Source organism: Antarctobacter sp., assembly GCF_034670325.1.
GTDB lineage: Bacteria > Pseudomonadota > Alphaproteobacteria > Rhodobacterales > Rhodobacteraceae > Antarctobacter.
In genome coordinates this window covers 669,168-1,092,524 of the sequence record NZ_JAXMNR010000001.1, presented here as the reverse complement: position 1 = coordinate 1,092,524, position 423,357 = coordinate 669,168, and the positions used below count along the sequence as shown (strand labels likewise).

The window sequence follows — 423,357 nt, the reverse complement described above, 5'->3', positions numbered from 1 at the left end:
GTGCCCCAGACCCGCAAGCAGTTTTTTCCTTTCACACCAACTTTTTTCCAGAAAAGGTCGAAACCCTCATTATATCAACACCTTACAGCGCGCATTTTTTCACCAAAACACACAACCAAACCCCAAATCACCCGACTCAACACCCACATCCAAACTTATCCACAACCTTACTCACATCCCAAACAGCGACTCCCCCATGAATCGCACCCAAACTCAGACAATCCATGACCCAAGAATCAAAAAATCCGCCCTCAAGGGGCGGATTTCCTGTCGGCGCCGAGCCGGGTGGGCAGTTTGAACCGACTCAAGCCACGCGAAACCGAGGCAGAGATCGGACCCGCAACGCCAGCAGGCCAAGAATGACGCCCAGATAGATCAGCGGCTCTATCTGAAAGCCCTTCACCAGCATCACATAGTGTATCCCGCCCAGAACCACCGCCGGATAGGTCAGCCGGTGCAGCCTGCGCCAGCGCGGCCCCAACCGGCGAACGGACCCGTTGTTCGACGTCGCCACCAAGGGGATCATCAGCACAAAGCCCGCCATGCCCACGGTGATGTAGGGACGTTTGAGGATATCAGCCCAGATCTGGCTCAGGATCTGCACGTCCAGCACCAGCCAGACCAGCAGGTGCAGGAACACATAGGTAAAGGTCATGATCCCGATCGTACGCCGGAACTTCAGCAGGTTCACCCCGGCCAGCCGCCGCAGCGGTGTTACCGCCAGCCCGACAATGGCCAGCTGCAAGGCGAATTCGCCCAAGGCGTGTTCCAGCGCCTTGATCGGCTCGACCCCCAGACCGCCGGTGGCCCCCTGATACAGATACCATGGCGCAGGCAGGGCAAGCACAAGGTACAGCGCCCAAGGCGGCACGCTCCGCAAAAGGCGGTTCAGTCGATCCACAAGAGTCATGCGCAACACCCCTTTCCTTCTTGAATCGGGGGACAGGGAATGGTGCCATAAGAACAGTAGACACAGCAGTCGCCTGGTTTCGGACGCACCACCGTTTTGCACGACGGACATTCCCAGAAGAACTGGCAGGCGTCCGTCGGCATTTGCTCTTCGTGGCGCGCGTTGCAGGCCGAGCAGGTCAGGACAGAGATCAACACGAGGTCGGTCAATAGTTCGCCTTCAGGTCCATGCCGTCATAGAGAGCGGCGACCTCTTCTTCGTAGCCATTGAACATCAGGGTCGGCACACGCTTGGCGAACAGCCCGCCTCCGATCTTGCGTTCCGAGGCCTGACTCCAGCGCGGGTGATCCACCTCCGGGTTCACGTTGGAATAGAACCCGTATTCGCTTGGGCCCGCCTTGTTCCACGAGGTCGGCGGCTGTTTGTCCGTCAGGGTGATCCGCACAATCGACTTGATCGACTTGAACCCGTACTTCCACGGCACCACCAGCCGGATCGGCGCACCGTTCTGGTTGGGCATGGGTTTGCCGTACAGCCCCGTCGCCATCAGGGTCAGCGGATGGCGCGCCTCATCCAGCCGCAGCCCTTCGACATAGGGCCAGTCCAGCACCGGATAACGGGTGCCCGGCATTTCCTCAGGGCGGTACACGGTCTCAAACGCCACGTATTGCGCCTCGGGTTTGACCCCGGCAAGGTCCAGCAGGTCGGCCAGTTCAAACCCGTTCCAGGGCACAACCATCGACCATGCCTCGACACAGCGGAACCGGTAGATGCGTTCCTCGACGGTCATCTGGCTGAGGATGTCGCCCAACGCATAGTCGCCCGGCCTGTCCACCAGCCCGTCGATGGTGATTGACCATGGTTCGGTCGTCAGCATGTGGGCGTTCTTTGCCGGGTCGTCCTTGCGGGTGCCGAACTCATAGTAGTTGCAATAAGAGGTGATCTCTTCCCACGCGTTCGGTTCCAGCGCCATGTCGTCCTGCGCCAGCGCGGCCCCGGGCATCCCGGACAGCGCCAGCCCGCCCAGCCCCGCCGCCCCCGCGCCAAGGCCAAGACCGGCCAGCACCTTGCGGCGGTTCATGAAGATGGGTTCCGGTGTCACATCGGAACGGGTCAGCTTGTTTGTCCAGCGCTTGGCCATGGGGTCTCCTCGGGGCTTTCTTTGGACTCAAGATATGCGACCACGGCCTTCCGACAAACCAACGATCTCTCACGTTGCCGTCACGCCAGTGTAACACGTCGCACGCGTCCCGGCGTGCGACGTGTGGGCAAGGTGCGCCTTGCACAGCAAGGTGTCACCGCCCACACCCCCTCCAGTCTGGACGCCCCGCCGCCACTCACCCGCGCACCACCTCGGCGCCGATCCGCAGGACCTCCCGCACCAGCAGGTCCAGATCGTCCCGCCGCGTCCGGTGATTGCAGATCGCGACCCGCAGGCAATGCTGCCCGCCGACTGTAGTATCGGACAGCGCGGCAATCCCCGCCTCCTGCATCCGCAGCATGACTTCCGTGTTCAGCGCCCGCAGATCCCCCTCCGGCACACCCGACGGACGGTAACGAAAGCAGACGATGTTGATCTCTCGCGGCGCCATCATCTCCATCTCTGGCACCGCCCCGATCAGCCCCTCCAGATAGGCCGCCTGCGCGATGTTCTGGTCGATCAACCGGCCGAACTTGTCGACCCCATGTTCCTTGAGCGTCATCCAGACCTTCAGCGCCCGAAACGCGCGCGAGGTTTGCAAGTTGTAGTCGTGCAGGTACTCGTTCGCCGCAATGCCGCGCGGCTTTTCCTCAAGGTACTCGGGATGCACGGCAAAGCTGTCGCGATGCTGTCCGGCGTCCCGGATCAGGGCGCACCCTGCCTCGAACGGCACATGCAGCCACTTGTGCGGGTCCAGCGCCACAGAATCCGCACCCTCAAGCCCCGCCACCAAATGCCTGTTCTTCGGCGCAATGGCGATCAACGCGCCAATGCACCCGTCCACATGAAACCACAGATCCTCTTCGCGGCACAGCGCCCCGATCGCGGCCAGATCGTCGATGGCCCCGGTGTTCACCGTGCCCGCCGTTGCAATCACCGCTGCGGGGCAAAAGCCGCTCCTGCGGTCCTCGGCGATCATGGCGCGCAGGGCATCCACGTTCATCCGAAAATCTGGCCCGGTTGGCACGCGCCGCAACGCCTTGTCACCTAACCCTAACAGTTCCACCGCCTTCTGATGGCAACTGTGCACCTGATCCGACCCGTAAAACCGCAGGGGGCGAGGGATAGCGGCGACGCCTTCGGCCCGCACATCTATCCCAGCTTTGACGTTTCGGGCCGTTGTCAGGCCGATGATATTGGCCATTGACCCGCCACTGACCAAGGTGCCGCTTGCCGTCTCGGGAAAGCCCATCATCTGCTTCAGCCAGGTCACAACCTGCGTATCCATGAACGCGGCGGCATTGTTGCCACCGCCAAGGTTGGACCCGTCGATGGCAGCAATAAACTCGGCCAAGGCCCCGCTGAAGCTGCCCGATCCCATGTACCACATCCAGAACCGCGGATGGATATTGCCCATCGGATAGGGCATCAAAGTCTCGCAAAGCTGCTGATACACCTCTGGTAAATCGCTTGGCCCACGGGGCAGCGGCGCGCAAAAGGCCTCTTTGATCCCGGCAGGAATATCCGACCACAGCGGCCTGTCCCGCACATCCCGCACATGGGCGATGCCATCGTCAACGACCCGGCGGGCCAGATCTTGCAGATCGGTCCACGCGGCCGGATCAAGCGTCTCTTCGGTAAAGTCCTCTTTCTGAACGTCCATAACGCCCCCCCGTTCGAAAATTTTCTTTCAAAAATATCACTCGGCAATAGGTCCAGCCTATCACAGATTGCTGACCGGGCGGCGGCAATTCCCGACCGCCTGACCGGGACCGGGACGGGGCCAGAGCGGGGGGCCAGAGCGGGGAAGCCAGTCAGGAAATTCGGCAGATGCGCCAGACCCGGCACATCTGCCAAAGGGCGCGGGTTATGGGGCCTTCACATCCGCCGCCATCCGGCGCAGCGCCTCTTCGAACATGCGGTTGCCCGCCGCCCCGCCATCGCCCAGCCGGACTGACGGGAATATCTCGTTCATCTGCACCGACGACCCATCGTCCTTGACCACCCGCACATGCCGCCGCCGCATCTGGCGCGGCTCTGCCACGCCGACCGAATGCGCGATGGTCTCAACCTCGCTGATCACCGACTTGGCATAGGCCGCCACGCGCTTGTCCTTCTCCGACACCACCAACCCCTTTTGCAAAGACGGTATGTGTGTCGTGATACCGGTCGGGCAGGTGTTCTTGTTACACTTGAGCGCCTGAATGCAGCCCAGCGAGAACATGAACCCCCGCGCCGAGGTCACAAAATCCGCGCCAAGGCAAATCGCCCATGCCACATCGCCGGGGGCCACCAGCTTGCCCGCCGCGACGATGCGGATGCGGTCATGCAGGCCCGCAAGGTCGCGCAGGTCGACCATGCGGATCAGCGCCTCGCGCAGCGGCAGGCCCACAAGGTCGATCAACGGCATCGGGGCAGCACCCGTGCCACCCTCGCCCCCGTCCACGGTTATAAAGTCCGGGGCGCTTTCCACGCCGCGCTCCTTGACCTTCTTGAAAAAGGCAAACCACGGATCGGCAGAGCCCATACACGTCTTGAACCCGACAGGCTTTCCCGTCACCTCACGGATATGGGCGATCAGGTCCAACAGGTCGTCGAAATCATCCACTTCCCGGTGCCGGTTGGGGGAAATCGCATCCTGCCCCAAAGGCACGCCGCGGATCTTGGACACCTCTTCGTCGATCTTGGCGGCGGGCAGGATGCCGCCCTTACCCGGCTTGGCCCCTTGGCTCAGCTTGATCTCGAACATCTTGACCTCAGGGTGGGCGGCCATCTCGCGCAGTTTTTCGTCGCTCAGGTTCCCCGCCGCATCGCGCACGCCGAATTTCGCCGTGCCGATCTGGTAAACAACGTCACAGCCCCCTTCGAGGTGATAAGGCGACAGCCCGCCCTCGCCGGTGTTCAGCCAGATCCCTGCCTTCTTGGCCCCCCGGCTCAGTGCCTTGACCGCCGGTTTCGAGATCGCGCCATACGACATGCCAGAAATGTTGAAGATCGACGGCGCGGAATACGGCTCACGGCAAAAGGGGCCAATCAGCAGCGGCTCGGTCGAGGCGTACTGGTCATCCAGCGGCGGAAAGACCGCGTTCATGAAAATCGGCGTGCCCGGCACGTTCAGGTTCCGGGTCGAGCCAAAGGCCACCGTGTTCCCCTTGCCGCTGGACGCCCGGTAGATCCAGTTCCGCTGCGCGCGGTTGAACGGCATTTCCTCGCGGTCCATCGCAAAGAAATACTGGCGAAAGAACTCTCCCAGTTCCGTGAACAGGTTCCTGAACCGCCCGATCACCGGATAGTTGCGCCGGATCGCGTCCCCCGTCTGTGTCTTGTCGACGACATACATCACGACGACAACCGCCACCGCGACACCAATCATGAAGACGAAGAACAGCGCCAGATACTGTAGCGCGGCCATCGCGTATTCCATATTCTACCCCCCGAATGTTTTGATATGCCTCAAGGCCCAGGTGTTTCTCTGTCGATACTGTGACACCATCACAGAGGAATGGCAGCCCGTCTGCGTATTTCGTGAAAGGGAGAGTAAATGAGACAGTTTCTTTGCGCCACGGCACTTGCGCTGCTGGCAGGCTCGGCCTTCGCCGAGGGCATCGTCAGCTACGACACCACTGACAGCTTTGACGACGTGGTCTTCGGATTGGAAAACGCCATCCTTGATGAGGGTCTGGTGATCGACGCCGTCAGCCACACCGGCGACATGCTGGAACGCACCAAGGGCGATGTCGGGTCGGACGTGACCATCTTCACCCATGCCGACATCTTCAGCTTCTGCTCGGCCAGACTCAGCCGCGAGGTGATGGAGGCGGACCCGATGAACGTGGTCTTCTGCCCCTACGACATCTTCGTTATCGTCCGCCCGGAAACCCCCGACACCACCACCATCGGCTTCCGCAGCTACCCCGACGGCGAGATGAAAAAGATCGAGGCCCTGCTCGACGGCATCGCCCGCGCCGCCATCGGTCTGGAATAGGCGCACAGCCCCCGAAAATCGGACCGCGTCCCGGGCTTGCCCCGGGACCTCCGCCCTTCAAAATCGCGCCGGATCACCCTTAATGCGCCGCCTCTGCATCACATAAATGTCAGTGGAAACCGCACGCGCCCCCGGCTTAGAAAATCCGCCCCCCAGATCAAGCCTCCGCCGCAAAAATCCCCACTGATCCATCCCTCCACACGGCCCGTAGACCTTTTCGATGTGACAGACACATTACAACCACGGCTCCAAGGAGGACCACTCATGATCCGCAGAACTTTTCTCGCCGCCACAGCTGCACTCGCCCTTGTCACCACACCCGCGCTTGCCGGCGGCCACTCAATGGACATCGTCGATACCGCCAAAGAGGCCGGTTCCTTTGAAACCCTGCTCGCCGCCGCAACCGCCGCAGGTCTGGTCGACACGCTGAAAGGAGACGGCCCCTTCACCGTCTTCGCCCCCACCGACGCCGCTTTTGCCGCCTTGCCTGAGGGCACGGTTGAGACCCTGCTCATGCCCGAGAACAAGGATCAACTGGTCTCGATCCTCACCTACCACGTCGTCGCCGGTAAGGTCATGTCGACCGACCTCACCGACGACATGATGGCGACCACCGTGCAAGGCACCGACATCATGATCGACCTCGACAATGGCGTCATGGTCAATGAGGCCACCGTCGTCACCGCCGACATCGAGGCCTCGAACGGCGTCATCCACGTCATCGACAAGGTGATCCTGCCGAAATAACCGCACCCCCAAAAGGCCCGCCCCCGCGCGGGCCTTTTCCTACCCCACCGCATGCACCACCGCCCGCAGCCGCAACGCCCCCTTGGCCCGCGCCATACTCGCGCCCGCACAAAGGAGGCTCCCATGACAGACATCATCCACCACATTGCCCTGACCGACATCGACCCCGGCGCGCTGCCCCGCGACCGCAGTTGCGCCGACCCCGACGCCGACTATGAGCTGATGCAATCCATCTTCATCGACGGTCTGCGCCAGCCCATTGAGGTCTGGGAGTTCTCGCAGCCGATGCAAAGCGGCAAACGCTACGGGCTGATTTCCGGCTTTCGCCGCCTCGCCGCCTGCACCACGCTGGAAAAACCGACCATCGCCGCGCTCCTGCGCACCCCCGAGAGCATCCCCAAGGCCGTCACCGCCATGGTGGCAGAGAATGAGATGCGCAGCCAGATCAGCCCGTGGGAAAAGGTGCGCCTGATTCTGCAATGTCTGCGGGAAGAGATCTTTGCCACCCCTGACGAGGCCATCGCCGCGCTCTTTCCCACGTCCTCGCGCCAGAAAACCGCCCGCCTGCGCGGCCTCATACCGGTGGTGCAGTGTTTTGACCGCCTGTTGAACGCGCCAGAGCGGTTGACCACCCGGCGGCTGGATCAACTGACGGCGGCGATGAATGCAGGCTATGAGGATCTGCTGCTGAACGCCCTCTCCCCCTTCCCGCGCACCGCCGCGCCGGAAACCCAGTGGGAGGCGCTGGCCCCGGTGCTGCAAGAGGCGCTCAACCCCCGGCCCGCCGATCCGGCCCCCGGCACGAGCGGCGACCCCCGCCGCATCCGCACCATCCGCAACGGCCTGATCATCCGCCGAGAACTCACCCGCACCGGCTGGATCCTGCGGTTTACAGGCCGAGAGGCCAAGTCGCCGGGCATCATCGACGACGTGATGGACTATGTGGAACTGCATTTCGGCAAAGAGGTGTGAAGGGGGTGCTCCCCGCTGCCGTAGGGTGGCGGGGGGGGGGGCGAACGGCCCGTTGCGGCCATTGAGCGATACTATGCCATGCTGCAAGAGCAGCCCGCTGACCGGACATTCGCTGCGGGCGCAAAGCTGGAACCTGTCGAGCCAGGAGCCTACTAGCAGGAGAGAGGCCACGCCTAGGAACGCGGTCGCACGTTCGAAACAGTTGGGCGCACATCCTGCTTGATCAACGGAATCTCAACATCTAACGTGCGAACATAACAAAAACAGAGCTAGGGTTTGAACGGTCATGAGCTACACGCATATCCGTTGGGACATTTCCGAAGACCGACGCACCGAATATGCGATTTCGTCCAAAACCTCGCAACTGGCGCGAAAGACTGCTGACGCTGTTGCAGCCAAAGCGGAAGCTGTTGAACTCAGCCCTAGGTACGCACCAGAAGCCGATATGAAGCAACTGAAACGCCTTTCGGTGAAGACGCTTTCCTTGTTTAGTGGAGGTGGCGGTTTGGACCTCGGTTTTGATCGGGCTGGGTTCACGCACTACGCTTCATACGAAATCCTGAAATTTGCTGGCGAAACGCTTCGGAGCAATAGGCCCAAATGGAAGGTGTTTTCCGGAGAAAATGGCGACGTTACTCGTCAAGACTGGAAGTCACTTCTGGGCACCGTTGACATGGTTCACGGCGGGCCTCCATGCCAGCCATTTTCGATTGCAGGGCGCAGAATGGGGAAAAACGACGCCCGCGATATGTTCCCAGAATTTGTGCGATGCGTTGATGAAATTCGGCCAAAAGCGTTCATGGCAGAAAATGTTCCTGGATTCCTGAGCGCCAAATTTTCTGCTTATCGCAAAGGGCTATTCACTGAACTTGCGAAATACTATGAAATCACGACTTTTGTAGTATCATCGGATGAATTCGGGGTTCCGCAGGCGCGGAAACGGGCAATATGCATCGGTGTGCGCCGTGACCTGGGGAAGAAATTCGATCACGTGACTATTCGGAAAGCTTCAGACAAGCGGGGCGTCCAGAGCGCGTTGGGATTGAGCCTGACTTCTAAAGATGGTCCGGCGCCGACTCTAAGGTCAACGCTGACAGGACCCAGACAAACCACCTCTATTGCAAACAGCACGGCGTCTGTTGTGCGTTGGAAAGAGTATGGCATTTGGCCTCATGGGATTTCACCCAACGCTACGGTCGCGCGATCATTTCCGACAAAGGATGGGACGTATCGGATGTGCGTAGAGGAGTGCCAGATAATTCAGGGATTCCCTCTGTCTTGGGAGTTTTACGGGGCAGTTTACCAGCGCTTGGGAATGATTGGGAACTCTGTTTGCCCACCCGTTGCTTACGCGTTGGCGAAAGCCTTGAGAGATCAGGTTTTTAATGATTGACGAATGAGCTTTCGAAGCTCTGCGGGGTGGTCCGCAGTGATCTTCGGAAAGGTTTCCAAGACTTGCTTTGGGATGTGCGGATTGTTCAAAGTGCTACCGCGCTCAATCACGTATTTGCATCGGAGTTGAAGAATTTCAAGCATCCGTCCCGGTGAATAGCCTTTTTCGCTGTCGTGAAATTCTTTGTATTGAGCCTGAGAGAATTGCTTCTTGTGTACTTTCTTGGCGTCCTCAATGGAATAAACACTTTTATCACCGCAAAGACGCTTCAAGTCGTCTATATCGACCATCTTTGACGCAATGTCGGCAAGGGCGTAATCAAGGCTGATGTAATCCCTTTTTTCGTTGATCCACGCCGACATCATTTTTGGTGACGCGTAACGTGTGTACATAAGCGCCTTGCCGCTTTTCGTGTAAAACCCGAATATCCAATGCTTATCTGCCCACTTGTTAATGTGGTTCATGCCAAAATCACGGACAGTTGTGACGCTACCCTTTGTGGTGCTTTTCAGCTCAAATTCTATGTGGTGCCCGTCAATATCCAGCTCTGCGTCAGTCCCATCCCTAGATCGCCCCGTTGGTCGCTTTAGATCAAATAACTCGATTTGTTCTTCTTCGCGCCTGTCGTCTTGAACCGACATACTGCCCCGCATCGTTTCTGATTTTGCAGCAATCTAGCTACTATCGCCAAGGGTAATCAAGTGCAATGCTCACTTCCGGTGGCTTACGGGCATTCTGGGAAAGGTACGCGGCTCCTCATCCGAAAGTGCGCCGTCTGTAGCAAGGGCTGCGAAGTCCACAGGGCGCACTGGCCCAAGCGTACCTCAGCGTCGTCACGATGTTAATGTCCGCTCTTTTGATCCTAGCGGAGACCGTGGGTTGTCGCTGCGTATGACCGCTTTCCGCTCAAACCACGCAAATCAACCAACACTTAAGCGCTCCCCCGGGGCTCCGCCCGTTCGGGCCTCGAACGCCCTAACAAATCGTAAAAACGTCTCTGTAACCCATTGATTTATAACACCCCCAAAGCTGTCCACATGTGGACACGAAAAAAGGCGGGGTTTCCCCCGCCTTTCTGGTAAAGCTTTCGAGTCCCCAAAATCAGTGGACCACGGCATCGTCCGGCTTGGGCCTGTTCGAGGCCCCCACCCGGTCGCCGATGATCAATCCATCAGCCCCAGCCGACACCACGACCAGATCGCCATCCGCCACGTCGCCAGCCAAAAGCATCTCAGCCAGCGGATTTTGCAGCGCCCGCTGGATCACCCGTTTCAAAGGCCGCGCGCCGAACACGGGGTCATACCCCTCATCCGCCAGCCAGGCCTTGGCCGCATCGTCCAGCTCCAGCCGGATCTTCCGCGCCGCCAGCCGTTTGAGCAGCCGAGACAGCTGAATATCCACGATGCCCGACATATCCTCCCGCTTGAGCCGGTCAAAGATGATCGTCTCATCCAGTCGGTTCAGGAACTCTGGCCGGAAATGCGCCCGCACCGCGTCCATCACGTCCCGCCGCGCCTGCGAGGAATCCGCCCCCTCAGGCAGTTGGCTCAACGCCTGAGACCCAAGGTTCGATGTCAGGATGATCAGCGTCTGCTTGAAGTCCACAGTCCGCCCCTGCCCATCGGTCAGCACCCCATCGTCCAGCACCTGAAGCAGCACGTTGAACACGTCCGGGTGCGCCTTCTCGACCTCATCGAACAGCACGACCTGATACGGACGACGCCGCACAGCCTCGGTCAGCACGCCGCCCTCATCATAGCCCACGTACCCCGGAGGCGCCCCGATCAGACGGGCAACCGCGTGTTTCTCCATGAACTCGGACATATCAATCCGAACCATCGCGTTGTCATCATCGAACAGGAACTCCGCCACCGCCTTGGTCAGCTCGGTCTTGCCGACGCCGGTGGGTCCGAGGAACAGGAACGACCCCAAGGGGCGGTTCTCATCGTTCAGACCCGCACGCGCCCGACGCACCGCGCTGGACAGCGCCGTCACCGCCTGGCTTTGGCCGATCACCCGCTTGTGTAGGGCATCCTCCATCCGCAGCAGCTTTTCACGATCACCTTCCAGCATCTTCGAGGTCGGAATACCGGTCCAGCGCTCTACAACGCTGGCGATATGTTCCGGCAGCACCGCCTCTTCGACCATGACATCGCTTTCGGCCCCTTCGGCCTCTGCCAATTGACGCTCCAACTCCGGAATACGCCCGTATTGCAGCTCACCCGCCTTGGCAAAGTTGCCGTCCCGCTTGGCCGACTCCAGTTCGGCGCGCAGGTGGTCCAGCTCTTCCTTGATGTCGCGAGCCGAGGCGAGCTTATCCCGCTCCGCCTGCCAGCGGGCCGTCATCTCGGACGATTGCTGTTGTAGTTCGGACAGGTCCTTTTCCAGCTTGGCCAGACGGTCCTTGGAGGCCTGGTCGTCCTCCGTGCGCAGCGCCTCGACCTCGATCTGCTTTTGCAGGATGTCGCGGTCCAAAGCGTCCAGTTCCTCGGGCTTGGAATCCACCTCCATCCGCAGACGGCTGGCGGCCTCGTCCATCAGGTCAATCGCTTTGTCCGGCAGGAACCGGTCGGTGATATAGCGGTGCGACAGCGTCGCCGAGGTCACAAGAGCCGCGTCCGAGATCCGCACACCGTGGTGCAACTCGTACTTTTCCTTGATGCCGCGCAGGATACTGATCGTGTCCTCGACTGTCGGCTCCTCAACCATCACCGGCTGGAAACGCCGCGCCAAAGCCGCGTCCTTTTCGACGTGCTTGCGGTATTCGTCCAGCGTGGTCGCGCCAACGCAGTGCAACTCACCCCGCGCCAGCGCCGGCTTCAGCAGGTTTGACGCATCCATCGCGCCGTCCGCCTTGCCCGCGCCAACAAGCGTGTGCATTTCGTCGATGAACAGGATGATTTCACCGGCGGCAGAAGTTACTTCCGACAGAATCGACTTCAACCGCTCTTCGAACTCACCGCGGTACTTTGCGCCGGCAATCAACGCGCCCATGTCCAGCGACAACAGCTTTTTGTTCTTGAGGCTTTCGGGCACGTCGCCGTTGACGATCCGCAAGGCAAGGCCCTCGGCAATCGCGGTTTTACCCACGCCCGGCTCACCAATCAGGACCGGGTTGTTCTTGGTCCGGCGGCTGAGCACCTGCATGGTGCGGCGGATTTCCTCATCCCGACCGATGATCGGGTCGATCTTGCCCTCGCGGGCACGCTCGGTCAGGTCGAGTGTGTATTTCTTCAGCGACTCGTATGTGTCTTCTGCGGTGGCGGTATCCGCCGTGCGCCCCTTGCGCACGTCGTTGATCGCCTCGTTCAGCTTTTGCGGCGTGACATTGCCCGCCTCAAGCGCCTCTTTGGCGGGGCTGCGCACCATTGCCAGCGCGGTCAGCATCCGCTCAACCGGGACATAGCTGTCGCCTGCCTTGCTCGCCAGCTTTTCGGCCTCGTCCAGCACCTTGCCGGTGGCGGAATCGAGGTAAACCTGACCTGCATCGCCTGACACTTTTGGGATCTTGGCCAGCTTGGTGTCCAGAACCTGCACAACCCGGTCCGGCGCGCCGCCGGAGGCCTTGATCAGGTTGCTGGCCATGCCCTCTTCGTCATCCATCAGGGCCTTGAGCAGATGCTCGGGGGCGAGCTTTTGGTGGCTTTCGCGCATCGCGATCGTCTGCGCAGCTTGAATGAACCCGCGCGCACGTTCGGTGAACTTCTCCAAGTTCATAGTGTATCTCCTTCCAGCAAGCGCCCCTTTGAATGCGCCGCGCCTGCCGTGCAGCACGCGGTCCCGTCGAGGCCTCGACATCAAGATGGCCCCGCCAAGCGCCCGGTTCAAGAGAGCGCCGTTGCAAAATGGCAACGCAAGCTGTCTTGACCTTGCCGCCGCAGGCTTTCATGAAACCTCAACCAGCCCCCGGAGGAAATATGCATGTCTGATGACCGTTTGATCGTAGCCCTCGACGTGCCGAACGTGATTGCCGGTCTCGACCTTGTCGAGCGGCTGGGCGACGCCGTTTCCTTTTACAAAATCGGGCTGGGGATGCTGACGGGCGGCGGGCTGGCGCTGGCCAATGAGCTGAAGCATGAGCACGGCAAGCGCATCTTTATCGACCTGAAGCTGTTTGACATCGGTGCCACGATTGAGGCGGCTGTGCGCGGGGTGGCGCAATTCGATCTCGATTTCCTGACCGTGCACGGCGACCCCTATGTGGTGCGTGCCGCTAAGGAGGGGGCCGCCGGGTCCCAGACCAAGATCCTTGCCGTCACCATCCTGACCTCGCTTGACCGCACCGATCTGGACGGCGCTCTGATCAAGGACGGTAGCATCGCCGATCTGGTGACAGAGCGCGCGGGTCGCGCGCTTGAGGCCGGGGCGGACGGGGTGATCTGTTCCCCCAACGAAGCGGCGCTGGTGCGGGCGCTGCCGCAGGCAGAGGGCCGCCTGATCGTGACGCCCGGCGTTCGCCCCTTTGGCGCGGATGTCGGCGATCAGAAACGCATTGCGACCCCGGCACAGGCGGTCAGAGATGGCGTCGACCACATTGTTGTCGGTCGCCCGATCCACCGCGCACCCGACCCCCGCGCCGCTGCGCAGGCGATCCTGACCGAGATGGTTTCGCCCCAGGCGCAGCGTGCCAACGGCGCGCGTTAAAGACTCTGCGCAATCTGACGTGGTCTGAAACGCCTGAACGCCGGGTTGGTTCCGGGCCTGCACCCGCTTGGCATAGCGCCGCCGATTCTGGTGTGACTGGGCGGATTTTCGCCTAAAAAGCACCAAAAGCGGGGAATTCCTGACCTGTGCCCCTGATGGAACACTGCCAAAGTGTTCCTACGTCTACGGCATAAGCCCAAACCAATAAGGGCATGAGGTTAGGAGACCATCATGAGCACATGGACCCCCCGCATCGATCAGGTGCGTTACAACGCCTCCGAACAATGTTTCGAGGCACTGGTTACCGTTGTCACCCCGCAGGGTCTTTTGCGGGTCGCAAGCCAGTACGTGGCCCCCATCACAACCGAATTCGAAGAGGCCGCGCGCGGGCTCTGGATGCGCGCCCGCCTGTCGCTGGGCACGCCAGAGCGGATGCAGTTGCGCGAAGCTGCGGTAGAGATGCCCAGCGCCGCCTGAAGTTTCGGCTCAGTTACACGCCTGTATGAGCCGCACCGCCGCACCCCTGTCCCTCGGGTGCCACGGTAGACTGCCGGGACCCGCCCCTTACCCTGCGGGTCCCGGCCCTTTTGCCAGATAGTCGCGCAGGATGTCCCGGAAATGCGGTATCGCATCCTGCGCATCGACATAGGCCTCGGGCGGCATCACGTCCCAGCCTTCGCCCTCATCCCCGAAAACTACGTCATCCACCACCGACGCAGGCAGATGCGCGGCGAAGAACCAGCTTATCTTGCCCGCGTCGTCACGCAGATGCGCTTGGCGCAACTGATCCTCGGCTATGGTCAGCCCCAGTTCTTCGAGGGTTTCGCGCACCGCGCAGGCCTCTGGCGTCTCATCCCCGTCCCGCTCTCCGCCCGGAAAATCCAGATAACCCGGCCAAGGGATCGACGGTTTGCGATCGCGCCGCAGCACGATCACATGCGCGCCCGCAAACAGCATCAGCTTGGCACCGGTGAAGTGCTGCCGTGGGTCGCTCTGCCCTAGATCGCTCATAGCGTCCCCTTCTGCTCCGGCGTATATTGGACCCATGCCCGCCCTGTGCCGCGATTGTCTGACCCAATTCGACGAAGGCCCGCGCTGTCCGGCCTGCGGGCGGCCCCGCGTCCTGCGGCATGATGAGCTTTGGGATCTCTCTATTGCCCATATGGACTGCGACGCCTTTTACGCAAGCGTAGAAAAGCGCGACAATCCAGACCTCGCGGATAAGCCTGTCATCATCGGCGGCGGGCGACGCGGCGTGGTGTCGACCGCCTGTTACGTGGCGCGCATTCGCGGCGTGCGCTCGGCCATGCCGATGTTCAAGGCGCTGGAACTGTGCCCCGACGCGGTGGTCGTCAAACCCCGCATGTCCGTCTACGTCGAGGTCAGCCGCCAGATCCGCACGATGATGGAGGAACTGACCCCAGCGATTGAGCCGCTGTCGCTGGACGAGGCTTTTCTGGATCTCACCGGCACCGCCCGCCTGCACGGCGCACCGCCTGCCGTGATGCTGGCGAAACTGGTGAAACGGATGAAGGCAGAACTGGGGGTCACCGGCTCTATCGGTCTGTCGCACAACAAGTTTCTCGCCAAGATCGCCTCTGACCTCGATAAGCCACGTGGCTTTGCGGTGATTGGTCAGGCCGAAACGCAGGAGTTTTTACGCCCGAAACCGATCCGCCTGATCTGGGGTGTGGGACAGGTCACGCAGGAGTCGCTGGAACGCAGCGGAATCCGCACGTTCGAGGACCTGCTGCGTTGGGACAAACGCGATCTGATGGCGCGCTTCGGGTCGATGGGCGAACGGCTTTGGCATCTTGCGCGTGGGCAGGACCACCGCCGCGTGACGCGCAATGCACCGATGAAGTCGATCTCCAATGAGACCACGTTCAATGAGGACACGGCCGATCCCGACATCCTAGACGGGCACCTTTGGCGCATGGCCGAAAAAGCCGCTGATCGTGCCAAGGCCAAGGGGTTGGCGGGCCGGGTGGTCACACTGAAACTGCGCCGTTCGGATTTTCGTATCGTCAGCCGCAGGCACGCGCTGCCCGATGCAACCCAGATCGCGGACCGCATCTACCGGGTGGCGCGCGGCCTGTTTGACCAGATGCCCGCCGGGCAATCCTATCGCCTGATCGGGGCGGGCCTGTCGGACCTTGTCCCAGAGGCTCAGGCCGACATGTCCGGCGACCTGCTGGACCCACAGGCCGAGGCCCGCGCCAAGGCGGAACGGGCAACCGATGCGATCCGGGCAAAGTTCGGCGAGAACGCGATCCTCAAAGGGCGCGCGCTGCGCTAGAGCCTAGTCGCGGCTGCCCAGCACCTCGTCCTCTTCGCCCGTGGCGTCATAGCCATAGGCCTCAAGGCCGGATTCAAGGTTGTCCGCCAGATGCGGCGTCCCGATCAGGTAATCCGCCGTGGGCGTCGTCGCCTCGGCGGCAGCGGTCCGATAGGCTTCGTCCCAGTCCTCGGGCTCAAACGCGCCGCGCCCGACCCACATGACTGCGACCAAAGCGGCCTGCTCCTCTTCGTCCATCCGGTCGATGAGACCGCGCAGTTCCCCTTCGGCGCGGCCCAACTCTCGGGCCATCACGATGACTGCTGCCACTTTGCTGGGGCTGATATTCTGCATCTCGCGTCTCCTCGCTGTTCGCTGGACGAGCATTACGCCAAAACCGGCACCCATCCTTGATCTTACGCAAACAGTCGGAAGTAAAGCCAGTCCGGCAACAGCTGACTGCCCCGAAACAATAGAGAAAACGCACGCGGGAAGGCGCGTTGGAACCGCGACCCGGACATGTGCCGGAAACAAATCTCAGCCGCCTCTTCCGGGTCCATGATGAAAGGCATGGTAAAGTCGTTCTTCTCTGTCAAACGTGTCTTGATGTAGCCAGGCACCAACAATTGCACATCGACGCCTGTCTTGCGCAGATCGGCATAAAGCGATTCCGCCAGCGCCATGACCCCGGCCTTGGACGACACATAGGCCGCGGCCCCCGGCAGACCGCGATAACCTGACAGCGATCCTGTCAGAACGATATGCCCCCGGTCCCGCGCCACGAAACGCGGCACAACAACCCCGGCCAGTCGCATCGCGCCGGTGAAATTCACATCCGCCATGGTGTTGGCCTGATCGACGTTCCAGTCCTGCGCCCCGAAGGGCCAATAGACCCCGGCGACCTGAATCATGCCGTCAAGGTCGCCATGACCCTCAACCACCTTTTCCAAAGCCTCAGCATCCGTCACATCCACAGGCGCCACATGCGCCGGACCGGGGAGTTCCTCCGCCAAAGCGCGCAGCTTGTCCTCGGACCGGGCGCTCAGGATGAGTTCGACACCCTCACGGCTCAGCCGATGCGCCAGCGCGTGACCCAACCCCTCGCTTGCACCGACCAGCCAATAGCGTTTGCCCTGCCACTGTCTCACGCAGGGGCATCCTTGCGGCGCATGGTGGCGACCAGTTCTGCGACCTTGATACCGAACTTGCGAAACTGCGAGCGGTTCACGATGGTCCCGTTGGGAGCCAGATACATCCAGTCGGTTGTGTCCAGCACATGCCCGCCTGCGTCTTCATCCAGCCGAATGCGGTAGCGCAATTGCACGGTCGCCCCGCTTTGTTGCCCCTGCCCTTCGCCCACAAGATCCGGTGCCGTGGCGCGGATGTGTCCGTCATTTCCCAACGTCAGCTTCCATTGCCGATGCTGCTCACTGCCCGACTCGTAGCGGAAGTGTTCATCCATCACACCTTGGTTGCCTTCCCATCGGGCGTCCAGATCCGCGACAAACCGCGAAGTGACGCGCCCCGTTGGGCCATAGATCACGCCCTCGCAGATCATCGGCCCGTTCAAATGCGTCCGAAGATCAAAGGCCTCACCCGTGTCATCGGCATAGTCGTCAGGGTGCTGCGCCGCAAAATCGAAGTACCGCAGGCGCAGATAACCCAGAATCAGAACCACTGCGGCCCCCAATACGACATAAGCAACTGCGTTCATCATGATGCCTCCTTGATTTGGGTTCCAGTTGCCTGTCCGCTGACCTCGTGGGCCGGGGGTTGCGGGCGCGTGCGATAGGCCGCGCCCTTCCACCACAGTTTCAGCGCCTGCCAATGGATCAGCGCAAGAACCCGGCGCGCACCAAAGGGCCGGCGCAGGGCAGATCGCAGGATCTGTGTATTGGTCAGTGGGTGTCGCGGACCACAAAGCGTGGCGATCAAGCCGCCCTTTTCGTGCGCAAAGTCGATCCAGATGCCGACCCGGTCTGCGCGAATGTCGAACCGAAAGACATAGACGCCCTCAACGGGCTGGAACGGCGAGACGTGAAACACCTTTTGCGCTGCAATGTGATCCTGAGCGGTGATCGGCGATCCGTCGGCGTGGGCGCATAGATATGAATGCCGGTCGCCAAAGGTGTTGGACACCTCGGCGATCACGGCGCGCAGGTTGTCCCCGTCATAGGCCAGCCAGAATGACACCGGATTGAAGATATGTCCCAGCAAGCGTGGCTGCGCCAACAGCATCAGCGGCCCGTTGAATGCGATGTCATGCGCGGCCAGCACTTCGCGTGCCCACACCGCACCACGCCCCTGCCCGGGCGCGCCACCGTGGTCGCGATCCCTCAGCGCGGTCAGGTTGCCCCGGTTGCGCGAAAACAGCAGCGGTCCGCGCGCCTCTGCCTCGGCGTCCATCATCACGTAGTCCACCGAGTAACGAAAGCCGTTGGCCACCGCTCCCTTACGCCCGTGATAGGTGTGGCCCCGGATCAGGTCGACGTTGCTCATGCCGCCTCCTGCACCGTGCCACGCGCGAGGATCGCACCTGCCACGTCCGCTGCACTCGCCAGACCGTCCTCGTGAAAACCGTTTTTCATCCACGCACCGCAAAACCACGTGCCGGACGCGCCATTCATCGACGCAACCGCCCGCTGTGCCTCCAGCGCACCTAGATCAAAGACCGGATGGCGCAGGGTGACCTCATCATAGATCAACTCTTCGCGGATCGAGCGGGTGGAATTCAGCGTGACAAACATCGGATCGTCCAGCGGGATCGGTTGCAGGCAGTTCATCCAATACGTCAGGTCGATGGCGTTCATCTCTTTGCGCGCCGTCTCGGTATAGTTCCAGGACGACCAGCAGGCGCGCCGCTTGGGCATCACCGACGCATCGGCGTGCAGCACCACGCGGTTCGGCTGGTAGGCGATCTGCCCCAGCGCTGCGCGCTCTTCTGGACGGGCATCGGTCAACAGCCGTAGTGTGTCATCGGAGTGGGTGGCAAAGACGACCTCGTCAAAGGCTTCCCATTCTCCGCCCTCGGTCCGCACCTCGACCCCTGCCGCCACACGGCGCACCCCGGCAATCGGCGCACCCAGCCGCATCTGCACACCTTGCGCGGTCAATGCAGCCCCCAAGCGGGAGACATACTGCTCTGACCCGCCCTGCACCGTGTACCATTGATGCTGGCCGGTATGACTGAGCAAGGCGTGGTTCTCAAAAAACTGAATCAGCGCATAAGCTGGAAAATCAAGGATTTTCTCCGTCGGTGTCGACCAGATCGCCCCAGATAACGGCAAGAGATAATGATCGCGGAACCAGTCGCCCGTCCCCATCCGCGCCAGAAAATCTCCCAAAGAGACGGACGGATCGCGCGCCTGGTCCAGCGCCCGCGCATTGAACTTCATGATGTCCCGGATCATGCCCAAGAAACGCGGGTTCAGCGCATTGCGTTTCTGCGCAAACACCGCCCGCAGATCGCGCAACCCGTATTCCATTGCCCCGCCCCGCAGACTGGCCGAGAAGCTCATGTCGGATTTTGCAATCGGCACATCCAGTCGGGCAAACAGATCGGTCAGCAGCGGATAGTTGGCATAGTTGAAAACGATGAACCCGGTATCCACCGGCTGGTTCCCGTTCCGACCCGCCATCTTTGTCCGAGCATGCCCGCCAAGACGCCGTTCCGCTTCGAACAGAGTGACGCGGTGCATGTCGCCCAACATATGCGCCGCCCCCATGCCAGAGATGCCGCCACCGATCACGGCGATGTTGCGAGGGGTGGCTTGCGTGGCTTCGAATGGCATGTTCTGGCGCGTCCTTTATTCATTGCGTCTGACCTGTGTACGGCGCAACGCCGGAGACGGATGTAAAAAGGCGTCAAAAACTTTCTGAGGCAAAAGTGATCCGCACGCACGGTCCTTCCGTAAACAGGGCATGTTTGGAGCCATAGACACCCTGAATACCCGCGACGCTTCGTCCGTTGCGACCCCGCCCCCAAGGCGGCATGTCAAGATCAGGACTATTGCAAAGGCGGAACACGCACCGGTGGTACAGGCACAACCCGACACCAAGGATTGGACAGCGGTCCTGATACGGATCCGCGATGACCGGGACGAAACTGCTTTTGTTGAACTGTTCCGCCATTTCGCCCCCCGTCTAAAGGCGTTCTTGATGCGGTCGGGCGGCGATCCGACCTTGGCAGAGGAATGCGCGCAAGAGGTCATGGCGACTGTCTGGCAGAAGTCCGCACAGTTCGACCCCTCGCGCGCCTCCGTCGCGACATGGATTTTCACCATCGCACGTAATCGGCGGATCGACGCGCTGCGCAAGCAAAAGCGCCCCGATCCCGAGGACTTGCCGTGGGGGCCAGAGGCGGACCCGGACCAAGAGGACCAATTAGGTCTTCAACAAGAAAGTGAACATCTGAGCGAAGCAATCGCTGCGCTCCCCGCGAAACAGCGGGACTTGATCGAAAAGGCCTATTTCGGCGATCTGACGCACAGCGAGATCGCAGATTTGACGGGTCTGCCGCTTGGCACGATCAAATCCCGCATCCGACTGGCGCTACAGCGCCTGCGACACTCAATGGACAGAAAGTAACGACGCGATGGCCACCATCACTCATCACCTGACCGACGACCTCATCTTTGGGTATTCCGCAGGCACGCTGCCTGAGGCGGTCAACCTTATCATCGCCACGCATGTCTCGCTCTGCGACGAATGCCGTGCAGCAGTCGAGGCACATGATGCCGTCGGCGGTGCCGTTTTGGAGGCCACAGGGGATATGCACGTATCCGATGCCTTTCTGGACGGCGCGCTTGCGCTGATCCGCAGCGCGCGCCCCGAACCGGCTATGCGCCCGATCGAGGTGGCCCGCGATCCGGTCGCCCCTGCCCCGCTGCGCGACTATATCGGCGGATCGCTGGCGGATGTGAAATGGCGCCCCGTCGGCATGGGCGTAAAACAGGCGATTCTGCCCACTTCACGCGAGGCCACTGCCCGCCTTCTTTATATCCCCGCAGGCACCGCGATGCCCGATCACGGCCACCGCGGGCTGGAGCTGACGCTGGTCCTGAAAGGTGCTTTCCACGACGACGAAGGGTATTTCGCCCGTGGCGACATCGAGATCGCGGATCAGGATCTGCACCACACGCCTGTTGCCGACATTTCTGAGGATTGCATCTGCCTTGCGGTGACGGATGCACCGCTTCGGCTCAAGGGATTGGCGAGGCTGGCGCAACCGTTCTTGCGGATTTGACGCGCGGCGTTGCGCGCCTCCCCGGCCCGTCCTACCGTTGGATCGGGTCCGGTGGAGAGCGGAATGGCGACGTCCCTTATCAGTTCAGAGATGGATATTGACGCCCATGGGCAGCAATCCGGCTATCTGCGCGTGCCGCACTCTACTCACGACAGCGCCTACGGCTGGATTGGCGTCCCGATTATCTGCCTGAACAACGGTCCCGGGCCGACCATTCTGATGACCGCAGGATGCCACGGTGACGAATACGAAGGTCAGATAGCCCTCGCCCGCTTGGCCCGCGACCTCGACCCGGCGCAGATCACCGGGCGGCTGATCCTCCTGCCCACTCTGAATGCACCCGCAGCCGAGGCCGGTTGCCGCGTATCCCCGGTGGACAATGGCAACCTGAACCGCAGCTTTCCCGGCGATCCAGCAGGCACGCCCACGCAAATGATTGCGCATTACCTCGAAGAGGTTCTGATCCCGCAGACCAATCTCCTGGTCGATCTGCATTCTGGTGGCAGTTCGCTTGTTTATCCACCGACTCTGCTGCGTGGTCCCGGCGCGGCCCCTTCTGAGGCTGAATTGCTGCTTGCGCTGCAAGACGCGTTTGATTTGCCCTACTCTTGGGTGTTTCCGTCAAGTCCGGGGCGCCATTCTACCGGGCGCACCGCCATGGCTGCGGCCAACCGCAAGGGCGTGCCGTCCGTCATGGCTGAACTCGGTGGCGCGGGATCGGTGGATTCGGCCAATTTGGCGCTGACCGAACGCGGCTTGCGCCGCATCCTGCACCAACAGGGTTTATTGCCCGCATACGCCCCCGATCCACCGCACGGCACACGCGAATTGCACGTCCAAGGCTCTGTCTACGCCTATGACACTGGCCTTTTTGAACCGTTCAAGGCCATCTCAGACACAGTGGCAGAGGGCGAGACCATTGGTCTGATACACGATACGCTCAAACCCATGGCTTCGCCGGTCGAGATCACGTCCCCCCACGCGGGTCTGGTCCTTGCCAAACGCACACTGGGTCAGGTCAAACGCGGCGACGCCCTTTTCCAGATCGCGCGCGATATCTAACGCGCACGACTGGAATCTGGACCTAACGAAAAAAGGGCGGGAGAACCCCGCCCTTTTTCATTGCTATTTCAGCCCTTAGTGCTTGCGCTTTTTCGGCGGCATCAGGTCTGTGATCGTGCCTTCGAACATCTCGGCGGCAAAGTTCACCGTCTCCGACAGCGTCGGGTGCGGGTGGATCGTGTGGCCAAGATCGACGGCGTCCGCGCCCATCTCGATGGCCAAAGCGGCCTCTGAGATCAGATCGCCGGCATTGGTGCCGACGATGCAGGCGCCGATGATCCGGTCATCCTCGGGGTTGAACAGCAGCTTGGTGATTCCCTCGCTGCGGCCATTGGACAGGGACTTGCCCGACGCGGCCCAAGGGAACACACCCTTTTCGTACTTGATACCCTGCGCCTTGGCGTCGTTCTCGGTCACACCACACCAGGCCACTTCGGGATCGGTATAAGCCACCGACGGGATCAGGTTCGCATCGAAGAAGCGCTTGTGTCCGGCGCAAACCTCTGCGGCCACCTTGCCCTCGTGCACCGCTTTGTGCGCCAGCATCGGCTGGCCGACAACGTCACCGATGGCATAGATATGCGGCACGCCGGTCTTTTGCTGCTTGTCCACGGCGATAAAGCCACGATCGTCGACGGCAACGCCAGCCTTGTCGGCGTCGATCAGTTTGCCGTTGGGACGGCGACCGACAGCAACCAGCAGCTTGTCGAAGGTATCGGTAAAGTTCTCACCCTTGTCGTCCTCGAACGTTACCTTCAGCCCTTCGTCCAGAGCCTCGACCGCCGTCACTTTGGTCTTGAGGAAGATGTTCTCATACCGGCCCTTGATGCGGGTCATAAGCGGCTTGACGATGTCCTTGTCGGCGCCCGGAATGATCTGGTCCATCAGTTCGACAACCGTGATCTTCGATCCCAACGCGTCATAGACACAGGCCATTTCCAGACCGATGATACCGCCGCCAAGCACCAGCATCCGTCCGGGGATGTCGGCCAGTTCCAGCGCGCCGGTGCTGTCGATCACCCGCGGGTCGTCATGCGGGATGAAGGGCAACGCCACAGGTTCTGACCCGGCGGCGATGATGCACTGGTCAAAGGACACGGTGGTCACGCCATCGTCACCTTGAACCTCGATCATGTTCGGACCCGAGAACTTGCCGTAGCCGCGCACGACCTGCACCTTGCGGCCCTTGGACAACCCGTCCAGACCGCCGGTCAGCTTGCCGACAACGCTGTCCTTAAACGCGCGCAACTCATCCAGATCGATCTGGGGTTTCGCAAAGCTGATGCCATGCGCGCCCATTTCTTCGGCCTCGGTGATAACCTTGGCGACGTGCAGCAGCGCCTTGGACGGGATACAGCCCACGTTCAGGCAGACACCGCCCAGCCGGTCGTATTTCTCGATCAGCACGGTCTTCTTGCCAAGGTCGGCGGCACGGAACGCGGCCGTATAGCCGCCGGGACCAGAGCCCAGAACCACCACTTCGGCATGCACGTCACCGGGACCAGAGGCCGTGCCGGTGGCGGCGACCTGCTTGGGGGCCTCGGCGGCAGGGGCTTCGGCCTTGGGGGCCTCATCCTTGGCGTCCGCACCTTCCAGCACAAGGATCACTGATCCTTCGCCGACGCGGTCGCCTTCCTTAACCTTGATTTCCGTGACCTTGCCCGCTGCGGGAGAGGGCACTTCCATCGTGGCCTTGTCGCTTTCCAGTTCGATCAGCGGGTCTTCTTCGCTGACCATATCGCCTACGCTGACCAGTACGGCAACGACGGGCACATCGGCGAAATCACCGATATCGGGTACTTTGACATCCATCGTGTTCACCTCACCACATCAACTTGCGCATGTCGCCCAAGAGCGTCTTGAGCGTCACGGTAAACCGTGCGGCCAAGGCGCCATCGACGGCACGGTGGTCATAAGACAGCGACAGTGGCTGCATCAGGCGCGGCACAAATTCCTCACCGTTCCAGACCGGCGCCATCTTGGACCGAGTCAGGCCCAGAATGGCCACTTCGGGCGCGTTCACGATGGGCGTGAACGAGGTCCCGCCGATCCCGCCGAGAGACGAGATTGTGAAAGTGGCACCCTGCATATCCTTGGATTTCAGGTTACCCTCACGCGCGGCCTTGGAAAGGTCCATCAGCTCTTTCGAGATGTCGACCAGACCCTTGCGATCCGCATCCTTGATCACCGGAACCATCAGGCCGTTGGGCGTGTCCGCCGCAAAGCCGATGTTGTAGAAATCCTTCTTGATCAGCTTGTCACCGCCAGGATGGATCGACGAATTGAACTCCCAATGGGTTTTCAACGCGCTGACCGATGCCTTGATCACAAAGGACAACAGCGTGACGCGATAGCCGTTTTCCTTGGCGTGAGTGTCCATCTCTTTCCGGTACTTGTCCAGATCGGTGATGTCCGCCTCGTCGTTGTGGGTGACATGCGGGATGTTCAACCACGAGCGGTGCAGCGCGGGGCCAGAGATCTTTTTGATGCGAGGCATCTCGATCTCTTCGATGGGACCGAACTTGGAGAAGTCCACCGCCGGGATCGGCGGAATACCCATGCCGCCAGACGCAGCGCCACCACCGGCAGCCGCCGCCGGAACGGTCAGCGCCTTCAGCGCCTTTTCCACGTCCTCGCGCAGGATGCGGCCCTTGCGGCCCGATCCGTTCACCTTGTTCAGATCGACCTCGACCCGGCGCGCATAGGCGCGCACGGAGGGAGAGGCATGGACCTTTGAGAACCCGGCATCCGTCACCGGAGCAGGTGCAGGCGCGGCAGCAGCGGCAGGGGCCGCCGCCGGGGCGGCGGCTGCGGGTGCTTCTGCCTTGGGCTCTTCCTTGGCTGCCGGGGCGTCTGACGCCTCGACGATCAGCAACACAGCGCCTTCAGAAACCTTGTCGCCTTCGGCTACCTTGATCTCTTTCACCACACCCGCTGCCGACGATGGCACTTCCATCGTGGCCTTGTCGGATTCCAGTTCGACAATCGGGTCTTCCAGCGCAATCGTATCGCCCACGGCCACCAGAATGGTCACCACCGGCACTTCGTCGAAATCGCCGATATCCGGCACTTTAACTTCTACGGTCATTCGTCAATTCTCCTCGTGCCGCGCGTCAAACCAGACGCGGGTTCGGCTTGCCGCCGTCAATGTCGTATTTCTTCAGAGCCGCCTCTAGATCCTTCTCGGACACAGCGCCTTCGCGGAACAGGTCGACCATGGCCGCTGCCGCGATGTGGTTGGCGTCCACCTCAAAGAACCGCCGCAGGTTTACCCGGCTGTCCGAACGACCAAAGCCGTCGGTGCCCAAAACCGTGAACCGGTTCTTGACCGCCCCCCGGATCTGTTCGGCGTAGTTCTTCATATAGTCGGTGGCGACAATGATCGGCCCCTGCGCATTGGTCAGTGTTTGCGTCGCATAGGGCACACGCTCTTCTGCGAAGGGGTTCAGGCGGTTGTGACGTTCACAGTCCTGATAATCGCGCGCCAATTCGTTAAACGAGGTCGCCGACCAGATATCAGAGGTGACGCCAAAGTCATCCTCCAGCATTTGCGCGGCCTTGAGCGCCTGCACGAGGATCGTGCCAGAGCCCATCAGGTTGACATGCTTCTTGGCGGGCTTCGCCGTCTTCTTGAAACGGTAGAGACCTTTGATGATGCCCTCCTCAGAGCCCATCGGCATATCGGGATGCTGATAATTCTCGTTCATCAGCGTCAGGTAGAAATAGACGTCTTCCTGATCGACGAACATCCGCTGCAACCCGTGCTGCACGATCACCGCGACCTCATAGCTGAAGGTCGGGTCATAGCTGATGCAGTTCGGAATGGTGCCAGCCAGGATATGGCTGTGGCCATCCTCGTGTTGCAGGCCTTCGCCGTTCAGCGTGGTCCGCCCGGCGGTGCCGCCCAGCATAAAGCCACGCGCGCGGCTGTCGCCCGCTGCCCACGCCAGATCGCCGATCCGCTGGAACCCGAACATCGAGTAGTAGATGTAGAACGGGATCATCGGGACGCCGTGGTTGGAATAGGCGGTTGCCGCCGCAATCCAGTCGGCCATCGCGCCAGCCTCGTTGATACCTTCCTGAAGCACCTGCCCGGATTCGGATTCCTTGTAGTAGGACATCTGTTCGCGGTCTTCGGGCGTATATTGCTGACCCTTCGGGTTGTAGATCCCGACAGAGCGGAACAGCCCTTCCATGCCAAAAGTGCGGCTTTCATCCGGCACGATGGGCACAACCTGCTTGCCGATCTTCTTGTCCCGCAACAGCGTGGTCAGAATGCGGACAAAGGCCATCGTGGTCGAGATTTCGCGGTCGCCCGTCGATTCCAACTGGCCCTTGAACTTGTCCAGTCCGGGGATTTCCAGCTTGGGCGATTCAGTTTCACGCTTGGGGAACGATCCGCCCAACTCCTTGCGCCGTTCCGCCAGATAGGCTTTTTGCGCGTTGTTCAGGCTGACAAAGGGGATCTCCTTGTCCAGCTCTTCGTCGGTGACCGGAATCTTGAACCGGTCGCGCATCGCCTTGAGCTGGTCCAGCTGCATCTTCTTTTGCTGGTGGGTGGTGTTCTGGCCTTCGCCAGCGGTGCCCATGCCGTAGCCCTTGACCGTCTTGACCAACAGCAGGGTCGGCTGGCCCTCGGCCTCGGACGCGCGTTTGAACGCGTTGTAGACCTTTTTCGGGTCATGCCCGCCACGGCGCAGCGCCCATATCTGATCGTCGGTCCAGTCTTTGACCAGTTCCGCAGTCTCCGGGTATTTGCCGAAGAAGTGTTTGCGGATGTAGGCGCCGTCCTTGGACTTGAAGGTCTGATAATCACCGTCGATGGTCTCATCCATCAATTGACGCAGCTTGCCGCTGGTGTCCTGCTCCAGCAGATCATCCCAGCCTTTGCCCCAGAGCAGCTTGATCACGTCCCAACCAGAGCCGCGGAAGTTGCCCTCAAGCTCCTGCACGATCTTGGAGTTGCCGCGCACCGGACCGTCAAGACGCTGCAAGTTGCAGTTCACGACAAAGATCAGGTTATCCAGGCCTTCGCGCGCCGCCAGATGGATCGCGCCCAGCGATTCCGGTTCGTCCATCTCACCGTCGCCAAGGAAAGCCCAAACCTTGCGGTCCTGCTTTTCGATCAGGCCCCGGTTTTCGAGGTATTTCATGAACCGCGCTTGGTAGATCGCCATCAGCGGGCCAAGGCCCATGCTGACGGTCGGGAACTGCCAGTAATCCGGCATCAACCACGGGTGCGGGTAGGACGACAGGCCGCCGCCCGCGACCTCTGAGCGGAAATTCTTTAGCTCTTCAACGCTGATCCGGCCCTCCATGAAGGACCGGGCATAGATACCGGGGATCACGTGACCCTGAAAGAACACCAGATCGCCGCCGTGGATTGCGGACTTGGCGCGCCAGAAGTGGTTCAGACCAATGTCATAAAGCGCGGCAGAAGAGGCAAACGACGCGATGTGGCCGCCGTACTCGCTCGATTCCTTGTTGCGCTTGACCACGGTCGCCATGGCGTTCCACCGGTTGATTGTGCGGATGCGCCATTCCATCTCGGTGTCGCCGGGAATATCGACCTCGTCATCCGGCGAAATGGTGTTCTGATAAGGGGTGGTCGCCGAGAACGGCAGCTTGGCCCCCGCTGCCCGTGCCCGCTGCACCGCCTTGTCGAGCAGATAATGCGCGCGGTCGGCACCGTCACGCTCGATCACATCCTCGATCGCGTCCTGCCATTCCTGGCTCTCGACGGGATCGACGTCCTGTGGAGTGTCTTTCATATGCCCTCTTCCCTTTCTTGCGCCCAGCGTGGCGCAACTTGGTTTAGCCTTAAACTACTTTTCTTGGAGGGAATAAAAGAATGGCGTTTCGCCATCTCTTTCGACTCCTCCCAAAGCTGACATGGTGCTTAACAGCCCTCCGCCTTCAGCGGCAGGCGCGGCAGTGCATAGCCTCCATGCGCAAGGCGCATGGCATACGTTTAGCCTTAAACAATCAGGCATTCGCATTCTAACACTTCCTCCCGCCCCGGATCGGGGCAGTGTCGGGGCACGGCACCAGGTGCGGCGTCTTGTGTCCGCATTCCTTGCGCCGTGCTTTCCGGCGATTCTCTTTTCAGTATAACGCGTTAATCGGGCATTGGTTCAACCGGTTCCTTGACCCGTGACCGGAAAATTTTTAGCGCTAACATCCCGCAGGCCCGCTGACTGCATTTCAGAGGACTGCGACGGCGCTCTAACCCTGCGAAAAATCTACTCCGCAGGATCGGTCAAGCGCAGAACCGGCACCACGGCGGATTCTTCCATATCTTCGAAATCGAACTGGTCTAACCGGCGCGCCCGCTTTCCCGCCTTGTCGGCGCTGATCTTGATTTCCTCGATATCTCTCGCCGCCTGACCAAAATGCCGGTCGAGGTTGCCCACCCGGGAGGACAGCCGCTCGACATCACCATACAGCGCGGCAAGTTCTTTGCGGATCGCGCCGGCCTGCTCTTTCATCCGCGCATCCTTGAGCACAGCGCGCATCGTGTTCAGTGTCGCCATGCAAGTCGTGGGCGAGACGATCCAGACCCGCGCGTCGAAACCCTCACGGACCACGTCGGGGAAATTGCCGTGCAACTCTGCATAGACCGCCTCTGAGGGCAGGAACATCAGCGCACCGTCGGCGGTTTCGCCCTCAAGAATGTAGCGCGATGCGATATCGCGTATGTGCTTGCGCACCGACAGGCGGAACGCCTGCGCCGCGCGTGCGCGAAACTCTTTGCCCTCGGCCTGCATCAGAGCCTCATAGCCTTCCAGCGGAAACTTGGCGTCCACCACGATCGGCCCCGGCGGGTTGGGCAAATGTATCAGGCAGTCTGCCCGCCGGCCGTTCGACAGCGTCGCTTGCAAGGTATAGCCATCCGGAGGCAGCGCCTTGGCCACGATCTCGCGCAGCTGGATCTCGCCAAATGCGCCGCGCGTCTGTTTGTTCGACAATATGTCCTGCAAGGACAGCACATCGCCCGACAGTTTGGTGATATTGGCCTGCGCCTTGTCGATGGACTGAAGACGTTCCCGTAACTCGCCCAGACTGTGCGCCGTGCGTCGGGCAGAGCCGTGCAAGGACTCGCCCATACGCTCCTGCACCTCGGCCAGCCGCCGCTCCATCATTTCCAGCATGGCGGTCTGACTGCTGACCTGCGCGTCTGATACGTGATGCAACCCGCCCGCCAGCCGCTCTTGCCCGTCGGACAGGTTTTGCACGCGAGCGGACAGGTGGCTGACATGTTGCAAGACCGGCTCGGACAGTCGCGCGGCCCGACGCGCACCGCGCGCGGCCTGCCAGAGCAGCAGCAGAACCAGCGCAAAAAAGCCCAGAACCGCCAGCACAACCGGATCATCTAACCTGTAGGAGGCGTCTCCGATCTGGATCATGTGCGCCCGAACAGCCTTTCGATATCCGACAGTTTGAGTTCCACATAGGTGGGCCGCCCGTGGTTGCACTGGCCGGAATGCGGCGTCGCCTCCATCTCGCGCAGGAGCGCGTTCATCTCTTCGGCGCGCATTACCCGGCCCGACCGGATCGACCCGTGGCAGGCCATACGCGACAGGATCGCCTCGATCCGTTCCTGCAACAGCCCGCTGTCGCCAAGGTCCGACAGTTCATCAAGAATGTCGTGGATCAGCGCCACGGCGTTGACCTCTCCCAGAATGGCGGGGGTTTCGCGCACCGCAATGGCCCCCGCGCCGAACGGCTCGATCCGCAGGCCCATCCGGTCTAGATCATCGGCCCGCGCCAGCAGGCGCGCCGCGTCGTCCGGGGACAGGTCGATCACCTCGGGGATCAGCAGGCCCTGCGCAGGTATGCGGTTTTCCGCCATCTGGTGTTTCAGCTTTTCATAAACCAGCCGCTCATGCGCGGCGTGCTGGTCGACGATGACGATGCCATCCTCTGTCTGGGCGAAAATGTAGTTCTCATGTACCTGCCCGCGCGCCGCCCCAAGGGGCAGGGAAACCGCGCCCCGGACTTGATCCGGGGCCTCTCCCGGTGCAGAAACCGGCTCCGGGTCGACCACCCGGCCCGAATAACTGCCCGAGAAATCGCCAAATCCCGGCGCCTGCGCCGTATATGACGCCTGTCGCGCCCCCTGCGAAGGCCGGTCCATCTGATAGACACGCGGTTCCACAGGTTGTTCGGCCCGGAACGCGCCCAGGGTTGCCCCCGCCACGGTGGTCGAGGCGCGGTGCCCGGCCTCCGCCAAAGCATGGCGCAAGCCCGACACGATCAACCCGCGCACCACACCCGGCTCGCGAAAGCGGACCTCGGATTTCGCGGGATGCACGTTGACGTCCACGCGGTGCGGATCGACGTCGACAAACAGCGCCACCGCAGGGTGGCGGTCGCGCGAGAGGAAATCCTGATAGGCCCCGCGCAGCGCGCCGATCAGCATCTTGTCGCGAACAGGACGCCCGTTCACAAATAGGAACTGTGCCACGGCAGAGCCGCGCGAATAGGTTGGCAAAGCGGCGTAGCCGGTCAGCCGCACCTCTTCGCGCTCCGCGTCCACAGCAATCGCGTTCTCGACAAACTCCGCGCCCATGATCCGCGACAAACGTCCGCGCAGCGCATCGAACAGGTCGCCGGTTTCGGGTTCAACGCGAAATGTCACGCGCTCTTGCCCGCCGGTCACGTCGCGCAGTGTGAACCCGACAGAGGGTTCCGCCATCGCCAGCCGCTTGATCGTGTCCGAAATGGCCATTGTCTCGGCCCGATCCGACCGCAGGAATTTCAACCGCGCGGGCGTGGCGAAGAACAGATCGCGCAGCGTGACGACCGTACCAGCGTTCAGCGCGCAGGGTTTCACGCCCCCGGTTGCCCCGCCTGACACGGTGATCTCTGCCGCCGCCTCGCCCCCCGCGCGGCTTTGCACCGTCAATCGCCCCACGGCCCCCAGTGAGGGCAACGCCTCGCCCCGAAAACCGAAGGAATGGATGTTGAGCAGGTCGCTGCCGTCAATCTTTGACGTGGCATGACGCGCCAATGCCAGCGGCAGGTCCTCGGGCGACATGCCACAGCCATCATCCGCCACGCGGATCAACGTCTTGCCACCGTCAGCGACGTCGATCTTTACCCGGCGCGCGCCGGCGTCGATGGCATTCTCAACCAGCTCCTTTACCGCCGACGCAGGCCGTTCCACCACCTCGCCAGCGGCGATGCGGTTGATGGCGGCCTCGTCAAGCTGTTGGATGATCGGGCGGATATTGCGGTCTACTGTATTCACGCCACAAGACTTAGCAGGCTTTGCGCGATTCTGGAAAGACCAGACATGAACGAAGCGACCCGGGTGGCGCGACGTTCACGAACTACGACGAAAGTATCGCAATAATTGAACGTGACCCCACTAGAAAACGAAAGATTGTTGCGTTAATAATTAGATGCGACAAATACAAGGAAGCGAACATGCTGGTGCCCCTGATCACTTTCGAGACAATCTCGGCCATATACGGCGATGCTTTTGCCAAAACTTGGTTCCGTCCAGTCTCGGCGGTCAAGAAGACTGTTTGATACGCTCCTACCCCGGCAGATCGCCGGGGCAAGGCCTGCTACCTTTCCCCTCACAGAATTGACACGATTTACCAGCCGCCCCGGACCGGGCGGCCGTTTGCCGTTGTGGTCCACGGTTTTCACACCCCGATGGCAGTCGGATATGGCATGTTGATGTCAAAAATTTCGGAACCGCGCCTGCTTGTGCGACGTTAATATTCCATTATCTGAATAACACAGCCCGTCACTCAAGGAGACATCAGGATGTTCAACCTACTCAGCCCCTCGACCGGCCCGAACTCTCCGAATGTCACCGGGTTCTACGATCCCGCCAGCGGTTCCATCATGTATGTCGTATCTGATCCCCAAACCAAAAAGGCGGCGCTGATCGATACTGTGCTGGACTTTGACCCGCCGCATGCCCGCACCCGCACCGACAGCGCGCGCGAGGTGCTGGATTACGTCCGTGACACCGGACTCGAGGTGTCTTGGGTGCTCGACACCCACCCCCATGCCGATCACCTCATGGCCTCCGCATGGCTCAAGGAAGAGACCGGCGCACCCAACGCGATCGGCGAAAAGGTCCGCGACATCGCCGAACTATGGCGTGAGATTTACAACCTGCCTGACGCCTTTGACGTGGACAGCGATTTTGACCGTCTGTTCGCCGATGGCGACACCTTTCAACTGGGCAACCTCATTGTCCGCGTGATGCTGTCACCCGGTCATACACTGGGGTCGATCACCTATGTCATCGGAGACGCGGCTTTTGTGCATGACACCTTCATGCACGTCGATTCCGGCACGGCCCGCGCGGATTTCCCCGGTGGATCGTCCGCCGACCTCTACAATTCGCTTATGGCGATCCTTGCGCTGCCCGACGACACGCGCCTGTTTGTCGGCCACGACTATCCCCCCGTCGGCGACCGCAAGGACCCCGCTTGGGAGGCGACCGTTGCCGACCACCGCGCCAACAACACGCATGTCGGCGGCGGCACCACAGAGGCCGACTATCGCAAGCTGCGCGATGACCGGGACGCCACACTGAAACTACCGGACCGGATGCTATATGCGCTCCAGTTCAACCTGCGCGGCGGGCGGCTTGCCCCTGCTGAGCAGGACGGCCAGCATTATTACAAGATTCCCGCAAACAAGTTCTGAGGAAAAAGACACATGAAAACCGAAACAGTGGGCGACGCCACGTTTGAGACATGGACCGTAGACGAGGTCGCCAAAGGCATCGCCGACAAATCCATCGTCGTGATCGACGTGCGCACGCCGCAAGAATACATGTTCGAACACATCGAGGGCGCGTTCCTTATGCCGCTCGCCTTCTTCAAGGCGGATGCCCTGCCCGGCCAGACCGACAAGCGGATCGTCTTTCACTGCGGATCCGGCGTGCGCTCGGAAAAGGTGTCGCGCGCGGCCATCGACGCGGGCGCCAAACAGATCGCCCACATGGAAGGCGGGTTCGGCGCGTGGAAAGCCGCGCAAAGGCCCTATGTCGGCACCAACATGGCCACCGGCGCACCGCAACGCGTGGGCAGCTGATCCGCAGCGCGCCGCCCACCCATGGGCGGCGCATATCCGCCGTGACCTGCGTCAATGCGCAGACTCGTGTGTTGTGCGCAGGCTTTATCCGGAGTTCAGACAGGAGCGTGCCATGATTGACGTGCAACCCATCGGTCGCGAAGGCCTTTACGAGGTCCGCCTTTCCGGCGTCGTGACCGATATCGACTATGAACAGATGCTCATGCCCGCGCTTGAGCAAGCCATTGAAGACCATGACCGCATCCGTGTGCTGGTCATCTTCGGCGCGGATTTCGAGGATTTCACGCTGGGGGCCATGCTGGACGACGCGCGCATGGGCCTGCGCCATTGGCGTGGATTTGACCGGCTGGCCGTGGTCACCGAAAAACCTTGGATTCGTCGATCCGTGAGGGGCCTTGGCCTGTTCCTGCCCTGCCCCGTGCGGGTATTCCCGCTGGAAGAGGCCGATGACGCGCGCCGCTGGTTGTCGGAATCGCTGGGTGCGATCCACCAGACCGATCTGGGCGACGGGGTGCTGCACCTGCAACTGCGCGGGCAGCTCGACAGTGCGATCTATGCGGAGGAAACCGAGGATTTGAACGCGTTCATCCGCGCCAATGACCGCTTTCGCCTACTGATCGACGCGCGGGATTTCGACGGCTGGCAAGGTATGGCCGCGCTGTTTGAGCACCTCAAGGTGGTGCGTGACCACTATCGCCAGATCGACCGCGCCGCCATCATCGGCAACTCTGGCTGGCAAAAGCTGGCGGAAAAGGTGCTTGGCCGCCTGAGCGGGGCCAAGACCAAGTTTTTCGATGCCGACTCCTTTGAGCAGGCAAAGGTCTGGATCAAGACCTGACGATCACGCAGGGGCGGCCTGCATCAGGCCGTCCTTCTGCAACCGCTCCAGCGCCTCATCAAGGCTGAGCCGTGCGCGCGTCACCAGCGTATCGATCTCATCCTTGGAGATCACCAGTGGCGGAGAGATCACCATCCGGTCGCCAACGTGGCGCATGATCAGGTTGTTCGCAAAACAACGCTCACGGCAGATGAACCCGGCGGCCCCACCCTCGGCAAAGGCCGCGCGCGTTGCCTTGTCCGGGGTCAGCGCAAGGCTGCCCATCATGCCGACAATCTTGACCTCGCCCACCAGCGGATGATCAGCAAGGCTTTCGAACCGTTCTTTCAGGTAAGGCGCGGTTTCATTCCGCACACGGTCAACGATGCCCTCTTCTTCGAGGATGCGCAGGTTTTCCAGCGCCACGGCGCAAGCAACCGGGTGGCCGGAATAAGTGTAGCCGTGGTTGAATTCGGTGTTACCGATCACGCTGGCGACCTCGTCCGACACGATCGACGCACCGATGGGCTGATAGCCGGACGACAGCCCCTTGGCGACGGTCATGATGTCGGGCGTGATGCCAAAGGTCTCACTGCCAAACCAGTTGCCAGTGCGGCCAAAGCCACAGATCACCTCATCCGCAATCAGCAGGATGCCGTATTTGTCGACGATCCGCTGTATCTCGGGCCAATAGGTTTCGGGCGGGATGATCACGCCACCGGCCCCCTGCACGGGTTCCGCGATAAAGGCGGCGACCTTTTCCGGGCCAATTTCAAGGATCGCGGTTTCCAGCGCCTGCGCGCGCTCAAGGCCAAATGCCTCGGGCGTGCTGTAGCCGCCTTCGGCCCACCAATGCGGCTGATCGATGTGGTGGATGCCGGGGATCGGCATTCCGCCCTGCGCGTGCATGCCTTTCATCCCGCCAAGCGACCCAGAGCCAACAGATGACCCGTGATAAGCGTTCCAGCGCGAGATGATAACCTGCCGCTCAGGCTGGCCTTTCTCTTCCCAATAGGTACGCACAAGGCGAAGGTTGGTGTCATTCGCCTCGGACCCCGAGGACGCATAAAAGACGTGGTTCAGATCGCCGGGCGCCAGTTCCGCCAGTTTCGCGGCAAGGTTCAGTGCCGGCACATGGCTGGTTTGGAAAAACGTGTTGTAGAACGGCAGGTCCAGCATCTGGCGATGCGCGGCATCGGCCAGTTCGGTGCGGCCATATCCGACATTCACACACCAAAGACCCGCCATGCCGTCCAGAATGCGGTTACCGTCGCTGTCAGTCAGCCAGCAGCCATCCGCGCGGGTGATGATCCGCGCGCCCTTCTTGGACAATTCGGCACCATGCGTGAAAGGATGCATGTGGTGCGCGGCGTCGAGCGCCTGTAGTTCGGCGGTGGGCGAGTTGGGGGTCAGGATGGTCATGCGGGCACTCCGGAAATGGTGAGCCGCAGAATATGATCAAATTATGGGAAGTCAATCGAATCAGGCCCTGCAAGCCCCGTCTTGCAGGGCCGATGGCCAAGGTGTCGTTCCGCAGGAACGGCAACCGGCCATACCCATCCATTCTGGGCGCAACACACGACCTGCAAGCCCCGTCTTGCAGGGCCAGTGGCCAAGGTGTCGTTCCGCAGGAACGGCAACCGGATCAACGCCCCGACAGTCTCACAGACTGCTCAGGACCACCTCCATCCCCTGCACCAGATCCTCTTCGATGGCCCGCGCTGCCATCGTGCCATCCCCAGCAGCCAATGCCCTCAGCAAATCCTTGTGACAGTCCGGCAGGTGTCGTGTCCCGACCTGCCCGCAAACCACCCGCAGCGACGGCCCGAACCGCAGCCATAGCGAATCCGCAAGGGCGGTCATGATCGGGGCCTCGGCCATATCGTTCAAACAGGCGTGAAAGCTATGGTTTTCACGCAGATACCCCTCAATGTCCCCACGCGAGATGGCTCGGTCCAGCCGCACGTCGATTCCCGCCAGCCGCGCCACATCCTCTGCCCCCGCGCGATCCGCTGCGCGCATCGCCAGCCGTGGTTCCAACGCCAGCCGCGTCTCGGTCAACTCTTCGACCAAGGCCGCGGTCAGGACTGGCACCTGAATGCGCCGGTTGCCCAGCGCCTGCAACGCCCCCTCTGCCGTCAGCCGACGGATCGCCTCTCGAACCGGCGTCATGCCCGCATCCAGACGCTCAACAAGCCCCTGAATCGTAACGGGTTCTCCCGGCGTCAACGCCCCGAACAAAACCGCGTCCCGCAGTGACCTGTAGACCCGTTCATGCGCGGGCAACCCGGCCTGGGGTTTCGCCTCTGCCACATTTTCCGCCATCGCCGCTCCCCAAGCCCGCCCCGTCTCAGCCATCCCTTGCGCAGGACACCGGGCCGTGGAACCATCGCGCATGTTGCACGACGGCGCAACTTATGATCAAAAATTGGGGACGGGGCGCACAAAGACCCCCGCCACCAACGGGAGAACGACATGACCAAAACCCTTGTGACCCTGACAGCGTCCCTTGCGCTGGCTGCCGGAATGGCCGCCGCCGAGGAAGTGCGCGTCTACAACTGGTCTGACTATATCGACGAAGCCCTGCTTGAAAAATTCGAGACGGAAACCGGCATCGACCTCATCTACGACGTGTTCGACAGCAACGAAGTGCTGGAAACCAAGATGCTGGCTGGTGGGTCGGGCTATGACGTGGTTGTCCCCACGGGCACCTTCCTGCAGCGCCAGATTTCGGCAGGTGCGTTTCAACCGCTGGACAAGTCCAAGCTGCCCAATCTGGGCAACATGTGGGACGTGATCTCAAAGCGTACCGCCGCCTATGATCCCGGCAACGACTATTCGATCAACTACATGTGGGGCACCACCGGCCTTGGCGTGAATGAGGCGAAGGTCAAGGAAATCCTCGGCGATGACGCCCCGGTGACCAGCTGGGACCTGATCTACAAGCCCGAGAACGCCGAAAAGCTGGCCGCTTGCGGTATCCACATGCTGGACGCCCCGACAGAGATGATCCCGGCGGCGCTGAACTATCTGGGCCTTGACCCCGACAGTCACGACCCCGAGGTCATCGCCCGCGCCGAAGAGGTGCTTGGCCCGATCCGTCCGTTCATCCAGAAATTCCACAGCTCGGAATACATCAACGCGCTGGCCAATGGCGACATCTGCGTGGCGGTGGGCTGGTCCGGTGACGTGCTGCAGGCGCGCGACCGCGCCGCCGAGGCCGACAACGGCGTTGTGATCAGCTACTACGCCCCGGACGAAGGTGCGCAGATGTGGTTTGACCAGATGGCGATCCCGGTGGACGCGCCCAACCCCGCCGCGGCCCACACGTTCCTGAACTTTATCATGGATGCGCAGAACATGGCGGCGGCGTCGAACTACGTCTATTACGCCAACGGCAACCTTGCCTCGCAGGAATTCCTTGTCGAGGACGTGATCGACGACAGTGCGATCTACCCGGATGCGGCGGCGATGGACAACACCTTCACCACCACACCCTATCCGCCCAAAGTGCAGCGCGTCGTGACCCGCCTGTGGACCAAGATCAAATCGGGCACCTGAGCCCACTCCGGACCGCGCCGCGCCAAGGCTGGCGCGGTCCTTGCCTTGCGTGGTGAAATAACATGGCCGAACCTGTATTTGCCCCGTGGACGGACCCGGCGGCCAAGCCGCTCATCCAGTTCAAGGGCGTGACCAAGCGATTTGGCGACTTCACCGCCATTGACGACCTGACTCAGGACATTTTCGAACGTGAGTTCTTTGCCCTGCTTGGCCCGTCCGGCTGCGGCAAGACCACCCTAATGCGCATGCTCGCCGGGTTCGAGGAACCGACCGAGGGCCAGATCCTTCTGGACGGGCGCGACATTGCCCGTGTCCCGCCGAACAAGCGCGCGGTGAACATGATGTTCCAGAGCTACGCCCTGTTTCCGCACCTGTCCGTGTACGACAACATCGCCTTTGGCCTGCGGCGCGAGAAAAAGCCCAAGGATGAGGTCCACGCCCGCGTGCAGGAAATGCTGCGCCTGACCCGTCTGGAACGGTTCGCCAGTCGCAAACCGCACCAGATTTCAGGCGGCCAGCGGCAGCGCGTGGCTCTGGCCCGGTCGCTGGCCAAGGCCCCGAAACTTCTGCTGCTGGATGAGCCGCTGGGCGCACTGGACCGCAAGCTGCGCGAAGAAACCCAGTTCGAACTGATGGACATTCAGGAAAAGACCGGCACCACCTTCATAATCGTGACCCACGATCAGGAAGAGGCGATGACCGTCGCCACCCGCGTGGCAGTGATGAACGAGGGCAAGATCGCACAGGTGTCGACACCGGATGTTATCTATGAGGCACCGAACTCTGTCTATGTGGCCGATTTCATCGGCGACGTGAACCTGATCCGCGGCATTGCCGAGGCCCGCCCCGACGCCCCCGAAATGCCTGAGGCAGAGGTGGCGGAACCGGCCCCCGCGACGACGCCAGAGCCTGTCACGGAACCGGCGACGGGCCCCGCGCCACAACAATCCGCCCCGCAACCCAACGACATGGGACGCGCCCTGCACGATCGGGTCCTGAGCCCGATCTTCGGAAAGTGGATCGACGACGAACAGCGCCGCCTGCCGCCGCCTTCGGAGGCGGAGACGGAGGCACCAACGCCCGCCCCGGCTGTGGTGCCTGCACAGCCCGCAGCCACCGACGTTCCCGCCGGTGGCCTTGCGATCCAGTGGGCAGAAGGCCATCCGCCGGTAATCGCCACCAATGGCGACCCTGCAATGGCCGGGCAACCCGTGGTCATCGCGCTGCGCCCGGAAAAGGTTGCCATCGCCAAGCAACGCCCCGACGCGCCCAACACACTGCGCGGCAAGGTCATCGACATCGCCTATCTCGGCAATATCTCGACCTACCATGTCGAAATCGAGGGCGGCACCATGATCAAGGCACAAGCCGCCAACACCCGCCGCATCTCGCGCCGTGACATCACTTGGGAAGACGAGGTCTGGCTGAGCTTTTCGGCCACCGCCGGCGTCGTGCTGAAGGACGCGTGATGCGCCGCGCCGTCCTGATCGCCGTCCCCTACCTCTGGCTGCTGGCGCTGTTTCTGGTGCCCTTCCTCATCGTATTGAAGATCTCGCTGTCGGACTACGCGCTGGCGCGACCGCCTTACGCGCCGCAACTGGACTGGAACGAAGGCTGGGCCGGGTTACGCGCCTTCTTTTCCGGCCTCGACATCGAGAATTTCACCTTTCTGACCACCGATGACCTCTACTGGAAGGCGTATCTCAGTTCACTTCGCATCGCGCTGGTCGCGACCCTCGTGACGCTGCTGGTGGGCTATCCGGTGGCCTACGCCATGGCACGCGCGCCGCAGGAATGGCGTCCGACGCTCCTGATGCTGGTGATCCTGCCATTCTGGACCAGCTTTCTGATCCGGGTCTATTCGTGGATCGGTATTCTGTCGACAGAGGGTGTGCTGAACCAGTTCCTGATGGGGATCGGCGTCATTTCGGAACCGCTGAACATCCTCAACACCAACTGGGCCGTCTATATCGGCATCGTCTACACCTACCTGCCTTTTATGATCCTGCCGATCTACTCGGCGCTGGAAAAGCTGGACGAAAGCCTGCTGGAGGCGGCTGAAGATCTGGGCTCCTCCCGGTTCGAGGCGTTCTGGCTGATCACCATTCCCTTGTCGCGCAATGGCATCATCGCCGGTTGTTTTCTGGTGTTCATCCCGACCATCGGGGAATTCGTGATCCCCTCGCTGCTGGGCGGGTCGGATACGCTGATGATCGGCAAGGTCCTGTGGGAAGAGTTCTTTTCCAACCGCGACTGGCCGGTGGCCTCGGCGGTGGCGGTTGTGCTGCTGCTGATCCTGATCATCCCGATCGTACTGTTCCAGCGGTCCGAGGAAAAGGCACGGGAGGCCGAAAGATGACGCGAGACGAATTTTCGACGAAAATTCGCCCCTGCCCGGAGGTCCGGACATGAGACGGTTTTCGTGGTTCAACGCCACCTCGCTGACCCTCGGCTTTGCCTTTCTATATCTGCCGATGGTCCTGCTGGTGATCTATTCCTTCAACGAAAGCCGTCTTGTCACCGTCTGGGCCGGGTTCTCGACCAAATGGTATGGCGAACTGCTACAGAACGAGGAGTTCCTTGATGCGGCATGGGTCACGCTGAAGGTCGCGCTCTTTTCGTCCACTATCGCCACGGTGCTGGGAACGATCGCGGCCTACGTTCTGGTCCGCGCCGGGCGCTTTCCGGGACGGACGCTGTTTTCCGGCATGATCTACGCACCGCTTGTCATGCCAGAGGTCATCACCGGCCTGTCGTTGCTGCTGCTGTTCATCGGGTTGGGAATGGACCGTGGGGTGCTGACGGTAGTGTTGGCTCATACCACCTTTTCGATGTGCTATGTGTCGGTCGTCGTCTCGTCGCGCCTCAGCACCTTTGATCAGGCGCTGGAAGAGGCGGCGCTGGATCTGGGCGCTTCTCCGTTTGAGAGTTTCACGCTGATCACGCTGCCGATCATCGCGCCTGCGGTCATCTCTGGCTGGCTGCTGGCCTTTACCCTGTCGCTGGACGATCTGGTGATCGCCAGCTTTACCACCGGCCCCGGCGCAACCACCCTGCCGATCAAGGTCTTTTCCGCTGTCCGCCTTGGCGTCAGTCCCGAGATCAACGCGCTCTCGACCATCCTGATCGGTTTTGTGACGGTGGGCGTCATCTCTGCCTCGCTGATCACCAAACGGGCCTCTGTCCAACGCGCGCGCGAGGAACAGGCCGCTCAGCGGACGTCGTGACGCGCCTGTTTGAGCCTGCGGCCTACGGGCCGCAGGGGGCTTGTTTCTGGGCCGACACGGTAACCCCGGAAAACTGGCCCACACTCGACACTGACACCAACTGTGACGTGGCGGTCATCGGCGGAGGATTCACCGGCCTCAACGCCGCGCTGCGCCTTGCGCAAGAGGGCGTATCCGTTGCAGTGCTGGAGGCCGAGCATCCCGGCTGGGGTGCATCGGGGCGCAATGGCGGGTTCTGCTGCCTGGGCGGGGCCAAAGCACCCGACGCCTTGCTGCGGCGACAGTTTGGGCCAGACGCACCCCGCCGCTGGGCCGAGACAGAGATATCGGCCGTCGCCCATGTGACGGCGTTAATCGACCGGCATGGCTGGGACGTCGACCGGCATTCGCATGGCGAGACCCTGCTCGCCCATAAACCACGCGCCTTTGATGCGCTGAAAGCAGGGGCAGAAGAGACCGCCGCGGCCTATGGCGTCGCCCCCACCCTGCACTCTGCGCAGGACTTGCATGACACCGGGATGGGCGGTCCGTGGCATGGCGGCATGACGCTGCCCATCGGTTTTGCCCTGAACCCGCGCAAATATCACGCAGGGCTGGCCATAGCAGCGCAAGACGCGGGCGCGCGACTGTATGCGCACAGCCCAGTAACCCACCTGCAACGGAGCGGGGCGCGCTGGCACCTTGAAACCCCGCAGGGGCGCGTCACCGCTGACAGCGTGATCCTCGCCACCAATGGCTATAGCCATGAGAACCTGCCGCCGTGGCTGAATGCCCGGACGCTACCGGTGCAATCCAGTGTCATCGTCACCCGCCCGCTTACCGAAGACGAGAGGCAGGCGGCGGGCTGGTGGTCGGCGCAAATGGCCTATGACACGCGGTTCCTGCTGCATTACTTTCGTCTGTTGCCGGACGGGCGGTTCCTGTTCGGCATGCGCGGCGGGCTACGTGCGACACCAGCGGCGCAGGCGCGCCTGTCCCGTCGCATCCGGCGCGATCTTGCGCGGATGTTTCCGGCTTGGGCACACGTCGGCATCACCCATGAATGGTCTGGCCTTGTCTGCCTGATGCGCACCCTCGTGCCGTTCATTGGCACGGTGCCGGGCCAGACCGGGCTGTTCGCGGCAATGGGCTATCACGGCAACGGGGTCGCGATGGGGTCATACGCGGGGCGGCTGGTGGCGGACAAACTACTGGGCCAGCCCGTGCAAGCCCCCGATTGGCTGGGCTCTGCGCCGCCGCGCTTTCCGCTGGGCCGATATCGCCGCCTGCTGCTGGCACCCGCCTATCTTGGGGCCGAGGCGCTGGACCTCTGAAAACGGTGGGCCTCAGCCCTGCGGCGTCATATTGGGCCGCGCCTTGCCACGTTGCAGGCCAAGCTGTCTTTCGCGCCAGATGATGATCCCGCCAGCGGCCACCACGATAATCGACCCGATCAGCACCATGGCTGTCGGTACTTCGTCAAAGAACCAGTAGCCAAACAGGATCGCCAACAGGATCGAGGCATAGTCAAACGGCGCCACCACGGCCGCCCCGGCGAACCTGTAGGCCGAGGTCAGGAAGATCTGCGCAATACCGCCGATCAGCCCCGCCGCCACCAGCATCAGCACCACCTCCGGCGCGGGCCAGTCCCAGCCGAACGGGATCGTCGCCAGCGAAAACACCGTCGCCGTCAGCGAAAAGTAGAACACGATGGCCGAGGTTTCCTCGACCGCCACCATCTTGCGGATCTGGATCTGCGCCATCGCGCGCATCACCGCCGAGGTCAGCACAAGGGCCACGCCCAGCGTCGCCGAGCCGCCCAATTCGTCCAGCGACAGGCGCGGCCAAAGCACGATCACCACGCCCATCAGGCCCAGCCCGACCGCCGACAACCGAAAAAGCCGCAGCCGTTCCCCTAGCAGCATGGCCGCCAGCAAAACCGTCATCATCGGCGCGGCAAACCCGATCGCCGTCACCTCTGGCAGAGGCAACAGGCCAAGAGCCGCAAACCCGCAGCCCATCGCCGTCACCCCGATCAGTCCGCGCCAGATGTGCAACATCGGGTTTTGCGCCTTTAACCCGGTCTTGAGGTCCCCGCGCATCGCCAGCCATGCAACGATCACCGGCATCGCAAAAAACGACCGGAAAAACACCGCCTCGCCGGTCGGCACATGCGCCGAGCTTGCCTTGATAAGCGACGCCATGACGGTGAACAAAACGACAGAGGTCAGCTTCAGCGCAATACCACGCAGCGGGGACATGAGGGCTCCTTCGGGGATGGCGCGACTGTGGCCCCGCAGGCGGCAAAGGTCAATCGGCCCCCTAGGGTCTTTGCCGGGTTTGCCGCGCCTTTAGGTGGTCTCGCGGCAATGCTTGCGAAACGCGCGCTTGAGCAGGTCCAGTTCGGCCCGCAGCAGCGCCACATCGGCGCGGATGTCTTCGTCCAGCGCCTCGCCCGCGATCACCGTAAAGCTGTCCAGAACCTCTTCGTCGCGGGCATCGCGGATCAGAACCGTCCGCACGCCGTCTCCGACGGCCTCAACCGGCACTGGCACCTCTACCACCCAGCGGTTCTTATCGGCCGTGTCGGCGACAACGACGCCATGCACCGGTCGCTCCTCGAAGCTGGCCACCACTTCGGGCGGGCGGTCATTGCCCGGCTCGGCAACCAGGAGCCCTTCCCAGACGCCATCGCGAAAGTGGGTCTTGGTCAGTGTGTAACCGCTCATTCTGATCCTTTCCCGCGCGTCACAACGCGGCCCGCCTGCGACGACTGAAGGTCAGGTCGCGCAGGATCACCTGATTCATGCGCGGCCCCTCAAAAATCAGGTCCAGCCACATCTTTTCGACCCGCTTTTCGTTGAGCCGCGTATAGGCAAGGTCGAATTCCACCTGCACTGTCTCTTCGTGCAGTGGCAATTCCCGTACCACCTGTTCCGTATTGGGCCCGTGTTTGACGTTCAGACGGGCAAAAATCTCCAACGGTTCTTCGGATTCGACGATGGTCTCGACCCGGATAAGATGCTGACGCGTCAATCCCTCGACCGAGCTTTCGGGCAGGTCCACCGCCAGCGACAGGTAAGAACCGGTGAACCCAAAGACATCCAGCTTGAGCCCAAAGGCTGCAAGATCAGCAGCGCGCGTGTTGCGGATCTGGCGCAGTGTCAATTCGGTCCTCTGGCAATCGTGATACAACGTCGCCTCACGCCCCAGTTGCGCCTTGCTCTGCACACCGACAATCCCCTTGACCGGCAGCGTGCCGCTCCAGAGTTCCGGTCGCCAAGCCCAGTCCGCGTCTTCAGGTTTTGGAAAGGACTGGTTGCCAATCATCGGCAGCGCAAGCCGCGCGTCAGCGTGATGGATCAACTCATCCAGCCGCGTCTTTAGCCGCCGCGCCTGCGTACGCTGATGACGTAATTCGGTCAGCTCTGTATTCGGCGCGTCGCGCGCGGCACGCGCCCATCGCCGCAACCCTGCCGCATAGGCCGCTTTGCCCAACCAGTCCTGCACACCTGCTCCCATGACCGTTTTGCCCGTCTCCGGTGTAGCGCCTTTGGCTCACCGAACCCGAGGGATAATTTCCAGTATGGAAACTATTGTGGCAAGTCCTGACGATTGAATAAACGACCAAGCAATCCGCCGGTCGGTTTCTGCGCCGGTGTCACGCGGCGCTGCGGGCTGGAGGCGCTCAACTGGGCAATCCGGTCCTTGACCCGCGTGATCATCGCCGCGCCCTGATCACCGGCCAAGGCGCTGCCGCGCGGCGCATACAGCGCCAGTCCGACCAGCCGGTCGCCCTGCAAAAAGGCGGCCCGCCAATAGCGCGGATCGCTGCCGTCAAACATCGCGTCGCCACCGCTGGCCAAATGCGCCGCCACACGGTCGGACGAGGTCTTGCCCGTCAGCAGTTTCGCATTTGCGGCCTGCGCCAGCGCCTTGGGCGTCGGCAAGTCGGCGCTGTCGCCGCGCGGCCCCACGGTGACCGTGACCAGCATCGGCACCACGGGCCGCCCCGCCTTGCCGCCGCTCAGGATATGACAGGACGCGATAAGCGCGAACCCCCGTTCCGGCGCCGTGCGCCGGGTCGAGGGATCAACACAGTAGCCGTCCGGCCCCGCGACGACGACATCGCCCCCCGCCAGACTGACTCGGGCCAGCGGCGGTTTGCGCGGCCCGCCAGAAGGGCCGCTGCGCGCGAAAAACGCCGTCAGCCCTTCGCGGGCCTCGGTTTCGGCCCCGTCGGGGTTCGATACAGGCGCTCCGGCCAGACATCCCGAAACCAGTAGCACGCCAACGGCGCACAGAAGATTGCGCACCGCCGACACAGGTCAGAGGTCCGCGTAGACGTGCTTTTCCTCGGCCCCACCCGGATGGGTCACGGCACCTTTGTATGTCTCGCCAACCAGCTGCGCATATTTCCAAAGCGCGCCCGAGGCATAGATCGTGTCTTTTGGACCAGCCCATGCTTCTTTGCGTTTGGCCATTTCCTCATCGCTGAGGTCGACCGAGATATCGCCGTTGACCGCGTCGATGGTGATCACATCGCCATCCTGCAGAAGGGCAATCGGACCACAGGCCGCAGCCTCAGGGCCGACGTGACCGACGCAAAAACCACGAGTCGCGCCAGAGAAACGACCGTCGGTGATCAAAGCCACCTTCTTTCCCATGCCCTGACCGGACAGTGCTGCGGTGGTCGCCAGCATTTCACGCATGCCGGGACCGCCTGCGGGGCCTTCGTTGCGGATCACCAGAACCTCGCCCTCTTTGTAAGAGCGTGCTTTGACCGCCTCAAAGGCGTCTTCTTCACATTCAAAAACGCGCGCGGGGCCGGTAAAGACCTGTTCCTCGGCGCTCATACCCGCGACCTTGACGATGGCCCCCTGCGGGGCAAGGTTGCCCTTCAGGCCGACAACGCCGCCTGTCTTGGTGATCGGCGTTTCGATGGGATAGATGACCTTGCCGTCCGCCTCGCGTTCGATCATGTCCAGTTCTTCGCCGATGGCACGGCCCGAGGCGGTCATGCAATCCTCGTGGATCAGTCCTGCCTTGCGCAGTTCCTTCATCACGACCGGCACGCCCCCTGCCTCATACAGGTCCTTGGCCACGTATTGGCCGCCGGGCTTGAGGTCGACGAAATAGGGCGTGTCTTTAAAGATGTCGCAGACATCCTCAAGGAGGAATTCCAGACCGGCCTCATGGGCGATGGCAGGCAGGTGCAGACCGGCGTTGGTCGATCCGCCGGTACAGGCCACAACGCGCGCCGCGTTCTCAAGGCTTTTCAGCGTCACGACGTCCCGCGCGCGGATGTTCTTTTCCAGCAGGTTCATCACCGCGATACCAGAGGCGGTCGCGTATTGATCACGGCTTTCATAAGGCGCGGGCGCGCCGGATGAGTTCATCAGAGCAAGGCCAATCGCCTCAGAGACGCAGGCCATGGTGTTCGCGGTGAATTGACCGCCACAGGCACCGGCCGACGGGCAGGCAACCTTTTCCAGCGCAGCCAGTTCCTCGTCCGAATTGGCTCCTGCCTGATGGCGGCCCACGGCCTCGAACACGTCCTGAACGGTCACGTCTTTGCCATTGAACCGGCCCGGCATGATCGAACCACCGTAGATGAAGACCGACGGCGTGTTCAGGCGCACCATCGCCATCATCATCCCCGGCAGCGACTTGTCGCAGCCCGCCAGTCCGACGATGGCATCATAGCAATGGCCACGCATGGTCAGTTCGACCGTGTCGGCAATCGCCTCACGTGATGCCAGCGAAGAGCGCATGCCCTCATGTCCCATGGCGATCCCGTCGGTCACGGTGATGGTGGTAAATTCGCGAGGTGTGCCAGAGGCTTCTTTGACGCCCAGTTTGACCGCCTGCGCCTGCCGGTTCAGCGAGATGTTGCAAGGCGCGGCCTCGTTCCAGCAGGTCGCCACGCCGATCAGCGGCTGGTGGATCTCATCCTCTGTCATGCCCATCGCGTAGTAATAGGACCGGTGCGGCGCGCGCGCCGGCCCCTCTGTCACGTGTCGGCTGGGCAGTTTTGACTTGTCGAATGGACGCTTGAGCATCGGATTAGCTCCTCCCGCAGAATGGCTTTTCCTTGGAATAGCGAAGCGGCATAACCTGCACAAGCGCCAAGCGCGACATGGTATACCAGCGTATCAGGCTTGGCGGTTCAGCCGTTTTCGATATCATCAAAAGAAGTGGCAAGGCGCGCCTTGAAACGTCTTCTCTGCCGAAACACCCATTTTCCCTCCCCGCAGGCACCCGCCCCGCAACGAGCGGCGCCCACCGTCACCCGGATCCGATCAACGCGCCCGCGGCAAAGACGAGTGCGCCGCCCAGAACCACCTGAAAGGCCGCGCGCAGGAACGGGGTTTCCATGAACTTGTTCTGGATCCATGCAATGGCCCAAAGCTCGATAAACACAATGATCAGCGCGATGGTCGTCGCAGTCCAGAAATGCGGGATTAGATAGGGCAGTGCGTGCCCCAATCCGCCCACCGTCGTCATCACTCCCGCGGCAATCCCGCGCTTGAAGGGAGAGCCGCGCCCCGACAATTCGCCATCGTCCGATGCCGCTTCGGTGAAACCCATGGAAATACCCGCCCCGACAGAGGCGGCAAGCCCGACCAGAAACGTGGTCCAGGGGTCATGCGTGGCAAAGGCGGTGGCAAAGATTGGCGCAAGGGTCGACACCGAACCGTCCATCAATCCCGCCAGCCCCGGCTGCACCCATGTCAGCAGGAACTGCCGCTTGGCGCGGTCATCCTCACCGGCGCGGGCCTCCTCACCCAGATGCTTCTCTTCCAGCTTGTGCGCGGCATCCTGATGCCGCGCCTCCATCGCCGCAAGATCGCCTAACAGCTTGCGCGTATCTGCATCCTGCGCGTTCTGCGCCGCCATGTGATAGAACCGTTCGGCCTCGCGCTCCATGTTCTCGGCTTCTTCGCGGATACGGTCCAACGAGAGGGTCTCGGCCAGCCAGACAGGGCGGCGGGCATAGAAGCCCGCCACATGCTCGCGGCGGATCAGCGGTATGACCTCGCCGAAACGGGTCCGGTGCAGGTCGATCAACGCGCGCCGGTGGCCGTCCTCTTCGCCCGCCATGCCTTCAAAGATTTTTGCGGTGTCGGGATACTCCGCCCTCAGGCGCTCGGCATAGCCGCGATAAATGCGAGCATCGTCCTCTTCTGACGAGATCGCCAGCGCCAGAACCTCTTGTTCACTCAGGTCCCGGAACCGGCGACGACTTCCCATATACAGCATGGTCACATCCCTCTTTAGAATGGTTCCAAACTATGTGGCCACCGCAAAACCTCAAGCCCGTATTCCCGAACTTGTTCATTCTGCCGCAGGTGCACGAACCGGTCTTGCATTCCTGCCTATCATCGCCCAATTTCAAACTGAACGGTTCAGTTCATTAATCTGATGGAGCATAACATGATCCGCACTCTTCTGCCTCTCGTCACCGCCTGCGCCCTGATCGCCGGACCGGCGCTTGCCGATGTCGGCCCGGTCTTTTTGCCGGACCTCACTTTCCCCACCCCGCCTTCGCAACCGGACACATCCACCCAAGGCTGCGCAACCCTGCGTCCTTGTACATGACGCTGCGCATTTCTTGCCCAAACTGAACCGGGCGGTTTATAACTGCCCGGTAAGGGGAGGGCTGAAATGTCCACACAGGCGACCGTCCGCAAGGGACGCAAATTCGACCAGGTCATCGACGGCGCGCGCAACATTTTCCTGCGTGACGGGTTTGAGGGGGCCAGCGTCGATGAGATTGCCCGCGAGGCGGGTGTCTCCAAGGCGACGCTCTACAGCTACTTCCCGGACAAGCGTCTGCTGTTCATCGAGGTCGCCAGCGCGCAATGCGGACGGCAAGCCGATGAGGCCGTGCTGTCCATAGATATGTCACGCCCCCCGCGCGAGGTTCTGTCGCAGGCCGGACGCAAGTTTCTGAGCTTTCTCTACTCCGAGATGGGGCAACGCATCTTCAAGATCTGCCTGTCCGAATCCGAACGCTTTCCAGACCTGGGCCGCCAGTTCTACCAAAGCGGTCCGATGATCATGCGCCGGGTGATGACCGACTATCTGTCAGCCGCCCGCGACCGCGAAGAGTTGCGGATAAACGACATCGACCTTGCGGCGGATCAGTTCGCTGAATTGTGCAAGGCCGATCTCTGGCCCAAGGCGCTGTTCGGTATCCAGACCAGCTTTACTGACGCGGAAATCGCGCGGGTTGTGGATGGCGCTGTCGACACCTTCATGGCACGTTACGGCGCATGACAAGCGCCCCGGCGGGCGCGCTGGGGAGAATTGATGAAGACCGTATCCGAGAATAGCTGCTTTGGCGGGACGCAAGGCGTGTACACCCATGCATCGCAAGCCTGCGCCTGCGACATGACTTTTGGCCTCTTCCTGCCCGAAGAGGCATCTTACGTGCCGGTGCCAGTGCTGTGGTATCTGTCGGGCCTGACCTGCACCCATGAAAACGCGATGGTCAAAGCGGGCGCACAGGGCTGGGCCGCCGAACAGGGCATTGCGCTGATCTTCCCCGACACCTCGCCGCGCGGCGAGGACGTGGCCGATGATGAGGCTTATGATCTGGGCAAAGGCGCCGGGTTCTACGTCAACGCCACACAGGACCCGTGGAAACCGCATTTCCGGATGTGGGACTACATAGCCGATGAACTGCCCGCGCTGGTTGGTGAACACTTTGCACTCGACATGGACCGACAAGCGATCACCGGCCATTCCATGGGGGGCCACGGCGCGCTGACTCTGGCGATGAACTTGCCGGGACGCTTTGCCTCTGTGTCGGCCTTTGCGCCCATCGCGCACCCGACCACCAGCGACTGGGGCCGCAAACAACTGGGCGCTTATCTGGGTGCGGACGAGTCTGCATGGGCCGCACATGACGCAACTCTGCTGATGCGCGAAAAGGGCTTTGACGGGCCGGTGCTGATCGACCAAGGCGGCAGCGACCAGTTCCTTGACCTGCTCAAGCCTGAGGCACTGTCAGAGGCCATGGCCGCCCGCCGTCAGGACGGCGTGTTCCGGATGCAAAAAGGCTATGATCACAGCTACTTCTTCGTCTCGACCTTCATCGAGGACCACGTGGCCTTTCACGCCGAGGCGCTTCATGCGTGACCCCGTCCTGGCCCTGCGCCGGGACCTTAACCCGATAGGCTCCGGGCCACGCCCGGGGCGCGTGCCGCAATGACCCTCTTCATTGATGCCGACGCCTGCCCGGTCAAAGCCGAGGCCGAAACCGTCGCCACCCGGCACAAGGTGCCGATGATCCTTGTCGCCAATGGTGGCTTGCGCCCACCACGCAACCCGCTGGTGACGTTGCAGATCGTCCCGGACGGGCCAGACGTGGCCGACATGTGGATCGCAGACCGCGCGGGCAAGGGGGACGTGGTCATCACCGCCGACATCCCGCTGGCCGCAAAATGCGTGGCGGCGGGTGCGCTGGTGCTGCGCCATGACGGCAGCGCGCTGACAGAGGCAAACATCGGCCAGCAACTGGCCATGCGCGATCTGATGTCCGACCTGCGCGCTGCTGACCCCTTTCGCCAAGGCTCTGGCAAGGGGTTTACAAAGGCCGACCGCAGCCGTTTTCTCGACGCGCTGGAACGGACCCTCAGGCAGGCAGGAAAGACGGTATGACCATAAAGGCGGTGATCTTTGACATCGGTAACGTGTTGATCGAATGGCAACCGGAACGCTATTACGACGCCAAGGTCGGCGAGGACCGCCGCCGCGCCATGTTTGCCCAGCTTGACCTGCACGGCATGAACGACATCATCGACCGGGGCGGCGATTTCAAGCAAACGATCTATGACTGGGCCGACAAGACGCCGGAATGGGCAGAGGAAATCCGCCTCTGGCACGACGACTGGCTGGAGATGGCGAAACCGGCGATCCCCCGCTCTGTCCGACTACTGCGCGCGTTGAGGGCGCAAGGCACGCCGGTCCATGCGCTGACCAACTTTGGCATCGGCACTTGGGCCATCGCCACCCCGGCCTATGACTTTCTCAACGAATTCGACCACACCTTTGTCAGCGGCCACATGGGCGTCATCAAGCCAGAGGCCCGCATCTACGAAATGGTCGAAGAGCAACTGAACCTCCCCGGTGAGGCGCTGATCTTTGCCGATGACCGTCTGGACAACATCAAGGCCGCCGAGGCGCGCGGCTGGCACACGCATCATTTCACCGGCGCGGACGGCTGGGCGCGGCGGCTGGTGGACGAGGGACTGCTGACCGAGGAGCAAGCGGTATGACCACCTTCATTCCCTTTGAGGAGGGCGAAAAGAACCTCGACTGGCTGGCGCTCTGCCGCGCCTTTGATGTGGGGCACCAGTTGCCCAAGGCCGAAATTGCCGATGTGTTCCTCTATCGGGGCAAGGACACGCTGCTGAACCGGTCTGCATGGATCGACGGGTTGGGGCTGGCGGTCAAGGCGGCCACGGTCTTTCCGGGCAATCCGGCCAAGGGCAAGCCGATGATCGGTGGCGCGGTGAACCTGTTCGACGATACGGACGGCAGCCTTGCAGCGGTGGTGGATTTCCACCTTGTGACCAAGTGGAAGACAGCCGGCGATAGCCTTTGTGCGGCGTTGAAGCTGGCCCGCCCCGACAGCAAACACATCCTGATTGTCGGCGCTGGAACTGTCGGCACCGCGCTGCACGCGGCCTATGCGGCAGGCTTCCCCGATGCCAAATTCACCGTCTGGAACCGCACGCCCGACAAGGCCCGCGCCTTTGCCGAGCTACATGGCATCGACTGGGCGGAGGATCTCGAATCCGCTGTGCGCGCCGCCGATATCGTCACCTCCGCTACCATGTCGACTGATCCGCTCCTCAAGGGCGACTGGTTCCAACCCGGCCAGCACATCGACCTGATCGGCGCGTACCGCCCCGACATGCGCGAGGCGGACGATACTGCCCTGACCCGCGCCCGCCTTTTCGTGGACAGCTACGACACCACCTTGGGCCATATCGGAGAGCTGAAAATCCCGCTGGCCGACGGCGTCATCACGCAATCCGACGTACTGGCTGACTACTACACGCCCGATGCCATGCGCCGCACCAGCGAGGACGAGATCACCCTGTTCAAGAACGGCGGCGGCGCGCATCTGGATCTGATGTGCGCGCGCTATATCCTCGACGCCTGGCAAGGGGCATGAGCCTGCTAGGCAGCGCGCTGACCCTTGTCGCCCTCGGCGCAGCCGCATTGCCCGCCTATCGCGAAATCCGCCGCAAATCCATTAAAGACCTGCGCGCCGCCGCCCCCGGCGAGCTCGCCGACCTTTCGCAGGGTCGCACCCATTTTCAATGGCATGGACCACAGGATGCCCCCGTCGTCGTCTGCATCCACGGGCTCACCACCCCGTCCTTCGTGTGGGAGGGGCTGACCCCACATCTGATCAACAGCGGCGTGCAAGTCCTGAGTTATGACCTCTACGGGCGCGGCTATTCCGACGCCCCGCGCGGCCTGCAATCGCCTGCCTTTTTCACCCGGCAACTGTCGGACCTGCTGGATCATGAGGGCATCGACGTGCCCGTCACCCTGATCGGCTATTCCATGGGCGGCGCAATCGCCACCAGCTTTGCCGCCGCAAACCCGGACCGCACCCATCGCCTGATTCTGATCGCACCTGCGGGTATGGGCCATGACCTTGGGCCCTTGGCTCGCTTCACGGTAGACGTGCCTATCTTGGGCGACTGGGCCTTCCACATGGGGTATCCGAACCAGTTCCGCAGCGGGATCGCGTCCGAACGTGCCCTGCCCTCTTCGGTCGACAACATCGGCGACCGGCAAGCCGCGCAACTGGACCGGCGCGGTTTTGTCCGCTCTGTTCTGTCCTCCCTGCGGGGCCAACTGCGCACCCCGCTAGAGGAAGATCACCGCCGGATCGCCGCCACGGGCCTGCCGGTTACCGCCATCTGGGCACGCGACGACAAGGTCATTCCGATCCGCGCCATGGGCACGCTTGCGCAATGGAGCCGCAATGCCCGCCAAGAGGTCATAGCCGGGGCGGGCCACGGCCTTCCCTATACCCACACAGCGGACCTTGCGCGCGCATTAACCGCCTGAAGACGCGCCCGGTTTCTTCTGTCCAGAAATATCGCGGGGGGGTCGACCGCAGGGAGACGGAGGTCATGCTGAAAGCATGCCTGGGGCATGACGCCCCCTTTACGCCGGAACGGCAACCACCGGCGAGCGGTTCTCACGGATCGGCAGATGCACCAGCGCGCTCAGCGCGCCGACCCCCACGCCAATCCACCACACAAACGAATAATCCCCGGACACGTCATACAACCGGCCGCCCAGCCAGACGCCCAGAAAGCCGCCGATCTGATGGCTCAGGAACACCACGCCATAGAGCGTGCCCATGTAACGCAACCCGTACAGATGCGCGACCAACCCCGAGGTCAGCGGCACCGTGGCCAGCCATAGCGAGCCCATCACCGCCGAAAAGACCAACACGCTGGTCGGTGTGATCGGCATCAGGATAAAGGCAGCCGCCGCCAGAGTCCGCGCCGTGTAGATCCCTGCCAGCAGGTATTTCTTGGTGAACCGCGACCCCAACCAACCCGCCGTCAACGTCCCGACGATATTGAACAGCCCGATCAAAGCTATCGACACCGCCCCGAGGGCCGAGGTCGTCGTCACCCCGATGGAATGCAGGATGCCCCCCGCCGCGATAGGGCCGCACATCTCGGTTACGAAAGCCGGGAAATGCGCGGTGATGAAGGCAAGCTGATAGCCGCAGGAAAAGAAACCGATGAAGATCAGCGAAAATGACGGGTCGCGGAACGCACGGCCAAGGATAACCCCCATGCTCTCCTCGATCTCGATCTTGGACGCGACAGGCGCGCGCATCAACGGCAAGGTGACCAGCATCGCAAGGATCGCCCCGGCAAAGATGAAAAAGACATACTGCCAGCTCATCGTTGACAGCAGTGCTTCTGCCACCGGTGCGCCGATGACCTGACCCGCGCTGCCCGCCGCCGTAGCGATGGCCAGCGACATGGACCTGTTCTCGGCGCTCGACGCGCGCCCGACCACGGCCAAGATCACGCCAAAGCCGGTGCCCGCGATGCCGAAGCCCACCAGAACTTCCCAAGCCTGCATGGAAAACGGGTCCACCGAAAGGCCCGACATCACCAGACCCACGGCGTAGAGCAAAGCGCCCAGCACAATGGCCATCCGGTCGCCCAGTTTCTCGGCGAACGCCCCGAACAACGGCTGTCCGATGCCCCAGGCAAGGTTCTGGATCGCAATCGCCAGACTGAACTCGGCCCGCGCCCAGCCGAATTCCTCGGCAATCGGAATCTGAAACACGCCAAAGCTCGCCCGGACGGCAAAGCTCACCATGATGATGAAACACCCGACGATCAGGACAGGCGTAAACAGGGGGGCACGGGTCGACATGGCGAAACACTCCGGAACTGCGCCGCGCAGGTTTGCCGCGCCAAGCCAAAGCCGTCAAACGGGAATGGCTGATGGGTCAGTTCACATTTACTTATGCATCGCCGCGCCATCCGGCCTGCAGTGCACCGCCGGTCAGGTGATCCACCAGATCCTCGGCGCGCAGGCCGGGGTCTTCTTCGTCGCTGGCAATCCGGGACAGGGCCTTGCTGCGCGCGGCGGCAGGAGTGTTTTCAAAGGAAATCCCCACTTCACCCTCGCCTTCGCAAAAGGCCGGCAGGCGCAGAAGCGGTGTCAGATCGCCAACCTGCGTCCCGGTGATGTCCAATACCGCAAGATCGGGCAGACCGGCCAGAGGCGACAGGTCGCTGACCTCTGTGCCGCGCAAGGACAGCTGACGCAGGCCAATGCAGTCCTTGAGCGGCGACAGGTCCGTGACCCCGGTGTGATTCAGCCACAACTCGCGCAACCGCCCCATGCCCGCCAGCGGCGACAGGTCCGACACCCCCGACCCTTCCAGAAACAGATGCCGCAGTGCGGTCATGCCCTTGAGCGCGGAAAGGTCCGTGACCGCCGTGCCGCGCAGGTCCAGCTTTTCCAGCCGCGTCAGCGGGGCAAGCGGGCCAAGGTCCGATACATGCGTGCCCTCCAGATCCAGCCATGTCATCCAGTCCAGCCGCCCGATCTGTTCGGGCAAGCGGCGCAGGAGTTCATTGCTTTCAAGGTAGAGGAAGGACATGCCGTCACGCCGGTTCATCTTGACCGACAGGATCATCTCTTGGACCTCTGCCACCAGCGCCGCCTCGTTGTCGCCCTGCGCCATGCGCCCGCTCCTGTTGTCCGATCCGCAAAATGACACGCCGACCGGGACGGCACAAGCACACCTGTCACGCCGCCACTACACAAGGCCGCGCGCATTGGGTATGCGAACGCATGCCAAACGTCATCGACCTCTACGAATCCCGTGTCGCCGCCGGAAAGATCAAGCCCGACGAGGCGCAAACCACCGTCCTGCCCGAGTTTGAGCGCCTGCGCGCCGAACTGGCACAGCCGCAGAAGCGCGGCTTTTTCCGGCGCAGCGTTGAAGCGCCCAAGGGGCTGTACCTTTGGGGCGGCGTCGGGCGCGGCAAATCCATGTTGATGGATCTCTTTGTGGAAACTCTGGATGTGCCCGCCCGTCGGGTGCACTTTCACGCCTTCATGCAAGAGGTGCAGGGTCGGATTCACACCCTGCGAGGCGAAGGGGCCGAAGACCCGATCAAACCCGTCGCCAAGGACATCAGCGATGCGGTGCGCCTGTTGGCTTTTGACGAAATGCAGATCACCGATATCGCCGACGCCATGATTGTCGGCCGCCTGTTTCAAGCGCTGTTCGAGGGCGGCACCACCGTTGTCACCACGTCGAACCGAGTTCCGGACGATCTGTACAAGGACGGATTGAACCGACAGTTGTTCCTGCCCTTCATCGGCCTGCTGAAAGACCGCATGGTGGTGCGCGAACTGGCCTCTGAACGCGATCACCGGCAGGACCGCCTTGCCGGAGCGCAGGTCTATTTCAGCCCCGCCAATCCTGAGGCGCGCGCGCAGATTGACACCCTTTGGGAAGAACTGACACACGGGCTGGAAGAGACCCTGATCCTGCATGTCAAAGGTCGCGAGGTCGAACTGCCCCGCTATCACAACGGCGTCGCGCGCGCGGACTTCTTTGACCTTTGCGGGCGGATGCTGGGCCCCGCCGACTATCTCAAACTGGCCGAAAGCGTCCGGGTTCTGATCCTGGAGAATATCCCGCAACTGTCGCGCCGCAATTTCAACGAAGCACGGCGCTTTGTCACCCTGATCGACACTCTGTATGAGGCGCGGGTCAAACTGATTGCCTCTGCCGCCGCCCTGCCAGAAATGCTGTATGTCGAGGGCGAGGGAAGTTTTGAATTCGAACGCACCGCCTCGCGCCTGCGCGAGATGCAGGCCGCTGACTGGGCGGTCGATGCCGGCTAACCCCGGACGGCCAGCCAAAAAAAGGGGACCCCGAAGGATCCCCAGATGCTGCTGCTCGTTAAGGCTTTGCTGCCCGTGTTAATTCAGGTCCGGAATGCGCAGGGTCATGCCCGCGCGCAGGTCCGATGGATCGTCCATGAGGCCGCGATTGGCCTCTAGAATCTCAAGATATGCAACTGTCGTGCCGTAAAACCGAAAGGCGACGCCCGGCAGACTGTCCCCCGGCTGTACCGTGTAGCTGCGCCCGGCAAAGGTGCTCTGAGGGGCGCTTTTTTGCACGCGAACTGGGTCGGATGGCGCTTTTGAGACGATCACCGGCGCTGTCCTTGCCTGCGCCGGTTTCTTCATCTCCTCGACAATGCCGTAGCTCATCGCCCTCAGAATGTTCATCACATCGTCGCCGTCGGCACTTAGCGGCGGCTCTGCTGGTGCGGGTGTCGCGACCCGCGTCGGTCGCGCTTTGGGGCGCAACGAACGCGAAACAGCCGTCAGCGACGCCACGACTTGTTTTGCCGGTTCGGGGCGCTTCGACAGGCGGGTATCAGAGGACGGCGCAAGAAGTATGGTCGCGGGTTGCAGGCTCAGCGTATCCGGTCGCGCGCGGCTGACTTCTTCGGTGCGGTCCGGCTGGGGCGTCTCTCCGACCGACCACAACAGCGCGGCAGTAGACGCGATGAACCCGACAGTCAGAACGGTGAGCCGGATCATGCAAACCTCCCGCACGTCAGAAGGGTGCACGCCCGTCGAATGGCGCCGCACAAAGTTGTCACGCTGAATGTCCCCCAAGAGCCGCACCGTGATTGTGGCAGATGCGCGTGCTCTGCTTGAATATAGGCGAATCACCGCTGGTGCGTCAACATATGGTGGTGACGTCAAGCCATATTTAATTTTGGGAAGTGCCGGCCCAGATCTAGCGCCTTAATCTTGCGGCAAAATCAGGCTTTGACCGGGGCGCAGATCGTCTGGCCGCCGTAGCACTGACTGGTTTGCAGCAAAGAGCGGCCCGGTCATATTGACGTCGCCGTAGATCCGCTCGGCAATGGACACCAGACTGTCACCGGGCTGAACGACATAGACGCCAGACCCCGGAGTCCTTGCTTCAGGGGCCGTTCCCGACCCGCTCAACGAGCGCCGCACAATGGTATGCAACAAACTGCCCGGCTGACCCGGCGCGCTGTCGCGCCCGGTGGCCTGATTGAGATCGGACAGCGCGTCCCAGGTCATCCGGCGCATTTCCGCATCGTCGAGGCTGACAGGCGCACCGGCGACCCGTCCGGGTACAGGCGGTGCACTGCGGGTCACGGGCGCAAGCCCCGCTGGATAACCCAGCCCCCGATCCGCCGGTTCAGCGGCCAGCCCAGGCGGAACCGGAACGACAACCGCCGCAGGTTCGGCGCGCGTGACCGGGTCCGGCGCGGACCGCTCTGCCGAACGGCGAAAAGCCCCCGGTTGCACCACCAAAAGCGCGACAGTCACCGCGACAAAGCCAAACGCCAGAAGTACCATCCTGATCATTACACCACCCTATCGCTCACAACCCGCCGGCTACGGTCAGGCCCAGCGCGCGCCAACTGTCCAGCCCGCCCCGGTAATACTTCAACTTCGTGGCGGGATATCCGGTCTCCAGCAGTCGACGTAGCGCGGCGGGCGCTTCTTCGTCATCTGCACCAGCCCCGAAGAAAACCAAATCGAACGCCCCGGCGTGATCGCCGTGCCGGACCCCAAGCGCGGTCAACAGATCGTCACGATACGGATTGTCGGACCGAAGGGTCGTGGCCGGCAGGTTGACCGCACCGGGCAGGGTCGCCGCGGCATAGTCGTCAGGCAGACGGGCATCGACAAGCAGGCCCTGCCCACCCCCGACAAAGACCTCAAGAAACTCCAGAACTTCCAATTCCCCGACCGTCCCCACACCCGGCGCCGCCAACATCGGCTGGACACACCGCGGCGGACACGCCACGCCAGAGCGGCTGATCTTGAGCGTTTGACCGTTTAGTGAAAGCGAAAAACTGGGCCGCTCTTCGGTGATATGGCTGGACTGCGCAAACGCGGGACCCCCGACGAGGCACGCCATGGCGCAGCCTAGGGTCAAAACAAGACCATTCCACATCTGCTCGTCCTCCGGGCGCCGATCTGGCGATCGCCTCTTATCGTTGCCACGAAATATAGGGCAGAGTTGGCGAATCAGTCAATAAGCCCCGGCGCAAACATCCCGCCGAGGCATGCGCCCAAGGCGCGCAGGCTGTCAGACGAGCCCACGCAGCACATGCCCTGCAAGGTAAAGCGATCCGCAGATCAGCACGCGCGCCTCTGGACCCTGTGCGACAATCGCCGTCAGGGCCGCCTGCAGATCGTCAGCCTCGTGGGCGTCATGGCCCACTTCGCGCGCCAGCCGCGCGGTCTCTGACGCGGGCAGCGTATTCGCCTCACCGGGGATGGACACGGCGGTCAGGCTGTCGGCGACCTGCGCCAAGGGCCGCAGAAATCCGCGCGCATCCTTGGTGTTCAGCATACCGCAGATCAGATGCGTGGGCCGTTTGGGCAGCCCCGCCAGATGCACGGTCAGCGCCTCTCCGGCGGCAGGGTTGTGACCGCCATCCAACCACAGCTCGACACCCGGCGCAGCCTCTGCCAACGGACCAGAGCGCAGCCGTTGCATCCGCGCGGGCCAGTCGGCGTCGGTCATTGCGCCCTCAAACGCGCGCTCCCCCAACCCCAGATGCCGCAGCACCGCTAGCGCGGCCCCCGCATTCTGCAACTGGTGCGCGCCGGGCAACACCGGCAAGGGCAGGTCCAGCAGCCCGGTCTCATCCTGAAACACGAGCCGGCCGCGCTCTTCCCAGACATGCCACTGCTGACCATGCGCCAGCAACGGCGCGCCCAGCGCCGCCGCGCGCGCCTCGATCACCTGCATCGCCTCATCCGGTTGCGGCGCGACCACACAGGGCACGCCCCGCTTCAGGATACCCGCCTTTTCACCCGCAATCAGCGCCAGAGTATCGCCAAGGTACTGTTCATGATCCATCGAGATCGGTGTGATCACCGTCGCCGCAGGGCGCGCCATCACGTTGGTCGCGTCCAGACGCCCGCCCAGTCCGGTTTCCAGCAGCACGTAGTCCGCTGGCACCCGGCTCATCGCCAGCAGCGCCGCACAGGTGGTTATCTCAAAATAGGTAATGGACTCGGGGCCATTGGCGACGACGCATTCGTCCAACACCGCCTCCAGCGCCGCTTCGGAGATCAACGCGCCCGCCAGCCGGATACGCTCATGGAACCGGGCCAGATGCGGCGAGGTATAGGCGTGGCAGGTCAGCCCCGCCGCCTCGATCCCCGCGCGGATCATCGCCTGCGTCGATCCCTTGCCATTGGTTCCCGCCAGATGGATCACCGGAGGCAGCTTGCGCTCTGGATGATCCAGCGCCTCAAGCAGACGCCAGACCCGGTCCAGCGTGAGATCGATGATCTTGGGATGCAACGCCATCATACGTTGCAACAGCAGGTCGGACCCGCGCGCCTCTGCGCTCATGCCCTGCACCCCTTCGAAATGGCGAAGTTCACTTCGCGGTGTCGTCCAGCGCCGCGTTCGGCTCGGCTTTGATCTCTTCAGGTCCCGGAGGCGGCAGGTCGCCCCATGTGGCGGGCGGCATCTGCATCAGCATCCGGGTGATGACGATCAGTTCTTCACGCATCTTGCGGCGGTCGGTGACGCGGTCCAGCATTCCGTGTTCCAGCAGATACTCCGCCCGCTGGAACCCTTCGGGCAGCTTTTCGCGGATCGTCTGCTCGATCACGCGGGGCCCCGCGAAACAGATCAGCGCGTTGGGTTCGGCAATCTGCACATCGCCCAACATGGCATAGGACGCGGTCACACCGCCGGTCGTCGGATGGGTCAGCACCACGATATACGGCAGCCCCGCCTCTTTGAGCATCTGCACTGCGACGGTCGTGCGCGGCATCTGCATCAGGGACAGAATGCCCTCCTGCATCCGCGCCCCCCCGGCGGCGGAAAACAGCACCAGCGGGCGACCCAGTTTGACCGCCTCCTGCGCGGCGGCGATGATCGCGTTGCCGACATACATCCCCATGGACCCGCCCATAAAGCTGAAGTCCTGCGCCGCCGCCACGATGGGCGTTCGGCCGATCTCGCCAGCGGCGACCAGCATCGCCTCTTTCTCATGCGTCGACTTCTGCGCTGTCTTCATCCGGTCAGGATATCGCTTTTGATCGCGGAAATGCAGCGGGTCGGCCAGCGGCTCGGGCACGGCCAGTTCGGTAAACACCCCACCGTCAAAGAGCGCCAGAAACCTGTCACGCGGCGTGATGTGCATGTGATGTCCGCAATTGGTGCAGACATTCAGGTTATCGCTGATCTCGCGGTGAAACAGCATCGTGCCGCAGTCGTCGCATTTGGACCACAGGTTCTCGGGGACCTCCCGGCGTGAGAAGATCGAGTTGATCCGGGGGCGGACGTAGTTGGTGATCCAGTTCATGAGCGGCCTGCGCAAGTTCCAAGATGGCCGAGAGATAGGCAAGCCGCACTGGAAATGCAATCAACCAAGGACGCACGCCCCCGGCTTCTTCTGTCTGAGAATATCGCGGGGGAGTCGACCAATGGGCGGCGGCGGGCATGCCGCAAGCATGCCTCTGGCATGACGCCCCCATGCGCGCTCAGAGCCGCAGCGCCAGCCGTGCCGTCAGCCAACTAACCCCGATCATCGCCAGATCCAGCGGCAAAAACGCCGCGATGGCCTCTGTATCGCCGGGTCCGAACGGCAGTTGTCGTAACGCCAGACCCGACATATCCCCGCCCAGTGAGACCAGCGCGAACACCATGACATTGTTCACGAAATGCAGCGCCACCGCCGCACCCAGGCTGCCTGACCGCGCCGTCAGATCGGCTGCGGCCAACCCGAAAAGCACGCTCCACCCCGCCACCATCAGGGCATTGTCGCCGTAAACGCCGGGCATGTAATGTCCCAGACCAAAGGCCAGCGATGGCAACCCCAACCAAATCGCCGGGTGTCGCACCCGCGCCGCCAGTTGCGATTGGAAATAGCCGCGAAAGAACACTTCTTCTGCGCCGGTCTGGATGAAAACCACCACCAGCGTCACTGGCAAAAACAACAACCAAGTATTCACCGGCAGCCCCGGCTGCGTCGATGACAGGAAATCCCACGGCGGCAAAGCCAGAACCGCCGCGTTCAGCACCACCAGCGCGCCAGTCACACGCAGGAAATCCCACCGGAACAACCGCCATGGCCCCAGCAGGCTCAAACCTCGACGATCGTGCAGCATCTGCGCCACCATCACCGCCCCCACACCCAGCGCCCCGGTCAGCAGCAGCACCAGCAGCAGGCTTCCCGGTGTGGTGCCGGTCTGTAGCCCCGCCAGCAGAGTCAGATAGGCACCGCCCTCCATCACGCTGCCCAGCAGCGCAATGATTCCCCGCGCCAGCCCGAACCAGATCACGATACACAGCACCAGGCCCAGAGCCAGACGCCATAACTCGGCGCGCGGCTCTGCAGGGGCCGTCATGATCTGGTGGCGTTTATAGCTCATGCAGTGGGGCGTTCCGAACGAGACGAGGTTTCGCGGAGGACCTGAGCACAACTTCTGACCAATGTCATGCCTGCCGCAACGCCTGTCTGGTACACCAGCGCAGGTAGTCGCGGCAGATAGTGCGCCGCCTCATGCATCAGGATCGCCGTTCTCAGCTGGCGCGACCCGATCACTAAAAGTGCCAGCAGAAAGGTCCCCCCGCTCGGCCGCCACACAAACGCGACTGCCACGCCCCCCTGCAATACAGATCCAGCGCCGCTCCCAAAGGTCAGAGCAGGTCGAGAGGCTGCGAAACTCGTCGCGCTTTAAAAAGGCAGTTCCCGGCGTCATGGCATGATGATCCGGGCCTAAGGGGGCCGCTGTCAACGACGGCTCGGCGTTGACGCCACCGTCGCCCATGCTACGACATGGCCATGCTGGACATCTTCCTGAAGACCGTACCCTTTTTCTGCCTGATCGCGCTGGGCTACGGCGCGGCAAAGACGCGATTCTTCTCCGAAGAGGCCAGCGCCAGCCTAACGAAGTTCGTCTTCTACTTTGCCCTGTCGGCAATGCTGTTCCGCTTTTCCGCCAACCTGCGCTTTGACGAGATTTTTGAGCCGCGCCTCGCCGCTGCCTATCTCTGGGGCACCGCCTTTACATGGGGTCTGGGCATGGCGGTCGCCTTTCTGCGCGGGCTGGACCTGTCCACCGCGTCGATCGAGGCGCAATGCGCCGCCATCGGCAATACCGGCTTTCTCGGCGTGCCGATGCTGGCGCTTCTGCTGGGGCAAGAGGCAGTCGGGCCGATCATCCTGATCCTGTCCATCGACCTGATCGTGTTTTCCTCACTGCTGACGTTGATGGTGACAGGCGCGCGCGAAGGGCGCATGCATATTGGCATCCTGCGCAAACTGTTGGCCGGACTACTCAAGAACCCGATGATCGTCTCTATCGGATTGGGTCTCACGGTCTCTGCCAGCGGCCTGCCCGTGCCCGAGGCCGCCAACAGCTTTCTCACCACGCTGGGCAATGCCGCGACCCCCGGTGCGCTGTTTGCCATTGGCGCATCGCTGGCGTCGAAATCCGCCGAGCGTATCCAGATCGCCGCTTGGCTGAGCTTTGCAAAGCTGGTTCTGCATCCGCTGTTCGTTGGCCTTGGGGTCTATGTCTTCTTCCCGGTCGATGCTTATCGGGCCGCCGTCGCCGTTTCGGCCGCCGCCCTGCCGGTGGCAGGCAACGTGTTTATCCTTGCCCAGCACTACGGCATCGCCCCGCAACGCGTCTCCGCCTCGATCCTGATCTCCACCGCCGTCAGCATCCTGACCGTCAGTGCGGTGATCGCGACAGTGACAGGCTGGATCGACTGACCGGCAGCGACGCGAGCGTAGGGTGGGTTTTCAACCCACCGCACCTCAGTCGACCCGCCGCACCAACAGCTGGTTGCCCGTTGAACTGCGTTTGGTCTCGAACACCTTCAGCTCGGCCACCAGATCCGACAGTTTGCGCTTGCCAAAGCTGCGGGTGTCGAAATCGGGGTTCGCGGCGGTGATCACCTGACCGATGTCGCCCAGCCGATACCATTCGTCATCCTGATCGATCGACTCCATCGCCTTGAAGATCAGATCCCGCGCCCCTGTCAGATCATGCACCTTACCTGGCTTCGATCCCGTGGTCTTTTCGGGGGCAGAGTCGAGGTTCTCAAGGAAAATGAACCTCTTGCAGGCCTTGCGAAAGGCATCGGGCGTTTTTTGCATACCCATACCATAGGCCTCCAGCCCCTGCTCGCGGATACGGCTGGCCAACCGGGTGAAATCGCTGTCCGAACTGACCAGCACAAATCCGTCGAACCGGCCCGTGTGCATCAGGTCCATGGCGTCGATCACCAGCGCGATATCGCTGGCGTTCTTGCCCACCGTATTGGCAGGCGAGTGGTGCGGCACGATGCCGAATTCGGCCTGCACCTTGTTCCAGCCGCTCATCTGCTGGCTGGAGAAATCGCCGTAGCAACGTCTGACACTTGCCTCGCCAAGGATCGCAATCTCATCAAAGATGGCCTTGGTGTATTTGGGAGAAGTGTTGTCCGCATCGATCAGCACGGCTAAAAGTGTATTATCTGCCATTGGGTCTCCGCGTTCTTCGGTCCGCCCGGTGTCGGGCATACGGACCTGCCAGCATGGTGTCCTCAGGCCCCAGTCTGACAGGAATTTCAGACGACAGCCATTGGGAACGCCATGCAATTCATAGAAAAATCCCCCATCGAGACCGGCTTTGCCGAGGTTTTTGCACAACGGGTCGCCCCAAAACTGGACAGGCTGGAGGCAAAGCGCGCCGAACTGCTCAAGGCTGGCTGGCGAAATTTCGGCATCACCATGGCCATCGGCGTCTTGATCGGCGGCGCGCTGGCGATCTGGAACGACCTCGTCATTGGCATCTTCGTCGTGGTGTTCTTTCTTATCCCTGCCTTTGCGATCCGCAGCAGTCAGTCCAAAAAGTGGTCCGGCGAAGTGGCGGAAACCGTGATGCCTGCGGTCTGTGATTTTCTGGGCGACGTGCAATACGACCGCAAGGCGTCCAACAGCTTTTCGGCCACGCAGGCAAAGGAAATGGGGTTGGTTCGCGGCTTTGACCACGCAAAGCTAGAGGATCACATGACCGGCACGTGGCGCGGCACCGGGTTTGAGATGGTCGAGGCCAAGCTGACAACCCGGACGAAGAGCAACAGCAACAGCTCTTCCAATGAATCCACGGTCTTTCAGGGCCTGCTGTTCCGGATCTCGCTGCCGCACCCCGCGCCGACCCGCATCCTGATCGCACGCAATTTTGGCCGCACCCTGAACAAGCTGGCCAGCTTTTTTTCGTCCGACAAGACTCGTGGCATGCCCCGGATCGAAACCGGGCATGTCGAGTTCGAAAAGGACTTTGAATTACACGCACAAACCCCGGACGGTGTTCTGGAGTATCTGCCACCGGCCTTTCTGGACAACCTGACCGCCATTGGTTCGGCAGAAGCCGAAGGAGGCACAATGGGCCTGGTCGCCGCCTTTGAAGGCACCGATTTCTGGCTGGCGCTGTCACGCACCAAGCCGTTTCTGGAGATGGCCAAGATCAATGAACCGGTGGACACGATCACCGAAGAACTACACGGCGTGTTTGACGACATGGCGCTGGTCCGGCGCATTATCGACCGCCTGCACGGCTAAAGCGCCCGGTACATCACCAGCGCGTCGACAAAGCCCTGTTTCGGGTGTTTGAATGCCCCGGGCAGGCGTCCCACCACGTCAAATCCGGCGCGTTTCCACGTCTCGACCGCGCGCGTATTGGTGGCGACGACAAAGTTGTACTGCATCGCGCGAAAGCCAAGCTTTGGTGCGATGTCCAGCGAATGCGCCAGCATCGCCCGCGCCACCCCTTTGCCGCGCGCGGCCTCTGACGTGACATAACCGCAATTGCACACGTGGCTGCCGCCACCTTTCTGGTTGCGCACGATATAGTAGGTGCCCAGCAACGCGCCGCCGTCTTCGGCGACAAAGACCTGCCGTTCCGGCCCGAACCAATAGGCCAGCGCGTCCTCGCGCGTGATATCCGCGTCGATGGAATAGGTGTCACCGGCACGGAACACCGGCCCAAGCATGTCCCAAATGTCCGCGCGGTCCGCGTCCACGGCCTCTCGAATGATCATGTCTGGCCTTCCGTCTTGATATGCACCACCTCGCCGCAATGTTTGCAGTGCACCGCATCCGCATCATGCAGCACCAACCCGCATGTCGGGCATTCAAAGCGCACCTTGTCGGGGCGCAGAACCACCTGCACCAACCGCAGGAACAATGTGACGCCAAAAATCATCACGACGACAGAGATCATCCGCCCCCAAGGCCCCTGCAAGGTAATGTCGCCAAACCCCGTCGTCGTCAGCGCGGTGACTGTGAAATAAAGCGCGTCGGCATAGTTCTGGATTTGCGGGTTCACCGTGTACTGCGTCGCATAGACCAGCCCGGTCATGATAAAAATAAAGACGCCAAGGTTCAGCACCGCCAGCACCACGTCATCGTTGCGCCGGAAGTAAGGAAAGTCCCGCTTTAGCTGCTGCGACAGGTGGTAGGTGTGCAACAGCCGCAGCGTCCGCATCACCCGCAAGAACCCCAATCCCTCTCCGGCCAGCGGCGCAAGAAAGGACACGATGGCGATCAGGTCGGCCAGCGTCACGATCCGCGTCATCAGCCGCAGCCGGTTGGTCGAGATCCAAAACCGCGCGCCGAACTCGGTCAGGATCACGACGCCAAAGACCGCATCCACCGTTTCGACAAAGGGGCCGTGATGGGTAAAAGACGTGATGATCACAAAGAGGATCGTGACGATGTCAAACGTCAGCAGCGCATAGCGAAACCGGTGCGCCCGATCGCTTTCGCCGACGTAAAGCTCGCGGATCTTGTTGCGCATGGCCGGTCCTTCGATGGTCAGGCCAGACGGTAGAATGGTTTGCCGGGGAGCGGAAGGTCCGGGTGGCGCATAGACCGTGGCCGACGACGCTAAACGCCGGCTTTACGCCGAAAATGTCTGAAGCCGCCGAACTGACGTCCGCTCAAGGAAAATCCTTCGACATATGAGCGGACGTTTATGGTCAGATATCGCTAGTCAGAAAAGCACAGCTTGTTTCCGTCCAGATCCCGAACATAGGCAGAGAACTTTGGCCCACGCTGGTTTGGCTTTCCCTCACAGGTGCCGCCAAGATCAATGGCAAGGGCATACAACCGCGCGACGGCGTCAGGCCCCCCAACGCAGAAACCGACCATCGTGCCATTGCCGTTGGTCGCTGGTTTTGTGTCAAAGGGGAGCGCGGTTGCAAAGGCAAAATCCTCTCCAAGCCAATAAGTCATTCTGTCTGATGGCGTCAGACATTGAAGGCCCAATTGCGCAAAGAGACTGTCGTAAAACGCCCCAGAGGCATCCATGTCGTTTGTTCCAAGAACAACGTAATTCATTTTCATCGCTGGCTCTCCTGTAGACCGAAATCGTGCCGTCTGGCATCGGTCAGCTGTCTTTGGGTTGATGGGATGAAGACCGGATGGCGGCCTTCACTCGCGCTTGGTGCCGCCAAGTTCATATTGATAAATATGACATTATGTGTCCCATTTGATTCATGGCACGGACAAATGCGCATGACAGGCTCAGACGGATGGAGCTGCTGGCCGTGCAGCTGAAGCAGGACGCGCATTGCACGGTCAGGGATCTGGCGCTTCAGCACGGTGTCAGCGCGCGGACCATTGCGCGGGATCTGGCGCTCATGCGGGAACAAGGCATGCAGATTGACGCCGACCGCGGACGCGGGGGTGGCGTGCGCCTTGACCGAAACTGGGGCGTCGGACGGATGAACCTGGCTTATTCTGAGGCGGTCGATCTGCTGATCAGTATTGCGGTCGCAGAACAGATGAACTCGCCCATGTTTCTGGCGAGCCTTGGGTCCGTTCGGCGGCAATTGGTGGCGTCGTTCTCGCCGGAAAAACGCAACAAGGTGAACCGCCTGAAATCCCGCATTATGATTGGTGTCACCGCGTCAACTTTTGTGCAGGCGAGCGCCAACGCCCCACCGAACCGGGTTGTGCAGGCGTTGCATCAGGCCTTTGTCGATCAGGAAATCCTAGAGATTCGATACAAAAGAGAGGATGGCGAAACGTCCGGGCGGCACATCGAGCCCCATTACCTTTTGCTGAAATATCCAATTTGGTACGTCGTGGCCTTTGACCATCTCAGAAAGGGTCCAAGGACTTTTCGGTGTGATCGAATGCTTTCTGCCCGGACGACGGGAACCCATTTCCGATTGCTGCCAAAAGAAGAGTTTGGATCCTCTTTGTCCGACGACGACCTTTCAATGTGAGTGTTCCACAGATAGCGCCGCAGCCCGCCACCAATTGAGCGGGATACAACGACGGTTTGACCCGCACACCCGCACTTCCATTCCAAAATAAAACGCCGGTCCCACCCGGAACCGGCGTTCTATCTTGCGTAGGGCGGGGTTTACCCCGCCGCCCCGGTCAACTGCCTTCAGAACACCACAACCGCGCGGATCGATTCACCCGCGTGCATCAGGTCAAAACCCTTGTTGATCTCGTCCAGCGTCAGGGTATGCGTGATCATCGGGTCGATCTCGATCTTGCCGTCCATGTACCAGTCGACGATCTTGGGCACATCGGTGCGGCCCCGCGCGCCGCCGAAAGCTGTACCGCGCCAAACCCGCCCGGTGACCAGTTGGAACGGCCGCGTCGAAATCTCGGCCCCTGCCGGTGCCACGCCGATGACGATGCTTTCGCCCCAGCCCTTGTGCGCTGCTTCCAACGCGGTGCGCATCACGTTGACGTTGCCGGTGGCGTCAAAGGTGTAGTCGGCGCCGCCCTTGGTCAGTTCGACCAGATGCGCCACCAGATCGCCCTCAACCTCCGAGGGGTTCACAAAGTCGGTCATGCCGAAATGCTCGGCCATCGGCTTTTTGTCGTTGTTCAGATCCACGCCGACGATCTGATCCGCCCCCGCCAGCCGCAGGCCCTGAATGACGTTCAGGCCGATCCCGCCCAGACCAAAGACAATCCCCCGGCTGCCGATCTCCACCTTGGCGGTGTTGATCACCGCACCGATGCCAGTGGTGACACCGCAGCCGATATAACAAACCTTGTCGAATGGCGCGTCAGGGTTGATCTTGGCCAGCGCGATTTCCGGCAGGACCGTGTGATTGGCGAAGGTCGAACAGCCCATGTAATGCAGGATCGGTGTGCCATCGAGCATCGAAAACCGTGAGGTGCCGTCCGGCATCAGCCCCTTGCCTTGCGTCGAGCGGATCGCCTGACAGAGGTTGGTCTTGGGGTTCAGACAGTATTCGCACTGACGGCATTCCGGCGTGTAAAGCGGGATCACATGATCGCCCGGCTTCAGGCTGGTCACGCCTTCGCCCACCTCCAGCACCACGCCCGCGCCCTCGTGGCCAAGGATCGCCGGGAACAGACCCTCGGGGTCGGCGCCGGACCGGGTGAATTCATCGGTGTGACAGATGCCCGTCGCCTTGATCTCGACCAGAACCTCACCAGCCTTCGGTCCCTCAAGGTTCACTTCCATGATTTCCAGCGGTTTGCCGGCCTCAAGGGCCACGGCGGCACGTGTGCGCATGTTCTATCCTTCCAGTGGAATATGTTTTCCCCGACTCTGAGGCAATCAGAGCGCCGCCGCAAGCATCCTGCGCCACCGGCATGGATCTCGGGCAGCCCCGGTGCCAGACTCGACTCCCCGTCTCACCGCATCTAGAACAAAAAGAGAACACACGGTCACGATTCCCCATGCCCAACCGCCGCATCCTCTCGCTCTGGTTCCCCCGCCTTGGCGCCGAACGCCTGATCCGGACAGATCCGCATCTGGCAGAAGTCCCCTTTGCCACCGCGGCACAGCAGGGGCCCGCTCAGGTGCTGGGCGCGCTGTCGCTGGCCGCCTCGCGGGCCGGGTTGCGCAGCGGCCAGCCATTGCGCGACGCCCATGCCATGTGCGCCGGGTTGATCACCCGCCCCGCCCAGCCCCGGCGCGAAGAGGCGTTTCTGGGCGCGCTGCACCGCTGGGCGGGCAAGTTCTCGCCCTGGGTGGCCTCGGATGCGCCCGACGGGCTGGTGATCGACCTCACCGGCTGCGCGCATCTCTTTGGCGGAGAGGAACCACTGGCACAGCAGGTCACGCAGGACTGCGCCGATCTGGGCCTGACGGTCTGTTTCGGCATCGCCGACACGCTGGGCGCGGCATGGGCGCTGGCGCGGTTCTCAAAGCAGGACGCGGCCCACGCCCGCTCTGGCGACGCCATCGACCAAGAGGCCCCCGCCACCCGCGCCCGCGCGGGCAAACGTCGCCACTGGGAACGCGGCGGCACCGCCCCAACACGCAGCGCCCCCACCGGCACCGAAAAAACCCGCATCGCGCCACCCGGCCAGACCCGCGATGCGCTGGCACCGCTGCCCGTCGCGGCGCTGCGGCTGGACCCGCAGGTGACCGAACAGCTTGCCCGCCTCGGACTGCGCCGCGTGGGTGACCTGCTGAATCAGCCCCGCGCGCCACTGGCCCGCCGCTTTGGTCGTGGCCTTGTCGACCGGCTGGATCAAGCCACTGGGGCCGTGCCTGAACCCGTCTCGCCCGCGATTCCGTCAGACCGTTTCGCCGTGCGCATGTCGTTCCCCGACCCCATCGGGTTCGAGGAGGACGTGGCCGAGGCGCTGTCACGCATGACCGAACAGCTCTGTGCCATGCTCGATGCCAAATCGCGCGGTGCCCGCGTCCTACGGATAGAGGCGCACCGTTGCGACCACCAGATGCACTGGCAAACCATCACCAGCGCCAGCGCCAGCGCCCAGCCGCACCGGTTGATGCCCCTGATCCGTCTCAAGCTCCCCCAGATCGACGCCGGCCCCGGCATCGACATGCTGCGGATCGAGGCAGTGCACCACGAACCCCGACAGGGACGCACCCGCAGCGGTCATCTTGAGGCTGCCCAGCGCGGCAGCCGCCGCCTGCAGGGCGGCGCGGCACTTGAGGATCTGGTCAGCCGCCTCGGCGCGCGACTGGGGATGGAGGCCATCACCCGCCGCGCCCCCGCCTCCAGCCACATCCCCGAAAAATCCGCCCTGACCCTCGCCGCCGCATGGTCCGAAGCCGCGCGCGACTGGCCTACGCCACAAGTGCTCCGCCCGCTGCTGCTCTGGCGACCGGAACCGGTAACCGCCCCCGACCAGCCGCACCCACCGCAGGCCTTCCGTTGGCGCGGACGCGACTGGCAGGCCAAGGCGCAAACCGGCCCCGAACGCATCGCCCCGGAATGGTGGCTCGACGATCCCGAATGGCGCTCTGGCCCGCGCGACTATTGGCGCATCGACACCGACCGCGGCGACCAGCTCTGGCTGTTTTACGCCCACGGCGGCGCGACCTCTCCCGGCTGGTTCTGCCACGGCAGCTTTGCCTGACACCCCCCCCCGGTTTCTTCTGTCCCAAAATACCCCGGGGGAGGCTCCTGCAGGGAGACGGGGGCAGCGCCCCCCCCCCCCGCCAACACTGGCCAAGCACGTCCTCCCATGCCAAAAGCGCCCCGACCACGAAGGAGCGCCGCTCATGTTCATCGCCACACTCATCGCCAAGCCCGGCCAACTGGACCCGGCATTGGTGGAAAATCTCCGTAACGCGCTTGGCGGCGGCAATGCGGACTGGCTCTCGCCTGACGAGGCGGCGGAATTCCCACTGGAAGCCCTGCCCACAAACCTCGAAGAAATCCGCACCTCGATTGCCGACATGGCCGATCTCAACATCCTGCCCACCGAAAACCGCCGCAAAAAGATGCTGCTGGCGGACATGGACAGCACCATGATCCAGCAGGAGTGTATCGACGAACTGGCCGAAGAGGCGGGCGTGGGTGCCCACGTCAAGGACATCACCGCTCGTGCCATGAACGGTGAGCTGGACTTCGAAGCGGCGCTGATCGAGCGGGTCAGACTGCTCAAGGGCCTGCCGGAGACGGTCATCGACAAAGTGGTCGAGACGCGCATCACCCTAATGCCCGGCGGCCAGACCCTGCTGGACACGATGCACACACAGGGCGCGCGCCGCGTGCTGGTCTCGGGCGGGTTCACCGCCTTCACCACCCGCGTCTCGGGCCTGCTGGGCTTTGACGAGAACCGCGCCAACACGCTGCTCATAGAGAATGAAAAGCTGACAGGCGAGGTTGGCCGCCCGATTCTGGGACGTGAGGCCAAGGTCCAGGCGCTGGAAGAGATCACCGCACGCTTGGGTATCACAGAGGCGGATGTCATCGCCGTGGGCGACGGGGCCAATGACCTCGGGATGCTGGGCCGCGCAGGGATGGGCGTCGCCCTGCATGCCAAACCCAGTGTTCAGGCCCAGTGCGATCTCCGCGTGAACCACGGCGACCTGACTGCACTGCTCTACCTGCAAGGCTATGCCAAAAGCGATTTCGCCGAAACCTGAGATCCCGTCCCGGGCTTACCCCGGGACCCCATGCGCGCCCGCCAGAAACCCCGGATGAAATCCGGAGCACGGCCGCGCCGCCCTTATCCCGCCAGACCCGCTACGGGGCGGATCTCTCCAGTCATCAGCCCGTCCCAGTTGCGCACCGGCGGGTTCAGGAACCGCGCCACATCCGGGTGCGCGGCGTCCAAAACCCCCAAACGCACCAGTAGCGCGGCTATCACGCAATCCGACGCCCGTGTTGCGCCATCGATGATCTTGACGGCGAGGCCCATGCCCCGTTTCGGCAGGATGGCCACAAAATAGCCCTCGGCCCCAGTCTTGATCGCCACGGGCTCCTTGGCCGCCTGCATCAAGAGCGTGCAGGCCCGGCCCTCCCCCGCCACCAGCATCGGATGCGCGATCATCGCCTCAACCAATTGCGCCGCCGCGCGCGACTGCGCATCGCCGCGCGTCCCGGCACTGGCGTAAAACGCCATCGCCCGCGCCATACCCACCATCGTGGTGGCGAAATTCGGCGCGGAACAGCCGTCGATGCCGAATCCGGGGCTGGTCTGCCCCGTCACCTCTTCGAATGCCTCCCGGCAGGCCATCTGAACAGGGTGAGCGGGGTCTACGTAATCCGGCCCCGCCTTGAGGTGCTGTGTCAGCGTCAGGAACCCCGTGTGCTTACCCGAGCAGTTGTTGTGAACCCGTCCGGGCACGCGCGCCTCGCGAATCATCTGGTGCCGCAATTCCTTGTCTCTGGAGGCTTGCGGACCGCAAATCAGGTCATGCTCGGACAAACCGCGCTCTGCCAACCACGCCTCGACCAGCCGTGTGTGCAGCGGCGCGCCCTCATGGCTGGCACAGGCCAGCGCCAGCCGGTCCGCCCCTAGCCCGGCCTCGCGCGCCGCCCCCGAAGACACCAGCGGCAACGCCTGAATCATCTTCGAAGAGCTTCTCGGCAGCACCACAGCCTCTGGATCGCCCCAAGACTCGACAATTTGCCCTGTCGCATCGCAGATCACGGCATGACCCGAATGCGCACTTTCAATCACCGGTCCGCGATGAATCTCGACCATGGGTTCCGCTGTCATCCAATGACCTCCAAGACTTGAGCGAATATCTGCCACCGGGGCTTTTACGCCTCGGTTCTTTCAGGCTATTGTCCCGCCGTCGAGATAAAAACCCAGTAACGCATCCTGCATCAGGAACGTGCGGATCGTGCGGGACATTTGAGGTAAAGAACGCTGGAGGCGGCAGGAATGATGTCAGGTCTTGGTCGGGGATTGGGCGCACTGGCGGTTTTGCTGTGCGCAACCGCAGCAGGCGCTCAGGATAGCAGCACGGCGCGCGTGGACGCCATGACGGACTGGTCGGTCTTTGAAGAGGCCAGCCCGCGGGAATGCTGGGCAGTGACCACCTACAAGGAAAGCGTCAACACCAAGGACGGTCGCGTAGTCGCGGTGACGCGCGGTGAAATTCTGTTGATGGTCTTTTATCGCCCCGAAGCGGGCGTAAAGGGTCAGGTGGCCTTTACCGGCGGCTATCCTTTCGCCACCGGTTCGACGGTGAACATGGCCATCGGCGACACCGAGTTCGAACTGTACACCGAAGGCGAGTGGGCTTGGCCCGCGACCCCTCAGGACGACGTCAAGCTGATCACAGCGATGAAGCGCGGTGCAGATGCCGTGGTCACCGCCGTGTCCAGCCGTGGGACAGAGACCAAGGACACCTTCTCGTTGCTCGGCTTCACCGCTGCGATCGAAGACGCGGACAAGCGCTGTTCCTGACACTATGTCCGGCCCAGTTCGGGTCGGATGACGATATGACGACAAACACAGCAAGGGCCGCATGACCTCGTGTCATCCGGCCCTTTGGCATTCGCCCGCGAATCCTGTATACGGCAGGCTTCGCGCCAGACAGGAGCCCCTCGCATGACTGCGACGACGCCCATCACCCAGGACCTCGTGACCATCCCCCGCAAGCTGCCGGAGGGACCGGTCAACCTGATCGGACTGACCCGCCCGCTCCTGCGTGAGGCGCTGCTGACGGCTGGCACGCCCGAAAAGCAGGTCAAGATGCGGGTGAACCAGCTTTGGCAGTGGCTGTACCATTGGGGCGTGCGCGATTTCGACTCGATGACCAATCTGGCGAAACCCTATCGCGCCATGCTGGCGGAGAACTTTGTGATCTCTCTGCCAGAGGTCGTGTCGAAACAGGTCTCTGCCGATGGCACGCGCAAATATCTTGTCCGCATCGCGGGCGGGCATGAGGTCGAGGTGGTCTATATCCCCGAGGCGGATCGCGGCACGCTGTGTATCTCCAGCCAAGTGGGCTGCACCCTGACCTGCTCCTTTTGCCACACCGGCACGCAGAAACTGGTCCGCAATCTGACCCCCGGCGAAATCGTTGGTCAGATCATGCTGGCGCGCGACGATCTGGACGAATGGCCCGCACCGGGCACTGGCACGGGCGTCGATGGCCCGCGTCTGCTGTCGAACATCGTGCTTATGGGCATGGGAGAGCCGCTGTATAACTTTGAAGGCGTCCGCGACGCGATGAACATCGCCATGGACGGCGAGGGCATCGCCTTGTCGCGCCGCCGCATCACCCTGTCCACCTCTGGTGTGGTGCCGGAAATCGCCCGCGCCGCCGAGGAAATCGGCTGTCAACTTGCGGTCAGCTTTCACGCCACCACCGATGAGGTGCGTGACAAGCTGGTGCCGATCAACAAGCGCTGGAACATCAAGACACTGCTGGACACGCTGCGCGAATACCCGCGCCTGTCGAACTCTGAACGTATCACCTTTGAATACGTGATGCTGAAGGATGTGAACGACACCGACGACGATGCGCGCCGCCTTGTCAGCCTCATCAAGGGCATCCCGGCCAAGATCAACCTGATCCCGTTTAACGAATGGCCCGGCGCGCCTTATCAGCGTTCTGACTGGTCCCGGATCGAGAAATTCGCCGACATCATCTACAAGGCTGGATATGCCTCTCCCATCCGCACCCCGCGCGGTGAGGACATCATGGCCGCCTGCGGTCAGCTGAAATCTGCGACCGAACGCGCGCGCAAGTCCCGCGCCCAGATCGCGCAGGAAACCGGCCTCTCCTGATCTGGCGAAAATAAATCGCGGGCAGGCCTTTACCTTCCCGTGACTGGAAGCCCTATATCCAGTCGCAGGAGGCGAGACTCATGAGCGTTTACCGTTTTGAAGTGACCGGAATGACCTGCGGCGGCTGCGCCGGACGGGCCGAACGCGCCTTGGCTGGCGTGCCGGGTGTGGCAGAGGCATCCGTCAACCTCGCCAACCGCATGGCGACGGTCGAGACCGACAAACCCGCCACGGATCTGCGCGACGCGCTGAAAACCGCAGGCTACCCCGCCGCCGAAACCCGCATCCGCCTGAATATCGACGGGATGAGCTGCGCCTCCTGCGTGGGCCGCGTGGAAAGGGCTCTGGCCGCCCTGCCCGGCGTCATCGACGCCCGCGTGAACCTGACCACCCAGACCGCCGAGGTACTGATACTGTCGGGCAGCATCGACCCGGTCACCCTTGCTGGGGCCGTCACCAAAGCCGGATATCCCGCACAAGTGCTGGACGGCGATACCGCCCCCGATCCCGCCGAACGGCAGGCCGAAGAGGCCGCCGCGCTCAAACGTCAGACCCTGATCGCCGGTGCCCTCACCCTGCCCGTCTTCCTTGGCGTCATGGGGGGCCACCTGATCCCCGCCCTGCATCACTGGATCAATGGCACACTGGGTCAATCCGGCTGGTGGATGGTGCAGTTCGTCCTGACGACCTTGGTGCTGATCGGACCCGGACGACGCTTTTACCGCATTGGCTTGCCGCTGTTGGCCAAGGGTACGCCGGACATGAACTCTCTCGTCGCGCTCGGCACGCTGGCCGCATGGGGTTATTCCACCGTTGCGCTCTTTGCCCCCTCCCTGCTGCCGGAGACCGCCCGCGCCGTCTATTTTGAGGCCGCCGCCGTGATCGTCACCCTGATACTGCTGGGCCGCTGGCTGGAGGCGCGCGCCAAGGGCCGTACCGGCGCCGCCATCCGGCACCTGCTGAACCTGCGACCGGACCTTGCCCGCGTGGAACGCGACGGCAAAACGGTCGAGATCCCTTTCGCCGAGTTGCAAAAAGGCGACGTCCTGCAAATCCGCCCCGGCGAACGCATCGCCACTGACGGCGTGGTCCTTTCAGGCCGATCCTATGTCGAGGAAAGCATGGTCACCGGCGAACCCGCCCCGGTGGATAAATCCGAAGGCGCGCAGGTCATCGGCGGCACCGTCAATGGCGCGGGTGCCTTGCGCGTGCAGGCCGAGGCCGTCGGCGCTGACACCGTTCTGTCCCGCATCGTCGCCATGGTCGAACAAGCGCAGGGCGCAAAGCTGCCGATACAGGCGCTCGCCGATAAGGTTGTGCTGTGGTTTGTGCCCGCCGTGCTGGTGATCGCCGCTCTGACGGTGCTGGTCTGGCTCACCTTCGGCCCTGGCCTGACACACGCGCTGGTGGCCGGGGTGTCCGTCCTCATCATCGCCTGCCCCTGCGCCATGGGCCTTGCCACGCCGGTGTCCATCATGGTCGGCACCGGGCGTGCCGCCGAACTGGGCGTACTGTTCCGTAAGGGTGAGGCGCTGCAACGGCTCGACTCGGCCCGTGTCATGGCCTTCGACAAGACCGGCACCCTGACCGAGGGCCGCCCGGCACTGGTCCATGCTGTCGCGGCAAAGGGCTTTGACGCCGATACCATCCTGCGTCTTGCCGCCAGCGCCGAACAAAGCTCGGAACATCCCATCGCCCGTGCGCTGTTGGAGGCGGCTCAGGATGCGCCCGCCCCCGACGAGGTGACGGCGATCCCCGGCCACGGGCTGCGCGCCCATGTCGAAGGACAAGACCTGCTGGTTGGCACCGCCCGCCTGATGGCCCGCGAGGGGGTGGATGTTACACCTCTGTCTGACGCCATGTATGACATGGAAACCGCGGCCCAGACCCCGGTCCTTGTGGCTGTGAACGGGCGCATTGCCGCCGCTTTCGCTGTCGCTGACCGGATCAAACCCGGCGCGCGGGACGCGATCGCCGCGCTGAAACGCGAGGGCGTGCAGGTCGCCATGATCTCGGGCGATGCACGCGCGGTGGCACAGGCCATCGCCCGAGATCTGGGCATCGACCACGTCGAGGCCGAGGTCCTGCCAGAGGGCAAGGTCGAGGCGGTCCGCGCCCTGCGCGAGAAATTCGGCCCTGTCGCCTTTGCCGGCGATGGCATCAACGACGCCCCCGCGCTGGCAGAGGCCGAGGTCGGCCTTGCCATCGGCACCGGCACCGATGTCGCCATCGAAAGCGCCGATGTGGTACTGTCCTCGGGCGCGGTGGCGGGCGCAGTCAATGCGCTGCATGTCAGCCGCGCGGTGATGTCCAACATCCGACAGAACCTTGTCTGGGCCTTTGGTTACAACGTCGCCCTGATCCCGGTCGCGGCGGGGGTGCTTTACCCGTTCACCGGGCTGCTGTTGTCGCCCATGCTGGCCGCCGGGGCGATGGCGCTGTCCTCAGTCTTTGTGCTGACCAACGCCCTGCGCCTGCGCCGCCTGCAAAGCGCGCTGGCCGAGGCGCCCGTCTCCTCGATGCCGCATCCGCAAGAGGCCCACGCATGAACATCGGAGAGGTTGCCAGCCGCTCGGGTCTGCCCGCCAAGACGATCCGCTATTATGAAGACATCGGGTTGGTGACGCCGCCGCGCGACACCAATGGCTATCGCGCCTTCCGAGAGTCCGACCTGCACAAGCTGGCTTTCCTCGCCCGCGCCCGCGCCTTGGGGTTTTCGATCGAGGAGTGCCGCTTGCTGCTCGGTCTTTACGAGGATGAGAGCCGCGCCAGTGCTGACGTCAAACGACTGGCTCAGGAGCACCTTGCCAGCATCGACGAAAAGATTGCCAAGCTTCAGAGCATGCGCGCCACGCTGGCGACACTGGTCCACGCCTGCCACGGCGACGACCGGCCCGACTGTCCGATCTTGCAGGACCTCGCCGAGGGGACCTGACCCCGTCCCGGGGCTGCCCCGAGACCTACGCGTCTCACAGCTCGCGGCCCGCCCGCATCTCTCCCCAGCGCAAGAAAGCCGTCGCACCAATCTGCGCGATGGGCCGCCACGGCAGTTTCTGCGGCGCTGCCTCTGCCAGCATCCCGTCCAGCAGTTCGGACCCGACGCCAGACGCCTGCTCTGCCGCCAGCAGACCCGACAACGTGCCCTTGGCCGTGCCCAAACCGTTCTGGCAACAGGCCGCAAACACCCCCTCTTCGACCTCGCCAAAGGCCGAGACGCCATTGCGCGACAGGCACAGCCGCCCACCCCAGCGATAGTCCATCCCCACCCCCGCAAGCATCGGAAACCGCGCAGCAAACGCCCGGTCATGGTCACGCGCAACCCGTGCCAATTGCACCTCGGAACTTTCCAGTGACGGGTTGAAGGTAAACCTGTTCCGCACAATGATCCGGTCGCCGCCGGTGCCAGAAATACGCCGCACCGTTGTCCCCAGCGGATCAGATGGCGTCACCCCCCATCGCGCGTGCCCGCCCAGCCGCGCACCCTCGTCCGAGGTCAGAACCCGTGTCATCGACGCATAGGTAAACACATGCATCAGCCGCCCGGTGAATTGCCCGAAACTCTCCGCGTGCCCGTTCACCGCCAAAATCACCCGAGGCGTCGTCACCTGACCCTTCGGCGTCTTTGCCACCCAGTTCCCGGCACGCTCTAACGCGACCACCGGCGACTTTTCGTGGATGTGTACCCCGCCTGAAATCAAACCGGCTGCAATACCCCGCACAAACATCGCCGGTTGCAGCATCACCGCCCCCGGCGTGAACAGCCCGCTGCGGTAATATCCGGTTCCGGTCATCTCGCGCATCTGGCCCGCATCCAGCATCTCGCACGGCTCCCGCAGAACCGCCAAGTGCCGCGCGAAATCCACGTTATGCGCATGCCCTTTCCCGGTCGCCGCAGCGTTTACCTTCCCCACTGGATCAAAAGCTTCGCGCGTCAGTCCGTAGTCTTCGACCGCCTTCTTCGCAAATGCGATAGCGTGTCGGTTGGCGCGGATCTGGAACAGATCCCGTTCGATTGCACCGCCATAATCCTCCGAGGTCAGATCATGCGGCAGATCGATCATGAAACCTGAATTGCGCCCCGCAGGTCCCTCGGCCACGCGTCGCGCCTCTAGCATCACGATCCGGTCGCCGGGATGCAGTTGTGCCAAACGCCGCGCCGCTGCCAGCCCGGCCAAACCCGCGCCGATCACCAGCCAGTCCGCCGTAACAGCCCCCTCCAGAGGTTCCGGGGGCGCGGCCGCTGGCAAAAGAGCATTCCAGGCTGCGGCCCCGGGATCGACAGGCAAGCGTTTGATCTTCATGAGACGCTCCGCTTCTTCGCTCTGAAAATACTCAACTGCCCGCCGCCCGCGTTCAATGGTCGTGGTTGAGCGCATCCACCGCCGGGATCTCACGCATCCGCCGCTCCATATAGTCCTTCAAGGCGTCATCCTTGCCAGCCGCGATAGGTGGCATCTGATATTCGCCCAACAGGTCGCGCGTGCGCGTCAGCGCACGCGCGGTGATCTCGACACTGCCTTCGGCGGCCCATTGCTCGATAGAATTGTTGTCGAACATCTCAGGCATGAAAAACGCGCGCTGAAAGTTCTCCAGCGTATGCGGGTGGCCCAGGTAGTGACCGCCGGGCCCGATCTCTGCCACGGCCGCCAGCGCCTCATCGAAATCGTCCCAGCGGATGCCTTCGGCCATGCGGTAGGCCATGGCACACTGTTCAGCATCAACGATGAACTTGGCCATCGAGCAATGCATCCCCGCCTCATTCCAACCTGCCGAGTGCCAGATGTAGTTGGCTCCGGCCATGATAACCGCCTGCAAGGTCGTGGCGCTTTCGTATCCAGCCTGCGCATCAAAGGTCTTGGCCCCGCCCAGCGTGTTGGATGTCCGCCAAGGCACCCGGTAGAATCGTGCCATCTGGCCGATCATAAAGTTCATTAGGCTGATTTCCGGCGTTCCCGCCATCGGTGCGCCGGACTTCATGCTGACGGTCGACAGGTAGTGCCCGTAGATCGCGGGACAGCCTTTGCGGATCACCTGCGTATAGGCCAGCGCGCTCAACGCCTCGGCGTTCAATTGCGCCACCGTTGGCGCGACAGAGGCAGGCGTATTCGCCCCGCCCAGCACGAAAGGAGAGCAAAGCACCGGCTGGTTGCGACGGCAAAAGGCCCGCATTGCCCCCAGCATCGTCTCATCCCAGACCAGAGGAGAGTTGCCGTTGCAGTTGCCGGTCGTGACGGCGTGCGTCTCCAAGTAGTCCTCGCCAAAGAGGACGGCACACATGTCCATCACGTCCTCGGCGTTTTTGGGGCTGGTGGTCATCCCCATAAAGGTCTTGTCGGAATGGATCATCGACGAATAGGTAATCGCAAGGTGCCTGTGTGACACCGGCAGGTCGCAGGGTTCAACGATGTGATGCGCGCTGGAATGCATCGCGGGCAGCATGTGGCTGAGTTTGTGAAAGTTTGACAGGTCCGCCATGGTCGGCACCCGTCGCACGTCATCCAGATCGCGCAGGAAAGGCGCGCCGGTCATCGGCACGAATATCGAATGATCCAGCCCGAAAGGCAGATCATTCGCCGGGTTGCGCGCGTGGTAGGTAAAGCTTTCCGGGATCGTCGATATCAGCTCGCGCACCATGTGGCGGTCAAGGTAGACGGTTTCGCCTACCACCTTGGCCCCGGCGCGGCGCCAATCCTCCAGCGCGATCGGGTCCCGAAACACGACGCCCACGTTTTCAAGAATATGCATGGACGCGGCGTCGATCCGCGTGATCTGCTCCATGTCCATCGGCTCGACCAGCGGCAGGCGGCGTTTGAGCGCTGGCAACATGTTGACGTCACGGGTCTCGCGGACGGCCTTGCGGGCACCACGGCCACGACGGACCGGACGGGCGGGGACGTTCATGGGCGCGGCTCCTTATTTGGCGGCGGGGGAAACCCCGCCTTACGCCAGATTGTCAGCGTCGTTCGGGTCACTCAGGTCGACCCAGATGGTCTTGAGTTCGGTGTACTGGTCAAAGGCGTGCACGCCGTTGTCACGCCCGCCGAAGCCGGATTGTTTGTACCCGCCGAAGGGTGTGCTGATGTCGCCCTCACCATAGCAGTTCACGGTCACGGTCCCCGCGCGGATAGTGCGTGCAGCGCGCAGCGCCGTGCGCGCATTGGCACTGAACACGCTGGCGGCCAGCCCATAGTCGGTGTCGTTGGCAAGGGCCAAGGCCTCTTCCGTGCTGGCGACCTCAATCACGCTCAGGATCGGGCCAAAGATTTCCTCGCGGGCGCGGGGGTCGTCCCTGCTCACCTCGTAAACTGTAGGCGGCAGAAATGGCCCCTCCGCCGCGCCGCCGGCCAATGCAGGACCACCCAGATAGCTGGCCACCTTGGCGCAATGATCGGCGTCGATCAGCGCGCCCAGATGGTTCTGCGGGTCCAGCGGATCACCCGTCTTCCAGTCGCGCAGACGTGCCAGCAGACGGTCCATCAACGGTGCCTTGACCGCCTTGTGTACGATCAGCCGCGACCCGGCGGAACAGTTCTCACCCATGTTCCAGAAAGCCGCATTGGCGACATGCCCGGCCACCAGATCAAGGTTTTCGGCATCCTCCAGCACCACCGCAGGGTTCTTGCCGCCGCATTCCAGTACAACCTTTTTCAGGTTCGAATCCGCCGCGTAGTGCAGAAACCGCCGCCCCGTTTCGGTCGAGCCGGTAAAGCTGACCATATCGACCCCCATGTGGCGGCCCAGTGGTTCGCCCACGGACGGCCCATCGCCAGGCAATACCTGCAAGACCCCGCGCGGCAACCCTGCCTCCATTGCCAGTTCAGCGATACGCAACGCGGTCAATGAGGTCTGCTCAGCCGGTTTCACGATCACCGAACAGCCCGCCGCCAAGGCGGGACCGATTTTCCACGCCAGCATCAACAGTGGAAAATTCCAAGGCAAGATCGCAGCCACCACGCCGATGGGTTCGCGCACAATCAGGGAAATCGCGTCGTCGCCCGCCGGACCGGTTTGATCGTACAACTTGTCGATCGCCTCGGCGTGCCACTTGATCGTATGGATCGCCTCGGGCACGTCGACCAACTCACAGTCCCGGATCGGCTTGCCCGACTCGAGGCTTTCCATCACCGCCAGTTCCCGCCGGTTCCGGGTCATCAGCTTGCACAGACGGATCAGCGCATCCTTACGCTCGGAGGGATGCAGGCGCGCCCAGCGCCCCTGATCAAAGGCTTCACGCGCCTTTTCAACCGCCAGATCCACATCCGCCGCATCCGCGGTACAGATTTGCGCCAGTTCCTCTCCGGTGGCCGGGTTCGACGTGACCATCGTTGCGCCCCTGCCACGGCGGAACTTGCCGTCGATAAAGGGCGTGGCCGGAAAGGTCAGGTCGGCGGCGATGGCGGCATAGTCCGCGCGGGTCAGCAGATCGGTCATGCAAGGGCCCCTTCGATGGCGGCAATGGCCGTGTTCATGGTGCGAATGACCGCTTCCAGCTCGCGCTTGTCATCCGTGGTCAGCGGCTGCAACGGACGGCGCGGCGGGCCCGCGTCGATGCCGCGCAGGGTCAGCCCGTGCTTGATGCACTGGATAAACTTGCCGCCCTGTTCCAGCACGCGCATCAGCGGCAACATGGCCGACATGATCGCCCGCCCCTTGGCGAAATCACCTTGGACGGCGCAGGCCCGGTAGAGCACGATATGCGCCTCGGGCGCAAAGTTCGACCCGGCGCAAACCCAGCTGCGCGCGCCCCATGCAAAGAATTCCAGTGCCTGATCGTCCATCCCGCAGCTCAGCGCGATATGCGGATAGTCGCGCGCCAGCATGTGCAGCCGGTTGATGTCGCCAGAGCTTTCCTTGATCGCGCAGAAATTGGCTGATCGGCCAAGGCGGTCCAGCGTTTCCTCGTCCATATTCACTGACATGCGGCCAGGGTAGTTGTACAACATCACCGGCAGGTTCGCGGCGCGGTCGATGGCCAGTGCGTGCAGCGCAATTTCCCGCGCGGTCGGATAGGCATAAGGTGGCGTTGCGATCAGGATGGCGTCCGCCTCGATTTCCTTTGCCGCTTTGGCAAAGACGATGGCGTCCTCGGTCCGGATCGCCCCGGTGCCGACGATCATCGGCACGCGCCCCGCGATCAATGCCTTGACGCGGGACATCAAATCCAGCCGTTCCTCTGTGGTCTGGGCGTAATATTCCCCCGTCGTCCCCGCGACGATGATCCCGTTGACCCCCGCCGCCACCAAGAACTCCACCGCCTCGGCCAAAGCCGTCTCATTCAATGAAAAATCCGCGTGATACGGCGTGACCAGCGGGGTGTAGATGCCCTCAAACCGCATTGTTTCGCGCCTCTTTCAAAGCATCGAAACTCACCACGTCCAGCGGCAGCGGATCGGGACGGACAAAGCGTTCCATCCGGTCGCGCGACAGATCCCAGTGTTGCAGGGTCAGGTCGATGGCCACATCCGGTGCCTGACCTTCGATGGCAGCGATCATCGCGTCATGTTGCTGCGCCGCCTTCTTGACCAGCTTCTTTTCCTTCTTCGTCGCGGGGCGATAGAAGGTCTGGCTCAATCGAGTGTGGTCAATCAGCATCCTGCAAAGCGCGGGCATCAAGTAGGGGTTGGCCGCCATCTCGCCGATCTGGCGGTGGAACGCGTGGTTTTCCAGCGCAGCGGCGGCGCTGTCTTCGCCCTCGGTCGCGGTCAGAAAACGCGCCTGCGTCTCTTTCAAACCAGCGATCTGGTCGCTGCGCCGGTTCTCGGCAGCCAAGCGGGCGGTGGTGGCATAGACCAACGGGGCGGTCTGAAAGAACGTTCGCATGATCGCCAGATCCATCGACGTGACACGCGCACCCCTGTTGGTTTCCAGCCGTAGATACCCCTCCCCCGCCAGCACCTGAAAGATCTCGCGCAGCGGCGTGCGGGATAAGCCGTACTCACGGGCGATCTGGGTTTCATCCAGTTCGGTCCCGGGCGCGAGGTCCAGGCTCAGGATGCGGGCCTTCAGGGCATCGCGGCAGGCGGTCTTATTGGTGACGGTCATGGCGGCTCCTCTTTCTGCATGTGTATGAGATGTGCATCGATTCGGTCAATCATTGTATACACATCGCATACATCTCTTGCACGACAGGAAGAAGCAGGCCCCCCAAGGCCCGCCTAGATTTCACTATTGCAAATTACATCCGAGGGAGTCGCCAAAGCCGACGGGGGAAGCGCCCCCTCCCACTGCTAAAGCAGGCCCCACCCATCCAGAACGCCCGCGAAGGGACGGTGGGCGGGGCGACGTTCCGGAGGCACTCCGGAACAAGCGCCCGACCGCGTCCGAAACTCAAGTGAGGACAGGCAAACCCGTCAGTGCGCGTGGCCCGCATGGCCGTGTGCGCGGGCGTCCGCGTCTTCGACACTCACGTCGATCTCCAGCGTGCCGGCGGACGTCACCAGAACCACCTCCCAGTGATGACCCTCTTCCAGCGCCTCGGACAGCCCGTCAAACCGGATTGCCAACCCGTCCGGCGTCAGATCCAGATGTTTGCCCGGGGCGACCGGGACCGGCGGCAGCGGGTCAAAGCCCATCTCGCCATCTTTCATCCGGAACCCCACCAGCTGCCCTTCCAGCCCGCTGACCAGCCGCGCGCCGATAATCTCTATTGGGGCGTCCCCCTCGTTGTGCAGTTCCATGAACACCAGCGTATGATCGTGGTCAGTGGCATTGGTCCAGGGGTGCAGGATCTCCAGCCCACCAATCTCAAAAACATGGGAGGGATCGCCGTGATCGTTTTCGGCAAAAGCAGCAGTCGCGAACAGCAGGGCGGCGGCAAGCAGGCGTTTCATTGGCGAAGGTTCTCCACGATTGGGCGCACCAAAACGGCAAGCGCCGGGACAAGGGACAGCAAAGACGTCGCCGAAAGGAACGCCAAGGCGAGGTTGACTTCGGACCATGTGATCGACGCGGAAACGAGGATATCGGTCCGCGACGTCACAATCCCCGACAGGACCGCCGCCGAGGCAAAGCCGAACACGACACCCAGCGCGGTGCCCGCCGCCAGCAGCGTGACACCGTAGGCCCAGACCACCGCCATCACGAAACGACGCGGCGCGCCCAGCGCGCGCAGCATGGCCAGTTGGCGCTGGAACAAGCGCGAAAGGATAAATAGCCCCAGCAGGACAGAGGCCGCGACCAGCACCTGTGTTACGATCGACATGATCTGCATGGCCTGCCGCACGTCGCCCATCACCCTGTAGAGGTTGGCCAGCACCGTGCCCGGGAAAAACGCCATCGTTTCTCCCGCCACGGTGAACTCGGACCGCAAGGCGTAGTTCGCCCAAAGCTCGGACGCGCGCACGATCACTGCTGGCGTGCCGGGAAACAACGCGGAATCAAAGGGCGGGCCGATGCGGTCGCCGTCCTCAAACGGGTGACCATTAGCCAGCCCGTGAACTTCCCAGACCGTCTCGACCGGGATCAGGATGGCGCGGTCCCATGGCGATCCGCTGCGCGCCATACGCCCAACCACCTCGATCTCGAATCCCTCATGCGCATCGCCATCGGCCGCGCCGCCATCTCCATGCGCGGGCGTAAAATGATCCCCGATTTCCAGATCAATGGCCGCGCCTATGACGGCCTCGCCGGTGCGGGCAAAAATACGACCCTCGATCTGGCCGTCCGACAGATGGGTGACAAAGTCCTCAATGGTCCCGACCACAGGCGCGCCCTCATAGCTGTCGCCAAAGGCGATGGGGGCCGCAATCTCGACTCTGGGATGGCTTGCGATGCGGTCGAAGGCCGCCCCGTCCAGCAGCGGTACCGCCGACGGCTGAAGAAACACAGAGGCCAGCATCAGGGTCAGTTCAGATCCCGGAGCCGCGACCACCAGATCGAATTTCTCCGCCGCCCGTGCGGTGCCGACCCGCAGCCCCCGTTCTTGTGCGATCAGGCCGATGCCCATGCCGGTGGACACGGCGATCAGCAGAATGAACATCAGGTTGGCCCATCGAAACCGCCAGAGCAGCGCCCGCACCAAGGGCATCGGGCGGAATCCGCGCAGCAGCACGGCACCGATCACAATCAGCGGCAGCAGCAGCGTTGCGGCGATTGCGATGTCCTGCCCGAGGGGCGGCAATGTCTCCCAGACCTCTCTCATGTGTTCGGATCACGTCTGCAAAAGCGGCGAGTCACGACGCACCAACACGGCTGTCGTCGGTCAATTGACCGTCTTCGATGGTCAGCACCCGGTCCAGCCGGTTAAGCAGATGTAGATCGTGGCTGACCGCAATCAGCGTCTTGCCACTGTCCCGTGAAAGCGCCACCAGATCCTCGATCAATCGGTCCGCTGCGGAGCGGTCCAGGCTGGCGGTCGGCTCATCGGCCAGCAGGATCGCCGGATCGGTGGCCAGCGCGCGCGAAACCGCCACCCGCTGCCGCTCTCCTCCGGAAAAAGAGGCCACGGTGCGGCTGTCCTGCGGGACGCCCAGCCGGCCCAGCCGATCCGCCGACCGGCTGTCGATCTGCGCCCGCGCGCCGCGTTTAGAGAAAAGCGCCGCAAGGCTGGCATTCGCGTGCGGCGAAAGTTCATCGAACAGAAGGAAATCCTGAAAGATCAGCCCCATGTGCGCCGCGCGAAAGGCCGTGCGCCGTTCTGAGGACAGCCGCGCCAAATCAGTATCGCCCCAACGCACGCTGCCCTTGGCCGCGACCAGACCGCTCAGGGCTTGCAGAAAAGTGGACTTGCCCGCTCCAGACGGCCCCCGCACCCCGATCAGCGATCCGGCAGGCACCGCCAGCGACGGCACCCGCAGCAGGGTCCGCGATCCTGCTGTAACGCTCAGTTCGGAGACTTCCAGAGGCAGGATCATCTGCTCAGGCTTTGGAATAGCTGGCGTCCGTCAGACGCACTAGACTGAGAAAGCCACTGTCAGGATCCCGAAACTTTCCCAGCTCCAGAACGCCGCGCGCCTCTATCTTGACGTTGAAGGGCAGGACATTGACCACGCGCTTGGCATAGATTGCAAGAATATCATCAGGCCAGTCGGCCGCCGTCTCACAGAAGGGGCAGACCGCCATCGGCCTCTTGGTCAGGACAAAGAACTGCGATTCCGCCTTGAGCGGCGGTGCCATGAACCCCTCAAAGGTCATGCGCGCGCCATTGTTCTGCATGGCGATCTCGGACATACCGCCACCCTTCTTGTAAAGCTCACGGATCCTGAGCGCCCCATCGGCTGCCCAGGCAGGGGCCGAGACAAGGGCAGGAGCGGCAAGACCTGCGCGAAGAAACGTGCGGCGGAGCATGGTGGGCCTCTTGTGGTTTCGGGTTCGGTGATCTGGCTACATTCTATGTGCCGAATATAACAACGTCCGCTGAGCGCCGCCCCAGACATACGTCAGAGGGCGCAAAAGAAAAAGGCCCGGGACAGGCGGCCCGGACCGGTATCACGGCTAAGGGCTTACTCGGCAGTGATGGCGTGGTGCATGACGTGGAAGATCACGTTCTGCTCAATCGTCGAGTCGAAGAGATGCGCCCAAGGCCCCTTGGCGTAGACCATGACATCTTCTCCGGAGTGGGTTTCCGACGACATCGGGATCAGCGCTTGCTGGATATAGTCGATGTCGGTGGCATCTTCCTGTGTCAGATCGGGGCGCGATCCTTTGAAGTCATTGCCCTCTTCGACCAGCACCGACCCGGCACCGTTCAGGTAGCCCATGACGGTGTAGGGCTTGCCGTCCTTGGCAAGCAGCGGTTCATCCGCGTGCTTGTCGCCTTCTTTCGCCACGCCGTAGCACAGACCCAAAATGTCCGAGCCGCGACCGCAGTAGCCGTTGAACGCGATGGCGTGCTCATGGTCAGCGGTGACGATGATCAGCGTGTCGGCGTCATCGGTCAGCTCATCCGCGAGGGCCACGGCCTCGGCAAAGGCGCGGCCGTCGGTCAGCGTGCGATAGGCGTTGCCGTCGTGGTTGGCGTGATCGACGCGGCCCGCCTCGATTTCAAGGTAGTAGCCGTTGTCGTTCTGCGACAGGAATTCAATCGCCTTGCGGGTCATGTCGGCCAGCGACGGCTCATCGTCGTCGGCGCGGTCGGCCTCATATTCCATGTGGCTGTCGTTGAACAGCGCAAGGATCGGGCTGTCCATCGTCAGCGCGCCAAAGGTTTCGGTGTTCCACGCGTACTGCGCACCGGCGTCCTTGGCGGCGTCGATCAGGTTGACGCCATCCTTGCGGCGTCCCTCTTTGCCTTCATCGGTGACAACACCTTCGGGCGCAAAGTGACGGCGGCCGCCACCCATCGCAAGGTCGATCACGCCCGCGTCCATCATGTCGATCAGCTGGGCCGCGATATCCTTTTGGGTGGTGCAGCCCTCTGGCACGCTGTCTTCCCAGTTGCGGTTGGCGGTCTTGGCGTAAACAGCCGCCGGGGTGGCGTGGGTCAGGCGCGCGGTCGAGACGACACCGACAGACTTGTCCATGCCAGTCACGATTTCTGCGAATGTGGTCAGCTCATTTCCGGTGACTGTGCCACAGTCACCGTGGATCGCGTCACCGCCGAGGTTGATCAGGTTGAAACGCTGCTTGACGCCGGTGTTCATGGCACCTGCGGTCGGGGCAGAGTCCGGGGTCTGGGCGTTGATGTTGTAGGTCTTGACCAGAGCAGCGGACCAATCGGTGGTCTCATAGGGCAGCACGTGCTCTTCGCCCAGTTTGCCCATCTGTTGACCGACAAAGAGGCGCGTGGCGTAGTTGGTGCCGACACCGTTGCCATCGGCCACCAGAACGATGACGTTCTTGGCGCGACCGGTGTTGTGCTGGCGGGCGATCAAGGCATCAACATGCGCCTGACCGGCGGTGAACCAGTCGCTGGACGTCTGCGGCAGATCCTGCGCGAAGGCCGGGAACGCGGCAGCAATGGCTGCAACGGATACGAGAGTCTTTTTCATGGAAAGTGCCTCCGAGTTGGCGATATGTCTCGTTGCGCATAGGCGGGTTTCGTCTCGGATTTTTTACGATTTTGTAACGGTTTAGTGAAACGCCAGCGCCATATCTGTCGTGGTCACTCGCCGGATGAGACGCTCAGGCGGCGCGATGTTCTGAGTGAGATCATCGAAGGTCTGCATGTCCGGCTAGTGGTTCAGCATTCGGGGTAGCGCGGCGGCTGTCGAGCGTATCCAGAACCACCCACCGACCGCGCCACCGCCGACCCCCAATGCCCGGTCAGCGAACCGCCGCATCCCATCCCGCCACCATTTCCGCGGCGCGCTCTGCGATCTCAGGCACAGCCATACCCGGCTTGAACAACGCCGTTCCGATACCAAACCCGGTGATCCCGGCCTTTAGCCAAGCGCCGAAATCCGCAGGCCCCACACCGCCCACCGCGTAGGTCGCGGCCTCGGGTGGCAGCACCGCCTTGAGCGCGGACAAACCGTCCAGACCCAGTTTGAAGGCGGGAAAGAACTTCAGCCCGTCCGCGCCGTTACGCAGGGCGGTGAACGCCTCTGTCGCGGTGAAGACGCCGGGATAAGACAGCATACCTGCCGCCTTGGTCGCCGCAATCACACGCGGATTGCAGTCCGGAGAGACCACCATTCCCGCGCCGATCTCGCGCAATTGTCCCACCTGCACCGGGTCCACCACCGTGCCCGCACCGATCAGGGCACGGTCGCCCGCATGGATGACCATGCGGCGAATGGTTTCGAACGGATCGGGTGAGTTCAGCGGCACCTCGATCTTTGTGATGCCAGCGTTGATAAGCGCGTCAACAACCGGCTCGGCCTCTGCCACGGTCAGCCCACGCAGGATGGCAATAATCTCTCGGGTCATGTCATGTCTTTCAAATGATGATAGGCGGCGGTCAGCCCCGCCAGAGTGATGTCGCCCGCAGGCATCAGCCGCGCGGCGGCACCTTGAGCTGACAGAGCGGCGCGATACGCCTCTGCCACCGTGTCTTCGCCCAGAATGACGATGTCCTGACCCAGCCAATAGGGACGCGCCGCCGCCAGTTCCGCCCCGATCAGAAGGCCCGACAGCCGCGCACGTGTCACCGCAGCACCGGTGCCGTTCAGCAAAGAGTCGGCCCGAAGGCCAAACAGCGATGAGGTCAGCGCAGCGGGCCGCGAGAGCGTGTCACTGACCGCCTCGGCGAAGGCAGCCTCATCCCAGCCGTCCCCGCCCAGCGAATGACGCAGGACCGACTGGCCGCTGAGCAGGGCAAACATCTCGCCGGTCATGAAGGTACGAAAGGAAACGACCTCTTTGGCGCTGATGTGCACCCACTTGTTGTGCGTACCGGGCAGGCAGAGCACGCCGTCGAAGTCCGGTTCCCTGGCAAGGAAACCGCCGATTTGGGTTTCTTCCCCGCGCATCACGTCCGGCGGGCGCATCTGGCTGATCCCCGGCAGGATATGCACCCGCAGGCGTGGGTCGCAGGTTGCCACACGGGGCCCCCCGACCGGCACGGCGCATGGGGTTTCGACATAGGGTGCCTCTGCCCAGCCCTGTCGCGCCCCGGCCATGCCGCAGATGATCACCGGCAGCGTGTCAGGCAGGTTGTCGCCCAGCAGGTTCAGCAGGGTCGGCTCATAGTCGCCGGGCGTCAGCCGCGACATACCTTGGTCCGAGTCGATCCTTTGCAAGGGGCGGTCGTCTCCGCCCATCGGCCAAAGGCGCAGGTGTGAGGTGCCCCAGTCGGCGGCGACCCATTGTGGTGTGTCGGTCATGGCAGGCGGTCTCCTTCCGGCACCCAAATCCCATCTGGCGGGCGGCAAGGCAAGGCCGTGTTCTTCCCTGCCCCATCAACGCGCTTCCCGATAGCGCCGACGGAATAGTTTGGCAGGCCCGGTGCGTCATCCGCAGTGAACAGCGTTCGGCAGTTGCGCATTTCTGGGTCTAGCCGGTCAGTTCCAACGGGCGCAACTATCGTTGGCGACACGTCGGTGGAAACCTTCTGCCCGCGCAAGGCCATCGGTGCACTCATGAACACCCCATCTATGAGCAACCTCTCCGACACGTCTTGCAGGTCTTCGAGACGCCCGCCGGTTTGAAGTGCCGTAAGGACATGACCAAGCCCTGTTTGCGGTAACGCCTTCGGCTTGACATCCCTGCCCCTCGCTGCGCGCAATCGCGGCCAAGCATCTGGAGGAGGGATTTCATGTCGGATCTGTTTTCGTTGAACGGTCGGCGCGCTTTGATTACCGGTTCGTCGCAGGGCATCGGGCTGGCGCTGGCGCGCGGGCTGGCGCAGGCGGGCGCTGAGGTCGTGCTGAACGGACGTGATACCGCCAAACTGGCCGCCGCCGCCGATACGATGCGCGGTGAGAGCGCAACCGTGCATGAACTGACCTTTGACGCGACAGATCATGAGGGCGTGCGCAGCGCCGTCGACGGGTTTGAGGCGGCGCATGGTGCCATCGACATCCTTGTGAACAACGCCGGGATGCAGCACCGGACCCCGCTGGAGGATTTCCCGGCGGAGATGTTCGAAAAGCTGCTGCAAACCAATGTGGCCAGCGTCTTTCACGTAGGCCAAGCCTGCGCGCGGCACATGATCGGACGCGGGCGCGGCAAGATCATCAATATCGCATCTGTCCAGACCGCGCTGGCCCGCCCCGGCATCGCCCCCTACACCACCACCAAGGGCGCAGTCGGCAACCTAACCAAAGGCATGGCGACAGACTGGGCGCGCCACGGATTGCAATGCAACGCGATTGCGCCCGGCTATTTCGACACGCCCCTGAACAAGGCACTGGTCGAGGACCCCGAGTTTTCCGCCTGGCTGGAAAAGCGCACTCCCGCAGGGCGCTGGGGCAATGTTGAGGAACTGGTAGGGGCCTGTGTCTTCCTGTCGTCTGACGCGTCCAGTTTCGTCAATGGACATACGCTGTATGTGGACGGCGGGATTACAGCGTCATTGTGACGGCGCGACGGGCTGAACCCCGCCCTACAGCGTGGCCTGATTGACCCGCCTGGACAGAGCGGCGCGGCTCTCGACCCGTTCCGAATAGCGGTCAACCAGATGGTCGCGCATGTCGCGTGTAAGCAGGGTGAATTTGACCAGTTCCTCCATCACATCGACGATCCGGTTATAAAAGGGTGAGGGCTTCATCCGGCCCGCCTCGTCGAACTCGTCCCACGCCCGTGCAATCGACGACTGGTTGGGGATCGTCAGCAGGCGCATCCAGCGGCCGAGGATGCGCAACTGGTTCACGGTGTTAAAGCTTTGACTACCGCCGCAAACCTGCATCACGGCCAGCGTCTTGCCTTGGGTCGGACGCACGCCGCCCAGTGACAGCGGAATCCAGTCGATCTGGGTTTTCATCAGTCCTGTCATTGCGCCATGCCGTTCGGGGGAGGACCAGACCATGCCCTCGGACCATGTCACCAGATCGCGCAATTCGGCGACCTTTGGGTGATCTGGCTCTTCGGTATCGACCTGCGGCAAGCCCCTTGGGTCAAAGATGCGTACCTCGGCCCCGAAACGGGTCAGGATGCGCGCGGCCTCTTCGGCGCTTAGGCGCGCATAGCTACGTTCCCGCAAAGACCCATAGAGGATCAGGATCCGGGGCGCATGGGTGCTGGGGGTGGCGGGAAAAAGCGTTTCCGTCGTGATTGGAAGAACACTGTCTTCCCGCAAATTGGGGATATCTGTCATGAGCTGCGGTCCGGGGGGTCTGATTGGTTCAGGTAAAGCGTGCGCGCGTGCGGTTGGCGAAGGCGACCAGCGACAACATCACCGGCACTTCGACCAGAACGCCGACAACGGTGGCCAGCGCCGCGCCAGAGTTGAGACCAAAGAGGCTGATCGCGACGGCGACGGCCAGTTCGAAAAAGTTTGAGGTCCCGATCATTGCGCAGGGCGCGGCGATCCGGTGCGGCACCTTCAACGCGTAGGCCACGCCGTAAGCCAGCGCAAAGATGCCATAACTCTGGATCACGATGGGTACGGCGATCAGCGCGATGACCAGCGGGCGCGACAGGATCACCTCTCCTTGCAGGCCGAAAAGGATGGCAACGGTGGCAATCAGGCCGACCACGGACCACGGCTTGACCCGCGCGGCGAAGGCTTCAATCGCCTGCGGACTGCCCAGCGCACGCCGGGTCAGCAAACCGGCGACCAGTGGCAGAACGACGTAAAGCACCGTCGCCAGAACCAGCGTTTCCCACGGGACCGAAATCTCTGTCACGCCCAGCAGAAAGGCCACGATGGGCGCAAAGGCGACAACCATGATCAGATCGTTCACCGACACCTGCACCAGCGTATAGGTGGCGTCCCCGCGCGTCAGTTGCGACCAGACAAAAACCATCGCCGTGCAGGGAGCCGCGCCCAACAGGATCAATCCGGCGGTGTATTGCGCCGCATCCTCTGGCGCGATCCATGGCGCAAAGACGAAATCGAAGAACAAGACCGCCAGCAGCGCCATGGTGAAGGGTTTGATCAGCCAGTTGACCACCAGCGTCACGATCAAACCGCGCGGTTGTCGCGCCACGCCCGCAACGGCACCGAAGTCCACGCCCACCATCATCGGGTAAACCATCGCCCAGATCAGCACCGCGACAACAAGATTGATGTTGGCGACTTCGGCCGCGGCAATGGCCTGCACCAGTCCGGGGGCCAACACTCCAATGACCAGACCGGCGATCATCGCCAGCGCCACCCAAAGGGTCAGGTAGCGTTCAAAAGTGCCAAGCGCGCTTTCCGCTGGGTTTGTGTTCGTCATCGGTCAGGTTCCGTGAGACTTGAAGGGAATGGGGGACAGGCGATCTGATCAAGCACCGGCTGACACAGGTCCGCACGCCCGCCGCAGCAGTCCTCCATCAGAAAGGACAGCAAAGCCCGCATCGCGTCGATATTTGCGAAATATCGGACAGAGCGGCCTTCGCGCAGGGATGTTACAAGGCCTGCGCCGGACAGGATCTTGAGATTGTTGGACAGCGTGTTTGGCCGGATGTCCAGCGTGTCGGCAATTTGTCCGGCGGAAACACCTTCAGCCCCGGCCCGGATCAGCAGGCGGAACACGTCGATCCGCGCATCGTGGGCCAAGGCGGAAAGGGTCGAGATAGCGTCCGTCTTTTCCATATTTCATGTATATTGGAAATATTTAGGATAGCAAGTCTCTGCCTTCACAAGTGCGGCGAGCTGGTGGACGGCCGACCGCCTTTGGGACCGGCGTGCTTTTCCCCTCATGCGTCCGGCATAGCCCTTCTTTGGACTGCTTGCCGCCACGCTTTTCCAAACCGTCAGGCGCCGGTCACGTGGTCTGACTTGGCATGGCAAACGAGAGGTGCACCTTGACTGCCTGCGTGCGATCCGCAGCCACGGCAAAGGCCTTGGCCGCCTCCTCCAGCGGGTAACGCCCGGTAATGATTGGGCTCACGTCTATGCGCCCGCTGGTGATGGCCGCCACGGCCTCGGCGAACTCTTCGTGAAAGCGATGGCTGCCTTGCAGGCGAATTTCCTTGGCCACCAGCGCGTTGACGGGCATGACGGTATCGCCTGCCACCCCCACCTGCACCAGCGTGCCGCGCGGTCGCAGGGTCGCAACCGCCGATTTGATGGCAGGCGCTGCGGCAGAGCATTCGAAGGCCAGATGGAAATAGCCCTTGTCAGCGGCATAGACCTCCAGCGTCTCGGGCGACGTGAGCACGTTGATGGTACGGGTTGCGCCCATTGCCTCGGCCACCTTCAAAGGGGCGTCCTGCAAATCGGTGACCACGATTTCGGCGGCACCCGCCACCGCCGCCGCCGCGACGCAGAGACTGCCAATAGGTCCGGCCCCTGTGACCAGCACACGCTTCCCCCGGATGTCCCCCGCCATGCGCGCGGCATGCAGGCAGACGGCCAGCGGCTCGGCGCAGGCGACGGCGTGCAGGTCCGCGCCCCCGGGCAGTTTGATACATTGCGCCGAGTCCAGAACGATCCGGTCACGGAACAGCCCCTGTTCATGCGGCAGCCGCATGGCCGAACCGTTGAACCGCATGTTCAGGCAGTGCATCGGCAGGCCTTCGGCACAGTAGGCGCAGCTTTCGCAGGGGCGACTGGGGTTCAGTGCCACAGGATCACCCGGTGCCAGCCCGGTCACATTCACGCCCACCTCCAGTACGCGGCCCGAAGCCTCGTGGCCCAGAATGATCGGTTCGCGGACCCGGATGGTGCCGATGCCGCCGTCCGCAAGGTAATGCATATCCGATCCGCAGATGCCCCCCGCCGCCACGGCAACCAGCACTTGCCCGGCACCGGGCGCAGCCACCTCTTCGGTTTCGATGCGCAGGTCGTTCTGGCCGTACAGGCGGCACACGCGGGTTTTCATGGGTTTTCTCCTAAGGTGGCCAAAGCGAGTTGGACAAAGGTGCAGGTGGGCCTCATGCGCCGACCGGACCGGGAAGGCTGACGTCAAACTCTGCGGCGCTGGCGGCGACGCGAGTCCAGACCTCATCGGGCAGGCGCACGCCTTCGGTCTGGCTGCGTGTGACGTTTTCGTGGGCGCGGTCGCCGGGAACGCGGACCGAGGGCAAGCCCGGAATCGGCCGGTTCTTGCGGCAGGCGTCATTGAGCGCGCCGACCTCGCGCAGGAACGGGGCGCTCCCGCCAAATGCTTCGGGGTCGAACACCTGCACAAACACGTTGCCGCCCCAGCGCGTCGGCGCTTCCGCCCGGCCGTGGCCCGCCAGCGCCTGCGTCATCATCTCGATCATTAGCCCGGTGGCATAGCCCTTGTGGCCGTGGTCCATGCCACCGACCGGCAGGATCGAACCCTTTGGGGTGGCGTTCACCACCGCCGGATCGGTTGTCGCCTCACCATTGGCGTCGAGCATCCAAGGGTGGTCAAACTGCGTTCCCTTGTTGATGTGCTCGCGCACCTTGGACACCGTCGTGATCGACGAACAGGTGTCGATCAGCACCGGGTGCCCGTCGCCCGGATAGCCGACCGCCCACGGGTTCGGCGTGAACAGAGGCTCTGTGCCGCCAAAAGGCGCAACCCATTTCCCCGACGGGTCAGAGGTTGCGATATAGCAGACAAATCCCCGGTCGGCGGCCATTGAGGTGAAGGTCGAGAGGCAGCCAATATGGTGGCTGCGCCGCAGTGCCAGCGCCGCCATGCCGAAGGTGCCCGCGCGCTCTATGCAGAGGTCAAGCGCCTGCGACATCAGCCAGTGGCCGGGCAGGTAGTTCCCATCCCAGACCATCGTCACCTTGTTGTCGCGCACAACCTCATGCTCACCGGACGCAGTCATGTTGCCCGATTTCAGTTCGGGCAGGTAGTAAGGCACCATCGAGATCCCATGCGTTGTCACCCCCAATTCGTCGGTGCGGATCAGAAGTTCGGCCACAACCTCGGCCATTTCGGGATCAAGCCCGGCCCGCGTGAGCAGGGTCTGGGCGAGTGTCTTCAGGTCGTCACGGGCAAAGCGCAAATCGGTCATCTGAGGTTCACTCCACCCGGTGTTTGCCCGTGAGGACCGCCTTCATGACGGTGCGCGGGTCGTTCCGGCCGGACAGGCGGCACACTCGGAAATGCAACTTTGGAACTCCTATTTCGTCAGAACGGATGGCAACCACGTGGCCAAAGGTGCGAAGTACGACACGGCCAGCAGCACGAGGATATTGGTGAACAGGAACGGCAGAATCGCCCGCACCACCGGCGCCAGCGGCAGCCGCGCAATGTTGGCGCAGACAAACAGGCAGACGCCCACCGGGGGCGTGGTCAGCCCGATCATCAAGTTCAACACCGCGAAGGTGGCGAAATGCAACGGGTCGATGCCCACCGCGTTCGACAGCGACAGAAGCGGCACAAAAAGGATGATCAGCGCGGCAATCGTCTCCATGAACATGCCGACGAAGAGCAGCAGGAGGTTGATCAGCAGGATCACCAGAAACTTGTTGTCGGTCAGGGACAGCACAGAGTCGGCGATGGCCTGAGGGATGCGCTCGGACACCAAAATCCAGCCAAAGACATTGGCGAACCCGACCAGCGCAAGGATGCCAGCCGCCGAAACGGCGCTGTCGGCGATGATACCCGGCAGCTTGCGGATGGGCAACTCGCGGTAGATGAAGGCACCGACGATAAAGGCGTAGACAGAGGCCACGACCGCGGTTTCGGTCGGCGTGGCATAGCCCGACAGCAGTCCGTAGATGATCAGAAAAGTCATCGCGATGGCCCAGAATGCCCCGCCGAAAGAGCGGGCGACCTCGCCAAAGCCCTGCCACGGCTGGTGCGGATAGCCGCGCCGAACAGAGATGATGTAGCAGGTCACCATCATGGCGACGCCCATCAGGATGCCAGGGATCGCGCCCGCAAGGAACATTTTGCCGACCGAGATACCCGACAGCGCGCCGACAATGATCATCGGCACAGAGGGCGGAATGATTGGGCCAACGGTCGAAGAGGCCGCCGTCACGGCGGCGGAGAAATCCGCCGGGTAGCCTGCCTTTTTCATGCCCGGGATCAGCACGCCGCCAAGACTGGCCGCGTCGGCCACGGCGGTGCCGGTGATGCCGCCAAACAGCATCGACGCGGCGATATTGGTCAGGCCGAGACCACCCTTGATCCAGCCTACGATGGCATTAGCAAAACGGATGATCCGATGTGTGATCCCGCCCTGGTTCATCAGGTTCCCGGCCAGAATAAAGCCCGGGATCGACAACAGGACAAACACGTCCATGCCAGCATACATCTTTTGCGGCATCACCACCGGCGGCATCCCTGCGAACAGCAGGTAGGCCAGCGATGAGAGCCCCAGCGTGATTGCCACGGGGATGCCCAGCATCAGCCCTATGACAAAAACCGTGAACAGGATGGTGACATCCACGCCTTATTCCTCCTCGGGTCGGTGGGGTTTGCCGTCATCGGTGCCGGTCAGCATTCCGATCACGCGCAGGACGGCAAAAAGCGCCAGTCCGACAAGCACAAGCCAGACGGTCAGGTGCACATAGGTCATGCGGATACCCAGCGCCGGGGCAGTTTGCATCTTGCCGATAGCGACGAATTTCCAGGCATGCGGCAGCAGGTAAAGCGCCAGTCCTGCCGTCGCGAGCGCCCCCAACAGGCGCAGGATCCACGGGAACGGCGCGGGCAGCGACTCGGAGATCACATCCACGTTCACAAGGTCGCCAGTGCGAAAGGCAACCCCCGCGCCAAAGGCAATCATGTAGAGCAGCGCGTAGCGGGTCAGTTCCTCGGACCAGACCGGCGAAGACCCGGTCAGGCGGCCGACAACCTGTATCAGCACCGCGCCCATCAGCACCGCAAAGGCGAGGCCGGCGCCGATCTTGGCAAGCAGAACAATGGCGTCGATCAATCGTCTGGCAAGGGTCATGCCGTTGCTCCTGGTTCAGGTCCGCGATGTCGCGTCCCGGGCTTGACCCGGGGCCTCTGATGAACGGTTCAGAGGTCCCGGGGCAAGCCCGGGACGCGGTGTCTTTGCTGGCAGCGTTTACTGGCCAAACAGGCCTTCGACGATCGGCTTGATCTCGTCGTTGACGTTCGCCAGCACGGCGTCTTTGGCAGCGGCCTGAAAGGCAGCGGCGTCAACGTCGACAAAGGTCATGCCCTTTTCCTCAAGGAACGCGCGGTCGTCGGCAAGGCTCTGCTCGAACAGCTCACGCTCATAGGCCTGCGCGCGGGCGGCAGCCTCCATCACGGCGGCCTTGTCCTCGTCCGACAGCTTTGCCCATGTCTGGTCCGCGATGGTCAGGTAGATCCACGACCGAACATGGTCAGTCAGGTTCACATGGCTCTGCACCTCATAGAAAGAGGCTGAACGGATCAGGGCCAGCGGGTTTTCCTGCGCCTCGATGGTGCCGTTCTGCAGCGAGGTGAAGACCTCGGAAAAGGCCATCGGGCCGGGGTTCGCGCCCAGTGCTTTCCAGACGTCAACAAACAGCGGCACGTTCGGCACGCGCATTTTCAGACCGTTCAGGTCGGCGGGCGAGGTGATCGGACGGTTCGATGTCAGGTCACGCGCGCCACGGGCGAAATAGGCAATCGGGCGGATCTGCACGTTGGCGATGATCTGCGCCTTGATGTCTTCGCCAACCGGACCGGCAGCAAAGGCGTCCATGTCGTCAATGGTCTTGAACGCATAGGGAACCGCCAGCAGCGCCGCCATCGGCGCCCAGTTCTGCAGGCTTTCACCGGTGATCGTCATGTCGACGGTGCCCAGCTGCATGCCGTTGATCAGGTCGATTTCCTTGCCAAGCGACTCGTTCGGGAAAACCTCGACCACGATGCGGCCATCGGTCAGAGCGGACAGTTCCTCGCCGAATTTGACCGAGGCCTTGTGCCAGGAGTTCTCCTCATTCGCGAGGTGACCCAGCTTGAGCGTCATTTCCTGTGCGGTCAGCGGTGCCGCGACCAATGTTGCCACGGCTGCGGCAAGTGCCGTCATCTTAAATCCAAAAGTCATCCCTGTTCTCCTCCTTGGATGGGTGCATTGACCGGCAAGGGCAAATCCCCCTCCGGCAATTCGAAATAGGCGGTGTTGGCCGCCACGATCTGGGGCAGATCGGACAGCACTTCGCGCAGGTGTAGCCGAACGGCTTCATTGGCCCCCCGGATAGCGCCCCGTTCGATCTGGTCGACGATCTCGCTGTGCTGGGCGATCAGCTTGCGCAGCGGGAACTGCCCTAAAGACAGAAACCGGACGCGGTCCATCTGTGACTTCAACCCTTCGATCTGTTTCCATGCTCCGGCCTTGCCCGCGGCGTCGGCCAGCGTGCGGTGAAACAGTTCGTCAAGTTCGATAAACGCTTCGGGAGCGCCGCAGGTGGCGGCCTCTTGCTTTGCCAACTGGGCGCGCAGGTCTTTGATCAAAGCCGGATCGGGGGTTTGCGCAAGGATCTTGGCGATGTCGGCCTCGATCGCTTCGCGTAGAAAGCGCGCATCAAGGACGGCGGCATAGCTGATGCGGCTGACAATGGTGCCACGCTGCGGAAGGACCGCCAGCAGGCCCTGATCGGCCAGCCGGATAAACGCCTCGCGCACCGGTTGACGGCTGACGTCATAGCCGCGCGCCACCTCGGATTCCGAAAGACGGTCACCCGGCTTCAGGTCGTTGCGGATAATGCGCTCGCGCAGGATGCGCGCGATCTGCGGCGTGATCGGCTTCGCCGGGTTCAATAACCACTGCGTCTTGCGTTCAACCGTCATGATTCGCCGTCCTCCCTCCGGTCAATTACCATACTTCCATACTTCCATACTAGCCAGCAAACTTGCGGACTGCTAAAAGATACAGGACGCTTCGACTCGGGGAGGACATCATGAAGCAAACTTGGCGCTGGTTCGGGCCAAAGGACCTCGTGGCAATTGACGACGTGGCTCAGGCAGGGGCCGAGGGGATCGTTTCAGCCCTTCACCATGTGTCGAGCGGCGCTGTCTGGACCCCCGAAGAGATTTCCCGCCGACAGGCCGAGATCGCCGTGATGCGCGACGGCGCGCCCTCGGGGCTGGACTGGTCGGTGGTCGAAAGCCTGCCGGTGTCCGAGGACATAAAGAAACAGCAGGGCGACTGGCGCGATCACATCGCCAACTACAAGACCAGCCTGCGAAACCTCGCCGGTGCCGGGATCGAGGTAATCTGTTACAACTTCATGCCGGTGCTGGACTGGACGCGCACCGACCTTGCCTTTCGGCTGCCGACCGGCGCGACCTGCATGCGGTTCGACCTGACCGATTTTGTCGCCTTCGACCTGCACATCCTGCAACGCAAGGGGGCCGAGGACGACTATGACGCGGACCTGCGGGACGCGGCTGCGCGCCGATTTGCCAACATGACGCCCGACGCGCGCGAGGCGTTGGCCGGAAACGTCGTTTTCGGCCTGCCCGGCGCGGCAGAACACTTTTCACTGGAGGACGTGCGCAGTCATCTCGCAGAATACGCCGAAATCTCCGAGGACACCCTGCGCAGCCACCTGATCGACTTTCTCTCAGAGGTTGCGCCGGTGGCGCAGGATCTTGGTCTCAGGCTGTGTTGTCACCCCGATGACCCGCCCTTCCCCCTGCTTGGCCTGCCCCGCATAATGTCGACAGAGGCGCATTATCGGACCGTCATGCAGGCGGTGGACCTGCCCGCCAACGGCATCACGCTGTGTTCCGGCTCGCTTGGCGCCCGGCCCGACAACGACCTGCCCGGCATGATGACCCGTCTTGGCGACCGGGTGCATTTCCTGCACCTGCGCAACGTCAAGCGTGAGACTTCGAACATTCGCGGATCGTTTTATGAGGCAGAGCACCTTGGCGGCGACACCGATATGGTTGCGCTGGTCGAGGCGGCGCTGAAGGAAGAGGCACGCCGCAAGGCCGCAGGGCGCAGCGATTGGTCGATCCCCTTCCGCCCCGATCATGGGCAGGACATCCTCGACGACCTGAACCGCAAGGCGCAACCGGGTTACCCGTCTATCGGACGCTTGAAAGGTCTGGCAGAGCTACGCGGTGTCATTGCAGCCCTGTCACCCCGGATCACCGCATGACCAAACGTCTGACGGCCGGCTCAGCTTTGCCAGATGGCGTTATGCCACCGACCTACGATCCCGCCGCGCATGGTGAGGGGATCGTTCACATCGGCCTTGGTGCCTTTCACAAAGCGCATCAGGCGGTCTACACCGATGATGCCCTCGCCGCAGCGGGCGGTGACTGGCGGATCGTCGGGGTAAGCCTGCGCAGCGCCGCCCCGGCTGAAGAACTCTCACCCCAAGACGGTCGATATACCCTCATCGAACGCAGCGTCGAAGGCAGCCGCGCGCGGGTGGTCGGGTCGATGTCCCGCGCCCTTTGCCTGAAAACGGACCGCGCGGCTGTGCTAAAGGCGCTCTGTGCGCCTTCAACACGGATTGTCTCGATCACCGTCACGGAAAAGGGCTATGGTCTGGACCGCGCCACCGGCGGGATCGACCCCACCCACCCGGCGATTGCCGCCGACCTTGCCCGGCCCAAAGCCCCCGAGGGCCTTGCCGGGTTGCTGGTTTGGGCACTGGCAGAGCGCCGCCGCAAGGGCGTGCCGCCCTTCACCGTGCTGTGCTGCGACAACCTGCCGGAGAACGGCCATCTCGTCCGCTCATTGCTGACCGACATGGCCCGCCACTGCGCGCCCGATTTGGTCGAACACCTCACCCAAAACGTTGCCTTTCCCTGCACCATGGTTGACCGGATAACACCCGCGCGCTCGCCGGACACCCTCGCACTGGCGCTGGCCATGATCGGCTTTGAAGACCGCGCTACGGTCGAGACAGAGGCTTTTCGCCAATGGGTGATCGAGGATCACTTCCCAACTGGCCGCCCAGACTGGGAGACCGGCGGCGCACTCTTTGTCCGGGATGTCCGCCCATTTGAGGAAATGAAGCTGCGGATGCTCAACGGGACGCATTCGATGCTGGCGTACACCGGCTTTCTTGCCGGATACAAATACGTGCGCAACGTGATGGGCGATCCGGCACTTTCCCGACTTGTCACACGTCATCTTGGCGCCGCCGCCTCTACTCTCGATCCACTCCCCGGTGTTGATTTTGGGCTATACACAAAAGAGCTGACCGCGCGCTTCGCCAATCCGCATCTGGGGCATGAAACCTATCAAATCGCCATGGATGGCTCTGAAAAGATGCCCCAGCGCATCTTTGCCCCGGCGCTTGATGCGCTACACAACGGCCAGCCGCTAGATGCCTTCGCCTTCGCCACCGCCGCCTGGGTGCGCTACACGGTTGGGCGCACGGATGGGAATGAGGCATATGACCTGCGCGATCCACTCAGCGCCAAGCTTGCCCCCGCCATTGATGCGCCCGAAACTGCGGCCACGCTTTATGATCGGATCGTCAACCTACCGGGGCTATTCCCGACAGAACTTTCAGCTTCGGCACGGTGGCGCAGTGCGGTCATTGAGCGGCTTGGGCACATGCTCTCCGCAGGTATGCAAGCCGCTATTCAGTCCGAGGTCGCAAAGATCGGTGATTGAAAGCCGCCTGTAAACTGGTCAGGCAATCAGGTCACCGTCACAAACGAAGCCCAAATCGCCGAAACCCCGACGGCACAAATCGAACCAACCCAAATCTTAACAGCCTGTAAATTAGAGTAACTTTAACGAGAATGGCCAAGAAGGTTACCTGATTTCAACCAAGCCCCGCCAAGGATGCTGTGACTTGAAGACAGTCGGAAAGCTATGGTGGGGCGGGTAAAGAGTGACTAGCGGCGGCGGAACCAACGGTGACGACAGCCTTGTCGGCAGTACCGAAGCTGACTCGATCGAAGGGCTGGATGGTAACGATACGATTGACGGCGACGGCGGCGACGACACGCTGCACGGCGGGTCGGGGGACGATTTTTTCCTTATTTCCGGGTCTGGTGACGGGCTGGACCAGATCGACGGTGGAGATGGCTACGACGTCGTTCAGGGGTCCAGCGACAGCGATACGTTCTACGTCAACAGCGATCAGTCCAATCTGACCAGTATCGAGGAAATTGACGGCGGGTCTGGCGGGACCGACCGGATCGTCGGGACCTCTGGCGACGATACTCTGGATTTCACAGGTATCACTCTCAGCAACATTGACGAGATCGACGGTGGCGGAGGAAACGATCTCATCACCGGCAGTGCCGGGGCCGACACCATCAAGGGGAACTCCGGCGATGACACGCTGCACGGCGGTGACGGCGACGATGTCTTTCGCATCGAAAGCTGGACTTCGGGGCTGGACCAAATTGATGGCGGTGCTGGCTACGACTTGGTGCAGGGCTCGGTCAACAGCGACACGTTCTACGTCAACAACGATCTATCCAACCTGACCAACGTTGAGGAAATCGATGGCGGATCTGGCGGGTATGACCGGATCTTGGGCACCTCCGGCGACGATACTCTCGATTTCTCGGGCATCACTCTCAGAAATATCGACGAGATCGACGGCGGCGCGGGCAACGACTCGATCATTGGCTCTGCAGAGGCAGATACCATCGAAGGCAACTCCGGCGATGACACGCTGCACGGCGGTGACGGCGACGATGTCTTTCGCATCGACGGCTGGAACGTGGGGTTGGACCAGTTCCATGGCGGCACCGGGTACGACGTTGTGCAAGGCAGCGGCAACAGCGACTATTTCTACGTCAACAGTGATATGTCGAACCTGGACAGCATCGAGGAAATCGATGGCGGGTCTGGCGGGTATGACCGGATCTTGGGCACCTCCAGCGACGACACTCTGGATTTCTCGGGCACCACTCTCAGAAATATCGACGAGATCGACGGCGGCGCGGGCAACGATTCGATCATTGGCACTTCAGGCGCGGACACAATCGAAGGCAACTCCGGCGATGACACGCTGCACGGAGGTGACGGCGACGATGTCTTTCGCATCTACGGTTGGAACGTGGGGCTGGACCAGTTTCACGGCGGCGCCGGGTACGACGTCCTGCAAGGCACAAGCAGCAGCGACTATTTCTACGTCACCAGTGACATGTCGAACTTGCACGACGTCGAAGGAATCGATGGTGGGTCCGGCGGGTACGACCGGATCTTCGGCACCTCCGGCGACGATACACTGGATTTCAGCGGCTATACGCTGACCGCAATCGACGCGATCGAAGCGGGCAGTGGCAACGACTCCGTGATCGGCAGCCTGGGGGCGGATACGCTTCGGGGCAACTCGGGCGCAGATACGCTTGACGGCAACGCAGGCAATGACAGCCTTTCGGGCGAGGACGACGACGACCTGCTGCGCGGCGGTGACGGCGATGACACCCTTGCCGGCGGTGCGGGTGACGATATTCTTGTCGGGGGCGACGGGACCGACCTCGCGGTATTTTCCAACGCAATTCAGGATCATGTCTTCAGCCTAGGCATCGACGGGCGGCTACAGGTCACCGACATCAACACAGGTGGGAATGGAACCGACATCCTTGACGGGGTCGAGCAGGTTCAATTTGCCGGTGTCACCTATACCTTGGTTTCCGGGACCGAAGGGAATGACGGACCTCTGCAACTTGCCGACAATGGGGAACGGGCGCTGATCCTTGGCTTTGGCGGGGATGATACCGGTATCGGTCACGGCACTGATGACGTGATGTTCGGCGGTGCCGGGAACGACAGTTTCGATGGCGGCGGCGGTAAGGACTACCTTGACGGCCAGACCGGGAACGACACCACGCGCGGCGGCGCGGGCGATGACACACTGATCGCGGGCGAAGGCGACGATCTGCTGGACGGTGGCGACGACGCGGACAGCTTTGTTGCGACGGACGGTTTTGGGCAGGACACCATCATTGGCGGCGAAGGTGGTTTCGATTCCGACGCAATCGACATGCGTGCGCTGAGTGACCCTGTTACGGTCACCTATTCCGGTGACGCCGTTGGCGCGGCCACCAACCTAAGTGGCACGCTTTCCTTTACCGAGGTTGAACGCCTGATCCTGACCCAAGGCGCGGACAGCGTGGACGCGACCGCCGATGCCACGGGAGTCGAAATCGCGGCAGAGGGCGGCGCGGATACGGTCACCACCGGCAGCGGCGGCGACACCGTCGACGGTGGGTCCGGCAATGACTCGATCGTGTCAGGGGCAGGGTCGGACGTCCTGACCGGCGGAACCGGCGACGACACCGTGATGGGCGGCGCCGACGATGACGAAATCGTCTATGGTTGGGGTGACGGCACCGACGTCCTGCAAGGCGGCGAAACCGGGTTGGATTCCGACACTCTGCGGCTGGTGTCCTATTGGAGCAGCGAAGGCGCGTCACTGGTCTTTACCGGAACGGAAACCGGCACGGTGTCTTTCCAATCGACAGCCGGGACCGCAACCTTTTCAGAAATCGAACGGGTTTCGGGGACGGAACACGGCGACACTCTGGATGCCTCGGCAACGACCGGCGGAACCACCCTGCTGGGCGAAGGCGGCAACGACACGCTGATAGGCGGCACCGGCGCGGACGCGCTCGACGGCGGCAGCGGCAACGACAGCTTTCTGGTACAGGACAGCTATGGCAGCGACACCGTGTCCGGCGGCGATGGCTGGGATTTGTTGGACTCGAGCGTCTTGTCCAATGCGGTGACCGTCACCTACTCCGGCAATGCCATGGGCACATCATCGGACGGGGTATCGACCCTTCAGTTCGACCACATCGAGCATCAACGCCTTTCTGAATTTGACGATATTGCTGATGCAACCGCAGACAGTGTCGGGACCAAGATCGATGCACTGGGCGGCGACGACTCCGTTGTCGGCGGTTTTGGCAGGGACAGCCTTGACGGTGGTGATGGTGCGGACACGTTGCTGGGCGGCGGCGGCGACGACCTGATCAATCTGGGTGAAGAAGGCGCCTCCGGCGACGCCGATCTGGCAGAAGGTGGTGCCGGTAACGACACGATCTACAGCTATGAAACCGATGCTCTGTCGCAGGATACGGTCTCGGGCGGCGACGGCAATGATATCATCTACATGGTCGGCGGCACCAACCTACTGTCGGGCGACGCCGGGCGCGACACCATCGTTGGCGGCGAATGGCTGGACACGATCGACGGCGGCGCGGATGCCGATACCCTGTATGGGCGCGGTGGCGTCGACAGCCTGGTCGGCGGCGACGGCGACGATGAGATTTGGGGCGGCACCGGCGACGACCACATGCAGGGCGGCGCGGACGCCGATACCTTCATGCTGGAGGATGCCTTTGGCAATGACACCATCGTCGGCGGCGAGACGACGATTTCCGGCATCGACTTCGACACCGTCGATCTGTCTGAGGTCGGCATTCCCGTAACGGTCACTTTCACCGGGAACGGCTCTGGGACCATCACCGACGGCACGCACACCATCGTCTTTTCCGAGATCGAGCGGCTGATCCTGACCGAACAAACGGACATCGTCGACCTGACCGGCGATATGACCGGAATGGAGGTCGTCACGGCGTCGGGCGATGACTATCTGGTCGGGGGTGACGGCGATGACACGCTGCACGGCAATGCGGGGGCCGACACCCTGATCGGCGGTGCCGGTTCCGACCTGATCTATGGCGGAGACGGCGATGACAGCCTTGTCACCGGCACCGGCAATGACACGCTGTACGGCGGCGCGGGCAACGACACGCTGACCAATTCGGCGGGCGATGACAGCCTTGTCGGCGGCAGCGGCGACGACAGCATCGTGGCAAGCCTTGGCAACGACACCCTCGAAGGGGAAGAGGGTGACGACACGCTGATCGGGGGAGAGGACAACGACAGTCTTGTCGGCGGCGACGGCGCGGACCTGCTGGATGGCGGGACGGGCGATGATTTCGCCGATGGTGGTGCAGACGCCGACACCTTTGTCATCCGCGACAGTTTTGGTCAGGACACGATTGTCGGCGGCGAAACCACCACCACGGGCGTCGACAGCGATACTCTGGACATGTCGGCCCTGACCGGTCCCGTGACCGTGACCCTGACCGGCAATGGCCAGGGCACCGTCACCGATGGCACCAACACGATTACCTTCTCCGGGATCGAGCGCCTGATCCTGACCGAACATGCTGATGTCGTCGATGCCAGCGCGGATGGAACCGGGCTTGAGATCATCGCGCTGGGGGGCGACGACACCGTTGTCGGCGGCAGCGGCAACGATACCCTGGATGGCGGGGCAGGCAACGACACCGTGACAGGGGCGCTTGGCGACGACACGCTTGATGGCGGGCAAGGCGATGATCTGCTCACCGGAGGTCAGGGCAATGACTATTTTGCCGTGAACGGCGGCAACGACACCATCACCGATTTCGGAACCGGCGAAAGCGGCCCGAACGGGGATGGCGACACCTCCAACAACGACTTTGTCGACCTGTCCGGCCATTACGACAGCCTTGACGAATTGCGGGCCGATCAGCGCGACGACGGTATCCTGAACCAGTCCAACACGCTGGATGAGGAAGGAAAGGTTGTCGACTATTCCGACAACAGCCAGTTTGGCACCGGTTCGATGACTGTGTCAGGCGCATCCGCCGAGAGCTATACCTACGACAATACCGGTGTCGTGTGTTTCACATCGGGTACGCGCATCGCGACGCCCCAAGGGCAGGTTAAAATTGACGACCTGCGCGCTGGCGATCTTGTCCTGACAAAAGACAACGGTTTCCAGCCGATCATCTGGATCGGGCGGCGCGATCTCGGGCAATCGGAACTGGCGAAAGACCCGTGTCTACGTCCTGTAGTCATTCGCAAAGGCGTACTTGGCGCGGCACGCGATCTGCTAGTGTCACGCCAACACGGTATACTCATCGGCGATGAGTATCTTGCGCGTGCAGTACACTTGGTTGACCTGGTCAAAGGCATTCGGATTGCCCAAGGCAAGCGGCAGGTGACCTATTTCCACCTGCTCTTCGAGACCCACCAACTGATCTTCGCCGAAGGCATAGCCTGCGAAAGCTTTTTTCCTGGCCCCATGTCGCTTCGGATGCTGACACCAGAGGCCAAACGCCAAATCCATGAGCTTCATCCCCGTTTGCCAACCGCCGAAAATGGCGATCAGGCAAAATTCGCGTTCGGTCCGCCTGCGCGGGCGTTCATTTCCGCCAAGTCCCTCAGGAATCGGCCGCACCCGACTTTGGAATCCACATTGAAAAGGGCGGCTCACACGGTGCCCGGCACGAAGTAGGAACCAAAGGCCGCACGGGGTATAAGCAGCGCCTCGCGCCTGCAACGTGGTTCACGACGGCCACAACGATCACGCGCGGAAGGGGGCTCGGTCGTCAGGTTCTGAAAGCAGGACCGACAGTGTCGCGCTATCTGCCCACACAACAGCAAACCCGTTCAAGCCCCGAATCCCAAGGGATCCGTGACCTTGGGCAGAATCCCACGGACCAAAAAGGCTGACGGAAAACGCGTGCCGTCGGTCCAAGCGCTTCAGATCAGGACAATCGCGAAAATCGGCGTTTGAATTGGCCAGCGGACAGAGCCGCCTGACCCTCGTGCCCGTCGTTATAAAGCAGGTATTCGCCTGATTTACTGGTCGGAGTGAGAGGATTCGAACCTCCGGCCCCTGCCTCCCGAAAACAAGGGATGCCCTTGTTTTATAGGAGATAGACCACCCTATTGCACGGAACACACGGTAAACATCAGTAGAACATGTGCAATTCCATGCAATCATGCACGGCTTGCACGGCTTGCACGGCTTGCACGGCTTGCACGGCTTGCACGGCTTGCACGGCTTGCACGAGATAGTCTTGCACGACTTGCACGCCCGCCACAAGGGCGCTTCCGACGCGCTGGGCACCTCAGCTCGCCCCGTCGACCGCCCTTTCCGAATCACGAAAGCTCTCGCCCCTACACTAAATGCTACCTTCTGTCGATAGGTTTGGGCGCCTAACCTTGACATTTCCTCCTCATTGTGGTTTAAGTCTATGTAAAGAAAGACAAGAAACACACTTGAGACATCTCTATCATGCAAACCATCGACTATCATGACGCGCGGACGGTCCTCGACTTGCGCAACGACCAATTCCGAACCCTGCTCGACATCTGGCGGGGGCCTGCTCCTGTGAAGCGCGGTGGCCGTGGTGGTCCTGCCCGCTACAGCGTCGAGGAGCTGGTGACGTGGCTCTACAAGAGCCTCCCGCCGATGCGGTTCAATCACGAACATGAGCTGATGATGCGGCAGATGAGCGCCTGAGCTGATCCGACCCGGCATCAAAGCAGGCAGACAGGACCCCGGCCAGACGGGCATCTACCCCTCCAATCAGACAGAACCCCGCCGCGTCAGCGGCAATCACCGAACAAACCAGAAACGAAAGAGCAGTAAATGGACAACGATCAGAAAATCCGGGAGCTTGAACTCCGCATCGCCGCAGAGCGTGAGCTGCATGACATTCCATCCGGCGCACGCGACATTCTCGTCAGCCAGATTAGCAAAGTGTCGAGCGGCAAGGCCCATATTTTCGGAACGGCAAAGGCACCATCCACCACCGAGCTTCTCGACGAGCTTTGGTTTTCGCCAGTAGGCCGCGACCTGCGCGACCTGCTGGACACGAAAGAGGCCGAAGGCGCGGCACCGACCACGCAGGAAGCGAAGCTGGCCGAGATCGCCAAACTCCCACCCGCCCAGCGCCTCCAGAAAGCCCGCGAAATGGGGCTGACGTACTAACGCCATGAGCATCGACGACGAGATCATCACAGGCAGCTTGCCTCTCCCTGACGAGCAGCAGGAATCCTTCGCGGTTCTTCAATCGTCAGGCGTGTCAAAGACGGTCGCGTATCGCGAGGTCTTCGGCGATCTGGTCGAAGACGGGGAGATCATTGCGGTTAGCCTGCGCTCACGCGCTACCCGCCTTTCCTACCCTTCGCCAAAGTCGATGTACGCACCCTCAATGTGCGTGCCAGCCTCGACATCAAACATCGGCGTGTCATACGTCGCCTCGAATGACTTACCCGCCGTCCTGACTTCCCCATCTGCGCCCTGAGCCGACACAGGATTAACCTCGACGAGGCGCTTTTCCTGCGGCTCCGGGATGTAGACCTGATCCCACGTCAGCGAGAGAATTGCCTCCTTCCGCGCGGCTGTGGCGAGTGAAATGCGCAGGAATCCTTCGATATGTGCCCGGTCCCGTACCCGGTCGATCTCCTTGCCGTTGACGTAGATCGGAGCTGGTGCGCAGGCGGCAATCATGCGCTGTAACTCCGGCATTGTCAGCCAGACCTTAGTGTCGCGGCTCGGCTTGCCCTTTTTGATGGTGAAGTCGGGGGCATAGGACGTGTAGCGGTTCTGCCGCGCTCGGTTCAACGCGCTGCGCAGGACCCCGAGGTCCTTGCAGGCGGTGTTCCTGCTCGTGGTCCCATACTGCCGGTCGAAGTCCTGATGGGCCGTCCAGCGCGGCTTCTCCATCCGCCAGTGAATGTAATCGTCCACCACATCCTGCACGATCTCGTCCCAGAAGAGATGTCCGAGACGGTCCTTGAGAGGCCCCACGTTCGCCGCCATCGGCTCCCAAGTCGTCTCCTTTTTCTCGCGACAGACGTATTCATAGTAGCGATCCACGACCCACTCGACGGTTGGGCGCTCCGGGATTTCCGGCTTCATCAGCTCTTTGACGAACACCTCATGTGCCGCATCAGCACCCGCCCGTTCTTTCGTCCCGTGAGCGTGTCGCCGCTTGGTCCCCCCCTCATCCTTATAGACAGTCTCCCAATAGCCGTCTGTCCTCTGCCGGAGACGGGGTGCGTCGGGATCGGGCTGCGCCGCGTCAGCGGCCTCTTTCGAGGTGAAAGCCGAAAGCGCCTTCTCGGCTTCAACCTCGTCACGAGTCCCGGTTGACTTGCGCTTGGCTTTCCCGGTCCTCGGGTCCTTGGACGCGATTTCCCAGATGCCGTCCTTGCGCTGACGGAGGTAGGGGGCAGTGGTTTTCATGAGAACATCTCCGCGATTCTGTGCAAGTCGTGCAGCGTTGCACAACTTGCATATTCCAGTTTCCGCGTAAGCCGTTGATTTTATTGGTCGGAGTGAGAGGATTCGAACCTCCGGCCCCTGCCTCCCGAAGACATAACAGAAGGGTAGGTTCGCTGCATGTTCATGTTTTTACCCTCCTTTCTTCACGGTTCGGGAGCTTTCAAATCACTTCAATTTGGGTCGGGACCCAAAAACATCACATCAGTTCAAAAACTGATCCAAGGCCCAACCTCGAAGCTCTTTCATCTCCTTGGAAACGCAAGTTCGGAATCCCTGATGCGGACCCATGTCAGTGATCCGGTCTGAGCCATGAGGGCACCTACGCGTCTCCGCTCTTCCCCAGCTACCGACAAACCATTTGCGTTCGTCCACCGGCAACCGATCAACTCTATCCCGCATACTCTCGGGCATCCGACGGTAGAACGAGTATTCCTCTTCGCCCAGTTCAGCGACGGTAGTTGGATCGAGGCCCAACTCTTTGTCTGTGGCCGGAGCAGAAAAGTGGTCAAACCCATAGGCCAACGAAAGAAATGCGACGATTACCAACACGATAAATCGCGGCAACCTTTTGCCTAGAAACGTCGAGCTTTGTTCGTAGCTTCTCCGAAAATCGCTAAGTTCATCTGCCATTCCGGGTTACCTTCTGTCCAAGATAGCAAGTGCTCTATCCTGATAGTGAGGACTGTGGTGATAATATGTCTTTCGGATGGTTTCGGCTGTGGTGTCGAAGTAATCGGCGGCATCTTCCACGGTCAGACCGCGCTGGATAGCCCATGTGATTGCCGTGTGCTTCAAGGTGTGGGGTGAGACGCCCGGCAAGTCTGCCCGATCTCGCGCGCCCTCAAAGGCGTGCTTGACGCTGCCAACGCGCTGCCCGTCGATCTCCACTAGGAAGTTGGCACCGTTTTCACGCCAACGGCGGCAATGGGCCAGAAGGCGGCGCGTCAGACGGACAGGCTTGCGCTTTTTCTTCGTCTCTAGTTCTTCGGCACCACGGCGATACATCACGCCACGATTAACGTCGATCCAACCGCCCGTAAGGTTCGGCATGAAGCTCAGACCCAAAATCGCTTCTTTGCGTGTGCCAGTATAGAGCGCCACCAGAATGAACCGTGCGAGGTGCTTTCCCTTGGGGCTGCGATACGCGGCCCAGATCAGCTTCGCGGCTTCGTCGCGAGTCAGCCATCGGTCGCGTGCCGAAGGCTTCTGAGGCAGCGTCACGGTCGTGGTCGCGGTCAGATAGCCTTCCTTGTGGCAGTAGTTGATTGCGGATTGTAGTGCAGACAATTCACGCCGCACGGTGCCGGGGGCTATCGGAGATGTGGTGCCATCCTTAAAGCGGCGGACCCGGCTCTTGGCGTAGCGTCGGCATGTCTCGCCCTTGACGTCCGCGACGGTCAACGCGCCCCAGAAGCCCAGAAGAGCATCAATGGCATAGCCGATGCGTTCGGGGCTGGCGGTCGTGACGGCATGTTCACGGCCATAGATGTCCAGCGCCTCCCCAACATGCATGTCTTCGGGTCGGCGGGTGCCGGTTACTGTGTCTTTGCTTGCGATGTATGCCGCGAGTGCTTTTTCAGCATCTGCGCGGTTTGCTGTGCCGGTTGAAATATCTGGCCTGCCCGTGTCGCGGATGCGCCAGACTCCTTTGTCGGTTCGCCAACTGAGGCGTGGTCCTTTGGGTTTTCTTGGCATTTGTCGATAAGCTCCTGAAGGCGGTTAGGGTCAATGCGGACCGCCCTCCCCATACGAACAAGCATCCCATGCTTGCTGGCGGCGGCTTTGAGCGATCCTTTCGGAACCCCCAGCTTTTCCGCCGCCTGTTCTATGGTCAAGAGCGGTTGCATTGCCCTACCCTGTCATGACTCTATCCGTTCAGCCGCACGTTGACGGTGCCGCTGGGGTTGGCGGCGGCGGTCACGGCCAACCCGATTTCCGGGTTGCTGCCCGTGTCGTCGTCGGTCGTGACCAGCCCGGCGGAGTCGTCCCAGTAGACCGGAGCGCCCACGGTGAAGGCGTCTGTCGAGACCTTCACCATCTGAAAGACGCCCACGGTCACAAGGTCGAGGTCTTCGCCAATGGCGGCGTCCCCGGCGGCGATGCCGAAGAGGCTGCCCACAAGGACGCCATCACCGGAGCTGGCGGCGGCGGTCGCGGTCACGGTGATGTTCTCACCCTTCTGCACATAGTTCTTCATCTCAGAGTCCTTTCGAGGTTCGGAAGAGGATGGTGTGGGCGGGCCGGGACCTCAGAGCGGCGATTTCCGAGTCCAGCGCCGCCAGCGCCCGGGCCATCTCGGAGTCGGACTTGTAGACGACGGTTTCGCCGTTCTGGTCGCGGAACTCCCGTGCCCCGGTCATGCGGGCGGCATGAAGGTCCGCCCGCATCTTGGTGAGCTCAGCCACGGTCGCCATCTCAGGCGTCACCCGGGTTGAGGTAAGCGCCGCGCCAGTCAACAGCACCGCAGCCGAAGTCGAGCACCACGCGGAACTCCATGCCCAGAACGTCCCAGCCTTCGCGGGACGCCATCTGCGGCCCCTGAGCGGAGCTGAGATAGCTGTATTCGAGCACGGGCAGGACGGCGGGGTCCGCGAAGACATACCAGCTTTCATCGGTGATGCGCGGCTCCACCAGCAACGTCAGCCGCCCGGTGAAGGGGTTGGCGTCCTGATAGGTGGCGGCATAGATGCTGGCGAGAATCTGTTCCGCCGAAGTTTCGAGCTCCGGCCCCACCAGCAGGTAGCGGGGCGTGGCGTTGATCGGCGTCTTGCCGTCCAGCGCCTTCATGCTCCGCATGGCCTTGCGGGCCGAGTCCAGAGCCACAATGTCCGCCGCGCTGCCCAAAGACGTGCCAGATGCGGCCAAGTTGCCGTGGTCGGCATGGAAGAGCGCCACGCCATCTTCGCCCATCGTCGGGTTGCTCAGCAGCATGGACAGCAGCAGGTTGGCTTCTGTCTCAGCCGCCATCCGGCCCGCCGTCGCGCCCCAGTCGCGGAACGCGCCAAGGTCATCGTTGATGAGCGCCTTGCGGCTGATAGCGAACTGGGTGGCGTAGGTGTCGAGCGCGTAGGACTCGGACGCCTCTGCCCGGCTGGTGTGGGTGATCTCACCCGACTCGCTCACCTTGGACAGAGTGCCCACGTCGCTGAGCTTGAGCCGCGTCCCGGGCCGGAAGTCGGCAAGGGTGGACTGGCGGGCCAGCGTCGTCTTCACCGGGCACTGAGCCGCCTGATAGGCCGCCGCCAGCGTCCGATTGCCGGTCTGGGTCAGCAGTTGCGAGAAGTCGGACGTGGTGTGCATGGCAGCCCGGAAGAGCTGGTCCGCGTCCATCGCCCGGGTGCTGGTGCCAGCCGCCTCCACGCAAGCCCGCGCCATGTCGAGCAGGGACTCGGTCATGTAGGGCCGCGCCGCGTCGGACGGGGCTTCGCCAGAGGTCCGCGCATAGAGCGCATCGGAGCGGAGTTGCAGGACCGTGGCGGGGTTGTCTGCCTCGCGGGTTGCCGTGCGGATGCGCGGCGTGGTGCGGCCACGGTCCTGCATTGCCTCAAAGGCTTCCGCCCGGGCTTCGGTGATGGACAGCTCGCGGTCCATCATGTCGTCCGCCTGTTCGCTGGTCATACCAGCCGCACGGGCAATCTGACGAATTGCGGCTCGGTTCTGCACTCGCTCTTGTTCGCGGGTTTCGGTGGCGTTTTCATCCACCGTGATTTCGTCGTTTTCCATTTGAATACTCCTGATTGTGGCCCCCTTGTCGGCGGGCACGGGGACGAAAGAGATTTCCGAGATTTCGGGGGTGATGGTGCGCACCGGCTGCCCGGTGGCGGAATCGGTGGAGCGTGTGGCCTTGCCTTGGCGGTAGCCAATGCTGGCACTGGTCACGATTCCGGCTTCGATCTCGCCCAAGAGCCAATCGGCCCGCTCGGAGATTTGCACGTCAGCCCAGAGGCCCGCGTCATCCGCGCCCGCCGCCACGACGCGGCCCAGAAGGTTGTCCAGTCCGTCTTGCCGGTGCGAGTTGAGCACGGGCAGCCCCACGATGCTCTGCGGGTCGGGCAGCGTCAGCCGCTCGATATAGCCGCGCCGCTGGACGGCGGCCCCGGTCGAGACGGTCACGCGGACAGTGCGGTTTTCCCGGTCAAGGGTCGTCGGACGGAAGGCCGCCCGGCGGGTGAAGAGGTCAAGCGGCATTGTCGGACTCCTCGCGCTTGGGGGTGAAGGGGTCGGCAGCAATTTCTGAGTCGAGGTCTTCCAGAGCCCAGCCACGTTCGGCCACAGCCTTGCGGCGGCTGGTCAGCCCGGCTTCCAGCTCTGCCACGGTCGCCTGCACGTCCTTGAGAGGGTCCACCTGCATTGGCTTCGGGGGCAGCCACTCGCAGGCCAGATAGACCCGGACGTTGGACTCAAAATCCGGGGCCGCCAGCTCACCCGACAGGACGCCAAAGGTGATGACGCGCCGCCAGATCGGGCGGAGAAGCTGGGGCACAAGGGTGCCATACTGGATTTGCTCCACCCGTTGCCTCCAAGGTAAGAGTCCAGCTCTTAGACTGCTGTAGTTGGCCCCGGTCAGATCGCCGGAAAGAAGGTGCTCCGGCAGGCCCAGCCCGGCGGCAAGCTGTTGCAGGTTGAGGCGGAGAAAGGCCCCGATTTCCTGCGTCTGCCCGGGCGTGTTGAACTTCACATCATAGCCGGTGGGCAGCCGCTTCATGGTGCCGGGCTCAAGGCCGGTCTCCATGATGCCGCCCGACTCCGTGCCGTCATAGGGCTCGCCCGCCGTGCCGTTCATGTCCACAAGGAAGGCGGAGTGCATCGCCGCGACCTTCACGCCCACCAAGAGCGCATCGCAGAGCTGGTCAAATTCGGAGGCGGGCAGGATGACCGGGGCCAGCCAGGAGACGCCCCGGCACTGCCCAGCCGCCAGCGGCTTCATCACGTGGAGAATGTCGTCTGCCGGGACCCGGACGGGCGGCGCATAGTTGGCGAACTGGTCATGCGGGCGGCTCGGGAGGACGTGATAGGCCACCCGGTTGCCGTCCGAGTCGAACTCCACGCCCTGCACGATGCAGGCCCCGTCCACCAGCTCGCGGGTCAGGGACTCGTCTACCAGCTCGGGCGGGATCAACCGGAGCTTCGGCCCGGCTTCCGTGGTGATGATCTGGACGAAGGCTTCGCCCGCAATGACCAGCCCCCGGGCAATGTCGGCTTGCAGGCCCCAGAAGTCCGTCCGCCCATCGGCGTCCGCTTCATCGGCCCAGCTCTGGAAATAGGCGGTCAGCTCCGCCCGGGTGTCATTGTCGGGATGACCGGGGGCCGGGAAGATGCCAGCCCCCACCAGAGCCCCGCCCCAGTTCGCCACGCCCTGCCCAAGCCATGCGTTGTTCATGGCGAGATAGCTGGCACGGCTCCGAAGAGACGCACCAGCGGCGGAGACTTCCGAGTTGATGCGCCCGAAGCTGCCCATGCCGTAGGTCCGCCGTCCTCCAACAGCCCCGTCATAAGAACGGGTTCGGGTGGGCTTCGCAGCGCGGCGGAAGAGCTTGGGCAGGAAGGGGAACGCCATCAGTGCACCGTCAGGGGCGTTTGCTGAAGCGGACACATCTCCGGGTATTCGTCGCCCAGGTAGGTCACGGCCACCATCGCTAAGAGCTTGTCTTGGAACTGGGCTTCGGCCTTCGTTCGCGGGGACAAACCCATTGCGAGGTTGATTGCCCGCGTGATCGCGTTGCCGCTGCGGACAGTGAAGCTCTCGGCGGCCACCAGCCGCTCAGCCAACGGAACGACCTTGTTCAAGAAGTCGTCTTGCTGTTCGGGAGTCGGGTTCATTAGTTCATCCCCTCCACCTTCAAACGCTCGGAAATGGCGGTGAAAAGTTCAGTCATCTCAAGAACGACGCGAAGGCGGTTGGGCTTCCAGCCCAGAATCGCGGCCACGTCGTCGCCATTGCCGCCGGGTGCGTCCAGCCATCCAAAGGCGGCGTGAACCTGAGCGGGAACACTCCGCCCGGGCTGTTCCTGCCGGATCGTCAGGCCCCAACGCTCACCAGCCGACGCGCCCCGGATTGCGTCCTGAAGGCCCCCGGAAGACCGGCGGACGCCATCGCCACGCTGAGACGGTGCCCACTGGTTCACGTCCAAGAGCGGCATGGCTTGTGCGGCTTCCGTCACCTTGCGGAGAATCGGAGCGCCCATGTCGATAGAAAGGAGGTCGCAAAGGACCGCCGCGTGAAAGACTTCAGTCTCGGGGAAAACCTTGGTGCCCCGGTCGTCAATCTCTTTCCCGCCGCGCAGGAAGCCGCGCTTGGCAAGGTGCCTGACACGCTCATGCGTGACCTTCACGTCTTCCCGGTCGGTGAGCCCATCCGCTTCGCAAAGCAGGTGAGAGATTTCGGTCACGGTGTAATCGGTCATGGTCAGCGACTCCTATGCTGACTGACCGATAGCATGGGTCTGGGACATTGGCCAGAAAATTCTGGGACACTGGCCAGACCTGTGCTAAAACCCGATTCGACGCTTGGCGAGATGCGTCATTCTCTGTTCTCCAACGAAAATGGGCGGGGCGGCGTCACTACGTCGCCCCGTTCACCTCCCCCATGCCAGCAGACAGGACCACACCATGACCCACTTGCTTGTTATTGATATTGACCCGACCACTGGGGAAGTTTTCCCGGTCATGCCCGACGAACACCGGAGCGACACTGACGGCTACAACACACCGCCCGTCCCGATGACACGGGCGCAGCGTTGCCGGTTCAAGACCTTGAACAAGAAATATCGGAAGACCATGCCCCCGGAACTCGCATGGTATCACGCGGTCGCTGAGGCGATGGAAGTCCGGGGCTGAAACAAGTTTCCGCGAATGAAACGCGGCGGGTCCATCGGCCCGCCGTTTTCTTGTGTTTGAACCATTTGAAACCGTCACTCAGTCCTGCCATGGTTGGCATCGAACCGAGGTTGGAGGCGCGAGTTATGTATGAAGAGAAGAAAACGAAAACATCACGGAGTTTTTCTTTCAAACTCTTTGGAGACTTACCTTGGGTGGTCAGAGCTTTCATGAGTCTTTTCATTCTTATGCTCTTCGGGATCGTCTTCTTCAGCCTTCTTGGTCGTTGGATGGAGATTCCAGCCTTCGATCAAGTTACTGAAGAACTCACGAGCTACCTCAAACTTGTCGTCGGGGCTATCATCGGGTCGCTTTCTAGCGAGGCGAAAAACTACCTTAAGCGGGAGGAGTCCTAACTCGCAGACGACGATTGGCCCCATTGTTGTGAACATCAGCCCGCCGGACTGGTAAAAGGCATGATATGCGTTGTCTGGATGGCTCATGATTACTGGGGCTTTTCCACGGAGTTTTCGCAACGTGTTACGGAACAAGTAATACGATGCTGCTGCTAAATACACGCACAATGGTATAGCGCCAATGTGCGTATCAAAAAACATAAGAACCAGAAGGTAAAAAAGAATACATGTAAGCAAAGCATCGGCAACGATGCGAGGTTTCATTCTGTCGGGATACTGACCGGTAACGATCTTCAGCGCACCGAACAACATTTGGATTTTCGGCGGAAACATATGGATGAGGTAGCTTCCCTTATCAAGCTGACTTTCCTGCTCTTTCGTTACTCTCACCCACTCTTGACCTTCCAATCCCATTCTTGCAATAAAAACTCTCGCGCCCTTCGAAAATGACCGAAGCGAGTGAATTTTACTGCCACTTAAAGTCATGTGAAAGACTTCTCCTTCGCCAGCATAGATAGCAACATGATCCACGGGTGACGACGTGAAATACATCATTGCCCAAGATAGCAGAGAATTGAAGCGTTGAGTGACGATCATATCGCCAACATTCATTTGTTCGACAATTTCATCGGGAACGTGATCAACGAAAGCAAGATGCATCCCGCCGTCTTTTTGGTTCTTGCCATATCTTCCACGCCTCAGCACATACTGAGTCAGGTCAATTAGAGCGAAGATCATTTTTTTTCCTATCTGCTCAACCAAGACGACTTGACCACAGAGGGGGCCGGTTTGGGAAGGGTCTTCGCCTCCACTTCCTCTTCGCGGCGGTCCACTTTGGCGTTGACCAGCGCCCGGACGGCCATCGCGTAGACGACGCAATCCAAGCTCTCCGCCCGCCGCCCAGGTATCCGTTCCCATTGCCGCACGGGTGCGCCTTTCACGTAGCGCATGACCAGACGCTCGGAAGCCAGCTCTTCGTAAAAGCGCCCCTCCAAGCTATCGGAGAAGCGGACGGACTTGCCCCGGCTCAGGCGGCTGGTGAGCTGGCCCTTGACCGAGTCCACGCCCACGATGAACAGGCGGCTGCCCCGCGTGTCGCTGGCCCGGATCACTGGCCGGTTCCCGGCGGCCCCCTTGATCGCGTAGACCCGGCGGGCAGAGCGCGGACGGCAGAAGTTGATAACCCGGTCCATCGTCTCGCCGTCGCCCGCGTCCACCGCCGCCGCGTCCACCCGCAGGATGCCGCCCTTGGGGTGCTTCCAGATGGTGCGCAAGGCGTCGTCCAGCTCCGCCCACACGTCGTCCGCCATCGGGTTGCCCCAGATCACATATTGGCTGAGCACGAAGATTTCGTCCCGGCCCCAGCCCAGAAAGACGATTTCCAGCCGGTCGCGCTGCACGTCCACGCCAGCGGTCACAAAGAGCACGTCCGCCGGGATCGCATCGGGCAGACCGAAGGGCTCCGCCCGCGCGGCCAAGGCCGCTTCGTCGAGCTCTTCCGCCGCCTCGCGCCAGCCTTGGGCAAGGATGGTGTTAACGAAGACTTGGAGCGTGTCCGGGCTTTTCTTGGCCTCCACGAACTCCGCCGCCAGCTTGCCCCATGAGGCGTTTGCCAGCGTCGAGACTAGGGCATTGAGCCGGAAGCCCGCGTGGCCCTCTACAAGCGGCTGTGTGGCCCGCCAGCGGCCCTTCTGGACCATCTCCGCCTTGTGCCGCTCTTCCACCACGCTGCCACACTCCGGGCAGACGTAGGCGGCCTTCTGCGGCTCGCCTTCGGGCCACTGAATATCGGTCCACTGGATTTCGTGATGGTGCCCGCAATCGGGGCACGGCACCTCATAGATGCGCTGGTCGGAGCGGGCATAGGCCCGAAGCACGTTGGACGTGGCCTCATGCGTTGGGGTGCTGCCCAAGATGATTTTGCGGTTGGCAAAGCTCAGGGTGCGCCGCTCTGCCAGCGTTATGGGGCTGCCCTCCACGCCCGCCTCCATCGCGTCGGCTTCGTCTATCAGCAGGACGCGGACATTGTGGCGGCGCAGGTTCCGGGGACTCTTGGCGGCGATGATTTTGAGACTTCCGCCCGGGAAGCGGCGGCTGAGCAAGGTGGAGCGGCCCGACTCGTCGGCGTCGGCGGAGATGAGCCCGCGCAGCGCCGGGGTGGCCTCAAAGATCGGCTCAAGGTCGGAGACGGTGTAATCCCGGCAATCGGCTTCGGTCGGCAGAAGCGCCAAGATCGGGGCGGGCTCGTTGGCGACATAGGACGCCAGCGCCCCGGTCAGCAACGTGGTGAAGCCTACCCGGACGGGCTTGACCAACGTCACCCGCTCAAGGGTCGGGTCGGAAATGGCGTCGGCAATCTCGCGCTGGTAGGGCCAGAGCGACACGCGGCCCGGAAGAGCGGAGACGCCCTCGGGCAGCCGCATGTGGGTTTCGATCCAGTCGGACAGGGACAGGCGCGGCGGCGGGGTCAGAGCCCGGAGCGCGTTCCGGCGGGTGATGGTGAGCGCGTCAGTCATGGGCGGTTTCCTCCAAGGCGTCCCGGACTTCCCGGTCAATCGCGGCAATGTCGTGCGGGGTCAGATGCCCGGAGGTTTGCGCCACCCGGGACGGCACCGCCAGCATGGCGGCCCGGACGCCCCGGAGAACGGTTGCCCATTCCCGTTCCACCTCTGCGGCGGGGATCAGTTCCCCCCTGAGCTTGGCGTTGGCGGTCTCCACCTTTTCCGCGTTGGCCTTCGCCAGCCGGAGCTTTTCCGCTGCCAGCTCCGCGTCCGCCTGCTTCCCCCGTGCCAGCGCCCGGGCGTGATCGCAGTATGCCACCACGGCGGCCCGGAGGGGATAGCGGGTGCCCTCCACCCGGGGGAGGATGCCATCCCGCCCCAGCGCGTGAATCCGGTTGGAGGCAATCCCCAGCCACTCCCCCAGTTCGGCGGCACTCACCACGGGGGAGGCTTCCTCTTCGTCGGGGGCGTTCAAGATCGCTTCGATTGCTTCGAGCGGGTTCATGCTCTTCACCTCAGTTCTTCACCACGGGGTATTTCCCCACGGGGTTTTCTCGATTCCAGAATCTCCCCCCAGCGGGGAATCCCGGGGCTCCGCGCCCCCCGCACTCCAGCGCCCCCAGAGGGACCCGCCAATCCCCCAAATGGGGCTCTTTCCCCGGGGCCGCTGGCCCAGAGGGGGAGTGTGACCCATCGGCACAGTCACATGGGTCACGCATAAACATTTGAATATGCAGGGAAATAACCCATCCGTGACCCATGTGACCCAGAAAACGCCTTTGTAACTCCCTAGCCCCGTCCGTGTGCCCCATGCCGCCTGTCCCTTTGCTTCTGACGACTCTTTTTCGGATTCATGGGTCACATGGGTCACAGGATGGATTCTCCCTTGGGAAACAATAGGTTGCGTGTGACCCATATGGGTCACGGCATGGGCCACATGGGTCACAGCAAATCCCCCCTGCACCACATCTTCCCCTTCCGGGTGTGCTTCTTCACCCATCCCAGATCGCGCATGACAGCGGCGGCCCTGTTCTGATTGGCCCGCGTGTGCTGCCCGCTGGTGAGCTGCAATGCGTCCCCCAGCACCTCGGAGATGGTGACTTCCGTTCTGACGGTGCCCACTTCGTCCAGCTCATGCGGGTGGAGGCAGTCCAGCCACGCGGACACGTCTTCGGCCCAGCTATCGGACTCCCGCGCCGCCTCCTGCACCGGCTTTGCGTGTTCCGCCTCAAAGTCCCGGTCCAGCCACCACGGCTCCCCGTCGCTATAGGCCGCGAAGGCTTCGGCAAAGAGCTGGTCCCGCTCAGCGGCAAGCGCCTCGGTGTCGATGACCTTGCCCACGGTGACTGGCCAGAAGCGCCGCCCGCCCGTGGCGTCCCGGAGGAACTGTTCCTCGTTCGTCGTGCCCACGAAGACGCACTGGCGGGCGAAGGCTTCGTCATAGCGGGCATAGGGAAGCCGCACCCGGTCAACGGCACCGGAGAGGAAGGCTTTGAGGTCTTCCGTTTCGCTCTTCCGGGACGGGGCCAGCTCCGCCAGCTCAACCAGCCACTTCCCTTGAAGGTGCCGGATTGCGTCGGTCCTGTCCCCGGTGATGCTGGGCAGCGTGTCGCTGAAATACTCCGCCCCTGCGAGAACGCGGCAAGCCGTGCTCTTGTTCTGCCCCTGCGGCCCGGACAGGACAAGCGTGTGGTCATGCTTGCATCCGGGCTCCATCACCCGGGCCACCATTGCGATGAGGAACTTGCGCCCCACGGCCCCGACATAGGGGGAGTCGTCCGCCCCGGCATGGCGCACCAGCCACGAGTCCAGCCGAGGCTTGCCGTCCCAGTGGAGTGCCCTGAGCTGGTCCCGGATCGGGTGATAGGCCAGCTTACGGGCCACGGTCTGAGCCGCGTCGGCCACCAAGTCCTTGCCCACGGTTAGCAGGCCCCGCCGCTCAAGAGCTATCCGGGCAAGGGACACGGCGGCGTCGGTCAGCGGCCCGTCGCGCCATTCGTCGCGGCCCGTCATCATGTTGCGTGCCAGCCCGGGCAGGACCGAGTCGAGGTTCCGGCCCAGATAGAGCGTGGTGTTGTGCAGGTTGATGACGGTGTTACCGTTCCGCATGATCGGGGTGCCCCAGTCTGCCTTGGCGGGCACCACCTCCTTGCCCTCCAAGATCGCGTCCACGTCGTCCAGCGTCCACTTGCGCGGCTCCGGGGGCACGTCGTCATCGGTCAGCAAGTCCAGCAACTCGCCACGCTCACGCGCCACCTTGGCGAAGGCGCTTTCAACGGCCCGGTCTTTCTGCCGGTCATCGACTCGGCTCCACCATTCCCCGGCGGCCCCGTCATGCTCTGCAATCGCTTCCCGGGCTTCCTCTTCGCTATCGCCCAGCCGGGCTAGATTTTCGAGGAAGCGCCACGCCTCACCGCTGCCCGACAGGTCCTTACCACCCTTTCCGGTGGCGCTGGCCTTCGCCTGCATTGACGGTCCGTGCTCGCCCAAGAGCCACCGGAGCGCGTCCAGATCAACGGCGCGGAGCTCTTCGTCGTCGCTCACCATGTTGCCGGTGACGGTCAGGAACTTGCGTTCGGTGAAGAGCGCGATTTCCTTGTGATTGCCCGGCAACGCGAAGGCGCGTCCCGCCCCAGGGCTGCCATCGGGGGCGGGCTTAATCAGGCCCTCTTCTCTGAGCGCGTCAACGTCCGCGTCCCGGCAGAGGAAGAGCACATGAACGCCGGTTTGCCCGGGCGACAAGTCGGCATAGCTCCGGAAGCGGTCGAGGACCAGCGCGGCCCAAGTGGTGAGCTTGCCCGTCTCCGGATTCCGGCAGCCGTCCAGATCAATGCCGCCAAGCCGCCAGCCGGGCAGGTCCGGGACGCCCGCCAGCATGATGCCCAGCCCCTTGAGCCGGTCGGTCTTGAAGGCGTCGGAGCGGCGCTGTGCGGCGGCTCTGGTGCCCCATGTCTTCGGCTTGGTCGTGCTGGCCATGCGTGTGGAACTGACACGGGGCGGCTTGGTCCACCTGTCCCCTTGCCACTCTTCTTGCCATGCGGCCCAGATCGGCGCGGTTGCCAGATCGGACAGCGGAACGGCTTGCAATTCCGCTGAAAGATTATTAGTATTTCTCATGTGATGAGCCTTTTTGTTGAGCTTGGTTCATTTCTCTATCCCTGCTGGAAAGAGTCGATTGAGCCCCCTGCCGATGGTCCCGGCAGGGGGCTTTTCTTTTCAGGGATGTTGTGAAGGGAACGCCAAAGGCCCAGCTTCCCAATAGAAGCCGGGTGAATTTGGGTCGAATCCCAAAAACGCTCTAAGTAGGGCGCTACTGAGATGCCATTAAGTGATTGAAAGTATTGGTCGGAGTGAGAGGATTCGAACCTCCGGCCCCTGCCTCCCGAAGACAGTGCTCTACCAAGCTGAGCTACACTCCGACTGTGGCGGGCGGGATAGCCGAGCCACGGGGTTTTGGCAAGGCTCAATCTGCTGTCGGCGGCGCATCTTTGTTCTTGTTCCGAGAGAGTTTGCCAAAGAAGCGGATACGCGGGATCGCACCGGTTTCGAACCGCGACCGCGTGCGCAAGACAGGGCGCATCGTCCCGGGTTTGCCGCCCTCGCGCAGCACGATGTAGATGCCGCTGGAGATGATGATCGCGGCCCCCGCCACGGTCCACGCGTCCGGATATTCGTCAAAGAAGATCGCCCCTGTGAACGCCGCCCAAATGATCTGCGAATACTGCATCGGGGCCACGACAACGGCCTCACCCGCCCTGTAGGCCATGATGATCAGGGCCGAGGCCCCGAAAGCCATCGCCGACATCAGCGCCATACCGCCCAGGTCCACGGTCGGCATGGGTACGTAGACGAAGGGCAGCATCGCCCCCATCACGACGAAGTTTGCCAGAATGGGGTACAACAGCAGGACCACGCTGCGCTCTTCCTGGCCGATCTTGCGCACGATGATCGAGGCAAGAGAACTGCCAAATGCCGCGATAAGGGCGGCCAGATGGCCAAGGCTCAACTCGGTTCCACCGGGGCGCAAGACCACCATCACACCGCACAGCCCTACGGTTACGGCAAGACCGCGCCGCAGGCCCACCTGTTCGCCCAGGATAGGAATCGCCAGAACGGTGATCAGCAGAGGGGCGGCAAAGAGAATCGCATAGGTCTGCGCCAGCGGCAGAACGGAAAACGCGTAGAAGGCAGAAAATCCGGTGACCACGGTCGCCACGGTCCGCACCAGCATCCACCACGGATGCACCGGACGCAGAGTGCCCGGCTCTGACTCTCGGATCAGGATGACCGAGACCAGTGGAAAGGCGAAAAGGCCCGAAAAAAAGACAATCTGCACGGGGCTGTAATGACTGCCCAGATACTTCACGATGACATCGTGCAGGGAATAGGTGGCAAAGGCGAGCAGCGCCAACAGGGCGCCTTGGGCGTTTGATGTCATCGGAGAACCATTTTGGCTGGAACGGCTAGGGGCCTTAGTGTTCCGCTAGCACGCCAATGGCGCGCAACGAAAGCGCGGCGGCTGCCCAACTTGCATTTCCGATCATTTTTGAGAGATCAGGGGCAGGGCTTGCCTGTCCAGTCATCGGAACCGCCGCGATGACACTTTTGGCGAAAGCCATAGGCCATTACGGCCCAACTCAGATTTTCGACCTGAATGAACTCTATTCGTCGCTGCACGGCGCTGACGGAATCGTCGCCTCCACCGCCCAAGGTCAGCACCATCACCAGACGGTCGCCTTGGAACCCGGCAGACAGGTCCAGCGAAGGAGCACCTTCGCCGCTTTCCGGAAACCCGGACATCCAGTCTTCGAACAGGCTGATTGGACGGCGGACCACGCGGGTCTCCGGCTGGCGAAAATCAGAGTATCCGGGGAGAATTTCAACCTCCTGCGCAGCGACAGGACTGGCAAGGAGGCAGGAAATCAGAAAGGGGCGCAACATGTCAGGTGCCTTTTCGGTTGGACAGGTCCAGCCTGTCCAACCCGCGCGCCCCTGTCCAGTGTTACAGCGAGGCGTCCAGCGCAGCCACGACCGCGTCGCCCATCTGGCTGGTCGAAACCGGGTCAACGCCCTCTTCGCCCAGCAGATCAGCGGTGCGGAAACCGTCTGCCAGCACTTTTTCCACGGCGTCCTCAAGGCGGGTCGCCTCATCCCCTTGGTCAAAGCTGTAGCGCAGCGCCATGGCAAAGCTGAGGATACAGGCGATGGGGTTTGCCTTGCCCTGACCTGCGATGTCCGGCGCGCTGCCGTGCACCGGCTCATACAGCGCCTTGGGGCGACCGTTTGCCATCGGTTTGCCCAGCGACGCAGAAGGCAACATGCCAAGGCTGCCGGTCAGCATGGCGGCCGCATCGGACAGCAGGTCACCGAACAGGTTGTCGGTCACGATGACGTCAAACTGCTTGGGCCAGCGGCACAGCTGCATGGCACCGGCGTCGGCGTACATATGGCTCAACTCGACCTCAGGGTAATCCTTGCCCACCTCGGTCACGACCTCGCGCCAGAGCACGCCGGATTCCATGACGTTGGCCTTTTCCATCGAGCACAGCTTTTTGCCCCGGCGCATGGCCAGTTCAAACGCCGACCGCGCAACCCGGTCGATTTCCGATTCCGTATAGCGCTGGGTGTTGATGCCCACCCGCTCGTTGCCCTCTTCGATGATGCCGCGCGGCTCACCAAAGTAGATGCCAGAGGTCAGTTCGCGCACGATCATGATGTCCAGACCGGCGACCACGTCCTTTTTCAGGCTGCTGAAATCGGCCAGCGCGTCAAAGCACTGGGCCGGGCGCAGGTTGGCGAACAGGTCCATTTCCTTGCGCAGCCGCAGCAATCCACGCTCTGGTTTGACGGAGAAATCCAGAACGTCGTATTTCGGGCCACCCACGGCGCCCAGCAGAACCGCGTCCACCTCTTGCGCGCGCGCCATGGTCTCATCGGTCAAGGGGGTCCCATGCGCGTCATAGGCGGCACCGCCGACCAGATCCTCGGACACGTCAAAGGCAAGGTCGCGCTTGGCGCCGTACCAGTCGATGACCTTGCGGACTTCGGCCATGACCTCGGGGCCGATGCCGTCGCCGGGCAGGATAAGAAGCGAAGGGTTGGACATGGTCGGCTCTCCTTTTCGTGACGTCAGGGCCGTAGCGCGCGCGCGCGGTCGGGTCAATATCACCTGCGGTTTCCGGATCAGTCCACCTGCGCCAGTAACCCCTCGGCCAGCGCGTCCCAAACGCGTCGGATGCGCGGCGTGCGCCGCACCGCCTCATGCGCGGCCAGCCACAGCGGCAGCGTCGGCAGGGGCACATCCGGCAGCACCTGCTCGACAACCGGGTCTGCCCGACCCACGCGCAGTTGCGCGATGCCGATTCCGCAACCGGCCCGCACCATTTCCCAATAGACGCTGTGATGGTCGGTGCGCGTGGCGAACCATTCGCGCTGCGCCTCCAGTCCCATCGAACGAAGTCCGCGCAGAATCAGGTCCGACTGGTCATAGCCGACAAGATCGTGATCGAAGAACTGCTCAAACCGGTCCGGTCGGCCCCGGCGGTCAAGGTAGCCCTTGGCGGCGAAAAGACCGAGGCTGAGCTCCCCCAGATGGCGGGTCACGATGTCCAGTTGCTCACTGCGATACATGCGCACGGCGATATCCGCCTCTCGGTACAGCAGGTTTTCGGACCGGTCGGTGGGGACAAGGTCGATGGTGATGTCCGGCTCTTCTTTGCGCAACCGCGCAAGGATCGACGGCAGATAATGCTGCGCGGTAAAGACACTGGCGGTGATGCGGACCGGACCCGATAGGGTTTCAGAACGACCGGCGGCGGCAAGGCTGAAACCCTGCATCCCTTCGGCCATCCGGCGGGCATGCGGCACCAGCGCAGCGCCCGCGTCGGTCAGCGACAGGCCGCGCGGCTGACGTTGGAACAGTTCCAGCTCCAGCGCATTTTCGATCTGGCGGATCTGACGTCCGGCGGTGGGTTGTGAGATGCTCAGTTTCCGCGCCGCCTCGGACAAAGAGCCGGTTTCGGCGACGGTCAGAAAGGTCTGGATCAAAGACCAGTCGAGTTTTGTGAATGCCCCATCCATGCACAGATGAATACACGCCCTGCGAAATCTGGCAATTCCTCGAATCTCATGAATATCGCAGATTTCCCACAAGTCGGACGGAGGGTGCGAAAATGGTGGGAACAGTCTTGATCCTTGGTGGGAACGGTCGCTTTGGGCGCAATGCGGCAGAGGCCTTTTGGAACGCCGGGTGGCGCATCAGGCTGTTTGACCGCGCCAAGGACGACCTTATGCAGGCAGCACAGGGCGCGGACGTCATCGTGAACGGCTGGAACCCGGCCTATCCGGACTGGGCGGCACAGGTGCCCACCCTCACCGAACAGGTGATCGCGGCGGCGCAGCAGTCCGGCGCGACGGTGATTGTGCCGGGCAATGTCTATGTCTTTGGCAAGGACGCGCCGGATCGCTTTGGACCGGACACAGCCCATGGCGCGACAAACCCGCTGGGCCGCATCCGCGTGGAGATGGAGGCTGCCTATCGTGCCTCGGGCGTTCCGGTGATCCTGCTGCGGGCAGGCGACTTTCTGGATACCGCCGCCTCTGGCAACTGGTTCGACCTTCAGATGGCGCCGACCCTTCGCAAGGGCGTGCTGACCTATCCGGGCAACCCGGACGTGCCGCATGCATGGGCTTATCTTCCCGACCTTGCGCGCGCCGCCGTCGCGCTAGCAGAGAGACGCGCGCATCTGCCCCGATTTGCCGACATAGCCTTTCCCGGTTTTACCCTGACGGGTCGGGAAATGGCGGCGCTGTCTGGCAAGGTTTTGGACCGTCCGATCCGGGTCAGGCGCATGGTCTGGTGGCCGCTGCGGCTGGTCAGCCCGGTCTGGCGGATGGGCGCAAAGCTGCTGGAGATGCGCTATCTCTGGGATAAACCGCACCACCTGTCCCGCGACGGATTCGACAGGCTCTTGCCCGGTTTTGTCGAAACCGACGTGACAGAGGCGCTGGCCTCGGCGATTGCGCCGGTCCTCAGCGAAAAGACAGGTCGACCCACACAAGGCCGTGCGGCCCAAGGTCAGGCGACGGCGGCGTGACGCCGTTGTCGCCAGCGGATAGCGTCCGGTCCGGCAGGACATAGCTGACACGCATCGGACCGGTGCTGTCCCAGGCGACCGTCTGGACCCCTGGCATCGGGTCCTGAAGGCGCGGGTGCGCCAGCAAGGTCTGCGCGGCCTTGTGCAATCCATTGCCGCGCTCCGGGTCAAGGTTGAGATTGCCGATCACCGCCACCGGCCCCTCGGGGATCGGGCCATGGTCGCCGTTCAGAACATGCGCCCACAGCATGACCTCATCCCGGTTGCGCCGCCCGTTTCGGTCCTCTGGCCCGTCAAAGACCGGCGGTGTTGCCGCCAGCGTCAGCATGGTCAGATCGCCTTCCGGGGTTGCCACGCGCACTGCCCAAAAAGCCGAACTGGACAACCGTTGCGTGTCAAACGCCGGGTCGTCCGCAGCGATGGCGCTATCGGGAGTGTCCTTCCACAAGAGCGCACTGTGGTCCGCCATCAGATCCACCGGATACCGTGACAGGACCGCCATACCGCCCTGCCCCGCGAACCAGCCGAACCCCTGCGCATCCCTTGGCCCGCCGCGCCGCCCGTCGCCGTCAATGTCCAGCCCCGTGGGCATTCCGGTGTTCGGTCGCGCGGCCAGCAGATGCGGATAGGTCAGACCGGTCTCGCCCAGCACGTCGCGCAGTTTCGCCAAGGCCACCAGACCGGCGTCATAGTCGATATCGGTCAGCAAGAGGATATCCGGCTTGGCCGTCAGGACCGGAGACAGGTCTGGCATAGCCTTCTCGAATTCAGCCAGCATCAACCCCGGCCCCTTGCGGCTGAAGTCGCCATGCCATGTTCCGACGCGCACAGGCTCTGCACAGGCGGCGCAGGCCACCAACAGGTAACTGAGGAAAAGGATCAGGCCGCCTGCAAATCCGCCTGCGCGTAGGCGCGGCGGCGCTTCTCCTCGATCAGGTCGGCGATGCGCATCAGCGCCACACCCCGCATGATCAGGCTTGCTGGCAGAAAGGCCCATGCGCTCATCGTCCAAATCAACGTTTGCGGATCGGTCAGCGCAAGTGGTGTCGCATAGACCGCGGCGGCCTTCAGGACCGCCGGGATCAGGAATGGCAGAAGAAACCCTAAGGCCACGTTAACATGGCTGTCGCGCTTGAGCCGCGTCAGGATATCGCCACCGGCTGTGGGGTCATACAGCGGCAGGTTGATCCAAAAATTGAACGCACCGGAACGCAAAGGCCAATCGAGCAGCCGGACGAGGGCAACAAACCCCAGAAGGGTGACAAGAGAAATCACATAAGCCAGTCCCGCCAGAGAGCGGATTTGGGCCACCGCCTCATCCCCCGGCGCAACCAGCAACATCAGGCGCACGGGAGAGAACGGGAAATCCATCGCCTCGCCGACCATGGCACCGAAACCGGTCAACGCCTCGGTCAGGGGGGAGGCCACCATATCGCCACGGCAGATCAAGGTCAGCAAAACGACCGTAATCGCCAGTGAGACAAACCGGATGCGATTAAAAGGCGGAGCGGCGCGAAACTCTATCAAAGAGGGCGACTCGGCAACGTATTCGACAAAGGTTAGGATCGCGGCAAGCAAGCCGATCAACGCAATGATCTGTGTGGTTTCGGTGCGCGTCCCCGGCAGCAACAGGGCCGGTGTCGCCACCAGCAATGCAACAAGGAACGCCCGCGCAGCGGCGGCCACCATTCGCGATATCACAGCTCTGCCCTTTCGTTCCGGACGGCCGCGATACGATGCCGCGCCCTTGTTCCATCCCGAGCCCGCACATTTATGGCGGGTTGCCTCAATCTTGCCCAAGTTTTGCCTCGTTTGCCCCAATTGCTCAAGCGGTCAGGGGAGGCTTACGCAGAATCGTGGCCCTTTCGCGAAGGCAGTGGTGCGGGATTGCATCAATTACCGGGCACAAAAGAGGCACTTCAAGAACGCATCGCAATATATTGCGGTAAAAGGAAATTCCACCACAACGAAACGGGCTGGGGGCACGTTGGCCAGTTTACGAGTTCTTAAACAGTTGGGCAGGTAAGGCCTGTGGCAAAGGCCGGACACCTCTCCCGCGCACGCGCGGGAGAGGTCATGTCAAACCGTCAGACCCAGGGCCGTGCCTGCGCCGCTTGCGCCTCGAACGTGTCGATGGAGGCCACTTTCTCCATCGACAGGCCGATGTCGTCGAGACCGTTCAACAGGCAATGCTTTTTGAACGGGTCGATTTCGAACGCAAAGCTCTCGCCATCCGAAGAGGTCACTGTCTGCGCCTCAAGGTCGACAATCATGCGCGCGTTGGAGCCTTTTTCGGCGTCCTTCATCAGCACATCGACCGCCTCTCGGGGCAGGGTGATCGGCAGGATGCCGTTCTTGAAGCAGTTGTTGTAAAAGATGTCGGCAAAGCTGGTCGAGACAACTGCCTTGATGCCGAAGTCTTTCAGCGCCCAAGGCGCGTGTTCACGCGACGATCCGCAGCCAAAGTTGTCACCGGCCACAAGAACCTGCGTTTCGCGGTACTGCGGCTTGTTCAGGATGAAATCGGGGATTTCATCGCCATTGTCATCAAACCGCATCTCGTCGAAGAGGTGAACACCCAGGCCTGAGCGTTTGATCGTCTTCAGGAACTGCTTGGGGATGATCATGTCGGTGTCGATATTGACCAGCGGCATCGGCGCCGCGATCCCGGTGAGCTTTTCAAACTTGTCCATGTCAAAGCCTCCTTGGCTTCAGATGAGAGGGCAGGCCGCCGCCGCGAGTCCCGGTCGCGCCGGTGCTCGCGGCATGTCCTGCCTTTGGATTAGGGAAAATTGGTGTCCTTGTGCCGGTGGAGACGAACGCAGGGACGCCAAAGAAAACGATCTTGATCGCAGATTTTCGGAAGACCGAAACAACGGCCTTCCGTAACGGAAGCTTTTCTCGCAAAGCGACCCCACTCCATCACGGCCTCTACCCTTGCGAGAATCGCGACCACGCGCAAAGCTGGATTGACCTCCGATATCGGCGGTCACCTTGTGGATTGGGAGACCATCATGAAAATCTTTGTCGCAACAGCCTTTCTTGCCCTCGCCTCGACCTCTGCCTTTGCCGGCAGTCATTCGGGCGCAAGCACCTTTCAGAACACCTGCTCGAACATCGCATTCCAATACGGCGCGGACGGAAGCGCTCAGATCGCGGCCGTTTGCCTGAAAGCCAACGGCATGCCGAACCAGACCAGCATCGCGATGCCGCCAATCGGCAACAACAACGGTATGCTGGAGATGGGCGGGAACGCCGCGACCTTCCAGATGAGCTGTGGCAGCATCACGCTGGAGGCCGAAGTCGATGGCGTCACGCTTTACGCGAACTGCCGCACGAGCAGCGGCGAGTTCATGGAAACCTCCATCCCCGTTCCCGGCATCAACAACTCGGATGGCACGCTGACCAACTGAGGATTGATTTCCAGCATAACGTAGGGCGTCCCTGTCGGGGCGCCCCTCTGCGTTCCGCATCACACCAGCTCGCGCACGTCGGTGATGTGCCCGGTCACGGCCGCCGCTGCTGCCATCGCCGGTGACATCAGGTGCGTGCGACCGCCGCGCCCCTGACGGCCCTCAAAGTTGCGGTTCGAGGTTGCCGCGCACCGCTCTCCCGGCTTCAACTGGTCGGGGTTCATGGCAAGGCACATGGAACAACCCGCAAGCCGCCATTCGAAACCGGCCTCTTTGAAGATGTCGGCCAGCCCCTCTTCTTCGGCCTGCGCGCGGACAAGGCCCGAGCCGGGCACGATCATCGCGCGCATGCCTTCCTTGATCTTACGACCCTTCAGGATTTCTGCGGCGGCGCGCAGATCCTCGATCCGTCCATTGGTGCAGGAGCCGATAAAGACCGTGTCGATCTGGATATCGGTCAACGGCGTGCCGGGCTTGAGGTCCATGTAGTCCAGCGACCGCTGGGCGGCGGCGACCTTGCCACCCTCAAAGCTGTCGGCGGCAGGTACGGAGGCGCTGATCGGCAGCGCGTCCTCGGGCGAGGTGCCCCAAGTGACGGTCGGCTCGATGGATTCGCCCGCAATGGTCAAAACCTTGTCCCAAGCGGCGTCATCATCGGAATAGAGCGTCTTCCACCAGTTCAGCGCAGCCTCCCATTGCGCACCTTTGGGCGCGTGGGGGCGACCCATGACATAGGCATAGGTGGTCTCATCCGGCGCGATCAGACCGGCGCGGGCACCGCCTTCGATGGCCATGTTGCAGATCGTCATGCGGCCTTCCATCGACAGGTTGCGGATCGCTTCGCCGCAATACTCGATGACATAGCCGGTGCCGCCTGCGGTGCCGGTCTCGGCGATGATGCGCAGAACGATGTCCTTGGCGGTGACGCCCGGCAGCAGCTTGCCGGTGATCTCCACCTTCATGTTCTTGGACTTCTTCTGGATCAGCGTCTGGGTGGCCAGTACATGTTCCACCTCTGACGTGCCGATGCCATGCGCCAGCGCGCCAAAGGCACCATGCGTGGCGGTGTGGCTGTCACCGCACACCACGGTCATGCCCGGCAGGGTCCACCCCTGTTCGGGGCCGACAATGTGCACGATGCCCTGACGGATGTCGCTCACCGGATAATAGTGAATGCCGAAATCCTTGGCGTTCTTGTCCAGCGCGGCCACCTGAATGCGGCTGTCCTCGGGCATCTGGTCGGGGTTGTCGCGGCCCGGCGTGGTGGGCACGTTATGGTCCGGCACGGCAATCGTCTTGTCCGGCGCGCGAACGCTGCGACCCGCCATGCGCAGCCCCTCAAAGGCCTGCGGGCTGGTGACTTCGTGCACAAGGTGGCGGTCGATATAAAGAAGGCAGGTGCCGTCTTCGTCCTCATGGACGACGTGGGCATCCCAGATCTTGTCATAGAGCGTCTTGGGGGACATAGGTCCTCTCCCGTTTGTTGGCGTGTGGCTGTTCGGAAAGGGTGCGCGGAGACGCGCAGGCAATCAGGCGCGCGCCTGTAGCCGGGCCAGCACTGTGTGCGTGGCGCCGTGGAAACGTTCGCGCAGACGGGCGCGGTCGGTCCTGTCGACATGGGGTGTCATGGCCGAAGCTGATACAGCCTGCCGCAGATTCCCGCAAGAGAGCGTACGCAGGGCAGGAAGGTGCCGCTGCGACCGGACAAACTGACGCGCCCCCCTTGCCCGAACTCGCGAATTATCCCAGTTCACGTCGGTCTGCGGAGAACCCGCGGCAACCATCCACAAATTGTGATCCACCCCCCGGACCGCCCCGTACCCGCTATATGAACTCTGTGAGGCCCCCGATGCGTAGCGCGTTGAACATCGTCAATTTCGTGATGATCGCCGTCCTGATCGCGGCGGCGATGGTCGCTTTTGCCGAGGAACCTCGGTACGTGCAGCCATTCAACGAGACGCTGCTGCCCTGAGCGGGCTTGCCCGACGGCAATCGCGGTGCAAGTCTTGGTGAAATGACCAAGGCCGTTGAATGAACCCGGACACGCCACCTGACGATATCCTCTCGATCGATGCTCTGGTGTCGATCTTTCAATCCATTGTGGTGCAGGTGCAGTCCTTTGCAGGATCACTGCTGAGGCCATGGATGGCCTATCAGGTGGGCATTGCGATTGCCTTGCTGCTGGTGGCGACACTGCTCGCCACCGTTCTTCGCCCGCGTTTCGATGCGTGGCTACGCTCACGCGATGGCTGGGCAAAATGGCGCTTGCGTATTGGGCTGATCGTTCACCGGCGTATGCGCATGATCGTCTTCGTCGCGCTGATCTGGACAACCTATTTCATCATGCGCGAGGTAACGTGGCCGTCGCGATCTTACCTGTTGGGCATCATCGCCGACCTCGCCACCGCCTGGCTGTTCATCGCCTTTGCGACGCGCCTTATCCTCAACCCTCTGCTTCGTACGCTTGTCCGCTATGGCGCGTGGACCTGGGTGACTCTGTCGATCCTGAACCTGACAGCCCAGACGCAGACGCTCCTCGAAAGTATCGCCTTTTCCATCGGCGACAGCCGGTTCTCGCTATGGCTTCTCTTCAAGGCGATTGCGCTGTTGGCCGTGCTGATCGCCGGGGCGCGGTTCCTCACCACCGCCAGCACCGCCAGCATTCGCCGGAACGAGGATATCAGCCCCTCAATGCAGGTGCTGGCCGTCAAGGTGCTGCAGGTGATGCTGTACGGCACGGCCTTCTTTCTGGGTCTTCGGCTTGTCGGGGTCGATCTGACCGGTCTGGCCGTGCTGTCTGGTGCGATTGGCGTCGGCCTTGGCTTTGGCCTGCAAAAGGTTGTGTCCAACCTTGTCAGCGGGATCATCATCCTGCTCGACAAGTCGATCAAACCCGGGGATGTCATCAGCCTTGGGGAAACATTCGGATGGATCAACGCGCTGGGTGCGCGATACGTCAGCATCACCACGCGCGACGGCAAAGAATTTCTGATCCCGAACGAAGACCTGATTACGGGTCAGGTGGTGAACTGGACACACTCCAACGATTTCGTGCGGCTGGATATCTATTTCGGCACCTCCTACGGCGACGATCCGCACAATGTGCGCAAGGTCGCAATCGAGGCCGCCAAGCGCGTGGACCGGGTGCTGACCTTGCGCCCGCCGGTTTGCCATATCGTCGGTTTCGGCGACTCGTCCGTGGACTACATCCTGCGGTTTTGGATTCGCGACCCGACTCAGGGACTGACCAACATCCGGGGCAATGTCTATCTGGCGCTCTGGGATGCCTTTCAGGACGAGGGAATGTCTGTACCATTCCCACAGCGCGAGGTGCGTATGCTGGGCGGGGATGGGTCATCAGGTGCCGCAGACAAGCGTGGGGCATCGTCTGTTGATTAAGGTTTCGTCAAGCTTCCAAGCCCTACTCAGATGTACGAAGCGACTCTCTCAACTCTCCGACGCGGGCGGCCCAGCGGGGTCGCCCGCCGCTTCGGCCCAAAGGTCGGTCGACAGATATTTGAGCCCGCTGTCACACAGGACAATCCCCACGGTCCGGCCACGCTCTGCGCCCCGCAAAAGCTGCGCCGTCGCCGCCAGATTGGCCCCGGCGGAGTATCCTGCGAACAGCCCCTCTGTCCGCGCCAGCAGCCGGGCATGGTCGCGCGCCTCTTGTCCGGTTACGGTCACCGTGCCCGCAAGTGGCACGTTCCGCATATGGTCAAGGGCCGCCATCCCGTAACCGCCGCCTTGGATCGGATGGTCGGGGTGCGCAGTATCGCCACCAGAAAGCGCCTCTGCCCCCTGCGGCTCAACCGCGTAACAGGCCACGCCTTTCGGAGACAGGAACCGTGCCGTGCCTGCCAGCGTACCGCCAGATCCGACAAAATCGGCAAAGACCTGAACGGCGCCGCCGGATTGCTCCCAAAACTCCGGCCCCGTACCGGTTTCATGCGCCGCAGGGTTGCCCGGATGGCCGAACTGATCGGCGCGAAACGCCCCGCGCTCAGCGGTGATACGCTGCGCCGCGTCCTCAACCAGCGCGAGGTCCGCGCCCGAGACCTGTCCCGGTGTGCCACCCGGCGCTTGATCAACAAGCACCACCTCAGCCCCCAGCGCCGCCATCATGCGCGCCCGTTCGACCGAATTGCCCCGGCTCATCACCGCGATAAAGGGATGCCCGAGGATACCGCACACGATGGCCAGCCCGGTGCCCATATTGCCCGAAGTCAGCTCGACCACCGGCTGCCCGGGTTTCAAACTGCCATCAGCAAGCGCGGCTTCGATGATCGCCTTCGCGGCGCGGTCCTTTTTGGAGAACCCCGGCAAAAGAAAGTCCAGCTTGGCAAGAATGCGCCCCTCGACTCCCAGCGCGGCACAGGCGCGGGTCAGGTCGACAAGGGGTGTGTTGCCGATGGCATCGATGGCTGAGGTCAGGATCATGGCGCGAGGCTGCGGCGGCAGCCCCGCGCTGTCAAGCGGCGTTCAGCCGATGACCTCTCCAACCAGCATCTGCGGCTTGGTGTTGGTGAACTTCGGGATGTCGTCCAGCAGCGGCGCGGCCTTGCCCATCGCTTCTTGCATCGCGTCGCCATCCTTGAACACCAGCGTGGCGATGGCATGAAACCCCGGCGGCGTGTCCGGCCCACCGGCCAATCCCTTGGTCGCCAAGGCCGACTTCATGTGCGGCCCCCAGATCTCGCCGACCATCTTCAGGTGTGTGTTGATGTAATACTCATAGTCGAAATGGGTGCCATCCGTGGCCGGATAGAGCACCTGCAAACTTGCGGACATCGTGGTTCCTCCCTGTGTTCCGGACCGTTTTACCACAAAGCCCGTGCCGTTACGTCTCAATTTGCAAACCCCCTCGGAGGGCTGACAAAGTCATGCGCCGGGCGCATGATCGCGCCAACCCAAGGAGGAAAAGACATGAGCGACGATATCGTCATCCTGAGCGGCGCCCGCACGGCCATCGGCACCTTTGGCGGCAGCCTTGCAGGCACGCCCCCGATTGAACTGGGCACCGCCGCGGCCAAGGCGGCGCTGGAGCGCGCGGGCGTCGAGGGCGGCCAGATCGGCCATGTGGTCTTCGGCCATGTCATCAACACTGAACCGCGCGACATGTACCTCAGCCGCGTCGCAGCCATGCAGGCGGGCGTCCCGGACAGCGTGCCCGCGATGAACGTCAACCGGTTGTGCGGGTCGGGCGCGCAGGCGATTGTTTCTGCCGTGCAATCGCTGATGCTGGGCGATGCAGATTTCGCGTTGGCGGGCGGGGCTGAGGCAATGTCGCGCTCTCCCTTTGCGATCACCGATCAGCGCTGGGGCGCCAAGATGGGGGATATCAAGACGCTGGACATGATGCTGGGCGCGCTGAACTGCCCGTTTGGCACCGGCCACATGGGCGTGACGGCGGAAAACGTCTCTGCCGAACATGACGTCAGCCGCGCCGCTCAGGACGCCTTTGCACTGGAAAGCCAGACCCGCGCCGCGCGCGCCATCGAAGAAGGCCGCTTTGCCGAGCAAATCGTGCCGGTGCAGGTACGCCGCAAGCGTGAGATGGTCGATTTCGCGGTCGACGAGCATCCCAAGCCGACCACCGCCGAGGTGTTGGCCGGTCTGCGCACCGTGTTCAAGAAGGACGGCACCGTCACGGCGGGCAATGCAAGCGGCATCAACGATGGCGCGGCGGCAATTGTTCTGGCGCGCGCCGGTGCCGCAGAGGCCGCCGGGCTGAAGCCCCGCGCGCGGGTGCTGGGCTATGCCCACGCCGGTGTGCGGCCCGAGGTCATGGGCATCGGCCCGATCCCGGCGGTGCAGAACCTGCTGGCCCGCACCGGCCTGTCGGTGGACGATTTCGACGTGATCGAATCGAATGAGGCCTTCGCTGCGCAGGCGCTGGCGGTGAACAAGGGTCTGGGGCTGGATGCGGCCAAGGTGAACCCGAACGGCGGCGCCATCGCACTGGGTCATCCGGTGGGCGCGACGGGGGCGATCATCACCGTCAAAGCGATGTATGAACTGGAGCGTATCGGCGGCTCCAAGGCGCTGATCACCATGTGTATCGGTGGCGGTCAGGGCATCGCGCTGGCGATCGAGCGTATCTGACACATACCCCTGGCCCGCTGCGTGTGCGGCGGGCCGGACGGCGGGTCAAACCCCGCCCTACGCCACCTCATGCGCCAAAGCGCATTGCGTCCACAACACGGTCAGCGCCTCGACAAGGTGGTCGATATCCGCATCGGTGTGTAGCGGTCCGGGAGTGAAACGCAGCCGCTCTGTCCCCTTTGGCACGGTCGGATAGTTGATCGGTTGCACGTAGATGCCCCAATCGCGCATCAGGATATCCGCGAGCATCCGGCATTTCACCGGGTCCTTGATCATCACCGGGATGATGTGGCTGGGATTGTCCAGATGCGGAATGCCGCGCCGGTCCAGCGCGACACGCAGACGAGCAACCTGTCGCCGTTGCTGCTGGCGCTCGCCGTCCGAGGATTTCAGATAGGCAACAGAGGTCTGCGCTGCCGCCGCAACCGCAGGCGGCAGGGCGGTGGTAAAGATAAAGCCGCTGGCAAAGCTTCGGATGAAATCGCATAGCGCGGCGCTGCCGGTGACATAGCCGCCCATGCAGCCATAAGCCTTGCCCAGCGTGCCCTCGATCAGCGTGATCCGGTCCGCCAGCCCCTCGCGCTCGGCGATGCCGCCACCGCGCGGGCCGTACAGCCCAACGGCGTGGACCTCGTCCAGATAGGTCATCGCGCCGTGTTTCTCTGCCACCTCGACAATCTCCGCCATCGGGCTGATGTCGCCATCCATCGAGTAGACCGATTCAAACGCCACGATCTTGGGCGCATTGGCGGGCAGGGCCGCCAGCTTGCGGTCCAGATCCTGAGGGTCGTTGTGCCGCCAGATCACCTTTTTGGCGCACGACTGGCGGATGCCTTCGATCATGCTGGCATGGTTCAGTTCGTCGGACAGGATAACCGCGTCGGGCAGACGCGCGCCCAGCGTCGACAGCGCCGCCCAGTTCGAGACATAGCCAGAGGTGAACAGCAGCGCCGCCTCTTTGCCGTGCAGATCCGCCAGTTCGCGTTCCAGCGCCACATGATGGCTGTTGGTGCCAGAGATGTTGCGCGTCCCACCCGCGCCGGTCCCACACTGATCAATCACGTCTTTCATCCGGGCGCGGACCAAGGGGTGCTGACCCATGCCAAGGTAGTCGTTCGAACACCAGACCGTGACCCTGTCCGGGGCATCGGAATCAAGACTGCGCGCGCTCGGGAATGCCCCACAATCGCGTTCCAGTTCCGCAAAGACACGGTAGTTTCCTTCGGACTTCAGCGCGTCCAGTTGCGTGGTGAACAGGGCGTCAAAATCCATGTCTCTATCTCCGGTGTCGCAATCAATTTAAGGTCAATGCAGTCCTCTCAGGCTACTGGCGACAGGCGCTCCGACACAGTCGGGTTTTCCACCACTGCGCTTTCGACGTGCAAACCCCCGCAACGAAACCCTATATACACCGGACCCTGACACGCCCCGAAGGCCCGAAGACACGATGACGATCATGATCCCCGCCTGGGTGGATGGCACCCTGCAACCCGTCGATAAGCTGGCCGCGCATGAGCGCGGGCTGCGGCACAAGGCCGTGTCCGTCTTTGTGACCCGTGGGGATGAGGTGCTGATCCAGCGGCGGGCCTTGGGCAAATACCATACGCCCGGTCTGTGGGCGAACACCTGCTGCACCCATCCCTATTGGGATGAGACGGCCGATACCTGTGCCGTGAGGCGTTTGGACGATGAGTTAGGGATCACCGGCGTCACCCCGCGCCACATGGGTCAGGTCGAGTACCGCGCCGATGTGGGCGGCGGCATGGTCGAACATGAGGTGGTCGAGATTTTCCGCGCCGAAGCGACGCCGCAGATGACGCTGGACCCGAACCCGGAGGAAATCATGGACACCCGCTGGGTGGACCGGTTTCAACTGGCCAAAGAGGTCACAGACACGCCAGAGCAATTCACGCCGTGGCTGCACATCTACCTCGCCAAACACGCGGACCTTGTCTTTGGCGCATCGCATACCCCCTAAGGCACCACGACAGGTGCCAAGGGTCAGTTCCCGTTGGCTGAAAAGTGCTGGTAATCCTTCATCGAGCTCCAGTCGCCGCCCCAGCCCCAGCCACGTTTCTTGAAGGCCGTCACCACCGCATCGCCTGCCACGATCACTCCGCTGGTTTCCGCCCGGCGTTCAGACCGCTCATCGAAATCGACCCCGGCAGAGGGCGAGGTGCGCCCGCCGTTCACATAGGGGTTTTGCACCGGGTTGATGTCGATAGCCCGCCCAAGCGCGTGTTGTGACAGGCGCGAGGTGCCCGCCACGACACGACAGTTAAAGGCGCTGGTGTTGTTCGCCGCCATGGAAAACCCGTCATCGCCGCGAAAGTGATGCACCAGTTTCATGCTCTGGATCGGATAGCCCGCCGCGTGAATATCGGCAAAGATATCCAGCATGTCCTTTGCGACATCTGCCGCGACGATCAACTGGCCTGATTGCGTGCGGCCCTTGAAGTCGACGTGGGGCACCGTGAGCAACCGCAAGTCCGCGCGCGCCGGACAGGGCAATCCGCTGTGCCAGCTAACCCCCTGCATCGCCGCCCATGTGTCGTCTGGGATGGGCTGGGCGCTGCCGCGCTCTTGCGCCAGCGCCATTGACCCGGTCGACACAAGGCCCAGACATCCTGCCATCACGTATTTCCACATGGTCTTGCTCCTGCAATGCGGCCTCCGGGGTAGAAAACCCCGGAGCGCCGCAGATCGCAAGTGCGGCATTCCTGACGTCAGTCGGTCAGGAAATACCGGCTGACATAGCCCCTGACACCGGAGGAACTGATGACCTGATACCACAGCATATTCTCCGCGATACAGCCTTCGGCGCTGTCCTTCAGACCCACGTCAGACGGGCTGCGCGACAGCCCATCACAAATGCTGACACAGGTCGGTCCGCGCGGCGCGCCGCGCACGGGCAGCAACAAACCGACATCCGGCACCTGCACCCGTTCTGCCAGCCGCAACTGGCCGACGATGGGCGCGCGCAAACCCGGCGCCGCGCGCAGGTTCACAAACTCGTTGACGTTGATCACCTGCGCATTGGCCTGCGACAGTCGGCAAGAGGTCAACCCGCCAGTCGGGGCACCGCCACCGGGCGCGCCCCGCGCGGCGCGAAAGAATCCGCTCGACCGCAGGTCGTCACCGGGCCGGGGGACCGGCAAGGTATCGATGCGCTGTTTCGGCGGATACAGCATGTAGGCGTAGACGGTGCCTGAAACATCCTGATCCGTCGCCCCACCGGTGTATTGCGCCACGCCGACATAATCGACCGTGCTGTAGTCATTGAAACCACCGCTGGCGAAAATCCCCAATTCGCACTGTGCGGACCCCTCATAGCGGAACTCACGAGAGCTAAACGCGCGTAGCGTGTCATCGGTAAGCTCTTCAAAACTGAATTCCAAAACCCAGTCACCGCCAATTTCCATTGTCGAATAATCGAGCAGACCGGAATCGACGTGCCGGCAGGCATAGGTGAGCGCCTCTTGTACGCCACCCGAAGGCAGCGCCACAGGCACTACGCCGATTTGCCACCGCGCCGCTTGCCCAACGGTTTCGACATAGGTCATCTCAAACGGTGGCGTGCCCAGCAAATCTAGGAACAAAGAGTCCGGAATAGAGGTCAGACTCTCGGCGCGGTGGCGCAGGATGCCAGCCATGCTGTCCAATGCGATGGCATAGGCCTTGTCCACCTCCTCACGGGAATAGGACCGTTCCCCCAGCAGCAGGGAGGGCGCATGAAACCCGACCCGGGCGCGCGGATGCATGACACGGTCGACGCTAAACGCGCCGCCAGCCTCGGGGTTGTTAAAACGTCCGGCAAGGAACACGATCGAACAGGCGCTTTCACAGGATGCGCCGTCAGGAACCGCCGTGCCATAGTTCCGTTCTGCTATGAGGTCGGCCATTGCCAACCCTTCGAGCAGCGAACCACCCGGCGAGTCTAGGCAAATGCGCCGCCCGACCGGAGTGTATTCTGTCGGATAGCCAATTTCGTCAAAGACGGCCCGCAGGGCATCCGCATCGCCTTTGCCAATCTGACCATCAATTGAGAGGCGGCAGCCCATCTCCTGCGATCCTCCAAGGGTGATTGTGGCGGCAGATGACGGCTGAGGCATGAGGAATAATGCGCAGGCAAACGCCGCGCAGAGGGATCTGAATATCATATGCATATCTGGTCTCGTGCTGGGAAATGTCCGCACAAGGCTAGCACGCACCGGGCTGGGCGCGAAGGCGGGATTGCAACGTCTTGTATTTTGGCACAAATGCACGCCGAGCAGGCAGAGGTCCCGGGTCTGGCCCGGGACGGGTGCGCGTATCAATCGCTGAGGAATTTGCGGCTGACGTAGCCCGCGGTGCCTGACCCGTCGCGGATTTCGTACCAGAAGACATTCCCGGCAATGCAACGGTCGACCCGTGCGCGAAGGTCAGCGTCAGAACTGTCCACCGCAAGATCATTGCAGGCCTTCAGGCAGCTGCGAACCCGGTCACCGGTTCCGGGGGTCCGCAAGTCCTGCGTCGCAATCACCCGTACCTTTTCCCCCAAAGGCACCTTGCGCAGCACCTCGGCCTCAAACCCCGGCCCATCCCGCAGATTGACATAGTCGTTCACGTTGACGATCCGCGCCTCGGGCGACAGCAGCCAGCAGGACCTGATCTCGACCTCCGACAGTTCCTCGCGCGCCGCCGCCTGAATGGCCGCGAAAAAGATCTGCTCGCCGGTCTCCGCCGCGCTGCGCGCCACCGGCAGGGCCGACAGCGGCAGACGCGGGTCGTGGAATATATAGGGATACACCTCGCGCCGCGTATTCTCGTTCGCGCCGCCGCCGTCGATGGTGACGTAGCCAATCCGATCCAGCGGATCGCCATCTGCCCGCAAGGTCATGTCACAATTGGCCACATCTTCGGCCCGGAACCCCCCACGCGACGTAACCTGCGCATGGTCGGCCCCAAGGTTGGCATAGGTAAAGGGCAGATTGGCCGAGCCATACAAATAGCTGTCCGATGGGCGCTGATCCAGCATCCCGCCGTCGGCGTTCAGACAAGCATGACGCAGGGCTGAAGAGATATCCGCAGCCGTCAGGGCCACCGGAGCCACCTCGATCTGCCAGCGCGCGGCCTGTTCCACCGTTTCGACATAGGTCATGTCGCTGGCGGGCGTGTTGAGGATGGTCAGGAACAGGGAATCCGGGATCTCTGCCGCGTGGTCGGACCGCAGGCGCAGGATCTCACCCATACTGCCCAGCGCAATAGAATAGGCGCGGTTGATCTCATCCCGGCCATAGGCGCGGTCCTCAACCACCAACGCAGGCGCGTGAAAGCCCAACGTCCCGCGCGGATGCAGCACCCGGTCGGGGATGAAATTGCCATCCGCCTCAGGGTGCGCGAACCGCCCTCCCAGAAAGACCAGCGCGCAGGCGCTTTCGCAGGTGGCCGCTTCGGGGACTGCGGTTCCCATAAAGCGTTCGGCGATCAGATCACCCATGCGCACTGCCTCGACCAGCGATCCGCCGGAACTGTTCAGGCAAATGCGCTGCCCCACCGGGGTCGTGCCATCTGGAAATGGCAGGTCGCGTAGCGCACTATCAAGGCGGTCCGCATCGCCGGGGACGATGGGTCCGTCGATGCGCAACTGGCACCCCATGTCCTGACCATCGGACAGTGCGATATCCGCCGCGTAAACCGCGCCAGCCGCTCCGCCAAGGACGACGGCCATCGCCAGCCGCCATAGCCCCTGCGTCATATTCGTCTCCGTCTGCTCAACCCTCGGGGTGATTCTAACACGGGCAAAGCACATTGTGGCCGGGGAATTGCACCCATTATTGCACCGGCGACGGATTGCCGAAATGGCCCTTCCCCGCTGGTCCAGTATGGATTTTAGATGTCCGCGCGAGAGACGCCCGCAGGGCAGCGACAGCAACGCCCCTACCGCAGTTCGATCGACACCCGCCCCGAGGCCCCCTGCGCATCGATCACCGACAGCGTCGTGAAACCGGGGCCAAGCACCGGGGCCAGAAATTCGGGCCGCCGCAACCCGGTGGCAAGAACCGCCCCGTCCGCCAGCAACGTATAGGGTGGGCGACCGCCGCGCAGCTTGACCGGCACCCCGCCTCCCGTCGCGGCCAATAGCGCACCATCGGGAGGAAAGGTCAGTTGCAGCGCGGGCACATCCTCGCGCGGGCCGAACCGTTGCAGCGGTTCGGGCAATTGTGCGCGGCTGACCAGCAGGGTTTCGGGCGGCGGCGGGGCCAACGGCTCCAGCCGCGCCTCGGCCCGGCCCAGCACCTCGAACAACAAGGGGGCCGCCAGCGCTCCCCCAAAGGCACCGGGCACCGGCGTGCCATCGGGCCGCCCGATCCAGACACCCGCCACGTGCCGCCCGGTCCAACCCAGCGCCCATGCGTCGCGATGCCCGTAAGATGTGCCCGTCTTGTAAGCAACGCGCCCCGGCGGTCCGGCAGAGGCGGGAGGCGCGACATCGGCAAGGATATTGCCCACCTGCCACGCGCTGGCCGGGTTCAGTATGCGACGCGGGACGACGTCGTCCCGGTTCTGATCGGCCCGCCAACGCAGCGGCAGCGCCTCCCCTCCACGCGCCAGCGCCGCGTAAAGCTGCACCATTTCCTCAAGGGTCACACCGACCCCACCCAGCGCCAGCGCCAGACCGGGTGCGCCGCCTTGCAGTCCCGGTTCGATCCCTGCCGACTGCAACGCAGCCATCAGATGCGCCGGACCCAGCGCCTCTGTCAGGCGGATCACCGGGATATTGAGCGACAGTTGCAGCGCCCGCCGCACCGGCAACTCACCACGAAACACCCCGTCAAAGTTCTGCGGCGCATAGGTGCCGAATTGCACTGGCGTATCGAGGATCAGGGTTTCGGGATGCGCCAGCCCCCGGTCAAAGGCCAACCCGTAAACCAGCGGCTTGAGCGTCGATCCCGGAGAGCGCTGGGCCTGCGTCATGTCGACAAAGCCCTGCCCGATCATGTCGGTGTAATCCTTGGACCCAACCGAGGCGAGGATATCGCCTGTCTGGTGATCGGCGAGGATCAGCGCGACAGACAGGTGTTCGTCGCGGCCAGACATGTAGCGGCGGGCCAGATCCTCCAGGCTGGCCTGCAGCGCGCGGTCCAGCGTCAGGTCGTGCCGACCGGGGCCCATCGCGATGGCGCGGTCCGCCATGTGCGACGCGAAATGCGGCATCTGTTTGCGGCCCAGCGGGGCCGGGTCCAGCCGGTCAGACTGCGCAGCCGCCATAGGGATGACCCCGGCATTCGCCATCCGCATCAACACGCGGTTACGGGCAATCCGGGCAGCATCGGGGTAACGGTCGGGACGGCGGCTTTCTGGGGCCTGCGGCAGCGCAACCAGCAGCGCGGCGTCGGCAGGCGTCAGGCGGGTCGGTTCCTTGCCCAGCCAGATCAGCGAGGCGGCGCGGAGCCCTTCGACGTTGCCGCCGTAAGGGGCCAGCCGCAGATACAGCCCAAGGATCTCATCCTTGGTCAACTGCCGTTCCAGCGCCAGCGCCAACCGCATCTGGCGCAGCTTGCCGCTCCATTGACCGGTGGTGCCGTCCTCCAACAGGCGCGCCACCTGCATGGTCAGTGTCGAAGCCCCTGAAACGATGTGACCATTGCGCAGCGCCTGCCCGGCGGCGCGGGCAGTGGCTCGCAGATCGACACCGTTGTGGCTATAGAACCGCTTGTCCTCATAGGCGACCAGCATCTTGAAAAAGAGCGGATCGACCTGATCGGGTGACACCTCCATCCGCCAGAGGCCGTTCTCGATGGTGTAGGCGCGCAGCAGCTCACCGTTGCGGTCACGCACCTCGGGCGAGGTGGCGTGCACAAGCACCGGCAGCGTGGTGTCGTCGATAAAGGTGTCGAACCGGTCGCGCGCAAAGGCGGAGGCCCAAAGGGCAGCCACCAGTACGAGCAGCCGTTTCACGACCCGGCCTCCCAAAGGCCGGGATAGGTAGTGACAAAGCCATGTTCGCCAACCGATAGGTGAGTCTCAAACCCGGTTTCCTCGGCGGTGTAGCGCACCATGCCACCACGCTCACGCGTGTAGCTTTGCGTGAGCTGCGACACCATTGGACCCGGAAACCGCACCCATGCAGATGTGGTTTCCAGCCGCCCGACCTCTGGCACCCGGTTGAGCGGCATCAGGTTGGTGGCCGGAGTAAAGGCAAGGTCCACATCCTCGGCCCCACTCAGGTCCGGGCGCGCCTCATCGTTGACCGTCCAGCCATCCGGCCCCCGAACCAGCCGCATCGCGACCGGATCGCCGCCGTGTTCGCCGGTGACATCTGCGCTGGTGGTGCGCCAGTCCGCACCGACACGGATCACGTAGTCAAGCGCGGCCCAACCACTGCCATCGCGGAACCGCGCATGGCCCACCAGCATCCAGCCTTGATCGAGACGGGCAAGGCGGCATTTGTCTTCGCCGTCCCGGTCAAGCGCACGCCAGTGGATCGTCGCAACCGTCTCGCCGCTCATGGCAGGATCGTTACCCGGTCAGAGGCGGTCGTGGCGCGGTATTCTGGCCGGTACATGTCCTCGACCAGCGCCGCCGGGTGATGGAACGTCCCCGGTGACACGGCACGCAGGATATAGGCCAGCTTCAGTGGCTTGTCGTTCTGCTGGTTTATAGCGGCCAGAAAACGGTCGGTGCGGAACTCGGCATGTTCGGCGTCCGCCAGTTTCAGCCAGTCAAGCGCCCGAATGTCCCCCGAACGCAACAGACTGGGGTTGTCGATCTCAAACCCCGCAGGCAGCGCATCGTCAAGGATCAGCCGCGCGGCGGTCTTTTCGGCAGGCTTGATCGTCAGCACCGCCACCATGCGGTCACCCGCGCGGATTTCAGTGATCGGATCGCCATCGAGGGTAAAGTACTCGCGCGTCAGCGCATAGCCATATCCCCCCGCCTCTGTCGCGCCCAGTGGCTTGCCCAGCGTGGTCAGCGTGACATCGGTGGGCGTGTCAGAGGTGTTCTTCAGCGTCACCGGCTCCAATCCCGCGGCCTCGATCCGGCGCACGAAGGGGCCTTTCAGCGCCTCACCGTTCAGCGCAAGGCCCGAAACCGTCGGATCCTGAACCATCGCGTGCGCGGCCAACAGCGACCATGCCTGCTCTTGCGTCGACAGTGGGCGATTCACGTCCGAAATGCGGCGCACAACCGCGTTGCGGTCAAACCTGTCCGACCGGGCCTCTACCGCCAACGCCAGCAGGCCCGCCGCGTCGCGGACCGTGCTGCCATAGTCGGCGCGGTACTCCTGTTTGGTCGAGACCGGTGTCGCCGACAGGCGCGCAGCCGCCCGCCCGAACATCGCATCGGCGCGCGGCTGATCACCGTAGCTGGCCAAAGCGGCGGCAAGCTGGGCCTGCGCCAAAGGCGTGGCGAAACTATCCGCCTTTTCGTCGGCATAGTAGCGCAGGTCGCCCATGGCGGCCTCTCCTTCGCGCGCCAGCACCATCAAGGCAAAGGCGATATCCTCACCTCCCTTGTCGAAGTCCGGCGCATAGGCGATGCGGTTCCTGAGGTTGTCCAGCGCGTTCTGCCACGCGATGTCAGGCACCTCATACCCCGCAGCCTTGGCGCGGCTGAGGAAGTCGGTGACATAGGCATCCAGCCAGAAATCCCCCGACCATGCCCCCCATAGGCCAAAAGCTCCGTTGTTGGCCTGCCGCGTCAGAACCTGCGCGATGGATTGCTCGATCCGCAGATCGATCCGGTCCTTGTTGCCAAGGCCCAGCGGCTCGGCAATCGCCGACATGTACAGCAACGGCAGCGCCTTGGAGGTCACCTGCTCGGTACAGCCATAGGGATAGCGATCCAGTGAGGCCAACAGCCCCGGCACATCGAACCGCGCCAGCGGACCGGCGGACATCATGGCAGAGGCGCTTTCGACCCGCAGGTCGGCAAAGACCTCTGCGTCCAGTGTGAACGTCTGCCCGGCGGCCAGTTGGAACCGGCGGGTGGTGCCGACGTCCGGATCGTTCGAGCGCACGCCTAGGGTCAATTCCTTGGTCAGGCGCAGGCCGTCCGGTGTGGTCACGGCGATTTCGATCTTGTGGTCGCCGATGGTGGCAGCCGTCAGTGGCAAGTCCAGCGCCAGCTTTTCGCCGTCCCCCAATGTCACGACAGCGGGCAGCGCGCTCTTGTCCAGCGTCACGCCATCAGCGGTGATCTCCAGCGGCATTTCACCGGTCGCACCTTTGGCGTGGGTCAGTTCCAGCAGCAGGCGGCTTTCATCCCCCGGCGACAGGAACCTCGGAAGGGAGGCGGAAATCACCACCGGGTCGCGCACCAGGACATCCGCTTCGGCCGCGCCGACGCCAGAGGGCGACCACGCCACAGCCATCAGCCGCACGGTGCCGTTGAAGTCGGGAATGTCAAAGGAGACCTCGACGCTACCGTCCTCTGCCACGGGAAGAAGGCCAGAGAAGAAGGCGACGGTGGCCTCTGTTGGCGGCGGGCTTTGCAGGCGCATTCCGGCCACGGCGTCACCGCCCGAGCGGACAGCCCCCATAGCGCCGTTCATTCCGTCGATCAGACGGCCATAGATGTCACGTATCTCGACACCCAGACGACGCTGACCAAAGTAGTAGCCCGCAGGATCCGGCGTCTCAAACGCGGTCAGGTTCAGGATACCAAGGTCCACGGCGGCGACCGTGACATAAGCACTTTCGCCCGGCGTCACGTTGTCGATTTTCACCTTGGCGGTCAGCGGTCCGCGCGGCGCGCTTTCCTCTGGCGCGTCGAAGGCGACGTTCAGATGTGCATCACCGGGATCGACAGCGGCATGGGTCAGACCCAGCGCGCGCGCCGGGTTCTGGCCCGCCGTCACATCCATCGGGCGGATCACCTGTGCTGTGACATAGACGCCCGCGCCCCAATCCTCTGTCACTGGCAGGGTCAGGGTGTTCTCACCCTCGGTGACTTCAACCGCCTGCATGGAAATCACGCGGTCGGCCAACACAGTCACCAGCGCCTTGCCCGCGTAGCGCGGGACCATGCGCAGGGTCGCGGCCTCACCCTGCGTATAGGCCGGTTTGTCCAGCGAGAGTTCCAGCATATCGGGCGCGTCGGCGGCATCCGCAGGCGCATACCAGCCTGCCGAAAAGCTCATCGAGGCGGCCAGATAGGCACCGTCCTTACGTTCAACGACAACCTCGAACTGGCCCCAGTCGACCTCTGCCGCGATTTGCAGCGGGTCCGCGCCCAGTGTCCCTTCGCCGCGCGCGACGGTCTCACGGGTGGTCACCGGCTCCCAGTACCAGCTGCCATAGTCCTGATACCACTGATAGCGGGTGCGCACGCGGTTGACTTGCCACGTCACGTCCATGTCCTGCGCGCGCAGGTCCGGGCCGACGGCGATCACGCTGAACCGCGCCTCCGCCCCTTCGGCGAACTCCTCTGCGGCGGGCTTGATGCCGATCATCGGGGTCGGCGGGGCCACGGGACGAGAGATGGTGCGTTCAACCGGACGGCCCGAGGCCTCTGACAGGCGCAGCACGGCTGTGGCGATCATCGGGCGGCCCTGAGGGTCGACATCCGGCATCGGCAAAGCCAGTTGCGCGGCCCCGGTGGCGTCGGTGGTCAGGTCAGCGTCAAAGCTTTCGATCCGGGTGATGGCGTCATCGTCGTGGCGGCCAAAGCGATAGCCGGGGAAGGTGTCCAGCCGGGTCCGCGTGGCCAGCCGCAATTCGCCCTCGATATCCAGATCCGCCCCCGGCGCGCCAAACAGATAGCGCGCCTCGACGCCCAGCAGCGGCGGCGAAAGCGGGTTGATCGGGCCATCAGGCAGGCTGAGATCATAGTCGATCCGCTCCGGCACAAAATCCTCGACCAGCAGCGTCTCGGAGGTCAGCGCCTCTCCCTTGGGATCGGCGTAGACCGCCAGACGCCATGTGCCGCGCGGCACGGTCGGTCCCAGCGGCAGGGTATAGACATGCCCGCCGGAATCGCCGCCCTCAGAAATGTGGCGCGAATATTCCACTCCGTCAGGTCGGGTCAGAACGGCGGTCAAAGGCACGTCCACAACCGCATCGGCCTGCGCATCGCGCAACAGGGCGGTGACGTTGATCTCTTCGCCGGCGCGATAGACGCCCCGGTCGGTGGCCAGAAAGGCATCCAGCGGCCCGGCGGGCGCGCGGCCCGCAACGCCACGATCAGACAGATCAAAAGCCGGATCGGTCAGCGAGAGAAAGGCAAGATCCTCATCGCCCCGCTTGGCCATGACCAAAGCGGGCGCGCTGCCATCCGCTCCCCGCAACAGACCGGGCGCGAAACGCGCCACGCCGGTTGCGTCGGTGGTCACGGTTTCCAGAACGCGGTTTGCCTCTGCCAGCAGCGACACTTTCAGCCCCGCCATCGGAGTAGCGTCGCCCAGATCACGGGCAAAGACGGTCAGCCCGTCGGTGCCTTGCAGGGTGGTCAGGCCAATGTCGGACAGGATAAACCACTGCGTCGCGCGGCGTTCATTGCCCTGCTTCGGATCCGGCACAGCAGCGGTCAGCGCATAAATCCCGGCGGGCAGATCGCCCAGCACGTCGCCCATAGGCAGGCGGGTCATCATGTCGGCGTTCAGGCGGTTTTCGACCGCGCCGGTGCCGCGCCAGATTTCCTCAGCCACATCGCGGGCAAAGTAATCCTCATCGTAGCGGCCCAGCGGGCGGCCGAAATAGCTGTCCTGAATCGCGCGGACCAGATTGCGGTCGGACACGCGGCGCAGCACCAGATCAACCTCGTCCAGATTGACGGTCTCAATCGGCAAGCCAGCGTCGGCGGTGCGGGGCAGCACATAGGCACGGCCCGGAAAGCTGAGCGTCGGGGCGCGGTCAGACACATAGGCGGTGATCGGCACGTCGCGCACCAGCGCCTCACCCGATTGGGCGGGCAGACCAGAACGAAAAGTAATCGTGTAGCGTGAGCCGTGCTCAACCCCGGTCACGCAGATACGCTGATCGTCCTGCACCACCGCAAGGCGCGGATCGGGCAGCTTGACATAAGGCGCATAGTCCTGACCTGAGCGGACCAGCGGTTCGTTGAAACTGGCGCAGATACGCGGCGTGGCGGTGTCTGCCTCGACGATGTGATCGTCCACGCGAAAGCCGTATTTGCCAATGGCATCGTCCAGCATCTCGGTCACGACAGGGCGGTCGTCCAGCGTTTCGGCCAGACGCAGCGCGGGGATCATGAAACGTCCGCGGTCTTCGGCTTCCAGCGCGCGGGCCATGTCGATGAGGGCGGTGATGCGCTGGCTGTCCTCAGCGGCCCGCAAGTATCCGTTGATCGAGGCCAGCAACGCGCGGCCGTAATATTTGCGTTTGTCGGCCCCCTGCACGGACTCCGCATAGTCGACAGACCACTGGCCGTATTGCAGCCAAAGCGCCGGGTCGTCGTTCTGCGCCAGAGCGGCACCGGTCCAATGGATCGCGTCACTCAGGTCGCCGTTGTCACGCGCCTCTTGCGCCGCATCCAGCAGCGCCGTGATCGTCCACTGTCCACCGCCATGGCGAACGGCCAGATCCATCGCCTCTTCGCGGGCGTGGGTGATGTCGTTGTCGCGCAGGAAATCCAGATCGTCACGGCGAGTTGCGGCCAGCGCAAGTGCATCGGTCGGGGTTACAACCACGCGGGCCGATGTGGCCCCCTCATAGGCGGCGCGGTCGGTGACTTCTGACTTGGGGAAACAGGCATTGGTCCGGGAATTGAAAGTGAAAGCGATACATCCGGTCGCGTCCAGACAGGCGCGTTGGCAGGCATCCAGCGTCGTGTCGAACAGGTTTTGCAGGTCAGTCCCGACATAGTCGATATCCCGGGTGACCACGAATCGCCGGTCCGGCATGGCCTCCTGTGCGTGAACCGATGACAGGCCGACCACGGCCGCAAAGGCGGCCAGAACAATGCGACGCATAAAAAGCTCCTTTCAGAACAATGCGTCTCATGGTGCCACGCGGACCACGGCAAGACAAGGATTCGACAGGGTCAGGGAATCCTGACCCCGACACGCTTGTCATGCCGCTGCGGTTAACAGGATTTTCACTTCGGCGACGCATGAGTCAGGGGTGGCCTGCAAGGAGGGCATGGCATGGACATGGCCGATCGGCTGGCCCAGGAACGGCGCGCGCGACTGGCGGCCGAACGGCTGCTGGAACAAAAACAGGCCGAACTGTTTGAGGCCAACCGCCGTCTTGGAAAACATGCGCTGCAACTGCGCAACGAAATTCAGGAGACCCGGACAGAGGTCAAGGTGGTCCGGGACGAGAACCAGCGTGTCATGCACCAGCTGGGCGAAGCGACACAAAAGATCGAGGTGGTCACCGATCAACTGTGGAGCGCGATGGAAACCATGCGCGACGGTTTTGCCATGTATGACGAAAACCTGTGCCTTGAACTGGCCAATCCCGCCTATCTGCAGGTCTTCGAAGGCGTGGAAAGCATAGCGCCCGGCGCGCCCTATGAGCACGTTCTGGGTGTGTTGGTAGACGAGGGGATCGTCGACCTGCAGGGGGAGCGTAGCGCGGACTGGATTCGGCGAATGCGCGGTCGTTGGGACATGGAAACGATCCCGAATGAGACACTGCGCCTGTGGAACAACAGGTTCGTCAAACTGAGCGACCGCAGGCTGCCAGACGGCGGCATTGTGAGTCTGGGAATTGATATCACCGGGCTGATGCGTATGTGGTCAGCGGTTGAGGAAATGCCAGACGGTTTCGTCATGTACGACGCCGAGGATCGCTTGCTGATGTGCAATCAGCAATACAAGGACATCTATGCCGCCAGCGCGCCAGCCATGCAGCGCGGCAACAGCTTTGAGGACATTTTGCGGTTCGGCCTGAAATGCGGACAATACACCGAAGCAGCGGGCCGCGAAGAGGAATGGCTCGAAGAGCGGTTGTCCGCGCATCGTTTGCCGGAGACGGAACAGGAACAACAATTGTCGGACGGACGCTGGTTGCGGGTCTATGAACGCCGGACGCGCGACGGCGGGCGCGTCGGACTGCGGGTCGATATCAGCCAGATCAAACAGGATCAGGAGCGCCTGAAAGAGGCGATGACCCGCGCCGAGGCCGCCAACCGCGCAAAATCCGCCTTCCTCGCCAACATGAGCCATGAGATCCGGACCCCCATGAACGGTGTGGTCGGCATGGCCGATCTGTTGATGGACACCACCCTGAACGAGGAACAGCAACTGTACGCCGACACGATCCGCAGTTCGGGTGAGGCCCTGCTGGTGATCATCAACGACATTCTGGATTACTCCAAGATCGAGGCGGAAAAGCTCCAGCTCCATCCAGAACCCTTCGACCTTGAACGCGCGATCCACGAGGTGGTGATGCTGCTGCAACCCACTGCGCGGGACAAGGACATCGCGCTGTTCGTGGACTTTGACATGTTCCTGCCAACGCGTTTCATCGGCGACGCAGGCCGAATTCGCCAAATCCTGACAAACCTGTTGGGCAATGCGGTGAAATTCACCGTTCAAGGGCATGTTCTGGTGCGCGTGGTCGGCGTGCCGCACGGTGATGGCGACACCGCCATCCATATCACCGTCGAGGATACCGGAATCGGCATCCCGCCCGATAAAGTCGATCACGTATTTGGCGAATTCAATCAGGTCGAGGATGATCGCAACCGCAAGTTCGAAGGCACCGGCCTTGGCCTTGCCATCACCCGTCGCCTTGTCGAGCTGATGGGCGGGGAGGTCTGGGCCGAATCGGACCTTGGCAAAGGCAGCTGTTTTGGAATGCGCATCCTTCTGCCGACCGAGGAGCCGGCCGTGTTCGAGACCGCCAGCCTGCCGACGCATCTGAAACGCGTGCTGGTGGTGGACGATCACAATGCAAACCGGGCAATCCTGTCAAAACAGCTGGAAATCATCGGCCTCAAGACCGACTTCTGCAAGACCGGCTCCGAAGCGATCGACCGCATGGAAACGCGCCCTGATCTTCTTTTGATAGAACAGGATCTGCCTGACATGAACGGACAGGAACTTGCCGCTCAGCTATGTCGTGGTGGGCGACGCATTCCCGTCATCCTGCTTGCCAACAATCCGGCCCGTATCGGCAAGCTCGCCGGGATCGAGGTGGCTGCCATCCTGCAAAAACCCGTGCCCCGCAGGGTGCTTTTCTCGACGCTCGAAAAGATCGGCCCCGCCCAGTATCCCAGCCTGACCGACACGCCGAAACCGCGCGCGATCAAGGCGCCGCCTAGTCCGGTAACGCCTGAAAAGCCCACCTCCATCCCTGAACCAACGGCTCAGCTAGACGTGATCGTGGCTGAGGATAACAAGACCAACCAGTTGGTGTTTCGAAAGATGGCCAAGGATTTCAACGTGACGCTACGGTTTGCCAACAACGGGATTGAGGCGGTCGAGGCATTCCGCGACAGGCGGCCAGACATGATCTTCATGGATATTTCCATGCCGCAGATGGATGGCAAGCAAGCCACCCGTGAGATCCGCACACTAGAGGGCGACGGCCCGCAGGTTCCGATTATTGCCGTCACCGCACATGCCATGGCGGGCGACCGCGAAAGCATCCTTGAGGCGGGTCTGAACGACTACCTGACCAAACCTTTGCGCAAAGCCGCGCTTGGAGAGAAAATTCAACTCCATTCCCCGCAGCCTGCTGAACAAGCCACAGGATAGACCGCAGGCTAGGCCGACAGCGCCTCAGCCTCTGCGGGACGCAAAAAGACCGGGCGGTCCGGGTCCGACATATCGGGCTGATAGCGATACCCGCCCAGGTCAAAGTCGCGCAGGCCCTCTGGGTCGGTCAGACGGTTCTGGATTACAAAGCGCGCCATGGCCCCGCGCGCCCGCTTGGCGAAAAAGCTGACTATTTTTGGCCCGCCGGGCTTGTCCTCCATGAACTGCGGCGTGATCACCCGCAGTTTCAGTGCCTTCTCCGGAACGGCTCCGAAGTATTCCTGACTGGCGCAGTTGACCAGGACATCGGCGCCCAAATCCTCAGCCTGCGTATTCAGCGCCTTGGCAATCTGATCGCGCCAGTAATCATACAGGTTACCACCGCGCCGCGTCTTAAGGCGCGAGCCCATCTCCAGCCGGTACGCCTGAAAGCCGTCACGCGGTCGCAACAGGCCATAAAGCCCGGACAGGATCCGCAGGTGGTCCTGCGCCCAATCCATTTCCTCGGAATCAAGTGACCCGGCCTCAAGCCCGATATAGGTATCCCCCGCAAAGGCCAGCGCGGCGGGACGCAGGTCTTCTGGTCCGGGCGTGTCGGTGAAGGCACGAAAACGATCCCGGTTGAGCCGCGCCAGATCGTCGGACAAATCCATCAGCCCCCTGAGATCTTTCAGCGTCAGGTTGCGCGCGGTCTTTGCCAGCCGCTGTGCATCGGTCTCGAACGCAGGCACCGTCATCTCGACCGCCCGTTCCTGCCAATCCAGCCGCTTGGCCGGTGAAATCACGACAAGCACACCCGTCCCTCCGTCTTCTCCGTTACGTGGAAACTGTGATCTAGACCGCCTCCCCCGCAAGGTCCAGAACGGGTGCGACTGCGAGAACCCGGTTTACCCAGAGCCACCTTGCAAAACGTCCCAGAAGGCCGCGCCAAACCTGTCGGCGCGCTTGTTGCCCAACAATGCACACAAGGCAGTCTCGCTCTGCGGGGGGCGGTCCGCCAGTTTTGCCAGCAAGGAGGCTGAGCAGGACAGAGGTTTCTGCGTCCCGTCCTGCCCGCGCAACAGGCCGGCCTGCGCCTCCATCAGCGCGTCATAGACACCGCCAGCCCCCGTGGCGGCCAGTTTGCGCCGCCGTGGATGAACCTCTTCGGCCGCGCCATTCAACACCTCAAGGAAAGCCGCGCCATAACGTTCCAGCTTTTTCGCACCGATGCCGTTGACCCGCGCCATATCGTCCAGCGAAGCCGGGCGCTTCTCTGCCATTTCGATCAGGGTCCGGTCGGGAAAGATCAAGTAGGGCGGCACCTGCGCCTCGCGCGCAAGCGCAGTGCGCTTGGCCTTCAGCGCGGAGAACAGCGGCGCGTCCTCCTCCGGAACCAGTTCCTTGACCGCCGGACGCCGCTCTGTCGCGCGCGCCACCGCATCCTTTCGCAGGCTGATTGCTTCCTCGCCGCGCAGGATCGGGCGAGCGCGATCGGTCATGACCAGCGCCCCATGCCGTTCCGCATCCGGGCGCATCAGATCGTGCCCCATCATCTGCCGGAACACCGCCTGCCACTGACCCCGGCTGAGATCCTTTCCCACGCCGTACGTGGGCAGGCTGTCATGGCCGCGCTGGCGGATCTTGTCCGTGTCCTTGCCCAACAAGATGTCGATCAGATGCCCGGCACCAAAGCTTTCGTCCGTACGCAGCGCCGCCGACAGCGCCTTGCGCACCGCCAGCGTGCCGTCGAACAGTTCTGGCGGGCTATCGCAGAGATCGCAGTTTCCGCAGTTCCCGGCCTCTTCGCCGAAATAGCCCAGCAGGACCTTGCGACGACACCCCTGCGCTTCTGCCAGCCCCAAGAGCGCGTTCAGCCGCCCATGATCGGCCACGCGCCGTTCCGGCGGGGCCATCCCCTCGTCAATCTGCGACCGGCGCAGGCGAATATCCTCGGGGCCATACAGCGTCAGCGTTTCCGCAGGCGCACCGTCGCGCCCGCCGCGCCCGATTTCCTGATAATAGGCCTCGATCGACTTGGGCAAGTCCGCATGGGCGACCCACCGGATGTCGGGCTTGTCCACCCCCATGCCAAAGGCGACCGTCGCCACGACAATCAGCCCGTCCTCGCGGGCAAAGCGTTCCTCGACGTGGCGGCGGTCGCCCGCCTCCATCCCGCCGTGATAGTGACAGGCCGAATGCCCCTCATCCCGCAACGCCTTGGCGATGCCTTCAGTCTTGGCACGCGTGCCGCAATAGACGATGCCCGACTGGCCTTTGCGGGCGGCGGCAAAACTCAGGATTTGAGCGCGCGGGCCATCCTTGGGTTGAAAGGCAAGGTGGATGTTCGGCCGATCAAAACCGCGCAAAAAAGTGGTCGGCGCGTGACCGTCGAACAGACGCGTGACAATCTCTTCGCGGGTTTCGACATCCGCCGTGGCGGTAAAGGCGGCCAGCGGCACATCCAGCGCACGGCGCAATTCGCCGATGCGCAGGTAGTCGGGGCGGAAATCATGGCCCCACTGGCTGACGCAATGCGCCTCATCCACCGCAATCAGGGACACACCCGCCTGCGCCAGCATCCGCTGGGTGCCGACATTGGCCAACCGCTCGGGGGCGAGGTACAGCAGCTTCAACTCGCCCGAATGCAGCTTGTCCCAGACCGCATCCGTCTCTTCCGGCGTATTTCCAGAGGTCAGCGCCCCCGCCGCCACCCCTGCTTCCCGCAACCCACGCACCTGGTCGCGCATCAGCGCGATGAGCGGGGAAATCACCACCGTCACACCAGCACGGATCAGGGCAGGCAATTGGAAACACAGCGATTTGCCGCCACCCGTGGGCATGATGGCCAGCACGTTTTGGCCACCGGCCACGGCATCGACAATCTCACCCTGACCGGGGCGAAAGGCGTCAAACCCGAAGATGTCCTTGAGAAGCGCCTCGGCGGTCCCGGCGTCGCGCGGCATGGATAACCCTGTCGATATGTCTGGATCGGCTCGTTGCCAGACAATCACATACTACGATTCGCTGAATCAACCCCTCGAGGCCACAATATGAGCCATCAACGCAGGTGACGTCCCGGTTTCTTCTGTCCTGAAATATCCCGGGGGAGAGGCCGCAGGCCGCGGGGGCAGCGCCCCCATGCCAGATCAGAACCCGTAAAAGAAGCCCGCGTTGTTGCGCAGGATGATCTGCAGCGCGTAAATCCCGATCAGCGTGATCAGCGGCGCCAGATCCAGCCCACCCATCGCCGGCAGAATGCTGCGGATGCGGGAATAGACCGGCTCCAACAGCCGGTTCAGCCCTTCCCAGATCGAGGCGACAATCGGTTGGCGCAGGTTCAGAATCTGAAAGTTGATCAGCCAGCTCATGATCACATGGGCGACAATCACAAAGACCGCAATGCTGAGGATCATGTTCAGAATTTGAAAGAGCGACTGCATCCGATAGGCCTTTGTTCCGTGCGTCCGATTGGCTCAGACCTAAGCGCACAAAGCCTTAAGAACAAGTGTGCCGCGAGGTCTTGATTGACGCGCCCGCCGCAGCGCAGCAACAAGGACACAAAGGAGTCTGCCCATGTATCCCTTCCTGCGCCTCTTCTGGCAAAGCCATCTTGCCCGTCGCGCCCCGCGGCTTGGCCTCTTGGAAACACATGTCTCGACCCATCTCTGCATGCCTTGGGATCTTGACCTGTGGATGGAGCTGAACAACGGGCGCACGCTGACGATCTATGACCTCGGGCGCATCCCGCTGGGGTATCGAACCGGACTGTTCGACGTGCTCCAGCGTGAACGCTGGGGCTTGACCGTCGCGGGATCGGTCGTGCGTTACCGGCGGCGTGTGCGGCTGTTCGACAAAATAAAGATGCACTCGCGCCTGCTGGGTTGGGACAAGCGATTCATCTACATTGATCAATCAATGTGGAAGGCAAACGGCGACTGCGCCAGCCATGCAGTCTATCGGACCGCATTGACCGACGCCAACGGCATCGTGACCACGGATCGGTCGACCACGGCGCTTGGCGCGCCCGCCGACAGCCCGCCGCTGCCGGACTGGGTGCTCAAATGGATCGAGGCCGAAGACGCCCGCCCGTGGCCCCCGCAAACCCTCAATGCGCCCGACCTGATCGCCGCCGCGCAGGTCAAAGACGCCGCATAAGCCCGCAACACGGACCGGCTCACAGCTGTCCCTTGCGCAAGGCCCCTTGCAACGCCATGCCGCGATAGGTTCTATCGCGGCATTGGGCAGGGGGCAGCCATGGCACATCCAACGAAAAAACAACGCATCTGGGGTTGGATGTTCTTCGACTGGGCACAACAGCCCTATGCCACCCTTGGCCTGACCTTTATCTTCAGCCCCTATTTCGCCGCCGTCGCCGCCGAGTACTTCCTTGCCCAAGGGGCTGGAAGCGACGCCGCCAAAGCGGGCGCGCAAAGCCTTTGGTCCTCGGCCCAGACAATTGCCGGGCTCGCGATCGCCTTTTCTGCGCCTCTGCTGGGGGCCTGGGCCGATGCAACTGGACGCAAACGCCCGTGGTTCTGGCTGTTCACCGGAATCGCCATCGCCGCCGCTTTTTCATTGTGGATGCTAAAGCCGGACGGCACCGGGCTTTATTTCGTGCTGGCGCTTTTCTGGCTGGGGTTTGTTGCCAGCGAATCCGCCTTCAACCTGAACAACGCAATCCTGCCCAGCCTCGGCACGCCAGAGGAGGTTGGGCGCATCTCTGGCACCGCCACCGCCTTTGGCTATTGGGGCGGGGTGCTGTCGCTGTTCCTCATGCTGCTGTTTTTTGCCGAAAACGAGACGGGCAAGACGCTGATCGGACTGTCCCCCGCCTTTGGCCTTGACCCGGAATCGCGCGAAGGAACGCGCTTTGTCGGGCCATTTATCGGCCTGTGGTTTGCGATTTTCCTGATCCCCTTTTTCATGTGGAACCGGGACGACCCGCTGGAACGCAAGACCCCGGAAAGCGTGCGCCGTGTTCTGTTGGACCTGCGCGACTACATCGGCAACGTCTGGCATCGCAAATCCTGTCGTAGCTTTCTGCTGTCATCGCTGTTTTATCGCGATGCGCTGACGGCGCTTTATGCCTATGGCGGTATCTACGCGACGCTGGTTCTGGACTGGCAGGTCATCCAGATCGGCGTGTTCGGCATTGTCGCGGCCATCTCCGCCGCAATCCTGTCTTGGGCGGGCGGGTTGGCAGATCAACGGTTTGGACCCAAGCCAGTGATCCGCATCTGCATCTGGCTCTTGATACTGGTGGGATCGGTCATCGTGGGCATGTCACGCGAAAGCCTGTTCGGGATACCCTTGGCTGAAGGCTCTGCTGTTCCGGATGTGATTTTTTACATCTGCGGTGCAGCCATCGGCGGCGCGGGCGGCGCGCTGTACTCTGCCTCAAGGTCGATGATGGTACGCCACTGCGACCCGCTGCGCCCGGCAGAAGGGTTCGGCCTGTTTGCGCTGGCAGGCAAAGCCACCGCCTTTCTGGCCCCCGCAATGATCACTGTCTTTACCTACACCACCCAATCCAACCAGTTGGGCTTTCTCCCCGTGATCGGGCTTTTCCTGTTGGGCCTCGTTCTGCTAGTCTGGGTAAATCCCGAGGGAGAAAGACCCGAATGATCCGTTTTGTGACCGCCATTTCCCTTGTCCTTGCCTTGGCCGCCTGTGGTGGCGGAGGACGCGATATTTCCGGTGACCGCACCCCGGCTCGTCCGCTGGACCCGGTGCTGTCTTCGAAACAGGCCAAACAACTGTTCGGCGCCAAGGCGCAGGCCTCGCCGCAGGCAGCGGCCCCTTTCGGAGGCTATGCCAAGGGTTGCCTCGCTGGGGGCGTGCAATTGCCGGAAACCGGCCCGACATGGCAGGCCATGCGCCTGTCGCGCAACCGTAACTGGGGCCACCCTGAACTGATCGACTATGTGCAAGACCTCAGCCGCAAGGCCGCCGCGCAGCCCGGCTGGAGCGGTCTTTACCTTGGCGATTTCAGCCAACCACGCGGCGGTCCGATGCTGACCGGCCATGCCAGCCATCAGATCGGGCTGGACGCCGACATCTGGATGCTGCCCGCCGACGACCTGAACCTGTCGGTCAAGGCACGTGAGAACATCTCGTCCATCTCGATGCGCCGTGCCTCCGGGGCCTACACGAACAACAAATGGACCAAGCAGCACCATGAGATCCTCAAGGCCGCCGCCAGCGACCCACGCGTGGCGCGGATCTTTATCTTTCCCGGTGCCAAGGTTCAGATGTGCAACGACGAAAAGGGCGACAAGTCGTGGCTGCGCAAGGTGCGGCCGTGGTGGGGGCACCACTATCACTTTCATGTGCGCCTCAGCTGTCCCAAAGGCGCGACTGGCTGCGTCGATCAGGCCGCCCCGCCTCCGGGCGACGGCTGCAAAGAGGCCCAAGGCTGGGTTGACCGTATCCTCAACCCGCCGCCGCCCGACCCCAACGCCAAACCCTCGCCGCCAAAGCGAGAGTTGACGCTGGGCGATCTGCCGCGCCAATGCGCCGACGTTTTGTCCGCGAACTGATCTTCGCATGATGTTGCCTCTGTACCACCGCCTGCGGGCGGTCCTTGGCGGGTGCGCCTTGCTTCTTTATCTGGCAGGCTGCACAGCGCAATCTGGCAACAAGGTAGAGTTTGTGGGTCGTCTGGACTGGCCTGCGCAAGCGCACCATTCAGGCGGCTTTTCAGGGCTGGAGATCAGCGAAGACGGACGCCAGTTCCTCGCCCTGTCCGACCGGGCCGGACTTATCGAAGGACAGTTTATCCGCGAAGGGACGCGGCTTGTGCGGATAGAACAAAGCGCGTCACAACGACTTCGGGACGACTCTGGCGCGCTGCTCAAGGACGAACGTGCCGATTCCGAGGGGTTGGCTCTGGGCTCCGACGGTCGGATCTATATTTCTTTCGAGGGCTGGCACCGGGTCTGGGCCTACGACGGACCAAACAACCCACATCCGCTGGACAGCCCGCGCGCGTTTAATACGTTCGAAGGCAACAGTGGGTTGGAGGCACTCGCCATCGACGGACGGGGGAGGCTGTTTACCCTGCCGGAACGGTCGGGCCAAATAACCCGCCCCTTCCCAGTCTGGCGCTATGACAGCGGGCAATGGCAAGAGATCTTTTCGGTGCCGCGCCGGGGTGGTTTTCTTCCCGTGGGGGCGGACTTTGGACCCGATGGTTTATTTTACCTGCTGGAACGGGAATTCACCGGCATGTCCTTTCGCTCACGCGTAAGACGGTTCAACTTCGGCGAGGATCGCGTCCTGTCCGAAGAGGTCCTGCTGGAAGCCTCCGGTCTCAAACACGGCAATCTTGAAGGCATCGCTGTCTGGCGCGACACGGCGGGCGCAATACGGCTGACCATGGTGTCAGACGACAACTTTCAGAGCTTTCAACGCAGCGAGTTTGTCGAATACCGCGTGACGGAATGACCGTGAAAATCGCTTGACGCCTCATAAGGCCGGCCTTATGTGCGCCCAATCCGGAAAACCGGATCAAGTCCCCGCAACCTTGTCAAAAACGGGTCACACATGACACGCGCACATATTCCCGGCATTCTTGCCATGGCCGCCATCGTTCTGGCGTCCAACATCCTCGTCCAGTTCCTGTTTGGCCAATGGCTGACATGGGGGGCGTTCACGTATCCACTGGCCTTTCTCGTCACCGACCTGATGAACCGCATCTATGGCCCCGGCCCGGCGCGACAGGTGGTCTTTGCCGGCTTTGTCGTCGGCGTCGTCTGCTCGCTGATTGGCACGCAGATCATGTTGCAGGGCGACGGGTACACCTATCCCGCGGTGACGCTGCGGATCGCCATCGGCTCTGGTCTGGCCTTCCTGACAGCGCAACTGATGGACGTGGCGATCTTTGACCGGCTTCGGAAAGGGCACTGGTGGCGCGCGCCGCTTGCCTCAACGCTGGTCGGTTCGACACTGGACACGGCGCTGTTCTTCACCATCGCCTTTTCGGCAGGGCTCAACTGGATAGAGCCCGCAAATGATGTCAGCTGGGCCAACGAAATCCTTCCGTTCCTGGGCTCCGGCCCCGAAGCACCGCTGTGGATGTCACTCGCCGCGGCCGACTGGATGGTCAAGCTAAGCCTCGCCCTGCTCGCCCTCATCCCTTTCCGTCTGATCGTTTCCTGGGCACGCCCGGAACAGAAATCGGCTTGATACGCAAAAAAGACTTTGTGGTCGGCGATACCCGTGCCACCATCATCTTGCGTTTTCAACAGCTGAAAGGAGGTGATCCAGTGTCGAGAGAAGCATTGGAGAGAGGTGTCGGAACAGTTCGGGAGATTGCGCCCTAGGGCAGCCCCTGGGGTGACAACCCCCCGAATTGGCAGTGCCTAACCGGTCCCGCCTCCGTATTCTCGAAGGGCCGCTGATCTGGCGGCCCTTTTTCTTTTGCCCTACATAAACATCATGCTGCGCGTCACCGATCATATCACCATCGAGGACTGGGAACTGACGGAACAGTTCATCCGCGCCTCCGGCCCCGGCGGGCAGAACGTGAACAAGGTGTCCACGGCGGTCGAACTGCGGTTCGAGGCAGAGCGGTCTCCGAACCTGCCCCCCGCCGTCAAGACCCGCCTGCGCAAGCTGGCCGGGCGGCGCTGGACCAAAGAGGGCGCTCTGGTAATCCAGGTCGAAGATACACGCAGTCAGGCCCGCAACAGAGAGATTGCCCGCCAGCGTCTTGCCGAGCTTGTGCAAAAGGCGACCGAAAAACCCAAACGCCGGATTCCGACCAAACCCACCCTCGGGTCGAAACGCCGTCGTCTTGATGCCAAAAAGCAACGGGGCGAGATCAAGTCGACACGTGGCAAAGTCGATCCCGAATAACGTCACAAACGGCCCACGCCTTCACTGCGGTTTCTCCTTTGCAAAAATACTCCTGCCGGAGGCATCCCGAGGGACCGGCCAAAGGCCGGACCCGAGACACCCTGCGCGCGTCAGCGCTCTACTGGATCAGAACCGCTCCAACAGACGATCCAGATAGTTGCGCTCTTCCTCGGGACGATCCAACTCGCCAGAGCGTTTGCGCAATTCACCCAGCAGTTCTTCGGCCCGACGATAGACGTCCTGCCCTTGCAACAGCCCCTCATCCGTACCGACCCGGCCTGTGTTGCCAGAGTTGCGGCCCAGAGGATCGCGTTGCTGTGCCGGATCGCCGCCTTGGGCAAAGCCCTGCTCGCCGGTGCGTTGCTGCTGCTGTTCGGCCAGCGCTTCTCCCAGATTACGCATGCCCTCGCGCAGGGCCTCCATCGCGCTCGACTGCCGGTCGATCGCTTCGGCCAGATCACCATCCCGCAGCGCGCGCTCGGCCCCGTCCATGGCACCGTCAGCCCGCTCCAGCGCCTCGGCGGCGCGTTCACCGGCCTCTGTTCCCTGTCCGGGCAGCGCCTGTCGCTGGCGGTTCAACTCGTCGCGCAAGGCCCGCTGGCGTTCGGCAAGATCGCCTGCCAGATCACCGCCGTCGCCCTGTCCCGGATCACGCCCCTCTTGTCCCTGCCCGGGTTGACGCCCCTGCGGACCGGGCTGGCCCTGTCCCGGCGGCGGACGTTGGCCCTGACCGCGCTGGCCGTCATTGAGATCGCGGAACGACTCGTCCGACAGCTCCTGCTGCTCACGCAGAGTGTCGGCCAGACCTTCCATCGCCTGTTCGCCCGGAGACTGACCGCCGCCACCCGGCCCTTGGGTCATCTGCATATTGTCCAGCATTTCCTGAAGCTGGCGCATCGCTTCCTGCGCCTCGGCCATGCGACCCTGCTCCATCAATTCCTGAATCTTGTCCATCATCCGCTGGATATCATCCTGTGACATCTGGATCATGTTCTGCGGGTCCATCCGCTGACCCTCGGGATTGTCCTGCGCCTGCTGACGGCTCAATTGCCGCATGTAGTCGTCCGTCGCCTCGCGCAGTTCCTGCATCAGTTCGGCGATTTCCTGATCCGAAGCGCCGTTCTTCATCGCCTCTTCCAGACGCTCACGCGCCCGTTGCAGGCGTTCCAGCGCATCCTGAAGGTCACCCTCTTCCATCGACAGGGCAAGTTCCCACATGGCCTGCGCCAACTCGTCCTGCTTTTCGTCGGTGATGGCGCCGTATTTCGCCAAGAGCTCAATCCGCGTGGTCAACGTGCGCAGGCGCAACTGTTCCACGTCCTTGCGGAACAGGTCTTTGGGTTCATTCAGGATCGCCTTGAAGATCTGCACGATCATCCCGGCGTTCTCACGGTTCCACAACAGCGATTGACGCTGCTCGATCAGCGCTGCCGCCACGGGGTCAAAGAACCGTCGCCCCGGCATGGTCAGTGCCTCGGGTTCCGAAAGGCCACGTTGGCCGCGGCCGTCCTCCACCTCCAGCGTCAGCTTGACCGGCAGGTTCGCCCAAGGGTGCAGCGAAAAATTTCCTACCAGAGAATTGGTGAAATCCGCGCGGTTGCCCGCAACCGGCATCGACAGCGGCACCTCAATCATCTTGCGCTGTTCCGGCGCGATGGTGCGGCCATAGCGGCGGTCGACAGCATCAAGATCCAGCACAAACCGCGCCGTCCCCGTCACAACCCCGTGGTCGTCCGATGCGGTGTAGGGGATCTGCGCCTCACCCTCATAGCTAACCTCGATCTCACCATCGCGTTTCACGCTCGGGGCCGCGTCGGGGATCATAGCGATCTGCCAAAGGCGGCCACCCGGTCCCTCCACCGCCAGTTCACCGGACCGCAGAACCGCAAAATCCTGTGCCGTGTCCTGTGCCCCTTCCGGTGTCAGAGCACGGCCAGACACGCTTTCGCGGATGCTCAGCGCACCGACCTCTCCGTACATGCGCAACGTGATCTCTGCCCCCTCGGGCGCTTCGATCGACGCGGCGGTGATGTCGTTAAGGTAGACCGAAGGCAACCGAGTATAAGCAGGCGGCTGCATCCAGCCTTCCCAGGCAGGCCCCTGCGCCAGATCGGGGCCACCGGCCCCCATGCCCGTCACAGACTGCACCCGCACAAGCGAGCCGAACAGAATTGCAACCGACAGCGCCAAAAGCGCAACATAGCGCAACGCCAGCGGATCGTTCCGCGAGACGCGCAGGTCCGGCTCTACCGCCCGCGCTTCGGCCAGACGGGCGCGCATTCGGGTCTGGTGCGCGCGCCACACAGCGGTCGAGGCCGCGTCACCGCCGCCAATCGCCTGCGTATCCAGAGAGGCCTGAATAGGGTTGCCCTTCAGTGTTGCGTCCAGACGCACCATCGCCGCCCCGCGGGAGGGCCAGCGGAACCGCCGCGCCCCGTACCAAACCGCCCAAAGCGCACCAGCAGCCAGCACGGCACCGGTCGCCCAGACCCATTCGACCGCAACCTCGTCCTGTACCCCCAGCATCAACAGGGCCAGCGTGAAGATCACGATGGACCACAACGGCCAAAAGCTGCGCGCAAGCCGTTCGGCAGCCATGCCAAGACGTGTCAGCGCCAGTGGCCAGCGCAGGGTGCGGAAGATATCCGATGAAGGGTCGCGGGTGGGGGGCATATCGCTCCTCGCAATCAGTGACGGCGAGGAGGATGCCTCACAGCCATTCCGGGATGGTATCGCGATTTATGATCTCGTCAAAGGTCGGCCGTGCGCGGATAACCGCGAATTGATCGCCATTGACCAGCACCTCGGGGATCAGCGGGCGGGTGTTGTACTCGCTCGACATCACCGCACCATAAGCCCCGGCAGAGCGGAAAGCGACCAATTCCCCGGCCTGAAGCGGCGGCATCAGGCGTCCCTTGGCAAAAGTGTCACCGCTTTCGCAGACCGGCCCGACGATGTCATAGGGGTGTAGCTCCGCCCCGGCGGGTGCCTCTTTTACAGGCACAATCTCATGATGCGCATCATACATGGCCGGACGGATGAGGTCATTCATCGCCGCGTCGAGAATCAGAAAATCGCGGCCCTCGCCCTCTTTGACGTAGATGACATCGCTGACCAGCAACCCGGCGTTGCCGACAATCAGGCGGCCCGGCTCAATCTCGATCTCACAGCCCAGATGGCCAACGGTGCGCTGGATCAGCGCACCGTAATCCATCGGCAGCGGCGGTGCCTCGTTCGAGCGGGCATAGGGAATGCCCAACCCGCCGCCCAGATCCAGCCGCGTGATCTCATGCCCATCGGCGCGCAGCGCCTCTGTTAGTTCCGCAACCTTGAGATAGGCCTGCTCAAACGGCTCCAACTGGGTGAGTTGCGATCCGATATGCACGTCGACGCCAATCACCTTCAGCCCCGGCAAGGCCGCGGCCTCTGCATAGACCTCGCGGGCGCGGGCAATCGGAATACCGAACTTGTTCTCGGACTTGCCAGTGGCGATCTTGGCATGGGTCTTGGCGTCCACATCCGGGTTCACCCGCACGGTGATCGGCGCGACAACACCCATCGACGCGGCCACCTCAGAGATGACGCGCATCTCCGGCTCACTTTCGACGTTGAACTGGCGAATGCCGCCTTCCAGCACCTTGCGGATCTCGTCCCGCGTCTTGCCGACGCCGGAAAAGACGATCCGCTCCCCCGGAACGCCCGCCGCCTTGGCCCGCGCGTATTCACCACCAGACACCACGTCCATGCCCGCGCCCTCGGCGGCAAGCGTTTTCAGGATCGCCTGATTGGACGCTGCCTTCATCGCGTAACAGACAAGGTGCGGCCCCCAGGCCAGCGCCTCATCGAACAACCGGAAATGGCGCACCAGCGTCGCGGTCGAATAGACGTAAAACGGCGTGCCTACGTTGGCAGCGATCTCCGCCACCGGGACGTTCTCGGCAAAGAGCTGCCCGTCTTGATAGATGAAATGATCCATGACCGCGGCTTTAGCCGAGCGCGCGAATTTGGGCCAGCCCCCTCTTGCGCAAACCCAAGTCGCAGCAAGCCCCCTTTGCATTTCTTCTGTCCAAAAATATCCCGGGGGAGTCGCCCAGCGGGCGACGGGGGCAGCGCCCCCTCCCCCTTGTCCACGCCGTGCAACGCGCTCTACTCTGGCACCGCAAACCAAACGAAAGGCGCACCATGCACGAGGCGATCAAACACGGCAACGTGGCTGTCATCACCGGAGCCGCCTCCGGCATCGGTCTGGAGATGGCGCGCAGGCTTGCGTCACTTGGTCTGCGCGTCTGCATCGCAGACCTGCCCGGCGATACGCTCCACAGGGCCGTGGATCACGCCGGGGCCGCGCTTGGAGTGGCCTGCGACGTCTCAGACGTTGCGCAAATTCGGGCGCTCAAGGCACGGGTCGAGGAAATGCTTGGGCCGGTCGATGTCGTGATGAACAACGCGGGCATCCAGCCCGGCAGTTCTATCTTCGACGACGATGGCACGTGGGAGCGGATCATCGCGGTAAACCTCTGGGGCATCATCCGCAGCAGCCAGATTTTCGCGCCCGATATGGCGACCTCGGGCCGCAGCGGATTGATCATCAACACCGGGTCGAAACAGGGCATCACAACGCCGCCGGGCGACCCCGCGTACAATGTGTCAAAGACCGGGGTTAAGACCTTTACCGAGGCGTTGCAGCACGAATTGCGCAACATCGACGGCAGCCGGACAGAGGCGCGGCTGTTCGTCCCCGGTTGGGTCCACACCCCTCTGACCGCGCGCGGCCGGACAGAGAAACCCAAAGGGGCATGGACGCCGGAACAGGTCGTTGACTTCCTGCTGGAGGCGCTGGGACGGGACGAGTTCTATATTCTCTGCCCGGACAATGATGTGGATCGGGCCACCGATGCCAAACGCATCCTATGGGCCGCGCAAGACGTCACCGAAAACCGCGCGCCGCTGTCGCGCTGGCATCCGGACTACGCCGAGGCCTTTGCGGCATGGCTCAAGACCTGACTTCACGTGTAGGGCGGGGTTTACCCCGCCGCCTGCCCTAGACAGGGTGAGAGCGAAACCAAAGGTACAGTGGCAGGCCGCAACTGACCCCGATGCAGAACGTGGCCGGGATCGCCAGCAGCGCAGCCCAGTTCCGCCGCACCGCGACTTCGGCGACGATCCAGATCGTCAACACCAACGCCGCGATGGTCAGATCCCAGGTCAACCCCCGCGTGCTGTCATTGACGTACCAGGCGTCGATCATCACGCCCATGTCCCAGCCGTTCCCGGCCAGGAACGACACAAAGTAATACATCGGGTGCACGGCCCCCCAAAGCGCCAGCGCCAGCCAGAGCCATCGCAGCATCAGCCCTTGATCCCGACCTCGGCGGTGCCGGTCACCGTGACGCTGATGCCGGGGCCGGACGTGGTCGGGCCCCCGGGCGTTTCGGGCTCGCCGTCCGCCCCGCAGGCCGCCAGTGCGAGCAGTCCGAGAATTGCAAGTCGCCTCATGCCAAACGCCCTTTCCAGGATGCAATCTGTTCGCGCACACGCTGCGGCGCGGTGCCGCCATAGCTCATCCGCGAGCGGACAGAGTTGTGCACGCCCAGAACATCATAGACCGACGCGTCGATATTCCCATGCACTTCCTGCATCTCATCCAGCGTCAGATCCGGCAGGTCGCACCCCTTGCCCTCAGCCTTGGCGACAAGGCTCCCGGTCACATGGTGCGCATCGCGGAACGGCAGGCCGGTTTCGCGCACCAGCCAGTCGGCAAGGTCCGTTGCGGTCGAGAACCCGGCAGAAGCGGCACCTTCGAGGTTGGCGACATTGGCGGTCATGTCCCGCACCATCCCCTCCATCGCGGCAAGGGCCAGCATCCAATTGTCGGCGGCGTCGAACACCTGTTCCTTGTCTTCCTGCATGTCCTTGGAATAGGCCAGCGGCAGCCCCTTCATCACCATCATCAGCGCGACATTCGCTCCGAAAATCCGTCCAATCTTGGCGCGGATAAGTTCTGCGGCATCGGGGTTCTTTTTCTGCGGCATGATCGACGATCCGGTCGAAAAGCGATCTGACAGAGTCACAAACCGGAACTGGGCCGAGGACCAGATCACCAGTTCCTCGGCAAAACGGCTGAGGTGCATGGCGCTGATCGAGGCGACCGACAGGAATTCCAGCGCAAAGTCACGGGCGCTGACAGCGTCCAGCGAGTTGCCCATCGGTTGGTCAAAGCCCAGCGCAGCGGCCGTCATGTGGCGGTCGATCGGAAAACCGGTGCCCGCCAGCGCGGCGGCACCAAGGGGCGATTCGTTCATCCGTTTGCGAGCGTCGCGGACGCGGGACAGATCACGCCCGAACATCTCGACATAGGCCATCATGTGATGGCCCCATGTCACCGGCTGCGCAGTTTGCAGATGGGTAAAGCCGGGCATGACCCAATCGGCCCCTGCCTCGGCTTGCCCCAGCAGCGCCTGCATCAACGCGATAAGACCACCCTCTGCAGCGTCCAGCTGGTCCCGCACCCAAAGACGGAAATCTGTTGCGACCTGATCATTCCGCGAACGTCCGGTATGCAGACGCCCTGCCGGTTCGCCGATCACTTCTTTCAGCCGCGCCTCCACGTTCATGTGGATGTCTTCCAGCGCGGTCGAAAACTCGAAGGTTCCGCTTTCGATCTCTGACAAGACCGTGAGCAATCCTTCCCTGATCGCCTCGGCATCGCTATCAGTGATGATGCCCGTGGCCGCCAACATGGCGGCATGGGCACGAGACCCGGCAATGTCTTGGGGTGCCATCCGCTTGTCGAAGCCAATCGAGGCATTAATTGCCTCCATGATGGCATCGGGCCCGGCGGCAAAGCGGCCGCCCCACATCTGGTTCGAGGTCTTGTCAGACATTGGGTGTCCTTCGGAGGTCATATGAAACGTCTCACGCTTGCGGCTCTCTATACTGCCGCATTGATGCTTGCAAATCCGGTCGCCGCCGATGTTGAGGCCGCCAAGGCCGCAGCCACCGGCGACATGCGCAAGATGGTTTTCCACGCCGAGCCCAAAGCCGTTGGCACGGCGGATTTCATGACCTTCGACGGCGCGCCGCTGAACCTGTCGGACTGGCAGGGCAAATGGGTAGTCCTGAACTTCTGGGCGACTTGGTGCGCGCCCTGCCGCAAGGAGATGCCAATGCTCGCTGCCTTGCAAGAGGAACTTGGCGGTGAGAATTTCGAGGTTCTGACCATCGCCACCTCACGCAACCCGCCGCCAAAGATGAAGGCCTTTTTCGACGACATCGGTGTCGACAACCTGCCGCTGCACCGCGACCCCAAGTCTATGCTGGCGCGTCAAATGGGGGTTCTGGGCCTGCCGGTGACCCTGATCCTGAACCCCGAGGGGCAAGAAGTCGGTCGGTTGACCGGCGATGCGGATTGGTCCTCGGACGACACGCGCGCCGTTCTGAATGCGCTGATGGGCATCGACGGCGACAGCACCTGATCGCAAGGTCAAGAGGACAAAGAGAAAACCCCGCCCGGAGATCCGGACGGGGTCTTTTTGGAGAGAGAGAGAGAGAGTAATTCTGGTTGGCCGGGCGATTACCGCCGCTGACCGAACCGGGGTCTTTGTTCCACCTTCACCCGTTGCACAGCGGGCGCGCGAAACAGGCGCGATTGCAACGTGGCGGCCGCAAAGGCCAGCAGGCAAAAGATGGACAACGTTGCGATCACGTTCACTAAACTCCGGTTCATCGGCCCCCACCGACAAGACTGAAACTGGGCAAAACCGGGGCGGACCTCAATGGTTTTCGCCCAACTCAGGCCAAAAACCCCCTCCCGTGATGACAATTCGCCGGTAGACGCGACACTGTCCCCGAAACTTGCGGCTGTTGTGCCTCATTTCGTCGGCCCACGGACCTCAACCCCTCGAATCGGAATGCGCCCCTCAGCGCGGCTCGGTCTCGGATGTCGGTCCATAGCTCCGGCATCCCCTTAGCCCTGATGGACAGACTGACGCTCCGTCGCTTTTGACAGTCGGGCCCTGCTGGGCAAAATGGCCTTTCAGGAGGAGACATGCCGTTAACCGTGCTCATTGGGCTGGTGGTTGTGGGGATTGCCGCCATTGCCCTGTTGATCCACACCACTGGTTTGTCGCAACCCCGCCGTTTCACGACGGAAGATGCAGCGCGCACCGCGTGGACCCGAGAGTTCCCATCATCCGATATCACCGAGGTCACCCTCTGCCGGTCCGGGCGCGCGGCGCTGATCGACACGGATGCCGGTGTCGGCGTTGTCTGGCCAATGGGCGCTGACAGCACCGCGCGCAGGTTGACGGGTGCAAGGGTGACACGCCGCGACGGCGGACTGGCCCTGCATTTGCCCGACTATGCCGCACCAACCGTCCGGCTGTATCTGGACCCCGACGAAACCGCCCTCTGGGCAGAAAGGATCGGCGCGCCATGAGCGACCAGATCACCTTTCCCGATGTTGTGCAGCTGGCCGTGCCCTTTTTCATCGCCGCCATTCTGGCCGAATTGCTGTGGATCCGCATCACCGGCAAAGGTGGCCGGTATGAAACCCGCGATGCTGTCACCTCTTTGATCATGGGGGCAGGCAACGTCGCCGCCGGCATCGCGCTTGGGTTCATCGCCTGGGGCTTTTTCCTGTTCCTGTGGGAGCTTACGCCGCTTGATCTGGGGATCTCATGGTGGGTCATCGCGCTGTGTTTCGTGCTGGACGATCTTCGCTATTATTGGGTTCACCGATTTGGTCACCGCATCCGCTGGGTCTGGGCCAGCCACGTCAACCACCACTCCTCCCAGCACTACAATCTTACAACCGCGCTCCGGCAGACTTGGACCTACACGTTCACCTTTATGATGGTGGTGCGCGCGCCACTGATCCTGATGGGGTTTCACCCGGCGCTGGTGCTGTTCTGTGGTGGGCTGAACCTGATCTACCAGTTCTGGATTCACACAGAGACGATTGGCCGGATGCCAAAGTGGGTGGAGGCGGTGATGAACACGCCCAGCCACCACCGCGTCCACCACGGGCGCAACGCCCGCTATCTGGACGCGAACTACGCTGGCGTCTTTATCGTCTGGGATAAACTGTTCGGGACTTTTGTGCCCGAACTGGACGAGGAAAAACCTGATTACGGCCTTGTCCACAACATTGGCACGTTCAACCCGATCCGCGTGGCCTTTCACGAATGGGTTGGCATCTGGCGCGATGCGACCCAACCGGGACTAAGTCTGCGGAACCGCCTGATGTATTGCGTCGCCCCGCCGGGGTGGAGCCACGACGGCACCCGCGAAACCTCGGACCAGATCAAGGCACGGCACCTTGCGACCAACCCGGAAGAACGCGGAACGCCGGGGTTCTGACGCGTCGCGCAACCGCCCGAAATCACGCTAAGAAGTCCGGCATTCCGGACTTTCCCTATGCCGTGCCATTGTCCATGCCTGTCATGATCCTGTTGCAGGATCGGCCGATTTTGCCATCATGGTCTTGTAACGGGACCGTGAGGTCCCCAAATGGTATGTATACCTTTGTATACATTAATTCCGGAGAAGGCATGTTCGAACTGCTTATGTCAGACGGGATGTTCCCGTTTACCCTCGCGCTCGCCCTGCTTTTCGGGCTTTTGATACTCGAAGTTGTCTTTGGACTGCTGGGGGGCACACTGCTTGGCGCAGGGGCGGACGGCGTCGATATCGACGGGCCGGATCTGGACGTTGACATGCCCGACCTGGGCGATCTGGGCATCGATCTGGGGTTGGACGGCACCGACATCGACATCGGCGACCTCGAACTGGCAGAGCCGGATCTGGACGGACCCGACCTTGACGGCGACATTCCGGACGGCGCGCCCGACGGGGCGGACAGCATCGCGGCTTGGTTGGGCTTTGGCAAAATGCCCGCGCTGATCTGGCTGGCGGCCATCCTGCTGTCCTTTGGCCTGTCGGGTCTCGTGATCCAGACCGTCGCCACCAACATCCTTGGCGGCCCGCTGCCCGCTTGGCTGCCCGCCCTGCCCGCTGCTGCCGCCGCGATCTGGTTCGCCCGCCAATTCGGCACGCTCTTTGCGCGCCTCTTGCCGAAGATGGAGACAGAAGCCCTGTCAGAGCGCCATCTTGGGCGTCGCGCGGGCGTCGTGACCCAAGGCACCGCCGCCCGTGGCCGCCCGGCAGAGGTGCGCGTCACCGATCGGTACGGCAATATGCACTACCTGCGCGCCGAACCCTTGCGCGACGACGTGACCATCCCGCAGGGGACAGAGGTCATGGTCCTGCGCCACCGATATGAGACCGGCTACCTGCTGGTCGCCCTCACCTGAATTTTCGAACCATAGGGGACTTACATGGACAATATTACACCCATCCTCATTATCGTCGTGGCCGCGCTGGCCTTCGCCGTTCTGATCATGCTGGTGCTGGCTCGCCTCTACCGCCGCGCCACGCGGGAGGTCAGCCTGGTCAAGACCGGTGCCGGTGGCAAAAAGGTCATCATGGACGGCGGTGTCATCGTCATCCCGCTGCTGCATGAGGTCAGCCCCGTCAACATGAAGACGCTGCGCCTGGAGGTGCAGCGCAACGGTGAGGCCGCGCTGATCACCCAGGACCGGATGCGCGTCGATGTCGGGGTCGAATTCTACGTCTCCGTCATGCCCACCGAAGAGGGCATCGCCCGCGCCGCCCAGACGCTGGGCGACCGTACATTCTACGTCGACCAGTTGCGCGAAATGATCGAGGGTAAGCTGATCGACAGCCTGCGCTCTGTCGCCGCCAAGATGACCATGGACCAACTGCACGAAAACCGCGCCGACTTTGTGCAGGAAGTGCAGAACACAGTGTCGGAGGACCTCACCAAAAACGGTCTCTCGCTGGAATCCGTGTCACTCACCGCGCTGGACCAGACCCCGTTTGAGGCGTTGGACGAAAACAACGCCTTCAACGCCGTCGGTATGCGCCGTCTGGCAGAGGTCATCACCAAATCCCGCAAGGAACGCGCCAACATCGAGGCCGAGGCAGATGTCGCCGTGCGCCGCGCCGAGATGGAAGCGTCGCGCCAGAAGATCGCCATCGAGCAGGACGAGGAACAGGCCCGCATCGAACAGATCCAGCGCATCCAGACCATGCGCATGGCGCAGGAGGCCGAAATCGCCGCCCGCACCGAGGACAGCAAGCGCGAAACCGAACGCTCTCGCATCGCCCGTGAGGAATCCGTGCGCGGCGCCGAGATCGAGCGCGAGCGCAAGATCCGCGAAGCCGAAATTGCCAAGGAACGTCAGCTTGAGGTGGCCGAACAGGACCGCCAGATCATCATCGCACAGAAGTCCGAGGAAGAAAGCCGTGCCCGTGCCAGCGCCGACCTTGCCCGCGCCGAAGCGACCAAGGCGATGGAGGCGGTGACCACCGCCAAGGAGGTGGCAGAAGCCGAACGCCTCAAGCAAATCGCCCTGATCGAAGCGGCGCGTGAGGCCGAACGCCTTGCCACCGGTATCCGCCTTTCGGCGCAGGCCGAAAAAGACGCCGCCAGTGACCGCGCCAGCGCCCGCCGCGAAGAGGCGCAGGCCGATGCCGACGCCATCACCATCCGCGCCGAAGCCAAGAAGATGGACTTGCTCGCCGAGGCCGAAGGCCGCCGCGCCATCGCCGATGCCGAAAACGTCCTGTCGGCCGGACTTATTGCCATGAAGATCGACCTTGCCCGGATCGAGGCATTGCCCAAGATTTTGGCCGAGGCTGTCAAACCGGCGGAAAAGATCGACTCGATCCGCATTCACCACCTCTCTGGCCTCAATGGGACGCAGGGTGGCGCAAGTGGCGGGGTCGGCGACAAACCTCCGGTCAATCAGGCGCTCGATTCGATCTTGGGCATGGCCGTGCAACTGCCTGCGCTGAAAAAGCTGGGTGAAGAACTGGGTATGACCATGGACGGCACGATCGACGGCCTGATGAGTAGCACTCCTGCCGCCGCGACGGATGACCCTGCTCCGGCCGAGGACGCGCCGAACCCGGACACGCCGGAAACACCTACGGCCTGACGCGCATTAACAAAGCGGCGACGCCTCGCGCGGGGCGTTGCCGCTGCCGACCTGCGCCAAACGCGCAGTTCCGTCACACCACTTAACGTTTCTTCTGTCCAAAAATATCCCGGGGGGCTCCGCAGGAGCGGGGGCAGCGCCCCCTGCAACGCCGACACGCGCGTAGGGTGGGTTTTCAACCCACCACCGCCAGCAGGCCGCGCCGCTTAGGTCTCTATGCCAGCCACTTTACCGGCAATACGCGCCGTTGCCGTGCCGCTTGGTGTCAAAATGAAAGTGATCGCGGTGAAAGCGGTCCGATTCCGGACCCAGCACCGTGCCAAAGACCCCGCAGGCCTCCTTGTGCATCCGGCGCAGCGCCTTGCCGTCCTTGCGCCTGCTCCAGCCATCTTCGACCGTGATGCTCGACCCGTCTTTGAGCAGGATCGCCGAAATGTCGATCGCTTTGCCGCGCCCATGTTCGGAAATCGGCGCGCCGGGCTGGTTGTTGCGCGTCCGGCAAGAGTAATGGGCCGCCACCTTCAGCCCGGACACCCCGCCGCCGCGCCGACCCACCGCCGGTTTCGCGCCCTCACGAACCCAGACCTCTAGTGCGCGCGCCGTCTTGCAGTCCATCAGCGCACCCTGGGTCAGGCGCACGTTGCCAATCGACTGCAACCGAACCGCGTCCTTGATCCCACAGGCCGACAGTTTGCCCGGAACATTGCCTACAATCTCGCCCTGCAAAGCCGGATCACCGCAAAGTCCGCCGCCCTTGCCCGTACTGCTCGAAAAGGCGTTGCCCAGCTTGTCCAGTCCGTTCGACACCTGCTCTCTTGCCCCGCAGGACCCAAGCAACAGGAGACAGCACAGACCAAGAGCGAGGTGTTTCACCGTTTTACCTTTACGCGACCGAAATCCGGTTCATTGGTATCCTGACCGGCCTGCAAAATGCCACGGCGTATGGCCCGCGTATGGGTGAAATAGGCGTGAAGCTGCTCACCATCGCCAGTGCGAATGGCCCGTTGCAGCGCCATCAACTCTTCGGTGAAACGTCCAAGGATCTCGATCGTGGCATCCTTGTTGGTCAGGAATACGTCGCGCCACATGGTCGGATCACTGGCCGCGATCCGGGTGAAGTCGCGGAAACCGGCGGCTGAGAACTTGATCACTTCCTGATCGGACACCCGCCGCAGATCGTCCGCGACACCGACCATCGTGTAGGCGATCAGGTGCGGCACGTGGCTGACCACGGCGCAGACAAGGTCATGGTGTTCCGGCTCCATCACCTCTGTGTTCGATCCCAAGGCCTGCCAATAGGCCTCTACCCGCGCAACAGCTTGCGGGTCGGCCCCCTCGACCGGCACCACAAGGCACCACCGATTGTCAAAGAGCGAGGCGAACCCCGCTTCCGGCCCGGAATGTTCGGTCCCGGCCATCGGGTGACAGGGTACAAAATGCACACCTTGCGGGATATGCGGGCCGACCTCGTCAATCACCGTGCGCTTGACCGATCCGACGTCGATGACCGTGGCCCCCGGTTTCAGATGCGGCGCGATCTCTTCGGCCACCTTGCCCATGACCCCCACCGGCGTGGCCAGAACCACCAGATCGGCACCCGCCACAGCCGCCTCAAGCGTGTCGACAACTTCGTCACACAGACCGATCCGGCGCGCCGTTTCGCGCGTGTCTTCAGATCGTGCGTAACCTGTCACATGCCCGGCCAGACCGCCGCGCTTCATCGCCCAGAACATTGACGACGCAATCAGGCCCAGACCGATCAGTGCCACACGGGGGTAAATCACGCTCATCGTGCACCCGCCTTGAACAACCCCACATAATGCGCAACCTGACGGCAAGAGGGTTCGTCCCCGACGGTGATCCGCAGGCAATTGGGCAGGTTGTAACCCGCCACCCGTCGCACGATCAGACCCTGGCTTTGCAGATACAGGTCGCAGGCCTCGGCCTCGGCCTGATCGGCAAAACGCGCCAACACGAAATTCGCCGTGGAGGTATCGCTCGGCACCCCGTGTTCGGCCAGCGCCTCTGCCAACCAAGCCCGCAGCCGGGTGTTATCACTCCGGCATTTTTCGACAAAGGCCGTGTCGCGCACCGCCGCCTCTGCCGCCGCCAATGCGGTGCCGGACAGATTGAACGGACCGCGCACCCGGTTGAGCACGTCGATCACCTCTTGCGGTCCATAACCCCAACCGACCCGCAAACCGCCCAGACCGTAAAGCTTGGAAAAGGTGCGTGTCATTACCACGTTGTCGCGATGCTCGACCAGCTTGGCACCACCGTCGTAGCCGTCGACATATTCCGCATATGCCCCATCCAGCACCAACAAGCACTGGGGCGGCAGTCCCTCGGCCAGCCGCTCGATCTCGGCCAGACCAATCATCGTGCCGGTGGGGTTGTTTGGATTCGCGATGAACACCAGACGCGTGGCGTCGGTGCAGCCCGCAAGGATCGCATCGACGTCTGTGACCCGCTCACGCTCTCGCACCTCGACCGGTGTGGCCCCGGCGGCCTGCGCGCTGATGCGGTACATGGCAAACCCGTGTTCCGTATACAGAACCTCGGTCCCCGGCCCGGCGTAGGCCTGACAGAGAAAGGTAATGATCTCATCCGACCCGACACCGCAAATCACCCGCTCGGGGTCGACGCCGTGGACCTCGCCGATGGCATCGCGCAGCGCCCGGTGGTCGGTGGAGGGATAGCGATGCAACTCATGCACAGACCGCTTGACGGCTTCTTGTGCGGCGGGGCTTGGCCCGAACGGGTTCTCGTTCGAGCTGAGCTTTACCACATTGGTCACGCCTTTCACATGGGACGTGCCGCCCACGTAAAGTGAAATGTCCATGATACCCGGCTGCGGTTTGATCGCTGTCATTCTGACCTCCTGAAGCCACCTGTGCATAACGCCGCGCCTTCGCTTAGAAAAGGCACAAACGGGTTCCATTCCCTGCCGCGCGAGATACCATGCCGCCAAGGATATTTTCCGGAGTCGTGTCATGAAGACATTGTTTGCCGTATTTGCTGCGTTGATTGTGATCCTGATCGCGCTTCTTGTCCTGAACAGCGGGGCCTTGGGCCCCCGAGTTGCGCTTCACATCGTGTCCGGATCTGAGAACCGCGCGCTAGAGCCTCTGATCCGGGAATGGGCACACAACAATCGGGCCGACATCGACATCACCTATCTTGGCTCCGTCGACATTTCGCGCGAACTGGCCAAGGGAACAGAGACCGAATTTGACGCGGTCTGGCCGGCCAACTCTTTGTGGATCGAACTGGGCGATACACAAAAGGTGGTCAAACATGACGCATCCGTCCTGCGGTCGCCTGTTGTGCTGGGCCTGCGGACCTCCATCGCCACGGATCTGGGCTGGATCGGACGCGACGACATCACCATTCAGGATATTCACGCGGCCGCGCAGGAAGGCAAGTTCCGCCTGTCGATGACTTCTGCCACGCAGTCGAACTCAGGCGCTTCGGCGTTCTTTGGTTTTCTCTACGCGCTGTCCGACAATCCGGATGTGCTGACCATGGACAATCTTGCCGACGAAGCTGTGCTGGACGGCGTGCGCGATCTTCTGGCGCAGGTTGACCGGTCCTCGGGGTCATCCGGTTGGCTGGTAGAGGCGCTGGTCGACAATTCTGCCTCTTTCGACGCGATGTTCAATTATGAGGCGCTGCTGATCGAGGCCAATCAAAAGCTGGTCGAGGCGGGCAAGGAACCGCTCTATGCGATCTACCCGGCCAACGGGCTGTCGGTGGCCGACAGCCCGCTGGGCTATATCTCGAAGGGGGATGCAGACAAGGAGGCCAAGTTTCTTGATCTGCAAGAGTTCCTGAACTCGCCGGAGGCGCAGGACCTGCTCAGCAGCCTCGGCCGCCGCGCCGGGCTGATCGGGCTGGATACGTCCAAGGCAGACAAGGCAATCTGGAACCCGGACTGGGGCATCGACTTGGACCGCGCTATCGCGCCCATCCCCACTCCCTCGTCCGAGGTCATCGCAGAAGCGTTGCGCCTCTATCAGACGGAACTGCGCAAACCGTCCCTGACGGTCTGGGTGCTGGATATCTCCGGTTCGATGGGAGGTGAGCCGATCCGCGACCTCAAGGACGCCATGGCACTGCTGCTGGACCCGGACGCCGCCGCAGTAAACCTGCTACAACCCTCGTCGCGCGACGTGACGATCATCATACCGTTCAACCACAACATCGTCGCCCCCATCGTGATCGAAGGCAATGACGCCACTGCGGCGGAACGCGCATTGCGCTTTGTCAACAACCTGCAGGCCGATGGCGGCACGGATGTCTACTACGCCATCTACGAGGCGTTCGAGGCGATGCGCCCGTATTCCGAGGACGGCACCCTGTCCGACTTCCTGCCCGCGATTGTCGCCATGACCGACGGCGCCTCGGACACGGAAAACCGCACACCGCTGCTGTTGCACATGGAACAGACCCGCTACACCCGCGACATCCCAATCCACACCATCGCCTTTGGCAATGCCGACAAGGAACAACTCGACGAACTGGCCAAAATGTCCGTCGGGCGGTTGTTCACTGCCGGTGAGGACCTCGCAAACGCGCTGCGGTCGGCGAAGGGGTACAATTGATGGGGCTTCACGACGGACCCCGACAGATAGTCGCCGGGGCGATGTCGGCGGCAGTTTTCCTTGGGCTGTTCTTTGGTATCTCACTGGTTTGGTGGCTGGCGCTTATCCTTGCGGCGGTGGTTTATGGCGCGCTGCTGTTGGTCATCCCGCGTCGCAAACGCGCGGATGAGATCATCCTTGGTGCCCGCGTGTCCGCAGCCGACATGCAAAACGCCGGTGCCGCACTGCTGGACCACGCCAGCCGGTTAGAGGCGACGGTCGAAAAGCTGCCCCAAATCGACGCAGAGGCGGTGCAGGGCATGGCCGCGCACGTCCGGTCTATCCGCACCAATGTGCTGGGTGACCCCGACGACTACCGCCTGACCCGCCGCTTTATCAGCACTTATCTGCCCAATGTGGTGCAAACAGTGGAAGCCTACGCCAATCTTGCTACCCGCACGCGCGGAGATCAGGCCCAACGCCTTGCAGCACTTGGCGAACAGATCCGTGGATTTAACAAGGTGGTCGAGGATATCGACCGTGCCTGTATCGAAAATGACCTTGCCGCGCTGGAATCCGAAGTGGACGCGTTGGGCGCACAATTGAATCGGAGGATCAGATGAACCGCACGCTGATTGGTCTTGGAATCCTTGGAGTTGTAGCCGCGGTTGCGGTTGGCGTCTCGATGGTGGATTTCTCGACGCTGACCCGCAACGTGACCTCGCGCCAACGCGCTGACGTGGCGATCTACTTTGGCGGCGAAAAATCCGCCCTACTGGCGAATGAGCGCGTGGCCGACATCATCCAAGACCGCTATCGCATCGACCTAGACGCCACGAAGGCCGGTTCGGTCGAGATGGTGACAACCTTGAGCACCGCCGGAAAGGACTGCCTCTGGCCATCGACCATGGTTGCGGTCGAACTGGCCAAACACAGCGGCAAGCCGGTCTTGGGCGATGAGACAATCTTTAACTCGCCCATCGTGTTCTACGCCTGGGAAGAGGTCGCCGAGGCGCTGAAAACGCAAGGTGCGGTGAGTGACAAGGACGGCACGCTGACCGCCAATGTCGATGCCATCGGCCAACTGATTTCGTCCGGTGCCCGCTGGCAAGAAGATCTGGGCCTGAACATCTACGGCCCGTTCAAGGTCTTCTCGACCCACCCGGCGAAATCGAACTCCGGCAATATCTGGTCAGGCCTTCTGGCGACCGTCTTTAACGACGGCACGCCCCCGACAGAGGCCGACCTGCCCAGCGTCCTGCCCCGGGTAAAGGCCTATTTCGAGGCGATGGGTCATATGGAATCGTCCTCGGGCGACATCTTTGAAAACTTTCTGAAACAGGGCATGGGCGCGCGGCCCATAATCGTCGGCTATGAAAACCAGTTGGTCGAATTTCTGAGCGTGAATGAGCAATACGCAGAACTGATCCGCACCAAGATCCGCGTGATCTATCCAGAACCCACGATCTTTGCCTCGCACCCGCTGATTTCGCTGACCCCTGCCTGCGACCGCCTCAAAGAAGCGTTGATTGACCCCGACATTCAGAAACTCGCTTGGGCCGAACACGGGTTTCGCACCGGGCTGATCGGGGTCCAGAATGACCCCGCTGACATCAAGGTCGCGACCCTGCCCGAAACCGTGGCGCTGGTAGTGCCAATGCCTGCGGCCAAGGTGATGGAGGCGATTATCGCCGCCGTCCAGTGACCGCCACGCTATCGTTTTTATGTCCCAAGGGCGAGGGGCGCCTCGACCCGATCGATTTGGACTGAACAACCCGGGCGTCAATGATGTCGACCGGGCCGCCAGAAATGGCTGGTCCTGTTTCAACTTCAAGCGCAACGACGGGTTCAAATCCGACTGGAACTGAAACATCAGGACAATTCCGGCGATGTCGGAATTGTTCAGAAATATTCGCGCCGATAGAAGCACGCTGTCAGCGAGGCCAGTATCCTGTCGACAAGCCAGTTCTACGCGAACACCAATAACGTCGGGACCTGCCTGGACGACGACAAGAACAGCTCCGCCAAGACAATCGCGCGGCCGACCACCAGCAGGACTCCCTCGGACGCCGTCGCGGCCGGCAATCCGAAGGGCGTTTTCCGTGAAGTCCCCGAAGTGCGGCTATGTTCGCAACTGCCGCGCCTCCGTTTTGCTCAACCGCACTTTACGCGCCTGTTTTGCGCAGCTTTTGTTGGCAACCCCGGACTCAGACGACGACCTCCATCGCCTCCTGCTCACCCACGCCGAAAACGCGCTTGTAACGCGCGATCTCCTCGCCCGGTCCCATCGCCTTGTTGGGATTGTCCGACAGTTTCACTGTGGGCTGTCCGTTTGCGCTGATCGCCTTGCAGACAAGGCTGAAGGGTGCCAGTCGGTCGTCCGGCGTCAGACCTCGGAAATCATTGGTCAGCAATGTCCCCCAGCCAAAGGACACCCGCACGCGACCCGTAAACTTCTGATAAAGCTCAAGGATCTTGTTCTCATCCAGTCCGTCCGAAAAGATGACCAGCTTCTTTCGAGGGTCCTCACCCCGGCTTTTCCACCAGTTGATCGCCACTTCGGCCGCTGTTGCCGGGTCGCCGGAATCGATGCGGATGCCGGTCCAGCCCGCCAGCCAGTCTGGAGCGCGTTTTAGAAAGCCTTCGGTGCCATAGGTGTCGGGCAGGATGATCCGCAGGTTGCCGTCATGCTCTTCCTGCCAGTCCGCCAGCACGTCATACGGCGCCCGCGCCAGCGCCGAGTCGTCCTCTGCCAGTGCGGCGTAAACCATTGGCAACTCATGCGCATTTGTCCCGATGGCCTCGAGATCGCGGTTCTTGGCGATCAGGCAGTTGGACGTCCCGACAAAGCTGTCCCCCAATCCCTCCAGCATCGCCTGAACGCACCAGTCCTGCCAGAGAAAACTATGCCGCCGCCGCGTGCCAAAATCTGCGATCCGCAGTTCTGGCACCTGCCGCAGATGCTCGACCTTTTGCCACAGCTTGGTCATCGCCCGCGCGTACAGCACCTGCAGCTCAAACCGGCCCATATCGTGCAAAACCGCGCGCCCGCGCAGTTCCATCAACACCGCCAAGGCCGGGATTTCCCACAGCATGACCTCTGGCCATTTGCCTTCGAACGTCAGTTCGTACTGATCGCCGACGCGTTCCAGATGGTAAGGCGGCAGGCGCAGGTTTTCGAACCACTCCATAAAGTCCGGGCGGAACATCTGACGCTTGCCGTAAAACGTGTTGCCGCGCAGCCAAGTCCCTTCACCGCGTGACAGCGACAAAGAGCGGATGTGGTCCAGTTGTTCGCGCAGCTCGCCCTCGTCAATCAACTTGGCCAGCGGCACATGCTTGGACCGATTGATCAGCGAGAAAGTGACTTCGGTATCGCGCTTTTTGCGAAAAACCGACTGGCACATCAATAGCTTGTAAAAATCCGTGTCGATCAGGGACCGGACGATCGGGTCGATCTTCCATTTGTGGTTCCAGACCCGGGTTGCAATATCGACCATCTCGGCCCTCCGTCGCGTCAAATGTCAGGATAAACCGGATACTCCGGTATCACGCAAGCGTGACTCCCGCCTCCGCCATCCCGTCCAGCGCCGCCTGTAGCGAGCCGTCAAGGTCGATTGCCCGGCATAAGTCCTGCAAGACTGTCACCTTGAACCCCAGTTTCGCGGCATCCACGGCTGAGAAGTTCACGCAAAAATCCGTCGCCAGACCGACCAGCGTCAGACGGTCGATCCCCCGCGTGCGCAGATAGCCCTCCAACCCGGTGGGTGTGCTGTGGTCATTCTCGAAAAAGGCCGAATAGCTGTCGATTGCCGCGCGAAACCCCTTGCGGATGATCAGGTCCGCGCGGTCCACCTCCAGATCGGGGTGAAAGTTGGCACCGGGAGACCCCTGAATGCAGTGATCAGGCCACAGAACCTGCGGCCCATAGGGCATTTGGGTCATCTCAAAGGGGGTCTTGCCCTCATGCGAGGTGGCAAAAGACGAATGCCCCGCCGGGTGCCAGTCCTGCGTCAGCACCACCGCGTCGACCTCGGCCATGAGGGCGTTGATCGGCTGGACAATCTCATCGCCCCGCTCGACCGCAAGAGCGCCGCCGGGACAGAAATCGTTCTGAACGTCGATCACGATCAGCGCGTGCATGGGCCATCTCCCTCTATCAGTCCGGCGCAGCATAGGGGCGCGATTTCGGAATTGCCATGCCACGCGGCGGCTGATAATCGTGCCGACCTTTCGAACAGGAGATGCGATCATGGCACGGCTTGGCGTGGATTTCGGCACGTCCAACACGGGCGCCGCCGTCATGGCGGGCGGACGCCCTTATGCAATCCCGCTGGAACCGGGTGAGCAGACCTTGCCAACGGCGGTCTTCATCGATTTCGCCGAGCGGCGCTATCTGTATGGCACCGCGGCTGCACGCGCGATGATGGACGGTGCCGAAGGCCGGTTCATGCGCGCGCTCAAGAGCATTCTGGGCACGCCATTGGCGCAGGAACCGCGCCGGTTGCTGAACGAACGCCTGACCCTGATCGAGGTCATCGCCCGCTTCCTGACGGAAATTCGCAAACGCTCTGAGGCGCACACCGGGCTCAAATTCGACAACGCCCTGTCAGGCCGACCGGTGCATTTCCACTCTGCCTCTGCAACACGCGATTCACAGGCGCTGGAGGATCTGACAGAGGCCTACCGGCTTGCCGGTTTCACATCGGTCGAGTTCCTGCCAGAGCCAGAGGCCGCCGCACAGGCGGTGGACGGTGCAGGCCGGATGCTGATCGTCGATATTGGCGGCGGCACCTCGGATTTCACGGTGTGTGACCGCAAGGACGGAAAGACACATGTGATCGCCAGCGGCGGCATCCGGTTGGGCGGGACGGATTTCGACAAGGCGCTGAGCCTTGCCCACGCCATGCCTCTGCTGGGATATGGCGCGCAGATCGGGGCGGAAATCGGGGCCAAGACCCATGCCGCCCCCCGCGCCCTGTTCCACGACCTTGCCAGTTGGGAAAAGATCCCCTTTGTCTATGACGCCGCCGTCCTGCGCGAGGTTCAGCGCTGGATTCGTCTGGCGCCAGAGCCGCACCTGTTCGAACGGCTGGCGGATGTTTTGGAATCCCACCTTGGCCACGACATTGCCTATGCAGTAGAGGCGGGAAAGATCGCGGCCAATGGCGCGGATGCCGGGGAAATCGCACTGCAAGTCGTCGAACGAGGGCTGTCGGTCACGCTTGCGGCAGAGGCGCTGACCGCTGCCCTGTCCGGTTATGGCGAAGAGATCGCAACCTGCGCGATGGACACGCTGCGCGCGTCGGGCTGCGCGCCCGAAACCGTCGATCAGGTGGTTTATGTCGGTGGCTCCAGCCTGCTGAACGCCGTGCGCGGCGCGATGACCCGCGCCCTGCCACAGGCGCAGCCCGTGGACAGCGAGGTCTTTACCGCCGTCGTTCACGGTCTCGCCATTGCGGCAGAATAGCCGCTGGACGGCTGCGCCCTCGCTCCGTATCGACAGGCCCATGTTCACCGTGTGCGCCCTATATCATTTCACCCGCTTTGATCACCTTCCCGCTTTGCAGGGGCCGTTGCAGGATCTTTGTCAGGCACAAAAGATCACTGGCACGCTGTTGCTGGCACATGAAGGGATCAACGGCACCATCGCCGGCCCCGCGTCGGGGATCGAGGCGGTTCTGGCGCATATCCGCGCCCTGCCCGGTTGCGCCGATCTGGAATGGAAGCTGTCGACCGCGTCAGAGCGGCCTTTTGCCCGGATGAAGGTGCGGTTGAAGAAAGAGATCGTGACCATGGGGCAGCCCGATGTGGACCCGCGCGCGCGCGTTGGACACTACGTCGAACCGGCTGACTGGAACGATCTGATCCGCAGCCCCGACGTCGCCGTGATCGACACGCGTAACGATTACGAGGTCGGCATCGGCACCTTTGAGGGCGCGGTGGACCCGCAGACCGACAGCTTCCGCGATTTTCCGAAATGGTGGGAGACGAACAAGGACCGCTTTCATAATAAGCGTATCGCGATGTTTTGCACCGGTGGCATCCGCTGCGAGAAATCCACCAACTACCTGCTCAGTCAGGGGGTTGAGGACGTGTTCCACCTCAAGGGCGGGATTCTGAAGTACCTCGAAGAGGTGCCTGAAGAGGACAGCAGTTGGCAGGGATCGTGTTTTGTCTTTGACGGTCGCGTTTCGGTGGAACACGGGTTGCGCGAGGGGCCGCATGACCTGTGCCACGCCTGTCGCCGCCCGATTCTGCCCCAGGACCGCGCGCGGCCCGAGTATGAACAAGGGGTGTCCTGCCATCTTTGCATCGGTGAAACCTCGGAGGAGGACAAGACGCGGTTCCGCGAGCGGCAAAAGCAGATCGCACTGGCAAAGATGCGCGGTGAGCGGCACCTGCATACGGATGTCATCGACGAGGATTGAGCGCTTGGGTCGGCTGCCGCCACTCTGCTAATGCTTGGCGGCATAAGGAGACCCGCGATGACAGATCAGATTTCCAGCCACGTCCTGCGCGATGGTGACAGCCTCGTGACCGTCCTGTCCATGGGCTGCGCCGTGCAGGACTGGCAGGTTGGCGGACGGCGGGTGGTGCTGGGGTATGACGACGCCGAATCCTATCGCGAAAACCCGAGGTCGATGGGCATTGTCGTCGGTCGCGTGGCCAACCGGACCGCTCAGGGGCGGTTCACTCTGGATGGCGAGGTCTGGCAACTGCCGGTCGGGCCAGATGGGCACCACTTGCATGGCGGGCCGCGCGGGCTTGGCTGGCGGAACTGGCAAATGGCACCCGAAGGGGATCGGGCCGTGCGGCTTTCCCTGCGTTCCCTCCATATGGATCAGGGGTATCCCGGCGCGGTGGATTTTGATGTCCGCCTGTCGCTGGACGGGGCTGCGCTGACTTGGGACATGACGGCAGTACCGGACCGGGTGACGCCGATAAACCTTGCACAGCACCTCTATTTCAATCTGGCAGGCAGGGGCACCGTGCGCGATCACACTTTGCGCCTTGACGCCTCACACTATACGCCGACCGGGCCGGACCTTATCCCGACCGGCGAACGCCTGCATGTTGGGGGCACCCGTTTCGACTTTCGCGAGGCGCGCCTGATCGACGATGCCGACCCTAAAGGCGCCGGCTATGATCTGAACTTTGCGCTGGACGGCGGCACGGAGGTTGCAGCCGAGCTTATGGCACCTGACGGGATGCGCCTGCGCCTTTGGACAGATCGACCGGGGATGCAGGTTTATACGTCTAATACTTTGACGCCCTATGCAAATCCTTGGCCCGGCGTGGATCATGGTCCCTTCGGCGGGATTTGCCTTGAGGCGCAGAATTTTCCCAACGCGCTCAATACACCCGGCTTTGGATCGATCCTCGTATCGCCCGATGCACCATATCGGCAGGTGACCACCATCGAAATCGCGCCGAGCTGAGCCTCAGATACCCCCCCGACCCTGGCTGTCTCGGCCCTGATCGCCCGACCAAGGCGACGCCAGATGGCGACTACCCTAAAGACCATTAACCATGATTCCCGCTAAAAATAGCCCCTCACAAGGCTGCCCGCCAACAAGGCCCACCCGTCCGCCAGCACAAAGAACGCCAGTTTGAAGGGCAAGGAGACAATTGCGGGCGGCACCATCATCATGCCCATCGACATCAGCACCGCCGCAACGACAAGGTCGATGATCAGAAATGGTAGAAAGATCAGGAAGCCCACCTGAAAGGCGCGTGCGATTTCGGACAACATGAAGCTGGGCACAAGAACCGACAGCGGCGCGTCAGGCGATAGGGCAGTGCCAGCGGCGTCCGGGCGCAGATCGGCCATCGCGCCAAAGGTGTCTGGATCGACACGACCGGCCATGAAGTCGCGGAATGGAGCGATTGTCAGAAGAGCCGCTTCTTCCACCTCGATCTGCTCTTCCATCAGGGGTTGCAGGCCCGTCTCCCAGGCTTCGGTAAAGACCGGTTCCATCACGAAATAGGTGAGGAACAGCGCAAGACTGACGATCAGCATATTGGGCGGCGACTGCTGCAGGCCAACAGCCTGCCGCAGGATCGCCAGCACGGTCACCATGAAAGGAAAACAGGTGACCATGATGGCGATGCCCGGCGCAAGACTGAGCAAGGTGATCAACGCGATCAGCTGAACCGAGGTCGCAGTGACAGAGCCGCCCTCGCCCATGTCTATGGCGATGGATTGCGCCCCTGCCATGGCGGGCAACATCAGCAGGCACAGCGCCAGAACAGGCAGGAGTCTGCGCATGGATCAGGCCCGCGACTGCAAGTCGACCACTTCGGTGATTCGCACCGCCAGTTGGCCAGATCCCTCGCCTTCGACCACCTCCAAAACGCCAATCGCGATCAGCTTTTCGCCGACGTACAATTCCACCGGGTCGTCCAGTTGCTTGTCGAGGGTCAGCACAGAGCCTTCGTTGAGTTGCAGCAGTTCCCGCACCAACGGGCGGGCCCGACCGACGGAAACGGTGATCTCGATAGGGACCGAGGTAAACGGTGTCCCTGTGTCGCTACGGGGTGCGGCTTGCGCGCTATCCATGTTTCATCTTCCTCCGGTTGTCATGGGCAAAGCCTTCCACGGCCTCGGCCACGGAGGCGATCAGGTCGCTCAGATCGATCTGTTGTTCGGTTTCACCAAAACGGATGTCGGCCTGTTCCTCGGCCAAGGTGTCGTCCGGCGAAATTTTTATTGGAAAGCCAAAGTCGCCACCCAGCAACGGCGTGATTGCCTCGACCCGTGCGGGATTGACGGCGATGATCACCTCCATTGCCCCGATCTCACGGCTCATGACCTGCAATTGTTCGACAATATGCTGGCCCAGCGTTTCGCGGGCGATTCGGGGCAACAGGGACGCGACCATCTCATCGAGCAGCGGCGTCACGGCGTTCATCACCTGAGAATAGGCTTCGTGGTAGGAAAAACTGAGATCCTGAAGATGCTGTCCGAAGGCGCTCGAAATCCGTAGCCGGTCGTCCGACTGCGCCTTGACAGCATCGTCCCAGCCCGCCCGGTATCCCTTTTCAAAAGCTTCGAGCTTTTGCCCTTCAAGATCCGCTTCGCTGATGCCCGGCTGGGCCGGGGCCATCTGGGCGGCGAAATGATGCGGCATGGTGCTGCCAAAATCCTCAAGAAGCGCTGCGAGCCCGCTCATGAGGCGCCCTCCTTGTCTTCCTCAAGCCAACTGCGCAGAATCTCGACGGTTTCGGTTTTGCGGGCTTCAATCAGGTTCCGCAGACGATCAACCGGGTCTTCTTCGGCCGGCGTGTCGAAATCGACCATGCCCATCCCGCCAAAGTCCGGCCCGTCCGCCAGCACAGGAAGATTGTCAAAGCCGCCCTCGGGTTCAATCTCACCAACCAGCGGTTCAGACTGAACGCCAGCACCCGACGCGCCGGGCGACGGCAAGGCGCCCGCAGGCGACATGCCCCGTTCTGTATTGCCGCGCGACAGAATCGGACGCAAGACAAACAGCCCGAGGATCAGCGCCACCACAGCCAGAACCGCCATTTGGATCAAGCGCATGGTGTCAATCGACCCGGTGAAGAAGCCCGGCTCCAACGGCCCGGTCCCCAGACCCTCTGGCCGCTCAAAGGGCAGCGAGCGCAGGGTGATCTGATCGCCGCGCGTCTCATCGAAACCCACCGCCGAGGCCACCAGTTCGCGCAACGCTTCAAGCTCCACCTCGGGAAGGGGCACGAACTGTTGTGTGCCGTCGGCTGCCGTCTGGTAGGTGCCGTTGACTAGAACCGCGACGGTCAGCCGCTTGATCGCTCCGGGTTGGCGGGTGATCTCACGCGTGGTTTCGGAGATCTCATAGTTGACCCGTTCACGCGTCTCGGCCTTGGAGGTCAATGAGCTGTCCGGCCCACCGCCTGCAGCCCCGTCCGGGAGGTTCGACGCCACGGTGACATCGCCGCCTCCGCCGGTGTTCTCGGCTCTGTCCGTGCGCTCTTCGGTGTCGGTCGAGATCACCACGCGTCCCTCGGGATCAAAACTGCGTTCACGGATCAGTTCTGTTTCGGTGACGGTCGCGACGCTGACCTCGACCACCGCGTTGCCGGTGCCAACCCGCGCCTCCATCAGGCGCTGTACGCGGTCCCGCAAGAGTGCCGCGCGGTCGTCCGCCGTTACGCCGCCGCCAATCTTGTCCTCGGCCCCAATCAGTCCGCCTTTGCCATCGATCACCGCAACGTTTTCAGGCGTCAGCCCCGGAACCGCCGAGGCCACGAGAAATTTTAAGGCCCGTGCCTGAGCCGCAGTCAGTACGGCCCCGGTCGTGCTGACAGAGATCGAGGCGGTGGGTGTCACGTCCCGCTGAAAGGGATTCGCGCTGGAGTTGGCGATATGCACGCGCGCCGTGGCGATCTGAGGATTCGAAACGATGGTCCGCGCCAGTTCACCCTCTTTCGCGCGCCAATAGGCCGCGTCGAACATCTGGCTGGTGGTGCCGAATCCCGACAACCCATCCAGCAGCTCATACCCCTGCCCGCTATTGGCGGGCAGCCCCTCGCTGGCAAGGGTGAGTCGCAGGGCGTCACGGTCAGATTCGGGGACAAAAATTGCACCGGCGCGCACGTCATATTGCACGCCGCGCGCCTCCAGCGCCTTGACCACCTCACCGGCGGCATCGTTTTCCAACCCGGCATAAAGAAGGGCCATGTTCGGGGCCGACGCCAGCCGCGTCAGTCCAAGAACCGCCATCATGACCACCACTGTGGCGCCAATGACGATCATGCGTTGGCGCCCGGCAAGGGCATTCCAGCTCGACAGTATCTGGTTCAAGACCGACCTCCACTCCAAACATTCTGTTCGGTTGTGCTGAGGTTGACCCATTCGCCTTAACAATCAGTTAGCCCATTTACCCTATACCGAGGTCACTGCCGACGAAGAGGTTTAAAATGTCTGACGCCACCGTTGATGAAATTGAGCCAGTTGCGAAGAAATCTTCTAAACTTCCACTGATCATCGGTATGGTGCTGGCGCTGGCTGGCGGTGGCGGCGGATTTTATGCGGTGCAGTCCGGGCTGATAGGCGGCGGAAAAAGCGATGACGCTGACAGTCACGCGCCAGCGGATCACGGCGACCCGCATGTTGAGACAAAAGCCTTGCCAGATGTCAGCTTTGTCGAGGTGCCGCCGGTGCTGATCTCGCTGGGACCGGGCGCTCAGGCCAGTCACCTGCGGTTTCGGGCCAGCCTCGAAGTACCGGCAGAATATCAGGCAGAGGTCGAAAAGATCCTGCCGCGCATCCAGGACGTGCTGAACAGCTATCTCCGCGCACTGGAGGCACATGACCTCCAGGCGCAGGGTGCCTTGGTGCGACTGCGCGGTCAGATGCTGCGTCGGATCAAACTGGTGGCCGGAGAGGGACGCGTGCGCGACCTTCTGGTGCTGGAATTTGTCCTGAATTGAGGGAGACGGGAATGGAAGTGATTGCGGATATCTTGCTGGTGGCCGGGGCGCTCGGTGCCGGTTTTTACTGCTTTATCCTTGCGCGACGGCTGTCGCGTTTCACCGATCTGGAAAACGGTGTCGGTGGTGCGGTGGCGGTGCTTTCGGCGCAGGTGGATGACCTGACCAAGACGCTGGGCGCGGCGCAACAAAGCGCGGGCGAATCGAACAAGTCGCTGGGTGAGCTGACCGAACGGGCCGAAGATGTGGCGCGGCGGCTCGAACTGCTGGTGGCGTCGATGCACGACCTGCCCCAGAACGGTGCCCCGCCGCAGAGCGAATCGAAAGATCCGGTTTTTTTGCGCCATCCGCGCAACTGACGGCACCCCGCCAGGAACGATGAACGAAAGAGGTACGGCATGGCAAAGGCAAAGGTTGCGGCGGGAAAACCGGCCAAACGGCGGGCCAGACGCAAACCCCGGGGCGCGCTTGCCGCCATCTGCGCGCTTTTGGTGACTTCAGGTTTGTTGCGGGTGGCCATCGGCGCCGGGGAGGCTCTGGCCCGGGAAGAAAGTACCACACCGAAACCCGAGACAGCGTTGGTGTCCGCTCCGCCCGTCGGTACGGACCCGCACGTCTCCGATCCTGCAGGACAGACCCGCCTTGTCGCCGAGGCCGATCTTCAGCCGTTGCTGGACGCCCTGAACGCAAGAGAGGCGCGCGTCCGCAAAAGCGAATCGGCAATCGAGGTGCGCATGCAGGCTCTCGCCGTCGCCGAAGAGGAAATTGAGCGCAAGATGACCGCTCTGGCCGCGGCCGAAGCCAGCCTCAGAGACACCCTTACGCTGGCCAGCACCGCCGCCGAGGACGACATTGAAAAGCTGACCAATGTCTACGCCAACATGAAGCCAAAGCAGGCCGCAGCCCTTTTTGAGGAAATGGACCCCGAATTTGCTTCTGGATTTCTGGCCCGGATGCGGCCCGATGCAGCGGCGGCGATCATGGCGGGCATGACCCCTCAATCTGCCTATCTTGTCAGCGTCATCCTTGCCGGACGCAACGCGAATGTCCCCAAGCAGTGATCGCCACGTTGCCAGAATGGGCCCGCAACTGGTACTGCACGGCAACGTGACGCTGATCTTGCAGAGTCGGGATTGCTTTTCAGTTCGTCTTGGGCGACATATCTTGCCGCCATTCGTGTACATTTGCCAGGGTCTGCCATGATGAAACGCCGTACATTTCTCGCCGCCTCAGCGGCCGCCGCCGCGCTTCCTGCGCCAGCATTGGCTTTCTCTCTGGACCCGATCTACAAGCCTCAGAATGTGGGCATAAAGGCTGACATGGCTCCCGGTCAGATCTTGATCCTGTCAAAGGCACATTTCCTTTATTACGTTGAGGGCCCCGGTCAGGCACGTCGTTACGGCGTGGGCCTCGGCACCGCCGGACAGGCGATCTCGGGTTCTTACGACGTAGGCGGCAAGAAAAAGTGGCCGACTTGGCGTCCGACAAATGCCATGATCGAGCGTAACCCCGGCGCCTACGGCAAATTCATCGACAACGATTTTGTCCAGCCGGGCGGTCCGGGCAATCCATTGGGTGCGCGCGCGCTTTATCTGTACCGGAACAATCGTTACACCTTTAATGCGATCCACGGCACGACTGCACCCCGGTCTATCGGTCGATCAGTCTCGAACGGCTGTGTACGCATGATCAACGATCATGTCATCGACTTGTACGAGCGTGTCCCTGTTGGCACCAAAGTCACCGTTCTGTGACAGACGCCACCGCGCGCCGGATCGAACATTTTGACCTGATTGTTCTTGGCGCCGGTCCCGCCGGTGCCTCTGCGGCGCTGACGGCTGCAAGATCTGGTCTGCGTGTGGCGCTGGTAGACAAGGCGCGGTTTCCTCGGGACAAGCTGTGTGGCGGCGGCCTCACCGGACGCGCGATTTCCCTGTATAACCGGATTTACGGCGCACCACTGCCGCCGGTTCCGCTAGAGCGGCGCGACAATTTTGCCTTCCATGCTTTCGGTCAAGACCTTGGGGAAAGCACGGATGCCCCTCCCTTACACCTTTGCATGCGTTTCGAACTGGACGCGACCTTGGTCCGCGCGGCGCTCGACGCGGGGGCCACCGATTTCACCGGGCGTGCCGGGATACTCGATCCGGACGGACCGGCCCTAGACTTGTCCGACCTGCGGATCGAAGCCCCCCTGTTGATTGCGGCAGACGGCGTAAACAGCCCCACCGCCAGAACGCTGTTCGGCAGCGCCTATGACAAGGCCCAAATCGGCTTTGCGCTGGAGGTAGAGCGCCCCGGCGCAGACCCCGACCGCCCGTTGCGGATCGATTTCGGGGCCGCTGACTGGGGCTATGGCTGGCAGTTTCCCAAGACCCGTGGCACGACCATCGGTGTCGGTGGGGTGCTTGCGCGAAACACCGACATGAAGGCGGCCCTGCGCCGCTATATGGACGCGCTCGACATCCCCGCCGACCTGCCGGTCAAGGGTCAGTTCCTGCCTTTCGGAGACTTCCGCCCCACGCCGGGTAAAGGCCGCATTCTGCTGGCGGGTGATGCCGCCGGGCTGGTCGATCCGATCACCGGCGAGGGCATCGCACATGCGCTCGACAGTGGGGCGCTGGCCGCCAAGGCCGTGCGGCAGGCCTTGACCAAAGGCACGCCCGAATCGGCTTTGTACGCCTACAAGGAAAGCCTGCGACCGATACATCGCGGGTTGCGTCACGCCCGGTTGTTGCGAAACCTGATGTTCCGGGAAAGCCTGCGACCCGCCTTCATCCGCAGTTTCCGAAACTCGCGTACCTTGCGCCGCGAATATCTGCGACTCATGGCCGGAGAAACGGAATACGGAGCCTTGATGCAGAAAATGATCGCACGCCTTCCAGGGTTTGCTTGGCGCGCGGTCAGCGGGACATGAACAATCTGAGATAAAAGCCCCGGCCACCCAGTCAGGTCTTAAGCCTTTGTTAGGAAATGCCCGCCTACCTTGCCAACAGACGGAGGGCGTGATGGCGGTTTTTTCTTTTCTTCTTAGTAGCGTGATCGGGCTAGCCTGCGCCCTGACCGGGTGGCTGGCCTACGATATGTCGTTGTTTGCGGCCTTTGGCCTGCACCTGAGCGTTAGCCTGTTGGTCGGCACGGCGCTGGTCGTCGCAGTGGTCCACGCCCATGACAGCGCGGGACGTGAGGTCGAGGCCTGACCGGGTTCTTGGTGCCTAGTCGGCCACCCGTTCAATCAAAGTCTCCACCATAGGGCCAACCGCCCCGACAATGCGTGCCATGCCCTGCGCGTTCGGATGGATGCCATCCCCCTGCATAAAGGTGCGCAGGTCTGCGGGTGCTTCGCCGTCCCGCGTCAAACCGGCAAAGAAACTCTCAAGATAGAGCGTGCCGTAGTCTTGCGCCAGTTCAGGGTAGAGCGCGTCAAAGGCTGCCTTGTATTCGGGGCCATAATTGCCCGGTGCCTGCATCCCGATCAACAGCACCTCCAACCCGCGCGCCTCGGCCACCTTCAGAATGCCCTCCACATTGTCACGTGACACCGCCGGATCAATCCCCCGCAACAGATCATTGCCACCCAATGTAACGATCATCGCCTGTATCTCTGGCGTCAGGGACCAGTCCACCCGCGCGAGGCCGCCCGCCGTCGTGTCGCCAGACACGCCGCCATTCACAATCCGCACGTCATGGCCGCGCTCGGTTAACCACGTGCGCAGTTGTGGCACAAACCCCTCTTGTTCGATCAGCCCGTAACCCTGCGTCAGGCTGTCGCCCAACGCCAGAATATGGACCCGATCCGCCGCAGCCCCTGTGGCGAACAACAACAGCATCCCCGCCAGTGCCTTGCTCAGCCCGCCCGACAGCCCATATGTGATCCAACGCAACATCTCCGGAGATCTCCCTTGCCCGAGCCTGTCCTGTCGCTCCAAGATGTCACTCTCAGCCTCAGGGGCAATGCCGGACTGGTAGAAATCCTGCATGGCGTCACGCTAGACGTGACCCGGGGCGAAACTCTGGGCCTGATCGGGCCGTCGGGATCTGGTAAGTCCTCGTTGCTGATGATCATGGGCGGTTTGGAACGTGCCACCGGCGGAAAAGTGCACGCACTGGGCCACGACCTGACCGACATGAGCGAGGACGCCCTGGCCCGGTTCCGGCGCGATCACATGGGCGTGGTGTTTCAGTCCTTTCACTTGATCCCCACCATGACCGCGCTGGAAAACGTCGCCACGCCGCTAGAACTGGCCGGGGACCGCCGCGCCTTTGACCGTGCCCACGCGATGCTGGACAAGGTTGGACTGTCGCACCGCGCCGACCACTACCCCGCGCAGATGTCCGGCGGCGAACAACAGCGCGTGGCCCTTGCCCGCGCGCTTGCGCCGGAACCCGACATCCTGCTGGCAGATGAACCCACCGGCAACCTCGACGGGGTAAACGGCGCGGCCATCGTCGATCTGCTGTTTGGCCTGTCGCAAGAACATGATGCGACGCTGGTTCTGGTGACCCATGCCCCTGATCTTGCCGCGCGCTGTGACAGAATTGTGCGCCTGCGCGACGGTCACGTTGATGATGCGGACCTGAGGGCCGCAGAATGAGCCTGAGCATCGCGGGTCGGCTGGCCCGGCGGGAACTGCGCGGTGGACTGCGCGGTTTTCGCATCTTCCTTGCCTGCCTTGCCCTTGGGGTTGCCGCCATCGCGGGCGTCGGCTCTGTCCGGTCCGCGATTCAGGCGGGGCTGGAAGATCAAGGCGCGGTCCTGTTGGGTGGCGACGCAATGGCCGAGTTCACCTATCGCTTTGCGACCGAGGATGAGCGGGCATGGATGGAGGACACCGCCGAGGCCGTGTCAGAGGTCACAGATTTCCGGTCCATGGCGACGGTCATGCGTGACGGCAGCACCGAGCGCGGGCTGACGCAGGTTAAATCCGTCGATGCCGCCTATCCGCTGTTGGGTGAGATGGTTCTAGAGCCGCCAATTGCGCTGGCCGACGCGTTAAAGGATCAGGGCGCGGTCATGGCCCCGATCCTCGCCGACCGGCTTGGCCTGCAAACCGGCGATCGTTTTCGCCTTGGCACCCAGGACTTCACCCTGCGCGCCACGATCATGACGGAGCCTGACGATGCCGGCGACGGGTTCGGGCTTGGGCCTCGTACCATCGTGCGGACCGGGGACCTGCAAGGCTCTGGCCTGCTCGCGGAGGGTTCCCTGTTTGAGACAGAATACCGGATGCGCCTGCCCGAGGGCACGGACCTAGACACGGTCAAGGCCGAGGCCCTGCGCCAGTTTGAGGACACCGGTCTAAGTTGGCGCGACGCCCGCAACGGCGCGCCCGGCATCGCGCGTTTTGTCGAGCGGTTGGGGAGTTTCCTGATCCTCGTCGGGCTGTCCGGACTGGCCGTCGGCGGTATCGGCGTTTCGGCAGCGGTGCGCGCGTATTTGGCCGACAAGACCTCTGTCATTGCCACCCTGCGCACTCTGGGGGCCACCCACGCAGTGATTTTTCAGACCTATTTCTTGCAGATTGGCGCACTAAGCCTGTTGGGCATCGCGATCGGGCTGGTGCTGGGCGCGGCGATTCCGCTGCTATTTGCGCCGCTGATTACCGGGGCGCTGCCCGTGCCAGCCATTTTTACCCTGCACCCAGCCCCCTTGGCCGAGGCCGCGCTTTACGGGTTGCTGACAGCCCTGCTGTTCACCCTCTGGCCTTTGGCAAGGGCCGAAGAAGTGCGCGCCGCCACGCTGTTTCGCGATGCGCTGGGCAGCGCGCGGCTGTTACCTGCGGGGCGCTACGTTATCGCCACGTTGGTCCTGATCGCGGCTTTGCTGGGGGCGGCTGTCCTGTTTTCTGGCAACCCTGCGCTGACGCTTTGGACCGCCGGGGGCATCGCCGGATCGCTGCTGATCCTAGTGGCCGCCGCTTGGGCGATCCGTTGGCTGGCACGCGTCGCCACACCCACCGCGCGAGGCCGCCCCGTCCTGCGCTGGGCGCTAGGGGCCATCGGCGGACCACGTGAAAGCGCCGGATCGGTGGTCCTGTCACTGGGTCTTGGCCTGACCGTGCTGGCCGCGATCGGCCAGATCGACGGCAACCTGCGCAGTGCAATCCAACGAGATCTCCCAGAGGTCGCGCCATCCTATTTCTTTGTCGATATTCAAAAAGACCAGATGCCCGGCTACCTGGACCGGCTGGAAAACGATCCCGCCGTCAGCCGCATTGACAGCGCGCCGATGCTGCGCGGCATCCTCACCCGGATCAACGGCCAACCGGCGGCAGAGGCGGTGGGCGAACACTGGGTCCTGCGCGGCGACCGCGGCGTGACCTATTCGGAAACCCCTGACGCCCGCACCACCGTCACCAAGGGCGAGTGGTGGCCCAAAGATTACAGCGGCCCGCCGCAGGTCAGCTTTGCCGCCGAAGAGGCCGAAGAGATGGGCCTGAATCTGGGCGATGAGATCACCGTCAACATCCTTGGCCGCGACATCACCGCCACGATCACCTCTTTCCGGGAGGTCGATTTCTCAACCGCCGGGATCGGATTCGTGATGACGATGAACCCCGCCGCTTTGTCCGGTGCGCCGCATACGTTCATCTCGACCGTCTACGCCGAAGAATCCGCCGAGGCGTCGATCCTGCGCGACCTCGCCAATGCCTATCCCAACATCACCGCGATCCGCGTACGCGACGCCATTGACCGGGTCAGCACCTTGCTGGACGGAATCGGGCAGGCGGTGCGCTGGGGCGCGGCGGCGACGTTGCTGACCGGCTTCCTTGTGCTGATCGGCGCGGCGGCAGCCGGCGAAGGGGCGCGCACCTATGAGGCTGCGGTGCTGAAAACCCTCGGGGCCAGCCGCGCCCGCATCCTGCGGAGCTTTGCTCTGCGCTCTGGCCTGCTGGGTGCCGCCGCAGGGGCGGTTGCGCTGGGCGCGGGCATCGCCGGGGCCTGGGCGATCATGACCTACGTGATGGAAACGCAATTCACGGTAATCTGGCCCTCGGCCATCGCCATCGTCTTTGGCGGCATTCTTGCCACGCTTCTGGCTGGCCTCGCCTTTGCCTGGCGACCTCTGGCCGCCCGACCGGCAGGCGTTCTACGGGCCCGCGAATGAGAAAAGCGGACAGGCTGTCACCTTGCGCCACGGCCCTCGGGCTGGCAACACCACGTCAACGCAAAGCAAACACCGGATGTTCGAACCATGACTGATTCCCTTCCGATGCCCATCACGGCGCCTCTCACCTCGGCGCAGCGCACACAGTTGTTCAACCTCGTCCGCCGCGCCGCCAAGGCAGAGATCATGCCGCGCTTTCGCAAGCTGGGCAGCCACCAGATCGGTGAGAAAACCGGCCCAATGGATCTGGTGACAGAGGCGGACACCGCGGCAGAGGCGATGATCACCCGCGGCCTTCAGACCTTTTTCCCGTCCGCGCTGATCGTCGGCGAAGAGGCCGCTTCGGCCAAGCCGGAACTGGTCGAGAAAATCGCCGAGGCCGAGCTTTGCTTTACCATCGACCCGGTTGACGGCACGTGGAACTATGCCAAGGGCCTGCCGATGTTCGGGGTCATGGTCTCTGTCCTGCGTTTTGGTCGCCCGGTCTTCGGCCTGCTTTTCGATCCGGTCCTGAACGACATTGTCTGGGCCGACAGCGAGCATCCCGCGCAATTGCAGCTGCCCCGCCGTGGCCGCCGATTTGTCACGACAGCCCACGACCAGCACAAGACTCTGGACCAGTTGAACGGCTTTGTGCCGCTGTTTCTGATCCCAAAGGACAAGCGCGAAAAAGCCGCGATTACGATGACCAAACTTGGCCGCGTGTGGTCGCTGCGTTGTGCCTGTCATGAGTTCCGCACATTGGCGCAGGGTGAAATTGACTTTGCGCTTTTCCCGAAACTCACCGCTTGGGACCAACCGGCCGGGGTGATCGTGACCCGTCAGGCCGGGGGCCATGTGGCGATGCTGGACGCGTCGGAATACCGCGGCGACCTGACATCCGGCTACCTGCTTGCCGCAAGCGATGAGGCGACTTGGGGATTGGTACGCGACGCCTTCGATTTCCTGCTGGATGTACCCCAGGACGCTCCGCCCACCGAGCAAGAACAACCCAATACCTGACAACAAAAGCGCATTTTGTCACTTTGTATGCGGCGTAACTTGTCGGACGGCCATCCGGCGGTCCGACAAAGATCAGACGTCTGCTGTTGCACAGAATATCAAAGAGTTGCTGTTTCGCGTCAATTAGTTGTCTGATCGACAAAAATCCGGCTAGGCTACCCGAATACCTTCCACCTTTTCAGTGGGAGAGCAAACGGGATGAAACTGCCGGATGTTGACTTCGATTGTACACAGCCTGATTTCATTGATTCTGGCAGCGACTCTGCTCTATCTCGTCTTCTCGACCGCCCGATATTCCAATCAGAGTCGCCAGACAGACATTGCGCTGGGGTTTGCCTTTGGCATTGTGATCATGGCGCTTTCGGTCAACGCTCATGTATTCACTGGCGGCGCAATGCTTAGCTCCATATCCGGAATCCTGATATTTTCGGGTTATTTAGGCCGGATTCCGGGCGCGCTTATTGCCTTGTCGGTTGCCTTGGCGATCCGGATCTGGGTCGGCGGCGACATGCTCCCGATCGGGGTACTCTCCCTGACCTGCAATGCGCTGGCCGGCCTTGTCTTGCGGAAACTGGTCCCGTTCAAGGCATGGCCCGCCCCACCAAAAGCAGCACTTTCCTACGGTATCGGGGCGTATTTACTCATCCAGACAAGCGTTGTCACCATTGCGAACCTTGCTGGCACCACCCCACAGACCGACGCACCGCTGCGCGTTGTGTTCACCTTCACGGCGGTGGGCTGTCTATCTGTCGTGCTTGTGTGGTTCGCCATTTCTCAAAGTGTAGAGCTCGCCAAAATCTCTCGTGACAACGCAAGGCTGCTGAAACGCATGCAGCATGTCATGGACCACAACAACATGGGCACTTTCATTTTTGGTGATGTGCCAAATCAATTGATCGTCGATCAGGGCTTTCTGGACCTCTACGGATTAGCCGGTTCACCGGGTCCCCTGCCAATGCAAACCGTATTGGACATGCTTCATCCCGAGGATCGGGATGAAGTGATCAAAAGAATCGGCAAAGCAATCGACGGAGAGACCGACAGCAATACCCACGATTTCCGTTTCTACAGAGCGGATGGCAGCCTGCGCGACGCCCGTGTTGTCCGCGCGGTAGAGGTCGACGAGGCCACGGGAGAGGTCCGCATCGTCGGCTTTCAGTCCGATCTTACGGATTTTCGCGACGCCCAGCGGGAACGGAACGAAGCAGAGCACAGGATCAGTGTGATCGCCGAAAACATTCCGGGCGTGATCTATCAGGCAATCTGGGAAAATGGCGCACCGCGCGAAGTCACCTATATCAGCCAGAAATGCGTCGACATATTTGGCGTCTCACATAGCGCGATCATGGCCGACAACAGCCTGTTGCGAAAAGGTCAGGACGAATCCACCGTCATCCTCACTCGGGATTCCATCAATCACGGGATAAAAACCGGTGAACCAGTCCATGTGCGTCTGCCGATAAATGCGCGCGACGGCACTCGGCGTTGGGTCGAACTACACGCGAAAACCACGGATCTTGGCGATGGCACGGACCGCGTGGATGCCGTCATTGTCGACATCAGCGCCGAGGTCGCCGCACTGGAAAAGGCCCAAAATCAAGAAGACTTGGCGCACCGCTCGCAACGGCTGGAGGCCATCGGTCAACTGACTGGCGGTGTAGCGCATGACTTTAACAACATCCTTGCCGTCATTATGGGCAATCTCGAACTCTTGCGTGATGAGACCGACAACCCCGACCAGCGTTCAATGATCGACGCCGGGCTGGAGGCCAGCCACCGTGGCGCAGAATTGACCCGCAGTATGCTGGCATTCGCCCGCCGCGCCCGTCTTACACCGGAACCTCTGGACCTGAACGTGGTCGCCCTGCACGCCAAAAACTGGATGCGTCGCGCGCTGCCGGAATCGGTGCAGATCGAAACGTCACTTTTGGCCGGACTCTGGCCTGCAAAGGCGGATGCGGCCTCTTTGGAAAGCGCACTGTTGAACCTGATCCTGAACGCCCGCGACGCCGTTGACGGTCACGGCAAGGTGACAATCGAGACGGCGAATGTGCGGATTGATCAGGCTTATGTCGATTCCCGCAATGAACCGCTTGAACCGGGGCGGTACGTCATGCTTGCCGTCAGCGACACCGGTTCCGGCATAGGGGGCGATACGCTTGAACACATGTTTGAGCCATTCTTCACCACCAAAGCCCCCGGTTCCGGCTCTGGGCTTGGGCTGTCGATGGTGCTTGGCTTCGTCAAGCAATCTGGGGGCACCGTTCAGGTCTATACAGAACTTGGGCAGGGAACGACGTTCAAGCTGTACTTCCCGGCCAGCGACGAAGCGCCCACTGCCGACTTCCACCTGTCCCGCACCGACTCTGAACCGGCAACGCAGACTTCGCGCATCCTGTTGGCCGAGGACGAAAATGCGGTCCGCAGGATGCTGATCGCCACACTCGAATCCGCAGGATACGATGTGGTTGCCGTGGGGTCCGGCGACGCCGCACTGGCGCAGTTCAAACAGGACCCGAACTTCGATCTTCTGGTGACCGATATCGTTATGCCTGGTGAGTTGCAGGGCACCAATCTGGCCCGTGCTATCCGCGAAACCCACCCAAACCTGCCGATGATTTTCATGTCAGGATATGCGGCCGAGGCGACGGTGCATGGCAACGGTTTACGACCCGAAGATATCCGGTTGATGAAACCTGTCCCCAGAGGCGACCTGCTGAACGCTGTCGCACAGGCGTTGAAGACGGAGAACGACCCCAAGTAATCCCGCAACCGGGTCAGGACAGCTGTTGCGCTTCCAGCTTTTCCGCCTCAAAGGCCAGAACCTCACGAAGCTTTTCGATGGCGATCGGCTTGAACAGGGTTGTTCCGGGATCCTGTTCACGGGCTTTTGCGATCATACGCGCAGCGATTGCATTGGTCGGATCCCCACCGGTGATAAACCGAAGCCGCGCAGGGGCGGACCCGTTGAGATCGGACAGCTTCCACGCGACTTCGACGCCATCAAGGTTCGGCATGTTAATATCCACTAGGACCAGCGCCGGGTCGGACATTTCTTTGAGAATGGCCAGCAGTTCGTTGCCATCCGCGCAGAGCGTCACCAACCAGCCCTTGGCCTCGGCAACCGTCTTAACGTAATCAAGAAACTGCGCATTATCGTCCGCGATGATCAGCCTGAGTGTCATGAAATGCCACCATTTGAACCCGAAAAGCATCAACCGTGATGGCTAACGTAGCCTGAACAAGCGCAATATCCCACTATTTTGACTCCCAGCACCGTTCCAGAGCACTGGATCAATGCCGCACACACGGCACCACCCGGTATCCGGACGCCGGTCCGGCCCGCAACGGACCCATATGGTCCGATACGGTAGCTTTATTGCAAGATGGTTAACAATCCACTGCAACATGTTGCTTTGCCACAGAGTCGCAACGATTGCTCCAGTCGGTCCACGCGCAAGCGTCTATTCTGCCGCCTCCGCATAGTCGCTCATTGGCGGGCAGGTACAGATCAGGTGCCGATCCCCATAGACGTTGTCGACCCGGTTCACCGGCGGCCAGTATTTGTCCACCCGGAACGCCCCCGGCGGGAAACACCCCTGCTCGCGGCTGTAGGGACGATCCCAGTCGCGGACCAGATCCTCCATCGTGTGCGGGGCCAGCTTCAGCGGGTTCACCTCGCGGTCCATCTGGCCTTCTTCGATGGCGCGGATCTCGGCGCGGATGGCCAGCATCGCGTCGCAAAAGCGATCCAACTCGGCCTTGGTTTCCGACTCTGTCGGCTCCACCATCAGCGTTCCAGCCACCGGCCAGCTCATGGTTGGCGCGTGGAAACCGGCGTCCATCAGCCGCTTGGCAATGTCCTCAACCGTGACACCCGCCGACTTCTCGAAGGGCCGGGTGTCGAGGATACATTCATGCGCAACCCACCCCTTGCCGCCACGGTAGAGCACGTCATAGGCCCCCTCCAGCCGCTTGGCGATATAGTTGGCGTTCAGGATTGCGACGCGCGTCGCCTGCGTCAGACCGCTGCCACCCATCATCAGGCAATAGGACCAGCTGATCGGCAACAGTGAGGGCGACCCGAACGAGGCCGCGCTCACCGCTCCGCCCTCTTCGTCCAGCGGATTGCCCGGCAGATGCGGCACAAGGTGTTCCTTGACGCCAATTGGACCCATGCCGGGGCCGCCGCCGCCGTGCGGAATGCAGAACGTCTTGTGCAGGTTCAGGTGGCTCACATCGCCCCCCAGATCACCGGGGCGGCTAAGGCCGACCATGGCGTTCATGTTCGCGCCGTCGATATAGACCTGCCCGCCATGCTCATGCGTGATGGCGCAGACCTCTTTCACCGTTTCCTCGAACACGCCATGGGTGGATGGATAAGTGATCATGCAGGCGGCCAGCGACGCAGAGTGCTTTTCCGCCTTGGCGCGGAAATCCGCCAGATCGATAGACCCTTTGTCGTCGCATTTCACCGCAACCACCTTCCAGCCGACCATCTGGGCAGAGGCCGGGTTGGTGCCATGCGCGTTGACCGGGATCAGACAGACATTGCGGTCCCCCTGCCCCCGCGCCCGTTGCCAGCGCCGGATCGTCAACAGCCCCGCATATTCCCCCTGCGCGCCAGAGTTCGGCTGCATGGAAATCGCGTCATAACCGGTGATCTGGCACAGCTTGGCGTTCAGATCCTCGATCATCGCTGTATAGCCCCGCGCCTGGTCCTTGGGCACGTAGGGGTGGATCATCGAAAACTCGCGCCAGCTGACCGGCATCATCTCAGCGGCGGAGTTCAGTTTCATCGTGCAAGAGCCGAGCGGGATCATCGCCCGGTCAAGCGCCAGATCGCGGTCTGCCAGACGACGCATGTAGCGCATCATCTCCGTCTCGGCCCGGTTCATGTGAAAGACGTCGTGTTGCAGGTACTCAGAGGTACGGATCAACGCCTCGGGCAGTCGATATTCAGACTCTGCCGCGTCGTCCTTTTTCACCAGACCAAAGGCGCGCCAGACCGCCTCGATGGTCGCAGGCCGCGTGCGCTCGTCCAGCGTGATCCCCACGCGGGTCTTTCCGACGCGGCGCAGGTTCAGCCCCTCACGCACCGCCGCCTGCAAGACACCCCGTTGCAGCAGGCCCACGTCCACGGTGATCGTGTCGAAATAGGTAGCGGGCTCCACCTTGAAGCCCGCCGCCTCCAGCCCCTTGACCATACGCACGGTCTTGCGGTGGATGCGCTGCGCGATGGCGCGCAGCCCTTTCGGTCCGTGGAACACCGCGTAAAACCCGGCCATGACCGCCAGCAGCGCCTGCGCCGTACAAACGTTGGAGGTCGCCTTTTCGCGGCGGATATGCTGTTCACGCGTTTGCAAGGACAGGCGGTAGGCGCGGTTGCCGTGGCTGTCCACCGACACGCCCACAATCCGGCCGGGCATCGCGCGCTTCATCTCATCACGGCAAGCCATGTAGGCGGCGTGCGGGCCACCATAACCCACCGGAACGCCAAACCGCTGAGTCGAGCCAACAGCGATATCGGCCCCCATCGCGCCCGGCTCTTTCAGCAGGCACAGCGCAAGCGGATCGGCACTGACAATCCCCACCGCCTGCGCATCATGCAGTGCCGCCATATCATCGGTGAAATCGCGCACATGGCCATGGGTGCCCGGATACTGGAAAATAGCGCCAAAGACGCTGCCTGGATCAAGCGCATCCGGCGCGCCCACGATCACCTCGATCCCCAGCGGCTCGGCCCGGGTCTTCATCACGGCGATGTTCTGCGGGTGACAGTTCTCATCGACAAAGAATGCCTTGGCCTTCGATTTGGCCACCCGCTGCGCCATGGTCATCGCCTCGGCGCAGGCCGTTGCCTCATCCAGAAGCGAAGCATTGGCAATCTCCAGCCCGGTCAGATCGCAAACCATGGTCTGAAAGTTCAGCAGCGCTTCAAGCCGGCCTTGCGAAATCTCAGGCTGATAAGGTGTATAGGCCGTGTACCACGCCGGGTTCTCAAGGATGTTGCGCTGGATCGCGGGCGGCGTGACGGTGCCGTGATAGCCTTGCCCGATCAACGAGGTCAGCACCTTGTTGCGGTCCGCCACTTCGCGCAGACGGTAGATCAGCTCGCGTTCCGACAGCGGCTTGCCGAAATCCAGCGCCGCTTCCTGACGGATCGCCTTTGGCACCGTCTCGTCGATCAACTGATCAAGGCCAGAGACCCCAAGCACCCCAAACATCGCCGTCATTTCCTCGGGCGAGGGTCCGATGTGACGCCGGTTGGCGAAATCATAAGGCAGGTAATCGATGGGCTCGTAAGTCATACGCCGCTCCCGCGTCTTCTTCTTGGTCCAAATTCTCCGGGGGTGAATTGGCCATAGGCCAAGAGGGGGCAGCGCCCCCTTCCCCGTCATCCGCCCACGCCGCGCCGGGCATGGGCGTAGGGCGGGGTTTACCCCGCCGCCGCGTTCACGAAATGAACGCCTTGTAGGCTTTTTCGTCCATCAGCTCATCAAGCACGGAAAGATCCTCGATCTTCATCTTGAAGAACCAGGCATCGCCCTCGGGGTCTTCGTTCACCTTGCCCGGGTCCGCGACGATGGATTCGTTCACCTCGACAATTTCGCCGTCCAGCGGCGCAAGGATGTCCGACGCCGCCTTGACCGACTCGATCACCACGACCTCTTCGTCCTTGGTGCACTCGCGACCTTCCTCGGGCAGTTCGACGAAAACGATATCGCCCAACTGTTCCGCCGCATGGGCGGTGATCCCAACGACCACCAGATCGTCTTCGATCTCCAGCCATTCATGCTCTTCGGTGAATTTCATGTGCGTCTCCTCAGTTTCACCGTTTGAATCCTGCCGGAACGAAGGGCAGCTTGGCCACCCGCACCGGAACCCGTTTGCCGCGCAATTCGGCCCAGAGGGTTGTCCCCTCGCCCGCCTGCGCTGTCGGCACATAGCCCATCGACACCGGCCCTTCCACCGAAGGACCAAAGCCGCCCGAGGTCACTTTACCGACCTCTGAACCGCCCTCTTCGGTGTCGAACAGCACCACGCCTGCCCGCAGCGGCGCGCGGCCCTCGGGCCGCAGGCCGACCCGGCGGTGCGCCGTACCGTCTGCCATCTCTGCCAGAATACGCGTGTCGCCGGGAAACCCGCCAGCCCGCGCTCCGCCTGCGCGCCGCGCCTTGGAGATCGCCCAGCCAAGCCCCGCCTCGATGGGTGAGGTTTCGGTGTCCAGATCCTGTCCATACAGGCACAGACCCGCCTCCAGCCGCAGGCTGTCACGCGCGCCCAGACCGATGGCCTCGACCCGCGCGTCGCCCAACAGCGATTTTGCCAGATCCATCGCGGCGGTATTGGGCACCGAAATCTCGAACCCGTCTTCGCCGGTGTAACCGGACCGCGAGACCCAGCATTCCGCCCCGGCAATCGGCAAGGTCTCAACATCCATGAATTTCATATCGCGCACGTCAGGGCAGTGCTCGGCCAGAACATCCTCGGCCTGTGGCCCCTGAAGCGCCACCAATGCCCGGTTTTCCAGCAACTTGACGGTGATGCCCAGCGGTTCCAGCGCCGCGCGCATCCGCGCGACATCGGCGTGTTTGCAGGCCGCGTTGACAACAAGGAACAGGTGATCGCCCCGGTTGGCGATCATCAGATCATCCTCGATCCCGCCCGCGTCATTGGTGAACAGCGCATAGCGCTGTCGCCCCTCGGCCAGCCCGACCACATCGACAGGGACCAGCGCCTCCAGCGCCCGTGACACGTCAGGGCCGCGCAGGATCACCTGCCCCATATGGCTGACATCGAACAGACCCGCCGCAGCCCGCGTGTGCAGATGTTCCTTGAGGACCCCGGGCTTATACTGGACCGGCATCTCATACCCGGCAAACCCCACCATCTTGGCGCCTCGCGCGTGGTGCAGGTCATTCAGGACGGTGGTTTTCAGCTCTGTCAGTTCGTCAGCCATGCGTTTCCTTTTCCCGAAACGCGCGGCGTCCGGACAGTACCGGCACGGACCCGTTCCGTACCTTCACTGCCCCCTCTGTCCCTTCGCCTGAGATCGCTATCCCTTCGGCGGACGCAGATATCGCGCCTCTCTCCAGAGTCTCGTCACTTCGCGGTCCGTTGGGCCTGAGCGTTTCCGGGGCGGTTGCGCCTTCGGCACCGGGTTTGGCAAGCGCCGCACCGGTTCTCCCGTCGAAGATGGCGTGACGCTAGTCGATTGGCTCGGCGTTGACAAGCGTGCCCGGACGCCGTCGCATCGTACATCCGGCGGGTGCGATGATCTCTAGCAGGGCGTCATTGTCGCAGACCAGCGAATCCAATGAGATCAGGTCAAGCGACTCGTAAAACGCATTGGCAGCGTTGTTGAGCGCGCTGCGCAGGCGGCAGGCCTCTGTCAGCGGGCAGGTGTTGTCGACGTCACCGAAACACTCTGCCAGCGGCACTGGCTGTTCAAGCGCGCGAAAAACCTCTCCGATGACGATGTCCGCTGCAGGACGGCCCAGTTCCAGCCCGCCATTGCGGCCCCGCTGGGTGTGCAAAAACCCCAATTGGGCCAATTGGTTGATGACCTGCGCAAGATGATTTTCCGAAGCGTTACAGCGCTCTGCGATCTCGTGCTTGGTCACCAGCCGTCCGGGATTTGCCGCACAGTACATCAGTACGCGCATGGCAATATTGGTTCTTTTGGTCACGCGCATATCGGCCTCCCAAGCCTTTAGGACAGGCCTTTATTGCCACGCCGCGCGCATTCAGCGTTTGACATGCGTCAATCGCGACAAATATTTCCCACATGCAGCATATATATTTCTTCGGCTACGGCTCTTTGGTCAATCGCGCAACACACGCGCACACCCCGGCACACCGCTCACGTCTGCACGGATGGCACAGGGCGTGGCGTGCGGTTCCGGAACGGGCTTTGTGTTATCTCACGGCAGTCCGCGACCCGGATGCCAGCATCGACGGGCTGATCGCCCCGGTTCCCGGCGATAGCTGGGCGGACCTTGACCAGCGCGAGGCAGCTTATGACCGCCACGACGCAACCCACACGCTCGACCACAGCTCAGACGCGCAGCAGGTTGTCGTCTACGCCATCGACCCGGCGCGGCACCGTGCCCCCGCCGCGGACAACCCGATCCTGCTCAGCTATCTCGACGTGGTTGTGGCGGGTTACCTGTCCGAATACGGACCCGCAGGACCCGCCCGGTTCTTTGACACGACTCTGGGATGGGAGGCCCCGATCCTCGATGATCGCGCCGCTCCGCTCTACAGCCGCGCCTGCCCGTTGACGGATGAAATCCGCACTCTGACCGACACCGGACTAGAGGCGATGGGCAGCCGGATCATCACTGCGGCAGACTAAGCTGCGCTGCCGGGGTCATTGCCCCGGCACGCTGAATTAGACGCGGCTTAGACTGTGCGACCGGGCTTTTTCTGCAACAATGGCATCACCTCGGCCATTTCCGGTCCGCGCTCCAGCCCGGTTACGGCCTTGCGCAGCGGCATGAACAGCCCCTTGCCCTTGCGCCCCGTGGCCTCTTTCACCGCTGCGGTCCAGCTGCTCCATGTGTCGACGGCATAGGGCGGTTCCCCCAGCAGGCCAAAGGCCTCTGTGACAAACGCCTGATCCTCTTCGGCAACCAGCGGCGTGGCGCCATCGCGGAACAGGTCCCACCAACCGGCGATATCTTTGCGGGTGGTGATGTTCTCACGCACGACATTCCAGAACGGCGCGGCCAGATCCCCCGGCACACCCATCGCGGCCAGATCATCCGCCACCGACGCCAGTTCCAGCCCGTGCAGCTTTTTCGCGGTCAGCGGATACAGATCCTCGACGTCGAACTTGGTCGGGGCCGATCCGAACTGCGACAGGTCGAACCCATCGGCAATCTCTTCCAGCGACAGCCGCAGCTCCACCGGCTGCGACGAGCCCAGGCGCGCCATCAGCGACAGTAGCGCCTCGGGTTCCACACCTGCCTCGCGCAGGTCGCGCAGGGCCAGCGTCCCCAGCCGTTTCGACAGCGATTCCCCCTGCGGCCCGGTCAGCAGCGAGTGATGCGCAAAGGCGGGCGGCTCTCCACCCAGCGCGCGAATGATCTGGATCTGCGTTGCCGTGTTGGTCACATGGTCATTGCCGCGCACCACATGGGTGATGCCCATTTCAATGTCATCCACCACCGATGCCAGCGTATAAAGATACTGACCATCCGCGCGGATCAGAACCGGGTCGCTGACGCTGGCCGCATCAATCGACACTTCGCCAAGGATTCCATCCTCCCAGACGATTCGCTCTTGATCCAGCTTGAAGCGCCAGACCCCGTCGCCACGCTCGGCGCGGAGCTTGGTCTTTTCATCTTCGGACAGGGCCAGCGCCGCGCGGTCATAGACCGGGGGCTTTCCCATGTTCAGTTGCTTTTTGCGCTTGAGGTCCAGTTCCGTGGGCGTCTCGAACGCCTCATAGAACCGCCCCATCTCGCGCAGATTGTCCGCCGCTGCCGTGTAACGGTCCAGCCTTGCGGACTGTCGTTCCACCCGGTCCCATGTCAGGCCCAGCCATTCGAGATCCTGCTTGATCGCGTCGACATAGGTCTCTTTCGACCGCTCCGGGTCGGTGTCGTCGATGCGCAGAACGAATTGGCCGCCGCTCTTGCGGGCGATCAGGTAGTTGAACAGCGCAGTGCGCAGGTTGCCCACGTGGATATAGCCGGTGGGCGACGGGGCGAAACGGGTGACGGTCATGATCGTGCCTCCTGACGAGGCGCGGTGTTTTCACAAGGCAGCGCATTTGTCCAGTTCCGCAAGGGCCCCACTGGTCCGGATCGCGTGCGAATGCTAGGCAAAAGGGACAAAGCGGCCCCCGAGGCCGGCAAGGAAGCGCGCCCATGACCCATATCCTGACCGTCACCCTGAACCCGGCGCTTGATCTGGCCACCCATTGCCCCGCCGTGTCGCCGGGGCCAAAGCTGCGCTGCGGGCCGGAAACCGCCGAACCGGGTGGGGGTGGCGTCAACGTCGCCCGCGCGGTTGTTCAACTGGGGGGAGAGGCCCGCGCGCTGGTGGCGCTGGGCGGACGCACCGGGGCGACCTTGGGCGAATTGCTGGAACAGCGCGGCCTTGATCTTGTGCATCTGCCCGCGCCGGGTGAGACGCGGTACAGCTTTGCCGTCACCGACGACACAACCGGCGCGCAGTACCGTTTTGTCATGACCGGCCCGGCATGGACCGAGGCACAGCTGGACAGCGTGCTGGACACGCTGGCCGAAGAGGCAGAGCCGGGGGCCTTTATCGTGCTGTCGGGCAGCATGCCGCCCGGTTGTGCGCCCGGCTGGATCCCGCGTGCCTGCGCCCGCTTGCCGGGACGCCGCATGGTGATCGACACCTCTGGAGCGCATCTGGCGCATCAGGCCAACGGCCCACAACCCGCCCCCTATATTCTGCGGATGGACAGCGCCGAAGCACGTGACCTGTCAGGCCGCGCGCTGGACACCCGCGCAGAAAGCGCAGCCTTTGCCGAGGAACTGCGCGCGCGTGGGGCCGGTGAGGTGATCGTGATCGCCCGTGGCGCGGACGGGTCTGTCATGGCCACGCCCGAGGGCCGATGGTTTGTATCCGCCGCCAACCAGACCGTTGTCAGCGCCATCGGTGCAGGCGACAGCTTTGTCGGGGGGATGGTCAAGGCCTTGGCCGAGGGTCACGAACCACCGGAGGCACTGCGTCAGGGGGCCGCCGCTGCCGCCGCAGCCGTGATCAGCCCCGGCACCCAGTTGTGCCTGCCCGACGATTTCGCCACCTTTCTGCCCCTGACGACGCTGACCGCCCTCTGATGCGCTTGTTCATTGCCCTGCCCCTGCCCGAGTCCGCCCGCACGACGCTGGAGGCGTTGCAGGCCCGCTTTCCCACTGGTCGCGCGGTGCCTTTCGACAATCTGCACCTGACGCTGACCTTTCTTGGCGAGCAGACTGAAGAGGCCGCCGAAGCAGTGCATGAGGGTCTGCAAACCCTGCGGTCCCCCGCCCAACACCTGACCCTGGCCGGCGGCACGGTCTTTGGCGGCAGGCACGGTCAGGCCATCGCGCTGGAGGCCAATGGCGGCGCGGACCTGACCACCCTGCATGACCGCGTATTGTCGCGCCTGCGCGGGGCCGGGATCGCCCCCGAACGCCGCCGATTTCGCCCGCATGTGACGCTGGCACGCATGGGGGGCCGCGAGAACGCTGGCCCGGTTCTGGCCGTTCTGGCCAGCGCCTCTGTCGGCCCTTTTGTCTGTGACGCGGTCAGCCTGTATGCCTCGACTCTGCACCCGGACGGCGCAATCCACGAAGAACTTGCCCGCTACCCGCTTGCCCTGCTGATATGACCGACGTCGCCCGTTTCTATGACATCGCCGAGCGCACCATAGCGGGCTTTCCCGATCCGTTCCGCGCCGCTGCCCGCGCCGTCCTGCTGCGGATCGTGGACTGGCCGCCTGACACTATCCTCAAAGACATGCAGATCGCCAATCCGCTGGACCTGACCGGGCTCTATGACGGTGTGCCGATGACAGAGAAAAGCTTTGCCGATCCTGCACCCTTTCCCGATACGGTCTGGCTGTTCCGCGAACCCATCTTGAACGAATGGCGCGACCGGGGGGATATCGAACTGGATGACCTGATCGCCCATGTCACGGTGCATGAATTCGCCCACCACTTCGGCTGGTCGGATGACGACATCGCCACGATAGACCGCTGGTGGGAATAGCAGCTTCTTGCCCTAGGTTACTTTGGATGCGTCATTTACTCATTCTGTTACTGCTGTTCGCCGCCCCTGCCCGTGCGGAAAATGTCCTTGTCCTTGGCGACTCCATCCTCGCCTGGCACCGCGCGGCCGGTCAGTCCGTGGCGGATCAACTGGCCGCCGCCGCGCAGGTGACTGTGAAAAACAGATCGGTGCCCGGTGCGCGGTTTTCCCACAGTGGCGGGCTTGCCGCCGCCACGGGTTTTGACATTCGCCGCCAGTTGAGACGTGGCGACTGGGATGTGATCGTGCTGGACGGTGGCGGCAACGATCTGATGGGGGAGTGTGGATGTCGCGCCTGTGACGATGTGCTGAACCAGTTGATCTCGCAAGATGGACGCCGGGGCGAGATCCCCAGCTTTGTGGCGAAACTGGCGCAATCCGGCGCGCGAATCTACTGGCTGGACTATTACGCCATCCCCACGGCCGGTGGTCCCTTTGCGCCCTGCGTGGATGAACTTGCCATCCTCAGCCAGCGCTTGAAACGTCTGGCACCGCTGATCGGGAACATGACCTATCTGACGGGCAAGGCCGTGATCGACCCCGACAACCTGTCACATTACGACCGCGACCGCCTGCACCCCAGCCGCAAAGGGACGGCCTTGCTTGGCCGCTACCTTGCGCGCGAAATCAACCGCTGATTTGGCCACCGAGAAGCCGCCTTAGCTTGGGTCGCGCCAGCGGTTCACAATGGGATAGCGCCGGTCCAACCAGAAGGCATGTTTGGTCAGGCGCGTGCCGGGGGCCGACTGGAAGCGCTTGTATTCGCTGAGATACAGCAGCCGTTCCACCTTTTTCGCGTCCGCGCGGTCATAGCCCGCCGCCACGCAGTCCTCGATGGACCCGTCCCGATCAACGAGGATCTCCAGAATCGCGTCCAGCACCGGGTAATCGGGCAGCGAGTCGCTGTCTTTTTGATCATCCCGCAGTTCAGCCGAAGGCGGTTTGGTGATGATCCGATCGGGGATCACCTCACCCGGTTGCCCCATCATCCAGTCGCGGTGGTTCAAGTTCCGCCAGCGGCACGTCTCGAACACCCGCGTTTTATACAGATCCTTGATCGGGTTATAGCCGCCCGCCATGTCGCCATAGATCGTGGCATAACCCACCGCGACTTCGGATTTATTGCCCGTGGTCAGCAGCATCTCGCCAAACTTGTTGGACAGCGCCATCAGCAGCAATCCGCGTAGGCGAGACTGGATATTCTCTTCGGTCACATCCGTATCGCGCCCCTCAAAGAGTGGTGCCAACGCATCGGTCACCGCAGCGCGGGGGCCTGCAATTGGCACATAGTCATAGTGACAGCCCAGCGCCTTTGCACATGCTTCGGCGTCCTCCAGCGAATGCTGCGAGGTGTATTCCGACGGCAGCATCACGCAGCGCACATTGTCCGGCCCGATGGCATCCGCCGCGATGGTCGCCACCAGTGCCGAATCCACGCCGCCCGACATGCCCAGCAGCACCTTGGAAAAGCCCGACTTGCGCAGGTAGTCGCGCAGGGATTCGACCATCGCGCGATAGTCCTGCTCCCACTCATCTGGATGCAGGTCGAACATCCCGTCTTCGCAACGCCAGCCATCGGCCCCGCGCACCATGTCCACCGGCACCACGCATTCGTCGAAGACCGGCAGTTGCACGGCGATCTTGCCACCGGGGTTCAAAACAAAAGAGCCGCCGTCAAAGACCTGATCGTCCTGTCCGCCCACCATGTTGAGGTAGATCAGAGGCAGATCTGTCTCGACCACCCGCCCGACCATATGGTTCAGGCGCGTTTCCATTTTGTTGCGATAATAGGGCGAGCCATTGGGCACGAGCAAAAATTCGGCCCCCGTCTCGACCAGCGTCTCGGCCACATCCTCGTGCCACGCGTCCTCGCAGATCGGTGAGCCGATGCGCGTGTTGCCCACCGCATAGGGGCCTCCGATGGGCCCGCTGTCAAAGATGCGCACCTCATCAAAGACAGTCTCATTTGGCAGGTGATGTTTCAGCACGCGCGTTACCACCTGCCCACCGCGACAGATGAAATAGGCGTTGAACAGCTCTGTGCCTTCGACATACGGGCCGCCGATGCCCAGCGCCGGACCATCGACACAGGCGGCGGCCAATTCGTCGATCTTGTTCATGGCGGCGGTGTAGAAGGCGGGCTTCATCACCAGATCCTGTGCGTTATAGCCTGCAATGAACATCTCTGGCAGGGCCACCATGTCGGCGCCCTGTTCGATCCCTTGCCGCCATGCGTCCAGCGCCTTGGCGGCATTGCCATCCAGATCACCCACGGTGGGATTCAGTTGCGCCAGTGTCACGCGGAAACGGTCACTCATCGGCCTGCGCCTCTTCAGTCAGGTTTGAGGCCCGACATAGCAGATGGAACCGCGGAAGAAAGCCCATGCCGCCAATCCCGCGCTTTCGCCTTGCGCCCCCACCGGCCCGCGGGTTCTCTGCCCACATTGACACCAAACGGAGCCTTCAGATGCGCCCTACGCTGCCCGCCGCCCTTGTCACCGCGATCCTACTGTCCTTCGCTGGTCCCGCCATGGCAGACACGCAAACCTATCCCAACGGCGCGCGCTACGAGGGACCGATGGTTTTGGGGAAACCGCACGGGGTCGGCACGATGCACCTGCCCGGTGGCGGCAGCTATGTCGGGGGGTTCGTGAACGGCGAACTCACCGGCCATGGTCGCATCGTCGATGGGCAGGGCGTAAAGACCTACGAAGGCCAATTCGTGAACGGCTATCGGCACGGCACCGGAAAGGCCTGGCATCTCAACGGTGACTACTATGAGGGTCAATACCAGGATGACAAACGGCACGGCGAGGGCGCGCTGCTCTATTCCGACGGCACGCGCTATTTCGGCCAATTTGTGCAGGGCGCGCTGACCGGCAAAGGCCGATTGATCAAACCCGATGGCACCGTCCATGAGGGGATGTGGGAAAACTCCACCTATCTGGGGCCCGCGGAATAGGCGGCAGCACCACGCTCGGGCACCGCGCGTCGGCACACCACTGCGCCTCGATTCCGAAAGCCATTGCCCCTGCCCGGTCCGTCCATTAGGTTTTTCCCAATTTTGAGGCCAACTCCGACACCACAGGGCAGCGCGTATGAAACTTGCAGGCATCACCGGCATTCTGGCTATATCGCTGGCGGGTTTCGCCCTGGCTCAGGATGATCAGGTGGTCACCAAGCAATACGATGACGGGGGCGTCTACGAAGGCACCTTCCTCAACGGGTTGCAGCATGGCACCGGAACATACCGGCTGCCCAACGGCTATGAATACACTGGCGAATGGGTAGACGGTGAGATCAAGGGCAAGGGCGTCGCGCGCTTTCCCAACGGATCGGTCTATGACGGCCAGTTCGCCAAGGGCAAACCCGAGGGTATGGGCAAGATCGTCTTTGCCGACGGCGGCACCTATGAGGGCCAGTGGCTGGACGGCAAGATCACCGGCTCCGGCATTGCCATCTACGCCAACGGTGTTCGCTATGAGGGATCGTTCCGCAACGCTCTGCACCACGGGCGCGGCGTGATGACTGCGCCCAATGGGTATGTCTATGACGGCCAGTGGGTGAACGGCGTCAAGGAAGGCGTTGCCAAAGTCACCTACCCTGACAAGTCTATCTACGATGGCCGCGTCGCCGATGGCGAACGCGACGGTTTTGGCAAGCTGACGATGCCCGATGGGCTGATCTATGAAGGCACTTGGCGAGAAGGCCAGATTGATGGCGAAGGCAAGCTGATCCAGCCCAACGGCGACGTCTACGAGGGCCAGCTTGTCGATGGGCGGCGTGAGGGCAAAGGCAAGGTCATCTACGAGAACGGCGATATCTACGAAGGCCAGTTCAACAATGACCAGCGTCACGGACAAGGCACGTTTGTCGGCAAGGACGGCTATCGCTACGATGGCAACTGGATCACCGGCCAGATCGAGGGCAAGGGCAAGGTCACCTACCCCGATGGGTCCGTCTACGAAGGCCAGTTCAAGGGCGACCTTGCCAATGGCATCGGCACAATCACTTATCCCGACGGGGCGACGTATTCCGGCGAGTGGGTCAACGGGGTGATTCAGGGCAAGGGCCGCGCGACCTATCCCAACGGGCTGGTGTACGAAGGCAGCTTTGAAAACGCCCGCAATGACGGCTTTGGCGTGATGACATACCCGGACGGCTACCGCTATGAGGGCAACTGGCAGAACGGCCAGCGCCACGGCGAGGGCAAGGCCACCTATCCCGACGGCACCGTCTATCAGGGCCAGTTCCGCGAAGGCCAGCGCCACGGCAAAGGCACCATCGAAATGGCCTCTGGCTTTCGCTACGAGGGTACATGGGTGCGCGGTGAGATCAACGGCGAGGGCATCGCAGTCTACGCCAATGGCGACATCTATCAGGGCACCTTCAAGGACGGCAAACGTCAGGGTCAGGGCACGATGAAATATGCCTCCGGCGAAGAGGCCTCGGGCGATTGGGTCGGCGGCGCGCTGCGCGCGGTTCCGGCACCCGCCCCCGAACCTCAGGCCGCCCCTGATCCCGCCCCGGCGGACAATTGAACGGCCGCCCGGCCCGCAACGATACACCACTTTCTTGGCGGCTGAACCGCGCCGGCGTGTTCCGCCGGGCGCGGTTCTGGCTTTGGCGCGGTATTCTGCCCGCCCTCCTCTTGGTCTGCCTGTTCACCACGCCCACACGCGCGCAGGACTTTGAGCGTCCCATCGTCCGTGTCGGGGTTCTGGCACATCGCGGCTGGGACGAGGGTGAGGCGCAATGGTCCCTACTTGCCACCTATCTACAAGGTGCCCTGACCAGCCATGTGGTGCGGTTTGTCCCTGTCACGCTGACCTCTGCCGGACCGCTGATCAATGCGGGCGGGCTGGACTTTCTCATTACCAATCCCGGCCACTACATCGACCTCGCCGACCGTTATCCAATGAGCGTGCTGGCCACCCGCAAGCGCACGCTGCCGGACGGCGGACATACGCTGCAATTCGGGTCTGCCGTGCTGGTGCGGGGGGACAGTGGACTAAGCACGCTTGCTGATCTGCGCGGCGCGCGGGTCGGGGCGGTGGCCCCACAGGCCTTTGGCGGGTTCCAGTTGGCATGGTTCGAGGCCCGCGCACAGGGCGTCGACCTGTTCGACGACCCAGCAGACCTCGCGTTTTACGGCTTTCCGCAGGACGCCATCGTCTCTGCCGTTCTGGAGGGCAAACTGGACGCGGGCGTTGTGCGCAGTGGCCTGCTTGAACGGCTTGTGGCCGAGGGCGCGGTGCCACGCGACACCCTGCGGGCGCTCAATGCCAATGTCACCTACACCCACCCGGAAGCCGTCAGCACACGTCTATATCCCGAATGGCCGTTCCTTGCCCTTGCCGGGACGGACCCGGCGATGCGCGACGCCGTGGCGCTGGCCTTGCTGCAAAGCGCCGCCAGCGACCTGCCCGATCCATGGGGCGCACCGGTCAGCTATCACGATGCACGCGCGTTGGTCTCTGCGTTCACAAACCGTGCGAGCAATGCCGCCGGCATGGGCACGACCAGAACGGCCCTTCCTGTGTGGCTGTCCGTCGGATTGGCCGTTGCGGTGGCGGCACTGGCGGGTGCGCTGATCTTGCTCCGAGGACGCCAAAACCGTCCGGCTGCGGGTGCAAAATCCGCGAAGGACCAAACCGGCGTTCCGCTCACCCGCCGCGAAACGCAGGTGCTGTCACAGATCGGCGCAGGCAAGTCGACCAAGGAAATCGCCGCGACACTGGGCATCAGTCCCAAGACGGTCGAGTTTCACCGCGCCAACCTGCTGCGCAAGTTCGAAGCCCGCAGTTCCGCCCAGCTTATCGCCCGCGCAGGAGAGCAGTTTTCAGGGTTAGAACCCGAAACCTAGGGTATTCCCCGGGGTCAAACCGGCAGAAAACACGTGGTTTCGTGGGCTGTGCGGCAACGGCCTGCCTGCGTCATCCTTGTGACAGGCGGGCACGGTCAGCCCGCACTCATGGGAGGAGACCACGACAATGACATACTTCATCCGCCTCGCCGCCGTCATCGGGCTTGCCATCGCGCTCTTTGTGACACCCGACGCGTCCTTTGCCGATGGCTATGGCAAGCAGAAGGTCGTCTATCACATCAATTATGTTGGTGGTGAAAACGACAAGGCCTATCGCGGTGCCATGCGCAACATCCAGAACCACATCAACGCCGTCGGCGTCGAGAACATGGACATCAAGGTAGTGCTGCATGGCAATGGCGTCAGCATGCTGAAATCCGCCAAGTCCGACGACACACTGCAAACGGTCATCGGCGGTCTGAAATCGCAAAATGTGAAATTCAACGTCTGCAACAACACCCTTGTCGGGCGCAAGATCGACTATTCAAACGACCTCTATGACGTCTGGGAAGACGACATTGTTCCTTCGGGGGTGGCTGAACTGTCAAAGTTGCAACAGGAAGGGTACACCTACATCAAGCCATAATTCGGCTTTGCGCCATCGTCCCGGCGCGGGCGATGGCGCGTCACATCCTCAGGTTTCAGGTCACACCTCAGACCTGTTCGCCCGCGTCCATCCGGTCAAGAAAGCCCTGCGCCTCTTTCAGAATGGTTTCGCGCTTGTCCGCATCCATCCGATCAAAGGTCCGGTACATCTGCGCCATCCGCGGATTACCCTCAAACCGGTCGCGGTGCCGGTCCATGAAATGCCAATAAAGCAGGTTGAACGGACAGGCCTGCTCACCCGTCTTTTTCGTCACTGAATAAGCGCAATGCTTGCAGTGGTCCGACATCTTGTTGATATAATTTCCTGAGGAAACATACGGCTTTGACGCGATGATCCCACCATCGGCGAACTGGCTCATCCCCACGGTATTGGGTGCCTCGACCCATTCGAAGGCGTCGATGTAGACGCTCAGATACCACTCGTGCAGCGCGCTCGGATCAATGCCCGCCAGCAGGCCAAAGTTTCCGGTCACCATCAGCCGCTGGATGTGATGGGCATAGGCCTCATACCGTGTCTGGGCCACCGCCTTGGCCACACAGCGCATCCCCGTCTCTGCCCCCCAATACAGGCTGGGCAATTTTCGCTTATGATTCAGCTTGTTCCGGGTTGGATAGTCAGGACCTTCGCGAAAATAGATGCCGCGCACATACTCACGCCAACCGATGACCTGCCGGATGAACCCCTCTGCCGCGTTGATCGGCACGTCACCTTGTCCGTATGCCTTTTCAACCGCTTGACAGACTTCAAGCGGGTTCAGAAGCCCGATGTTGATGTAGGCCGACAAGAGCGAGTGATAGAGAAAACGGTCCCCGTCCAGCATCGCGTCCTGATAATCACCAAAGCGCGGCAGGGCATGGTCCACAAAATGGCTCAGCGCCTGTAACGCCTGATCCCGATCCGTTGCAAAGCCAAAGGGCCGCAACGCGCCGAAGTTATCAGAAAACCACGTCTCGACGAGGTCCAGAACCTCTTGAGTCGCATCATCCGGTGCGAACTGGATCGGGGCGTGCGACACCTCATCCCGCGCCGGTTTGCGGTTGTCGTGGTCAAAGTTCCACTGTCCACCAACAGGCGCGTCGCCCTCCATCAGCAGGCCGGTCTTGCGCCGCATGTCGCGATAGAAATACTCCATCCGCAGCGCCTTGCGCCCCTCGGCCCACTGGTCGAATTCCGCGTGCGAAGCGATAAAGCGATCATCCTCAACCAGCCGCACCTTCAGCGGGCAATGCTGTAAGGCATTGATCAGACGCCATTCACCGGGTTCGGTGGCAATCACCTCGGACGCGCCGGTATCCTCGGCGCGCCGCAACAACTCTCCGCAGATCGACCCGGCGTTTTCGGGATCGTCCAGCCGCGTATAGCGAACGTCCCAGCCATCCTCATGCAACCGAACGGCAAACTTGCGCATTGCGGCAAATACCAGCGCGATCTTCTTGGGGTGGTGCGGGACGTACCCGGCCTCATCCGCGACCTCGGCCATGACCACCACATCGTGCACCTTGTCCGCCGCTTTCAGCGACGCCAGACCCTCGGTCAACTGGTCGCCCAGCACCAGAACCAAGCGGCTCACCACGGTATCTCCCGCCCGGCATAGTCCAGAAACTTCCCGGAGTCCTCGGCACTTAAACCCCGACACACCGCGACCAACCGTTCAGCCGCGTGATCCGCTGTGACCGTTGGATAGCGACTGGCGTACTTTTCGGTGAACGCCGTCTCAACCGTGCCGGGGTGCAGGCAGACGCAGGCCAAGTGCCGATGCGTTCGCGCCAGTTCGACCGACGCGGTATGGATCAACTGGTTCACGCCCGCCTTGGCCGCGCGATAGCTGAACCAGCCACCCAGCCGGTTGTCGCCGATGGACCCGACCCGCGCGGACAGCACCGCAAAGGCCGCAGGCCGGTCCCGTGGCAGCAGGTGCTGCGCGTGCTTCAACACCATCACCGGCCCTACGGCATTCAAAAGGTACTGATCCATCAGGGCCTTGGCATCGACGGCCTTGAGTGTCTTCTCCGGCTCTGCTCCGCCGATCTCCAACGCGCCGGTTGCGACGAAGATCAGGTCAAAAGGTCCCTCCAGCGCGCTCAATGCGCTGCGCACCTTGTCCTCATCCGTCACGTCGAACCCGTCGCGCGACCGCGACAGGCCGGTCACGACTACCCCATCGGCCCGCAACCGCGCGGCCACTGCCGCGCCGATCCCGCCGCTGTCGCCTATGATCAATGCGTTTTCCATGGACCGTCAGTTAGCGGCCCCGGACCATGCTTCAAGCGCCACCAACGTCCTCTCGTGCAATCGCCACTGTCTTGACCACGGCATAACAGGCCACACCGGGGGCCAAGCCCAATGCCTCTGCCGACCGCCGCGTGACCCGCGCCAGAACCCGGCCCGCAGGCGTGTCCAGTGACACCAGCGCGCCCGGTCCCTCACCCTCGCGGATGGAATCCACCGTGCCGGGCAGGATATTGAGCGCCGACAGCCCCTCTGGCCTGCCGCGCGACAGGATCACCTCCTGCGCCGCGATCCGCACCCGCAGAGGCGCGCCAATGTCCTGACCGACACGCGGCAGAAACAGTTGCACCCCACCGGCATCCAGCTCTGTCAGGCCATCCTCATGATGCGCCGCAACCCGCGCCTCAAGCACCGCGCCGACGGCTCGAATGCCCGCTGGCGTCACGTCGGGATCGCTCAGGACCTCTGACGCGGTCCCCTGACGCACCACGCGCCCGTTTTGCAGCACAACCACCGTTGTCGCCAACCGCGCCACCTCTGCCGCCGAGTGACTGACATACAGGATCGGACAGCGCGCCTCATCCCGGAGCCGTTCGAAATAGGGCAGGATTTCCGCCTTGCGCGCTTCATCCAGCGCCGCCAGCGGCTCATCCGCAAGGATCAGACCGGGATCAGCCAAGAGCGCCCGCCCGATGGCAACCCGCTGCTTTTCCCCGCCCGAGAGCGCGCCCGGACGACGGTCCAACAACGCGCCCAGACCCAGCATCTCGACCACCGGTTCCAGCGGCAGGTGACTCCGTGAGAACCAGCGCCCATAAAGCAAGTTTTGCCGCACCGACAGATGCGGAAACAGCCGCCCCTCCTGAAAGATGTAGCCAAGCCCGCGCCGGTTCGGCGGCAGCCAGACCCCCTGCGCGGTGTCGCCAAGCACCCGGTCTCCGACGCAGACGCGCCCCATGTCGGGCCGCATCAACCCGGCCACCGCGTTGATCACGCTGGTCTTGCCAGAGCCGGACCGCCCGAACAGCACCGTCAGCCCCTGCGGCACGTCAAAGCGCGCGTCCAGCGTGAAGTCCCCCAGCCGGTGACGGACGGCAACCTCCAGCATCACGCGCCTCCGACCCGTGCCGCGACCCGGCGCGACACCCATTCCGACAGCAAAAGCGCCAGCATCGCCACGGCGACAGCCACCAAAACCAGCCGCAGGGCCGAGGACTCGCCCCCCGGCACCTGAAGGAACGCGTAGATGGCGGACGGCAGGGTCTGCGTCTGGCCGGGGATGTTGGAAACAAAGGTGATTGTCGCGCCAAATTCGCCCATCGCCTTGGCGAAGGCCAGAATGCTGCCAGCCAGCACGCCCGGCAACACCATGGGCAACGTCACCGTCGCAAAAACCCAGACACGCGACGCGCCCAGCGTCGCTGCGGCCTGTTCCAGCTTCGGATCAACCGCCTCGATCGACAGCCGGATGGCGCGGACCATCAAGGGAAAGCCCATAATCCCCGCAGCCAGCGCCGCGCCGGTCCAGTGAAAGGCAAAACCGATCCCAATTGATTGCAGAAATTCCCCCACAGGGGCGCGCGGTGAGAACGTCAGCAAGAGCAGATAGCCCGTCACCACCGGCGGCAAGATCAGCGGCAGGTGCACCAACCCGTTGAGCACCTGCTTGCCCGGAAAACGCCACCGCGCCAGCGCATAGGCCACGAACACCCCGAAAGGTAGCGCCACCAGCGTCGCCCAGAAAGAGACCCGGAGCGACAGCCGCACCGCCTCCCATTCCGCCGGGCTGAGCCACTCCATTCGTCAGTTATCCAGCACGGCAAAGCCATGCGCCTGAAAAGTCGTCCGCGCCTCTGGACCTTGCAGATAGGTCAGGAAAGCGGCGGCCACGTCCTCGCGGCCGGCCACGGCGGCGACGGGATAGCGGATAGGCGGGTGGCTGTCCTCAGGGAAAAAAGCCAGCGCATCCACTTGCGGATCGGCCTGCGCGTCGGTGGCATAGACGATGCCCAGCGGCACCTGCCCCAATGAAACCAGCGCCAAGGCCGCGCGCACATTGTCAGCCTGCGCAACACGGGATTCGACCGACGCCCACAACCCCAGCGATTCCAGCGCCGCCTTGCCGTAGATGCCCGCAGGCACCGCCTCGACCAAAGCCATCGCCAGCCGCCCCTCGCCCAGCAGGCCCATCAGATCAAGGTCAGGCCCAATTTCGACATGCGTCGCCCCCATTGGCCCTGCCAGAACCAGCCGGTTGCCCAGCAGATCAACCCGCGTTCCCGAGGCGATCAGCCCGCCGCTTTGCAGAAAATCCATCCAGTCGGTGTTCGCCAGAAAGACCACATCCGCAGGCGCGCCCAGTTGCACCTGCCGCGCCAGTGCGGACGACCCGGCATAGGACAACACCACCTCACCGCCATAGCCGTCGGCCACCTCATCCAGCGCGGTCTTGAGACTAGCGGCGGCAAAAACCGTCACCGGCTCTGCCATAGCAGGCCGTGCCAACAGCCCCAGTAAAAGCATGCCACGCAGGATATATCGCAGGGTCAGCATCATAGGGTGGAATTATCTGGCACGGCGCGCCCCCGTCCACCAGTGCGCAGACGAAAAAATCATCGCCAAGCCCGCCACTCCGGCGCGACCTCCGGCCTTCTTCTCTGTTCAAATACCTTCGGGAGAATCGTCCCAAAGGGCGACGGGGACAGCGCCCCTTACCCGAACAAGCCTTTGAACAGCCCGACATTCTGTCGAAACCCTGCCTCAAAATCGCCGTTACCGGGATGATAAACGCTTTCGAACGAAACGACGCCGTCATAGCCGTCGTCCCTCAGCGCCTTGGCCAGTTTTGGATACTGGTCAGAAAGCTGCCCTTGCCCCATGGGCCGCACCTCCAGCGTGGCCTTGGGTGTGTCGACCTTCACATCCTTGATGTGGATGTGCCCGATATACCCATCGCGCGCCGTCTCATACCCGTCCGGAAGGCAGGGTTCATGACACCAAAGGTTGTTGGCCGGGTCCCAAAGGATCTGCAGCACATCCTTTGCCCCAAGATCGTCGATCAGCTTGCGCGCGGTCCAGTTGGAGTTGACCATTGTGCCATTTCCGGTCTCCACCACCAACGTCAGCCCGGCATCCCGCGCCACCTCTACGGCGGGCGCGATCAAAGGCAACATCGCATCCCATGCGCCATGCGCGACATTCCATGTCTCGGCCCCGTTCAGCCCCCACAGGATCTGCTCTTTCTTCGGCGTCATGATCCGCACAAGGGGTGAGCCCACAACATGGGCCATCTCGACCACACGCTTTAGCGCATCCATGTGGGACTGATGCAGGGCGTCACCCGGCACGTTCTCTTTTGTCATGCCCGCGAAGATGTGTCGTGACAGGCAACAGACCGGGTGACCATGGGCGCGCAAAAGCGTATCAATTTCGCGCACTTGGGCCGGTGTGTGGTCGCCCACCTCGGCGTCCCAGATGAACTGCAACTCGGCGTATTCGATGCCGAATTCATCCATCACTTCGACGGTGTGCGCCAGATCGCGGCTGATCCCGTCACAGATGACCCCCAGTTTCATTTCGCCGCTTTCCGGTGCAGTTCCGCGCCGACGATCTCCTCTATCACGCGGGTACAGATCCAGTTGTCGCCGTTCGGGTATTTTGTGCGACCAGCGGTAAATATCTGCATCGCGGCGGCGGCTGTGTGCAGCGGCACGCCCAGTTCCTCACCCAGCGCCATCGAGATCGTCAGATCTTTGTGCATGGTGTTGATGTGGCTGCCAGTGCCTTCGAACTGGCGATCAATGATCTTTTCCAGCGCATTGTTCACCACCCCACACCCGCCGGAAGAGGTTGAGAAGACATCCAAAATCACTTGCCCCGGCACCCCCGCCTTGGCCGCCAGAGCCGCTGCCTCGAATGTGGCGGAGAACATCGCGCCCAGCAGCGATTGCAGGCACGCCTTGACCGTCTGCCCCTCTCCAATCACCTCGCCGACGCGGTGGATATTGGCGCTGACGGCCTCCATCACCGGGGCACATGCGTCCAGCAGGTCCGGCGCGCCCGCCGCCATCATGGTCAGCGTGCCGCCCTGCGCGCCGGGGTAGCCGCCTGACACCGGACTGTCGATCATACGCAGCCCCGTGCCATTCAGCGCCGCGCCGATCTCACGCGCGTCCGCCGGTTTGATCGTTGCGGTCAGGATCACTGTACCGCCGGGGGCCATCGTCTCCAGCAGGCCGCCCTTGCCAAGGATAACATCCCTGACCTCTGCGCCCGTCATCACCATGACGTAGACGACGTCCGACGCGGCCCCTACCTCTGCGCCGTTCTGCATTGGCGTCCCGCCAAGATCCGCCAGCGCCGCAGTGCGCGCCGGGATCAGGTCAAAGCCGGACGTCGGGAATCCGGCTTTGACTAGGTTCTTTGCAAGGCCCGAGCCCATGTCGCCCAGTCCGATCACACCACAACGCATCATCCTCTCCTCCCACGCGGTTTTTCAGCCACCTTACCGGGGAGACGCTGTGGCGCGAGAAAAATCAGGTCAGTGTCAGGCCCCGGCGCAGCGCGATCAGGTCAAGATCCTGAGCGATAAAAGCGACGCCCGCGTCGATGGCCTTTTGCCCTAGCCCGGCATCCATGGTCAGCAAACCGGCGGGTTTGCCTGCGGCCGAAATGCGTTTGATTCCGTCGACCACCGCAGCCTGCACCTCGGGGTGCGACGGCTGGCCATGATACCCCATCGAGGCTGCCAGATCGGCGGGGCCGATGAACAGCCCGTCGATTCCCGGCACGTCGGCAATGGCCTCGATCTCTGCCAGCGCCTCGACGGTTTCGACCTGAACGATCAGGCACAATTCGTCGCGTGCCGTCGCGTGGTAGCGTTCCACAAGACCAAAGCCGCTGGCCCGCGTCATACCCGCCACGCCGCGAATGCCCTCCGGCGGATAGGCCACGGCCGCTGCCGCCTCTGCCGCCTCATCGGCATTCTGCACATAAGGAATAACCAACGTCTGCGCACCGATATCCAGCAGCCGCTTGATCTCGGGCGCGTTCAGCGAGGCAGGCCGAGCCAGCGCAGAGACTGGATAGGGGGCCACCGCCTGCAACATCGGCAGTACGCGGATCGGGTCCATCGGCGAATGCTCACAATCGAAAAGCATCCAGTCATAGCCGCAAGTGGCCATCATTTCCGCCGCCAGCGGGTCCGCGATGCTGCACCAGAGTCCACGCTGCAGTCGCCCCTCAAGAATCGCCGCCTTAAAGGTGTTCTTCTTCAATTCCATTCTCGTGCCCCTCCGCTGTTTGGCCGGACACTAGACGCAACCGACACGATCAGGCAAACGGCTAGTTGTACCTCGAAAGCAAAGGGAAGCCCCCATGCCTACCGCCCTTATCACCGGCTCTGCGGGCTTCATCGGCTATCACGTTGCGGCGCGCCTGCTGAATGAGGGCTGGCGGGTGATCGGTCTGGACGCGATGACCGACTATTACGACGTCGGCCTGAAAGAGTCGCGCCATGCCCGTTTGGCTCCCTTGGGGGACTTTGTCGCCGAGACGGGCCGCGTCGAGGACCCCGGACGCATGGCTGACTTGTTCAAGCGCGAAACCCCCGAAGTGGTCATCCACCTCGCCGCACAGGCCGGGGTGCGTTATTCGATCGAAAACCCGCGTTCCTACCTCGAATCCAACATCATCGGTACATTCGAGATATTGGAGGCCGCCCGTGCCGATCCGCCGCGCCACCTGCTGATGGCCTCGACCTCTTCGGCGTACGGCGCAAACACACAGATGCCGTACCATGAGACGGACCGGGCCGACTACCAGATGTCGTTTTACGCAGCGACCAAGAAATCCACCGAAGCGATGGCCCACAGCTATGCGCATCTCTACGGGTTGCCGACCACCATGTTCCGCTTTTTCACCGTCTACGGCCCGTGGGGCCGCCCGGACATGGCGTTGTTCAAGTTCACGGACGCAATCCTGCGCGGTGCCCCTATCGACGTGTACAATTTCGGCGATATGAGCCGCGATTTCACCTACATCGACGATTTGGTCGAAGGTATCCGCCTATTGATGGATGCGGTGCCAGAGCGGCCAGAAGGCGGCGTTGTGCCAGATGGCGACAGCCTGTCGCCGGTCGCGCCCTACCGCGTCGTGAACATCGGAAACTCTGAGCCGGTGCAACTGACCACCTTTATCGAGGCCATCGAAGCCGCCACCGGGTTGACCGCGCAACGCAACCTGATGCCGATGCAGCCCGGCGATGTGCCCGCCACATGGGCGGATGCGGCGCTGTTGAAGTCGCTGACCGGCTACACACCCGCGACACCGGTCCATGAGGGCGTCGCGCGCTTTGTCGACTGGTATCGCGGGTACTATCTGCGAAACAGTTCCGATCCACTGGTCCCTTAGACAGGGGCGAGACATGCCCTGCCCGCTAGAAACCATCGGGCAAAACGGGTCTGGCGAAGGCTTGTGGCCCTAAGCTGACCAGAAAAATCAGCTTTGACCTTGCAGTGCCCCCCTTTGATCCCACTATATTCAAGTGGGACCGCGCCGGTCAGGCGCGAAAAGGGGAGAGACACCGCATCTTGACGGACCAGAGGATCATATCGACCCCCGGCCTGTCGTGGGGCATGACGCGGCTTTTCCGCTTTTGCCCCTGCGGATTGCGTGACCCGTGGTGCGCCGCACCGGGTCTTTGAGCCCGGCCTGCCGCCTTTGCTCCTGCGGCAATGCCCCGCCGTTTGCGGAAACAGCGTTGCATTCTGCCCGGGCTTTTCGCAATAAACCTCAATTTTCTGACCCTGCGGAGACGTGAATGACCTCTGAGAGCAGTTTTCTGCCCATCATCGCGCTATTGCCTTTCCTTGGCGCGCTGGTTCCCGGTGTCATGATCCGGGCGGGGCGCACCGCCACCGCCACTTTCACCGCCGTTCCCACCGTGCTGGCCCTTGTGATGCTGGGGGTTCTGGCCCCGGGCGTGATGAACGGCACCGTTTACACCTTCAGCATCCCGTGGCTGCCGCAACTGGGGCTGGAGGCGGCGTTCTTCCTTGACGGTCTGGGGCTGATGTTCGCCTGCATGATCCTTGGCGTTGGCCTGCTGATCACGCTTTATGCCCGCTACTACCTTTCGGGTGAGGATCCTGTTGGGCAGTTCTACACTTACCTGCTGCTGTTTCAGGGCGCGATGCTGGGCATCGTGATCTCCGACAACATCCTGCTTTTGCTGATCTTCTGGGAGCTGACCTCGCTGTCGTCCTTCCTGCTGATCGGCTATTGGAAGCACCTGCCAGAGGGCCGCCAGGGCGCCCGCATGGCACTGACCGTGACCGGCGCAGGCGGCCTTGCCATGATCGGCGGAATGCTGATCCTTGGCGACATCGCGGGCAGCTATAATCTGACCGATATTCTGGCGGCGGGCGATCTGATCAAGGCATCCGATTGGTACACGCCCGCCGTCATCCTGATCCTGCTGGGCGCTTTCACCAAATCGGCACAGTTTCCGTTCCACTCCTGGCTACCACACGCGATGGCGGCACCCACGCCGGTGTCGGCCTATCTGCATTCGGCCACTATGGTGAAGGCGGGCGTCTTCCTGATGGCCCGGATGTGGCCCGCTCTTTCGGGGACGGAACTGTGGTTCTACGCGGTTGCCACAACCGGGCTGGTCACCATGGTGATCGCCGCCGTGATCGCGCTGTTCAAGGATGACCTGAAGGGGCTTTTGGCTTTCTCGACCGTCTCACACCTTGGCCTGCTGACCATGCTGCTGGGTTTCGGCACAGAGGCGGCGGCGATCGCGGCCGTGTTCCACATCCTCAACCACCTCACCTTCAAGGCGGCGCTGTTCATGACCGCCGGGATCATCGATCATGAGGCGCACACCCGCGACATCAAGCGACTGGGCGGATTGGCGACGCTGATGCCGATCACAGCTGTAATCGGCGTGATTGCGGCGCTGTCTATGGCCGGAATCCCGTTGTTCAACGGGTTCCTGTCCAAGGAACTGATGCTAGAGGAAGCCTCGCACACCTATTGGTGGGAAAACCCGTGGATCGTGCCCGCACTGGCCACGCTCGGCGCTCTGTTCTCTGTCGCCTATTCATTCCGCTTCATCTTTCACGTCTTCGGCGGACCGGTGCGCGACGACTATCCGCACAAACCGCATGATCCGCCAATGGGCATGTGGCTGTCGCCCGCCTTTCTCTGCATCTTTGTCGTGCTGATCGGCGTCGCGCCGTTCCTTGCGGAACCGGTGGTCAATATGGCCGCCAGTGCCGTCACCGGCCATACCACCCACGCGCACTTGAAAATCTGGCACGGAGTCACGCCTGCGCTGTACATGTCGGGACTTGCGATTGCCGGGGGTGCCGTTCTGCTGCTGCTGCACCGTCCGCTGGACGCCGCGTGGATCAAGGCCGGACCGTTCTACGCCAAATCCGCGTTTGATGCCGTCATTGCGGGCTGCGTTGCGCTCAGCCGTGTCATCTCTGAGACGTTGCACAATGGCGCGATCAGCCGCTATCTGGCGATCTTCACAGCAGCCACGGTCACGGCGGGCTACATGGCCTTCCTTGGTGGTGGCCTCGCACCGCCCACCAGAGAGCTGTTACCGATTGCCCCGGTCTTTGCCGTGGGCTGGGTGCTGCTGGTCTGCGCGACCGGAGTCGTCGTGTTTCAGCACCACATGCGGTATCGCGCGCTGGTGGTGATCGGGGTGATCGGTCTGATGATCTCCTTCGGGTTTGTCTATCTCTCGGCCCCCGACCTTGCGCTGACGCAGATCTCTGTCGAGACGGTGACGATCATGTTGCTGCTGCTGGCGCTGCATTTCCTGCCAAAAACGACCCCGGCGGAAAAAGACACGCCGCGCCGCCTGCTGGACGGGACCGTGGCGCTGGCGGCGGGGATCGGTGTGGCGACGCTGGCCTTTGCCTTCATGACCCGCGATATGGACAGCATCTCGCATTATCACCTTGCCAATTCGTATAAAGAGGGCGGCGGCACCAACGTGGTCAACGTGATCCTTGTCGACTTCCGGGGCTATGACACCTACGGCGAGATCATCGTTCTGGGCATCGCCGGACTGGTGATCTTTGCCATGATGGAGGCGCTGCTGAGCGGACCTGCGGGCGCGCGTCTGCGCAATTCGGGCTACAACTTTGACCGCTCGCACGATCGGCACCCGCTGATGATGGTGGTCTCGACCCGCGTGATGATGCCCATTGCCCTGATGGTCGGCGTCTACATCTTCCTGCGCGGGCACAACCAACCGGGCGGCGGCTTTGTCGCCGGGCTGGTGTTCTCTATCGCGCTGTTGATGCAGTACATGGCCTCTGGCTTTGCCTGGACCATGCGGCGGCAACAATTCGAGTATCACGCGATGATCGGCTGGGGCGTTGTGATCGCCGGGCTGACCGGGGCGGGGGCGTGGCTGTCGGGGACATCCTTCCTGACCTCGGCCTTTGGCTATGTCCACATCCCGCCAATAGAAGAGTTCGAACTGGCCACCGCCGCGCTGTTTGACCTTGGCGTCTTCCTCTGCGTGTTGGGGGCGGTGATGCTGATGCTCTACAGCCTGTCGCGCATGGCGCGTCATGCGGGTGAAACCGTGAACCCAGAACCGCTGGACTACGACCCCTCGCGCCCCGCGAAGATGGTCGAGAAAGGAAGGGCCTGAGATGGAAATCCTTGTCGCTAGCGCAATCGGGGTTCTGACCTCCGGCGGGGTCTACCTGATCCTGAGACTACGCGCCTTTCCGGTGATCCTTGGGCTGTCGCTGTTGTCCTACGCGGTCAACATCTTCCTGGTGTCGACCGGGCGGCTGGCGATCAATGCGCCGCCAATCCTGCAAAAATACGGCGACGCCACCTATACCGACCCGCTGCCGCAGGCGCTGGTGCTGACGGCCATCGTGATCTCTTTCGGGATGACGGCGGTGCTGGTGATGTTCTCACTGGGGGCCTATCTGGAGGCCGGGGATGACACCATCGACATGAAAGACACCGGGACGGAGGACGACGCGGTATGAGCCACTGGATTATCGCCCCTGTTGTCCTGCCAGCTCTTCTGGCACCGCTGATCGGCTATGTCATGCGGCACGACATCGTGCTGGCGCGCGTCGCCTCGGCCGCCGGGACCGTGGCACTGTTCCTCATCGCGCTGGGGTTGGCCTTTTGGGCGGCGGACGGCGGGACGCATGTGTACCGCCTTGGCGACTGGCCCGCGCCTTTTGGCATCGTTCTGGTGCTGGACCGTTTGTCGGCACTCATGGTGCTGCTGACCGCCTCGCTGGCGCTGATCGTGCTTTGGCACGCCATTGCCACGGGATGGGACGCAAAGGGACGGCATTTCCACGCGCTGTTCCAGTTTCAGCTGATGGGCATCTTCGGCGCGTTCCTGACCGGCGACGCCTTTAACCTCTTTGTCTTCTTCGAGGTGCTGCTGATCGCGTCCTACGGCCTGATGGTGCATTCTGGCGGCAAGGTTCGCCTACAGGCGGGGCTGCAATATCTGGTGATGAACCTCGCCGGATCGACGTTGTTCCTGTTTGCGCTGGGGACGATGTACGCCACCACCGGCACGCTCAACATGGCCGATCTGGCGGTCAAGGTGCCGCTGATCCCCGCCGATGAGGGCGCGATGGTGCGGGTGGCGGCGGTGCTGTTGCTGATCGTCTTCATGATCAAGGCGGCGCTGTTTCCGGTGCAGTTCTGGCTGCCCGGCACCTATGCCAATGCACCTGCCCCGGTGGCTGCCCTGTTTGCGATCATGACCAAGGTCGGGGCCTATGCGATTATCCGGCTGCACACGCTGGCCTATGGCCCGCAATCGTCGCCAACCGCCGGGCTGGTCGAGGAATGGCTGTTCCCGGCGGCCATGGTCACCGTCGCATTGGGTGCCATCGGCGTGCTGGCGGCGAAACGGCTGATGCCCTTGCTGTCCTTCTCGGTGATCGGGTCGATGGGAACACTGATGCTGGCCGTCGCACCGCAAGATCCCTACGCGACCGAAACCGCGCTCTACTACCTTGTGCATTCGACCTTCTCTGCCGCAGCCCTGTTCCTGATGGCTGATCTGGTGATCACGCGGCGCGGGACGGATACCCTGTCAGTGCGCCCGCCGCTCTTGCAGAACGGGCTGTTCGCGGCGCTGTTCTTTGCCGGGGCCATCGCGATGGCGGGGATGCCGCCATTGTCGGGATTTCTAGGCAAACTCTTGATCCTTGACGCGCTGCGCGACCCCGATCTGATGCCCTGGGCGTGGAGCGGTATCCTGATCGGCTCGCTGGTGACTATCGTGGGCTTTGCGCGCGCGGGCAGTATGCTGTTCTGGAAATCCACCGCAGCATCGGTGCCCGAGGGGGCCGAACCCATCGACGCCGAACCGCGCCCCGCCCCGGCCACCGCCGCCGAGGTCGGCCCGACCGTGACATTGCTGGCCTTGCTGGCAGCGCTCGCGGTGCTGGCCGGTCCGGCAACAGAGTACATGCGCGCCGCCGGAACCCAGTTGTTTGAGCCGGAAGGTTATATCGACGCGGTTCTTGCCCCGGTTGAAAAACCCGAAGGACTGGACCCGCTCAAGGCAGACGCACCGGACCTACACGCGGAAGAGGAGCACTAGGCCATGCTGAAACGCATCTTTCCCCATCCGCTGCTTAGCCTGACGTTGCTGCTTGTCTGGCTGATGCTGGTGAACAAGGTGACACCCGGCAACGTCCTGCTGGGCGGGTTCCTTGGCATTCTGGTGCCGATCCTGACCTCACCTTACTGGCCCGGACGGCCAGAACTGAAGCGACCGTTCATGACGGTTCCCTATGTGTTGATCGTGCTGTGGGACATTGTGGTCGCCTCTATCCAGGTGGCGCAGATCGTGCTGTTCAAACCACGCGACCAGATCCACTCGCAATGGATTCTGGTGCCGCTGGAACTGACCTCGCCCGAGGCGATTACCGTTCTGGCCGGGACAATAACGATGACCCCCGGCACCGTCTCTGCCCTGCTGGCGGCGGACGGGGCCAGTCTGCTGGTGCACTGCCTGCACACGGATGACCCCGACGGCGTGCGCGATGAGATCAAGACCCGCTACGAGGCCCGGCTGAAGGAGATTTTTGGATGATCACCTACGCGCTTTACTTCACCATGGGGTGTTTCGGGCTGGGCCTGTTGTTCAACCTCTGGCTGGTGATCCGTGGCCCCGGTCAGGCGGACCGGGTTCTGGCTCTGGACACGATGGTCATCAACGTGATCGCGCTGCTGGTCTGCTACGGCATCCTGCAAGGCACGGCAGTCTATTTCGAGGCGTCGATGCTGGTGGCCATGGTCGGCTTTGTCTCGACCGTCGCCTATTGCCGCTTTCTGCTGCGGGGGGACATCATCGAATGACAGAGGCTCCGATGCTGGTAGAAATCGTCGTTTCGTTCTTTCTGGTCGTTGGCGGTGCCTTTGGCCTGATCGGGTCGCTGGGTCTGCTGAAACTCACTGACACGATGCAGCGCCTGCACGCGCCGACCAAGGCGACAACACTGGGTGTGGGCGGCGTGCTGATCGCCTCGATGCTCTTTATGCTGCTGGTGAAAGAGCACCTGTCCTTTCACGAGTTCATGATCACGCTGTTCCTGTTCCTGACTGCGCCGATCGCGACCCTTTTCATCGCGCAGACGCATATTTTGATGAATCTCAAGCGCAGTGACCTGCCCGACACCGGACGAGAGCATAGCTGGTCGATCTATGACGACCCACCGGAACAGGACCCTTCCCCGGAAGACAAGCCAGCCGAAAGCTGAACAGCCAACCCAGAAGACCAAAAAAGCCCGCCGAGTTTCCCCGGCGGGCTTTTTCATGTCGATGTCACCGGCTTAACCGATGATCGCGTTCAACGTGGCCGAGGGGCGCATCACGGATGCGGTTTTGCCAGCATCGCCGTGGTAGTAGCCGCCCAGATCGGCGGGCTTGCCTTGCGCGGCTGCCAGTTCGGACACGATGGCCGCTTCGCCCTCTGCCAGCGCCTTGGCGATGGGTGCGAAATGTGCGGCCAGTTCCGCGTCGTCGGACTGTGCGGCCAGCGCGTCGGCCCAATAGCGGGCAAACCAGTAGTGGCTGTCGCGGTTGTCCGGCTCTCCGACCTTGCGGCTGGGGCTGTGGCCGTTGTCGAGGATGCCCTGCGTCGCGGTCTCGACCGCGTCACCCAGCACCTTTGCCTTGGCATTGCCGCGCGCATCGGCAAGGAACTTGAAACTTTCGCCAAGGGCGCAGAACTCGCCAAGGCTGTCCCAGCGCAGGTGGTTTTCTTCGACCAGCTGCTGCACGTGCTTGGGGGCAGAGCCGCCCGCGCCGGTCTCGAACAGACCGCCGCCGTTCATCAGCTTGACGATGGACAGCATCTTGGCGCTGGTCGCCAGTTCGAGGATCGGGAACAGGTCGGTCAGGTAGTCACGCAGCACGTTGCCGGTGATCGCGATGGTGTTCTCACCCTTGGTGATCGTTTCCAGCGACGCGCGGGTTGCCTCACGCGGGGCCATGATCTCGAACTTGTCGGCCACGCCTTTGGCCTCAAGGATCGGTTTGACCATGGCGATCAGCTGCGCATCGTGCGCGCGGTTAGCATCCAGCCAGAAGATCGAGCGATAGCCGGTCGCTTTCTGCCGTTCGATTGCCAGATTTACCCAGTCCTCGATCGGTGCCTTGCGGGCCGAGGCCGAGCGCCAGATATCGCCTGCTTCGACCTTGTGGGAATGCAGAACGGTGCCATCGTCGAGGATCATCTTGACGGTGCCGTTTGCCGGGATTTCGAAGGTGGTCGGGTGGCTGCCGTATTCCTCGGCCTTCTGCGCCATCAGGCCAAGGTTCTGGACCGTACCGGCGGTGGCGGGGTTCAGCTTGCCGTTGGCTTTGAAGAACTCGATCGCCTCATCGTAGACCGGCGCATAACAGTTGTCGGGGATGACGCAGGTGGTGTCGCCCTCTTTGCCGTCCGGCCCCCAGCCCTTGCCGCCTGCGCGGATCAATGCGGGCATCGAGGCGTCGATGATCACGTCCGAGGGGACATGCAGGTTGGTGATCCCTTTGTCGCTGTCGACCATGTACATTGGCGGGCGCGCGGCGCGAACCTCTTCGATGGCGGCCGTGATCTCTGCGTTGTCCTTGACACGGTTCAGCAGGTCGCCAAGGCCCGAATTCGGGTTGACGCCCAGCGCCTTCATTTCGTCGCCGTACTTTTCAAACACCGGCGCCAGCCATGCCTTGACCGCGTGACCAAAGATGATCGGGTCAGAGACCTTCATCATGGTGGCCTTCATGTGCAGCGAGAATAGCGTGCCGTCGGCTTTCACCTTCTCGATTTCCTCGGCGAGGAAGGTATCCAACACCGATGCCGACATGAAGGTCGCGTCAACGACAGTACCTTCGGGGTAGGACACGCCCTCTTTCAGCACGGTCTTACCCTCGGCCGTTTCCAGCACGATTTTGGCGGTCGCTGCCTTGGGCAGCGTGGCCGAGACTTCGTTGGCAAAGAAATCATCGCCGGGCATCGAGGCAACGCGCGTCTTGCTGTCGGCAGTCCATTCCCCCATGCGGTGCGGGTTGGCTTGGGCGAATTTCTTGACCGCACCGGCGGCGCGACGGTCAGAGTTGCCTTCGCGCAGCACCGGGTTCACGGCGGACCCTTTCAGGGTGTCGTATTTCGCGCGGACAGCTTTTTCTTCGTCCGTCGACGGTGCCTCGGGGTAGTCGGGCAGCGCGTAGCCCTGCGATTGCAGTTCCTTGACGGCGGCAACCAGTTGCGGAACCGAGGCCGAGATGTTCGGCAGCTTGATCACGTTCGCCTCGGGCGTTTTGACCAGCTCGCCCAGTGCGGCCAGATCGTCGGACTGGCGCTGAGCCTCGGTCAGAACCTCGGGGAAGGTCGCGATGATACGACCGGCAAGGCTGATGTCCTTGGTGCCGACTGACACGCCCGCAGCCGTGGCGAATTTCTGAATGATCGGCAGCAGCGAGGCAGACGCCAGTTCCGGCGCTTCGTCAACCTTGGTGTAGATGATGTCGGGAGTCGAATCAGACATGTGTCCGGCCTTTCTGAATATGGGGGCGGGTTTGGCCCCTCCTTAGGCCAAGCAGGCCGTCGCGTCTACAGTATGCAGATGTATACAGTGTCGCATTGCGTCGGTTTTCACAGAACCCGGGCGGACCCGCCATTTGACGGCGATGCGCCCTTTGCGCCCTTCGGGTATGACGGCTCCGCACCACTCCTGCCCTGTCCAGTGCCAAAGCCCTTGGCCCGCACCATCACCTATCCCTCGGCCACACAATCCGCAAAGAATTGCATGTGCCCATTTTCGTCCTTCTCTTGGACGAGGCCGTGGATGTCCGTCTCAAACCCCGGACATTCCCGCGCGAAGGTTCGGTTGAACTTGAGGTATTCGACGATCTTCTTGTTGAAGACCTCGCCGGGGATCAGCAGCGGAATTCCCGGCGGATAGGGGGTGACAAGGCTGGTGGTGATGCGCCCCTCAAGATCATCAATCGGCACCCGCTGGGTGGACCGCGCCGCGATGTGCGAAAACGCATCGGTGGGTTTCATCGCCGGCGTCAGATCGCTGAGGTACATTTCGGTCGACAGGATCGCGACGCCGTATTTCGCATAGAGCGAATGCACATGCTGGCACAGATCGCGCAGGCCCATACCCTCATAATGCGGATGTTTGGCGCAGAACTCTGGCATGCAGCGCCACATGCGCCGGTTCTTGTCGTAGTCATCCTTGAACTGTTGCAACTCTGTCAGCAGCGAGTTCCAGCGCCCCTTGGTGATCCCGATAGTGAACATGATGAAAAAGCTGTAGAGGCCGGTTTTTTCAACCACGACACCGTGCTCGGCCAGATACTTGGTGACAATCGAGGCCGGAATGCCGGTCTCTTCAAACCGTCCGTCAAGGTTCAGCCCCGGCGTGATCACCGTGGATTTGATCGGGTCCAGCATGTTGAAACCGGGTGCCATGTCGCCAAAGGCGTGCCAGGATTCTTCCCCGTCTGAGGACTGCATCCCGTCGGCATCGGTTTTCTTCAGCACCCAGTTGCCGGGGTCGTCAACGCCCTCTTCGTCCAGTTCGTCCGGTCCCCAGACCTGAAACCACCAGTCATCCGCGCCGTATTCGTCATCGACCTTGCGCATGGCGCGGCGGAAATCGAGCGACTCGAGGATGCTTTCCTCAACCAACGCGCGGCCACCCGGGGGCTCCATCATCGCCGCCGCCACATCGCAACTGGCAATGATGCTGTATTGCGGGCTGGTGCTGGTGTGCATCAGATACGCCTCGTTAAAGAGGTGGCGATCCAGCTTGGTATCCTGACTGTCCTGCACCAAAACATGGCTGGCCTGACTGATCCCGGCGAGCAGTTTGTGAATGGATTGCGTGGCATAGGTCACGGAATGGCTGGGCCGCTCGCGCCTGCGCCCCATCGCGTGGAAATTGCCATAGAACGGGTGAAAGGCGGCGTGCGGCAGCCATGCCTCATCGAAATGCAGGTTCTCGACGTAGCCGTCCAGCAGTTCCTTGATGGTCTCTGTGTTGTACAGAACACCGTCATAAGTGGATTGCGTCAGGGTGATGATGCGCGGTTTGACGGTATCGGCATCCACATGCGCCAGCAGCGGGTTGGCGCGGATCTTGTCCTTGATCGCCTCGATCTGGAACTCGGACTTCGGGATCGGGCCGATGATGCCATAGTGGTTGCGCGTCGGCTTCATGAAGACGGGGATGGCCCCGGTCATGATGATGCTGTGCAGGATGGATTTGTGACAGTTGCGGTCCACCACCACTACATCGCCGGGCGCGACGGTGTGATGCCAGACCATCTTGTTAGAGGTGCTGGTGCCATTGGTCACGAAGAAGCAGTGGTCGGCGTTAAAGATGCGGGCAGCATTGCGTTCGGACGCGCCGATGGCGCCGTTGTGGTCCAGCAGTTGGCCCAGCTCCTCGACAGAGTTGCACACATCCGCGCGCAGCATGTTTTCACCGTAGAACTGGTGATACATCTGGCCAATGGGGCTCTTCAGAAAGGCCACGCCACCGGAATGCCCCGGACAATGCCACGAGTATGAGCCGTCTTCGGCGTAGTCCAGCAGAGCCTTGAAGAACGGCGGCTGGATGCCTTCTAGATAGGCCTTGGCGTCGCGGATGATGTGGCGGGCGACAAACTCGGGCGTGTCCTCGAACATGTGGATAAATCCGTGCAGCTCACGCAGGATGTCATTCGGCAAATGGCGGCTGGTCTTGGTTTCCCCGTAAATATAGATCGGCACGTCGGCGTTTTTCCATCGCACTTCCTCGATGAAGTCGCGCAGGTTGACGACCGCTGGGTCAAGGTCGGGACCGGGGGTAAATTCCTCATCGTCGATGGACAGGACAAAGGCACTGGCGCGCGATTGCTGCTGTGCGAACTGCGACAGATCCCCGTAGCTGGTTGTGCCCAGCACCTCAAAGCCTTCGGCCTCAATGGCCTCGGCCACGGCGCGGATGCCAAGGCCAGAGGAGTTGTCAGAACGGAAGTCCTCGTCGATGATGACGATCGGAAAGCGAAATTTCATGGAACACTCCGATAGGGAAACAGGGGGTCGCCTCTTGCAGGCCGATCCTGCGCACCACCAAGTCCCCGCTTTGGTCCCCGTGGTGCAGAACATACAGCCTGAACTGTTCTCAATTGATTTGAGGGCCGTCAAGGGCCGCTTGCCGCATGGCCCGGCTGTTTTCCGGTTTGGCGTCGGCCTTGGGCGGTTGCGCGCCTGCCCGGAAACCTACCCGGTTCGGGCGACCCCTTCTAAGACCTTAGGACAGGTTCGCGGGTCATGGCGCTTTGCTAGGATCGAATGGTATACCAGCAAGGGACAGGTCCATGGGGAGCAGAGTAATGCCACAGAGTGAGCCTCAACGGCATTTCGCGTCCGCGCTGATCGTCGATGACCACCCGTTGTTCTGCGATGCGCTGGCGATGACGCTCAAGACCGTGGCCGGGATCGAGGAGATCGAGACCGCCAGCCTGTTGTCCGATGCGCTGGACGCGCTGGCCGAAGGCGCCGCCCCGGATGTGATCGTGCTGGATCTCAACTTGCCTGACGTGAATGGCCTTGACGGGTTGATCCGGCTCAGGACGGCCGCCGGTGCGACGCCGCTGGTTGTGGTGTCCTCGATGGCCGATAACCGCATGGTCAGTTCGGTAATGCGCGCAGGGGCGAATGGGTTTGTCCCCAAGCACAGCCAACGGGGCGTCTTTCGGCAGGCCTTTGATGCGCTGGCGCGGGATGAGGTGTTCCTGCCAGAGGGGTTTGTCGATGTGGCCGATGCCGGACATCCCGCCAATGCAGGTGAGGACGCGGTGGCGCGTCTGTCCACCCTGACAAACCAGCAGGCGCGCATTCTACAATTGATCTGCGAAGGCAAACTGAACAAACAGATCGCCTATGACCTGTCCATTGCCGAAACCACGGTCAAGGCACATGTCACCGCCATCATGCGCAAGCTGGGGGTCCAGAGCCGCACGCAGGCGGTTCTCATCGCGGGCGAGGCCAGCTTTTCGAACCTCTTGCCAAAGAGCGCGGACACTCCGTAGTCTGTTACAAAACAATAACAGACAACATGGGGAGGAGACCCGATGGACGGACCGCCCTCTCCGTCTGCGGGAGGTGTCGAAAGTGACGCCGTTCTGCGGACTGCCTGCGTCGAATGGGACGCGCCTGACCTGATCGACCAGTTGGAAAAAGGGTTAGGCCAAGGGCCTTTTGCCTTGGTTATGATCTTTTGCAGCCCGTCGGCGGGGTTTCAGAAGCTGATCCGTCAGGCCCAAAGCCGGTTTGGCGCGGCCCCGGTCATGGCCTGCACCACTGCCGGCGAGATCGCCATGGGTGGCGGCTATGCCGAGGATTCGGTGGTGGCCATCGCCTTGCCCGAAGACTGCTTTGAGGCCGAGGTACTGCTATTCGACGATCTCGAAGACCTGCCCGGCCACGAATTGACACAACAGACAATCCGCGCCCGCGCGGCGCTGTCGCAGCGGGCCGCCGAGATGGAGCAGGAGTTTGCCTTTCTCATGGTTGACGGGCTGTCGATGCAGGAGGATCGGCTGGCCTCGGCCCTGACGGCCGGTCTGGGACCGACGCAGTTGTTTGGTGGCTCGGCGGGTGATGGCATCCGGTTTGAACACACCTTCGTGGCGCTGGACGGGGTGTGCCATGAAAAGGCGGCCGTTCTGGCACTGGTGCGTAGCCGCTGCCGCCTGCGGGTGTTCAGCGTGAACCATTTCACGCCAACTGAGTTGCGGATGGTGGTGACGCGCGCCGATCCTTCGCGCCGGCTGGTCTATGAGATCAACGCCGAACCTGCCGCGCGGGAACTGGGCCGTCTGCTGGGCAAGGACCCGAACCAGATCGACACCTTCACCTTTGCCGACAACCCGATGGTGGTGCGTCTCGGCGGCAGCCACCACGTCCGCGCCATCAAGAGGGTGACAGACGGCGGCGCACTGGAGTTCTTTTCGGCCATCGACGAGGGGTTGGTGCTGACGCTGGCAGAAGCGGCGCATATCGTCGACCACCTTGACCAGCAACTTGCCGCGTTGGCCAGGGGCGCCCCACCGGTTGCGATCCTCGCCTGCGATTGCATCCTGCGCCGGATCGAGGCAGAGAAAAAACAGCTCAAACGCCCGCTGAATGAGGTTCTGGCGCGGCACCGCGTCACCGGATTTTCCACTTATGGTGAGCAGATCAACGGCATGCACGTCAACCAGACCATGACCGGCGTCGCCTTTTACGCACCCGAGGTCCCGTGCAAGGACAAATGACCCATTACCTGATCAACCCGGCAGACCCGGTCGAGCGGCAGAACGAAAAGCTGTTGCAGATCAGCGAGGCGCTGATGCGCCGGGTCGAACAGGACACCGATCAGAACGGCGCGGCCTACGCCCAGTTCGAACGCGCCGCCATGCTGGAGGATCAGGTGCGCCAGCGCACCCGCGATCTGGAATACACGCTGGACCTGCTGAACCAGTCCAACGCGGCACTGGCCCGCGCCAAACACGAGGCGGAACACGCGCGCAAGAACCTCGCCAATGCGATCGAAGCGGTGCAAGAAGGCTTTGGCCTGTTCGACCGCGACGACCGGCTGGTGATGTGGAACAGCCGATTCAGCCTGCCGCTGCATGACGTCCAGCCGCGTTTGACCGAAGGACTGCCGTTTGACAGTTATGTGCAGGCCGTCAGCGAGAGCCGGTTCCTGCAACTGCCGCAGATCGTGACCCCGGAACAATGGGCCGAACAGCGCCTGAAGCGGCACAAGGACCTGCACGCGATATTCAACGTAAGCCTGATATGGGACCGCTGGTTGCAGGTGAGCGAGCATCGCACGCCCGACGGCGGGACCGTGGTGTTGCAGACCGACGTGACCGACATCATGCGGCTGGAACGGCAGGAGCGCGGCAAACTGCTGGACAGTCAGGCGCGGATGCTGCGGGCGACGCTGGATCACCTTGATCAGGGGGTTTGCATTTTTGATGCGGATGCCCGGTTGGTTGGCTGGAACGACCGGATCGGCGAGATGCTGTCGGTGCCGATCTCCTCGCTGCGACTGGGGGTGGATTTCGACCGGTTGGTGGATCAGCTGGAACAGCGATTCGATGCGGATACCAAGGGCTCCGAAAGCCTGCGGGTCTGGGCGCATCAGGCTCAGGGTCGCCGTCCCCTGCGGTTTGAGATCCGCGCCGAGCCGGACACCACGCTGGATGTCTTTGCGCAGGAAATGCCCGACCGTGGCTTTGTGATTTCCTTCACCGATGTGTCGGTCGAGCGACAGGCCGCGCGGGCACTGGCCGAGGCCAACGAACTGCTGGAACGGCGGGTGATGGAACGCACGCTGGAACTCGAGGACGCGCTGGTTACGGCGGAACGGGCCAATGCATCCAAATCGCGCTTCGTCGCTGCCGCCAGCCATGACCTGTTGCAACCGTTGTCAGCTGCCAAGCTTTATGTCTCGGCCATCTCCGAAAGCGGCGAGGGCGGTGAGACGGTGCAGGCAGCCGACAAAGCGCTGAGCGCGCTGGGCAGCGTCGAGAATATCATCGACGCGCTGCTGGATATCTCCAAGCTGGATTCAGGCGCGGCCAGTCTGGACATCACGGCGGTGTCGGTGCGCCAGTTGCTGACCGCCTTGCGTGATGAATTTGCGCCAATGGCCGCGCTCAAGGGGTTGGACCTGCGCATTCTCCCGGCCACCGGCAGCGTGGCCAGCGACCCCGGCTTTCTGCGTCGTATCCTGCAGAACCTGATTGCCAATGCCATCCGCTATACCCCAACCGGCCGCGTGCTGGTCGGCACCCGGCGACAAGGCAGTTCGCTGCGGTTCGAGGTCTGGGACACCGGTCCGGGGATCGCCGAGGCCGACCAAGAGAGGATTTTCCGCGAGTTCGAACGGCTGGACCGCAACAGCAGCGTGAACGAGGGGCTGGGGCTGGGCCTTGCCATCGTGGAACGCGCCTGTGCCCAGTTGCGGCATCCGCTGGGCGTGCAATCCGAATTGGGGCGCGGCACACGGTTCTTTTTCAGCGCCCAACGGGTGAACGGTCCGAACGAGGTGCCAACGTTAAAGAAAAGCCCCGCAGCCCGTCAGCGGTTGCGCGACACCGGGTTGATCGTCCTCTTGGTCGAGAATGACAATGAGTTACGCCGCGCGTTGGGTCTGCTGATCGAACGCTGGGGCGGCAGCGTGTTGGACGCCGCCAGCGTCGAAGAAGCCCGCGAGATGTTGCATGAACTGGGTATCCTGCCTGACGCCCTGCTGGTCGATTACAACCTTGGCGAAGGCAAACAGGACGGTCTGGCGATGGTTCGGCAATTGCGCGCGCGGGACAGTCATTTGCCAGCGCGGGTCATGTCGGCGAACCGATCCAACGACCTGCGCCAGTTGTGCGATGCCGCGCAGGTCGAATTGATGACCAAGCCGATCAACACAGAGGACCTCGAGTCGTTTCTCTATGGCGCCGCGCTTGGCACCCTGACAACGCGTTGAGCAGCGCGGGCAGGCCAGGCTGGCCGCCCGCGTGACCGCTTATTCCAACGAAACCACCTGACCCGCCGCCAGACCAATCCGGGCATCGCTGACCAACAACCGGCCAGAGGCCGCAGGAATGCGCGCTATCGTCTGCCGCATCCCGGTTTGCAGGATCTCGACCGCTACCTCTTCCAGCATCAGGCCCTCTTCGTTCACAAGGTAGACCGTGTCGCCACTGGTCAGGGCGGCGGTGGGAATTTCAAAGGTGTCCTCGCCCGCGCCAACCATCGCCTCTACCTCGACCGCCTCGTTCAGGAACAGACCGGGGGCACAGCTTTCGTCGACCTCGATGGTTGCCTTGACGAACTGGTTTTCCAGATCGGCCTCGGTGTCGAACCGGGTGATCGTGCCGCCGCAGGTCTGGTCGTTGACGCGGGTGATGCGCACCTCTGACCCTTCGGCAATGCCGTTCGGGCCGCTTGTCGACAGGCGGCGAATAAGGATGAAGACATCGACCGACTTCTGGCTGGGCGCATAGATTTGTGCCGCGCGTTCGCCTTCTTGGACGCAGTCGCCGACGTTGGTTTCGAACCCTACCAGGACCCCGTCGATAGGGGCGGTGAGCACCAGCATGTCATGGTTGAGCTGCGCGGTTTGCAGGTCGAGCTGACCGATTTCCAGCGCAATCTCGGCACGACGCTTTGCGGCGCGGGCGGTGGCGATGGCCTCTTGCGCGCGATCCGCGGCAAAGCGGGCCTCCATGAACCGCCGCTCGACCCCCTCCATCGTGGTCTCGTTGATCAGGCCACGGCCCAGCATGGTGCTGTTGCGTTCAAACTCGGCGGTGGTCAGGTCCAGTTCCTGTTGCCGGCGTTTGTCGTCGGCGGCAGCGGACAGGATGTCCAGTTCCCGCTCTTCGACCTGCGCCCCCAGTTCGGCAAGCCGGGATTCGGCGGTGCGCAGCGCCAGCAGCGACCGCTTGCCATCCAGCCGCACCAGCACCTGACCCGCGCTGGCGACCCGCTCCCGCTTGGCCTGATCCGAGACTTCGACGACGCAGCCGCGCGCCTCATAGGACAAACCGACCATGCCGGTGGCCTGCACCGTGCCAAAGAAGGTGTCGGTGGTCACGGTCTTTTGCGCCTGTAGCCGCAGTGTGTCGACCGCTACGGGCGAATCCTGCGCGATGCTTGCCACGGGCAGCATCAGTGACACGGCAAGAACCCCGCCCAGCCAGCCGCGTTGGATGTCTTTGGTCATCCTAAATCCTCTTTTCCCTGTTGCGGGCCGCGCCTTGGTATTGGTTCCGCTCGCGCCTGACCCATGCGGGGCTGAAATTAGCCCATCCGGCGTGATTGTCGCGGATTCTCCGTCGATTTCCAGTGCCGAGTGACCAGACATGGTCACGTTTCAGAGGGGATCGCGCGCACCACGTCCGTCACGCTGCCGTCGCGGTATTCACTAACGGCCACGACGCGCCCCTCTGCGCGCGGCGGCGTCGAGCGGGTTGCGGCCTGTTCGGCCTCGGCCACAAGGTCGGCGATTTGGCGCACACGCAGGCCCGCGTCTTGCAGGCGGCGGGCAAGGTCGGTCCGCGCCGGGTTCACCGCCAGCCCGGCCTCTGTCACCACCACGTCGATGGTCGCGCCGGGGGTGGTCAAGGTGCCAACCTGCGGCACGAGTTTTGCGAAACCGGCGGCGGTGAGACGGGTAGTAACGATGGCCAGCTTTGCCCCTGCGGCGGTGTCCGCATGACCGCCCGATCCGCCAATGATGATGCCGCCCGCGCGGGTGGTAACATTGACGTTGAACCCCAAATCCACCTCTGCCGCGCCCAGTACAACCGCATCCACGCGGTCCACCACAGCGCCGCCCACATGAGGACCGGCATAAGCCGCAGCGGACATGCTTTGGTGCCTCGGGTCGTCGCGGTATGAGCGGACAGCCTCCAGATCGAAGCACTGCACATCCAGAAGCGCGCGAAACAGCCCCGCGTTCAGCATCTGCACATGAAACCCCGTGATCCCTCCAGAACAAAAACTGCCGGTGACGCCGCGCGCCGCCATTTCGCGTCCCACCGCCGCCGCCGTGGCCAGCGATGCGCCCCCCGCCCCGGTCTGGAAGGAAAACCCCTCACCCAGCAAACCGCTGGCGGCGATGACCTGCGCGGCGGTCTCGGCGATGGACAGGCTGACCGCATCGCTGGCGGGCCGGGTTGTGCCAGAGGCGATCCCGGCGGGGTCACCGATTTGCGCAACCTGCACCACATGATCCACCTGCGTCTGCGGGATGTCGATGGCGGGCACCGGATAGGGCATCAGCGTGTCGGTCACGGCGATGGTGTGGCGGGCCACGGCCACATCGACCATCGGATAACCCAGCGTACCGCAGGCCGTGGGCCCGACGCTGCCGGACAGATTGCCCATGTCATCTGCCGCCGGGGCGGCGACAAACGCCACGTCGATGGGCAATTCTCGCAGACCAAGCGCCCGCGCCCGGCCCCCGTGGGTTTGCAGGGTCACCGGGTTGGGCAGTAGCCCGCGAGAGATCGCCTCGCCCACCGGCCCGGAAACGAAAGCGGTCGAGATCCGGCTGACGGTGCCATTGCGGATGTGATCGACCAACGGCGCATGAACCGGGAAGATCGAGCTGGCCGCGACGTGCAGATCCCGCAGGCCGCGCCGCGCCAGCGCCGCCATCACCATGTTCAGCACATCGTCGCCATTGCGCAGGTGGTGGTGAAAAGAGACCGTCGCCCCGTCGCGCAAATCACAGGCCGCGATGGCCGCGTCGAGATCAGGCAGGCGTTTGGACCGCTGCGCACCCTGTTTACCTGTCGCGTGATGGGGGCGCAGTGGGCCATAGCCGAGGATGTCAGCAGGCAGATCGGGCATCGGGGTCTTTCGTTTTGTGGCGCTTTACGGTGCGCGGCTTTGCGATACTCTCTGCCACGCCCCCCCGACCTGCAACAGGAGCCAACCGATGACCCCGCACCGCGTCCCCGAAGCCGTCTTTCACACCCGTGTCCGCAACGCCGCACTGGGCGGTGACAACCCCTACGAATGGCGGCAAGTGACCAGCGATGAGGTGTTTGGCGGGCGGCGGGTGGTGCTGTTCGCGCTGCCGGGGGCGTTCACGCCTGCCTGCTCTGAAACCCACCTGCCGGGATATGAGCGGGCGATTGACGCCTTCCACACTCTTGGCATCGACGAGGTTCTCTGCCTGTCGGTCAACGACGCCTTTGTCGTACATCAATGGGCGCGGGCGCAAGGGGTCGAAAGAGTGCGGATGCTGCCCGATGGCAACGCCGAGTTTACCCGCAAGATGGGGATGCTGGTGGACCGGTCCGCGCAGGGGATGGGCATGCGCAGCTGGCGCTATTCGATGCTGGTAGAGGACTCGGCGATTAACGCGCTGTTTGCGGAACCGGGGCTGCGCGACAATCCCCCCGGCGTGCCGGTCACGGTGTCGGCGGCCGAAACCATGCTGGAGCATCTGCGTGGCACGGGCTGAACCAAAGACCGCGGTCAGACGCCCAGATCGTTCTCAAGTTGCTGGATCGTGACGCCCAGCACTGTCAGCGTATCGCCGTTGCCAAAGTCAAAACCCACGTTGCCACCGACCTCTGCCGGCGACAGCATTTACCGGAAAGGAAATTGCTGTCCGATTTGATGATGGCCAGATCGCCAGTCTGGACGCTCAGACTGGCCAGCGTCGGATTGAAAAGGTTGAGAATACATTCCGTGATGAATGGCACAATGAGACCCTGACCAATGCCGAAGACATAACGGATGCTTTGCGCGCTGTTGCAGCCTGCGCCAAACCCCGCCGCTGCAACAAGGGAAAGCCGGGGCCAAGGCCGGTAAAACGAAACAGGCCCTGCCAAAATGACAGGGCCTGTTCAGATTGGTCTGGCGTCAGCCGTAAACCAGTTGTGGCAACCAGGTGATGATTTCTGGAAAGAGCATACACAGGACCAGCCCCAACACCTGCAGCGCAAGGAAAGGCAGCGCCGACTTGAAGATATCGGTCATCGGGATGTGATCCGGCGCCACGCCGCGCAGGTAGAACAGCGCGTAGCCAAAGGGCGGCGACAGGAACGACATCTGCATGTTCACCAGATAAAGAACACCGAACCACAGAACCAGATCCTCGGGGTTGTTCAATCCAAAGGCCGCAGCCCCCAGCGCCTTGATGATCGGCACAAAGATCGGCACGCACAAAAGCAGGATGCCGACCCAGTCAAGGAACATCCCCAGCACCACCAGCAGGATCTGCATCAGGATCAGGATACCCCATGGGCCAAGCCCCGTTGCCGCCAGCGCATCCTGCACAAACTGCTGACCGCCCTCCAGCACGTAGAGCCCGACAAAGATCGTCGCGCCGAACATGATCCAGATGACCATCGCGCTGGCCTTGAGCGTGGTGGTGCAGGCCTCACGCACCGTGGGCCAGTCCAGCTTGCGGTGAATGGCGGCCACGATGAAGGCCCCGAAGGTGCCGATGCCCGCTGCCTCGACCGGGGTGGCGACGCCGGTAAAGATGATGCCAAGAACCACGACAACCAGCGTGATGGGCGCGGCCATCTTGCCTACAAGCTTTACCTTTTCGGCGTTTGAGATGCGTTCCTCGACCGGGATAGCCGGGCCGAGAACCGGATTGATGTAGCAGCGGATAGAGACATAGCCGATATACATGCCCGACAGCATCAGGCCGGGAATGACCGCGCCGATGAACAGTTCACCCACCGATTGTTCAGCCACAACCGCGTAGATGATCGCCAAGATCGACGGCGGAATCAGGATGCCCAACGTGCCACCCGCCATGATCGAGCCCATTGCGATCTTGGGATCGTAGTGGCGTTTCAGCATGGCCGGCAGGGCGATGATCCCCATGGTCACAACCGCTGCCCCGATCACGCCCACCATGGCCGCAAGGATCGTCGAGGCGATGATCGTGGCCGAGGCCAGACCGCCCTTCACCCCGCCGAGGACCTTGTAGATCACATCGAACATGTCGTTGATGATCCCTGCCCTTTCGAGCATCGCCGCCATGAAGATGAACAGCGGGATCGCCGAGAGCTGATAGTTGGTCATCAGCGGGAAGATCCGGCTGGGCACGATGTTCAGCGCCCGGGCATCGCCCAGTACGAAGAGGAACACACAGGCCAGCCCCCCGGTGACAAAGGCCAGTGGCAGGCCCGCCATGAGCAGCGCCAGAAGGCTGCCGAACATGATAAGTGTCAGCCACTCAATTCCAATTTCTATTCCCATGCCTCAGTTCCCCCGCGCGATTTCACGGATGTCTTTTGAGACCTTCGAGACGCCTTGCAGCACCAGCAAAAGTCCACCTATCACCATGACCCATTTCATCGGCCACAACGGAACCTCCCATTCGTTAAAGCTGATCTCGCCCCAGCGGACGTTCGGGTCGGTCCATTGGCTCAGGCCAAAGCCTGCAAACATCTCTCCAAGACTGATTTCGCCACGCGCCCAGTCGGACACGATGGAGTTGCCAGACGGCACCGCGACGGCGTCCATTGCAAAAATCCACGAGGTGACCAGCAAAGTGCCCGCAAAGATGAAGAAAAAGATCGAAGTCAGCAGATCGACCCATGCCTTTTTCGGCTTGGTCAGCGGTGCGTAGAAGATGTCCACGCGGACATGGCTTTCGGTCATCATCGCGTAGGCCCCGGCGATCAGGTATTGCATCCCGAACATCAGGTACATCGCCTCATGCGCCCAGTTGGTCGGCGAACCGAAGACATAGCGCGCGATGACCTCGTAGTAGTAGACAAAGACCGCGATCACCGCCCAGTAGGCGACGAACTCTCCGCAAAACAGCGACAGCCGGTCGATCCAGTTTTCCGCATAGTCGCGGTCATGCTTTGGTCCCTCTTCGGCCTCTGCGGCGCGCAGGGCCTTTTCGGCCTCGGTCATTTCCTCATGCGCAGGTAGGTTGTCGTTGGCACGACGCACCATGCCCGGCAGCAGGACAAAGTCGATCAGCAGCAGCGCGATGATGGCATAAAGCGCATAGCCTGCCGCATTGTCCCAATTCGCGCGCGTGGCGGCGGCCTGATCGCGCAACGGTTTTGCCTCGATCAATGTGGCGCGCGCCTCTGTCAGGCGCTCTTCGCCTTTGGTGACGGTGTCCTGCGCGCGTTGCAGGCGCTTTTCGGCGCTGCGCCTGGCAAAACTGCCCTCTTCGGCGGCGTCGATGGCGGCCTGCATGTCAGACAGTCCGGCGCGGGCATCGGTGACGCGGCCCTCTTCGCGGTCGACCACGCGTTGCGCCACACGCAACTGGTTTTCGTAGCCCGACAAGATGGTGCGCGCGTCGTGTGTTTGCCCATTGGCGTAGAGCACGAACAGGAAGATGGGGATGTAGACCAGCCCCAACATGCTTTTGAGATAGAAACGGTGCAGCCCGATGATCCCGCCGGTGACGGCGATCATGTAAGCCAATGGCAGGGTATAGCGTTTCTCGGCCTTCTGGGGGCGGCGCGACAGAACCATCGCGACGAGGGGAAAGACGATCAGACCCACCCAGTAGAGCCAATGAGGCAGCGTGAAGCTGAGACTCGGCATTTGCGGTCCTTGCAGATTGGAGTCGTATGAAAGCGCCCGGCGCACATGGCGCCGGGCGAAAGAAGCGGTCCTGAGAGCCCGGTCAGAGCTTAAGCTCAAGACCTTGCGTCAGGGCCGGATCGACATAGCCCAGCGAGCCGGACATCATGTAATCCAACTGGATCTTGAACACGCGCGCGGCCTGCGGGTCGCGGTTGGCGTAGTCGAACCAGATCGGAACGGCGACCTCTGTCATCAGTTCCACATCGTCCTGCGTCAGTCGTGTAACCTCGGTGCCGTCGGCCTCGAACTTGCCCCAGGCCTCTTGGTCGGCGGCCTGAATTGCGGCGTGGTGCATGTCGGAGTAGACGTGCGTTTCCATCTCGACGAACTGCTGCATCTGCGGCGACAGGGCGTCCCACGCGGCCTTGCCCACGGTGATGTCCATGATGTCGACCGGCTGGTACAGCGACATGAAGCCCGGTGGGCCCATGACGATGTAATCCGTAACCTGACTGAAGCCGAGCGCGTAGTTCACCGCCGGACCCACATAGTCGGCCACGTCGATGGTGCCTTTTTCCAACGCCGGGAAGATTTCCGAACCGGGCAGAACCGTGGTCTCGGCACCGATCTGGGTAAAGATTTCCGCGACCATACCGCCGGGCAGTCGCATCTTGCGGCCCGCGAAATCGTCGATCGACCGGATCGGCACCTTAGAGTGAATGATGTTCGGGCCGTGGTGGACCGGGCCGACGAAATGCATACCTTGGGCCGCGTACAATTCGCGCGCGATGTCGATACCGCCGAGGCCATAGTAAAAGACGTCGAATTCATGCGGATTGCGCAGACCCAGCGGGATCGAGGTCAGGAAAGTTGCCGCGGGGATGATGCCCTGCGCGTAAATGGTAAAGGGGTTCACCGCGTCCAGAACGCCGTTCTTGACCGCGTCGAACAACTGAAAGTCGCCGACGACATCATTGGCGCCGAAGGGCTGGAACGCCAGTTCCCCGCCGGTCTTTTCCTCGATGGTCGCGCACCAGTCCTTGAAAATCTGCAATCCGGCGCCGCCGGGCCAGCTGGTCTGGATCTTCCAGGTCTTGGTGTGGCTCGCCGCTCCGGCGATATGCGGAGCCGCCAGCGTTGCTGCCCCGGCACCTGCCAAAGTACGCAGCGCGGCGCGCCGCGTCGTGATCTTGTTTGTCATGTCAGTCCTCCCGTGACTTCAGGGATTCCCGGGGTTCAAACCTCGGGTTGCCCTAGAGACACTTTAAGGCATGCATTCCAAATTGGTAATATTTTATTTCCGTTATCGCTAACACGCAGATCACGCACGTGGCGACCCGGCTGCACGGATTTTCGAATTTTGGCTACAACTGTAGACGCTCGCCCTTGAATCGCTGAGTTTTTCCACGAGCCAGGGACAAATTTTGCCCATTTTGGTGCCGGCAAGCAGCACTTCGTTCGCCCTACAAAAATGCCCAAACCGTCCGAGAACTGGACCGATATTGGTTTGAAACCTGACCCGACCATTGTGACATGATCGGTGCGGACTGGTCCTACGTTTCAAAGCTGCCAGCCGGACTCGCGCAAAATGTAAGACGGGGTAGATCGTGCGTTTGTGCTCTGGCGGCCAAAGCATACAAAAAACGCGCCGAGCGGCGCACCTGCACCAGATGCAAACCCGTGTATTTGAAACAGGAAAAGTGGTGCCGGTGATAGGACTCGAACCTACGACCCCATCATTACGAATGGCAGCAGCTACGCCCAACTGCATACGGTCCTCGTCAAAACAGTCAACAAAAACAGCGCATTACCTCAGTCTCTGGTTGGTGTCTGACCAACTTCGCCGTAACATGTTCTCGAAAAGTTCTCGAAAACAGGAGCATTGTAATGGCGACGAAGACGACTTTCACGGACAGCGCGATCCAGCGGATCAAGCACACGGACAAGGCAGAATGGTACTCGGACAAGACGTATAGCGGGCTCCGCCTCTGCGTCACGTCGGGGTCGAAGACGTGGTATGCCTCGAAGTGGGACGGCGCGGCGCAAAAGTCGCGCCAGGTCAAGATCGGCCAGTTCCCCAAAATGAAGCGTGATGCCGCGTGGAAGGAGGCCTGCGAGGTCAAGGCTAAGATGGACGCCGGAGAGCACCTGAGCCGGGCAGAGAAGGCGACGAAGGCAATCGAGGAGGATGCATCCCTGCCGACCCTCTCCGGCGCGCTGGATGCCTATCTTACGCACCAGACAGGCCCGCGCTTCTCTGGCAAGAGTCGGATGCGGGAACAAACCAGAAAGGACTACCGCCGGAGCTTCGAAATGCATCTGTCAACGTGGGCAGACGTTCAGATCGACAAACTGCCAACCCGAAACATTAACCAGCACCTCAACTCACTTCAGCAGAAGTTCCCACACGCCGCGTACCGGGCGCATACAGTCGTCGGTGCGACGCTGCGCCATGCCTGCAAGGTCCACGCCATCGTTCTGCCGATCCCGACACTCACCGACATTACCAAGCAGCCCACACGGGAGATCGACCGAACCATCGACTGGGCAGATCGCTGGGCCGAAATCGAAGCCGTGGACAATCCGATCAAGCGGGCCTGCTGGGAGTTGCGCTGGCACATGGGCGGTCGCGAAAACGTCCTTCGGTCGCTGACCTGGGCGCACGTCGATCTGGATGCCGGCACCGTCACGTTCGACCGGCTCAAGCGCGACGAGAACGGTCGCACCGTCGCCATGTCCGACTACTCCCTGTCTGTGTTCCAGCGCCTGCGCGACATGCACGATAGCGATTGGGTCTTCCCATCCCGCCGTCGCATCAACGGCAAACTCGGCCATCTCGACGTGCTGGATCGACTTCCACTGACGGCCCCCGGCGACGTGCGCCACTTCTGGAACGAGGCCGCCATGTCCGTTGTGATCCCCTACCACATTCAACGCTGGCTCAATCAGCAGAACCTCAAGGACAAAGAGATCGCCATGCTCGGTCATTACGGCGTGCCCGACCTCGACTCCCAACGTGATGCGGCGAACAAGGTCTCCGCCTACATCATGTCGCGGTGCAAAACGGCACCTTGTTCTGTTGTTGAAATTTCTCGATCTGCATCGTAATTCTATTACATCACGCCTCCACTCGCGGGCACTGACCTGACCGTGATGTGAGGCCGAAGGCGCAAACGGCGACTGGGATCAGCGATCCCGACCGACCAAAAGCAGGCAGCGCCTCGGTCATCTGGCACCAATCAAATGGTGACCATCATGACCGACCTATCGACCATCGAGTCGAAACTCGACCAAATCCTCGATGTTGCGGTTCGCGCGAACCCGCCGCAGTTGATGACCACGCAGGAGTGTGCGGTCTACCTGCAAGTGTCAGCCGAACGGCTCTATCAGATGCGCAAGGAAGGTATCGACCCGCCGTTCTGCCAGCCGACCGAGCGCTGGGTCCGCTATCGCCGTGCCGACGTTGACGCGTGGAGTCCGCAGCATGACCAAATCAATCGTGGACATCGTGGCCGAAGAAATTCAGGAGCGCAAAATGCAGGCCGCTGGGATGGAGCGTGGCCCAGACGGTAATTGGTATCCCATCGGCGTGCGCCCAGCCCACAGCCTGACGCGCGAGGATGCCCGCGACCCTGCAAAGTACCGCGCCGCGAAACTGGCCGCCGAACAAGCTGGTGCAACCGTGTCAGTGATCGACGGCGACACCGATCCCACCATCCGCAACACGGACAAGCGTGTGGTGATGGAATCTAAGGTCGCCACGTTCGACAACAAGCACACCAAGACGCGCTGGGTCCGCGCAGACTTGGAGACCGGCACCGGCCTCGTGCGGCGCCGTTTGCAGGCCGAACGCGAAGGCTTCAATATTCGGACTTTCCACACCCTCGACGACCTGCCGGACCACGACAGAACGATCTTCCGCCTTCAAGAGAACGCAGCCAACGCGGAATCCTGATGGCGCATGGGATTCTCGATCAGACCCGGCACACATCGCCGGAACAACTGCTGGCCCGTGCTGTCCTCGCGCAGGCGGTGATTGACCTCTTTTCGGTCTCCATCGCCTGTTCCACCCACGACGAGGCAATCACCGCGCGACGCGATGCCCTAGCATTTCTGGCGGACTCAGACGGTCCGTGGGCCGAGTCACGGCGTGCGCATTGTCTGCTGGCCGATCAGGACCCGGATCGAGTGCGGAGCAGTGTTGTCGCCATCCTGAATGGCGCAGGCCTCAGCGACGATCACGGCTACCGTCTCAAAGGCATCGAGATCGCGCGTGAGCTTTGGGCAAAGGAGCGTGAGCGGCAGAAGACCTACTTCGACAACGCGCGTGAAAAGGTCCGAGTGCGTCGTGAACGCCGCTGGGCGGAAAAATTGAGGGCACAGGACCGGCAGAACAAAGACCGCCGCCTTGCCGAAAGCCGAACCATGGAACCTGACCTATGGCGGGGCCTTGATCGTCGCCCCGTAACGCACGCAGAATTGGTCGATGACCTTGCAGCCTTCATCGACATTGAACTGTAGCACCTAACTCTCCTTGAAAAGACCTGCTTTGCCGTTTGAGCGAGCGATTCCAAAATCTTATCATCACTACATCGACGGGTTGCGCCCTTCTCCTCCTATCCAGAACCACAGGAAGGCGGGCGCTATGTGTCCGTTTTCTTCGTTATGGAAAGGAAGAGAAAGTGAGCGAAGGCAACCAAGACGCCCAGCACGCGGCGCTTGTCGAGAAGCTGGCCGAGGCCGTCATGGGCCGGATCGGCGCGAAGGTCGATGAACGCCTCGACGGGATCGCCAAAAAGAATTCCGAGTTGCTGGGCGAACTCGTCAAGCAGAAGGACCATTCCTCGGAACTTGCGGCGCAACTCGCGGAGGCCGAGAAGGGCAACTTCGATCCGGCCAAAGCCCCGGTGCAAATCCGCAAGACGGATGCGCGGTCAGTCACCAAATATCGCGCGGCGAAGGCCGAGGCCGCGGGGCGCGGCGTGCCGCTCGAAATCGTGGCAGACGAGTGATGTTCTCGGCAGAACATGTGGCGACCAAGCGGGCGGCTGCATCGGTCCTGCTCGGGGTCCATTGGGATCGAGTGACGGTCGATCCCGTGGACCTCTCTGTCTGGGTCGATGACCAGCCGACGCGAAAGATGGAGTCGGCCATTGTCGCTCTCAAGGCGATGGTGGCCGAATGGATCGGCTGGGCAGACGAAGGTCTGACCAAGGAACTGACGGGCCAACAACCGTGGCTGGCGCGCGTCCTAGAGCGGATCGAGCCGGTAGGCGTCGCTGGTCTCGCGCTGCATCTTTGGGGGCGGCATGGGACGTAGGCACAAGCTCGATGAACTTCCGCTGGCCACGCAGGAGCGCATCAAGGAAGAACTCGCGACAGGTTCCCGGCCGATGCTCGCCATTGGCAAGCAATTCGGGGTGTCCGACACGTCGGTCAAACGCTGGTGGAACAAGGTGCCCGAAGATGAACGCCTGTTGATCGCAGCGCGGGTCCGGCAGTCAGAGCATGTTGCGGCAGTGAAAGAGGCGGCAGCGGTTGTCTCTGATGGCGACGACATTGACAGCGATCTGCGCTGGCTCGTGCGCCGCCTGCGGACAGCGGTCGAGGCATGCGGCGAAGACGACGACAAGCTGCTGGAACTCGCTCAGATGCGGGAAATGCGGAACACGTTGATGGACCTCGCAAAGGTCCGAGGCATGTTCAGCCAGAAAATCGACGTGACGGTCGACCTCGGAACGTCCCCGCAATTCCTGCTTTTGCGGCAGATCGTCTTGAGGGTGTTGGAAGCACACCCCTCGGCAAAGGCCGACTTCCTGACGGAAATGCAGCAACTCCAAGTGATCGAGCATCAGCCATGACGGCCCTCGATCCTGCCCTTCATCGGTTCCTTGGTGGGCTGGCTGTCTCGCTCGATCCCATCGCCCGGTTTCGAGCCACGATGGGCGTGGAGCCCCGCACGTTTCAAAGACACCTGCTCTCATCCACAGCTTCCCACATTATCCTTATGGCGAGCAGGCAATTGGGCAAAAGCACGGCGGTGGCGTGCGTCGCTTGGGATGGCTTTCTCCGGGGGCTGACAGTCGTCGTGATCACGCCGACCGAGAAGCAAGCGAAAGAGTTTCTACTGCGCGTGAAGGAATTCCGAGACGCGGACCCATTCGCCCCTCGCGACATTCAGTTTCTGAAAACCGAGGTGTCTGCGGCAAACCACAAGGGGCGCATCCTAGCTATGCCAGCGACCGACAGCGCACGCGGTTTCACGGCGGACATTCTGTGCCTGGATGAAGCGGCCCTGATTGCCGACGACGACATTGCAGCGGTCCTGCCTTTGCGCCGCAAGGTGACAGGCCGGTTGCTCGTCACGTCCACGCCCATGTGGAAGGATGGCTTTTTCTATCGCTGGTGGACGGAGCCGAACGACTTCGAAATGATCCTCGGTCATTACCGCGATTGCGGTGATCCCGAGTTGATCGCGGCCATCGAGCGGGAACGCTCGGTCATCTCGTCCCAGCGTTTCGCCCGTGAATACGACTGTCAATTCGCGGGTGGAGGCGACCCCCTCGTTTCTCACGCCACGCTCATGCGGGCGACCAACAATACGGAGCAAGCCCTTGTCCTATGAACTGATCGAACGCGACGACGGCACGTTGATCATGCCGACTTCCTCTGATCCTGCGGCGGCTGGGCACTCGGCGCGCGGCTTTCGCCGATATGCCGTTGGGCTTGATGTGGGGGGCCGGGGAGAAGACCCTTCGGCACTGACGATCATCAAGGCGGAGTCACGGCCCTTCATGACGGGCCGAGGCTGGGAACAGGCGCTGACGGCACCCGAATACACCGTCGTCTATACCGAGACCGCGAAACTCGACGAGGCCGTTGACGTGATCGACTGGGTGGCGTCGATCTTGCGCAAGCTGAAGAACTGGACCCTGACAATGGATGCGACCGGCATGGGCGCCCCGCTTGTGGGATTGTTCGAACAGGCCAAGGTGCCCGTCAATGCCGTAACCATGACGGCTGGCTCGTCCATCAATCGCAAAGGCAACCGGATCACCTGCTCGAAGAACGTCCTGTTCGAAAATGCCGCGACCTGCCTTGAGAATGGTTCCCTGCGCATTGCCCACGACCTGCCCGAGAAGGAGGAATTGATCCGCGAGTCCACCTCTGTCGAGTTCAAGATGACGTCCGCTGGCAACCTCACCTTGCAAGGCGGCGGGCGCGGCCACCATGCCGACCGCTTCGTCGCCATGTGCCTCGCTTTGCTCTCAGAGACTCACTTCGCGCCCCGGAACATCGAAGTGAGCCACCTGCGCGGATACTGGTAAAGGCGCGGCGCTGCTGGGCGTCTATGCGGTGTCCGCACGCGTGACCTGGGTTGACGCCTGCCAAGTCACCAGAGCCCATCTCTGCGGCTCTTTGACCTTCGTATCGGGCCTGTCATTCCCTCAACCTTGACTTCGGCTCGGCGAAGTCCCATTTATCGGCTGCTGGCCGATACCTTTTCCGAGATCGTCCCCCAATCCGCACATTGCCGATTGTCCAAAGGAAACCCTGTCACCGCTGGGTATCGGTTTCCTGTCCATTCCGATGCCCGACATGATGAAAGGAGCGGATATGGACGACATGAACGAACGGGGTATGACCCCGGAACAAGTGGCCGCAGAAGCTGCCGAGGCCGAACTCGAGACCCTTGCATATGAGGCTCTGCGCAAAGCCGAATGGGAAGCGTGGGTGGCCAGCTTGCCGACCAAGCATCAGCGATACTACCATCGCAACAAGGTGCAGCGTTCCTTCGAAGCGGCGATGGCGCGAGCAAAGAAGCTAAATGCGGTACCGGATTGGTTGACGGATGCGCACAGGCGGCAAATCTTCGAGGTCTACGAGGCCGCCGACACTTTGCACGATGTAACTGGAATACCTCACGAGGTGGATCACATCGTTCAGCTTGTCGGCAAGAACAAATCTGGTGAGCCGGTGATCTGCGGCCTTCATGTGCCGTGGAACCTTCGAGCCATTCCTTGGTCGCTGAACCGCAAACGCGGCGACTGGTTCTACATCGGTGTTGCCGAAAGTATCGACCCTAGCCACGAAGAACACCTCGACGCTAGTTTTGGTACGGACGACGACATTCCGTTCTGATAAACCCAAACTTTGCCGACCATTGGCATCAATGGTGGTCGGCAGGCAACTTCAGCTCTATCGCCGAACTAATCTTTAGTACCCCTGAAACCCACAAGACTATTCGTCAATCATCGTCATCATGAGGAGCATAGATATCTTTGATTATCTGAGCTGCAACAATGGCTGCGTTCGCCACGCAAACAGACTTCCAGTCGTCAGGTTTGGTTTCTGTCTGTTGTTTACGACCGGCGTAATCCGAAACACCTCGTATCATCACGCCTTCTGTATCTGAACCGACGCCAGACTTTTTTGCATGATCAATTGCAGTGTAAAAACCGAATGACTCCATGTCGATGATTTTGAGTTTCCTATATGCATCGTCAGCAAACTCGGAAATGAACTTACGGTAGGAGAGGCTATCGACCACCATACCACACGAAAATACATCTTCATCCTTAAGAATCTTGGGGGCTCGAAGCTGGATTTTCTGCCCTTCCAGCTCGATTTCCTTGGTTTCACCTGACTTCAGGGCCTTTTCATCAAGTCTCACGCCGGCTAGCGCTCCAAGCATGTCGGGAGAAATTTGCGTAGTTGTTGTGTCAGCACATAACACGTTCTCGCCAAAGAATTGCTCTTTGGACCCCTCGCCGTTCATCCGCCGATCAAAGTCTCTTTGACCCTTCTCGGAGATTTTGTCATACATCCGGTAAACGGCCTTGCGCGGAACTAGCACGTCCCCCAACTGCACCTCTATCGGGGATAGACTGGCAGCAGTCCCAACAAAGAAGATGACTTTGGGCTGGTGTTGGATGATCAGCCGTCCCGTTTGCACCGCCGCTGCGGTATGCCCCATATCGCCGCAGTTCATTACGATGAGTTTCTTGGTTCCGTTAGGCGTATTGAATTTATAGATTTGATCGACGAGCCTATCGCCGCTCACCTTAGTGAATTCTTCCCGGAAAACAGCTTGCAACTGCTCCAATTCCTCATACTTGGCGCAGAGAACCGCTAGGTCGTAGTGCTTCGGCATACCAACTCGACTTCTTATTTTTTATAGATTTTTCCAGCAAACTGGACATAGAGAATTCCAAGTTCGCCACTAGTAGCCGAAAACTCCCCGGATTCGAAGAATTTTCTTAAGTCTGCTTTTACTTCGTCCACGTCAATGTCGAGTTCGAAAAACACCTTTAAGCATGCGGGGATGGTCTTCACCACTGTCGAGTAGGCACCGCAGGCATCGAATACTGTCTGTTGAAATAACCGAATTCTCCCTGCCGTAAACTCGTCTACAGGATCGTCGAACACCGCGACTAGGCGATTGGAACTCTCAGAAAATTCGTTGAACGTAATCACATCGTCAACGATAGCCGCTGCGATGCTCTTCTTAAGTCTTGAAGAGTTGTCTTCCGGATCAAAATACAAAGTAGCCTGCCTCTCTGTGCGAAGCTTAGTCAATAAAGCAGTTCTTGAACCTGCCTTCTAGTATTGACTCAGCATTTGCCCTGACTGCCTCAGTTCGACTTTTTTGACACGCTACCACCGAACGGTGATGACTGCATATTGCATCATAACCATATATAGTGTCACGGACAAAATGTGTGTCCACCGAATCACACCTCTCACAAGCGAGCTCATGCCAGAAGGATTGATCGTTGTGCTTCATTTTTTGCTAAGATGGTGATTTCCTGTTCGGTTTTCACGTCTGATCAACGCAAAATCTCTCGATTAGTTCCGTGGTGAGTCGCTTGCGGTCGGAGGTGTGTCTGAGCGCCGGTTTGAACATAGGGGTTCTCCACTTGTGACCGGCGCGTGGGCGACGAGGCTCTTACAAGCATCCAGAAAAAGACGCTTGAACGAGCCGTCCGTTGGGATTAAGGGCACGGTCGGTCCGCCTCAATAGCTCAGCTGGTAGAGCAGGTCCTTCGTAAGGACAAGGTCGGGGGTTCGAGTCCCTCTTGAGGCACCACTACCCACCCAAGACCAAGCGGTGAGATCAGCTGGTGGCTTCGGTCCAAGAATGACGATCCCACCTCATTAAGCGTTTTGCCACTTGACTCGCATATGCTAACTTGCAGCGAATCACCTCAGTTGGAGCTGGAGCATGACTGACGAACGCAGATCCAAGCGGGAATCCACACTACTTGATTTAGGCTTCTCCTTTCGAGAGCCAGCTAGCGCGGGTGATCTACTACAAGATGTTGTGCAAAGCGACACTTCACTTGCTTTTTCGGGCTATGGCGAGTTCACTCCGATAACCGTTATGTCGGAGACTGTTCAATACGATGCCCACATGGAACGAGATCAACACTGAAATTTCGCAAATCGGCGCACCGAATGCATGCGATTTGGTGCGAGCCAAGTACCTCCAAAATTTGGAGGGTCACGTAGAGCGTACCGTCATAGCGTATTACTCCGGGTTCCTTCAAAAACGAAGTCCTGACGGCAGGCCGCACCCCGAGAGTGCTATTACCGATTTGGATATGAACGGCTTCATGGCCGTTGTTCACAATGTGCCGCGCGACCGTGGACTTGACCTAATACTTCACACACCTGGTGGCGGTACCGAAGCTACTCGCGCATTAGTTGAATACCTCTACAAACTCTTCGGACGGGATATTCGTGCAATAGTACCGCATATGGCGATGTCTGCGGGCACAATGATTGCTTGCGCCTGTAAGCAAGTCCTGATGGGTAAGCACTCCTGCCTTGGTCCCACTGACCCACAGGTCAAAGGCCACCCTGCGATGGGGGTACTGGCAGAGGTTGATCAAGCAATCTTGGAAATAAAGAAAGAGCCACTCAAGCAACTTGTCTACCAACAGGTCTTTGCAAAATACCCTCCCGCTTTCATGCTTGATTGCGAGCGGTCTGTAGACGGCTCACGAGATATGGTCACAAAATGGCTTGAGGCCAACATGTTTGCAGATCACGCCGAGCCAACGAAGGCGGCGGAAGCAACCATCAATCAATTCATGGACTACCGTGGCACCACTGATCACGCCCATCACTTCTTAATCGACAAATGTCGAGAAATGGGATTGGACGTAATTGCCATTGAAGATGATCAGGAACTCCAAGAGCATGTGCTTAGTGTTCACCATGCCTTCATCGCGTCTTTCGCACGAACCAACGCAATCAAAATCATCCAAAACGCATCTGGCGCTACATGGTCCCCAGCCTTGAGCTAACGCCCATCGAGCAAGGTGCCTTGCGGCGCAACGGGTAGGGTCTGCTGATCTGAACTGCTCCTGCAAATTCTCGTAACAATCTCGAAAACGAGATTCTCGAAAACACCTAACATCTTGATGATGCTGCGAAAATGGTCGATTTGAGCACTCATTACGAATGACGTGCTCTACCAGCTGAGCTACACCGGCACTCTTCTCATGATCGTCGCGATGTCCTGACAGCATCTGGCCGATCTTGGTGCGCGGGCTATTAGCAAACCGCCCGCGCAAGGGAAAGCGTTATTTCGCGGCTGCCTTCTCTGGGGCCGCGTCCTCGATCACCTCGGCGTCTTCCGGCTCGGGGGCCGGGGCTTTGGCCTCGGTTGGGGCGGCAGTCGCTGCGGCCTCGGGACCGACGTCGATGATCTCGGGCTCCTCGGCGACCGAGTCGGTCTTGTCCTCCAGCGCGCCGCCGATGATGAGCGGCAGCATGTTGGCCCCTGCGGGCAGCACCACTTCGGATTGCGGCGGGGTGGTCCAGCTAAGCGTGTCGAAGGCGGAGCAGTTGGAACAGATCGGCGCCCATTCGGCGTGGATCGTGTTGCACTTGTCGCAAACCCACTGCGGACCGCGCGGCGCGGTCAGCGCCTTGGCCAACCAGCCACGGATCACCGCGTCCTTTGCACCTTCGCCTTTTTCGATAGCCGCCATGATCGCCAGCACCCGGGCGTCGGGGTTCTTTTCGACCAGATCGCCAAGCGACCGGCGCGCCTCGGGGAAATCCTCGGCGGCGAGGTTCAGTTCAGCCTTGAGCAGCTTGGTCTCGCGGTGATCGGGCTGGATGCGGGTCAGTTGCACAAAGCGCTGAACCCGCTGTTCCGGGGTTTCGTCAGGCTCGATAGCGGCAAAAGCGGCAGCAAGGTCGGGATGAGGATGCGATTCCCAAGCCTTTTTGATCACCTTCATGGCGTTGCGCTTGCGCCCTTGGTCAATGTAGGCGCGCGCGGCCAGCGCCGCAGCGGGGATCAGATCGGGAGAGGCGCGGTTGGCCTCGATCGCGGCCTCGGCGGCCTTGCCGCTGGCCTCTGGATCGTCGATTTCTGTGGCCGAGGACAGCGCCAGAACGGCGTCGCGGCGGCGATAGACGTCACGCGGCAGCGCACCATGTTTCAACTTGGCCGCCAAGGTCTTGCGTGCACCGGCCCAGTCGTGCTTTTCAGCCTGCAATTGCAGCAGCGTGTCCTGCACTTCGGCATGTTTTGGCTTGATAGCAAAGGCGCGTTCGGCCAGTTGCAGCGCCGTGTCCGTGTCGCCGCTGGCCAGCTTTTGCTTCATGATCCCGCGAATGCCCACAAACCGCGTGTTGTCGGTTTTCAGCAGGCGTTTGTAGACCTCTTCGGCCTTGCGGTTGTCACCGACCATTTCCGCAGCCTGCGCGGTGATCAGGTCGGTCAGTTCTGGCTTGTGCAGGTATTTCTCGGCCTTGGTGGCCTTGGCAATCGCCAGCCTTCCCTCGCCCGAGGACAGCGCCATCAACCCCTCGGCCAGCGCCTGATAGCCTTTGCGTTCGCGGTTGCGGTCAAAATAGCGGCTTAGCGCAGTGTCATCGCCGTTGATGAATTTCAGCGTCGCGATGACAAGGCCGAACAGCTTGAAGAACAGCCACACACCAAAGACAACGACGACGGCGGCCATGACCGATTGCAGGGGGCCAAGGGTGAACTCCATCCCTGCGACGGTGATTTGAATGCCCCCCTGACTTTCCAGCAGGTAGCCCGCGCCAAGGGTCAGGGCCGCGACCAGCGCGACGAACACAACGATCTTGATTATTGACCAAAGCATGGTTCCGACCCTTATTCCTGGTTCAGTGTCTGGGCGAGATCGGCAGCGGCGGCGAGGGCATCGCGCCGCAACCGGGCCATCGCCACCCAGTCCGACATTTCATTCTGTGCGGCTTCCGGCAGGACCGCGATTTCGGTCAGCACGGTGTTCAGATCGCCATTGCGCAGCGCCGCTTCGGCGCGCGACAGGACCGCATCCGGGTCATTGCCTTCGCGCGGGGTGACAGAACGTGCGCCTAGCTGATTGCGGAAGAACCCCGCAACGCCGCCTGCATCGTCCGCACTGGCACCGCTGGCGCGGGCCACGGCCAACGCGTCACGCGCGGCGTCTGGAAAGCTGGAGATCAGGGCAGAAGCTGTGGGCAAACCCTCTTGCGCGCCCTCGACCAGCGGTGCTGGCACCTCGACGCCGTTGGCCGTCAGCACCGCCAGCGGCTCTGCATAGGGCTGGCCATCACGGGCACGGGTGGTCAAGTCAGCCAATGCCGCACGGCTCGCGGCAAGGGCCGCACGGCTCTCGGCGCTTTGCTCGGACGCGCGGGCACGGGCGGCCATCGCCTCGATCTCTTTGCGCGCGGCCTCCATCGTAGCCAACTGATCGGCCTGCGCGGCGGCGATTGCGGCTTTTTGGGCCGTGACATCGGCTTTCAGAGCCTCAAGCTCCCGCTCATATGCGGCGACCGTCTCTGGCGAAACCGCGTCCACCAGCGGCTGTTTCTCGATCGAGGTCAGCCGGATATCCAGCGCTGTGGCCTTGTCACTGATGGCAGTCAGCTTGGTCTCCATACCCGTTATAGCGGTTTGGAGGTCGGCAAGCCCCCCCTCCAGCGCTGTGACGGAGGTGCCAAGCGGGGCCAGATCGATCTTGCCCAGCGCCTCATCCGTCGTTGCGGTCCGTTTGGACAGCGTTTCGATCTGCTCACCTTGCGACACCAGCGCGGCGCGGGTTTCCGCAAAGAACGGGTCTTCGGCCTCTTCCGAGCCACCCATGAACGGCAGGTCCGGATAGCTGCCCGCGGCGTAGCCAAGCCCCGCGGCTACGACCCCCCCCAGCAGCATGGGCAGGAACCCACCTTTGCGCTGAACCACCGTCTCTTTGATGACCTGCGGCGCAGCGGCGGCCATGGCCGGACCGGCATCGACCTTGGGCGCTGCGGCCTCGACCGTCAGCGTGTCGTCAAAGCCTTCTGCGACCAGAACATCGTCCTCAACGATCACGGGGTCGGTATCCGACGGATCGCCGGTTTCAAGGACCGGGTCGGCGACGGTGTCATCCTCTGCCTGTGACCGAAAGGTATCTTCCACAACATCTGTCGACTCAGCCGTCAGACTGTCTTCGCCCTCGGCACCCGTCAGGGTGTCATCTGTTTCCGGCGCGTCAGGTGCCAGCGCGTCCGCCTCAGGCAGGCTGTCTTCGGCCGCACCGTTGTCGGCGGGCTTATCCTTCTTCGACTTCGCCACGTGATCTGTTCCCCTCGCATACCAACGGTCCACATAGAACGACCGAATCAATAATCTCCTGCCAGCGCCCGCTTCAGGAGGTCCGAGACAACCTCCCTCATTGCCTCCGACTCGGGCCGCTCAGCCACTTTCAGGTCCCGTTTATGCAGCGGCCTGAGCGCGTTGACCACAGCTTCGCTCATTGCCGCGACAAGAAGAGGCGCTTGTGCGCGTTCTTGCGCCAGCAATTTGCCCGTCCGGGGGGAAAAGACCGGCACGACAACGGGCACCGTCCCCATCAGCGCAGCGCGTGCCTGTTCCGACATGGGCAGCGCCGGTTGGTCGTAGATCACCGCCGAATTGCAGCCTACTCCGGCCAGCGACAAGCGTTGCGCCACGTCGCCCCGCGTATGCCGCCCGTGCAGGTGCAACAGCGGCGCGGGCGTTTCGTGGGCGGTCAGCATGGCGACAAGGTCATCCGCCGTGCCGTCGGCGCTTTGCGCCCGCATACCTGCCGCCTCTGCCGCGCCGGCGGTTGTCTTCCCCACCGTGTAGGCGGGCAAATCGCACCGACCGCCCAGCGCCTGCCAAGCCTCGACACCAATGGCAGAGGTAAAGATCAGGCCCCTGACTGCGGAGGCATCCGGCAGCGGCCCGGTCACATCGATCCGGAACAGTGGAGAGATCACCGGCTCGAATTGCAGCCCGAGCGCCCTCAATTCCTCTGCAAACCGCATCGAGGCAGGCGCTGGTCGGGTCAGGAGGAGAACGGGCAGCGGTCCGGGCATCGGGCCTCCGGGATTGTGGCGCGCGCCGGGTGGTGCTACCTGCAAGCGCCATAAGACGCAACGGGAACTCCTGATGTCCGCTCCCCTGATCCTTGGTCTGGAAAGCAGCTGCGACGACAGCGCCGCCGCCCTGCTGCGCGGGCGGTCGGTGCTGGCATCCGTCGTGAAGGGGCAGTCAGAATTACACGCGAGTTTCGGCGGCGTCGTGCCGGAAATCGCCGCGCGTGCCCATGCCGAACGTCTGGATCTGTGCGTCGAAGAGGCACTGGCCAAGGCCGGCGTGATCTTGCCGGACGTCGAAGCCATCGCGGTGACGGCGGGGCCGGGCCTGATCGGCGGCGTGCTGTCGGGCGTGATGCTGGCCAAGGGGCTGGCCACCGGGCTGAAGGTGCCGCTGGTGGGCGTGAACCACCTTGCCGGACACGCGCTGACGCCCCGCTTGACCGATGACTTGACCTATCCCTATCTGATGTTGCTGGTCTCTGGCGGGCACTGCCAGTTTCTGATCGTGCGCGGGGTCGAGGACTTTACCCGTCTTGGCGGCACCATCGACGATGCACCGGGTGAGGCATTCGACAAGACCGCGCGCCTGCTGGGTTTGCCGCAACCCGGCGGCCCATCGGTCGAGGCCACCGCGCAAGAGGGCGATGAGAAACGCTTTCGCTTTCCGCGTCCGCTGCTGGACCGGCTCGGATGTGACCTGTCGTTCTCTGGGTTGAAGACCGCGCTTTTGCGGCAGCGGGATCAGTTGGTCGCCGAACAAGGCGGACTGCATCGTCAGGATGTGGCCGACCTCTGCGCCGGGTTTCAGGCGGCGGTGCGCGACGTGCTGGCGCAAAAGGCACGGCGGGCAATTGCGGCGTATTTGGACCAGAACCCGACAGAGCCCGCGCTGGCCGTGGCCGGCGGTGTCGCCGCAAACCTGACGCTGCGCAGCGCGCTAGAGACGCTTTGCGCCGAGACCGGGCTGCGGTTCACCGCACCGCCCTTGCGGCTGTGCACCGACAACGCGGCGATGATCGCCTATGCGGGCGGCGAATTGCTGGCGGCGGGTGTGACACACGACATGGGGCTGTCCGCACGGCCCCGCTGGCCTTTGGATCGGCTGGCGGCACCGCTGGTGGGGTCGGGCAAGAAGGGGGCCAAGGCATGAGCGTCGCGGTCCTTGGCGCGGGGGCCTTTGGCACGGCGTTGGCCGTGGCGCTGTCGCGCAAGGGACCGGTGGCTCTTTGGGCGCGAAACGCAGGGTCCTTGATGGACACCCGGCAAAGCCCGCGCCTGCCGAACGTGCCTCTGCCCGACGCCGTGGCGATCACCGACGATCTGGATCGGGCAACCGCCTGCAAAACGCTGCTGCTGTCGGTACCGATGCAGCAGCTTTCCGGTCTGCTGGACCGGATCACCACGCCAATGCAAGGCCACGCCTTGGTTGCCTGTTGCAAGGGGATCGACCTGACCGAAGGCGTCGGCCCCTCTGCCCTGATCGCGCGCCACCAGCCTGACGCGACACCCGCCGTTCTGACGGGCCCCAGCTTTGCAGCCGATATCGCGCGTGGGCTACCCACGGCGCTGACACTGGCTTGCGGGGACGGGGCCACCGGGCGCGGCCTGCAAGCGCAACTCTCGACCCCGGTCCTGCGCCTGTATCGCAGCGACGACATGATTGGCGCAGAACTGGGCGGCGCGCTGAAAAACGTCATCGCCATAGCCTGCGGGGCCTGCATTGGCGCAGGGCTGGGCGACAGCGCCCGCGCCGCCTTGATGACGCGCGGCTTTGCCGAGATGGTGCGGCTGGCCACGGCATTGGGGGCGCAAGCCGACACCCTTGCCGGACTGTCCGGTCTTGGCGACCTGACGCTGACCTGTACCTCTGACCTGTCGCGCAACTTTCGCTACGGGTTGGCGCTGGGTCGTGGCGAACCGTTCGACCCCGCCGTGACCGTCGAGGGGGCCGCCACCGCACAGGCCGCCGCGCGGCTGGCGCAGGACCACGCCCTTCCTCTGCCCGTCTGCGCCGCCGTGTCGGACCTGACACAAGGCCGCTTGACCGTACGCCAAGCGATGGACACCCTCCTTTCAAGACCTCTCAAGGATGAATGACATGCTGATTGCCCTGATTGCCCACGACAAACCCGGCGCCCTGCAGATCCGAAAGGACACGCGCGACGCGCATCTGGAATACCTCAAGGCCACCAATGTCTCGCAGGCCGGTCCGCTGCTGGACGATGAAGGCGGCATGATCGGCTCGCTGATCGTCCTCGACGTGGCGGACATGGCGGCCGCCAATGAGTGGGCCGCAAATGACCCCTACGCCAAGGCCGGTCTGTTTGAGAACGTCACCCTGACCGCGTGGAAAAAGGTGATCTGATGCGCTATTGGCTGTTCAAGTCCGAGCCGTCCACCTGGTCCTGGGACGACCAGCGCGCCAAGGGCGACGCGGGTGAGGAATGGGACGGGGTGCGCAACTATCAGGCGCGCAACTTCATGCGCGAGATGGAATTGGGCGACCGGGGCTTTTTCTACCACTCGCAAAAGGAAAAGGCGATTGTCGGCACTGTCGAGGTGATCGCCAAGGCCCACCCGGACAGCAGCACAGACGATGACCGCTGGGAATGTGTGGACATCAAGGCGCTGGAAACGGCGCAAACACCCGTCACGCTGGATGACATCAAGGCCGATCCACGGCTGTCCGAGATGGTGTTGATCAAGAACTCTCGCCTGTCGGTTCAGCCGGTTTCAGAAGACGAGTGGCGGGTGATCTGCGGCCTGGCCGGGCTGCCCCTCTGATCTTTGCCCAGACCCTTGGCACCCGATCCCAAGGCCATGCGGCTCTTCAGACCAGTTGAAGCAAGCAGGGATTTCGCGCACTGTTGCGGCGTTCGCGCGGTGCGCCGGACCTGTATCCGCCTCTTGAAACCGTGCCGCAGACCTGTTGTGCAACCGGGATCTGGAGCCGTCTCACCATGTTGGAAATCGTAAACACACTTGTCGCCGCCGCGGTCGCCTTTGCCGCTGGCGCGGTCTGGTACATGAAGCTTGCGGACCCGTGGATGACGGCGGCAGGCGTACAACGCGACGCCTCGGGCCAGCCCGAGGGTGGCCAGAACCCGATGATCCTTGCCTTTACCTTTGTCATGCAACTGGTCGTCGCCGGCATGATGCGCCATGTCTTTGCTTCCAGCGGGATCGACTCGGTCGGTGGCGGGCTGCTTTCGGGGCTTGGGATCGGGTTGTTCTTCATCACGCCCTGGATCGCGATCAACAATGCCAATGCCATGCGACCGCCGATGCTGACCATGATCGACGGCGGCTATGCGACCGTGGCCTGCGGATTGATGGGAATCGTGTTGACGCTGTTCTGACCAGCGGTGCCATGAAGGCAAAAAATGGAGGGTTCCAGCATAGCCAGAACCCTCCGCTCACCCACGTGCTCCCAACGCACCACACGTGTAACGAATTCTTTGGTTCCGACCTTCTGGTCAGTCATTTAGAAGATACGGCCCGGAGTGCCGCAACGCAAATCCATTGTCCCGGCAATTTCCCTCAAATTCCTACGGCATTTGCGCGAGCTTTGGGCGGCAAACGAAAAAGGCCCCCGTCCGACGGGGGCCTTGGCAATAGGGCTTCAGCGATCAGCCGTAGACCGATTCCTTGCCGAAATGCTTGGTCAGCATGTAATAGATCACGGCGCGGTATTTGTTGCGCTCGGACTTGCCGTAGGTTTCGACGACCTTGTTGATAGCTTCCATCAGTTCTGGACCATCGGCCAGACCCAGCTTTTTGACCAGGAAGTTGTCTTTGACAGTAGCCAGTTCCTGCTCCTGCGAGGAGGCGACGGTGGACGCATCCGCGTTATAGATGGCCGGACCGCAGCCGATTGTGACCTTGGTCAAAAGAGCCATGTCCGGGTCCATCCCGCACTTGGTCTTTAGATCTTCGGCATACTTGGCGATCAGTTCGTCGCGTTTTCCCATGTTCACTCCCACTGTCCTGCGCGGTTTGTACCAGACGCATTGTTTGCTGATTTCCGGCCAAAACCGGCCGTACGTGTGCATGGTGACCGCACAAGCAGGTCGATGGCAAGGGAAATGGCGGCGATAAGTTCCCCGTGGCCCGGAACAGCCGATGGCCCGCGCGCCCAGTTCAAGTGGCCCGTGCAGTCAGAAGGCGTGCCCTCGTAAACGGTCAGCAAGGGTATGGGACAGACCTGTCCCGATGCACCGGGATCTTGCGTTTCGCGCTGAAATCGGCCCCTTTTGAGTTCAAGTCTCGCCCACCGGCGTTCCTTGCCGGATCTTCGACCCCCTTTTGGCAAGGGAGCCAAACATGACTGAATCCCGCACCGTCAGCTTTACCCAGATGAAAGACGGCACCAGAGAGGACTATGAGCTTCTCGAAAAGCTGGAGAAACCCTATCTCTCCCTGACGCCCGACAGGGTGCTGGAAGAGTTGCGCCGACAGGGCGATGTGTCGCTGGAGGGCTATCGCATCACGCGGCTGACCCACGGGCTGCAATCCGCCTCGCGGGCAGAGCGTGACGGTGCCGATATCGACTGGATCGTGGGCGCGCTGCTACACGATGTGGGTGACGGGTTGGCCCCTCAGAATCATGACCGCTTTTCCGCCGAAGTTATCCGTCCCTTCGTGCGATGGGACGTGGCCTGGGTGGTAGAACACCACGGCATTTTCCAGAGCTATTATTACGGTCATCACTATGGCTGGGACCGCAATGCGCGTGACAGGTTCAAGGATCACCCCTGTTTCGAAAGCTGTGCCACCTTTTGCGAACGGTGGGACCAATCAAGTTTCGACCCCGATTATGACACCCTGCCACTGGCGCATTTTGAGCCCCTCGTGCGGCAGGTCTTTGCCAGAAAAGCCTATGACCCCGGGGTGATGCGCGAGGGATTCGTCTCGGCCCTGACCGGATTCACCTGAAACGTTCTATCGTTGAACACCCGTTAACCGGGCTTGGCTAGGGTCGCGACACGTCACGCGACCTTTGGATGTCATGGCCCGTACACTGATCGTTATCGTTCTGACCCTCACGGGTTTGGTGACCTGTCTTTGGCAGGGAAACCGACTTGCGCATGACACAGCTGAACAGGAACTGGCACTGAGGGCAGAGACCTGGGCGCAAATGTGGGTAAAGCACATTGGCAACGAAAGCGGTCTCTTAGACGCGCTTTTGCAGGGCGGACAGGTGACCGAGGATCATTGGTCGCGCATCGGTGCTGCTGTGCACAACGACAATGTTTTCCGCTTCAAGCTTTTTGATGCTCAGGGCCGACTGCTCTATGACAGCGAGGATGGCACCCAGATGCGTACCCATGCGCCTGTCGCACATGCCAGCACCTCCAAAAGCGCGGGCCTGACGACCGCGATCCAGTCGCGCCAGCCGGTGACCAATCTATTTTCCGGTGTCGGCCGCGACCGTCCGCCGAATTATGCGGAATCCTACCTGCCCATTATCAATGGCCCCACTTTAATGGCCATTTTGGAAGTATACACCGACGTCAGCTTTGCCGCGCAGCAAACACGCCCGCTGTTCCGCAATCTGGTTCTGTCTGTCGGTCTTTTGATGGTGTCGGGGATGCTGCTCCCGCTTGGCTTCCTATTAGTGTTCTGGCTTCAATTGCAAAAATCGAACCGGCGATTGCAGGTCTCGCGGCAGCACGCCGAAGATGCCGAACGTACAAAAGCCGAATTTCTCGCCAATATGAGCCATGAGATCAGGACGCCGATGAACGGCGTGATCGCCATGTCGGAACTGCTGGAACAAAGTTCGCTTGATGACGAACAGCGCAGCCTGACAAGAACCATCACCCAGTCCTCTGTCGCGCTCCTGTCGATCATCAACGACATCCTTGATTTTTCCAAGGTTGAGGCGGGCAAGATGCGGGTTCACGAAGAAAGCTTTGACCTGCTGGCGGTGGTGCACGACGCAGCAGCGCTGTTTTCTCCCGTCGCGGCGGCCAAATCCGTGGAGGTGGCCATCGAATGCACTCTCGCACCACCGTTTTTCGTGGTGTCAGATCCGGCTCGCTTGCGGCAATGTCTTCTGAACGTCATCGGCAACGCGGTGAAGTTCACTTTGGCGGGCCATGTCCACATCTGGATCGGCCAGACCGAAATGGGTGAGGTGTCGATCAAGGTCACAGACACCGGAGTCGGGATTGCCGAGGACATGCTTGACCATGTCTTTGAGGAATTCTCACAGATCGAGGACGGGCGCACCCGGCGGTTCGAGGGCACCGGCCTTGGCCTTGCAATCACCTTGCGACTGACCCGTTTGTTGGGTGGAACGCTGACCGCACGGTCGCGCAAGGGTGTCGGCTCCGTGTTCGAATTCCGCTTTCCCTTTCCCACCGCACAAGCGCCCGCTCAGGAAAAACGATACTGGTCAACGGCCACCGCACGGCTTTCCGGGCACCGCGTCATGGTGGTCGAAGGGTTCGACATCAATCGCCGCGCCCTGCGCACAATGTTGGAATTTCTTGACGTCAAACCCGTCTTCGCGCGTGACAGCCAAGGTGCCAAAAGCCTGCTGTCCGCATTGACCCGGCAACGCACGCCGCCAGACCTGTGTCTCATCGACGGGGCCATCGGCGGCACGTCACATGGGGCCCTGCGCAAAGACCTAGAGCAGATATCAGGCGGGGGACGCATGCCTTGCGTTCTGATGGTTGGAGCCAGACAAGAGGTGTCAAGCGACCGGCTGAAAGCGCTTGGCTACGCAACGGTCCTGCGCAAACCTCTGGATATGCACGGGCTTGCGGCGGTTCTCTGCGGTGCACTTGGCGCTCCGCTGGATGCCACTCCGGCAACGGAAGACACCGAGCGCGACACAAACAAACGACCACTTGCAGGCAAAACCGTTCTGGTGGCCGAAGACAACGCCACCAACCGACTGGTCATCCAAAAACTGCTCGCCGGATCGGGGGCAACGCTGGAGATGGCCACAAATGGAGAAGAGGCGTTCGAACGCTATCAGCGGCTGCGGCCCGATCTTGTCCTGATGGACGTGTCGATGCCGGTCATGAACGGATACGAAGCCACACGGCACATCCGCGCCCTTGAAGCACAGGCTAACCTTGCCGCCTGTCCCATCGTGGCTTTGACAGCGAATGCCCTGCCCGAAGACGAAAACGCCTGCCGTGAGGCAGGCATGTCCGACTTTCTGACCAAACCTGTGCGTCGGGCGGAACTGCTCGACACCTTGGATGGGTGGCTGCTGCCGCAGGACGTAAGGGCGCGGGCGGTGTAACCGTCCGCGCCCTGCCACCTCAGTAGCGGTAATGCTCAGGCTTGAAGGGGCCTTCGGGTTTGACGCCGATATAGCTGGCTTGCTCTGCGGTCAGCGCGCTCAGCTTGACGCCGATGCGGTCCAGATGCAGGCGCGCAACCTTTTCATCCAGATGCTTGGGCAGGATGTAGACCTGATTTTTGTAGTTGTCGCCGTTCTTGAACAGCTCAATCTGCGCCAGAACCTGATTGGTAAAGGACGCGGACATGACAAAGGACGGGTGACCGGTGGCGTTGCCAAGGTTCAGCAAACGGCCCTCGGACAGCAGGATGATGCGGTGCCCGTTGGGCATCTCGATCATGTCCACCTGTTCCTTGATGTTGGTCCACTTGTGGTTCTTGAGCGCGGCAACCTGAATCTCATTGTCGAAATGGCCGATGTTGCCGACGATCGCCATATCCTTCATCTCGCGCATGTGCTCGATGCGGATCACGTCCTTGTTGCCAGTGGTGGTGACAAAGATATCAGCGGTGGCAACCACGTCTTCGAGCGGGGCAACCTGATAGCCGTCCATCGCCGCCTGCAACGCGCAGATCGGGTCGATTTCGGTCACGATCACGCGGGCGCCTGCGCCGGACAGAGACGCGGCAGAGCCTTTGCCCACGTCACCGTAGCCGCAGACCACAGCAACCTTACCCGCCATCATGGTGTCGGTGGCGCGGCGGATGCCATCGACCAGCGATTCCTTGCAGCCGTACTTGTTGTCGAACTTAGACTTGGTGACGCTGTCGTTCACGTTGATCGCCGGGAAGGGCAGCAGACCATCGCGCACCAGTTGGTAGAGGCGGTTCACGCCGGTGGTGGTTTCCTCGGACACGCCCATGATCTGGTCGCGGACCTTGGTGAACCAACCCGGGCTAGCGGCCATGCGCTTGGCGATCTGCTTTTTGATGACTTCCTCTTCTTCAGAGGTCGGCACGGCAATCACTTCCTCACCGGCTTCGGCGCGCGCGCCCAGCAGGACGTACAGGGTGGCGTCGCCGCCATCGTCGAGGATCATGTTCGGGCCGTCTTCGAACATGAAGGATTTGTCGAGGTAATCCCAATGCTCTTCCAGCGTCTGGCCCTTGATCGCAAAAACCGGAACACCGCTTGCCGCAATTGCCGAGGCGGCGTGGTCCTGCGTCGAAAAGATGTTGCACGAGGCCCAGCGCACATCGGCACCCAGCGCCACCAGCGTCTCGATCAGCACAGCGGTCTGGATCGTCATGTGCAAGGAGCCGACAATGCGCGCGCCCTTGAGCGGTTGTTCCGCGCCGTATTCGGCACGCAGGGCCATCAGGCCCGGCATTTCCGTCTCAGCAATGTCGAGCTCTTTGCGCCCGAACTCTGCCAGCGAAATGTCCTTAACAATATAGTCTTTTGTCATGTGGCCATGCTCCTGTGCCGCATATGCGGGATGCGACCCCGTACCAAAGCGGGCTATGATTGACAACAAGCCGGGATGTCATATTGAGAACGCGGTTTAAGGCCGGGGTGAAAGCTGATGGAATTTGAGCATCGCATCTGCGTGAATGAGTACGGCTTTTATTGCGTGCCGGATGCCTACGCGAAACGTGAAATCCCGAAAATCCTTTCGCAAGGCGGGGTTTATGAGCCCAACACCCTGTCCCTGATGGCGCGGCGCGCGCTGGGCGGTGATATCGTAACCGGCGGCGCGTTTATCGGCGATTTCTTTCCGGCCCTCGCCCGCGCCGTGGCACCCGGATCCCGGGTTGTCAGTTTTGAACCCAATCCACTCAGCTTTGCCGCCGCGCAGCGCACAATTGCGCTGAACGGATTGGGCAACGTCGATCTTGCGCCCGTCGCGGTGGGCGAGACGTCCGGCACCTTGCACCTGCAACTGGCGCGTGAAGGCGGCAGCGCCACGGCGGCCCGCGCCAAGATTGTCGAGACGGCGGATGAGGGTGAGACTGTCCCGGTCGAGGTTGTCACGCTCGACGATCTCTGCCCGGCAGACCGCATTGTGTCGATCTTGCATCTGGATGTGGAAGGCCACGAAAAACCCGCCCTGCTTGGCGCGCGGCGGATGATCGAACAAAACGCCCCGATGATCGTGCTGGAGGCTGACCGTCCGTGGCAACGCGGCATGTACGCCGAGTTTCTGGCCGAACAGTTCCCCGGACAGGGCTATGTCATGTGCGGCGGGATGGAACGGAACGTCTTTTTCATCGCGCAAGGTTGAGACAGAGTATGGCCCGCACACCCCGCGCTTGGCAACGAATGCTGTCCGGTCGCAGGCTGGACCTGCTGGACCCGACACCGGTCGATATAGAGATTGAGGACATCGCCCACGGTCTTGCCTTTGTGGCGCGCTGGAACGGACAAACGCGGGGAGACTATGCCTATTCCGTCGCCGAACATTCGCTGCTGGTTGAGGTGATCTTTGGCAGGCTTTGCCCGCAGGCGCGCCCGGCAGAGCGTCTGACCGCGCTGCTGCATGATGCCCCGGAATACGTGATCGGGGACATGATTTCTCCGGTGAAGGCGGCAGTGGGTCCCGGCTATGAAGAGTTGGACAAACGGCTGGCAGCCGCGATCCACATCCGCTTTGGTCTGCCTGCGATGACACCCCAACGACTGAAGAAACAGATCAAGAAGGCCGACCGCATCAGCGCATGGATGGAGGCCACGCAGATCGCCGGCTTCACCCGCAGCGAGGCGGACAAGTTCTTTGGCGCGCCGGATCTGGACATGATCGCCGATCTGCAAATTCACCTGCGACCGCCGGTGGACGTCCGCGAGGATTTCACCGCGCGCCACGCGGCTCTGCTGCGGGAGATGCCAAAGTGACGATCACCGTTCGCAAGGCCGGATCGCTGGACGCCCGCCCAATGGCCGGCTTGCTGAACGAGATCATAGAAGCGGGCGGCACAACCGCAATCATTCGCCCGGTGACGGCCGATGACTTGCGTACCTGGATGACGCGCAGGCCCGAGCGCGCCGCCTGGCATCTGGCCGAGAACGAGGGTGGGGCGGTCATGGGCTTTCAATGGATCGAACCGGCAGACTACCTGCCCGTCGACGCCGCCGAGATCGCAACGTTCGCCCGGCTGGGGCAGACCGGACTTGGCATCGGTTCAGCGCTCTTTCGTGCGACGGAAAAAGCCGCCCGTACGCTGGGCTATCAGTGGATCAACGCCAACATTCGGGCCGACAACGCGGGCGGTCTGGCCTATTACCAGAGCCGTGGATTTGAAGACTACGGCAAGAAGACAGGCGTGCGGCTGGAAGATGGCCAGACTGTCGACAAGGTGCTGAAACGTTACGATCTCTGAACGCGCGCACAAGCCCGCACACCACCGTCTATCAGGTGCTCCTGCCCAGCGGCCCGTTCCGCCCCGCGGTCCGGATATATTTCGACTGGCTCAGGGCGACAATGGCGCACCCTGTCGCCACCTAGCGCGGAGAGCGTTTCGCCAATATGCGCTGCAACGTCCGACGATGCATGTTCAGACGACGCGCGGTTTCCGACACGTTGCGGTCACACAACTCATACACCCGCTGGATATGTTCCCAGCGCACGCGATCCGCGCTCATAGGATTTTCCGGCGGCGGCGGCAGGTCGTCGCCCTTGGCCAACAGCGCATTGGTAATGTCATTCGCATCGGCGGGTTTGGACAGATAGTCCGTCGCGCCGATCTTGACCGCTGCAACGGCTGTGGCAATTGCGCCATAGCCGGTCAGGACAACCACCCGGCAATCCGGACGCTTGTCGCGCAGCACCTCGACCACGTCGAGCCCATTGCCGTCCTCAAGCCGCAGGTCGCACACCGCGTAGGCGGGCGGGCGGGCCGTGGCGATGGCGGTGCCTGCGGCAACCGATCCGGCCAATTCGACCTCGAAGCCACGCTTTTCCATGGCCTTGGCCAATCGCCTCAAGAACGGTTCGTCGTCATCAACCAGGAGAAGAGACCTGTCATCCCCAAGTTCTTCGATGCTGCGTTCCGCCAAGAGCTTTCCTCCTCACCGCCGGTGCGTGAAGTCGAGTATTAGCCGCGTAAACCTTGCTGGTCAAACGCATCTATTGCAGTCAAGATGCATTGATGTAGCAGGCCACCCGATCAGCCATTTCCTCAGGCGTCACTTCGCGTCGGAAGAAGTCGACAAAGCCCACTTCCGGTAGCACCAGATATGTAAAGGTGGAGTGGTCGACGAGGTAATATTCGGGGTCACCGTCTTCCTGTTTGCGGTAGTAGGTGCGGTAGGCTTGGCTGGCCGCTTTGACCTGTTCAGGCGACCCTGTAAGCCCAATCATGCGTTCATGCACCAATTCCGCAAACTCGCCCACGACCTCCGGGGTGTCGCGGTCAGGGTCGATCGAGATAAAGACCGGCGTCACGCTGTAGCCGCGTTCGGTCAGCACATCGACTGCCTCGGCGTTGCGCGCGGTATCGAAGGGGCAGACGTCCGGACAAAAGGTGTAACCAAAATACACCAGGCTAGGCTCTTTGATCACCTCTTTGTCGGTGACTGTCTCACCGGATTTATTCACCAAAGTGAACGGCCCACCGATCTGTTCGGCGCCTCCGGCGATACGGCTGGTGCGGCATTGGGCATAGGGATCACCCGAGGCATTGCGCTGCGAGGCGTACCAGACGCCACCGCTGACGGCGACCAGTGCTGCGAAGGCGGCGATTGCGGCAAGACGCTGCATGACTTTCTCTCTCCGGAATGTTTTAGCTTTAGCTATCTATTGGGTGGCGGGACACAAGAGGGACGAAAGGGCGCAGATGGCGCAGGGGGACCTGGGACTGATCGGCGATGAGCAACGCAGCAACTGGATTCGCCTCCGGACGATGATCCTTTTGCGCTGGTTCGCGGTGATTGGCCAGTTGACGGCAATCACAATTGCGCAGCGCCTGTACAACCTGCAACTGGAACTCGGTCTTTGCTATCTTGCAGTAGGCGTCTCGATTGTCGGCAACCTGATCGCGATCTCGGTCTTTCCCGAAAACAAGCGGCTCAGCGAAACCGAGAACTTCATGATGGTGATGTTCGACCTGCTGCAACTGTGTTTCCTGCTGTACCTGACAGGCGGGCTGCACAATCCCTTCTCGCTGTTGGTCTTGGGTCCGGTCACGGTGTCGGCGGCGGTGCTTAGCCTGCGGTCGACATTTCTGCTTGGCCTGACCGCGTTTGTGCTGGTCTCCGGTATGGTCTACTACCACCTGCCGCTGCGCACAGAGCAGGGTTTTGTCCTGCGTATTCCCGACATTTTCGTTTATGGACAATGGGTTGCCATCACAATTGCACTGATCTTTATCTCTGTCTATTCGCGTCGCATCAGCCGTGAGATGAATTCGATGTCCGACGCGCTGGCCGCGACCCAAATGGCGCTGGCACGCGCGCAAAAACTCAACGATCTGGGGGGCGTGGTGGCGGCTGCGGCGCATGAACTGGGCACCCCTCTGGCGACCATCAAACTGGCCTCTTCGGAACTGGCCGAGGAACTGGACGACCACCCCGAACTGCGCGACGACGCCTTGCTGATCCGCGAACAGGCCGACCGCTGCCGCGATATCCTGCGCAGCATGGGCCGCGCCGGAAAGGATGACCTGCACATGCGGCAAGCCCCTCTGGTCGAGGTGATCCGCGAGGCCGCTGAACCGCATCAGGATCGTGGCAAGGAAGTCCTGATAGAAGACGGCCCCGGCCCAGGTGGGGAATACACCCAGCCACAGATCCTGCGTCGCCCCGAGGTGATCCACGGTTTGCGCAACCTGATCCAGAACGCCGTCGACTTTGCGCGCACTCGTGTCTGGGTCGAAGCGATGTGGACCGATGACGTGGTGTCGATCCGCATCATCGACGACGGTCGCGGCTTTCCGCAGCATCTGATTGGCCGCATCGGAGACCCCTTCGTGCGACGCCGCCGCAGCGAAAGCGAAAAACGCGCCCGACCGGAGTATGAGGGCATGGGGCTTGGGTTGTTTATCGCCAAGACGCTGCTTGAACGAACTGGGGCAGAGCTCAGCTTTGCCAACGGGACCGACCCCTACACAACCTCCGTCGATCAGGCAGAGCGCCGCGGCGCAATTGTCGAAGTGGCTTGGCCAAGAAGCAAGATTGTGGCCGAACCGCCCAAACCCGGCACCCCCCTGGGGGATAACCGACCGATTGAGATATAAACGTGAATTTTCCGCAAACGTTGATTGGTTAACTTCAAATTAACCAAAGCAAACTCACAGTTTTCACAGGTGATAGGAAACAGGGGACGAGGAAAGGCGTTGGAGGATTATCTCATTCTGGCAATCGGGGCTGGCACCGCTGCGGCGTTCCTCGTTGTTGTCCTGATCTTTCTCGCTCTGCGACCGAAACGATCATCGCGACTGCACGTCGGGATTCCCGAAACGGTGTTGCTCTTCCGGAATGGCGAAGTTGTCGATCACACGCCGGATGCGGCCGAACTGTTCAATCGAACCATCCTGACAGGCATGGGCTGGGACGAGGTGCGTGAGGCGCTTTCACCCGGCTTTCCGGATCTTCCCGGGAACCTGCCCGACCACTTGTTGACGTGGTCCTCGCCCAACGTCCCGAACGCCGAGCTTTTGGCGGAACCGTCGGGCTCCCGCCTGCACCTGCGGCTACGGTGCACACCAGAAGGTGCCGCAAACCTGTTCCGCGCCCGGTGCCAGACCGATGAACACAGTCGGCTGGTCGATCTGTCGCGCAACGCGCCGGACGCGCTCTGGCAAACGGATCTCGACGGAAACCTGTTGTGGAACAACGATGCCTACGACGAATTGTGTCAGGACGCAGGAAAATCGGCAGAGGATTCCAGTCCGATTGATCTGAAACTGCCGGCGACACGCGCCGAACGGACAACCCGCGTCAGCGTAAAACCCGACGGCCAGCCACAGCGCTGGTTCGAGGTGGTTTCGCGGCCCGTGCACGACGGATGGATGCACTACGCCACCAGTATTGACAGTCTGGTGAATGCCGAGATGGCGCAGCGGAATTTTGTCCAGACCCTGACCAAGACTTTTGCCCATCTGCCCATCGGGCTTGCCGTCTTTGATCGCGACCGGCAGCTTGTGCTGTTCAACCCGGCGTTGGTCGATCTGACCCATCTGCCGGTGGATTTCCTGTCGGCCAAACCCAACTTGCTCAGCTTTTTCGATCACATGCGCGAAAACCGCATGATGCCAGAGCCCAAGAACTACGCGTCATGGCGTGACAAGCTGTATGACGTGGTGTCTGCTGCGCGCGAAGACCGCTACTGCGAGACCTGGAACCTGCCGTCTGGCCTGACCTACAAAATCACCGGACGTCCGCATCCCGATGGCGCCGTCGCGTTCCTGATCGAGGATATCAGCGCCGAAATCTCGCTTACCCGCCGCTTCCGTTCGGAACTGGAACTGACCCAATCCGTGCTCGATTGTTTCGAAGATGCCGTCGCCGTGTTCTCTCGCCTTGGCGTGCTGACCTTCTCAAACGCGGCGTATCGGGCGCAGTGGGAATGTGATCCGGACAGCGCCTTTACCGAGATCACCATCGTCGATGCCACCAAGGATTGGCAGCAGGCCTGCGACGCCAGCCCCATCTGGCCGGACCTGCGCGAGTTCGTGCTGACGCTGCGGGACCGACAAGGCTTTGAGGCGGATCTGATCCGCAAGACCGGCGAACCGATGCGCTGCGTCGTACAGCCGGTGGCCGCCGGTGCGACCCTTGTCCGTTTTTCCACCGTTGCGGCACTGTCAGAGCATCAACTGCCCCACCAAAAAGAACATCGCGCCGTCGGCTGAAGCAGCTTGCAGCGCCGCGCGGCACTTGTATCCTCCGCGCCATGACGCCCCATCACGCCGCCTTGACCCTACCTTCACCGGAGGCGACCTGCGCCTTTGCCCAACGCATCGGTGCGGCGTTGCGGCCCGGCGATGTGCTTTTGCTTTCTGGCCAGATCGGCGCGGGAAAGACCCATTTCGCGCGCTGCCTGATCCAGTCCTTGCTAGAGGTGCCAGAGGATGTGCCCTCTCCCACCTTCACTCTTGTTCAGACTTATGACACCACCGCCGGAGAGTTGTGGCACGCCGATCTTTACCGGCTGACCGGCCCGGATGAGAGCGTGGAACTGGGCCTGACAGAGGCGTTCGAGACCGCCATCTGCCTTGTCGAATGGCCCGACCGCCTGCAAGAACTCGCGCCCAAGGACGCCTTGCGACTCAGCTTTGCGGCGGCAACAGAGGAAGACACTCGCCATGTGACGCTCGACTGGGAAACTCCGCGCTGGGATGCGGTTATCGCGGAGCAGATGGCTTGATCGATTTTCTTGAAACCAGCGGCTGGGGTGATGCGCGGCAGGAACCGCTGGCCGGGGATGCCTCGGCCCGACGCTATACCCGGCTGTTTCGCGGCGTCGAGACCGCGATCCTGATGCAGGACCCCGAAGGCGACGTGGCGCTTTTTGCGCGTCTTGCGCGGCATCTGACCGGGCTGGGTCTCAGCGCGCCCCGCATTATCGCCGAAGATGTTGCCAAGGGCTTGCTGCTGATCGAGGATCTCGGCGATGGTTTGCTGGCCCGTCTTGCGCAGGACGCACCGACCGAGCAGCGCCTTTACCTGCTCGCCACCGACGCACTGATCGCGTTGCACCGCGCCCCGCCACCGCCCGACCTGCCGCTGGCGACGCCCGACCGGCTGGCCGCGATGGTGGACCTTGCCTTTCAACACTACACTCACGCTCCGGACGCTTTGCCACAAGCGGTGGCGGCGTTTGCCCCGCTGTTGCAGACGCACGCAATGCCCGCCGACGTCATGGTGCTGCGCGACTATCACGCCGAAAATATCCTGTTTCTGCCACAGCGCGAGGGTGTCGCCCGTGCCGGATTGCTCGATTTTCAGGATGCGCTGCAAGGGCATCGCGCCTATGACTTTGTCTCACTGATCGAGGATGCCCGCCGCGATGTGTCACCCCGGACCGCCCGCGCCTGTATCGCGCATTACCTGACCGCCACCGGACTGCCCGAGGAGGCCTTTCACGCCTCGCTTGCCGTGCTTGGCGCCCAGCGCAATCTGCGTATCCTTGGCGTCTTTGCCCGCCTTGCGTCCACGCGTGGCAAACCGCATTACATCGATCTGATCCCGCGGGTCTGGGGCCACCTTCAGGCCGATCTTGCCCATCCGGTTCTGGCCTCCGTGAAACCAATTCTGGACGCGGCCCTGCCCACGCCCGACACAGCCCATCTGGAAAGACTGAAAGCCCGATGCCCAACGCCGTAATGCTGTTTGCCGCCGGATTCGGCACCCGGATGGGGGCGCTGACCGCCGACACGCCGAAACCGCTGATCAAGGTGGCGGGAAAGCCGCTGCTGGATCACGCTCTGTCCCTAACAGAGGGCATCGCCACCCGTGTCGTCAACGCGCATTACCTTGCAGACCAGATAACGGCGCATCTCAAAGGCCGCGACGTGCATGTCTCTGTCGAGCAACCAGAGATCCTCGACACCGGGGGCGGCCTGCGGTTTGCATTGCCGACTCTTGGCACACAACCTGTGTACACATTGAACACGGATGCCATCTGGAACGGCCCAAACGCACTGGGCCTGCTGCGCGAGGCGTGGGACCCGGGCCGCATGGACGCACTGCTGATGTGTGTGCCCCTGTCCCGCGCGGTTGGGCGAAAAACCGGAGGCGACTTTGCTTTGCAGTCGGACGGGCGGCTGACCCGCAAGGGGGACCTCGTCTATACCGGCGCGCAGATCATCAAAACGGACGGGCTGGCCGACATCGACGAAGCTGCCTTTTCCCTCAACAAACTCTGGAATGCTCAGGCAGAGGCGGGACGCCTTTTCGGCGTCACCTACCCCGGCCACTGGTGCGACGTTGGCCATCCAGAGGGCATCAGACTGGCCGAGGATATGCTGAATGTTTGACACCCCCGGCCCCCGCCTCTTTGGCCTGCCCTGCGGCGCGGATTTCGCAACCGAACTGGTTGCCGGTCTGCGCGCCCGGATGAAAGACACCCCGCCAGAGGCGCTCGCGGAGGTGGAAATCTACGTCAACTCGGACCGCATGGCACGGCGGCTGCGCACCGTGTACGACGCCGGTCCCGCCTGCCTGCTGCCGCGCATCCGGCTGGTCACTGATCTGGCCGATCCGCTGACCCGCGCGGCCCTGCCCGCGTCCATTCCACCGCTGCGGCGACGGTTGGAACTGACCGGCCTCGTATCCGAACTGCTGGACCGCGCGCCCGACCTTGCGCCGCGCGCGGCGCTGTTCGATCTGGCCGACAGTCTCGCCACCTTGATGGAGGAAATGCAGGGCGAAAACGTGTCGCCAGAGGTTATCGAAAATCTCGACGTGTCCGACCAGTCCGGCCATTGGCAGCGCGCGCTGACCTTCCTTCAGATCGTCCAACGCTATTTCGAGGCCGACAGCGCCCCGGACCCGCAAAGCTATGCGCGCCGCGCGATGGAAATGCGGCTGCTGCAATGGCAGGACAAACCACCGCAGCACCCCGTTCTGGTCGCCGGGTCCACCGGATCGCGCGGCACCACCGCGAGTTTCATGGCCGCTGTCGCGCGGCTGCCGCAAGGCGCGGTGATCCTGCCCGGATTTGATGCCGACACACCGGACGCCGTCTGGGGGCAATTGGACGACTCGCTGACTGGCGAGGACCATCCGCAGTTTCGCTTTGCCAAATTGATGCAGGCGCTGGATCTGTCTCCGCGCGATATTCGTTCATGGACCGATACACCGCCCCCCAGCGTCGCGCGCAACCGCGTGCTGTCGCTGGCCCTGCGCCCCGCGCCAGTCACCCACCAATGGCTGTCCGAGGGGCCGTCCCTGCCGTCGCTGCCTGACGCCATGCAGGACGTCACGCTGGTCGAGGCCGCAAGTCAACGGGATGAGGCGCTGGCCATCGCCCTGCGCCTGCGGCAGGCGGTCGAGGACGGACAGCGCGCTGCGGTCATCACCCCCGACCGGATGCTGACCCGCCGCGTGACCTCGGCGCTGGACCGTTGGAACATCTTGCCGGATGACAGCGGTGGCACGCCCGCACAACTGACCCCGCCGGGGCGGTTGCTGCGCCATGTGGCGGAATTGTTCGTCAAGCCGCTGACCGCCGAGATGCTGCTGACCCTGCTCAAACATCCCCTGACCCACAGCGGGGCGGACCGTGGCCCGCACCTGCTGAACACCCGCGATCTGGAACTGTATATCCGCCGCAACGGGATGCCCTATCCGCAGCCCGAGCCACTGGTCACTTGGGGGGAAACGCGGTCGCGCGGCGACTGGGCCACATGGGTTGGACAACAGTTCTGCGGCCACGACCATACCGGCAAGCGCGCTCTTTCGGACTGGATCGCCACGCTGGTTGCGCTGACCGAATCCATTTGCGCGGGTCCGGGGGGCAAAGGGTCTGGCGGGCTCTGGAAAGAGGCGGCAGGCCGCAAGCTGCAGAGCGTCATCGCGACCCTGACGCGAGAGGCCGAACACGGCGCCGACATGAGCGCCCGTGATTTTGCCGACCTGCTGGGCGCAATGTTGTCGCGCGAAGAAGTGCGCGACCGTGACGCCCCGCACCCGAACATCCTGATCTGGGGCACACTAGAGGCGCGTGTCATGGACGCCGACCTTGTGATTCTCGCCAGCCTTAACGAAGGCAGCTGGCCTGAACTGCCCGGTGCCGACCCGTGGTTAAACCGTCAGATGCGCGCCAAGGCCGGGCTACTTTTGCCCGAACGGCGCATAGGCCTGTCCGCACACGACTTTCAACAGGCCGCTGGCGCGCCCGAGGTCTGGATGACCCGATCCATGAAATCTGATGATGCGGAAACCGTGCCGTCGCGCTGGCTTAACCGGTTGATGAACCTGATGCGTGGCCTGCCAGATCGGGACGGCAAGAGCGCTATCGAACAGATGCAGGACCGGGGCAAATACTGGCTGTCGCTGGCCCGCGCGTCAGAGACCCCGATCACAGAGCAGCCCGCGCCACGCCCCTCCCCGGCCCCGCCAGCAGAGGCGCGGCCCAAACAACTGTCGGTGACAGAGATCAAGCGGCTGGTGCGCGATCCCTTTGCAATCTACGCCAAGCGCGTTTTGCGCCTGAGACCGTTGGACCCGCTCATGCAGGCCCCCGACGCGCTGATGCGTGGCATTCTCACGCACAAAGTGCTGGAGGAGTTTGTAAAGGCCACGCAAGACGAACCGCTTAACCTGACGCCGGATCAGTTGCTAACCCTTGCCGCGCAAATCATTGGCGACCCCGAACAGGTCCCATTCCCCACTGTGCGCGCGCTTTGGCAGGCGCGAATGGCCCGCATTGCGCCGTGGTTCGTCGAAACCGAGGTCAACCGGCAGGCCCATGCCACGCCCAGCCAGTATGAGATCAAGGGGCAAGCCACGATCCCGGCGCTGGGGTTCACTCTTACCGCAACCGCCGACCGGATCGACATCGACGGGCGCGGCGGCGCGCATATCTATGACTACAAAACCGGCGCGGCCCCCACGGCCAAGGAACAGCGCAGTTTCGACAAACAGTTGCTGCTGGAGGCGGCGATGCTGGACGACGGCGGCTTTGCCCCGCTGGAACCGCCGCATGTGGAACGCGCGGTGTTCATCTCGCTCCAGCCCAGCAACCCAAAAGAGGTGTTGGCCCCACTAGAGGACGCCCCCCCGGAACAGGTCTGGGCAGAGTTCGTCTCGCTGATCACCACTTACTACGATCCAACCACCGGCTTTACCGCCCGACGCGCCCTGCAAAAGGACAACGATGCAGGCGATTACGATCACCTCGCGCGGTTTGGCGAATGGGATGTCACCGACGCCCCGGTCAAGGAGACCCTGACATGATGCGCGATGAGGCGACACAGCGGCAGGTGGATGCCGCCGCCCCTTGGCATTCGACATGGTTGGCCGCCAATGCCGGATCGGGCAAGACCCGCGTGCTGACCGACCGGGTGGCGCGGCTGTTGCTGGACGGGGTCGATCCCTCGCACATCCTGTGCTTGACCTACACCAAGGCCGCAGCAACAGAGATGCAGAACCGCCTGTTCAAGCGGCTGGGCGCTTGGGCCATGCTGGACGAGGACGGGTTGCGTGCAGATTTGGAGCGGCTTGGGGTCGAAACGGATCTGTCCGGCGACTACCTGCGAGAGGCCCGCACCCTATTCGCCCGCGCGATCGAGACACCGGGCGGGCTGCGCATTCAAACGATCCATTCGTTCTGCGCCTCGCTCCTGCGGCGCTTTCCGCTAGAAGCCCGCGTCACGCCGCAGTTCCAAGAGATGGAGGATCGTGCGGCAGAGTTGTTGCGCGCCGAGGTGCTAGACCGCCTCGCCGAAGGACCGCAGGCGCATTTGTTGCGGGACATCGCGCCCTTTATCTCGGGCGATGACGTTGAAAAGCTGACGGCGCAGCTGTGCCGCCGCCGCGATACGTTTCAACCACCGTTGAGCGCGTCTGAGATTCGGCTGGCCTATGGATTGGCTCCGGATGACAGCGAGGAAAATCTGCTTGAGTCCGTCTTTCTTGGCTCCGAACTGGCGCTGTTTAAGGCACTGATCCCCTACCTGAGCGAAGGCGGAAAGACAGACGGCACTCTAGCCGATCAGCTGGCCACCATTGGCGCGCCCGACGCCGATGGGCTGAACGTCCTGCAATCCGCGCTGCTGACGCAGGCAGGCACCATCCGCAAGACGCTTGGCACCAAGAAACCCCGCGCCAACGAGCCTGATCTGTTTGAGGCGCTGGATCAACTGGCTAGGCGAGTCGAGGACGCCTGCATCACGCAGATGGCCCTTGCGGCCGCCCGGCGCGACGCCGTCCTGCACGCCTTTGCCGGGCATTTCCTGCGCGACTACGAGGCCGAAAAGATGCGGCGCGGCTGGCTGGATTTCGACGATCTGATCACCCGCGCGCGCGATCTGCTGAGCGATCCGGGTGTCGCGGAATGGGTGCTCTACCGGCTGGACGGTGGCATTGACCACATCCTGGTGGATGAGGCGCAGGATACCTCGCCGGTGCAATGGCAGGTGATTGAACGGTTGGCGCAGGAATTTACCGCTGGTGAGGGCGCCCGCGCCGATGTGCGGCGCACCATCTTTGTCGTCGGGGACAAAAAACAGTCGATCTATTCGTTTCAGGGTGCCGATCCGTCCGAATTCGACCGGATGCGCGATGATTTCGCGGATCGTCTGCAACGGACTGACGCGCCGCTGGTGTCCATGGGGCTAGAGTATAGTTTCAGGTCCGCCGAGCCGATCCTGCGGCTGGTCGACAACACCTTTGACGGTGCGCAGGCCTCTGGTTTCGTGCCCAACCAACTGCATCGCGCCTTCAAGGACGCCATGCCGGGACGCGTCGATCTGTGGCCGCTGGTCGACAAGGTCGGGGACGAAGAGGACGGCGCGTGGCATGAACCCGTCGACCGTCCAAGTGCCACCCACCACACGGTTATTCTGGCGCAGCGCATCGCGCGGTTCATCCGCCAGACCATCGACGCCAAGACACCCCTGCCCGAAGAGATTGGCCATTCCGGCACCTACCGCGCGCGGCCCGTCCATGCGGGTGATGTGCTGATCCTCGTGCAAAAGCGGGGCCGCCTGTTCAAGGAGATCATCCGCGCCTGCAAACAGGAACGCCTGCCCATCGCGGGCGCGGATGTGCTCAAGGTCATGGCCGAACTGGCGGTGCGCGACATCATCGCGCTGCTCAGCTTTCTGTCGACGCCCGAGGACGACCTGTCGCTGGCCACCGTGCTACGGTCTCCCCTTTTTGGGCTGAGCGAGCAGGCGCTGTTCGACCTCGCAGCCCGCCGGGAACGCAAATACCTTTGGGAGGAACTGCGCACCCGGCGCAACACCTTCCCCGATGTTCTGCGCGTGCTGGATGATCTGCGCGGGCAGACCGACTTTCTGCGCCCTTACGACCTGATCGACCGCATCCTGACCCGCCACAACGGTCGCCGCCTGCTGATCGGGCGGCTAGGTCCAGAGGCCGAGGATGGCATCAACGCGCTGCTGCAACAGGCGCTGGCCTATGAGCAAAGCGCCGTTCCTTCTTTGACCGGGTTTCTGGAATGGGCGCAGTCGGACAATCTGCGGATCAAACGCGCGCCTGACAGCGCCGGTGAAACGTTGCGCGTCATGACGGTGCATGGCTCCAAAGGGCTGGAGGCACCCATCGTGATCCTGCCGGACTGCGCAGAGCCGGACAACCGACTGCGCGACGACCTGTTCACCGATGAGCACGGGCCACTGTGGAAAGGCACTGCCGACGCCCAGCCACCGCGCCAGCAGGCGGTGATCGACGCGGCCAAGGAAAAGGCCGCGCAGGAAAAGGACCGGCTGTTGTACGTCGCCATGACGCGGGCCGAGAAATGGCTGATCGTCGGGGCGGCGGGCGATCTGGGGAAATCCGGTGAGGCTTGGTACGATAAGGTGTCGCGCGGCATGGACCGTTCCGGCCCGGAGCGTCAGGTCTTTGACTTTGGTGATCTGGGCGCGGGTGAGGGCCAGCGACTTGGCCTTGCGGACTGGTCTCACCTGCCGTTTGAGGACGTGACCCGCACCGCGCCACCCGAAACCGAGATGCCCGCGCATCTGCTGGACCCGGCCCCAACCCCGACGGAGCCGATCAAACCGCGCACCCCTTCGGACCTTGGCGGGGCAAAGGCGCTGCCGGGGGCTGCGGGCGACACAGAAGAGATCGCCAAGGCGCGCGGCACCGCCCTGCACCTGCTGCTGGAAAACCTCGCACCTCTGCCAGCCGACATGCGCACGGACGCCGCCGAGGCGCTGGGCCAGCAGATCGAGGACGATCCGGATCTTGCTATAGTCGCCAGTCAAAAGGCGCAGATCCTCGATGAGGCTCTGGCCGTCCTGTCCGCCCCGAATCTGACCCATGTCTTTGCTCCGGGTGCGCTGGCAGAGGTGCCCGTCACCGCCGACCTGCCCGGCCTTGGCCGTATCCACGGCGTGATCGACAGGCTGATCGTCACGCCAGAGACCGTCACCGCCATCGACTTCAAATCCAACCGCACCGTTCCCGATGACCCCGCCCGCGTGCCCGACGGATTGCTGCGCCAAATGGGGGCCTATGCCGCCGCGCTGGCGCAGGTCTACCCGGATCGGCGCATTGAAACCGCGCTGGTCTGGACGGCAAATGCCCACTACATGCCGCTGCCACACGAAGCTGTGACACAAGCTCTCGCGCAGGCAGGCACACCTTGACGGCGCGGACCACGCTCCATACCTTCTCGATCCTGTCAGCTTGCCCCAACCCCTAGGAGAATCCCCATGGCCACCGTCGCCGTCACCGATGCCACCTTCGACGCCGAAGTGAAGAATTCCGACATTCCCGTTGTCGTCGACTTCTGGGCCGAATGGTGCGGTCCCTGCAAGCAGATCGGCCCCGCGCTGGAAGAGCTTGCCAAGGAAATGGAAGGCAAGATCAAGATCGCCAAGGTCGATGTTGACCAGAATCCGAACACCGCTGCCGCCATGGGTGTGCGCGGTATTCCGGCGCTGTTTGTTTTCAAGGACGGTCAGGCCGTGTCCAACCTTGCCGGTGCCCGCCCCAAGGCCGCACTGCAAAGCTGGATCGAAGAGTCGATCTGAACCGGATAACCGGTTGATGTTTCAGGGGCGCCTTCGGGCGCCCTTGTCGTTTTGGCCCATGTGGCCCATATCGGCGGTCAGAAGAGAAGGATCAGTCATATGAGCGACGACAGCTTTCCCGGATGGCACGGCACCACGATCATCGGCGTCCGCAAGGGCGGTCAGGTGGTTATCGCGGGCGATGGTCAGGTCAGCCTTGGCCAGACCGTGATCAAGGGCACCGCGCGCAAGGTGCGCCGCCTGTCGCCGGGCGGGCATGACGTGCTCTGCGGCTTTGCCGGATCGACTGCCGATGCCTTTACCCTGCTGGAACGGCTTGAGAAAAAGCTGGAGGCCGCGCCGGGTCAATTGCAGCGCGCCAGCGTTGAGCTGGCCAAGGACTGGCGCACCGACAAGTACCTGCAAAAGCTGGAGGCAATGCTGATCGTCACCGACGGGCAGGACCTGTATGTCATCACCGGCGCGGGCGACGTTCTGGAACCCGAACATGACGTGGCAGCCATCGGATCGGGCGGGAACTTTGCGCTCGCCGCTGCGCGCGCGATGATGGATACGGACAAATCCGCCGAAGAGGTGGCGCGCTCTGCTATGGCGATCGCCGCCGACATCTGCGTCTACACCAACGGCAACCTGACCGTCGAAACGCTGGGCTGAGACGAATTTTCGTCGAAAATTCGCCCCCACCAACGCACAGGATTCCCATGACTGACCTGACCCCCCGCGAAATCGTCTCGGAACTCGACCGGTTCATCATTGGCCAGCAAGAGGCCAAGCGCGCCGTGGCCGTCGCGTTGCGCAACCGCTGGCGGCGCAAGCAACTGTCGGATGACCTGCGCGATGAGGTGTATCCCAAGAATATCCTGATGATCGGACCCACCGGCGTCGGCAAGACAGAGATCAGCCGCCGTCTGGCGAAACTGGCCCGCGCGCCCTTTATCAAAGTCGAGGCGACGAAGTTCACCGAGGTCGGCTATGTGGGCCGCGACGTGGAACAGATCATCCGCGATCTGGTGGATTCCGCCATCGCCCAGACGCGCGAGCAGATGCGCGAAGACGTCAAGGCGCGCGCCCATCAGGCCGCCGAGGATCGGGTGATCGAGGCCATCGCCGGAAAGGACGCCCGCGAAGGCACCCGCGATATGTTCCGCCGCAAGCTGAAAAGCGGTGAGTTGGACGACACGATGATCGATCTGGACGTGGCCGAAACGGCCTCTCCCTTCCCGACCATGGAGATCCCCGGCCAGCCCGGGGCCAACATGGGGATGATGAACCTTGGTGATATCTTTGGCAAAGCCTTTGGCGGGCGGACCACGCGCAAGCGTCTGACCGTGGCGGAAAGCTATGAAATCCTGATCCAGGAAGAGGCCGACAAGCTGCTGGATGATGAGCAGGTCAAGGCGGCGGCGCTGGAATCGGTCGAGCAGAACGGCATCGTCTTTCTGGACGAGATCGACAAGGTAGCGGCCCGGCAAGAGGCGCGCGGCGGCGACGTCAGCCGCGAAGGTGTGCAGCGCGACCTGCTGCCGCTGATCGAGGGCACGACCGTCAGCACCAAGCATGGACCGGTCAAGACGGATCATATCCTGTTCATTGCCTCGGGCGCGTTCCACATCGCCAAGCCGTCTGACCTGCTGCCGGAATTGCAGGGGCGTCTGCCGATCCGGGTGACGCTGCGGGCGCTGACCGAAGAGGATTTCGTGCGCATCCTGACCGAGACGGACAACGCTCTGACCCGGCAGTATACGGCGTTGATGGCGACCGAAGAGGTCACCGTGACCTTCACCGATGAGGGCATCGCGGCGCTGGCGAAGATCGCCGCCGAGGTGAACACCAGCATCGAGAATATCGGCGCGCGGCGGCTGTATACGGTGATGGAACGGGTGTTCGAGGAGCTGAGCTTTACCGCCCCCGACCAGCCCGGTCAGGAGGTCACGGTGGATGCCGATTTTGTCGAGGCGCATCTGGGCGAATTGACCCGCTCCACCGACCTGAGCCGCTACGTTTTGTGATGGCTCTGACCGGGTGTCCACGCGTGGGCAGGGTTTGGGCTATGTAGAATCAATGGGTTACAGAGACGGTTTTACCTTTCGGTAACAAACTGAGGCTTGACCCGATGCCTTGGACCCGTCCCGGGCACGGAGGTTTTCGAGGCCGTCACCCCTTGGCCAGCAGCACGCGTAGGGTGGGTTTTCAACCCACCACTCGGAACAAAAAAACGCCCCGCAAAACCTGCGGGGCGTTCGTTGTTTCAGACGTTCCGGGCCAGGCCCGGGACGGATGGCCTTAGGCCATCCACCACCGTTCGGCCATGCGGGCGTTGTCCATCTGCCAGAGGTTGCCGACCGTGTCCGGGTTGGCGACCTTGTTGCTGACGGCCTGCACGTAGTTGGCGAACATCGGCAGCACCACGCCACCGTCGTCTTTCAGGATCAGTTGCATTTCGCCGTACATCTCGCGGCGCTTGTCCGGGTCGAGCTCGGCGCGGGCGATGACCAGCAGTTCCTGGAAGCGGGCGCTGTCGTTGCTGTCCCACTGGGTATCGTTCCACGGCACGCCTTCTTCGTAGGCGGTGGCGAACATCCAGTCCTCTGTCGCGCGACCCGACCAGTAGCAGGCGCAGAACGGCTTTTTCAGCCAGACATTCGACCAGTAGCCATCCGCCGGTTCCTGCACGAGGTTGATGTTGATGCCCGCACCCTTGGCCGAAGCCTGATACAGTTGGGCTGCGTCAACCGCGCCTTCAAAGGCGGCATTCGAGGCCGACAGGTCGATGTCCAGCGAGGTCATTCCGGCCTCTTTGAGGTAGAATTTCGCCTTGTCCGGATCGTAGGAGGTCTGCTCCATATCGGCGGCAAAATACTGGTTTGCGGGGCCGATGGGGGTGTCGTTGCCGACGCGACCGTGGCCCAGCAGGATCTTGTTGACCATCTCTTCGCGGTTGATGGCGAATTTCAGCGCGCGGCGCACGTTGACGTCATCAAAGGGCGCCACGTTGGTCAGCATCGGGAAGGTGTACTGCTGGTTGCCCGTCACCTCTTGAATGCGGACCATCGGGTTGGCCTTGAGCAGCGCCTCTGTCTTGAAGTCGATCCGGTTGATGGCATCGACCTGACCGGTCAGCAGCGCGTTCATCCGGGCGGTGTTGTCGTTGACCGCGATGTATTCGACCGAATCGAAATAGCCTGCGTTGTCGCCTTTGTAGTGGCTGTCGACACGGGTCGCGACCATGCGCACGCCCGGTTCAAAGCTTTCGACCTGATAGAGGCCGGTGCCGATGCCCTTGGCGATGGCCTCTTCGATCTGGCCCGCCGGGTACATCAGCAGGTGATAGTCCGACAACAGATAGGGGAAGTCGGCGTTGCCCGCCGCCAGAGTGAACTGCACCTGATGGTCGGTGATCTTCTTCATTTCGGTGATGGCTTCGACAATCGGCTTGGCCGCCGATTTCGCGCCGTCAGCCACGTGCAACTGCAACGAGGCGATCACGTCATCCGCGCCAAACGCCTTGCCATTGTGGAATGTCACGCCCTGACGCAGGTCAAAAGTCCAGGTCTTGGCGTCTGCCGAGGCCTCCCAGGATGTCGCCAGTTCGCCGACCAGCGAGCCGTCCGCCTTCACCTCTGTCAGGCTGTCAAACACGGTGCCCTGCGCGCTGGCGATCATGAAGAGGTCGGAGTGGGTCCGACCATCCCAGCTGTCGCTGGTGTTGGCACCGGACAGGGCGGCGCGCAGGCGGCCGCCCGGCTTGGCCTGTGCGCGCAGCGGCAGGCCGGAAGCGGCAAGCACACCTGCTGCGGCGCCGGTGGTCAAAAGTCCACGTCTGCTGATTCTGGTCATTTTCGTCTCCCTTGGTCATCGCCTGCCGGGGTTCATGCCCTGGCAGGTCATCTGTTTATAGCGTCTGTCTTACGACATTTTGCCGACGGCGGCATCGCCGATGTTATCAACTCCGCGTTCCTGAAGCAGATTGGTGAGCCAATCCGGGTCCATCTCGGGGACCGAGGACAACAGAAGATCAGTGTAGGCATGGTGCGGCGGCCGGAACATTTCCTTTTTCGGGCCCTGTTCCACGACTTCGCCGTCTTTCATCACCACCACCTCATCGGCGATGGCGCGCACGGTGGCGAGGTCATGGGTGATGAACATGTAGCTGAGTTTCAGTTCATCCTGCAGGCGGGCCAGCAGCCGCAGAATGCCCTCTGCCACCAGTTGGTCCAGCGCGCTGGTCACCTCATCGCAGATGATGAATTTCGGCTCTGCCGCCAGCGCGCGGGCGATCCCGATGCGCTGTTTCTGCCCGCCCGACAGTTCGCTGGGCAGGCGGTCATAATATTGATCGGCGGGCATTTCGATCTGCTCCAGCAGATCCTCTACCCGCTTGCGTTTGTCGCGGCCTTTCAGGCCCATGTAAAATTCCACCGGGCGACCGATGATCTCTCCGATCGGTTTGCGCGGGTTCAGCGCGGTATCGGCCATCTGGTAGATCATCTGGACCTGCCGCAACTGGTCCTTGGAGCGTTTTCGATAGTCCAGCGGCAATTCCTGCCCGTCGAGTTCGATCCGTCCGATGCGCGGCGGCAACAGCCCGGTGATGCAGCGCGCGGTGGTGGATTTGCCCGACCCCGATTCGCCCACCACGGCGACGGTGCGCCCCTCGTGGATGTCGAAACTGACATCGCTCAGCACATCGACGGTGCCATAGGCCGCCGTGACCCCCATGACAGAGATCACCGGCGTGGCATCGGCGGAAACCGGCGGTTTCAGCGGGCGTTCAAAGGCGCGCACGGCCCAGAGGCTTTTGGTATAGTCCTCTGTCGGCGCGCTCAGCATGGTGCGGGTATCGGCCTCTTCGACCTCATCGCCCTTGAGCAGCACCTTTATGCGGTCGGCCATCTGCGCCACGACCGCAAGGTCATGGGTGATGTAGATCGCGGCGGTGTCGAATTCCTTGACGATCTCGCGGATGCTGGCCAGCACCTCGATCTGGGTGGTGACGTCCAGCGCGGTGGTCGGTTCGTCAAAGATGATCAGGTCGGGGCGGCAGGCCATGGCCATCGCCGTCATCGCGCGCTGCAACTGGCCGCCGGACACCTGATGCGGATAGCGAAAGCCGATCTCATCGGGGTTGGGCAGGCGCAACTTGCGGTACAGTTCCATGCCGTCCTGCTCGGCGTCGTGACGGGAGGACACGCCGTGCTGCACCGGCGCTTCGGCGTGCTGGTCGATCAGTTTGTGCGCGGGGTTGAAACTGGCGGCGGCGGATTGCGCCACGTAGGCGATGCGTTTGCCCAGCAAGCGGCGCTTGACCTCTGCGCTGGCCGAAAGCAGGTCGATGCCGTCGAAATGCACGCTGCCGCCAGAGATGCGCACACCGTCGCGGCAAAAGCCCATGGCGGCAAGGCCGAGGGTCGATTTGCCCGCGCCGGATTCGCCGATCAGGCCCAGCACCTCGCCTTTATTCAGGGTCAGGTCGACGCCGTTGATGATGGGCATCCACGTCTCATCGGACCGCCCCTCGATCCGCACGTCGCGCATGTCCACCAGCAGATCAGACATGGCTCACTCCTTCAGGCCAGAGCTGCGTTGCAGCATCCAGTCCACCACAAAGTTGACCGCCACGGTCAGCAGCGCGATGGCCCCCGCCGCCATCAGCGGCAGCGCGGCGGTCAGCGGCGAGAAGGCGGCGAAGTTGATGAATTGCGCAAGGTCGCGCACCATGGTGCCCCAGTCCGCCAGCGGCGGCTGGATGCCCACGCCGAGGAACGACAGCGCCGCAATGGTCAGGAACACAAAGCAAAAGCGCAGACCGAATTCCGCCAGCAGCGGCGCCATGGCGTTGGGCAGGATCTCGCGGAAGATGAGATAGGTCCGCCCCTCGCCGCGCAGCTTGGCCGCCTCGATATAGTCCATGACGACGATGTTCATGCCCACCGCGCGCGCCAGACGGAAGACGCGGGTGCTGTCGATCACCGCGATGATCAGCACCATGTAGACGGTCAGCAGCCACTTTTCCGACCCGGCCCATGCGCTGGCAATGGTCATCAGCAGCAGCGCAAAGATCAGCGAGGGAATGGCCATCAGCACGTCGACGGAGCGGCTGAGGAACTGGTCGAACCAGCCCTGTACCACCGCCGCCAGAAACCCGAGGCTGCCGCCAAGAAAGAAGGCGATGCAGGTGGTCGCAAAGGCGATGCCAACGGTGTTCTGCGCGCCGTAGATCAAACGGCTCAGCAAATCGCGCCCGATCTGGTCGGTGCCCAGCAGGTGCGCGGGATTGCCGCCCGTGGCGGCGTTGCCGCCGGGCAGCGCGTTGACCTGATCAAAGACCTCGGCCTGACCATATGGCGCGATGGCCCCGGCAAAGATCGCAAGGATCGCGTAGATCAGGATAACCAGCAGCCCAAACGCCGCCGTCAGCGGCATCTGGCGAAAGACCTTTTTCGTCCCGCCGGTGCCGACCATCCGGCCCAGAAACCGGAAAATCCATGCCGCGACAGCAAAGATGGCAAAGCCCTGCACCGCCCAGCGAAAGAACAGCACCCCGGCCACCGGCATACCCTGCGCGCTGACCACCGGCTGAAAGTAGTACCAGACGCCAAAGACCACCACCGCCACGCCCAGAACATAGCCAAAGGCCACCGCCAGCGGCATATCGCGAAAGGCCGGTTTGTTGCCCGTCGCCATCTGGCCGACAAAGCGCATGAGCCATCCGGCGGCCAGCAAAACCGCGAAACCGGCAGCGATCCAGAGCAAGGTCGTCATTTCGGATGCCTCAGGCGCGGGTTGGAGAGGATCGACAGGATGTCCGCCGTCAGGTTCAGCAGGATATAGGCGGCGGCAAAGATCAGGCAGCAGGCCTGCACCACCGGGATATCCCGGATCTTCACGCTATCGACAAAAAGCTGTCCGATGCCCGGATAGACAAAGACCACCTCGACCACCACGACGCCGGTGATCAGATAGGCTAGGTTCAGCGCGATCACGTTGATGATCGGTGCAAGCGCATTGGGCAGCGCGTGATGCACGATCACGCGCATCGGCTTGATCCCTTTCAGGCGCGCCATCTCGATATAGGGGCTGGCCAGCAGGTTGATGATCGCCGCCCGCGTCATCCGCATCATATGCGCGGTCACCACCAGCGTCAGGGTCAGCGCGGGCAGCATGGTCTTTTGCAGACGCTCACCAAAGCCCATGCCTTCATAGATGTTCGACAGCGAGGGCAGGACCGGGTTCAGCACTGCAAGGAACAGGATCAGGATATAGGCGAGAAAGAATTCCGGGCTGGAGATCGAGGTCAGGGTCGAGATATTCGCAACCTTGTCAAAGACCGAGTTGCGGTAGAGCGCGGCCAGAATGCCCAGCATCACCGCAAATGGCACCGCAATCGCCGCCGTCACCCCGGCTAGGAACATGGTGTTGGCAAAGCGCGGCGCAATCTGTTGCGCCACCGTCGTCCGCACACCGGAATCGTCGCCGACAAAACTGGCGAAATTGGCCTGCGCGAAAGAGTTGCCCAGATCACCCCGGATCGCCCCGGACAACCAGTCGAAATACCGGACGATGGGATGCTGATCCAGTCCCAGATCGCGGCGGATCGCCTCGACTGCCTCTGGTGTCGCGCCTTGTCCAAGGATCGCCTCGGCGAAATCGCCGGGCAACATGTTGACTGCCGTGAAAATGACGATTGAGACGATGAACAGCGTCAAAAGTCCCAGCGCAAGGCGCTGAAGGATGATTTTTAAGACCGGATTCAAGATCCCTGCCAGTTTGTTGTTTTCATTACAGTCACGTTAGCGTCTGATTTGCGCGTGTAAACCCCGCGCGTGACCCGCGATCAGTCTCTGGCCAGCGCAAGATCGTCCATCACCCGCACCAGTTCTGCGCTGATCCCCGGCTCTGACAAGGCATGACCGGCGTTGCGGATCATGCGCAGGTCCGCCCCGGGCCATGCCTCGGCCAGTTCCCAGGCGCGGCGCGGCGGGCAGATCATGTCATAGCGCCCCTGAACGATCACCCCCGGCACATCGCGCAGCCGGTCGATGTTGTTCAGAATCCAGCCGTCTTCCTCAAGAAACCCGGCGTTGATGAAATAGTGGTTCTCCAACCGGGCAAAGGCGCGCGCATAGTCCCCCGGCGCCACGCCGCCCTGCCCGTTCGAATAGACAGAGGCCAGCGCGTTTTCCCACGCCGACCATGCCTGCGCAAAGCGGGTCTCTGTCGGCAGATCGCCACTGAACAGGCGTTTGTGATAGGCGCCGATCAGGTCGTCATGTTCCTCTTCGGGCACCATGTCGATGAACCGCGCCCAGGGCTCGGGCCAGAATTGCCCCGCGCCGCCGCCGTAAAACCACGTCAGTTCGGCCTGCGTCATCATGAAGACGCCGCGCAGCACCAGATGCAGAACCGCCTCTGGGTGGGTGATCGCGTAGATCAGCGACAGCGTCGCCCCCCAGCTGCCGCCAAAGATCACCGCCTTGTCCACGTCCAGCATCGCGCGAATCCGTTCGATATCGGCGACCAGATCCCATGTGGTGTTGTTGATGACACTGGCGTGAGGGCGCGACCGGCCGCAGCCACGTTGATCGAACAGCACAACCCGGTAATGGCGCGGATCGAAATAGCGCCGCATCGCCGGACTGCACCCGCCCCCCGGCCCGCCGTGCAGCACGATCACCGGAATCCCATCGGGATTGCCGCACTGTTCGACATAGATCGAGTGGCCGTCCCCCATATCCAGCATGCGTTGATCATAAGGATCGACCGCAGGATAGAGATACTGCACTGCGCGCTTTTGGCCCGGGATTTTGTCCATGCCCTACCTATATTGCCCTCAAAGGCCAAAAGACCATGAGGAAATTCATGACAACCACCGTCGATGCATCCGAGATCGCCAAGTTTGAAGCCATGGCCGCAGAGTGGTGGGATCCGAATGGGAAATTCAAGCCCCTGCACATGCTCAACCCTTGCCGGCTGGATTATATCACCAGCCAGATTGCCGAAGAGTTTGACCGCGACCTGAATACGCCCCGCGCCTTTGACGGGCTGCGCATTCTGGATATCGGCTGCGGTGGCGGGTTGTTGTCCGAACCCATGGCGCGTCTGGGGGCCACGGTGGTGGGCGTCGATGCCGCCGAGCGCAACATTCCCGTGGCGCAGACCCACGCGGCGCAGTCGGGGCTGGAGATCGACTATCGGTTCACCACCGCCGAGGACATGGCAGCGGCGGGTGAGCAGTTCGATGCGGTTCTGAACATGGAGGTGGTCGAACACGTATCCGACCCGCTGGCCTATCTGACCGCCTGCCAGCAGTTGCTCAGGCCCGGCGGGCTGCACATCTGCTCCACCATCAACCGCAATCCCAAAAGCTTTGCCATGGCAATTGTGGGCGCGGAATACGTCATGCGCTGGCTGCCCAAGGGCACGCATGAATGGTCCAAGTTCATCACCCCGGATGAACTGTATGACCTGATGCGTCGCGCCGGGCTGGAACCGGTGGACCGCAAGGGCTTTGTCTTTAACCCGATCACATGGGGGTGGAGCCTGTCTGACCGCGACCTGAGTGTGAACTACGTGACCGCGTCGCTGAAACCCACCTAGGAAAAGGAGGGGCTCCCGCCCCCGTCTCCCTTCGGTCGACACCCCCGGGGATATTTTCAGACAGAAGAAACCGGGTGTCGCGCTTGGGTGTTTCTTCTGTCCTGAAATATCCCGGGGGTGAGGCCGCAGGCCGAGGGGGCAGCGCCCCCTATTCTTCCAGCCGCAGCCGCAACTCGCGCAACACCGGCAGGGCCGCGCGCACGCGGTCTTCTCCCAGATCGCCCATCATCTCATCTATCAGCGGCATGATCGCGTTCAACGCCGCCTCACGCGCCGATTGGCCGGCGGGAGAGATCGACACCAGTTTCTTGCGCGCGTCGTCCCAATCCGGGCGGATGTGGACGTATCCGGAGATTTCCAGTTTCGACAGCGTGTTGGTCATCGCGCCGCGGGTGACATGAAAGGCGCGGGCCAGTTGTGCGGGGGTGCGCTCGCCGCCGCGCGCCAGATGGTTGAGCACCGAGAAATGCGAGATTTCCATGCGATTTGGCAGCACCTTCGTCAGCCGGGCGCGCAGCAGTTGGTCCGCTGTCAAAAGCTCGCTGAACAGCGAGATGGCAAGGGCACTGGCCTCGCTCATGTGTCTGGTCCGGTAAAGGCGCGGTCATGGGTCAGGGCGGGCACCTTGGCCCGTGCCTCGGCCACGGCGCCGAGGTCAAGATCTACGCAGAACACGCCCACGTCCGTCCCTGCGTCCAGCAGCACCTCTCCCCAAGGAGAGATCACCATGCTGTGCCCATATGTCTTGCGCGCGCGGCCCGATTGGGCCGCGTGGGTGCCGGTCTGTGCCGGGGCCAACACGTAGCAGCCCGTTTCTATCGCGCGGGCCTGTAGCAGCGGTTGCCAATGCGCGGGACCGGTGCCGGGCGAAAAGGCCGCCGGGACGGTCAAGACCTGCGCCCCCGCCTGCGCCAGCGCGCGGTAGAGATAGGCAAAGCGGACGTCGTAGCATACGGTCAGGCCCAAGGTGGCCAGCGGCGTCCGGGCCAGAACCGCGCGCTCCCCCGGTGCATAGCCAGAGGATTCGCGGTAGGTTTCCGTCTCTGACACCTGCACGTCGAACATGTGCAACTTGTCATAGCGCGCGGCGATCCCGCCATCGGGTCCGATCAGGAAAGACCGGTTCACAAAGCGCGTCTCTGGCGGGTCGGCCTTGAGCGCCAGCGATCCGGCCAGCAGCCAGAGGTTCAGCTTTGCCGCCGTGGCGCGCAACCCGGCCAGCACCGGGTCATCGCCCTCAGGCCGCAGCACCGCCGTCTGGTGCGCGCGGTTCATCGAGACGCAGTTGCAGACTTCGGGCGTCAGCGCGATCTGCGCGCCGTCATCCTTGGCCCGGTGCAGCATGTCCTGCATCGTGCCAAGGTTCTCTGCCGGATCGTCCGACGAGGTCATCTGGATCAGCGCGGCCCGCATCAGGCCGCCAACAGTGCGTCCAGCTTGCCCTGCCGCTCCAGCGCCGCCAGATCGTCATAGCCGCCGACATGGGTCTGGCCGATGAAGATCTGCGGGACGGTGTGGCGGCCATTGGCGCGTTGCATCATCTCTGGCTTGCGCTTGGGGTCTTCCAGAACGTTGATGGCGGTGTAGTCGACGCCTTTGCTGTCCAGCAGCCGCTTGGCCGCGTGGCAAAAGCCGCAGAGCGGCGAGAAATACATTTCGACCGGTTGCATATCGGTCCTCCGGGTTGTTCGTGCGTTACCGAGAGGACTTAAGCGTCTTTGGCCGCCCGCGCCAGCACGCTGACACAAACCTCTGTTGCACCAGCCGCAAGGCACGCCTCGGACGCCGCTGCAAGTGTCGCGCCGCTGGTCATGACATCATCGACGATCAGCACTGGCCGCCCCCTGATCAGAGGCACACGCCAGTCTGGCACCTGTATCTGGCCCTGAAGCGCGGCAAAGCGTTCCTCACGGCCCTTTCCCTCTAGCGGTTGGGTGGCCCGCACCCGGTGCAGCGCATCGGGGCACCAGTCACAGCCCAGTTCCGCCGCCAGCGCCTGTGTCAGCAAGGCCGCCTGATTGTACCGGCGGCGCAGGTGGCGGTTGACGTGCAGCGGCACCGGCACCGCCAGACTATTGTCGCGCAACAGGCCGCGCGACACCCGCGCCATCCATTTCGCCGCCGGGCGCGCGATGTCATGCCGGTCACCGTGCTTTAGCCCCAGCACCAACCGTCGCCCGCGGTCGCGGTATACCAGCGCTGCCCGCCCCTGCACCCACGGGCGGGCAATGTGCAGGCAATCGTCACAATGTTCCGCATGATCGGATTGACCCGGCAGCGGCACGCCGCAAAGATCGCAGGACAGCCCGGACACAAAAGGCGTATCCCGCCAGCAGGTGCCACAGAGGCCAAAGTCCGATTCGACCAGCCCGCCACAGGCCAGACAGCGCGGCGGGTAGACCATCTGCACCAGCGTTTGCATCCCCGCCGACCACAGCCTATGAGCCATCTTATGCCCACTCCCCCGCGCCTCACCGACCGGCACGCCCTGAATTTGCACCGCGCCCGCGCGCGCGACGACGCGCTGTTTCTGCATGAGACCGCGCGCGACGACGCCGAGGATCGGCTGGAAATGGTTAACAGGGCGTTTACGGACGTGGCGATCGTAACGCCGTTTCCGCAGGTCTGGCGGTCTGCCTTTCCGGAGGCCCGCTTTCTCGCCGACGATGAGGTGCTGGATCTTGAAGAGGCATCTTGTGATCTGGTGATCCACGGGCTGTGCCTGCATTGGGCGGATGATCCGGTGGGCCAGATGATCCAGTGCCGCCGCGCGCTGCGGCCCGACGGGCTGTGCCTTGTGCTGACGCTTGGCGGGCAGACCCTGCACCAGTTGCGCGCCGCGCTGGGGCAGGCGGAAACGGAACTCACCGGCGGTCTGTCGCCGCGCGTGGCCCCGATGGGAGAGATCCGCGATCTGGGCGCGCTGCTGCAACGGGCGGGATTCGCTCTGCCGGTGGCCGATTCCGATCCGCTGACCGCCAGCTATGCCTCGCCGCTGCACCTGATGCGCGAGCTGCGCGCCATGGGCGAAGGCAACGCCCTTGCCGCCCGTCTGCGTCGCCCAACGCGCCGCGCCGTGCTGCTGCGCGCCGCTGAGATTTATGCGCAGGCCTTTGGGTCAGAGGATGGCCGCGTGCCTGCCACGTTCGAGATCATCACGCTGACCGGATGGGCCCCTGATGCCTCGCAGCCGCAGCCATTGCGCCCCGGGTCTGCGGCACAACGCCTGTCCGATGCCTTGGGCACCTCGGAAACGCCCCTGAACGATTGACGTATCTTGGACCAGAGATATGTACAGCAAAACGCCTGACGACAGGACCATAGCCATGCTCGACGCCACAGGAACCGCCACCCGCCCCGATCACGCGCCCAGCGACCACCCCAAACTGCCGGGTGAGCGTGTGGGTGTGCTGCTGGCCAATCTCGGGACGCCAGACGACACCGATTACTGGTCGATGCGCCGGTACCTGAACGAATTCCTGTCGGACCAGCGTGTCATCGACTACCCGCGTTGGAAATGGCAGCCGCTGTTGCAGCTGATCATCCTGACCAAGCGGCCGTTTTCATCGGGCAAAGCCTACAAGTCGATCTGGAACGAAGAGGCGAACGAAAGCCCGCTGTTGACGATCACCAAGGCGCAGACCGCCAAGATCGCCCAGCGTATGGCCGAACGGTATGGCGACAGCGTCAAGGTCGATTACTGCATGCGCTACGGCAACCCCTCGACCAAGTCCAAAGTGCGCGAGATGGTCGCGGCGGGATGCCGAAAGATCCTGTTTTTCCCGCTGTATCCGCAATATGCCGGAGCCACGTCCGCCACCGCGAACGATCAGTTCTTTCGCGCGCTGATGGAGGAAAAATGGCAGCCGACCGCGCGGGTCGTCGATCCGTATTTCAGTCACCCGATGTATATCGAGGCGCTGGCCCAGTCGATCGAACGCGCCTATGCCACAGCCGAAGCGCGGCCCGATATTCTGGTCTGTTCCTACCACGGCGTGCCCAAGCGGTATCTGCTGGAAGGCGACCCGTACCACTGCCAGTGCCAGAAGACGACGCGCCTGCTGCGTGAGCGGCTGGGGTGGGACGAATCGCAGATCGCGACCACCTTCCAGAGTCGATTCGGCCCCGAGGAATGGCTGAAACCCTACACGGTGGAAGAGGTCGCGCGGCTGGCCAAGGAAGACGGCAAAAAGCACATCGCGGTCTGCGCGCCGGCCTTTTCGGCGGACTGCATCGAGACGCTGGAAGAGATCAACGAAGAGATCAAGGAAAGCTTTGAAGAGGCAGGCGGTGAGCGGTTCACCTATATCCCCTGCCTGAACGATGACGCGGCGCATGTCGATGCGCTGAGCCGCGTGATCGAGGAAAACCTTGGCGGCTGGGTCTCCTGACCCGGCCAACCTCACGGTTTCGTTAGCTTAAACGCGCCGGAACATGGCCCCTGAAACGAAAAAAGGCGATGCCGTCGCACCGCCTTTTTCCTATTTTTAGAAACCGTTGACGATTAGTCAGCGGCAGCAGCTGCGATGATCGCGATCAGGAGCAGCGGGATCAGGATACCAGCGGAGGACGATGCCTCTTTGGTTTCTTCCACGATCACGACGGGCTCCATGACAACGTCGTCTTTTGCATAGGAACCGGCAAATGCGGTGGTTGCTGCGCCAGCGAACACGGCTGCGAGAGCGATTTTCTTCATGTTTCTTCTCCAAGTAATCGCCTATCGTGGTCATTATTGAACACACGACAGGCACCCAAGACTTACCTCGTATCTCTGTCTAAGCAGTATTTCAGAGGCTTTGCAATTGCTTCTTGGGGACCCGATTTGGCCGTCGGGGCCCATGTCGTCAAATTAGCAACACCTGTGTTCCGACATAGGCCATTCCGTAAAGTTGTTCGATGTGTTCGTTGTACAGACCGATGCAGCCGTTGGACGACCGGCGCCCGATTTTGCGTGTGTCGTGAGTGCCGTGGATGCGGTAATAGGTCCAGCCAAGGTGCAGTGCGCGTGTGCCCAGCGGGTTGTCCGGACCGGGGCCGACATAGTCCGGCCACTCGGGGTTGCGGATCTTCATCGAGGGGGTCGGACGCCAGTCCGGCTTGGGATCCTTCAGCACGACGCGGGTGCGGCCACGCCGGGTCAGGTCCTCTGTCAGCGGCACCGACGAGGGGTACAGGAAATAGCTGCCATCCTCGCGCCAGTAGTGCAAAGCCCGCGACGAGATGTCGACAAGGATCGCGCCCTTGTTGAGGTTGCTGAAATAGTCCTGCCATGCCAGCGTGCGGAAGCTGGAGATGTTGCGGCGCACGACGTTTGTCACGTCACGCTCAATCTCTGTGCTGCCTTCCTGTGCAAGGACAGGGGTGCCGATCAACGCCGCGCCGCCCGCCAGGAACGCGCGTCGATCAAAGGGTCTTCCTGCCGAATTTGTCATGCTGCAATGTCCTCGGGGATGATTTTGCTGTTGCGACATAATATGGCCTGAATGCCGCAGTCGCAATTCAAACGCTTGTCAACAGGCCTTCTCACGCCGATGTGGGTTTGATTGGCAACGCGTTCCTAGGTAAGGCAGGGGAAACGAAGAAATCAAGAGCAGCCAGATGAACCGACGCGCCTTCCTTGCCATGTCTTCCGCTGCCGCCATGGCCGCTTGTACCACGACACCCATTGATTCTGAGCCTCGCATGGGTCCGGACGGCAAACCGTTGCCGCAGGTTTACCGGATTTCCTCTGGCCAGACCGGGCGGATTCAGTACCGGATGCTTGATTCGGTCAACGCTCTGCGCAAATCCGCAGGTGTCCCCGAACTGGAACTGGACTCCAAGCTGACCGCCGCCGCCGCCACCCACGCGCGTGACATGTCGGTGCAGAACCGGCCTTGGCTGTTCGGGTCCGACGGATCGTCGCCAATCGACCGGATGAACCGTGTCGGCTATACCGGGCGCTACATCGGCGAGGCGATCTCGGAAAGCTATGAGACCGAGCTTGAAACGCTGGCCGCATGGATGGAGCGCGAGGACACGCGCCGCATTATCCTTGATGGGTCGGCACGTGATCTGGGCTTTTCCTGGTTCCAGGAACCCAACGGCAAGATCTGGTGGGATATGGTGCTGGGCGAACCCGGCAAGGCAGGTCCCGTCCTGAGCCAGACGCCGCCTGCGGCAAGCTGACATTCCCCACTGCCGGCCCGACAGCCGACACTTGGCATGACCGGATCGGCACATGACCGGATCGGAGCGGGGCGGGGGTGGACCCCACCGCCCGCCGTCACCCTCTACGGATTGATCGTGATCGGGGTGCCGTTCTTTACCATCGAATAAACCTCACGGATTTCCCGGTTGGTCACAGCGATACAGCCCGCCGTCCAGTCGCGCCCGCCTTTGCGGTACTCGCGCGGGCGTCCGTGAATAAAGATGTCACCGCCCGGGCTCTTGCCCAGTTCCCGCGCCTCTGCCCGGTCCGTGTTGTTTGGGTAGGACACGCCAATCGACAGGTAGAACTGGCTGTTCGGGTTGCGGCGGTCGATGATGTAGCTGCCTTCAGGCGTCTTGCCGTCGCCCTCGATCTTTTTGTCGCCATTGGGCGCAAAGCCCAGACCCACATCATAGCTTTTCAATACGCCCTGACTGCTGAGCAAGTGCATGCGGCGTTCGCTTTTGTTGACGACGACATGAGTCACCGCCGGCCCCCTGTAGGTCGGAAACTTGCCGCAAGCCGCGGCGGATAGTCCAAGTGTCACCAGCAGGAGAACCCTGAGAATCGTCATTTTACTGCCCCGTTCGTTTTCCGGGATTCTACCTCAATCGGGGCGCTTTGCGTAGCTCACGTTTTCGCCATCGCGCGCCTGTTCGCCCAGACGCCGTTCTATCGCCTCCAGCCGGGCCAGAACCTCATCCCGGTACAGATCGGTGCGTTCGTTGTCTTCTTCGTGGTGGGCATCCTGCATCGAATTCACGATCAGGCCGACCAGTAGGTTCACCACGGCAAAGGTCGTGACCATGATGAAGGGCACGAAAAAGATCCAAGCGTAGGGGTAGACCTCCATCACCGGGCGGACAATCCCCATCGACCACGATTCCAGCGTCATGATCTGGAACAGCGAATAGGCTGACATCCCAAGGTTGCCAAACCAGTCGGGAAAGCTGTCGCCGAACAGTTTGGTCGCCATGACGCTGCCGATGTAAAAGATGATCGCCATCAGCAGGAAAACGCTGCCCATGCCCGGAAGCGCGGTGATGAACCCCTCGACCACGCGCCGTAGCCGAGGCGCGACAGAGATCACGCGCAGCACCCGCAGGATACGCAGCGACCGCAGGACAGACAGCCCGCCCGCCCCCGGCACCAGCGCGATGCCGACGATGACAAAGTCAAACACGCTCCACCCGCTGCGGAAGAACCGCGCGCCACGCGCGACCAGCTTGGCGGCAATCTCGACGATGAAGATGCCAAGGCACAGCTTATCCAGCGCCGTGATGAAACCGCCAAAACGACTCATCAGGCTTTCGGATGTTTCCATCCCCAGCACGACGGCGTTCAGGATGATGACGGCGATGATGGCGTTCTGGACGCGGGGCGCGTCGACGATGGCCCCGACGCGGGCGCGGAAATCCATGGGGTCACTTCTCCAGATGCAATGCGGCGACGGTTTCCACATGGGTGGACCAGCGGAACTGGTCAACCACCTGTACCCAGTCAAGGCGATAGCCCGCCGCCTGCAAGCGCGCGGCATCGCGCGCAAAGGTGACGGGGTTGCAGGACACAAAGGCAATGCGCGGCACCCGCGCGCGGGCCAGTTCCGCTACCTGCGCCTCTGCCCCGGCGCGCGGCGGGTCAATGACGATGCCGTCAAAGCGGGTCAGCTCATCCGGCAGCAGAGGGTTGCGGAACAGGTCGCGCACCGCATGGGTCACATGGCGCAAGCCCTGCGCCTGCCGCCAGCCCTGATCCAGTGCGCGGGTCATGGGTTTGTCGCCTTCGACGGCATGAACGCGCGCCTTTTCCGCCAGTGGCAGGGCAAAGGTGCCGCACCCGGCAAACAGGTCGGCGATATGGCTGGCCCCGTCCAACGCCTCTTGCACCGCCGCCAACAGCGCCGCCTGCCCGGTTTCCGTCGCCTGAAGGAACGCGCCCGGTGGCGGCACGACCAGCGCCGCGCCAAACCGCTGGTGCGGCGGCAAAAAGGTCAGCACATCGTCGTCCCATGCCAACCGCGCCAACCCTTCGGCCTGCGCAATGATCGCCAGTTCAGACCGCAGGGCATCGTCAATCGGCTTACCCCCGGTCACCGCGACATCAAGGCCCGACAGGCTTTCCGTCACCAGAACCGACAGTTCACCCTTGCGCGAGGCCCCGGCGACGGCCAGCCGCTCGACCATGGGCAGAGCAGCGGCCAGCGCGGGCGTGACAAGCTGGCAATCCGGCACCGCCACCACCACGTCCGAGGCTTTCTGGTGGAACCCGACCAGCGCGCCTTTCTTGGTCCGCCGGGCAGAAAAGCCGGCCCGGCGGCGCGAGTGCGCAGGAGAGGTGAAGGCCGCGCGCATCGGCGCCGACAGATCCTGAGCCTCCAGCGCGCGGCGCACCACATCCTCTTTCCACGCCGTCACAAACCCGTCCGAGGCGTGCTGCAACTGGCATCCGCCGCAGGATTTCGCATGGCGACAGGGCGGCGACACCCGGTCGGTCGACGGTGTCACTATCTTCGGCGTGCGCATCACGCCGCCCGAAACCGCGCCCTCGACCACCTCACCCGGCAAGGCCCCCGGCACATAGACCGGCCCCGGCGCGATCCCGTCGCCCCGGTGGCCCAGCCGTTCGATCGTCACCTGTTGCGTGCCGTCGGACATGCGCGCACCCCCTGCTGCTTCTTCTTGGCAAAAATACTCAATAACCGCCGCCTGCGGCAGGCACCAGCGCTGCGGTCTATTCCGCCGCCTCAGAGCCGATGAATCCGCCCGACTGACGCTCCCAGTAGCGCGCGTAAAGCCCGCCTTTCGCCAGCAGAGCCTCGTGAGAGCCTTCTTCGACGATCCTGCCCTGATCCATGACCACGATCCGGTCCATCTGGGCGATGGTGGACAGGCGGTGCGCGATGGCCAGCACGGTCTTGCCCATCATGACCTGTTCCAGCGCCCCTTGGATCTCTGCCTCAACCTCGGAATCCAGCGCGCTTGTCGCCTCGTCCAGCACCAGAACCGGTGCCTCGCGCACAATCGCACGGGCCAGCGCTATGCGCTGACGTTGACCGCCGGACAATTTCACGCCGCGTTCGCCCAGTCGCGCGGCATAGCCGGTGTTGCCCCTATGATCCTTCAGACCAAGAATGAACTCATGCGCAGAGGCGCGGCGCGCGGCCTCGAACACCTCTTCGTCGCTGGCCTCGGGCCGCCCGTAGCGGATGTTTTCCAGCGCCGAGCGGTTGAACATCGCGGTTTCCTGCCGGACCACGGCGATCTGGCGGCGCAGCGCGTGTTGGGTCAGATCCCGGATGTCTGTGCCGCCCATCAGGATGCGCCCCGATTCGACATCGTACAGACGCAACAGCAGGGAAACGGCGGTGGATTTGCCCGCGCCGGAGGCCCCGACAAGCGCCACCTTTTCCCCCGGTGCGATGGTCAGGTCGAACCCAGACAAGGCGCGCGATTCACCGCCATAAGCAAAGCCGACCTTGTCAAAGCGGATCTCCCCGGCCTGCGCCTGCCCCACGGCCTCCGCGCGGTCGACAATTTCATGCGCCGGGGTCAGCGTGCCGATGCCGTCCTCCATCTCTCCGATGTTGGTAAAAATCGACATCGCAACGCGGCCAAGCCGGTTGGTCAACATCGACAGGCGGGTGGTGATCATGGCGGTGACGGCGATGTCCCCGGCGCTCGCCGTGCCCTGACTGAATAGATACAGCGCGCCAAGGATCGACACCACGGGCAGGATGCCCCCCAGCGTCATCAGCACCATACGGAAGATCGCCGACAGATCGCCGAAATCCAGCGCGCGGGCGCGGTAACTCTCCAGCGCGGCGCGGGTGGCGGCGTCTTCGTCCTCATCCCGTGCGAACAGTTTGACCGTCGAGATGTTGGAAAAGGTGTCGACGATCTGCCCGGTGACGACCGTGCGCGACCCGGCGCGGGCCTTGGACAGCTTTTGCACGCGCGGAATGAAATAGCGCAGCGCCAGTGCATAGAGCACCGCCCAGATCACAAAGACGCCCAGCAGGCGCGCGTCGATCGCACCCAACAGCACGAAGGCCCCGGCAAACATCGCCAGCGCGTAGACCACCACATCGGTTGTCTCCAGCACCAGATCCGTCAGCGACCGCGCGACCTGTAGCGCCTTTTGGCTGAGCCGCCCGGCAAAATCGTTCTCAAAGAACCGCATGGAATGGCCCATGACGTGACGGTTCAGCCGTTGCAGCACCATCGGGAACAGGTTCGGCCCCAACATGACGCCGGACACGCCCGCATCAAAGACGAACAAAACCGGGCGGATCAGCAGGAAGAACACCAGTCCAAAGACGATCAACCCCCAGTATGGCCCCCAAAAAGCCCCCTGCCCCGTGACCTCTGCCCCGTCGATCACCCAGCCGGTAAAGCGCGCGGCGACCAGTTCAGACACACCCGTCAGGGCGGTGATCAGCACGGCCAGCAGGATCGGGCGTTCCGCGCCTTTCAACGCCCAGCGCGTGAAGGCCCATAGGGTTTGCGGAGGCGCGCCATCGGCAGGCTGGAACGGGTCGATCTGCGGCAGGAAACGGCGGATCATTCGGCGGCCTCCGCCGCGTCTTCGCCAAGGAACCCGCCCGACTGACGGTCCCAGAACCGCGCATAAAGCCCGCCCAGCGCCAGCAAGTCGTCATGTGTGCCTTGTTCGGCGATGCGGCCCTGATCCAGCACGATGATCCGGTCCATGCTGGAAATGGTCGACAGGCGGTGCGCGATGGCCAGCACGGTCTTGCCCTCCATCACGCGGGACAGGGCATCCTGAATGTTGGCCTCTACCTCTGAGTCCAGCGCGCTGGTTGCCTCATCCAGCACCAGTATCGGCGCGTCCTTGAGGATCGCGCGGGCAAGGGCGATGCGCTGGCGCTGGCCGCCCGACAGTTTCACCCCGCGTTCGCCCAGATAGGCCTCATACCCCGTGCGGCCGCGAAAATCGCCCAACTCCAGGATGAACTCATGTGCCTCGGCCCGTTTGGCGGCCTCGATCACCTCATCCTCTGTCGCGTCGGGTTTGCCGTAGCGGATGTTGTCCAGCGCCGAGCGGTTGAACATCGCGGTTTCCTGCGTGACCATGCCGATGGCCTTGCGCAGGCTGGCCTGTGTGACGGTCGATACATCGGTGCCGTCGATGCGCACCTGCCCGCTTTCGGTGTCGTAGAGCCGTAGCAACAGCGACACCAGCGTCGACTTGCCCGCACCGGAGGCCCCGACGATGGCCAGCTTTTCCCCCGGTTTCACGGTCAGCGACAGGTCGGCCACGCCGCCGGTGCGCCCGCCATAGGCAAATTCAACCGCGTCAAAGACAATCTCTCCCTCTGGGACGGTCAGGTCCACGGCACCGGACTGATCGGTCAGGGCGTGCGGAACGCTGAGGGTGGACATGCCGTCCTCGACCTCACCGATGTGGCCGTAGATCACCATCAGGGTAAAGCTGATCCAGCCGGTCATCTGCGCCAGCCGAATGGTGACCGCGCCGACGGCGGCGATGTCACCGGGGGACACGCCCGCGCTGCGCATGGCGATGGCGGTGCCGACCATGATCACCGGCAGCAGCCCGGCAATAAAGATCAGCCCAAGGCGAAAGGCGGTGGTCGCCTCACCAAAGTGCAACGCCTTGCCGCGCAGGGATTCCATTGCGCCCAGCGCGCGGCGGTCCTCATGGCTGTCCCCGGCGAACAGTTTGACTGTTTTGATGTTGGAAATCGTGTCGACAACCTGCCCGGTGACCATGGCCTGCGCCTCTGCCCGCGCGGCGGAGCGCGCGCGGATCTGCGGCAGCATCAGCCGCAAGAACCCCAGATACAGCGCGAACCACCCCGCCAGCAGCACCAGCATCAGCGGATGGATCGCCCCCAGCAGGACGGCGGTGCCGATCACCGTGGCAAGGCCGAAGGTGACGGCGTTCACCGTCTCGATCACAATTTCGGTCAGTGAGCGCGCCGCCTGCACCTTTTTCTGCGCAATCCGGCCCGCGTAATCGTCATCGAAAAACGTCACCGACTGGCCGATGGTCCAGCGGTACAGCCGCGCCAGCACCAGCTTGAAGATATTTGGCCCGATCATCACCGATTGCGTCAGCGCCAGTCCGCCAAACAGCAGCGGTCGCGCGACCAGCAGCAGGGTTACGGCCAGCAGCACGAGACCACCGTGATCGGTTAGAAACCCCTGATTAACCGGGCCGCCCACGGCATCGACCACCCGGCCAAGCAGGTACATCGACAGCACCTCTGTCACCCCGGCAGCGACAGAGATCGCCACCCCCAACCCGATGATCAACCAGCCGCCGCGCAGGGCCCACAGGACAAACGGCCAGAGCCGGTCGGGCGGCATCCCGTCGGCCTGACGTTCCGGGTCCATCAGGTTCCCGGCGCGGTGGATAAAGGTTTCGTACAGGGTCCGCATCACTCCGCCGCCTGCGTGTCAGGATCCAGAAAGCCGCCGGATTGGCGCGCCCAGAAACTGGCATATAGGCCGCCCTGCGCCAAAAGCGCGTCATGGCTGCCCTGTTCGACGATCCGGCCTTCATCCATGACCAGAATGCGGTCCATCTGGGCGATGGTGGACAGGCGGTGGGCAATGGCGATCACCGTCTTACCCTGCATCATCCCGTAGAGCGTGTCCTGAATCGCCGCCTCGACCTCTGAATCCAGCGCGCTGGTTGCCTCATCCAGCAGCAGGATCGGCGCGTTCTTGAGGATCACACGGGCCAGCGTCACCCGCTGGCGTTGACCACCGGACAGTTTCACACCCCGTTCGCCCACATGGGCGTCATAGCCGGTGCGCCCCTGTGGGTCCGCAAGGGTCAGGATGAAATCATGCGCCTGCGCCTGTTTGGCGGCGTCGATCATCTCTGCCTCTGTCGCATCGGGACGGCCATACAGGACGTTGTCGCGCACCGAGCGGTGCAACAGCGCCGAATCCTGCTGCACCATGCCGATGTTCAGCCGCAGACTGTCCTGCGAGACCTGCGATATGTTCTGCCCGTCAATCAGGATGCGCCCCTGTTCCACGTCGTAAAACCGCAACAGCAGTTTCACCAAGGTCGACTTGCCCGCCCCGGACCGGCCCACAAGGCCCAGCTTTTCGCCCGGCGCGATGGTCAGCGATATGTTGTCGAGACCCCCGGACCCGCGCCCGTAGTGGTGCGTCAGACCCTCCAGACGGATCTCTCCGGCCTTCATCGCCAGTGGTTTGGCATTCGGCGCGTCCAGCAGGGTGATCGGCTGGGCAATCGTCTCCATCCCCTCGGCCACGACGCCAAGCTGGCGGAAAAACGTCGTCAGCGCCCACATGATCCAGCCGGTCATCGCGTTCAGCCGCAGGGTCAGCGCCGTTGCCGCCGCCACCGCCCCGGTCGAGGCCGCGCCCTGCATCCAGAGCGCGATGGCCCAACCGACGACACCGACGATCAGCACACCGTTCAGGAACACCAGCACCACGTCCATCAGGGTATAAAGCCGCATCTCGATCTGAAAGGTCTGGCGCGTGTCCTCGATCGCCTCTTTGGCGTAGTCCAGTTCCTGCGAGTGGTGGGCGAACATCTTGACCGAGTGGATGTTGGTATAGCTGTCCACCACGCGGCCCGTGACCTTGCTGCGCGCGTCAGAGGCCGCCTTGGACGCGGGGCCAACACGGGTCACGACCCAGCGCATCAACACCGCGTAAAGCGCGAACCAGACCACCAGCGGGATCATCAGCCGCGGGTCGGCATCGCCCAGCAGCACAAGCGCGCCGATCAGGTAGGCCAGCGAAAAGGTGATTGCGTCAAAGACCTGAAACACTGCCTCACCGGCGGCGGGAGGAGTCTGCATGATCCGGTTGGCAATCCGCCCGGCAAAGTCGTTCTCGAACCAGCCGACCGACTGCCGCAGCACATGGGCGTGGGCGCGCCAGCGGATCAGCGTACCAAAATTGGGCATCACCCCATTGTTGAGCAACAGCACATCCAGCGCCTGCAACAACGGACGCAGAAACAGGATGAACAAACCCAGCCCGATCAGCGCGGTGCCGTGGGCTTGCCAGACCTGCGTCGGGTCGCCGGACAGGATGTCGACCACCCAGCCCATCATCCAGAGCAGCCAGATTTCCACCGCCGCCACGACAACCGAGGTCATAGCCGTCCAGACAAAAATGCCCCGGAACGGCCGGGCGTAGTCCATCAGGAACGGCAACAACCGCTGCGGCGGGACATCCTGTTGCGGGTAAGGCGCATAGGGATCGACGAGATTTTCAAAGAAACGGAACATACCGGGGCGCTCCTTGGAGCCAATAGACAATGATTAAGGTAAAACGGGTCTGGCCAAAGCCTGCCCGCGCGTGCAGGTCGGCTCAGCCGAAGCTGATATAAATCCTGTCACGCACCATCATGTCTCCCGGTTGAGATAGAGTCGGGACGTTCTTAGGGCAGAAAAATCGGTCTGTCACCCCTCGTCAAGCCAGCGGCGCAGGTCTGCCTTGTCCGGGGCAAACTCCATGGCGATCCAGTGATCTTCGGCCCGGCGCAGCGCCTCGCCCAGCGCAGAACCCTGATAGTCGGGTATCAAGTCCTTGGCTTTAAGCGGGAATTTTGCCTCCGCGCCTTTGGCGATTGGTGCGGCCATGTCCGTGGTCAGGGGGCTGCCAAAGCTGGCGGCGCGCAGGGCCATGACGGTCTGCGCGACCTCTGGCCCTTGGCGATAGGCCAGTTCCGCCGGTCCTTCTGTGCTGCCCATCAAATCGCGATACAGCACCAAGGTCCGCTGCTGCGCCTTGGACAGGCGCAGCGCCTCACCGTCGAAATAGCCCAGCACCGCCATGCGGGCCATCGGATCGGGTGCCCTGTCCAGCGCTGACTCAAACATCAGATAGGGCCCCAATGCGGTGATCCCCGCGCCCGGCAGGACGTGGGCCAGAACGCCCAACCGCTCCATCACCGAGACGGCAACCAGTGGATCGGGCGCTTGCAACAGCTTGACCAGCTCATGCCCCACCCGTTCGCGCGACAACACGTCCAGCCCGTCAATATTGGCGGCGATGGCGGCCAGCGCGTCGGGATCCATGCCCTCATGCGGGTCGCCGTACCATGCGGAAAAGCGAAAGAACCGCAGGATGCGCAGGTAATCCTCACGGATGCGGGTATCGGCATCGAGGATGAACCGAAAGTGCCGCGCTTGCAGATCGGGCAGGCCGTCCAGCGGGTCGATCAGCGTGCCACGGCGGTCGGCATAGAGCGCGTTCATGGTGAAATCGCGCCGCACCGCGTCCTCATGCACATCGTCGGCATAGCGGATCACCGCGCGGCGGCCATCGGTTTCCACATCCGCGCGAAAGGTGGTGACTTCAAACCCCTCACCCCCGGCCACCACGGTGATTGTGCCGTGGTCGATGCCGGTGGGGACCGCCTTGAGCCCCGCCGCCTTGGCCAGTTCCATCACCCGAGGGGGGCGGGCATCGGTCGAAATGTCCACATCGCTGACCGGCACACCCAAGAGCGCATTGCGCACGCAGCCACCCACCGCATAGGCCAGATGGCCGGCATCCTCCAACATCCCCATCACGGTCTGCGTCGCCGGAGAGGCCAGCCAGTCACCGGTTACGCGAGTCACGGCTGGACCCGGTCGGCCAGCGCGCGCAGCATCCGCGCCGTCGCGCCCCAGATGTAATAGGGACCAAAGGGAGCGGTGTAATACAGCCGCCGTTGACCGCGCCAGCGCCGCCCCTGCACCGAATAGCGCGCCGGGTCAGTGACATGGGCATAGGGCACCATGAACACCTCATCGACCTCACCCGGCTCTGGCACCGGCGTGAAATCGCCATGCACCAGTCCGATGACAGGCGTCACCAGAAAACCGGTCACGGTCTCATGAGGCGGCAGCGTTCCCAGCACCTCAACCTGTGCGGGGTCCAGCGCCACCTCTTCATGCGCCTCGCGCAGGGCGGCGGCGGTCTCATCCGCGTCACCGGGATCGACCTTACCGCCGGGAAAGGCGATCTGGCCGGGGTGATGTTTCAACCGGCTGGAGCGTTTGGTCAGGATCAGGTCCAACCCGTCACGCCCCGGTTTGAACGCCGCCAGCACCCCGGCAGGGCGCAGTTTACGGCCCTCGGGGAGGACAACCGCCGGGTTCAGGTCGAAATCCGAAGAGGGCGCGCCGGTGGAATCCGGCGCGCGCCGCAGGGCCGCGATCTGGTCAGTCGTTGCCATCGGCGTTGAGTCCCACGGTTGCCGGATCAAGCTCATAATGCGCGCCGCAGAACTGGCAGTCGGCGGTCACAAGACCCTCATCCGTTGTCATGTGGCCAATGTCCTTGGCCGAATAGATCGACAGGCTCTGGCGCACGCGGTCCTCGGAACAGGTGCAGCCAAAGCGCACCGGCTGCATCTCAAACACGCGCGGTTGTTCCTCGTGGAACAGGCGCACCAGCAGGTCGGTCGGCGGCACGCTGGGGCCGATCAGTTCCAGCTGTTCAAGGGTGGCAAGGTGGCTGTTCACCCGGTTCCAGTTTTCCTCGGTCTCACCGTCGACCAGATCCCCGGCTTGCAGCAATCCCTCTTCGCCCGATCCGCCATCCTTGGCAAAGGGCGAGGCCTTGGGCATGTGTTGCAGCATGATGCCGCCCGCGCGCCAGTGCTCGGGCGTGCCCGGTTCGGTCGAGCGACCGTAGGACAGCGCGAAAGTGGTCGGTAGCTGTTCGGACTGGGCGAAATAGGCCGCCGCACAGTCCGACAGGTTGTTGCCCGCGATGGGGGTGATGCCCTGATAGGGCTGCATCCCCTTTCCCTGGTCGATCATGATCGCGAAATAGCCCGCGCCCAGCTGTTGAAAGGGCGGTGCGTCGGTGATGCGGTCGCGGTCGAAACTGGCGTAGGCGCGGATGCGGGCGGGCTGGCCCTCTTCCTCGGGGCCGTAATAGTCGGTGGCGATCATCCGCACCGGGCCATTGGTCTGGACCTGCAGGGACAGCTTCCACCGCAGTTTGACGGTCTGGCCGATCAGCGCGGTCAGCAGCGCCATCTCGGCCACCAGTGCCTCGACCGGGGCGGGATAATCATGTTGTTGCAGGACGCCGGACAACACGCCGTCAAGCCGCGCCACGCGGCCGCGCATGTCCGAACGGTCAAGCTGAAAGGGCAGGACTGTGTCGTCCCAGGCGATTTTATTGCCGATGCTCATGGGGTTTCCTTGTCTGCCTTTGGCTGGCATATCGCGTCCATATAGGACCATTGGGCCGGGACGCAAAGGGGGCCGGACATGACACCACGGTTTGGCGCGCCACCACAGGCAGAGCGGCGGTATAGCCTGCGGCGCGGTGCCTACGCGATCCTGCCGCGCGATGGCCGTCTATTGTTGACCCATCAAGCCGCGCCCAACCCCGAGGTTCAATTGCCCGGTGGCGGGATCGATCCGGGTGAAAATGCCCTGCAGGCGCTGCACCGCGAGGTGTTCGAAGAGACCGGTTGGCGGATTGCGCGGCCACGCAGGCTGGGCGCGTTCCGTAGGTTCACCTTTATGCCGGAGTATGACCTCTGGGCCGAAAAGCTGTGCATCATCTATATCGCCGTGCCGGTACGCCCGCATGGTCCCCCGACAGAGGCAGGGCACGCACCGCTGTGGCGCACCCCACGCGAGGCCATGTGCGAACTGGGAAACCCGGGCGACCGTGCCTTTGTCGAACGCCACTGCACGCTCTGGTAATTTCACCGCCGTGGATCAATCAGCGCCGTGCCGGTCTTTGAGAACATCGAATTCCAGCAACGTCGCCGACACATCGTCGCTCAGCTTGCCCGCGTTGCCCATCTGCGAGGTAAGGCGCCAGAACATGTCTTCGAGGATGTCCGGCCCGGCGCCGCACCGCGCGCTTTCGCGGAAAATCTTGACCAGCCCGTCATCCCCCAACATGTCGCCGTTTTTCATCACCGCTTCGGTGAAACCGTCAGAATAGAGCAGCAATAGATCGCCGGTTTGCAGGGTGAAATCATGCTGATCATATGACACCTCATCCACCAGCCCGATCGGCAGACCGCCATCACCGATAAATTCGTGGCTGCCGTCCGGATGCAACAACAGCGCCGGGGAATGGCCCGCCTGCACCATGCGCATCCGTCCGGTGGACAGGTCAGCCGCAACATAGGCAAGGGTCAGATATTCCTCGACCCCCGGATCGGCGGACAGTCTTTGGTTCAGCATGCGCGCCGTCTCTGCCGGTTCGCGCATGGCGTAAAACCGGTCGAACCGCCGTTCCAGCGCAACATTCTGCTCTGGGAAGGTGGCGGACAGATAGCCCGCGACACGCGCGGTCACCATGGCCGACGTGATCCCGTGGCCTGACACATCGATACTGTATAGCCCTAACCGTCCGAATCCCGGCTTGAACATACCCACAAGGTCCCCGCCGACATGACCGCAGGGGTGCAACAGCAGGCTGACCCGTGAGGTCAGGATCTCTGTCATCCGTTCGGGAACCAGCGCCTGCTGGATCGTGCGGGCCTGCCGCAGGTCGTTGTCTATGGCCGTGTGGATCTCACGTAATTCGTCAAATGCCTCAGACACTTGTCTGTTCTTTTCCGACAATTGCCGTTCCATCGAAACGATCCGTTCGCCGGCGGTGATGCGCGCCCGCAGTTCGGGGGCGTTGACCGGCTTTGTCAGGAAATCGTCGGCCCCCGCATCCAACCCCTCAGCAATGTCGCCCTTTTCGCTCTTGGAGGTGAGCAGGATGAAATATCCATAGCCCTCATTCTTGAGCTCACGGAAGAGGCGGCAAAATTCCAGCCCGGACATCCCCGGCATCATCCAATCCGAAAGCACAAGGTCCGGTGGATGCTGCCGACAAATATCCAGCGCGTCCTGACCGGACTCTGCGGTCAGCACCTCATACCCCCAGCGGCGGACCATCGTTTCCACCATCTTGAGTTGTGCACGACTGTCGTCGACGACCAGAACGCGTTGAATCGCGCCGGTCACCACTGTCGAAATGCCTTTTCTCTGAGTCTGCAAAGCGGACCTTTTCGAAACTTTCATCGGTTCGCGACACCAGTAGGCACAGTTCCTTAACGACCCTTGAATGGTAAAATGCCATTCATTCTTGGGGACCGCTCCGCATTCGGGAAAGATGCTATTTACTACCAACACTTATACAAAGGTTGCCCGCAGCGCCGCCGTTTTGGCGCGTGGGTCATCGGGTGGGGCCCGTCTTGAAGTAGGGTCAAAATGATGGAGTCTGGGTATGATTGACTGGTCGCGCGTGGACGAACTGGTAGATGAAATCGGGCCAGAGGATTTCGGCGAGGTGGCCGACCTTTTCCTTGAAGAGGTTGAGGGCGCCATAGTCCTGCTGGAATCCAGCGAGGGCAATCCGGTTGTCACCGAAGAGCAGATGCATTTCCTAAAGGGCGCGTCGATGAACCTTGGGTTCGAAACGCTGGCCCAGCTTTGCCGCAAGGGTGAAAAATCCGCTGCTGCTGGCAACCCTGAGGCCGTGAGCGCCGCAGAGGTGCGAAAGGTTTTTGACGACTCGCGTAGCCAGTTCCAACAAGGTTTGCCGGATCGGCTTGCCGCCTGACAGCGGCACGCCTCAAATCTTGCGATGCAGCTCCGTCAGATCGCGCGGTGGGCCATCGGCAAAGGCCTCTCGCCGCAAGCGGCGCATCCCGTCGATCCAGCGATCCATATCCGCAGCCCGTCGTTGGGCAAATACCGCAGCTTCGGGATGCGGCACGATCAGGAACTTTCCGGCACTAAGGCCTTCAATGACCGAACGGGCCACGTCATCTGCAGTCAGAACCCGGTCATTCGGGCGAGTCTGATCCTCAGCGTCTGCATATCCCAGCAACGGCGTCGCCACGTATAGCGGGCACACCACGGACACATGAATGCCCTCGTCCCCGTGTTCGATGGCCAGAGACTGCGCAAGACTGACCGCCGCGTGTTTGCTGGCGGAATAGGGCGCGTCACCGATCTGGCTCAGCAACCCTGCGGCGGAGGCGACGTTGACCAGCCATCCATGACCGCGCGCGCGCATTGCGGGCAACACCAACCGCGCGGCGCGCAGGTGCGCCATAACATGCACATCCCAACTATCCTGCCACAGGTCGTCGGGCACACTGCAAGGTCCGTCCATCGCGCCCCGCGCAAACCCGGCGTTTGAGATCAGCATATCGATCCCGCCCAGCGCCGCCTCGGCCTGCGCCACAAGTCCGGCAATCTGTTCAGGATCGCGCAGATCGGCAGGCGTGGACCCTGCGCCCAGCGCCTTTGCCGTCTCTGCCAATTGTGCGCCGTTCATATCCGTCAGGAACAGCCGCGCGCCCTCTGCCGCCAATCGGTCCGCAAGGGCGCGCCCAATGCCCTGCGCCGCCCCGGTCAGCAGAACCCGCCGCCCCGCCAGCATCAGATCACGAACTGCGCGAGGATCTCATCCTCGGTGATGTCCTGATAGGTGAACCCGTGGGCGTCGAGATTGCCGAAAAGTGTCTGGAAATTCTCCGGCGCGGTTGTCTCGATCCCGATGAGGACAGAGCCGAAGTTGCGCGCCGATTTCTTGAGGTATTCGAATCGCGCGATGTCGTCGTCCGGGCCAAGCAACCCGAGGAAATCCTTCAACGCGCCGGGGCGCTGGGGCAACCGCAGGATGAAGTATTTCTTGATCCCGGAATAGCGCTGGGCGCGTTCCTTGACCTCTGGCAGCCGTTCGAAATCAAAATTACCGCCCGAGGTGATGCAGACCACCGTGCGGCCCGCAATCCCCTGTCCCAGATCCTGCAAGGCGTCGACCGACAGCGCGCCCGCCGGTTCCAACACGATCCCTTCGACATTCAGCATCTCGAGGATGGTCAGGCAAAGGCGGTCCTCATGGATGGTCAGCGAATTGGCCAGACCGACGCCTTTGAGCCGCTCAAACGTCCGCTCGCCGATCCGGGCCACCGCCGCGCCATCGGCAAAGGTGTTGACCGACGGCAGGGCAACCGGGCGTCCCGCTTGCAACGCAGCGCGCAGACAGGCCCCGCCCAAAGGCTCGACAAAGGTGTACTGCGCCTCTGTGCCGAAATAGCTGAGCATCCCGGCAGACAACCCGCCGCCGCCCACCGGAATGACAAGGTGATCGGGCGCGCGGCCCAATTGCTGTTCGATCTCGACGGCAACAGAGGCCTGTCCCTCGATCACATCCTCATCGTCAAAGGGCGACAGAAAATGCCCGCCTTCGGTGGCGCAGAATGCCTGCGCTGCCTTCAGGCAATCGTCGAAATAGTCGCCGGTCAGACGGATCTCGACCGCATCGCCGCCAAACATCCGGGTCTTCTGGATCTTTTGCTGCGGCGTGGTGACGGGCATGAAGATCACTCCCTGCACCCCGAAATGACGACACATGTAGGCGACGCCCTGCGCGTGGTTGCCGGCGGAGGCGCAGACAAACAGCACCTCTCCGCGTGCCTTGCGCATGGCGTTGAACGCGCCGCGCAGCTTGTAGCTGCGCACCGGGCTGAGGTCTTCGCGTTTCAGCAGCACCTCGGCACCAAACCGGTCCGACAGGTGGGCGTTGCGCAACAGCGGCGTCGGCGGAAAGACGTCGCGCATTGCGGCCTCGGCGGCCCGGGCCTTATCCTTGAAATCAGTCATGCCTCTGCTGTGGCCCAAGCCCGGGCTGCGCGCAAGTCAGTCGATGTCGCGCCCTTCGACACAGAGACCGTAGAGCGATGTCAGGACCGACACGCCGATCATCGTGGCGAACCAACCCACCACCACGCTGTAAACAAGGTTGATCAGCGACTTTGGATCGGGGTTCAGCCAAGCGGGCAATTGCACCAGCACGCTGAATCCGACAACGATCAGGGCAAGGACAACAACCGTTCCGTGCTCCTTGCCGGTGGCGGCCCAAGCCTCGCGCAGGGTCAGCTTGCGGTCGATTGCCCCGGCGGGCAGCATCACCCCGAAACGGAAGAACAGATAAACCGCCATCACAACCAGGACAAACAGCAGCGGCAGTGCCGCACCGGGGGCAGCAGCCATGACGATGCCAATCGGGATCATGGCGGCGACCACAGCCAGTGCGACCAACAGCGCGATCATCACCGAACGGCCCAGATAGGCCAGCACCAACCCACCCTGCCACTGCGGCAATGCGCCCTCGGGCACCTCTCCGGTCAGGACAAATCTGTGCCAGGCGACGGCGATCCAGAGGCTCGCGACTACGGCAAGGACAGCCGTCGCCAGAGCCATCATTGCCATACCCGGGCTGACCACCATCTCTGTCGCGTCTCCGGTCGGTGTCGCCATCAGGATCAGCACCTGATTCAGCGCCTGCACCGCGTAGAGAACCGCAGAGACGCGGAATGCGACCTCAAGGTTGTTAATCACCATCCAGAAGGAATGTTTGAAAACCTGCCAACCGCGCATGGGCCACCTTTTCGCCAACCAATTGGTCTGAGGGGGTAGCACTCCCGCGCCCCGCGTCAACGGGCCTTCCTTGCAGGGTCTCGTAAAACAGGCTAATCCGCCCGCCAAACCGCCCAAAAGGACAGATCCATGACCGCGCCCAAGAAAGTTGTGCTCGCCTATTCCGGCGGCCTCGACACCTCGATCATCCTGAAATGGTTGCAGACCGAATACGGCTGTGAGGTCGTGACCTTCACTGCCGACCTTGGACAGGGCGAGGAACTGGAGCCCGCCCGCGAGAAAGCGTTGATGCTGGGGATCCCGGCGGAAAACATCTACATCGAAGACGTGCGTGAGGAATTTGTCCGCGATTTCGTCTTTCCGATGTTCCGCGCCAATGCGGTCTACGAGGGGCTGTACCTGCTGGGCACCTCCATCGCGCGCCCGCTGATCTCTAAACGTCTGGTGGAAATCGCCGAGGAAACCGGTGCCGATGCCGTCGCGCATGGCGCAACGGGCAAGGGCAACGATCAGGTGCGGTTCGAACTCAGCGCCGCCGCGCTGAACCCGGATATCAAGGTGATCGCGCCTTGGCGGGAATGGGACCTGAACTCGCGCACTTCGCTGTTGGAATTCGCGGAAAAGAACCAAATCCCGATTGCCAAGGACAAGCGCGGCGAGGCCCCGTTCAGCGTGGATGCCAACCTGCTGCACACCTCTTCCGAGGGCCGCGTGCTGGAAGACCCCGCCGAGGAAGCGCCCGAATACGTTCACCTGCGCACGGTGAACCCCGAGGACGCGCCCGACACGCCGGAGGTTATCGAAGTGACCTTTGACAAGGGCGACGCGGTGGCGATCAACGGTGAGACAATGTCGCCTGCGACGATCCTGACCGCGCTGAACGACTATGGCCGCAAGCACGGCATCGGACGGCTGGACTTTGTCGAGAACCGTTTCGTGGGCATGAAATCGCGCGGCATCTATGAAACCCCCGGCGGCACCATTCTGCTGGAGGCCCATCGCGGCATCGAACAGATCACGCTGGACAGCGGCGCGGGCCACCTCAAGGATTCGCTGATGCCGCGCTACGCGGAACTGATCTACAACGGTTTCTGGTACTCGCCCGAGCGTGAGATGCTGCAGGCCGCCATCGACAAGTCGCAGGAGCTGGTGTCCGGCACGGTCAAGCTGAAGTTGTACAAAGGGTCTGTCCGCTGCATCGGCCGCTGGTCGGACAACTCGCTGTACTCTGAGGCGCATGTGACCTTTGAGGATGACGCCGGGGCTTATGACCAGAAAGACGCCGAAGGGTTCATCACCCTCAACGCGCTGCGTCTGCGCCTGCTGGCAGCGCGCAAGCGTCGGTTGGGCTGACCTGACGCAGATTCGCGTAACGTCACCCTATGCCTTGTCTCCCGTTTCGCGTCATACAGCGCGTGAAACGGGAGAATGACATGACACTCGATGAAATCGCGGACCTGTTGCGCAAAGGTCTGGCGCATAAGCCGCTGGACGACAGCTTGCGTTTCGATTGTGGCGACGACGGCGCGTTGCGTCTTGACGGCACCACGGTCGATCAGTCCGATGCCCCCGCCGACTGCACCATCCGCATTTCGCACGAAAACCTGTCAAAACTGGTTCAAGGCAACCTGAACCCGATGACCGCCTTTGCCATGGGCAAACTCAAGGTATCCGGGGACATGTCGGTGGCGATGAAGCTAGGTCAGCTTCTGTAAGCTGGGCACCTGTTCGGCCCCAAACGGGCAAACCACATACCCAGACAAATGACGGCCGCGCAGAACCGGAGCACCGGGACCCGCGCGGCCGTTCACCGTACCCGAAACGCAGGTACGTCACCGCCGCATAACCGGCGACGGTTGCCGGGCCGACTGACTGGCGCCAGCCCGGCTAAAGGATCACTTGGCGGTGACCACGGTCATGACCAGCTCACCGTCCTGACGGATCGGGCCATCTTCCTTTGCACCCAGGCTGTATTCGAAAATGCCGGTGGTCATGCCACCGTCTTCGCCGTGCACCATCAGCATCAGCATGTCGCCTGCCGCGACCTCTTCGGTCAGGATGGCGGTCACGTCCATGTTTTCACCCTTGCGCAGCGGCGCGTGGCCGACGACGGGGCCTGGCTTCATGTCAGCACCGGTGCGGTGGACAACCAGCCAACCATTGGCCGGGGCAACGATCTTGGCGGCGGAAACAGTGCCTTCTGCAACGGACTGGTCCATTGCTTCGACCATCGGGGCCATGCCGTGCCCGCCAGCAAAAGCGGCACCGGCGAACGTCATCAAAGCGGCTGTAACAATCTTGAAAGTCATAGGTTTTCTCCCAGTCAGGTTTGGCAGCGCAGGCGGTCTTGCCGTCGCTTGCTGATGACAGTCACGAGGCCAGTCCCGGAGAAGTTTCAGGGCGATGAGTTTTTTTTCCGGGGTCACGCCGCTCTCACCATTGGGTGATGTCACGCCGCCCCGGATTGCCAGACCGTGCCGCCGCGGGCAGGCTGATGGCAAAGGAGACACCCCATGACCCGTTTCACGTTTGTTCACCCTGCCCTTTTGTCCTTGCTGCTGGTGCTTGGCATTGCCGCCCAATCCCACCGCGCCCAAGCTGCGGAAATCATCGTCGCGGGGGGCTGTTTTTGGTGCGTCGAGGCGGATTTCGAAAAGGTGCGCGGCGTGCGTGAGGCGGTTTCGGGCTATACCGGCGGCAAGACCGCGAACCCGACCTACAAACAGGTCTCACGAGGCGGCACCGGCCACTACGAGGCGGTCAAGATCAGCTTTGACGCGGGAAAGGTATCTGACCGCGCGCTTTATGACCTCTTTTTCCGGTCGGTCGATCCCACCGACGCGGGCGGACAGTTCTGCGACCGGGGTGAAAGCTATCGCACCGCGATCTTCTATCAGGATGCGGGACAGAAGAACGCCGCCATTGCCGCCAAGGCAGAGGCCGAAAAGGCGTTGGGGAAAAAGATCGTCACTCCGATCCTGTCGGCCAAGGCCTTCTACCTCGCCGAGGATTATCATCAGGACTATTACAAGGGGTCAAAACGAGTTGTCACCCGGTTTGGCGTTGTCAAGCAAAGCGATGCCTACAAACGGTATCGTAAGGGCTGTGGCCGCGATGCGCGCGTCAAACAGCTTTGGGGCAGCGCCGCGCCTTTTGTGAACTAAGGATTCGTCGCCAGATCAATTTTGTCCGAACCCTGTCTGCCGTCCTCTGCGGTAGACAAGGTCCGGACGCGGCATTGGTCAGCAGTCTCAAGCGGCGAAATCATGCTTTTGGCCGACCGCCGACTTGGCTGAGTGCTGCCTATGCATGTTTTTCGGAAAATTCCCCCCGATATCGGCTACCCTTCGGATGACAACGCGAACCTCATTTCTCGTGTTGATCGGCTTTATATACATATTTTCCAGGCAGTTGCGCCTGCCGAAATCATGGCGAAAACATTTCAGAAGGATTTTGATTATGGCAAATTTTGTACTTTCCGCATTCTCCAACCTCGCCCGCAGCCTTGTCGGGATCGACAGCGTCAGCCGCGGGTCCGGCGCGAATGTGCTTGTCGGTCAGGACGGGTCCGGCAACATGGGCGGTGGCAGCAGCACTGGGAACGACGCTTCGGCGGCGTGAACGGGCTGACAGCGGACGTTTTTGTGCTGTAAGCGTGTTCAGGCGCCAAAGTCCTGAACGTCGCGAAGGTCGGGGATCACATCGGCGGTCCCCTGTCGCGTGACCATGATTGCCCCAGCAATCATCGCTTGCCCGATGGCCTGCGCCATTGGCAGGCCCCGGTCCAGACCGGCGAGGACATAGCCGGTAAAGGTGTCCCCTGCCCCGGTTGTGTCCACCGGTGTCACCTTAACCGCTGGAAAGTCCTGCGTCTGGCCGGTGTCGGTGTTGTGCCAGCGCGCGCCATCGCCGCCCAGTGTCACGATCACATCCCGCACCGGCAATGCCTCGGGCGCAAGGCCGGTGGCCTCTTGCAGTTGTCTGGCTTCGACCTCGTTCAGGAACAACATATCCAGCAGCGGCATTACTGCCTGAACCGCCTGTGCATCAAAGGGCGCTGCCGCATAGGCTACGCGCAATCCCTTGGCCGATGCCAGTTCCACCGCTTCGCGTTGGCCGTTGGTTTCGTTCTGCGTCAGGAAGATGTCGGTAGATTTCGCATCCCGCAGGGCAGCGGAAATATGATCTTCCGGAATGGCTTGATTGGCCCCGGGATAGAGGATGATGTTGTTTTCACCCGCGTCGTCTATGGCGATCAGTGCATTGCCCGTGTCCGTGGATACAGAGAGTATAAACTGCGTATACACTCCGTATACCATCAGGCGTTCAACGGCCCAACCGCCGTCTGGCCCAACCGCCCCGATATGCACACAGCGGGCCGCCGCGCGTGCGGCGGCGACAGACATGTTGGCACCCTTGCCGCCCAGACCGCGCTGAAAGGACCGCGCGGCCAGCGTTTCACCGGGTCCGGGCAAATGCGGCACGCGGTAAAACAGATCCGCGTTGATCGAGCCAAGATTGAAGATCGTCATGTCGTTTCTTCTCTGTGCAAATACCCGATTGCCACGCCTGACCGCCCTGCCCTAGCTGATCTTGGCGGCGGCCAGCACCGCCATGTTCAGGATGTCATTGGCGGTCATAGAGGTTGAACAGATCTGGATCGACTCGTCGACCCCGGCAAGGATCGGACCAATCACCGTGGCCCCGGCCATCTCCTGCATCAGCTTGACAGAAATCGAGGCGGAGTGTCGCGCCGGAACAACCAGAATGTTGGCCGGTCCCGTCAAACGCTGGAAAGGATAGCTTTCCTGCGCCTTGACGTTCAGAGCCACATCTACCGTCATCTCTCCCTCATATTCAAAGTTCACCCCGCGCCGGTCCAGCACGCGCGGCGCGACGTGCATCTTTTCAGCCCGCTCTGAAACCGGGTAGCCGAAGGTGGAAAAGCTGACAAAGGCCACGCGCGGTTCCAGCCCAAGGTGCCGCGCGACACCGGCGGCGCGTTCGGCGATGGTGGCCAAATCCTCTTCGTCCGGCCATTCATGCACCAGCGTGTCAGAGATCAGAACGATACGCCCCTTGTGCAACAGCGCCGTCACCCCCGCTGCGCCATGCGCCGCGTCGGCGTCAAAGACGTGGTTGACCAGTTGCATCACATGCGCCGATTTCCGCGTTGCCCCGGTGACCAGCCCGTCGCCATGGCCATGCGCCAGCATCAGCGCGGCAAAAACGTGCCGGTCGCGCGCGGCAAGGCGGTGAATGTCCTGACGGTCCATGCCTTTGCGCTGCAGCCGCTCATAGAGGAAATCCTTATAGGACTGCAGGTGTCGCGTGTTGGCGGCATTCACCACCTCCAGTTCGCGCACGGCGTCATGCAGGCCCGCCTCTTCGAGCTTTTGTTTCACATCCGCCTCACGACCGACAACCGTCGCCTTGCCCAGACCTGACCGTTGATACATGACCGCCGCGCGCAGCACGCGCGGGTCATCACCCTCGGCAAAGATCATCCGCGCCTGTGCGGCGCGCGCACGGCTGTTGATCGACCGCAGAATAGAGGCGGTCGGATCCATGCGGGTTTTCAGATTGTGCTCATAAGCCTCGATATCGACGATGGGCCGCCGGGCGGCTCCTGTCGCCATACCCGCCTTTGCCACGGCGGGCGGAATGCGGTGGATAAGGCGCGGATCAAAGGGTGTCGGAATGATGTAGTCGCGGCCAAAGGTCAGCGATTTGCCGTAGGCCAGCGCTACCTCGTCCGGCACGTCCTCACGCGCCAGTTCGGCAAGCGCCTGCGCGCAGGCGATCTTCATCTCGTCGTTGATGGCCCGGGCGTGGATATCCAGCGCGCCCCGGAACAGATAGGGAAATCCAAGGACGTTGTTGACCTGGTTCGGATAATCGCTTCGCCCGGTGGCGACGATGGCATCCACGCGGACCTCATGCGCCTCTTCGGGGGTAATCTCGGGGTCCGGGTTCGCCATGGCAAAGATCACCGGGTTGTCGGCCATGCTGGCGACCATGTCCTGCGTCACGGCTCCCTTGGCGGAGACCCCCAGAAACACATCCGCCTGCACCATCGCCTCTTCGAGCGTACGCAGTTCGGTGGTGATCGCGTGGGCGGATTTCCACTGGTTCATGCCCTCGGTACGGCCCTGATAGATCACACCCTTGGTGTCGCAGATCACGCAGTTCTCATGCCGCGCGCCCATGCGTTTGAGCAGTTCGATACAGGCAATGCCCGCCGCCCCTGCCCCGTTCAGCACGATTTTCACATCCTCGATCTTTTTGCCCGAGATGTGCAGCGCATTCAGCAACCCGGCCGCACAGATCACCGCCGTGCCGTGCTGGTCATCGTGGAAGACCGGAATATCCATCTCTTCCTTGAGCCGCTGCTCAATGATGAAACACTCGGGCGCCTTGATGTCCTCAAGGTTGATGCCGCCGAACGTTGGGCCCATCAGCCTGACCGCCTTGCAGAATTCGTCCGGGTCTTCGGTGTCCAGTTCGATATCGATGCTGTTCACGTCGGCAAAGCGTTTGAAGAGCACCGATTTGCCCTCCATCACTGGTTTGGACCCCAGCGCGCCAAGATTGCCGAGGCCCAGCACAGCGGTCCCGTTCGAGATCACGGCCACAAGGTTGCCCTTGTTGGTATAGTCGTAGGCCAGTTCGGGATTGGCAGCGATATCCTCACAGGGCACGGCAACGCCCGGCGAATAGGCAAGGCTGAGGTCGCGCTGCGTGGTCATCGGGACGGTGGCCTGCACCTCCCATTTGCCCGGCGTCGGCTCCAGGTGGAAGGCAAGTGCCTCTTCACGGGTGAATCTGGCTTTGGACATGTCCCCTCCATCCGGCAGAATTTGCGGTTTTCCCCGCGCTTTGACAGCCTTAATGTCACGCGAAATCGTCGGGGGAAAGCTACGTGAGCGCTAACAAGTCGGGAAAGGGTGCGTCTGGGGACACGCCCGTCACGCCAATGATGGCCCAGTACCTTGAGATCAAGGCTGGCTACCCCGATGCGCTGCTGTTTTACCGCATGGGCGACTTCTACGAGATGTTCTTTGACGATGCGGTGGCGGCCAGTGCGGCGCTGGATATTGCGCTGACGAAACGTGGCAAACATGCGGGCGATGACATCCCCATGTGCGGGGTCCCGGTGCATTCCGCAGAGGGCTATCTGCTGACGCTGATCCGCAAGGGATTCCGCGTCGCTGTGGGTGAACAGTTAGAAAGCCCTGAAGAGGCCAAAAAGCGCGGGTCGAAATCGGTTGTAAAGCGTGACGTGGTGCGGCTGGTCACACCCGGCACCCTGACCGAGGAATCCTTGCTGGAGGCACGTAGGCACAACTACCTCGCCGCGCTTGGCAATGTGCGCGACGACTGGGCGCTGGCATGGGCGGATATCTCAACCGGCGCGTTTCACGTGATGCCTTTGGGACGCGCCCGGATCGGCGCGGAACTGGCCAGACTGGCCCCGTCCGAAGTGCTGGCCTCTGAGGGGGTCGAAGAGACATTGCGTGAGGTGCTGACCGATCTGGGGTTGGACGCGACCGTGCTGGGCGCGGCGTCGTTTGAGTCAGGTGCGGCAGAGGCCCGGCTGTCGGCACTGTTCAAGGTTCAGTCATTGGCCGGGTTCGGGACATTCGCGCGGGCGGAACTGTCTGCGATGGGCGCGCTGGTCGACTATCTGGACATTACGCAGAAAGGACGGTTGCCGATCCTGCGTCCGCCGCGTCAGGAACAGGTTTCGCGCATCTTGCAGATTGACGCGGCCACGCGGCGCAACCTTGAACTGACCGAAAGCCTGCAAGGCGGGCGGGCAGGGTCGTTGTTGTCGGTGATTGACCTGACGGTGACCTCTGCCGGTGCACGCCTGCTGGAACGGCGCGTTTCGTCGCCCTCACGCGATCTGGCGGTGGTGCAGGAACGGCTGGAGGCGGTCAGTTGGGGTGTCGAAGTTTCAATGACCGACGCCTTGCGGGATGCATTGAAAAGCGTGCCGGATGTGGATCGCGCGCTGTCGCGGCTGGGTCTGGACCGGGGTGGGCCGCGTGACCTGTCTGCCGTGCGAGCGGCGCTGGGGCAGGCGGGTGTGATCTCTGCCCGTTTGGCTGGCATGGACCTGCCCGACCTGTTGGGACGCTCCGTTGAGGCGCTGACCGGGCAAGACGACCTGTTGGACCTGCTTGATACCGCATTGATCGCCGAACCGGGACTGCGCGTCAGCGATGGTGGCTTTGTCGCGACCGGCTATGATACCGCGCTGGACGAGGCGCGGACCTTGCGGGACGAGGGCAGGGGCGTGATTGCCCGGATGCAGGGGGACTACGCCCAGGAAACCGGCGTCACATCGTTGAAGATCAAACATAACAACGTGTTAGGGTATTTCATCGAAACAACCGCCGTCCACGCGGAAAAGATGTTTGCGCTGTCGGACCGGTTTATCCATCGCCAGACAACGGCAAATCAGGTGCGGTTCACCACGGTCGAACTTAACGAGTTGGAGCGGCGCATCCTGAATGCCGGCAATGAGGCGCTGGAAATCGAGCGCCGCATCTTTGAGGAGCTGCGGCAAGCCATCCTGAGCGCAGCGCCGGTGCTGTCCGACCTAGCGCTTGGGCTGGCAGAAATTGACCTGTCGTTGGGGTTGGCGGAACTGGCGCGCCAACGCGACTGGTGCCGCCCAACCGTGGACGATAGCCGTGCCTTTGCCGTGTGCGGCGGGCGGCATCCTGTGGTCGAGGCCGCACTTGCCGCCAGCGGTACGCCCTTCATCGCCAATGACTGCAAACTGAGCGCGGAGGGGCAGGGCGCGGCTGTCACCTTGCTGACCGGTCCGAACATGGCGGGTAAGTCGACCTATCTGCGGCAGAACGCGCTGATCGCGCTGTTGGCGCAGATGGGGTCCTTTGTACCCGCGCAATCGGCGCATGTGGGTCTTGTCAGTCAGATCTTTAGCCGGGTGGGTGCCAGTGACGATCTTGCCCGCGGGCGATCCACCTTCATGGTTGAAATGGTCGAAACCGCTGCCATCCTGAATCAGGCCGACGATCGTGCTCTGGTAATTCTTGATGAGATCGGACGCGGCACGGCGACCTATGATGGCCTGTCCATCGCTTGGGCCACGCTGGAACATTTGCAGGCCGTCAACCGGGTGCGAGGTCTGTTTGCCACGCATTACCATGAGCTTACCGCCTTGGCCGGCAAGCTGGAGGGCGTCACCAACGCCACCGTGGCGGTCAAGGAATGGGACAATGAGGTCATTTTCCTGCACGAGGTTCACGCCGGTGCCGCAGACCGGTCCTATGGCGTGCAGGTGGCGCAACTGGCCGGGTTGCCCGCACCAGTTATCACCCGCGCGCGCGCCGTGTTGGAAGCGCTGGAAAAGGGGGAGCGTGAGCGCACCTCACCAAAGGCGTTGATTGACGATCTGCCGCTGTTTTCGGCCGCCGCCCGAGTGCCAGAGCCTGTGGTTTCACGAGAAACATCTGCGGTAGAAGAAAAACTGCGCGAAATATTGCCTGATGATCTGTCACCGCGCGAGGCCTTGCAGGCGCTTTATGATCTCAAAGGTCTGCTGGGTTAGTGCCGCCGAACGGTGCGTTACTCCCAAACAGCAAAACGGGCGCCAATGGCGCCCGGTGCAGGGTTGGGTGAATCCCCGACGTTCAGGTTGCGGGCATTGAGCTGACACCGACCTGTGCGGGACGCAGCAGGCGGTCGTACAGCATGAACCCCTCTGCCGAGACCTGAATGATGTCGCCGGCCTTGGTGCCGGGCAGAGGTGCCTCAAACATGGCCTCATGCTCTTGCGGGTCGAAACGGTCACCGACCTTGGGGACGATGCGTGTCACACCGTGTCGCTCAAACACCTTGAGCAGTTCCTTCAGCGTCAACTCGACCCCTTCGACCAACGGGCCAGAGGCCTGAGCGCCATTCTCCTGTGCCGCGGCAAGCGCACGGTTGAGGTTGTCATAAACCGGCAGCAGGTCGCGCGCGATGCGGGTACCGCCATAGGCCTGTGCCTCACGCCGGTCCTTTTCGGCGCGCTTACGGGTGTTCTCTGCGTCCGCGAGGGCGCGCATGAACTTGTCCTTGAAGTCGTCCCGCTCTGCGCGCAACTCATCTATTGCGAGGGCCACGTCGTCGATTTCCTCGTTCAGGTCGGCCTGCTCTTCATCGGCGGCCGCATCGATATCGTCGAGAAAATCATCCTTTTTCGGGTCTGCCATGCCTTCTACCTTTAACTCCGGTCGGCGATCATTCGGCCAACCAGTTGAGCCGTGTAATCCACGATCGGAACGATCCGACCATAATTCAGGCGTGTCGGTCCGATCACGCCCACCGCACCAATGATCTTTCGGTCCGCGTTCATATATGGAGACACCACCAGAGAGGAACCCGAAAGTGAGAAAAGTTTGTTCTCGGACCCGATAAAAATGCGCACGCCTTCGCCTTCGTCCGCGAGTTCGAGGAATTCGGCGATGTCGCGCTTGCGCTCAAGGTCGTCAAACAGGCTGCGGATTCGGTCCAGTTCTTCCTGAGCGGAGTCCTCTTCGAGCAGATTTGCACGCCCACGCACGATCAGACGCTCGGCGCTGTCGCCCTGACCGTCCCAGACGGCGATGCCGGCGTCGATCAGGTCGGCGGCCAACCCATCGATCTCACGCCGGCGGCGCGAGATTTCCGACTGCATGGTCTTGCGCAATTCACTGAGAGTGCGGCCCTCGACCAGCGCATTGGTAAAGTTCGCGGCCTCACGCATCGCACTGGGGGTCAGGCCCGGGGGTGGGGTAAAGACGCGGTTTTCCACGTGGCCATCGGCAAAGACGATGACCACCAGCGCCCGGTCCCGCGCGAGGCTGACAAATTCGATATGTTTGAGCGGGGCCTCATGTTTTGGTGACAAAACCAGTGACGCGCCATGTGTGACCCCCGACAGCGCCGACCCGACCGCGTCCAGAAGGCCGGACACATCGCCAGCGTTTCGGCCCAGTGTGGCGTCCAGCTTTTCCCGGTCGTGGTGATCCAGATCGCGCACTTCCAACAGGCTGTCGACAAACATCCTGAGGCCAAGCTGCGTCGGGATACGCCCCGCCGAGACATGCGGGCTGTCAAGGAGGCCAAGATATTCAAGGTCCTGCATCACGTTGCGAATTGTCGCTGCCGACACCTTTTCCGATAGCGTGCGGGTCAGCGACCGCGACCCGACCGGATCGCCGCTGGACAGATAGCCCTCGACCACGCGGCGAAACACCTCGCGCGAGCGGTCGTTCATCTGTGACAGGAGTTCGCTTGCCTCAGTCATCACCTTGCCCTTGTAAGTGCCATTAAAGAGCGCGTGGCCGGAACGTCAATCGGGGTTGCATATCCGGGGTTCGGCTGTCTATCCCGGGCATGACCAGCAAAGGGGACATACCATGCGACCGTCAGGACGTGATCTAAGCGAAATGCGCGCCGTTTCAATCGAAACGGGTGTGACAAAGCATGCCGAAGGATCGTGCATGATCCGGATGGGCGACACGCATGTGCTGTGCACCGCGTCGCTGGAAGAGCGCGTGCCGCCATTCATAAAAGGCTCTGGCCAGGGCTGGGTGACGGCGGAGTATGGCATGTTGCCACGGTCGACCTCGACCCGGATGCGACGCGAGGCGCAAGCAGGCAAGCAGGGCGGTCGCACGGTCGAGATTCAGCGTCTGATCGGGCGCGCACTACGCGCCGGTGTGGACCGTAACGCCTTGGGAGAGCGGCAGATTACCGTGGATTGCGATGTGATTCAGGCCGATGGCGGCACCCGCTGTGCCGCTATCACCGGCGGTTGGGTTGCGCTGCGTCTGGCGGTCAACAAGCTGTTGAAAGCCGGGGACATCGTGAGCGATCCGCTGATTTCCGAAATCGCTGCCGTCAGCTGTGGACTTTATGCCGGTCAGCCGGTGCTAGATCTGGATTACCCCGAGGATTCAGAGGCTGGTGTCGACGGGAACTTTATCCTGCGCGCCGATGGCCGTCTGATCGAGGTGCAGATGAGCGCCGAAGGGGCCACCTTTTCCCGCGATGAGATGGGCAAACTGATGGATCTCGCCGAAAAAGGCGTAGGCGAACTGGTTGCGGCACAGCGGGCGGCGGTTGGCTGATGCGACGATTTACCGGGGATCGGCTGCTTGTCGCGACGCATAATCGCGGCAAGCTGGAGGAAATGTCCCATCTGCTGGCGCCATACGGCGTAACTTGCGTGGGTGCCGCCGAGATGAATTTGCCGGAACCGGAAGAAACCGGGACGACCTTTGTCGAGAATGCACGCATCAAGGCCCATGCTGCGGCAAAAGCCACGGGGTTGCCCGCGCTTTCCGATGACTCCGGCATAGAGATTGACGCCTTGGGCAAGGCTCCGGGTGTTTATACCGCAGATTGGGCTGAAACCGGGTCTGGGCGAGATTTTGTGATGGCAATGGAAAAGTCCCACAAAATGTTGCTTGACACAGGTGCGCCTGAGCCTTGGACAGCGCGGTTTTGTTGTACGCTTGTCTTGGCTTGGCCGGATGGCGAGGATGCTGTTTTCCCCGGTGTGATGGAGGGCAGGGTGGTTTGGCCCATGCGCGGATCGCAAGGCCACGGCTATGATCCGATATTTCAACCCCAAGGCTATGACGTGACCTTTGGCGAGATGGATCGCTGGGAAAAGAACCAGATTTCGCATCGCGCGGATGCCTTCCGCAAGTTTGTGGCCGGATGTTTTGACCCGGACTAACTTGGAAAACTGGCAGATCGGCGGGTTCGGGCTGTATGTTCACTGGCCGTTTTGCGAGGCCAAATGCCCGTATTGCGACTTTAACAGCCATGTCGTATCGCGCATCGATCAACGTCGCTGGGCGCTTGCGCTGGCGGATGAGGTTCGGCGGGCCGGGGCGGAGACGTCTGATCGTGTGTTGGGATCGATCTTTTTCGGGGGCGGCACACCATCTTTGATGGAACCTGAGACCGTTTCTGCGGTGATCGAGGCCGCGCGAGAATGCTGGACCTTTGCCAATGACATTGAGATCACGCTGGAAGCCAATCCAAGGTCGGTCGAGGCAGGTCGATTTGAAGGATATGCGCGGGCCGGGGTGAACAGGGTGTCACTGGGCGTTCAGGCGTTGCGCGCACCAGACCTGAAGCGTTTAGGCCGTCTGCACAATGTCGAAGAGGCAAAAGCTGCCTTTGATGTGGCCCGATCCGTGTTCGGCCGCGTGAGTTTTGACCTGATCTATGCACGCCAGAATCAAACGCTGGAGGATTGGCGGAGAGAGTTGGGGGAAGCCCTGGAAATGGCCGTAGATCATCTGTCGCTATACCAGTTGACAGTCGAAGAGGGCACGGCCTTTTGGGACCGAGCCCGGGCCGGAGGGTTGCGGGGACTGCCCGGTGAAGACCTTGCCGCTGATATGTACGAGCTCACACAAGAACTGTGTTCTGCAGCGGGCTATGAAGCCTATGAGGTGTCCAACCACGCACTGCCCGGCGCGCAATCCCGGCACAACCTGATCTATTGGCGCTATGGGGACTGGCTGGGTGTTGGTCCGGGCGCGCATGGACGGATAGGAACGGCGGAACAGCGACAGGCCACCGTCGCCTGGCGGCAGCCCGTTCGTTGGTTGGAACAGGCCGAGGCTGGAACAGGGCTGGAAAGCCGGATATCGTTGGATCTGACTGATCAGGCTGGAGAGTACCTCATGATGGGGTTGCGTATGGATGAAGGTCTAGATGTAGACCGCCTACATAGACTCGATCCAGTCATGGCCTCCCCGCAAGCCATTGCCGAGATGCAAACGCTTGGCCTTGTGACACTCACGGGACCAACGTTACAGACCACCGCCAAAGGGCGGTTGGTCCTGAACTCAGTGGTTGCGGCGTTGATGCCTTGAAGGTTCAGCGCGCGGCGCTGAGAATTCCGCAAAGCGCGTCAAGATGCTCTAGCGTGTCGTAAGAGATCGTGACCCGGCCCGCATCCTGGCCCGGCTGATGATCAATCCGGACTTTCATCCCCAAAGCGGCGCTAAGATCACCTTCGAGCGCACGCGTGTCCGCGTCCTTGTCCATCTCAAAACCGCCGCTGGGGGCTTTTTTACGCGGTTTGCTTTCTGTCGACCCTTGTTTGACAAGTTTTTCCGTGTCCCGAACGGAAAGACCTTTGGCCACAACGGTCTCTGCGAGAGATTCCGGGTTTGGAGATGTGATGAGAGCGCGGGCGTGTCCGGCACTGAGACGTCCCTCGGAGACGTGCTCTTGGATCGCATCAGGCAGGTTCAGCAACCGCATGAGATTTGCGATATGGCTGCGGCTTTTGCCAAGGGCCTCTGCCAGTTTTTCCTGCGTGTGGCCGAACTTGAACATCAACTGCTTGTAGCCTGCTGCTTCTTCGATGGCATTCAGATCGGCGCGTTGAATGTTTTCGATAATGGCGACTTCGAGGACTTCGGTGTCATCAAAATCCCGTACAAGCACCGGAACTTCATGCTGTTGCGCCATCTGAGCCGCCCGCCAGCGACGCTCGCCAGCGACGATTTCGAACTTGTCAGAATCGTGCGGTGAGGGCCGCACGATCAACGGTTGCAGAACGCCCTTTGTTCGGATCGAAGCTGCAAGTTCGTCCAGTTGAGGCTGGGTGAATGTACGGCGCGGCTGATCAGGGTTCGGGATCAGCGATTCGATCGGAAGCATCCGATCCGGGCGGCGCGAGCCGTCCGATTGAGTCGGGGCCTCTTGCGCCGGTGCCACATCAGCCATCAGTGCCGACAAACCGCGTCCTAAGCCGCGTCGTGTGTCTTTCTTGGGTTTTTCAGACATGCCTGTCCTCTTGCTGTGCTGCGGGTCAGGCCGCGCGTTGGTCGTTTTTCTTCACCAGTTCTGCGGCCAACGCCCGATAGGCCTGCGCCCCTTTGGACGACGTATCATAAGCCAGAACAGGGAGCGCGTATGAGGGCGCTTCGGACACGCGGACGTTTCTCGGAATGACGGTGGTGAACACCAGATCGCCAAGGTTCGCACGGGCATCCGCCTCTACATGTTGCGATAGGTTGTTTCGCGCATCATACATTGTGAGAACAATGCCTTCTATCCTCAGCGCGGGGTTGGCGCTTTGGCGGACTTCACGGATTGTCAGCATGAGTTGAGACAAACCCTCAAGCGCGAAAAATTCACTTTGCAGAGGAACAAGGACAGAGTGTGCCGCAACCATGGCGTTTACCGTCAAAAGGTTCAGGGAAGGCGGACAATCCACAAGGATTACATCGAAACCGTAGCTATCCAAAGCCGGTTGGCGGAGCGCGTCATGCAACAGAAAGCTGCGCTTTTCGTTGGAATAGAGTTCAATATCCGCGGAGCTGAGGTCAACGGTGGCCGGAATCAGTGACAAATTCTCGGTCGATGTCGGCAGAATAACATCCGTGACAGCGACATCGCCCAATAAGAGGTCGTAGGTCGTGTATTCACGATCCTCTGTTTCGACTCCAAGACCAGTCGACGCATTCCCCTGTGGATCAAGATCAACGACGAGCACTTTTTGCCCCTGTTCGCAAAGCGCAGCCCCGAGGTTAATTGTGGTCGTGGTCTTTCCGACACCGCCTTTCTGGTTCGCGATGGCGATGATTCTAGGACCCGGGGGGCGTGTCGGATCAGACATGAACGAGGTCTCCGATTTCCAAGACTACAGCGTTTGGATTTGATTTACTTGTATGCGGGGTGCAGGAGAATTGCCATCGGGTCCGTGCATCTTCGACCTCTTTTCCCCAGTTTTCGCCCTTCATAATCAAGGCTGTTCCCGATGGGCACATATGGCGTGCCGAGAATTCGAGCAATTTCGGCAATGGGGCGAGAGCACGAGCGGAAAGGGTGGTCGCTGCCTGTGGCGGTGCCTCTTCGATCCGCTGCGCAAGCACTTTGGCTGTTAGGCCAGTTTCTCTGATGACAGTTCTGAGGAAAGTCGCCTTTCGCGTGTCTGATTCGATTAGGGTCACATGTTTTTCAGGGGCGGTTTCCGCTTTCAGTATGGCAACGACGAGGCCCGGAAACCCTCCGCCGCTGCCAAGATCGACCCAAATCCCTGTCGGATCAGTATCAAACGCAGCTATCTGGGCCGAATCAAGAAAATGGCGTTGCACCGCCTGTTTCAACGTAGACTTCGCTACCAAGTTAATGTGGGGGTTCCACTTTTCGAGCAGGGTCAGATAACGTGTCAAACGCTCTAATGTTTCACGTGAAACATCACATCCCAAATTTTCCGACGTAATCATACAGCATCTTTACGCACGAACTGACGGATCTTTGCCAAGATCAACGTCAGAGCAGCAGGAGTCATGCCGTCAATCCGGCTTGCCTGCGCAATAGATTCCGGCCGGATTTTGACAAGCTTGCACTTGAGTTCATTGGATAAACCCGGAAGAACGTCAAAATCAAAACCCGTTGGGATTTGTACAGCCTCATCCTTCTTCAGAACAGCTACGTCACGAGCTTGGCGGTCGATATAGTTGGCATACAATGCTTCCCGCTCTAACTGCCGAGCCGTGACATCATCGATATCCGAAAGGGCTGGATCCAGCTGAGCAACAGTCTCAAAGGTAACATCCTTGAATGAAAGCAGTTGAAAGGCGGACCTCCGCGTACCATCCAAATTTACATTCACGCCCGATTTGCGTACTTCACTTGGCGAAAACTGCGCTTCTTCAAGACGCCCGCGCGCCTCGTTCAACGCAGCGATTTTTGTCTCAAAGTGATCCTGCCGCAATGGCGAAACTGTCCCCAAGGATATTGCCTTTGGCGTCAGGCGCTGATCTGCATTATCGGCCCGAAGGGACAGACGAAACTCTGCTCGACTTGTAAACATGCGGTACGGTTCACTAACACCACGTGTCGTCAAGTCATCCAACATGACGCCGATATAGCTATCGGTTCGGGAAAACCGCACCGGATCGCGACCCAACGCAACAGCCCCAGCGTTCAAGCCAGCGACGAGACCCTGCGCAGCGGCCTCTTCGTACCCCGTGGTTCCGTTAATCTGTCCCGCCAAGTAGAGACCCTTCACATCTCTAATCGCCAGCGTTGCGGCCAGCGCCCTGGGGTCCACATAGTCATATTCAATCGCGTACCCAGGCTGCAAGATGTCGACAGACTCGAGACCAGGGATGCTCCGGACATAAGCCTCCTGGATATCTTCGGGCAGTGAGGTCGATATGCCGTTTGGATAAATTGTCGGATCATCCAAGCCTTCAGGCTCCAAAAAGACCTGATGCGATGTTTTATCAGCGAACCGAACCACTTTGTCCTCAATCGAGGGGCAATAACGCGGGCCAACGCCCTCGATATGTCCGCCATACATAGCGGACCGCTTTAGGTTGTCACGAATGATTTCATGTGTCTTTTCAGTCGTATGGGTAATACCGCAAGAGACCTGATGAGCCAAAGGTCGACGTGACAAGAAAGAAAACATCACCGGATCATCATCGCCCGGTTGCATATCCAAACCGCTCCAGTCAATCGTCCGTCCATCCAAACGGGGAGGGGTCCCAGTTTTAAGTCGACCAGTCGGCAAGTTCATTTCACGGATTCGATCCGCCAGTCGAACCGACGGCCTGTCGCCCATTCGACCACCGGGGCGCTGCTTGTCACCAATATGAATGACGCCGCGCAGAAAGGTGCCACTTGTCAGCACAACCGCCGCCGCTCTGATATGGATATCGTCAGCCAGGACAACGCCGACAACGGTGTCGCCCTCAAGGAGGAAATCGACAACCTCCCCCTCAATCACTGTCAGGTTTGGTGTATTTGAGATTTCGGCCTGCATCGCTCTTGCATAGATCTTTCGGTCCGCCTGAGCGCGCGGTCCTTGCACGGCAGGGCCTTTGCGCCGATTCAACAACCGAAATTGGATACCAGCCGCGTCAGCGATACGCCCCATGATGCCATCCATCGCATCGATTTCCCGGACTAAATGGCCTTTTCCCAAACCACCTATTGCTGGGTTGCAGGACATGACCCCAAGATCTGCGAGCCGTAAGGTGACGAGAACTGTCTGGGCACCCATACGCGCAGACGCCGCGGCGGCCTCTGTCCCGGCGTGACCTCCGCCGACAACTACAACATCAAAGCAGCGATGTTTCACGTGAAACACTCCTTACTTCCCGATGCAAAAACTCGAGAAGATCTGATCCAGAACATGTTCGACATCCACGTGCCCTATCAAGCGTTCCAGAGCTCGCAGGGCAATACGGACCTCTTCGCTCGTGATATCGTACAGATCCAGTCCATCGTCCAACAGATCACGCGCCTTTTCCAGATGGGACAGTCCATCGGATAAAGCAACCCTGTGCCGCTCACGCGAGGCAAGTCCAGCGCCTTGAACGACACCTGATAATCGCGTTTCGATCGAATCTAGCAATTCAGGGACACCTTGCCCGGTCAAACCGGAAACACCATCGTCTCCAAAATCGCATTTCGCTGTAACAACGATATCATTATCGACGACTTTCAAGAGAGGAGAATCCCCCTCTGGAACCAGATGTACGCGCAAATCTGCCGATGCTGCCCGTTCCCGGGCTCGCTCCACCCCGATGCGCTCAACATGATCTTCACTGTCACGGAGCCCGGCCGTGTCCAACAACGTCACGGCAAGCCCGCCTATCTCCATCCGAACTTCGATCACGTCTCGGGTTGTTCCGGCAACGTCTGACGTAATCGCAGCTTCTCTCCCCGCGAGATAGTTCAACAATGTGGATTTCCCGGCATTAGGTGGACCGACAATTGCAACCTCTAGCCCAAGCCGCAACCGTTCCGCCGACGCCATCCCGCGAAGCTCATTCCGCACTTCTGAACAAACCGCATCAAGCAATTCACGCACATCGTCGGACACATCAACCGGAACGTCTTCATCTGCAAAATCAATAGTTGCTTCCAGCAAAGAGGCTGCTCGCAATATCTGATCCCGCCAGCCCGCCACGCGGCGGCCAAGGGCACCAGTCAACAGCCGCAAAGCGTGACGCCGCTGCTGTTCTGTCTCTGCTTCAATAAGGTCCGCCAAGGCTTCCACTTGGCTCAGATCCAGTCGCTGGTTATCCAACGCGCGCCGTGTAAATTCCCCGGGTTCCGCGCTCCGCAACCCATCCATCTCGCCCAGAACCCGCAACAGGGCCTGAACCACGGCCACACTGCCGTGCACTTGAAACTCGGCCACCTGTTCACCGGTAAAACTGGCGCCCGCCGCAAAGACCAGCACCAGCGCCTCATCCAGAAAGTCACCGTCTGGCGTGACGAGTTTGCGGACCGATGCCACACGCGGCTCCGGCACGGTTCCGGCCAGCTTTTCTACCGCACTCCAGGCTTCGGGCCCTGACACGCGGACCACAGACACCCCCGCCTTCCCGGCGGCGCTGGCCAGGGCAAAGATGGTCTCCATGGCGTGATCAGCTGTTCATCGAATCAAAGAATTCGGAGTTGGTCTTGGTTTGTTTCAACTTCGAGATCAGGAATTCGACCGCATCCGTGGTCCCCATCGGGTTCAGGATTCGCCGCAGCACAAAGGTTTTCTGCAGATCAATCTTGTCCACCAACAGTTCCTCTTTCCGAGTGCCGGACTTGAGAATATCCAAAGCCGGGAAGACCCGCTTGTCCGCAACCTTGCGGTCCAGAACGATCTCGCTGTTGCCCGTGCCTTTGAATTCTTCAAAGATCACTTCGTCCATCCGCGACCCTGTATCGATCAGGGCCGTCGCGATGATCGTCAAGGAACCGCCTTCTTCGATGTTCCGCGCCGCGCCGAAGAACCGTTTAGGCCTCTGCAGCGCATTGGCATCGACACCACCGGTAAGAACCTTCCCGGAAGACGGCACCACTGTATTGAAAGCTCTACCAAGTCTTGTGATAGAGTCCAAAAGAATCACAACATCTCGCTTATGTTCAACCAGTCGTTTGGCCTTTTCGATCACCATTTCAGAAACGGCAACGTGCCGCGTCGCAGGTTCATCAAAGGTCGAAGAGATCACTTCGCCCTTTACCGACCGCTGCATGTCAGTGACTTCTTCAGGCCGTTCATCGATCAGCAGAACGATCAGATAGCATTCAGGGTGGTTCTTCTCGATTGAATTGGCGATGTTCTGCAAGAGTACCGTTTTACCCGTCCGCGGCGGCGCCACGATCAACGACCGCTGGCCTTTGCCAATCGGCGCGACAAGATCGATAATTCGGGCAGACCGATCCCGGATCGTCGGATCCTCGATCTCCATCTTCAGACGCTCATCCGGATAAAGCGGGGTCAGGTTGTCAAAGGCGATCTTGTGCTTTGCCTTCTCCGGCTCCTGAAAATTGATCTCTTCCACGGAAACCAGCGCAAAATACCGTTCTTCCCCGTCCGGAGCCCGCATTTCTCCTTGGATCGAATCCCCGGTCCGAAGTGAGTACTTTCGGATCATCTCTGGAGAAACATAGATATCGTCAGGGCCCGGCAGATAGTTCGCCTCAGGCGACCGCAGAAACCCAAACCCGTCTTGAAGAACCTCCAACACGCCATCACCAAAGATGACCCAGCCCTCATCCGCGCGTTCACGCAGGATCTGGAACATCATTTCGCCCTTCCGCATGGTCGAGGCGTTTTCGATTTCCAGATCCTCGGCCATCGCCAAGAGGTCCTTCGGGCTTTGCGCCTTCAGATCGGACAGGTTAAGCTTTTCTTCGCTCATGGCACATACGGTGAGGCCCAAGGGCTCACTCATCCTTTATCTAGCGGGGAAACTGCCTCCGGACGAAGGCAGGGCTGGCGTAACGCATTCGCCGGGGGCGCGTCAATGAACTTCGCATACGTCGCCCTAGGACGGCCCTTCTCTTAAAGAAATAGAAAAAAGAAAAGGATTATGAAGTCTTAGTGACAGGTTTTTCTGGGGATTATCCTGATACCCACAGAGTCACAAACAGCGCAGGACTGTCTGGAAAACTCTGGGGTTTGTTCTCAGATAGTTCAGGTGAAATTATGAATTATCTATTAACTTCATAATCTTAACCTACCATTTTTCGTCACAGTCAGAGCGGGATAACATCTCGAACAACCTCTGTTCCGTGACTGATACCCGCCTGCGAAACTTGTCCTTTCACACAGGCTGACAATCTTTGCTTCCACAAGGATGGATGCCACATCCACCCCCAAGCTTGCATGTGCCGAGGTTTTTCCTCAAAAACATCCGCAAGCCCGCACACTGACCTGTCCCCGGTTTTATCCCCATGTTTTGTGACCTTCTCCTCGCTTCCAGCTCCCGGATCCGGGCGGACATGCTGCGTGCGGCTGGCCTGACGATCGAAATCGAATCGCCGCGCGTGGATGAGGATAGCCTGAAGGCGGCCCTTATCGCCGAAGAGGCATCGCCACGCGACGTGGCCGACACATTGGCAGAGGCAAAGGCGCGCAAACTGGGTCAACGCTATCCGGATCAACTGGTGCTTGGCTGCGATCAGGTTCTCGACTGCTCTGGTGAGATTTTCTCAAAGCCCGAAACGCGTGAAGAGGTCAGTGAACAGCTTTTGCGTCTTCGTGGCCAGACCCACCGGCTTTTGTCGGCGGCGGTTCTCTATCATGAGGCTAAGCCGATCTGGCGCCACGTGGGAACGGCTCGGCTAACCATGCGCGACTTTTCGGATAGCTACCTTCAGGACTATCTGGATCGCAACTGGCCAGATGTCGCCACTTCCGTCGGCGGGTACAAGCTTGAAGCTGAAGGCGTGCGCCTCTTTGCCCGCATCGAGGGCAATCACTTCACCATTCTCGGTTTGCCGCTGTTAGAGCTGTTGACCTATCTATCCAACAGGGGAACCATCCCGGCATGAGCCTTGCCCGTATTCCGCTTGCCGCCGTCATCGGGTCTCCGGTGGCCCATTCCCGTTCACCGCGTCTTTTTGCCCATTGGCTAAAGGCGCATGGGTTGCCCGGGTATTACATCCCGATGGACATCCCAGAGGTTAAGCTGGCCGAAACCATCCGGCTGCTGCCTTCGCTTGGCTTTGTGGGTCTGAACGTCACCGTGCCCTACAAGGAAAAGGTGATGGAGATCGCCGATCTGGTGTCGGACCGCGCCACCTTGATCGGGGCCGCGAACACCTTGATTTTCCGCGATGACGGCCGCATTCACGCCGACAATACAGATGGTTATGGCTTCATGGAGAACCTGCACCAGACCGCGCCGGACTGGAATCCGGCGGCAGGACCGGCCACGGTGTTTGGGGCAGGGGGCGCGGCCCGTGCGGTTATCGCTTCGTTGCTGGATGTGGGAGTACCGCAAATCAGGCTGACGAACCGCACGCGCCAGAGGGCAGAAACCCTACGTGAGGCCTTCGGCAACCGGGTAGAGGTTTACGACTGGGTGCAGGCTGGCAATATCATTGAGGACTGCGCAACGGTGGTGAACACCACCGCCCTAGGCATGTCAGGCAAACCTCCGCTGCGGGTGCCGCTAGATGCGCTGGAACCCGGAATGCTTGTGACGGACCTTGTATATACGCCTCTGGAAACCCGCCTCTTGCAAGAGGGCAGGGCGCAGGGATGCACCGTGGTCGACGGACTAGGGATGCTATTGCATCAAGCGGTTCCGGGATTTGAGCGGTGGTTCGGTGTCCGTCCCGAGGTCGATGAGGCAACACGTCAGGCCATTCTGGAATGAAATTCAAGCTTGGTTTGACCGGTTCGATCGGGATGGGCAAATCGACCACTGCTGCGATGTTTGCTGACGCCGGATGTGTTGTCTGGGACGCGGATGCGGCCGTTCACCGGCTCTACGGCACAGACGGTGCCGCTGTCGCACCGTTGGGGGCGGTGTTCCCGCGGGCGATCAAACACGGGGAGGTTTCGCGCGACGCACTGCGAGAAATCATCGCCACGGACAAGACCGCCTTGTCACAGATTGAAAGCATCGTGCATCCTTTGGTGCAGCAGGACCGCGAAACCTTTATCGTGGACCATCCGGAGGCCATCGGTGTCTTCGACATTCCCCTTTTGTTTGAAACCGGCGGCGATGATGCCATGGACGCGACAGCCTGCGTGTCTGTTCCACGTGAAACGCAAGAGGCGCGTGTTCTCGCCCGCGGCACCATGAATGCCGAGGATCTTGCCCGCATCCTTGCCCGCCAAATGCCGAACGAGGAAAAATGCGCCCGCGCTACGTATATTATGGAGACCGACACGGTTGAGCACGCGCGCGCGCAGGTGCAAACCGTGCTGAAGGATATTGAGCGGAGACTTCAACATGCGTGAAATCGTCCTCGACACTGAAACCACCGGGTTCGAGCCGGAACAGGGTGACCGTATCGTCGAAATCGGCGCGTTGGAACTGTTCAACCATGTCCCCACTGGCCGCACTTATCACCAGTACATCAACCCTGAACGCGGCATGCCGGATGAGGCGTTTGGCGTCCATGGGATCGGCCCCGATCTTCTTAGCCCCGCGCGCCCGGCCAATCCGGGGGAAATCACGCTGAAGGACAAGCCGGTGTTCGCCAAGATCGTGGATGAGTTCCGCGATTTTATTGGGGATTCGCGGCTGGTCATCCACAACGCGGCCTTTGACGTGAAATTCCTGAACGCCGAACTGCGCTGGACCAATCGTCCGCTGCTGCCCAAAGGCTGTGCCATCGACACGCTGGAAATTGCCCGCCGCCGCTTTCCGGGCTCCCCGGCCTCGCTGGACGCGCTGTGCCGCCGTTTCAGCATCGACAACACTGCTCGGACGCTGCACGGGGCGCTTTTGGACAGTGAGATTCTGGCAGAGGTCTATCTGGAACTGATCGGTGGCAAACAGCCGGACTTTGGCCTGTCAAATTCCGACAAGACGTCTGGCCAAAGCAGTTCCGACCCGCTCTGGCGGCCTCGGCCAAGACCACAGGCGCTGGCGTCGCGCCTGTCGGAAAAGGAAAAGGCGGCGCACGCCGCCTTTGTCGAAAAACTTGGGCAAGAGGCGCTCTGGATCAAATCCTGAGCGCCTGTCTGCTCAGGCCTGCGCCGTGCCTTCCGGATTGGCCTGACGGCGGGCGATCTCGTTGCGATAGAGCGCAAGAAAATCGATCGTCTCAAGGTTCAGCGGCGGGAAGCCGCCGTCGCGCGACACGTCAGACACGATCCGGCGCACAAACGGGAACAGCATCCGAGGGCATTCGATCAACAGGAAGGGATGCATCTGATCTTCGGGCACGTTCTCGATCGAGAAGACACCAGCATAGTCCAGTTCCATCAGGAACAGCACATCGTTGCTGCCTTTGGCCTTCGACTCGATCTTGAGCTTCATGACCACTTCGAACTGGTTCTCGGCTGTCCGCTTTTTGGCGTCCAGGTTCACTTGAACCTGCACGTCTGGCTGAACCTCACCGGTCACACCCTTTTGGGACAGGATGTTCTCGAAGGAAAGGTCGCGAATGAATTGGGCCAGAATGCTCATTTTGGGCGGTTGTTGCACCTGCCCCGCACCGTTGGTCTCTGCCATGGATCGGTCTCCCGTTGAAATCTCCGCCGGAGGCATAGCAGCGCCCGGCGGTACGCTCAATGCCTCGTCCAGCCCGAACCGGGGTGATTGGGGGTCTTCTCTTTGGGAATTTCGGTAAATTCACCGTCGATCACATCCCCCGGACCCCGGGCCGCCGTCGGATCGCGTCGAACCGGGCCCTGCGTCTCCGGCCCCATCTGGAACCGCGTCACATGAACGCGCTGCCGTGCCCAGTGAAACACAGCTTTGCGCACCGGGGGCGCAAGCAGGGCAAATCCGACCGCATCGGTGAAAAAACCCGGCGTCAGCAACAAAACGCCAGAGACAAGGATCATTGCCCCGTGCGCCAAAGGCTCACTGGGGTCCTGTAAATCAGAGAAACTCCGCCGCAAGTTGTTCATCGCGACCTGCCCCTGCGCCCGCACCAGCCAAGTGCCGATAATTGCGGTCAGAACCACCACCGCCAGTGTCGGCCACAGCCCGATCAGACCACCGACCTGAATGAACAGCGCAATTTCGATCAGCGGAACCATGAGAAAAGCCAAGAATAGCCACATGGGAACGTCCTCCATATCCAGCGCGTAGGTGGACTCACCCATGCACCTCACCTACATAAGGATGCGACCGTGATCTTCAAACGCTCGCCGCAATGAGGTGCCGATGAACTCTCCTATCCTCCAGCTTCTGGTTCTTGCCGGAATCGCCGTTTTTCTCGTTCTGCGTCTGCGGAGCGTGCTGGGCACCCGGGAGGGATTTGAAAAGCCGCCGGCCCCCGCGCCGGCCGATGACCGGCGTCGCGCCGCCCGCGACTTTGAGGTCATCGATGGCGGTCCCGACCACGACATCATCGATCACGTCGCCGAGGACAGCGATGCCGCAAAGGCGTTGGCGGCGATGAAGCGGGTAGAGCCCAGCTTTTCGGTCTCTGAATTTCTCTCCGGCGCGCGTGGCGCCTATGAGATGATCCTCATGGGCTTCGAACGCGGCGATATCGCGGAACTGCAAACCTTCCTCACGGATGACGTCTACGAGACTTTTTCCGAGGTTGTCGAACAGCGTGAACAACAAGGCCTGACCATCGAGGCCGAATTTGTCGGCGTGCGCGAACTGACGCTTGCAGATGCCAGCTTTGACGACGCCTCCGGGCTTGCGGAAATCACAGTGCGCTACGTGGGTGAACTGACTTCGGTCGTCAAAAACGCCAATGGTGAAGTGATTGAGGGATCGGCCACGGCCGTCAAACGGCAAAAGGACATCTGGACTTACGCCCGCAGAATGGGTGCCGATGATCCCAACTGGCAGCTTGTCGCTACGGACGAATGACCCGGCTATTCCTTGCAGTTTTCACAGCGATATACGTTATGACCGGCCCCGCCTCCCCAGAGACGGGGCCGAGTTATGAAATCCTGGCCTTTGACGATCTGCAAGGTTGGGCGGAGGATGATCATTCCGCCGCCCTGACGGCCTTTCTGGAAACTTGCGGTGACCTGGATGACCCGGACTGGACCGCGCTTTGCGGATTGGCGCGCGAAACCGACGATGCGCGCGGTTTTTTTGAGCTGCTCTTTCGCCCGATCCTGATCAGCGACGGCGAAGAGATGCTATTTACCGGTTATTTCGAACCGGAACTCAGCGGTTCACCTTACCGGACCGAAACCTATCGCCATCCGATCTATCAAATGCCGCCAGAGGCCAAACGCAGCCGTCCGTGGTTGACTCGTCGGCAGATCCTGACATCCGGCGTGATGGAGGGCAGAGGTCTTGAAATTGCATGGGTCGATGATCCGGTAGAGCTGTTCTTCCTGCAAATCCAAGGGTCTGGCCGTATCAAATTCCCCGATGGCCGGATGATCCGCGTCGGTTACGGTGGCGCAAATGGCCATCCCTACCGGTCTATCGGGCGTGAACTGGTTCGCCGGGGCATCTACCGCGCGCATCAGGTGTCCATGCAGGTGATCCGAAACTGGGTGAACCGGAACCCAGACATGGGTGAGGAATTGCTCTATCACAACGCGGCCTATGTCTTTTTCCGTGAGGTCAGCGAAGTGCCCTCGGACAAGGGGCCGCTTGGCGCGATGAACAGGTCGATCACGACGCTGCGCTCGATTGCTGTCGATCCACGCTACACGCCGCTCGGCGCGCCGGTCTGGATCGAGAAAACTGGTAGCGAACCGATGAACCGCTTGATGATTGCGCAGGACACCGGGTCAGCGATCAAGGGCGCGCAACGGGCGGACATTTTTTTTGGCACCGGGGATGAGGCTGGACGCATCGCCGGACGGATCAAGGACACCGGCCGCATGGTTGTCCTGATGCCGATCCAGCGCGCCTATGCCCTCTTGCCCGAAGAGGGCTTATGACCCGGCGGCGCAAGCTGCGCCCGGAGGAGCAAGAGCTCTGGCGGCAGGTCGCGCGCACGGCGGACCCTTTGCACAAGCGGCCCGCCAAAAAAATGTCTGAACCAGAGGCGGGGCCAAAACCCCTGCTGTCACAAAAGCCAGCCCCCCGTGATCCTCTGTCGCCTTTTGCACTGGGCGAGCGGTCTTTGCCCCGAACCCAAACCCATGTCTTCCCCAAGACCAGTTCTGACCACCTGCATGAAGCGCCGGTGCGCATGGACGCAAAGGCCTTTACCCGGCTGAAACGTGGCAAGCTGGACCCGGAGTCGCGGATCGACCTGCACGGCATGACGGTGGATCGCGCTCACGGGGCCCTGATCCACTTCATCCTGAACGCTCAGGCGCGGGGTCTGCGGCTGGTCCTTGTCATCACCGGCAAAGGCCAGCGAGAAGATCCCTATGACCCGATGCCCCGGCGTCGTGGGGTGCTCAAGACACAGGCGCCAATGTGGCTGCAAATGCCGCCGCTTTCCAGTGCGGTCCTACAAGTCTCGCCGGCACATCGTAAGCACGGCGGCGACGGGGCGTATTACGTCTATTTGCGCCGCCGCCGGTAAGCCCGTTACAGCATTTGGCGGGCCCGGCTGACACCGATCCACATCATCGCCGAGGCAAAGAGAAAATAGACCGCGACGCCGATATACTGGGTCTCGATCCCCACACCGAAATCAATCAGATAGCCGGTGATCCCCGGTCCGATCGCCGATCCCAACACCATCACGGCCGCCGCCATCGCCTTGATCGCGCCCAGACTGCGGGTGCCATAGAATTCTGCCCAAAAGGCGTTGGGCAGTGTCTGCGTCGCGCCGGTTGTCATCGCCACAAACAGCAACCCGACCAATGTCCAGCCCAGCGACCCGCCCAAGGCGAAACACAAGAACCCGACAAACATGGGCAGTTGTGACCAAGGGATCAGTCGCCCGGTGCCAACCCGGTCCAGCAGACCCCCTGCCACCACCATCGCGCCCACCGCTGCCGCCGTGTAGACAGGAAAGAGCGCCGCCAGTTCGAGGTGCGTCCAGCCCTTCACCTCGGCAAAATGGACCTGCTGAAAGAAAAAGGCGGTGTTGAAGGCTGGCGGACCCAACAAGGCGGGCACCATAAACCAGAACAGAAAGTGCCGCAGGACCTCTGGCCGCCGCCAATGCCGTTGCTCCATCCCCACCGAGTGATCGGTTTCCGCATGGCTCTGCGGTGTCCGTTCACGGGTCAGCAATAGCAACAATAGCGGGATGGCCAGCAGGCTTGCACAGGCAACGGCCATCCAGAGCAGGCGCCAGTCCATCACCAGCATCAGCAAAACAAAGCTGAAGGGTAGCGCCGCCTCACCCAGAGCAAAGCCAAGTCCTGCAACCGACAGCGCCTTGCCACGCGTGGCGACAAACCAGCGCGACATGGACACCACGGCAATATGGCTCGCCATGCCTTGTCCGCAAAAGCGTAGAGCAAAGATCACAAAGGGCAGCAGCGCCGCCCAAGTGTTCAGCGCCATGAACAGGCAAGAGGCGGCAAGGCACATCAGCACCACGGCCCCGATGGCGCGGGTTCGAAACTGATCCGTCAATGCCCCGGCCCAGATCATAAGCGCGGCGGAAGCACTGGTGCCGATTGTATAGATGCCACCCCATTGCCCATGGCTGAGGCCAAACTCTGCACGAATTTCTCCGGCAAAGATCGAGATGAAAAAGGTCTGGCCGAAGCTCGACAGGAATGTGAGCAGCGCACCAGCGGCAAGCCAGCGCGCATTTTCGGCGAGAAAGCGAAAGACACCCATGTCTCGCCCCTGTCTCGCGGTATGTGGAAAGGTGGGCGCGCGAACGGCGCCCTTGGTGGATTAGTTTGTAATGGCTCCGGCCTGCGCTGACACACCCAGAACCGCACCGATCAGCCCAAATACGGTCTGTGCCGAGGTAATCGGGCTTTCTGTTGCAAGCAGCGTATCGCCGGGATGGATCTGGAACTTGCGCGCGGCAAAGAGCCCGTCGGCGCTGGTCAGGTCCAGTGTAAAGACAACCTGCTGCATCTTGGGCCCGTAACCGTCGGGGCGGATGACGTCGGCAGGGTATTCCCGCAGCACCAGCACACCCTTGGGGTCCGCGCGTGCATCGGACAACCCGCCCATCAGGGACACCGCCTCAAGCGCTGACAGGTAATCCTTTGGGAAATAGATCAGGTTCTCGATCCCGCTGGCACCCAAAGCGGTAAAGCTGCGCTCATCGGCCTCGATGATCACAGTATCGCGCGGGTGCAGCAGCGCGTTTTTCGATCCATCGGCGAAAAGCTGTTCTGCGGAAATCTCATAGGTTTTGGACCCACGCAGCAGGCGCACACGCGGATTGCGCATTTCAGGCATGACACCGCCCGCGTCGGCCAGCAGGCTGAGAATCTTGTAGTTCCGGGATGGCATCGGATAGGCACCCGGCTTGCCAACGCCGCCTACGACGTCGACTGCGTGATCACGGCCTTGCTGAAGGCTGAGTTGAACTTGGGCCGAGGGCAGGATCGGTTCCAGCCGCTGCTGGATCTTTTCCCGCGCTCCGGTGGCCGTCAGGCCGCGAATGCCAACCTTGTTGACGTAGGGCAGAAACACGGACCCTTGGGCATCGACCTCGACGCCTTTGATCTCATTGAAACGCTGGCCGGGATTGGTCAGCAGCGAGTTGTCCTGGCTGTCCCAGATCGTGATGTCGACGCGGTCGCCGGTCCGGATCACAGAGGAATTGCTGCCGTGACTGGTTTGCGGCCAATGGTAGTGACCATGCCAGCCCGACTGCGTCCATGTTGCAAGGCCGGGTACATTGGCGCGCGTTACTTCGACGACCTGAAAGGTGGGATTGTCTGCGTCTTGTTGGCGCAGCACTTCGGATTGGACGGCGGCACCGCGCGGCAAGCTGCAGGCTGCCAGCGCAAGGACAGCGACAAACAGGGTGATCAGTCTCAATTTACCAGACACTCCAGTCCCCCAACCGGTCATTGACACTTTCTAGCGCCTTGTTCCGCTGATAGACAATCTGACGGTCGAAAGAAAGCGTTATGAGGGGCGGACCGTGGCAGGAACACAGCAATTCCGAAGCGTTCTGTTGTTGGGAGCAAGCGGAAAACTGGGCCGGATGGTGTGTGGCATGTGGCGACGGGGCGGGATTTATCTTGTCCCGGTTGTGCGAACCGGGCCAACGGAGCAGGGTGAATTGATCTGGTCGCCCGGCGACAAGACGCCCGAGATTGGCCCCGTTGCGGCCGTTGTGGCGCTTTGGGGCGTCACGCCGGGTCCGGGGCGCGATCTGGCGGATAACACCCGACTGGCGGTGTCCGCGATGGATCTTGGCGCGGCTTTGGGCGTTGACGCGGTGGTTCATTGTTCCACCGCGGCCGTTTACAGCCCCTCTGCGGAGCCCCTCAAGGAAACCGTTTCGCCCGCGCCCGCATCCGCCTATGGGCAGGCCAAGCTGGAAATGGAGCAGGCGATTGCCGCGCACCGAAAATCGGGCGGGCCGCGCCAGATCGTGATGCGGATCGGGAATGTTGCCGGGGCCGACAGTCTGTTCGGCAACTTGCAGATGGCCGGTCAAATTACGCTGGACAGGTTTTCTGACGGCTTGGGTCCATCGCGCAGCTACATCGCGCCGGGTGATCTGGTCCACGTGATAGAGTCGCTGGTGCGATCCCCGGATGCAGAGGGCGTCTTTAACGTCAGCGCCCCGAAGCCAACGGCGATGGCAGAAATCGCGGGTGTTTGTAAGGCCACGGTCAATTGGCGGGATGCTCCGGACTCTGCGGTGCAATTCGTGTGGCTGGACACCGCGCGACTTGGCAGCGTGGTGTCACTGCCGAGAAATGCCCATGAGGCAGCGCATCTTGTCAAAGGGGCGCAGGTTAGCGGGGTCTGGCCATGAACGTGAACCGCAAGCTTCTGTATATGTTGGATTTTCTGTATGCCGTTGGTCTAACGATCCTGATTTCACCGCTGATCCTCTACGTTGCTGTTGTCGTTTGGCGCAACGATGGCTGGCCGATTCTCTACAGGTCGGAACGGATGCGCAGCCCTGACCGCGCCTTTATGTTGTGGAAGTTCCGGACCATGAAGCGCGATCCATCTGATTCCGGCGTCACGGGTCCGTCCAAATCCGCCCGGATCACGCCAACGGGAGCTTGGCTGCGGCGCAAGCGTTTGGATGAATTGCCCCAGCTTTGGAATATCCTGCGTGGCGACATGAGCTTTGTCGGTCCGCGCGCGCCGCTGCGCCATTACGTCGAAAAATATCCCGAGATCTATGCAGAGGTCTTGCAGGAGCGGCCCGGTGTCACCGGGATGGCGTCAATGGCCTATCATCGGGCCGAAGAGCGGCTGCTGTCGGCGACCAAAACAGCGGAAGAAACCGAAGAGGTCTATTGTCGACGCTGTATCCCGCGCAAGGCGCGGCTGGACCTGCTGTATGCGCAACGTCGCAACCCTTGTACGGACCAGCGGTTGATGTGGGCCACGGTTTTTAAAGGTGTCACGATGCACCGGCGGCGTCGCTGAAGGTCAGCGGCGCAGCACCTGTGAAGAGATGTAGCCCAGATAGGGACCCATCCATTGCCGCGCGCTCAGGATATAACCATCCCCACCAACGACATAGGCATTGGTGAAATCGGGTGACACACCGTCCGCAGCGGTACATTTCGCGGTAACGAGTTGCCCGCTTGTCTGAACCAGACCTGCGGCGACGGGAACGGTAGCGCCGGTCGAAGTATAGCAGGAATAACGCCGCACGATGGTCACGTCTTCGGATGTCAGGAACCGCAGGTCATAGCTGACCCGGCCTTCGGAACGCGATTGAACACGGTGCAAAAGCCGATCTTCTTCGGATGACATCAGATCGCCGCCCAGCCCGCGGGTCGAGGTAATCATGCCATCGCGCAGAACAATTACCTGACGGGAAGAGTTGCCATAGGTCTGGTAAGGCCCGTTGCGTTGAATGTCCTGCAGCAGGGTTTGCGATTTGCGGGCTTCGAGGTCGAACAGGAAAACCGAGGCGGTCGTCGCTGACAGAGATTGTGCAATTTGCTGCGGTGTCAGCGGCTTGGGCGGTTCTTTTTTGGTAAAGAGCGCCTTGGGAATTTGCTGTAGTAATACAGCAGTATCCTTGTTCGCGTTGCCACAGGACACCAGCGCCAGAACGGAAGTCAGGGCCAGGCCGATGCGTGTGATGCTGCGCAGGGTCATCGCCAGAACCTTCCCCAGGAATTGACTGCGTCGGGTTTGTGGTAATCCCGAACCTGTTCGTAGAGCCGTCCGTTGACGTTCAGGCGGGCCCCGCCGTCACGCGACAGCGATTGGACGACCACATCGTTCCGGCGGCGCGAAGGTTGGCCGAAGAAGCTGGCCAGTGGCAAAGTAAAGCGGATGCCCTTGTCAAAGGAACCTTCGCCGAAATCCTCGAACGAGGCGTCCGTGAACGTCGCGTAGGCACCGACGCGCCAGCCGTTTGCAAATTCGCGGTCCAGCGAGATTGTCGCGCCGTAGTCGCCGGCCAGATAGCGACCAACATCAAGTTGGCCGTGAAACCCGTTTCCGAAGGCGTAATAGGCAGAGATGTGGCCGTTGACGTTCGGAATCTCGCGCTTTGTGCCGGTCACCGGATCGGTCGTTGTCATTGATTGGAAACCGAACAATTGGTCGAAATCGCGGCGCTGGATGTAGTTGACTTCGGCTCCGACAGCCAGCCGGCTGGTGACCGGCTTCCACAGCACTTCGGCTGAGACGCCACCGTACATTTGTTCAAGATAACCGACTGTTACCCTGGAATAGACGTTCTTTGCCGGGCGACCGTAATGCGCGAGCTGAAGGAACTCGATCGCTGGATCGCCCTGTGCCGAAAACTGCGCGTGGTCGGTGCGCACGCGAGGAAGGCTCGACTCGTCGAGACGTTTCACCTGATCGAGACTGCCGTTGAGCTTTTTGGTGACAGACCCACTGAGTATCAGGTTCGGCGTGATTTCTATATCGGCGGCGGCACGCAATCCCACGTCAGCGCGGACCGGGTTGTCCGGGTCGAAGACCGAGAGCTGCATATAGGGTGAGAGCGACCAGGTGAATTTCGGATAAATGCCCTGATCGGGTGCCGGTGCCTGCTGAAACCCATCATTGAACGCGGTCCGCGCAAGCATTTCGTTGGCGGCATCGTGTTCCAGACGCTCAAGATCTGAACGACGGAAAGTCACCGATGCCATCGCCATTCCGTTGACCACCGGAACAATCTCGAACACTTCGACCGACGCGGGCAGGGCACGTGTCATGGCCCGTGCCATGCGGCCCAACGCCTGTGAAGGCGCGCCGTAGCGCGGATTGACCATGCGGATTGTGGCGCGGTTGCTTTGCAGGTCGACAGCTTCGACTTCCAGCCCTTCTTTGGCGGCAAGTTGCTTGAGTGAGGCCTTGGCGGACGTGGATCGTTGCGGGTCCAGTGTCCATCCCAGATCGGCTGCGGCTCCGGGAGCGCGCGGTGCCACTGGCAAGCCGGACGGCTCTATCCCGCCGGCAACGCCGATTGTTTTGGGGTTGGTCACAAAGGTGAACTGAGCGCCGATCTCGTTCCCCAGAATGTGGTAGACAGACAGGTGCCCGCCACTCTTGAAACGGTAGTCGACACCGAAGTTCCAAGGGCTGGATACATCGACGCCACCAAACCTTGCTTCGCGGGAATAGTCGTCAGAGGAGTATTCTACCTTGAAGTTCAAACGGTCGTTTGGCGCGTAGGACACGCCGCCAAACGCGGCAACGTCACCTCTGAAAAACCGGTCAAATTCTGGCAGGCCGCCCCGGCCGGTAAAGCCTCCCGCCCGCGTGCCGGTTGTCCCAAAAGGATTGTGAGAGCCGTAACGGCCCCATCCGAAACCGCCGGTGACCTTGAGTCCGGGACGCAGAGTTTTGGTCGCAACCAGGTATTCGCCGCTATAGACCCCGGTGCCGATGAAGTCCTTTAGGCCCACCACAACAGAAGGCCGCCGGTCAGTTTCTGTCAGCAATTGATATCGAAGGTCGAAACTTCGGTCGAAGTGCGTAGCTGGGCCACCGGCCGAGATGCTCTCGATCGCCGAATAACGAAAGCTGCCGGACAAGCGCGGCAAGATCTGAAAGTAGAGCGTTGTTCGGGACGTGCCGTTCAGGTTGGAGTAGGTTCCGGCCAATGTCGCGTCCGGAGGAACCTCTGCCGTTGGCATGTCCACCAGACCGGGTGAGCCATAAAGGTTGAAAGACACCGGGTCATGGATGTCTTCCGCGTTGAGGGCCCCGCCCATCGTCGACAAGAAGGTACCCGCCAGCGCAATGCGCCGCACGAGGCCTGATTTTCTGTTTTGAAAACCCGGCATTGTTCCCACCTCGTTGCCACCTCTGTTTCACCGTTCTTGCTAATGCCTTAGGTGGGCGCTGTCTATTCGATGCGACCTCTGGAGAGCTTGTTGTGTGAAAATCGGCACGCCTTTGCCGGGTTATCCACAAGATGAGGCCTTCCAGCTGCTTTAACCGAACATTTTTAATCGTTAAGCGTGTGGTAATCGGCAGCGACGTACACCTGTCTCGGGTGAGAGAAAGGTGGGAAAGATGAGTGGCGACAGCAATGTTGCGCCAGTCATCATCAAACGGAAGAAGATCATCGCGGCTGACGGGCATCATGGGGGCGCCTGGAAGGTGGCCTATGCCGACTTTGTGACCGCAATGATGGCCTTCTTCATGTTGATGTGGCTGCTGAACGCAACGACAGAAAAACAGCGCAAGGGTATCGCGGACTATTTCAGTCCGACAATCGCAATGGCGCGGGTCTCTGGCGGCGGGTCTGGGGCATTGGGCGGCGATTCCGTCTTTGCCGAGAACACGTTGCCAAGAGTGGGCACCGGGGCAACCAGCCTTCGGCCACAAGCGGAGCGCACCAAGGACGATGCATTTGACGCCAAGGACCCGACAAAAGACGGGGCGGAAACCGAGGAATTCAAACAAGTCGAAGAGCTGTTGATGGGTCGTGGCGGTGAAAGTATGGTCGCCGACGATCTTTTGGAACACATCGTGACAGAGGTCACCGACGAGGGATTGGTCGTCGAATTCTTCGAAACGCGGGAGGCCCGGCTGTTCGACGAGTTCGCAAATCCGACCCCATTGCTTGAGGATCTGGCGCTGGTATTGGCGCGTGCTTCTGACGTTGTCACCAATCCGGTTGCGATCGAGGCGCATACTACGGGCTATCCGGTTGTTCTTGCGGACAATCCCGCTTGGAAAGTGTCCCGTGACCGGGCCGAATCTTTCCGCGAACTGGTTATCGATCGTGGGTTGGATCAGCAACGTGTCAGGCGTGTGACGGCCTATGCGGATCGCGAACCTAAGGCCGATAATGCCATGGACCCGCGCAACAGCCGGATCGAGGTTATCTTTCTCCGAAGGAACTGATGCAGTTTTCGTGGCTTTTTAAATGTTAGGTCGGCGTTAAACCCGCACGTCTATCTGTTGTCCAAGAATTTGAGATCGACAGCAGAAAGGCTAGTCCATGACAATCTCTTCATCGCTCAACGCAGGCGTAGCGGGCCTTGCGGCCAATGCGACCCGGCTGGGAACCATTTCTGACAATATCGCAAACTCCGCGACCAAAGGGTACAAACGGGTTGAGGCCGACTTTACCGCTATGGTCATGCAGGGCAACGGTGCGACCTACACCGCAGGGGGTGTGCGGTCGTCCACCCAAAGGATCATCGATGAAAGTGGTGCCCTTGTCGCCACGAACAACCCGACCGACCTGGCGGTGCGCGGTCAGGGGTTCCTGCCCGTGGCGCAGGAATCACAGGTTCTTGCCGGCAGTGGCGATCCGCAGATGTACCTGACCACCACCGGATCGTTCCGGGTGGATGCGGACGGGTATCTCAAGACTGACTCCGGCCTCATGCTGTTGGGATGGAAAGCAAACGCCGATGGGACGATCCCGACCAATGCGCGCGACAGCTCTGATGGACTGGAGCCGGTTCAGATTGCGCTCAACCAGTACCTGAGCGAACCGACAACCTCGATGACTCTTGGCCTGAACCTGCCCGCGACAGAGACATATTCGACGGCGTCTGGTGATCCGCTGACGCTTCCGGTCGAGTATTACGACAACTTCGGGCGCTCTGAGAACCTCACAATGACCTTTACGCCGACGATTCCGGCATCCGGGTCTTCCAATGAATGGACGGTGGTTATCACGGACTCGGCCAGTGCCGGTGCTGTGGTCGGTGAATACACTGTTACCTTCGATGGCACGCAGGCATCGGGGGGCACGTTGGACACGGTTGTGGTCGGCGCAGCCGGCGGAGCGTACGATCCGGCCACCGGAACGGTGATCGTCACAACTGCTGGCGGTCCGATCGAAATCAATATCGGTCGTCCCGGCACGAACGACGGCCTGACCCAGCGTTCCGACAAGTTCGCGCCTTTGAACATCGCCAAGGACGGCTCGCCTGCCGGTAACATGACGTCGGTCGAGATCGATGAAAACGGGTTTGTCTACGCGTTCTTCGATACGGGCATCACCTCGATCATCTATCAGGTTCCGCTGGTCGATGTCCCGAATCCTAACGGGATGGTGGCGCTGGACAAGCAGATTTATATGCCTTCACCAGAAAGCGGCAGCTTCTTCCTGTGGGATGCCGGTGACGGTCCTACCGGGGATGTGGTCAGCTTTGCCCGTGAGGAAAGCACCACAGACGTGGCCAGCGAACTCACCGACATGATCCAGACGCAGCGCGCCTATTCGTCGAACGCGAAGGTCATTCAGACTGTCGATGAGATGCTGCAGGAAACCACCAACATCAAGCGCTGACGGCGCCTCCGTCACTTAATAAAGGGGGTCGTTAGATGTCTCTTTCAGGCGCGCTTTACAATGCCTTCAGCGGGCTCAAGGCCAATTCCCGGGCAGCGGGTCTGGTCTCGACGAATATCTCCAATGCCACGACAGAGGGTTATGGACGGCGGACCCTGGGGCTTGTCCCCGGGGCTGTCGGTACCACCGGGGGTGTGCGGATTTCTGGAACAATCCGGTTCTCTGACCCGGTTCTGACAGGCGACCGGATGGTGGCGGATGCGGCACTCGCCGATGCCACGACCCGCTTTGATTTCGCGCGCCGGATAGAGGATCTGGTGGGCGATTCCGGGGTTCCGGGCTCGCTCACTGACCGGATCAACGTGTTTGAGAATTCACTTTTGACTGCCGCGTCCAACCCCGCCTCGACCCAGCGGCTGGAACTGGTGTCCAGCAGCGCGGACTCCTTGGCGCAGGCGTTGAACGTCCTCTCGGATGAGGTGCAGGCGGCTCGGCAGACCGCCGACTCCAGTATCGGCGCGCAGGTCGACACTTTGAACAACGCGCTGTCGCGGCTGGATGCGCTGAACGACAATATCGTTGCGGCCCGGGCGACCGGAACTGAGTCGGCCAGCTTTTACGATGAGCGCCAGCGTGTTCTCGACAGTATCGCCGATATCGTTCCTTTGCGTGTAGTCGAACGCGATAAAGGTGACGTCGCGGTGTTCACACGTGGGGGGGCCGTCTTGCTTGACGGCTCGCCAATCGAGATCGGGTTTGAGCGCAGCTATGGCATCGGCGCAGGAATGACCTTCGGCGGCGGTCAGTTGAACGGACTGACGATGAACGGGACACCGGTGGACACCAACGGCTTGGTGTTTTTCGGAGGCGGCAGCCTCGCTGCGCAGTTTGAGATTCGGGATGGGGCGGCGGTGGAACACCAATCGCAACTCGATGGGATTGCCCGTGATCTGATCGAACGAATGGGACCCGGTGGGCCGGACAGCACGCTGGGCGCAACCGACCCGGGTTTATTCACTGACAGTGGTCTGGCCTTTGCAACTGCAAACGAAGTTGGGATTGCCAGTCGGATTGAAATAAATGCTCTTGTGGCTCCGGATAGTGGGGGGGCATGGCGACTGCGCGATGGGCTGGGTGCGGCGACTCAGGGTGACGTGGGCGACGCTCGTCTGTTGCAGGGGTTCACCGAAGCCCTCGGGGCGGCCACAGTCCCCGGCTCCTCGGGTTTGACCGCAATCGCACGCAGCTTTGCCAACCACATCTCGGAGTTTGCTTCGACCGCAACGGGAGAGCGTGTTCGGGCCGAGAACGCGCAAACTTTCGTGTCGATCCAGAACACCGCGCTCAAGGAACTGGAGCTGTCCAAGGGTGTGGATACGGACCAGGAACTGCAACGCCTGATGCAGATCGAACAGCACTACACAGCCAATGCAAAGGTCATGTCGACAGTCGACGAACTGCTTGACCGGCTGATGTCCATATAAGGAGAACCCGACATGGAAGTCATCGGAGACATGGCGCGCGCCTTGGTGCTGCGCACCAATCAGGTTCGCCTGCGTGAGGAAATGGATCAGCTTGCGGTCGAGGTCTCGACAGGGTTCGTCAAGGACGCAGGCAAGCACTTGCATGGCGACCTGACCGGCTTGCTCTCGATCGACCGGGCGCTGGCGCAACTGGATACGTATCGGGTCAACACCACAGAGGCGAGCTTTCTCTCCGGGTCGATGCAGACCGCGCTCGACGAAATACAGGGGCGGAGCGAAACACTCTCGCAGTCGCTGATTGCGGCGGAGTTGACACCGAATTCCGCCCTGCTGCGCACTATGGCGGACGATGCGGAAAATGCGCTCAGCCAGGTGATGAACGGGCTGAACCGCTCGGTCGCGGGACGGTTTCTGTTCTCAGGGACAGCCACCGACCGCGAAGCTGTCCAAACCGGCGACGATCTGCTGGCAGATGTGCGGGCGGCGCTTGTCGGGCAGACGGATATGACTGGCGTCGAGGCGGCGCTGGACATTTTCTTTGGCGCAGGTGGCACCTACGAAACAACGACCTACGAGGGGTCCAACACTGGGCTCGCCCCTCTGAAGTTGTCTGAGACGGAAAGTGCGAATCTGGACATTCGGGCGACCGATCCGGTCTTTCGCCAAGTGTTGAAACCCATGGTGATGGCGGCCCTCGCCACTGACGGCACACTGGGTTTCGATCAGGACCTTCAGATCGAGATGCTGACCACCGCCGGGCAGGACTTGCTCGCTGCACAACAGGACGTGGTCGAACTGCGCGCTGGTCTGGGTGCGCTTGAAGCGCGGGTCGAAGAGACAACCGCCCGCAATTCTGCGGAATTCACGGCTACGAATATTGCCCGGCTCGATCTGGTGGGGACGGACCAGTACTACACCGCGTCCCGCTATGAAAACATCCGGTCCCAGTTGGAAAGCCTTTACGCCATCACGGCGAGGTCACAGCGCCTGTCGCTTGCGGAGTATCTCTGATGTTTACACGTTTTTTCGCCTTGTTGATCCTGACATTGTCGCTTGCGGTCCCTGTCTCGGCGCAATCCGTGCGCATCAAGGACCTCGTCGAGGTTGACGGTGTCCGGTCGAACGACCTTGTGGGCTATGGGCTGGTCGTCGGTCTGAACGGAACCGGCGATGGACTGCGAAACTCGCCGTTTACCGAAGAGATCATGTCGAACATTCTCGAACGGCTGGGGGTGAACGTGACGGGTGAGCAGTTCCGCCCACGCAATGTGGCGGCGGTTCTCGTGACCGGCAAATTGCCGCCTTTTTCGCGGATCGGCAACCAGATCGATATCACCGTTTCCGCCATCGGAGATGCCAAAAGCCTGTTGGGCGGTACGCTGATCATGACCCCGCTGAACGCCGCGGATGGCCAGATTTATGCCGTGGCACAGGGCACCATCATTGCTGGCGGTGTCGAGGTTGAGGGTGAGGCGGCCCGCGTTGTGCAAGGCGTGCCAACTGCAGGGGTCGTTCCCTCCGGTGCCCGGATCGAACGTGAAGTGGCGTTTGATTTCACCCAGCTGTCCACTCTGCGGCTGGCCCTACGGGAGCCAGACTTTACCACTGCTGCGCGTATCGAGGATGTGATCAACCGCTCAATCGGGCGACGGGCCGCGACGATGCTGGATGCGGGAACCATCAGCGTGGACCTGCAACGCGCCGGGGCGGGGTCACCGGCAAGGGCCGTGGTCGCGATTGAAAATCTTTCGGTCGAACCTCAGCGCCGCGCGCGCGTGGTGGTTGACCAACGATCGGGCACCATCGTGATGGGCGCGGACGTGCGTATTTCCCGGGTGGCGGTGTCACAAGGAAACCTGACTCTTCGGATCGAAGAAGCCCCATTGGCGATTCAGCCCAACCCTTTCAGCGACGGGGATACGGTGGTTGTTCCGCGTACTGGAGCGCTGATCGAAGAAGAGCCAGGGATCGGCCTGGCCGAGGTTCCAACGGGCACGAACCTTTCGGAAGTCATCGCCGGTCTGAACGCGCTTGGCGTCAGTCCACGGGACATGATCGACATCCTCAAGAGCATCAAGGCGGCTGGGGCACTACACGCGGATTTCGTGGTGATGTGACGGCGCCGATGAGGCTTTCTTAACGGCTGGCTGGCAGGCTGGCGAAGGTAACGGATCGGGAGAGCGCGTATGCTCGGAATCATTGGTATCGTGGTGATCTTCGCCATGGTTTTCGGCGGCTACCTTGCGGCTGGCGGCAAGCTAGGGATCATCATCAAGGCGCTCCCGTTTGAGTTCATGATGATCGGCGGGGCCGCCACTGGCGCCTTTTTGATCAGCAACGACGGCGCGACGGTGAAACACACGCTCAAAGATGTGGCCAAGGTCTTCAAGGGAGCAAAGTGGAAACCCGATGACTATCGCGATCTGCTCTGTCTGCTGTTCGAATTGATACGGCTGGCCCGGCAGAATCCGGTCGCCATCGAAGAGCACGTCGAATCGCCGAAAGAATCGAGTATTTTTGGGAAGTATCCCAAAATTTTGGCCGACAAATATGCCATTGAATTGATCTGTGACACCATGCGCTCCGTTTCGATGAACTATGACGATCCGCACCAGGTTGAAGAGGTCTTGGACAAGCGGCTGGATGGAATGCAGCATCATGCCCTGCATTCCAGCCATGCCCTTCAGTCGATGGCGGACGCCTTGCCGGCCCTCGGGATTGTTGCGGCCGTCCTCGGGGTGATCAAAACGATGGCCTCGATCGATCAACCGCCAGAGGTGCTTGGCAAGCTTATCGGCGGCGCGCTGGTTGGCACATTTCTGGGTGTTTTCCTAGCCTATGGCCTCGTCGGTCCCTTTGCGACCAAGGTCAAGGCCGTCGCTGAAGAGGACCTTCAGTTCTACCACCTGATCCGCGAAGTCCTTGTGGCGAACCTGCACAACCATGCGACCAACATCTGCATCGAAGTCGGTCGCCAGAATACACCAGATCACTTCCGGCCAAGTTTCGAGGATCTTGAAGAGGCTCTGAAGTCGGTCAAGCAGGAGGCCGCATGACTCGCTGGATAGGATTTCTGTTGATCGCCCTTTGGCCAAGCCTTGCAACGGCACAGACTGTGACCGTGCGGAGTGGCGAACATGGGGAATTCACGCGGCTGGTGCTGGATGTCCCGGATGGCACAAATTGGGCTTTAACCCCTGACCCCGTTGCCGGGAGGGTTACGCTTTCGCTGGATGATGGTCCGTACCAATTTGCAACTGGTTCGGTTTACAACCGGATCGGGACAGAGCGGATCGCCAATCTAACACCATCGGAAGACGGACGCGGGCTTGAAATTGGTCTGGGCTGCGAATGTGCGGTTGAGGCCTTTGTGCTCCGGGATACGATGCTGGTGATTGATGTCGCGCCCTCCGATTCCCCAGTCCAATTTTCTGCATCGAAAATCCTGCCGCCAGATCCGGTGCGGGTCGATCCGGCTCTGTCGCCGTTGTTGAGAGAGTTCTCGCAAATCCGCTTCGGCAAAGCGCCGCAGATCGGTCCGCAGTCGATGGGAACAAGCCTTTTTCCGTATCTTGCAGAGCGTGAGGATGCGGGTTTGGTTCCGTCCGTTCTTGATCTCCGGGACGAAGGTCCGTCAACGTCAAGGGACCTCGGTACCCGGCTTTCTGCCGACCTTTCCGTGGCAGCGATGCAGGGGTTATTAGACCCGGCCGTCAGGTCACCGTATGCGCCAACGCCCGTTGTCGATCATCAACCCGATCCGGCGATTCCGACAGAGTTGTCCGTTGATCCCGGAACCCTTGCAAGGCGTCTTGCTGCGGGCATGTCCGGAGTGGATGATGAATCGCTACAGAAGGGCCGGATTTCGGTTGGTGGAGAAGTGTGCATTAGCGACCAAGACCTTGCATTGAGTTCTTGGTCAAAGGCGGATGACGATCCGAGTCTTATCTTGGCGGAGAGAAGGGGCAAGGTTTTCGGGGAATTCGACCGGATCGCTCCCGACTTGCTGAGGCAGTACTCTGCCGCCTTGCTGTACTATGGGTTTGGTGCCGAAGCCCGCGCAACCCTCTCTTTGCAGCCAGACACAAAGGCCCCGGTCCTTGTTGCCCTGTCCTATGTCGTCGACGGCGAACCGGATCCAACGGATCTTTTCGACGGGCTTTCCGGGTGTGATGGGTCAGCGGCGCTATGGTCCGTGCTTTCCAAACCTCCCGCGCCGAATGCTCCTGAAATCTCCAGAGCGGCGATCCTGCGCAGTTTCGAAACTTTACCGAAACATCTTCGCTCGTATCTTGGCCCGGTTCTGGTCGATCACTTGTCCCAATCGGGCTACACTGACATTGCCCGGGATGTGCTGCGCCGCTTGCAGCGTATGGAAGGGCAGGAAACCGACAGCATCGCATTGGGAAAAGCGCAACTTGCGTTGAAAGACGGTCTTCACGATGAAGCGGAACAACGCCTGCACGATCTTTCCGTGGCCGGCGGTCCCGAAGCGGCAAGGGCAGTTGCGGCATCCATCGATCTTGCCGACGCAACCGATACACTGGTGCCCGCGCGGATCGTAGAGTTGTCCGATGCGTTTGCCACCGAATTGCGTAACAATGAAGATGGGCAGAAACTCTGGAAGTCACATGTCCGGTCGCTGTTGATAAATGGCGAGTTCGACGCGGCTTTTGCTGAACTCGACGCCCCCCATGGCATGCCCCGGGAAACCGTCAGGTTCATGCAGCAAGTTGCTCTGAAATTCCTTGTCGATAGAGCCGATGACCTGACCTTTCTAAAGCTTGCTACGCGGTCACTTGCAGATAGTTTGCTTCCAGATCAAGCTGCGACAGGGATTGCGATCGCGGAGCGTTTTCTGGATCTTGGCCTACCTGAGACCGCCCTTTATCAACTGGACACTTTGCCCAACGTGAATGACCTTCCCGATGCCCGGACAGTAAGGGCTGAGGCGCTTCTCGCCCTGTCTCGTCCGGAAGAGGCGGAAATTATCCTCATAGGGCAACGCGGCGACCGCGTGGTGCGACTGCGTGCCGAGGCGCGTCGGCAGATGGGTGACCACGTCTTTACCAAGACCATCTATGAAAGCATTGGCGACAGCCGTGCCGCGGTCGATGCCGCATGGTTGTCCGGCGATTGGAAGGACGTGGCCGAAAGTGATACAGCGCTGGCACCGGCCGCAGACCTAATGCAATCAACTCCGGTTGCCTACGATCCAACGGATGTGAGCCTGTCCGCAGCAAATGCCCTTTCGGCTGCCAGCGCACAATCACGCGAAACTCTTCGCGCGTTGTTGGATGCAACGGCGGTTCCGACTTTGGACTGACCTCTACTTACGGTTTCTAAACGCTTCTGCCCTACCCAAGAAGGAGCGTAAGACGAAATGGAGGGGCCAATAAATGGCGCAGTCCCGCGATCGGCAGAATGCCGACATGGACCGGGCGATAGAAACGCCGACGCCAACAGGCGAAACGGGTCACTGTAATCCGCTGGTCAGCATCGATTGCAGACTGCGAAGCGGACTGTCTGACAAACGGTTCGGTAGCTCGGTTCCTGTCCGGTCCATTTGTATGTCGCCCTTACAATTTGCGTCAAATACCGACAGCCCAGTTTTCGTGTCACGAAAACAAGGGCAACCCGTCACACCGGCAATCGGTCGACGTGAACACGGGACTTCACTCTCAGGTTCTGCCCGGCGCTCAGACCGTCGGCGCCAGGCTTGACAGCGGGAAAGCAGATCATGTCGCCTTCGAGCCTTTTCAAACCCACAATCCTCATGGCGTTCGCCCTGATGGCTGTGATTGTCATGATGATTTTGCCGATGCCTTCTTGGGTGCTGGACGTCGGATTGGCTGCGTCCTTCGGACTTGCCATCCTGATTTTCACCGTGACCCTGTTTATCGAGCGCCCGCTCGATTTTTCCGCCTTTCCGACGATCCTCTTGACCTCACTGATGCTGCGGCTGTCGCTCAACGTCAGCTCCACGAAACTGATCATCGGCCAAGGGCATACCGGGACCCATGCGGCCGGTGAGGTGATCGAAGGATTTGCAAACTTCGTCATGGGCGGCAGCGTGTTCCTCGGGCTTGTCGTCTTTGGCGTGCTGATGATCGTCAACTTTGCCGTCATCACCAAGGGTTCGGCGCGCATGGCTGAGGTTTCGGCCCGGTTTGCGCTGGACGCGATGCCCGGCAAACAGTTGGCCATCGATGCGGACATGTCGGCAGGGGCCATTGACCACGCAGAGGCAAAACGCCGTCGCGAGACCGAACAGCAGGAAACAACCTTCTTCGGATCCCTCGACGGCGCATCCAAATTCGTCAAGGGCGACGCGGTCGCCGGTCTTTTGATCACGATCCTGAACCTTGTCATGGGAATCATCATGGGCGTCGTGATGCATGACATGCCCTTGGGGAGCGCGCTTGAGACCTATGCCATCCTGACTGTTGGAGATGGGTTGGTGTCCCAAATTCCGGCTGTGATCATTTCGATTGCGGCAGGCTTGTTGCTGGCGCGGGGCGGCTCCACCGGTGCCACGGACGTCGCAGTTGCGGCCCAACTTGGGCGGCATCCTTCGGCGCTTTTGGCGGTTGCGGTGCTCATGGTGCTTTTTGCGCTGGTCCCGGGCCTGCCCTTTGTGCCGTTCATTCTTGGTGGTGGCGTTCTTGGCGGAACAGCTTGGTGGATATCCAGACGCCCTGTTGAAACAGAGGACAGGAGGGAAGATGCTGAAGAAGAGCCCGCTCTGCCCGATCAGCACATGGGCGATGTGCTGGACCTTGATGATATCCATGTCGAATTTGCGCCCGATCTGGTCAATATGGTGCTGGATCCGGGCACTGGACTGGATGTCAGGATTGCCAATATGCGGCGGCACATCGCCTCGCATTTCGGGCTTGTCCTGCCAGAAATCCGGCTGACCGATGCGCCTTCACTCCCCACCGGCACCTATGTGATCCGCATCCACGGTGTCGAAATGGCGCGCGGAGAGTTGAACCCCGATTTTGTCCTGGCTTTGGTGCCCGAATCCAGCGGCGCCCTGCCTCAGGGGCGCGACGTAACCGAACCTGTCTACGGCGCACCCGCACGCTGGCTGCGACCCGAAGATCAAGAAAAGGCGGCGATCACTGGGGCGACCATCGTTTCCCCGACCGAAGTGCTCGCAACTCATTTGCTTGAGGTCATCCGCCGAAACTTTGGCCGTCTTCTGACGCTGAAAGCGCTGCGTCGCCTGCTGGATGAGATGGTCTCTCTCACCAACCAGTCCCGTGCCGAGGCAAATCGCAAGCTCTTGGATGAACTGATCCCCGACAAGGTACAGATCGACACGTTGTTGCAGGTGCTGCGGCTCTTGCTGGATGAGCAGGTCTCGGTCCGCAACCTGCCCCTGATCCTTGAGACGATAGCCGAGATGCGCGGCCAGCAGACACAGGCCGAGGCCATCTGTGAACACGTTCGCCAGCGGCTTGGCTTTCAACTCGTTGCAGGGATGCGGCGTGACGATGGAACCATACCGCTTGTGCAACTTGCCCCGGAATGGGAGGAGACCTTCCTTGCGTATCAGGTCGAAAGCAGCCAAGGCGCGCTGGACGTGGCCTTGCCCCCGGATAAATTTGAGGCGCTCACCAGCGGTTTGGCGGACACAATCGGTGAGGCAGCGACCCGTGGTGTCTCTGCTGCGGTCGTCACCTCCGCCCGGCGGCGCCGGTTCCTGCGAACCGTCATGGTGGCCAAAGGCCTCAGCAACCCGGTCATGTCCTACGAGGAAATCGGGCTTGAGGCACGGCCCGCGCTTGTCGGAGTGGTGGCCGCGTGATCGCGATGGAGCCCTTGATGGGCCTCCTTTCGGGGAGCCTCTGGGCGTCGCTGGTGGTTTTTCTCCGGGTTGCAGCAACTCTGGCAGCGCTTCCCGGGTTGGGTGAACAGGTCATATCGGTCCGTGTGCGCCTTGTAATTGCAATCATGTTGACGGTGATCGTTACACCGGCCGTTGCGCCGGGGTTCGATTTGCCGGAACCGAGCCTTGGCGCGTTCCTCATGGTGCTGGCCACGGAAACGCTTTGCGGTCTGTTCCTTGGGATCATGCTGCGGCTTTTTATCATCGCGATCCAGACGGCCGGGGCAATGGCCGCGCAATCGACGTCGCTGTCGCAGCTGCTGGGGGCGTCGGGTCTGGATCCACTGCCGGCAATCGGCCACATCCTGACCACGGCCGCTCTGGCGCTGTTGATGGCAACGGGGTTTCACGTAAAGGCCGCCGCATTTCTGGTCTTGTCCTATGACATCCTGCCCGCGATGCAGTTTCCCAATCCGGCGGACGTGGCCGATGCCGGTCGCCAGCGCGTGGGACAGAGTTTTGCGCTGGCGTTCACGCTTGCCGCGCCCTTTGTCCTGATGTCGGTGATCTACAACCTTACGTTGGGCGTCATCAACAAGGCTATGCCGCAACTTATGGTGGCCTTTGTGGGTGCCCCGGTAATTACGTTTGGCGCGATTGCCCTCTTGCTGGTCTCAGCCCCGATCCTGCTGTCAGCGTGGCTGCATGCATTCGACGGCTTTCTTGCCGCGCCCTTCCGGTAGGCCGCCATGTCGCAACAGGACGACTCCGCCGAAAAGAGTCACGAACCATCTGAACGAAAGCTCGATCAGGCGCGCAAGAAGGGTGAAATTCCGCGCGCGCCAGACATCCTGACGGCAATGGCCTACCTTGGTCTTCTCACCTGCATGGTGGCGCTGGGCGGCCCAAGCCTAGCGCGGTTCGCGGAGTCGCTTTTGCCGCTCATCGAACAGCCTGATCGGCTGGAGTCCCTGTTTTTCGCGGAGGGCGCAACAGCTGCGTCGGGATCGGTGATCGGGGCGGTGTTGACGCCCGCGCTGCCTTTTCTTGCGGCACCAGGTGTGTTTGTCCTTCTGACGCTTTTTGCCACCCGTGGACTGCTGTTTACCGGGTCGAAGCTTGCGCCAAAGGTGTCGCGCATCAACCCGATCGAGAACGCCAAGAACAAGTTTGGGCGCCGAGGGCTGTTTGAATTCTTCAAGAGCTTCGTCAAACTCAGCGTCTATTCGATCTTACTCGCGGTTTTCCTGCGGGGCCAACGGGACGTGATCATCGGCGCAGTCATGGGCACACCGGGCGAAGTTGTCCTGAGCATGACCAGCCTCATTCAGCAATTCCTGTTCATCGTGGTGCTGATCGCAATTGTGATCGGCGGGATCGATCTGTTCTGGCAACGGGCAGAGCACACGCGCAAGAACCGGATGACGCAAAAGGAATTGCGCGACGAGATGAAAGAATCCGAAGGCGATCCACATCTCAAGCAACACCGCCGGATGAGGGCGCAGGAACTGGCGCTCAACCAGATGATGGCGGAGGTCCCAAAAGCCGACGTGATCATCGTCAACCCAACGCATTTCGCGGTTGCTCTGACGTGGAGCCGAATGGGCGGCTCGGCCCCGGTCTGCGTTGCCAAAGGGCAGGACGCGGTTGCGGCGCGCATTCGCGAGGCGGCGAAAGAAGCCGGAGTGCCGATCCATTCCGATCCGCCGACGGCTCGGGCGCTGTATGCCACGACAGAAATCGGCGCGGAAATTGCACCTGATCACTATCGGCCAGTTGCGGCGGCAATCCGTTTTGCTGACCGCATGCGGGCCAAGGCAAAGGAGAGCCGCTGGTGAAGACGAAATATGATGACCTGACCGAGGCGACAGAGCTTTTATTGGAAAGAGACCTAGAGGCGCATCGCCGAAATCTTGCGGAAAGCAGTCGGCTGGCGGTCGAACTGGCCCAGATCGACGGATTGCGGCAGGCGGCGCAATCGGATCACGGATCTATAAATGCGCGCCAATTGCTGGGCGCAGATACGTTGTGGCAGGGCTGGCTCGCGACAAGGCGGGCAGAGATCCTGAGACATAGCGCAATGGCCAGAGCGCAGGAGGCCGACAGTCAAGCGCGCGCCAGAACAGCCTTTTCTCGTGTCGAAGCCGCTAGAAACCTAGCGCGGGAGGAGGTGGAGAGCCGCCGCAAACGTCAGTTCAAGGCTGAGGCGGATGCCATCGACGCGCTTGGCATTCTGCGTGAAGGGCGCAATCAGGGGCTCATTTAACCGTGAAAACCGAAAAGGCCACCCGAATGGGTGGCCTTTAAGCGCTTAACAAAGATGGCGTGGTCAGGCAGCGTCCTGCCGGGCGATTTCGGTGATTAGAACATCCTTCACATCAGAGCCCAAGACCGATCGAGCGGCATCCAGCAAGGCGGAGCGCAGGATTTCCATTCGCTCGCCAGACGTAAAAGAGCCTTCGAAACCACCGATGTTGGCATGGTCGAACAGGACCTGAAGAAAGACATCCCGTAGTTTCGGCTCTCGCGCGTAGACAGCTTGGGTTGTCCCGCTGCTGACTTCCAGACTTATGCCCGCGACGACCAAGGCCTCGACTCGTTTCGCACCCATGATGGGGATAACGAATTGATTGTTGATCTTGACGTATTCATTGTCGGTACCGCCGTGCGGATCATCTGCCTTGTGGGGATCATCTGCCACATGAGGATCGTCTGACTTGACCACCTCATGATCGTCGCCGTGATCGGCGACTTCGGGGGCTTCTCCTTTGGCGGGCATCAGGAATAGCCCGGCACCGACACCGGCACCGGTGCCGATCAGAGCCAGCACTAATGGGAGCAGTTTCTTGAGCATGGACCCACCTCAGAAGGGCAGAATCGCGTCCAGCACCTGCTGGCCGACTCTGGGTTGCTGCATGTCGCTGATCTGTCCGCGGCCGCCATAGGAAATACGGGCCGATGCGATCTTGTCGTAGGTGATCTCATTCTGGCGGGAGATATCCTCTGGCCGGACGTAGCCGGAAACCAACAGTTCACGCAGTTCAAAGTTCACCCTGACCTCCTGACTGCCCTTGATGGCCAGCACGCCATTCGGCAGCACGTCGATCACCGTGGCCGCGACCCGCAAGGTCAGACTTTCACTGCGCCGCACCGACCCATCGCCGCTGGCATCGCTGGACGATTTGATCGACACCGCGTCATCAAGGCTTGCCCCGTCCGTGATGCCTTGGTTGATCCGTTGCGGAATACCGAAAAGCGCAGGAATGCCGAGGCTTTCCGACCCAGAGCGTGATCGGGATGTCTGGTTCTTGATTTCAGCACTTTCGTCGATCTCGATCACGACCGTCATGATGTCACCGCGCCTGACGGCGCGCCGGTCGCCAAGCAGAGAGGTCTTTCCGCCGCTCCAGAGTGAGGCTCGATCGGTCCCGCGTTTGGATGCGGCCCCCGGTGGTAATCCCGATGCGATCATGGCGACCCGCTCGGGGCTGCTGGTGCCGGGCGTGAAGTCAGGTTCTTTGCCGATGTGATCGATCCGCGCACAGGCACCTGCGGCCAGGGTCAGCCCGATCAGGCCAAGTCGTCGCAACATGTCAGTCCTCACTTGTTCACCAGAATGCTGCCGTCGGGAGAAATCGTCCCGAACAGCACGGTGCGCGAATCGACGTTCATCACGCGAATCCGCTCACCAACCGCACCACGGCCCAGCGCCCGCCCCTCGGCTTTGATGCGCAGGCCGGCGTGGGCATAGACCAGCTCGACCGCCTGATTTCGGTCAACCAGAGCGGGTTGACCCACGGCACCGCGCATCACTGCACGCCCGGGGTAAATGGCTACGCGCGCCTCTTGCCCGACAACGGCGTCGAGCCTGGCAAACGCGCCGGTCACCTGCGCCGGGTCCAGTCGTACGGCATCCGCCGTGATGACCTGCTGTGGGCGGATGGTCTGCGTGGCGACCACCGTTTCCGCCGTCGCCACTGCGGGGAGAAGGGCAAAGAGGGCCAGCCAACGCATCAGCGAACCTGCGCCGTGGCGCCCATCATCTGGTCGGCGGCGGAAATCACCTTGGAGTTCAGCTCATAGCCGCGCTGCGCCTCGATCAGGTCGGTGATTTCCTTGACCGCGTCCACCGAACTGTCCTCAAGATAGCCCTGTCGCACGGTGCCAAGACCGTCTTGCCCGGGTGTCGTCTGGAGCGCGGGGCCAGAGGCCTCTGTCTCGACAAACAGGTTGGAGCCGATCGCCTCCAGCCCTTTGGGGTTGGTGAACCCGGACAAAGTGAACTGGCCCAGAAGCTGGCCTTCGGGATCGTTCTGGAAATAGGCGTACACCTCACCGTCTGCATTGATCGAAATGCTGCGAGCATCGTCGGGAATGACGATCTCCGGTGAGACGGGAAACCCTTCGGACGTGACAATCAACCCTTCACCCGTCCGTTTGAGCGCCCCGTCGCGGGTGTATCCCAACTGACCGGAGGGCAACGTCACCTCCAGATACCCGTTCCCCTCGATGGCAAGATCCAGATCGCCGCCGGTGGCCGACAAAGCCCCCTGTTGCAGCTGCATGGACACGGCCGCGGGACGAACGCCAAGGCCCAATTGGACTCCGGTTGGCAGAACCGTCCCGTCCGCCGCGCTGACAGACCCGGCGCGGGCGAGTTGTTGATAGTGCAGATCGGCGAATTCCGCCCGACGGGCGTTGTAGCCCGTCGTGCTCATGTTCGAGAGGTTGTTCGAGATGACTTCGACCCGCATTTGCTGGGCACTCATCCCGGTGGCGGCGATTTTGAGGGCGCGCATGTGACGGCTCCTATTTGATGAAGGCTTTCAGAGCGCTGCGGATGCGTTCATCCTCTCGCTCCATGAAACTTTGACCCAGTTCGTAGGCGCGCTGCACCTCGACCATACGGGCCACTTGAAGGATCGGATCGACGTTTGACGCTTCGACAAAGCCCTGCATGACGCGCGGCTCTTCGACGGGTTCGAAACCGGCGTCGCTGCGGAACATCTGACCGCCCTCGCGGATCATCCCCAGCGGTTCCAGCGGGCGCACGACGCCAACCCGTCCGATTGGCCGACCCTCGGTGCTGATCGTGCCATCACGCGCAATCGCAAGACCAACGGCCTGCGGCGGCACAAAGAGCGGCGCGCCGCTTTCGTCCAGGACCGGGTGCCCGTCTGACGTGACCAGCGTTCCGTCAGCGCTGGACGAAAACGCCCCGGCGCGGGTCAGGCGCTGCCCGTTTCCGGTTTCCACCAGAAAAAAGCCGTCTCCCTCGATTGCAAGGTCATACAGACCGCCGGTCTGCTCCAAGGTTCCCTGCTTGAAAGAGGTCGAACCGATGCGTCCGGCGGCCATTGCGACGGCAGCCATGCCATCGCCCTCGGCCACGAATTCGGAAAAGATCACGCCCTCTTGCCGATAGCCGGTGGTGTTGGCGTTGGCGATGTTGTTGGCGATCACCTGCATTTCACGCATCAGGCTCGATTGGCGAGAGAGGGCGGTATAGCCGGCAGTTTCCATGTCAGCCTCCGGTGATGAGGGGAATGATTTGCCCTTGGAAGAACTCCACGAGCGTTCGGGTCATAAAGCTCATCGACATCCAGAAGACGGCGACAATGGCGAGCAGCTTGGGCACAAAGGTCAGCGTCATCTCCTGAATGGAGGTGAGCGCCTGAAACAGGCCGACGCCGACCCCCATGACCAGTGCGGCGGACAGGATCGGCACAGAGGTCACCGTGGCGATCCACAACCCCATGCGCAGCGTGTCGAAGAAGATGACTTCTGTCAGCATGGCGTCAGACCGGCATCCTGAGGATTTCCTGATAGGCCTCGACAACCTTGTCACGCACGGCGACCACGGTTTCGACTGCCAGTTCAGACTGGGCAAGCGCCTCAACCAAAGCGTGGGGATCGGCGTCGCTGGTCATGGCGGTTTTGGCCGTCTCTTCGGCTTGCCGCAACTGGTCGACGAATTCCTCCGTGATGCGGGTGAAATCCTTTTCCAGCGGCACGGCCTGCTCCGGCTCGGGCTGCATGGCGGGGCGAGAGGCCGCGTATTTCTGCGCGGCAAATAGAGAACGGACGTCCATTCTGGTCTCCTATCACTATGAATTTCAGGGGGTTAACGACGCAACAGATCCATCAGGCTGGTCGACATCTGGCGCGTTTGGTCAAACATCTTGAGATTGGCTTCATAGGATCGCTGCGCCTCGCGGGCGTCGGCAATCTCGATGATCAAATCGACGTTGGACCCTAGGTAGTTGCCGGTTTCATCGGCAAGCGGGTGCGCAGGATCGTGGATCACTTCAAGATCAGAACGGTCTAGCGTGACATCGCCCGCCCTGACACCGGTCACGTCCGACGCGGTAGGCGATGCCTCGAATGGTATGGTTTTGCGCCGATAACCGGGTGTGTCGACGTTGGCGATATTCTCGGACAAAAGGCGCAGGCGCGCGGCCTGGGCCTGAAGGCCCGTGGTGGTCACGTTCAACGCGTTGGAAAAATCACTCATTGGGCTGTTCCTTTAGCCACGGCCAAGACTGGCGCGCAGAATGCTGAGGTTGCTGCGGTAAATCGCCAGCGCACGGTCGTGCTGGCGCTTGGCGTCCACCGCGGTGACCATCTCTTGTTCCAGTGAAACGGTGTTTCCGTTCGGATCGAGCGCGTCGCGGCGTTCCGATAGATCGACCGTACGGCCGTTGCTGCCGTTGAGATGCGTGTCGCGCGATGCCCGTTGACCCATCATCGAGTCGCGCAGGGTGTCCTGAAACTTCGGCATTTCGCGGGCCCGGTAACCGGGTGTATCCGCGTTTGCGATATTCTGGCTGCTGAAAGCCTGCTGCATGCCTGCATGCCGCGCCATGGCCATCGCCGTTCTGAAGACGTCCAAATTTTGGAACATCGGGGCTTCTCCCTCGATTGCTTAAATCAAGGCTTAACGCTGATTCCTTTAGATATGGTTTGCGAGGAATGAACGGAGCGTACGATGGATGACGACATTACCGGCCTCAGGGCGCGGATTTCGCAGATGCAGCCGGTGCGGGCCGTCGGGCGCGTGCAATCGGTGGATGGCACCATCATCTGGGTGCGGGGACTGGCGGAACACGCCTGTATTGGCGACAGGTTGCGCCTGATGCACGGCAGCAACGTTCTCGGCGGTGAGGTGCTGAGGATCCGTGATGATCTGGTTGCGATGCTTCCGGACGAGGTGCCGGATGGTGTTTCCAAGGGGGACCGCGTTGCGGTGCTTGGGCCGCCGACGCTGGCACCGTGCGACAGTTGGATTGGACGCGTGGTCGATGCTTACGGCCGTCCACTTGATGGCGCGCCGATCGGTCCGGGCAAACACAGGCGCCCGTTCCGGGCCAGCCCTCCGCCAGCCGCTGCCCGGCGACGTCTGGGTGCCCGTCTGGACACGGGTTTGGCGGTCTTTGACACTCTGCTGCCGATTGTTCAGGGGCAGCGCGTTGGGCTGTTTGCCGGGTCCGGGGTTGGTAAATCACGACTTCTAGCGCAACTCGCGCAAGGAATGACGGCCGATGTGGTTGTTCTGGCGCTGGTTGGCGAGCGCGGGCGCGAGGTGCTGGAATTCGTGACCTCTGTTCTGGGTCCAGAGGGCATGGCCCGCAGCGTCGTCGTCGCGGCCACCTCTGACCGCTCCCCGTTAGAGCGGCGCCGTTGTCCTCTGGCGGCGATGACCATTGCCGAACATTTTCGGGATCAGGGCAAACACGTGCTCTACCTCGCTGATTCTATTACACGATTTGCCGAGGCACATCGTGAGGTGGCCATTGCCTCTGGCGAATTGCCGGCATTGCGTGGTCACCCGCCGTCGGTTGCGCACCAGATCATGCGACTTGCCGAGCGGGCGGGACCGGGACTGCAAGGGACGGGTGACATCACGGCGGTCTTTAGTGTCCTTGTCGCAGGCTCCGATATGGACGAGCCGGTGGCTGATATCTTGCGCGGGGTACTGGACGGACATGTGGTGTTGGACCGACAGATTGCCGAACGGGGCAGATTTCCGGCAATCGACCTTCTGCGTTCCGTCTCGCGGAGCCTGCCAGAGGCTGCAAGCGACCATGAGAATGACCTGATCCAAAAGGTGCGCAGCCTGTTGGGTGCATACGCGCGGTCAGAGACGATGGTGCGTGCAGGATTATACCGCGAAGGAGAAGATCCGCTGCTGGATCAGGTAATGAAGGTCTGGCCCGATCTCGATGGTTTTCTGGCTGAACGTTCGCTGAATGGTGCGGCAGACGCGTTTCAAAAGCTGGAACTTATCCTGCGGCGTAGCGCTGTGGCACCTGCCCGCCGTCCGCCGCCGGGTCGACCCGTTTCCCGGGCGCGTTAAACGCCCTGGGGGCGCTGGGTCAGAACCGCTGGATATTGATCGAGGATAGGAGTGTGAGCGCAATCTGGCTAGACCCGGTACCGGCGGATTGCGAAACCTGCGATTGCAGAAGGTAGCTGTGGATCACTTTGTTCAAGACTTCACTGTCTTCAAGATCCGCGAATTCGGTGATGCCAAAACGGCTTTCCGCCTTTTCTGTCAGCATTTCCAATTGCTTGTCGAGATCGATTTGGCTGAATCCGGCGGGAAGCCCCAGCGCGGTCTGAAAGACGTCGCGCATCATCGTGTCGCCCAGAACACTGTACCATTTGGTGTTGTTGGACGACGACAGCCCCGCCAGCCCCGGTGCCGCGCGCTGAAAGCTGAGCGCGTTCCCGATCGCTGGATTGACATTGCTCACAGCCTCTTCGAAAAGTTGCCATTGGTGACTGTCGATGATGTCACTTGCAAAATCCTCAGCCTGAAGGACGGTTGATGGCTCGGTATCGAATCCAAAAGCCCGCGACATAGCGGCAAGGCCTTTTTCGCCCAGAACATTGGCCAGCGCGCCCGGTCCTTCGCCTCCGTCTACCAACGCTTGTTTCAGAAGCGCCGGGCTATTGATCCATTTTTCTGCACCGAAGGCCCCCAGCGCAACTTTCACCAAGTCGGTATCTGCCAGAAAATCATCGACCGACGTCACCGAGGTAATGTTTTCTTCGAAATAGGCCTTGGTCGTCTCCAGAACCAGCAGCGTTTGCTCTTCCAGAGCGGCAGCTGCATCCGGGTCGTTTACGTATTCCGGCTGTGCCAGAAGAGAGTCGAGATCAGCGCGCACCTTGGTGTCGTAGGCGGCTGTAATGTCGTCGGAAAATCCCTCTTTTAGAAAAGGGTAGTCGACCTTTTCGGAGAAATCGAAAGCATTGGCCAGCGCCACATAACGGCCGTCACTCAGCTTGTTCGCAAGGGCCGTGTCGTCATCTGTCCCCTCTTCAAGCACGCGCTTTATCAGGTAAGTGCTGTCGACCTGGTCAGACAGGCCAAAGGCGGACAGGGCGACACCAAGCAATCGGCGATCCTTAACCAGTTCTTCGCCTGACGTGATACTGCCGATCTTTTCGGCAAAGTAGTCAGTGTCCCGTGCAATTTCGGAACTGGAATTGAAGGCTGTGCGCTGGGTGGTCAGCGTGGATTGAAGCACTTGCCAACCGACCAGGCCCGTCCCTGGAATCATCGGAGTGATGGCCATCACGAGTTCCTATTGTTGCGGTGTTGATCCAGCGGCCAACAGCCTGTCCTCACGCGGGATCAGTGCGCGCAAGGCTTTGAGACATTGATAGAACTGCTCAGTGAGAAGCGCGTCTGTCGCCTGGGTCAGTAGACGTCGACTGTCTGCATCGACCAGGATTTGGCTCAACTCTTCTATCTGCGGGAGCAGTTGGCCGCGCGCTTCCTCGGCGCTGGCGTCTCCGGTCAGAATCAATTGCGCATGAAAGCACAATCTCCGGACCGGTGTCTTTGCTTCACCGGGATGGATGGCATCCCGCAGGCGCAGGACGTTTGCGTTGGGTGTCACGATTGACAGGCGGCTGCGGCGATCACCGTTTTCGATTACGGCGCCATTGATCAACACGCGTTCGCGTGGCCCGAGTTTAAGGACTAGTCCGCTCATTTCTGTTTGCTCCTGCCGCTCAATCCTTTCAGGATCGCGGCGTTGATTTCCAGAAGCGGTCTGACACGCCCCTTTTTCGTCAAGACCTTTGAAGTCTGGTGTTGAACGAATTCGGCGAGATAGAAAATCTGCGCCCGCAATTCGGCCGGCAAAGCATTCTCTTTGTCCGCCACGTCCACTGCCAGTGCTGTCCAAAGACGTTGATTATCGGAAAGCGCTTCGACCAGTTTGGGATATGCCCGTGGTCCGGATTCGGCAGCCGCCTTGATCCGATGTGTGACCCGGGCAATCAGTTCATATTCAGTGCCGCGGGGGGTCTGGGTCGAGCGGGCATTTTGGGCATACGCCCGGTGCGCAAGTGTCTGTGCGTTCACGTCAGAACCTTCTGGTTGTGAGGATCAGGAATTGAAATCCGAGGGCCGGTCGCCCGGCCCCCGGTTGTCCGTTTTTACCGGAACAGCGACAGCAGCGACTGCGGTGCCTGGTTGGCGATCGACAGTGCCTGAACACCCAGCTGTTGCTGGACCTGAAGCGCCTGCAGACGAGCCGAAGCTTCTTCCATGTCGGCATCGACCAAAGTGCCGATCCCTGACTTGAGGGCATCGGTCAGGCTGGTGACAAACTCCGTCTGGGTTTCGATCCGGCCTTGGGCCGAACCGAACGACGCTGCCGAATCGATGGCCGTTTGGATCAGGCCCTCAATTTCGTTCAACGCGCTGTCGACACCGGCTTGGGTGGTCACATCAACGCTCGAAAGCGCTTCGAGGCGGCCACCGATTGTGGTGTCGGCCACAGCATAGCTGCGCACCTGGACAGAGAAGTTGTCACCGGTGTTGTTTGCGCCAGTGAAATCAAGCTGGTTGGCGCTGGTGCCGTTGACGGATGCCGCGATGCCCAAACCATCGGTGATGTCCGAATTGTCCGCGACATACTTGTTGAAGGCATCAGCAAGGCCTTGGGTCACGTCCGCTTCGGTATCACCGTCGCGCGCGATATAGGTGATCTCCTGCGCGCCGGCTGTTGCGGTGGTGTTAAAGGTGGCAAGGCCAGCCGCACCCGCCGTGATTTCAATCGAAAAACCGGTACCTGCGGCGACGGTTGCCGTGCCCGCACCTGCGGTCTGGCCGATGACTGCCAAGGTGGTCGGCTGGGTCGCGTTGCCTGTCAGGGCGACAGCTGCGGTGTTGGCCGCACCGGACGCCGCGTCTGAGCCAACGGCAACAGCCGCCGCCGACGCTACGTCAATCGAACCGACCGACGTTCCTAGGTCTTGTTTCCCAACCGTAATGTCAGAGGCGGTCACACCGCTGCCTGAACGGTCAAGCGAAGCAAGAATGTTGATGCTGCCCGACCCAGCCGCGGTATCGGTGTTGGACAGCAGGTTAAGTCCGTTGAACTGGGCCGCGCCCACCACGGCGGAAATCTGGTCGCGCAGAGCGTCAATGTCAGTCTGGATCTTGGCGCGGTCGACGTTTTCTTCTTGAGCGGCGACGATCTTGCCTTTGATGTCGGTCAACAGCTCGGTTGTGGTTTCTGCGGCCTGGCGTGCCACGGAAACGGTCGACTGGCCCAGATTGAGGCTGTCGGTGATTCCCTTGAAGCCTTTGACATCGGCTTCCATGACCTTGGAGATCGCCCAGACGGCAGAGTTGTCTTTGGCATTTGCCACACTCTTGCCGGTCGAGATTTCCTTTTGCGTGTCACCGAGGCTGGAGTTGATGGATTTGAGAGTCTGCAGCGCCACCATGGCGCCGTTGTTCGTCAGGATGCTAGACATAGATTGTCCTTGCTTTCAAAAGGCGCTTTTGCGCCGGTTGCATTTGCCGCGTACGGCATCTCTGACGTCTTTCTGACGTATGCAGCCCGAGCTCTTTGCTGGTCTGCGCCACCTGTTGTGGTGCGTCGCCAACTTGGCCTTTCAATCCTAACGGAGCCCTAACACCCCCCCTGCCTATCCTGTCGATTTTTTACAAATTCTCAGGCTCTGCGTTCGAGTCGCTTTGACGCGGGCGCATCGATGGTTTGTCGTTTGCCATGCGCGTCGTAGGTGTCGGTCGCGCGGCGCGCCCGGTTCAGATCGCCAATTCGGGCAGCAACATTGCGAATCCCGGCCATGGCCTGATCGAAAAGTTCTTGGTTGCGACGTAGTCCGTCGCGCAGTGGGGCGACATCGCTGGCGGTCAATGGTCGTTCGGCAAGGACATCTGCAAGCGCTTGCTTTTCCTCCATTAAGTCGGAAAGTCGGTCAAAATCGCCGTTGAGGAGGGCGGTGCGCTCGGCGTCAAGCAGAGTCTTGAGGCGCTTGGTTACGGGTTGTTCAGTCATTAATGCGCTCCTTCAGGGCATGAAACAGGGACTCAGCAAGGCCGATTCCACCGCCTTCGGTCATCTGTCGGGCCTGTTCCAGCCGCATAAAGGAGGCGAACTGGTTTTCGCCCTCACCACCGCCAAAACCCTCTGGCGTTTCACCAACTTTGGCGGACTTTAGCATTTCCGCGAGAAAGTTTGCCTCTAACTCGCGGGCGGCTTCGCGCAGGGCGCGGTCTTGCTGCGGAATTGATCCGGGTTGCGTCGGGGAAATTTCCATCTGCTTTGTCTCCAATTCGACTCGCTCCGTCCGATTAGGCCCGATCACGGTAAAGAAGTGGTAAGGAGGATTGCTCTAGGGTGACGGCGTGGAAGAATTCCCGGAGCAATCATGCTGAGCCAACTGACGAGCCTGCTGGGCCTGAGCCCCGCGTCACGAACCCCTGACGCACCAAAAGGCGATGAACCAACTGTCGATTTTTCAAGTGTTTTTGCCCGGGCAGAGGATGAACGTCCCGCCCGGTCCGCCGATCATGGGCCCATTGCCGAATCTGCTGACGGCGAAGGACCTGAGGAAATACTGGTGTCCGACAGCAGTGAAGACACTGCCGTGCCGGATGACGTGGACCTCGAACATCCGCTAGACGACCGATCAATGAGGGACGCGGATGATATCATGCTGGCCTCAGATTCGGACTGGGCAGATGATGCGGGCGTGATCGACGATAGTGATCTGGGTAGCCTGCCGCACGGTTCCACATTGGACGATCGCGACTACGAACGGCCTTTGACAGCAGTTGCCGGGTCCGCCTTCCCGGATGCGACACGGCAGACCGCGAAACCGGAAGACAAAAACGATTCAGCAAAACGGATACGCGCGCTAAATGCGCTGACGTCGCCTGAAAAGATCGTCGCCGCGGCACAAGGCATCCGCGACGATGGGGTGCAGACGCCGTTGGCGGACAAGACAAGAGTACCGGGTTCTCAGGATGATCAGCCTCTGGCGGACCGCAAAAGCCAGTTGCATACTTTGCAGACAGAGCCCGACGGCCTAGGGCTTGTTTCGCGAAAAGACACAATCTCTGTCGCCGGCCAGCCGACGCCCCCTTCCAGGCCATCTCAAGCAGCAACAACCGCTTTCGAGACCGTCATTGTTGACCCAACAAATCGCAGTGAAGCAAGAGCGAACAACATCACAAATCCAGCGCGCGGGCTGACGACAGACCATGATTCTGGCAGAGGTTTGAACTTCGGTTTGCCGAAGGAGGTACCGCCTGCTGATTCCGGGCTCATCGTGGCCAAGCCACCTGACGTTGCTGAAAAAACCAGAACTCTTGAAACAAAAGAGACAAGCGATGTCGCGCAGCGAGACCTGCCAGTGTTTCGCATGGATCCGTCCGCATCCGAACATTTCCCGCAAAGGTTTACTCGCGACAGCATGTCGAGAGCCGCGCCGCAGAAGGTTATGGAAACCGCGCAGGGTTCCTTTTCAAGCGCTATACCAAACACGGTATTGGACGCACGGATCAGTGCGCCCGAATTGAACACGCCCGTTGTTGGTTCCTTGCAAGGGCCAGATTCCGCTGCGGTGAGAGCCCAGCCGCAGGTCGCGGCTTCCCCAATGGCGATGGCACCTGAATACGACAAGGCCGCCCTAGCCGCTCCGCTTGCACCATCTGACGACCCAAAAGTCAGCGTGCACCCGGATCAGACCGACACGGCTTTGACCGCCAAAACCAGCGCGATTCCCGGCAAGGAGGTTTTGTCGGCCCTGATGGCCCAGGACGCCACATATGTTGGTCCGAGGGCAGACAGCCCTTTTGATGCACAAGCTCTCAGGTCAGGGATTGATCCTTTGACTGACGTCGCAATGCGGCTGGGTTCGCGGACAGCTGCCGGTTCCGAGCGTCTTGAAGCGACCGCTCCAATTGTGCCGGCCTCCCAAAGGGCACCGCTCTCTACGCCAGTAGATGTCCGGATCATCAAGGAAATTGCGGGACCGGATACCATAAACAAACCATCATCGATCGATCCCCAACCGAGTCCTGCGATGCCGTCAGGATCAGGCGTGGGTCCAACAGGGGATAAAGCTATCGAGCCGATGGTGTTAAATTCCGGCCGTGTTTCGGCGATCTCTGCTCTGCAGGACCCACGTCCTGAAATCAAGATGACAGATCCAATCACGAAATCTGAAGGGACGATCCCCGTAGGCCCCATGGAACTGGTCAAAGTTGCAAATCGGATCGACAAATCGGTGGTGGCAAGGTCCGACAAGGACAGTATTCGCTCTGAAAGGCTGGCCACGACCGAACGACACGCGACTAGCGGGCTGCCTCAACAGCCGGTGCCATCTCGGTTGGCCACTTTCACGGCAACAGTTTCACAGGTTGCCAGCAATACACCCAAAACGGGTATTGCCCGCGTTACCGCCCCTTTGCTTGCCGACGTTCTCGACGAAGCGCCTTCGGCTGAGGTGCCGGTGGCCAGCCACGTCGGGGACGCCCGGAGCTTTGCCGCGCAGCCGACGACGTACATGTCAATCACCCACCGCGCCGATGCAGTGGCGACTGTACGTCAAGTGGCCGAAGGCATGGCGCGACTTTCCGACGGCATCGTCGAGATTCGCCTTTCACCCGAAGAGCTGGGCCACGTCAGAATGCAGCTTGTGTCCTCGGACGGGGGGATGACCGTGCATGTTTCGGCAGACCGCCCAGAGACACTGGATCTGCTGCGTCGAAACATCGACCAGCTCGCGCGTGACCTCGCTGATGCCGGGTACGATGGGGCATCCTTCACATTCTCCGAAGGGGGTGGGGGACAGCGGGATGGGTCACCGCCGACCGAAGAGGACGGCGCCATTGTGGGCATAGAAGAGCAACATCCACACCGGAACCGGGCCGCACCAACCGCGACCGACGGGCTGGACCTCAGATTTTAGGAGACATCATGACGGACATCACCTCAACACCCCCGCTTTACAGTAGCAAAACCGCTGCAGGTGCTGTCGATACCGGCGCTGCGACGGGCACCAAGGCCGTCGTAAGTTCGGATTTCGATACATTTCTGAAGATGCTGACCGTTCAGGTTCAGAATCAGGATCCGCTCAACCCGGTTGATTCAACGGATTATGCAACGCAGCTGGCAACCTTCTCCGCCGTGGAGCAGCAGGTTCTCACCAACGACCTGCTGCGCGAGGTCAGTTCGACCCTGACGGGCAATGCTCTGCAAGAACTCAGCGGGTGGATCGGGATGGAGGCGCTTGTTCGCGCTCCGGCGCTGTTTAACGGGACGCCAGTAGCGATCCGGCCTGACTACGCCGAAGAGGCGGACGCTGCGGCCTTGATTGTACGGGATGCAAACGGCGACGTGATCCAGAGATTCACACTGGACCCCTCTCAGGAAGAGGTGTTCTGGGCCGGAACGGATGAGACGGGGGCCACGCTGCCAGTAGGCGTCTATCGATTCGAGGTCGAGAGCTACAAGGAAGAGGCGGTCATCGGAACCAAGCTCGCCCAAGTTTACAGCCGAATCGAAGAAGTCCGAAAGAACGGGGATGTCCTGCAACTGAGATTGTCAGATGGATCAGAGCTTGATCCGGGGCAGGTCGACGGGTTGCGGGCACCCCAATCCTGATCAACTACCCTGTGGTGGGGTCGGTCGCGTGACAGGCCAGTGTTTTGCTGCACTGCCATCGCAGATGGTCCGCGTGACCCGCTTTCGTATGATCGCAAGGGTATTCGCCCATTGTTTTGGCGAATCATCGCCGAGACAGTGGGCGTGGATCAAAGTATTCGGAACACATCACCGCAAGGATAGCTATACATCTGATTTTGTTACGCTAAGTTTGTCCTGATCCCGGCTATTTTGTCCGACGTTTACCCGGGGGCAAGCCTAGGCAGGTGGTAATGTTGCCGATTTGACGCGCATTTGCGCAGGCGCAGCAAGGATTTGGCGATTGGCGCGCAATTGTCATTTGAACGGGAAACGGTTTGTGTGTAGGTTCCTAAGTGTCGGGCGCGCTGCGTCCAAGCTTGCACAGTTTTGGAGAATACCATGAAAAAGCTTTCGATCATTGCTGCCGCCGCAGCGATCGCAGCTGCAGCAGCCGCTCCGGTGGCCGCTCAGGAAAACACTCAGGATCCGTTCGTTTCGACCGCTGGTCCGGAAATCCCCGCGCTTGCCATCATCGGTGGCATCGCTGTGATCATCGCGATTGCGGCCGCTTCGGGCACCGATTGATCCCAATCGAACAGAATTAACAGGACGGCGGCCTTTTGGCCGCCGTTTTGCGTTTTAGGGCGAGGTTTTACAGGTGTGTTTGCGCTGGCTTTGGCGTTCGTCAGCTGAGCACGGTCAAGGTCAGGACCACAAGCCCACCGGCCACAGCCCCAAGGGACGTCCACGCCAGTCGAGCGGGCCATGGATTTGGGGCCACCGCCGTTTCCGGAAGGGACTGTCGGATCAGCGCCGCCTCAACCAACTTTGGCAAACGCGGTCCGAACCGGGCCATCACAATGGCTGTTTTCCACAGGTCTTGTGCAGCAGCCTTTGGGCCAATCGATTCCTTGATGTAGGCCTCAACCACCGGATGCGCGACCTTCCAGATGTTCATGCGCGGGTCCAGTGAGCGTGCAACGCCTTCGACCACCACCATAGTGCGTTGTAGCAGAATCAACTCTGTCCGCGTCTCCATGCCAAACCGCTCTGTCACCTCAAAAAGGTAGGCCAGCAGTTTGCCCATGGATATGCGGGTCGCGTCCATGCCAAAGATCGGTTCACCCACGGCCCGTAAGGCGCGGGCGAATTCATCGACATCGCGATCCGCCGGGACATACCCCGCCTCGAAGTGAACTTCGGCCACACGTTTGTAGTCGCGCTGGATAAAACCAAAGAGGATCTCGGCGTACACCCGGCGCGTGTATTCGTCGATATATCCCATGATTCCAAAGTCATAGGCGACAATATCGCCGTTTTCCGCGACCTTCAGGTTGCCCTGATGCATGTCGGCATGGAAAAATCCGTCCCGCAGTGCGTGGTTCAGGAACAGTTGCAGCACACGTTCGGACAGTTTTACCCGGTTGTGCCCTGCGGCGTCCAACGCGTCGTTGTCGCCCAGCGGGACACCCTCGACCCAGCCCATCGTCATCACTCGACGCCCGGACCACGGCCATTTGACCGCAGGCAGGGCGAATCCCTCATCCTTTTCGGTATTGGCCGCGAATTCACTGGCGGCCGCCGATTCCAGCCGAAGGTCCAGCTCACCAGAAACAACCCCTTCGAAGTGGGCAATCACCTCTTCCGGGTGCAGGCGGCGCGACGCGGGCGACAGATGTTCGATCATCCACGCGGCAAAATAGAAGGCATCGATGTCCTTCTGAAAGGCACGCTCGATCCCGGGGCGCAGCACCTTCACGGCGACAGTTTCCCCAGTGTCGCGCAGCCGGGCCTTGTGGACCTGCGCAATGGAGGCCGCAGCCACGGGTTCGCTGAAGTAGGAAAACACATCGTCGACCGGGACACCCAATTCTTCCTCGACCTGACGCTTGGCCTCTTCCACCGGGAAGGGCGGCAGCTTGTCCTGAAGGACGCGCAGCTCGCGGGCCATCTCGTCGCCGACCACGTCGGGCCGCGTCGACAGGATCTGGCCGAACTTGATGTAGGCGGGTCCCAGCGCGGTCAGCGCCCGGACAACCGGCGGCATCTCTGGATTACCCTCATCCCCCAGCCAGCGGAACGGCCTGCCCAGAACCCGCGCTGCGACCCGCAAGGGCGCGGGCGCTTCGAGCGCGTCCAGAACCGCGCGCATGGCGCCGGTGCGTTCAAGGGTGGCACCGGTCCGGACCAGCCGCCAGATATTGTGCGGTCCGCGCATCTCAGAGTTTCCAGCCAGAGTGCAGGCAGGCGACGCCCATGGTCAGGTTGCGATACTTGGCGTTCTCGAAACCGGCCATTTGCACCATGTCCAGAAAGGTCTCTTGATCCGGGAACTTGCGGATCGATTCGACAAGGTACTGATAGCTGTCCCGGTCGCCCGCAATCACCTGACCCATGCGCGGGATGATGTTGAAGGAATAGAGGTCATAGGCCCATTGCATCAGGTCGTTGGGGATCTGGCTGAACTCCAGTACCATCAGCCGCCCGCCGGGTCTGAGCACGCGGAACGCCTCATTCAGGGCCTCTTGCGGGCGGGTCACGTTCCGGATGCCAAAAGAGATCGTGTAAACGTCAAAGCTGTTGTCAGGAAAGGGCAGGGCCATCGCGTCCCCCACAACCCAGTCCAACTGGTCGCTCATCGCACCGGCCTCGGCCCGTTTGCGGCCCTCGACCAGCATCGGCTCCGTCAGGTCCAGCACGGTGGCATGGCCATGACCCGCGCGCTTGAGAAAGCGGAAAGAGATGTCACCGGTGCCGCCCGCCACATCCAGCAGGCGCTGACCGGGGCGCGGCGCCAGCCAGTCCATCATCGCATCCTTCCAGACGCGGTGAATACCAAAGGACATGGCGTCGTTCATCACGTCGTACTTGGACGCAACAGAACTAAAGACCCCCTGAACGCGCCCGGCCTTTTCGCCCTCAGGCACCTCGGTAAAGCCAAAATGCGTTGTTTTTCCGCTGTCTTCGCTCATGGGTCTTGCCGTCCTGTTGTGTCCCGCTTTCTTATAGAGCGCCGCCGGGGTGATACAATGTGAAGGACGCTGCCCAATGCCCGAATTGCCCGAAGTCGAGACAGTCCGTCGCGGGCTGGCCCCCGTCATGGAGGGACAAGTGATCGCGCGCGCGCTGGTCAACCGCCCTGATCTGCGCTGGCCCTTTCCTGATCACATGGCGGAACGGCTGACGGGCGCGCGGGTGGACCGGCTGCGGCGGCGCTCGAAATACATCCTTGCGGACCTGTCGACCGGTGAGACGCTGTTGATCCATCTGGGCATGTCCGGGCGGATGCTGGTGTCGGGCGATCCGCTGGGGCGTTTTGTGCATGACCACCCGGCGCCGGAAAAGCATGATCATGTGGTGCTGGACATGGGGCAGGGTGCGCGGATCACCTTCAACGATCCGCGCCGCTTTGGCGCGATGGACCTGATGGCCACCGACGGGGCGGACAGCCACCCGCTACTGGCGGTTTTGGGCCCGGAACCGTTGGGCAACGGCTTTAGCGAATCTTACCTTGTTTCGGCGCTGGAGGGACGGAAAACGCCCATCAAAGCGGCGCTGCTCGATCAGAAAATCATCGCCGGGCTGGGCAATATCTATGTCTGCGAGGCGCTGTACCGCACGCGCATTCATCCCGCACGTAAGGTCAATCGCCTCTCCAAGGCGCGGCTTGCGGCCCTTGTTCCGGTGGTCCGGACGGTGCTGCAAGACGCCATCGCGGCAGGTGGGTCATCGCTGCGGGATTTCCGTCAAGCCGATGGAGAACTTGGATATTTTCAGCACAGCTTTGACGTCTACGGACGGGAGGGAGAGCCCTGCCGGACCGAGGGGTGTGCCGACACCGTGCGGCGCATCGTGCAATCCGGACGGTCGTCCTTCTATTGCCCGACCTGTCAAAGATAGCTTGAACCATGTGACTGAAATGCTAAGGCTTGGCCCCTGACGGAACCGGACGGAGCCCCTGAACATGGCCTATGAGACGATCATCGTCGAAATAGAAGACCACGTCGCCACCATCAAACTGAACCGCCCCGACGCGATGAATGCGCTCAACAGCCACCTGCTTGGTGAGTTGTCAGAGGCGCTGGCCGACGCGGATCAGAATGACAAGGTGCGCTGCATCATCATCACCGGCTCGCCCAAGGCGTTTGCCGCAGGCGCTGACATCAAGGAGATGTCGGAGAAAAGCTATGTCGAGATGTTCCTTTCGGACTTCTTCGGCCGCGAAGGCAATGCCATCACCTCGACACGCAAGCCGATCATCGCCGCCGTGGCGGGATACGCGCTGGGCGGCGGGTGTGAACTGGCCATGATGTGCGATTTCATCATTGCTGGTGACAACGCGAAATTCGGCCAGCCGGAAATCAACCTTGGTGTCATGCCGGGACTGGGCGGAACGCAGCGCCTGACGCGCTTTGTCGGCAAGTCCAAGGCGATGGACATGAACCTGACCGGGCGTTTCATGGATGCCGAAGAGGCAGAGCGTGCGGGACTGGTGAGTCGCGTCGTCCCGGCCAAGCAGTTGATGGAAGAGGCGCGCAACGCTGCCGACAAGGTGGCTGAAAAGTCGATGATCTCTGCCATTGCCTGCAAGGAAGCGGTCAACCGCGCCTATGAGACAACGCTGGCAGAGGGGCTGTTGTACGAACGCCGCCTGTTCCATGCGCTGTTTGCGACCGAGGATCAAAAAGAAGGCATGGCCGCCTTCTCGGAAAAGCGGACCGCGCAGTTCCGCGACCGCTAACGGCACTTTGCACATCGTATGCATGGATTGTGCATGCGGTGTGCATGTGTTGTGCATCCCCTGCCGGGGGTGCGCGGGGCGGCGGGGAAAAATGCCTTGCCCCCCTTTGGGTGCTCCACTATAGACGCCCGTCATACATGCGCGTGATGCCCGCTTGGCAAGAATCGGTTCGGCACGGGATGCCGGGTCTGTCTGCGGTACGCGCTTTGGAATACGAACATCGTCGACAGACAGAAAAACAGGACCGATCATCATGGCAAATTCGCCCCAGGCAAAGAAACGCGCCCGCCAGAACGAGAAACGCTATGCCGTCAATAAGGCACGCCTTTCCCGTATCCGCACCTATCTGCGCAAGGTCGAAGAGGCCATCGCATCGGGTGACAAGGACGCCGCGACCACCGCTCTGCGGGCCGCCCAGCCAGAGCTGATGCGCGGTGTTACCAAGGGCATTTTCCACAAGAATACCGCGTCGCGGAAGATGTCGCGCCTGGCCGCACGGGTCAAAGCGATCGGGTAACCCGGTTCAACATCTAGTAGCTACGATAGAGGACGCCACAGTATGTGGCGTCCTTTTTGCATCTATAACCATTTGATCACAGTGGAGATTCTTTTTGGCTGATCTCCGAGTCAAGCGGTAGTTTCGGTTGCCGGGTCTTCCCGAAGATTGCTAGTTTCAGCAGGCGATTCACTAGTCGCAGGGGGGACAAGGCTGCCGGTTGGTGTGCACTCTTTTGAGGTGCACACAATCACGCTTGCTGAAGCGCCAAAGCGCTTTTGACAAGTCTCGGGGGAAACCCCGGCCGTGTCCAAAGGATATACGAAGCGGACCGCATTTCGGACGCGCCGAACGGGACTACTCGGGGCGTCTTGCGGTCTATGACCTTGGGGTTCACTCCCTCACCTTTGCGTCCGCGCAAGGGGTGGTTTCGCTGTTCCTCCTGCCAAGTGTTCGTCGCCGAAGGTCATTCGGCGTGGGGATCGAGGAACGAGGACAAACTGGCAGATGACCAAAGACCAATGGGGGGCCTTGCAGGAGCAAATCAGCAAGGCTGTCGGGCATAACAACTACAAGACCTGGATCGAACCGCTGCGCTTTGTGGGGACAAGCGCGGACGGGATCGTCACCTTGCAGGCGCCTACGAACTTCTTCAGCAACTATGTGTCGCAGAACTACGGCGATATGCTGCTGCAGCATGTGACACGGACCTCGCAGGAGGTTCGCAAACTTGACATCAAGGTGGCTTCGGCGCTGACTGAATCCGAGGCTGCGGACCCGCAGCCGCAAACCGTGCGCGCGGCCCCGCCGCCTGCTGCCCGTGACCATCTGCCGGGCGCGCCGCTTGACGGGCGATTTACCTTTGACACCTTCGTGGTGGGCAAGCCGAACGAACTGGCCCATGCGGCGGCAAAACGTGTCGCCGAAGGCGGTCCTGTTTCGTTCAATCCACTGTTTCTCTATGGTGGCGTCGGCCTTGGTAAAACGCACCTGATGCATGCGATTGCTTGGGAACTCACCCAGCGCAATCCGCATCTGGCCGTGCTGTATCTGTCGGCGGAACAGTTCATGTACCGCTTTGTGCAGGCCCTGCGCGAACGCAAGATGATGGACTTCAAAGAGATGTTCCGCTCTGTCGACGTGCTGATGGTGGATGACGTGCAGTTCATCGCGGGCAAGGATTCGACGCAGGAAGAGTTCTTTCACACGTTCAACGCGCTTGTGGACCAGAACAAGCAGATCATCATCTCCGCGGACCGCGCACCGGATGAGATCAAGGATCTGGAAAACCGTATCCGCAGCCGTTTGCAATCCGGTCTGGTCGTCGATCTGCACCCGACCGACTATGAACTGCGACTCGGTATCCTTCAGTCCAAGGTCGAAAGCTACCGCGCGATGCACCCCGGTCTGGTGATCGACGATGGTGTGCTGGAATTCCTCGCCCACCGGATCAGCACAAACGTCCGTGTCCTCGAAGGCGCGCTGACCCGGCTCTTTGCCTTTGCCAGCCTTGTCGGCAAGCCGATCAACATGGATCTCGTACAGGACAGCCTTGCGGATGTGCTGCGCGCTTCGGAACGCAAAGTCTCGATCGACGAGATTCAGCGCAAGGTGGCCGAGCATTACAACATTCGCCTCAGTGACATGATCGGCCCGAAGCGGGTGCGCAACTTTGCCCGACCGCGGCAGGTGGCGATGTATCTGTGCAAGCAGTTGACCTCGCGGTCACTGCCTGAGATCGGGCGACGCTTTGGCGGACGTGACCACACCACCGTCATGCACGGTGTGCGGCGGATCGAGGAACTGCGCCAGCAGGACGGGCAGATCGACGAAGACGTCGAGATGCTGCGCCGGGCGCTGGAAGCCTGATCAGTTGTGGGAAATATGCGGCGCGCCGGGACTGGTGCGCCGCAACGCCTTGACGCCTAGACAAAAGAGCAACACAAATCCGTAAAACCGGCTTGGAGTGCTGGCCAGCGCAGGCTAGGCTGCGCGTCCCGGCAGTGCGGAGAGGGTAGGGCGATGAAATTCAGCATGGAACGGGCGGCGCTGTTGCGCGCGGTCGCGCAGGCGCAATCGGTGGTGGAGCGGCGCAACACCATTCCGATCCTCGCCAACGTGCTGATCGAGGCAGAGGGTGAGAGCGTCAGCTTTCGCGCCACCGATCTGGACATCGAGGTTCTGGACCGCGCCGTGGCGCAGGTGGAAAAAGCGGGCGGCACCACCGTGTCAGCGGTGACGCTGCATGAAATCGTGCGCAAACTCCCCGACGGCGCGCTGGTGACACTGGCTGCCGATCCTGGCTCAGGCCGTCTTTCGGTGTCGGCTGGCCGGTCGCATTTCTCTTTGGCGACCCTGCCAAAAGAAGATTTCCCGGTCATGGCGACCTCGGAATATGACTGCAACTTCTCTGCCAAGGCCGAAGTGCTGCGCCGCCTGTTCGACAAGTCGAAATTCGCCATCTCGACCGAAGAGACCCGCTATTACCTGAACGGCGTCTACATGCATGTGTCCGACGGCGAAGACGGCAAGGTGCTGCGCTGCGTCGCCACGGATGGTCACCGGCTGGCCCGGATCGACGCGCCGCTGCCGCAAGGCGCCGATGAGATGCCCGGCGTGATTGTCCCGCGCAAGACCGTGGGTGAGATGCGCAAGCTGCTGGATCAGGACGACATGGACATCGCCGTGTCGGTGTCTGAAACCAAGGTGCGCTTTGCGACCCCGGACATCACCCTGACCTCCAAGGTCATTGACGGTACCTTCCCCGATTACACCCGCGTCATCCCGCAAGGGAACACCCGCAAGCTGGAGGTTGACGCCTCGGAATTTGCCAAGGCGGTGGACCGTGTGGCCACGGTGTCCTCGGAACGCTCGCGCGCGGTCAAGCTGCAACTGGACGAAGACCGGCTGATCCTGTCCGTCAATGCGCCTGACAGCGGCGCTGCCGAAGAAGAGCTGGCCGTGGCCTATGGCGACGAACGGCTGGAAATCGGGTTCAACGCCAAGTACCTGCTGGAAATCGCCAGCCAGGTGGACCGGGAAAACGCGGTTTTCCTGTTCAATTCCTCCGGCGATCCGACCTTGATGCGCGAAGGTGGCGATACCAGCGCGGTCTATGTCGTGATGCCGATGCGGGTCTGAGGTTGGGCGATTTTTCGTCGAAAAATCGTCTCTCGCCATGTCGCTTGCCCTCACCCGCCTGACGCTGTCGCATTTCCGGTCGCACCGTCGGGCGGAGGTTACTGTCGACGCGCGTCCGATTGCGATCTTTGGGCCCAACGGGGCGGGCAAGACCAACCTGATAGAGGCTGTGTCGCTGTTTTCCCCCGGTCGCGGGCTGCGGCGCGCCTCGGCGGCGGACATGGCCCGCCGCCCGCAAAGTCTTGGGTGGAAGATCACCGGCCATCTGACCGGCCCCGAGGGCCAACACGAGATTTCTTTTACCTCTGAGGAGGGGGCGGCGCGCAGCGTCACGATCAACGACAAATCCGCCAGCCAGATTGCCCTTGGCCGGATTGCCCGGACCGTCTGGCTGATCCCTGCCATGGACCGGCTGTGGATCGAAGGGGCCGAAGGGCGGCGGCGGTTTCTGGACCGGATGACGCTGTCGTTCTTTCCCGACCACGCGCAGGCCTCGTTGGACTACGAAAAGGCGATGCGAGAGCGCAACCGCCTGCTCAAGGACGACGTGCGCGACCCGCACTGGTATCTCGCGCTGGAAAAGCAGATGGCGCGCACCGGCGCCTTGCTGACCGCGAACCGGCAAGAGGCGCTGGACCGTCTTAAGGCCGCGCAGGCCGAAGCAGAGACCGCTTTCCCCGCCGCCGATCTGGAGATGATGCAATCCGAAGGCAGCCTGCCAGCGGCTGAGGCGGATCTGCGCGAAGCACTGGCCGAAAGCCGCTTTCGCGACATGGCCGCAGGCCGCACGCTTGTCGGGCCGCACCGCACCGACCTGTACGGTGTCTTTGCGGCCAAGGGCGTTCCCGCCGCCGAGTGTTCGACGGGTGAGCAAAAGGCGCTGCTGATCTCGCTGATCCTGTCGAACGCGCGGGCGCTGGCGCAGGATTTCGGCGCGTCGCCGATCCTCTTGCTGGATGAGGTCGCGGCGCATCTGGACGCGACCCGCCGCGCTGCATTGTATGACGAGATCTGCGGACTCGGCGCTCAAGCCTGGATGACAGGGACAGGTGCAGAGCTCTTTTCGGAACTTGGTGCCCGTGCGCAGCATCTGGAGGTGGTTGAGGAAGGCGGCCAGTCAAAGGTGGTACGGCATGATTGAGGAGATATCGGAACAGTGCCTCACGGTCGAAGACGAGGCCGAAATTTCGGCACTTTTGGAGGTTTGTTTTCCCACGGATTACGGCGGGCGAAGTTTTTTCAAACAGCGACCCCACCTGCGCGTGATCTGGCGCGAAGCGCGGATCGTCGGTCATGTGGCCCTGTTTTACAGGGCTGTTCGGCTGGGTGATGCTCTTGTCGATGTCATCGGCGTGGGTGACGTCGCAACCTTGCCCGAAGCGCGCGGCAAAGGCATCGGTACGCAACTGATAGATCGCAGTGCCCAGACGGGTCGGAACAGCCAGGCCGAGTTCCTTTTGTTGTTTGGCGCGCGCGGACTCTATGATCGCGCAGGTTTCCGGCCAGTGACCAACCCCTATCGACACGTACAAATGGAGGGGGCCCGAACCCAAGGCATCGAGGTGCGCACGAGCCAGTTTCTCAAGGTGCGCTCCCTGCACGGATCGGCGTGGCCCGAAGGGGTAGAGGTCGACTTTCTCGGGCCGTTGCCCTGACATCTGTCGCGCGGGAATCAGCCTCGCGCGCGTTACCAAATATTGTGTCCGTCGCGTGACAATCCCCCGGTAAACCTCTATAGATTGGGCCAAAATAACAAAGGATCACTCGATGTCCGACCAACCCGCGGCGCCGAACGAATACGGCGCCGATTCCATCAAAGTTCTCAAAGGCTTGGAAGCGGTGCGCAAGCGTCCCGGCATGTATATCGGTGACACCGATGACGGCTCGGGCCTGCACCATATGGTCTACGAGGTGGTGGACAACGGCATCGACGAAGCGCTGGCCAAACACGCCGACTATGTCCATGTGAAAATCCACGCCGACAACAGCGTCTCTGTACGCGACAACGGGCGTGGGATTCCGGTCGATATCCACACCGAAGAAGGTGTCTCGGCGGCCGAGGTCATCATGACCCAGCTGCATGCCGGCGGCAAATTCGACCAGAACTCTTACAAGGTGTCGGGCGGTCTGCACGGCGTCGGCGTTTCCGTCGTGAACGCGCTGTCGGTCTGGCTGGAACTGCGCGTCTGGCGCAATGGCAAAGAGCATTTTGCCAAATTCGAACATGGCGAGACCACGGAACACCTGCGCGTTGTCGGCGACTCGCATGGCGAAACCGGGACTGAGGTCCGTTTTCTGGCCTCGACCGGCACCTTTTCCAACCTCGACTACCAGTTCGAGACGCTGGAAAAGCGCCTGCGCGAACTGGCTTTCCTCAACAGTGGCGTGCGCATCATCCTAGAGGATGAGCGCCCCGCAGAGCCACTGAAATCAGAGCTGCACTATGACGGCGGCGTGCGCGAGTTCGTGAAATACCTCGACCGCTCCAAGCAGGCGGTGATGGATGATCCGATCTACATGGAAGGCGAAAAGGACGGTATCGGGGTCGAGGTCGCCATGTGGTGGAACGACAGCTACCACGAGAACGTCCTGCCCTTTACCAACAACATTCCGCAACGCGACGGCGGCACGCACCTTGCGGGCTTTCGCGGCGCGCTGACCCGGACAATCCAGAAATACGCGCAGGAATCCGGCATCGCCAAGCGTGAAAAGGTCAACTTCACCGGCGATGACGCCCGCGAAGGCCTGACCGCCGTCCTGTCGGTCAAGGTGCCGGACCCCAAGTTCAGCAGCCAGACCAAGGACAAGCTGGTCAGCTCCGAGGTGCGCCCGGCGGTTGAGGGCCTGATGAACGAAAAGCTGTCCGAGTGGTTCGAAGAGAACCCCGGGCAGGCCAAGGGTATCGTCGGCAAGATCGTCGAGGCCGCGCTGGCCCGCGAGGCGGCCCGCAAGGCGCGCGAACTGACCCGGCGCAAGACCGCGATGGACGTTAGTTTCAACGCGGCCAAGCTGAAGGACTGCTCCGAAAAAGACCCCGCGCTGACCGAACTCTTTCTGGTCGAGGGTGACTCTGCCGGCGGTTCTGCCCAAACCGGTCGGGACCGGCGCACACAGGCGATCCTGCCCCTGCGCGGCAAGATCCTGAACGTGGAACGCGCACGGTTCGACCGGATGCTCGGCAGTCAGGAGATCGGCAACCTTGTGATGGCGCTGGGCACCGGGATCGGGCGGGATGAGTTCAACATCTCGAAGATCCGCTATCACAAGATCATCATCATGACCGATGCGGACGTGGACGGGGCGCACATCCGGACGCTGCTGCTGACCTTCTTCTACCGGCAGATGCCCGCGCTGATCGAACACGGCTATCTGTATATCGCCCAGCCGCCGCTCTATAAGGTCGCCCGCGGCAAGTCCGAGGTGTACCTCAAGGATCAGACCGCGCTGGACGACTATCTGGTCCAGCAGGGGATCGAGGGCGCACAGCTGAAACTCGGCTCCGGTGAGGTGATCATCGGGCAGGATCTGGTGCGCGTGGTCGAAGAGGCGCGCTCTCTCAAGCGGGTGCTGGATGCCTTTCCAACGCATTACCCGCGTCACATTCTGGAACAGGCAGCCATCGCCGGAGCCTTTGTGCCCGGCGCGGTGGATGCCGATTTGCAGGGCGTGGCCGACAAGGTGGCAGCGCGGCTGGACCTGATCGCGCTGGAATACGAACGCGGCTGGACGGGCCGGATCACGCAGGACAAGGGCGTCCGCCTTGCCCGTATCCTGCGTGGAGTCGAAGAGGTGCGCACGCTGGACGGGCCGATGCTGCGCTCGGGTGAGGCGCGCCGGACCGGCACCTTCACCGAGAGCCTCCAGCACGTTTACGCAGCGCCCTCCATGCTGGAACGCAAGGACCGGCGGCAACTGGTTCACGGACCTCTGGAACTGCTCAAGGCGATCCTTGAAGAGGGCGAAAAGGGCTTGTCCCTGCAACGCTACAAAGGTCTGGGAGAGATGAACCCCGGCCAGTTGTGGGAAACCACGCTGGACCCGGACGCCCGGACGCTGTTGCAGGTCACCATCGACGACATGGCCGGGGCGGACGATCTGTTCACCAAGCTTATGGGCGACGTGGTGGAACCCCGCCGCGAGTTCATCCAGCAGAACGCGCTGGCGGTCGAGAATCTGGATTTCTGAGGCTTAATAAACGATGTGATAACTGGGCGCGGCGCGACGACAGTCGCGTTCGCGCCCTTTTTATGTATCTTTTATATCAGTGGCTTACCTTGGTTTCGATCGGGCTGTAGCGCCTCGCTACCCCCCGAAATCAGCGCCAAACCCGCCGGGCCGCCACAGGGCAGGTGAACACCGAAAAAGGGCGCCCCGCAGGACGCCCTTTCACTTCTCACGATCCAGTCGGGATCACTTCATGCTAGCCAGTTGCTTGGGCAGTTTGAAGGTCCAGACAGTGCCACCCTGGTTGAGGTAGTTCACCTTCTTGGCCACTTCGCCGCCCCAGAGCGGAACCGCGCCGCCCCAGCCGGAGGCGATCGAGACATACTGCTCGCCTTCCATCTCCCATGTGACGGGCTGACCAACGATGCCGGAGCCGGTCTGGAACGACCACAAAACCTCACCGGTTTCGTCGTCCAGCGCGATGAAGTCACCCTCGGGTGTGCCGGTGAACACAAGGCCGCCCGCGGTGGCCATCACGCCGCCCCACAAAGGCGCGTCGTTTTTGTATTCCCATACCAGATCGCCGGTGTCCGGGTCGATTGCCTTGAGAGACCCGATGTGGTCCTCGTAGTTCGGCTTGATGGTAAAGCCGGCACCCAGATAGGCCGCGCCCTTCTTGTAGGTGATCGGCTCATTCCAGATGTCCATGCCCCACTCGTTTGAGGGCACGTAGAAGTTGCCGGTCTTCTGGCTGAACGCCATCGGCATCCAGTTCTTGCCGCCAAGGAAGGACGGCGAGGCAAAGATCACTTCACCCTTCTTGCCATCGGCAGCCGCGGTGGGATCGCCGGGACGGTTGTCTTCGTTAAAGATCGGGCGCCCGGTTTCGTCGATGCCGCTGGCCCATGTGATGTCCTTGACGAAAGGCGTGGCCGACACAAACGCGCCGTCCTCGGCGTTCAGAACGTAGAAGAACCCGTTCCGGTCGGCGGTGGCCAGACGCATGTTGCCGTCGCGGTCGTTGTAGGCGACCACTTCGTTCACGCCGTCATAGTCCCAGCCTTCGCGTGGGGTGGTCTGAAAGTGCCACTTGATCTCGCCGGTCTTGGGGTCGATCCCGATGCGGCTGGCGGCATAAAGGTTGTCGCCCTTGCCAGTGTTGTCCTGACCCGCGTCGCGCAGCCAAGAGTTCCACGGGGCGGGGTTGCCCGCGCCAAAGATCAGCGTATCGGTGCGGTCGTCATACGACCCGCCCAGCCATGTGGCCCCGCCACCGTTTTTCCACATGTCACCCGGCCATGTGGCGTTCAACTCACCGGTCATGGTCGACGGCTCGCCATTCAGCATGCCCATGTGGCCCTCGATCACGGGGCGTTCCCAGACCATGTCGCCGGTCATCACGTCGCGCGCCTGCACGGTGCCGACGATGCCGAATTCACCGCCAGAGTTGCCGGTGATCACCAGCCCGTCAACGATCAGCGGCGCGGCGGTATAGGAATAGCCTGCCTTGTAGTCAGCGATCTTGTCGCGCCAGACCACCTTGCCGGTGTCCTTGTTCAGCGCAACGATCCGTGCGTCCAGCGTGCCAAAGATGACCATGTCGCCGTAGATGGCTGCGCCCCGGTTGACCACGTCACAGCAGGGCAGGATGCCTTCGGGCAGGCGGGCGTCGTACTGCCACAGTTCCTTGCCGGTCATCAGGTCAATCGCATAGATTCGCGAATAGGACCCGGTGACATACATCACGCCGTCATAGATCAGCGGCTGGGCTTCCTGCCCGCGCTGCTTTTCCCCGCCAAAGCTGAAGGCCCATGCGGCCTGCAGGAACTTGACGTTGTCCTTGTTCAGCGTTTCCAGCGGGCTGTAGCGCTGCAGGTGGCGGCCCATTCCGTTGGTCGTGACCTGGGTGGTGATCGCCTGATCATCGGCCAGATCGGTTTCGGACACTTGAGCCGTGGCGGCGGTGCCGGTCAGCAGGATACTGGCAGCGGCTGCCAGAATGAATCGATTCATGAGGTTCCCTCCCTTCATCGCTCGGGGCGACGTGGATGCTTGGCGGCCTGACGCGGGCGCCGCCTGTAGTATTCAGACAAGCTGCGGCCAGAGGTATTACACCATGGTCGTAAGACTGAAGCGCGGTTGACATCGCCCCAATCGCCAAGGCCGCGACAGGGGCCGGGAATCGCCAATCTGCGCGATGGGCCGTGCGTCAACGCAACTCGGCCCGACGCGGCAAAACCGCATCGGGCCGGTCTGTCCGGAGCAAAAGCCGCCGGGGCATATCATTCTGAAATTGCGGAGTTATCCTGCGTGGTGAGACTGCCAAGATAGGCAAGGATGAAATCCTGCACGGTGCGGTCTTCGATCCCCACGTGGCGCATCTTTGTTCCGGGCATAAAGCCTGCGTTGTCCTCCATCCATGCCCGCAGGGCGGCCGGGGTCCAGACGATGCCGGACGCCTCCAGCGCGATGGAATAGTCGTAGCCCTCATAGCTGCCCGCAGCGCGGCCAATCACGTTGTCCAGCGGCGGACCATAAGAGGCGTGGTCGGAATCCACCGCATGGCAGCGGCGGCATTCAGCGTCGAACAGGGTCTTGCCGGCTGTGATCTTGATCTCCGCATAGGTGTCGGCACAGGCCGGACCGGCCAGCAGGGCGGCGGTCAGCAGGATGGTGGTTTTCATGTCAGGTCTCCAGTGGGCGCGCGAATCCGGTGTCCTGTGCCGCGATCCTGTGGGTTTGGCGGGCAAAAGCCATCCGGTGCTTTGGTCGTATTCGCAGCGCCCGACCGCGTCAGGGACGCAGTGCCGCGCCCCAAGGAAAGCGCCCGACCTTGATGGTCTTGATCGCCTGCCGTTTCGCAACGTCGATCACCGTAACGTCGCCGGAAACGCCATTGGTCGTGAACAGCAGCGATTTGTCGGTGTTGAAGGCCATGTGCCAGACCCGCCGCCCGACAAGGATATACTCTTCGACCTCATAGGTTTCGGCATTGACCACCGCCACGTGATTGGCCGGGCCAAGGGCGACAAAGGCGGTCTTTTCGTCGCTGGTGAACTCGAATCCCACCGGCTGCACCCGGTCCGGGTGGACGCCTTTGACCGCAAATTCGATGGTCGCGGTCTTGTCCTTGCTCTCGACGTCGAAGACCGACAGCGTGCCGCCGATCTCGGAAGAGACCCAGAGCGCGCCGTTGTCGCGGGTGAACTCCGCATGTCGGGGGCGCGAATCGACCAGCGTGTTGGCGACCAGTTCCTGTGTCTGCGTGTCGATCCAATGCGCCATATTGGTGGTTTCGGAGGTGGTGATCACGTAGCGCCCGTCGGGTGAAACGGCCATGCCCTCCGGCTCGATCCCGACGTCGATCTGGGCGACAACGGTGCCGGTCACCACGTCGACCACGGTGGTGATCGCGTCATCCTCATTGGCGATATAGAGGTGGCGGTTGTCCGGGTGCAGGACGAATTGTTCCGGGTCTTCGCCCGAAGGCAGGTCACGCAGAATCTCGCCGCTGACCGGGTCCATGACCTGCACCGTGTCGCTGTCGGAGGCGCAGATATACAGCACGCTGTGATCGTGGCTGAAAATAATGCCGCGCGGGCGTTCTCCGGTGGGCAGGGTCCGAATGACTTCCAGCGTGGCCACGTCGATCACGCTGATCGTGTCGTCCTTTTCGTTGGAGATCCAGATTTCCTCGGCCTGCGCGGGCGCGCCCAGCAGGCAAGCGGCAAGGCCCGCAGAGAGGATGGATTTTTGAGTATTTTTGCCAAGAAGAAGCATGGGGTGTCCTCAGTATCCAAAGGCGGTGCAGGCGGAATCGGGGCGGTCCTGCCCAAGCGTGTCGAGTTCGTTTGTCTGGTGCAGGAACCCCTCAAGCGGGGCCTGTGCCACCAGCGCGCGGTCGGTGACCAGCGGAATGGGTTGGCGCAACTGGCCGTTCCAGTTGCGGTAGGACATCGGCCGCCCCTTAAAGCCCGCCAATTCGAAATCGGGGCCAAGAAGGAAGGTGCGCAGGGTGGCGGTATCCCCGGAATTGGTGCGCGTGACCGCCTCACCGATGCTGCGCACCGCCGCCCACGCGGCGTAATCGCGCGATTGCATCGGGCGGCCTGCAAGCCTGTCAAAGCGCGATTGCAACTGCGCCGCGCCCCATTGTTCCACCACCTGCGCCCATGCCACGGGCACCAGACCCTCTGACCCGGCGACCGGGCGCGGATCCCATGTGTTGTAGGCGATATAGCGACCGAAATCGTGGATCTCATCGGCGATCAGCAGGATGTCGTGGTCGCGCAGGTCTTGGGTGAACAGCGGCACCTCTTGCGACGCGGTGCGGCGCATGTCGGCGTCAAAGGCCCATGTCTTTTCCGACCGCAGCCGCAGGCCGAACTTGGTCAGGCTGTCGCGTAGCGCCCCGGCAAAGGCGGTGTCGTCGGGGTGCGTGCCTGCGATCAGCGCAAGGTCGTCCCAGCGCCGGGTGACGAGGAACTGCACCAGTGCATCGGTGCGCATGGCGTTGCTGGGCAGGCTGTGCAGCAGGTTGCCGCGACAGTCGGGGCCGCGCAGCCGGTCGTCCGCTGCGGCGGCGTTAAAGATCAGCGCGTTTGCCGCCTCGGGCAGGTCGGCCACCGCCAGCGCGCCCTCTGCCGTGGCGTCCAGCACGATCAGGTCGGTTTGCGCCAGCGCGGCGCGCGCCGCCGCCGCAAGATCACCACCGGGCGGCACGCTTGTCACTTCCAAGGTATAAGTCTGGTTCAGGAAGCGCCCGGTGGTCGCGTTGCCCTGCATCCCCAGTTCCGCGCCGCGCAGGCCCAGATCCTCCGGGACCGGGTCGAGGTTCGACAGGACGGGGGGCTGGTCAACCTCTTGCCGCAGGTAGTGAATCACCACAGACACCTCGGCCATTGCGGTCGAGGCGGTCAGGCAGAGGGCCAGTGCCGCGCGTAGAAACATGTCTTGGACTCCTCCCGTTGCGGCCAGATTAGGCACGGGCGGGTTGGGCGGAATAAGACCTTGGTCGCGGTTCCGCAGGCATTTGGACTTAGGTCCAATAGCCGCGATGCCGGGCGCGCTTCTATCAACAGGGCAACCGCATCGTGGAGGAGACCGCAAATGATCCGCAAGACAACCGCCCTGACCCTGTCACTGTTGATGGGTGCCACCGTGGCCCTGTCGCACGGAGACGTGGCCCCGCAGCCCGTCAACACCGATGCCCTGCCCGACGTGGGCGAGGAATGGCTGACCGAGAACCCCTATCGCGCCATGGACGCCGAGGTCTATCAGACCGCAATCGAAATCGGTGCCTCTGGCTACAACCAGAACTGCGCGCGCTGTCATGGGCTTGAGGTGATCTCGGGCGGGCTGGCGCCTGACCTGCGGTTCCTTGAGGCCGAGGAATACGGCGATGAATGGTTCATGGAACGGTTCCGCACCGGCTATACCCAGAACGGCGTGACCAAGATGCCTGCCTTTGGCGAGTTGCTGGGCCAGAAAGCCGCTTGGGCGATCCGCACCTATGTCGAGGCGCGCCCCGACGATGAACAGATGGCCGAACTGACGCCCGAACTGAAAGAGCTTCGCGATCAATTGGCGGTCTGGGCGGAAAACCCCGAGGGGGCCGACCCCGACGGCATGACCGCCAAGCTGACCGAATACGCCGAAAGCATCGAGACGCTCAGCGGCGCGCCCGTGGCCGACAGCGCCGCCTCGCGCGCCGTGGTCGCCATCGACGGCACCGGCGACGGCTATCGCAAGGCCGCAGAGGCGCTGACCATCGGCCTGTCGGCGGCGCACTGACCATGAACGTGGCGCGCATTTTCCGTCCTGTTGTCCTTGCGCTTGGCTTTGTGGCCGGGGCAGCGGTCACGGCGGATGCGCGCTGCGAAGACTGGACACCGCAGCCCAAGCCGCAGAACGCCAGCCGCGACATCGTTGGGCAGGATCTGGATGTCATCCTTGAGCGCGGCTGGATCGAGTTCGCGGTCTTTGACGACTACCCGCCTTATTCCTTTGAGGAAGGTGGGCAGCCGCGTGGCATCGACATCGAAATCGGCAAGTTGATTGCCGAGGACATGGGGGTCGCCCCCCGGTTCAAGCTGGTCGCGGCGGGGGAAAATCTGGATGCCGACCTGCGCAATACCCTGTGGAAGGGGCCGGTTGTGGGTGGGGCGGTGTCCAACGTGATGCTGCGCGTGCCCTATGACAGCGCCTTTACCTGCCGGGTCGAGCAGGTGGTCTTTACCGGCCAGTACCAGACAGAGGGCATCGCCATTGCCTACAGCAAGGCGGCCTACCCCGAGGACAAGCCCGTGCCAGCCTACTTTCGGTTTGATACGGTTGCGGTCGAGAATGATTCGATTGCCGATTTCTACCTGACCTCGCTTGCGGGGGGGCAGCTCAAGGCCAACATCCGGCGGTTTCCGACCATGGCGCAGGCCATGGCGGCGCTGGCGGCGGGTGAGGTCAAGGCCGCCATGGGACCGAAGGCGCAATTGGAGTATGGTCTGACCGATGCTCTGGCCGTTCACCAGCCGTCTCTGCCGGGATTTTCGGTGGGTAACTGGACCATCGGTCTGGGGGTCAATTTCCGGTATCGTCCGCTGGCCTATGCCGTGGACGATGCAATCTATGCCGCGCTTTCGGATGGCCGTATTGCGGCGATTTTCGAAAGCTACGGGTTGAGTTTCACGCCGCCTGAGCGTTGAGTATGCCGGGCAGGGATCAGGAACGGGCTGCCGTCTGGCGCCTTTCAGAATGAAGAGGGTTGAGAGATGCAAATGAATGACAGCCGCGAGATCGCGGCCCCCCGCGACGTCGTATGGGCGGCGATTCTCGACCCCGAGGTGCTCAAGTCCTGCGTGCCGGGCTGTACAGAGATGACCGGCTCTGCCGAAGAGGGCTTTGAGGCCACGGTGGTGCAAAAGGTCGGCCCGGTGAAGGCGACCTTCAAGGGTCAGGTGACCATGTCCGCGATGGATGCACCCAATTCCGTCACCCTGTCGGGTGAGGGCAAGGGCGGGGCTGCCGGATTCGCCAAGGGCGGGGCCAAGGTCGACCTCGCGGAAACCGAAAACGGTGGCACCTTGCTGACCTATGATGTCGAGGCCAAGGTCGGCGGCAAGCTGGCGCAGCTGGGCAGCCGCATCATCGACGGGTTCGCCAAGAAGATGGCCGACCAGTTCTTTACCAATTTCCAGAATGCGCTGGAGCCGCCTGTCGAGGGCGAAGAAGGCGCGGCACCGGATGGCGACGATAGTCACAAGAAAGGCTGGTTCAAGCGGCTCGTAAAGGGCTGATACCGGCAAAATCCAGTTACCCCAGACAAGATTTATCCAGGGAGGATAGCGATGGCAGAAGTAACGATGAAGGTGAACGGCAAAGCCGTCACCAAGTCGGTCAAGGGCAATACCCTGATGACCGATTTCCTGCGCGACGAACTGCGGTTGACCGGCACCCACGTGGGCTGTGACACCTCGCAGTGCGGCGCGTGCAACATCCATGTGAACGGGTCGCTCGTCAAAGCCTGCACCATGTTCGCCGCCGAGGCCGACGGTGCCGAGGTGTCGACCATCGAAGGTCAGTCCGGCGCAGACGGCACGCTTAACGTGATCCAGCAGGCATTTCAGGACCACCATGGCCTGCAGTGCGGATTTTGCACCCCCGGCATGGTGATGACGGCGGCCACGCTGCTCAAGTCGAACCCCAAACCGACAGAGACAGAGGTGCGCGATTACCTCGAAGGCAACATCTGCCGCTGCACCGGCTACCACAACATCGTCAAGGCGATTTTGGCAGCCAGCGGGCAGGACGTGTCGGCCATCGCCGCAGAGTGATTTGACAGGCGGGCGGGGACAGCCTCTGCCCACAACATTTCCGTAAGGCGGGTTTCGGACCCGCCGACCCAAGGGAGGAACCCACATGCCGAAGGATCATGGCATTGGCGCAAGCACGAAGCGACGCGAAGACGTCCGCTTTCTGACGGGCGCCGGTAATTATACCGACGACATCAACGTACACGGTCAGGCCTACGTCTATTTCCTGCGTTCCGACGTGGCGCATGGGCGTATCAACAACATCGACACGGCGGCCGCGGCCGACATGCCCGGCGTTGTGCGCATCTTCACCGGCGCGGATTTTGAGGGCGTGGGCGGTCTGCCCTGCGGCTGGCTGGTCACCGACAAGAACGGCGACCCGATGAAGGAACCGCCGCACCCGGTTCTGGCCCAAGGCAAGGTCCGCCATGTGGGCGACCCCATCGTTGCGGTTGTCGCCGACAGTCTGGAACAGGCGCGCGATGCCGCCGAGGCCATCGAACTGGACATCGAGGAACTGCCCGCCGCTGTCGACATGAAGGCCGCACTGGCCGCTGACGCGCCGCGCGTTCATGACGATCTTGCCGACAACCTCTGCTATGACTGGCAGTTTGGCACCGACACCGAAACCACCGACAAGGCGTTTGCCGAGGCCGCGCATATCACCTCGTTGGAACTGGTGAACAACCGCCTTGTCGCCAACCCGATGGAGCCGCGCGTGGCAGTGGGCGACTATGCCCGCGCCAATGATGAAAGCACGCTCTACACCACCTCGCAGAACCCGCATGTGATCCGTCTGCTGATGGGCGCGTTTGTTCTGGGCATCCCAGAGCACAAGCTGCGCGTCGTGGCCCCGGATGTGGGCGGCGGTTTCGGCACCAAGATCTTTCACTATGCCGAAGAGGCATTCTGCACCTTTGCGGCGCGTCAGATCAACCGCGCCGTCAAATGGACGTCGAGCCGGTCAGAGGCGTTCATGTCCGACGCACACGGTCGTGACCACGTGACCAAGATCGAACTGGCGCTGGACGCAGACAACAACTTTATCGGTCTGCGCACGGACACCTACGCCAACATGGGTGCCTATCTGTCGACCTTCGCATCCTGCACGCCGACATGGCTGCACGGCACGCTGATGGCTGGCAACTACCGCACGCCTGCGGTGCAGGTGAACGTAAAGGCCGTCTTTACCAACACCGTGCCGGTGGACGCCTACCGTGGCGCGGGCCGCCCCGAGGCGACCTATTCGCTGGAACGCCTGATCGACAAGGCCGCGCGCGAACTGGGCGCTGACCCGATCAAGCTGCGCCGCCAGAACTTCATCACATCCTTCCCCTATGCGACCCCGGTTGCCGTCGAATACGACACCGGCGACTACGTCGCGACGATGGACAAGATGGAAGAGATGATCGACGTCGCAGGCTTCCCCGCCCGCCGCGCCGAATCCGAGGCCAAGGGCAAGCTCCGTGGCCTGGGCATCAACTGTTTCATCGAGGCTTGTGGCATCGCGCCGTCGAACCTTGTCGGACAGTTGGGCGCGCGTGCCGGTCTCTATGACGCCGCCACCGTCCGCGTGAACGCCACCGGCTCTATCTCGGTGATGGTCGGCGCGCACAGCCACGGTCAGGGGCATGAAACGGCCTTTCCGCAGGTTGTGGCAGAGATGCTGGGCATCGACGAATCGATGATCGACATCGTGCATGGCGATACCTCTAAGATCCCCTTCGGCATGGGCACCTACGGTTCGCGCTCCATCGCGGTCTGCGGCTCGGCCATGGTTCGGGCCACCGAGAAGATCATCAACAAGGCCAAGAAGATCGCCGCTCACCTGATGGAAGCCTCCGAGGCCGACATCGAGCTGAAAGACGGTCAGTTCTCGGTCGCGGGCACGGATAAATCCGTGGCTTGGGGGGATGTGACGCTGGCGGCCTACGTGCCGCACAACTACCCGCTTGAGGACATCGAACCGGGCCTTGAAGAAACCGCCTTCTATGATCCGGCGAACTTCACCTACCCCGCCGGTGCCTATGCCTGCGAGGTCGAGGTGGACCCCGAAACCGGCGCGGTCACGATCGAAAAGTTCGTCTCGGCGGATGACTTCGGCAACGTCATCAACCCGATGATCGTCGAGGGTCAGGTGCATGGCGGCATCGCGCAGGGGATCGGTCAGGCGCTGCTGGAAAGCTGCATCTACGATGAGAATGGCCAGTTGCTGAGCGCGTCCTACATGGATTACGCAATGCCGCGCGCCGACAACCTGCCGCATATGGCCAACTATAAGGTGGACCACTCTTGCCAGACCCCCTGCACGCACAACCCGCTGGGTGTGAAGGGCTGTGGTGAGGCCGGTGCCATCGGCTCGCCGCCGACGGTTGTGAACGCGGTCATCGACGCGCTGCAATCGGGCGGTCATAACGTGACCCATATCGATATGCCTGTCTCGCCCTCGCGAGTCTGGGCCGCGATCAACGGTTAATCCCCACTCCCGGCCCGCGTGACGGGCCGGGGGACGCAACAGGAGGATAAAAGATGTATTCATTCGACATGGTACGGCCAACCAGTGTGGCCGATGCGGTTTCCGCTCTGGCTCAGGACGAGGCGCAGGCGCTTTCCGGCGGCCAGACCCTGATCCCGACGCTGAAACAGCGTCTGGCCAGCCCCTCGGTTCTGGTCAGCCTGACCGGCATCGCGGAAATGCAGGGCGTCTGCCGCGAAGACAGCGGCGATCTTGCCATCGGCGGCGGCACCACCCACGCCACCGTCGCTGCAGAGGCGGCCTCGATTTACCCCGGCTTGGCAAAGCTTGCTGGTGGCATCGGCGATCCGGCGGTCCGCAATCGCGGCACCATCGGCGGCAGCATTGCCAACAACGACCCCTCGGCCTGTTACCCGGCGGCCGCGCTGGGCTCGGGCGCGACAATCGTCACCAACACGCGTGAGATTGCGGCGGACGATTTCTTTCAGGGCATGTTCACCACCGCTCTGGAAGAGGGTGAGATCATCACATCGGTCCGGTTCCCGGTCCCCGAGGCCGCAGGCTACGCCAAGTTCGAACAGCCCGCCTCGCGCTTTGCGCTGACGGCTGTCTTCGTGGCGAAATACGCCGACGGTGTGCGTGTCGCGGTCACGGGCGCGTCGGAAAACGGTGTGTTCCGCTGGACAGAGGCCGAGCAGGCGCTGTCGTCCAACTTCTCGCCCGACGCGGTCGCCGGTCTGTCCGTCCCCGCCGATGGCATGATCTCCGATCTGCACGGCACCGGCGCTTACCGGGCCCATCTTGTCGGCGTGATGACCAAACGCGCGGTCGCTGCCGCAAGCTAAGCGGCCCTCGCATGAACATTAAGACCCCCGGCCCACCGCCGGGGATCTTTTTTTGTTCGCGGAAATTGGGGTCATGCTGTGGCCACGACGCCCGCTAGACCGATCTCAGGTTGCCCTCTGCATCGACCAGCGTGACGCCCCGTACGGCAGGCACCTTGGCCCGGATGCGCCGCACCTCCGCGACGTCGGCAAACACCAGCGCCGTGGACAGCCCGTCCGCCAGCGTCGCGGTGTCCGCCTGAACGCTGACGGTCGTCCACAAAGGCCGCCCAGAATCCAAAGGGTTCAGGATATGCCCCCCGTCTCCCAGGATCAGCGCCGAGGGGCTGGACGTCGCCACCGCGCACCCGCTGAGGGCAACCGTGTCGATCACGCCCTGCGCCGGGTCCGACACACCCACGCGCCACGGTCCGCCCAGCGCCCGCATCTCGCCAACCGCGACAAGTGCTGTCTCGAACCCGCGCGCCTTCAACAGATCGGCCACAAGGTCCGTCGCAAACCCCTGCGCAATCCCGTTCAGTGTCAGTGCCTGCCCCCGCGCCAGCGTGATGTGTCCGGCGTTCACCCGCACCCGGTCCCAGCCAATGGCCCGCCGCGCCGCGTCGATATCGCCGCCCATCGCCACGGCGCGCCACAGCGGCTGCACCGTCGGATCGAACCGCCCGCCGGTCAGCCGATGTATCCGCCCCACCGTGCCAAGCAGTCGAACCAAGCGGTCAGGCGGGTCGCGCAGCACCCCCTCCCGGTTCAACCGCGCCAGTGCCGAGGTCGGATCGAACAGGCTCATCTCTTGTTCGATCCCGCGTATCAGCGCCGCGCAATCGGCCAGAGTTTGGGCCACCACCGCCTCTGGTCCACGTAGGGTGATCCGCGCCTGAGCGCCCAGCGCGCGGCCCGCCCACTGCTGCTCTCCACTCCGGGCCGAGGCCGCGAAAGGCATCGCCAAGGCCGCGCATACCGTCAGGAAACGCCGTCTGTTCATGCCGCTCGCCTCCGGTCACGCGCCCTCAGCACCAGTGGCACGCACTGCGCCGGGTCGTCGTGGATCGTGACGCAATCGAGGCAGCCAAAGCACTCTGCATAGTCGATCTTGCCGCTTTTCGGGCCCGATTTGGGGATCGCCTGATACTTGCACCGCACCGCGCACAACTGGCAGGGGCTGCCGCAGTCGGCCCGCCGCGCGATCCAGTCGCGCCCGCGCAGTATCCCGCCCAACGCCATCAACGCGCCCAACGGGCAAAGGTAACGGCAGAAGCCCTTGAACAGCACCGCCGACAACAGCAACAGCCCGACCGCATAGGCGACATAATACCACTCACGGACAAAAAACGTGGTGACTGCGGTCTTGAATGGCTCGACCTCTGCCGCCTTGTCCAGCGCGCCGGGTGCCACAAAGATCAGCGCCACCAGCCCCGCCAACACGCCGTATTTTACCAGCTTCAGCCGCCCATCCCAACGCGCCGACACCTCGATCTGCGGCAGGCGCAGCAGCCGCCCCAGATGATGCGCAAACTCCTGCATCGCGCCGAACGGACACAGCCAGCCGCAGAACAGCGCCCGCCCCCAGAGGACAAAGCCGACAATCGCTGCCGCCCAGACCAACAGCGAAAACGGATCATACAAGAGAAAGGCATAGCTGCCGCCTTCCCACGCCGCGCGGATCACACCGATCACCGTCACGATGGACAGTTGCCCCTGTCCCCACCAGCCGACAAAGCCGGTCATGATGGCCAGCACCACTAGCCTCACAGGCGTAAAATACCGCAACCCGGCCAGCGCCGATTGCCGCCAGAACAGCACCGGCATCAGCACCGCCAGACCAAGGGCCAGCACCACCAAATCCCCCTGTCGCTCGCGCAGCGCCGCGCGCCACGGCGGCAGCGCCACAGGCACCTCGTCGCGGGCAAAGAACCGGGCATCGGTGGCCTGTGTCGACGACAGGGCAACGCTGCCCGCCTGCGGCATAAAGGAACCGTGTTCGCGCACCGCCTCTACATGCAGGGTCCAAGGCTCTGTCGGGTCAAACCCCAGCCGCCGGTCGGTGCGCAGGATCATGGCCACACCGTCCTGCACCGCCTCTGGCAGGTCGCCGCGCAAGGAGAACAGCAGGTCGCTGTCCCGCAGCGCCACCGGCAGACCAAACTGTTCGGCGGTCAGCAGGTCGGGTGAGGTGTTGCGCACGAAGTCCTCGGTGATCAGCCCGTGCCGCCCCGCCTCGATCAGCAGGATCGGCTCATCAAAGGTCGAGATCGTCAGGAACTCCTGCAACTCGGCAAACGATGCCGCGTCCAGCACCGCCCGCGCAATCGACGGCGGGCCAAGGTCGACGATCCACAGATCCAGATAGGCCCCCTGCGGATCATCCTTGGCCACTGGGTCGTCGTCCTCCCACAGGGTCCCGGCAAACTCTGCCTCGATCTGCGCATTGCGCACCAGATGCCGCGTCGCCAACCCCTGTGCCACCAGATCATCCCATGTCAGCGCCTCATCTACCGACGGATCGGGATAGGCGGGCGGCTGTGTCGACACGCCCCGCATCTTCTCCCGCGCCACCTGCAAGGTTGCCGCCAGAATCGATTCATGCGCGATCCGCACGCTGGCGGTCGCCTTGGTCACCCCGTCCAGATAGACCAGCGCGCCGGTGCCGCCGCTGTCGCCGTAGGGTGTGCCGACCACCATTGGCGCGGCGATGGAATGCCCCCGGTACTGGGTAAAGAACGCCTCAAACGCCGCCTGCCCAAGGCCGGAAACAAAGATCGGCTCATTGTGGCTGACCAGTTGCACATCCATGAACCGCCCTTCGAGGTCCAGCATCACCAGCACGTTGATCGGCGCGCCGGAAAAGCCGGGCAGGGGGGCCAGTGGTTCGGTTTCAAAGACATAGCCAGCGGTGATCCCGCCCGCGTTCTCCAGTGTCCAGACGCCTTTGTCGTTCACCGGCTCACCCAGAATGAACGGCGGAATGACTCGTTCGGACAGCGCCTCGGGCGGCAGCGTTTCGGCCCGCACAAGGCCCGCAATATGGATCAGGCAAGCCGCCAGCAGGACAAGGACAATGCGCATGTGGCAGAGCCTATGGCCCGCCCGCCAGCCACCCAATTGCGACCATGGTCCCATTGGCGAAACCTCGGCGCGCGGGTTCGATGCCGGGCGGGGACGTCTTGCGCGTCTACGACCATAGGCGCGGTGAAACGGCGCGGCCCTCATGGTAGCGTGACTGGCAAACTGGCAAGACGGGGAGGGTCCGCCATGTTTCTTCGCACAACGCTTTTTGCGCTCTCGGTGCTGGCCGCCAGTGCGGCGCTGGCGCTTGACGATCCGCAGACCCCGCTGAGCGATCCAATGCAGTCGGGCATGTGGGATTACCACCAAAAGGGCCTGTTGGGCGATCCCGCCGACATCCGGTTCGATGACCGCGTGGTGCTGCGCGCGCCCGCCTCGGCAGAGGATAGCCTGAATGTCCCCCTGCTGGTCGACGCCACGGCGATCCCGGAGGTCAAGCGCATCGTGATCAGCGCCGATTATGGCCCGATCCCGCATATCCTGACCTACTACCCCGATCAGGCAGAGCCCAAGCTGGCGCTGCGGTTCAAGATTGATCAGGCCACCGCCATCCGCGCCAGCGTCGAAACGCACTCGGGCAGTTGGCATGTCGGCTCGATCTATATCGACGCGGCGGGGGGCGGCTGCACCGCGCCGTCCCATGCCTATGCCAGCGACGACTGGGAGGAAAAGCTGGGTGAGGTTCATGGCCGGCTCTGGGCTGCATCCGGACGCGCCCGCCTGATCGTGGATCACCCGATGGACACCGGGCTGGCCGATGGCATCCCGGTTTTCATCATCGAGGATCTGTCCTTGCAACGCGACGACGGCACCCAATTGGCACGGCTGGAGCTGGCTGAGCCGGTGAATGAGGATCCGGCCTTTACCTTTTACTTCGCCAAAGGCGCGCTGCCCGCTTCGGTCAAGGTGGTGGGGCGTGACAACAACGGCAACCGCATCCGCGGTGTCTTGAGCGAAGGCGATTTGAACTGATGCTGACCCGTCGCGCGGTTCTGGGCGCTCTGTCCACCTTGCCATTGGCCCCGCGCGCCTTTGCGCAGGCCCGCCTGTCCTATGACCTTACCGCCAAGCCGCTCGCTGATGGTATCTGGATGGTCGAAGGGGCGACCGACTATTTCTCGATGCAAAACGGCGGGGCGATTGTGAACATCACCCTGATCAAGGGCGACACGGGGCTGATCCTGATCGATACCGGCTCTTCCCGCCGCTATGGGGAGGCGCTTGTCAGCCTTGCCCGTAATCTGGACATTCGCGGTATCTCGGCGGTGGTGAACACGCATCACCACCCGGATCATTTCTTTGGCAATCAAGTGTTTGCGGACACGCCGATCTTTGCGCTGGGCGAGACGCGGCAGGCGGCATTGCGCGACGGCGACGGCTTTGCCGACAACATGTACCGCCTGCTGGGCGACTGGATGCGCGGCACAGAGGTGGTGCCGCCAACAGACGTGATCGCAGGCGGAGAGGTCTTGCTGGACGGGCGCGCGTTTCTCGCCCTGCCACTGGGCGGGCACACGGTGTCGGACCTAGCCCTGCTGGACCGTCGCACCGGCACGCTGATCGCCGGCGATCTGGTGTTCCACAACCGCGCCCCCACCACACCCAGCGCTGACCTGGCCCGCTGGAACATGTCGCTGGATACGCTGGCGGCGCAAAAGCCCGCCCTGATCGTCCCCGGCCACGGCCCCGCCGACCCCACCGGGGCCGCGCTCATCCAGACCCGCGACTACCTGCGCTGGCTGGAGGCCACCCTACGGAACGGCGCGCAGTCCGGTCTCGATATGGTTGAGCTGATGGAAACCCCGCTGCCCGACCGGTTCGCCACCATGGGCGCGCAACCGCAGGAATACCAACGCTCTGTCGCGCACCTGTTCCCGGGGATCGAACGTCAGGAACTGCCGCGCGGCAACTAGAGCGTGTCGCGTTTGACGGCAGTCAGGCATTCATTCGCCAGGCTAAGGCAGCCTATGCAAAGCACAGCGCGTTCAGCCCTTCGAGTGAATTCAATTGAACGCGACACGCTTTAATCGACGTTGACCGGCACTGGATCGACCGGCTCCAACACCCCGCCAATGTCCAGCCAGCCGTCGGTCCCCAGCCGGAACCAGTAGACGCGCGTATAGCCCATCGCGCCGATCCTCTGCGCGGCGTTCCAACTCATCCAGCAATCAGCCACGCAGTAGACAACCAAGGGTCGCGCCCTGTCGCCGCCCGTCGCCTGCACCAGCCCCTCCGCCAGATAGCGCCGCATCACCTCGCTCAACTGGCCGCGCCCGACTTCCGGCAACCAGACCGCGCCCGGCAGGCTGCGCCGCTGTTTCGACACCAGCCACGTGCCGTCCAACTCATCGAACCGCGACTGCTGAGCGCCAAACACATCCAGCGCCACCGCCCCCGCCGCCAGCAAATCGCGCGCTTCCTCCGGCGACACCAGAACCGCAGGTGCGGGAATGTCCTCGGGCGTCGGCGCGCGCTGCCGCCCAACGCGAAACCCCGTCGCCGGATCGAACAGATCGGGCCGCCGCGCCTGATGCTCGGCATAAGGCGCAGCCCCGACCGAGGTGGCCAGACACAGAACAACCAAGGCAAATGCGCGTATCATCGCCAAAGGATAGGCCGTCCCCCGTCGCGACGGAACCCGCTCTTGCCTTCCGTGGCCAGAGACGGGAAAAGAACCGCGCGCCCGCCGGGGCGTCCACGGCATTCAGAGACAGGGATTAGAAACATGGCCCCCAAATTCGGCACCAGCGGCCTGCGCGGTCTGGTTGTGGATCTGACTGAACCGCTGGTCCACGACTACGTGACCGCCTTTCTGAGCGCCTGCCCCCATGGCGGCGCGGTGCATGTGGGCCGTGACCTGCGCCCCTCGTCGCCGCAGATCGCAGGCTGGGTGATCGACGCCATCCGCGCGGCGGGCCTGGACGCGGTCGACTGCGGCGCGGTCCCGACGCCCGCGCTGGCGCTGTCCTCGCTGAACGCCGGCGCGGCGGCGGTCATGGTCACCGGCAGCCACATCCCCGCAGACCGCAACGGTCTGAAATTCTATGTCCCCACCGGTGAGATCTCCAAAGACGATGAGACACGCATCAACGGCGCGCTGGGCCAGCCCGCCGCCGACACCGCACAAGGCAGCCTGACACAGGCCGACGCCCGCGCCGCCTATGTGGCCCGCTACACCGACGCCTACGGGACCGAGGCGCTGAGCGGCCTGCGCGTTGGCGTCTACCAGCACAGCTCTGTCGCGCGCGACATCATGATGGACGTGGTGCAGGCGCTGGGCGGCACCGCCATCGCCATCGCCCGCTCTGACACCTTCATCCCGGTGGATACAGAGGCGCTGGACCCGGACACCAAGAAACTCTTTGCCGGTTGGTTTGCCGAACACGACCTGCACGTGCTGATCTCCACCGATGGCGACGCCGACCGCCCGATGCTGGTGGACGATGCACAGCGCGTGGTGCCGGGCGACGTGCTGGGGGCCGTCACTGCCCGCGCGCTGGGGGCCAAGGTGATCTGCACGCCGGTCTCCTCCAACACGATGATCGACGCCGCCGGGGCCTTTGACTTCGCGCAGATCACCCGCACCAAAATAGGCTCCCCTTTCGTGATCGCTGCGATGGAGAACGCGCTACACGCCGATTCCGCCGCCCGCGTCGTGGGGTATGAGGCCAACGGCGGCTTCCTGCTCGGCTTCTCCACCGGAAAACTCGCCCCGCTGATGACCCGCGATTGCCTGCTGCCGATCCTCGCGCCGCTGGCCGCCGCTCGCGCCGCCGGTCAGCCGCTGTCGGCGCTTCTGGACGCGCTGCCGCCGCGCTTTACCGCCGCCGACCGCATTCAGGGCATCGCCACGGAAACCTCCAAGGCGTTTATCGCCAACCTCACCGATGATGCCGCCGCCCGCGCGACCTTCTTCGCCGCCACCGGCCCGGAGTCCGCGCTGGACACAACCGATGGCTTGCGCGTCACCTTCGAAAACGGAGACGTGGTCCACCTGCGCCCCTCAGGCAATGCACCGGAATTTCGCTGCTACGCAGAGGCCGGGTCACGGGACACCGCCACCGCGCTGGTCGACACCTACCTTGGCAAACTGGGCGCAACACTCAGCGCCTGACCCGCAAAACCTGAAGAAGCCGCCGGGACGACTCCCTGCGGCTTCTTCTTGGGGAAAATACTCAAAATTCCGACGGGTCAGACCCGGTCAGCCCGCCTTGGTCAGCGCATCCACCGCCGCCAGCCCCTTTAGCAGGCGCGCCAGATCGTCGACCGGCACCATGTTCGGCCCGTCGCTGGGCGCGTTGTCCGGGTCTTCATGCGTCTCGATAAACACAGCGGCACAGCCCACAGCCAGCGCCGCACGGGCCAGCGGCTCGACAAACTGGCGCTGTCCACCCGTCGATGTGCCCTGCCCACCGGGCAGTTGCACCGAATGGGTGGCGTCAAACACCACCGGATAGCCGGTCTCTGACATGATCGGCAGCGACCGCATGTCCGACACCAGCATGTTATAGCCAAACGAGGTCCCACGCTCACACAGCATGATTTTTTGGTTGCCGGTCGAGGCGATCTTGTCCACCACGTTGACCATGTCCCAAGGGGCCAGAAACTGCCCCTTCTTGACGTTGATGGCCGCCCCGGTTTCGCCCGCCGCCAGCAAAAGATCGGTCTGGCGCGACAGAAAGGCCGGGATTTGCAGCACATCCACGGCAGAGGCGACAGTGGCGCATTGGTCCGGCGCGTGCACATCGGTCAGCACCGGCACGCCAAATTCCGACCGGATGGTGGACAGGACGCGCAGCCCCTCTTCCATGCCGATGCCGCGTTTGCCCGACAGGGAGGACCGGTTGGCCTTGTCATAGCTGGCCTTGAAGATCCAGTTCACGCCTGCGGCCTCTGCCGCCGCTGCGATCCGCTCGGCCAGCATCCGCGCATGGTCCAGCGTTTCAATCTGGCAGGGACCGGCGATCAGGGTAAAGGGGGCAGCGTTAGAGACCGTATAGCCCCCGATTGAAACGTCCGTCATGCGATGCCTTCCTTTGCCAGCACGCCTTCGATGCGCGCCACGTCCACAGGGTTATTGAGTTCCCAGAATACCCGGCCGTTGCCCTCGACCGGGACACAGGTCACCGGCACGCCGTTTTCCAGAAAGCGCAGTTGTTCCAGCCCCTCGGCCTTTTCCAGCGGTCCTTCGGGCCATGACATATAGGCCTCCAGCGCGTCGGGCCGGTAGGCGTAGACGCCCACATGGTGCCAGACCTCGGGCGGGGTCTCTAGCGATCCGACAAAGGGCAGCACTTCCTTGGAGAAATACAGCGCGGTGCCATCGGCGCGGGCCACGGCGGTGGTGCCGCCAACGCGGCCATTCTGGCGGTCTGTCACGAAATTGGTCAGCGTCTCGGCATCGCACCGCAGGATCGGCGTCGCCATCCGCACCGCCGGGTCGTCCATCCGCGCAATCAGCGCCTCGACAAACCACGCGGGCGTCAGCGGCGCGTCGCCTTGCAGGTTCACCACGCAGTCGGGGGCGGTGGCCAGTTGGGCCACACCCTCGGCGCAGCGTTCGGTCCCGTTGCGCGCGTTTTCCGACGTCATCAGCACATCCGCGCCAAAGCTGCGCGCTGCCTCGGCGATGCGGCTGTCGTCGGTCAGCACATAGACCGCCTCCGCACCCCTGACCGCCTTTGCCGCCTCCCAGCTGCGCTGGATCAGCGACTTGGCCTCTCCCGTCGCGCCTTTGAGTTCGACCAAAGGCTTGCCCGGATACCGGGTCGAGGCATAGCGTGCCGGGATAAAGATGACCGCGCTCATGCCACACCCGCCCGCAGCGCGTCGTGGATGTGCAGCAGGCCGACCAGCCGGTCGCCATCGGTCACCAGCAGGACCGTGCGTTTCGTCGTGTTCATGATGCCAAGCGCCTCGATCAACAATGTGTCGGGGGCGGTGACCAGCGGTCCGCGCGTGGCAACCTGCCCCGCGCTGCGGTCCATCAGCCCCTCCATGTTCCGGCGCAAATCGCCGTCGGTGATAATCCCGATCAGCCTGTCGCCCTCGACCAGCGCGGCCACGCCGAACCCTTTCTGGCTCATGACCAGCAGGCATTCGGACATCGGCGTCTCCGCCTGCACCAGCGGCAGTTCCTCACCCCGGTGCATGACGGCGGACACCCGCAACAGTTGCGCGCCCAGCGTGCCGCCGGGGTGGAAGGCCGCGAAACTGCTGCGGTCAAAGCCGCGATGCTGCATCATCGCCACCGCCAGAGCATCCCCCAGCGCCATCGCCATCGTCGTCGAGGTGGTCGGGGCCATGCCAATGGCGCAGGCCTCCGGCGCGTCGGGCATCAGCAGGACAAAATCCGCCGCCCGCGACAAGGTGCTGTCAGCCCCCTTGGTCATCGCCACCAGTGGGATAGAAAACCGCGCGCAATGGGCGATCATATCGGCCAATTCCCGCGTCTCGCCAGAGTTCGAGATCAGGATCACCGCGTCCGACGGCGTGATCATCCCCAGATCGCCGTGGCTCGCCTCACCGGGATGCACCCCCTGCGCGGGCGTGCCGGTCGACGCAAAGGTGGCGGCGATCTTGTTGGCCACATGGCCGGATTTGCCCATGCCAGAGACAATCACCCGTCCCTGCACCTGCAACAGCCGGGCCACCACGGCGTCAAAGCTGTCGGGCAGTTCGTCGCCCAGCCGCGCCAAGGCGGCGCTTTCGGTGGCAAGGACGGCGCGCGCGACCTCGGAAGGGCTGTCTGTCATGGGTGTCTGCTCGGCTTTCACTGGCCTGCGTGCTTTAACGGCTCTGCCGGGGCTTGTCCAATCGCGCAACACTCCGCCGCGATGCGCGCGCCCGCGTTGACATTTGCCCCCGCGCCGCCCCATGACACCGCCATATAGACCGGTCGAGGGATCGCCACCATGAAAATTGCCATGATCGGAACGGGCTATGTCGGCCTTGTCTCCGGGGTTTGCTTTTCGGATTTCGGGCACGAAGTCGTCTGCGTGGACAAAGACCCGCGCAAGATCGAGATGCTGGAGCGCGGCGAGGTGCCGATCTACGAGCCCGGCCTTGATGTCTTGATGCACAAGAACGTCGAGGCAGGCCGCCTGTCCTTTACGCTGGATCTGGCCAACGCCATCGACGGCGCAGAGGCGGTGTTCATCGCCGTCGGCACGCCGACCCGGCGCGGCGACGGTCACGCCGACCTCACCTATGTCATGGCCGCGGCCGAGGAAATCGCCAAGGCGGCCAAGGATTACGTCGTCGTCGTGACCAAGTCGACGGTGCCCGTGGGCACCAACCGCAAGGTCAAGGCCGTGATCTCTGCCGCCAATCCCGCCCTTGAGTTTGATGTCGCCTCAAACCCGGAATTTCTCCGCGAAGGCGCGGCAATCGACGATTTCATGAAACCCGACCGCGTGGTTGTCGGCGTCGAATCCGACCGCGCCGCGCAGGTCATGTCTGACATCTATCGCCCGCTGTACCTGCGCGATTTCCCGATTGTCACCACCGATCTGGAATCGGCGGAGATGATCAAATACGCCGCCAACGCGTTTCTCGCGACCAAGATCACCTTTATCAATGAGATCGCCGCCCTGTGCGAAAAGGTCGGCGCGGATGTGAAATCCGTTTCCAAGGGCATGGGCATGGATGGCCGCATCGGGAACAAGTTCCTGCACGCCGGTCCCGGCTACGGCGGCTCGTGTTTTCCCAAGGACACCAAGGCGCTGGCCCGCATCGGACAGGAACACGCGGCCCCCATCTCGATTGTCGAGACGGTCATCAAGGTCAATGAGGACGTCAAGCGCCGGATGATCGACAAGCTGGCCGATCTCTGTGACGGCGGATTCAACGGCAAGACGGTCGCCGTGCTGGGCGTGACCTTCAAACCCAACACCGATGACATGCGCGACGCGCCCTCGCTGACCATCGTGCCGGCGCTGGTGGGTGGCGGGGCATCGGTCCGCGTTGTCGATCCGCAGGGCCGCCGCGAAGGGGAACACCTGCTGCCCGGCGTCGCGTGGGAGGATGACCCCTACGTCGCCGCCGAAGGGGCCGACCTGCTGGTGATCCTGACCGAATGGAATGAATTCCGCGCGCTGGACCTGTCGCGCCTCGCCGGGTCCATGGCGCAGGCGAAACTGGCCGACCTGCGCAACATCTACGCGGCAGAGGATGCCCGGACCGCCGGGTTCACCGCTTACGAAAGCATTGGCCGCGTGGGTTTGGCGGGCTAAGGCGCTCCGCGCACCGCAGATAATTGAACGCCGCCTTTCGAGGCGGCGTTTTGCGTCTGACGGGGCGTGCGCTTGCCGTGCCGAGGGACTAGGGAAACTGCGCAGCGCAATCGGGCACCAGCCTGCCAACCGACCGGCAACCTACCCATTGGGATAAGAAATCGTTGCGTTCCGGCCACATTAGTGCGGTCTTCCCTTGGGGAAGCATCATGCCTTTGCCCGGTTCCGCTTTGAGAAACGATTTTCACGCTGTACCTTAATTGTTAATTAAAAAACGACTGAGGCAGGCAAACAAGAATGGCAACGGGCTATCGTGGCACGTTCGTCATCTCGTGGGCACAGACGGAAATCGACGGGGCGCAGGATGCGCCTCTTCCGGCACTGAAGGTCGGGGCCGCATGGTCCTGGACCGGAGAGCCGGTGCGGGTAGATGGTCCCGCGTCGGTCCTGCAACTGGGCAATGAGAGTGGCGATGCAAACATCCGTCCGCGCGCGGCGCGCATGGTGCGGCGTCTGGTGGGCGCGGCGCTGGATTTTGACCCCCCCGGACGGTCCTCTGCGGCCTTGGACGACAGCGACGCCCTGTATGGCGATTCCTGTTTTGTCGTGACCGATGGGCGCAAGGGGTACACCGTCACCCTGATCCCCGTCGGGCGGCATGTGCCGCCTCTCTTGATGTTCCTGGATGAGGTGCCGCCCTCTGGAATTGATCTTTGGGTTGTTCATCACGCCCGGTCGGTGGAACCGCTTGAGGCGCCCGCCGATCCCGGCGGCGCTGTCATTTGCTTTACGCCGCGCACCCGCATCCTCACCCCGGACGGTCAGGTGCCGGTGGGATTGTTGCGCGAAGGCGATCTGGTGCAGACCAAGGACAGCGGCGCGCAGCCGGTGTGCTGGATCGGCAGCAGGCGGATGTCGGGCGCGCGGCTCTTTGCCATGCCCTCACTGCGCCCGATCCGGCTGCGCGCCGGGGCTTTGGGGCTGGGTCAGCCGAATTGCGATATCCTCGTGTCGCCAGAGCACCGCATGGTGGTGCGCGGTGCCCCGGCGCGGGCGCTGTTCAACACGCCAGAGGTGCTGGTGGCGGCCCGCGATCTGGTGGACGGGCACAGCATCGTGCAGGACATGGACATAAAGGAAGTGACCTATGTTCACCTCCTGCTGCCCCGGCATGAGGTGCTCTTTGCCGATGGCGTCGAAACCGAAAGCTTTCATCCCGCCAACGCGGCGCTCTCCTCGATGGACAGCGATGACCGCACCCGTCTGTTGCAAACCCTGCCCGGCGTGGCCGGCAACCCGCAATCCTACGGCGCCTACGCCCGCCGCAACCTGTCCTCGTCCGAGGCAGCGATCCTCATGCATGAAGCGGCATAACGCCCCCCGTCCCGGGCCTGACCCGGGACCTCTGATTAGGGCGGGTCCGGGGTCGTGACGGCCTGCCCAATACCTAACAAACGGTAAAAACGCCTCTGCAAGCTATTGATTTTATTATGCCGGGTTGCTGTCCACGCGTGGACAGCCCCATAATCACTCGCGGATCTCGTCCGGCTTGACCCCCCAAAGCGCGGTCTTGTCAGCCCATCCCTTATAGCCCGACGCCGTCAGCTTGCACCACTCCGGCCCGCAATCGCCCAGCCGCGCGATCACCCCCAGTTCCAGCCGCGCCACCACCGGGCTGTCCGGGTCCTGACGCTGATGCAGGCTCAGCATGTCCTGCTCGACGATGACCGTCCTCGAGCCCGACAGCAGCGAGTAATGCACCCATCCGCCAGCCCCGTCGCGGTCCCGCACGCGCCGCCAGTGGCCATGCTCGGCGGTGATCTCCAACGGCATGGATCGCCGCTTGTAGACCCAGTCGATCCGATGGGTCAGCGACGGCCCGCGCCGCACGTTGCCCTCGGACGCCTTCAATGAGACGAAGCGCGGCAAAGGCAGCTTTGTCTCGGATCCCTTGTCCTGTGCCGCGGCCAAAGGCACGGCGCACAGGGTAAACGCCACCGCCACGGCGATCGCTTTCTTGAACATGGTCTCTGATCCTGCTCAGTTTTTCTGGCGGGGTTCTTGCGCCCCGTCCTGTCCTGACGCAGTCTACCGCCCGAGGACCCCGATGGGGAAGTTTGGGGAGAGGCTGTATGCCATCAAAACGTCTGAGTGTTGTCGTGACGCGACGCTTGCCCGAAGTCGTCGAGACGCGGCTGACCGAGTTGTTCGCCGCAAAGCTGCGCGAGGATGACCGCCCGATGACCCGGGGTGAGCTTGTGGACGCCATGCAGGAGGCGGATGTGCTTGTCTCGACGGTCACGGACCGCATTGACGCGGGGTTGATCGGGCAGGCGGGTGAAAAGCTCAAACTGATCGCCAACTACGGCGCGGGATTTGACCACATTGATGTCGCCACGGCCCGGTCGCGCGGGATTTTGGTGTCCAACACGCCCGGCGTGGTGACCGAAGACACCGCCGACATGGTCATGGCGCTGATGCTGGGGGTGACCCGCCGCATTCAGGAAGGCCTGAAGGTGATGCAGGAGGGCAGCTGGGAAGGCTGGGCCCCCACCGCATTGCTGGGGGGGCGACTGGGCGGTCGCCGTCTGGGCATTCTCGGCATGGGCCGCATTGGTCAGGCCGTGGCGCGCCGCGCCGCCGCCTTTGGGATGCAGGTGCATTACCACAACCGACACCGCCTGCGCGCCGAGATCGAAGAGGCATTGCAGGCCACCTACTGGGAAAGCCTCGACCAGATGGTCGCGCGGATGGATGTGATCAGCGTCAACTGTCCCTCGACACCCAGCACCTATCACCTGCTCAACGCCCGTCGTCTGCAACTGATGAAACCCAGCGCGGTGATTGTGAACACCTCACGCGGCGAGGTGATCGACGAAAACGCCCTGACGCGGATGCTGAAAGCGGGGCAACTGGCAGGTGCCGGTCTGGATGTCTACGAACACGGTCTGGCGGGAAACCCCGAGCTGCGTAACATGCCCAACGTGGTGATGCTGCCCCATATGGGGTCGGCCACGCAGGAAGGCCGCGTCGAGATGGGCGAAAAGGTGATCATCAATATCAAGACCTTTGACGATGGTCATCGCCCGCCGGATCAGGTGGTTCCCGCGATGCTGTGAGCGTAGAAGACTGCGAAAGTGGATCGGCGATGCGCCGTCCGCCGGACAGGCGAAGGTCCAGCACGTCGCGAGAGAGGCCCAGCCAGTCCACCGCGTCCGCGATGTCCGAAAGCAGTCCGCAGCGCGCGGTCCCCGCGCGCGACACTTGGGCGCAATAGTCTGTCAGAATGGGCATCATGTTCCGTTGATTGGCGACAACGGCCATCGCCAAGGGTTCGGACCGCTGCGCAGCATCGGAAGACACGGTTTTGGCCATGTGCATCATGCCGTCGTAGAACACGTTCAACCCCTCCAGCCCGCGCATGTCATTGAGAGAAAAGCTCAGATGGCCGGCCTCTGGATGGGCCAGCATATCGGAATAGCCGCGCACGATATCTCCGACCGTTGCCCGGCCGAAATAGTCGACATGCACGAATTTCCACTGAGGAAAGAACGTCAGGTCAAGGGGCAATGGTATACTCTAATTCTTTTTCAAATGAGGCAACTTCGGAATTTTTCGAAGGTTGCTGCGACGCAGTATAATCATAAGAGCGCACTGCGTGGAGTAATTCCGACCATTATTTTGTGTCTGGCCGTTCTGGCCGGAAACATGCCCTTGAGATTCGCGGCTGAGATGTAAGACTGGGCATATACTCGTGCATTAAGGGAGGGTTTCGTACCATGCGTTTTCTCATGTCATTTGCCGTCGCGGGCCTGTTGGGGTCCGCAGGTCTTGCGCAACAGGCCGCCGATGCTGTCGATCCGGAACAGGCCGTTTCGGACAGTCCGTTTGCCGCGATTTCTGCGCAGGTTGGCGATGCTTTGGCGACCAAAGGCGCGGGCAGGCCGGTGATGGGCGAAAACTGGATGGTGGCCGCCGCAAATCCCCACGCGGTACAGGCCGGGGCCGAGGTGCTGCGCTCTGGCGGGTCGGCGGCAGATGCGATGATCGCGGTGCAGACAGTGTTGGGGTTGGTCGAGCCGCAGAGCTCCGGCATGGGCGGCGGGGCGTTCCTTGTCTGGCACGATGGCGCGACTGGAGAGATCACCACGCTGGACGGGCGCGAAACCGCGCCGCTGGGCGCGACGCCGCGTCTGTTTCAGGACGCCGAGGGCAATCCGCTGAAGTTCTGGGATGCGGTGGTGGGCGGTCGGTCTGTCGGGGTGCCGGGTACACCTGCGCTAATGCAGGCCGCGCATGATAAATGGGGCAAGGCCGACTGGGCAGACCTGTTCGATCCAGCCACGCGATTGGCCGAAGGCGGCTTTGCCGTGTCGCCGCGCCTTGCCGGATTGGTGGCGGGTGATGCCGACCGGCTGGGCCGTCACGGTCCGACCAAAGAGTATTTCTACCCCG

At 62.0% G+C, this 423,357-nt stretch carries 399 protein-coding genes, 2 tRNA genes, 1 pseudogene and 1 riboswitch (1 of these 403 cut by a window edge); of the genes and pseudogenes, 190 read left to right on the top strand and 212 right to left on the bottom strand.

From position 1 onward, the window contains the following. A partial coding sequence (locus VOI21_RS05225; RefSeq protein ID WP_323768374.1) for a hypothetical protein occupies positions 1 to 200 on the top strand: 200 nt, incomplete at its 5' end. A gap of 104 nt (positions 201 to 304) precedes the next feature. Here the strand turns inward: VOI21_RS05225 and msrQ are convergent. From msrQ to VOI21_RS05200, 5 genes are all read right to left on the bottom strand, one after another. Next, on the bottom strand, positions 305 to 910 hold the full coding sequence (gene msrQ / locus VOI21_RS05220) for a protein-methionine-sulfoxide reductase heme-binding subunit MsrQ (RefSeq protein ID WP_323768372.1): 606 nt from the start codon (positions 908 to 910) through the stop codon (positions 305 to 307). Then, positions 907 to 1,119 (bottom strand): GDCCVxC domain-containing (seleno)protein, encoded by a 213-nt coding sequence (locus VOI21_RS05215; RefSeq protein WP_323768370.1) that lies wholly within the window; start codon positions 1,117 to 1,119, stop codon positions 907 to 909. Before VOI21_RS05215 ends, msrQ begins: the two co-directional genes overlap by 4 nt. Then, the gene (gene msrP / locus VOI21_RS05210; RefSeq protein ID WP_323768369.1) at positions 1,116 to 2,051 is read right to left on the bottom strand and encodes a protein-methionine-sulfoxide reductase catalytic subunit MsrP; all 936 of its coding nucleotides are present in this window, start codon (positions 2,049 to 2,051) and stop codon (positions 1,116 to 1,118) included. The genes VOI21_RS05215 and msrP overlap by 4 nt, the downstream gene beginning before the upstream one ends. 196 nt (positions 2,052 to 2,247) lie before the next feature. Next, positions 2,248 to 3,714 carry an aspartate aminotransferase family protein gene (locus VOI21_RS05205; RefSeq protein ID WP_323768367.1) on the bottom strand — a complete coding sequence of 489 codons (1,467 nt, stop codon included), beginning with the start codon at positions 3,712 to 3,714 and terminating at the stop codon, positions 2,248 to 2,250. 204 nt (positions 3,715 to 3,918) lie between these two features. Then, entirely contained in the window at positions 3,919 to 5,475 is a 1,557-nt protein-coding gene (locus tag VOI21_RS05200) for an FMN-binding glutamate synthase family protein (protein WP_323768365.1), read from the bottom strand. Positions 5,476 to 5,592: 117 nt separating this feature from the next. Here VOI21_RS05200 and VOI21_RS05195 point away from each other — a divergent pair, with 117 nt between their 5' ends. The 4 genes from VOI21_RS05195 (at position 5,593) to VOI21_RS05180 (ending at position 9,148) form a co-directional block, all read left to right on the top strand. Then, positions 5,593 to 6,036 carry a DUF302 domain-containing protein gene (locus VOI21_RS05195; RefSeq protein ID WP_323768363.1) on the top strand — a complete coding sequence of 148 codons (444 nt, stop codon included), beginning with the start codon at positions 5,593 to 5,595 and terminating at the stop codon, positions 6,034 to 6,036. Between the two features lie 264 nt (positions 6,037 to 6,300). Further along, positions 6,301 to 6,783 (top strand): fasciclin domain-containing protein, encoded by a 483-nt coding sequence (locus VOI21_RS05190; protein ID WP_323768361.1) that lies wholly within the window; start codon positions 6,301 to 6,303, stop codon positions 6,781 to 6,783. A 123-nt stretch (positions 6,784 to 6,906) separates the two neighbouring features. Further along, positions 6,907 to 7,755 (top strand): ParB/RepB/Spo0J family partition protein, encoded by an 849-nt coding sequence (locus VOI21_RS05185; protein WP_323768359.1) that lies wholly within the window; start codon positions 6,907 to 6,909, stop codon positions 7,753 to 7,755. 286 nt (positions 7,756 to 8,041) lie between these two features. Then, a complete protein-coding gene (locus VOI21_RS05180) occupies positions 8,042 to 9,148 on the top strand; it encodes a DNA (cytosine-5-)-methyltransferase (RefSeq protein WP_323768357.1) in 1,107 nt (368 codons plus the stop codon). Here the strand turns inward: VOI21_RS05180 and VOI21_RS05175 are convergent. Both VOI21_RS05175 and clpB read right to left on the bottom strand, forming a co-directional pair. After that, positions 9,130 to 9,789 carry a hypothetical protein gene (locus tag VOI21_RS05175; RefSeq protein ID WP_323768355.1) on the bottom strand — a complete coding sequence of 220 codons (660 nt, stop codon included), beginning with the start codon at positions 9,787 to 9,789 and terminating at the stop codon, positions 9,130 to 9,132. The genes VOI21_RS05180 and VOI21_RS05175 overlap by 19 nt on opposite strands. Positions 9,790 to 10,249: 460 nt before the next feature. Beyond that, positions 10,250 to 12,865, bottom strand: coding sequence for an ATP-dependent chaperone ClpB (gene clpB / locus VOI21_RS05170; RefSeq protein WP_323768353.1), 2,616 nt, complete (start codon positions 12,863 to 12,865; stop codon positions 10,250 to 10,252). Between the two features lie 204 nt (positions 12,866 to 13,069). Here clpB and pyrF point away from each other — a divergent pair, with 204 nt between their 5' ends. Further along, positions 13,070 to 13,792 (top strand): orotidine-5'-phosphate decarboxylase, encoded by a 723-nt coding sequence (gene pyrF, locus VOI21_RS05165; RefSeq protein WP_323768351.1) that lies wholly within the window; start codon positions 13,070 to 13,072, stop codon positions 13,790 to 13,792. A gap of 231 nt (positions 13,793 to 14,023) precedes the next feature. Further along, entirely contained in the window at positions 14,024 to 14,269 is a 246-nt protein-coding gene (locus tag VOI21_RS05160; RefSeq protein ID WP_323768349.1) for a hypothetical protein, read from the top strand. Between the two features lie 87 nt (positions 14,270 to 14,356). Here VOI21_RS05160 and VOI21_RS05155 read toward each other — a convergent pair whose 3' ends face one another. Further along, positions 14,357 to 14,803, bottom strand: a complete 447-nt coding sequence (locus VOI21_RS05155; RefSeq protein ID WP_323768347.1) for an NUDIX hydrolase — start codon at positions 14,801 to 14,803, stop codon at positions 14,357 to 14,359. 34 nt (positions 14,804 to 14,837) lie between these two features. On the opposite strand from VOI21_RS05155, the gene VOI21_RS05150 reads away from it, so the two are divergent. Next, positions 14,838 to 16,091, top strand: coding sequence for a DNA polymerase IV (locus VOI21_RS05150; protein WP_323768345.1), 1,254 nt, complete (start codon positions 14,838 to 14,840; stop codon positions 16,089 to 16,091). Between the two features lie 3 nt (positions 16,092 to 16,094). Here the strand turns inward: VOI21_RS05150 and VOI21_RS05145 are convergent, their stop codons facing one another. The 5 genes from VOI21_RS05145 to VOI21_RS05125 form a co-directional block, all read right to left on the bottom strand. Then, a complete protein-coding gene (locus tag VOI21_RS05145; protein ID WP_323768343.1) occupies positions 16,095 to 16,424 on the bottom strand; it encodes a DUF3775 domain-containing protein in 330 nt (109 codons plus the stop codon). 62 nt (positions 16,425 to 16,486) lie between these two features. Next, positions 16,487 to 17,218, bottom strand: a complete 732-nt coding sequence (locus VOI21_RS05140) for an SDR family NAD(P)-dependent oxidoreductase (protein ID WP_323768341.1) — start codon at positions 17,216 to 17,218, stop codon at positions 16,487 to 16,489. Continuing rightward, on the bottom strand, positions 17,215 to 17,784 hold the full coding sequence (locus VOI21_RS05135; RefSeq protein WP_323768440.1) for a DUF3833 domain-containing protein: 570 nt from the start codon (positions 17,782 to 17,784) through the stop codon (positions 17,215 to 17,217). Before VOI21_RS05135 ends, VOI21_RS05140 begins: the two co-directional genes overlap by 4 nt. Beyond that, on the bottom strand, positions 17,784 to 18,569 hold the full coding sequence (locus VOI21_RS05130; protein ID WP_323768339.1) for a DUF1365 domain-containing protein: 786 nt from the start codon (positions 18,567 to 18,569) through the stop codon (positions 17,784 to 17,786). The genes VOI21_RS05135 and VOI21_RS05130 overlap by 1 nt, the downstream gene beginning before the upstream one ends. Further along, on the bottom strand, positions 18,566 to 19,861 hold the full coding sequence (locus tag VOI21_RS05125; protein WP_323768337.1) for an NAD(P)/FAD-dependent oxidoreductase: 1,296 nt from the start codon (positions 19,859 to 19,861) through the stop codon (positions 18,566 to 18,568). Before VOI21_RS05125 ends, VOI21_RS05130 begins: the two co-directional genes overlap by 4 nt. 241 nt (positions 19,862 to 20,102) lie before the next feature. On the opposite strand from VOI21_RS05125, the gene VOI21_RS05120 reads away from it, so the two are divergent. The 3 genes from VOI21_RS05120 (at position 20,103) to VOI21_RS05110 (ending at position 22,377) form a co-directional block, all read left to right on the top strand. Next, positions 20,103 to 20,657 (top strand): sigma-70 family RNA polymerase sigma factor, encoded by a 555-nt coding sequence (locus VOI21_RS05120; RefSeq protein WP_323768335.1) that lies wholly within the window; start codon positions 20,103 to 20,105, stop codon positions 20,655 to 20,657. 7 nt (positions 20,658 to 20,664) lie between these two features. After that, a complete protein-coding gene (locus VOI21_RS05115; protein ID WP_323768333.1) occupies positions 20,665 to 21,315 on the top strand; it encodes a ChrR family anti-sigma-E factor in 651 nt (216 codons plus the stop codon). A 63-nt stretch (positions 21,316 to 21,378) separates the two neighbouring features. Beyond that, on the top strand, positions 21,379 to 22,377 hold the full coding sequence (locus tag VOI21_RS05110; protein WP_323768331.1) for a succinylglutamate desuccinylase/aspartoacylase family protein: 999 nt from the start codon (positions 21,379 to 21,381) through the stop codon (positions 22,375 to 22,377). Between the two features lie 75 nt (positions 22,378 to 22,452). Here VOI21_RS05110 and lpdA read toward each other — a convergent pair whose 3' ends face one another. The 5 genes from lpdA to mutL all read right to left on the bottom strand — a co-directional run bounded on the left by lpdA (position 22,453) and on the right by mutL (position 31,630). After that, positions 22,453 to 24,189, bottom strand: coding sequence for a dihydrolipoyl dehydrogenase (gene lpdA, locus VOI21_RS05105; RefSeq protein WP_323768329.1), 1,737 nt, complete (start codon positions 24,187 to 24,189; stop codon positions 22,453 to 22,455). 10 nt (positions 24,190 to 24,199) lie between these two features. Continuing rightward, positions 24,200 to 25,465, bottom strand: a complete 1,266-nt coding sequence (gene aceF / locus VOI21_RS05100; protein ID WP_323768327.1) for a dihydrolipoyllysine-residue acetyltransferase — start codon at positions 25,463 to 25,465, stop codon at positions 24,200 to 24,202. Between the two features lie 25 nt (positions 25,466 to 25,490). Then, entirely contained in the window at positions 25,491 to 28,148 is a 2,658-nt protein-coding gene (aceE, locus tag VOI21_RS05095; protein WP_323768325.1) for a pyruvate dehydrogenase (acetyl-transferring), homodimeric type, read from the bottom strand. A gap of 471 nt (positions 28,149 to 28,619) precedes the next feature. After that, positions 28,620 to 29,783, bottom strand: a complete 1,164-nt coding sequence (locus VOI21_RS05090) for a DNA recombination protein RmuC (RefSeq protein ID WP_323768323.1) — start codon at positions 29,781 to 29,783, stop codon at positions 28,620 to 28,622. Then, on the bottom strand, positions 29,780 to 31,630 hold the full coding sequence (mutL, locus tag VOI21_RS05085) for a DNA mismatch repair endonuclease MutL (protein WP_323768321.1): 1,851 nt from the start codon (positions 31,628 to 31,630) through the stop codon (positions 29,780 to 29,782). Before mutL ends, VOI21_RS05090 begins: the two co-directional genes overlap by 4 nt. Positions 31,631 to 32,157: 527 nt before the next feature. Between mutL and VOI21_RS05080 the strand changes: the two genes are divergently transcribed. The 3 genes from VOI21_RS05080 (at position 32,158) to VOI21_RS05070 (ending at position 34,282) form a co-directional block, all read left to right on the top strand. Beyond that, on the top strand, positions 32,158 to 33,054 hold the full coding sequence (locus VOI21_RS05080; protein WP_323768319.1) for an MBL fold metallo-hydrolase: 897 nt from the start codon (positions 32,158 to 32,160) through the stop codon (positions 33,052 to 33,054). A gap of 12 nt (positions 33,055 to 33,066) precedes the next feature. Then, positions 33,067 to 33,444 carry a rhodanese-like domain-containing protein gene (locus VOI21_RS05075; protein ID WP_323768317.1) on the top strand — a complete coding sequence of 126 codons (378 nt, stop codon included), beginning with the start codon at positions 33,067 to 33,069 and terminating at the stop codon, positions 33,442 to 33,444. 112 nt (positions 33,445 to 33,556) lie between these two features. Next, the gene (locus tag VOI21_RS05070) at positions 33,557 to 34,282 is read left to right on the top strand and encodes an STAS/SEC14 domain-containing protein (RefSeq protein ID WP_323768315.1); all 726 of its coding nucleotides are present in this window, start codon (positions 33,557 to 33,559) and stop codon (positions 34,280 to 34,282) included. Positions 34,283 to 34,285: 3 nt separating this feature from the next. On the opposite strand, the gene VOI21_RS05065 is transcribed toward VOI21_RS05070, so the two are convergent. Both VOI21_RS05065 and VOI21_RS05060 read right to left on the bottom strand, forming a co-directional pair. Continuing rightward, positions 34,286 to 35,683 (bottom strand): aspartate aminotransferase family protein, encoded by a 1,398-nt coding sequence (locus VOI21_RS05065; RefSeq protein WP_323768313.1) that lies wholly within the window; start codon positions 35,681 to 35,683, stop codon positions 34,286 to 34,288. Between the two features lie 240 nt (positions 35,684 to 35,923). Then, on the bottom strand, positions 35,924 to 36,586 hold the full coding sequence (locus VOI21_RS05060; RefSeq protein WP_323768311.1) for a GntR family transcriptional regulator: 663 nt from the start codon (positions 36,584 to 36,586) through the stop codon (positions 35,924 to 35,926). Positions 36,587 to 36,736: 150 nt separating this feature from the next. On the opposite strand from VOI21_RS05060, the gene VOI21_RS05055 reads away from it, so the two are divergent. The 6 genes and pseudogenes from VOI21_RS05055 (at position 36,737) to VOI21_RS05035 (ending at position 42,362) form a co-directional block, all read left to right on the top strand. Continuing rightward, complete coding sequence (locus VOI21_RS05055; RefSeq protein ID WP_323768309.1) at positions 36,737 to 37,822, top strand: polyamine ABC transporter substrate-binding protein; 1,086 nt, start codon at positions 36,737 to 36,739, stop codon at positions 37,820 to 37,822. Positions 37,823 to 37,884: 62 nt separating this feature from the next. Beyond that, positions 37,885 to 38,656: pseudogene (locus VOI21_RS24205) on the top strand (ABC transporter ATP-binding protein); the annotation flags it as partial. Positions 38,657 to 38,682: 26 nt separating this feature from the next. Continuing rightward, positions 38,683 to 39,291 (top strand): TOBE domain-containing protein, encoded by a 609-nt coding sequence (locus tag VOI21_RS24200; RefSeq protein ID WP_416358955.1) that lies wholly within the window; start codon positions 38,683 to 38,685, stop codon positions 39,289 to 39,291. After that, the gene (locus VOI21_RS05045; RefSeq protein WP_323768305.1) at positions 39,291 to 40,181 is read left to right on the top strand and encodes an ABC transporter permease subunit; all 891 of its coding nucleotides are present in this window, start codon (positions 39,291 to 39,293) and stop codon (positions 40,179 to 40,181) included. The genes VOI21_RS24200 and VOI21_RS05045 overlap by 1 nt, the downstream gene beginning before the upstream one ends. A 49-nt stretch (positions 40,182 to 40,230) precedes the next feature. Further along, positions 40,231 to 41,049 (top strand): ABC transporter permease, encoded by an 819-nt coding sequence (locus VOI21_RS05040; RefSeq protein ID WP_323768303.1) that lies wholly within the window; start codon positions 40,231 to 40,233, stop codon positions 41,047 to 41,049. Next, on the top strand, positions 41,046 to 42,362 hold the full coding sequence (locus VOI21_RS05035) for an FAD-binding oxidoreductase (RefSeq protein ID WP_323768301.1): 1,317 nt from the start codon (positions 41,046 to 41,048) through the stop codon (positions 42,360 to 42,362). Before VOI21_RS05040 ends, VOI21_RS05035 begins: the two co-directional genes overlap by 4 nt. A gap of 12 nt (positions 42,363 to 42,374) precedes the next feature. Here VOI21_RS05035 and VOI21_RS05030 read toward each other — a convergent pair whose 3' ends face one another. From VOI21_RS05030 to mbfA, 6 genes are all read right to left on the bottom strand, one after another. Beyond that, the gene (locus VOI21_RS05030) at positions 42,375 to 43,289 is read right to left on the bottom strand and encodes a DMT family transporter (RefSeq protein WP_323768299.1); all 915 of its coding nucleotides are present in this window, start codon (positions 43,287 to 43,289) and stop codon (positions 42,375 to 42,377) included. A 90-nt stretch (positions 43,290 to 43,379) separates the two neighbouring features. Beyond that, on the bottom strand, positions 43,380 to 43,757 hold the full coding sequence (locus VOI21_RS05025) for a hypothetical protein (protein WP_323768297.1): 378 nt from the start codon (positions 43,755 to 43,757) through the stop codon (positions 43,380 to 43,382). 19 nt (positions 43,758 to 43,776) lie between these two features. Further along, a complete protein-coding gene (locus VOI21_RS05020) occupies positions 43,777 to 44,550 on the bottom strand; it encodes a DUF6478 family protein (RefSeq protein WP_323768295.1) in 774 nt (257 codons plus the stop codon). Between the two features lie 71 nt (positions 44,551 to 44,621). Further along, positions 44,622 to 45,344: a dihydroxy-acid dehydratase gene (locus VOI21_RS05015; RefSeq protein ID WP_323768293.1), complete on the bottom strand. Its 723-nt coding sequence runs from the start codon at positions 45,342 to 45,344 to the stop codon at positions 44,622 to 44,624. Positions 45,345 to 45,356: 12 nt separating this feature from the next. Beyond that, positions 45,357 to 47,090 carry a dihydroxy-acid dehydratase gene (gene ilvD / locus VOI21_RS05010; RefSeq protein ID WP_323768291.1) on the bottom strand — a complete coding sequence of 578 codons (1,734 nt, stop codon included), beginning with the start codon at positions 47,088 to 47,090 and terminating at the stop codon, positions 45,357 to 45,359. Positions 47,091 to 47,316: 226 nt separating this feature from the next. Then, positions 47,317 to 48,291 carry an iron exporter MbfA gene (gene mbfA, locus VOI21_RS05005; RefSeq protein ID WP_323768289.1) on the bottom strand — a complete coding sequence of 325 codons (975 nt, stop codon included), beginning with the start codon at positions 48,289 to 48,291 and terminating at the stop codon, positions 47,317 to 47,319. A gap of 174 nt (positions 48,292 to 48,465) precedes the next feature. On the opposite strand from mbfA, the gene VOI21_RS05000 reads away from it, so the two are divergent. The 7 genes from VOI21_RS05000 to VOI21_RS04970 all read left to right on the top strand — a co-directional run bounded on the left by VOI21_RS05000 (position 48,466) and on the right by VOI21_RS04970 (position 53,130). After that, positions 48,466 to 48,630 (top strand): hypothetical protein, encoded by a 165-nt coding sequence (locus VOI21_RS05000; RefSeq protein ID WP_323768287.1) that lies wholly within the window; start codon positions 48,466 to 48,468, stop codon positions 48,628 to 48,630. Positions 48,631 to 48,696: 66 nt separating this feature from the next. Then, positions 48,697 to 49,311 (top strand): TetR/AcrR family transcriptional regulator, encoded by a 615-nt coding sequence (locus VOI21_RS04995; RefSeq protein ID WP_323768285.1) that lies wholly within the window; start codon positions 48,697 to 48,699, stop codon positions 49,309 to 49,311. A 33-nt stretch (positions 49,312 to 49,344) separates the two neighbouring features. Continuing rightward, positions 49,345 to 50,175: an S-formylglutathione hydrolase gene (gene fghA / locus VOI21_RS04990; RefSeq protein ID WP_323768283.1), complete on the top strand. Its 831-nt coding sequence runs from the start codon at positions 49,345 to 49,347 to the stop codon at positions 50,173 to 50,175. Between the two features lie 69 nt (positions 50,176 to 50,244). Beyond that, positions 50,245 to 50,697 (top strand): YaiI/YqxD family protein, encoded by a 453-nt coding sequence (locus tag VOI21_RS04985; protein WP_323768281.1) that lies wholly within the window; start codon positions 50,245 to 50,247, stop codon positions 50,695 to 50,697. Next, the gene (locus VOI21_RS04980; protein WP_323768279.1) at positions 50,694 to 51,314 is read left to right on the top strand and encodes an HAD family phosphatase; all 621 of its coding nucleotides are present in this window, start codon (positions 50,694 to 50,696) and stop codon (positions 51,312 to 51,314) included. Before VOI21_RS04985 ends, VOI21_RS04980 begins: the two co-directional genes overlap by 4 nt. Beyond that, positions 51,311 to 52,219 carry an ornithine cyclodeaminase family protein gene (locus VOI21_RS04975; protein ID WP_323768277.1) on the top strand — a complete coding sequence of 303 codons (909 nt, stop codon included), beginning with the start codon at positions 51,311 to 51,313 and terminating at the stop codon, positions 52,217 to 52,219. Before VOI21_RS04980 ends, VOI21_RS04975 begins: the two co-directional genes overlap by 4 nt. After that, on the top strand, positions 52,216 to 53,130 hold the full coding sequence (locus tag VOI21_RS04970) for an alpha/beta hydrolase (RefSeq protein ID WP_323768276.1): 915 nt from the start codon (positions 52,216 to 52,218) through the stop codon (positions 53,128 to 53,130). The genes VOI21_RS04975 and VOI21_RS04970 overlap by 4 nt, the downstream gene beginning before the upstream one ends. Before the next feature lie 99 nt (positions 53,131 to 53,229). On the opposite strand, the gene VOI21_RS04965 is transcribed toward VOI21_RS04970, so the two are convergent. Both VOI21_RS04965 and VOI21_RS04960 read right to left on the bottom strand, forming a co-directional pair. Then, positions 53,230 to 54,471 carry an MFS transporter gene (locus tag VOI21_RS04965; protein ID WP_323768274.1) on the bottom strand — a complete coding sequence of 414 codons (1,242 nt, stop codon included), beginning with the start codon at positions 54,469 to 54,471 and terminating at the stop codon, positions 53,230 to 53,232. Positions 54,472 to 54,562: 91 nt separating this feature from the next. Beyond that, positions 54,563 to 55,291 carry a leucine-rich repeat domain-containing protein gene (locus VOI21_RS04960; RefSeq protein ID WP_323768272.1) on the bottom strand — a complete coding sequence of 243 codons (729 nt, stop codon included), beginning with the start codon at positions 55,289 to 55,291 and terminating at the stop codon, positions 54,563 to 54,565. A 110-nt stretch (positions 55,292 to 55,401) separates the two neighbouring features. On the opposite strand from VOI21_RS04960, the gene zapE reads away from it, so the two are divergent. Then, on the top strand, positions 55,402 to 56,466 hold the full coding sequence (gene zapE / locus VOI21_RS04955; RefSeq protein WP_323768270.1) for a cell division protein ZapE: 1,065 nt from the start codon (positions 55,402 to 55,404) through the stop codon (positions 56,464 to 56,466). Positions 56,467 to 56,544: 78 nt separating this feature from the next. Here zapE and VOI21_RS04950 read toward each other — a convergent pair whose 3' ends face one another. The 6 genes from VOI21_RS04950 to VOI21_RS04925 all read right to left on the bottom strand — a co-directional run bounded on the left by VOI21_RS04950 (position 56,545) and on the right by VOI21_RS04925 (position 62,025). Beyond that, positions 56,545 to 57,174: a LysM peptidoglycan-binding domain-containing protein gene (locus tag VOI21_RS04950; RefSeq protein ID WP_323768268.1), complete on the bottom strand. Its 630-nt coding sequence runs from the start codon at positions 57,172 to 57,174 to the stop codon at positions 56,545 to 56,547. A 210-nt stretch (positions 57,175 to 57,384) separates the two neighbouring features. Beyond that, on the bottom strand, positions 57,385 to 57,981 hold the full coding sequence (locus tag VOI21_RS04945) for a LysM peptidoglycan-binding domain-containing protein (protein ID WP_323768266.1): 597 nt from the start codon (positions 57,979 to 57,981) through the stop codon (positions 57,385 to 57,387). Between the two features lie 16 nt (positions 57,982 to 57,997). Further along, the gene (locus tag VOI21_RS04940) at positions 57,998 to 58,396 is read right to left on the bottom strand and encodes a rhodanese-like domain-containing protein (protein ID WP_323768264.1); all 399 of its coding nucleotides are present in this window, start codon (positions 58,394 to 58,396) and stop codon (positions 57,998 to 58,000) included. Positions 58,397 to 58,711: 315 nt separating this feature from the next. Continuing rightward, entirely contained in the window at positions 58,712 to 59,992 is a 1,281-nt protein-coding gene (locus tag VOI21_RS04935) for a folylpolyglutamate synthase/dihydrofolate synthase family protein (RefSeq protein WP_323768262.1), read from the bottom strand. A gap of 28 nt (positions 59,993 to 60,020) precedes the next feature. After that, complete coding sequence (accD, locus tag VOI21_RS04930; RefSeq protein ID WP_323768260.1) at positions 60,021 to 60,956, bottom strand: acetyl-CoA carboxylase, carboxyltransferase subunit beta; 936 nt, start codon at positions 60,954 to 60,956, stop codon at positions 60,021 to 60,023. 178 nt (positions 60,957 to 61,134) lie between these two features. Further along, entirely contained in the window at positions 61,135 to 62,025 is an 891-nt protein-coding gene (locus VOI21_RS04925) for a type II CAAX endopeptidase family protein (protein WP_323768258.1), read from the bottom strand. Positions 62,026 to 62,438: 413 nt separating this feature from the next. Here VOI21_RS04925 and VOI21_RS04920 point away from each other — a divergent pair, with 413 nt between their 5' ends. Continuing rightward, positions 62,439 to 63,374 carry an AEC family transporter gene (locus VOI21_RS04920; RefSeq protein ID WP_323768256.1) on the top strand — a complete coding sequence of 312 codons (936 nt, stop codon included), beginning with the start codon at positions 62,439 to 62,441 and terminating at the stop codon, positions 63,372 to 63,374. A 45-nt stretch (positions 63,375 to 63,419) separates the two neighbouring features. Here the strand turns inward: VOI21_RS04920 and VOI21_RS04915 are convergent, their stop codons facing one another. Beyond that, entirely contained in the window at positions 63,420 to 64,127 is a 708-nt protein-coding gene (locus VOI21_RS04915; RefSeq protein ID WP_323768254.1) for an NYN domain-containing protein, read from the bottom strand. Between the two features lie 111 nt (positions 64,128 to 64,238). Between VOI21_RS04915 and VOI21_RS04910 the strand changes: the two genes are divergently transcribed. Then, positions 64,239 to 65,207 carry a DUF3137 domain-containing protein gene (locus VOI21_RS04910; protein WP_323768252.1) on the top strand — a complete coding sequence of 323 codons (969 nt, stop codon included), beginning with the start codon at positions 64,239 to 64,241 and terminating at the stop codon, positions 65,205 to 65,207. On the opposite strand, the gene VOI21_RS04905 is transcribed toward VOI21_RS04910, so the two are convergent. The 3 genes from VOI21_RS04905 to VOI21_RS04895 form a co-directional block, all read right to left on the bottom strand. Then, positions 65,204 to 65,686, bottom strand: a complete 483-nt coding sequence (locus tag VOI21_RS04905; RefSeq protein WP_323768250.1) for a GNAT family N-acetyltransferase — start codon at positions 65,684 to 65,686, stop codon at positions 65,204 to 65,206. The genes VOI21_RS04910 and VOI21_RS04905 overlap by 4 nt on opposite strands. Next, positions 65,683 to 66,444, bottom strand: coding sequence for an ion channel (locus VOI21_RS04900; protein WP_323768248.1), 762 nt, complete (start codon positions 66,442 to 66,444; stop codon positions 65,683 to 65,685). The genes VOI21_RS04905 and VOI21_RS04900 overlap by 4 nt, the downstream gene beginning before the upstream one ends. Positions 66,445 to 66,635: 191 nt before the next feature. Next, positions 66,636 to 66,992, bottom strand: a complete 357-nt coding sequence (locus VOI21_RS04895) for a VOC family protein (protein WP_323768246.1) — start codon at positions 66,990 to 66,992, stop codon at positions 66,636 to 66,638. A 188-nt stretch (positions 66,993 to 67,180) separates the two neighbouring features. Between VOI21_RS04895 and VOI21_RS04890 the strand changes: the two genes are divergently transcribed. Continuing rightward, positions 67,181 to 67,879, top strand: a complete 699-nt coding sequence (locus VOI21_RS04890; RefSeq protein ID WP_323768244.1) for a helix-turn-helix transcriptional regulator — start codon at positions 67,181 to 67,183, stop codon at positions 67,877 to 67,879. A 167-nt stretch (positions 67,880 to 68,046) separates the two neighbouring features. Here the strand turns inward: VOI21_RS04890 and VOI21_RS04885 are convergent, their stop codons facing one another. After that, positions 68,047 to 69,159, bottom strand: coding sequence for an S-(hydroxymethyl)glutathione dehydrogenase/class III alcohol dehydrogenase (locus VOI21_RS04885; RefSeq protein ID WP_323768242.1), 1,113 nt, complete (start codon positions 69,157 to 69,159; stop codon positions 68,047 to 68,049). A 167-nt stretch (positions 69,160 to 69,326) separates the two neighbouring features. Between VOI21_RS04885 and VOI21_RS04880 the strand changes: the two genes are divergently transcribed. Both VOI21_RS04880 and serB read left to right on the top strand, forming a co-directional pair. After that, positions 69,327 to 70,985, top strand: a complete 1,659-nt coding sequence (locus tag VOI21_RS04880) for a DNA polymerase Y family protein (protein WP_323768240.1) — start codon at positions 69,327 to 69,329, stop codon at positions 70,983 to 70,985. Positions 70,986 to 71,130: 145 nt separating this feature from the next. Further along, positions 71,131 to 72,000, top strand: a complete 870-nt coding sequence (serB, locus tag VOI21_RS04875; RefSeq protein ID WP_323768238.1) for a phosphoserine phosphatase SerB — start codon at positions 71,131 to 71,133, stop codon at positions 71,998 to 72,000. Between the two features lie 83 nt (positions 72,001 to 72,083). Here serB and VOI21_RS04870 read toward each other — a convergent pair whose 3' ends face one another. Further along, entirely contained in the window at positions 72,084 to 73,079 is a 996-nt protein-coding gene (locus tag VOI21_RS04870) for an asparaginase (RefSeq protein WP_323768236.1), read from the bottom strand. A gap of 168 nt (positions 73,080 to 73,247) precedes the next feature. On the opposite strand from VOI21_RS04870, the gene VOI21_RS04865 reads away from it, so the two are divergent. From VOI21_RS04865 to cueR, 4 genes are all read left to right on the top strand, one after another. Continuing rightward, a complete protein-coding gene (locus VOI21_RS04865; RefSeq protein ID WP_323768234.1) occupies positions 73,248 to 73,775 on the top strand; it encodes an invasion associated locus B family protein in 528 nt (175 codons plus the stop codon). A 144-nt stretch (positions 73,776 to 73,919) separates the two neighbouring features. After that, positions 73,920 to 75,104, top strand: a complete 1,185-nt coding sequence (rlmN, locus tag VOI21_RS04860; RefSeq protein ID WP_323768232.1) for a 23S rRNA (adenine(2503)-C(2))-methyltransferase RlmN — start codon at positions 73,920 to 73,922, stop codon at positions 75,102 to 75,104. 80 nt (positions 75,105 to 75,184) lie between these two features. Further along, positions 75,185 to 77,653, top strand: a complete 2,469-nt coding sequence (locus VOI21_RS04855; protein WP_323768230.1) for a heavy metal translocating P-type ATPase — start codon at positions 75,185 to 75,187, stop codon at positions 77,651 to 77,653. Further along, entirely contained in the window at positions 77,650 to 78,039 is a 390-nt protein-coding gene (gene cueR / locus VOI21_RS04850) for a Cu(I)-responsive transcriptional regulator (protein ID WP_323768228.1), read from the top strand. The genes VOI21_RS04855 and cueR overlap by 4 nt, the downstream gene beginning before the upstream one ends. A gap of 34 nt (positions 78,040 to 78,073) precedes the next feature. Here cueR and VOI21_RS04845 read toward each other — a convergent pair whose 3' ends face one another. The 12 genes from VOI21_RS04845 to VOI21_RS04790 all read right to left on the bottom strand — a co-directional run bounded on the left by VOI21_RS04845 (position 78,074) and on the right by VOI21_RS04790 (position 90,808). Beyond that, complete coding sequence (locus VOI21_RS04845; protein ID WP_323768226.1) at positions 78,074 to 79,405, bottom strand: FAD-binding oxidoreductase; 1,332 nt, start codon at positions 79,403 to 79,405, stop codon at positions 78,074 to 78,076. A gap of 52 nt (positions 79,406 to 79,457) precedes the next feature. Further along, complete coding sequence (locus VOI21_RS04840) at positions 79,458 to 81,005, bottom strand: trimethylamine methyltransferase family protein (protein WP_323768223.1); 1,548 nt, start codon at positions 81,003 to 81,005, stop codon at positions 79,458 to 79,460. Between the two features lie 39 nt (positions 81,006 to 81,044). Further along, complete coding sequence (locus tag VOI21_RS04835) at positions 81,045 to 82,535, bottom strand: aldehyde dehydrogenase (protein ID WP_323768221.1); 1,491 nt, start codon at positions 82,533 to 82,535, stop codon at positions 81,045 to 81,047. Continuing rightward, positions 82,532 to 83,440 (bottom strand): dihydrodipicolinate synthase family protein, encoded by a 909-nt coding sequence (locus VOI21_RS04830; protein WP_323768219.1) that lies wholly within the window; start codon positions 83,438 to 83,440, stop codon positions 82,532 to 82,534. Before VOI21_RS04830 ends, VOI21_RS04835 begins: the two co-directional genes overlap by 4 nt. Continuing rightward, complete coding sequence (locus VOI21_RS04825) at positions 83,430 to 84,146, bottom strand: GntR family transcriptional regulator (RefSeq protein WP_323768217.1); 717 nt, start codon at positions 84,144 to 84,146, stop codon at positions 83,430 to 83,432. Before VOI21_RS04825 ends, VOI21_RS04830 begins: the two co-directional genes overlap by 11 nt. A gap of 308 nt (positions 84,147 to 84,454) precedes the next feature. Further along, positions 84,455 to 84,934, bottom strand: coding sequence for a copper chaperone PCu(A)C (locus VOI21_RS04820; protein ID WP_323768215.1), 480 nt, complete (start codon positions 84,932 to 84,934; stop codon positions 84,455 to 84,457). Continuing rightward, entirely contained in the window at positions 84,931 to 86,244 is a 1,314-nt protein-coding gene (locus VOI21_RS04815; RefSeq protein WP_323768213.1) for an FtsX-like permease family protein, read from the bottom strand. Before VOI21_RS04815 ends, VOI21_RS04820 begins: the two co-directional genes overlap by 4 nt. A gap of 31 nt (positions 86,245 to 86,275) precedes the next feature. Further along, on the bottom strand, positions 86,276 to 86,956 hold the full coding sequence (locus tag VOI21_RS04810) for an ABC transporter ATP-binding protein (protein WP_323768211.1): 681 nt from the start codon (positions 86,954 to 86,956) through the stop codon (positions 86,276 to 86,278). A gap of 4 nt (positions 86,957 to 86,960) precedes the next feature. Further along, positions 86,961 to 87,389, bottom strand: coding sequence for a hypothetical protein (locus VOI21_RS04805; protein ID WP_323768210.1), 429 nt, complete (start codon positions 87,387 to 87,389; stop codon positions 86,961 to 86,963). Between the two features lie 155 nt (positions 87,390 to 87,544). Further along, complete coding sequence (locus tag VOI21_RS04800; protein ID WP_323768208.1) at positions 87,545 to 89,032, bottom strand: alkaline phosphatase; 1,488 nt, start codon at positions 89,030 to 89,032, stop codon at positions 87,545 to 87,547. A 274-nt stretch (positions 89,033 to 89,306) separates the two neighbouring features. Beyond that, a complete protein-coding gene (locus tag VOI21_RS04795) occupies positions 89,307 to 89,912 on the bottom strand; it encodes a 2-dehydro-3-deoxy-6-phosphogalactonate aldolase (protein ID WP_323768206.1) in 606 nt (201 codons plus the stop codon). Continuing rightward, the gene (locus VOI21_RS04790; RefSeq protein WP_323768204.1) at positions 89,909 to 90,808 is read right to left on the bottom strand and encodes a 2-dehydro-3-deoxygalactonokinase; all 900 of its coding nucleotides are present in this window, start codon (positions 90,806 to 90,808) and stop codon (positions 89,909 to 89,911) included. The genes VOI21_RS04795 and VOI21_RS04790 overlap by 4 nt, the downstream gene beginning before the upstream one ends. A 431-nt stretch (positions 90,809 to 91,239) precedes the next feature. On the opposite strand from VOI21_RS04790, the gene VOI21_RS04785 reads away from it, so the two are divergent. Continuing rightward, positions 91,240 to 92,004 (top strand): SDR family oxidoreductase, encoded by a 765-nt coding sequence (locus VOI21_RS04785; protein ID WP_323768202.1) that lies wholly within the window; start codon positions 91,240 to 91,242, stop codon positions 92,002 to 92,004. 24 nt (positions 92,005 to 92,028) lie between these two features. On the opposite strand, the gene arsH is transcribed toward VOI21_RS04785, so the two are convergent. From arsH to VOI21_RS04740, 9 genes are all read right to left on the bottom strand, one after another. After that, positions 92,029 to 92,739, bottom strand: a complete 711-nt coding sequence (gene arsH / locus VOI21_RS04780; RefSeq protein ID WP_323768200.1) for an arsenical resistance protein ArsH — start codon at positions 92,737 to 92,739, stop codon at positions 92,029 to 92,031. 28 nt (positions 92,740 to 92,767) lie between these two features. After that, positions 92,768 to 93,805: an ACR3 family arsenite efflux transporter gene (gene arsB, locus VOI21_RS04775; protein ID WP_323768198.1), complete on the bottom strand. Its 1,038-nt coding sequence runs from the start codon at positions 93,803 to 93,805 to the stop codon at positions 92,768 to 92,770. After that, positions 93,802 to 94,164 (bottom strand): helix-turn-helix domain-containing protein, encoded by a 363-nt coding sequence (locus VOI21_RS04770; RefSeq protein ID WP_323768196.1) that lies wholly within the window; start codon positions 94,162 to 94,164, stop codon positions 93,802 to 93,804. The genes arsB and VOI21_RS04770 overlap by 4 nt, the downstream gene beginning before the upstream one ends. 172 nt (positions 94,165 to 94,336) lie before the next feature. Then, positions 94,337 to 95,395 carry an L-idonate 5-dehydrogenase gene (locus tag VOI21_RS04765; protein WP_323768194.1) on the bottom strand — a complete coding sequence of 353 codons (1,059 nt, stop codon included), beginning with the start codon at positions 95,393 to 95,395 and terminating at the stop codon, positions 94,337 to 94,339. A 52-nt stretch (positions 95,396 to 95,447) separates the two neighbouring features. Continuing rightward, complete coding sequence (locus tag VOI21_RS04760; protein WP_323768192.1) at positions 95,448 to 96,509, bottom strand: Ldh family oxidoreductase; 1,062 nt, start codon at positions 96,507 to 96,509, stop codon at positions 95,448 to 95,450. A gap of 108 nt (positions 96,510 to 96,617) precedes the next feature. Beyond that, complete coding sequence (locus VOI21_RS04755; RefSeq protein WP_323768190.1) at positions 96,618 to 97,895, bottom strand: TRAP transporter large permease; 1,278 nt, start codon at positions 97,893 to 97,895, stop codon at positions 96,618 to 96,620. A gap of 3 nt (positions 97,896 to 97,898) precedes the next feature. Next, entirely contained in the window at positions 97,899 to 98,402 is a 504-nt protein-coding gene (locus VOI21_RS04750; protein ID WP_323768188.1) for a TRAP transporter small permease, read from the bottom strand. Between the two features lie 117 nt (positions 98,403 to 98,519). Further along, the gene (locus VOI21_RS04745) at positions 98,520 to 99,491 is read right to left on the bottom strand and encodes a TRAP transporter substrate-binding protein (RefSeq protein WP_416358950.1); all 972 of its coding nucleotides are present in this window, start codon (positions 99,489 to 99,491) and stop codon (positions 98,520 to 98,522) included. Further along, positions 99,488 to 100,234 carry a GntR family transcriptional regulator gene (locus tag VOI21_RS04740; protein ID WP_323768186.1) on the bottom strand — a complete coding sequence of 249 codons (747 nt, stop codon included), beginning with the start codon at positions 100,232 to 100,234 and terminating at the stop codon, positions 99,488 to 99,490. The genes VOI21_RS04745 and VOI21_RS04740 overlap by 4 nt, the downstream gene beginning before the upstream one ends. A gap of 110 nt (positions 100,235 to 100,344) precedes the next feature. Here VOI21_RS04740 and uxuA point away from each other — a divergent pair, with 110 nt between their 5' ends. The 5 genes from uxuA (at position 100,345) to VOI21_RS04715 (ending at position 110,160) form a co-directional block, all read left to right on the top strand. Then, a complete protein-coding gene (gene uxuA, locus VOI21_RS04735) occupies positions 100,345 to 101,553 on the top strand; it encodes a mannonate dehydratase (RefSeq protein ID WP_323768184.1) in 1,209 nt (402 codons plus the stop codon). Beyond that, complete coding sequence (locus VOI21_RS04730) at positions 101,550 to 103,028, top strand: mannitol dehydrogenase family protein (protein ID WP_323768183.1); 1,479 nt, start codon at positions 101,550 to 101,552, stop codon at positions 103,026 to 103,028. The genes uxuA and VOI21_RS04730 overlap by 4 nt, the downstream gene beginning before the upstream one ends. A gap of 223 nt (positions 103,029 to 103,251) precedes the next feature. Beyond that, positions 103,252 to 108,675 (top strand): Hint domain-containing protein, encoded by a 5,424-nt coding sequence (locus tag VOI21_RS04725; RefSeq protein ID WP_323768181.1) that lies wholly within the window; start codon positions 103,252 to 103,254, stop codon positions 108,673 to 108,675. A 786-nt stretch (positions 108,676 to 109,461) separates the two neighbouring features. Beyond that, positions 109,462 to 109,689: a hypothetical protein gene (locus VOI21_RS04720; protein WP_323768178.1), complete on the top strand. Its 228-nt coding sequence runs from the start codon at positions 109,462 to 109,464 to the stop codon at positions 109,687 to 109,689. A 129-nt stretch (positions 109,690 to 109,818) separates the two neighbouring features. Further along, positions 109,819 to 110,160 (top strand): hypothetical protein, encoded by a 342-nt coding sequence (locus tag VOI21_RS04715; RefSeq protein ID WP_323768176.1) that lies wholly within the window; start codon positions 109,819 to 109,821, stop codon positions 110,158 to 110,160. A 189-nt stretch (positions 110,161 to 110,349) separates the two neighbouring features. Here the strand turns inward: VOI21_RS04715 and VOI21_RS04710 are convergent, their stop codons facing one another. From VOI21_RS04710 to VOI21_RS04670, 9 genes are all read right to left on the bottom strand, one after another. Then, complete coding sequence (locus VOI21_RS04710; protein WP_323768174.1) at positions 110,350 to 111,420, bottom strand: hypothetical protein; 1,071 nt, start codon at positions 111,418 to 111,420, stop codon at positions 110,350 to 110,352. A 240-nt stretch (positions 111,421 to 111,660) separates the two neighbouring features. Further along, the gene (locus VOI21_RS04705) at positions 111,661 to 112,089 is read right to left on the bottom strand and encodes a hypothetical protein (protein ID WP_323768173.1); all 429 of its coding nucleotides are present in this window, start codon (positions 112,087 to 112,089) and stop codon (positions 111,661 to 111,663) included. A gap of 6 nt (positions 112,090 to 112,095) precedes the next feature. Then, positions 112,096 to 113,154 (bottom strand): site-specific integrase, encoded by a 1,059-nt coding sequence (locus VOI21_RS04700; protein ID WP_323768171.1) that lies wholly within the window; start codon positions 113,152 to 113,154, stop codon positions 112,096 to 112,098. Between the two features lie 172 nt (positions 113,155 to 113,326). Further along, a complete protein-coding gene (locus VOI21_RS04695; protein ID WP_323768169.1) occupies positions 113,327 to 113,656 on the bottom strand; it encodes a DUF2190 family protein in 330 nt (109 codons plus the stop codon). Between the two features lies 1 nt (position 113,657). Further along, a complete protein-coding gene (locus tag VOI21_RS04690) occupies positions 113,658 to 113,873 on the bottom strand; it encodes a phage head-tail joining protein (RefSeq protein ID WP_323768167.1) in 216 nt (71 codons plus the stop codon). A gap of 1 nt (position 113,874) precedes the next feature. Further along, positions 113,875 to 115,647: a prohead protease/major capsid protein fusion protein gene (locus VOI21_RS04685; RefSeq protein ID WP_323768165.1), complete on the bottom strand. Its 1,773-nt coding sequence runs from the start codon at positions 115,645 to 115,647 to the stop codon at positions 113,875 to 113,877. Further along, on the bottom strand, positions 115,637 to 117,016 hold the full coding sequence (locus VOI21_RS04680) for a phage portal protein (protein ID WP_323768163.1): 1,380 nt from the start codon (positions 117,014 to 117,016) through the stop codon (positions 115,637 to 115,639). The genes VOI21_RS04685 and VOI21_RS04680 overlap by 11 nt, the downstream gene beginning before the upstream one ends. Further along, positions 117,016 to 117,279 (bottom strand): hypothetical protein, encoded by a 264-nt coding sequence (locus tag VOI21_RS04675; RefSeq protein WP_323768161.1) that lies wholly within the window; start codon positions 117,277 to 117,279, stop codon positions 117,016 to 117,018. The genes VOI21_RS04680 and VOI21_RS04675 overlap by 1 nt, the downstream gene beginning before the upstream one ends. Beyond that, positions 117,279 to 117,863 carry a hypothetical protein gene (locus VOI21_RS04670; protein WP_323768159.1) on the bottom strand — a complete coding sequence of 195 codons (585 nt, stop codon included), beginning with the start codon at positions 117,861 to 117,863 and terminating at the stop codon, positions 117,279 to 117,281. Before VOI21_RS04670 ends, VOI21_RS04675 begins: the two co-directional genes overlap by 1 nt. Before the next feature lie 205 nt (positions 117,864 to 118,068). Here VOI21_RS04670 and VOI21_RS04665 point away from each other — a divergent pair, with 205 nt between their 5' ends. Beyond that, positions 118,069 to 118,296: a hypothetical protein gene (locus VOI21_RS04665; protein WP_323768157.1), complete on the top strand. Its 228-nt coding sequence runs from the start codon at positions 118,069 to 118,071 to the stop codon at positions 118,294 to 118,296. A gap of 185 nt (positions 118,297 to 118,481) precedes the next feature. Here the strand turns inward: VOI21_RS04665 and VOI21_RS04660 are convergent, their stop codons facing one another. The 9 genes from VOI21_RS04660 to VOI21_RS04620 all read right to left on the bottom strand — a co-directional run bounded on the left by VOI21_RS04660 (position 118,482) and on the right by VOI21_RS04620 (position 128,272). Then, on the bottom strand, positions 118,482 to 119,429 hold the full coding sequence (locus VOI21_RS04660; protein ID WP_323768155.1) for a hypothetical protein: 948 nt from the start codon (positions 119,427 to 119,429) through the stop codon (positions 118,482 to 118,484). 8 nt (positions 119,430 to 119,437) lie between these two features. Continuing rightward, a complete protein-coding gene (locus tag VOI21_RS04655) occupies positions 119,438 to 121,207 on the bottom strand; it encodes a phage terminase large subunit family protein (protein ID WP_323768153.1) in 1,770 nt (589 codons plus the stop codon). Next, complete coding sequence (locus VOI21_RS04650; RefSeq protein WP_323768151.1) at positions 121,200 to 121,697, bottom strand: DNA packaging protein; 498 nt, start codon at positions 121,695 to 121,697, stop codon at positions 121,200 to 121,202. Before VOI21_RS04650 ends, VOI21_RS04655 begins: the two co-directional genes overlap by 8 nt. A gap of 437 nt (positions 121,698 to 122,134) precedes the next feature. Next, positions 122,135 to 124,309, bottom strand: coding sequence for a VapE domain-containing protein (locus VOI21_RS04645; protein ID WP_323768149.1), 2,175 nt, complete (start codon positions 124,307 to 124,309; stop codon positions 122,135 to 122,137). 225 nt (positions 124,310 to 124,534) lie between these two features. After that, positions 124,535 to 124,611: transfer RNA gene (locus VOI21_RS04640), tRNA-Pro, on the bottom strand. A 44-nt stretch (positions 124,612 to 124,655) separates the two neighbouring features. Next, on the bottom strand, positions 124,656 to 125,630 hold the full coding sequence (locus VOI21_RS04635) for a DMT family transporter (RefSeq protein ID WP_323768147.1): 975 nt from the start codon (positions 125,628 to 125,630) through the stop codon (positions 124,656 to 124,658). A 116-nt stretch (positions 125,631 to 125,746) separates the two neighbouring features. Continuing rightward, on the bottom strand, positions 125,747 to 126,133 hold the full coding sequence (locus VOI21_RS04630; RefSeq protein ID WP_323768145.1) for a hypothetical protein: 387 nt from the start codon (positions 126,131 to 126,133) through the stop codon (positions 125,747 to 125,749). Positions 126,134 to 126,194: 61 nt separating this feature from the next. Beyond that, the gene (gene leuB / locus VOI21_RS04625) at positions 126,195 to 127,298 is read right to left on the bottom strand and encodes a 3-isopropylmalate dehydrogenase (RefSeq protein WP_323768144.1); all 1,104 of its coding nucleotides are present in this window, start codon (positions 127,296 to 127,298) and stop codon (positions 126,195 to 126,197) included. Between the two features lie 77 nt (positions 127,299 to 127,375). Further along, positions 127,376 to 128,272, bottom strand: a complete 897-nt coding sequence (locus tag VOI21_RS04620) for a LysR family transcriptional regulator (protein ID WP_323768143.1) — start codon at positions 128,270 to 128,272, stop codon at positions 127,376 to 127,378. Between the two features lie 92 nt (positions 128,273 to 128,364). On the opposite strand from VOI21_RS04620, the gene VOI21_RS04615 reads away from it, so the two are divergent. Beyond that, entirely contained in the window at positions 128,365 to 129,288 is a 924-nt protein-coding gene (locus tag VOI21_RS04615; RefSeq protein WP_323768142.1) for an epimerase, read from the top strand. Here the strand turns inward: VOI21_RS04615 and VOI21_RS04610 are convergent. The 3 genes from VOI21_RS04610 to leuD all read right to left on the bottom strand — a co-directional run bounded on the left by VOI21_RS04610 (position 129,224) and on the right by leuD (position 131,981). Further along, on the bottom strand, positions 129,224 to 130,117 hold the full coding sequence (locus VOI21_RS04610) for an endonuclease/exonuclease/phosphatase family protein (RefSeq protein WP_323768141.1): 894 nt from the start codon (positions 130,115 to 130,117) through the stop codon (positions 129,224 to 129,226). The two genes, VOI21_RS04615 and VOI21_RS04610, sit on opposite strands and share 65 nt — an antisense overlap. Positions 130,118 to 130,167: 50 nt before the next feature. Next, positions 130,168 to 130,989: a hypothetical protein gene (locus tag VOI21_RS04605; RefSeq protein WP_323768140.1), complete on the bottom strand. Its 822-nt coding sequence runs from the start codon at positions 130,987 to 130,989 to the stop codon at positions 130,168 to 130,170. Positions 130,990 to 131,375: 386 nt separating this feature from the next. Beyond that, positions 131,376 to 131,981: a 3-isopropylmalate dehydratase small subunit gene (gene leuD, locus VOI21_RS04600; protein WP_323768139.1), complete on the bottom strand. Its 606-nt coding sequence runs from the start codon at positions 131,979 to 131,981 to the stop codon at positions 131,376 to 131,378. Positions 131,982 to 132,302: 321 nt separating this feature from the next. Between leuD and VOI21_RS04595 the strand changes: the two genes are divergently transcribed. Then, complete coding sequence (locus tag VOI21_RS04595) at positions 132,303 to 132,701, top strand: CVNH domain-containing protein (protein ID WP_323768138.1); 399 nt, start codon at positions 132,303 to 132,305, stop codon at positions 132,699 to 132,701. A gap of 59 nt (positions 132,702 to 132,760) precedes the next feature. On the opposite strand, the gene leuC is transcribed toward VOI21_RS04595, so the two are convergent. Continuing rightward, the gene (gene leuC, locus VOI21_RS04590; RefSeq protein ID WP_323768137.1) at positions 132,761 to 134,167 is read right to left on the bottom strand and encodes a 3-isopropylmalate dehydratase large subunit; all 1,407 of its coding nucleotides are present in this window, start codon (positions 134,165 to 134,167) and stop codon (positions 132,761 to 132,763) included. 383 nt (positions 134,168 to 134,550) lie between these two features. On the opposite strand from leuC, the gene VOI21_RS04585 reads away from it, so the two are divergent. After that, positions 134,551 to 134,673, top strand: coding sequence for a hypothetical protein (locus tag VOI21_RS04585; protein WP_323768136.1), 123 nt, complete (start codon positions 134,551 to 134,553; stop codon positions 134,671 to 134,673). A gap of 59 nt (positions 134,674 to 134,732) precedes the next feature. After that, positions 134,733 to 136,100, top strand: coding sequence for a mechanosensitive ion channel family protein (locus tag VOI21_RS04580; RefSeq protein ID WP_323768135.1), 1,368 nt, complete (start codon positions 134,733 to 134,735; stop codon positions 136,098 to 136,100). Between the two features lie 48 nt (positions 136,101 to 136,148). On the opposite strand, the gene VOI21_RS04575 is transcribed toward VOI21_RS04580, so the two are convergent. Next, positions 136,149 to 137,141 carry a cysteine synthase family protein gene (locus tag VOI21_RS04575; protein WP_323768133.1) on the bottom strand — a complete coding sequence of 331 codons (993 nt, stop codon included), beginning with the start codon at positions 137,139 to 137,141 and terminating at the stop codon, positions 136,149 to 136,151. Positions 137,142 to 137,183: 42 nt separating this feature from the next. Next, positions 137,184 to 137,492: an EthD family reductase gene (locus VOI21_RS04570; RefSeq protein WP_323768131.1), complete on the bottom strand. Its 309-nt coding sequence runs from the start codon at positions 137,490 to 137,492 to the stop codon at positions 137,184 to 137,186. A 135-nt stretch (positions 137,493 to 137,627) separates the two neighbouring features. Here VOI21_RS04570 and VOI21_RS04565 point away from each other — a divergent pair, with 135 nt between their 5' ends. Then, positions 137,628 to 138,806 carry an acetyl-CoA C-acyltransferase family protein gene (locus tag VOI21_RS04565; RefSeq protein ID WP_323768129.1) on the top strand — a complete coding sequence of 393 codons (1,179 nt, stop codon included), beginning with the start codon at positions 137,628 to 137,630 and terminating at the stop codon, positions 138,804 to 138,806. A gap of 57 nt (positions 138,807 to 138,863) precedes the next feature. On the opposite strand, the gene hemA is transcribed toward VOI21_RS04565, so the two are convergent. Further along, positions 138,864 to 140,078 carry a 5-aminolevulinate synthase gene (hemA, locus tag VOI21_RS04560; protein WP_323768127.1) on the bottom strand — a complete coding sequence of 405 codons (1,215 nt, stop codon included), beginning with the start codon at positions 140,076 to 140,078 and terminating at the stop codon, positions 138,864 to 138,866. A 175-nt stretch (positions 140,079 to 140,253) separates the two neighbouring features. On the opposite strand from hemA, the gene idi reads away from it, so the two are divergent. Beyond that, positions 140,254 to 140,784, top strand: coding sequence for an isopentenyl-diphosphate Delta-isomerase (gene idi / locus VOI21_RS04555; protein WP_323768125.1), 531 nt, complete (start codon positions 140,254 to 140,256; stop codon positions 140,782 to 140,784). A 23-nt stretch (positions 140,785 to 140,807) separates the two neighbouring features. Here idi and VOI21_RS04550 read toward each other — a convergent pair whose 3' ends face one another. The 6 genes from VOI21_RS04550 to VOI21_RS04525 all read right to left on the bottom strand — a co-directional run bounded on the left by VOI21_RS04550 (position 140,808) and on the right by VOI21_RS04525 (position 152,721). Continuing rightward, complete coding sequence (locus tag VOI21_RS04550) at positions 140,808 to 141,455, bottom strand: M15 family metallopeptidase (protein WP_323768123.1); 648 nt, start codon at positions 141,453 to 141,455, stop codon at positions 140,808 to 140,810. 77 nt (positions 141,456 to 141,532) lie between these two features. Then, positions 141,533 to 142,867 (bottom strand): hypothetical protein, encoded by a 1,335-nt coding sequence (locus tag VOI21_RS04545; protein ID WP_323768121.1) that lies wholly within the window; start codon positions 142,865 to 142,867, stop codon positions 141,533 to 141,535. A gap of 251 nt (positions 142,868 to 143,118) precedes the next feature. Next, positions 143,119 to 144,543 carry a hypothetical protein gene (locus tag VOI21_RS04540; RefSeq protein WP_323768118.1) on the bottom strand — a complete coding sequence of 475 codons (1,425 nt, stop codon included), beginning with the start codon at positions 144,541 to 144,543 and terminating at the stop codon, positions 143,119 to 143,121. A 182-nt stretch (positions 144,544 to 144,725) separates the two neighbouring features. After that, positions 144,726 to 146,747 (bottom strand): penicillin-binding protein 1C, encoded by a 2,022-nt coding sequence (gene pbpC / locus VOI21_RS04535; protein ID WP_323768116.1) that lies wholly within the window; start codon positions 146,745 to 146,747, stop codon positions 144,726 to 144,728. After that, positions 146,744 to 147,298 (bottom strand): putative glycolipid-binding domain-containing protein, encoded by a 555-nt coding sequence (locus VOI21_RS04530; protein ID WP_323768114.1) that lies wholly within the window; start codon positions 147,296 to 147,298, stop codon positions 146,744 to 146,746. The genes pbpC and VOI21_RS04530 overlap by 4 nt, the downstream gene beginning before the upstream one ends. Beyond that, a complete protein-coding gene (locus tag VOI21_RS04525; RefSeq protein ID WP_323768113.1) occupies positions 147,295 to 152,721 on the bottom strand; it encodes an alpha-2-macroglobulin family protein in 5,427 nt (1,808 codons plus the stop codon). The genes VOI21_RS04530 and VOI21_RS04525 overlap by 4 nt, the downstream gene beginning before the upstream one ends. Positions 152,722 to 152,895: 174 nt before the next feature. On the opposite strand from VOI21_RS04525, the gene VOI21_RS04520 reads away from it, so the two are divergent. After that, on the top strand, positions 152,896 to 155,457 hold the full coding sequence (locus VOI21_RS04520) for a response regulator (RefSeq protein WP_323768111.1): 2,562 nt from the start codon (positions 152,896 to 152,898) through the stop codon (positions 155,455 to 155,457). Between the two features lie 8 nt (positions 155,458 to 155,465). Here the strand turns inward: VOI21_RS04520 and yaaA are convergent, their stop codons facing one another. The 3 genes from yaaA to VOI21_RS04505 form a co-directional block, all read right to left on the bottom strand. Next, positions 155,466 to 156,251: a peroxide stress protein YaaA gene (gene yaaA, locus VOI21_RS04515; RefSeq protein ID WP_323768109.1), complete on the bottom strand. Its 786-nt coding sequence runs from the start codon at positions 156,249 to 156,251 to the stop codon at positions 155,466 to 155,468. Between the two features lie 93 nt (positions 156,252 to 156,344). Next, positions 156,345 to 158,402 (bottom strand): DNA helicase RecQ, encoded by a 2,058-nt coding sequence (recQ, locus tag VOI21_RS04510; RefSeq protein WP_323768108.1) that lies wholly within the window; start codon positions 158,400 to 158,402, stop codon positions 156,345 to 156,347. 183 nt (positions 158,403 to 158,585) lie between these two features. Further along, positions 158,586 to 158,879: a YggT family protein gene (locus tag VOI21_RS04505; RefSeq protein WP_323768107.1), complete on the bottom strand. Its 294-nt coding sequence runs from the start codon at positions 158,877 to 158,879 to the stop codon at positions 158,586 to 158,588. Positions 158,880 to 159,012: 133 nt separating this feature from the next. On the opposite strand from VOI21_RS04505, the gene VOI21_RS04500 reads away from it, so the two are divergent. The 6 genes from VOI21_RS04500 to arfB all read left to right on the top strand — a co-directional run bounded on the left by VOI21_RS04500 (position 159,013) and on the right by arfB (position 164,298). Continuing rightward, a complete protein-coding gene (locus VOI21_RS04500) occupies positions 159,013 to 159,594 on the top strand; it encodes an acyl-CoA thioesterase (RefSeq protein WP_323768105.1) in 582 nt (193 codons plus the stop codon). A gap of 99 nt (positions 159,595 to 159,693) precedes the next feature. Then, positions 159,694 to 161,064 (top strand): MFS transporter, encoded by a 1,371-nt coding sequence (locus VOI21_RS04495; protein ID WP_323768103.1) that lies wholly within the window; start codon positions 159,694 to 159,696, stop codon positions 161,062 to 161,064. Beyond that, positions 161,061 to 161,978 carry a penicillin-insensitive murein endopeptidase gene (gene mepA / locus VOI21_RS04490; RefSeq protein ID WP_323768101.1) on the top strand — a complete coding sequence of 306 codons (918 nt, stop codon included), beginning with the start codon at positions 161,061 to 161,063 and terminating at the stop codon, positions 161,976 to 161,978. Before VOI21_RS04495 ends, mepA begins: the two co-directional genes overlap by 4 nt. 7 nt (positions 161,979 to 161,985) lie before the next feature. After that, positions 161,986 to 162,885 (top strand): esterase-like activity of phytase family protein, encoded by a 900-nt coding sequence (locus tag VOI21_RS04485; protein WP_323768099.1) that lies wholly within the window; start codon positions 161,986 to 161,988, stop codon positions 162,883 to 162,885. Positions 162,886 to 162,984: 99 nt separating this feature from the next. Continuing rightward, the gene (locus VOI21_RS04480) at positions 162,985 to 163,626 is read left to right on the top strand and encodes a queuosine precursor transporter (protein ID WP_323768097.1); all 642 of its coding nucleotides are present in this window, start codon (positions 162,985 to 162,987) and stop codon (positions 163,624 to 163,626) included. A 252-nt stretch (positions 163,627 to 163,878) separates the two neighbouring features. Further along, entirely contained in the window at positions 163,879 to 164,298 is a 420-nt protein-coding gene (gene arfB, locus VOI21_RS04475) for an alternative ribosome rescue aminoacyl-tRNA hydrolase ArfB (protein ID WP_323768095.1), read from the top strand. 126 nt (positions 164,299 to 164,424) lie between these two features. Here the strand turns inward: arfB and VOI21_RS04470 are convergent, their stop codons facing one another. Together VOI21_RS04470 and lysA are read right to left on the bottom strand one after the other, a co-directional pair. After that, positions 164,425 to 166,971 (bottom strand): DUF4175 domain-containing protein, encoded by a 2,547-nt coding sequence (locus tag VOI21_RS04470; RefSeq protein ID WP_323768093.1) that lies wholly within the window; start codon positions 166,969 to 166,971, stop codon positions 164,425 to 164,427. Between the two features lie 37 nt (positions 166,972 to 167,008). Beyond that, positions 167,009 to 168,274, bottom strand: coding sequence for a diaminopimelate decarboxylase (lysA, locus tag VOI21_RS04465; protein WP_323768091.1), 1,266 nt, complete (start codon positions 168,272 to 168,274; stop codon positions 167,009 to 167,011). A gap of 206 nt (positions 168,275 to 168,480) precedes the next feature. Here lysA and VOI21_RS04460 point away from each other — a divergent pair, with 206 nt between their 5' ends. Further along, on the top strand, positions 168,481 to 169,302 hold the full coding sequence (locus VOI21_RS04460; protein ID WP_323768090.1) for an SDR family NAD(P)-dependent oxidoreductase: 822 nt from the start codon (positions 168,481 to 168,483) through the stop codon (positions 169,300 to 169,302). 37 nt (positions 169,303 to 169,339) lie between these two features. On the opposite strand, the gene VOI21_RS04455 is transcribed toward VOI21_RS04460, so the two are convergent. The 3 genes from VOI21_RS04455 to argH are packed head-to-tail and all read right to left on the bottom strand — an operon-like array spanning position 169,340 to position 171,182. Continuing rightward, on the bottom strand, positions 169,340 to 169,648 hold the full coding sequence (locus VOI21_RS04455) for a DUF2834 domain-containing protein (RefSeq protein WP_323768088.1): 309 nt from the start codon (positions 169,646 to 169,648) through the stop codon (positions 169,340 to 169,342). After that, positions 169,648 to 169,794, bottom strand: a complete 147-nt coding sequence (locus tag VOI21_RS04450) for an argininosuccinate lyase (protein ID WP_323768086.1) — start codon at positions 169,792 to 169,794, stop codon at positions 169,648 to 169,650. Before VOI21_RS04450 ends, VOI21_RS04455 begins: the two co-directional genes overlap by 1 nt. Then, positions 169,791 to 171,182: an argininosuccinate lyase gene (argH, locus tag VOI21_RS04445; RefSeq protein ID WP_323768084.1), complete on the bottom strand. Its 1,392-nt coding sequence runs from the start codon at positions 171,180 to 171,182 to the stop codon at positions 169,791 to 169,793. Before argH ends, VOI21_RS04450 begins: the two co-directional genes overlap by 4 nt. A gap of 21 nt (positions 171,183 to 171,203) precedes the next feature. Between argH and VOI21_RS04440 the strand changes: the two genes are divergently transcribed. Continuing rightward, positions 171,204 to 171,773, top strand: a complete 570-nt coding sequence (locus VOI21_RS04440; RefSeq protein WP_323768082.1) for a TlpA disulfide reductase family protein — start codon at positions 171,204 to 171,206, stop codon at positions 171,771 to 171,773. A gap of 98 nt (positions 171,774 to 171,871) precedes the next feature. Here VOI21_RS04440 and VOI21_RS04435 read toward each other — a convergent pair whose 3' ends face one another. Continuing rightward, positions 171,872 to 172,024, bottom strand: a complete 153-nt coding sequence (locus tag VOI21_RS04435; protein ID WP_323768081.1) for a hypothetical protein — start codon at positions 172,022 to 172,024, stop codon at positions 171,872 to 171,874. 321 nt (positions 172,025 to 172,345) lie between these two features. Between VOI21_RS04435 and VOI21_RS04430 the strand changes: the two genes are divergently transcribed. From VOI21_RS04430 to VOI21_RS04415, 4 genes are all read left to right on the top strand, one after another. Then, positions 172,346 to 172,735 (top strand): hypothetical protein, encoded by a 390-nt coding sequence (locus VOI21_RS04430; RefSeq protein ID WP_323768079.1) that lies wholly within the window; start codon positions 172,346 to 172,348, stop codon positions 172,733 to 172,735. Beyond that, positions 172,732 to 173,658 (top strand): sterol desaturase family protein, encoded by a 927-nt coding sequence (locus VOI21_RS04425; RefSeq protein ID WP_323768077.1) that lies wholly within the window; start codon positions 172,732 to 172,734, stop codon positions 173,656 to 173,658. The genes VOI21_RS04430 and VOI21_RS04425 overlap by 4 nt, the downstream gene beginning before the upstream one ends. Positions 173,659 to 173,849: 191 nt before the next feature. Beyond that, positions 173,850 to 174,611, top strand: a complete 762-nt coding sequence (locus tag VOI21_RS04420) for an OB-fold-containig protein (protein ID WP_323768075.1) — start codon at positions 173,850 to 173,852, stop codon at positions 174,609 to 174,611. A 24-nt stretch (positions 174,612 to 174,635) separates the two neighbouring features. Next, entirely contained in the window at positions 174,636 to 176,321 is a 1,686-nt protein-coding gene (locus VOI21_RS04415) for a flotillin family protein (protein ID WP_323768073.1), read from the top strand. 228 nt (positions 176,322 to 176,549) lie between these two features. Here the strand turns inward: VOI21_RS04415 and VOI21_RS04410 are convergent, their stop codons facing one another. From VOI21_RS04410 to hisC, 3 genes are all read right to left on the bottom strand, one after another. After that, the gene (locus VOI21_RS04410; RefSeq protein ID WP_323768071.1) at positions 176,550 to 177,128 is read right to left on the bottom strand and encodes an extensin family protein; all 579 of its coding nucleotides are present in this window, start codon (positions 177,126 to 177,128) and stop codon (positions 176,550 to 176,552) included. A gap of 62 nt (positions 177,129 to 177,190) precedes the next feature. Next, complete coding sequence (locus VOI21_RS04405) at positions 177,191 to 178,111, bottom strand: prephenate/arogenate dehydrogenase family protein (protein WP_323768069.1); 921 nt, start codon at positions 178,109 to 178,111, stop codon at positions 177,191 to 177,193. Continuing rightward, positions 178,108 to 179,193: a histidinol-phosphate transaminase gene (hisC, locus tag VOI21_RS04400; RefSeq protein ID WP_323768067.1), complete on the bottom strand. Its 1,086-nt coding sequence runs from the start codon at positions 179,191 to 179,193 to the stop codon at positions 178,108 to 178,110. Before hisC ends, VOI21_RS04405 begins: the two co-directional genes overlap by 4 nt. Positions 179,194 to 179,314: 121 nt before the next feature. Between hisC and VOI21_RS04395 the strand changes: the two genes are divergently transcribed. From VOI21_RS04395 to VOI21_RS04385, 3 genes are read left to right on the top strand one after another with little or no spacing between them, the layout of a single operon-like run. Then, positions 179,315 to 180,925, top strand: coding sequence for a substrate-binding domain-containing protein (locus tag VOI21_RS04395; RefSeq protein WP_323768064.1), 1,611 nt, complete (start codon positions 179,315 to 179,317; stop codon positions 180,923 to 180,925). Next, positions 180,925 to 181,527, top strand: coding sequence for a 5-bromo-4-chloroindolyl phosphate hydrolysis family protein (locus tag VOI21_RS04390; protein ID WP_323768062.1), 603 nt, complete (start codon positions 180,925 to 180,927; stop codon positions 181,525 to 181,527). The genes VOI21_RS04395 and VOI21_RS04390 overlap by 1 nt, the downstream gene beginning before the upstream one ends. Beyond that, entirely contained in the window at positions 181,524 to 182,609 is a 1,086-nt protein-coding gene (locus VOI21_RS04385) for a hypothetical protein (RefSeq protein WP_323768061.1), read from the top strand. Before VOI21_RS04390 ends, VOI21_RS04385 begins: the two co-directional genes overlap by 4 nt. Before the next feature lie 502 nt (positions 182,610 to 183,111). Here VOI21_RS04385 and pncB read toward each other — a convergent pair. Continuing rightward, positions 183,112 to 184,404, bottom strand: a complete 1,293-nt coding sequence (pncB, locus tag VOI21_RS04380) for a nicotinate phosphoribosyltransferase (RefSeq protein ID WP_323768059.1) — start codon at positions 184,402 to 184,404, stop codon at positions 183,112 to 183,114. A gap of 49 nt (positions 184,405 to 184,453) precedes the next feature. Continuing rightward, positions 184,454 to 185,047, bottom strand: a complete 594-nt coding sequence (gene pncA / locus VOI21_RS04375; RefSeq protein WP_323768057.1) for a bifunctional nicotinamidase/pyrazinamidase — start codon at positions 185,045 to 185,047, stop codon at positions 184,454 to 184,456. Positions 185,048 to 185,156: 109 nt separating this feature from the next. Between pncA and VOI21_RS04370 the strand changes: the two genes are divergently transcribed. From VOI21_RS04370 to VOI21_RS04360, 3 genes are read left to right on the top strand one after another with little or no spacing between them, the layout of a single operon-like run. Further along, complete coding sequence (locus tag VOI21_RS04370) at positions 185,157 to 186,374, top strand: Hsp70 family protein (RefSeq protein ID WP_323768055.1); 1,218 nt, start codon at positions 185,157 to 185,159, stop codon at positions 186,372 to 186,374. A 40-nt stretch (positions 186,375 to 186,414) separates the two neighbouring features. Continuing rightward, positions 186,415 to 187,335, top strand: a complete 921-nt coding sequence (locus tag VOI21_RS04365) for a rhodanese-related sulfurtransferase (protein WP_323768053.1) — start codon at positions 186,415 to 186,417, stop codon at positions 187,333 to 187,335. 57 nt (positions 187,336 to 187,392) lie between these two features. Next, entirely contained in the window at positions 187,393 to 188,346 is a 954-nt protein-coding gene (locus tag VOI21_RS04360; RefSeq protein ID WP_323768051.1) for an aldose epimerase family protein, read from the top strand. Positions 188,347 to 188,447: 101 nt separating this feature from the next. On the opposite strand, the gene fliP is transcribed toward VOI21_RS04360, so the two are convergent. Genes fliP through fliF form a run of 4 tightly spaced genes read right to left on the bottom strand, consistent with a single transcriptional unit; the run spans position 188,448 to position 191,711 of the window. Next, positions 188,448 to 189,176 carry a flagellar type III secretion system pore protein FliP gene (fliP, locus tag VOI21_RS04355; protein ID WP_323768049.1) on the bottom strand — a complete coding sequence of 243 codons (729 nt, stop codon included), beginning with the start codon at positions 189,174 to 189,176 and terminating at the stop codon, positions 188,448 to 188,450. Positions 189,177 to 189,179: 3 nt separating this feature from the next. Then, positions 189,180 to 189,467 carry a FliM/FliN family flagellar motor switch protein gene (locus VOI21_RS04350; protein WP_323768047.1) on the bottom strand — a complete coding sequence of 96 codons (288 nt, stop codon included), beginning with the start codon at positions 189,465 to 189,467 and terminating at the stop codon, positions 189,180 to 189,182. Further along, on the bottom strand, positions 189,460 to 190,080 hold the full coding sequence (locus VOI21_RS04345) for an ABC transporter ATP-binding protein (protein WP_323768045.1): 621 nt from the start codon (positions 190,078 to 190,080) through the stop codon (positions 189,460 to 189,462). Before VOI21_RS04345 ends, VOI21_RS04350 begins: the two co-directional genes overlap by 8 nt. Continuing rightward, on the bottom strand, positions 190,077 to 191,711 hold the full coding sequence (gene fliF / locus VOI21_RS04340; RefSeq protein ID WP_323768043.1) for a flagellar basal-body MS-ring/collar protein FliF: 1,635 nt from the start codon (positions 191,709 to 191,711) through the stop codon (positions 190,077 to 190,079). The genes VOI21_RS04345 and fliF overlap by 4 nt, the downstream gene beginning before the upstream one ends. Before the next feature lie 116 nt (positions 191,712 to 191,827). Here fliF and VOI21_RS04335 point away from each other — a divergent pair, with 116 nt between their 5' ends. The 6 genes from VOI21_RS04335 (at position 191,828) to VOI21_RS04310 (ending at position 195,540) form a co-directional block, all read left to right on the top strand. Then, positions 191,828 to 192,340 (top strand): flagellar basal body-associated FliL family protein, encoded by a 513-nt coding sequence (locus tag VOI21_RS04335; protein ID WP_323768041.1) that lies wholly within the window; start codon positions 191,828 to 191,830, stop codon positions 192,338 to 192,340. Positions 192,341 to 192,351: 11 nt separating this feature from the next. Continuing rightward, entirely contained in the window at positions 192,352 to 192,699 is a 348-nt protein-coding gene (locus VOI21_RS04330; protein ID WP_323768039.1) for a hypothetical protein, read from the top strand. 39 nt (positions 192,700 to 192,738) lie between these two features. Then, positions 192,739 to 193,401 carry a MotE family protein gene (locus tag VOI21_RS04325; protein WP_323768037.1) on the top strand — a complete coding sequence of 221 codons (663 nt, stop codon included), beginning with the start codon at positions 192,739 to 192,741 and terminating at the stop codon, positions 193,399 to 193,401. 138 nt (positions 193,402 to 193,539) lie between these two features. Beyond that, positions 193,540 to 194,094, top strand: coding sequence for a L,D-transpeptidase (locus tag VOI21_RS04320; protein WP_323768436.1), 555 nt, complete (start codon positions 193,540 to 193,542; stop codon positions 194,092 to 194,094). After that, entirely contained in the window at positions 194,091 to 195,257 is a 1,167-nt protein-coding gene (locus VOI21_RS04315) for a geranylgeranyl reductase family protein (protein WP_323768035.1), read from the top strand. Before VOI21_RS04320 ends, VOI21_RS04315 begins: the two co-directional genes overlap by 4 nt. Positions 195,258 to 195,348: 91 nt before the next feature. Then, the gene (locus VOI21_RS04310) at positions 195,349 to 195,540 is read left to right on the top strand and encodes a hypothetical protein (RefSeq protein ID WP_323768033.1); all 192 of its coding nucleotides are present in this window, start codon (positions 195,349 to 195,351) and stop codon (positions 195,538 to 195,540) included. 15 nt (positions 195,541 to 195,555) lie between these two features. Here the strand turns inward: VOI21_RS04310 and VOI21_RS04305 are convergent, their stop codons facing one another. Next, positions 195,556 to 196,227, bottom strand: coding sequence for an arylesterase (locus VOI21_RS04305; RefSeq protein ID WP_323768031.1), 672 nt, complete (start codon positions 196,225 to 196,227; stop codon positions 195,556 to 195,558). Positions 196,228 to 196,242: 15 nt separating this feature from the next. Between VOI21_RS04305 and VOI21_RS04300 the strand changes: the two genes are divergently transcribed. The 4 genes from VOI21_RS04300 (at position 196,243) to VOI21_RS04285 (ending at position 203,214) form a co-directional block, all read left to right on the top strand. Beyond that, positions 196,243 to 196,935, top strand: coding sequence for an ABC transporter ATP-binding protein (locus VOI21_RS04300; RefSeq protein ID WP_323768029.1), 693 nt, complete (start codon positions 196,243 to 196,245; stop codon positions 196,933 to 196,935). Beyond that, complete coding sequence (locus VOI21_RS04295) at positions 196,932 to 199,448, top strand: ABC transporter permease (protein WP_323768027.1); 2,517 nt, start codon at positions 196,932 to 196,934, stop codon at positions 199,446 to 199,448. The genes VOI21_RS04300 and VOI21_RS04295 overlap by 4 nt, the downstream gene beginning before the upstream one ends. Positions 199,449 to 199,535: 87 nt before the next feature. Further along, positions 199,536 to 200,450 carry an inositol monophosphatase gene (locus VOI21_RS04290; RefSeq protein ID WP_323768025.1) on the top strand — a complete coding sequence of 305 codons (915 nt, stop codon included), beginning with the start codon at positions 199,536 to 199,538 and terminating at the stop codon, positions 200,448 to 200,450. 211 nt (positions 200,451 to 200,661) lie between these two features. Next, positions 200,662 to 203,214: an ATP-binding protein gene (locus VOI21_RS04285; protein ID WP_323768023.1), complete on the top strand. Its 2,553-nt coding sequence runs from the start codon at positions 200,662 to 200,664 to the stop codon at positions 203,212 to 203,214. 13 nt (positions 203,215 to 203,227) lie between these two features. Here the strand turns inward: VOI21_RS04285 and VOI21_RS04280 are convergent, their stop codons facing one another. The 5 genes from VOI21_RS04280 to VOI21_RS04260 form a co-directional block, all read right to left on the bottom strand. Continuing rightward, positions 203,228 to 203,635 (bottom strand): response regulator, encoded by a 408-nt coding sequence (locus VOI21_RS04280; RefSeq protein ID WP_323768020.1) that lies wholly within the window; start codon positions 203,633 to 203,635, stop codon positions 203,228 to 203,230. A 279-nt stretch (positions 203,636 to 203,914) separates the two neighbouring features. Further along, complete coding sequence (gene gcvP / locus VOI21_RS04275) at positions 203,915 to 206,761, bottom strand: aminomethyl-transferring glycine dehydrogenase (RefSeq protein WP_323768018.1); 2,847 nt, start codon at positions 206,759 to 206,761, stop codon at positions 203,915 to 203,917. Positions 206,762 to 206,906: 145 nt separating this feature from the next. Further along, positions 206,907 to 207,266: a glycine cleavage system protein GcvH gene (gene gcvH, locus VOI21_RS04270; protein ID WP_323768016.1), complete on the bottom strand. Its 360-nt coding sequence runs from the start codon at positions 207,264 to 207,266 to the stop codon at positions 206,907 to 206,909. A gap of 16 nt (positions 207,267 to 207,282) precedes the next feature. Then, positions 207,283 to 208,401: a glycine cleavage system aminomethyltransferase GcvT gene (gcvT, locus tag VOI21_RS04265; RefSeq protein WP_323768434.1), complete on the bottom strand. Its 1,119-nt coding sequence runs from the start codon at positions 208,399 to 208,401 to the stop codon at positions 207,283 to 207,285. A gap of 153 nt (positions 208,402 to 208,554) precedes the next feature. Next, positions 208,555 to 208,654, bottom strand: a riboswitch (glycine riboswitch). 6 nt (positions 208,655 to 208,660) lie between these two features. After that, positions 208,661 to 209,149: an Rrf2 family transcriptional regulator gene (locus tag VOI21_RS04260; protein WP_323768014.1), complete on the bottom strand. Its 489-nt coding sequence runs from the start codon at positions 209,147 to 209,149 to the stop codon at positions 208,661 to 208,663. Positions 209,150 to 209,367: 218 nt separating this feature from the next. Here VOI21_RS04260 and VOI21_RS04255 point away from each other — a divergent pair, with 218 nt between their 5' ends. Beyond that, positions 209,368 to 209,811, top strand: coding sequence for a gamma-glutamylcyclotransferase (locus tag VOI21_RS04255; RefSeq protein ID WP_323768012.1), 444 nt, complete (start codon positions 209,368 to 209,370; stop codon positions 209,809 to 209,811). A 47-nt stretch (positions 209,812 to 209,858) separates the two neighbouring features. On the opposite strand, the gene gltX is transcribed toward VOI21_RS04255, so the two are convergent. Beyond that, the gene (gene gltX, locus VOI21_RS04250) at positions 209,859 to 211,187 is read right to left on the bottom strand and encodes a glutamate--tRNA ligase (RefSeq protein ID WP_323768010.1); all 1,329 of its coding nucleotides are present in this window, start codon (positions 211,185 to 211,187) and stop codon (positions 209,859 to 209,861) included. 143 nt (positions 211,188 to 211,330) lie between these two features. Between gltX and VOI21_RS04245 the strand changes: the two genes are divergently transcribed. The 4 genes from VOI21_RS04245 to VOI21_RS04230 are packed head-to-tail and all read left to right on the top strand — an operon-like array spanning position 211,331 to position 213,862. After that, positions 211,331 to 212,272: a 1-phosphofructokinase family hexose kinase gene (locus tag VOI21_RS04245; protein WP_323768008.1), complete on the top strand. Its 942-nt coding sequence runs from the start codon at positions 211,331 to 211,333 to the stop codon at positions 212,270 to 212,272. Next, positions 212,272 to 212,805 (top strand): RNA 2',3'-cyclic phosphodiesterase, encoded by a 534-nt coding sequence (gene thpR / locus VOI21_RS04240; RefSeq protein ID WP_323768006.1) that lies wholly within the window; start codon positions 212,272 to 212,274, stop codon positions 212,803 to 212,805. Before VOI21_RS04245 ends, thpR begins: the two co-directional genes overlap by 1 nt. Continuing rightward, a complete protein-coding gene (locus tag VOI21_RS04235) occupies positions 212,802 to 213,185 on the top strand; it encodes a metallopeptidase family protein (protein WP_323768004.1) in 384 nt (127 codons plus the stop codon). Before thpR ends, VOI21_RS04235 begins: the two co-directional genes overlap by 4 nt. A gap of 26 nt (positions 213,186 to 213,211) precedes the next feature. After that, positions 213,212 to 213,862 carry an SGNH/GDSL hydrolase family protein gene (locus tag VOI21_RS04230; RefSeq protein ID WP_323768002.1) on the top strand — a complete coding sequence of 217 codons (651 nt, stop codon included), beginning with the start codon at positions 213,212 to 213,214 and terminating at the stop codon, positions 213,860 to 213,862. 21 nt (positions 213,863 to 213,883) lie between these two features. Here VOI21_RS04230 and VOI21_RS04225 read toward each other — a convergent pair whose 3' ends face one another. Continuing rightward, positions 213,884 to 215,542 carry an NAD+ synthase gene (locus tag VOI21_RS04225; RefSeq protein ID WP_323768000.1) on the bottom strand — a complete coding sequence of 553 codons (1,659 nt, stop codon included), beginning with the start codon at positions 215,540 to 215,542 and terminating at the stop codon, positions 213,884 to 213,886. Positions 215,543 to 215,691: 149 nt separating this feature from the next. Here VOI21_RS04225 and VOI21_RS04220 point away from each other — a divergent pair, with 149 nt between their 5' ends. The 4 genes from VOI21_RS04220 to VOI21_RS04205 all read left to right on the top strand — a co-directional run bounded on the left by VOI21_RS04220 (position 215,692) and on the right by VOI21_RS04205 (position 219,676). Then, positions 215,692 to 216,186, top strand: coding sequence for a hypothetical protein (locus tag VOI21_RS04220; RefSeq protein ID WP_323767999.1), 495 nt, complete (start codon positions 215,692 to 215,694; stop codon positions 216,184 to 216,186). Between the two features lie 136 nt (positions 216,187 to 216,322). Then, the gene (locus VOI21_RS04215) at positions 216,323 to 217,765 is read left to right on the top strand and encodes a 2-isopropylmalate synthase (RefSeq protein WP_323767997.1); all 1,443 of its coding nucleotides are present in this window, start codon (positions 216,323 to 216,325) and stop codon (positions 217,763 to 217,765) included. Further along, on the top strand, positions 217,762 to 219,090 hold the full coding sequence (locus tag VOI21_RS04210) for a PhnD/SsuA/transferrin family substrate-binding protein (protein WP_323767995.1): 1,329 nt from the start codon (positions 217,762 to 217,764) through the stop codon (positions 219,088 to 219,090). The genes VOI21_RS04215 and VOI21_RS04210 overlap by 4 nt, the downstream gene beginning before the upstream one ends. 127 nt (positions 219,091 to 219,217) lie before the next feature. After that, entirely contained in the window at positions 219,218 to 219,676 is a 459-nt protein-coding gene (locus tag VOI21_RS04205; RefSeq protein WP_323767993.1) for a DsrE family protein, read from the top strand. Positions 219,677 to 219,743: 67 nt separating this feature from the next. Here the strand turns inward: VOI21_RS04205 and VOI21_RS04200 are convergent, their stop codons facing one another. The 8 genes from VOI21_RS04200 to VOI21_RS04165 form a co-directional block, all read right to left on the bottom strand. Beyond that, positions 219,744 to 221,270, bottom strand: a complete 1,527-nt coding sequence (locus tag VOI21_RS04200; protein WP_323767991.1) for a cryptochrome/photolyase family protein — start codon at positions 221,268 to 221,270, stop codon at positions 219,744 to 219,746. Further along, positions 221,264 to 221,929: an SDR family NAD(P)-dependent oxidoreductase gene (locus tag VOI21_RS04195; protein ID WP_323767990.1), complete on the bottom strand. Its 666-nt coding sequence runs from the start codon at positions 221,927 to 221,929 to the stop codon at positions 221,264 to 221,266. Before VOI21_RS04195 ends, VOI21_RS04200 begins: the two co-directional genes overlap by 7 nt. 31 nt (positions 221,930 to 221,960) lie before the next feature. Continuing rightward, the gene (gene modC / locus VOI21_RS04190; protein WP_323767988.1) at positions 221,961 to 223,034 is read right to left on the bottom strand and encodes a molybdenum ABC transporter ATP-binding protein; all 1,074 of its coding nucleotides are present in this window, start codon (positions 223,032 to 223,034) and stop codon (positions 221,961 to 221,963) included. Next, positions 223,034 to 223,726: a molybdate ABC transporter permease subunit gene (gene modB / locus VOI21_RS04185; protein WP_323767986.1), complete on the bottom strand. Its 693-nt coding sequence runs from the start codon at positions 223,724 to 223,726 to the stop codon at positions 223,034 to 223,036. Before modB ends, modC begins: the two co-directional genes overlap by 1 nt. A 3-nt stretch (positions 223,727 to 223,729) precedes the next feature. Then, positions 223,730 to 224,482, bottom strand: a complete 753-nt coding sequence (gene modA / locus VOI21_RS04180; RefSeq protein WP_416358949.1) for a molybdate ABC transporter substrate-binding protein — start codon at positions 224,480 to 224,482, stop codon at positions 223,730 to 223,732. Positions 224,483 to 224,637: 155 nt separating this feature from the next. Continuing rightward, a complete protein-coding gene (locus tag VOI21_RS04175) occupies positions 224,638 to 225,501 on the bottom strand; it encodes a sugar phosphate isomerase/epimerase family protein (RefSeq protein WP_323767984.1) in 864 nt (287 codons plus the stop codon). Continuing rightward, entirely contained in the window at positions 225,498 to 226,400 is a 903-nt protein-coding gene (locus VOI21_RS04170; protein ID WP_323767982.1) for an NAD(P)-dependent oxidoreductase, read from the bottom strand. The genes VOI21_RS04175 and VOI21_RS04170 overlap by 4 nt, the downstream gene beginning before the upstream one ends. Positions 226,401 to 226,461: 61 nt before the next feature. Continuing rightward, entirely contained in the window at positions 226,462 to 227,208 is a 747-nt protein-coding gene (locus VOI21_RS04165) for an HpcH/HpaI aldolase family protein (protein WP_323767980.1), read from the bottom strand. Positions 227,209 to 227,302: 94 nt separating this feature from the next. Between VOI21_RS04165 and VOI21_RS04160 the strand changes: the two genes are divergently transcribed. The 7 genes from VOI21_RS04160 to VOI21_RS04130 all read left to right on the top strand — a co-directional run bounded on the left by VOI21_RS04160 (position 227,303) and on the right by VOI21_RS04130 (position 234,717). Beyond that, complete coding sequence (locus VOI21_RS04160; RefSeq protein ID WP_323767978.1) at positions 227,303 to 228,337, top strand: NAD-dependent epimerase/dehydratase family protein; 1,035 nt, start codon at positions 227,303 to 227,305, stop codon at positions 228,335 to 228,337. A 409-nt stretch (positions 228,338 to 228,746) separates the two neighbouring features. Then, entirely contained in the window at positions 228,747 to 231,611 is a 2,865-nt protein-coding gene (locus tag VOI21_RS04155; protein ID WP_323767976.1) for a monovalent cation/H+ antiporter subunit A, read from the top strand. A 1-nt stretch (position 231,612) separates the two neighbouring features. Beyond that, positions 231,613 to 231,963 (top strand): Na+/H+ antiporter subunit C, encoded by a 351-nt coding sequence (locus VOI21_RS04150; RefSeq protein WP_323767974.1) that lies wholly within the window; start codon positions 231,613 to 231,615, stop codon positions 231,961 to 231,963. Beyond that, positions 231,960 to 233,555: a monovalent cation/H+ antiporter subunit D gene (locus VOI21_RS04145; protein WP_323767972.1), complete on the top strand. Its 1,596-nt coding sequence runs from the start codon at positions 231,960 to 231,962 to the stop codon at positions 233,553 to 233,555. Before VOI21_RS04150 ends, VOI21_RS04145 begins: the two co-directional genes overlap by 4 nt. 3 nt (positions 233,556 to 233,558) lie before the next feature. Further along, positions 233,559 to 234,050: a Na+/H+ antiporter subunit E gene (locus VOI21_RS04140; RefSeq protein WP_323767970.1), complete on the top strand. Its 492-nt coding sequence runs from the start codon at positions 233,559 to 233,561 to the stop codon at positions 234,048 to 234,050. After that, complete coding sequence (locus VOI21_RS04135) at positions 234,047 to 234,316, top strand: K+/H+ antiporter subunit F (RefSeq protein ID WP_323767968.1); 270 nt, start codon at positions 234,047 to 234,049, stop codon at positions 234,314 to 234,316. Before VOI21_RS04140 ends, VOI21_RS04135 begins: the two co-directional genes overlap by 4 nt. Continuing rightward, the gene (locus VOI21_RS04130) at positions 234,313 to 234,717 is read left to right on the top strand and encodes a Na+/H+ antiporter subunit G (protein WP_323767966.1); all 405 of its coding nucleotides are present in this window, start codon (positions 234,313 to 234,315) and stop codon (positions 234,715 to 234,717) included. The genes VOI21_RS04135 and VOI21_RS04130 overlap by 4 nt, the downstream gene beginning before the upstream one ends. 72 nt (positions 234,718 to 234,789) lie before the next feature. On the opposite strand, the gene VOI21_RS04125 is transcribed toward VOI21_RS04130, so the two are convergent. Both VOI21_RS04125 and VOI21_RS04120 read right to left on the bottom strand, forming a co-directional pair. Continuing rightward, positions 234,790 to 236,991, bottom strand: coding sequence for an NADP-dependent isocitrate dehydrogenase (locus VOI21_RS04125; protein WP_323767964.1), 2,202 nt, complete (start codon positions 236,989 to 236,991; stop codon positions 234,790 to 234,792). Positions 236,992 to 237,218: 227 nt separating this feature from the next. Continuing rightward, positions 237,219 to 239,513, bottom strand: coding sequence for an arginine/lysine/ornithine decarboxylase (locus VOI21_RS04120; RefSeq protein ID WP_323767962.1), 2,295 nt, complete (start codon positions 239,511 to 239,513; stop codon positions 237,219 to 237,221). A 320-nt stretch (positions 239,514 to 239,833) separates the two neighbouring features. On the opposite strand from VOI21_RS04120, the gene VOI21_RS04115 reads away from it, so the two are divergent. The 3 genes from VOI21_RS04115 to VOI21_RS04105 are packed head-to-tail and all read left to right on the top strand — an operon-like array spanning position 239,834 to position 243,978. Further along, positions 239,834 to 240,532: a response regulator transcription factor gene (locus VOI21_RS04115; RefSeq protein WP_323767960.1), complete on the top strand. Its 699-nt coding sequence runs from the start codon at positions 239,834 to 239,836 to the stop codon at positions 240,530 to 240,532. Between the two features lie 42 nt (positions 240,533 to 240,574). Next, positions 240,575 to 241,759: an FIST N-terminal domain-containing protein gene (locus tag VOI21_RS04110; RefSeq protein WP_323767958.1), complete on the top strand. Its 1,185-nt coding sequence runs from the start codon at positions 240,575 to 240,577 to the stop codon at positions 241,757 to 241,759. Beyond that, positions 241,756 to 243,978 carry a PAS-domain containing protein gene (locus tag VOI21_RS04105; RefSeq protein WP_323767957.1) on the top strand — a complete coding sequence of 741 codons (2,223 nt, stop codon included), beginning with the start codon at positions 241,756 to 241,758 and terminating at the stop codon, positions 243,976 to 243,978. The genes VOI21_RS04110 and VOI21_RS04105 overlap by 4 nt, the downstream gene beginning before the upstream one ends. Before the next feature lie 39 nt (positions 243,979 to 244,017). Here VOI21_RS04105 and VOI21_RS04100 read toward each other — a convergent pair whose 3' ends face one another. After that, entirely contained in the window at positions 244,018 to 245,220 is a 1,203-nt protein-coding gene (locus VOI21_RS04100) for an efflux RND transporter periplasmic adaptor subunit (protein ID WP_323767956.1), read from the bottom strand. A gap of 143 nt (positions 245,221 to 245,363) precedes the next feature. Next, positions 245,364 to 246,854, bottom strand: a complete 1,491-nt coding sequence (gene citF, locus VOI21_RS04095; RefSeq protein ID WP_323767955.1) for a citrate lyase subunit alpha — start codon at positions 246,852 to 246,854, stop codon at positions 245,364 to 245,366. Between the two features lie 88 nt (positions 246,855 to 246,942). Here citF and VOI21_RS04090 point away from each other — a divergent pair, with 88 nt between their 5' ends. After that, a complete protein-coding gene (locus VOI21_RS04090) occupies positions 246,943 to 247,473 on the top strand; it encodes a peroxiredoxin (protein WP_323767953.1) in 531 nt (176 codons plus the stop codon). A 404-nt stretch (positions 247,474 to 247,877) separates the two neighbouring features. Here VOI21_RS04090 and VOI21_RS04085 read toward each other — a convergent pair whose 3' ends face one another. The 3 genes from VOI21_RS04085 to dctP form a co-directional block, all read right to left on the bottom strand. Beyond that, positions 247,878 to 249,233: a TRAP transporter large permease subunit gene (locus tag VOI21_RS04085; protein ID WP_323767951.1), complete on the bottom strand. Its 1,356-nt coding sequence runs from the start codon at positions 249,231 to 249,233 to the stop codon at positions 247,878 to 247,880. A gap of 3 nt (positions 249,234 to 249,236) precedes the next feature. Continuing rightward, the gene (locus VOI21_RS04080) at positions 249,237 to 250,550 is read right to left on the bottom strand and encodes a TRAP transporter small permease subunit (protein WP_323767949.1); all 1,314 of its coding nucleotides are present in this window, start codon (positions 250,548 to 250,550) and stop codon (positions 249,237 to 249,239) included. A gap of 82 nt (positions 250,551 to 250,632) precedes the next feature. Beyond that, complete coding sequence (dctP, locus tag VOI21_RS04075; protein ID WP_323767947.1) at positions 250,633 to 251,733, bottom strand: TRAP transporter substrate-binding protein DctP; 1,101 nt, start codon at positions 251,731 to 251,733, stop codon at positions 250,633 to 250,635. A gap of 686 nt (positions 251,734 to 252,419) precedes the next feature. On the opposite strand from dctP, the gene VOI21_RS04070 reads away from it, so the two are divergent. The 10 genes from VOI21_RS04070 (at position 252,420) to VOI21_RS04030 (ending at position 258,674) form a co-directional block, all read left to right on the top strand. Further along, positions 252,420 to 253,640, top strand: a complete 1,221-nt coding sequence (locus VOI21_RS04070; protein ID WP_323767945.1) for a tyrosine-type recombinase/integrase — start codon at positions 252,420 to 252,422, stop codon at positions 253,638 to 253,640. Positions 253,641 to 253,775: 135 nt separating this feature from the next. Further along, on the top strand, positions 253,776 to 254,105 hold the full coding sequence (locus VOI21_RS24195; RefSeq protein ID WP_416358948.1) for a helix-turn-helix transcriptional regulator: 330 nt from the start codon (positions 253,776 to 253,778) through the stop codon (positions 254,103 to 254,105). Next, positions 254,017 to 254,487: a hypothetical protein gene (locus VOI21_RS04065; protein ID WP_323767943.1), complete on the top strand. Its 471-nt coding sequence runs from the start codon at positions 254,017 to 254,019 to the stop codon at positions 254,485 to 254,487. The genes VOI21_RS24195 and VOI21_RS04065 overlap by 89 nt, the downstream gene beginning before the upstream one ends. Continuing rightward, positions 254,487 to 255,053, top strand: coding sequence for a hypothetical protein (locus tag VOI21_RS04060; RefSeq protein ID WP_323767941.1), 567 nt, complete (start codon positions 254,487 to 254,489; stop codon positions 255,051 to 255,053). Before VOI21_RS04065 ends, VOI21_RS04060 begins: the two co-directional genes overlap by 1 nt. A gap of 161 nt (positions 255,054 to 255,214) precedes the next feature. Then, complete coding sequence (locus tag VOI21_RS04055) at positions 255,215 to 255,544, top strand: hypothetical protein (protein WP_323767939.1); 330 nt, start codon at positions 255,215 to 255,217, stop codon at positions 255,542 to 255,544. Beyond that, the gene (locus VOI21_RS04050; protein WP_323767937.1) at positions 255,544 to 255,852 is read left to right on the top strand and encodes a hypothetical protein; all 309 of its coding nucleotides are present in this window, start codon (positions 255,544 to 255,546) and stop codon (positions 255,850 to 255,852) included. Before VOI21_RS04055 ends, VOI21_RS04050 begins: the two co-directional genes overlap by 1 nt. Then, a complete protein-coding gene (locus VOI21_RS04045; RefSeq protein WP_323767935.1) occupies positions 255,842 to 256,393 on the top strand; it encodes a hypothetical protein in 552 nt (183 codons plus the stop codon). Before VOI21_RS04050 ends, VOI21_RS04045 begins: the two co-directional genes overlap by 11 nt. Then, positions 256,390 to 257,157 carry a terminase large subunit domain-containing protein gene (locus tag VOI21_RS04040; RefSeq protein ID WP_323767933.1) on the top strand — a complete coding sequence of 256 codons (768 nt, stop codon included), beginning with the start codon at positions 256,390 to 256,392 and terminating at the stop codon, positions 257,155 to 257,157. Before VOI21_RS04045 ends, VOI21_RS04040 begins: the two co-directional genes overlap by 4 nt. Further along, positions 257,147 to 257,860 carry a hypothetical protein gene (locus VOI21_RS04035; RefSeq protein ID WP_323767931.1) on the top strand — a complete coding sequence of 238 codons (714 nt, stop codon included), beginning with the start codon at positions 257,147 to 257,149 and terminating at the stop codon, positions 257,858 to 257,860. The genes VOI21_RS04040 and VOI21_RS04035 overlap by 11 nt, the downstream gene beginning before the upstream one ends. A gap of 289 nt (positions 257,861 to 258,149) precedes the next feature. Continuing rightward, the gene (locus VOI21_RS04030; protein ID WP_323767929.1) at positions 258,150 to 258,674 is read left to right on the top strand and encodes a hypothetical protein; all 525 of its coding nucleotides are present in this window, start codon (positions 258,150 to 258,152) and stop codon (positions 258,672 to 258,674) included. A gap of 106 nt (positions 258,675 to 258,780) precedes the next feature. Here the strand turns inward: VOI21_RS04030 and VOI21_RS04025 are convergent, their stop codons facing one another. Both VOI21_RS04025 and VOI21_RS04020 read right to left on the bottom strand, forming a co-directional pair. Next, positions 258,781 to 259,686, bottom strand: a complete 906-nt coding sequence (locus tag VOI21_RS04025) for a hypothetical protein (RefSeq protein ID WP_323767927.1) — start codon at positions 259,684 to 259,686, stop codon at positions 258,781 to 258,783. 14 nt (positions 259,687 to 259,700) lie between these two features. Further along, positions 259,701 to 260,078 (bottom strand): hypothetical protein, encoded by a 378-nt coding sequence (locus tag VOI21_RS04020; RefSeq protein ID WP_323767925.1) that lies wholly within the window; start codon positions 260,076 to 260,078, stop codon positions 259,701 to 259,703. A gap of 468 nt (positions 260,079 to 260,546) precedes the next feature. On the opposite strand from VOI21_RS04020, the gene VOI21_RS04015 reads away from it, so the two are divergent. Then, a tRNA-Thr gene (locus tag VOI21_RS04015) sits at positions 260,547 to 260,622 on the top strand. A 316-nt stretch (positions 260,623 to 260,938) separates the two neighbouring features. Next, the gene (locus VOI21_RS04010) at positions 260,939 to 261,844 is read left to right on the top strand and encodes an SDH family Clp fold serine proteinase (RefSeq protein ID WP_323767923.1); all 906 of its coding nucleotides are present in this window, start codon (positions 260,939 to 260,941) and stop codon (positions 261,842 to 261,844) included. Positions 261,845 to 262,123: 279 nt separating this feature from the next. Here VOI21_RS04010 and VOI21_RS04005 read toward each other — a convergent pair whose 3' ends face one another. From VOI21_RS04005 to VOI21_RS03995, 3 genes are read right to left on the bottom strand one after another with little or no spacing between them, the layout of a single operon-like run. Next, complete coding sequence (locus VOI21_RS04005) at positions 262,124 to 263,665, bottom strand: heme biosynthesis protein HemY (RefSeq protein WP_323767921.1); 1,542 nt, start codon at positions 263,663 to 263,665, stop codon at positions 262,124 to 262,126. 11 nt (positions 263,666 to 263,676) lie between these two features. Further along, on the bottom strand, positions 263,677 to 265,125 hold the full coding sequence (locus VOI21_RS04000) for a hypothetical protein (RefSeq protein WP_323767919.1): 1,449 nt from the start codon (positions 265,123 to 265,125) through the stop codon (positions 263,677 to 263,679). Between the two features lie 47 nt (positions 265,126 to 265,172). Next, positions 265,173 to 265,892 carry a uroporphyrinogen-III synthase gene (locus VOI21_RS03995; protein WP_323767917.1) on the bottom strand — a complete coding sequence of 240 codons (720 nt, stop codon included), beginning with the start codon at positions 265,890 to 265,892 and terminating at the stop codon, positions 265,173 to 265,175. A 73-nt stretch (positions 265,893 to 265,965) separates the two neighbouring features. Here VOI21_RS03995 and tsaD point away from each other — a divergent pair, with 73 nt between their 5' ends. The 5 genes from tsaD to VOI21_RS03970 all read left to right on the top strand — a co-directional run bounded on the left by tsaD (position 265,966) and on the right by VOI21_RS03970 (position 269,254). Then, complete coding sequence (gene tsaD / locus VOI21_RS03990) at positions 265,966 to 267,045, top strand: tRNA (adenosine(37)-N6)-threonylcarbamoyltransferase complex transferase subunit TsaD (RefSeq protein ID WP_323767915.1); 1,080 nt, start codon at positions 265,966 to 265,968, stop codon at positions 267,043 to 267,045. Continuing rightward, on the top strand, positions 267,042 to 267,992 hold the full coding sequence (locus tag VOI21_RS03985; protein ID WP_323767913.1) for an NAD(P)H-dependent glycerol-3-phosphate dehydrogenase: 951 nt from the start codon (positions 267,042 to 267,044) through the stop codon (positions 267,990 to 267,992). Before tsaD ends, VOI21_RS03985 begins: the two co-directional genes overlap by 4 nt. Position 267,993: 1 nt before the next feature. Continuing rightward, positions 267,994 to 268,260: a YciI family protein gene (locus VOI21_RS03980; RefSeq protein ID WP_323767911.1), complete on the top strand. Its 267-nt coding sequence runs from the start codon at positions 267,994 to 267,996 to the stop codon at positions 268,258 to 268,260. Next, entirely contained in the window at positions 268,260 to 268,679 is a 420-nt protein-coding gene (locus VOI21_RS03975) for an EVE domain-containing protein (RefSeq protein WP_323767909.1), read from the top strand. The genes VOI21_RS03980 and VOI21_RS03975 overlap by 1 nt, the downstream gene beginning before the upstream one ends. A gap of 179 nt (positions 268,680 to 268,858) precedes the next feature. Then, positions 268,859 to 269,254, top strand: coding sequence for a DUF1761 domain-containing protein (locus VOI21_RS03970; protein WP_323768430.1), 396 nt, complete (start codon positions 268,859 to 268,861; stop codon positions 269,252 to 269,254). A gap of 270 nt (positions 269,255 to 269,524) precedes the next feature. Here VOI21_RS03970 and VOI21_RS03965 read toward each other — a convergent pair whose 3' ends face one another. After that, positions 269,525 to 269,866 (bottom strand): DUF2853 family protein, encoded by a 342-nt coding sequence (locus tag VOI21_RS03965; protein ID WP_323767907.1) that lies wholly within the window; start codon positions 269,864 to 269,866, stop codon positions 269,525 to 269,527. Positions 269,867 to 270,218: 352 nt separating this feature from the next. On the opposite strand from VOI21_RS03965, the gene VOI21_RS03960 reads away from it, so the two are divergent. Together VOI21_RS03960 and VOI21_RS03955 are read left to right on the top strand one after the other, a co-directional pair. After that, the gene (locus tag VOI21_RS03960; RefSeq protein WP_323767905.1) at positions 270,219 to 270,830 is read left to right on the top strand and encodes an HD domain-containing protein; all 612 of its coding nucleotides are present in this window, start codon (positions 270,219 to 270,221) and stop codon (positions 270,828 to 270,830) included. Between the two features lie 73 nt (positions 270,831 to 270,903). Continuing rightward, complete coding sequence (locus VOI21_RS03955) at positions 270,904 to 273,159, top strand: response regulator (RefSeq protein WP_323767903.1); 2,256 nt, start codon at positions 270,904 to 270,906, stop codon at positions 273,157 to 273,159. Between the two features lie 19 nt (positions 273,160 to 273,178). On the opposite strand, the gene ahcY is transcribed toward VOI21_RS03955, so the two are convergent. Then, positions 273,179 to 274,567 carry an adenosylhomocysteinase gene (ahcY, locus tag VOI21_RS03950; protein WP_323767902.1) on the bottom strand — a complete coding sequence of 463 codons (1,389 nt, stop codon included), beginning with the start codon at positions 274,565 to 274,567 and terminating at the stop codon, positions 273,179 to 273,181. A 117-nt stretch (positions 274,568 to 274,684) separates the two neighbouring features. Between ahcY and VOI21_RS03945 the strand changes: the two genes are divergently transcribed. Genes VOI21_RS03945 through VOI21_RS03935 form a run of 3 tightly spaced genes read left to right on the top strand, consistent with a single transcriptional unit; the run spans position 274,685 to position 276,476 of the window. Then, complete coding sequence (locus tag VOI21_RS03945; protein WP_323767900.1) at positions 274,685 to 275,383, top strand: FkbM family methyltransferase; 699 nt, start codon at positions 274,685 to 274,687, stop codon at positions 275,381 to 275,383. An 8-nt stretch (positions 275,384 to 275,391) separates the two neighbouring features. After that, positions 275,392 to 275,991, top strand: coding sequence for an HD family hydrolase (locus tag VOI21_RS03940; protein ID WP_323767897.1), 600 nt, complete (start codon positions 275,392 to 275,394; stop codon positions 275,989 to 275,991). A 41-nt stretch (positions 275,992 to 276,032) separates the two neighbouring features. Beyond that, a complete protein-coding gene (locus VOI21_RS03935) occupies positions 276,033 to 276,476 on the top strand; it encodes a GNAT family N-acetyltransferase (RefSeq protein WP_323768428.1) in 444 nt (147 codons plus the stop codon). A gap of 121 nt (positions 276,477 to 276,597) precedes the next feature. Here the strand turns inward: VOI21_RS03935 and VOI21_RS03930 are convergent, their stop codons facing one another. Both VOI21_RS03930 and VOI21_RS03925 read right to left on the bottom strand, forming a co-directional pair. Then, positions 276,598 to 277,152, bottom strand: a complete 555-nt coding sequence (locus tag VOI21_RS03930; protein WP_323767895.1) for an ActR/PrrA/RegA family redox response regulator transcription factor — start codon at positions 277,150 to 277,152, stop codon at positions 276,598 to 276,600. A 79-nt stretch (positions 277,153 to 277,231) separates the two neighbouring features. Then, positions 277,232 to 277,855: an SCO family protein gene (locus VOI21_RS03925; RefSeq protein WP_323767893.1), complete on the bottom strand. Its 624-nt coding sequence runs from the start codon at positions 277,853 to 277,855 to the stop codon at positions 277,232 to 277,234. A gap of 76 nt (positions 277,856 to 277,931) precedes the next feature. On the opposite strand from VOI21_RS03925, the gene regB reads away from it, so the two are divergent. The 10 genes from regB (at position 277,932) to hslU (ending at position 291,772) form a co-directional block, all read left to right on the top strand. Continuing rightward, positions 277,932 to 279,329, top strand: a complete 1,398-nt coding sequence (regB, locus tag VOI21_RS03920; protein ID WP_323767891.1) for a sensor histidine kinase RegB — start codon at positions 277,932 to 277,934, stop codon at positions 279,327 to 279,329. Positions 279,330 to 279,428: 99 nt separating this feature from the next. Then, a complete protein-coding gene (locus tag VOI21_RS03915) occupies positions 279,429 to 280,946 on the top strand; it encodes a PAS-domain containing protein (protein WP_323767889.1) in 1,518 nt (505 codons plus the stop codon). Between the two features lie 41 nt (positions 280,947 to 280,987). Further along, a complete protein-coding gene (tsaE, locus tag VOI21_RS03910) occupies positions 280,988 to 281,461 on the top strand; it encodes a tRNA (adenosine(37)-N6)-threonylcarbamoyltransferase complex ATPase subunit type 1 TsaE (RefSeq protein ID WP_323767887.1) in 474 nt (157 codons plus the stop codon). Continuing rightward, positions 281,458 to 282,420 (top strand): aminoglycoside phosphotransferase family protein, encoded by a 963-nt coding sequence (locus VOI21_RS03905; protein WP_323767885.1) that lies wholly within the window; start codon positions 281,458 to 281,460, stop codon positions 282,418 to 282,420. Before tsaE ends, VOI21_RS03905 begins: the two co-directional genes overlap by 4 nt. Next, on the top strand, positions 282,405 to 283,073 hold the full coding sequence (locus tag VOI21_RS03900; RefSeq protein WP_323767883.1) for a nucleotidyltransferase family protein: 669 nt from the start codon (positions 282,405 to 282,407) through the stop codon (positions 283,071 to 283,073). Before VOI21_RS03905 ends, VOI21_RS03900 begins: the two co-directional genes overlap by 16 nt. Further along, on the top strand, positions 283,066 to 285,996 hold the full coding sequence (gene addB, locus VOI21_RS03895) for a double-strand break repair protein AddB (protein WP_323767881.1): 2,931 nt from the start codon (positions 283,066 to 283,068) through the stop codon (positions 285,994 to 285,996). The genes VOI21_RS03900 and addB overlap by 8 nt, the downstream gene beginning before the upstream one ends. Further along, positions 285,993 to 289,376 carry a double-strand break repair helicase AddA gene (gene addA / locus VOI21_RS03890; protein ID WP_323767879.1) on the top strand — a complete coding sequence of 1,128 codons (3,384 nt, stop codon included), beginning with the start codon at positions 285,993 to 285,995 and terminating at the stop codon, positions 289,374 to 289,376. The genes addB and addA overlap by 4 nt, the downstream gene beginning before the upstream one ends. A 66-nt stretch (positions 289,377 to 289,442) precedes the next feature. Then, the gene (gene trxA / locus VOI21_RS03885) at positions 289,443 to 289,763 is read left to right on the top strand and encodes a thioredoxin (RefSeq protein ID WP_323767877.1); all 321 of its coding nucleotides are present in this window, start codon (positions 289,443 to 289,445) and stop codon (positions 289,761 to 289,763) included. Positions 289,764 to 289,862: 99 nt separating this feature from the next. After that, the gene (gene hslV, locus VOI21_RS03880) at positions 289,863 to 290,417 is read left to right on the top strand and encodes an ATP-dependent protease subunit HslV (protein ID WP_323767875.1); all 555 of its coding nucleotides are present in this window, start codon (positions 289,863 to 289,865) and stop codon (positions 290,415 to 290,417) included. 47 nt (positions 290,418 to 290,464) lie between these two features. After that, complete coding sequence (gene hslU / locus VOI21_RS03875) at positions 290,465 to 291,772, top strand: ATP-dependent protease ATPase subunit HslU (protein WP_323767873.1); 1,308 nt, start codon at positions 290,465 to 290,467, stop codon at positions 291,770 to 291,772. A gap of 274 nt (positions 291,773 to 292,046) precedes the next feature. Here the strand turns inward: hslU and VOI21_RS03870 are convergent, their stop codons facing one another. The 5 genes from VOI21_RS03870 to pip form a co-directional block, all read right to left on the bottom strand. Continuing rightward, positions 292,047 to 293,600, bottom strand: a complete 1,554-nt coding sequence (locus VOI21_RS03870; protein ID WP_323767871.1) for an ABC transporter substrate-binding protein — start codon at positions 293,598 to 293,600, stop codon at positions 292,047 to 292,049. Positions 293,601 to 293,669: 69 nt separating this feature from the next. Then, complete coding sequence (locus VOI21_RS03865; protein ID WP_323767869.1) at positions 293,670 to 295,319, bottom strand: ABC transporter ATP-binding protein; 1,650 nt, start codon at positions 295,317 to 295,319, stop codon at positions 293,670 to 293,672. 3 nt (positions 295,320 to 295,322) lie between these two features. Next, positions 295,323 to 296,525, bottom strand: coding sequence for an ABC transporter permease (locus VOI21_RS03860; RefSeq protein ID WP_323767867.1), 1,203 nt, complete (start codon positions 296,523 to 296,525; stop codon positions 295,323 to 295,325). Beyond that, positions 296,522 to 297,517, bottom strand: coding sequence for an ABC transporter permease (locus VOI21_RS03855; RefSeq protein WP_323767865.1), 996 nt, complete (start codon positions 297,515 to 297,517; stop codon positions 296,522 to 296,524). Before VOI21_RS03855 ends, VOI21_RS03860 begins: the two co-directional genes overlap by 4 nt. 80 nt (positions 297,518 to 297,597) lie before the next feature. Then, positions 297,598 to 298,575 carry a prolyl aminopeptidase gene (gene pip, locus VOI21_RS03850; RefSeq protein ID WP_323767863.1) on the bottom strand — a complete coding sequence of 326 codons (978 nt, stop codon included), beginning with the start codon at positions 298,573 to 298,575 and terminating at the stop codon, positions 297,598 to 297,600. Positions 298,576 to 298,622: 47 nt separating this feature from the next. On the opposite strand from pip, the gene ubiG reads away from it, so the two are divergent. Next, the gene (gene ubiG / locus VOI21_RS03845) at positions 298,623 to 299,360 is read left to right on the top strand and encodes a bifunctional 2-polyprenyl-6-hydroxyphenol methylase/3-demethylubiquinol 3-O-methyltransferase UbiG (protein WP_323767861.1); all 738 of its coding nucleotides are present in this window, start codon (positions 298,623 to 298,625) and stop codon (positions 299,358 to 299,360) included. Positions 299,361 to 299,508: 148 nt separating this feature from the next. Here ubiG and VOI21_RS03840 read toward each other — a convergent pair whose 3' ends face one another. Genes VOI21_RS03840 through VOI21_RS03825 form a run of 4 tightly spaced genes read right to left on the bottom strand, consistent with a single transcriptional unit; the run spans position 299,509 to position 301,809 of the window. Continuing rightward, the gene (locus VOI21_RS03840) at positions 299,509 to 299,940 is read right to left on the bottom strand and encodes a MarR family winged helix-turn-helix transcriptional regulator (RefSeq protein ID WP_323767858.1); all 432 of its coding nucleotides are present in this window, start codon (positions 299,938 to 299,940) and stop codon (positions 299,509 to 299,511) included. Then, on the bottom strand, positions 299,937 to 300,773 hold the full coding sequence (locus VOI21_RS03835) for a carbon-nitrogen hydrolase family protein (protein WP_323767856.1): 837 nt from the start codon (positions 300,771 to 300,773) through the stop codon (positions 299,937 to 299,939). Before VOI21_RS03835 ends, VOI21_RS03840 begins: the two co-directional genes overlap by 4 nt. Beyond that, on the bottom strand, positions 300,773 to 301,030 hold the full coding sequence (gene grxC / locus VOI21_RS03830; RefSeq protein WP_323767854.1) for a glutaredoxin 3: 258 nt from the start codon (positions 301,028 to 301,030) through the stop codon (positions 300,773 to 300,775). The genes VOI21_RS03835 and grxC overlap by 1 nt, the downstream gene beginning before the upstream one ends. A gap of 38 nt (positions 301,031 to 301,068) precedes the next feature. Then, a complete protein-coding gene (locus VOI21_RS03825) occupies positions 301,069 to 301,809 on the bottom strand; it encodes a ComF family protein (RefSeq protein WP_323767852.1) in 741 nt (246 codons plus the stop codon). A gap of 3 nt (positions 301,810 to 301,812) precedes the next feature. On the opposite strand from VOI21_RS03825, the gene VOI21_RS03820 reads away from it, so the two are divergent. Further along, positions 301,813 to 302,631, top strand: coding sequence for a methyltransferase domain-containing protein (locus tag VOI21_RS03820; RefSeq protein ID WP_323767851.1), 819 nt, complete (start codon positions 301,813 to 301,815; stop codon positions 302,629 to 302,631). Between the two features lie 55 nt (positions 302,632 to 302,686). Further along, the gene (hemH, locus tag VOI21_RS03815) at positions 302,687 to 303,751 is read left to right on the top strand and encodes a ferrochelatase (RefSeq protein WP_323767850.1); all 1,065 of its coding nucleotides are present in this window, start codon (positions 302,687 to 302,689) and stop codon (positions 303,749 to 303,751) included. A 113-nt stretch (positions 303,752 to 303,864) separates the two neighbouring features. On the opposite strand, the gene VOI21_RS03810 is transcribed toward hemH, so the two are convergent. Together VOI21_RS03810 and VOI21_RS03805 are read right to left on the bottom strand one after the other, a co-directional pair. Continuing rightward, positions 303,865 to 304,056 carry a ferrochelatase gene (locus VOI21_RS03810; RefSeq protein ID WP_089276425.1) on the bottom strand — a complete coding sequence of 64 codons (192 nt, stop codon included), beginning with the start codon at positions 304,054 to 304,056 and terminating at the stop codon, positions 303,865 to 303,867. Positions 304,057 to 304,204: 148 nt separating this feature from the next. Next, on the bottom strand, positions 304,205 to 304,792 hold the full coding sequence (locus VOI21_RS03805) for a L,D-transpeptidase (protein ID WP_323767849.1): 588 nt from the start codon (positions 304,790 to 304,792) through the stop codon (positions 304,205 to 304,207). Between the two features lie 166 nt (positions 304,793 to 304,958). On the opposite strand from VOI21_RS03805, the gene VOI21_RS03800 reads away from it, so the two are divergent. After that, entirely contained in the window at positions 304,959 to 305,528 is a 570-nt protein-coding gene (locus tag VOI21_RS03800) for a CAP domain-containing protein (protein WP_323767847.1), read from the top strand. A gap of 104 nt (positions 305,529 to 305,632) precedes the next feature. Here VOI21_RS03800 and VOI21_RS03795 read toward each other — a convergent pair whose 3' ends face one another. The 9 genes from VOI21_RS03795 to VOI21_RS03755 all read right to left on the bottom strand — a co-directional run bounded on the left by VOI21_RS03795 (position 305,633) and on the right by VOI21_RS03755 (position 316,723). Then, positions 305,633 to 306,124 carry a L,D-transpeptidase family protein gene (locus VOI21_RS03795; RefSeq protein WP_323767845.1) on the bottom strand — a complete coding sequence of 164 codons (492 nt, stop codon included), beginning with the start codon at positions 306,122 to 306,124 and terminating at the stop codon, positions 305,633 to 305,635. Between the two features lie 33 nt (positions 306,125 to 306,157). Beyond that, the gene (locus VOI21_RS03790) at positions 306,158 to 306,970 is read right to left on the bottom strand and encodes an ion transporter (protein ID WP_323767842.1); all 813 of its coding nucleotides are present in this window, start codon (positions 306,968 to 306,970) and stop codon (positions 306,158 to 306,160) included. A gap of 4 nt (positions 306,971 to 306,974) precedes the next feature. Continuing rightward, positions 306,975 to 308,204 carry a class I SAM-dependent RNA methyltransferase gene (locus VOI21_RS03785; RefSeq protein WP_323767841.1) on the bottom strand — a complete coding sequence of 410 codons (1,230 nt, stop codon included), beginning with the start codon at positions 308,202 to 308,204 and terminating at the stop codon, positions 306,975 to 306,977. 76 nt (positions 308,205 to 308,280) lie between these two features. Then, the gene (locus VOI21_RS03780) at positions 308,281 to 310,113 is read right to left on the bottom strand and encodes an ABC transporter ATP-binding protein (protein ID WP_323767839.1); all 1,833 of its coding nucleotides are present in this window, start codon (positions 310,111 to 310,113) and stop codon (positions 308,281 to 308,283) included. Continuing rightward, a complete protein-coding gene (locus VOI21_RS03775; RefSeq protein WP_323767837.1) occupies positions 310,110 to 311,972 on the bottom strand; it encodes an ABC transporter ATP-binding protein in 1,863 nt (620 codons plus the stop codon). Before VOI21_RS03775 ends, VOI21_RS03780 begins: the two co-directional genes overlap by 4 nt. Next, positions 311,972 to 313,816, bottom strand: a complete 1,845-nt coding sequence (locus VOI21_RS03770; protein WP_323767835.1) for an ABC transporter ATP-binding protein — start codon at positions 313,814 to 313,816, stop codon at positions 311,972 to 311,974. Before VOI21_RS03770 ends, VOI21_RS03775 begins: the two co-directional genes overlap by 1 nt. A gap of 174 nt (positions 313,817 to 313,990) precedes the next feature. Next, complete coding sequence (locus VOI21_RS03765) at positions 313,991 to 315,154, bottom strand: CCA tRNA nucleotidyltransferase (RefSeq protein ID WP_323767833.1); 1,164 nt, start codon at positions 315,152 to 315,154, stop codon at positions 313,991 to 313,993. Beyond that, positions 315,151 to 315,753: a CoA pyrophosphatase gene (locus VOI21_RS03760; protein WP_323767831.1), complete on the bottom strand. Its 603-nt coding sequence runs from the start codon at positions 315,751 to 315,753 to the stop codon at positions 315,151 to 315,153. The genes VOI21_RS03765 and VOI21_RS03760 overlap by 4 nt, the downstream gene beginning before the upstream one ends. Continuing rightward, complete coding sequence (locus VOI21_RS03755; protein ID WP_323767829.1) at positions 315,740 to 316,723, bottom strand: Hsp33 family molecular chaperone HslO; 984 nt, start codon at positions 316,721 to 316,723, stop codon at positions 315,740 to 315,742. The genes VOI21_RS03760 and VOI21_RS03755 overlap by 14 nt, the downstream gene beginning before the upstream one ends. 78 nt (positions 316,724 to 316,801) lie before the next feature. On the opposite strand from VOI21_RS03755, the gene VOI21_RS03750 reads away from it, so the two are divergent. Continuing rightward, positions 316,802 to 317,245 carry an NUDIX hydrolase gene (locus VOI21_RS03750; RefSeq protein WP_323767828.1) on the top strand — a complete coding sequence of 148 codons (444 nt, stop codon included), beginning with the start codon at positions 316,802 to 316,804 and terminating at the stop codon, positions 317,243 to 317,245. Between the two features lie 15 nt (positions 317,246 to 317,260). Here the strand turns inward: VOI21_RS03750 and VOI21_RS03745 are convergent, their stop codons facing one another. Next, entirely contained in the window at positions 317,261 to 318,547 is a 1,287-nt protein-coding gene (locus VOI21_RS03745) for a PP2C family protein-serine/threonine phosphatase (RefSeq protein ID WP_323767826.1), read from the bottom strand. Positions 318,548 to 318,776: 229 nt separating this feature from the next. Here VOI21_RS03745 and VOI21_RS03740 point away from each other — a divergent pair, with 229 nt between their 5' ends. Further along, positions 318,777 to 319,112 carry an Hpt domain-containing protein gene (locus tag VOI21_RS03740; protein WP_323767824.1) on the top strand — a complete coding sequence of 112 codons (336 nt, stop codon included), beginning with the start codon at positions 318,777 to 318,779 and terminating at the stop codon, positions 319,110 to 319,112. 12 nt (positions 319,113 to 319,124) lie between these two features. Here VOI21_RS03740 and VOI21_RS03735 read toward each other — a convergent pair whose 3' ends face one another. Genes VOI21_RS03735 through VOI21_RS03725 form a run of 3 tightly spaced genes read right to left on the bottom strand, consistent with a single transcriptional unit; the run spans position 319,125 to position 321,943 of the window. Next, positions 319,125 to 319,940 carry an SDR family oxidoreductase gene (locus VOI21_RS03735; protein ID WP_323767822.1) on the bottom strand — a complete coding sequence of 272 codons (816 nt, stop codon included), beginning with the start codon at positions 319,938 to 319,940 and terminating at the stop codon, positions 319,125 to 319,127. Further along, positions 319,940 to 321,166 (bottom strand): threonine ammonia-lyase IlvA, encoded by a 1,227-nt coding sequence (gene ilvA / locus VOI21_RS03730; RefSeq protein ID WP_323767820.1) that lies wholly within the window; start codon positions 321,164 to 321,166, stop codon positions 319,940 to 319,942. Before ilvA ends, VOI21_RS03735 begins: the two co-directional genes overlap by 1 nt. 36 nt (positions 321,167 to 321,202) lie before the next feature. Next, complete coding sequence (locus tag VOI21_RS03725; RefSeq protein ID WP_323767818.1) at positions 321,203 to 321,943, bottom strand: hypothetical protein; 741 nt, start codon at positions 321,941 to 321,943, stop codon at positions 321,203 to 321,205. 129 nt (positions 321,944 to 322,072) lie between these two features. On the opposite strand from VOI21_RS03725, the gene VOI21_RS03720 reads away from it, so the two are divergent. After that, positions 322,073 to 323,296 carry an argininosuccinate synthase gene (locus VOI21_RS03720; RefSeq protein WP_323767816.1) on the top strand — a complete coding sequence of 408 codons (1,224 nt, stop codon included), beginning with the start codon at positions 322,073 to 322,075 and terminating at the stop codon, positions 323,294 to 323,296. Positions 323,297 to 323,376: 80 nt separating this feature from the next. Then, the gene (locus VOI21_RS03715) at positions 323,377 to 323,658 is read left to right on the top strand and encodes an SCP2 sterol-binding domain-containing protein (RefSeq protein WP_323767814.1); all 282 of its coding nucleotides are present in this window, start codon (positions 323,377 to 323,379) and stop codon (positions 323,656 to 323,658) included. A 180-nt stretch (positions 323,659 to 323,838) separates the two neighbouring features. Here VOI21_RS03715 and VOI21_RS03710 read toward each other — a convergent pair whose 3' ends face one another. Then, the gene (locus tag VOI21_RS03710; RefSeq protein WP_323767812.1) at positions 323,839 to 324,252 is read right to left on the bottom strand and encodes a hypothetical protein; all 414 of its coding nucleotides are present in this window, start codon (positions 324,250 to 324,252) and stop codon (positions 323,839 to 323,841) included. A 204-nt stretch (positions 324,253 to 324,456) separates the two neighbouring features. Here VOI21_RS03710 and msrA point away from each other — a divergent pair, with 204 nt between their 5' ends. After that, complete coding sequence (gene msrA, locus VOI21_RS03705) at positions 324,457 to 325,107, top strand: peptide-methionine (S)-S-oxide reductase MsrA (protein ID WP_323767810.1); 651 nt, start codon at positions 324,457 to 324,459, stop codon at positions 325,105 to 325,107. 295 nt (positions 325,108 to 325,402) lie between these two features. Continuing rightward, a complete protein-coding gene (locus VOI21_RS03700; protein WP_323767808.1) occupies positions 325,403 to 325,564 on the top strand; it encodes a hypothetical protein in 162 nt (53 codons plus the stop codon). Positions 325,565 to 325,602: 38 nt separating this feature from the next. Here VOI21_RS03700 and VOI21_RS03695 read toward each other — a convergent pair whose 3' ends face one another. Together VOI21_RS03695 and VOI21_RS03690 are read right to left on the bottom strand one after the other, a co-directional pair. After that, on the bottom strand, positions 325,603 to 326,475 hold the full coding sequence (locus tag VOI21_RS03695; protein ID WP_323767806.1) for a ribokinase: 873 nt from the start codon (positions 326,473 to 326,475) through the stop codon (positions 325,603 to 325,605). Between the two features lie 51 nt (positions 326,476 to 326,526). Next, the gene (locus VOI21_RS03690; protein WP_323767805.1) at positions 326,527 to 328,782 is read right to left on the bottom strand and encodes an NADP-dependent malic enzyme; all 2,256 of its coding nucleotides are present in this window, start codon (positions 328,780 to 328,782) and stop codon (positions 326,527 to 326,529) included. A gap of 137 nt (positions 328,783 to 328,919) precedes the next feature. On the opposite strand from VOI21_RS03690, the gene mutS reads away from it, so the two are divergent. Continuing rightward, on the top strand, positions 328,920 to 331,529 hold the full coding sequence (gene mutS, locus VOI21_RS03685) for a DNA mismatch repair protein MutS (protein WP_323768426.1): 2,610 nt from the start codon (positions 328,920 to 328,922) through the stop codon (positions 331,527 to 331,529). Between the two features lie 82 nt (positions 331,530 to 331,611). On the opposite strand, the gene VOI21_RS03680 is transcribed toward mutS, so the two are convergent. Together VOI21_RS03680 and hrcA are read right to left on the bottom strand one after the other, a co-directional pair. Further along, complete coding sequence (locus tag VOI21_RS03680; protein ID WP_323767803.1) at positions 331,612 to 332,175, bottom strand: nucleotide exchange factor GrpE; 564 nt, start codon at positions 332,173 to 332,175, stop codon at positions 331,612 to 331,614. An 11-nt stretch (positions 332,176 to 332,186) separates the two neighbouring features. After that, on the bottom strand, positions 332,187 to 333,251 hold the full coding sequence (gene hrcA / locus VOI21_RS03675) for a heat-inducible transcriptional repressor HrcA (RefSeq protein WP_323767801.1): 1,065 nt from the start codon (positions 333,249 to 333,251) through the stop codon (positions 332,187 to 332,189). Positions 333,252 to 333,363: 112 nt separating this feature from the next. Between hrcA and rph the strand changes: the two genes are divergently transcribed. Genes rph through hemW form a run of 3 tightly spaced genes read left to right on the top strand, consistent with a single transcriptional unit; the run spans position 333,364 to position 335,844 of the window. Then, complete coding sequence (gene rph, locus VOI21_RS03670) at positions 333,364 to 334,077, top strand: ribonuclease PH (RefSeq protein ID WP_323767799.1); 714 nt, start codon at positions 333,364 to 333,366, stop codon at positions 334,075 to 334,077. Further along, a complete protein-coding gene (gene rdgB / locus VOI21_RS03665; protein WP_323767797.1) occupies positions 334,077 to 334,691 on the top strand; it encodes an RdgB/HAM1 family non-canonical purine NTP pyrophosphatase in 615 nt (204 codons plus the stop codon). The genes rph and rdgB overlap by 1 nt, the downstream gene beginning before the upstream one ends. 1 nt (position 334,692) lies before the next feature. Further along, positions 334,693 to 335,844: a radical SAM family heme chaperone HemW gene (gene hemW, locus VOI21_RS03660; protein WP_323768424.1), complete on the top strand. Its 1,152-nt coding sequence runs from the start codon at positions 334,693 to 334,695 to the stop codon at positions 335,842 to 335,844. 4 nt (positions 335,845 to 335,848) lie between these two features. On the opposite strand, the gene VOI21_RS03655 is transcribed toward hemW, so the two are convergent. From VOI21_RS03655 to rho, 6 genes are read right to left on the bottom strand one after another with little or no spacing between them, the layout of a single operon-like run. Next, a complete protein-coding gene (locus tag VOI21_RS03655; RefSeq protein WP_323767795.1) occupies positions 335,849 to 336,766 on the bottom strand; it encodes a ParB/RepB/Spo0J family partition protein in 918 nt (305 codons plus the stop codon). Between the two features lie 25 nt (positions 336,767 to 336,791). Further along, positions 336,792 to 337,601, bottom strand: coding sequence for an AAA family ATPase (locus VOI21_RS03650; protein WP_323767793.1), 810 nt, complete (start codon positions 337,599 to 337,601; stop codon positions 336,792 to 336,794). After that, on the bottom strand, positions 337,594 to 338,211 hold the full coding sequence (rsmG, locus tag VOI21_RS03645) for a 16S rRNA (guanine(527)-N(7))-methyltransferase RsmG (RefSeq protein ID WP_323767790.1): 618 nt from the start codon (positions 338,209 to 338,211) through the stop codon (positions 337,594 to 337,596). The genes VOI21_RS03650 and rsmG overlap by 8 nt, the downstream gene beginning before the upstream one ends. Beyond that, entirely contained in the window at positions 338,208 to 340,076 is a 1,869-nt protein-coding gene (mnmG, locus tag VOI21_RS03640; protein WP_323767788.1) for a tRNA uridine-5-carboxymethylaminomethyl(34) synthesis enzyme MnmG, read from the bottom strand. The genes rsmG and mnmG overlap by 4 nt, the downstream gene beginning before the upstream one ends. A gap of 12 nt (positions 340,077 to 340,088) precedes the next feature. After that, positions 340,089 to 341,366 carry a tRNA uridine-5-carboxymethylaminomethyl(34) synthesis GTPase MnmE gene (gene mnmE / locus VOI21_RS03635; protein WP_323767786.1) on the bottom strand — a complete coding sequence of 426 codons (1,278 nt, stop codon included), beginning with the start codon at positions 341,364 to 341,366 and terminating at the stop codon, positions 340,089 to 340,091. 7 nt (positions 341,367 to 341,373) lie between these two features. Next, positions 341,374 to 342,645, bottom strand: coding sequence for a transcription termination factor Rho (gene rho / locus VOI21_RS03630; RefSeq protein ID WP_323768422.1), 1,272 nt, complete (start codon positions 342,643 to 342,645; stop codon positions 341,374 to 341,376). Between the two features lie 535 nt (positions 342,646 to 343,180). On the opposite strand from rho, the gene VOI21_RS03625 reads away from it, so the two are divergent. Genes VOI21_RS03625 through dnaQ form a run of 4 tightly spaced genes read left to right on the top strand, consistent with a single transcriptional unit; the run spans position 343,181 to position 345,921 of the window. Beyond that, a complete protein-coding gene (locus VOI21_RS03625; protein WP_323767784.1) occupies positions 343,181 to 343,780 on the top strand; it encodes a Maf family protein in 600 nt (199 codons plus the stop codon). Further along, positions 343,777 to 344,610, top strand: a complete 834-nt coding sequence (locus VOI21_RS03620; RefSeq protein WP_323767782.1) for a shikimate dehydrogenase — start codon at positions 343,777 to 343,779, stop codon at positions 344,608 to 344,610. Before VOI21_RS03625 ends, VOI21_RS03620 begins: the two co-directional genes overlap by 4 nt. Further along, entirely contained in the window at positions 344,607 to 345,200 is a 594-nt protein-coding gene (coaE, locus tag VOI21_RS03615; protein ID WP_323767780.1) for a dephospho-CoA kinase, read from the top strand. The genes VOI21_RS03620 and coaE overlap by 4 nt, the downstream gene beginning before the upstream one ends. Then, positions 345,193 to 345,921 (top strand): DNA polymerase III subunit epsilon, encoded by a 729-nt coding sequence (gene dnaQ, locus VOI21_RS03610; RefSeq protein ID WP_323767778.1) that lies wholly within the window; start codon positions 345,193 to 345,195, stop codon positions 345,919 to 345,921. Before coaE ends, dnaQ begins: the two co-directional genes overlap by 8 nt. A gap of 12 nt (positions 345,922 to 345,933) precedes the next feature. On the opposite strand, the gene secB is transcribed toward dnaQ, so the two are convergent. Both secB and VOI21_RS03600 read right to left on the bottom strand, forming a co-directional pair. After that, entirely contained in the window at positions 345,934 to 346,422 is a 489-nt protein-coding gene (gene secB, locus VOI21_RS03605) for a protein-export chaperone SecB (protein WP_323767776.1), read from the bottom strand. Between the two features lie 56 nt (positions 346,423 to 346,478). Continuing rightward, positions 346,479 to 346,979: an FxsA family protein gene (locus VOI21_RS03600; protein WP_323768420.1), complete on the bottom strand. Its 501-nt coding sequence runs from the start codon at positions 346,977 to 346,979 to the stop codon at positions 346,479 to 346,481. A 103-nt stretch (positions 346,980 to 347,082) separates the two neighbouring features. On the opposite strand from VOI21_RS03600, the gene VOI21_RS03595 reads away from it, so the two are divergent. From VOI21_RS03595 to VOI21_RS03585, 3 genes are read left to right on the top strand one after another with little or no spacing between them, the layout of a single operon-like run. Continuing rightward, positions 347,083 to 347,745: a Tim44/TimA family putative adaptor protein gene (locus VOI21_RS03595; protein WP_323767774.1), complete on the top strand. Its 663-nt coding sequence runs from the start codon at positions 347,083 to 347,085 to the stop codon at positions 347,743 to 347,745. Between the two features lie 38 nt (positions 347,746 to 347,783). Then, complete coding sequence (locus VOI21_RS03590) at positions 347,784 to 348,782, top strand: murein transglycosylase A (RefSeq protein WP_323767772.1); 999 nt, start codon at positions 347,784 to 347,786, stop codon at positions 348,780 to 348,782. Beyond that, the gene (locus VOI21_RS03585) at positions 348,779 to 349,378 is read left to right on the top strand and encodes a Smr/MutS family protein (RefSeq protein WP_323767770.1); all 600 of its coding nucleotides are present in this window, start codon (positions 348,779 to 348,781) and stop codon (positions 349,376 to 349,378) included. Before VOI21_RS03590 ends, VOI21_RS03585 begins: the two co-directional genes overlap by 4 nt. A 5-nt stretch (positions 349,379 to 349,383) precedes the next feature. Here the strand turns inward: VOI21_RS03585 and VOI21_RS03580 are convergent, their stop codons facing one another. Both VOI21_RS03580 and VOI21_RS03575 read right to left on the bottom strand, forming a co-directional pair. Then, the gene (locus VOI21_RS03580; protein ID WP_323767768.1) at positions 349,384 to 350,595 is read right to left on the bottom strand and encodes an MFS transporter; all 1,212 of its coding nucleotides are present in this window, start codon (positions 350,593 to 350,595) and stop codon (positions 349,384 to 349,386) included. Positions 350,596 to 350,655: 60 nt separating this feature from the next. Further along, positions 350,656 to 351,762 carry a polysaccharide biosynthesis/export family protein gene (locus VOI21_RS03575; protein WP_323767765.1) on the bottom strand — a complete coding sequence of 369 codons (1,107 nt, stop codon included), beginning with the start codon at positions 351,760 to 351,762 and terminating at the stop codon, positions 350,656 to 350,658. Between the two features lie 106 nt (positions 351,763 to 351,868). Between VOI21_RS03575 and VOI21_RS03570 the strand changes: the two genes are divergently transcribed. Next, positions 351,869 to 352,714, top strand: a complete 846-nt coding sequence (locus VOI21_RS03570) for an NAD(P)-dependent oxidoreductase (protein ID WP_323767763.1) — start codon at positions 351,869 to 351,871, stop codon at positions 352,712 to 352,714. Next, a complete protein-coding gene (locus tag VOI21_RS03565) occupies positions 352,711 to 353,343 on the top strand; it encodes a sugar transferase (RefSeq protein WP_323767760.1) in 633 nt (210 codons plus the stop codon). The genes VOI21_RS03570 and VOI21_RS03565 overlap by 4 nt, the downstream gene beginning before the upstream one ends. 3 nt (positions 353,344 to 353,346) lie before the next feature. On the opposite strand, the gene VOI21_RS03560 is transcribed toward VOI21_RS03565, so the two are convergent. Further along, the gene (locus VOI21_RS03560) at positions 353,347 to 354,027 is read right to left on the bottom strand and encodes a YjbF family lipoprotein (protein WP_323767758.1); all 681 of its coding nucleotides are present in this window, start codon (positions 354,025 to 354,027) and stop codon (positions 353,347 to 353,349) included. Next, positions 354,024 to 356,174 carry a YjbH domain-containing protein gene (locus VOI21_RS03555; RefSeq protein WP_323767757.1) on the bottom strand — a complete coding sequence of 717 codons (2,151 nt, stop codon included), beginning with the start codon at positions 356,172 to 356,174 and terminating at the stop codon, positions 354,024 to 354,026. Before VOI21_RS03555 ends, VOI21_RS03560 begins: the two co-directional genes overlap by 4 nt. A 232-nt stretch (positions 356,175 to 356,406) precedes the next feature. Here VOI21_RS03555 and VOI21_RS03550 point away from each other — a divergent pair, with 232 nt between their 5' ends. The 11 genes from VOI21_RS03550 (at position 356,407) to VOI21_RS03500 (ending at position 370,232) form a co-directional block, all read left to right on the top strand. Continuing rightward, entirely contained in the window at positions 356,407 to 357,243 is an 837-nt protein-coding gene (locus VOI21_RS03550; protein ID WP_323767755.1) for a flagellar motor protein MotB, read from the top strand. A 97-nt stretch (positions 357,244 to 357,340) separates the two neighbouring features. Next, the gene (locus VOI21_RS03545; protein WP_323767752.1) at positions 357,341 to 358,645 is read left to right on the top strand and encodes a flagellar hook-basal body complex protein; all 1,305 of its coding nucleotides are present in this window, start codon (positions 357,341 to 357,343) and stop codon (positions 358,643 to 358,645) included. A gap of 35 nt (positions 358,646 to 358,680) precedes the next feature. Continuing rightward, positions 358,681 to 360,129, top strand: a complete 1,449-nt coding sequence (flgK, locus tag VOI21_RS03540; RefSeq protein ID WP_323767750.1) for a flagellar hook-associated protein FlgK — start codon at positions 358,681 to 358,683, stop codon at positions 360,127 to 360,129. 12 nt (positions 360,130 to 360,141) lie between these two features. After that, entirely contained in the window at positions 360,142 to 361,140 is a 999-nt protein-coding gene (locus VOI21_RS03535) for a flagellin (protein WP_323767748.1), read from the top strand. Then, entirely contained in the window at positions 361,140 to 362,246 is a 1,107-nt protein-coding gene (locus VOI21_RS03530) for a flagellar basal body P-ring protein FlgI (protein ID WP_323767746.1), read from the top strand. The genes VOI21_RS03535 and VOI21_RS03530 overlap by 1 nt, the downstream gene beginning before the upstream one ends. Before the next feature lie 69 nt (positions 362,247 to 362,315). After that, positions 362,316 to 363,185: a flagellar motor stator protein MotA gene (gene motA, locus VOI21_RS03525; RefSeq protein WP_323767744.1), complete on the top strand. Its 870-nt coding sequence runs from the start codon at positions 362,316 to 362,318 to the stop codon at positions 363,183 to 363,185. Then, positions 363,182 to 365,455, top strand: a complete 2,274-nt coding sequence (locus VOI21_RS03520; RefSeq protein ID WP_323767742.1) for a hypothetical protein — start codon at positions 363,182 to 363,184, stop codon at positions 365,453 to 365,455. Before motA ends, VOI21_RS03520 begins: the two co-directional genes overlap by 4 nt. Before the next feature lie 414 nt (positions 365,456 to 365,869). Continuing rightward, on the top strand, positions 365,870 to 367,945 hold the full coding sequence (flhA, locus tag VOI21_RS03515) for a flagellar biosynthesis protein FlhA (RefSeq protein WP_323767740.1): 2,076 nt from the start codon (positions 365,870 to 365,872) through the stop codon (positions 367,943 to 367,945). A gap of 17 nt (positions 367,946 to 367,962) precedes the next feature. Beyond that, a complete protein-coding gene (locus VOI21_RS03510) occupies positions 367,963 to 368,709 on the top strand; it encodes a flagellar biosynthetic protein FliR (protein ID WP_323767738.1) in 747 nt (248 codons plus the stop codon). Between the two features lie 6 nt (positions 368,710 to 368,715). Continuing rightward, positions 368,716 to 369,804: a flagellar type III secretion system protein FlhB gene (locus tag VOI21_RS03505; protein WP_323767736.1), complete on the top strand. Its 1,089-nt coding sequence runs from the start codon at positions 368,716 to 368,718 to the stop codon at positions 369,802 to 369,804. Beyond that, a complete protein-coding gene (locus VOI21_RS03500; RefSeq protein WP_323767734.1) occupies positions 369,801 to 370,232 on the top strand; it encodes a hypothetical protein in 432 nt (143 codons plus the stop codon). Before VOI21_RS03505 ends, VOI21_RS03500 begins: the two co-directional genes overlap by 4 nt. Before the next feature lie 63 nt (positions 370,233 to 370,295). On the opposite strand, the gene VOI21_RS03495 is transcribed toward VOI21_RS03500, so the two are convergent. From VOI21_RS03495 to VOI21_RS03455, 9 genes are read right to left on the bottom strand one after another with little or no spacing between them, the layout of a single operon-like run. Beyond that, positions 370,296 to 370,820 (bottom strand): flagellar basal body-associated FliL family protein, encoded by a 525-nt coding sequence (locus VOI21_RS03495; protein ID WP_323767732.1) that lies wholly within the window; start codon positions 370,818 to 370,820, stop codon positions 370,296 to 370,298. A 9-nt stretch (positions 370,821 to 370,829) separates the two neighbouring features. Beyond that, entirely contained in the window at positions 370,830 to 371,558 is a 729-nt protein-coding gene (flgH, locus tag VOI21_RS03490) for a flagellar basal body L-ring protein FlgH (RefSeq protein ID WP_323767730.1), read from the bottom strand. Positions 371,559 to 371,566: 8 nt separating this feature from the next. Further along, a complete protein-coding gene (gene flgA, locus VOI21_RS03485) occupies positions 371,567 to 371,980 on the bottom strand; it encodes a flagellar basal body P-ring formation chaperone FlgA (RefSeq protein ID WP_323767728.1) in 414 nt (137 codons plus the stop codon). Next, positions 371,980 to 372,765: a flagellar basal-body rod protein FlgG gene (gene flgG / locus VOI21_RS03480; protein ID WP_323767726.1), complete on the bottom strand. Its 786-nt coding sequence runs from the start codon at positions 372,763 to 372,765 to the stop codon at positions 371,980 to 371,982. The genes flgA and flgG overlap by 1 nt, the downstream gene beginning before the upstream one ends. A 10-nt stretch (positions 372,766 to 372,775) precedes the next feature. Then, on the bottom strand, positions 372,776 to 373,489 hold the full coding sequence (locus VOI21_RS03475) for a flagellar hook-basal body complex protein (RefSeq protein WP_323767724.1): 714 nt from the start codon (positions 373,487 to 373,489) through the stop codon (positions 372,776 to 372,778). A gap of 1 nt (position 373,490) precedes the next feature. Next, the gene (locus VOI21_RS03470; RefSeq protein WP_323767722.1) at positions 373,491 to 373,760 is read right to left on the bottom strand and encodes a flagellar biosynthetic protein FliQ; all 270 of its coding nucleotides are present in this window, start codon (positions 373,758 to 373,760) and stop codon (positions 373,491 to 373,493) included. 4 nt (positions 373,761 to 373,764) lie between these two features. After that, on the bottom strand, positions 373,765 to 374,058 hold the full coding sequence (fliE, locus tag VOI21_RS03465) for a flagellar hook-basal body complex protein FliE (protein WP_089276489.1): 294 nt from the start codon (positions 374,056 to 374,058) through the stop codon (positions 373,765 to 373,767). A gap of 32 nt (positions 374,059 to 374,090) precedes the next feature. Further along, positions 374,091 to 374,480, bottom strand: coding sequence for a flagellar basal body rod protein FlgC (gene flgC / locus VOI21_RS03460; RefSeq protein ID WP_323767720.1), 390 nt, complete (start codon positions 374,478 to 374,480; stop codon positions 374,091 to 374,093). Between the two features lie 12 nt (positions 374,481 to 374,492). Next, complete coding sequence (locus tag VOI21_RS03455; protein ID WP_323767718.1) at positions 374,493 to 374,870, bottom strand: FlgB family protein; 378 nt, start codon at positions 374,868 to 374,870, stop codon at positions 374,493 to 374,495. A gap of 84 nt (positions 374,871 to 374,954) precedes the next feature. On the opposite strand from VOI21_RS03455, the gene VOI21_RS03450 reads away from it, so the two are divergent. Continuing rightward, entirely contained in the window at positions 374,955 to 376,322 is a 1,368-nt protein-coding gene (locus VOI21_RS03450) for a FliI/YscN family ATPase (RefSeq protein WP_323767716.1), read from the top strand. A gap of 19 nt (positions 376,323 to 376,341) precedes the next feature. Here the strand turns inward: VOI21_RS03450 and VOI21_RS03445 are convergent, their stop codons facing one another. The 6 genes from VOI21_RS03445 to VOI21_RS03420 all read right to left on the bottom strand — a co-directional run bounded on the left by VOI21_RS03445 (position 376,342) and on the right by VOI21_RS03420 (position 380,560). Next, positions 376,342 to 377,550: a DUF1217 domain-containing protein gene (locus tag VOI21_RS03445; RefSeq protein WP_323767714.1), complete on the bottom strand. Its 1,209-nt coding sequence runs from the start codon at positions 377,548 to 377,550 to the stop codon at positions 376,342 to 376,344. A 9-nt stretch (positions 377,551 to 377,559) separates the two neighbouring features. Continuing rightward, positions 377,560 to 377,973, bottom strand: a complete 414-nt coding sequence (gene flbT, locus VOI21_RS03440) for a flagellar biosynthesis repressor FlbT (protein ID WP_323767712.1) — start codon at positions 377,971 to 377,973, stop codon at positions 377,560 to 377,562. Beyond that, positions 377,970 to 378,347: a flagellar biosynthesis regulator FlaF gene (flaF, locus tag VOI21_RS03435; protein ID WP_323767710.1), complete on the bottom strand. Its 378-nt coding sequence runs from the start codon at positions 378,345 to 378,347 to the stop codon at positions 377,970 to 377,972. The genes flbT and flaF overlap by 4 nt, the downstream gene beginning before the upstream one ends. A 74-nt stretch (positions 378,348 to 378,421) precedes the next feature. Next, the gene (locus VOI21_RS03430) at positions 378,422 to 379,750 is read right to left on the bottom strand and encodes a flagellin (protein WP_323767708.1); all 1,329 of its coding nucleotides are present in this window, start codon (positions 379,748 to 379,750) and stop codon (positions 378,422 to 378,424) included. A 200-nt stretch (positions 379,751 to 379,950) separates the two neighbouring features. After that, the gene (locus VOI21_RS03425; RefSeq protein ID WP_323767706.1) at positions 379,951 to 380,298 is read right to left on the bottom strand and encodes a flagellar protein FlgN; all 348 of its coding nucleotides are present in this window, start codon (positions 380,296 to 380,298) and stop codon (positions 379,951 to 379,953) included. Continuing rightward, the gene (locus tag VOI21_RS03420) at positions 380,291 to 380,560 is read right to left on the bottom strand and encodes a rod-binding protein (protein WP_323767704.1); all 270 of its coding nucleotides are present in this window, start codon (positions 380,558 to 380,560) and stop codon (positions 380,291 to 380,293) included. Before VOI21_RS03420 ends, VOI21_RS03425 begins: the two co-directional genes overlap by 8 nt. A 111-nt stretch (positions 380,561 to 380,671) precedes the next feature. Between VOI21_RS03420 and VOI21_RS03415 the strand changes: the two genes are divergently transcribed. From VOI21_RS03415 to VOI21_RS03405, 3 genes are all read left to right on the top strand, one after another. Then, entirely contained in the window at positions 380,672 to 383,218 is a 2,547-nt protein-coding gene (locus tag VOI21_RS03415) for a flagellar hook-length control protein FliK (RefSeq protein WP_323767703.1), read from the top strand. Between the two features lie 8 nt (positions 383,219 to 383,226). Further along, positions 383,227 to 383,913, top strand: a complete 687-nt coding sequence (locus VOI21_RS03410) for a flagellar hook capping FlgD N-terminal domain-containing protein (RefSeq protein WP_323767701.1) — start codon at positions 383,227 to 383,229, stop codon at positions 383,911 to 383,913. A gap of 420 nt (positions 383,914 to 384,333) precedes the next feature. Then, entirely contained in the window at positions 384,334 to 384,519 is a 186-nt protein-coding gene (locus VOI21_RS03405) for a hypothetical protein (RefSeq protein ID WP_323767699.1), read from the top strand. 100 nt (positions 384,520 to 384,619) lie between these two features. Here the strand turns inward: VOI21_RS03405 and ubiB are convergent, their stop codons facing one another. Both ubiB and ubiE read right to left on the bottom strand, forming a co-directional pair. After that, positions 384,620 to 386,152: a 2-polyprenylphenol 6-hydroxylase gene (gene ubiB / locus VOI21_RS03400; RefSeq protein ID WP_323767697.1), complete on the bottom strand. Its 1,533-nt coding sequence runs from the start codon at positions 386,150 to 386,152 to the stop codon at positions 384,620 to 384,622. A gap of 1 nt (position 386,153) precedes the next feature. After that, on the bottom strand, positions 386,154 to 386,906 hold the full coding sequence (ubiE, locus tag VOI21_RS03395) for a bifunctional demethylmenaquinone methyltransferase/2-methoxy-6-polyprenyl-1,4-benzoquinol methylase UbiE (protein WP_323767695.1): 753 nt from the start codon (positions 386,904 to 386,906) through the stop codon (positions 386,154 to 386,156). Between the two features lie 76 nt (positions 386,907 to 386,982). Here ubiE and mutM point away from each other — a divergent pair, with 76 nt between their 5' ends. The 8 genes from mutM to gyrB all read left to right on the top strand — a co-directional run bounded on the left by mutM (position 386,983) and on the right by gyrB (position 396,497). Continuing rightward, on the top strand, positions 386,983 to 387,834 hold the full coding sequence (mutM, locus tag VOI21_RS03390; RefSeq protein ID WP_323767693.1) for a bifunctional DNA-formamidopyrimidine glycosylase/DNA-(apurinic or apyrimidinic site) lyase: 852 nt from the start codon (positions 386,983 to 386,985) through the stop codon (positions 387,832 to 387,834). 64 nt (positions 387,835 to 387,898) lie between these two features. Continuing rightward, positions 387,899 to 388,675, top strand: coding sequence for an enoyl-CoA hydratase (locus VOI21_RS03385; protein WP_323767691.1), 777 nt, complete (start codon positions 387,899 to 387,901; stop codon positions 388,673 to 388,675). 253 nt (positions 388,676 to 388,928) lie between these two features. Then, a complete protein-coding gene (rpsT, locus tag VOI21_RS03380; protein WP_323767689.1) occupies positions 388,929 to 389,192 on the top strand; it encodes a 30S ribosomal protein S20 in 264 nt (87 codons plus the stop codon). A 486-nt stretch (positions 389,193 to 389,678) separates the two neighbouring features. Further along, a complete protein-coding gene (dnaA, locus tag VOI21_RS03375; protein WP_323767687.1) occupies positions 389,679 to 391,040 on the top strand; it encodes a chromosomal replication initiator protein DnaA in 1,362 nt (453 codons plus the stop codon). 153 nt (positions 391,041 to 391,193) lie between these two features. After that, a complete protein-coding gene (gene dnaN, locus VOI21_RS03370; RefSeq protein WP_323767685.1) occupies positions 391,194 to 392,312 on the top strand; it encodes a DNA polymerase III subunit beta in 1,119 nt (372 codons plus the stop codon). 37 nt (positions 392,313 to 392,349) lie between these two features. Further along, positions 392,350 to 393,453 (top strand): DNA replication/repair protein RecF, encoded by a 1,104-nt coding sequence (recF, locus tag VOI21_RS03365; protein ID WP_323767683.1) that lies wholly within the window; start codon positions 392,350 to 392,352, stop codon positions 393,451 to 393,453. Next, positions 393,446 to 393,967 (top strand): GNAT family N-acetyltransferase, encoded by a 522-nt coding sequence (locus tag VOI21_RS03360; protein ID WP_323767681.1) that lies wholly within the window; start codon positions 393,446 to 393,448, stop codon positions 393,965 to 393,967. The genes recF and VOI21_RS03360 overlap by 8 nt, the downstream gene beginning before the upstream one ends. Positions 393,968 to 394,079: 112 nt before the next feature. Further along, on the top strand, positions 394,080 to 396,497 hold the full coding sequence (gene gyrB, locus VOI21_RS03355; protein WP_323767679.1) for a DNA topoisomerase (ATP-hydrolyzing) subunit B: 2,418 nt from the start codon (positions 394,080 to 394,082) through the stop codon (positions 396,495 to 396,497). A 225-nt stretch (positions 396,498 to 396,722) separates the two neighbouring features. Here gyrB and VOI21_RS03350 read toward each other — a convergent pair whose 3' ends face one another. From VOI21_RS03350 to VOI21_RS03335, 4 genes are all read right to left on the bottom strand, one after another. Next, complete coding sequence (locus VOI21_RS03350; protein ID WP_323767677.1) at positions 396,723 to 398,489, bottom strand: PQQ-dependent methanol/ethanol family dehydrogenase; 1,767 nt, start codon at positions 398,487 to 398,489, stop codon at positions 396,723 to 396,725. A 269-nt stretch (positions 398,490 to 398,758) separates the two neighbouring features. Further along, positions 398,759 to 399,160 carry a c-type cytochrome gene (locus VOI21_RS03345; protein ID WP_323767675.1) on the bottom strand — a complete coding sequence of 134 codons (402 nt, stop codon included), beginning with the start codon at positions 399,158 to 399,160 and terminating at the stop codon, positions 398,759 to 398,761. Between the two features lie 109 nt (positions 399,161 to 399,269). After that, entirely contained in the window at positions 399,270 to 400,256 is a 987-nt protein-coding gene (locus VOI21_RS03340; RefSeq protein WP_323767673.1) for a YVTN family beta-propeller repeat protein, read from the bottom strand. A 9-nt stretch (positions 400,257 to 400,265) separates the two neighbouring features. Further along, positions 400,266 to 401,426: an ABC transporter substrate-binding protein gene (locus tag VOI21_RS03335; protein ID WP_323767670.1), complete on the bottom strand. Its 1,161-nt coding sequence runs from the start codon at positions 401,424 to 401,426 to the stop codon at positions 400,266 to 400,268. 159 nt (positions 401,427 to 401,585) lie between these two features. On the opposite strand from VOI21_RS03335, the gene pedF reads away from it, so the two are divergent. From pedF to VOI21_RS03305, 6 genes are all read left to right on the top strand, one after another. Further along, positions 401,586 to 402,269: a cytochrome c-550 PedF gene (gene pedF / locus VOI21_RS03330; protein ID WP_323767668.1), complete on the top strand. Its 684-nt coding sequence runs from the start codon at positions 401,586 to 401,588 to the stop codon at positions 402,267 to 402,269. Between the two features lie 2 nt (positions 402,270 to 402,271). Further along, on the top strand, positions 402,272 to 403,177 hold the full coding sequence (locus VOI21_RS03325) for a transporter substrate-binding domain-containing protein (protein ID WP_323767666.1): 906 nt from the start codon (positions 402,272 to 402,274) through the stop codon (positions 403,175 to 403,177). 66 nt (positions 403,178 to 403,243) lie between these two features. After that, positions 403,244 to 403,768, top strand: a complete 525-nt coding sequence (locus VOI21_RS03320) for a carbon monoxide dehydrogenase subunit G (RefSeq protein WP_323767664.1) — start codon at positions 403,244 to 403,246, stop codon at positions 403,766 to 403,768. Between the two features lie 51 nt (positions 403,769 to 403,819). Further along, a complete protein-coding gene (locus tag VOI21_RS03315; RefSeq protein ID WP_323767661.1) occupies positions 403,820 to 404,305 on the top strand; it encodes a (2Fe-2S)-binding protein in 486 nt (161 codons plus the stop codon). An 85-nt stretch (positions 404,306 to 404,390) separates the two neighbouring features. After that, on the top strand, positions 404,391 to 406,760 hold the full coding sequence (locus VOI21_RS03310) for a xanthine dehydrogenase family protein molybdopterin-binding subunit (RefSeq protein WP_323767660.1): 2,370 nt from the start codon (positions 404,391 to 404,393) through the stop codon (positions 406,758 to 406,760). Between the two features lie 53 nt (positions 406,761 to 406,813). Then, on the top strand, positions 406,814 to 407,605 hold the full coding sequence (locus tag VOI21_RS03305) for a xanthine dehydrogenase family protein subunit M (protein WP_323767658.1): 792 nt from the start codon (positions 406,814 to 406,816) through the stop codon (positions 407,603 to 407,605). Positions 407,606 to 407,699: 94 nt separating this feature from the next. Here the strand turns inward: VOI21_RS03305 and VOI21_RS03300 are convergent, their stop codons facing one another. After that, on the bottom strand, positions 407,700 to 408,587 hold the full coding sequence (locus tag VOI21_RS03300; protein WP_323767656.1) for an FAD:protein FMN transferase: 888 nt from the start codon (positions 408,585 to 408,587) through the stop codon (positions 407,700 to 407,702). Next, on the bottom strand, positions 408,584 to 410,668 hold the full coding sequence (locus VOI21_RS03295; protein ID WP_323767654.1) for a 4Fe-4S binding protein: 2,085 nt from the start codon (positions 410,666 to 410,668) through the stop codon (positions 408,584 to 408,586). The genes VOI21_RS03300 and VOI21_RS03295 overlap by 4 nt, the downstream gene beginning before the upstream one ends. A gap of 186 nt (positions 410,669 to 410,854) precedes the next feature. On the opposite strand from VOI21_RS03295, the gene VOI21_RS03290 reads away from it, so the two are divergent. Next, the gene (locus VOI21_RS03290) at positions 410,855 to 411,640 is read left to right on the top strand and encodes a quinoprotein dehydrogenase-associated SoxYZ-like carrier (protein ID WP_323767652.1); all 786 of its coding nucleotides are present in this window, start codon (positions 410,855 to 410,857) and stop codon (positions 411,638 to 411,640) included. Then, positions 411,640 to 412,581 (top strand): quinoprotein relay system zinc metallohydrolase 1, encoded by a 942-nt coding sequence (locus tag VOI21_RS03285; RefSeq protein ID WP_323767650.1) that lies wholly within the window; start codon positions 411,640 to 411,642, stop codon positions 412,579 to 412,581. Before VOI21_RS03290 ends, VOI21_RS03285 begins: the two co-directional genes overlap by 1 nt. 110 nt (positions 412,582 to 412,691) lie before the next feature. Here the strand turns inward: VOI21_RS03285 and VOI21_RS03280 are convergent, their stop codons facing one another. After that, positions 412,692 to 413,270, bottom strand: a complete 579-nt coding sequence (locus VOI21_RS03280) for a rhodanese-like domain-containing protein (protein ID WP_323768418.1) — start codon at positions 413,268 to 413,270, stop codon at positions 412,692 to 412,694. Between the two features lie 123 nt (positions 413,271 to 413,393). Between VOI21_RS03280 and VOI21_RS03275 the strand changes: the two genes are divergently transcribed. Beyond that, positions 413,394 to 414,782 (top strand): phosphomannomutase, encoded by a 1,389-nt coding sequence (locus tag VOI21_RS03275; protein ID WP_323767648.1) that lies wholly within the window; start codon positions 413,394 to 413,396, stop codon positions 414,780 to 414,782. Between the two features lie 87 nt (positions 414,783 to 414,869). Here VOI21_RS03275 and kdsA read toward each other — a convergent pair whose 3' ends face one another. Genes kdsA through VOI21_RS03260 form a run of 3 tightly spaced genes read right to left on the bottom strand, consistent with a single transcriptional unit; the run spans position 414,870 to position 417,423 of the window. Continuing rightward, positions 414,870 to 415,691: a 3-deoxy-8-phosphooctulonate synthase gene (kdsA, locus tag VOI21_RS03270; RefSeq protein ID WP_323767646.1), complete on the bottom strand. Its 822-nt coding sequence runs from the start codon at positions 415,689 to 415,691 to the stop codon at positions 414,870 to 414,872. Continuing rightward, positions 415,688 to 416,476 carry a manno-octulosonate cytidylyltransferase gene (locus tag VOI21_RS03265; RefSeq protein WP_323767644.1) on the bottom strand — a complete coding sequence of 263 codons (789 nt, stop codon included), beginning with the start codon at positions 416,474 to 416,476 and terminating at the stop codon, positions 415,688 to 415,690. The genes kdsA and VOI21_RS03265 overlap by 4 nt, the downstream gene beginning before the upstream one ends. Beyond that, positions 416,473 to 417,423: a KpsF/GutQ family sugar-phosphate isomerase gene (locus VOI21_RS03260; RefSeq protein WP_323767642.1), complete on the bottom strand. Its 951-nt coding sequence runs from the start codon at positions 417,421 to 417,423 to the stop codon at positions 416,473 to 416,475. The genes VOI21_RS03265 and VOI21_RS03260 overlap by 4 nt, the downstream gene beginning before the upstream one ends. A 159-nt stretch (positions 417,424 to 417,582) precedes the next feature. Here VOI21_RS03260 and VOI21_RS03255 point away from each other — a divergent pair, with 159 nt between their 5' ends. Together VOI21_RS03255 and VOI21_RS03250 are read left to right on the top strand one after the other, a co-directional pair. After that, the gene (locus VOI21_RS03255) at positions 417,583 to 418,902 is read left to right on the top strand and encodes a UDP-glucose/GDP-mannose dehydrogenase family protein (protein ID WP_323767640.1); all 1,320 of its coding nucleotides are present in this window, start codon (positions 417,583 to 417,585) and stop codon (positions 418,900 to 418,902) included. A gap of 297 nt (positions 418,903 to 419,199) precedes the next feature. Then, positions 419,200 to 420,276 carry a Hint domain-containing protein gene (locus VOI21_RS03250; protein ID WP_323767638.1) on the top strand — a complete coding sequence of 359 codons (1,077 nt, stop codon included), beginning with the start codon at positions 419,200 to 419,202 and terminating at the stop codon, positions 420,274 to 420,276. A 153-nt stretch (positions 420,277 to 420,429) separates the two neighbouring features. On the opposite strand, the gene VOI21_RS03245 is transcribed toward VOI21_RS03250, so the two are convergent. After that, positions 420,430 to 420,927: an SH3 domain-containing protein gene (locus VOI21_RS03245; RefSeq protein WP_323767636.1), complete on the bottom strand. Its 498-nt coding sequence runs from the start codon at positions 420,925 to 420,927 to the stop codon at positions 420,430 to 420,432. Positions 420,928 to 421,034: 107 nt separating this feature from the next. Here VOI21_RS03245 and VOI21_RS03240 point away from each other — a divergent pair, with 107 nt between their 5' ends. Further along, complete coding sequence (locus VOI21_RS03240) at positions 421,035 to 422,021, top strand: D-glycerate dehydrogenase (RefSeq protein ID WP_323767633.1); 987 nt, start codon at positions 421,035 to 421,037, stop codon at positions 422,019 to 422,021. Here the strand turns inward: VOI21_RS03240 and VOI21_RS03235 are convergent. After that, a complete protein-coding gene (locus tag VOI21_RS03235; RefSeq protein ID WP_323767631.1) occupies positions 421,963 to 422,472 on the bottom strand; it encodes a hypothetical protein in 510 nt (169 codons plus the stop codon). The genes VOI21_RS03240 and VOI21_RS03235 overlap by 59 nt on opposite strands. A gap of 209 nt (positions 422,473 to 422,681) precedes the next feature. Between VOI21_RS03235 and ggt the strand changes: the two genes are divergently transcribed. After that, positions 422,682 to 423,357, top strand: the 5' end (the start) of a protein-coding gene (ggt, locus tag VOI21_RS03230) for a gamma-glutamyltransferase (protein WP_323767629.1). Its footprint extends 1,109 nt past the window's final position; 676 of the gene's 1,785 nt are visible here — the first part of the coding sequence; it begins with the start codon at positions 422,682 to 422,684; the stop codon falls past the right edge of the window.

What these genes read in the sequence shown, in the direction of transcription:
- msrQ (WP_323768372.1), bottom strand. Translation starts at nt 910, where the DNA reads ATGACTCTTGTGGATCGACTGAACCGCCTTTTGCGGAGCGTGCCGCCT.
- msrP (WP_323768369.1), bottom strand. Translation starts at nt 2,051, where the DNA reads ATGGCCAAGCGCTGGACAAACAAGCTGACCCGTTCCGATGTGACACCG.
- VOI21_RS05205 (WP_323768367.1), bottom strand. Translation starts at nt 3,714, where the DNA reads ATGGACGTTCAGAAAGAGGACTTTACCGAAGAGACGCTTGATCCGGCC.
- VOI21_RS05200 (WP_323768365.1), bottom strand. Translation starts at nt 5,475, where the DNA reads ATGGAATACGCGATGGCCGCGCTACAGTATCTGGCGCTGTTCTTCGTC.
- VOI21_RS05195 (WP_323768363.1), top strand. Translation starts at nt 5,593, where the DNA reads ATGAGACAGTTTCTTTGCGCCACGGCACTTGCGCTGCTGGCAGGCTCG.
- VOI21_RS05190 (WP_323768361.1), top strand. Translation starts at nt 6,301, where the DNA reads ATGATCCGCAGAACTTTTCTCGCCGCCACAGCTGCACTCGCCCTTGTC.
- VOI21_RS05185 (WP_323768359.1), top strand. Translation starts at nt 6,907, where the DNA reads ATGACAGACATCATCCACCACATTGCCCTGACCGACATCGACCCCGGC.
- VOI21_RS05180 (WP_323768357.1), top strand. Translation starts at nt 8,042, where the DNA reads ATGAGCTACACGCATATCCGTTGGGACATTTCCGAAGACCGACGCACC.
- VOI21_RS05175 (WP_323768355.1), bottom strand. Translation starts at nt 9,789, where the DNA reads ATGTCGGTTCAAGACGACAGGCGCGAAGAAGAACAAATCGAGTTATTT.
- clpB (WP_323768353.1), bottom strand. Translation starts at nt 12,865, where the DNA reads ATGAACTTGGAGAAGTTCACCGAACGTGCGCGCGGGTTCATTCAAGCT.
- pyrF (WP_323768351.1), top strand. Translation starts at nt 13,070, where the DNA reads ATGTCTGATGACCGTTTGATCGTAGCCCTCGACGTGCCGAACGTGATT.
- VOI21_RS05160 (WP_323768349.1), top strand. Translation starts at nt 14,024, where the DNA reads ATGAGCACATGGACCCCCCGCATCGATCAGGTGCGTTACAACGCCTCC.
- VOI21_RS05155 (WP_323768347.1), bottom strand. Translation starts at nt 14,803, where the DNA reads ATGAGCGATCTAGGGCAGAGCGACCCACGGCAGCACTTCACCGGTGCC.
- VOI21_RS05150 (WP_323768345.1), top strand. Translation starts at nt 14,838, where the DNA reads ATGCCCGCCCTGTGCCGCGATTGTCTGACCCAATTCGACGAAGGCCCG.
- VOI21_RS05145 (WP_323768343.1), bottom strand. Translation starts at nt 16,424, where the DNA reads ATGCAGAATATCAGCCCCAGCAAAGTGGCAGCAGTCATCGTGATGGCC.
- VOI21_RS05135 (WP_323768440.1), bottom strand. Translation starts at nt 17,784, where the DNA reads ATGAACGCAGTTGCTTATGTCGTATTGGGGGCCGCAGTGGTTCTGATT.
- VOI21_RS05130 (WP_323768339.1), bottom strand. Translation starts at nt 18,569, where the DNA reads ATGAGCAACGTCGACCTGATCCGGGGCCACACCTATCACGGGCGTAAG.
- VOI21_RS05125 (WP_323768337.1), bottom strand. Translation starts at nt 19,861, where the DNA reads ATGCCATTCGAAGCCACGCAAGCCACCCCTCGCAACATCGCCGTGATC.
- VOI21_RS05115 (WP_323768333.1), top strand. Translation starts at nt 20,665, where the DNA reads ATGGCCACCATCACTCATCACCTGACCGACGACCTCATCTTTGGGTAT.
- VOI21_RS05110 (WP_323768331.1), top strand. Translation starts at nt 21,379, where the DNA reads ATGGCGACGTCCCTTATCAGTTCAGAGATGGATATTGACGCCCATGGG.
- lpdA (WP_323768329.1), bottom strand. Translation starts at nt 24,189, where the DNA reads ATGGATGTCAAAGTACCCGATATCGGTGATTTCGCCGATGTGCCCGTC.
- aceF (WP_323768327.1), bottom strand. Translation starts at nt 25,465, where the DNA reads ATGACCGTAGAAGTTAAAGTGCCGGATATCGGCGATTTCGACGAAGTG.
- aceE (WP_323768325.1), bottom strand. Translation starts at nt 28,148, where the DNA reads ATGAAAGACACTCCACAGGACGTCGATCCCGTCGAGAGCCAGGAATGG.
- VOI21_RS05090 (WP_323768323.1), bottom strand. Translation starts at nt 29,783, where the DNA reads ATGATCCAGATCGGAGACGCCTCCTACAGGTTAGATGATCCGGTTGTG.
- VOI21_RS05080 (WP_323768319.1), top strand. Translation starts at nt 32,158, where the DNA reads ATGTTCAACCTACTCAGCCCCTCGACCGGCCCGAACTCTCCGAATGTC.
- VOI21_RS05075 (WP_323768317.1), top strand. Translation starts at nt 33,067, where the DNA reads ATGAAAACCGAAACAGTGGGCGACGCCACGTTTGAGACATGGACCGTA.
- VOI21_RS05070 (WP_323768315.1), top strand. Translation starts at nt 33,557, where the DNA reads ATGATTGACGTGCAACCCATCGGTCGCGAAGGCCTTTACGAGGTCCGC.
- VOI21_RS05065 (WP_323768313.1), bottom strand. Translation starts at nt 35,683, where the DNA reads ATGACCATCCTGACCCCCAACTCGCCCACCGCCGAACTACAGGCGCTC.
- VOI21_RS05060 (WP_323768311.1), bottom strand. Translation starts at nt 36,586, where the DNA reads ATGGCGGAAAATGTGGCAGAGGCGAAACCCCAGGCCGGGTTGCCCGCG.
- VOI21_RS05055 (WP_323768309.1), top strand. Translation starts at nt 36,737, where the DNA reads ATGACCAAAACCCTTGTGACCCTGACAGCGTCCCTTGCGCTGGCTGCC.
- VOI21_RS24200 (WP_416358955.1), top strand. Translation starts at nt 38,683, where the DNA reads ATGCCTGAGGCAGAGGTGGCGGAACCGGCCCCCGCGACGACGCCAGAG.
- VOI21_RS05045 (WP_323768305.1), top strand. Translation starts at nt 39,291, where the DNA reads ATGCGCCGCGCCGTCCTGATCGCCGTCCCCTACCTCTGGCTGCTGGCG.
- VOI21_RS05040 (WP_323768303.1), top strand. Translation starts at nt 40,231, where the DNA reads ATGAGACGGTTTTCGTGGTTCAACGCCACCTCGCTGACCCTCGGCTTT.
- VOI21_RS05030 (WP_323768299.1), bottom strand. Translation starts at nt 43,289, where the DNA reads ATGTCCCCGCTGCGTGGTATTGCGCTGAAGCTGACCTCTGTCGTTTTG.
- VOI21_RS05025 (WP_323768297.1), bottom strand. Translation starts at nt 43,757, where the DNA reads ATGAGCGGTTACACACTGACCAAGACCCACTTTCGCGATGGCGTCTGG.
- VOI21_RS05020 (WP_323768295.1), bottom strand. Translation starts at nt 44,550, where the DNA reads ATGGGAGCAGGTGTGCAGGACTGGTTGGGCAAAGCGGCCTATGCGGCA.
- ilvD (WP_323768291.1), bottom strand. Translation starts at nt 47,090, where the DNA reads ATGCTCAAGCGTCCATTCGACAAGTCAAAACTGCCCAGCCGACACGTG.
- mbfA (WP_323768289.1), bottom strand. Translation starts at nt 48,291, where the DNA reads ATGCTGTATATGGGAAGTCGTCGCCGGTTCCGGGACCTGAGTGAACAA.
- VOI21_RS05000 (WP_323768287.1), top strand. Translation starts at nt 48,466, where the DNA reads ATGATCCGCACTCTTCTGCCTCTCGTCACCGCCTGCGCCCTGATCGCC.
- VOI21_RS04995 (WP_323768285.1), top strand. Translation starts at nt 48,697, where the DNA reads ATGTCCACACAGGCGACCGTCCGCAAGGGACGCAAATTCGACCAGGTC.
- fghA (WP_323768283.1), top strand. Translation starts at nt 49,345, where the DNA reads ATGAAGACCGTATCCGAGAATAGCTGCTTTGGCGGGACGCAAGGCGTG.
- VOI21_RS04985 (WP_323768281.1), top strand. Translation starts at nt 50,245, where the DNA reads ATGACCCTCTTCATTGATGCCGACGCCTGCCCGGTCAAAGCCGAGGCC.
- VOI21_RS04980 (WP_323768279.1), top strand. Translation starts at nt 50,694, where the DNA reads ATGACCATAAAGGCGGTGATCTTTGACATCGGTAACGTGTTGATCGAA.
- VOI21_RS04975 (WP_323768277.1), top strand. Translation starts at nt 51,311, where the DNA reads ATGACCACCTTCATTCCCTTTGAGGAGGGCGAAAAGAACCTCGACTGG.
- VOI21_RS04970 (WP_323768276.1), top strand. Translation starts at nt 52,216, where the DNA reads ATGAGCCTGCTAGGCAGCGCGCTGACCCTTGTCGCCCTCGGCGCAGCC.
- VOI21_RS04965 (WP_323768274.1), bottom strand. Translation starts at nt 54,471, where the DNA reads ATGTCGACCCGTGCCCCCCTGTTTACGCCTGTCCTGATCGTCGGGTGT.
- VOI21_RS04960 (WP_323768272.1), bottom strand. Translation starts at nt 55,291, where the DNA reads ATGGCGCAGGGCGACAACGAGGCGGCGCTGGTGGCAGAGGTCCAAGAG.
- zapE (WP_323768270.1), top strand. Translation starts at nt 55,402, where the DNA reads ATGCCAAACGTCATCGACCTCTACGAATCCCGTGTCGCCGCCGGAAAG.
- VOI21_RS04950 (WP_323768268.1), bottom strand. Translation starts at nt 57,174, where the DNA reads ATGATCCGGCTCACCGTTCTGACTGTCGGGTTCATCGCGTCTACTGCC.
- VOI21_RS04945 (WP_323768266.1), bottom strand. Translation starts at nt 57,981, where the DNA reads ATGATCAGGATGGTACTTCTGGCGTTTGGCTTTGTCGCGGTGACTGTC.
- VOI21_RS04940 (WP_323768264.1), bottom strand. Translation starts at nt 58,396, where the DNA reads ATGTTGGCGGCGCCGGGTGTGGGGACGGTCGGGGAATTGGAAGTTCTG.
- VOI21_RS04935 (WP_323768262.1), bottom strand. Translation starts at nt 59,992, where the DNA reads ATGAGCGCAGAGGCGCGCGGGTCCGACCTGCTGTTGCAACGTATGATG.
- accD (WP_323768260.1), bottom strand. Translation starts at nt 60,956, where the DNA reads ATGAACTGGATCACCAACTACGTCCGCCCCCGGATCAACTCGATCTTC.
- VOI21_RS04925 (WP_323768258.1), bottom strand. Translation starts at nt 62,025, where the DNA reads ATGAGCTATAAACGCCACCAGATCATGACGGCCCCTGCAGAGCCGCGC.
- VOI21_RS04920 (WP_323768256.1), top strand. Translation starts at nt 62,439, where the DNA reads ATGCTGGACATCTTCCTGAAGACCGTACCCTTTTTCTGCCTGATCGCG.
- VOI21_RS04915 (WP_323768254.1), bottom strand. Translation starts at nt 64,127, where the DNA reads ATGGCAGATAATACACTTTTAGCCGTGCTGATCGATGCGGACAACACT.
- VOI21_RS04910 (WP_323768252.1), top strand. Translation starts at nt 64,239, where the DNA reads ATGCAATTCATAGAAAAATCCCCCATCGAGACCGGCTTTGCCGAGGTT.
- VOI21_RS04905 (WP_323768250.1), bottom strand. Translation starts at nt 65,686, where the DNA reads ATGATCATTCGAGAGGCCGTGGACGCGGACCGCGCGGACATTTGGGAC.
- VOI21_RS04900 (WP_323768248.1), bottom strand. Translation starts at nt 66,444, where the DNA reads ATGCGCAACAAGATCCGCGAGCTTTACGTCGGCGAAAGCGATCGGGCG.
- VOI21_RS04895 (WP_323768246.1), bottom strand. Translation starts at nt 66,992, where the DNA reads ATGAAAATGAATTACGTTGTTCTTGGAACAAACGACATGGATGCCTCT.
- VOI21_RS04890 (WP_323768244.1), top strand. Translation starts at nt 67,181, where the DNA reads ATGGAGCTGCTGGCCGTGCAGCTGAAGCAGGACGCGCATTGCACGGTC.
- VOI21_RS04885 (WP_323768242.1), bottom strand. Translation starts at nt 69,159, where the DNA reads ATGCGCACACGTGCCGCCGTGGCCCTTGAGGCCGGCAAACCGCTGGAA.
- VOI21_RS04880 (WP_323768240.1), top strand. Translation starts at nt 69,327, where the DNA reads ATGCCCAACCGCCGCATCCTCTCGCTCTGGTTCCCCCGCCTTGGCGCC.
- serB (WP_323768238.1), top strand. Translation starts at nt 71,131, where the DNA reads ATGTTCATCGCCACACTCATCGCCAAGCCCGGCCAACTGGACCCGGCA.
- VOI21_RS04870 (WP_323768236.1), bottom strand. Translation starts at nt 73,079, where the DNA reads ATGACAGCGGAACCCATGGTCGAGATTCATCGCGGACCGGTGATTGAA.
- VOI21_RS04865 (WP_323768234.1), top strand. Translation starts at nt 73,248, where the DNA reads ATGATGTCAGGTCTTGGTCGGGGATTGGGCGCACTGGCGGTTTTGCTG.
- rlmN (WP_323768232.1), top strand. Translation starts at nt 73,920, where the DNA reads ATGACTGCGACGACGCCCATCACCCAGGACCTCGTGACCATCCCCCGC.
- VOI21_RS04855 (WP_323768230.1), top strand. Translation starts at nt 75,185, where the DNA reads ATGAGCGTTTACCGTTTTGAAGTGACCGGAATGACCTGCGGCGGCTGC.
- cueR (WP_323768228.1), top strand. Translation starts at nt 77,650, where the DNA reads ATGAACATCGGAGAGGTTGCCAGCCGCTCGGGTCTGCCCGCCAAGACG.
- VOI21_RS04845 (WP_323768226.1), bottom strand. Translation starts at nt 79,405, where the DNA reads ATGAAGATCAAACGCTTGCCTGTCGATCCCGGGGCCGCAGCCTGGAAT.
- VOI21_RS04840 (WP_323768223.1), bottom strand. Translation starts at nt 81,005, where the DNA reads ATGAACGTCCCCGCCCGTCCGGTCCGTCGTGGCCGTGGTGCCCGCAAG.
- VOI21_RS04835 (WP_323768221.1), bottom strand. Translation starts at nt 82,535, where the DNA reads ATGACCGATCTGCTGACCCGCGCGGACTATGCCGCCATCGCCGCCGAC.
- VOI21_RS04830 (WP_323768219.1), bottom strand. Translation starts at nt 83,440, where the DNA reads ATGCGGTTTGAGGGCATCTACACCCCGCTGGTCACGCCGTATCACGCG.
- VOI21_RS04825 (WP_323768217.1), bottom strand. Translation starts at nt 84,146, where the DNA reads ATGACCGTCACCAATAAGACCGCCTGCCGCGATGCCCTGAAGGCCCGC.
- VOI21_RS04820 (WP_323768215.1), bottom strand. Translation starts at nt 84,934, where the DNA reads ATGAAACGCCTGCTTGCCGCCGCCCTGCTGTTCGCGACTGCTGCTTTT.
- VOI21_RS04815 (WP_323768213.1), bottom strand. Translation starts at nt 86,244, where the DNA reads ATGAGAGAGGTCTGGGAGACATTGCCGCCCCTCGGGCAGGACATCGCA.
- VOI21_RS04810 (WP_323768211.1), bottom strand. Translation starts at nt 86,956, where the DNA reads ATGATCCTGCCTCTGGAAGTCTCCGAACTGAGCGTTACAGCAGGATCG.
- VOI21_RS04805 (WP_323768210.1), bottom strand. Translation starts at nt 87,389, where the DNA reads ATGCTCCGCCGCACGTTTCTTCGCGCAGGTCTTGCCGCTCCTGCCCTT.
- VOI21_RS04800 (WP_323768208.1), bottom strand. Translation starts at nt 89,032, where the DNA reads ATGAAAAAGACTCTCGTATCCGTTGCAGCCATTGCTGCCGCGTTCCCG.
- VOI21_RS04795 (WP_323768206.1), bottom strand. Translation starts at nt 89,912, where the DNA reads ATGACCCGAGAGATTATTGCCATCCTGCGTGGGCTGACCGTGGCAGAG.
- VOI21_RS04790 (WP_323768204.1), bottom strand. Translation starts at nt 90,808, where the DNA reads ATGACCGACACACCACAATGGGTCGCCGCCGACTGGGGCACCTCACAC.
- VOI21_RS04785 (WP_323768202.1), top strand. Translation starts at nt 91,240, where the DNA reads ATGTCGGATCTGTTTTCGTTGAACGGTCGGCGCGCTTTGATTACCGGT.
- arsH (WP_323768200.1), bottom strand. Translation starts at nt 92,739, where the DNA reads ATGACAGATATCCCCAATTTGCGGGAAGACAGTGTTCTTCCAATCACG.
- arsB (WP_323768198.1), bottom strand. Translation starts at nt 93,805, where the DNA reads ATGACGAACACAAACCCAGCGGAAAGCGCGCTTGGCACTTTTGAACGC.
- VOI21_RS04770 (WP_323768196.1), bottom strand. Translation starts at nt 94,164, where the DNA reads ATGGAAAAGACGGACGCTATCTCGACCCTTTCCGCCTTGGCCCACGAT.
- VOI21_RS04765 (WP_323768194.1), bottom strand. Translation starts at nt 95,395, where the DNA reads ATGAAAACCCGCGTGTGCCGCCTGTACGGCCAGAACGACCTGCGCATC.
- VOI21_RS04760 (WP_323768192.1), bottom strand. Translation starts at nt 96,509, where the DNA reads ATGACCGATTTGCGCTTTGCCCGTGACGACCTGAAGACACTCGCCCAG.
- VOI21_RS04750 (WP_323768188.1), bottom strand. Translation starts at nt 98,402, where the DNA reads ATGACCCTTGCCAGACGATTGATCGACGCCATTGTTCTGCTTGCCAAG.
- VOI21_RS04745 (WP_416358950.1), bottom strand. Translation starts at nt 99,491, where the DNA reads ATGACTTTTGGATTTAAGATGACGGCACTTGCCGCAGCCGTGGCAACA.
- VOI21_RS04740 (WP_323768186.1), bottom strand. Translation starts at nt 100,234, where the DNA reads ATGACGGTTGAACGCAAGACGCAGTGGTTATTGAACCCGGCGAAGCCG.
- uxuA (WP_323768184.1), top strand. Translation starts at nt 100,345, where the DNA reads ATGAAGCAAACTTGGCGCTGGTTCGGGCCAAAGGACCTCGTGGCAATT.
- VOI21_RS04730 (WP_323768183.1), top strand. Translation starts at nt 101,550, where the DNA reads ATGACCAAACGTCTGACGGCCGGCTCAGCTTTGCCAGATGGCGTTATG.
- VOI21_RS04720 (WP_323768178.1), top strand. Translation starts at nt 109,462, where the DNA reads ATGCAAACCATCGACTATCATGACGCGCGGACGGTCCTCGACTTGCGC.
- VOI21_RS04715 (WP_323768176.1), top strand. Translation starts at nt 109,819, where the DNA reads ATGGACAACGATCAGAAAATCCGGGAGCTTGAACTCCGCATCGCCGCA.
- VOI21_RS04710 (WP_323768174.1), bottom strand. Translation starts at nt 111,420, where the DNA reads ATGAAAACCACTGCCCCCTACCTCCGTCAGCGCAAGGACGGCATCTGG.
- VOI21_RS04705 (WP_323768173.1), bottom strand. Translation starts at nt 112,089, where the DNA reads ATGGCAGATGAACTTAGCGATTTTCGGAGAAGCTACGAACAAAGCTCG.
- VOI21_RS04700 (WP_323768171.1), bottom strand. Translation starts at nt 113,154, where the DNA reads ATGCCAAGAAAACCCAAAGGACCACGCCTCAGTTGGCGAACCGACAAA.
- VOI21_RS04695 (WP_323768169.1), bottom strand. Translation starts at nt 113,656, where the DNA reads ATGAAGAACTATGTGCAGAAGGGTGAGAACATCACCGTGACCGCGACC.
- VOI21_RS04690 (WP_323768167.1), bottom strand. Translation starts at nt 113,873, where the DNA reads ATGGCGACCGTGGCTGAGCTCACCAAGATGCGGGCGGACCTTCATGCC.
- VOI21_RS04685 (WP_323768165.1), bottom strand. Translation starts at nt 115,647, where the DNA reads ATGCCGCTTGACCTCTTCACCCGCCGGGCGGCCTTCCGTCCGACGACC.
- VOI21_RS04680 (WP_323768163.1), bottom strand. Translation starts at nt 117,016, where the DNA reads ATGGCGTTCCCCTTCCTGCCCAAGCTCTTCCGCCGCGCTGCGAAGCCC.
- VOI21_RS04675 (WP_323768161.1), bottom strand. Translation starts at nt 117,279, where the DNA reads ATGAACCCGACTCCCGAACAGCAAGACGACTTCTTGAACAAGGTCGTT.
- VOI21_RS04670 (WP_323768159.1), bottom strand. Translation starts at nt 117,863, where the DNA reads ATGACCGATTACACCGTGACCGAAATCTCTCACCTGCTTTGCGAAGCG.
- VOI21_RS04665 (WP_323768157.1), top strand. Translation starts at nt 118,069, where the DNA reads ATGACCCACTTGCTTGTTATTGATATTGACCCGACCACTGGGGAAGTT.
- VOI21_RS04660 (WP_323768155.1), bottom strand. Translation starts at nt 119,429, where the DNA reads ATGATCTTCGCTCTAATTGACCTGACTCAGTATGTGCTGAGGCGTGGA.
- VOI21_RS04655 (WP_323768153.1), bottom strand. Translation starts at nt 121,207, where the DNA reads ATGACTGACGCGCTCACCATCACCCGCCGGAACGCGCTCCGGGCTCTG.
- VOI21_RS04650 (WP_323768151.1), bottom strand. Translation starts at nt 121,697, where the DNA reads ATGAACCCGCTCGAAGCAATCGAAGCGATCTTGAACGCCCCCGACGAA.
- VOI21_RS04645 (WP_323768149.1), bottom strand. Translation starts at nt 124,309, where the DNA reads ATGAGAAATACTAATAATCTTTCAGCGGAATTGCAAGCCGTTCCGCTG.
- VOI21_RS04635 (WP_323768147.1), bottom strand. Translation starts at nt 125,630, where the DNA reads ATGACATCAAACGCCCAAGGCGCCCTGTTGGCGCTGCTCGCCTTTGCC.
- VOI21_RS04630 (WP_323768145.1), bottom strand. Translation starts at nt 126,133, where the DNA reads ATGTTGCGCCCCTTTCTGATTTCCTGCCTCCTTGCCAGTCCTGTCGCT.
- leuB (WP_323768144.1), bottom strand. Translation starts at nt 127,298, where the DNA reads ATGTCCAACCCTTCGCTTCTTATCCTGCCCGGCGACGGCATCGGCCCC.
- VOI21_RS04620 (WP_323768143.1), bottom strand. Translation starts at nt 128,272, where the DNA reads ATGGATGGGGCATTCACAAAACTCGACTGGTCTTTGATCCAGACCTTT.
- VOI21_RS04615 (WP_323768142.1), top strand. Translation starts at nt 128,365, where the DNA reads ATGGTGGGAACAGTCTTGATCCTTGGTGGGAACGGTCGCTTTGGGCGC.
- leuD (WP_323768139.1), bottom strand. Translation starts at nt 131,981, where the DNA reads ATGGACAAGTTTGAAAAGCTCACCGGGATCGCGGCGCCGATGCCGCTG.
- VOI21_RS04595 (WP_323768138.1), top strand. Translation starts at nt 132,303, where the DNA reads ATGAAAATCTTTGTCGCAACAGCCTTTCTTGCCCTCGCCTCGACCTCT.
- leuC (WP_323768137.1), bottom strand. Translation starts at nt 134,167, where the DNA reads ATGTCCCCCAAGACGCTCTATGACAAGATCTGGGATGCCCACGTCGTC.
- VOI21_RS04585 (WP_323768136.1), top strand. Translation starts at nt 134,551, where the DNA reads ATGCGTAGCGCGTTGAACATCGTCAATTTCGTGATGATCGCCGTCCTG.
- VOI21_RS04580 (WP_323768135.1), top strand. Translation starts at nt 134,733, where the DNA reads ATGAACCCGGACACGCCACCTGACGATATCCTCTCGATCGATGCTCTG.
- VOI21_RS04575 (WP_323768133.1), bottom strand. Translation starts at nt 137,141, where the DNA reads ATGATCCTGACCTCAGCCATCGATGCCATCGGCAACACACCCCTTGTC.
- VOI21_RS04570 (WP_323768131.1), bottom strand. Translation starts at nt 137,492, where the DNA reads ATGTCCGCAAGTTTGCAGGTGCTCTATCCGGCCACGGATGGCACCCAT.
- VOI21_RS04565 (WP_323768129.1), top strand. Translation starts at nt 137,628, where the DNA reads ATGAGCGACGATATCGTCATCCTGAGCGGCGCCCGCACGGCCATCGGC.
- hemA (WP_323768127.1), bottom strand. Translation starts at nt 140,078, where the DNA reads ATGGATTTTGACGCCCTGTTCACCACGCAACTGGACGCGCTGAAGTCC.
- idi (WP_323768125.1), top strand. Translation starts at nt 140,254, where the DNA reads ATGACGATCATGATCCCCGCCTGGGTGGATGGCACCCTGCAACCCGTC.
- VOI21_RS04550 (WP_323768123.1), bottom strand. Translation starts at nt 141,455, where the DNA reads ATGTGGAAATACGTGATGGCAGGATGTCTGGGCCTTGTGTCGACCGGG.
- VOI21_RS04545 (WP_323768121.1), bottom strand. Translation starts at nt 142,867, where the DNA reads ATGGGCTGCCGCCTCTCAATTGATGGTCAGATTGGCAAAGGCGATGCG.
- VOI21_RS04540 (WP_323768118.1), bottom strand. Translation starts at nt 144,543, where the DNA reads ATGACGCAGGGGCTATGGCGGCTGGCGATGGCCGTCGTCCTTGGCGGA.
- VOI21_RS04530 (WP_323768114.1), bottom strand. Translation starts at nt 147,298, where the DNA reads ATGAGCGGCGAGACGGTTGCGACGATCCACTGGCGTGCGCTTGACCGG.
- VOI21_RS04525 (WP_323768113.1), bottom strand. Translation starts at nt 152,721, where the DNA reads ATGCGTCGCATTGTTCTGGCCGCCTTTGCGGCCGTGGTCGGCCTGTCA.
- VOI21_RS04520 (WP_323768111.1), top strand. Translation starts at nt 152,896, where the DNA reads ATGGACATGGCCGATCGGCTGGCCCAGGAACGGCGCGCGCGACTGGCG.
- recQ (WP_323768108.1), bottom strand. Translation starts at nt 158,402, where the DNA reads ATGCCGCGCGACGCCGGGACCGCCGAGGCGCTTCTCAAGGACATCTTC.
- VOI21_RS04505 (WP_323768107.1), bottom strand. Translation starts at nt 158,879, where the DNA reads ATGCAGTCGCTCTTTCAAATTCTGAACATGATCCTCAGCATTGCGGTC.
- VOI21_RS04500 (WP_323768105.1), top strand. Translation starts at nt 159,013, where the DNA reads ATGTATCCCTTCCTGCGCCTCTTCTGGCAAAGCCATCTTGCCCGTCGC.
- VOI21_RS04495 (WP_323768103.1), top strand. Translation starts at nt 159,694, where the DNA reads ATGGCACATCCAACGAAAAAACAACGCATCTGGGGTTGGATGTTCTTC.
- mepA (WP_323768101.1), top strand. Translation starts at nt 161,061, where the DNA reads ATGATCCGTTTTGTGACCGCCATTTCCCTTGTCCTTGCCTTGGCCGCC.
- VOI21_RS04485 (WP_323768099.1), top strand. Translation starts at nt 161,986, where the DNA reads ATGATGTTGCCTCTGTACCACCGCCTGCGGGCGGTCCTTGGCGGGTGC.
- VOI21_RS04480 (WP_323768097.1), top strand. Translation starts at nt 162,985, where the DNA reads ATGACACGCGCACATATTCCCGGCATTCTTGCCATGGCCGCCATCGTT.
- arfB (WP_323768095.1), top strand. Translation starts at nt 163,879, where the DNA reads ATGCTGCGCGTCACCGATCATATCACCATCGAGGACTGGGAACTGACG.
- VOI21_RS04470 (WP_323768093.1), bottom strand. Translation starts at nt 166,971, where the DNA reads ATGCCCCCCACCCGCGACCCTTCATCGGATATCTTCCGCACCCTGCGC.
- lysA (WP_323768091.1), bottom strand. Translation starts at nt 168,274, where the DNA reads ATGGATCATTTCATCTATCAAGACGGGCAGCTCTTTGCCGAGAACGTC.
- VOI21_RS04460 (WP_323768090.1), top strand. Translation starts at nt 168,481, where the DNA reads ATGCACGAGGCGATCAAACACGGCAACGTGGCTGTCATCACCGGAGCC.
- VOI21_RS04455 (WP_323768088.1), bottom strand. Translation starts at nt 169,648, where the DNA reads ATGCTGCGATGGCTCTGGCTGGCGCTGGCGCTTTGGGGGGCCGTGCAC.
- VOI21_RS04450 (WP_323768086.1), bottom strand. Translation starts at nt 169,794, where the DNA reads ATGAGGCGACTTGCAATTCTCGGACTGCTCGCACTGGCGGCCTGCGGG.
- argH (WP_323768084.1), bottom strand. Translation starts at nt 171,182, where the DNA reads ATGTCTGACAAGACCTCGAACCAGATGTGGGGCGGCCGCTTTGCCGCC.
- VOI21_RS04440 (WP_323768082.1), top strand. Translation starts at nt 171,204, where the DNA reads ATGAAACGTCTCACGCTTGCGGCTCTCTATACTGCCGCATTGATGCTT.
- VOI21_RS04435 (WP_323768081.1), bottom strand. Translation starts at nt 172,024, where the DNA reads ATGAACCGGAGTTTAGTGAACGTGATCGCAACGTTGTCCATCTTTTGC.
- VOI21_RS04430 (WP_323768079.1), top strand. Translation starts at nt 172,346, where the DNA reads ATGCCGTTAACCGTGCTCATTGGGCTGGTGGTTGTGGGGATTGCCGCC.
- VOI21_RS04425 (WP_323768077.1), top strand. Translation starts at nt 172,732, where the DNA reads ATGAGCGACCAGATCACCTTTCCCGATGTTGTGCAGCTGGCCGTGCCC.
- VOI21_RS04420 (WP_323768075.1), top strand. Translation starts at nt 173,850, where the DNA reads ATGTTCGAACTGCTTATGTCAGACGGGATGTTCCCGTTTACCCTCGCG.
- VOI21_RS04415 (WP_323768073.1), top strand. Translation starts at nt 174,636, where the DNA reads ATGGACAATATTACACCCATCCTCATTATCGTCGTGGCCGCGCTGGCC.
- VOI21_RS04405 (WP_323768069.1), bottom strand. Translation starts at nt 178,111, where the DNA reads ATGAGCGTGATTTACCCCCGTGTGGCACTGATCGGTCTGGGCCTGATT.
- hisC (WP_323768067.1), bottom strand. Translation starts at nt 179,193, where the DNA reads ATGACAGCGATCAAACCGCAGCCGGGTATCATGGACATTTCACTTTAC.
- VOI21_RS04395 (WP_323768064.1), top strand. Translation starts at nt 179,315, where the DNA reads ATGAAGACATTGTTTGCCGTATTTGCTGCGTTGATTGTGATCCTGATC.
- VOI21_RS04390 (WP_323768062.1), top strand. Translation starts at nt 180,925, where the DNA reads ATGGGGCTTCACGACGGACCCCGACAGATAGTCGCCGGGGCGATGTCG.
- VOI21_RS04385 (WP_323768061.1), top strand. Translation starts at nt 181,524, where the DNA reads ATGAACCGCACGCTGATTGGTCTTGGAATCCTTGGAGTTGTAGCCGCG.
- pncB (WP_323768059.1), bottom strand. Translation starts at nt 184,404, where the DNA reads ATGGTCGATATTGCAACCCGGGTCTGGAACCACAAATGGAAGATCGAC.
- pncA (WP_323768057.1), bottom strand. Translation starts at nt 185,047, where the DNA reads ATGCACGCGCTGATCGTGATCGACGTTCAGAACGATTTCTGTCCCGGC.
- VOI21_RS04370 (WP_323768055.1), top strand. Translation starts at nt 185,157, where the DNA reads ATGGCACGGCTTGGCGTGGATTTCGGCACGTCCAACACGGGCGCCGCC.
- VOI21_RS04365 (WP_323768053.1), top strand. Translation starts at nt 186,415, where the DNA reads ATGTTCACCGTGTGCGCCCTATATCATTTCACCCGCTTTGATCACCTT.
- VOI21_RS04360 (WP_323768051.1), top strand. Translation starts at nt 187,393, where the DNA reads ATGACAGATCAGATTTCCAGCCACGTCCTGCGCGATGGTGACAGCCTC.
- fliP (WP_323768049.1), bottom strand. Translation starts at nt 189,176, where the DNA reads ATGCGCAGACTCCTGCCTGTTCTGGCGCTGTGCCTGCTGATGTTGCCC.
- VOI21_RS04350 (WP_323768047.1), bottom strand. Translation starts at nt 189,467, where the DNA reads ATGGATAGCGCGCAAGCCGCACCCCGTAGCGACACAGGGACACCGTTT.
- VOI21_RS04345 (WP_323768045.1), bottom strand. Translation starts at nt 190,080, where the DNA reads ATGAGCGGGCTCGCAGCGCTTCTTGAGGATTTTGGCAGCACCATGCCG.
- VOI21_RS04335 (WP_323768041.1), top strand. Translation starts at nt 191,828, where the DNA reads ATGTCTGACGCCACCGTTGATGAAATTGAGCCAGTTGCGAAGAAATCT.
- VOI21_RS04330 (WP_323768039.1), top strand. Translation starts at nt 192,352, where the DNA reads ATGGAAGTGATTGCGGATATCTTGCTGGTGGCCGGGGCGCTCGGTGCC.
- VOI21_RS04325 (WP_323768037.1), top strand. Translation starts at nt 192,739, where the DNA reads ATGGCAAAGGCAAAGGTTGCGGCGGGAAAACCGGCCAAACGGCGGGCC.
- VOI21_RS04320 (WP_323768436.1), top strand. Translation starts at nt 193,540, where the DNA reads ATGATGAAACGCCGTACATTTCTCGCCGCCTCAGCGGCCGCCGCCGCG.
- VOI21_RS04310 (WP_323768033.1), top strand. Translation starts at nt 195,349, where the DNA reads ATGGCGGTTTTTTCTTTTCTTCTTAGTAGCGTGATCGGGCTAGCCTGC.
- VOI21_RS04305 (WP_323768031.1), bottom strand. Translation starts at nt 196,227, where the DNA reads ATGTTGCGTTGGATCACATATGGGCTGTCGGGCGGGCTGAGCAAGGCA.
- VOI21_RS04295 (WP_323768027.1), top strand. Translation starts at nt 196,932, where the DNA reads ATGAGCCTGAGCATCGCGGGTCGGCTGGCCCGGCGGGAACTGCGCGGT.
- VOI21_RS04290 (WP_323768025.1), top strand. Translation starts at nt 199,536, where the DNA reads ATGACTGATTCCCTTCCGATGCCCATCACGGCGCCTCTCACCTCGGCG.
- VOI21_RS04285 (WP_323768023.1), top strand. Translation starts at nt 200,662, where the DNA reads ATGTTGACTTCGATTGTACACAGCCTGATTTCATTGATTCTGGCAGCG.
- VOI21_RS04280 (WP_323768020.1), bottom strand. Translation starts at nt 203,635, where the DNA reads ATGACACTCAGGCTGATCATCGCGGACGATAATGCGCAGTTTCTTGAT.
- gcvP (WP_323768018.1), bottom strand. Translation starts at nt 206,761, where the DNA reads ATGACTTACGAGCCCATCGATTACCTGCCTTATGATTTCGCCAACCGG.
- gcvH (WP_323768016.1), bottom strand. Translation starts at nt 207,266, where the DNA reads ATGAAATTCACCGAAGAGCATGAATGGCTGGAGATCGAAGACGATCTG.
- VOI21_RS04260 (WP_323768014.1), bottom strand. Translation starts at nt 209,149, where the DNA reads ATGCGCGTGACCAAAAGAACCAATATTGCCATGCGCGTACTGATGTAC.
- gltX (WP_323768010.1), bottom strand. Translation starts at nt 211,187, where the DNA reads ATGACCGTCACCCGTTTCGCCCCGTCGCCCACCGGCTATATCCACGTG.
- VOI21_RS04245 (WP_323768008.1), top strand. Translation starts at nt 211,331, where the DNA reads ATGACCCATATCCTGACCGTCACCCTGAACCCGGCGCTTGATCTGGCC.
- thpR (WP_323768006.1), top strand. Translation starts at nt 212,272, where the DNA reads ATGCGCTTGTTCATTGCCCTGCCCCTGCCCGAGTCCGCCCGCACGACG.
- VOI21_RS04235 (WP_323768004.1), top strand. Translation starts at nt 212,802, where the DNA reads ATGACCGACGTCGCCCGTTTCTATGACATCGCCGAGCGCACCATAGCG.
- VOI21_RS04230 (WP_323768002.1), top strand. Translation starts at nt 213,212, where the DNA reads ATGCGTCATTTACTCATTCTGTTACTGCTGTTCGCCGCCCCTGCCCGT.
- VOI21_RS04225 (WP_323768000.1), bottom strand. Translation starts at nt 215,542, where the DNA reads ATGAGTGACCGTTTCCGCGTGACACTGGCGCAACTGAATCCCACCGTG.
- VOI21_RS04220 (WP_323767999.1), top strand. Translation starts at nt 215,692, where the DNA reads ATGCGCCCTACGCTGCCCGCCGCCCTTGTCACCGCGATCCTACTGTCC.
- VOI21_RS04215 (WP_323767997.1), top strand. Translation starts at nt 216,323, where the DNA reads ATGAAACTTGCAGGCATCACCGGCATTCTGGCTATATCGCTGGCGGGT.
- VOI21_RS04205 (WP_323767993.1), top strand. Translation starts at nt 219,218, where the DNA reads ATGACATACTTCATCCGCCTCGCCGCCGTCATCGGGCTTGCCATCGCG.
- VOI21_RS04195 (WP_323767990.1), bottom strand. Translation starts at nt 221,929, where the DNA reads ATGGAAAACGCATTGATCATAGGCGACAGCGGCGGGATCGGCGCGGCA.
- modC (WP_323767988.1), bottom strand. Translation starts at nt 223,034, where the DNA reads ATGCTGGAGGTTGCCGTCCGTCACCGGCTGGGGGACTTCACGCTGGAC.
- modB (WP_323767986.1), bottom strand. Translation starts at nt 223,726, where the DNA reads ATGGAGTGGCTCAGCCCGGCGGAATGGGAGGCGGTGCGGCTGTCGCTC.
- modA (WP_416358949.1), bottom strand. Translation starts at nt 224,482, where the DNA reads ATGATGCTGACCCTGCGATATATCCTGCGTGGCATGCTTTTACTGGGG.
- VOI21_RS04175 (WP_323767984.1), bottom strand. Translation starts at nt 225,501, where the DNA reads ATGAAACTGGGGGTCATCTGTGACGGGATCAGCCGCGATCTGGCGCAC.
- VOI21_RS04170 (WP_323767982.1), bottom strand. Translation starts at nt 226,400, where the DNA reads ATGATGCGTTGTGGTGTGATCGGACTGGGCGACATGGGCTCGGGCCTT.
- VOI21_RS04165 (WP_323767980.1), bottom strand. Translation starts at nt 227,208, where the DNA reads ATGGAATTGAAGAAGAACACCTTTAAGGCGGCGATTCTTGAGGGGCGA.
- VOI21_RS04160 (WP_323767978.1), top strand. Translation starts at nt 227,303, where the DNA reads ATGCCTACCGCCCTTATCACCGGCTCTGCGGGCTTCATCGGCTATCAC.
- VOI21_RS04155 (WP_323767976.1), top strand. Translation starts at nt 228,747, where the DNA reads ATGACCTCTGAGAGCAGTTTTCTGCCCATCATCGCGCTATTGCCTTTC.
- VOI21_RS04150 (WP_323767974.1), top strand. Translation starts at nt 231,613, where the DNA reads ATGGAAATCCTTGTCGCTAGCGCAATCGGGGTTCTGACCTCCGGCGGG.
- VOI21_RS04145 (WP_323767972.1), top strand. Translation starts at nt 231,960, where the DNA reads ATGAGCCACTGGATTATCGCCCCTGTTGTCCTGCCAGCTCTTCTGGCA.
- VOI21_RS04140 (WP_323767970.1), top strand. Translation starts at nt 233,559, where the DNA reads ATGCTGAAACGCATCTTTCCCCATCCGCTGCTTAGCCTGACGTTGCTG.
- VOI21_RS04135 (WP_323767968.1), top strand. Translation starts at nt 234,047, where the DNA reads ATGATCACCTACGCGCTTTACTTCACCATGGGGTGTTTCGGGCTGGGC.
- VOI21_RS04130 (WP_323767966.1), top strand. Translation starts at nt 234,313, where the DNA reads ATGACAGAGGCTCCGATGCTGGTAGAAATCGTCGTTTCGTTCTTTCTG.
- VOI21_RS04125 (WP_323767964.1), bottom strand. Translation starts at nt 236,991, where the DNA reads ATGTCTGATTCGACTCCCGACATCATCTACACCAAGGTTGACGAAGCG.
- VOI21_RS04120 (WP_323767962.1), bottom strand. Translation starts at nt 239,513, where the DNA reads ATGAAATTTCGCTTTCCGATCGTCATCATCGACGAGGACTTCCGTTCT.
- VOI21_RS04115 (WP_323767960.1), top strand. Translation starts at nt 239,834, where the DNA reads ATGCCACAGAGTGAGCCTCAACGGCATTTCGCGTCCGCGCTGATCGTC.
- VOI21_RS04110 (WP_323767958.1), top strand. Translation starts at nt 240,575, where the DNA reads ATGGACGGACCGCCCTCTCCGTCTGCGGGAGGTGTCGAAAGTGACGCC.
- VOI21_RS04105 (WP_323767957.1), top strand. Translation starts at nt 241,756, where the DNA reads ATGACCCATTACCTGATCAACCCGGCAGACCCGGTCGAGCGGCAGAAC.
- VOI21_RS04100 (WP_323767956.1), bottom strand. Translation starts at nt 245,220, where the DNA reads ATGACCAAAGACATCCAACGCGGCTGGCTGGGCGGGGTTCTTGCCGTG.
- citF (WP_323767955.1), bottom strand. Translation starts at nt 246,854, where the DNA reads ATGCCCGATCTGCCTGCTGACATCCTCGGCTATGGCCCACTGCGCCCC.
- VOI21_RS04090 (WP_323767953.1), top strand. Translation starts at nt 246,943, where the DNA reads ATGACCCCGCACCGCGTCCCCGAAGCCGTCTTTCACACCCGTGTCCGC.
- VOI21_RS04085 (WP_323767951.1), bottom strand. Translation starts at nt 249,233, where the DNA reads ATGGGAATAGAAATTGGAATTGAGTGGCTGACACTTATCATGTTCGGC.
- VOI21_RS04080 (WP_323767949.1), bottom strand. Translation starts at nt 250,550, where the DNA reads ATGCCGAGTCTCAGCTTCACGCTGCCTCATTGGCTCTACTGGGTGGGT.
- dctP (WP_323767947.1), bottom strand. Translation starts at nt 251,733, where the DNA reads ATGACAAACAAGATCACGACGCGGCGCGCCGCGCTGCGTACTTTGGCA.
- VOI21_RS04070 (WP_323767945.1), top strand. Translation starts at nt 252,420, where the DNA reads ATGGCGACGAAGACGACTTTCACGGACAGCGCGATCCAGCGGATCAAG.
- VOI21_RS24195 (WP_416358948.1), top strand. Translation starts at nt 253,776, where the DNA reads ATGGTGACCATCATGACCGACCTATCGACCATCGAGTCGAAACTCGAC.
- VOI21_RS04065 (WP_323767943.1), top strand. Translation starts at nt 254,017, where the DNA reads ATGACCAAATCAATCGTGGACATCGTGGCCGAAGAAATTCAGGAGCGC.
- VOI21_RS04060 (WP_323767941.1), top strand. Translation starts at nt 254,487, where the DNA reads ATGGCGCATGGGATTCTCGATCAGACCCGGCACACATCGCCGGAACAA.
- VOI21_RS04050 (WP_323767937.1), top strand. Translation starts at nt 255,544, where the DNA reads ATGTTCTCGGCAGAACATGTGGCGACCAAGCGGGCGGCTGCATCGGTC.
- VOI21_RS04045 (WP_323767935.1), top strand. Translation starts at nt 255,842, where the DNA reads ATGGGACGTAGGCACAAGCTCGATGAACTTCCGCTGGCCACGCAGGAG.
- VOI21_RS04040 (WP_323767933.1), top strand. Translation starts at nt 256,390, where the DNA reads ATGACGGCCCTCGATCCTGCCCTTCATCGGTTCCTTGGTGGGCTGGCT.
- VOI21_RS04030 (WP_323767929.1), top strand. Translation starts at nt 258,150, where the DNA reads ATGGACGACATGAACGAACGGGGTATGACCCCGGAACAAGTGGCCGCA.
- VOI21_RS04025 (WP_323767927.1), bottom strand. Translation starts at nt 259,686, where the DNA reads ATGCCGAAGCACTACGACCTAGCGGTTCTCTGCGCCAAGTATGAGGAA.
- VOI21_RS04010 (WP_323767923.1), top strand. Translation starts at nt 260,939, where the DNA reads ATGCCCACATGGAACGAGATCAACACTGAAATTTCGCAAATCGGCGCA.
- VOI21_RS04005 (WP_323767921.1), bottom strand. Translation starts at nt 263,665, where the DNA reads ATGCTTTGGTCAATAATCAAGATCGTTGTGTTCGTCGCGCTGGTCGCG.
- VOI21_RS03995 (WP_323767917.1), bottom strand. Translation starts at nt 265,892, where the DNA reads ATGCCCGGACCGCTGCCCGTTCTCCTCCTGACCCGACCAGCGCCTGCC.
- tsaD (WP_323767915.1), top strand. Translation starts at nt 265,966, where the DNA reads ATGTCCGCTCCCCTGATCCTTGGTCTGGAAAGCAGCTGCGACGACAGC.
- VOI21_RS03985 (WP_323767913.1), top strand. Translation starts at nt 267,042, where the DNA reads ATGAGCGTCGCGGTCCTTGGCGCGGGGGCCTTTGGCACGGCGTTGGCC.
- VOI21_RS03980 (WP_323767911.1), top strand. Translation starts at nt 267,994, where the DNA reads ATGCTGATTGCCCTGATTGCCCACGACAAACCCGGCGCCCTGCAGATC.
- VOI21_RS03975 (WP_323767909.1), top strand. Translation starts at nt 268,260, where the DNA reads ATGCGCTATTGGCTGTTCAAGTCCGAGCCGTCCACCTGGTCCTGGGAC.
- VOI21_RS03965 (WP_323767907.1), bottom strand. Translation starts at nt 269,866, where the DNA reads ATGGGAAAACGCGACGAACTGATCGCCAAGTATGCCGAAGATCTAAAG.
- VOI21_RS03960 (WP_323767905.1), top strand. Translation starts at nt 270,219, where the DNA reads ATGACTGAATCCCGCACCGTCAGCTTTACCCAGATGAAAGACGGCACC.
- VOI21_RS03955 (WP_323767903.1), top strand. Translation starts at nt 270,904, where the DNA reads ATGGCCCGTACACTGATCGTTATCGTTCTGACCCTCACGGGTTTGGTG.
- ahcY (WP_323767902.1), bottom strand. Translation starts at nt 274,567, where the DNA reads ATGACAAAAGACTATATTGTTAAGGACATTTCGCTGGCAGAGTTCGGG.
- VOI21_RS03945 (WP_323767900.1), top strand. Translation starts at nt 274,685, where the DNA reads ATGGAATTTGAGCATCGCATCTGCGTGAATGAGTACGGCTTTTATTGC.
- VOI21_RS03940 (WP_323767897.1), top strand. Translation starts at nt 275,392, where the DNA reads ATGGCCCGCACACCCCGCGCTTGGCAACGAATGCTGTCCGGTCGCAGG.
- VOI21_RS03935 (WP_323768428.1), top strand. Translation starts at nt 276,033, where the DNA reads ATGGCCGGCTTGCTGAACGAGATCATAGAAGCGGGCGGCACAACCGCA.
- VOI21_RS03925 (WP_323767893.1), bottom strand. Translation starts at nt 277,855, where the DNA reads ATGCAGCGTCTTGCCGCAATCGCCGCCTTCGCAGCACTGGTCGCCGTC.
- regB (WP_323767891.1), top strand. Translation starts at nt 277,932, where the DNA reads ATGGCGCAGGGGGACCTGGGACTGATCGGCGATGAGCAACGCAGCAAC.
- tsaE (WP_323767887.1), top strand. Translation starts at nt 280,988, where the DNA reads ATGACGCCCCATCACGCCGCCTTGACCCTACCTTCACCGGAGGCGACC.
- VOI21_RS03900 (WP_323767883.1), top strand. Translation starts at nt 282,405, where the DNA reads ATGCCCAACGCCGTAATGCTGTTTGCCGCCGGATTCGGCACCCGGATG.
- addB (WP_323767881.1), top strand. Translation starts at nt 283,066, where the DNA reads ATGTTTGACACCCCCGGCCCCCGCCTCTTTGGCCTGCCCTGCGGCGCG.
- addA (WP_323767879.1), top strand. Translation starts at nt 285,993, where the DNA reads ATGATGCGCGATGAGGCGACACAGCGGCAGGTGGATGCCGCCGCCCCT.
- trxA (WP_323767877.1), top strand. Translation starts at nt 289,443, where the DNA reads ATGGCCACCGTCGCCGTCACCGATGCCACCTTCGACGCCGAAGTGAAG.
- hslV (WP_323767875.1), top strand. Translation starts at nt 289,863, where the DNA reads ATGAGCGACGACAGCTTTCCCGGATGGCACGGCACCACGATCATCGGC.
- hslU (WP_323767873.1), top strand. Translation starts at nt 290,465, where the DNA reads ATGACTGACCTGACCCCCCGCGAAATCGTCTCGGAACTCGACCGGTTC.
- VOI21_RS03870 (WP_323767871.1), bottom strand. Translation starts at nt 293,600, where the DNA reads ATGACCAGAATCAGCAGACGTGGACTTTTGACCACCGGCGCCGCAGCA.
- VOI21_RS03865 (WP_323767869.1), bottom strand. Translation starts at nt 295,319, where the DNA reads ATGTCTGATCTGCTGGTGGACATGCGCGACGTGCGGATCGAGGGGCGG.
- VOI21_RS03860 (WP_323767867.1), bottom strand. Translation starts at nt 296,525, where the DNA reads ATGACGACCTTGCTCTGGATCGCTGCCGGTTTCGCGGTTTTGCTGGCC.
- pip (WP_323767863.1), bottom strand. Translation starts at nt 298,575, where the DNA reads ATGGACAAAATCCCGGGCCAAAAGCGCGCAGTGCAGTATCTCTATCCT.
- ubiG (WP_323767861.1), top strand. Translation starts at nt 298,623, where the DNA reads ATGACAACCACCGTCGATGCATCCGAGATCGCCAAGTTTGAAGCCATG.
- VOI21_RS03840 (WP_323767858.1), bottom strand. Translation starts at nt 299,940, where the DNA reads ATGAGCGAGGCCAGTGCCCTTGCCATCTCGCTGTTCAGCGAGCTTTTG.
- VOI21_RS03835 (WP_323767856.1), bottom strand. Translation starts at nt 300,773, where the DNA reads ATGCGGGCCGCGCTGATCCAGATGACCTCGTCGGACGATCCGGCAGAG.
- grxC (WP_323767854.1), bottom strand. Translation starts at nt 301,030, where the DNA reads ATGCAACCGGTCGAAATGTATTTCTCGCCGCTCTGCGGCTTTTGCCAC.
- VOI21_RS03825 (WP_323767852.1), bottom strand. Translation starts at nt 301,809, where the DNA reads ATGGCTCATAGGCTGTGGTCGGCGGGGATGCAAACGCTGGTGCAGATG.
- VOI21_RS03820 (WP_323767851.1), top strand. Translation starts at nt 301,813, where the DNA reads ATGCCCACTCCCCCGCGCCTCACCGACCGGCACGCCCTGAATTTGCAC.
- hemH (WP_323767850.1), top strand. Translation starts at nt 302,687, where the DNA reads ATGCTCGACGCCACAGGAACCGCCACCCGCCCCGATCACGCGCCCAGC.
- VOI21_RS03810 (WP_089276425.1), bottom strand. Translation starts at nt 304,056, where the DNA reads ATGAAGAAAATCGCTCTCGCAGCCGTGTTCGCTGGCGCAGCAACCACC.
- VOI21_RS03805 (WP_323767849.1), bottom strand. Translation starts at nt 304,792, where the DNA reads ATGACAAATTCGGCAGGAAGACCCTTTGATCGACGCGCGTTCCTGGCG.
- VOI21_RS03800 (WP_323767847.1), top strand. Translation starts at nt 304,959, where the DNA reads ATGAACCGACGCGCCTTCCTTGCCATGTCTTCCGCTGCCGCCATGGCC.
- VOI21_RS03795 (WP_323767845.1), bottom strand. Translation starts at nt 306,124, where the DNA reads ATGACGATTCTCAGGGTTCTCCTGCTGGTGACACTTGGACTATCCGCC.
- VOI21_RS03790 (WP_323767842.1), bottom strand. Translation starts at nt 306,970, where the DNA reads ATGGATTTCCGCGCCCGCGTCGGGGCCATCGTCGACGCGCCCCGCGTC.
- VOI21_RS03785 (WP_323767841.1), bottom strand. Translation starts at nt 308,204, where the DNA reads ATGTCCGACGGCACGCAACAGGTGACGATCGAACGGCTGGGCCACCGG.
- VOI21_RS03780 (WP_323767839.1), bottom strand. Translation starts at nt 310,113, where the DNA reads ATGATCCGCCGTTTCCTGCCGCAGATCGACCCGTTCCAGCCTGCCGAT.
- VOI21_RS03775 (WP_323767837.1), bottom strand. Translation starts at nt 311,972, where the DNA reads ATGCGGACCCTGTACGAAACCTTTATCCACCGCGCCGGGAACCTGATG.
- VOI21_RS03770 (WP_323767835.1), bottom strand. Translation starts at nt 313,816, where the DNA reads ATGTTCCGTTTCTTTGAAAATCTCGTCGATCCCTATGCGCCTTACCCG.
- VOI21_RS03760 (WP_323767831.1), bottom strand. Translation starts at nt 315,753, where the DNA reads ATGGCAACGACTGACCAGATCGCGGCCCTGCGGCGCGCGCCGGATTCC.
- VOI21_RS03755 (WP_323767829.1), bottom strand. Translation starts at nt 316,723, where the DNA reads ATGAGCATCGGCAATAAAATCGCCTGGGACGACACAGTCCTGCCCTTT.
- VOI21_RS03750 (WP_323767828.1), top strand. Translation starts at nt 316,802, where the DNA reads ATGACACCACGGTTTGGCGCGCCACCACAGGCAGAGCGGCGGTATAGC.
- VOI21_RS03740 (WP_323767824.1), top strand. Translation starts at nt 318,777, where the DNA reads ATGATTGACTGGTCGCGCGTGGACGAACTGGTAGATGAAATCGGGCCA.
- VOI21_RS03735 (WP_323767822.1), bottom strand. Translation starts at nt 319,940, where the DNA reads ATGCTGGCGGGGCGGCGGGTTCTGCTGACCGGGGCGGCGCAGGGCATT.
- ilvA (WP_323767820.1), bottom strand. Translation starts at nt 321,166, where the DNA reads ATGACTGATTTCAAGGATAAGGCCCGGGCCGCCGAGGCCGCAATGCGC.
- VOI21_RS03725 (WP_323767818.1), bottom strand. Translation starts at nt 321,943, where the DNA reads ATGCGCGGTTGGCAGGTTTTCAAACATTCCTTCTGGATGGTGATTAAC.
- VOI21_RS03720 (WP_323767816.1), top strand. Translation starts at nt 322,073, where the DNA reads ATGACCGCGCCCAAGAAAGTTGTGCTCGCCTATTCCGGCGGCCTCGAC.
- VOI21_RS03715 (WP_323767814.1), top strand. Translation starts at nt 323,377, where the DNA reads ATGACACTCGATGAAATCGCGGACCTGTTGCGCAAAGGTCTGGCGCAT.
- VOI21_RS03710 (WP_323767812.1), bottom strand. Translation starts at nt 324,252, where the DNA reads ATGACTTTCAAGATTGTTACAGCCGCTTTGATGACGTTCGCCGGTGCC.
- msrA (WP_323767810.1), top strand. Translation starts at nt 324,457, where the DNA reads ATGACCCGTTTCACGTTTGTTCACCCTGCCCTTTTGTCCTTGCTGCTG.
- VOI21_RS03700 (WP_323767808.1), top strand. Translation starts at nt 325,403, where the DNA reads ATGGCAAATTTTGTACTTTCCGCATTCTCCAACCTCGCCCGCAGCCTT.
- VOI21_RS03695 (WP_323767806.1), bottom strand. Translation starts at nt 326,475, where the DNA reads ATGACGATCTTCAATCTTGGCTCGATCAACGCGGATCTGTTTTACCGC.
- VOI21_RS03690 (WP_323767805.1), bottom strand. Translation starts at nt 328,782, where the DNA reads ATGTCCAAAGCCAGATTCACCCGTGAAGAGGCACTTGCCTTCCACCTG.
- mutS (WP_323768426.1), top strand. Translation starts at nt 328,920, where the DNA reads ATGATGGCCCAGTACCTTGAGATCAAGGCTGGCTACCCCGATGCGCTG.
- VOI21_RS03680 (WP_323767803.1), bottom strand. Translation starts at nt 332,175, where the DNA reads ATGGCAGACCCGAAAAAGGATGATTTTCTCGACGATATCGATGCGGCC.
- hrcA (WP_323767801.1), bottom strand. Translation starts at nt 333,251, where the DNA reads ATGACTGAGGCAAGCGAACTCCTGTCACAGATGAACGACCGCTCGCGC.
- rph (WP_323767799.1), top strand. Translation starts at nt 333,364, where the DNA reads ATGCGACCGTCAGGACGTGATCTAAGCGAAATGCGCGCCGTTTCAATC.
- rdgB (WP_323767797.1), top strand. Translation starts at nt 334,077, where the DNA reads ATGCGACGATTTACCGGGGATCGGCTGCTTGTCGCGACGCATAATCGC.
- VOI21_RS03655 (WP_323767795.1), bottom strand. Translation starts at nt 336,766, where the DNA reads ATGTCTGAAAAACCCAAGAAAGACACACGACGCGGCTTAGGACGCGGT.
- VOI21_RS03650 (WP_323767793.1), bottom strand. Translation starts at nt 337,601, where the DNA reads ATGTCTGATCCGACACGCCCCCCGGGTCCTAGAATCATCGCCATCGCG.
- rsmG (WP_323767790.1), bottom strand. Translation starts at nt 338,211, where the DNA reads ATGATTACGTCGGAAAATTTGGGATGTGATGTTTCACGTGAAACATTA.
- mnmE (WP_323767786.1), bottom strand. Translation starts at nt 341,366, where the DNA reads ATGGAGACCATCTTTGCCCTGGCCAGCGCCGCCGGGAAGGCGGGGGTG.
- rho (WP_323768422.1), bottom strand. Translation starts at nt 342,645, where the DNA reads ATGAGCGAAGAAAAGCTTAACCTGTCCGATCTGAAGGCGCAAAGCCCG.
- VOI21_RS03625 (WP_323767784.1), top strand. Translation starts at nt 343,181, where the DNA reads ATGTTTTGTGACCTTCTCCTCGCTTCCAGCTCCCGGATCCGGGCGGAC.
- VOI21_RS03620 (WP_323767782.1), top strand. Translation starts at nt 343,777, where the DNA reads ATGAGCCTTGCCCGTATTCCGCTTGCCGCCGTCATCGGGTCTCCGGTG.
- coaE (WP_323767780.1), top strand. Translation starts at nt 344,607, where the DNA reads ATGAAATTCAAGCTTGGTTTGACCGGTTCGATCGGGATGGGCAAATCG.
- dnaQ (WP_323767778.1), top strand. Translation starts at nt 345,193, where the DNA reads ATGCGTGAAATCGTCCTCGACACTGAAACCACCGGGTTCGAGCCGGAA.
- secB (WP_323767776.1), bottom strand. Translation starts at nt 346,422, where the DNA reads ATGGCAGAGACCAACGGTGCGGGGCAGGTGCAACAACCGCCCAAAATG.
- VOI21_RS03600 (WP_323768420.1), bottom strand. Translation starts at nt 346,979, where the DNA reads ATGTGGCTATTCTTGGCTTTTCTCATGGTTCCGCTGATCGAAATTGCG.
- VOI21_RS03595 (WP_323767774.1), top strand. Translation starts at nt 347,083, where the DNA reads ATGAACTCTCCTATCCTCCAGCTTCTGGTTCTTGCCGGAATCGCCGTT.
- VOI21_RS03590 (WP_323767772.1), top strand. Translation starts at nt 347,784, where the DNA reads ATGACCGGCCCCGCCTCCCCAGAGACGGGGCCGAGTTATGAAATCCTG.
- VOI21_RS03585 (WP_323767770.1), top strand. Translation starts at nt 348,779, where the DNA reads ATGACCCGGCGGCGCAAGCTGCGCCCGGAGGAGCAAGAGCTCTGGCGG.
- VOI21_RS03580 (WP_323767768.1), bottom strand. Translation starts at nt 350,595, where the DNA reads ATGGGTGTCTTTCGCTTTCTCGCCGAAAATGCGCGCTGGCTTGCCGCT.
- VOI21_RS03565 (WP_323767760.1), top strand. Translation starts at nt 352,711, where the DNA reads ATGAACGTGAACCGCAAGCTTCTGTATATGTTGGATTTTCTGTATGCC.
- VOI21_RS03560 (WP_323767758.1), bottom strand. Translation starts at nt 354,027, where the DNA reads ATGACCCTGCGCAGCATCACACGCATCGGCCTGGCCCTGACTTCCGTT.
- VOI21_RS03555 (WP_323767757.1), bottom strand. Translation starts at nt 356,174, where the DNA reads ATGCCGGGTTTTCAAAACAGAAAATCAGGCCTCGTGCGGCGCATTGCG.
- VOI21_RS03550 (WP_323767755.1), top strand. Translation starts at nt 356,407, where the DNA reads ATGAGTGGCGACAGCAATGTTGCGCCAGTCATCATCAAACGGAAGAAG.
- VOI21_RS03545 (WP_323767752.1), top strand. Translation starts at nt 357,341, where the DNA reads ATGACAATCTCTTCATCGCTCAACGCAGGCGTAGCGGGCCTTGCGGCC.
- flgK (WP_323767750.1), top strand. Translation starts at nt 358,681, where the DNA reads ATGTCTCTTTCAGGCGCGCTTTACAATGCCTTCAGCGGGCTCAAGGCC.
- VOI21_RS03535 (WP_323767748.1), top strand. Translation starts at nt 360,142, where the DNA reads ATGGAAGTCATCGGAGACATGGCGCGCGCCTTGGTGCTGCGCACCAAT.
- VOI21_RS03530 (WP_323767746.1), top strand. Translation starts at nt 361,140, where the DNA reads ATGTTTACACGTTTTTTCGCCTTGTTGATCCTGACATTGTCGCTTGCG.
- motA (WP_323767744.1), top strand. Translation starts at nt 362,316, where the DNA reads ATGCTCGGAATCATTGGTATCGTGGTGATCTTCGCCATGGTTTTCGGC.
- VOI21_RS03520 (WP_323767742.1), top strand. Translation starts at nt 363,182, where the DNA reads ATGACTCGCTGGATAGGATTTCTGTTGATCGCCCTTTGGCCAAGCCTT.
- flhA (WP_323767740.1), top strand. Translation starts at nt 365,870, where the DNA reads ATGTCGCCTTCGAGCCTTTTCAAACCCACAATCCTCATGGCGTTCGCC.
- VOI21_RS03510 (WP_323767738.1), top strand. Translation starts at nt 367,963, where the DNA reads ATGGGCCTCCTTTCGGGGAGCCTCTGGGCGTCGCTGGTGGTTTTTCTC.
- VOI21_RS03505 (WP_323767736.1), top strand. Translation starts at nt 368,716, where the DNA reads ATGTCGCAACAGGACGACTCCGCCGAAAAGAGTCACGAACCATCTGAA.
- VOI21_RS03495 (WP_323767732.1), bottom strand. Translation starts at nt 370,820, where the DNA reads ATGCTCAAGAAACTGCTCCCATTAGTGCTGGCTCTGATCGGCACCGGT.
- flgH (WP_323767730.1), bottom strand. Translation starts at nt 371,558, where the DNA reads ATGTTGCGACGACTTGGCCTGATCGGGCTGACCCTGGCCGCAGGTGCC.
- flgA (WP_323767728.1), bottom strand. Translation starts at nt 371,980, where the DNA reads ATGCGTTGGCTGGCCCTCTTTGCCCTTCTCCCCGCAGTGGCGACGGCG.
- flgG (WP_323767726.1), bottom strand. Translation starts at nt 372,765, where the DNA reads ATGCGCGCCCTCAAAATCGCCGCCACCGGGATGAGTGCCCAGCAAATG.
- VOI21_RS03475 (WP_323767724.1), bottom strand. Translation starts at nt 373,489, where the DNA reads ATGGAAACTGCCGGCTATACCGCCCTCTCTCGCCAATCGAGCCTGATG.
- VOI21_RS03470 (WP_323767722.1), bottom strand. Translation starts at nt 373,760, where the DNA reads ATGCTGACAGAAGTCATCTTCTTCGACACGCTGCGCATGGGGTTGTGG.
- fliE (WP_089276489.1), bottom strand. Translation starts at nt 374,058, where the DNA reads ATGGACGTCCGTTCTCTATTTGCCGCGCAGAAATACGCGGCCTCTCGC.
- flgC (WP_323767720.1), bottom strand. Translation starts at nt 374,480, where the DNA reads ATGAGTGATTTTTCCAACGCGTTGAACGTGACCACCACGGGCCTTCAG.
- VOI21_RS03455 (WP_323767718.1), bottom strand. Translation starts at nt 374,870, where the DNA reads ATGTTCCAAAATTTGGACGTCTTCAGAACGGCGATGGCCATGGCGCGG.
- VOI21_RS03450 (WP_323767716.1), top strand. Translation starts at nt 374,955, where the DNA reads ATGGATGACGACATTACCGGCCTCAGGGCGCGGATTTCGCAGATGCAG.
- VOI21_RS03445 (WP_323767714.1), bottom strand. Translation starts at nt 377,550, where the DNA reads ATGGCCATCACTCCGATGATTCCAGGGACGGGCCTGGTCGGTTGGCAA.
- flbT (WP_323767712.1), bottom strand. Translation starts at nt 377,973, where the DNA reads ATGAGCGGACTAGTCCTTAAACTCGGGCCACGCGAACGCGTGTTGATC.
- VOI21_RS03430 (WP_323767708.1), bottom strand. Translation starts at nt 379,750, where the DNA reads ATGTCTAGCATCCTGACGAACAACGGCGCCATGGTGGCGCTGCAGACT.
- VOI21_RS03425 (WP_323767706.1), bottom strand. Translation starts at nt 380,298, where the DNA reads ATGACTGAACAACCCGTAACCAAGCGCCTCAAGACTCTGCTTGACGCC.
- VOI21_RS03420 (WP_323767704.1), bottom strand. Translation starts at nt 380,560, where the DNA reads ATGGAAATTTCCCCGACGCAACCCGGATCAATTCCGCAGCAAGACCGC.
- VOI21_RS03415 (WP_323767703.1), top strand. Translation starts at nt 380,672, where the DNA reads ATGCTGAGCCAACTGACGAGCCTGCTGGGCCTGAGCCCCGCGTCACGA.
- VOI21_RS03410 (WP_323767701.1), top strand. Translation starts at nt 383,227, where the DNA reads ATGACGGACATCACCTCAACACCCCCGCTTTACAGTAGCAAAACCGCT.
- VOI21_RS03405 (WP_323767699.1), top strand. Translation starts at nt 384,334, where the DNA reads ATGAAAAAGCTTTCGATCATTGCTGCCGCCGCAGCGATCGCAGCTGCA.
- ubiB (WP_323767697.1), bottom strand. Translation starts at nt 386,152, where the DNA reads ATGCGCGGACCGCACAATATCTGGCGGCTGGTCCGGACCGGTGCCACC.
- ubiE (WP_323767695.1), bottom strand. Translation starts at nt 386,906, where the DNA reads ATGAGCGAAGACAGCGGAAAAACAACGCATTTTGGCTTTACCGAGGTG.
- mutM (WP_323767693.1), top strand. Translation starts at nt 386,983, where the DNA reads ATGCCCGAATTGCCCGAAGTCGAGACAGTCCGTCGCGGGCTGGCCCCC.
- VOI21_RS03385 (WP_323767691.1), top strand. Translation starts at nt 387,899, where the DNA reads ATGGCCTATGAGACGATCATCGTCGAAATAGAAGACCACGTCGCCACC.
- rpsT (WP_323767689.1), top strand. Translation starts at nt 388,929, where the DNA reads ATGGCAAATTCGCCCCAGGCAAAGAAACGCGCCCGCCAGAACGAGAAA.
- dnaA (WP_323767687.1), top strand. Translation starts at nt 389,679, where the DNA reads ATGACCAAAGACCAATGGGGGGCCTTGCAGGAGCAAATCAGCAAGGCT.
- dnaN (WP_323767685.1), top strand. Translation starts at nt 391,194, where the DNA reads ATGAAATTCAGCATGGAACGGGCGGCGCTGTTGCGCGCGGTCGCGCAG.
- recF (WP_323767683.1), top strand. Translation starts at nt 392,350, where the DNA reads ATGTCGCTTGCCCTCACCCGCCTGACGCTGTCGCATTTCCGGTCGCAC.
- VOI21_RS03360 (WP_323767681.1), top strand. Translation starts at nt 393,446, where the DNA reads ATGATTGAGGAGATATCGGAACAGTGCCTCACGGTCGAAGACGAGGCC.
- gyrB (WP_323767679.1), top strand. Translation starts at nt 394,080, where the DNA reads ATGTCCGACCAACCCGCGGCGCCGAACGAATACGGCGCCGATTCCATC.
- VOI21_RS03350 (WP_323767677.1), bottom strand. Translation starts at nt 398,489, where the DNA reads ATGAATCGATTCATTCTGGCAGCCGCTGCCAGTATCCTGCTGACCGGC.
- VOI21_RS03345 (WP_323767675.1), bottom strand. Translation starts at nt 399,160, where the DNA reads ATGAAAACCACCATCCTGCTGACCGCCGCCCTGCTGGCCGGTCCGGCC.
- VOI21_RS03340 (WP_323767673.1), bottom strand. Translation starts at nt 400,256, where the DNA reads ATGCTTCTTCTTGGCAAAAATACTCAAAAATCCATCCTCTCTGCGGGC.
- VOI21_RS03335 (WP_323767670.1), bottom strand. Translation starts at nt 401,426, where the DNA reads ATGTTTCTACGCGCGGCACTGGCCCTCTGCCTGACCGCCTCGACCGCA.
- pedF (WP_323767668.1), top strand. Translation starts at nt 401,586, where the DNA reads ATGATCCGCAAGACAACCGCCCTGACCCTGTCACTGTTGATGGGTGCC.
- VOI21_RS03325 (WP_323767666.1), top strand. Translation starts at nt 402,272, where the DNA reads ATGAACGTGGCGCGCATTTTCCGTCCTGTTGTCCTTGCGCTTGGCTTT.
- VOI21_RS03320 (WP_323767664.1), top strand. Translation starts at nt 403,244, where the DNA reads ATGCAAATGAATGACAGCCGCGAGATCGCGGCCCCCCGCGACGTCGTA.
- VOI21_RS03315 (WP_323767661.1), top strand. Translation starts at nt 403,820, where the DNA reads ATGGCAGAAGTAACGATGAAGGTGAACGGCAAAGCCGTCACCAAGTCG.
- VOI21_RS03310 (WP_323767660.1), top strand. Translation starts at nt 404,391, where the DNA reads ATGCCGAAGGATCATGGCATTGGCGCAAGCACGAAGCGACGCGAAGAC.
- VOI21_RS03305 (WP_323767658.1), top strand. Translation starts at nt 406,814, where the DNA reads ATGTATTCATTCGACATGGTACGGCCAACCAGTGTGGCCGATGCGGTT.
- VOI21_RS03300 (WP_323767656.1), bottom strand. Translation starts at nt 408,587, where the DNA reads ATGAACAGACGGCGTTTCCTGACGGTATGCGCGGCCTTGGCGATGCCT.
- VOI21_RS03295 (WP_323767654.1), bottom strand. Translation starts at nt 410,668, where the DNA reads ATGCGCATTGTCCTTGTCCTGCTGGCGGCTTGCCTGATCCATATTGCG.
- VOI21_RS03290 (WP_323767652.1), top strand. Translation starts at nt 410,855, where the DNA reads ATGTTTCTTCGCACAACGCTTTTTGCGCTCTCGGTGCTGGCCGCCAGT.
- VOI21_RS03285 (WP_323767650.1), top strand. Translation starts at nt 411,640, where the DNA reads ATGCTGACCCGTCGCGCGGTTCTGGGCGCTCTGTCCACCTTGCCATTG.
- VOI21_RS03280 (WP_323768418.1), bottom strand. Translation starts at nt 413,270, where the DNA reads ATGATACGCGCATTTGCCTTGGTTGTTCTGTGTCTGGCCACCTCGGTC.
- VOI21_RS03275 (WP_323767648.1), top strand. Translation starts at nt 413,394, where the DNA reads ATGGCCCCCAAATTCGGCACCAGCGGCCTGCGCGGTCTGGTTGTGGAT.
- kdsA (WP_323767646.1), bottom strand. Translation starts at nt 415,691, where the DNA reads ATGACGGACGTTTCAATCGGGGGCTATACGGTCTCTAACGCTGCCCCC.
- VOI21_RS03265 (WP_323767644.1), bottom strand. Translation starts at nt 416,476, where the DNA reads ATGAGCGCGGTCATCTTTATCCCGGCACGCTATGCCTCGACCCGGTAT.
- VOI21_RS03260 (WP_323767642.1), bottom strand. Translation starts at nt 417,423, where the DNA reads ATGACAGACAGCCCTTCCGAGGTCGCGCGCGCCGTCCTTGCCACCGAA.
- VOI21_RS03255 (WP_323767640.1), top strand. Translation starts at nt 417,583, where the DNA reads ATGAAAATTGCCATGATCGGAACGGGCTATGTCGGCCTTGTCTCCGGG.
- VOI21_RS03250 (WP_323767638.1), top strand. Translation starts at nt 419,200, where the DNA reads ATGGCAACGGGCTATCGTGGCACGTTCGTCATCTCGTGGGCACAGACG.
- VOI21_RS03245 (WP_323767636.1), bottom strand. Translation starts at nt 420,927, where the DNA reads ATGTTCAAGAAAGCGATCGCCGTGGCGGTGGCGTTTACCCTGTGCGCC.
- VOI21_RS03240 (WP_323767633.1), top strand. Translation starts at nt 421,035, where the DNA reads ATGCCATCAAAACGTCTGAGTGTTGTCGTGACGCGACGCTTGCCCGAA.